The sequence below is a fragment of the Bosea sp. 124 genome, assembly GCF_003046175.1.
Classification (GTDB): Bacteria; Pseudomonadota; Alphaproteobacteria; order Rhizobiales; family Beijerinckiaceae; genus Allobosea.
Map to the genome: position 1 here is coordinate 277,074 of NZ_PZZM01000001.1, position 452,555 is coordinate 729,628.

A 452,555-nucleotide genomic window follows, 5' to 3' on the forward strand; every position below is an offset into this window, starting at 1 on the left:
CATCAACAAGCTTACGATGGTGGATCGGCTGGGCGAGACGCGAATCGGCTCGATCGAGCAGCTCGACGACGACATCGTCTTCAACGAGCCGGCCGACGAGGTGACCGTCGCGATGGTCGAGCAGCCCTCTCCGGCCTTCGCTTTCCAGCAGCGTCTTGCCGGCGCCGAACAGCCGGCGATGGCCGCTTCGCCGACATCCGGGTCCGAGGCCACCCTGCGCGAACTCGATGCGCTGCCGGCGGACCGGAAAATCGCTTATTTTGCCTGATCACTGGCGACGAAGCTCGTCATCTTGCCCGGGTTCAACAGGCCGCGCGGATCGACCTCGCGCTTGAAGCCGAGTTGGTCGGCATCCGCCCGCTTGTGCCGGCTGCCCTCCTCCAGCGAGACGACATGCGGGTTGGCGATGAAGACGCCCGACGCCTCATGCTGCGCGATGATCTCGTTGAGACGCTCCGGCGTCGAGTAACGCAGGATCGGCAGCGCGCTCGCCGTCACACGCCCGCCGAAGCGGATGAACTCGTGATGCGGCAGCAGCTCGTCGCCGAAGCTCGCGATCGTCTCGCGGGCGCTTTCGACGAGCCGGTCATGCGGAAACAGGCATTGCAGATAGGTGATCGAGCGATCGCTCTTCAGCCACTGCAGCGTGGTGTGGTTCCAGGTGTATTCGTAGAGCGGGACGGTCCCTGGCCCTTCTTCCGAGGGCGCCTCATAGGTGATCGTGCCGCGCTTTCCGGCGATCGCCTTGAACGGGCCGAGCGAGCCCTCGGCGATCATGCAGATCAGGATGCTCTTGCCCGGCGGGCAATGCTGCTTCAGGGCGCCGAAACAGGGCGTGATGGCGGACGAGATCGGCGTGACCAGCTTCTTGACGATGCCATCGGCAAGGGCGAGTTCATAGCCGGCCTGGAAGGCTTCCATGTAGTCGTCGAAGGCGACGATGACGTCGATCCAGGGCCAGGCCGGCGCCAGCGGCATCTCGAGCGCAGTGATGATCCCGGTCGTGCCATAGGCGCGGTTCACCTTCTGGGCGGCATCGTCGCGCAATTCGATGATCCGCGGCTCCTCCTCGACGGTGACGATGCGCGCCGCCAGAATGTTGCCGGGCTCGCGCAGCCCGCCATAGGTGACGGAGCCGACGCCGCCCGAACCGCCGGCGACGAAGCCGCCGACCGTCGCGCTGCGCTTGGTCGAGGGATGCATGCGCTGCTCGTATCCGGCCTCCCGCATCGCGATGTCGACATCGAGCATGCGCGAACCGGCGGCCGTGCGCACGATGCCGGGCTTCTGCCAGGCGATGCCGGTGAGCCCGGTAATGTCGAGCAGGACCCCGCCCTCGAGTGGCACGGCCTGGCCGTAATTGCCGGTACCGGCGGCCCGCACCGTCAGCGGGATACGCCGTCTGGCGCAGGCAGCCGCGATGCGGATGACCTCGGCCTCATCGCGGGGAGTGGCGATGATGTCGGCCGACTTGTCGGCGAGCTGCTTGTTGAGGATCGGCGAATACCAGAAGAAGTCGCGCGAACGCTTGCGCACGACCTGGGCCTCGTCGATCAGCGCAATGCCGTCGAGGTCCTGCTTCAGCGCGGCGATGTCGTAGCGCGAAGCCTGGGCGGGCTTCGGCTGGCGTCCGGGAACGGCGCTCATGGGAAATCCTCTTGTTCTCGATTTTGCCCGCTCGCGATGACGGCGGCGTGCCTCAGTTTTCCCGCTTCAGGGCGCTCTCATGCCAGTGCCGCAGCAGCATATGCGAGACCCAGCTCGTGGCGAGGAAGATCGCGATGCCCGACAGCGAGATCATCAGCAATGCGGCGAAGACGCGCGGAATCTTGAGCTGATAGCCCGCCTCCAGAATGCGGTAGGCCAGGCCCGAAGCGCTGCCGCCGGTCCCGGCGACAAATTCGGCCACCACTGCGCCGATCAAGGCAAGCCCGCCCGAAATCTTCAGCCCCGCCAGGAAATAGGGCAAGGCCGCCGGCAGCTTGAGATGGCGCATCGTCTGCCAGCGGCTCGCGCCATAGAGCTGGAACAGGTTGACCAGGTTGTGGTCGGCCGAGTTGAGGCCGAGGATGGTGTTGGACAGGATCGGGAAGAAAGCGACGATCCAGGCGCAGATCAGCAGCGACAGGTTGATGTCGCCGGCCCAGATGATGATCAGCGGCGCGATCGCAACGATCGGCGTCACCTGCAGGATCACCGCATAGGGCAAGAGCGACATCTCCAGCCATTTCGACTGGGTGAAGAGCACGGCGAGCGTGACGCCGACGATCACCGCCGCCGCCAGCGCCATGAAGGTGATGCGCAGCGTGATCCAGAGCGAGCCCGACAGTGTCCCCCAATCGGCAACGAGCGTCTCGCCGATCAGCAGCGGCCCCGGCAGGATATAGGGCGGGATTCCGTTCCAGCGGACGGCGAACTCCCACAGGGCCAGCGCCAGCACGCCGATCGCGAGCGGGGCCAGGATGCGCGGCCAGGCGCCGGCGGGCAGGCCGAGAACGCGAGGCTCGGTCGCGAAGACCGGCCGCGCCTCGGCGTCGGTGCCATCATGGGCCGGTGCGGGGGTCTCCAGCGAAGGCGCGCTCATGAGCCGATTGCCTCCTTGAGCTTGCCGGAGACGGCGCGGCAGAGATGGGCGTATTCCGAAGAGGTGCGGAACAGGTCGTCGCGCGGATAGGGCGCATCCACGTCGAGATCAGCCATGACGCGGCCGGGGCGCGCCGCCATCACCACGATGCGCTTCGAGAGATACACCGACTCGAAGACCGAATGGGTGACGAAGACCGCGGTGAACTTCTCCTTCCACCAGAGTTCGAGCAGGTCATCGTTGAGGCGGTGGCGGGTGATCTCGTCCAGCGCCGCAAAAGGCTCGTCCATCAGCAGGATCTTGGGGCGCAGCACCAGCCCGCGCGCGATCGAGACGCGCATCTTCATGCCGCCCGAGAGTTCGCGCGGATAGGATTTCTCGAAGCCGGCGAGGCCGACCAGGGCCAGCATCGCCGCCGCACGCTCGCGGGCCTCGTGCTTGCGGACGCCTTTCAGCGTCAGCGGCATCATCACGTTGGCGAGCGCGGTCGCCCAGGGCATCAGGGTCGGATCCTGGAAGACGAAGCCGAGGTCGCGCTGCGGCTCGCCCGAGGCGTCATGGCCGGTGGTGGGCCATTCGATCGTGCCGCTGGACGGCGCTCCCAGCCCCGCGATCATCCGCAGCAGCGTCGACTTTCCGCAGCCCGAGGGGCCGAGCAGGCTGACGAACTCGCCCGAGCCGAGATCGAGATTGACGTCGCGCACCGCGATCGTGCCGTTGGCGAACTGCTTGGAGACATGGCGCACACTGACGAGCGGTCTGCCGCCGCCGGTGTGCTCCGTCATGGTCGTGCTCAGAGAGGCCGTGTCCAAAGCCTGATGATCCGTTGTCTGCAATGATCAACCGTCATTCTCGGGCGCAGCGCAGCGCGAACCCGAGAATCTCCGGCAGGAGATGCTCGGGTCAAGCCCGAGCGTGACGTGTCACGCCTTGCCGACGCCCTTGTTGACGAAGTCCAGGCTGTAGGCCTTCTTCAGGTCGATCCCGGCCGGGAAGACGCCCGCCTCGGTCATCGTCTTGTAGAAGCTCAGCCACCGCGCATCTGTCATGGCGCCGATGCCGAGCGTCAGCGCGTCGCCCGAGAGAACGATGCCCTTCTCGTTCATCACCTTGACCGCGTAGTCGATCTTCTCCTGATCCATGTCGGGATTGTCCTTCAGGATCTGGGCATTCGCAGCAGCGACGGCAGGGCCGCCCTTCATGTATTCGGCCCAACCCTCCAGCGAGGCTGTGACGAAGCGTTGGACGAGGTCCTTCTTCTCGTCGGCCATCTTCTTCGAGATGTTGATCGTGGTGTTGTAATTCTCGAAGCCGGCATCGGCGATGAGATGGACCACCGGCGTGACGCCGCCCTGCTTCTGGATGGCGAAGGGCTCGGACGACAGAAAGCCCTGCTGCGAGATGGTCTTGTCGGCCAGAAACGGCGCCATATTGAACGTGTAGGGCCTGATCTGCTCGTCGGTGAAGCCGAATTTCGCCTTCAGGAACGGCCAGTAGCTGTTGCGCCCGGCGGCGCCCACCAGGATCGGCTTGCCCTTCAGGGCCGCGAGCGAGTCGTTACCGACGCCGGGATGGGAGATGATGACCTGCGGGTCTTTCTGGAAGATCGAGGCGATGCAGAGGAAGGGGATGTTCTCCTGCGCATAGCGGATCGCCTCGAAGGAGTTCGACATGATCATGTCGACGCGGCCGCCGAGCAGAAGCTGCGAGGGGTTCTGCTGCGGGCCGCCGGGACGGATCTCAGCATCGATGCCGTATTTCTTGTAGATGCCGTTGGCGGCGGCGAGATAAAAGCCGCCATGCTCGGCCTGGGCGCGCCAGTTGGTCTGATAGGAAACCTTGTCGAGGGTCTGGGCGCTGACAGGGGCGCCGGGGACGGCCACCAGCGCCGAGCCGCCGATCAGTCCAAGCGCGCCACGGCGCGTCAGGCGATACTTCATCGTCATGCTACAACCTCCCGAATGGCGGCACTGGTGGAGCTCCAAGTCAGCAACATATATGCCATGCGACGAACGCGGTCGTGAACCAAAACGCCCCGCAGATGCGCACAGAACGCGCATTTTGCCTTTCTTTTAGGCAAATAAATCATGAGAATCCTGATCTTTGGAGCGACCGGCATGGTTGGCCAAGGCGCATTGCGGGAATTCCTGCGTGATTCCGACGTCACGCAGGTCGTGACGCTGGGACGCAAAGCCACCGGGCAAAGCCATCCGAAGCTGCGCGAGATCGTGCGGGACGACCTGCTGCACCATGGCGATATCGAGCCCGAGCTCGGCGGCTTCGACGCCTGCCTGTTCTGCCTCGGCATCACCTCGGCCGGAATGAAGGAGGCCGACTACGCCCGCATCACCTACGACATCCCGCTTGCTGCCGCCCAGGCTCTGCTGCAGGCGAGCCCAAAGGCCGTCTTCATCCATGTCTCGGGGGCCGGCGCCGACAGCACGGAGACGGGCCGGGTGATGTGGGCGCGCATCAAGGGTCGGGCAGAGAACGCCCTGCTGCGCCTTCCTTTCCGTGCCGTCTACATTCTGCGCCCTGCGATTATCCAGCCGATGCACGGCATCCGGTCCAGGACGGCGCTCTACAACGTGCTCTATCGCGGCTTCGCCCCGTTCTGGCCGTTGCTGGAGCGATGGGTGCCGGATTACGTCACCTCGACGGAACGGATCGGGCGGGCCATGCTGGCACTGGTCCAGGACGGGGGCCCTTCGCGCATTCTCGAATGCGCCGAGATCAATCAAGTTGCGAACGGGGACAAGATCTGAGATGGGCGCGCGCTTCTGGGGCGATCTGAAGACCGCGGACTTCGCCGGCCTTTCAGCCGACAACACCATCGCGGTGCTACCGCTCGCCGCGATCGAGCAGCACGGCCCGCATCTGCCGGTTAGCGTCGACACCACGATCATGAACGCGATGCTCGCCGAGGCGATGCCGCTCGTTCCCGGCGATCTCGACGTGCTGGTCCTGCCGACGCAAGCGATCTGCAAATCGAACGAGCATCTTCACTCGCCGGGCACGCTGACGCTCTCCTGGGAAAGCGCGACGCAGGGCTGGATCGAGATCGGCGAAAGCGTCAAGCGCGCGGGCCTGCGCAAACTCGTGATCGTGACTTCGCATGGCGGCAATATCGACCCGATGAAGGTCGTCGCCCGCGAGTTGCGGGTACGCCACGGCATGCTGGCGGTGACAACGGCCTGGCGCGCCTTCGGCCTGCCTCCCGGGGTCTTCGCCGACCTCGACGCCAACCATGGAATCCATGCCGGCGACATCGAAACCTCGCTGATGCTGCATTTCCGGCCCGACCTCGTCGATATGAGCAAGGCCGGGCGCTTCGAGCCCCTCACGGTCGGGATGGCGGCGGAGGGCTATACGTGGCTGCGACCGACCGGGCTGCACGCGATGGCCTGGATGGCGCAGGACGTTCACGCCTCGGGCGCAGCGGGCGATGCCTCCCTCGCAACGGCGGAGAAAGGCAAGGCGACCGCTGCGCTACAGGCGAAGGGCTTCGTCGAACTGCTGGCGGATGTGGCGCGGTTCCCGCTGGAGCGGCTGCACAAGGCGGGCTGACCCCCCGCCTACTCCCCCGCCTTCATCTGCCGGGCGTAGATATCCTTGTACTGCTCGCGCAGCAGGTTCTTCTGGACCTTGCCCATGGTGTTGCGCGGCAGGTCCTGCACGACGAAGACCTGCTTCGGCTGCTTGAACTTGGCGAGGCGCTGTTCGAGCGCCGCGGCGATGGAGGCTGCGGTGATCGTCGCGCCGGGCTTCACCACCACGACGGCGGTGACACCCTCGCCGAAATCGGGATGCGGACAGCCGATGACGGCGCTTTCGATCACGCCTGGCATCTCGTCGATCTCGGTCTCGACCTCCTTGGGATAGACGTTGTAGCCGCCGGTGATGATCAGGTCCTTGCCGCGCCCGACGATGTGGACATAGCCGGCACCATCGATCTTGCCGAGGTCGCCGGTGATGAAGAAGCCGTCCGGCTTGAACTCGGCCGCCGTTTTCTCGGGGTTGCGCCAGTAGCCCTTGAAGACATTGGGTCCCTTGACCTCGATCATGCCGATCTCGTCGGGGCCCAGAAGCTTGCCCGTCTCGGGGTCCGCAACGCGTGCGGAGACGCCCGGCAGCGGGAAGCCGACCGTGCCCGCGACGCGCTCGCCGTCATAGGGGTTCGAGGTGTTCATGTTGGTCTCGGTCATGCCGTAGCGCTCGAGGATGGCGTGACCGGTGCGCTCGCGCCATTCGCGATGCGTCTCGGCCAGTAGCGGCGCCGAGCCGGAAACGAAGAGGCGCATATGCGCGGTCGCAGCCCGCGTCAGGCGTTCGTCCTGTAGCAGCCGGACATAAAAGGTCGGCACGCCCATCATGCAGGTCGCCTGGGGCAGGTCTCTGAACACCTGTTCGGGATCGAATTTCGGCAGCAGGATCATCGAGGCGCCGGAAAACAGCACGCAATTGGTCGCGACGAAGAGGCCGTGCGTATGGAAGATCGGCAGGGCGTGCAGGAGCACGTCGTCCTTGCCGAAGCGCCAGTAATCGACCAGCGCCAGCGCATTCGAGGCGAGGTTGTCGTGGGACAGCATCGCGCCCTTGGAGCGCCCGGTGGTGCCCGAGGTGTAGAGGATGGCGGCAAGATCGTCCGGCCCGCGCTCGATATCGGCGAAGGCGGCCGAGGCGGCCAGGGCCTTGTCGGAGAGCGTGCCGGCGGAGATGTCGGGCGAACGCCAGACGCCGAGCGTCTCCAGCTTCGCGCCCGCCTTGGCGGCATAGGGCTTCAGGGCATCGGCCTTGGCCGGGTCGCAGACGAAGACGGCCGGCTGCGCATCGCCCAGGAAATATTCGATCTCGGCCGGGGTGTAGGCGGTGTTCAGCGGCAGGAAGATCGCGCCGGCCCGCACCGCGCCGAGATAGAGCATCAGCGCCTCGATCGACTTCTCGACCTGGACGGCGACACGGTCGCCCGGCTTCACCCCCAACGCCACCAGCGCGTTAGCGTAACGGGCGGAAACGTCGACCATGTCGGCATAGGAATAGTGCCGGCCGTCATCGAGCAGCGCGAAGCGTGCACTGGGCGCCGGGATGCGCGCCCTGACGAGGTCGAACAGTTGGTTGCCCATGATTTCGGGTCCTTTCAGGCAGTTCCGTGAGGCGCGGTGTTGTCTTGAGGTTGGCGATCAGGCTGCGGCCGGCCGCAGCAGCTTGCGCACGCCCGAGGAGGCGACCACCGTATTGCGGGTGGCGAAGGCCTCGTGGTTGGTCTCGATGTCGTCGAGATCGTAACGGTAATTGACCATCACGCCGTGCGACTCGCGCAGGCCACGCGCCGACATGTTGCCGCCGACATTGATGCGCTCCAGCCGCGCGCCATTGCCGAGATGGAAGCGGGCAACCGGGTCGATGACGCGTCCGGAGGCGGTGCGGGCGCGCAGCAGATACTGCGCCGCCATCTGGCCGAGCAGCTTGTCGCGGCGAGCTTTGGCCGCATCGTCGAGCGAGATCGTCTCGACGGCGGGCCGCGCCAGCTCCGAACGTTCCTCGTTGGTGAGGGCGAACTCTCCCGGATCGGCGACGATGCCGTCGAGCCAGCGTGCGAAGCCCGGCACGGGCGAGAGGGTGACGAAGGTGTCGAGCCCCGGCAATTCGCGCTTCAGATCTTCTGCGACCTGCTTGATCAGGAAGTTGCCGAAGGAGATGCCGCGCAGCCCTTCCTGGCAGTTCGAGATCGAATAGAACACCGCGGTCGTCGCAGCGGGAGCCGACAGCACCTCGCGCTCGCCGCTCAGAACCTCGCCGATGCTGCGCGGAATCTCGCCGGTCAGCGCGACTTCGACGAAGATCAGCGGCTCGTCGACAAGCTGGGGATGAAAGAAGGCGAAGCAGCGGCGGTCGGCCGGTTCGAGCCTTCGGCGCAGATCGTCCCAGCCCTGAATCTCGTGGACCGCCTCGTAGCGGATGATCTTCTCCAGCACATTGGCCGGGCTACGCCAGTCGATGCGGCGCAGGACGAGGAAGCCGCGATTGAACCAGGAGCCGAAGAGATGGCGGAAGTCGGAATCGACGGCGAGCAGGTCGCGGTCGCTCTCCATCGCCTCGAACAACGCCTCGCGCATGCGGACCAGCACATGCGTCCCGTCCGGGGCGAGGTTGAGGCGGCGCAGCAGTTCCTGCCGGCGCGGTTCGGAGGCGAGATGCAGGGCGGAGATCGCAGCCGCACTCGGGTCCCTGCGATAGGCGTCGATCGCCTTGCCGAGCCTGTCATGGTCCGGCCCGAAGCGTTCCTGCAGCATGGCGAAGAAGGCCTGGCGGCCCGGCCGGTCGAGCCGCTCCCAGGCATCGAGCACACCCTGCGCCAGCGCCATGCCCGAGGCCTCTCCACGGCCGGAGAGCAGATCCTCGCAGAGGCGGTCGATCGGCCGGTTGCGCTGGCCCAGGAAGCGCTCGAAGCCGATCAGGGCCCGGCCGCGGTCGGCCACATTGGTCAACAGATCGCCGAGAAACGCCATGTCCATCCGGTCCTCCCAAAAGCATCGCGCGAAAAAGCGGAAGCCGTCTTTTCGCTGAAGCAATGCCTCCAAATCTCTAGAATCGGTCACGCCCTGGAAGCGATCACGGCTTCCGCATTTGGACGAGCCCGTCCGGATGCGGCGTGATCTCGTCCCGTATCATGCCCTGCGAGACATTCTACACAAGTCCGGCCTCGGTCGCACGACGTCTCAGCGCAGCAGCGTCCAGGCCTTCAGGAAGAAATCGGGCGCGCCGAAATTGCCCGATTTGAGAGCGATCACCATCTCCTGCCCATCCGCAACGCGCGTCCAGGGCACGCCGGGATCGATCTCGGGACCGATCTCGAGCATGCCGATCCCCAGCCCTTGCACGACCGCGCCCGAGGTCTCGCCGCCTGCAACGAGCAGTCGCGAGACACCGCCCTTCGCCAGCAGCGCTGCCGTTTCGGCAAAGGCGCGCTCGACCGTCTCACCCGCCGTCTCGCGGCCGAGCCTGGCCTGGATTGCGGCGACTTCCTTCGGGTCATCGCTGGAATAGAGCAGGAAGGGCTTGTCCGGGGATTGCGCCAGTGCCCAGGCCGCGAGCCCGCCGGCATCCTGCCCGCCGGAGACCAGTTCCATCGGGTCGACCTTGAGCGCCGGATAGCCGGCCTCGATCGCGGCCTTGATCTGTGCGCGCGTCGCCGTCGAGCAACTACCGGAGATGATACCGGCGCGTCCCGCCGGTGCCTTCAGGCTGGCGGCGATCTCGCGCTCGGGAAGAAGGCCCGCCTTGCGGAAATTCTGCGGCAGGCCCATCGCGATGCCCGAGCCGCCGGTCAGCAGCACATGGCTGGAGACGGCCTCACCCAGCACCATCAGATCGGCATTGGTCAGCGCATCGGTGACGACGTAGCGCACGCCCTCGCCGGTGAGTTTGGCAAAGCGCGCCTTGACCGCATCCGCGCCGGCCAGGACGGTGGCGTAATCGACGAGCCCGACCGCCGCCTTCGTCTGCGCGCCCATCAGCCGCATCAGGTTCGAATCCCGCATCGGCGTCAGCGGGTGGTCTTTCATCGAGCTCTCATGCAGCGGCACCGCGCCGACGAAGAGATAGCCTTGATAGATCGAGCGGCCATTGGCGGGAAAAGCCGGACAGACGATGGCGATGCCGGCGCCCAGCCGCTGCGCCAGCGCGTCCGCGACGGGCCCGATATTGCCCTCGGGCGTCGAATCGAAGGTCGAGCAGTATTTGAACAAGATCTGCTTCGCGCCGGCGGCCAGCAGCGCCTCGCAGGCGGCGAGCGAATCGGCCACGGCCTCGGCGACGGGATTGGTGCGCGATTTCAGCGCGACCACGACGGCATCGGCCTGCGGCAGTTCCTGCCCCTTCCCGGGCGCGCCGATGACCTGGACCGTGCGCATGCCGCTCCGGTTCAGCATCAACGCGACATCCGTCGCGCCCGTCATGTCGTCAGCGATCACACCCAGCAGCATCTGCGCCCTCCGATCCTGCGCCTCATGCGAGCGCTTGTGCCTGTCGTCTTGTAGTCGGCGAACGCCGTCAAGACGACAGGGGATGCGCGCATGCACGCCGCCAGAGCGGGACTTGCCGGCTGGCCATCAACTTGCATGCAGGCGCGCTGAATAAAAGCATGCAGGGACAAGCGGGCGCCGGCGCGATGGGCCATCGACGCCGCTTCGATTTTGCATCAGGCTAGTACCAACCGGGACGATCTTGCGCGATCATGACCGCAATCAGACAAGGGGACATTCGATGAAGCTGCTCACCGTCCTGGCCTCGGCCACCGTCCTGACACTGGCCGCGCTGCCCGCCCTCGCGCAGGCGCCCTCGACGCTGCGGATCGGCCTGCAGGAAGATCCCGACATGCTCGATCCGCACAAGGCCCGCACCTTCGTCGGCCGCATCGTCTTCAAGGGCCTCTGCGACAAGCTGCTCGACATCACGCCCGACCTGAAGCTTGTGCCGCGGCTGGCGACCGAATGGTCGTTTTCGCCTGATGGCCTGACGCTGACGATGAAGCTGCGCACCGACGCCAAGTTCCACGATGGCGACGCCTTCAACGCCGAGGCCGCCAAGGCCAATATCGAGCGCGCCCGCACCCTGCCCGACTCGCTACGCAAATCGGAGCTTGCCTCGGTCGACAGCGTCGAGACGCCCGACGCCTCGACGATCGTGCTGAAACTCAAGCGCCCCGATGCCACGCTGCTCGCGCAGCTCACCGACCGCGCCGGCATGATGCTGGCGCCCAAGAGCCTCGCAGGCGACGTCGCCGCCAAGCCGGTCTGTTCGGGCCCCTATAAATTCGTCGAGCGCGTGCAGAACGACCGCATCGTGCTGGAGCGCTTCAAGGAACACTGGGAAGCGGCAAACTATCATTTCGACCGCATTCTCTACCGCTCGATCCCCGACACCACCGTGCGGCTGGCCAACCTGCGCTCGGGCGAGCTCGACATGCTGGAGCGGCTGGCCCCGACCGATGTGAAGTCGGCGCAGGCCGACAAGGCCCTCAAGGTCGCGAGCATCGCCAATCTCGGCTACCAGGGCATCACCATCAACACCGCCAATGGCGATGCCGCCAAGCAGCCGATGGGCATGGACAAGCGCGTGCGCCAGGCGCTCTCGCTCTCGATCGACCGGAAGGTTCTGAGCCAGGTCGTGTTCGAGGGACTCTATGAGCCGATGATCCAGCCATTCAACCCCGGCAACCCTTATGTCAGCGCCGATTTCCCGGTGCCGGCGCGCGACGTCGCCAAGGCCAAGGCGCTGCTCAAGGAAGCCGGCCTCGCCAAGGTCTCGGTCGAGCTCTTCGTCACGAACAACCCGGTCGACGCCCAGCTGGGGCAGGTCATCCAGGCGATGGCGGCGGAGGCCGGCATCGATGTCCAGATCCGCTCGACCGAGTTCGCCAGCCAGTTGCGCGACCAGCAGCAGGGCAAGTTCCAGATGAGCCGCATCGGCTGGTCTGGCCGCATCGATCCGGACGGCAACCTGCACCAGTTCGTCACCTCGAAGGGCAACCAGAACGACGGCAAGTACTCGAACCCCGAGGTCGACAAGCTGCTCGACGAGGCCCGCACGGTCTATGACGTCGCCGAGCGCAAGAAGCGCTACGACGCCGCGCAGAAATTCCTCCAGGACGAGCTGCCGATCGTCTATCTCTACAACCAGACGGTGTTCTTCGCGCTGCGTTCCAACATCACCGGCTTCGTGATCAACCCGGACGGCATGATCCGTCTGTCCGGGCTGAAGCGGTCTTGAAGATTGGCGTGCCCATGCCGGCAAACGCGCTTCCCTTCCCCCTCGTGGGGAAGGGAGAGGGATGGGGGGCGACAGACCGGGTGAGCGCTGTTCGAGCCATGCCTATGGCATCGGCGACGCGACCCAACCTCGAAGTCGATCACCTCAGCTTTCAGCCCCCCACCCCTAGCCCCTCCCCACAAGGGGGAGGGGAACAGCGCGGCGCTTACGCATGCTCGCCCTGATCGGCCGCCGGGCCATCATTGCGCTGCCGACGCTGTTTCTGGTGTCGCTGTTCGTGTTCGCCCTGCAGCGCGCGCTGCCGGGCGATCCGTTCCTCGTCATCGCCGGCGAGGAGCGCGATCCCGAGGTGATCGCAAGGCTGCGCGAAATCTACCGGATGGACGACCCCGTGGTCGTCCAGTTCTTCGCCTGGCTCGGACAGATCGTGCAGGGCGATTTCGGACGCTCGCTGCGCACCGGCGAGCCTGTGCTCGGGCTGATCCTGCAAAAGCTGCCGGTGACGCTGCAGCTCGCCATCGCCTCGATCATCGTCGCCATCGGTATCGGCATCCCGGCCGGCATCCTCGCGGCCCGGCGCAAGGACACTGTCGTCGACTATTCCGCGAGCGCGCTGGCGCTGTCGGGGCTTTCGATCCCGAATTTCTGGCTCGGCATCATGCTGATCCTGGTCGTTTCGGTGGAACTGCGCTGGCTGCCGGCCTCCGGCTACGAGCCGTTCTTCAGCGATCCGAAGGGGGCTATCGAGCGGCTGATCATGCCGGCCTTCGTGCTGGGCAGCGGGCTCGCCGCATTCCTGATGCGCCACACCCGCTCGGCCATGCTGGAGGTGCTGCGCTCGGACTATGTCCGCACCGCACGCGCCAAGGGGCTCGACGAGGATGCCGTGGTGAACCGGCACGCGCTGCGCAACGCACTGGTGCCGATCATCACGCTGACGACGATCCTGTTCGGCGAATTGCTGGCGGGCGCCGTGCTGACCGAGCAGGTCTTCACGATTCCCGGCTTCGGCAAGCTGATCGTCGATGCGGTCTTCAACCGCGACTACGGCGTGGTGCAGGGCGTCGTGCTGTGCACCGCGATCGGTTTCATCCTGATGAACCTGCTGGCGGACGTGCTCTACATCCTGGTCAATCCGCGGCTGAGGACGCAGTAATGGCCGCGACCGGGACAGACGCCCTCGCCGGGCCGGCCGAGCCGGCCTTCCGCCCGCGCCCCGGCGTGCTGGTGCTGCTTTCCCGCAACCGCGCGGCACTGATCGGCGGCGCAATCGTGCTCACCTTCGTGCTGATGGCGGTGTTCGCGCCGCTGCTGCCGCTGGCGGACCCGTTGAAGTCGAACTTCCTCGCCATCCGCAAGCCACCCTCGGAGCTTTACTGGTTCGGCACGGACGAACTCGGGCGCGACCAGGTCTCGCGTTTGTTCTTCGGGGCGCAGGCCTCGCTGCTGGCAGGCATCATCTCCGTCCTGATCGCGCTCGCCATCGGCGTGCCCTTCGGACTGCTCGCCGGCTGGTATGGCGGCTGGACCGACATCGCGATCTCGCGCGTCACCGAGGCGATGCTGGCCTGCCCCTTCCTGATCCTCGCGATCGCCTTCGCGGCCGTGCTCGGCCCGTCGCTGACCAATGCGATGATCGCGATCGGGCTTTCGGCGGTGCCGATCTTCGTGCGCCTCGTGCGTGCGCAGGTCATGAGCGTCAAGGCCGAGGATTTCGTCGAGGGTGCGCGGGCCGTCGGCGCGCGCGACCTGCGCATCGTCGTCCGTCACATTCTGCCGAACATCCTTTCGCCGATCGTCGTGCAGTCGACCCTGTTCATGGCGCAGGCGATCATTCTGGAGGCGGCCCTGTCCTTCCTCGGACTCGGACAGCAGCCGCCATCGCCGTCCTGGGGCCAGATGCTGAACGTCGCCAAGAACTTCATGGACCAGGCGCCCTGGATGTCGGTCGCGCCCGGCATCTGCATCTTCCTCGCCGTCCTGGGCTTCAACCTGCTCGGCGACGGCCTGCGCGACGTCCTCGATCCAAAAGAAAACTGAGCCCAAGGACCATCCATGTTCACGACCCGCCCTGAAATCCTCGGCACCTTCGGTGTCTGCACCTCGACGCACTGGCTCGCCACGGCGACGGGCATGGCCATGCTGGAGAAGGGCGGCAATGCCTTCGACGCCTGCGCGGCCGCGGCCTTCGTGCTGCAGGTCGTCGAGCCTCATCTCGTCGGCCCCGGCGGCGAGATGCCGGCGGTGTTCTATTCAGCCGAAACGAAGAAGGTCGAGGTCATCTGCGGCCAGGGCTCGGCGCCGCAGGCCGCGACGATCGACGCGTTCAAGGCACTCGGGCTGGATCTCGTGCCCGGCTCCGGCCTGCTCGCGGCCGTCGTGCCCGGCGCCTTCGGCGGCTGGATGACGCTGCTGCGCGACCATGGCCGCCTGCCGCTGCGCGAGGTGCTCGAACCTGCGATCGGCTATTTCGAGAACGGACACCCGATGCTGCCGCGCGTCTCGGACACGATCGCCGGGTTGACCGACCTGTTCACCAAGGAATGGCCGACTTCGGGCGCGGTCTACCTGCCGGGCGGGCAGGTGCCGAAGGCGAAGGCGCTGTTCCGGAACCAGGCCGCAGCCGACACCTACAAGCGCATCCTCAGCGAGGCGGAGGCCGCTGGCGGCAGCCGCGAGACGCAGATCCAGGCCGCCTACGACGCCTGGTACAAGGGCTTCGTCGCCGAGGCGATCGATGCATTCTGCCGCACGACCGAGGCCATCGATTCCTCCGGCCGCCGCCACAAGGGCCTGCTCACGGCCGACGACATGGCCCGCTGGCAGCCGAGCTACGAGACGCCGGCAAGCGTGACCTATCATGGCTGGGAGGTCTTCAAGATCGGGCCCTGGGGCCAGGGGCCCGTCTTCCTGCAGACGCTGAAAATCCTCGAAGGTTTCGACATTGCGGCGATGGGCCCCGACAGCGCCGCCTTCGTGCATCATGTCGCGGAGGCGATGAAGCTCGCCTTCGCCGATCGCGAGGCCTATTACGGCGATCCGGATTTCGTGACGGTGCCGATGGAGACGCTGCTCTCCGAGGAGTATGCCCGCGAGCGCCGCAAGCTGATCGGCGATACCGCCTCGCAGGAATTGCGGCCAGGCGTGGTCCCCGGCTTCGAGGAGCAGGTCGCGCGCGCCATGGCCGGCGTGCGCTATGTCGGCCAGTCCGGCAAGGGCGATGCGACGGTCGGAGAGCCGACCACGGCTTCGATGGTCGCAGCCGGACGGCGCGGCGACACCGTGCATATCGACGTCATCGACAAATGGGGCAACATGATCGCCGCCACCCCGTCGGGCGGCTGGTTCCAGTCCTCGCCGGTGATCCCCGCCCTCGGCTTCCCGCTGAATGCCCGCGCACAGGCCTTCTTCCTGGAGGAGGGCCTACCCTCCTCGCTCGCGCCCCTGAAGCGCCCGCGCACGACGCTGACGCCGTCGCTCGCCTTCGAGAACGGCGAGCCGCGCCTCGTCTTCGGCACGCCGGGCGGCGACCAGCAGGAGCAGTGGCAGCTCGGGCTGTTCCTGCGCCGCGTCCATCACGGCCTCAACCTGCAGGAGGCGATCGACCTGCCGCTGTTCCACACCCAGCATTTCCCCTCGACCTTCTATCCGCGCGAGGCGAATCCGGGCCATCTCGCCGTGGAGGAGAGCATAGGGGATGCCGTTCTGGCCGATCTCGTCGCGCGCGGTCACAGGCTCGAACGCGCCCCGGCCTGGACCATCGGACGCCTGACAGCGGCCGAGACCGGCGCGGACGGCCTCTTGCGCGCGGCCGCGACGCCGCGTCTGATGCAGGCCTATGCCGCCGGCCGCTGAGGAATCGATCGCATGGAATCGCTTGCATGACCTGGTCCATCGTCGCCCGCGACGCCGCCACCGGCGCCTATGGCGTTGCCGTCTCGACCTGCGCCTTCGCCGTCGGCTCGCGCGTGCCCTATGGTGGCGGGCGCATCGGCGCGATCGCGACGCAGGCCTTCGTCAACCCGCTCTACGGCATCGACGGAATGCGGTTGCTCCAAGAGGGGCGCTCGGCCGTCGAGATCGTCGCGACGCTGATCGCGGCCGATGAGGGCCGTGCGCATCGCCAGCTTCATGTCATCGACCGCGAGGGCCGGATCGCCGCCCATACCGGCGCTTCCTGCATCGACTGGTGCGGGGCGCTGGACGGACCGCAGGTCTCCGTCGCCGGAAACATGCTCAGCGGCCCGGAGGTGATCGAGCAGACGCTGAAGGCCTATATCGCGGCCTCGGCGCTCGATTTCGACGAGCGGCTGCTGGTCGCGCTCGAAGCCGGCGAGAAAGCCGGGGGCGACAAGCGCGGCAAGCAATCCGCCGCGATCCGGATCTGGTCCGGCGAGCCGGTGCCGAGCTTCGACATCCGGGTCGACGACCATACCGACCCGCTGGCGGAACTGCGCCGGCTCTGGCGCGTCGCGCATCAGCGCTATGTGCCGTTCCAGCAGGCATCGCCCTCGCGGGGCCGGCCGGCCGGCGTGACCGACCGCGACGAACTGGACCGGCTCTGCACGGACTACGCAGCGGCCTGGAACGCACGCCATCCGGAGGTGTGACGCGCTGTTCCCGACGGCATCGTCGCGCTCGCCCGAAACGTTAAAGTCACAGCCGCCCGAGAACGCGGCGAGGCTCTGCAGGAGGAAGCGCCATGGCAGCCGACACAGACGCGCTGGAACGCCGGATCGCCTTGCTCGAAGCGCGGCTCGGAATGCTGACGGCACTGATCTCCGCCACTCCTTCCGGCGCGCTCGCCATCACGGCACCCGGCGGGATGAGCATCACCGCAGGCGGGGCCCTCGCCATCACCGCGGGCGGCAGTCTCAGCGTGACGGCCGGTAGCAACGTGGCCGTGACCGCCGGCAGCCGGGTCAGGCTGGCAGGCAGCCAGGAAATCGCGCTCGACAGCCGCCAGTGCCATCTCTCGGCGACGGTCGCTCTCAGTCTCTCCAGCGATCAGGCGGTCGCGATCGCATGCTCGAAGGAGCTGACGATCCAGGTCGGCAAGACTCTGTCGGTCGAGGCCGCCGATGCCGTGTCGGTGAAGAGCGGCGATGCCAACCTCGTCCTCAAGAAGGACGGCACCGTCACGCTGAAGGGGCGCGATGTCACGCTCGACGCCGCTGGACGGCTCACAGCGAAATCGAGCCGCGATCTCGTGCTCAAGGGTTCGAAGATCAGCCAGAACTGAGGTTCGCGCCCGCCCGTGTTCCCGCGGCGACACCATCGCCGCTATTTGATCGGCGTCAGCCTGGAGCCCATCCCCGGCACGGAAATCGGCCTCGCCTCATGGCGGGCTTCGCCGGCTCCCGGCGCCGGCTTCCGGACAAGGCGGATGGCGAGAAACACGCACAGACCGATCGACAGGACAGCGAAATAGATCGGCAAGCCCTGGGGGCCGATGATTTGCATGGCGGCGGAGCCTGCAAGCGGGCCGATCGTCGAGCCGACGCCCCACAGAAAGAGCAGCCCTGCCGACAGCCCGACCGGCTGCTCGTCCTTGAGCCGGACGAACGCATGGGTCACCGCGACAGTGTAGAGCGGAATGCTGCCAGCTCCGACGATCGCGAAGAGCGCGAGCAGCGACAGCAAATGCAACGATCCAAGGTAGAGGGTGATGCCGAGCGCGACGAGCGCAGCCACGACGGAGCCCGCAGCCGCCAGCATGATGATGCGGCTGTCGAGCCGGTCGGCCAGGAGGCCCGTCGGCCATTGCAGCAGCAGGGCTCCGATCTGGACGGAAGCCGTGAGCAGGATCGCCGCTCTTTGATCGAGCCCGATCAGGATGCCATAGGCCGGCGCGACATTGACCAACGGACCGCCCATCAGGCCGACATAGAGGCAGCCGATCACCGCTGCCGGGGCCTGTGTCCAAAGCAGTTTCAGCTTGAGCGAGACTGCCTCGGATGAGTCCGGCCCGCGCGCCCGGGTCAGGCAAACCGGGATCAGCGCCGTCGAGAACGCCATGGCCGCAAGCAGCAGCAGGCTTTCCATCTGGATCGCCGCATAGCCGACGGCGAGTTGGGAGCCGATCAGGGCCACGCGGTTCAAGATCTGATAGAGACCGAAAATCCGGCCGCGCTTGCTGGGATGGGCCTGCCCGCTGATCCAGCTTTCGATGCAGATGCCATGCCCCGCCGCAGCCAGGCCCATGACCACGCGGGGCACGACCCAAAACTCCGCCGGCAACAGCGCGATGGAGATCGTCGACATCGTCTGCAGGGCCGCAAAAACGGCAAATGCGCGGATGTGGCCGATGCGCCGGATCAGGGGCGGGAGCTTGAAACAGCCCCAGAGGAAGCCGACAGAATAGGCGGAGCCGACCACGCCGATCAGAAGCGGGCTCTGCTTGGCCAGCGCGAGGCTCAGAGGCACCAGCGTATTGAGAAGCGTGCCAGCGATCTGGAGTACCAGAGCGCCGGCGACGATGGCCCCCAATGCGGCGACGGAGCCACCCGGCTTGCCGGATGGTTCCGAGGCGATCGGTTCGCTTCTTTCGAAGTCCTGCTCGGAATCCACCGCCAACCCTTCGCATGCATCGGGCCGCCGGCGCGACTCCGATGCCGCAGGCTAGAGCATGCCGTTTCGCGACGGAACCACTCCGTTGCTCCGGGCAGGCTGGTAGCCTGCCCGGCTCTGACGCCGTGGCATCGCAGCGGTCAGACGAGCTTGCCGCGCGCCGCGACCGGCAGTTCACCGACCAGCTTGTCGCCGCGCACGGTCACCAGCCGGTCGACCATGTTGACGACAACGCAGACATGGTTTGGCACCACGCGCACGACCTCGCCGACCTTGGGCCGGCCATTGCTGGCCGAGAGATCGAGAAAGCCATGCTCCTCGGCGAATTTCGCGATCTTCGCCGCCGGATATTCGAGGATGTAGCCATGGCCGTCGAGACCGCCCGAATCGCTCGTCAGCGTCTTGGAGCCGGAATCGAGGATGCCGCGCTCGGGCCCTGCCCGGCTTACGACCGTGGCGTAGACGGTGAGCGCGCAGTCGTCGAGCGTCGCCACCCCGGCCGCGACCTGCATGCGGTCGTTGAAGATCGAGGTGCCGGCGCGGTGCTCGGTCGCGCCTTTCAGCTTGCCGATATTGGGGATGTTCGGCGAGCCGCCGGTCGAGACGATGCCGGCCTCCAGGCCGGCGTCGCGCAAGCCGGCATTGGCGGTGTCGAGGAAGGCCTGCGTGCGCTCCCAGCCGTCTTCCGGCGGATACATCAGGAAGCCCGCGAAACGCAGCCCCTTCGAGCCCGCGATCAGCTTCGCGAGCTCGACCGCCTCGCCCGGCGTCTCGACGCCGGCGCGCTGGCGGCCGGTGTCGCATTCGACCACGACCTCGAGATCGCGCCCGGCGATCTCGGCCGCCTGCGGCAGGCCGGCTATGGTGACGGGGTTGTCGGCAGCGACGATCATCCGGACCCGGCGCTGGAGATGGCCGAGCCGGCCGAGCTTCTGCTCGCCCAGGATGTTGTAGCTGATCAGGATATCGTCGATGCCGCCATCGGCCATCACCTCGGCTTCGCCGAGCTTCTGGCAAGTGATGCCGCGCGCGCCGGCCTCGATCTGGAGGCGGGCGAGCTCGGGCGACTTGTGCGTCTTGATATGCGGGCGGTTGGCGACGCCCTTGGCGTCGCAGACGGCCTGAAGCCGCGCGATATTGGCCTCGACCTTGTCGAGATCGATCACCACGGCCGGCGTGCCGTAGACGCGGGCGATCTCCGCCTTCAATGTTTCATGCTTCATGGCGTCCTGGGCGAGAGCGCTCACGGCAGCACCTTGATGATCGCTTCGATCTCGACCGGCATATTGCCCGGCAGCGAGCCCATGCCGACCGCCGAGCGGGCATGGCGGCCGTTCTCGCCGAGCACCGCGACGAGCAGGTCCGAGCAGCCATTGATGACCTTGGGCTGGTCGCCATATTCGGGCACGCCATTGACCATGCCGAGCAGCTTCAGCACCTCGACCTTGTCGAGCGAGCCGGCTGCCTCCTTCATCGCCGCCAGCAGGCCGAGCCCGGTGGTCCTGGCGAATTCGTAGCCCTGCTCGGTGGTGAACTCCTTGCCGATCTTGCCGGCCGGGATCGAGCCGTCGGGATTGCGCGGCCCCTGCCCCGAGAGGAAGACCAGATCGCCAGCCTTCTTGAAGCGGACATAGTTCGCCATCGGCGCCGCGACGGCGGGCAGGCTCAGTCCCAGATCCTTGAGTTTCTGTTCGGCGCTCATTGGCGGCTCCTCATCGTTTCTGTTTGGTGACGCCAGCGGCGTCGGGATCGAGCTCGCGCTCCATATAGCGTGCGGCATCGTCATAGCTCGCGAGCTTGACGGCAAGGCCGGGGTCATGCGCCACGCGAAAGCCCTGCCGCTGCCAGAAGCCGGGCGACTGCCCGACCGCGACCAGCGAGAGGCAAGGCAAGCCGGCTTCTTTCGCAACATCGGCCAGATGCGCGACGATCACCCCACCCGCTCCCGTCCCCCGCGCTGTCGGCAACAGCGCGAGATCGTGGATATAGAAGCTCGTCGGCTGCGCCGGGATGCTGCCGAGCAAGCTGTTCAGCGCCGGCGGCTCGCCGCGACGCCAGGGATGGCTCACGACATAGCCGCGCAGGGCATCCGGGGAGGCCAGAACATTGCAGCCCGCCGGAAACAGGCGCTGGCGCTCGGCAAAAACCGCCTCATCCTCGGGGTAGGCGGGATGCACCATGCCTGCAACGGAGAGAACGGCCGGCAGGTCGGCGGGTGTCATGGGGCGCCAAGCCGCTTGGTCATCGACGAACGTCATGCTCGGGCCTGTCCCGAGCATACCCTGCGAGAGATTCTCGGGTCTGCGCTCCGCTTAGCCCGACAACGACGCTGCACTTTCACCGTCGCCTTACGCGGCGACCTTCCTGAACTTGTTGGTGCGCTTGGGGTGCCACCAGGCGCCCTTCAGCACGACGCCCTCGGAGAAAATCTTCTTGTCGCCCGTCATGTGCTCGCCGGTGACGTCGGCATAGTCGAACTTGCCTTCCTTCACCGTCAGGATTGTCGCGTCGCCGAGCGATCCGACCCTGAGCGAGCCGTATTCCGGGCGCTTCAGCGCCATCGCCGCATTCACGGTCGAGGCGGCGATGACGTTGTTCAGGCTCATCCCCATCAGCAGGAACTTCGACATCGTCGTGACCTGATCATAGGCCGGGCCGTCGATGCAGAGCTTGTGCACGTCCGAGGAGATCACGTCGGGCTCGAAGCCGTTGGCGAGCATGGCGCGCGTCGTCTTGAACGAGAACGAACCCTTGCCGTGCCCGATGTCGAAGATCACGCCACGCTTGCGGGCCGCCTGCACTTCCGGCTTCACCGTGCCCTGCGCGGTGCAGGGTGCATTCGGGAAGGGGCGGAAGGCGTGGGTCAGCACGTCGCCGGGCCGCAGCATGTCAACCACCTCCTCATAGGATGGCGGCGGATGGTCGATATGGCACATCAGCGGCATGCCGACCTCGTTGGCGACCTGCAAAGCGATGTTCAGCGGCACGGTGCCGGAATTGCCCGAGGCGTGCAGGCCGACGCGAACCTTGATGCCGACGATGAGATCGCGGTTCTTGTCGGCGACCTCCACGGCGTCGATCGGATTCATCATGCGCAGATCGCCGCTCTCGCCGACCATGACGCGGTGGTCGAAGCCGTAGATGCCGGCATGCGAAACATGGAGATAGGCGAGGATGCGGGCCTGGCTCTTCTCGATGACGTGCTTGCGGAAGCCCGGCCAGTTGCCGGGGCCGGCCGAGCCGGTGTCGACAGAGGTGGTGACGCCGGACGCGCGGCAGAACTCGTCGGCATCGATGCCGAGCGAAGTGCCACCCCAATAGACATGGGTGTGCAGGTCGATCAGGCCGGGCGTGACGATATAGCCGGAAACGTCGCGGATTTCCTTGGCGCCCTTGAGGTCCTTGCCGAAGCCCGAGACCTTTCCATCGGTAAAGGCGACATCGAGGATGCCGTCATGCTTCTGCGAGGGGTCGATGACCCGGCCGCCCTTGAGGATGAGATCGTGAGTCATTGTGCTTCTTCCTTGGCAGCCAATCAGACGGGTGAGACGGCGCCCTTGCGCTCGACGATCAGGCCATAGGCCTGGGGTTCGCGATGCCTGGCGAAGTTGAAGGTCGAGGCCTTGTAGCTCTTGCCGAGGTCCATGTCGCAGCGGGCGACCACGAGTTCGTCACCCTCGGTCACGGCCTGTGCCACGACCTCGCCGGTCGGGGCGATGATGCAGGAGCCGCCGATCTGGTCGACGCCGGCCTCCGGCCCCGCCTTGGCGACGCCGACGACCCAGGTGGCGTTCTGGTAGGCGCCGGCCTGCATTACGAGCTGGTTGTGGAACTTGCCGAGCCGGTCATGGTCGGGGGCCGGCGGGTTGTGCTTGGGGGTGTTGTAGCCAAGCACGATCAGCTCGACATCCTGCAGCCCCATCGAACGGTAGCTCTCGGGCCAGCGCCGATCGTTGCAGATCATCATGCCGATATTGGCGTCCATCGTCCGCCAGACCGGCCAGCCGAGATTGCCGGTCTCGAAATAGCGCTTCTCGAGGTTCTGGAACGGCGCCTCGGGGCGATGCTCGGGATGCCCCGGCAGATGGATCTTGCGGTATTTCCCGACGATCGCGCCGGTCTTGTCGACCAGGATCGCGGTGTTGAAGCGGCGCTTGCGTCCGTCCTCGTTGGCCAGTTCGCAATAGCCGAGATGGAAACCGACGCCGAGGCGCTTCGCCTCCTCGAAGAGCGGCGCGGTCTCGTTGCCGGGCATCGCGCTCTCGAAATGGCTGTCGATCTCGTCCTCATCGTCGATCCACCAATGCGGGAAGAAGGCCGTCAGGGCAGCTTCGGGATAGACGATCAGGTCACAGCCATGGCTCTTGGCCTGGCGCATCAGCTCGATCATCCGGGCGACGGCAGAGGCCCTGCTCTCATCGCGCTGGATCGGGCCGAGCTGGGCTGCGGCGATGGTCAGGATACGCGTCATGACGCCAATGCTTTCCCTTGCTCCGTTGTGGAGGCCCGAATTTCGGAAGAAGATGACCCAACGGAAGCGAACGTTGCGCCGGGCCCGGCATCGTCGTAGCCTCCAAGCGCTGCTCGCCAACGCAGCTCCAAACCGCTGTCGGGCGCCCATGCGGCAGGGAGAAACGCGCCATGACCATGTTCAATGTCGTGCGGTTCCGCATCAAGCCGGGCCGCGACGAGGAGTTTCTGGCAGCTCACCGCGACGGTCTGGCGCGATGGCCCGGCCTCGTCAACGGACACATCATCAAGACTGGCGAGCGAGCCTATTGCCTGATCGGCGAATGGCCCGATGTGACGGCTCTGAAGGCGGCCCGCACCGAGATGATCGCGACGCTCAACAGCTTCCGCGACACACTTGAGGATCTCGGAGGAGAACTCGGCGTCACCGACGCGGTGTCCGGCGACAAGGTCGTCGATCTCACGGCCTAAGGTATCGGACCCGATACCGCATTCGGTCCGATGCCTTAGCTCTTTGTTCCTGCACCGGCGTTCTCCGAAAGCCGCATTCCAGTTTTCGGGCCAATGCCCTGGCAGTGCAGGGACCGGGGCACGGCCAGCGCGAGCCGGAGCTCGCCTGCAACGGCGCCGGAGTTGCCCGACGGGAGAAGCGTGCCGACGGCCCGACGCCGGCGGCTCTTTCAGGCGTCCTTCCCCGAGGCTCGAACGCAAATCTTCGCCATTGAGCGAGATCGCTTCGAACACGGAATCGGCCACATGGGCAAACGGCGGCATGGCTGCGGTCTCGTGCGCGTTTCTCGCCGGCTCAGAGGCTCATTGTCACAACGCCTTGGCGAGGCGCGGGTCGAGCGAGTCGCGCAGGCCGTCGCCGAGCAGGTTCACCGCGAGCACGGTGATCGAGAGGAAGATCGCCGGGAACAGGATGATGTGCGGCTTGACCTGCCAGAGCGCGCGTCCCTCGGCCATGATGTTGCCCCAGGAGGGCGTCGCCGGCGGAATGCCGGCGCCGATGAAGGAAAGGATCGCCTCGATGATCATGGCGCTGGCGCAGATATAGGTCGCCTGCACGCTCATCGGCGCGAAGGTGTTGGGCAGGATGTGGCGGAAGATGATGCGCGGCGTGCGGGCGCCGTTAGCGATCGCCGCCTCGACATAGGGCTGCTCGCGCAGCGACAGCACGACGCCGCGCACGAGGCGGGCGACACGCGGAATCTCCGCGACGGTGATGGCGATGATGACGTTCTGGATCGAGCCGCGCGTCAACGCCATCAGGGCGATGGCGAGCAGGATCGGCGGGATCGACATCATGCCGTCGATGATCCGCATGACGATGCCGTCGGCCCAGCGCACGAAGCCGGCGAAAAGCCCGATGGACAGGCCGATCACCGAGGAGAGCACGGCCACGCTGAAGCCGACGACCAGCGAGACCCGCGCGCCATAAATGACACGCGAATAGATATCGCGGCCGAGCATGTCCGTACCGAACCAGTAAAGCTCCGATGGAACGCGTGTGCGCCGCGAGGTCGCGATCGCCGTCGGATCGACCGTCCAGAGCAGCGGGGCGAAGATGCCGATCAACGCCATCAGCGCGAGCAGGGAGCCGCCGATCGCCACGGAGGGGTGACGGCGCAGATAGCGCCGGAAACGGAACCAGCGGCTCGGCAGCGGCGCGACGCCGGGCTCGGGCGATGCGGCCAGAGCGGACGGCGCCGGAAGGGAGCTTTGCATCGTCAATAGCGTATCCTCGGATCGACGATCGTGTAGGTCAGGTCGATGATCAGGTTCACCAGGACGTAGACGAGGCTGAACATCAGCACGACGCCCTGGATGACGGGATAGTCGCGCCGCAGGATGGCATCGACGGTGAGCCGGCCAAGACCGGGAATGGCGAAGACGCTTTCGGTGACGACGGCGCCGCCGATCAGGAGCGCGATGCCGATGCCGATGATCGTGACGATCGGCACGGCAGCGTTCTTGAGGGCGTGCAGGAAGAGCACCTCGCGCTGGCCGACGCCCTTGGCCTGAGCCGTGCGGACATAGTCCTGCTGCAGCACCTCGAGCATGGTGGCGCGGGTAATGCGCGCGATCAGCGCGATATAGACCAGTCCGAGCGTGATTGCCGGCAGGATCAAATTCTTGAACCAGGGCCAGAGCCCCTGTGACAACGGCGTGTAGCCCTGCACCGGAACCCAGTCGAGCTGCAGCGCAAAGACATAGGCCAGCAGGTAGCCGACGACGAAGACCGGCACCGAAAAGCCGAACACGGCGAAGGCCATGGCGCCGCGGTCGATCCAGGTCCCCGCCTTCCAGGCGGCGATAACGCCCATCGGCACGGCGACCGTCACCGCGAAGATCAGCGTCAGCACCATCAGGGAGAGGGTCGGCTCGATGCGCTGCGCGATGAGCTGCGTCACCGGCAGCGAGGTGAAGATCGAAGTGCCGAGGTCGCCTTGCAGCACGCGGAAGGCCCATTCGGCGAAGCGCACGAGATAGGGCCGGTCGAGACCCAGGCTGGCGCGGATCTTCTCGACATCCGCAGGCGAGGCCTGGTCGCCGGCGATCACCGCGGCCGGGTCGCCCGGCGCGATATAGAGCAGGGAGAAGACGAACAGTGCGACGAATGCCATCACGGGAATGGTCGTGATGATCCGTCTGACGATGAAGGCTAGCATTGCGGCTTTCCGGCCATGTGTCGCTCGATCCGATGTCTGGCTGCGATCCGGTGTCTGGCGGCGCCGCGACCGTCATCGGCCGCGGCGGCGAGGTTGATAGCCGGCATCGCGCGCCAGAGGCGCGCGGCCCGGACCGACCGAGAGGCGAGACAGCGCCTCTCGGAGTGTGACGTCCTTTAGGCCTTCGAGACGCCCCACAGGACCGGGAACGGCCCGCTGGTGACGCCGGAGATGTTCTTCCGCCACGCCTGGTAGCCCAGATAGAAGCCGGTCGGGCAGTAGACGACGTTTGCGACCGCCGCCGTATTGAGCCTGCCCATCACCGCCTTTTCCTCGGCGACATCCTTGGCGTTGAACCAGTTCGTCACCTCGGTCTCGACCGCCGGCACGTCCGGCCAGCCGAACCAGGCCTTTTCGCCATTGGCCCGCACCGCGGTGTAGGAGGCCGGGTTCACGCAGTCCGCGCCGGCATGCCAGGTGTGGAACATGTTCCAGCCGCCCTGGCCGGGCGGGGTCTTCTGGGCGCGGCGGGCGCCGGTCGTTCCCCAGTCGGTCGCGACGAAATCGACCTTCAGGCCGATGCTCTTCAGCAGTTCGGCGGTGACGTCGCCCATCGACTTGGTCGCGGCCATGTCCTGCGCCACGACGCAGACGACCGGCTCGTCCTTGTAGCCCGACTCGGCGAGCAGCTTCTTGGCGGCGGCCAGGTTCTTTGCCTTCATCATCTCGCCGCCTACTTCCGTGTAGAGCGGCGTGCCGGGCGTGAAGAACCCACCCATCTCCTTCCAGAGCTTGTCGTCGTCGCCGACGATCGAGCGCATATAGTCTTCCTGGTTCAGCGCCGTCATCACCGCCTGACGCACCTTCACGTTGTTGAAGGGCGGATGCAGGTGGTTCATGCGGAAGGCACCGATATTGCCCAGTGGATCGCCGATATCGACGCTGATGTTGGCGTTTTTCTTGAGGATCGGCACGAGGTCGGAGAGCGCGGTCTCCCACCAGTCGACCTCGCCGTTCTGAAGCGCGGCGGCGGCGGTCGCGGCATCGGGCATGATGACCCATTCGATCCGGTCGAACAGCATCTTCTTGCCGCCGGAGAGCCAGGAGGCAGGCTCATCGCGCGGAACGTAGTCGGCGAACTTCTCGAACACCGCCTTGGCGCCCGGAACCCACTCGTTGCGCACGAATTTCATCGGGCCGGAGCCGATATATTCGGTGATCTGCTGGAACGGATCGGTCTTGGCGATGCGCTCCGGCATGATGAAGGTGCAAGGCGAGTTGTTCTTGCCGAGCGCGAACAGCATCTTGGGGTAAGGCTGCTTCAGCGACCATTTGAAGGTCGTGTCATCGACAGCGACCAGTTCGTTCTCGATCGCCTTGATCATCAGGCCCATCGGATCGCGAGCCTGCCAGCGCTTCAGGCTCTGGACGACGTCCTTCGACGTGACCGGCGCGCCGTCATGGAACTTCAGGCCGGGACGCAGCTTGAAGGTCCAGGTCAGACCGTCGGCGGAGACCTCCTCGCTGCCGACCATCTGGCGCTTCGGCTCGAAGTTCGAGTCGATGCCGTAGAGCGTGTCCCAGACGAGCAGGGCGGCGTTGCGGACGACGTATTGCGTCCCCCAGATCGGGTCGAAATTGGCGAGGTTGGCCTGGGGCACGAAGCGCAGGGTCTTGGCGGATGCGCCCTGCGACAGGGCCGGCATCGACAGTCCACCGGCAGCGGCCAGCGCGCCGGTCCCCGCGGCGGTCTTCAGAAATGTTCTGCGGTCCATCGATCTCTCCCCTGAAACGGCAACCTCTATGCGGGCGACCCTGGCGCGAGTTTGGGCAGAAAAATTCTGCCGTGACAACTCGTCTGACGGCCGTCCGCAGGCGCCGACCCGCTTGCACGGTTCGTGCCAAACGGAACCGATCGCAGCTTTGCCGGCCGAACCCGCCGGAGGCCGCAGAATCGGAGGTAGAAAAAGAATCTTTTTCGTGCGGCAGCGGTACGTCGCGCGAAACTGCGGCGCCTGCCTCATTCGCAGGCGCCGCGCGAGCGACCCGGCCGTGACGACCTGCCGCATGGGGCCCGATTCCGGATCCGGCCGCTGCCGCAGGCCCTCGAGATTGCGCCGGCTTTGCCCGAAAGCCGCATCCCGCGTTTCCGGGGCGATGCTTCAGGCGACGCCGACCGGCACATCGATCCGCGCGAAGGGCCGGGCGGCCTCGAAGGCTGCGGCGGCGCGCAGGACGAGCGCATCGCGCCCAAAGGCACCGACCACCTGCAACCCCGCCGGCAGCCCAGCCCTGGTCAGCCCGCAGGGCAGCGAGATCGCTGGAGCCTGCGTGATGTTGAACGGATAGGTGAAGGGCGTCCAGCGCGTCCAGTCGTCACCATAGCGGCCATGAGCCGGCGTGTTGGCGCCGACCGCGAAGGCAGGCAGCGGCAGGGTGGGCGTCAGCAAGAGATCGAAACGTGCATGAAATTGCGCCATCTTGTGCGCAAGCGCATTGCGCTGGTTGAGCAACGCATCGACATAGGTCGCGCCGGTGACGCGCTCGCCCCGTTCGGCGACGGCGACCAGGCCCGGGTCCATCCGCGCCCGCTCGGCCGGGCCGGCCGTCCGCAAGGCAAGCGCCGCGCCCGCCGACCAGATCGTCATCAGCGTCTCGATCGGGTCGTCGAAGCCGGGATCGACCTCCTCGACGCTCGCTCCGAGATCGCGGAAGACCATCGCGGCGGCTTCCGTCAGCGCCGCGATCTCGGGATCGACCGGCACATTGCCGCCGAGCCGCGGCGACCAGGCGACGCGCAGCCCCTTCACGCCGCCCTTGAGCCCGTCGACATAGTCCGGCGGCCGGTCGATCATCGCGGTCATGTCGCGGTCGTCGGGCTGGCCGATCGCGTTCATGGCGAGCGCCGTATCGGCGACGGTGCGAGTCAGCGGCCCGAGATGAGCGAGGAAGCCCATGGTCGAGACCGGCCAGGCGGGGACGCGACCATAGGTTGGCTTGAGGCCGACGACGCCGGTGAAGGCGGCTGGAATGCGCACGGAACCGGCACCGTCGGTGCCGATATGGATGCAGCCGAGATTGAGCGCGGCGCAGGAGGCCGCGCCGGCCGAGGAGCCGCCGGGGCCGGTGGCGATGTCCCAGGGGTTGCGGGTGATGCCCGACAGAGGCGAATCGCCGACGCCCTTCCAGCCATATTCCGGCATGGTGGTCTTGCCGAGGAAGACCGTTCCCGCCTCGCGCAGCCGCGCCGTCGCCGGTGCGTCATGCGCGAAGGCAGCCTCGGCGGCCACGGCCGAGCCGCGCCGCATCGGCCAGCCGGCGATGCCGATATTGTCCTTGATGGTGACGGGCACACCGTCGAGCGGGCCGAGTGGCTCGCCCTTCAGCCAGCGCGCCTGCGAGGCCTCCGCCATGGCGAGGGTGACCGCCTCGTCGCGCATGACGAAGGCGTTGATCTGCGGCTCGAAGCGCTCGATCCGCTCGAGTGCGTCCTGCGCGACCTCGACCGGCGACAGCTTGCGGCTGGCGAAGAGCGGGCCGAGTTCCGCGGCCGAAAGCGATGCGATTGTCGTCATGGGCCTATCCTGTCTGCGTCGTTCGGAAACATCTCGCCGTCACTGCGCATTGGCAGCGCGCCATGCCGCGCTCAGCAGCACATTCGCGCCGGCGGCCATGTCCGCGTCGGTGCTCAATTCGGCCGGGTTGTGCGAGAGCCCGCCGATCGAGGGAATGAAGACCATCGCGGTGGGGCACAGCCGCGACATCATCTGGGCATCGTGGCCGGCACCGGAGATCATGCGGCGGATCGGCAGGCCGAGTTCGGCGGCGCTCTGCTCCACCCCGGCGATCAGTTCCTCCGCAAAGGGCGTCGCCGGGAAGCGGGCGAGGTCCCTGAAGGTGATCTCGATGCCCTCGCGGTCCGAGAGTTCGGCGCAGAAGGTCCGGATCGCGGCCTCCGTCGTCGCCAGCGGCGCATCGAGCGGATTGCGCAGGTCGAGCGTCATGACGACCGTCTCGGGAACGACGTTGACGTTGGCCGGCTGGACGCGGATGACGCCGCAATTGGCGAGTTGCCCCGGGATCGTTTTCGTCAGCTCGTTGGCGAAGATGTTGATCCGCGCCGCAGCGAGGCCCGGATCCTTGCGATAGATCATCGGCGTCGTGCCGGCATGGCTCGGCCGGCCCTTGAGCGTCAGCTCCAGCCAGCAGATGCCCTGGATGCCGGTGACGGCGCCGAGCCCGCCGCCCTCGCTCTCGAGCACCGGCCCCTGTTCGATATGCAGTTCGAGATAGGCATGGGCGGGCAGGAAGCCCGGCCGTTCGGGCCCCTCATAACCGATCCGCTTCAGCTCCGTGCCGAGCACCGCACCATCGGCATCCAGCTCGGCATGGGCGGCCGCGACGCTCATGCCGCCGGCCCAGACATAGGAGCCGAGCATGTCGGGATGGAAGCGCGCGCCCTCCTCGTTGGTGAAGGCGATGACCGCCATGTCCCGCTTCGGCGTCAGTCCGGCATCGCGCAGCGTCGCCAGCACCTCGACACCGGCGATCACGCCCAGCGCACCGTCGAAACGGCCACCGGTGCCGACGGTGTCGATATGGGAACCCATGACGACGGCGGGCCCCTCCTCCCTGCCCTTCAGGATGCCGACGATGTTGCCGATCGCGTCGACCTTCACATCGAGGCCGAGCGCCTTCATCTCGGCGACAAGCCAGTCGCGGCCCTGCCGGTCCTCATCGCTGAGCGCGAGACGGCGGCAGCCGCCTTCCGGCGTCGCACCGATGGTGGAGAGCGCCGCGAGCCGCGACACCAGCCGGGCGCCGTCGATCCTCAGATTGCTGCTCATCCGTCATCTCCATGGAGGCCGGCGCATCGGGGTCGAGCGCACAGGCAAGATGCAAGCCGCCATCGCGAGCGGGGCCTGTTTCTTAGTCGGGCCGACATGCCCCTGTCGATGGCCGGACTTGGCTGCGGCGGCAGGTCAGGACAAAAGCGCGCCGCAGGCCCGCTCCGGATGGCCCTCCCCGGACGGCTCCTCTGCGTGCTATGTTCGCAACCACGGAAATGCCCGGGGCGAGTGACGGGCGCGCATCTCTGGCTCGCATGTCTGGCTCGCACGGGTCGCCACCGGGGACGATCATGACGGACGAGGACATCGCGCTGGTCAGGGAGAGCTTTGCGCATCTCCATCGCCGCAAGAACGAGACCGCCGAGATCTTCTATGCGCGCCTGTTCAAGATCGCGCCGGAGGTGAGGCCGATGTTCAAAGGCGACAGCGCCGCCCAGCGCACCAAGCTCATGGAGACCCTGACCGTCGCCATCGCGACCCTGCGTGATCCGAAGGGGTTCGGGGCGCTGCTGGGCAAGCTCGGACGCAACCATCACGGCTATGGTGTGCAGGAGCGCCACTTCGACGATGTCGGGAAGGCACTGATCTGGACGCTGCGGACCTCGCTTGGACCCGCCTTCACACCCGAACTCGAACGCGCCTGGCTCTCGCTCTATGACGAGATGGCCAGCATCATGATCGCAGCAGGCCGCGCCGCCTGAGGCACGGCCTGCTGCGGCTTGGTCAGAACTCTTCCCATCCGGCGTCGCTGGCGCGGCTGTTGGCGACCTTGCGGGCCGGGGGGGTGGGCGCCGGCGCGGCGGACCTGACCCTGGCCGGCTGGGCCTTCGGCTGCACGAAGGCGGCCTCGGCGAGCTTGCGCAGGCGTTCCGGCTCGGAGGCGGCGGGGGCTGCTGCCGGTGGCGCCGGAGCCCGTGCCCGGGGCGCCTCCTCCGGCCCTGTCCTGAAGGCTGCGACGAGGTCGTTGAGCTGTCCGATGCGTCCCGAGAGCGAGCCGGCGGATGCGGCGCTCTGTTCGGCGAGGGCTGCGTTCTGCTGGGTCATCTCGTCGAGATGGGCGACGGCCTGGCTCATCTCGTCGATGCCGTTGGCCTGTTCGCCGGAGGCGGCCGAGATGTCGGCGATGGTGGCGGCGACCTTCTGCGAGTGGCTGAGGATCTGGCTGAGCTGGTCGCCGGCCTGGCGCACCAGCTTGACGCCCTCGCCGACCTCCATGTTGGACGACGAGATCAGGCCGGAGATGTCCTTGGCGGCGGCGCTGGAGCGCTGCGCCAGGGTGCGCACCTCCGAGGCGACGACGGCGAAGCCCTTGCCGGCATCGCCGGCCCGGGCTGCCTCGACGGCGGCGTTCAGCGCCAGCAGATTGGTCTGGAAGGCGATGTCGTCGATCACCCGGATGATGTCGGAGATCTTCTGCGAGGCGGTCTCGATGCGGGCCATGGCGTCGACCGCCTGGCCGGCGATGGCGCCACCCGACTGGGCCGCCTGCATCGCATCATTGGCGATCGCGGCGGCATCCCGCGAGGCCTGGGCCGAGGCCTTGACCGAGGCTGCGAGCTCCTCGGTGGTGGCGGCGGTCTCCTCCAGCGAGGAGGCCTGCTCCTCGGTGCGCTTCGACAGATCGTCGGCGCCCATGTTGATCTCGCGCGCCGCCAGCCCGACATCGGCCGAGGTCACCTGGATCGTGCGCACCGTCGAGGACAGGCGGTCCACCGTCTCGTTGATCGCGCCCTTGAGTTCGGCGAACTTGCCGCGATAGGCCGCATCGACCCGCACCGTCAGGTCGCCGCCCGCCACGGCCGACAGCGTCCGCGCGAACTCGCTCGTCGCCGAATCAACAACCGCGTTGATCTCGTTGATGCCGGCGACGAGCTTCTGCATCTGCTCGTCGGCCTGGTCGATCTGGAGCCTGGCCGAGAAGTCGCCGGCCGCAGCCGCTGCCACGACCTCGCCGACATCCGAGACCACAGCCTCCATCGACTGCGCCCGCGCCAGGCGCGCCGCCGCGGCAGTCCGCTCCTGCTCCTCAAGCGCGCGCACACGCTCGCCGTTCTCCTTGAACACGGTCAGCGCACCGGCCATCGCGCCGATCTCGTCTTGCCGCTCGCCATAGGGCACGGCGGCGGAGAGATCCCCGGCCGCCATCGCCTTCATGACCAGCGTCATCTGCCCGATCGGCCCGGTGACGCGCGAGCGCACCTGACTGTAGCCGACAGCCGTCAGGATGAGCGCGGCGACGAAGAGGATCGAATACTGAATCAGCGTCCACGAGGCGGCCCGTGCATCGGCCGAGGCGCGGTTGTTCAGCACGGTGATCGCGACGCTGGCGACATCGCCGACCGTGTCGAGCACCGGCACGACCTTCTCGCGCCACGCCTCCGTGCTCATGTCGACGGTCGAGCCCGTCGTCAATTTCTGGATCATGCCGTCCTTCATCTCGCGGAAGGGGCCGGTGAAATAGCTGCTGTTCGCCTTGCTGATCGCCGCCTTGATCTCCGGGGCTGCCTGCGGCGTGTCCGCAATCGCGCGCAGCGAATCCCAGGCGAAGGTGCTGCGCCCTTCGGCGAGAATGATGGCGCGGGTTTCGGTCGCGTCGAAGGGGCGCTTCTGGGCCAGGATCGCACTCATCATGGCGCCGCTCGTCCCGGTCACGGCCCGGACGGACCAGGCCAGCGAGCGGATGATGACGAATTCCGACAGTGGCGGGCTGGCCGCGCGGATCTCCGATTCGACCGCGGCCGAGGCCTTTTCGAGCGATTGCAGATAGGCCTCGCCGACGGCGAAGACCTTGGTCGACATATCCTTGGTGCGGCCGGCCGGCGCGAGCTTAGCCTCGGCGTCGACCTGTTCGCGCAGCTTGCGATAATCCCCATAGGCGCCGCGCAACGCACCGGCCGCGGTCTGGACGAAGGCCTGCGGCGCCTTGTCGATCTCGGGCTGCGCCTCCGCCATCGCCGCGTCGACTTCCTTGCGGCGCTCCATATAGGTCTTGATCGAGGCCTGATTGGATTCGGGCGGCTGGATCACGGCCGTCTGCAGCGACGCCCGCTCATAGCGCGCCGCCACCAGCGCATCGAACAAATCCCTGTTCAGACCGGCAAGACTGGCAGCCTTCCCGGCAGCGTCGTGCTGCCAATACGAGGTCCAGATCTGCTGGCCGCTGAGCGCGGCAACGGCAACCCCCATGAGGCCGATCAGGCCTGCGAGCATCGTCCTGATGGACATGGTGGAAAAGAGCTTCGTCACGTGCGCGCCTCGCTTCGGCAGATCTCCGAACTCACGTGGGTTCGGCAATATATCAACAATGCGCGCAAAGACTTGAGATTGTGTTTACTTTGACGGCCCCGATTGTACCCCGCCCGAACCGCGCGCCAGTAAGACCCCGACCGGCGCGTCACGACCGGATGCCGCATGCCCGCCGGCATCACCGTTGCCAATCGGTCACAGTCACCATCCGCCACATTCTCGCCACATCGCGTTCACCCCGCGGCCATCTCGTGCCCCTTGAACGGTCGTCATGCGTTCTCGTTGGAACGCCAAGCCATTTCGGCAGTTGATACCCCGTTTCCGCAAGATCGATTCAGCAGAGTCAAACTCCATGTCCGTCGCCACGCCCGCCGTTTCCCTGCTCGACCGCCCGCTGAAGCGCGTGGTGGCGCTGCTGATGCCGCTGCTTCTGGCGGCCTGCGTCGGCGCCCAGCCGCCACAACCCTTCGAGGTGGCGTATACGCCCGGCGCCCATGTCAGCGCCGAGTATCTGGCGATGTATGGCGAGCAGCCGAACGAGCAGTTCCCCCTGCCGGCGACCGATCTGAGCGAGGTCGACCCGCGCTTCCTCAGGCAGGAAGTCGCCTATCCGACGCGCGAGCAGCCCGGCACCATCGTCGTCGATACGGACAACCGCTATCTCTACCTGGTGCGCGAGAACGGCCGCGCGGTCCGCTACGGCATCGGCGTCGGCAAGCAGGGCATGTCCTGGCGCGGCCGCGCCACCGTCGCCCGCAAGGCCGCCTGGCCGCGCTGGACGCCGACGGCGGCCATGGTCGCCCGCGATCCCGAGAAGAACGGTCCCTGGGCCGGCGGCATGCAGGCCGGGCTCGACAATCCGCTCGGCGCCCGCGCGCTCTACCTCTACCAGGGCGACCGCGACACGCTCTACCGTATTCATGGCACGTCGGAGCCGTGGTCGATCGGCAAGTCCGTCTCCAGCGGCTGTATCCGGATGTTCAACCAAGACATCATCGACCTGCACAGCCGCGTCCCCACCGGCACCACGGTCGTGGTTCTGAACCGCCGGCAGTTGCTCACGCCGGAGCCCGGCGAGAGCTTCGACGAGTTCACCCCCGACGACAGCATCTGACACCACGCCAGAAGACGTCATGCGCCTGACAACCGCAGGCCCCACAACGCTGTGGTGTGGCGGGCTCGGTTGTTCAGGCGCGGCAATCTGGTGTAGTCGGTAGCGCCGGACGCACCCGCCCGTCCTTTGCCGCTGCCGCGCGTGGCGGGTTCGTGCCGGCGGGAAAGGCAAGTCCATGCGCGTGACGATGATCGGTTCAGGCTATGTCGGCCTGGTGTCGGGTGCCTGCTTCGCCGATTTCGGCCATGTCGTGACCTGCGTCGACACCGACGCGTCCAAGATCGATGCCCTGAATCGCGGCGAGATTCCGATCTTCGAGCCTGGCCTCGCCGATCTCGTCGCCAAGAACGTCCGCGAAGGTCGCCTGACCTTCACCACGGAGCTTGCCGGCCCGGTCCGCGGGGCCGATGCCGTCTTCATCGCGGTCGGGACACCGACGCGACGCGGCGACGGCCATGCAGACCTGTCCTATGTCTATCAGGCAGCGCGCGACGTCGTCGCCGAGATCGATGGCTTCACCGTCATCGTCACCAAATCGACCGTTCCGGTCGGCACCGGCGACGAGGTCGAGCGCATCATGCGCGAGACGCGGCCGGACGCGGATTTCGCCGTCGTTTCCAACCCGGAATTCCTGCGTGAAGGCGCCGCGATCAGCGATTTCAAGCGCCCCGACCGCATCGTCGTCGGGACGGATGACGAGCGCGCCCGTCGTGTCATGGAAGACCTTTACCGGCCGCTCTACCTGAACGCGGCGCCGCTGCTGTTCACGCAGCGACGGACCTCCGAGCTGATCAAATACGCAGCCAATGCCTTTCTCGCGATGAAGATCACCTTCATCAACGAGATGGCCGATCTTTGCGAGGCAGTCGGCGCCAATGTCCAGGAGGTGGCGCGCGGCATCGGCCTCGACAACCGCATCGGAGCCAAGTTCCTGCATGCGGGCCCCGGCTTCGGCGGCTCCTGCTTTCCCAAGGACACGCTGGCGCTGATGAAGACGGCGCAGGATCTCGCGAGCCCGCTGCGCATCGTCGAGACCGTCGTTGCGGTCAACGACCAGCGCAAGCGCGCCATGGCGCGCAAGGTGATCGCGGCCTGCGACGGCAGTGTGCGCGGCAAGCGCATCGCCGTGCTTGGCCTCGCCTTCAAGCCGAACACCGACGACATGCGCGAAGCGCCTTCGCTCGCGATCATCGCGGCGCTGCAGGATGGCGGCGCCGAGATCGTCGCCTATGATCCCGAGAGCATGGGGCCCGCCAAGGCCCTGCTCAGCGGCGTCAGCTTCGCGGCCGACCCCTATTCCTGCATCGAGGGCGCCGATGCGCTGGTGATCGTGACGGAATGGGACGCCTTCCGCGCGCTCGACCTCGACCGGGTCAAGACAAGCCTGCGCACACCCATCGTCGTCGACCTGCGCAACATCTACCGCTCGGACGACATGCGCCGGCGCGGCTTCAGCTACAGCAATGTCGGCAATGCCTGAGGCCGCGATCTGACGCTGCGTCAGAGGCACCCGCGGGCGCCTTGATACCGTCACATGCAGGCACCACCTCTTGAGCGGCGGCGCATCCGCGCCGCCCGACATGAGAGGAGATGACGATGACGCCGCAAGAACGCGACGTGATCGCCGGGATTTTCGACCGCCTGAAGCAGGCGGCCAACCAGCCCCGCGACCCCGAGGCTGAAAGCTACATCGCGGAGCGCCTGCGCGAGCAGCCCTACGCGCCCTATGCCATGGCGCAGGCTGTCTATGTCCAGGAGAACGCGCTGACCAACCTGCAGGCACAGGTCGAGGAGTTGCAGACGCAACTGCGCGAGCTGCAGAACCGGCCCGCCGAGGCGCCCGCCCAGGCCGGCGGCTTCCTCTCCGGGATCTTCGGCGGGGCACAGCCGGCAGCGAGGCCGCGCTCGGTGCCGTCCGTTCCGCCGCGCTCGCAGGACGCGCCCTCCCCGGCATGGTCCGGGCAGCAGCCCGGCGCGATGGCGGCGGCTCCGGCCGGACAGCCCGGCCCCGGCATGCAACCTGGCCCCGGCATGCAACCTGGCCCGTGGTCGAACGCAGCGGCGCAGCAGCAGGCTCCCGGGCGCGGCGGCTTCATGGCGACCGCGCTGACGACGGCTGCCGGCGTCGCGGGTGGCATGATGCTCGGCAGCGTGCTGAGCAATGCCTTCGGCGGCGGGGCGGCGAAGGCCGCCGAGGCCAAGCCGGCCGAGGCGGGCGCCAGCCATCAGGCGCAGGATGCCTCCGCGAGCCCGGGGACCTCTGCGAACACCGATCAGGCCAGCTACAACGACGGATCGTCCGACCCGGCCAATTATCAGCAGGCAGCCCATGAGGAGCCTGTCGATAACGGCTATGACGACGGCTCGAGCCTGTTCGACGGCGGGGACGAGGACTGGGCCTGAGGCGCACGCCCTTGCCACGACACCGGGCCAGAGCCGCCACAAGGACCCGACATCACGAGAAACCCGCCCGGTTCGCACCGGGCGGGTTTTTTCATGGGCGTCGCGCGGGAGCGCGTGATCAGATCACCAGCACCCTGGCGCCGACACGCACGCGCTCATAGAGGTCCGTGACGTCATCATTGGTCATGCGGATGCAGCCGGATGATACCGCCTGGCCGATGGTGTGCGGCTCGTTGGTGCCATGGATGCGGTAGAGCGAGGAGCCGAGATACATGGCGCGCGCGCCCATCGGGTTTTCCGGGCCGCCCGGCATGAAGCGCGGCAGGTCGGGCCGGCGCTTGAGCATTTCGGGCGGCGGCGTCCAGGTCGGCCATTCCGCCTTGCGGCTGACGCTCTTCATGCCGGCCCAGGAGAAGCCGGGACGGCCGACACCAATGCCATAGCGCAAGGCCCGGCCGCCGGGCTGGACGAGGAAGAGGAAGCGCTGGGGCGTGTCGATGATGATCGTGCCCGGCTTGTGCGGACCGTCATAGGCGACCTCCTGCTTGTGGAAGCGCGGATCGATGACGCGCTCGATCGGGCGCTCCATCTCGATCGGCTGGCCCAGCGCCGCGACGCGCCTGCCCGGAGTCCGCTGTCCCGCCGCCTGCTCGAAGGGATCCATCTCGTAGCCGGCCTGCGGCCTGACGCCTTGACCATAGGCGGAATAGCCGCCCGGCCGGTTGTAGACCGCCCCGCCCCGCCCCGGCGGCGTCGGATCGCGGCCAGTCATCAGCATCTCGATGAAGCCACCGCCGTAATTGCCCCGCCCCGCCGAGGCGGTCGTCATGGGGTCGACCTGCGCGGGACGGCCATAGGGCTGGGCCAGCGCCGAGCCGGGAACGGCAGCGGCTCCCGACAGGACAAGCAGCGGAACGAAGAGGACTGGACGCATGACGCAACTCTCTCGACATCGACTGCGAGAAGCCTTGCGGCGCGCTTTAAAAGGAATGGTGAATCGTTGACTCTTCCGGGCCGGAGACGCCGGTTACCGGGCCAATTCAACGAATTAACCTTAGTGGAGCGGAAAAGGACAAGGTGAAGGAAGCGTTGCGGCGGGCCCGCTCCTCAGCGGCGGCAGCGCACGAACACCATGGTTCCGTAACGGTTCGCGACGCTGGCATCGACCCAGCGCAGGACGAGCGTGTTTCCATCGAAGGAGAGGATCTCGCGATCCTTAGAGTCACCGCCCTCGCCCGCCGGGCCGACATGGCTTCTGCCGATCATAGCGGGTTTGACGACGTGTTCCGTGGTCTTCGTCGCATCCGGACTGTGCAGCATGACGCCGCCCGACGGGCCTCTGGCGATGATGTAGGGCGCGCCGCATCCCTGACCTGGGCGGCATCGGCCTCGCGGAAATAGGAGGCCAGCCCCCAACGACCGATGAGCTGGTCTGCGGTCTGAGCCGCCGCCGGCGCGACGCCGCCGCCAAGCGCCATCGCACAGGCCGCCATCACGATCCTCGACCTCATTCCGGTCATCGCCTGCCCCCTTGTCGCATGTGGCCCGGTGCCTCGTGGCATGGTCAGCGCTGCCGTCCGCGCCGCGCCACCCACCAGAGCTGCAGCAGGGTGCGCCAGCGCGCGACATCGCAGATCAGGATAACGGCACCATAGACCAGTCCCCCCAGCACGACCTGCAGGAGCAGTTCCGGCACCGCGGCAAAACGATCCCGCAGCGGCCAGATCGCGGCCGCCATGGCCGCCACGGCAAGCAGGATCGCGCCGCAGTCGCGTGGTGGCGGCAGCACCGGGAGCGTGCGCAGCGCGGCGACGGCGGTGATCGCCAGCACGGAGAGGAAGGCCGCCGACTGCGCCCCGGCATAGACGAGGGCGCCCGAAGCCGACAAGGCAGCCACGACCGCAATGTTCACGCCGAAGCCGATCAGCGCCGCGAGCGTCGCCACCAGCGTGCGCTTTTCGATCAGGAAGGCGGGATAGAGCCCGGCCTGAAAGATCGCGATCGCGACGAAACCCGGCAGGAGCGGCGCCATATAGGCCGAAAAGCGACCCTGGAAGCTCGGCGGCACCAGGATGCGGTCGAAGGCCGGCAGGACCAGCGCGAAGCCCACGGCCGCCGGCAGCGCCACCGCGAGGACGATGACGATGTTGGCCGCGATGCGCTTTTGCGCCGCGCGCCGTCCGCGCGTCTCGTCGAGGCGGATGACCTGCCGCAACAGCACGATTTCCAGCGTGGCGCCGAGCGTGCCGAACAGGCGCAGGCCCATGTCGGAGGCAAGCGAGAAATAGCCGGCCTCGGCAAAGCCGTGCGCACCCGCCACCAGCGAGCGGTTGAGCAGGGGAATAAGCGAGTAGATCGCGTTGCCGGCGACGAGCGGCAGCGCATATTTCGCGAAGGTCCAGGCAATATCCCGGCGGGCAGCCGAGACCGAGAGCGGCGCATCCGCCAGCGTGCGGCGCACCGAAACCAGCGCGACGGCGGCGCTGAGCAGCCCGCCCAGCAGCACCACGGTCGGATCTCGCGTCAGCCAGGCGCCACCGACCATCAAGATGAGCGCCAGCAGGTTCTTGACGATGACCAGCCGGGCATAGGCGGCATCGAGGAAGCGCGCCCGCGCGACCGCTCCGTGATAGTCGAAGAGACCGGCACCGATGCCCGCCAGCACGGAGGCTGCGAGCATCATCGCCGGCATGCGAAAATCGATGCCGGCGACGACTGCCGCCAGCAGCAAGGCGCAGAGCGTCATGCTGACGCCGGCGATCAGAAGATCCAGCGTCGCGCGAATCTCGGGCTGCGTCTCGCGCGTCGCCAGCGAGTAGAAGCGCACCGCCGACAGCCTGATCCAGTCGAGCAGCGCCGTGTTCACCAGGACGATGATCGCCGCGCCGATGGCATAGCGCCCGAACTCGGCCGGGCCGAGGAAGAATGCGATCAGCAGCCCGAGGACGAAGTTCAGCCCGGCATTGACGACGAAGGGCAGCAGGACCGTCATCTGGTTTCCGTCACCTCATCCGGGCCCTGTCGTTCAAATCCCGTCGCCCAAAAGCCAGTCACCCGACCCTGTCGCCGCGGACATGGCGCCGATGCAGCAGGCGGCTTGGCGACTCAGTGCGCGGAGTGTGAACCTGCTATTCCAATGGCCTAGACGGCCCTCCGGCGTTTTCCAAGGGGAAGCACCCGCTCCATGCCCGGCGATCCGCTGTTCTATCTCGTCGGCTGGGCGACGACGCTCGTCATCGCGATCGGCAAGAGCGCCTTCGGCGGCGGTCTCGCCATCCTCGGCATCCCGCTGCTGGCGATGGTCGTCTCGCCTCTGGACGCGGCGATCATGGTCGCGATGCTGGTCTCGCTGATGGATCTCCTGGCACTGCGCAGCTTTGGCCGCGAGACCTGGTCGACGCCGGACCTCGCCTGGCTGCTGCCCGGGCTCGCGGCCGGCATCGGCATCGGCTACGTCGTCTTCGTGCGCATCGACCCGCGCATCGTCACACTGGTCATCGGGCTGACGACGCTTGCCTTCACGCTGCAATGGTTCCTGAAGGGGCGGCTCGCGGCAGCAGGCGCGCGGCCGGTCTCGGGCCGACTCGCCTTGCTCGCCGGCACGGTCTCGGGCTTCACCACCTTCGTCGCCCATGCCGGCGGCCCGCCCGTCGCGATGTATCTGCTCTCTCGTGGGCTGCCGAAGAGCGTGCTGGTCGGAACGACAATCGCCCTGTTCACGCTCGGCAACTGGCTGAAGCTGCCGCCCTATTTCATGCTGGGGCTGAAACATCCTGACGCCCTGTGGGGCGCGCTCGCGCTGGCGCCCGCCGTGCCGCTCGGGATCTGGCTCGGCCATGTCGTGCATCGGCGGCTCGACCAGAAGAAGCTGTTCCTCTGCTGTTATGCCCTGCTGGCGGTCGCCGCGCTGAAGCTGACGGTCGATGCTGCACTTGCTCTGCTGCGCTGACGGCATGGGGGAGGATCGCGGCGCACCCCTATCGCGGTGCCGGGATTGGCCCTAATCGAGCGGCCATGACCAGCCTGCCGCCTCCGCTGCGCCTTGCCCGCGACGACGATTCCGAGCCGCTCGCGGCCCTGATCGCGGCGAGTTTCGCCGAGTATCCGAACTGTTTCTTCGAATGGTCGGAGTTCCCGGAGCTGCGGCGGCCGGCCAGCCATTTTGCCGCCAAGGGCGGACAGCTCTGGGTCGCGGAGGCGCCCGGCGGCGGCATCGCCGGCTCGCTGGGCGCCACGCCGATCCCGGAACAGAACGCGGTCGAGATCACCAAGGTCTATGCCGCGCCAGCCTTTCGGGGCTCGGGACTGGCGCAGGCGCTGTTTGCGAAGGCGCTTCATTTCGCCGAAGGCGGCGGCTTCGACGCCATGATGCTCTGGTCCGATTCCCGCTTCGCTCGCGGCCACCGCTTCTACGAGAAGCTCGGCTTCCGGCGCTGGCCGGGCGAGCGCTATCTCGCGGACACCTCCGCGACCTGGGAATATCATTTCCGCCTGAACCTGCCGCAGCAGGCATGACCGCCGGGCCGGCTCTTCGCGCCCTCACAGGCATCGCGCTCCTCACCGTCATGGATGCGGTGGTGAAGGCGCAGATGCAGACCCATCCGTTCGTCCTGACGCTGTTCATGCGCTTTGCCATGGGCGGGCTCTGCGCGCTCGCGGTGCTCGCCTTCGTGCGCCCGCCCGCACCGACGCGCGCGAGCCTGATCGGCAACGCCATCCGGGTTCCAGTGGTGGTGCTGACGGCCGGCAGCTTCTTCTATTCGCTGTCGGTGCTGCCGCTGGCGGAGGCGCTGACGCTCGCCTTCCTCGCGCCGGTCTTCGTCGCACTGCTCGGCGGTGTGCTGCTCAAGGAACGGATGGACAGCCGCATCCTGCAGGCGCTCGGCTTCGGCGTCGCGGGCATGCTGATGATGGTCTGGCCGCGGCTGCAGGGCCATGTCAGCGGCGCCAGCCTCGGCGTCGCAGCCGCCCTGTTCTCCGCCATCGCCTATGCCTTCAACCTGATCCTGCTGCGGCGGATCGCGATGAAGGAACATCCGGCGATCATCGTGGCCTTCCAGAATTGCGGGCCGGCGCTCTGTCTCGCCATCCCTGCCGCGCTGAGTTTCGTGCCGATGACGGCGCGCGACCTGCTGATTTATCTCGCGGCCGGTGCGCTCGGCGTCGCCGGCCATCTGACGCTGACCTCGGCCTTCGCCCGCGCCGAGGCGTCGCGACTTGCCCCGCTGGAATACACGGCGCTGATCTGGGCAAGCCTGCTCGGTTATTTCGTCTTCGGCGAGGTGCCGCTGATCACGACCTATGCCGGCGCCGTCTTGATCGTGGCGGGAGCGATCGCGATCAGCCGGCGATAGGCCGGCCGTAAATTCGCCGGTTTGGTCGGCCTCTTGCGTGGCCGGGCTGGTGTGCAGGAGGGGGCCGCCGATGAGACCGATCCTCGTTGCCGCGGCCCCGCTGTTCGCAGCCGGGCTCGCCGCCGCGCCCTGAACCATGCGGCCTCCCGCGCCCCTGCGGAAGAGACCGGCGACGCTTGCCGTCATTGTCTCGTTTGGACTGCATCTGGCGCTTCTGGGTGCCCTGGCCCTATTGCCAAGCATCGAGCGTTTGCAGCAGGAGCCCGACCAGGGCATCGAGGTCGAACTCGTCACGCCGGAGCAGATCGGGCTGCCAGCGCCAATGCCGACCGCGGAGCCCGCGCCTCCGGCAGCAGGCGAGGCTCCGCCCGCGGCCTCAGCCTCGGCGGCCCCTGCGCCGGCCAGCCCGCCTCCCGCTGCGCCACCCGCCGCGCCTCCTGCTGTGCCGGCCGCGCCGGTGCGCGTCAGGGCACGGCGGCTGCTCTCCGGTGAGGTTCTCTCGAACCCGCACAGCCGCGGAACGCGGGACGCCCTTGCGCGGATGGACGAGGCCGAGCGCATCGAGCAATTGTGCAACCTCGAAGCGATGGGCCAGATCCATGCCTGGAAGGCCGCGTTCGAACCGGACCGGGTCGTCGCCTATGCGATGGGGGGCACGAAGCTCCTGAAGACGACGATGCAGGCCGACGCCGCTGCGTTCCGCAGCAAGCGGCAATGGTATCGCCTGCAGTTCAGATGCGAACTCACGCCAGACCGCAAGGCGATCGGCGGCTTCGAGTTCATGGTCGGCGATCCGGTGCCGCGCGACCAGTGGCTCGCGCTCGATCTGCCGGAGGTCCACTGAGACATAAGCTGCTAGCGCCCGGCGCCTTGCCCCTTCGCCGGAAAGATCATGCAGGTCTCGGTGCCGTGCGCGAGCAGCTTGCCGCGCGCATCGACGAGGCGCCCCTCGGTGGTGGCGACCGTGCCGCCACGGTGGATCAGCTTGCCCTCGCAGCGCACCGTGCCGCTTTCGGGCATGACCGGCCGGACATAGTTCACCTTCATCTCCAGCGTGGTGTAGCCCTCGCCGGCTTTGAGCGTCGCATGGGTGGCGCAGGCCATGGCGGAATCGAGGATCGTCGCGGTCCAGCCGCCATGGATCGTCCCGAGCGGGTTGAAGAAGCGCGCCGACGGGCGGCCGACGAAGACCACCCTGCCCTCCTCGACCTCGACCAGGTCGAAATCCATCGCATCCGCGAAGGGCGGGCCCGGATGATGCCCCGCGATCATGCCGCGCAGGAAATCGAGGCCGCTGCCCGCCAGCAGGGTGTCCCGCGATACCACTCCGACCTCGCGTGCCATCGACCGCCCTCCACAGCGTGTAGATACACGTTATGGACAAGTCCGCCGTCCGGTCAAGCCGGTCTCAGGGCGCCCCGCGCGCGACGCGACGCAACGCCTTCAGCCTGTCGCGCATCTCGCTCCAGTTGTCCTTGCCGAGCCCACCTTCGATCCGCTCCTGCGCCTGCCGCCAATGCGGGATCGCGGCCTCGATCGCGGCCCGTCCCTTCGCGGTCACGGCATGAATCGAGGCGCGGCCCTTGCACTCGACCGGCTCGATCAGCCCGGCGGTCACGAGCAATTGCAGGTTGCGCGTCAGCGAGGTGCGTTCCAGCGCGAAGCGGTCGGCGAGTTCGGTCACCGACCGCCAGGCCCCGGTCGAGAGCGCCGAGAGCAGCACGAACTGCGTGATCTTGAGCCCGCTCGGGCGCATCGCCTCGTCATAGGCGCGCGTCACGGCGCGAGCGGTCATGCGCACATGCAGCGCCACGCAGGCGCGCGCGATGTCGTCCAGCGGCGGGGCGGGCCGGGACGCATCCTGCCGAGCGGGATCGGGCGCATCTGTCGTCATTCCGCCATGCTACCGTGTTCGAACGCCGATGCCAGCCGGCCCCGCCGCCGGCGGCGGATTCACCTTTCGTCGGGATCGTTTCTTGACTCGCGGCGGGCACGCGCCTATCTCCCCGCCATCGGTTGGCACTCACGGATCGAGACTGCTAACAGATGCCCATCGCGGGCAATCTGACGCCCGCATCGAATTTGTACCGAGAGGAAGACAGAACCATGAAGTTCCGTCCGCTGCATGACCGCGTCGTGGTCCGCCGCCTTGATGGCGAAGAGAAGACCAAGGGTGGCATCATCATCCCCGATACCGCCAAGGAAAAGCCCCAGGAGGGCGAGGTGGTGTCCGTCGGCCCCGGCGCCCGTGACGACGCCGGCAAGCTCGTCGCGCTGGACGTCAAGAAGGGCGATCGCGTCCTCTTCGGCAAGTGGTCCGGCACCGAGGTCAAGATCGACGGCCAGGATCTCCTGATCATGAAGGAATCCGACATCATGGGCGTCATCGGCTGAACGCCTGAGACCGCTCTTTCCGTCATTTCATAAGGAGTTGCTCTCATGGCAGCCAAAGACGTCAAGTTCTCCACCGATGCGCGCGACCGGATGCTGCGCGGCGTCGAAATCCTCGCCAACGCCGTCAAGGTCACGCTGGGTCCGAAGGGCCGCAACGTCGTGATCGACAAGTCGTTCGGCGCTCCGCGCATCACCAAGGACGGCGTCACCGTCGCCAAGGAGATCGAGCTCGCCGACAAGTTCGAGAACATGGGCGCCCAGATGGTGCGCGAAGTGGCCTCGAAGCAGAACGACCATGCCGGCGACGGCACCACGACCGCCACCGTTCTCGCCGCCGCCATCATGCGCGAAGGCCTGAAGTCGGTTGCGGCCGGCATGAACCCGATGGACCTGAAGCGCGGCATTGACCTCGCTGTCGAGGCCATCGTCGCCGACCTCAAGAAGAACTCCAAGAAGGTCACGACCAACGCGGAAGTCGCGCAGGTCGGCACCATCTCGGCGAACGGCGACGAGTCGGTCGGCAAGATGATCGCGACCGCCATGCAGAAGGTCGGCAACGAGGGTGTCATCACCGTCGAGGAAGCCAAGACCGCCGAGACCGAACTCGACGTCGTCGAGGGCATGCAGTTCGACCGCGGCTATCTCTCCCCCTACTTCATCACCAACTCCGAGAAGATGGTGGCGGAGCTCGAGGACCCCTATATCCTCATCTTCGAGAAGAAGCTGTCCTCGCTCCAGGCGATGCTGCCGATCCTCGAAGCCGTCGTGCAGACCGGCAAGCCGCTGCTCATCATCGCCGAGGACGTCGAAGGCGAGGCCCTGGCCACGCTCGTCGTCAACAAGCTCCGTGGCGGCCTGAAGGTCGCTGCCGTCAAGGCTCCGGGCTTCGGTGACCGCCGCAAGGCCATGCTCGAGGACATCTCGATCCTGACCGCCGGCCAGATGATCTCGGAAGACCTCGGCATCAAGCTCGAGACCGTGACGCTCGCCATGCTCGGACGCGCCAAGAAGGTGCGCATCGAGAAGGAGAACACCACGATCATCGACGGCGCCGGCAAGAAGAAGGACATCGAGGCCCGCGTCCAGCAGATCAAGGCGCAGATCGAAGAGACCTCTTCGGACTACGATCGTGAGAAGCTCCAGGAGCGTCTGGCCAAGCTCGCCGGCGGCGTCGCGGTCATCCGCGTCGGCGGCGCGACCGAGGTCGAGGTCAAGGAGAAGAAGGACCGCGTCGACGACGCCCTGAACGCGACCCGCGCGGCCGTGGAAGAAGGCGTTCTTCCGGGTGGTGGCGTGGCGCTCCTGCGCGCCCTGTCGACCGTCAAGTCGATCAAGACCGCCAATGACGACCAGAAGACCGGCGTCGAGATCGTCCGCAAGGCGATCATGGCTCCGGCCAGGCAGATCGTCGACAACGCTGGCGATGACGGCGCGGTCGTGGTCGGCAAGCTGCTCGAGTCCAAGGAATACGCCTTCGGCTACAATGCCCAGACCGGCGTGTACGGCGATCTGGTCAAGGCCGGCATCATCGACCCGACCAAGGTCGTGCGCACGGCGATCCAGGACGCGGCTTCGATCGCCGGCCTGCTCATCACCACCGAGGCGATGATTGCCGAGCTGCCGAAGAAGGATTCGCCGATGCCCCCGATGGGCGGCGGCGGCATGGGCGGCATGGACTTCTGAGGAAGTCCAGACGCCCGACGCGTCAAAATGCTGGAACCGGGCGGGCCCGGTTCCAGTGGCGGCATGGACTTCTGATCCAAGCCTCTCAGCACAGAACTGCGGAAGGCCCGGCGCAAGCCGGGCCTTTTTCATTTCCGCGTCGTCCCATGAACGCCGTCGAAGCCGGCCCCAAAAGCGGCTTTCCGCCCGATGACAATCTGCTCATCTTGACGCGACGCCATTGAACGGCCGCATCCGCTGCGACATGGTCGGCTTCGCGGTTCTTGCCGCGATTCAATCGTTGATCAGGAACTGCCGATGCGCCCGTTGAGTTTCGCCGTCGCCGCGCTCGCCCTTGTGGCGCTCATCGCTGGCCAGCAGAGCGGTGCGGCCGGTACGATCGGCATGGGCGTGGTCGGCATCCTGCTGGCGCTGGCGCTGTTCCGCTCGACCGAGATCGACTTCTTCCTGAAGATCTTCTCCGGCATCTTCGGCTCGGAATATGTCGTCTTCGGCGCCGGCGCGCTGCTGGCCCAGGGTGGCTACTGGCCGCAGGACTGGATGGCCGCGGCCCCGCCGACGAGCCTCGCCACCACCGTCGCGGTCTTCGGCATCCTGATCTACGCGATCTCGTTCATCCCGGTGGTGCAGCGCATCGCGCGGATTTCCTCGCCCTATTTCCTCTCCGGTGAGGCGACCGAAGCCAATCTCTGGTTCCTCGGCCGCTATCGCGTGAAGCTTGGCCATCTCGCGGTCGCGCTGATCGTCTTCCTCGTGGTGCTGAACCAGGCGCAGGTCGGCGTCTCGCTGCGGCTGAATTTCTTCTATCGCGACTTCTACAACGCCCTGCAGGAGAAGAACGCCGCGGCCTTCTGGGAGCAGCTGATCTGGGTGTTCTGCGTCTGGGCCGCGATCTCGGCGATCACCAACCTGATCGAGATCGTCGCCCAGTCGGTGTTGCTGATCCGCTGGCGCGAATGGATGGCCGACGAGTACAGCCGGCGCTGGCTGCAGAACGGCACGCATTACCGCATCTCGCTCGCCGGCACGGCCGACAACCCCGACCAGCGCATCTCGGAAGACACGCGCTCCTTCCTGAACCAGACCTATTCCTTCTCGCTGACCATGCTGACGCAGGTCTCGACGCTGGTCTCGTTCTCGATCATCCTCTGGAACATACCCGTAGCCATCACCGTGCCGGGAACGAACCTCGTCATTCCGGGCTTCATCTTCTGGGCGACGCTGATCTATGCGGCGGCGGCGACCTGGATCACCCACCTCATCGGCAAGCCGCTGATCGCGCTCGATTTCGAGCAGGAGCGGCGCGAAGCGAATTTCCGCTTCTCGCTGGCACGGCTGCGCGAATATTCCGAGCAGATCGCCCTGATGCATGGCGAGCCGGCCGAGCGCCAGCATCTGGCCCGCGGCTTCCACGCGATCGTCTCGAACTTCTACCAGCTGATGTGGCGCAAGCTGAAGCTGACCACCTTCACCCTGTCCTACAACCAGGCGAACGTGGTCATCCCCTTCGTGCTGCTGGCGCCCTACTATTTCGCCGGGGCGATCACCTTCGGCGTGCTGACACAGGTCTCATCGGCCTTCGGGCGGGTGGAGACGGCGATGTCCTTCTTCATCAACAGCTACCAGTCGATCGCCTCCTACCTCGCCTCGATCAACCGCCTCACCACCTTCGAGACGGCGATCGCCCAGGCACAGGCCGCCAATGTCGGCGACAAGGCGATCCATCGCGATCCGGCGCCCGACCGTGACGTCCATATCGGCGGCGCCACGCTGACCCTGCCGAATGGCGCACCGATCGTGCGGGTGGACGATCTCGATCTCGGCCAGGCACGGCGGACGCTGGTGGTCGGCCCGTCGGGCTCGGGCAAATCGACGCTGTTTCGCGCCATCGCCGGCATCTGGCCGTTCGGCGAGGGCAAGGTCGGCATTCCGGCCAATGCCGAGATCATGCTGCTGCCGCAGCGGCCCTATCTGCCGCAGGGCACGCTGCGGGCGGCGCTCGCCTATCCCTCGCAGGACGATGCCTATGGCGACGACGCGTTCCGGGACGCGATGGACAAGGTCAGGCTCTCGCATCTGAAGGACCGGCTCGACGAGGTCGATCTCTGGGGCCAGCGCCTGTCGGGCGGCGAGCAGCAGCGGCTGGCGGTGGCCCGCGCCCTGCTCGCGCGGCCCGACTGGTTGTTCCTGGACGAGGCGACCGCCTCGCTCGACGAGAAGCTGGAAGGCGAACTCTACGCCGCCATCGACAAGTCGCTGCCGGAGACGCGGGTCGTCTCGATCGGCCATCGCGGCACGCTGCGCGAGATGCATGATGTGGTGGTGACGATGGAGCCGAACGAGGACGGCACCTTCACCCCGCGCATGCCCGTGAAGGTTCCGGCGGAGGCTTGAGCGAGAGGAAGCAAGCTCGGGCCCGGAAACACGCCGTCATCCCGGACAGGCCGCGAAGCGGCGCAGCTCCGGGATCCATCATAAGGCTCCGGACCACTCCGATGGATCCCGGGTCAGGCCCGGGATGATGCTTGAGGATCGGTAGAACAGTCCTGCCTCGGTAGAGCAGTCCTGCTAAAGCGCCCGGTCGAAGCGCAGTTCGCCGGCGCCTCCCTTGAGCACAAGCTTGCCGTCGACGAGGTCCCAGTTGCGGGCGGCGCGCAGCGCCGTCAGGAAGCTGCGCTCGAAATCCGAGAGGCCCTTGTCGCAACTGCGCTTGGTCAGCGCGAGCGGGCCCACCGCGAAACCCTGCTGGCGCAGCGGGTAGGCGGAAGCCGAGAAGGTGTTACAGCCGCCGAAGCCGGTGCCGCGCAAATTGGCGTCGACCTGCAATGTGGCGCGCCGGTCGGCGATCGGCTTGCCGTTCATCGAGACCGCGCTCCAGGCGGCCCCGAGCGGGAAGTTCTTCTCCTGCTGCTGGGCTGGCGCCGCCTGCGGCGTGCCCAGGTCCTGGCGCGACGGCATCTGCTGGCGGCGCTGCGCGAGCGCATCTGTCGGCATCAGCAAGGGGGCGGCCATCACGGCAAGAGCGGCGGCGTAGCCAAGGCGTCGAATCATTGTCGTCTTACCCGGTCGTCTAACCTGAATTCACTGGCAGGACCCTAGCGCATCGGCCAGCCCCTGTGAAAGCGCGTAGCGACGTATCGCCCCGCGATCAACCGCGAAGCTGATCGGCCAGCGTTTTCACCCAGCGCTCACCGGATGACGACGCGCGATTTTTTTCGTCCGCGCATGCATCCGGAACACGATCGGATTCGTAAACAGCAAATGCGTCGGAAACGCGAGGTCCGGCATCACGAGGTCCAGAAGCCGGCCCCACCCCCCGGGGTCGTCTGCGACCGGCGAGGCCGCTTGCCCCCCAGCAGCGGCCTCGCTTGGCCGGCGCCGGAGTCGAGGCCCTGGAGACACGGGGCCCGGGAGACGGACCTGTCGTCAGATCCGGGCCTGGAGCCGTTCGATCAGCGGATTGGCCTTGCGGAAGACATAGGCCGGCGCGCTGACGGTGACGTCGTCCGCGCCCGCCCTCGCCAGATGCTCGACCAGCGCAAACACCGCCTTTTCGGGGCAGTGGATCGTCACGATCCCGCCCGTCATGCTCGCGCCAAAGGGCAGGCGTGCGCCGAAGAGGCCGGCGAGATCACCCAGCATGTCCGAGGTGGCATCGATCCTGGCCCTGATCTCACGGACCGAACGCGCCTCCTCCTCGGCCGCGATGCGCGACAGGATGGCGTTGGCCGCAGCCTTCGCCCGCTCGCCCCAGGGCGCACGGACGGAGGCGACGAGATTGGCTTCCGACGCCAGCATCACGCCGTCGTCGAGGATCTTGAGGGCATTTGCCGAGAGGGTGGCGCCCGTCGTCGTGATGTCGACGACGATTTCGGCCGTGCCGGCGGCCGGCGCGCCCTCGGTCGCGCCGAGGCTCTCGACGATGCGGTAATCGGCGAGGCCATGGCTGGCGAAGTAGCGGCGGGTCAGGTTGACGTATTTGGTGGCGACGCGGAGCTTGCGGCCCTGGCGGATGCGCATCGTCGAAGCGACATCGTCGAGATCGGCCATGGTCCGCACATCGATCCAGGCCTGCGGCACGGCGACGACGACATTGGCGTGGCCGAAGCCGAGCGGCGTCAGCATCTCGACGGCGGCGTCGGCATCGGCGACCTGCTCGCGGACCAGATCCTCGCCGGTGATGCCGAGATGGGCGGCACCCGAGGCGAGTTGCGCGACGATCTCGGAGGCAGAGAGGAAGGCGACCTCTGCACCCTCGACACCGGCGATGGTGCCGCGATAGTCGCGCTCACCGCGCGACTTGACGAATTTCAGGCCGGCGCGGCCGAAAAAGGCCGTGGCATTCTCCTGCAACCGGCCCTTGGAGGGCACAGCCAGGACGAGCGGGGCATCACCGGCGAGCGGGGCTTCCGTCATGCTGCGTCTCCCGCCAGGCGTTCGAGCCAGATCGAAGCGCCGACCGCCGGGATCGGCGCAGCGGCGCCGAGGCGGCCGAGGACCTGATCGTAGCGCCCGCCGCCGGCGACCGGCTTGCCGTCGCCGCGGGCCTCGTCGTGAAGCTCGAAGATGAAGCCGGTGTAGTAATCGAGATTGCGCGCGAAGGCCGCCTGGAAGGCGATTGCCGCGACATCCACGCCGCGCACAGCGAGGAAGCCAGTGCGCTCATCGAAGGCGTCGAGCTGTCGGCCGAGATCGAGCGAGGCCTGGTCGGCCAGCGCGCGCAGGGCGGCAGAGGCGGTGTCGGGATCGCCCCTGATCGCCAGAACCTGCGCCAGCAGCGCCTTCACATCGGCATTGACCGGGTTCTCGCGCTCGGCCGCCCGCGCCAGGAAGCGCTCGGCGATGTCGCCCGCGCTGCGGCCGCCCACCGTGGAAATGCCGGCGATGGACAGCACGTCCTCGACGAAGGCCTTGGCCGCCTTGGGATCCTGCCCCTCCAGCGCCTTGAGCAGGCCGGCATGTGCGGCATCGCCATCGGCCGCGGGCGGATCGAGCGCATCGACGGCCCGCGTGCCGCTGCCCTGCACGACGGCGCGCATCAGCCGGCGGCGCGCGCCGGCCGGGACCGAAAGCCCGTCGAGCAAGGCGCCGAGCAGCGCGACGTCGCCCATCAGGATTTTCGGGCTGGCGAGGCCGAGCGCAGCCGTCGCCTCGACCGTCAGCGCCATGATCTCGGCATCGGTCGCGGCAAAATCGTCACGGCCGAAGGATTCCAGCCCGGCCTGCGCGAATTCACCCGGCTCGCCGGCACGCATCCGGAAGACCGGACCGGCATAGGCATAGGCAGCCGGTTCGGTCAGGCCGGAGGCGATATGATCCAGCGCGACGGGGATGGTGTATTCCGGCCGCAGGCACCAGTCGCGGCCATCGGCGTCCTGCGTCATGAAGATGCGGCGGCGGATGTCCTCGCCAGAAAGATCGAGGAAGACATCGGCCGGTTGCAGGATCGCGGGCTCGGCGCGGGCATAGCCCTCGCGCGCGAACAGCGCGATCACGGTCTCGATGCTGGCGCGGATGGCGGGCACGGCGGGTCAATCCTGTTGCGGCGCTGTCCTAGCAGCGACGGCTGCAATTTTCGACTGATTTGAGGGAATTGGGTGAACGGGAATCACATACGTCATGCTCGGGCTTGACCCGAGCATCTCAGGACAACAGAGGCTCCCTCACCTCGGCTTGCCTGAGATCCTCGACCCTTTCGTTACGCTTCGACCGAAGATCACGTCGGGCAAATGTCCTCGAACAGATCGCGCCATTGAGGATTGGCTTTCTCGACCAACTCGATTTTCCATTCCCGATACCAACGCTTCAAACTCGTCTCGCGCTGAATGGCCAGATCAATGTGATCGAACAGCTCGAACCAGACGAGCTTTTCAAGGTTGTAGCGGGCCGTGAAGGAGCGGCTGGCGAGTTGCTTGTGCTCCGAGACGCGCCGAACGGGATCTGCCGTTACTCCGAGGTAAAGCGTGCCTCGCGGCTTGTTCGTCATGATGTAGACGTAGGATGGTTCGAGGTTCACGTCATTCTCGGGCGGAGCGCAGCGCGGGCCCCAAAATCTTCGGCAAGAGATGCTCGGGTCAAGCCCGAGCATGACGCCTTTCATCCGTGTCGCGCGAGCACCCGCTTCACGCCGTCGACCAGTTCCGCCAGCGGCACCGCGAACTGCGCCTCCGCCTGCTTGGCCTTGTGCTCGGCGGAATCCTTGACGTCGCGGCTGGCGGCGGCGAGTTCGGCCCCCAGGATGAGGTCCTTGATGATGACGGTTCCGGCCTCGCGCTCAGAAGAACCCTGAATGACGGCGCAGATCGCGCCGCGCCGGTCAGCGTACTTCATCTGGGCGTTGAAGCCGGACGATCCGAGATAGAGATCGGCACGGACCAGCGGCTTGCCGTTGCCATCGACGGCCTTGCGAAGCTGCGACACCATCGCCTGATAACCCGGCATGAACTCCGGCGACTTGTTGTCCATTGCGGTCACGACGACGAGCGGGAGTTCGCTCTTCGCGTCGACGAGCGGCGACTTGGCCGCCTTCAGCGCCGAATAGAGCCGCGAGACGCCGATCGAGAAGCCGGTCGCCGGCACGGGCTCGGGCCGGAAGCGGCCGACGAGCCCATCATAACGCCCGCCACCCGCGACCGAGCCGAAGCGCACGACCTGGCCATCGTCGTTCGTGACCGGGAAGGTCAGTTCGACCTCGTAGACCGGGCCGGTGTAGTATTCGAGGCCGCGCACGACGGAAGGATCGATGCGGATGCGATCGGGACCATAGCCCGCCGCGACGACCAAAGCATGAATTTGACCGAGATCGGCGAACCCCTCTCGCATTGACGCGTTCTGGTCAAAATTCTTGTTCCAGTCTTTGATTGTGTCGAATTCTGGCTCGCTGCCCGCAAAGTATCCTGTTTCATTCTGAACTACTGCCAGAACGTAGGTGCTTTGCTCATCGTTCAGCCCCGCGCCCTTCGTGAAATCCCCGCTCTCATCCTTGCGGCCCTCGCCGAGCAGCAGCCGCACGCCCTCCGGCCCGAACTTGTCGAGCTTGTCGATGGCGCGCAGCACCGTCAGCCGGCGGCCGGCATTCTCCTCGCCGCCGAGGCCAATCGCCTCCATCACGCCGTCGAGCACCTTGCGGTTGTTGACCTTGACGACATAGTCGCCGCGCTTGATGCCGAGCGCCTCCATCGTGTCGGCAGCAAGCATGCAGATCTCGGCATCGGCCGCGACAGAACCCGCCCCGACGATATCGGCATCGAACTGCATGAACTGGCGGAAGCGGCCGGGACCCGGCTTCTCGTTGCGGAAGACGTAGCCGGCACGATAGCTGCGATAGGGCTTCGGCAGGGCGTCGAAGTTCTCGGCGACATAGCGGGCGAGCGGCGCGGTCAGGTCGTAGCGCAGCGAGAGCCACTGCTCGTCATCGTCCTGGAAGGAAAAGACGCCCTCGTTCGGGCGGTCCTGATCGGGCAGGAACTTGCCGAGCGCGTCGGTGTATTCGACGAAGGGCGTCTCGACCGGATCGAAGCCGTAGCGCGAGAAGCTCTCGCGGATGACGGCGAGCATGCGCTCGGTGGCGGCGACATCGGCCGGGCCGCGATCGACAAAACCGCGCGGCTGGCGGGCCTTGAGCTTGCTGGGGGCGGACATGGGTGTTCGCTTCTCTGGTCATGCGGCACCACCAGCAGATGGTGCAAAGTGTTGCGCGAGGGGTTAGCCCGCTCGCGCGAACGGGGCAAGTGAGGCGAGCGCCATGCAGGGCAACCGCCCGAAAGTTCTGGAATGGCCGCTGGCGCACTCAAGCCCTCCCCCCCGCTTGCGATGGGGAGGGTTGGGTGGGGGGCAGCGCCGCTCGGCACGACGATAAGGATGTGGAGTTCCGGCTTTCCCGCCCCCATCCCCAACCCTTCCCCGCCGCAAGCGGGGGGAAGGGGATGGCGCATGCCTTGTCCCGCCAGCGCAGCCGGCGTTAGGCCCCGGCGCAAGCTTGCGTTAGCATGTCGGCATAAAAAGGCTGGAGGGCGCCATGGCAGGCCGGCTTCTGACCCTGTTGACCTGCCTGTTGGTGGGGCTGTTGCTCGCCGCCTGCGGGCAGAGCGAAGCCGACCAGCGCCAGGCCTTCATCGCCTTCCTGCAGACGGAAGTGCTGCCGAAGCCCGGCGCGCGCGTACCGCAGCCCAACGCCGAGAAGCTCACATCCTTCGGCGACTATGCCGGACACTACGCCGTGATCACGCGGTTCCACGAGCGCATGAACGCCTCCGTCGCCAATCCGATGCAGGATGCGATGAGCAAGGGCATGCCGCGCTCGATCGAGGAGGTGGCGACGCGCAAGGCCGACATCGCGGCGGTGCGCGCCGGCTTCGTCAAGATGCGCGACGCGCTGGATCGCTCGGTCGCGACCGCGGATGCCGAGCGCGACGCGCTCAAGCAGCCGGCCGATCTGGCGAGCGTCTATGCGGCGACCTACGACAAGCTGGTGGCACAGCCGGTCGCGACGTTCCGCGAGATCTTTCCGCCGACCGACGACGCCTTCGGGGCGGTGCTGGAGCTGGCCGAGCTGATCGACGCCAACCGCCCGGCGATCCGGTTCAACGGCGCGCAGATGGAGATCAACAACATCGCCCTGCGCACCAAAATGCAGACCGCGATGACGGCCATGACATCGAAGCAACGCGCGATGATCGAGGCCCAGCAGAAGCTGCGGCGGATGGTCTACGGGGGGTAGCGGGCGAGCCCCGAGTCGGAGAACGTCATTCTCGGGCGGAGCGCAGCGCAGACCCGGGAAGCTCGGGACAAGAACACGCGCGAGACTGCTTCGGCACGAGATGCTCGGGTCAAGCCCGAGCATGACGCCGTGCTACTCAGCCGCAACCAGCGTCGGCGCCTTGAGTGGCGCATCCGCAATACCCGCCTTCGCCAGCTTCTCCGGCAGCGGGCCGCCGGTCGCCCAGTCGAGCAGTTCGGCGGTGTGGACGACCGGAGTGGTCGCACCCTTGTCGGCGAAACCCTTGGCGATCTGCGTCATGCAGCCGATATTGCCGGTCGCGACCAGCACCGGCTTCGTCTTCTCGATATTGCCGACCTTGCGTTCGCGCAGGCGCCCGGCGATCTCGGGCTGGAGGATGTTGTAGACGCCGGCCGAGCCGCAGCAGATATGCCCCTCCGGCACCTCCTTGACGCGGAAGCCCGCAGCCGAGAGCAGGCGCTTGGGTCCGTCCTTGAGCTGCTGGCCGTGCTGCATCGAGCAGGCGGAATGATAGGCGATCGGCATCGCGACATCGCGGACGGGCGCGAGGTCGATCGTCTCGAGGAATTCGGTGACGTCCTTGGCCAGCCCCGAGACGCGCATCGCCTTCCCGGCATAGGCCGGCTCGTTGCGGAACATGAAGCCGTAATCCTTGATCGTCGTGCCGCAGCCGGATGCCGTGATCAGGATCGCGTCCAGCCCGTCGCCCTCGATCTCGGCCATCCAGGCGTCGATGTTGCGGCGGGCGAAGTCGAGCGCGTCATGCTCGCGGCCCATATGGTGGACGAGCGCGCCGCAGCAGCCCTCCCCCTTCGGCAGCACGACCTCGACGCCATGGCGCGTCAGCAGGCGGATGGTCGCCTCGTTGATCGCGGGGTCGAGCACCGGCTGGGCGCAGCCGGAGAGGATGGCGACGCGCCTGGCCAGCGGCGCGACCGTGGTGGGCGCGAAGCTCTGCGGCCCCTCCATCGCCGAGCGCGCCGGCAGCCGTGACGGCGCCAGCGCCAGCATCGCCTTCAGCCGGCCGCCGACGAGCGGCAGGGCGCCGAGCACAGGCCCGAGCGGCTTCGCCAGCATGGCACCCAGCATGGCGACGCGGAAGCGGCCGGGATAGGGCAGGATCGCCGACAGGATGCGCCGCAACGCCTTGTCGTGCCAGGAGCGCTCATAGGTTTCCTCGATATGGGCACGGGCATGGTCGACGAGGTGCATGTAGTGCACGCCGGAGGGGCAGGTCGTCATGCAGGAGAGGCAGGAGAGGCAGCGATCGACATGCTTCACCACCTCTTCCGTGGCCGGCTTGCCGTTCTCCAGCATGTCCTTGATCAGGTAGATGCGCCCGCGCGGGGAATCCAGTTCGTCGCCCAGCAGCAGATAGGTCGGGCAGGTCGCGGTGCAGAAGCCGCAATGCACGCAGGTGCGCAGGATCTTTTCCGAGGCGGGAAGCCTGGGATCGGAGGCGAGATGGGCAGGGGTGAAGTTGGTCTGCATGGTTTTGTCCGTTCGCCTGCCCCGTCATGCCCGGGCTTGACCCGAGAATCTGGTCCCGAGAGTTCCCCGGGTCTCCGCTTCGCTCCGCCCGAGAATGACGGTCGCGGTCAAATCCCCGCATACATCCGGCCGGGCTCGAAAATCCCCGCCGGATCGAAACTCTGCTTGATGCCGGCGGTGACCCGCATCAGCGGCTCCGCCAGCGGCTCGAAGACCGGCACGGCAGCGCGGATCGCGGCCGGTGCGCGCACCAGCGTCGCATGGCCGCCGAGCGGCTTCAGCGCGGCGCGGATCGCGCCGGCAGCCGCGTCATCGCCGGCCGGCACCGCGAGCCAGACCAGCCCGCCGCCCCAATCGTAGAACCAGCGCGCGCCCGGCAGGCGCGCCGCAATCGCCGCCGTCGCGCGGGGGCCATCGGTGGGCGCGACGGAGAGGCGCCAGACGGCTTCCTCCGTCCCGGCGAAGACGCGGGCGTCGCGGACATCGTGCCAGAGCTCGCCCGACGCCGCGCCCTCCAGCATCTCGGGCGTGCCGTGGAGGCGCAGGAGTTCGATCAGTTCGCGGCTGCGATAATCGATCGAGTCGGAGAAATTCTCCAAACGCAGCAGCGTTCGGGCCTGGTCGGCACCGATACCTTCCGGCAGATGCGCCGCGGCGAACGGCTCGAAGGGCGAGCCGAGCGCGGCCGAAAGCAGGCCGACCGCGGTCTCATCGGAGAGCCCGCGCCAGACCAGCGTGACGACCCGTTCCGGGGCCGGAAGCACGCGGAAAATCACCTCGGTCAGGAAGCCGAGCGTGCCATGGCTGCCGGCGACGAGCTTCACGAGGTCGAGCCCGGTGACGTTCTTCATCACCCGCCCGCCAGATTTGATCGCCTCGCCGCGTCCGTTCACCAGCCGGATGCCAATCAGCGAGTCGCGTGCCGCGCCGGCATTGATACGGCGGGGCCCGGAGATGTTGCCGGCGGCGACGGCGCCGATGGTCGGCTCGCCCTCCGTGCCGAGCAGAGCGCGATGGTCCATCGGCTCGAAGGGCAGCATCTGGCCGCGCTCTGCCAGCGTCGCCTGGACGAGCGCCAGCGGCGTGCCGGCGCGCGCGCCGATCACCATTTCGGCGGGCTCGTAGATCGTGATCCCGCTGAGGCCGGCGCTGGACAGCGTGCTCTGCGTCTGTGTCGTGCGGCCGAGGCCGGCGCGGGTGTTGCCGCCGGCAAGGGACAGCGGCGTGCCGCTGCCGATCACGGATTTGACGATGGCGCAGGCCTGCGCCTCGGTGGTGGGAATGTGGAGGGTCACGCCGCGACCCTGCCTTCGAGCGGAAACACCTTGGCGGGGTTCAGCAGCCAAGCCTGATCGAACACCGCCCGCACCCGCATCTGCTGCGCGAGGTCCTCGGGATTGAACTGGAAGGTCATCAGGTCGCGCTTCTCGATGCCGACGCCGTGTTCGCCGGTGAGGCAGCCGCCGACCTCGACGCAGAGCTTGAGGATGTCCATGCCGGCATCCTCCGCCTTCTGCGCCTCGACCGGATCGTTGCAGTTGTAGAGGATCAGCGGGTGGAGATTGCCGTCGCCGGCATGGAAGACGTTCGCCACGCGCAGGCCATAGCCCTTCACGATCTCGTCCATGCGCCGCAGCACATGCGGCAACTGCCCGGTCGGGATGGTGCCGTCCATGCAGATATAGTCGGCGATGCGCCCGGTCGCGCCGAAGGCCGATTTGCGGCCCTTCCAGATCGCGGCGGCCTCCATGGCGGATTTGCTCTCCTTCACCGTCTTGACACCGTGCTCGCGGGCGATCGCGACGATGCGGGCGAGCTGGGCGTCCATCTCGGCGTCGGAGCCTTCGACTTCGATGATCAGCAGCGCCTCGACATCCATCGGGTAACCGGCATGGGCGAAGGCTTCGCAGATCTCGATCGCCGGCTTGTCCATGAACTCCATCGCGACGGGAATGATGCCGGCGCCGATGATGGCCGCGACCGCCTCGCCCGCCTGCTCGCTGGTCGGGAAGCCGAACAGCACCGGGCGCGCGCCCTCGGCCGAGCGCAGGATGCGCACGGTCGCCTCCGTGACGATACCGAGCTGGCCTTCGGAACCGACGATCAGGCCGAGCAGGTCGAGCCCCGGCGCATCGAGATGCGCGCCACCGATTTCCACAACGCTCCCATCCAGCATGACCAGAGTGACGCCGAGCACGTTGTTGGTGGTGACGCCGTATTTCAGGCAATGCGCCCCGCCGGAGTTCATGCCGATATTGCCGCCGATCGAGCAGGCGAGCTGCGAGGAGGGATCGGGCGCGTAAAAGAAGCCTTCCGCCGAAACCTCGCCGGTGACCGCGAGGTTGGTGACGCCAGCCTGAACCTTCGCAACACGGTTGGCATAGTCGATCGCGAGGATGCGGTTCATCTTCGAGACGCCGATGACGACGGCGTCCTCCTGCGGTATCGCGCCGCCGGCGAGCGAGGTGCCGGCGCCGCGCGGCACGACCGGCACGCCCTGCTCGCCGCAGAATTTCAGCACCGCCGCGACCTCCTGCGTCGTGGAGGGCAGCACCACGGCCAGTGGCAAGCGGCGATAGGCCGTCAGCGCGTCGGTCTCGTAGGGCCGACGCTCGTCCTCGGCGGTAATCAGCGCGGCGGGCGCGACCAGTCGCGACAATCCTTCGATGATCTGTTCGCGACGGGCGAGGATGGTCGGGTCGGGAACGGGAAAGGCGATGGCGGACATGACGCGGATTCCTGAGCGGCGGCGCAGACCCTAGACCAAATCGAAACTGCTTGCAGCGCGACGAGCGTGCATGATTGTTTCCAATTGGGAAAAGATGACGAGAGGACGACCCTACTCATGGACCGTTTCGGGGATCTCGACGTCTTCGCCCATGTGGTGACGGCGCGGAGCATGTCGGCGGCAGGCCGGCAGCTCAACCTGTCGCCGGCGGTGATCTCGAAGCGCATCCGCCGGCTCGAGGAACGGCTGGGCGTGCGGCTGCTCCAGCGCACGACGCGGCAGCTCTCGCTGACCGAGGCCGGACAGGGATTCTACGAGCGCGTGGTGTCGATCCTGTCCTCGATCGAGGATGCCGAGGCCTGGGTCGCCAGCGGGGCCGGCCAGGCGCGCGGGACACTGCGGGTCTCGGCACCGACCTCCTTCGGGCGGCTGCACATCGCGCCGCATCTCAAGCCGTTCCTCGACGCGCACCCGCTGGTGACGGTCGAACTCGTCCTGACCGATGCCTTCATCGACATCGTCGGCGAAGGTTTCGACCTCGCGATCCGCATCGCCGACCTGCGCGATTCGAGCCTGGTCGCGAAGCGCCTCGCACCAAACCATCGTGTGCTCTGCGCGGCGCCGGACTATCTGGCCCGAGCAGGCGTGCCGAGCGGCATCGAGGCTCTCGCGGGGCATACGCTGATCGCCCACAATGCCGACCACTGGCGCCTCGACGGGCCGGACGGGCCGGTCACGGTGCGGGTCCACGGGCCGTTGCGGACGAATTCGAGCGAGGTCGTGCGCGAGGCGCTGCTGGCGGGGCTCGGCATCGCGTTGCGCTCGACCTGGGATGTCGGGCCGGAGCTGCAATCGGGCGCGCTGCAACGGGTGCTGCCGGACTATTCCGTCGGCAAGCGCGTCGCTATCCACGCGGTCTATCCGAGCCGCCGCCACATGGAGCAGAAGGTGCGCGCCTTCGTGGACTATCTCGGCGAGCTTTACGGGCAGACGCCCTATTGGGATGCTGGGCTCGCCCTGTAATATCTCCGCTCATGTTTCTATGGTGGATATCGACCTTTCATCCAGCGCCCATCCCCGGGGATCGTGCATGCCGCGCCGCCGTATCCTTCTTTCGTTTGCGCTGACCTTCGGCCTGTCGATGAGTACCCCCCTGTTCGGACAGGCCTCCGCCGAGCCGCGCTTCACGCTGGACGCCAGCGGTCGCAAGATCGTCGCCGTCACCAATCTCCCGACCGCATCGGGATGCCAGCCCGCCACCGGCACCGGGCGCATCGTCGAGCGTCAATTCGAGAAGGGCCAGTTGCGCGGCGTCATGTTCCGGGAGCCGCCCTATGACGACGCCTACATCAATCTCCCCGACGCCTACCAATTCAGGAACAAGGCGACCCATGCCCGCACCCGCGCCGTATTCGACGACCTCCTGCGGGAAGGAAACGAGGTCAGGCTGGGCATGGTCGCATGCGGCGCTGCGGGACGTGTCGTCAAGCTGACCTCGATCGCGCTCATCGCCCGTGCCTCCGCACCTGTCAGCCCCTCCGCCGCGAGCCCCTCCCCCGCCGCACCGCCAGCCGAGCCCATGCCGGCACCGGCAACCTCCGCGCCGCCTGCCTCCTCAACGCCTGCCACGAGCGCCGCTGCGGCAGCCGATGACGAAGCGTCCTGGGACGTCTCTACCTACCAGCGCAACCTCAAGCTCGGCATTGCCGACGGCAATCATTTCACGACACTGATGCTCGACTGCGTCCTCGGCTCGGGCCGGGTGAAGATGCTCGTCGATGACCCCAAGGGCCGCTATCGGCGCGGATCGACGCAACCTTTCCGGGTCTCGGCGGGGCAGGCCATCGCCCTGCTCAGCGGAACGGCGCTCTTCAGCGACATGAATTCCGAGATGCAGATCGAGGCGAATGTCAGCCTCTCCCAGCTTCGCGGCGTGCTATCGGAGATCGCCCGACAGCGGCAGTTCGTCATCACCACGCCGGGCGGCACACAACCTGTCGACGTCAAAGGTGCCGACAAGGCGATTCCGACCTTCCTCTCATCATGCGCAATAGCCGGCTGACCGCCGCGCTCCGCGCGAGATCAGCAATTCCAGGGAGCGCCCATGTTCGGCGTCATCGAAGGCACAGGCTCCACCGTCCTCGATCCGCGCTTCCATCGCGTGATCCCGGGCTCGGCGCGGGTCGAGCGCCTCTGGAGCGGGTCGCGCTGGGCCGAGGGGCCGGCCTGGTTCCGGGCGCATAACGCACTGGTCTGGTCCGACATCCCCAATGACCGGATGCTGCGCTACGATGCGCTGTCGGGTCAGACGAGCGTCTTCCGCCAGCCGGCGCGCAACAGCAACGGCAATACCGTCGACCCGCAGGGCCGGCTCGTCACCTGCGAGCATGGCGGGCGGCAGGTCACCCGCACCGAGCATGACGGCTCGATCACCGTGCTCGCCAGCCACTGGCAGGGCAAGCGGCTGAACTCGCCCAACGACCTCGTGGTGAAATCCGACGGCTCGATCTGGTTCACCGACCCCGACTACGGCATCCTCAGCGATTATGAGGGCAACAAGGCCGACAGCGAGATCGGCCATTGCAACGTCTATCGGATCGACGGGCAGACAGGCGCGCTCAGCATCGTCGCCGACGACTTCGTCAAGCCCAACGGCCTCGCCTTCTCGCCCGACGAGCGCATCCTCTACATCGCCGATACCGGCGCGAGCCATGCGCCCGTCGACGGCCCGCGCCATATTCGGGCCTGCGAGGTCACTGCAGACGGAAAGGGGCTCGCGGGCTCCCGCGTCTTCGCGACCTGCACGGCCGGACTGTTCGACGGTTTCCGCCTCGATATCGAAGGCCGGATCTGGACGAGTGCCGCCGACGGCGTGCACATCTACCACCCAGACGGCACGCTGATCGGCCAGATCGCGATCCCGGAGATCGTCGCCAATGTCTGCTGGGGTGGGCCAAGGCTCAACCGGCTGTTCATCTGCGGCACGAGTTCGCTCTATGCCGTGCTGACGAACACCAACGGAGCGACATGGCCGGCTGCTGCGCCGGCCCGATGACTTCGTCCGCGTGAGGCAGGGCGGTCGCGCGTTCACGTTCACGCGAGACCGCGCCTCCAGGCCAAGGTGGCATGGCGCTTGCTGAATTGCATGCACCTTGCCCCGTGGAGCTGCATGCATGTTCAAACGTCTGGCTATTTCAGCCGCACTCGCCTTTTCCCTCGCCACGGCGGCGCAGGCGGAATCGGTGGTGCGCTACGGCATCTCGCTGGCGGACATCCCGCTCACCTCCGGCCAGCCCGATCGCGGCGCCGGCGCCTACAAGTTTACCGGCTATACGCTCTACGACCCGCTCGTCGCCTGGGAGATGGATGTCGCCGAGCGGCCAGGCAAGCTCGTGCCGGGGCTCGCCACCTCATGGATGGTCGACCCCGCCGACCAGAAGAAGTGGCTGTTCACGCTGCGCGACGGCGTCAAATTCCATGACGGCTCGGCGCTCGACGCGGCAGCTGTGATCTGGAACCTCGACAAGGTGCTGGACGAGAAGGCGCCGCATTACGACCGGCGCCAGGCGGCGCAGGTCAAGCCGCGCCTGCCCTCGGTCGCGAGCTACCGCGTCGTCGATCCGAAGACCGTCGAGATCACCACCAAGGCGGTCGATTCCTTCTTCCCCTATCAGATGCTCTGGTTCCTGGTCTCCTCGCCGGCCCAGTACGAGAAGCTCGGCAAGGATTGGGACAAGTTCGCGTTGCAGCCCTCGGGCACTGGCCCGTTCAAGCTCGACAAGCTGGTGCCGCGCGAGCGCGCCGAACTCGTCAGGAATCCCGATTACTTCGACAAGAAGCGCCTCGCCAAGGTCGACCGGCTGATCCTGCTGCCGATGCCCGACGTGCTGGCGCGCACCAACGCGCTGATCACCGGCCAGGTCGACATGATCGAGACGCCGGCGCCCGACACCGTGCCGCAGCTCAAGTCGGCGAAGATGCGGATCGTCGAGAACGTCACGCCGCATGTCTGGAACTATCATCTCTCGGTCGCGCCGGGCTCACCCTGGACGGATGTGCGCCTGCGCAAGGCGCTCAACCTCGCCATCGACCGCGAGGGCATCGTCGCCCTGCTGAACGGGCTGGCCCGTCCAGCCATTGGCCAGGTTGATCCGACCAGCCCCTGGTTCGGCAAGCCGACCTTCCAGATCAAATACGATCCTGAAGCCGCGAAGAAGCTCCTGGCCGAGGCCGGCTATTCGAAGCAGAAGCCGCTCAAGACAACCTTCGTCATCGCGCAGGGCGGTTCGGGCCAGATGCAGTCGCTGCCGATGAACGAGTTCATCCAGCAGAACCTGAAGGATGTCGGCATCGAGATCGAATTCAAGGTCGTCGAGCTCGAGGTGCTCTACACGCGCTGGCGCAAGGGCGCGAAGGACGAGATGAACGCCGACGTCTCCTCGAACAACATCGCCTATGTCACCTCGGACCCGCTCTATGCGATCATCCGCTTCTTCCACTCCAACCAGGTCGCCCCCGTCGGCGTGAACTGGGGAACCTGGTCGAGCCCGGCGGTGGACGCCCTGCTGGATGAGGCGGCGAAGAGCTTCGACGTCGCCAAGCAGGACGAACTGCTCGCCAAGGCCCACAGCCTGATCGTCGACGACGCCGTGCTCGGCTGGGTCGTGCACGACACCAACCCGCATGCGCTCTCGCCGAAGGTGAAGCAGTTCGTGCTGGCCCAGCACTGGTTCCAGGACCTGACCACGATCGGCGTGGACTGATCCGCAATGGGCCGCCGGAGCCTCAGGGCTTCGGCGGCTCGGCCTTCAGGTGCACCACGATGAAGGGCATCGCCAATCCCAGCACCATGAAGCGCGCGAGATGATGGGCGCCGACATAGAGCGGGTCGAGCCCCATGGCGAAGGCGAGCATCGCCATCGCCTCGAGCCCTCCCGGCGCGAAGGCCGCCATCGCCGTCGCATAAGGCACGCCCGCGAGCCAGGCGGCCGGCCAGGCGAAGGCAAAGGCGACGACAACCGCGACGACGAAACTGCCGATGGCGAGCGGGAACAGGGCGGCGAGTTCATGCCGCTTCACCGTCGAAACGCGCCCCCCCATCACGGCTCCAAGCAGGATCAGCACGGCGATCTGGATCGAGCCGGGTAGCGTGCCCTGAATGAAGCCGCTGCCATGCAGGACGGCGCTGGCCATGGTCGAGCCGAGGATGATCGGCGCGGTGACGCGGAGGCGTTCGAACAGGAGGCCTGCGGCCAGACCGCAGGCGAGCAGCAACAGCAGGTCGCCCGCTCCGACGATCTGCGCCACAGCCGGCGTGCCGGTGGCGGCGTGGCCGGCGATCTGCATGATGCTCGGCAGGAACGCGACCAGTACGAGGATACGGAAGAGCTGGACGACAGCGATCTTGCCGATATCGGCGCCCTTGGCCTGCGCCACGGCGATGACGGCGGAGAGCGCGCCCGGCGCGGCGGCGAGCAGCGAGTCGATCCAGGACCAGCGCGCGACATAACGGAGATAGGCGCCGCTCGCGACCATGATGGCGGCGAGCGCCAGGATCAGCACCGCGAGCGAGCCCGGATAGCGTGCGGCGGCAGCCAGCGCCTCCGGCGTCGCAGCCGAGCCGATCAGCGCGCCGGAGACCAGCATCGCGGCATCGAACCAGGGCTTGCGCAGATCGGGCAAGGGCCTGAGCACGCCCACGATCGCCACCAGCAGCATCGACCCCGAGAGCCAGGCCGCAGGGACGCCAAACAGGGAGAGCGCGGCTCCGCCACAACCCGCCAGCGCGATGACGGCCGCCTCGCGCCCGAGGGTGATCGCTCGCGTCGAGTGGAATTGTGAGCGTGCCATGGCGTCCGCGCTGCGCGCCGCTGCATGCGTCGCCCCTCGCGCGTTCATGATCGGCTCGCGCCCGACGGTCAATTTCCGACGCTTCGCGACGGCGCAAGCCTGCCCTGCACACAGAGCAGGCGTCGCCTGCCGTCGGGGCGCGGCTCAGCCTGCTGCGAGGGCCTTCTGCAACCGCTTCACGACCTCGACCAGATCGGAGGATTTGCGCGCGAAGCAGAGGCGCAGGCCCGTCTCGCCGCCCGCCCCGAAGGCGGTGCCGGGCGCGAGGCCGACATTCGCCTTGTCGACGAGTTCGATGGCGAGGGCGCGGGAATCCTCGCGGCCATCGACCGAGAAGAACTGGTAGAACGCCCCGTCTGGCGGCGCCAGCGTCACGCGGTTCGTCGCCTTCAGCCCCTCGGCGATGATTTTGCGCCCCTCGGCCGCGCGGGCGATCTGCTCGGCGACGAAGGGCTCGCCCTCGTCGAGCGCGGCGATGGCGGCGCGCTGCACGAAGACCGGCGAGCCCGACGTCGAATACTGGATCAGGTTCTCGATGACCTGGCCGAAAGCGGCCGGCGCCTCGATCCAGCCGATGCGCCAGCCGGTCATCGCCCAGTTCTTCGAGAAGGTCTGGACGAAGAGGACGCGGTCGTTCTCGTCCATGACGTCGTGGAAGGAGGCGGCGCGGGCCGAGCCGTCATAGACGAAGCGGGCATAGATCTCGTCGGCGATGATCCAGAGGCCGTGCTTGCGCGCCAGCGCCAGGATCGCGGCGAGTTCATCCTTCGTCGCGGTCCAGCCGGTCGGATTGGCGGGGGAGTTGATCGCAATCGCGCGGGTCTTCGGCGTGATCGCGGCGGCGAGCCGGTCGAGATCGAGCGAAAAGCGGCCATGGACATAGTCCATCGGGACATCGACCGGGACCGCCCCGCCGATGCCGATCGCGGCGGCGACATTCGGCCAGGCCGGTGTCGGGATCACGACCTCGTCGCCTGGGCCGGTGATCATGCGCACGACGATCTGGACCGACTGCATGCCGGAGCCGGTGACGAAGAAGCGGTCCATCGCGAAGGGCTGGCCGTAGAGCGCGGTGTGATAGCGCGCCAGCGCCTCGCGCAGCTCGGGGATGCCGCGCTGCCAAGTGTAGAAGGTTTCGCCCGCAGCCAGGGATTTGTTGGCGGCGCGCGCGATGAAATCGGGCGTCGGGAGATCGCCCTCGCCGACCCAGAGCGGGATCAGGCCTTCCTTGAGCCGGCCGTGATTGACAACCTCGACGATGCCGCTTTCGGGCGCATTGCGGGCCTCGGGCCTCAGCTCGGCGATCAGGCTGGAGCCCGGAAGCGTGACGGTGGACATCGGTGGCGACCTCGTGACTGTGAGCCGCCACCTTTAGCCGATGGCGACGCGCCCAGGCATGAAATCGCGAGATCGGGTCGATCGGTCGCGGTGATGAATCAGTGCGACCGATCGACCCGGCGTCACACTGCCTTCTGCTTCAGCAGGTCGCGAATCTCGCCCAGCAGGACAACGTCCTCGGCCGGCGCGGCCGGAGCCGAAGCCTCGTCCTTCTTCTGCTTCTGCATCTGGTTGATCCCCTTGACGACGAGGAACAGCACGAAGGCGATGATCATGAAGTTGACGGCGATGGTGATGAAGTTGCCATAGGCCAGGACGGCGCCCTGCTTGCGGGCCTCAGCCAGGGTCGTCGCCGTTATGCCACTGTTGAGGCCGATGAAATGGTTCGAGAAGTCGACGCCGCCGAGCGCGCCGATGAACGGCATGATGATGTCGTTGACCAGCGAATCGACGATCCGGCCGAAGGCCGCGCCGATGATCACGCCGATGGCGAGATCGACGACATTGCCCTTCAGTGCGAATTTCTTGAATTCCTCAAGCATGCTTTAGCCCCTTCTCCAGTCTGGCGTCCTGAGCCGGGTATGGCCACGCCGCGTCGCAGACCGGAAGGCTAGAGACAAATGGCGGATGTGGAAACCAGTTCCCACCCGTCGGGATCGTCCTCTAATGTCCCGCCAGCGCAGCGCCCGACGATGGAGGCAGAATGATCCCCGCATGGTCCGTCGTCCTGGTGGCGCTGGCCTATCTGTGCGCGCTGTTTGCGATCGCCCACGCCGCCGACACCTCGGGCCGCCGGCTGATCAGCGGCCGGGCGCGGGCGACGATCTATGCGCTGGCACTGGGCGTCTACTGCACCTCCTGGACGTTCTACGGTTCGGTCGGCTTCGCCAGCCGGGCGGGGCTCGACTTCCTCGGCATCTATGTCGGCCCGATCCTCGTCATCGGCTTCGGCCACCGTTTCGTCGGCCGCATCGTCAGCATCGCGAAATCCCAGAACATCACCTCGATCGCCGATTTCGTCGGAGCCCGCTACGGCAAGAGCGAGCGCGTCGCGGCGCTGGTCTGCCTCGTCGCCGTGATCGGCGCCCTGCCCTACATCGCCCTGCAGCTCAAGGCGGTGGCGAGCTCGCTGTCCGTGCTGCTGACGGCGGCCGGGGGGCGTCCCGCGCCGCCCGACGTACCGGTCCTGACCGACCTCGCCTTTCTGGTCGCGCTGGTGCTGGCCGGCTTCGCCTGCGCCTTCGGCACGCGGCATATCGATGCCACCGAGCATCAGGACGGGCTCGTGCTGGCCATCGCGGTCGAGTCGCTGGTGAAGCTGGTGGCTTTCCTCGTGCTCGGCGTCTTCGTCGTCTACGGGCTCTATGACGGCGCGGGCGACCTGCTCGCCCAGGCGTCGAAGCTCCCCGACGGCATGGCGCCGATCTGGGAGCGCACCTCGAGCTGGCCGACCTTCCTGACGCTGACCCTGCTTTCCGCCTGCGCGGCGCTGCTGCTGGCGCGCCAGTTCCACATGACGATCGTCGAGAACCGCGATGCGCGCGACGTCCGCCGCGCGGCCTGGATGTTCCCGATCTACCTCGTCCTGATCAACCTGTTCGTGCTTCCGCTCGCCATGGCCGGCGAATTGATGATGCCGGGCTCAGGCGTCGACCGCGACATGACCGTGCTGCTGCTGCCGCTGCAACGCGACGCCGGGCTGCTCGCCCTGCTGGTCTTCGTCGGGGGCCTGTCGGCAGCGACCGCGATGGTGATCGTCGCCTCGGTCGCTCTGGCGATCATGATCTCCAACCATCTCGTCATGCCGGTCCTGCTGCGCGGACGGCGCGGACTGAGCGATCCCGCGGGCTCCAAGGCCCAACTGGAAGCCCAGGGAGCCGGCAATGGCACGATGGGCGGCGACCTCGGCTCGCAGGTGGTGATCATCCGGCGCGTCGCGATCCTGTGCGTGATCCTGCTCGGCTATGCCTATTACCGCGCGGCCGGCGAAGCGGCGCTGGTCTCGATCGGCCTGCTCTCCTTCGCCGCGACGGCGCAGATCGCGCCGGCCTTCTTCGGCGGGCTGGTCTGGCGCCGCGGCACGGCGCTGGGCGCGGCGGCCGGGCTGATCATCGGCATCGCGACCTGGGCCTATACGCTGCTGATGCCGAGCCTGGCGCATCCGGGCGGCTACTGGAGCGCGATCGTCGCGCTCGGCCCGCTCGGCAAGGCCGCGCTGCGGCCGGAGGCCCTGCTCGGGCTCGACCTGCCAGCCCTGCCCCATGGCGTGCTCTGGAGCCTCGGTCTCAACATCCTGGCCTATATCGGCTTCTCGCTGCTGCGCCCGGCCAATGCGATGGAGCGGCTCCAGGCCAACGCCTTCGTCGAATCGGACAGGGCGACGATGGCGCAGTCGTTCTCGCTCTGGCGCTCCAGCGTCACCGAATCCGAGCTGCAATCGACCATCGGCCGTTATCTCGGCCAGGAGCGGACCCAGCGCGCCTTCGAGGGATTCGCCAGCAGTCGTGGCGAGGAGCCCACCCCCGGCCGTGACGCCGACATCCATCTGCTGCGCTTCGGCGAGCATCTGCTCTCTTCGGCGATCGGCGCCGCCTCCTCGCGCCTCGTGCTGTCGCTGCTGCTACGGCGGCGCAACCTGACGACCGAGGCGGCCTTCAAGCTGCTCGACGACGCTTCGGCAGCGCTGCAATACAACCGCGACATCCTCCAGCACGGGCTCGACCACGCCGGCCAGGGCATCACCGTGCTCGACCGCGACCTCAGGCTGCTCGCCTGGAACCAGGCCTTCATCCAGCTCTACGACCTGCCGGGCTCGATGGTGCGCTTCGGCACCGGACTCGACGAGATCGTGCGCTACAACGCGGCGCGCGGCGCCTATGGCGACGGCCAGCAAGACGAGCTGATGGCCGCGCGGCTGCAGAGCTTCGTGCGAGACCGCGAGCCGGTCAGACTCAAACTCTATCCATCGAAAAAGGTCATCGAGATCCGCACCAACCCGCTGCCCGATGGCGGTTTCGTCACGACCTATACCGACATCACGGAGGCGGTGGAGGCGCAGGAGGAGCTGGAGCGCACCAATGAAAGCCTGGAGCGGCGCGTCGTCGAGCGCACCGAGGAAATCCTGCACGTCAATGCCGAGCTCCAGCGCGCCAAGGGCCAGGCCGAGGAGGCCAACGCCTCGAAGACGCGCTTCCTCGCCGCCGCCAGCCACGACATCCTGCAGCCTCTGAATGCGGCGCGGCTCTATGCGACCTCGCTGGTGGAACGGGACCGCGCGGCCGGCACCCCGGACCTGGCGGAGAACATCGACGCCTCGCTCGATGCAGTCGAGGAAATCCTGACCGCGCTGCTCGAGATTTCGCGCCTCGACGGCGGCGCGCTGAAGCCCGAAATCACCTCCTTCCGCCTGGACGAGCTGATGCGCCAGCTCCAGCGCGAATTCGAGCCGAGCGCCCAGGAGAAGGGTCTCAAGCTGGTCTTCATGCCGACGGGCCTGGCGCTGCGTTCGGACCGCAGGCTGCTGCGCCGGCTGCTGCAGAACCTCGTCTCGAATGCGATCAAATACACGCCGAGCGGCAAGGTGCTGATCGGCGCCCGTCGGCGCGGCGCGCAGATTTCGGTCGAGGTTCTCGATACCGGGCTCGGTATCCCGCAGGGCAAGCAGAAGACCGTGTTCCGCGAGTTCCAGCGGCTCGACCAGGGCGCCAGGGTGGCCCGCGGGCTGGGTCTCGGGCTTTCGATCGTCCAGCGCATCGCGCGCACCCTCGACCACAAGCTGACGCTCGACTCCGTGCCCGGCCGCGGCAGCCGCTTCGCCGTCCTGGTGCCGCGCGCCTCGCCCCTGCCCGAAATGAGCACGAGCGCCGCGCCGCGACAGATCCCGGCCGGGCAGCTCGCCGGGCTCAAGCTGCTCGTCATCGACAACGAGCCGGCGATCCTCGACGGGATGAAGCGGCTGCTCGAAGGCTGGGGCTGCAGCGTCACGACGGCGGCCGGGCTCGACGAGGCGCTGGTGCTGCTGAAGCGGCGCGAGCCCGATGTCGTGATCGCGGACTACCATCTCGACCATGGCAACGGCCTGACCGCGATCAGCACCGTGCGCGAGCGCTCGCGGTCGCCGATGCCGGCGATCCTGCTGACCGCCGACCGCACCCCGAATGTGCGCGAGGCCGCTGCGGCGCTCGACGTCCATCTGCTCAACAAGCCGCTGAAGCCCGGCGCGCTGCGGGCGCTGCTGGCGCAATGGCGGGCGACACGCGTGGCAGCAGAATGAATCCGGCTCGCGGAATCGGCAGCAGGCCGACATAATCGACGGCTACAGCATCGGCTTTTCCCGAAAGCCGCATTGCGCCTTTCGGGCCGACGCTCCAAGTCCGGCTTTCTGCGACGAGCCGCAACAGGACATTTCCCGATGCCGACCCTGCATGTCTCGTCCCTGTCGAAACTCCACGATACCGTGGCCGCGGTGAGCGCCAGCCATCTCGTGACGCTGATCAACGTCAACACCGTGGTCGAGCGGCCCGCCGGCATCAGCGAGAGCAATCATCTCTTCCTCGGCATGTCCGACATCAGTGCCCCGATGGAGGGTCATGTCGTCCCGGAGGAGGAGCATGTCGAACGTTTCCTCGCCTTCGTGCGCAGGTGGGACCGCTCTGCCCCACTCGTGATCCATTGCTGGGCAGGGATCAGCCGCTCGACGGCCGCCGCCTATATCGCCGCCTGTGCGCTGGCCCCTGCTCGGGAGGAGGACGAGATCGCGCGGGAGCTGCGCGGCGCCTCGCCCTCCGCGACGCCCAATGCCCGCCTTGTGGCGATCGCGGACGGGCTGCTGCGCCGCGACGGCCGCATGAGCACGGCCATCGAGCGGATCGGGCGCGGTGCAGACGCCTTCGAGGGCACGCCGTTCTCGCTGCGGCTCGGCTGAATCCGGAAGGCTTTTCGTCAGACAGCTTCGTGCGGGCTGCGACATCATTGCCACCGATATCGGCGCACTCTCCCAAAATCGATGCAGAAAATTGCTTGCGCTGCAGGGAATTTGCGACAATGCATCACGCGGGGGATACCGGAATCATGACCATCGAACTCGACTCACGCGACCGCGCCATCCTGCGCATCCTGCAGGCCGATGGACGCATCACGAACTCCGACCTGGCGGAGAAGGTGCATCTGTCGCCCTCGGCCTGCCTGCGCCGGGTGCGGCAGCTCGAGGAGAGCGGGCTGATCCGTGGCTACGCCATGATCCTCGACGACAAGATCGCGGGCTTTCCGGGCACCGCCTTCGTGTTCGTCACGCTCGACCAGCAGGGCCGTGCCTCGCTGGAAGGCTTCGAGCAGGCCGTGCTGAACCTGCCCGAGATCCTGGAGTGCCATCTGCTCGCCGGGGCGCATGACTATCTGATGCGCGTGATCTACCGCGACAGCGCCGATTTCGAGCGCATCCACACCGACATCATCACGCAGCTTCCGGGCGTCACCCGCGTGCAGTCGACGCTGACGCTGCGCAGCATCAAGAAAAGCTCGGCGCTGCCGGTCTGACGATCGTCAGGAGCGTGGGCGACGTCGGCGCGACGGGGTTGCAGGGGGCGCCGCTCCGGCGGATAAGCATCCCGCAAACGGGAATCATGCTGTGAGCGAAGCCACGACCAATGACGACGTCGCTGCCCTGCCCTTCGAGGCGGCGCTGAAGCAGCTCGAGGACATCGTCGCCCGGCTGGAGCGGGGCGACGTGCCGCTCGAGGAATCAATCGCGATCTACACCCGCGGCGAGACGCTGAAGGCGCGTTGCGACGCGCTGCTGAAGCAGGCGGAAGCGCGCATCGAGAAGATTACGCTCAGTGCCGACGGCAAGCCGACGGGAACCGCCCCACTCGACGTCGACAAGTAAGCGTCGACAAGTAAGACCTGTCGTCAGAGGCGCTCCGCGGTCCCCCCCGCCCATGGCACGAGGCGGCCGATCAGCCCCTCGACCAGTGCCGCGACATGGCGGACGCCGGCATCATTGGCCCGGCGCCTGTGCCAGGCGAGATGGAGCGGGAAGCCCTCGACCGGGATCGGCGGCGCCAGCGCGATCAGCTCTGCCCGCGCCGATTCGGGCAGGCAGCGGCTCGGCAGCAGCGCAATCAGGTCGGAGCCGACCAGCAGCGGCGGCACCATCATGAAGCTCGGCACGACGATGCCGAGCTGGCGGGCGCGCCCGATCCGCGCCAGCGCCTCGTCGAGCGCGCCCCTGGTCTCGCCACGGCCCGACACGAGCACATGCCGAAAGGCGAGCCAGGCATCGAGGTCGAAGCCGGCGCTGGCGGGATGGTTCTTGCGCATCGCAGCGAGATAGGTTTCGCGGAGAAGCTCCTTGCGCGTGAAATCGGCGTCCATAGCCGGGAAGACGGAGACAGCGAGGTCGATCGTGCTGCGCCCGAGCCCGTCGAGCGCCGCCGCGGCGCCATGCCAGGGCATGATCGCGAGCGTGATGCCGGGCGCCGAGCGTGCCAGCTCCGCCTGCAGCGCGGGCGCGATCACGACGGCCGGATGATCGGCCATGACGAGGCGGACGGTCTGGCGCAGCGTCGACAGTTCGGTCTCGCGCGGTTCGAGCAGAGCCGCCATGCCGGCGAGCACGTCCTTGACCGGCTGGGCCAGCGCCTGCGCCTTCGGTGTGAGGCCCATGCCGCCGGCACCGCGCTCCAGCAGCCGGTCCCCGAAAAGCTGGCGGCAGCGCTCCAGCGCGCTCGACGCCGCCGGCTGCGACAGGCCGAGGCGCTGCGCCGCGCGCGAGACATGGGCCTCGTCGAGCAGGGCGTCCAGCACCACCAGGAGGTTGAGATCGACGGCGCGCAAATTCATGAAACGGATAGTACGATATATCGATCATCCATTGGAATGATTTTATTGGAGCCGGCATCCTCCCATCACCGCAAAGGAGGTTGCCATGACGAAGACCCTGATCCTGCTGTTCCACCCCCATTTCGAGCGTTCGCGTGCCAACAAGGCGCTGTGCGAGGGCGCCAGGAACCTGCCCGAGACCGAGATCGTCGACATGCAGGCGCTTTATCCCGATGGTCAGATCGATGCCGACGCCGAGGTCGCGAGGCTGCTCGCGGCGGACTCCATCGTCCTGCAGTTTCCGGTGCAGTGGTATTCGACACCGCCGCTGCTCAAGGCCTGGCAAGACGTGGTCCTGACGCGGATGTTCTACATCGCTTATGAATCCGAGGGCGCGAAGCTCGCCGGCAAGCCTTTGCTCATCGCCGCGACCGCCGGCAATGTCCGACCCGCCTATGCGGCAGAAGGCATCAACCTGTTCCCGCTGCGCGACTTGCTGAAGCCGCTCCAGGCGACGGCCAACCGCTGCGCCCTGAACTGGCACGAGCCCTTCCTGATCTACAACGCCCACAAGGCCGATGACGAGGCGCTGCAGGCGGCAAGCGAGCACTTTGCCGTAAGACTGAGCCGCCTGGCGGCCCCGGCGCCGGCCACCGTCCTGGCCTGAGAGGGGCCGCCTGCAGCAAGGCCCTTGCCGCAGGCGCACGATCCCGGCAGGCTTCAGCCAGCAGAGGAGCCCCCGCCATGTCGCAACTGCCCGCCGAAGATCCCGTCCCGGGCGACGCCCGTTCCTGCGAGGCGATCGAACAGGTGATCGTGCCGCGCGCCCATGATCTCGGCGGCTTCTCCGTCCGGCGCGCCCTGCCCTCTATCGGGCGCAAGATGGTCGGCCCCTTCATCTTCTTCGACCAGATGGGGCCGGCCGAGTTCCATCTTGGCGAGGGCCTCGATGTCCGCCCTCACCCGCATATCGGGCTCTCGACCGTGACCTATCTGTTCGATGGCGAGATCATGCATCGCGATTCGCTCGGAACCGAGTTGGCAATCCGGCCGGGTGCGGTCAATCTGATGACGGCGGGACGCGGCATCGTCCATTCCGAGCGCACCGGGCTGGAGGAGCGCCAGAAACCGCCGAAGCTGTTCGGCATTCAGGCCTGGCTCGCCCTGCCGAAATCGCATGAGGAGACCGCGCCGCAATTCGTCCACCATGCCGCACCCGAACTGCCGAGGATCGTGGAAGGCGGGAAGCGCATCAGCCTGATCATGGGCTCGGCCTATGGCCAGACCTCGCCGGTCCAATTTCCGTGGGACGCGCTTTATGCCGAAGCCGTGCTCTCGCCTGGCGCGATCCTGCCGCTCGACCCCGATTACGACGAGCGCGCGATCTATATCGTCTCGGGCAGGATCGACATCGCGGGCGACGAGTTCGGCGCCGGCCAGTTGCTGATCTTCAAGCCGGGCGACCGCATCTCGATCCTCGGCATCGACCAGAGCCGGCTGATGATCGTCGGCGGCGAGCCAATGGACGGGCCGCGCCATATCTGGTGGAATTTCGTCTCCTCCTCGAAGGAACGCATCGACCAGGCCAAGGCGGAGTGGAAGGCCGGCCGCTTCGACACCGTGCCGGGCGACGACGCCGAGTTCATCCCGTTGCCCGAAGGCTGAGCACCCCCTCCGGCATCTCCCTCAGCCCCGGCATCTTCGACGCCAGGATCGCCAGCGTCGACAGGCCGAACAGCGCGACCGGCAGCCAGATCGCAGTGGCGAGCCCGAACCACTCGCCTACCAGACCGCCGGCGAGCGCGCCGATCGGGCGCATGCCGTACATCGCCGTGGTCAGCGTCGCGCTGACCCGGCCAAGCAGCGGCTGCGGCGTCACGGCCTGGCGCAGGCTGGTCTGGGTGATGAACCAGAGGATCGGGCCAAAGCCGAACAGGAAGAAGGTCAGCGCCAGCGCATGCCAGCCGAGCGCGACCGGCGCCAGCGCCAGCAGAGTGGCCCCGACGAGGGACGAGGCAGGCCCGAAGACCAGCAGCAGCCCCGTTGGCAGCCGAGCGATCAGCGTGGCCCCGCCAAGCGCGCCTGCGATCAGCCCCGCGCCATAGACCGAGGAGGCGAGCCCGATCGCCTCCGGCGCGAGCAGCAGGACGCGGGCGGCATAAGGCGCGGCCAACGCCGTGAAGGCGAAGAAGGCAAGGTTCCAGGCGATGGCGCAAAGCGCGATCGGCCTGAGATAGGGATGGCGGGCGACGAACAGTCCTCCCTCCGCGATGGCACGGTGCAGCGGCAGGCGCGGTTGCACTGCGGGCCGTTCTCCCGGAAGCCGCGTCGCCGCCGCCAGCACCAGCGCGCCGGCCAGGGCACAGACCAGCAGGCCGAACCAGCCTGATCCGCGCGCGACGGCCCAGCCTGCGATCAGCGGCGCGGCGAGACTGAAGCAGGCGCGGCCGAGTTCGAGCCGGCCGTTGGCGCGCGGCAGGGCCGCGACCGCGACCGCGCGCGGCATCAGCACGAAGATCGACAGTGCGATCACGACCGGCCCCATCGCCGCGACGAAGGCCGAGCCGGCGAGCATCCAGCCCGGCTCGCCCGTCGCCAGCAGACCCGCGCCCGCCAGCGCACCGACGACCATCAGAACGCCGCCGATGCGGATCAGGCCGCGCGGCGCGACCCGGTCGGCGAAGACACCGGCGGGAAGCGAAACCAGCAGCCAGGCGGCCGATTGCGCCGCGACCAACAGCCCGACGAGGCGCGGGCTCGCGCCGGCCTGCGTCGCGGCGAGCGTCATCGTGTCGAGCGCCAGCCTGTCGGCGAACTGGGCCATGATCCCGGCGAGCAGCAAGGCCGGCAGAAAGGGAGAAGCCATCATGCGGGTCCGTGAAAGGGCGTGTCCGGCGGGCTTCGCATCCCGCCGGCCGGGCTCCCACCCGAATCCTGCGCATCCGCTCCATCACCGACGCGTTTGCCAGCGTCCGCCGCAGGCTCTATTCCAAACCTTCCTTCAACAGCCAGTGCCGTTTCGTGCCACGCCCCCAGACGCCTCTCCTCGATACCATCCATGATCCTGCCGATCTGCGGCGGCTCGACGACGCGCGACTGCGCCAGGTCGCCGACGAATTGCGGCTCGAGACCATCGACGCGGTCTCGGTCACAGGCGGGCATCTCGGCGCAGGGCTCGGCGTCGTCGAGCTGACGGTCGCTTTGCACCATGTCTTCGAGACCCCGCGCGACCGGCTGATCTGGGACGTCGGCCACCAGGCCTATCCCCACAAAATCCTGACCGGGCGGCGCGAGCGCATCCGCACGCTGCGCCAGCCCGGCGGCCTCTCCGGCTTCACCCGCCGCACTGAGAGCGAATACGATCCGTTCGGTGCCGCGCATTCCTCGACCTCGATCTCGGCCGGGCTCGGCATGGCCGTCGCGCGCGACCTCTCCAGCGGCAGCAACAACGTCATCGCCGTGATCGGCGACGGGGCGATGTCGGCGGGCATGGCCTATGAGGCGATGAACAATGCGGGTGCGCTCGGCTCTCGCCTCGTCGTCATCCTCAACGACAACGACATGTCGATCGCGCCGCCGGTCGGTGCCATGTCGGCCTATCTGGCCAGGCTCGTCTCGGGGCGGACCTATCGCTCGATCCGCGAGATCGCCAAGCACATGGCCGAGCGGCTGCCGCGCTTCTTCCAGGACAAGGCCAAGCGGACGGAGGAGTTCGCGCGCGGCTTCTTCACCGGCGGCACGCTGTTCGAGGAACTCGGCTTCTACTATGTCGGCCCGATCGACGGTCACAATCTCGACCATCTGCTGCCGGTGCTGCGCAATGTCCGCGATTCCGGCACCGGCCCGGTTCTCGTCCATGTCGTGACGCAGAAGGGCAAGGGCTATGCCCCGGCCGAGGCCAGCGCCGACAAATATCACGGCGTCGTCCGCTTCGACCCCGTCACCGGGCAGCAGGCCAAGGCTCCGGCCAATGCGCCGAGCTATACGGCGGTCTTCGGGAACGCGCTGATCAAGGCGGCGCGCGAGGACGACAAGATCGTCGCCGTCACGGCCGCGATGCCGTCCGGCACCGGCATCGACGCCTTCGGCAAGGAGTTTCCGGGCCGCACCTTCGATGTCGGCATCGCCGAGCAGCATGCAGTGACCTTCGCCGCCGGCATGGCGACCGAGGGCTACAAGCCGTTCTGCGCGATCTACTCGACCTTCCTGCAGCGCGCCTACGACCAGGTCGTGCATGACGTCGCGATCCAGAAGCTGCCGGTGCGCTTCGCGCTCGACCGGGCCGGGCTGGTCGGCGCCGACGGGGCGACCCATGCGGGCGCCTTCGACATCGCCTATCTCGCCTGCCTGCCCGACATGGTGGTGATGGCGGCGGCCGACGAGGCCGAACTGACCCATATGGTCGCGACCGCGGCAGCGTTCAACGAGGGGCCTATCGCCTTCCGCTATCCGCGCGGCGAGGGCGTGGGGGTCGATATTCCCGATCTCGGCGTGCCGCTGGAGATCGGCCGCGGCCGCATCGTCCGCGAAGGCGCGCGCGTAGCGTTGCTCTCGCTCGGGACGCGGCTGGCGGAATGCCTGACGGCGGCCGAGCTGCTCGGCCAGCGCGGGCTGTCGACCACCGTCGCGGATGCGCGCTTCGCCAAGCCGCTCGACGAGGCGCTGATCCTGCGGCTGGCGCGCGAGCACGAGATCCTGGTCACGGTGGAGGAAGGCTCGGTCGGCGGCTTCGGCAGCCATGTGCTGCACCTGCTCGCCCGCAGCAGCCTGCTCGATGGCGGCCTGAAGGTGCGGACGCTGACGCTGCCGGACATTTTCCAGGACCACGACAAGCCCGAGGTGATGTATGCGCGGGCCGGGCTCGACGCGGCCGGCATCGTGCGCACGGTCGAGGGCGCGCTCGGGGTCCCAACCGCGATCAAGCGGGCCTGAGCCGGCCCGCCCGCCATGAAGAGCCGGGCCGACCAGTTGCTCGTCGAGCGGGGGCTGTGCGAGAGCCGCGCCCGCGCCCAGGCTGCGATCGCCGCCGGTCTCGTCACGGTCGATGGCCGCCCCGTCCGCAAGGCCTCGGAGATGCTGACGAAGACTGCCGTGCTGACGGCGCAGGCGCCGCATCCCTACGTTTCGCGCGGGGGTCTGAAGCTCGCGGAAGCGCTCGACGTCTTCGGCTTCGATCCCGCAGGCCGGACCTGCCTCGATGTCGGCGCCTCGACGGGCGGCTTCACCGACCTGCTGCTCAGGCGCGGCGCCCGCCAGGTGATCGCGGTGGATGTCGGGTGCGACCAGCTCCATGCCTCGCTGCGGCGCGATCCGCGCGTGCTCGGGCTCGAGGCGCAGGACATCCGGACGCTCGCGCCGGGAGAACTGCCGGAGCAGCCTTCGCTGGCGGCGATCGATGTCAGCTTCATCTCGCTGCGGCTGGTGCTGCCGGCGGTGGTCGCGCTGATGGCGCCGGCCGCGCAGATCGCAGCGCTGATCAAGCCCCAGTTCGAGGCGGGGCGCGCCGCGCTAAAAAAGGGCATCGTCCGCGACGAAGCGGTGCATGACAGCGTCTGCGCCGAGATCGCGGCGCTGATGGCGGGGCTCGGCTTCACCGTGGCGGGACCGGTCCCCTCCCCGATCGAGGGCGGCGACGGCAACCGCGAATTCCTGATCGGCGGGCAGCGCGGAGCAACGCTGTAAGCCATTCAGATCGCGGCGGTTTTTCGCAAAAACCGCATTCCGCTTTTTGGGTCGGCGTTTTACCGCGCGAGCAGCGCGTCGATCTCGGCCTGGAGGACGCGGCTCTCGACATTGCCGATCTCGACCGTGCCGTTGGCGTTGATGAACTGCGCCGCCCGGCTGATCTGCCGCCGCAAGGCGTCGCTGGCGACCTCGACGATGGTCGCGGGTTCAAGTCCGACGCGACGCTCCGCGAGAAGCGCCGTTGCCGTCTCGACGAGCCGGGACATTGCCCGGCACAAATCCTCGAATCCCGCCCGGCAGGCCGGGGCCAGCCGGTCATAGGCAGCAAGGGCCGAGGGCGTGCAGCGCAGGGGAGAGCCCTCGAAATGCTCGCGATAGGTGACGCTGCGCCAGGCTCTCAGGTCGTCGACGACGCCATCATCATCCGCAGCCAGCTCGATCAGCATCAAGGCTTCGCTGTAGCGGTTGAGGAAGTCGGTCGAGAGGCGCGGCACCTTGGACGTATCCGCCCTGGCGTCTCCCTCATCAACCAGCGCCTTGATCGCGGAGACAGTCATCATGAGCCCCAAACTGGCGCGACTATGCTTCGAAAAACCCAAATAAAGTGTTGATCCGAAAGGGACTCATCGCCACATCTGCGAGATCATGTGTGGTCGCTACGCCATTACCCTGCCGCCGGAAGCGATGCGGACGATGTTCGGTTATCGCGAGCAGCCGAATTTCCCGCCGCGCTACAACATCGCGCCGACCCAGCCGGTGCCGGTGGTGCGGCTGCATGAGGGCGTGCCGCAGTTCATGCTGATGCGGTGGGGCTTCATCCCCGGCTGGGTCAAGGACCTCCGTGATTTCCCGCTCGTCATCAATATCCGCGGCGAAAGCGCGGCGACGAAGCCCTCCTTCCGGGCTGCGCTCATCCGGCGCCGCTGCCTGATGCCCGCCGACGGGTTCTACGAGTGGCACCGTCTCGGCCAGGGCCGACAGGCCGAAAGCCGGGCCTATCTGTTCCGCCGGCCCGATCGCGGGCTCTTCGCCTTTGCCGCGCTGTGGGAGACCTGGCACTCGCAGGACGGTTCGGAGATCGACACGGTCGCGCTGGTCAATGGGCCAGCCAACGGCATGATGGCGGCGATCCACGACCGTTGCCCCGTTGTCGTCGAGCCCCGGGACTTCGGCGCCTGGCTCGATCCCGCAGCGGAAGCCCGCGACATCGCGGCCCTGCTGCGGCCACCGCCGGACGAAATGCTGGAGATAGTCAGGATCGGCAACGCGGTGAACAAGGTCGCCCATGACGGGCCGGAGGTGCAGGAGCCGTTCGATTCGTCGACGGCGCCCGCTGCGCCTGCTCCGGCCCGAGCACGGAAAACCGCCCGGGACAGCGGTCAGGGCGATCTGTTCTGAGGTGGCTCGGCGCGCGCTTCGAAAAGCGGGCGGGCAGCATCGAGAATCGCACGCGGCAGCGCAGCCAGCTCCTTCGATGCCAGCGTCAGATGTGTCAGGTGCCGTGCGACGAGTTGCCCGACCCCCTCCGCCTGGGCGCGGTCGCGCTCGCGCTTCAAGGGATCACGGCTCGGCTGACCCGAGAGCCAAAGCTTGTGAGCACAAAAGACACGAGGATCGACCGCCACGATTCGGAGCGGCACACCGCGCTCATCGATGGCAACGGCCTCAAAGGGTGGTGCGTTCTCCAGCCATTCGAGTCCCGCGATCGCAACCGCGGTCAAATCCTCCGCTACGCCGACCAGGCTGTCGCGCACCTGTTTCCAGGGCGGCGTCGCTGCCGGCATGATGAGATCGACGAGAAAGCCTTCGTTGTTGACGGCGCGAAACGTCTCCCGGCCTCGCTCGAAGGTGCCATCGATCCGCCGCAGAAGCCCCATCAGCCCCGCCTCGCCGAGATCGCGGCTGGCCACGAAACGCAATTCCCGCCGCGAGTCGAACAGTAGGTCGATGTCTTCCGTCGTGGTGATATCGGGATCGACGAAGACGCCGGACGCAGCCTCATAAGCATAGAGAGCATTGGTGCCGACGATCCGCAGCCCTTTGCCCAGGACACCGATGTCATCCAGCGCCCGGATGATGCGCGCGCTCGTCAGCGGCACTCGCCCCAAGCCGAGCGCGCGGTTGAGCGCCGCCTGCCGGTCCAGCATTGCCTGCGCTGTCTTCAGGCGCCGGCGCGCAGCCGAGCGAGCCGAATCGAAATCCAGCTTGATCCGCTCCGTCTCCGGCGAGCGGGCACCAAGCGATCGCTGGCTGCGCCGGCCGGTTCCCTCGGGATAGCTGCTGTGAAGCAGGTAGTCAGTCCCTTTGGTGGCAGACCAGACCATCGAACCACGATAGCCGCGAAGACGAAGCTTCGCCTCACGGAACGCTGCATAGCGCTGACGGGTATTGATCGTTTCCCGACGTTGGTCGTTGTCGAGCAAGCGCATCGCGAGTTCCAACAATCGGGGAGCGATTTCGTCCCAGTTGTTGGAACTCTAGCACATCTTCAGGTTCCAACAAATGCAGCCGTTTCCGGTCACAACTGTTGGAACTCACATCTGCAGGACGGCGCCGGGGTTCAGGATGCCCTGCGGGTCGAGGGTCGTCTTCAGCGACTTCATCAGGGCGAGCTCGACCGGGTCCTTGACGCCGGGCAAGAGGTCGCGCTTGAGCCGGCCGATGCCGTGCTCGGCCGAAATCGAGCCTTGCATCTCGCTGACGATGGCATGGACCGCCTCGTTCATCGCACTCCAGCCCCCGATGAAGGCGGCCTTGTCGCCGCCGACCGGCTGGCTGACGTTGAAGTGGATGTTGCCATCGCCCATGTGGCCGAAGGGCAGCGGCCGGCAGCCGGGCACCAGCGCCATGACGGCCTCCGACGCCCGGGCGATGAAGGCCGGCACGGCATGCAGCGGCACCGAGACGTCGTGCTTGATCGAACCGCCCTCATAGGTCTGCACCTCGGAGAGCATCTCGCGCAGCTTCCAGAAATCGGCACGCTGGGTCAGCGAGCCGGCGAGCGCCGCATCGGTCACGAGGCCCTGCTCCATCGCCTCGCCGAGGAAGGCCTCAACCGCCTCGTCGAGCCCGGTCGCGGACTGGGCAGAAACCTCCATCAGCACATACCAGGGCGACGGGCCGGACAGCGGGTCGCGCGCGCCCGAGGCATGCCGCAGGACGAAATCGAGCCCGAGGCGCGATATCAGCTCGAAGGTGGTGAGCGTGCCGCCGGCGCCGGCCTTGGCGGTGTTGAGCAGCGCCAGTGCCTCTTCCGGGCCAGGCACCGCGAGGAAGGCGGTGGCGCGGGCGGCCGGCTGCGGAAAGAGCTTCAGCACGGCGGCGGTGATGATGCCGAGCGTGCCTTCGGCGCCAATGAAGAGGTTCTTCAGGTCGTAGCCGGTGTTGTCCTTGCGAAGCTGGCGCAAGCCGTTCCAGATGCGCCCGTCGGCCAACACGACCTCGAGCCCCATGCAGAGTTCGCGGGCATTGCCATAAGCGAGGACGGCGGTGCCGCCGGCGTTGGTCGAGAGATTGCCGCCGATGGTGCAGGAGCCTTCGGAGGCCAGCGAGAGCGGAAACAGCCGCCCGGCTGCCTCGGCCGCGGCCTGCGCCTTCTGCAGCGTCAGCCCGGCCTCGACCGTCATCGTGTCGCTCTGCGCATCGATGGCGCGGACCTTGTCCATGCGCTGGAGCGAGAGGATGATCTCGCGCCCTTCCGCAATCGGGATCTGCCCGCCGACGAGGCCGGTATTGCCCCCTTGCGGCACCAGCTTCGTGCCGGTCCTGGCCGCGAGCTTGACCAGTTCGGCGACCTCCTGCGTCGAGCCCGGCCTGACGATCGCCTGCGCCTTGCCGCGGAACAGGTCCCGCCACTCCTTAAGGTAGGGCACCATCGCGTCGGCATCGGTGACGACGTTCTTCGCGCCGACGATTGCCGCCATGTCGTCCAGGATGGATGCGCTCAAGGATGCCTCCGGATCTTACTTCTTCTTCGCCCGGCGGAAGACACCGACGAGCTCGATATGAGCGGAATAGCGGAACTGGTCGACGGGCGTGACACCCTCCAGCGCATAACCGCCCGCGATCAAGATCGCGGCGTCGCGGGCAAAGCTGCCGACGTCGCAGGAGACATAGACGACCGTACCGGTCTTCGCGCTGGCCAGCCGCCTCGCCTGCGCCTCGGCACCGGCGCGCGGCGGATCGAGCACGACGGCGTCGAAAGCGTTCAGCTCATGCTCCAGCAGCGGCCGCCGGAACAGGTCGCGAATCTCGCTCGTGATCGGCTTCAGGCCTTGCGTGGCGCCGGCCGCGCGCGTCAGCGCCAGCACCGCGGCCTTGTCGCTCTCGACCGCATGGACCTGGGTGCGCTCGGCCAGCCGGAAGGCAAAGGGGCCGCAGCCGGCGAAGAGATCGGCGACACGCTTGGCCTTGGCCGGCAGGCCCGCCAGCACCAATGCGGCGATCGCCTCCTCGCCCGCGGTCGTCGCCTGCAGGAAGCCGCCGGGAGCGGGCGCGACCATCGCCTTGCCCATGCGCTGCTGCGGCGGACGGCGCTCGACGACGATCTCGCCATGCATGGAAAGACGCGCCAGATCGAGCCGCTCGGCCGCTTCGGTCAGGGAGAGCCTGAGCTTGTCGCCAGCCGGGCCATGGCCGCGGATGTCGATGTCGAGCCCGGCTTCGGACGCCGTGATCTGGATGTCGAGCGGCTTGTTCGAGCCGCCGAGCCGGTTGGCGACGAGTTGGGCCGCGTCCGGTGCGCGCGCAAGACCCGGCGCGAGAACCGGGCAAGCCGAAACGGCGATCAGGTCATGGCTGCGAGCGGCCATGAAGCCGACGAGCATGCCTAAGCCTTCCCGCCGGGCATGGAAGGTGACGCGGCGGCGCCCGGCACCATGGCCATCGACGATCTCGGCGACGGCTGCCTCGACGCCGGCACGCGACAGCGCCGTCTCGACCTGCCGGCGCTTCCATTCGCGGTAGAGGCCCGGCGCCATGTGCTGGGCAGCGCAGCCGCCGCAGCGGGTGAAGAGCGGGCAGATCGCCGCGATGCGCGAATCGGCCGTCGCGATGATCTCGACGAGTTGCGCGCGCTCGCCGTCGCGCACCGCCCGCACGGTCTCGCCCGGCAAGGCATAGGGCACGAAGACATCCCCGGCCGGCGTTTCCGCGATACCGTCGCCGCGTTGGCCCAACCGGACCACCGAAAGAATTTCATTCATGGCGAGCGTCATCGTGGTCGAATTGTCTCCCGTCGGGGTCTTCGCCAGCCGCATTCTTCCGACCTCGCGCCGGATGGCGACTTGCTGATGACCCGCTTTCGCGTTTCGCCTATCAGGTTGCAGGCAAACAGGGAAATCTCGGCATGACCACCCGCGACGGCGTCATCGAAGCCATCGGCAATACGCCGCTGATCAAATTGAAGCGCGCCTCGCAGGCGACCGGCTGCACCATCCTCGGCAAGGCCGAGTTCATGAACCCCGGCCAATCCGTCAAGGACCGCGCCGCGCTCGCGATCATCCGCGATGCGGAGCGGCGCGGCCAGCTTCGGCCGGGCGGCGTCATCGTCGAGGGCACGGCCGGTAATACCGGCATCGGCATCACGCTCGTCGGCAATGCGCTGGGCTACCGCTCGGTGATCGTGATCCCGGAGACGCAGAGCCAGGAAAAGAAGGACATGCTGCGGCTGGCCGGCGCGACGCTGGTCGAAGTCCCGGCCGTCGGCTACGTCAACCCGAACAATTATGTGAAGGTTTCAGGGCGCCTCGCCGAGGAACTGGCGAGGACCGAGCCGAACGGCGCGATCTGGGCCAACCAGTTCGACAACACCGCCAACCGGCAGGGCCATATCGAGACGACCGGCCCCGAGATCTGGGCGCAGACGGATGGCAAGGTCGACGGCTTCATCTGCGCGGTCGGCACCGGCGGGACGCTGGCTGGCACCGGCATCGCGCTGAAGCGCTTCAACCCCAAGATCACCATCGGCCTCGCCGACCCGATGGGGGCTGCGCTGCACTCGTTCTACACGACCGGCACCCTGAAAGCGGAGGGCTCCTCGATCACCGAGGGGATCGGCCAGGGCCGCATCACCGCCAATCTCGTCGATGCGCCGATCGACGTGTCCTTCCAGATCCCCGACGAGGAGGCGGTGCCGCTCGTCTTCGACCTGCTGGAGCATGAGGGGCTGTGCCTCGGCGGCTCGTCCGGCATCAATGTCGCGGGCGCGATCCGGCTGGCGAGGCAGATGGGCCCCGGCCACACCATTGTGACGATCCTCTGCGACTACGGCACGCGCTACCAGTCGAAGCTGTTCAACCCGGAGTTCCTGCGCTCGAAGGGCTTGCCCGTGCCAGGTTGGCTCGAGCGCGACGGCGCGGCGCTGAGAGAGACGGTGGCGCGGGTGATGGGCTGACGCCCATGCCGCTCGACCCCGCCTCGCCGCTGGCGCGTCTGCTCGATGCACCGATGCGACCGGGGCGCGTGGTCTGGATCGGCTTGCGCCCGGCGCGCCGGGAGCCGATGCAGTCGAAGGAGATGGCAACGCTCGATCCCGCCAAGGGGCTGATCGGCGACCATTACAGCAGCCGCACCGGCGGCGCCCGGCATGTCACCCTGATTCAGGCCGAGCATCTCGTCGCTATCGCCGCCCATCTCGGGCTCGAGACCGTCGCGCCCGGGCAGCTTCGCCGGAACATCGTCGTCTCGGGGCTCAATCTGCTGGCGCTCAAGGGGCGGTACCTCCACCTCGGCGACGCGCTGCTGGAGGTGACAGGAGAGTGCCATCCCTGCTCGCGGATGGAAGAAATCCTTGGCAGCGGCGGCTACAACGCCGTGCGCGGCCATGGCGGGATCACGGCGCGGGTGGTCGCGGGCGGGGTGGTGCGGATCGAGGACGAGGTGGCGCGGGCGGAGCGCGCGTGACGGGCTCGGGCGCGATCGTCCAAACGGATCGGGCGCGGAGGGCCAAAACACAGCCCTCCGCCAAGGCATTCTCGGTCAGTTGGGCGGGCTCCAGAAGCCGGCCTGGTAATCGCGATCCGAGACCTTGTCGGCGTCGTCCTGCTCGATCGTCTCGGGTTTTTCCGGGTGGTCGCACTCGTCATCGAGCACGCAATCCACGTCACGCCGTTCCAGCATCGTCGCTCCTTTCGCAGGTTGGGAGGGTTCGCGGTGGCCGGTCCCAGATAGGGCGGAATGCTGCAGCGCACAAGGCACGTCATCGTGACGGGTGCGGGAGCGAAGAGGTGCAAGCTGCTTTGGACGGGTGAAACGGGTGGACAATGGGTCGGCAGGGCAGCCGACCCCGTCAGCGCCTTGGGGCCTGCATCGTCGTCAACGCCTCGGCGAGACGCCTGACGCCTTCCGCCAGGCGCTCGGGCTCGTTGAGGGTGAAGTTGATCCGGATCGCGCGCCGGTTCAGGCCCGAGGCATCAAACACGCTCGAGGGCGTGACGCAGACGCCCGCCGCCATGGCATGGGGCAGCAGCAGGTCGGTGTTGAGCGCAGGATCGCGCCCCACAGCCCAGACAAACATGCCGCCGACCGGGACTTCCCAGTCGAGCCAATCGCCGAGATGCTCGCGCATCGCGGCACAGAGTGCGTCGCGGCGCCGGCGATAGAGATCGAGCACCTGCGGCTGGATTCGCTCGATCAGCCCCGCTTCCAGCGCAGCGAGCGCAATCCGCTGTGTCACGCCGCTGGTGCACATGTCGGAGCCCTGCTTCGCCATGGTCAGCGCCTCGATCATCTCGGGCGCGGCGATGACCCAGCCGATTCTGAGACCGGGCGCGATCTCCTTCGACAGCGTGCCCATATAGACGACCGGCCCTGCATAGGCCTCCCCTGGGCGAGCGCGGGCCGAAAGTTCGATCATCCGCGGCAGCCGCTCGCCGTCATAATGCAGCGTGCCGTAGGGATCGTCCTCGACCAGCCAGGTCCCAGTCGCATGGGCGGCATCGACCAGTGCCTGCCGGGTTTCGACGCCGACCATCTTTCCGGTCGGGTTCGAGAAGTTCGGCACCGTATAGGCGAATTGCGCCCCCTGGATTGCAGCAACCGCATCGAAGGCCGGATCGTCGATCACCAGATTCCTGAATGTCGGGGAGCGCGGGCGCCAGGCGTCGAGCGCACCGAGATAGGTCGGGAACTGGCCAGCGATCACCCCACCCTCGTCCAGCAGGAGCTTGCCGATCAGGTCGAGCCCCTGCATGCCGCCGGAGGTCACGAAGACATTGGCGCGCGTCAGCGCCAGGGCCGGCGAACTGAACCGCTTTGCGAGCGCGTCGCGAAGATCAGGCAGGCCTTCGATCGGCCCATAGCCCAGAACCTCGTGAGCATGCGTCTCGACCACCTCCCGCGCGATCGACGCGATCTCGGCGATCGGGAAGGTCTCCGGGGCCGGCAATCCCCCTGCCATGTTGATCAGCCCGGGAATGCGGCCGGCAGACAGGAAGGTGCGGGTGATGTCGTTCGTCGTGGCCAGCCATCTTGCAAATGGCGGGCGTTGCACCGTCGCGGCTGCTGTCATCTGGTTTGCTCCCGGCAGAACAGCACTGTATCACCGCCATCGATAGCGATTGCGTGCGAATTTCCGGGGAACAGGCCTATTGGAGAGCGATATGCGCCAGCGAAAAGCCAGTAGGCGACAAGACTCGCTACGCCAGCGCTTCGATGCGATCGACCGGCGCATCCTCATCCATTTGATCGATGACGGCCGGATGCCGAACCTGGACGTGGCCGAGAAGGTCGGGCTGTCGCCGACGCCGTGCAGCCGCCGCATCCGGCAGCTCGAGGAGGCCGGCGTCATCGAGGGCTATTCGGCCAGGATCAACCCGGCCGCGCTTGGCCTGAATCTCTGCGTGATGGTCTCGGTCAAGCTGGCCAGGCACGGCCCCGACGGCCATGAGCAGTTCCTGCAGGCGATCCGGGATCGGCCGGAAATCACCGAATGCCTGCTGGTGGCCGGTGCCAGCGACTATCTGCTGCGGGTCTGGGTCGAGGATATCGACGCGCTGCGGGAGTTCATCACCAACGCGCTCCAGGGCATTCCGGCCGTGGCCGAGACATCGACGATGCTCGTGCTCGACCAGACGTCCTATCCGCTCGCCGGCCTGCGCTGACATCGCTCGCGATCGGCCGAGCGCTCCACACGACGAGGCCCTACCCCGCCCGCAGCGGCCAGACGATCAGGATCATCGGCACTGCCACGGCCAGAACGATCAGGGACAAAGGCGCGCCCAACCGGGGGTAATCGCTGAATTTGTAGCCGCCCGGGCCCATCACCAGCGTGTTGCACTGGTGGCCGATCGGGGTAAGGAAGTCGCAAGCCGCGCCGATCGCCACCGCCATCAGGAAGGCGTCGGGATTGTAGCCGAGCTTGGCGGCGAAGCCCGCGCCGATCGGCGCCATCACCAGTACCGTCGCGGCGTTGTTGAGGAAGGGCGTCACCGCCATCGCCGCCGCGAGAATGAGCGCGACCGAAGCCCATCCCGGCAGGCCGGAGCCGACCTGCGCCAGCCAACCGGCAAAGACATCGGTCGCCCCCGTCGAGCGCAGCGTGTCGCTGACCGGGATCAGCGCCGCGAGCATCAGCAGGATCGGTGCGTCGATGCTGGAATAGGCTTCGCGCAGAGGCAGGCAGCGCAGCGCGATCAGCAGAACAGCCGCGGAAAAGAAGATCAGCGGCACGGGGGCGAGGCCCGCCGCCAGCGCGATGACGGCGGCGAGCACGATCGAGACCGTCATCACGGCCTTGCGCGTCGAGCCCAGCGACACGACGCGGTCGGCGAGCGGCAAAAGGCCGAGCTCCATCAGCTTCTCGGGCAAGAGCTTCTCGTCGCCCTGGATGACGACGATGTCGCCGGCGCGCAGGCGGATGTCGCGCAGGCGCTGCGAGAAGCGCTCACCGGCGCGGCTGATAGCGATCATGTTGACGCCGAAGCGGGCATGCAGGCCGATATCGCCGGCCGATTGCCCGATCAGCACGGAATCGGGGCCGATAATGGCCTCGCTGACCTGATCGGGGTCGAGCGCATCGCCTTTCTGCGTCGGCCTGTTCTTGCCGTCGAGATCGAGCCCGCCCTCGGCCACCACGCGTTCGAGGACGGCGGCGTCGCCACGCAGCAGCAGCGTGTCGCCGGCCTTCAGGCTGGCATCGGGCAGCGGCGCCTGGAAGCGGCGCTCGTCGCGCAGCATCGCCACGATCTGGAGATCGCCGCCGCCGAGCGCCTTGAGGTCGGCGACCTGCTTGCCGGCGAGGACGGATTTGTCGCCGATCCGCGCCTCCGTGACATAGTCCTTGATATCGATTGCCTGATCGAGCGAGACGGCGCCGCGCCGGTCCTTCGGCAGCAGACGATAGCCGACGGCGAGGAAGGCGCAGCCGGCGAGCGCGACGATGATGCCGACGGGCGTGAAGTCGAACATCGAGAAGGGCTCACCGCCAAGTTCCGCCCTGACGCGGGCGACAATGACGTTGGGCGAGGTGCCGACCAGCGTGACGATGCCGCCGAGCAGCGAGGCGAAGGCCATCGGCATCAGGAAAACGGAGGGCGAGCGTCCGCCCTTGCGGGCGAGCTGATAGGCGATCGGCAGCATCATCGCGAGCGCGCCGATGTTCTTGATGATGGCCGACATCACCGCGACGACGACGACCAGCAGCACGATTTGCGCCTGCGTCGAGGCGAGATTGGGCGCGAGCCGCGCCAGCAGCCGCTCGATCACCCGCGAGCGTGCCACCGCCGCGCTGAGCACGAGCGCGCTGCCGACGATGATGACGATGTCGTCGGAGAAGCCGGCAAAGGCCTCCTTCGCCGGCACGATGCCGACCGCGACGCCGGCGAGCAGCGCCAGCATCGCGACGATATCGTAGCGCAGGCGGCCCCAGAGAAAGGCCGCCATCATCACCACGACGAGCGAGACGGAGAGAAGCTGGGGGGTGGTCATCGACAGGCGCTCATCTCGTTCCCGCGTCGCGGGGTGCCGCGCCGATCTCGCATCAAAAGGTCAGAGCCATTTCTTCCAGCGGAAGAGCATGTAGGGCAGCACGGCGAACAGGATCATCAGCCCGATCGCCATGGGATACCCCCACTGCCACTCCAACTCCGGCATCGTCTTGAAGTTCATGCCGTAGATCGAGGCGATCAGGGTCGGCGGCATCAGCGCGACGGAGACGACCGAGAACAGCTTGATGATCTTGTTCTGCTCGATCGAGACGAGGCCCAGCGTCGCATCGAGCATGAACTGCAGCTTGTTCGACAGGAAGGTCGCATGCTCCTCGATCGCCTGCACGTCGCGGACCGCGGCGCGCCATTCGGCCGAGAAGCCGGTCTGCGCCTTCTTGGGGCGCGTGTAGTTGGCCGAGAGGAAAAGCAGCACGCGCTCGACCGAGACCATGCTTTCGCGGACATTCGAGATGATGTGCTCGTACTGGCCGATCTTCTGGATCACCGCCTGATAGGCGCTGCCCTGCTCGACATCCTGGCCGCGGCCGGCGAAAATGCGGCGCGAGGCGGCATCGACCTGGTCGCCGACGCCGCGCAGCACCTCGGCGGCGCGGTCGACAATGGCTTCAATCAGACCGTCCAGCACGGCTTCCGGCTGGGTGCCGCAGCCGCCGGGTTTGGTGGCGCGGTTGAGGAAGATGCTGAAGGCGCCGGGCTCGTCATAGCGCACCGTCACCAGCGCCTTCTCGGTCAGGATGAAGGTCACGTCCGCGAGCTTGGGCACGATGGTCTCGGACTGGCAGATGATGCGCGCGGTCATGTAATGCGCACCGTTCTCGGTATAGATGATCTCGGAAGGTTCGAGATCATGCATCTCCTCGCGCGTCGGGATCGAGATGCCGAGATGCTTCTCGACCCGCGCATCCTCCGCCGCCGTCGGATTCAGCAGATCGATCCAGATCGAATCCGGCGGAAAGGCCTCCTCGGCGGCGATCGCGCGATGCAGGAGCTTGTCGCGCGAGTTGGGGCAGATGCCGTGGATCAGAAGCATGGCGGGGCCTTCAACAGTCGTGGGCACGGTTCGACATGGCGGCAGGAACGCCGAACCCGCCGCCATGTCAAACTCATCCGATCAGCGTCAGGACGGGATGGTGAAGCGCTCGGGGCGGCTGCCGTCGCGGTCGGTGAAGCCGTAGGCGCGCGCGAGATCCGCGACCTGCAGCACCTGCCCGCCATGGCGGGCGACCTCGGTATCGGCCAGAAGCGCGGCGACCGCGCGACCGGCGTAGAGCGGCGTCTCGGTGGTTTCACCCGCCATGCCGGCATCGCGCACACGCTCCGTCAGGACGTGGCCCGGCGAGAGGCCGAGCGCGGTGACGCCGAACGGTTTCAGCTCGGCTGCCATCGCCAGCGTGAGCCGGTTCATCGCGGCCTTGGCAAGATCGTAGAAGACATCGCCGAGATAACCGCCTTCCGTGGCGAAGCTCACCGTGACGATCAGGCCCTTGCGCGCCTGCACCATCGCCGGCGCAACGGCCCGCGCGAGCAGGAGCTGGGCATAGACGCCGCTCTCGAAGCTCTCGCCCAGCCGCGCCACGGGCCTGCGCCAGAACGGCGCGCCGAAGGCCGAGCCATCGGGATAGCGCAGGCCGTCATAACCCTCATTGCCGCCCCAGACGGCGTCGACGACCCCGTCGAGCCGGCCGAAACGGCGTAGCGCCCATGACACCAGCGTATCGACCTCGCGCTCATTGGTGTGGTCGCAGCGATAGGGATGGCCCTTGCCGCCAGCCGCCTCGACCTCGCGGGCGGCGTCCTCGAAGGTCTCCTGGCGCTGGTCGGTGCGCGGGCCCGCCTCGCTGGAGCGGCCGGTGACGATGACGGTGGCGCCAGCCTCGCCCAGTGCCCGGGCGACACCGCGTCCGAGGCCGCGCGAGGCGCCCGCGACGAGACAGATGCGGCCTGAAAGCGGACGGTGCGGCTCGCTCACGCCGCGAAGACCGCGGCGGCATCCTCGACGGCCCCCGCGCCCTCGGTCACGGCCAGTTCGAGCGCCGGTGCCTCCGTGGCCAGAATCTCGGCGAAGAAGCGGGCGGTGGCGAGATCGCCGGATGCGTTGTCGTCCGCGCGCGTCGCCAGCGCCTTGCGGGCAAGGCTGGTGCCACCCTGTGCCAGGGCGAAGAGCTTGAGATAAGGCGTCGCACCGGCGAGCGCGTCGCCCTGCCGCTCGCCCATCGTCGCCAGCATCCATTGCGTCGCCCGCTCCAGCGCATCGACGGCGGCGCCAAGCCGGGCCGCGCTGTGGCCGAAGCCCGGTGTGTTGGCAGCCTCGACCTCACCGACGACGCCGCGCATTTCCGCGATCAGCGCAGCGACGGCCTGCCCGCCCGAGAGCGGCAGCTTGCGCAGCACGAGATCGATCGCCTGGATGCCGTTGGTGCCCTCGTAGATCGTCGCGATGCGGGCATCGCGCAGATGCTGGGACGCGCCGGTCTCCTCGATATAGCCCATGCCGCCATGGACCTGGACGCCCGTCGAGGCGACCTCGACGCCGATATCGGTGGCATAGGCCTTGGCGACGGGCGTCAGGATCGCGGTGCGCTCGCTCGCGGCCTTGCGCCTGGCCTCGTCGGGCTCGCGGCGGGAGCGGTCGAGCGCCTCCGCTACCTGATAGGCGATGGCGCGCGCGGCTTGCGTCTTGGCGCGCATCTCCATCAGCATGCGGCGGATGTCGGGGTGGACGATGATCGGGCTCATCGGCGCGCCCTTCGGCGCATCGAGCGCCACGCCCTGCCGGCGCTCCCTGGCGAAGCCGAGCGCCTGCTGATAGGCGCGCTCGGCAATCGCCACGCCCTGTAGCGCGACGTTGAGGCGGGCATTGTTCATCATCGTGAACATGCAGGCGAGGCCGCGATTCTCCTCGCCGATCAGCCAGCCGACGGCGCCGCCCTTGTCGCCGAAGGCCATGGAGCAGGTCGGCGAGGCGTGGATTCCCAGCTTGTGCTCGATGCCGGAGCAGCGCAGGTCATTGTGCTCGCCGAGCGAGCCATCGGCGTTGACGAGGTATTTCGGCACGAGGAAGAGCGAGATGCCGCGCGTGCCGGCGGGCGCATCGGGCAGGCGCGCCAGCACCAGATGCACGATGTTCCCGGTCATGTCGTGCTCGCCATAGGTGATGAAGATCTTCTGGCCGGTGATGCGGTAGGTGCCATCCGCGGTCCGCTCGGCCTTCGATCGCAGCGCGTTGAGATCGGAACCGGCCTGCGGCTCGGTCAGGTTCATCGTGCCCATCCACTCGCCCGAGACGAGCCTGGCGAGATAGGTCTCCTTGAGATGCTCCGAGCCATGGGCGTGCAGCGCCTCGATGGCGCCGACCGTCAGCAGCGGCCCGAGCGCAAAGGCGAAGGCGGCCGAGTTCCACATCTCGGTGCAGGCCGATTGCAGCAGGGCCGGCAGGCCCTGTCCGCCATGCTCCTCGGGCGCCGGCAGGGCGTTCCAGCCGGCTTGCGCCCAGGCGGTGTAGGCCTCCTTCCAGCCCGGCGGCGTCGTCACCGCGCCATCCTTCAGGGTCGAGCCATGCGTGTCGCCGATGCGGTTGAGCGGGGCCAGCACGTCGCCGGCAAACTTCGCCGCTTCATCGAGAACGGCCCGCGTCATGTCGCCATCGAGCTCAGGGGCAAGGCCGTCTGCGATCAGCCGGTCGAGACCCGCGACATGGCGCATCGTGGCGAGGATGTCCTCGACAGGGGCGCGATAGCTCATGGTCGTTTCTCCCTGGGTGCCGGCCGCGCCTGTCGTCGAGCCCGTCCGGCCTCGGCCATGCCGGTTCCGGTCAAGCCTGCTTTTGACGTTGCCGCGATGGTAGCGAGGAACTATCCCCGATGCCACGCGCAGGCGAGGACGACTTTGGTCAGGCGCTGGATATAGTTTAGTTGTAAACTGTTTTGGGTCAATCGGGCAGGCAGGCCCGGCAATGGGTGTTTCTTGAAGCAGGATCAGGCTTCCGGCCGCGTGACGGAACGGCTCGGGGCGGATGCACACGGCATCGCCCGCGCGGCCGAACTGCTGCGTCAGGGCAAGCTCGTCGCGCTGCCCACCGAGACGGTCTATGGCCTCGCCGCCGACGCGACCTCGGGCGCGGCCGTCGCCGGCATCTATGCCGCCAAGGAGCGGCCGAGCTTCAACCCGCTGATCGCGCATCTGCCCGACCTCGCGGCGGCCCGCCGGCAAGGGCTGTTCGACGCCAGTGCGCTGGCGCTGGCGAAGGCGTTCTGGCCGGGACCGCTGACGCTCGTCGTGCCGATCTCGCCGGGCTGCGAGGTCAGCGAGCTCGCGCGCGCCGGGCTGGCTTCGGTCGCGCTGCGCGTACCTTCGCACCCACTTGCCCATGCGATCCTGCAAGCGGCGGAACGGCCGATCGCCGCGCCCTCGGCCAACCGCTCCGGCCGCATCAGCGCCACCAGCGCCGCGCATGTGCTGGCCGATCTCGACGGCCGGATCGATGCCGTGATCGACGGCGGGCCGACCGAGGTCGGTGTGGAATCGACCATCGTCGCCTGCCTCGATGGCGCGCCCAGGCTGCTGCGGCCGGGCGGCGTGCCGCGCAGCGCGATCGAGGGCGTGATCGGGCGGCCGCTGGTGCTGGCGGGGGACGCCGGCATGGCGCCGATCTCGCCCGGGCTGCTCGCCTCGCACTACGCCCCCGCGGCGCGGGTGCGGCTCGACGCGGAGGTTCCCCGCCCCGGCGAAGCCTGGCTCGGCTTCGGGGCCGACCCCGACGGCGCCACGGCCGGCCGGCCTGCGCTCAATCTGAGCCCGTCAGGCGATCTCGGCGAGGCAGCGGCGAACCTCTTCGGCCATCTGCGAAGTCTCGATGCGCTCGGCCCGGTCACGATCGCCATCGCGCCCGTTCCGCAGCATGGGCTGGGCGAGGCGATCAACGACCGTCTCCGACGCGCCGCCGCGCCACGCTGACACGCGCCGAGGCGGTACTGCCGAGACAGTCTTGCCAGGACCGCCTTGCATTCCCGCAAGATTTCGGCTTGCCTGCCCGGACTCGAGGACACCGCCGCCGATGCATGCCAATCTCGCTTGGGACGATTTCCGGCTGGTCAAGGCGATTGCCGACCATAGCGGGCTGACAGGCGCGGCGGCTGCGCTCAGCGTGAACCACTCGACCGTGTTCCGCCGCCTCGGGCAGATCGAGGAGCATGTCGGGCTGCAGCTCTTCGAGCGCCGCAAGACCGGCTATGTCGCGACCGCCGCCGGCGTCGAGATGGCCGCGCTGGCCGGCCGTGTCGAGGAGGATGTCGCGGCCTTCAGCCGGCGCCTCGCCGGGCGCGACGTGGCGCCCTCCGGCGAGCTGCGCGTCACCACCACGGACACGCTCTATCTCAACCTGCTGCTGCCGATCTTCGCGGCTTTCCGAGCAGCTCATCCGGCGATCCGGCTCGACATCGTGATCGGCAACCAGCCGCTCAACCTGTCCAAGCGCGACGCGGACATCGCCATCCGTGCCAGCGATGCGCCGGGTGAGACGCTGGTCGGCCGCCGGCTCGCGACGCTGAACTGGGCGATCTATGGCCGCGCCGGAGATGGGCCTGCCCCGCCCGACGCGAACGGCCCGGCCAGCCTGTTCGCGCGCGACTGGGTCGCGCTCGGAGACCAGCTCGGCCATGTCAAGGCAGCGCGCTATGTCCGCGACAAGGTCGCGCCGGAGCGCATCGCCTTGAAGAGCTCGGCCGTGCTCGGCCTGGCCGAGGCGGTGGAACAGGGCCTCGGCATCGGCCCCCTGCCCTGTTTCATCGCCGATCAGCGGCCGGGGCTGGTTCGGCTGCTGCCGCCCGACCCGGATTTCTCCACCGGCCTGTGGATCCTGACCCATCCCGACATCCGCAACGCGCCGCGCGTGCGCGCCTTCATGGATTTTGTCGGCGGCGAACTGGCGAAGCGGCGCGGCCTGATCGAGGGGACGAACGAGTAGGCGGTAGAAGCTCGCTGATTTCGCACGGAAACAGGCCGACATCCCGGACAAGCCGCGAAGCTGCGCAGCTCCGGGATCCAGCACAAGGCTCCGGAGCGCTCCGATGGATCCCGAAGCAAGCCCGGGATGACGGAGCGTTTCCGAGAAATCGCCGCACGCTCTAGCCGATCTCCACCACGACCCGCCCGCGCACCTTGCCATCCAGAATCGCCCTGCCGGTCTCGATCACATCCGCGAGCGGAATCCGCGTGGTCATCAGGGCTAGGCTCTCCCGGTCGAGATCGCTCGCCAGCCGGGCCCAGGCTTCGAGGCGGCGAGGCTTCGGGCACATCACCGAATCGACGCCGAGCAGCGCCACGCCACGCAGGATGAAGGGCGCGACCGAGGCCGGCAGGTCCATGCCCTGCGCCAGGCCGCAGGCGGCGACGGCGCCGCCATATTTCGTCATCGACAGCAGGTTGGCCAGCGTATGCGAGCCGACCGCGTCGACGCCGGCGATCCAGCGCTCCTTGGCGAGAGGGCGGCCAGGTCCCGACAGCTCGTTGCGGTCGATGATCTCGGCAGCGCCGAGGCCCTTGAGATAGTCCGCCTCCTCCGGCCGGCCGGTCGAGGCGACGACATGCCAGCCGGCCTTCGCCAGCAGCGCGACCGCGACCGAGCCGACGCCGCCGGCAGCCCCGGTGACCACGACCGGGCCGTCGGCCGGCTTCAGCCCGTGTTTCTCCAGCGCCAGCACGCAGAGCATCGCGGTGTAGCCGGCGGTGCCGATCGCCATCGCCTCGTCCGGGTTCAGGCCAGCGGGCAGCGGCACCAGCCAGTCGCCCCGGACGCGGCTCTTCTGGGCATAGGCGCCGAGATGCGTCTCGCCCGTGCCCCAGCCATTGAGGACGACGAGATCGCCCGGCTTGAAATCAGGATGCTCCGAGGTCTCGACCCGGCCGGCGAAATCGACGCCCGGGATCATCGGCCAGCGCCGGATCACCGGGGCCCGGCCGGTCAAGGCGAGGCCGTCCTTATAGTTGACCGTCGAATGCGTGACGCGGACGGTGACGTCACCCTCCATCAGCTCGCTCTCGTCGAGCTCGGTGAAGGCGAGGTCGGGGCCGGTCTCGCCCTTGGTCGCGACCAGGGCCTTGAAGCTGGACATCGGCATCTCCTCTTCGCCATCCGTGCCGACAGGAGATACGCAGCTCCGACCGCGCGGCAAGCCCGCGCGGCGTCCGCCTTTCGTCAGCGGGATGTCAGGCCGGCTGCGGCGTCATGCGCTGGACCGGCTTCTCGACGATGGGCAGGTTGATCAGCGCCGAGGCGATGCCGAGCGCGACCGAGAGCCACCAGACGATGATGTAGGAGCCCGACGCCTCGTAGAGGATGCCGCCGAGCCAGACCCCCAGAAACCCGCCGACCTGATGCGAGAAGAAGGCGAAGCCATAGAGCATCGCCATGTATTTCGTGCCGAACATCAGCATGACCAGGGACGAGGTCGGCGGCACGGTCGAGAGCCAGAACAGGCCGATGACGATGCCGAAGCAGATCGACGTCGCCGGGCTCGCAGGCAGCAGGATGAAGGCGGCGATCGCGACCGAACGACCAAGATAGATCCAGGCGAGCAGATGGCGCTTGGGCATGCGCGTCGAGAGCCAGCCCGAGGAGAGCGAGCCGACCGCATTGGCGAGCCCGATGACCGCCAGCGTCCAGCCGCCGACCCAGGCCGGCAGGCCCATATCCTTGAGATAGGCCGGCATATGCACGGTGATGAAGGCGAGCTGGAAGCCGCAGGTGAAGAAGCCCAGCACCAGGAAGACGTAGCTCTTGTGCTTGAAGGCCTCGGCCAGCGCCTGCGGGATCGACTGGTTCGGCAGGTTCGCCGCCGAGGCCTGGGTGGCGCCGCCGAGCTTGCGCGTCGAGAGGAAGATCGAGATCGGCAGGATCGGCAGCAGGGTCAGCGCGAACATGATCAGCGCCTGGTTCCAGCCGATCTGCTCGATCAGGATGTTGCCGATCGGCGGATAGAGGAACTGGCCGAAGGAGCCGGCGGCCGTGCCCGCGCCGAAGGCCATCGGGCGCCAGGACTCGGGCAGCAGCTTGCCGAAGGCGGCGAGCACGAGGTTGAAGGAACAGGCAGAGAGGCCGAAGCCGATCAGCACGCCGGCACCGAGATGAAGCTGCAGCGGCGTGGTCGCATGGGCCATCACGACGAGGCCGATCGCATAGAGCAGCGCACCGGTGCAGAGCACCTTCACGGTGCCGAAGCGGTCTGCGATGGCGCCCGCGAAGGGCGCGCCGAGGCCCCAGAGCAGGTTCTGGATCGCCAGCGCCAGCCCGAAGGTGTCGCGCCCCCAGCCGAACTGCACGGTCATCGGGATCTGGAACAAGCCGGCGCTGGCGCGCGGGCCGAAGGTGATCAGCGCGATCAGGCAGCCGGCCGCGACGATGATTTCGGGCGCATAGCTTCGCCCCGGGGCGGCACGCGGCGTGACACTCATGGCGAATCTCCGGAAGCCTGCAGAGGGACGTGTGGCTGCACGTTACCGCCGATCACCGAGGTCCGACAACGCGAATTCGTGGCATGGCGCATCACGCGATTGCATGGAAGGCGCGCGACGGAACCGTTTCGGCCGCCGCGTTAACCGCCGCTCAACCCTACCGGGGTGATAACGGAACGACGCGAAAGCGCGCCGGTTGCGCGCCGTTCGCTCCCCTGTGTCCGAACCGGGTGTGTTGGTTTGAGTCATCTGCGTTTGCGCAAGCGTACGAGACGCATCGGGTCGGTCGGGCTGAAATGGGCCCTGGCGACGGTTGCGCCCTGGGCGCTCTCGGTGGGGCTGCTGGTGTCGTTCACCGCCTCGGCCGGCCAGAATTTCAGCCTCGACACCCTGCCATCGACGGCGCTGTTGCGCAGCGAACCCGGCCCCGCCTCCGATCTCGAGGAAGGGCCGTCGATGCTGATCGCGGCCAGCGCCTTCCGCCTGCCCGGTCTTTCGCTGTCCTCGGCGATCCGGCAGGCGCATCTCTCCTTCGACGATCCAGAGCGCCGCGTCGCGATCGATCCGCGCCAGCCGCGCGAGGAGATGAAGCGCACTGCCGGGGGCTTCCCCGAGGTCGACCGCAGCGCCAAGGGTGACCCACTCCCGAAGCTGCGGCCGAGCATCTCGGCCAAGGCCCCGCGCGAACTCGAACGCGTCGTCTTCGGCGACAACCAGCCCGGCCTGATCTCGGGCGGCTTCTCGCTGGAAGCGATGCGCGAGGCCGAGGGCATCATCGGGCCCCCGGTCGGCTTCGAGCCCCATGCCGACGACCAGGGCCTGACCGATCCCGCCCTCTCCGACGCCTCGCCCGATGCGCTGGCATCCGTCCATCGCTATGGCGCGGTGCCGCGCACGATCGACGGCGCGACGCCCGGCGTCGCTTCCGCAAATGCGCAGGCCTCGTCGACACCGGCGGTCTCCTACAGCGTGACGACGCTGGTGCCGGCTCTGGCACCGCCGGTGGTGCCGGAGCGGCCCGGCCTGATCGCGCGCGCGCCGTCCTCGCCGGAGCGCCGCACGGCCAAGGCCGACCCCGGCCCCCGCGAGATCTATACCGGGCTGATCGCCGCCAACGACATGGCGCGCCAGCAGCGCTGCCTGGCGGAAGCGGTCTATTTCGAGGCGCGCTCGGAATCCGACGAGGGCCGCGCCGCCGTGGCGCAGGTCGTGCTCAACCGGGTCAAGAGCGGGCTCTACCCCGACAGCGTCTGCGGCGTGGTCTACCAGAACAGCAACCGCTACCTCGCCTGCCAGTTCACCTTCACCTGCGAGGGCAAATCGCTGCGCATCACCGAGCCGGCGCCGTGGCGCGACGCGGTCCGCATCGCCCGCGAGGTTTATGACGGCACGACCTACATGCCCGAAGTCGGCGCCTCGACGCATTACCACGCGCAATATGTCCGGCCCTACTGGGCGAAGAAGCTCAAGAAGATGGACACGATCGGCCAGCACGTCTTCTACAAGCTGCGGCCGGGTCAGACTTGAAAGCTTCCGCAAAGTAAATGACGCTCGGACGCTCCTCGTCATCCCGGGCTTGACCCGGGATCCATCGAAAGGCTCCGGCGCTCCGCGATGGATTCCGGAGCGGCACCGCTGCGCGGCTTGTCCGGAATGACGGCCCGGTGCGATGGGAAAGCCCCCCAAAACCCCGCAAAATCCGCTCAAATGCGACCTGTCCGCTTCACGCAACGTCAAACTGCGTGAATCCACAGCCCGGCACCGGCTTGGTTAATTTTACCTTGTTTCGGCGTTTACCTTGCGTTCATCACTGTTTCCCGGCTTCCTCCGGCCAACGAGCGGCGCAAGACGTCGCACAGGGTTGCGGGACAGGTTGTCGGCATGACGCACAAGGTTCTCACCGTTTCGGCGTTCGCGGCCTCGGCTCTTTCGGCCGCGCTGCTGCTGGGTTCGACGGCCGCGCAGGCCGGGGGCTGCTTCGGCTCCTCCTGCCGTCCGGCGCCCTGCCAGGGCACGGCCTGCTACAACCTCGTCCAGACGCCGCCGGTCTACGACACGATCGCCGAGACGCAGCTCGTGCGCAGATCGCAGACCCGCCACCGCGTCGTCCCGGCACGCTACGACTACGTCACCGAGAAGGTGATGATCCAGCCGGCGCGCCAGATTCCGCATCATGTCGCGGCCCAGTATTCCTCGGTCTCCGAGAAGGTGGTGATCTCGCCCGGCGGCAAGCGCTGGGAGGTTTCCACCGACGTCCATGGCCGCACCACCGGCTGCTGGGTCTATGACGAGCCGCAATACGGCTTCCGCCAGCGCACCGTCGAGGTCACGCCGGCGACCGTGGAATATGAGACGATCCCCGCTGTCTACACGCAGCGGCAGCGCAGGGTGATGGTGCAGCCGACCCAGGTCGTGCACGAGATCATCCCTGCCACCTACGAAACCCGCCATCGCAAGGTGCTGGTGAGCCCCGGCTCGCAGCACTGGCAGAAGGCTGGCTACTGAGTTTTACATGCAGACCCTTTGACTACGGAAAAGACCACTCAAACCCCGGCTCACGCCGGGGTTTTTTTATGGGGTTTTCCGAGACGGCGCGGAGGAAAAGCGGCGGGGCTTGCGCAGCGAGCGGCAAGCGCCGCTATCCCAGCCCGCCCATCAGCAGCGCGAGCACGCCGACGCCGAGCAGGAAGGCGAGCATGCGCGCCGGCATGCCGATCAGGCTGCCGGGCGAACGGCCGAGCGCGAAGCCGGCGACGATTTCGGAGAGGCCCAGCCCCAGCAGAACGAGGATGAAGGGCGGAAAGGTCGCCGAGGGCGCGATCCAGCCTGCCTTGACGACGGCAGAGACGATCGCGCCGAGGCCGGCACCGAACGCGACGAAAACCAGTTCGGCGCGCGTGAACCGCATGCCGGGCTCAGCGCCGACGGAAGTTCTGGTTGCGCGGTGGGCCGCCCGGAGCGGGGCCGGCGGTCTTCTGGCGGAAATTGATGCGGCCGCGATCAAGATCGTAGGGCGACATCTCGACGACGACGCGGTCCCCGGCGATCGTGCGGATGCGGTTCTTCTTCATCTTGCCGGCCGCATAGGCCAGGATCACGTGCTCGTTGTCGAGCTTCACCCGGTAATTGCCGTCCGGCAGCACTTCGACCACCGTACCGTCGAATTCCAGCAGTTCTTCTTTAGCCATTCTGTCGTCCTTCGTGTGCCCGTTGGCGCTGGGAACGGGCCGATCCCGTGGATCGACCCTGCCCGCTATCAGCTTGCTCGCGCGTCAGTTCGCGCGCCGCCGGGCGCCGTTGGTGCGTGGTTGCTGTGTTCTTTGCTGCAAGAACGCGACGCCGCCAAGCCCTTCCTTGGCGGAACCACCGTCTTTTCGCTGGGCCGGAGCCTCGCTGCGCTGCGGCCTGTCGTTGCGCGACGCATCATTGCGCGAAGCCTCGGAACGCTGGCCACCGCCATGAGCCGGCTTGGCACCCTGCGGCCGGCCCTGGCGTTCGCCCTGGGGCCTGCCCTGGTCGCGACCGCCGCCGCCCTGCTGGCCGCGTCCGCCGCGGCCCTGGTTCTGCGGCGGCTTCTTCGGCGTGCGGCCGTCCCAATACGGCACCTCGCCCATGGGCGTGATGGCGATGCGGGTCAGCTTCTCGATCGAGGCGAGATCGCCGCGCTCTTCGGGCGTGCAGAAGGCGATCGCCATGCCAGACGCGCCGGCGCGCGCGGTGCGGCCGATGCGGTGGACATAGGTCTCGGGCACGTTGGGCAGGTCGAACTGGACGACATGGCTGATGCCGTCGACATCGATGCCGCGCGCCGCGATGTCGGTCGCGACGAGGATGCGCAGTTCGCCGTCACGGAAGGAACCGAGTGCCCGCTCGCGCTGGCCCTGGCTCTTGTTGCCATGGATCGCGGCCGACTTGATGCCGGAGATCTCGAGCTGGCGGACGACCTTGTCGGCGCCATGCTTGGTACGGGTGAAGACGATGGCGCGCTCCATTTCAGGAACGCTCAGGGTCTTCGCCAGCAACGCCGGCTTGTCGCCCGGATTGGTGAAGATGACGCGCTGGTCGATCTTCTCGGCCGTGGTCGCGACGGGCGCGACCGAAACCTCGACCGGGTCGCTCAGATAGGCGGAGGCGATCTCGCGGATCGGCTTCGGCATCGTCGCCGAGAACAGCAGCGTCTGTCGCTTCTTCGGGATCAGCGTGGCGATCCGGCGCAGCGCGTGGACGAAGCCGAGATCGAGCATCTGGTCGGCCTCGTCAAGGACGAGGTACTCGATCTCGCGCAGCGAGACGGCACGCTGGTCGACGAGATCGAGCAGGCGGCCGGGGGTGGCGACGAGGATGTCGACATGCTGGCCGAGCGCGCGGATCTGCTTGCCGACGGGCACGCCGCCGAAGACGACGGTCGACTTGATCGTGGTGAACTGGGCATAGGCGCGGATCGAGGTCTCGATCTGGGCCGCGAGTTCACGGGTCGGCGACAGGATCAGCGCGCGCACCGAACGCGTTTCCATGCGGCGCGGCTGGGTCAGCAGGCGGTGCACCAGCGGCAGCGCGAAGGCGGCGGTCTTGCCGGTGCCGGTCTGGGCGGCACCGAGAAGGTCGCGGCCCTGGAGAATCGGGGGGATCGCCTGTGCCTGGATCGGCGTGGGCGTCGTGTAACCTTCGGAGGCGAGCGCCTTGAGAAGCTGCTCGGCCAGGCCGAGGTCGGTGAATTGAGTCAAAACAGGACTTTCTGGACGCCGCGACGCAAGGGGCACATGTGGGTATCGGCTGTGCCGCCGGATTGCGCCCGGCCTTGAATATTGAATCTGTCCTGCCGGCGAACCGCTAAGCCACAGCGCCGGAAGGGGTCTTCGAGAGTGTCTATTCTGGAAAAGCCGGGCGGGCGCGAGACGCGCCTGCCCGGTCGATGATCGTCAGTCTCAGGCGACGGCGAGGTTGCCGGCCGAGGACTTGCCGGTCTTGCGATCGGCGATCAGCTCATAGGAAACGACCTGGCCTTCGACCAGTTCGCGCAGGCCGGCCCGCTCGACGGCGGAGATGTGGACGAAGATGTCCTGCCCGCCGTTCTCAGGGGTAATGAAGCCGTAGCCCTTGGTGGCGTTGAACCACTTGACGGTGCCCTTATCCATGGAAGGTAGTCCTTACGTTTCAGATCCGCGTATGTGGTGAAGACACGGCTCGACGCGCGGACGCCTGCCATGGCCTTGTAGTCGATGTGTGGTGGATCTGATTCGTGCCCGCCGACCGGGAGAACCCGCGCGGAGGATTGGCCAGAACCCGGCCGCATCTCGTCTTACATGGGTTGGGCTAGCACAAATTGCAATGCGGGTCCAGCGGCGGCGACGCCCGGCGTGCTGCAACGCGAAATTTACCGATCCGGTCAACGAACGCTTCACCGCGGCGAGCGAAACGCCGCCGCGACCTGCCGCGTCGCCAGCACAATGCCGCGCCGTAAGCGAGTTCTTGACACTGCCCGAGGCAGGCTGCCGGTCCGATATCGCCGAAGGAACCGACCGTGCCACCGACCGCGCCCTCGACCGCGCCCTGGCCATCCCGCTTTCGCGGCCCCTCGTCGCCGGCCGCACGACGCCCGCTGCGCACCTATCTGCTCGCCCTGATCCTGCTCGCGCTAGCGCCCTCCATCGGCGCGGCCGCCATCGCGGTCTGGCGCGCCGGCTCGGCCTTTCGCGAAACCTCGACCGCCCAGTTGCTGGACACCTCGCGGACGCTCGCGCGCGCGGTCGAAAGCGAGCTGGAGCATAACTCAGCCGTCCTCACCGCCCTGGCGAGCGCCCCGGCCCCCTGGAATGGCGGGGCGGACGAGCTGCAGGGCTGGCTCGATGGCATCAGCGCCAGGCTCGGCGGGCGGATCGTCGCCGGCAGCGCCTTCGGCGAGGCCGGCGCCGGGATCGACGGGCTGACTGGCGCCGGCGTTCCCCGCGACCTCGTGAAGCGCGCCGCCGCCGTCCCGGGGCGTACGGTCATCTCCGATCTGTTCACGACCGCGCCGGGCGCGGCTCCCGACGTCGCCATCGCGGTGGCGCCGGGGCGTGGCGACACGGCCGGACAGGTGCTGAGCCTGATCATCCCACCGGACCGGCTCGTGCGCTCCCTCCAGCAGCGGGATGCGACGCCGAGCGGAATCCTCGTCGCGGTCACCGACGGGACCGGGCGCATCGTGGCGCGCTCGCGCGATCCCGAGCGCTATATCGGCAGCACCGTGCCGGACTGGAACAACCTCAAGGCCGTCGGCGCGAGCCATGGCAGCTTCAGGGCGCTGACGACCCAAGGGGCGCCGGTGATCTTCGCCTTCCAGCAATTGCAGGGAACGCCGGGCTGGGTCGTCGTCGTCGGCGAGCCGCTGAAGACGTTCGATGCCCGCTGGCAGCAGCCTCTGGTCGGTCTCGCGATCGGCAGCGGCATCGCGATCCTGCTCGCGCTCATGGCCGTGACCTGGCTCGCGCGCCTGGTGCTTCGCCCCGTCCAGGCGCTGGCCGAGCATGCGAAGGTCGTCACCGCCGACGAGCATCTCGACGCGCCCATGACGGTCCCGCCCTCGCCGATCGCCGAATTCGAGGCGCTGCGTGCCAACATCGAAAGCGCGGAGAGTTCGCTGCGCCGGCGGGCCGAGGCCGAGCGACGCATCGCGGGCGCGCTGGCGGCGAGCGAACGCCGCTACCGTGCGCTGGCCGAGGTCGGGGCGCTCGTCTTCTGGCGACGCGACAGCGCCGGCGCCATCATCTCGGTGACCGGCTGGTCCGAGCTGACGGGCCAGCCCGAAGCGGCCGCGATCGGGACGGCATGGCTGGAGAGCATCCACCCGGCCGACCGGGCCGTCGCCGACGCCGTATGGGGAGAGGCCCGCGCCATGCGCGCGCCTCTCGACGTCGAATTCCGGATCGCGGCACCCGACGGGCAGTGGCGCTGGGTGCGCGAACGCGGTGTCGCGATCAAGCACGAGGATGGCAGCATCGACGAATGGGTCGGCGTGCTCGAGGACGTCGATGCGCGCCGGCAGGCCCAGGCGCGCATCGCTCACATGGCCCATCACGATGCCCTCACCGGCCTGGCGAACCGGCTGCTCTTCAAGGAACGGATCGAGGCGGCGGTCATGCGCGTCTCGCGCGGCCAGCCCGAAGCCGTGCTCTGCATCGATCTCGACCGTTTCAAGGAGGTCAACGACACGCTCGGCCATCCAGCCGGCGACGCCCTGCTCTGCGCCGTGACGGAGCGCATCGGCGCGCTGGTGCGGGAGGGCGACACCGTCGCCCGGCTCGGAGGAGACGAATTCGCGATCGCTCAGACAGGCGTGGCGCAGCCGGTCGGCGCGTCGGCGCTGGCGGCGCGGCTCGTCGAGCAGCTCAGCCAACCCTATGATCTGTTCGGCCATCAGGTCGTCATCGGTGCCAGCGTCGGCGTCGCGCTGATCAACCCCGGCGACGATCCCGACCGGGTGCTGAAGAACGCCGACATGGCTCTCTACCGCGCCAAGGAGGAAGGCCGCGGCCGATTCTGCTTCTTCGAGCCCGCGATGCATGCACGCATGCAGGAGCGGCGGCTGATGGAGGTAGCGCTGCGCCGCGCCACGGCCGAGCGTGAATTCGAGGTCTATTACCAGCCGCTGATGAAGGCGAGCACGCGCGAACTCGTCAGCTTCGAAGCACTGCTGCGCTGGAACCATCCCGAGCGCGGCCAGATCCAACCTGCGGACTTCATTCCGCTCGCCGAGGAGATCGGCCTGATCGTGCCGCTCGGCGAATGGGTCCTGATGCAGGCCTGCGCCGAGGCGGCGACATGGCCGGAGCATCTCGGCGTCTCGGTCAACATCTCGCCGGTGCAGCTCGGCCATCGCGGCCTGTCGGAGGCGATCGGGCGCGCCCTGCGCGAATCGGGGCTCGCACCGCAACGGCTTGAGCTGGAAATCACGGAGAACGCGCTGATCGAGGACATCGACGCCGCCATGTCGACCCTGCTCCGGCTGAAAGCCCTGGGCGTGAAGATCACCATGGACGATTTCGGCACCGGCTGCTCGTCGCTGGGCTATCTGCGCAGCTTGCCGTTCGACAAGATCAAGATCGACAGCTCCTTCGTCGCGAGCCTCGGCAACGAGCAGGAAAGCCGCGCGATCATCAAGGCCGTCACCGGCCTGTGCGGAAGCCTCGGCATCGTCACGACCGCCGAGGGCGTGGAAACCGAAGCGCAGCTCGATTTCCTGCGCTCCGAGCATTGCACGGAGGTGCAGGGCTTCCTGTTCAGCGAACCCCGCCCCGCCTCACAGCTCCCCGCGCTGCTGCTTTCGCTGGGCGCAGACAGCGCGCAGGCGGCGAGCCGCCTGCGCCTGGTCAGGCGTTAGCGCGGGCAGACCGCGCCGGTCTCGGCCCAGGCCCTGAAGAGCGCGCCGAACTGGTCCTGCGTGCCGGGCGCCGGCTGGCGGCCGGGCCCGGGGCGCCAGGCCCAGCCGACGAGCGTGTCCTCGGCGACATGCTTGATCAGCGCAGCCATATCGCGACTGCCATTGCGGTTGGGATCCTTCATCTGCTCGCAGATCTGGCCGAGCGTCCTGCCCTCCCAGGCCATCGAGGCCGGCGCCAGCGCCCAGTGACCGTCGCCCGGCACGCGCGCCGGATCGAAGTTCTCCTTGCCGTGGCAGGTCGAGCAGACCATCCCCGGCGCGCCGTGCCCGTCCTTGCCGCGCACGACGAGCGGCTGGTGCGGGCGCTGCGCATCGGTCTGGCGCGGCCGCTCGGTCGCGGGGTGGCAGTTCACGCAGCGCGGATGCTGCAGGACCTTGCCCATCTCGGTGAAGAGCGCCGCCGACCGCGCCTCGCGCTGGCCGATCGACTGGAAGCTCTCCGGAGGCTGCAATGTGCCGGCCGGCGGAGTGGCCGTCTGGGCGACGGTGAGAGCGGTACCGCCGAGGGCGAGCCCGAGCCCCGCGACGGCGGCGAGAAGCGTCTGGCGCAACATCACACCATCCCTCCGACCATCGGCAGTTGACGCGGGCGGCCCTGGCCGAGCCGCGCCAGCGCATTGGCGACAGCCGGCCCGATCGGCGGCACGCCGGGTTCGCCGACGCCGGTCGGCTTCTCGGTCGAGGCGATGATCCTGACCTCGACCTCCGGCATCTCGTGAATGCGCAGCGAGCGGTAGGTGTCGAAATTGGTCTGGACCGGCCTGCCCTTGTCGAGCGTGACCTCGCCATAGAGGGCGTGGCCCAGGCCGAAGCCGATGCCGCCTTCCATCTGCGCGCGGATGACGTCGGGGTTGACCGCGATGCCGCAATCGATCGCGCACCAGACCTTGTGGACCTTGGGCTCGCCGTCCTGCCCGACCGAGACCTCGGCGATCTGGGCGACGAAGGAGCCGAAGCTCTCCGCCACCGCGACGCCGCGCGCTCGGCCGTTGCCGGCGTCGGGGCCGGTCCATTTCGCCAGCTCGGCGACGGCCTTCAACACACCGGCCAGACGCGGCTCCTTGCCCATCATGGCAAGACGGCCGGCGACGGGGTCCTGCCCCGCGGCCTGCAGCAGCTCGTCGACGAAGCACTCGACCGCATAGGCGGTATGGGTGTGCCCGACCGAACGCCACCACAGCGTCGGCACGCCGACCTTGGCGGTGTGAACCTCGCAACGGAAATCCGAGACCTCGTAGGGCAGTTCGTTGGCGCCCTCGACCATGGTCGCATCGACGCCGTTCTTCACCGTCATCGCCTCGAAGGGCGTGCCAAGGAAGAAGGACTGGCCGACGATGCTGTTGGTCCACGCGGTGATCCTGCCGTCCTTCACCGCGCCGCGCATACGGTGGACGAAGAGCGGGCGATAATAGCCGCCGGTCAGATCATCCTCGCGGGTCCAGACCAGCTTGACCGGCCGGTTCGGGCCGATCGCCTTGGCGCACATGGCGAGCTCCGCCGCCAGATGCTGGCTGACCTGCGCGCGCCGGCCGAAGGAACCGCCCGCCAGCATGGTCTCGAGCTGGACCTTCTCCGGCGGCAGGCCGAGCACCGTCGCGATGGTCTGGTGCTCCGTCGTCTGGAACTGGCTGCCGAAGCGGGCGAGCGCGCCCTGCGCATTCCATTCGAGATAGCCGTCGAGCGGCTCCATCGGTGCATGAGCCAGATAGGGGAAGACGTATTCGGCCTCGATCACCCGCTCGGCCTTGGCGAGAACCGCCTCGGCATCGCCATGGCGACCGGCGACGGTGCCCGGCGTGCGGGCGAGTGCGCGATACTCGGCGACGAGTTCGGCGCTTCCACGCGTCTCGGCCTCGCTCTCGTCCCAGACGACCTTCAGCGCCTCGCGGCCCTTGATCGCCGGCCACATGCCCTGCGCATAGACGGCAACGCCCGAACCGATCTGCTTGACGTCGACGACGCCCTTGATCTTGAGCGCATCAGTCGCGTCGAAGCTCGCGACCTTGCCACCGAAGCGGGGCGGCCGGGCGACGACCACCGTCAGCATGCCGGGCGCACTGATGTCGATGGTGAACTGCGCCTTGCCACGGGCCTTGTCGGCGCTGTCGAGGCGCTTCACGGCACCTTCCTTGCCAATCAACCTGAACTGCGCCGGCTGCTTCAGCGGCGCATTGTCGGGCACCGAGAGCTTCGCGGCTGCCTCGGCGAATTCGCCGAAGCGGCCCTGCTTGCCCGTTGCGTGCTTCAGCACGCCGGCATCGATCGTGATCTCGCCAGCCGGCACTTTCCAGGCCTGCGCCGCGGCCTGCACCAGCATGGCGCGGGCGGTCGCTGCCGCCTTGCGGATCTGCTCGAAGGAATTGGCCATGGCGGTGGAGCCGCCCGTGCCCTGCACGCCGAAGGCGAGGTTGGCGTAGAGCTTGACGTCGGCGGGCGCATGCGCGGCGCGCATCTGGCCCCAATCGGCATCCATCTCCTCGGCGACGAGCGTCGCCAGGCCGGTGAACGGGCCCTGGCCGAACTCGATATGCTTGACCAGGACGGTCACGCTGTCGTCGGCCGCGACGCGGATGAAGGCGTTGGGCGCGAAGGCGGCTGCGCCGCCGGGGCGGAAGGCCTGGGCCGCGCCGGACTGGGCGCGAGCCGCTTTCGGAAGCTGCAGTGCGATGACGAGGCCGCCGGCGCCGGCCAGAAGCGAGCGGCGCGAAAGGGTGAGATCATGGACGGTCATGCTCAGCCCTCCAGCGTGCGGGCGGCGGCGTGGATCGCCGTGCGGATGCGGGCATAGGTGGCGCAGCGGCAGATGTTGCCGTTCATCGCGAGATCGATGTCGCGGTCGCTCGGCTTCGGGTTCTGCTTCAGCAGCGCGACCGCGCTCATCACCTGGCCGGACTGGCAGTAGCCGCATTGCGGCACGTCGATCTTGTCCCAGGCGGCCTGGACCGCCCTCGCCTCCTTGCCGTCCAGCGCCTCGATGGTGGTGACGGGCCCCTCGACCGCCGAGACCGGCGTGACACAGGAGCGCACCGGCTGGCCGTCGATCCAGACGGTGCAGGCGCCGCATTGCGCGACGCCGCAGCCGAATTTGGTGCCGGTCAGGCCGAGATTGTCACGGATGGCCCAGAGCAGGGGCGTGTCGGCGTCGACATCGACGCTCTGGGAGCGTCCATTGACGGTGAGTGTATGGGCCATGGCTGCCTCGCGGATTCAAAATGCCGTGTGAAGAAGCGGAACGTCGCCCTGCCGCGGGGGTTATCTGCGAACCCATTCCGGCATAGCGTCGACAGGCGATCGCGAACGCAACCGCCTGAATTAGATTTTCGCCTGAATTGGACTTTCTGGATCAATTCAGTCTAGTTGGTAGAGTCGCGCAAAGACTGGAATTCGTCAAGAGTGAGAATGAGCAGCTCACGAGAATGTTCCCCGGCAGCGCCGGACGAGGCCAGGACCCGGATCGAGCAGATCGCCGATGCGGCCTTGCGGCGTTTCGCGCGCTACGGTTTCAAGCGCAGCTCGATGGACGACATCGCCCGCGAGGCCAGCCTCGCCAAGGCGACGCTCTACCTGCATTTCAAGGGCAAGGACGACGTCTTCCGCGCGATGATCGAGCGCTTCGGCGCCCGGATCGCGACGCTGTCCGAAGCGGTGATGGCCCGGCCCCTGCCCTTTCCGGATAAACTCGAAGCGTTGATGCTGGCGCAGTTCGGCGCGAGCTATGCCGCCTTCGGCGATGGCGAGCACCTGGCCGAGCTCAAGGCGGTGATGGCGAGCATCGCGCTGCGCGAGATCCAGGCGTTCGAGGGCATCTTCACCGCCAATGCGACGATGCTCCTGACGGAGGCCGCGGCCAAGGGCGAGATTGCGCTCGGATCGCTCGCACCCGGGGCGATCGTCGAGACGCTGTCGCAGGCTGCGATCGGCGCCAAGATGGGCCAACCGCCCGCGCTGGAAACCTATGAGGCGAGGCTGCGCCAGATCGCGGCGCTCGCGGCGCAGGCGGTGGCGAAGCGGTGACGTTGCCCTAGCCCGCCGCGATGCTCGAACCTGCACCCGCGGCGCGCCGATCTCCGCCGACGCGCCGATGCATGGTGCCTTGGCCTCAGCCCTCCTTGGCCCGCACGGCCCCCAATGCCGCCTGCGCTGCCGCGAGCCTTGCGATCGGGACGCGGAAGGGCGAGCAGGAGACGTAGTCGAGCCCGACGCTCTCGCAGAAGCCGATCGAGGCCGGGTCGCCGCCATGCTCGCCGCAGATGCCGAGCTTGATGTCGGGGCGCGCCTTGCGACCGCGCTCGGCCGCGAGCTTCACCAGCTCGCCGACGCCCTCCTGGTCGATGGTGACGAAGGGATCGGCGGCGAGGATGCCCTTGGCGGTATAGGCGCCGAGGAAGGAGGCGGCATCGTCGCGCGAAATGCCCAGCGTGGTCTGGGTCAGGTCGTTGGTGCCGAAGGAGAAGAACTCGGCGCTCCTGGCGATCTCCTCGGCACGCAGCGCGGCGCGCGGCAGTTCGATCATGGTGCCGACCTGATAGGTCAGCGCGACCTTGCTCTCGGCCATGACCTCCTTGGCCATGGCGTCGATGCGCGCCTTGACCAGATCAAGCTCGGCCACGCCCATGACGAGCGGGACCATGACCTCCGGGATCACCGCCTTGCCGGTCTCCCTGGCGGCGATGACCGCCGCCTCGAAGATGGCGCGGGCCTGCATCTCGGCGATCTCGGGATAGGCGATGGCGAGGCGCACGCCGCGGAAGCCGAGCATCGGGTTGAACTCGTGCAGTTCGGCGGCGCGGTGCTTCAGCGCATCCGGCGTCACGCCGAGCGCGGTTGCGACGGCCGCGATCTCGGCCTCGCCATGCGGCAGGAACTCGTGCAGAGGCGGATCGAGCAGGCGGATGGTGACCGGCAAGCCCTGCATGATGGTGAAGAGCTGGACGAAATCCTGCCGCTGCATCGGCAGGAGCTTGGCGAGTGCGGCGCGCCTGCCCCGGTCGTCCCCGGCGAGGATCATCTCGCGCACCGACTGGATGCGCCCCTCCTCGAAGAACATGTGTTCGGTGCGGCAAAGCCCGATGCCCTCGGCGCCGAATTCGCGCGCGGTCCGGGCATCGTCCGGGGTCTCGGCATTGGCGCGGACCTTGAGGCGGCGGACCTTGTCGGCCCAGCCCATCAGCGTCGCGAACTCGCCGGAGAGTTCCGGCTTCTGCATCTTGACCTCACCGAGCAGCACCTGGCCGGTGCCGCCATCGACGGTGAGGAAATCGCCGGCCTTCAGCGTCGTCGCGCCGACCGTCAGCGTGCCCTTGGCGTAGTCGACACGGATCTGGCCCGCGCCCGAGACGCAGGGCTTGCCCATGCCGCGCGCCACCACCGCCGCATGCGAGGTCATGCCGCCGCGGGTGGTCAGGATGCCTTCCGCGGCGTGCATGCCGTGGATGTCCTCCGGCGAGGTCTCGACGCGCACCAGGATGACCTTGCGGCCGGCCTTCTTGGCGTTTTCGGCATCGTCGGAGTTGAAGACGATCTCGCCGGCGGCGGCGCCGGGCGAGGCCGGCAGGCCGGTGGTCAGGATACGCCGCTCGGCCTTGGGATCGATCATCGGATGCAGCAGCTGGTCGAGCGCGCCGGGCTCGACGCGCTGAACAGCCTCCTCCTGCGAGATCAGCCCTTCGGTCGCGAGTTCGACCGCGATGCGCAGCGCCGCCTTGGCGGTGCGCTTGCCGGACCTTGTCTGCAGCATCCAGAGCTTGCCCTCCTGGATGGTGAACTCCATGTCCTGCATGTCGCGGTAATGCTTCTCGAGGATGCCGTAGATGCGGCAGAGCTCGGCATAGGCCTCCGGCATCTCGCGTTCCATCGAGGGCTTGTCGGAGCCGGCTTCCTTGCGGGCGGTCTCGGTGATGTCCTGCGGGGTGCGGATGCCGGCGACGACGTCCTCGCCCTGGGCGTTGATCAGGAACTCGCCATAGAGCGCGTTCTCGCCGGTGGAGGGGTTGCGGGTGAAGGCGACGCCGGTCGCCGAGGTGTCGCCCATGTTGCCGAAGACCATCGACTGGACGTTGACCGCCGTGCCCCAGGCGGCCGGGATGCCGTTCAGCTCGCGATACTTGATCGCACGCGCATTCATCCAGGAGGAGAAGACGGCGCCGACCGCGCCCCAGAGCTGCGCTTCGGGGTCCTGCGGGAAGTCGCTGCCCAGCGCCTTGCGGACGATGGCCTTGTACTTGCCGACCAGCACCTTCCAGTCCTCGGCGCCGAGATCAGTGTCGAGATGGAAGCCCTTGCGCTCCTTGTAGTCCTCCAGCGCCTCCTCGAAATCGCCGTGGTCGACGTCGAGCACGACGTTGGAATACATCGTGATGAAGCGGCGATAGCTGTCCCAGGCGAAGCGGGCGTCGCCGGACGCCTGCGCCACGGCCTCGACGGTGATGTCGTTCAGGCCGAGATTGAGGACGGTGTCCATCATGCCGGGCATCGAGGCGCGGGCACCCGAGCGCACCGAAACCAGCAACGGATTGGCCGGATCACCGAAGGTCTTGCCGGTCAGGCGGCCCATCTCGGCAAGCGCCGCCCTGGCCTGGGCGTCGAGCTCCGGCGGGAACTGCTTGCCGTTGTCGTAATACCAGGTGCAGACCTCGGTGGTGATGGTGAAGCCGGGCGGCACGGGAAGTCCCAGATTGCTCATCTCGGCCAGGTTTGCGCCCTTGCCGCCGAGCAGGTTCTTCATCCCCGCCTCACCCTCGGCCTTGCCGTCACCGAAGGTGTAGACCCATTTCCCGCCAGCCATCATCCAGCCCCCTTCACGTCTTCCAAGCCGTGCGCAACAACGCAGCGGCCAGCGAATGGTTCGTGTGCGTCGCAACAGAGGCGACGCGGCGTGGTCATGCCGAAAAGCGCATGAACAATCAATGAGCGAGCAGGCTACAAGCCGATACAACCGGGGGGACGATGGCACGCGCCGCCGGTGAGCGGGATTAGGGTTTCGGCCGAGCGAGACAGCGAAAGACCTTTCGTGACGGCCTCGGTTCGCGGATAGCGATCTCAAACGGCCGCTTCGATCGGCTCCGACATCGTCACCCGGCTCCTGACGCTCGGGCGTTGCTGCATCGCTGCGTACCAGGTTCGTAGCGCCTCGCACTGCGCCGGGACCGGCAGCTCCACGAATCCGGCGAAGATCAGGCCGGCGATGACAGTGATGTCGGCCATCGAGAACACTTCACCCGCGACGAAGGGCTGCCGTTTCAGAATGCCATCGAAATAGTGCATGCCGCGCACGGCCTTGTCGCGCTGACGAAGGCCCCATTCGGCATTCTGGTAAAGCTCGACGTCAGGCCCAAGCCCGGGCGTGGCGTGATGGAAATAGACGCTGACGGGGTCGAGCAATTCCAGTTCGGCGCGCTTGTTCATCATGTGGATCACGCCCTTCTCCAGCGGGGTCTTGCCGGTGAGCAGGGGCGCGCCGTCCAGCGCGTCGAGATATTCGGTGATGGCCGTGCACTCGGCCATGAAGGTCCCGTCCTCGAGTTCGAGCACCGGCAAGGTGCCCGAGTAGTTCTTGGCGAGGAAGTCGGGCGTCTTGTGCTCGCCCTTGCGCAGATTGACCGACACGAAGCGGACACGCGATCGCAGGTTCTTCTCGGCCAGGGCGATGCGGACGCGCGCCGGATAAGGCCCGGTCGCCCAGTCGTAGATCGTCATCGCAGCCGGCTTGGCGATGGCCGTATCATTGGCGTCGGGATTCATTTTAAGTCCCTACCTGTCACTTGGTAGGGAAACCTAGGGCTCGTCATCTCCACGGTCAACGCCTATCTGTCACTTGGTAGGCAGTGATCGCGAGGCAGCGAGGTGAACTTGAATTCTCGGGAGAAGATCCTGGCGGCCGCCAAGCGCATCGCGCAGGCGCATGGCTATGGCGGGTTGAACTTTCGCGATGTCGCAGACGAGGTCGGCATCAAGGCCGCGAGCGTCTACCACCACTTCCCGAGCAAGGCCGATCTCGGTGCCGCGGTCGCGCGGCGATATTGGGAAGACACTGAGGCTTCGCTGGAGGCATTGCTGGCCGAATTCCCGGATCCCCTCCACAGCTTGCGGCACTATCCCGACACGTTTCGCCGGGCGCTGGCAAACGGCAACCGCATGTGCCTCGGCAGCTTCATGGCCGCCGAACATGACGACCTGCCGGACGCCGTGAAGCGGGAGGTCGAGACATTTTCCGACATCAACGTGGCCTGGCTGAGCCGCGTTCTGTCCACTGGCTCCGTGATCCCCCCTGAAGCGAGCGAAAAGCGGGCCCGCGCCATCTTCGCCGCCCTCGCGGGCGCCCAGCTCATGGCGAGAAGCCGCTCGGACATCGCGCTCTACGACGCATCGATCGAGAGCTATCGCGAGGCGGGCCTGCTGCCCGCCTAAAGTCCTTTGCCTTAGCGTTTCGCGATCTCATCGCGGCTTGATGCGCGCGATCACGGCGAATATGCTGCGGGCAGGCGAGACGAGACGCCTCCGGACCCGCGGAAAAGGTCTAACCTGCTCGGACAGCGATAAGCTGACGCGTCTGCCCCTGTGCAGCCGATTGCGGGTCTTCGGCCTCATGCACTGGAGGCGTCATGTCACAACTTCCCCCATCCCCCGATCTCGACCATCTGCGCAAGCAGGCCAAACGCCTGTTACGCGCCGCCCGCGCCGGCACAGGCGAGGCGCTCGAACGCTTCGCCACGACCCTGCCGGCAGCGCGAGACCTATCGCTCGACACCCTCGCGCAACGCCCGCTGCGATTGCACGACGCGCAATCGGTCGTCGCGCGGGAGCACGGCTTCCGCTCCTGGACCGAGCTCAAGCGCTATGTCGAATGGGCCCGCAGCGCCGCCACCGAGCGGCTGTCGCGCTGGCTGCGCTTCGTCTTCGAGGGCCAGGCGCGCGAGCGCGCGCTGGCTTTGCGCATGCTGGACGAGGAGCCCGCTCTGGTTTCCGGCGATCCCTGGCTCGGCTGCGTGGTCGGCGATGTCGCCCGCATCGAGCGCGCGCTCGCAGCCGATCCGGACTTCGCCAACCGGCCGGGCGGGCCTCTCGCCATGCCGCCGCTCGCCGCCGTCACCTTGTCCCGGCTGATCCGCGAGCCGGGCTTCGAGGACAAGCTGCTGGCGAGCGCGCGCCTGCTGATCGGCCATGGCGCGGATGTGAACGGCCGCTTCACCGATCCGCGCTTTCCGGGCGATCCGCTCTCCGTGCTCTATGGCGCGGCCGGGCGGACGCATCACGCCGGCATGACAGAGCTCCTGCTCGAAGCGGGAGCCGATCCGAACGACAATGAATCGCTCTATCATTCGGTCGAGAGCCAGGATTTGTCCTGCACCCGGCTGCTGCTCGCGGCCGGCGCACGCGTGGCCGGGACGAACGCCGTGGCGCGCTCGCTCGACTATGACCGGCCGGAAGCGCTGCAACTGCTGCTGGCGCGGCGCGAACAGCCCGTCGAGACGCATTGGCTGCATCACGCCATGCTGCGGGGACGCTCGCTCGCTCATGTTCGCGCGCTGGTCGAGGCCGGCGCGGATCTTTCGGCGCGCGACCGGGCCGGAGCCAGCGTCAACGCTTTCGCCCGTCGCTTCGGCCGCGAAGACGTGCTGGCGCTGCTGCGCGAGCGCGGCGTCGTCGACGATCCGACCCCCGAGGAGGATTTCGCTGCCGCCTGTGCGCGCGGCGACGAGACTGCGGCAAAGGCGATGTTGCGGGCCGCGCCGGACGTCCTATCGCGTCTGAGCGAGGCGCAGCTCAAGGCGATGCCGCAGCTTGCAGCGCTCGGCCGGCTGGACGCCGTCAGGACGATGCTGGCGCTTGGCTGGCCGCGCGAGGTCAAGACGGCCTGGCATGCCACGGCGCTCAACCTCGCAATCTTCCCCGGCGACGCGGCGATGACGCGGCTGCTGCTGGAACAGGGCGCGGATTGGCGCACGCAGCATGGTTATGGCGGCAACGCCCTGGGCACGCTGTCCTTCGCCTCGCAGGCCGACGGCATCGGAGAGCCGGCGCCGCGCGACTATCCCGGCTGCGCGGCGGCGCTCGTCGACCATGGCGTGCCGGCGGAAGCCTTCCGGAGCTATGGCTTTTCCGACGAGGTCAGCGATTGGCTCGAAGGGCGGCTCGCGGCCGAGCAGGAGGCAGCGGTGGGGTGAGAAGCTGGAAACGGGAGGGAGCGCGTCTCAGCGCGCCCTCGCCTTCTTCAGCGGGCTCTCGCCTTCTTGGGCCAGCGCAGCGGCCAGTTGACGATGCGGTCGGGCACGTCATCGTCGGGCACATCGTCCTCGCTGGCGAAGACGCGGCCGCGAACCGCGACCCCGGCCGCAACCACCGTCTCCGCATCGCCCGAGACCAGCGGATGCCACCAGGGCAGATCGCGACCCTCGGCGACCAGCCGATAGGCGCAGGTCGGCGGCAGCCATGGCAGGGTGCGGACGTCATGGGGCGTCAGCGTCACGCAGTCCGGCACCTTGATCGAGCGGTTGGGGTAGTCCTTGCAGCGGCAGGTCTGCGAATCGAACAGCCGGCAGCCGATATCTGTCGCGAGGATCGCGCCGGTGTCCTCGTCCTGCAGCTTGACGAGGCAGCAGCGACCGCAGCCGTCGCAGAGCGATTCCCATTGCTCGCGGCTCATCGCCTCGAGCGGGGTGCTGCGCCAGAATGGATCGTCGGGGTCTCGGTCGCCGGTCATGCCGCCTTATGCTCCGCCGTGTCGGCAGATGGAAGCGCGGGCATAAGCAGGGCATGGCCCGCATCCGCCCCTCGCGCTGTGGCGTAGCCATCTCGACCGTGCCGAAACGGAACAGCGCAGATGGCCCGGAATCTGCTGTCCACCGGAGATTCCGGTTCCGGCCTCTTACAGCCGGGCCCGGAGCGAATATGTATCTGCGACGCGGCCAGAACATGTTGCCAAGACGGCCGGGGCGCGGCAGGACAGTGTCGTCGCCCTTTTCGGCGATGGCTCTCATCGGAACCTCGGGACGGCGATGGAGTTCAGGAAAACAGGCTGGACGACCCGACTGAAGCGCTTCGCGCTGGCGGTCGATTCATGGGTCGATGCCGGGCTGTGGGGCGCGGCGCGGCGCGCCGGCGACACCTATGAACGCATCCGCAGCTTCGCCGACCGCCTGACCGTCACCGGAGGGCAAAGGCTGGCGGCCGAGTTCGCCAGCGAAGGGCTGAACATCGGCATCGCCGGTTCCCTCGTCATGTTGTCGCTCGCCATCCCGTCCTTCCGTGAGGGCCGCGAGGAGGCGCTCAAGAACCAGGTCTTCGCCGTGACCTTCCTCGATCGCTATGGCGCCGAACTCGGCCATCGCGGCGCGCGGCACGACGATTCGCTGAAGCTGGAGGAGATGCCCGACCATCTGCTCAAGGCGGTTCTGGCGACCGAAGACCGGCGCTTCTACGATCATTTCGGCATCGACATCTTCGGCACGCTGCGCGCCATCACCGTGAATGCGCGCGCCTCGGGCGTCGTCCAGGGCGGCTCGTCGCTGACGCAGCAGCTCGCCAAGAACCTGTTCCTGACCAATGAGCGCTCGCTCGACCGCAAGATCAAGGAAGCCTTCCTCGCGGTCTGGCTGGAGTACCGGCTGACCAAGAACGAGATCCTGAAGCTCTATCTCGACCGCGCCTATATGGGCGGCGGCACCTTCGGCGTCGCAGCGGCGGCGGATTACTATTTCGGCAAGTCGGTCAAGGATGTCAGCCTCGCCGAGGCGGCGATGCTCGCCGGCCTGTTCAAGGCGCCGACGAAATACGCCCCGCATGTCAACCTGCCGGCGGCGCGCGCCCGCGCCAACGACGTGCTGAATGCCATGGTCGATGCCGGCTTCATGACGGCAGGCCAGGTCGACAGCGCCAAGCGCAACCCGGCGACGCCGGTCGACCGGCGTCGCGATTCGAGCCCCGACTATTACCTCGACTGGGCGTTCGATCAGGTGAAGGCGCTGGCCGACGACGGCAAGCTCGGCCCCGACCGGGTGCTGACGGTGAAGACGCCGCATGATCCCGCGATCCAGGACCGCGCCGACGAGGCGATCGAATCGATCCTGCGCCAGCACGGGCCGGGCTACCGGGCGAAGCAGGCGGCGACCGTGGTGATGGACCCGGACGGGGCGGTGCGCGCCATCGTCGGCGGGCGCGACTATGGCGCGAGCCAGTTCAACCGCGCGACATCGAGCCTGCGTCAGCCGGGGTCCTCGTTCAAGCCCTTCGTCTATGCGACCGCCCTGCAGGCGGGGCTCTACAAGCCCAGCACGGTGGTCACCGACCGCCCGGTCTGCATCGGCAACTGGTGCCCCAACAATTACGGCCGTTCCTATGCCGGCTCGATGCCGCTGACGACGGCGCTGGCGAAGTCGATCAATACGATCCCGGTGCAGATGTCGATCGCGATCGGCCAGGCGACCGGCGAGAGCCATGTCGCGCGCGCGGCCCGCATCGGACGCATGAAGATCATCGAGACCAGCCGCGCCATGGGCCTCAACTCGCCGCTGACCGACACCGTCTCGTTGCCGATCGGTGCCGCCGAGGTGACGGTGATCGACATGGCGGCAGGCTACGCGGTCTTCGCCAATGGCGGGAAGCGGGCCAGGCCCTATGCCGCGATCGAGATCCACAATTCGCAAGGCGAGCCGATCTACCGGCACGACCGCGACGAGGCGTCTCCGGTCCAGGTGCTCAGCACCCAGGTCGCGCAGGACATGAACTTCATGCTCTCCAAGGTCCCGACCGAGGGAACCGGCCGCCGCGCCGCGCTGGAGGGCGTCGTCACGGCCGGCAAGACCGGCACGACCAACGGCTACAAGGATGCCTGGTTTGTCGGCTATTCCGGCAACCTCATCGGCGCGGTCTGGTTTGGTAACGACGATTCCTCCGAGACCGCCAACATGACCGGCGGCTCGCTGCCGGCCATGACCTGGAAGGAGATCATGCAGTTCGCCCATCAGGGGCTCGAACTGAAGCCGATCCCCGGCGTTGCGCCACCCGACCCGAAGGCCGCAACGGTCGCGAAGGCGCAGGCGCCCGCCGCCGCGATCACCGCGGCGTCCGGCCCCGGAGCAGGCCATATGCCGCGCCAGTCCTTCGAGGTGCTCTCGGCCGTCGGCGCGATGTTCAAGACGATCGAGCCGCCCCGTCCCGCCGGCCGGCCCCTCCAGGTCGGCATCCGCGAGGTCTCCGGAGGCAGCGAAACGCGGATTCGCTAGGGCCGGGTTCGGTCCGCCTGCACTGTGGACGTCGTCGACTGCGTCCCCCTCTGTTGACGCACCCGCTCCCGCTGGTTCAACTCCCGCCGCCGCCATCGGCGGGCCGCTTTCGGAAAACAGGGCATTGCGCGTCTTCCATCTCGCCTATCTGATCGCTCTCGGTGCCGGGCTGGGCCTGACCTCGGCGCATTTTGCCGTCGCGGGACGACCGCTGCCGGGGATGGTCGAGATCGGCGTCTGGAAAGCCTGGCCGCGCAGCGGCGGGCGCGACATCGATCCCTATATGCGGGCCTATCTCGCCCGGGGCGTGCATCTGCCGCTGGGCGCGGGCGAAGGGCTGGAGCTGATCGCCGAGCGGGACCAGCAGGGCTGGCCGCTCGACGGCCGCTGCCGCTATGCGCTGACGGGCGCGACGCCGACGACACGCGGCTGGACGCTCAGCGTCACCGATGCCGACGGGCGCGCCTTCCGCCTGCCGCTCGACCGCAGCGGCTTCACCGATGCCGAGGTCCTGCGCGACGAGACCGGCGCCCTGCGCATCGCCGCCGCCTCCTGGCCGCAGGCGGGCAACTGGCTGCCGCTGCCGACGAGCGGGCGCTTCCAGCTCCGCCTGCGGCTCTACGACACGCCGATCGCGACCCAGGCCGGGGAAACGCGGGCCGAGAGCCTGCCCCGCATCGAGCGGATCGATTGCCCATGAGCGCGGCCGGCCAGGAGATCGCGCCCGGCACCGTCGCCGCGCCGCGGCCCCTGCCCGCGGGGGCGCGCTTCGCCGCGGCCGTTCGCCGCCTGCTGCTGACGACCGTAGCGGGGTTCGTCCTCGCCGGCATCGTCCATATCGTCACCATCCTGCTGATCCCGGTTCTGTCGCGCAGCGACGCCAACAACGCCTATCGCGCGCTCGGGACCGGCGGCCGGGCCGAGTTGATCTCCGCCAACGACAGTCGCGGCCTGCCCCTGCCGCGCGAGGCCGACCTGGCCACGGTGACGGCGGTCTGCAGCTACGATCTGAGTGCCGGCCCGATGCGCGTCGTCGCCCGCGCCGGCACGCTGCCTCTTGGCCTGACGCTGCACCGGCGCGGCGGCGGCGTCATCTATGCGATCACCGACCGGGCCGCGATCCGTGGCGTGGTCGAGTTCGTGGTGATGACGGACGAGCAGCGCGACGAACGGATCGCGCGCGACGAGGATGGCGAGGCCGCGCGCGAATTGCGGATCGTCTCCGACACGGATCAGGGGCTGATCGTGGCGCGCGTGCTGGTGCGGCACCCCTCCGACCGTGCAGATGCCGAGGCGCTGGCGAGCGGCGTCGCCTGCGGCATGGCGGACTGAGATCAGCCCTTGTAGACGACCGGCGGCTTGGCGCCGTCACTGGCGGGCTCGCGGGCGCCGAAGACGCCGATGAGCGGCAGCTTGCAGAGCGGCCCGGCCTCCGCTTCCAGCGCCATGATGGCACGTTCGGCGCGGACCGCCTCGCGCGACGGCATCTCGACGACGAGGTTGGCGAGCGCGTAGCGATAGCTCTCGAGGCGGAAGCCGACGCGTTCGCAGACCCAGAGGATCAGGCCCTCGTTCTCGACGACGCGCGCGAAAGCCGGATCGATCTGCCCCGGCGCGACATGGGGCGAACTCTCGGCCGCGCGCATCCGCACCCTGTCGGCGGAGACCACCCGCATCGCATTGGCGCGGAACGGGCCGATCAGCAGCCGGTCGGCATTGGTATCCTCGGCCAGACGCGAATAGCGGGACACCTGCGACGCGTAGGAGCCGGAGGTCAGCGCCTTGAAATAATCCGAGACGAGGCTGGACTGGGCCTGCACCGGCAGAATTCGGGAATGGGCTAGGTCCGAGATGCGGCTCTGGAAAGTGCTGCGTTCATGCCCCGGCATGATGAAGCGCCAGGCGCGGTCCCGCAGTTGCTCCTCGTCATCGGTCATCCGGAAATACGAGGCCGCCTCGCCGCGCGCCGTGGCCGACCAGAACCCGGCCTGGGGCGCGACGACCTGGCTCCAGACGTCCGGTCGCGGGCGGCCGAGATCGCCGGGGCCGGCGCAGCCAGCCACAGAGAGCCCGAGCAGGATTGCGGCCAGCCGGCCGCTCCGCCTTGAGACGGCGCGCGGGTGATCGGCAGCCTCGGAGGTCACGCCGGCTGCCTGGCGCTGGTCGCCTTCTTCGTCCGCTTGGTGCCGCCGCTCACGGTCGGCGCGGCGGCCAGGACAGGCCGCCTTCGACGAACGGCCGGCTCGACGGGGGCGGGCTCGGCCTGCCGCTCGTAGCGGACGCCGGTGAAGAATAGAATCATCGCCTGCTCCTGCCGCGATGCGGAGGGTGTCGAGGCGGTTTGCGACCGGCGACGCGGCGCAAGAGGGATGACGACGGCCATGATGCGCCTCCGTGTCTTGGCGCCTTGCGTTTCGGTCGCGGGAGATCGCTCTCCGCTCCGCATCAGGCCCGGACATGGTTAACGCCCTCTTAAAGCCTCGGGGATTACTCTCGCCCGACGCCAAGAATCACAGCCGAGTGTCCCATGCCGTTGCGAATCTCCGCCGAACTCGCCCATCTCGCCCGCCTCGCGCGCGATGGCGGGCTCGACCTCAGCCAAGTCTCGCTGCGGGTGAAGGCAGACCTGCTGATGTCGACGCCGCAACCCGCGCAGGACGATCTCGCCGCCTTCGGCGAGATGGCGGCGGCGCTGGTTCCCGGCATCGACGAGGCCACCGCCGTCATCCTGGCCCGCAAGGTCGCCGGCTGGCGCCACGCCCCGGCTTCCGTCATCGCGGCATTGCGGGCCCGCGGCGGCGCCGTGCTCGCGGCCCTGCTGCGTCATGGCATGCCACTGGACCCGGTCGAAATGGAAGAGTTCGCCGGCCATGCCGACGCCGCTTTGGCCGGCGCGCTGCCGGAGCGGGCCGATCTCAGCGCCACCGCGACGCTCATCCTGGTCGAGCGGGCGGACCGGGAGATCGATTTCGCATTGATGGCCAACACGGCCATCACCCTGCCGCGCGCCGCGCTCGACCTGCTGCTGGCACGGGCGCGGGAGGATGCGGGCTATGCCCCGCCGCTGCTTGCCCGCCGCGACCTCTCCAGCGCGGAGATCGCGCCGCTTTTCCTGTTCGCAGGCGAGGAGCGGCGCCTCGCCATGCTCGATTCGCTGGCGGCGCTGGATTCGCTCGGCCCCGTCGAGCGGCGTGAACCGGTTTCCCGCGACGTGTTCGCCGGCTGGCTCGCCATGGCGGCGGACGATCACGACAGCGCTTTCGGCGCGCTCGCGAGCCATCTCGGCGGCGGGCCGGCCCTGACGCAGGCGATCGGGGCGGACCGCTCGCGCGACCTTGCGGCGCTCGCGCTGACGGCGGCCGGCGCCAGCGTCGAGGATGCGACGCGCTTCCTGATCCGGCTCGGCGACGAGGCGGCCCACTCGGTCGAGCGCATCTTTGCGGTGGTCGCGCTGATGCGTGCGGTACGACCTGCAGTGGCATTGCGGCTGGTCATGCAGGTCAGCGGCACGCCGATGCCGGCGCTCTCGCGCCGGGGCCAGCATCAACCTGCGATGGATCCGAGCGGCACCCCCGCGCGGATCGGCCCGGCCCGACCGGAGAGCGCGGTGCCGGCGAGCGACATCCTGCGCAAGCTTAGCACCAGGCGCGACCAGCGCTGAGCGCCGGTAGCTGCCGGAACCGCGCTACTCCGCGACGAGATCGAGCCTGGGGTCGCCCTGCCGGTTCTCGATCTCGACCAGCCAGAGATCGGAATCGAAGCGCAGCTCGCGCGCGACACGCTCCTCGACGCTGCCGGGGTCGCTGTCGAGAACGAGCTGGAAGCGGCGGATGCCGTCATCCTGCGCCATCGATTGCGGTGCTGGCCCATAGAGCGCCGCCGTACGGTCGAGCCGGTCGAGCTTGACGAAAATGGCGCCGGCCTCTGCCGCGCCGCGCCGTCTCAACACGGCGACGAGCCCGTCATGCCCCGCCTGGCGGAGATAAGCGGAGACCCAGAAATCGCTGGTGAGGCGCGCCATCGGCGCTGCTCCCTCGCTGCCTGTTCAATTACCCGGCCGGCGCAATGTCCGTGCTCAGTTCTCGGCGCTGCGGCGCGGCGTGGCGGACCTCGCCTGGGCGACGCCGCGAACCTCCGCCGGCGGCCGGATATCGGCGCCGTTGATCAGGTCGGCGATCGGATCGCGCGGGGCGGCGGCGCTGCGCGCGACCGGCGCCGGAGCGGGTGCGGCTGCCGTACGCGGAATGCTGGTCACGGCCGCCGGTGGCCGGACAACGGGGTCGCGTGCCTGCTGCGACAGGTCGTTCGGGCGCGACGGCGGCAGCGGGGCCGGCGTCGGGGTCATGGTCGCGGACGCGCTGGCGGCGGGCTGCTCGGCGCGCCGCTCGGCCTGTCGGGCAGGCGGTGTCTGCGACGGAGCGGACACCATCGGCGCCGGATGGCGCGCCTTCTGGAGGATCAGCGCATTGGCGAGGATCGCGGCCGACACGGCGGCGAAGACCAGCAGCACGAAGGCGCGGCCGGGCCGGCGCGCCGCCAGGCGCACAACCCGGCCGAACCAGGTCGTCTTGTGGCGCGGCTGCGAAGCCGGGCGCCGGAGCGGGGCGGAGAGCGAGGAGCCGGAATGGGCGCGGGCTGCGATCGTGGACATGCGGTTGGCTCGTGCTCAGGCGGTCAGACGAAAAGGCGCTTTGGTTTCGAGGCCGCGGCGCGGTGCGCGCGCGAAGGTGGCGATCCTGACCGGCTCGGACGCATCGGCGACGCCGCCGACGGGCAGCCGGACGGCGACGCGGGTCCCGACGCCCGGCGCGCTCTCGACGGAGAGGCGCCCGCCATGGAGGCCGACAAGCCCGCGCACGACGGACAGGCCGAGGCCGGTGCCCTCATAGGCGCGATCATAGGAGCCCTTGGCCTGGAAGAAGGGATCGCCCAGACGCGGCAGGTCGCTGGCGGAAATGCCGATGCCGGTGTCCGAGACCGAGAGGTCGATCATGTCGCCATCGCGCACGACGGCGAACATCACGCGCCCGCCGACGGGCGTGAACTTGATGGCGTTCGAAAGCAGGTTGATCATCACCTGCTTCAGCGCACGACGATCGCCCAGCACCGGCGGCAGATCCGGCCCGACGACGCGTTCGAGCGCGATCTCGCCGGCCTCGGCCCGCAGCGCCATCAGCGCACAGCAATCGCGGGTCATCTCGGCCAGATCGAGCGGCTCCTGCTCGATCGTCATGGTGCCGCTCTCGATCTTGGAGATGTCGAGCAGCGTGTTCACGACATCGAGCAGATGGTGGCCCGAGCTGTGGATGATCCGGGCATATTCCAGCCGCTTCTGCGCATCGAGCCAGCCCTGCTGCTCCTCGCCGCTGAGCATCTCCGAGAAGCCGATGATCGCGTTCAGCGGGGTGCGCAGCTCGTGGCTGACGGTCGCCAGGAAGCGGCCCTTGATGTCGCTCGCCTTCACCGCTTCGGCATGGCCGCGGGCGCGCTCCTCCTCCTGGGCGCGCCTTGCCGTGATGTCGCGCATCACGCAGACGACGGCTGCGCTGTCATTGGGGCCGGCGGTCTCGATCCGGTGCGCATGCATTTCGAGCCAGAGCGAAACCGGACGCTGCTGCTCCTGATCGCCATGCGGGACGAAGAGCGTGCGAAAGCAGGCAATGGCGGAGCCCGCGCCATGGGCCGCGTCGCTCAGCGCCTTGAGGAAGAGCGGACGGTCGGCGACATGCACGCGCTCGAACAGGCCGCGCCCGTGCAGTTCGCGCGGCTCGGCACCGGCCAGCGACCGGGCGGCATCATTGGCGAAGACAACGGCGCCGCCGGCATCGTGCCAGGTGACGAGATCGCCGACATGGTCGAGCAGGAGCTGGGCACGCTGGTCGGAGGCGCGATGCTCGCGCAGCTCCTCGCCACGGCGGCGCAGGAAGCCGATGGCAACGATCATCGCCTGCAGGATCGCGACCGTCACCAGGACCGGCATCATGCCGTCCGCCCAGCGCGCCTGCCCGGCGAAAAGGCCGAGATGGTCGAGCGCGACGACGCTGCCGAGTGTAAGCGCCGCGATCGCGCTGGCGCGCGACACATAAGGCCGCGAGCCGAAGAACATCGCCTCGGCGGGCACGGCGGCGAGCCAGAGCAGCAGGGGCGAGCCGGCGCCGCCGGTCATGCCGGAGAGCGCGCCGACGAAGAGGGCGAGCGCCGCCGCGGACATGCAATGCGCGATGTCGAGCCGGCCGGTCCTGGACAGCACCACGACGGCGAGCAGCGGCAGCGCCGCGGCCACGATCACCGCCGCCTCGAGGCCGCCGAGCGTGCCGCGCCAGGCGAGATAGGCCGGAGCCAGGCCGAGCGCAACCGCGCCGACCAGCAGGCGGGTCAGGATGAAGCGCTCATGGCGCATGCGCTCGAGCGAATTGGGCAGCACGGATGCGTGCACCATCGCCGCCACCTGTGTCCTGACCGCCTGCATCTTCATGGGCAACGCAACGCCTAACTGTGCGGACCGTTCGTCCGCTTGCCGGCAATCTCGCCCCGGGCGGTTTAAGCGGGGCTTAAGGCAGCCGCGGCCGGATCGCCGAAAAGCGTCGCTGTATCACGGCTTTCTCTATTAAGAACAACGACTTCCGCGGATCTCTCCGGGGGCGCCCGGCACGGCCGCGATGTTGGAAGCAGGGTGAACGGAAGCTGAAGATCGAGCGTCGTGTTTGACGATCCGGAATGACGTGATTTTTCCGCATCCCGGGCTAGGGTCGATGCGGGATGGGGCGCAGGCAGCGCCCGTCACGAAGCGGGGACCATGATGGCCTATATCCTGCGCAGCCTGGCGGTGATCGGCGTGATCGCGCTGAACTCGCCCGTCCAGAGCGAGAAACCGGATGATGGCGGCGCCGTCGCGCGCGTCCGCAGCGTTGCAAGGGCGGCGGCTCAGGTCGATCCGCAGAGCGCGATGTCCAGCGTCACGGCCGCACGCGAGACCGCGCAGATTCTCGCAGGTCTCGACCCCGAGACCCGCCAGCGCGTGATGGCCCTGGCGACCGCGGGGCTCGCGGGCCGGCACGACCCGCGCGAGCCCTCAGCCCCGGCCGCGACACGCTGAGGCGCCACGCCCCATGATCGCAGCCCGCGCTTGACGCGGCCGCCCGACGCGCCGAAGACGCTGGCCTCGAACATGGCAGGGCGGGAGCCGGCCTGCCACGCGGCGACCGGCAGCGGACAGGACATGAGCGCGAACCTCGACGAGATCATCGCCAATTTCGACCTGCTCGAGGAGTGGGACGACCGCTACCGCTATCTGATCGAGCTCGGCCGGGAGCTGGAGCCGCTGCCGGAGGCGGCGCATAACGACGCCAACAAGGTGCGCGGCTGCGCCAGCCAGGTCTGGCTCGACTCGCGTCGCGATGGCGGCCCCGGTCCGCAGACGCTGCTGCATTTCCGCGGCGATAGCGACGCCCATATCGTGCGCGGGCTGGTCGCGCTGGCGCTGGCGATCTATTCCGGGCGCAGCGCCTCGGAAATCCTGGAGACCGACGCCTTCGCGATCTACGAGAAGCTCGGTCTCGCCGCGCATCTGACGCCGCAGCGCTCCAACGGCGTGCGCTCGATGATCGAGCGCATCAAGTCCGACGCACGCACAGCCGCCGCCGGCTGATCGCGGGCCGCCTCATCCAGCCCGTTCCGGCATGAGGCTCGGGCGCGCGTTTTCGCCATGCCAGACGGAGTTCCGGCATTTCGCCGTCGCGGGCGGCGGCGCGATGCCGTAATGCGTCGCCAGCGCCTTGAGCGCGAGACGCAGCACGACCTTGGCCGAACGCGCCGGCCAGCCGCGCTCGCGCTCGACACGGTCGAGCCCTTTGAGGAAGCCGCAGACATCGATGGCGAGGCCCGACAGATCCGGCCCGAGCCGGTCGCAGGCCAGCCTGACGCGCTGACGGGCTGTAAGGGCGGCATCGGAGGCGCCGGCCGGATCGCGGCCACCGGCCCCGTGCGCGTCCGGCACGAGCGAGGCATCCCAGTTCATCGTCACGCGCGGCATCATCCGCGCAAGGGTGAGATCGGAGCGGAAGCGCTCCCCGGCCGCGAACTCCTCCGCCGAGATTTGCGGCCGGCCATCCCGACCCGGCCGGCGATGCAGCCAGAGCAGCGGGCTCTCGCGCTCGTCCAGCGTCACCGCCTGCATCCGGCCGTCGATCGGAACGACGCCCTCGGCCAGGCTCCGCTTCGGAGCTTTCGCGGCGCCGGTCGCGAGGAGGCGCCGCGAGCCGCCCTCGCCGCTCCATTTCGCCAGGCCGTCGCCAACCAGTGCGTCGGCCGCCTCGGATGGCGCATATCCGGCTCCGAGGCTGGTGCCATTGGTGCTCCGGTAGAGCGCGATCCGTCCGCAGCCCAAAGGCGAGCGGCAGCCGAAGGCACCGGGCTGCGCCAGATGCCGCAACAGGCGAGCGCGCAGATCAGGCCCGTCTTCTGCCACATCCTCTGCAACGCTCCCCGCCACGCCCCCTGCCCGGCTCACGACCGGGCCTCCGGCCGGGCGCCCGTGACAAGCGCGCCCGTCAAGGCGAGTAGCCCGGCCTCGAGTGCAGCCAGCGCGAATTCCCGTGCCGGATCGTCGCGGCGATCCTCGATCAGGGCGCAGGCATGGCGAACCGTGGTCCGGTCGCGGCCGAAGCAGATGCCGACGCGGGTGAAGCTCAGGCCGAAGGCGACATGGGCGAGATACATCGCGGTCTGTCGCGCCAGCGCGATCGGCCGCCGGCCCCGGCAGGGCGAACGCAGGCTCGCGGCTGGAACATGGGCAACGGCCGCCACGACGACTTCGGCGAGCCGCGCCAGCGCCGCCTGGTCGATGGGATCAACATCTGCAGGCTCAAGATTGTTCATGATATGTTCTCATTAATTCTCGCCGGACAGCGACGATGCCGGCTCGATCATGCATGAAAATATTCCTATGACAAGACACGGCGCGAACGCTGCCGGCTTATCCCCGCCAGGTCGCCGGGACGTTCCGCGTACAAAAAAGGCCGCCGGCAAGCCGGCGGCCTTTTTTATGATCCCTGAAGGTCCCGCCTCGGCGAAACCTCGGGCCGGTTTCAGCGGCGCTTGCGGCGCTGCTGGCCCAGGCCCATCTTCTTGGCGAGCTGCGAGCGCGCCTCGGCATAGTTCGGCGCGACCATCGGATAGTCCGGCGGCAGGCCCCACTTCTCGCGATACTGCTCGGGCGACATGTTGTACTGCGTGCGCAGATGGCGCTTGAGCGATTTGAACTTCTTGCCGTCTTCGAGACAGATGAGATAGTCGGCCGTGATCGACTTCTTCACCGGAATGGCAGGCTTCGGCGCCTCGGCCGGCACCACCGGAGCGGCACCGCTGATGACGCGGCTCAGCGCGGCGTGCACCTCACCGATCAGCGCCGGCAAGTCGGCGGACGGAACGGAATTGTTTGAAACATAGGCAGAGACAATATCCGCAGTCAGCTCGATAAAATCCGATCCGTCACTATCAGCCATGATGGCGCCACTCCCTGAGATGTCTTCTGCGAAAACTGCGACCGATCGCGCCATCATACATGCATGCCTTGCGCGATCCTGACCAAGAGCACCAAGCACTTTCGACTCAGACGCAACGCCAGCGGCCATTGCGGACCGTTTAGTCGATAGCCTACATCACTGCAAGTGATCATCTGCGTGCGAATACGAATATCCCAAGGGAATATTGCATTCACCGCCAGATGATCATGGTAACCGGAATTTGCGCGACAGGGCATCTGCCTGAGTGCGAGCGGTCTTGCCAGCCCGAGCCCTGCTCTCTACCTGTCTGAGCCAATGCATGGTGGAGAAGTCGTCGATGCGCTCTCATCCCGTTCCCGGCGCGGCGACGCCCCGTCGGCGCAAGACTGCTGTGCCGCGCGCCGAGATCCGCACCAAACGGACGGTCGTCCACGGCACCGAACTCAGCGACGATTATGACTGGCTGCGCGCCTCGAACTGGAAGGAGGTGCTGCGGGACCCCGCCGCACTGCCGGCCGACATCCGCGCCTATCTCGACGCCGAGAACGCCTATTGCAAGGCGCTGCTCGCTCCGACCCGGGCGCTGCAGCGCAGCCTCGTCAAGGAGATGCGCGGCCGGATCAAGGAAGACGATTCGAGCGTGCCACAACCGGACGGGCCGTTCCTCTACTATTCGCGCTACCGCAAGGGCGGGGAGCATCCGCTGATCTGCCGCAGGCCGAAAACCGGCGCGCCCGCCTCAAGCGAGAAGAACACCGGCAATAGCCGCGAGCAGATCATGCTCGACGCCGACGCGCTTTCGGACGGCAAGGATTTCTTCGATCTCGGCGACACCGCCCACAGCCCCGACCACCGCCTGCTCGGCTGGAGCGCCGACGAGGCCGGATCCGAACTCCACATGATCCGGGTCCGCGACATCGCCAGCGGCGAGGATCTGCCCGATGCGATCCCCGACACGACGGGCGATATCGTCTGGGCCGCCGACAGCCGCGCCTTCGCCTATGTCCGCCTCGACGCCGACCACCGCCCGTCCCGGGTCTTCCGGCATCGCCTCGGCCACGACCCGAGCCAGGACACGCTGCTGCATGACGAGTCCGATGCCGGCATGTTCGTCGATATCGACGAGACGCAGTCCGGGCGCTTCCTGCTGATCTCGATCAGCGACCACGAGACCTCCGAGATCCGTCTGGTCGATCTGTCCGAGCCCGAAGCGCGGCCCGTCACGGTCGCGCCACGGGCAGTCGGACGGCAATACGACGTCGAGCATCACGGCGACGATCTCCTGATCCTGACCAATGCCGACGGCGCCGAGGACTTCAAGATCGTCACGGTGCCGGCGGCCGATCCTTCGCCCGCCGGCTGGCGCGACCTGATCCCGCACAAGCCGGGCCGGCTGATCCTGAGCCATGTCTGCCTGAAGGGCCGACTGATCCGGCTGGAGCGGGAGGACGGCCTGCCGCGCATCGTCATCCGCGATCTCGCGACCGGCGCCGAGAGCAGCATCGCCTTCGACGAGGAGGCCTATGGGCTGGGCCTCGACGCCGGCTACGAGTTCGAGACCGACCGTTTGCGCTTCATCTATGCCTCGATGGCGCGCCCGGCCGAAACCTACGATTACGACATGGTGACGGGCGCGCGCGTGCTGCTGAAGCGGCAGGAGGTGCCCTCGGGCCATGACCCGGCGGCCTACCGGGTGCGGCGCATCTTCGCCACGGCGAAGGATGGCGAGCAGGTTCCGGTCTCGCTCCTGCACCGGGCCGATCTCGTCCTCGACGGCTCGGCGCCCTGCCTGCTTTATGGCTACGGCTCCTATGGCTCGGCGATGTCGGCCTCGTTCCGAATCCGGCCGCTGAGCCTGGTCGATCGCGGCTTCGTCTATGCCATCGCCCATGTCCGTGGCGGCACAGACAAAGGCCGGCGCTGGTATCTCGACGGCAAGCGCGAGAACAAGCGCAACACCTTCACGGACTTCATCGCCGCGGGCGAGGCGCTCGCCGATGCCGGCTTCACGGCGCGCGGGCGCATCGTCGCTGAAGGCGGCAGCGCCGGCGGCATGCTGATGGGCGCGGTCGCGAACATGGCGCCCGAGCTCTTTGCGGGCATCATCGCGGAGGTGCCCTTCGTCGACGTGCTGAACACCATCCTCGACGACACATTGCCGCTGACACCGCCGGAATGGCCCGAATGGGGCGACCCGATCCGCGACATCGCGGCCTTCGAGATGATCCGAAGCTATTCGCCCTATGACAACATCACGGCGCAGGCCTATCCGCCGATCCTGGCGATGGGCGGGCTGACCGATCCGCGCGTGACCTATTGGGAGCCCGCGAAATGGGTGGCGCGGCTGCGCGCGACGATGAGCGGCGGCGGGCCGATCATGCTGCACACCAATATGGAGGCCGGGCATGGCGGCTCGGCCGGGCGCTTCGACTCGCTGAAGGAAACGGCCCTGGCCTATGCCTTCGCGATCCAGGCCGTCGGCGAGGGCTGGCCGGAGGCCGGCTCCGACTGATCAGGAGCCGAGCCGGCTCTTTTCGCTGGCGAGATAGATCTTGAGCTCGTCCATCGACGCGAAGCTGTAATCGCCATCGGGCGTGCGTGCCTGGATCGAGCCGTCGGCATAGATGGTGAAATGCGCCTCGCCGACCTGATAGGCGCCGACGATGCCTTCGTCGGAGGCAGCCGGCGCCGCGGCCTCTGCTACCAGCTCGGCTTCCGGAGCCTCCGGCTGGGACACCGCGTCCTGCAGTGGCTCGGCCTCGGGAGAGAGCGGCGGCGCAGGCTCGAAGGCGGTCACCTCCGGAGCGGCCTGCGCGTCCGGCGTGTCTTCCCAGTTCCCCGTCGCGGGCGCGGGCTCGAACGCCTCGGCTTCGCGCGCGTGCGGCGGCCAATGCGGCGCTTCCGGTTCGGGCGTGTCCAGTCTCGGCCATGACGGCTCGGAGTTGGCCTGCGCTGGCGCAGCATCCGGCCGGCCGGCACCGTCCTCCTGCGGCTTCACCTCGGGCTCGGCGAACCAGGGGGCGTGGCGCCGCGATGGGGTGTTCATCCAGCTTCCGGCCGCGGCAAGATCGTCGGGGCGGCTGCCCGCACGCTCTCCAGCGGTCTCTCCCGCCGTCTCCTCGATCGGGGCGTCGGCGAAGGACGGCTCGATCCGGCCGTCGGGGCGTTCGGATTCGCGCCGCAGGCCGGCGAGGCTCTCACGCAGCAGGCCGAACTCGTCATTCTCGCGCAAGGGCGGCGTCAGCGCGGCGGTGAACGGGTCATCGATATCGGAGGGAACAGGAGCGGCAGCGAGGCCCTCATCGACCCCGGCAACGAGCTCCGACGGCGCGCGCTCGCCGGCAGCGCCCTCCGCTTCCGGGATGGCGGCCGGCTCGGCGTCGGGCAGTTCGGGCAGGAGCATCGGCAAGCCCGACTCGGGCGCGGCGGTTGCCGGCTCCGGCTCGCCCTGCGGATCGACCGGCCGGAACGGATCGAAAGCCGGGAGGATATCGGCGACGTCGCTGCCGCTCTCGGCCAGCCCCGACCCGTCGCCGGTTTCCGGCGCGGCCTGCCTGGCCAGATGGGCGCCGAAGAGATCGGGCTCGACCGCCGTATCGGCCGGTTCCCGCGGCTCCCCGAACGCCTGCGTCCCGACTAGCGCGGCGCCGGCGAGCGCCCCGACACCGGCGTCGGCCAAGCCGGGCTGCAGCGTCGCGGCCGGCGATCCGGGGCCGGATGACGTGCCGGGGATAGCGGCTTCGCGCTCGCTGCCCGGGCTCCCGGCCATCGATGCCAGCGACACCGCCATGGCGGTGCCGGACAGCGTCGTCTTCAGACGCCGCAGCTCGACCAAAACCCAGGCCAGCGCCAGCATCACGACGCCCGCCGCCGCCATCACGGTGCCGATGATCACCTGCGTGAAGCCGCGCTCGAGCACCATATAGGGCAGCCCGTCGACGATGGCCGCGCCGCCGCCGCAGAGGAAACCAAGGCCGAGCAAGACAAAGATGATGATCAAAGGAACGTCCTCGGCAGCATGTTCGAAAGCAATCATGGCAAATCGCCCGATGAGCCGACATCGGCCCCCTCTCGGGCTATCTTGTAACGTATTGAATAAGAGACAGTTTCAAATCGTGTTCCCGCATAGAGCGAGGAATCGGGCAATATTGCGGCGCCCCGCCGCAATGACATGGGGCCATCGGCAGGGCGGCGGTTGCCGGGGAGGCCCCGGAGGCTTAACTAACAAAGGGAATGGCGGGCACTCCCAGCGGGGACAACCCGACCCAGGCCGCCCGGCGGCAAGCCATTCTCAGTTCAAGCGATTTGACAGCCCAAGGAGAGGCCCCCATGTCCTTCACCCTTCCCGACCTGCCCTACGCCCATGATGCGCTGCAGCCCTTCATGTCGAAGGAAACGCTCGAGTATCATCACGACAAGCATCATCTCGCCTATGTCACCAACGGCAACAACGCGATCAAGGGCACGGAATTCGAGGGCAAGTCGCTCGAGGAGATCGTCAAGGCCTCGCACGGCAAGAACCCGGCCGTGTTCAACAATGCCGGCCAGCACTACAACCACCTGCATTTCTGGAAGTGGATGAAGCCCAACGGCGGCGGCAAGATCCCCGGCGCGCTGGAGAAGGCGATCGTCGAGTCCTTCGGCTCGGTCGAGAAGTTCAAGGACGATTTCGTCGCCGCCGGCATCGGCCAGTTCGGCTCGGGCTGGGCCTGGCTCGAGGTCAAGGGCGGCAAGCTCGCCGTCTCCAAGACCCCGAACGGCGAGAGCCCGCTCGTCAACGGCGCGAGCCCGATCCTCGGCTGTGACGTCTGGGAGCACTCCTACTACATCGACTACCGCAACCGCCGGCCGGACTACCTCAAGGCTTTCCTCGAGAGCATGGTGAACTGGGAATACGTCGCCGAGATGTATGACGCCGCCAAGGCCTGAGACTGACCGGTCGATCGAATGAGAACGGGGCCTTGCGGCCCCGTTTTTCGTTTTGCCAGTACCGACACGGTGAAGGCCTGCCTCGAAACTCGCTCCGGTGGGTCGGCTGGCGCAGCGATCGAGAAGCGGAGCGGAGCGGACTTCTGTCCGTGAGCACCGGAAGCGCAGATCGCTGCGCCAGACGGCCGCCGGAATAGAGTTTAGAGGCGGGCCTTCAGGCCGCGACGCTGTGCAGGAACTGGTCGACCGTCGCGCGCAGCCGCAGCGCCTGGGCGGCAACCTCGCCGGCCGCCCCGCGCACGTCCTCTGCCGAGCGCCCGGTCTCCTCGACGCTGTCGGCGAGCACGCTGAGATCGCTCGACACCGAGAGGGCCGAGGAACTCGCCATCGCGACGCCGCTGGCGATCTCGCCGGTGGCGATCGCCTGCTGCTCGATCGAGACCGCGACGGAATTGGCGAAGTTCTCGATCGCGCTCATGCGCTCGGCGATGTTCTGGATCGAGCCGACGACCTGGCCCGTCGCGCTCTGGATGGCGCCGACCTGCGTGACGATCCGGTCGGTCGCATCGGCGGTCTGCGAGGCCAGGCTCTTGACCTCGGAGGCGACGACGGCAAAGCCGCGCCCGGCCTCGCCGGCACGGGCCGCCTCGATCGTCGCATTGAGCGCGAGCAGGTTGGTCTGGGCGGCGATGTCGCGGATCAGGTTGACGACCTCGCCGATGGCGCGCGCCGTCTCGTCGAGCGCACGCACCGAACTCGCCGTGTCGCGCGAGATAGAGGCTGCCTCGACGATCTCGGTGCGGACGCGGCGGACCTGGAACTCGACCTCGCGGATGGCGGCGCCCATCTCCTCGGCGGCCTGGGCGGCGCTTTCGACATTGCCGGAGGCGCCATGGGCGTTCTGGGCGGCACGCGCCGCGCGGCCCGAGGATTCGGCAGCGACCCGGGCGAGCCCATCGGAGGCCTCGCTCATGCGGTCGGCATTGCTCTTGAAGGCCTCGAGCGCGACGCCGACCTCGCCGCGGAAGAGCGCGATGGCCTCGTCCACGCCTTGCTGGTGATGGCGGCGCTCGGCCTCGGTGACGTGCTGCTTCTCCTGCAGCGTCGCGCGCTCGGCCAGGCGCAGCTTGAGGATGCCGAGCGCATGGGCGATGGCGCCGATCTCGTCGCGGCGCGCCAGCGCGTCGATCGGCGTGTCGAGCTTGCCGTCCGAGATGCTGACGATGGCCTGCGTCATGCTCTTGAGCGGCCTCATCGTCCGCGACAGCGAGAACCAGAGCAGCGGCCCGAGGATCAGCAGGATCAGGATGCCGAAGCCGATGGTCGCGACCTGCTCGAAGCCGACGCGCGATAGCAGGCGGGACTTGTCGAAGCGCAGGGCGATATAGCCGATCTGCTTTTGATGGCCGCCGACGCGGACGACATGCAGCTTGGTCACGAAGGTGTCGTCCTCGATCTCGGTCGAGACCACATCCTTCAGAACGTCCCATGGTTCGCGGCCGAGCTGAGCCGTCACCGAGCGTGGCGTCAGCGCGAGCCTCGCCTCCTCGGTTCGCCCCGCGCTCGCCAGCACCGACAGATCGTCGGCGACGAAGCCGGCCTCGAAATCGGGATCGCGCCGGAGCGAGGCGAGAATGTAGCCGAGCGTGTTGGTGTCACGCGCAAGGATGAGCGAGGGCGAGGCGTTGACGACCATCAGCACCAGAGCCGTCATCTTCTGCTCGAGATCGTCGCGCGTCTTGGCGTCGTTGTAGCGCGCCGCCGCGATGACCACGACCATGATGGCGAGCGCGACGATGGCGACCGCCGCCGCGGCGATCTGGCTGCTGAGGGAACGGCCCGGCTTGCGTGCCGGGGCGAGCGCCTGCGCAGCGGTCTCTGCCTTGGCCGCTCGCTTGAACCAGGTCATTGCACTGAACATCCCGAAAACCGGCTCGAATCGGCGACCGCCGCCAGACACGCGCTTCGGCAGGGAACCTGTCACAGTTAGGTAAATAATCGATTGCGCGGGCCGCCTCTCAGCGGAGCTGAGAGAAGCGCATCATCGTCGCGCCTGACGGTGCGAAAGCCGCCAGTGCGGCGTGCTCGATCGGTCGCGTGGCGACGACGGGGTCGAGCCGGCCGAGTTCATCGTCGATGAAGCCGGGATGGCACATCACGAGATGGGCCGGCCCCGGCCGCAGCAGGAAACGTTGCAGATCGGCAGTGAAGTCGCGCGCCGGATCGAACGGCGCAACACCGGAGAAGCCGCGATTGACGGGAATGCCGCGCCGCAGCGCCGCCCGCCGAAAGCCGAGCGCCAGCGCGGCAATGGTCAGCGCCTTGCCGATCGCGATACCGCGAGCGCGAATCGCCGCGGCCGAATCGGCGGGGTCCCGCACATAGACGCTGCCGGCCGCATAGCGTTTCATCACCGCGTCCAGCACGCTGCGGCGCACGCCCGGCAGCACATGGACATGCTGGTGGCCGTCGATGAAGTCGGGCGGGCGGCCGAGCCGGTCCTCGAAGGCGTCGAGCTGGCGGGCGATCTCGTCGGCGATCTCGCGGCGCGCTGTCGGCGATGTCGCGCCCGCCCGGGCCAGATCGCGCAGCGCCGGAAATTCGCCGCCGGGCGCGAGCCGCGCCATCGCCCCCAGCGGGGCCGCGCAGGTCAGGTTGAGGTGCAGGCCGAGATCGGCCCTGTCGCCGAGCGCGCCGAAGGCCGGCGCGAAGCCCTGCCAATGCGGCCGGTTGGTCATGGCGCCGGCCGCCGAGAGCTTGCCGGCCTCCAGCAGCGCCAGGATCGAGCGGCTGACGCCGTCTGTGAGGGCGAAGTCGTCGGCACACAAAACAAATCCGCTCGCCATCAGCTCTGTTGTCCCGCGTTCAGCCGCCATGCGCTAAGAGCGCCGATCGGGCTTGTGAGCGTGCAAGCTTTACGGTTCTGTGCGGGCCGCGTCATCCAGAACGGCCCGGCCCCTGGGCCGGATGTCGCGCGGGACGCCGCCAAGAGGTCAATCAGGTGTCCGAGATATCGCCCCCATCCGCCTCGCCCGCGCCGCGGGCTCCCTCCAGCCGGCCCGAGCTCTCGATCGTCGTGCCCGTCCACAACGAGGCCGACAACCTGCCCGTTCTGGTCGAGCGCCTGAAGCAGGTTCTCGACGGCGCGGTCGCGTCCTGGGAGCTGGTCTGCGTCGATGACGGCAGCCGCGACGGCACGCTTGCCGTGCTGAAGCTGCTCAGCGCCCAGGACCGGCGGATCAGCGCCGTCTCGTTCAGCCGCAATTTCGGCAAGGAGATCGCCATCGCAGCCGGGCTCGACCATGCCTCGGGCGACGCGGTCGTGATCATGGACGCCGATCTGCAGCATCCGCCAAAAACGATCCTCGTCTTTTTGGAGAAGTGGCGCGAGGGCTTCCTCAACATCTACGGGCAACGCTCCGACCGCGACGGCGAGAGCCGGCTGAAGCGCAATTTCGCCAAGCTGTTCTACCGGCTCTTCGCCAGCTTCGGCGAAACCGAACTGCCGGAAGGCGCTGGCGATTTCCGCCTGCTCGACCGCAAGGTCGTCGATGCGCTGCGCGCCCTGCCGGAGCGCGCGCGATTCTCGAAGGGGCTTTATGCCTGGGTCGGCTTCCCCTCGACCGGCGTGACCTTCGACGTCGCCGAGCGCGAGCATGGCGTCTCGAAGTTCCGTTACCGCAAGCTGTTCAGCTTCGCCTTCGACGGGCTCTCCTCGTTCTCGACCGTGCCGCTCAAGATCGCGACCTGGGCGGGCGCCATGATCGCACTGATCTCGACCATAACGGCCCTCTATTTCATGATCCGGACGCTCGTCTTCGGCACCGACCTGCCCGGCTTCCCGTCTCTGATCGTCTCGATCATGTTCTTCTCCGGCATCCAGCTCGTCTCGCTGGGCATGATCGGCGAGTATGTCGGGCGCATCTTCGCCGAGGTGAAGCGCCGGCCGCTCTACCTGATCGGCGAGCGCGTCGGCTTCGATGCGCGCACGGTCGACCATCCAAGGGGCGACGCGCTGCCGCCGCTGATCCGGTAGACGGCGTCCGCCGCACTGGACCGACCTTCGCGGCGCGGCTATGCGGCTTCACAGGATGAGGGCTGCAGTTCCACGACAGCTCCGGGGCCGCGATGTTCAAGAAGATCCTCTCCGTCAGCGGCTTCACCCTTCTGTCGCGGCTTTCGGGCTTTGCGCGCGACATCGTCCTCGCGGCCGTGCTGGGTGCTGGCGCGATGATGGACGCATTTTCGGTCGCGTTGCGGCTGCCGAATCATTTCCGGGCGATCTTCGGCGAAGGCGCCGTGAACCAAGCCTATATCCCCGCCTATGCGCGCATCCGGCAGCAGGGCGGCGAGGCGGCGGCAGCGCTGTTCTCGAACCGTGTCTTCAGCCTGAACCTGATCGTGCAGCTCGTGCTGGTCGCGGTGGCGCTGCCGCTGATGCCCGAGGTCGTGCGGCTGCTCGCCCCGGGCTTCGCAAATGATCCGCAGCGCTTCGATCTCGCGGTGGCGCTGACGCGGATCACCTTTCCCTATCTGCTCTTCATCACGCTGGTGACGCTGCTCTCGGCCAATCTCAACGCGGTCGACCGCTATGCCGCAGCGGCGGCCGCGCCGATCCTGATGAATCTCTGCCTGATCGCGGCGCTCACCGTCGCCTTCCTGTTCCCGAACGCGGCCTATGCCGCAGCCTGGGGCATGGCGGCAGCCGGCGTGCTCGAATGGCTTTTGCTCGCCTTCGCGGCGCGGCAGGCTGGCGTCGCAACCGCCCTGACCCGGCCGCGGCTCGATGCCGATGTCAGGAGCTTCTTCAAGGCCTTCGGCCCGGCGGTGATCGGTTCGGCCGGCGTGCAGATCGCGCTCTTCGCCGACACGATCATCGCCTCGCTCTTGCCGGCGGGCGCCTATGCCGCGCTCTACTATGCCGAGCGGCTTTACCAGCTTCCCATCGGGGTGATCGCGATCGGCGTCGGCACCGTGCTGCTGCCGACGATGAGCCGCCTGCTCGCGGCCGGCGACACCTCAGCGTCGGACCGGGCGCAGAACCGGGCCGTGGCGCTGACGATCGTCGCCGCCGCGCCGTTCGCCGCCGCCTTCCTCGCGATCCCGGAGCTGATCGTCTCGGCGCTGTTCGAGCGCGGGCGCTTCGATGCGGCGGCGAGCCAGGCGGCCGGCGCCGTGCTTTTGGCCTATGCCGCCGGATTGCCGGCGATCGTGCTGATCCGGACGCAGCTCTCGACCTTCCAGGCCCGCGGCGACACGACGACACCGATGCTGGTCTCGCTTGCCGCCATCGGGGCGAATGTCGCGCTGAAGCTGCTGCTCTGGCGCGATTTCGGCGCCCCGGGCCTCGCCCTGGCGACGGCGGCGGGTGCCTGGATCAATGTCGGGACCTTGTTCGTGCTGGGCATACGGCGCGGCTGGGCGCGCCCGGACCCGCGTCTGGCGACTCTCGTGGCTGTGACGCTCTGCGGCGCGATCCTCGCCGGGCTCGCAGCACGCCTCGCTGCGCCGATCCTGCTGGCCGCGCTGGCGGACTTCCCCTACCAGCCGAGGCTCGTCGCGCTGGCGGTCGTCGGCGTCCTCGCGGCGAGCCTTTACAGCGTCGTGGTCGCAGGCGGGCTCAAGGCCTCTCGAACGCTCAGGCTGCTGCGCTGAGCACTCAGGCGAGGAAGCCCCTCGCCTTCTCGGCCAACAGCGTCGCGGCCTCGTCGACCATGCGCGTCACAATCTCGCCGGCCGGCGGGATATCGGCGACGAGCCCCGCCGCCTCGCCGAAGATCACGGCCGCCTTCTGCGCATCGCCGGCCGCGAAGGCGGCGCGATAGGCCGGCGCCTCCTGTTCGATTGCGGCCCTGAAGGCGTCGTCATGGCCGGTCCAGCGCGCGGTGAAGGCGTTGTCGGCGACGCGGATGTCGAAGGGCTTCGGCCAGTCGAGCCGGCGGGCGATGTCGGGCAGCGAGGTACGAACGGTCTTGTCGCCGGTGGCGGCCAGGGCCGCCGCATGGTGGCCGGGATGGACCAGTGCCTCGCGGCTCGCCCAGAAGCGGGTTCCCACGAGCACACCGTCGGCGCCCAGCATCAGCGATGCGGCGAGCCCGCGGCCATCGGCGATTCCGCCGGCCGCCAGCAGCAGCGTATCGGGGCTCTGGCGGGCGAGCAGGTCGGCGACCTCCGGCACGAAAGGCAGGGTCGCGCGGCGGTGGCCATGTCCGCCCGCCTCGCTGCCCTGGGCGACGATGATCGCCGCGCCGGCATCCAGCGCCTGCCGGACATGGTCGAGCGACTGGCACTGGCAGATCAGCGGCACTCCCGCCGCCGCAAGTTCCGTGGCGAAGGGCGCGGGGTCGCCGAAGGAGAGCATCAGAGCGGCCGGGCTGTGCGCCAGCGCGGCCGTCAGCAGGTGCGGCTGCTTCGCCAGCGACCAGATGATGAAGCCGCAACCGACGCGGGTGTTGCCGGCCTGGCCGAACTCGTTCTCGAGCCAGGCCGCGTCACCATAGCCGCCGCCGATCAGGCCGAGCCCGCCGGCCCGCGTCACCGCGGCGGCGAGCGCTCCCCCGGCCGCCAGCGCCATCGGCGCCGACAGGACCGGGTGCTCGATGCCGAGCTGCCGCGTCAACCTGGTGACGAGGCGCGCCATGGCCCTCAGACCTTCGCGCTGCTGGCGAAGTCCATGTAGAGCTCGCGCGCCTTGCGGTAGAACGGGCCCGGCTGGAGCTGGCGATCGTCGATGCGGCCGACAGGCACCACCTTCGAGTAATTGCCCGAGGAGAAGATCTCGTCGGCCTGCTCGAAATCACTGTAGCGCAGGCTGGTTTCCTCGACCGTGACGCCATCCTGCCGCAGCAGGCCGATGACGCGCTGGCGGGTGATGCCGTTCAGGAAGGTGCCATTGGGAACCGGCGTCTTCACCACGCCGTCCTTGGCGAGGAAGATGTTGGAGGTCGCGGTCTCCGCGACATTGCCGAGCATGTCGAGCACCAGCGCATTGTCGAAGCCGGCGGCCTTGGCGGCGCGGAGCGTGCGGGCGTTGTTCGGGTAAAGGCAGCCGGCCTTGGCGTCGGTCGGAGCGGTCTCGATCGTGGGGCGGCGGAAGGTGCCCTGCGTCACCGAAAGCCCGGCACCGGGAGCGCCCATCGGCGCCTCGAACAGACACAGGCAGAACCGCGTCGAATCCTCGTCGGGAATGATGGTCGAGACGCCGTCGGCCTCGGCCCAGTACATCGGCTTGATGTAGAGCGCGACATCGCCGCTGAACTTCTTGATGCCCTCCCGCGCCCTGGCGATGATCGCATCGGGTGTCTCGGTCGGCTTCAAGCCCAGCGCCTGGGCGGAGCGGTTGACGCGGGCGGCGTGCAGCGCGAGATCCGGCGCGACGCCGTCGAACCAGCGGGCGCCGTCGAAGACAGTCGAACCCTGCCAGGACGCATGGCTGCGCGGCCCCATGATCGGCGGGTTGCCCTCGTGCCACTCTCCCTCGAACCAGGTCCAAGTCTGCGAATACCAGGCCATTCCGTGCTCCCGAGCTATCGGTGTCTTGATGGGCGCCACCGTCTGCCGAGCATGGACCTGCGTCAACATGCAGGCCTGCACAACCCGATGACGGGATGTGATGGAAGCGATCGGAAGGCGTGATGGATCAGAAGCCGAGCGCGCGCAGGGCAGCGATCGCGCTCATGCCGACGACCAGCGCCAGAAGTTCGCTGCGGCGGAGCACCATGCTGCCGATCGCGGCCAGCAGGGCAATCGCGGCGGCAAGACCGAGCCGCTCGATCAGCGGCAGGACTGTCGCCGCGATGATCGAACCCGGCAGCGCCGCAAGCCCGCGCCGGACATGCGGCGTCAGCGGGATGAAGCCCATCAGCACCACGCCGGAGATGCGGCACAGATAGGTCGCCAGCGCCATGGCCAGGATGGCGAGGATCGCGCCCCAGGAACCGGGATCAGGCAGCGTCATCGCGAAACGCTCCCACGAGTGCGCCCGAGAGCGAGCCGACGATGATGAAGGCATAGCCGTCGACGAGCTTGGCCGTGACGAGGGCGACGAGGCCAGCGACGACCCAGGGCACCGCGGCCCGCTTCCCGCGCCAGAGCGGCACGATCATCGCTGCGAAGAAGATCGGCATCACGAGGTCGATGCCGTATTGGCGCGGATCGGAGACCAGCGTGCCCAGCAGATGGCCGACCGCCGTCGCGACGATCCAGACGAGCCAGAGCAGGAGACCCGCCCCGATCAGGACGCCGAGATCGCGACCTCCCTCGGACTGGTAGCGCGTGCCGATGAGCCAGTTCGCATCGGTGAAGAAGAACAGGTGCACGGCGTTGAGCGTCTTCGAATAGCGCGCGAACCAGGGCTGCAGCGAGGCGCCCTGCAGCACCATGCGGGCATTGACCGTCGCGGTGACCACGGCGAGGGCCACGATCGCGCCCCAGCTCCATTCCGGCCGCCACAGTTCCATCGCGACGAGCTGGGCGACGCCGGCATAGACCAGCACGCTCATCAGCACCGTTTCGAACAGGCTCAACCCCTTGGCCGCGGCGGCAGCCCCGAACGCCACGGCGAAGACCACGATGCCCGGGATCAGCACCGAGACCTTGCGCAGGCCCAGCAGCATGCCGGCCGTCGAGACCGGAGCCGCAGCATTTGCCATCGGAACGTTCCTCCCTGACGCCGCGTCTCCGGCGCCCGCTTTCAGCTTGCTCCTTCCAAGGACGTCGCCCGCCCGAGGTCAACAGCACGCCGCGAGCAGGTCGCATGAGCCTGACACAGGACGGACGGCGCGGCATGGCGGCCAGGGTTGCGGGCACGGGCGACTTGTCTAACCTGCCGGCATGATCTGGCTGGACTCCCCCGAGGTGACCGCCACGGCCCTGCCGGCGGCCTGGCTCATCGTCACAACCGCGCGGCCGGCCAATCTGGCGGAACGTTCGCTGCTTCGGCGCGAGACGGCGCGCCGCGTCATCGCCCGGCAACTCGGGCTGCCGGCGGACGAGGTCTGCATCGACCATGACGGCAAGGGGCGGCCCCTGCTGGCGCGGCCCGCAGGCCGTGGGCTGCATCTGTCGCTGGCGACACGCGCCGGCGTCGTCGCGGTGGCCCTGGCCCAACGCTTCGTCGGCATCGATATCGAACGGATCGATCCAGCCGCGACGCCGCCCTTTGCGGCACTCCATCCAGCGGAAGGCGCGATGCTGCGCGCCTTGCCGGAGGCGACGCGGCCACTGGCCTTCGCGCGGCTCTGGAGCGCCAAGGAAGCCTATGTGAAGGCGCTCGGCACCGGCTTCGTCCGCGCGCCGGAGAGCTTTTCGGTCACGCTGCTGGCACCGGACCGTTTCGAGATCGACGATCCCCTGCGGAGTTCCAGGACAGCAGGAACCGGCCGCGCCATCGAAAACGGCGGCCAGGGAATCCTGGCCGCCGCGATCGTGACGCTCGACTGAAGCCGAAGATCAGCCCGGCAGGTCGGCCGGCTTCTTCTTCAGGACATAGGCGACGGCGCAGACCAGTGCAGCGCCGATGATCGAGCTGACATAGTGCGGCATCGCGGCAAGGCCGATACCGATGGCGCTGACATCGGTCGGCACCGCCTTGACCCAGGTCGGCATATTGACCTCGAGCCAGCGCAGCACGGCGATGTCGCCCAGGATCATTTCCGCCGCGATCCAGCCCAGCAGGCCCGCGCCGAGCCAGATCAGGATCGGGAAGCGCGCGATGATCGAGGTCAGGAACTGCGCACCCATGATGATCAGCGGGATCGACAGCAGCAGGCCGAAGATGAAGAGCTCGGGATGTCCGCGCGAGGCAGCCGCGATCGCGATGACGTTGTCGAGGCTCATCACCGCATCGGCGATGGCGATGGTGCGCACCGCCTGCCAGAGCGAGGTGCCGCCGTCGATCTCGGCATGGCTCTCGTCCTCGCCCATGGCGAGCTTCACCGCGATCCAGAACAGCAGCACGCCGCCCACGACCTTCAGATAGGGCACCAGCAGCAGATAGCTCACCACCAGCGCGAAGATGATACGCAGGCCGATGGCGGCCGAGGCGCCGAGCCAGATGCCGATCTTGCGCTGCTTTTCGGGCAGTTGCCGGCAGGCGAGCGCGATCACCACCGCGTTGTCGCCCGACAGCAGCAGATCGATCCAGATGATCTGGAGCAGCGAGACCCAGAATTGGGAGGATGAGAAGTCCATAGGTCGGTCAGTCCCTTTGTCAGAGGGCCGGATCTGGCCGGCGGTTTTTCAGGAGGTAGCCGAGGCCGAGCACCAGAAGCGCGCCGATCAGGGCTGCCGGGTATTCGAAGCGGTGCAGGGTCTCGGCGCCGAAGCGGGTGATCAGCCAGGGATCGCTGTCGAACATTTCGCCGGCGACCCAGCCGAGCAGGGCCGCGCCGGCCCAGACCAGGATCGGGAAGCGGGTCAGGAGGCTCGTGATCAGCGAGGCGCCGAGCACGATCAGCGGGATCGAGATGACGAGGCCCGCGACCAGCAAGGGAATCGAGTCCTTGGCGACGGCGGCAATGGCCAGCACGTTGTCGAGGCTCATGACGATATCGGCGATGGCGACCGTCTGGACGGCTTTCCAGAGCTTGCTGCTGGCGGTGATCGAATCCTCGTCGCTCTCGCCATCCTCGACGATCAGCTTGACTGCGATCCAGACCAGCAGCAACGCGCCGACGATATGCAGGAACGGCATGTTGAGCAGCGAGGCGATCAGCACCGTGAAGACGACGCGCAGCACGACGGCGACACCGGCGCCGAGCGCGATGCCCTTGGTGCGCTGAGCAGGCGACAGCGCCCGGCAGGCGAGTGCGATGACGACCGCGTTGTCGCCCGACAGGACGATATTGAGCGCGATGATCTCGGCCAGCTTGCCCCAGAGGGCAGGATCGAAAAGCGACAACGACGACAGATCCATCAGGACAGGTTCCTCACCGGCTCACACAATCAAAGGTCACCGGAGGGGCCCACAGAGCCGCTCCGGTGGAAGAGGGACGATCGAATGCCTCAATCCGGCCGCCTTGTCACGGCGCGGCCGAGGCAAACGGCAGCCTGTCAGCCCAGTGCCTGCTCGACCGCCTTGCCGGCGGCTTCGGTCCCGAGCAAGCCGCCGAGATCGCGCGTGCGGGTGCGGGCATCGCCCAGCGCCCGCTCGATCGCGGCCTCGATGCCCTTGGCCGCTTCGGTCTCGCCGAGATGGTCGAGCATCATCGCCGCCGACCAGATCTGGCCGATCGGGTTGGCGATGCCCTGGCCGGCGATGTCCGGGGCCGAGCCATGGACGGGCTCGAACAGCGAGGGATAGTCGCCGGTCGGGTTGATGTTGCCCGACGGCGCGATGCCGATCGTCCCGGTGCAGGCAGGGCCCAGATCCGAGAGGATGTCGCCGAACAGGTTCGAGGCGACGACCACGTCGAAACGGTCGGGATTCAACACGAAATGCGCGGTCAGGATGTCGATATGGTACTGGTCGACGGCGACGTCGGGATAAGCCTTCGCCATCTCCTTCACACGCTCGTCCCAGTACGGCATCGTGATGGCGATGCCGTTCGACTTGGTGGCCGAGGTCAGCTTCCTGCGCGGGCGGCGCATGGCCAGCTCAAATGCGTATTTCAGCACGCGGTCGACGCCGACACGGCTCATCACCGTCTCCTGCATGACGATCTCGCGCTCGGTGCCGGCATACATCCGGCCGCCGACCGAAGAATACTCGCCCTCGGTGTTCTCGCGCACGACGAAGAAATCGATGTCGCCGGGCTTGCGGCCGACGAGCGGGCCCGGCACGCCGGGCATCAACCGGACCGGACGCAGATTGACGTACTGGTCGAACTCGCGCCGGAACAGCAGCAGCGAGCCCCAGAGCGAGATGTGGTCGGGCACCTGGGCCGGCATGCCGACGGCGCCGAAGAAGATCGCGTCATGGCCGCCGATCTGGTCCTTCCAGTCGTCGGGCAGCATCTTGCCATGCTTGGCGTAGTAGTCGCAGGAGGAGAAACCGAACTCGTCCAGGCGCAGCTCGAAGCCGTATTTCTTCGAAGCCGCCTCGAGAATGCGCAGGCCCTCCGGCATGACCTCCTTGCCGATGCCGTCTCCGGCAATGGCGGCGATGCGATAGACGCGGTTGGTCCGGCTCATGACTGGTCTCCGAAGAATGCGATGAATTCGGCTGCGACGAGATCGGGGATCTCCTCGGCCAGATAATGCCCGCCGGGCAGGCAGCGGCCTTGGACGTTCTCCGCGCGCCGGCGCCAGAGTTCCAGCGGGTCGAAGCATTTGCCGATGATGCCGTTCTCGCCCCAGAGCGCCAGAAGCGGCTGGGTCAGCTTTCGCTCGCCATCCTCGTCGTCATGGCGGATGTCGATGGTGGCGGCGGCGCGATAATCCTCGCAACTGCCATGGATCGCAGCCGGATCGGCAAAGCAGCGCAGGTATTCGGCCATGGCCTCAGGCGCGAAAGGCGCCAGGCCGGCGGCGCCGGAACCGCATTTCTTGCGCCAATAAGCCTCCGGATCAGCCCCGATCATCCGCTCCGGGAACGGGGCCGGCAGAATCAGGAAGAACCAGTGCCAATAGGCCCGGGCGAAGGCATCGGTGGTGCCGGCATACATCTCGCGCGTTGGCGCGATGTCGAGCGTGGCGAGCCGGGTGACGCGGTCGGCATGGTCGAGCGCGAGGCGATGGGCGACGCGGGCGCCGCGATCATGCGCCCCCACGGCGAAGCGCTCATGGCCGAGCGCGCTCATCACCTGCGCCATGTCGAGCGCCATGTCGCGCTTCGAATAGGGGAAATGCTCGGCATCGGTCGGCGGCTTGTCGCTGTCGCCATAGCCGCGCAGATCGGCGCAGACGAGCGTGAAACGGTCCTTCAGGCGCTCCCCGAGCTTGTGCCAGAGTACATGCGTCTGCGGATAGCCGTGCAGCAGCAGCAGCGGCGGCCCCTCCCCGCCCGTCCGCACACGGATGCGCGCGCCCGACGTCGCGACGTCGAGCAGGCGGAAGCCAGGGAAGAGGGCATCTGCGACGGGGAGTTCGGTGACGGACATCACGACCGGATCATGAGCGGGACGTCAGGGCGATAGCCTGAATCCCATCGGATTGCGCGCGTCGATTATTACACAATCCTGATCAATGGTGGGGAGCGGAACCACAGCGGCCCCTTCCTTCTCCCGGGCGGGAGAAGGTGGCGCGGAGCGCCGGATGAGGGAAGGACGCTGCTTCAGGAGGCGCCACGGGGCTGTTGCGGCGCCACTCGGCGAGGGCAGGCCCTCATCCCTGCCCTTCTCCCATCAGGGAGAAGGGTTCCCCGCGCGCTACCCCCGCAGGGCCGCCCCATAGCGCTTGGCCATCTCGGCGACGATCCTGGTGCCGACCGCCTCGATCTCGGCCTCCGTCAGGGTCTTCTCGACCGGCTGGAGCGTGACCGCGAGCGCGACCGACTTCTTGCCGGCCTCGACGCCCGCGCCTTCATAGAGGTCGAAGACCGAGACGTCCGAGATCAAGGCGCGGTCGGTGTTCTGGGCCGATTTGACCATCTCGCCGGCGGCCGTCGCCTTGTCGACGATGAAGGCGAAGTCGCGCGTCACCGGCTGGAAGCCAGACAGCGCCAGCTTCGGCTTGACCTTGGTCGGCTTGTATTTCGGCAGCGGCAGCGCATCGAGATGGATCTCGAAGGCGACGAGCGGGCCCTTGACGTCGAGCGCCTTGAGCACGCGGGGATGGACCTCGCCGAAGGCGCCGATGACGCCCTTGGGGCCGAAGCGCAGCGTCGCCGAGCGGCCGGGATGGGCCCAGTCCGGCCCGCCGGCCACGACCTGAAGTCCGCCGACGGGCACGCCGAGCCCGGCCAGCAGCGCCATCACATCCGCCTTGGCGTCGAAGGCATCGACGGCCTTGGCCGCACTGTCCCAGTGGCGGCCGGCGCCGTCGAGGCGGGCCGTTCCCCGGCGCAGGCCGGCAGCGGCGATGAGCTGGCCTTCCGGCTCGTCGCCCTGGAAGACCTGCCCGACCTCGAACAACGCGACATCGGCAAAGCTGCGATCGGCATTGGCCTGGGAGGAGCGGATCAGCCCGGGCAGCAGCGAGGGCCGCATATCCGACAGGTCGGCGGCAATCGGATTGGCCAGCGCGAGTTGGCGCGAGCCGCCGCCGAAGAGCTTCGCCGCCTCCTGCGAGATGAAGGACCAGGTCACGGCCTCAACCATGCCGCGGCTGGCGAGCAGGCGCTTGGAGGCGCGGGTGCGCTTCTGCAGCACGGTCAGGACCGGCTTGACCACCTCGCCCCTGATGCGCGGCAGCGGCGTCGAGACGACCCGGTCAAGCCCCGTGATGCGCAGGATCTCCTCTACGAGATCGGCCTTGCCGCCGACATCGGCGCGCCAGGACGGCGCCGCGACCTTGACGCGCTCGCCAGCGCCCGAGACGTGAAAGCCGAGCTGGGTCAGCGCCAGCTTCATCTCGACCTGCGGCAGATCGAGCCCGGTCAGGCGTTTGACCTCCGTCCAGGGGAAATCGATGGCGCTGGGGCTGTCGGGCAATTCGCCGGCAAAGACCATCTCGGAGGCCTCGCCGCCACAGAGTTCCAAGATCATCGTCGTCGCGAAATCGAGGCCCGGTCGGCAGAAATCGGGATCGACGCCACGCTCGAAGCGATAGCGCGCGTCCGAGGTGATGCCGAGCGCACGGCCGGAGCGGGCGATGTTGAGCGGGTCCCACAATGCGCTCTCGACCAGCACGTCGGTCGTGGTCTCGTCGCAGCCTGACGCCTCGCCGCCCATGATGCCGGCGAGCGATTCGACGCCGGCCTCGTCGGCGATCACGACCTGCTCGTCGGTCAGGGTGTAGGTCTTGCCGTCGAGCGCGAGGATCGTCTCGCCTTGCCGGGCGCGGCGGACGACGAGATCGCCCCTGACCTTGGCGGCATCGAAGACGTGCAGCGGCCGGTTGCGGTCGAGCGTCATGAAGTTGGTGATGTCGACCAGCGTGTTGATCGGCCTGAGGCCGACCGCGCGCAGCCGGGCCTGGAGCCAGTCCGGCGACGGACCGTTCCTGACGCCGCGCACCAGCCGCAGCGCGAAGGCCGGACACAGCGCCTTGTCTTCAGGCGCGAGATCGAGCTTCACATCGACCGGACAGGGGAAGCTGCCGCGAACCGGCTGGACGGACGGCGTCTTGAGCTTACCGAGGCCGACGGCGGCGAGGTCGCGCGCGATGCCTGCGACACCGAGCGCATCGGCGCGGTTCGGCGTCACCGCGATCTCGATCACCGGGTCTCCGAGGCCGGCATAGGCGGTGTAGGACTGGCCGACCGGAGCATCCGCCGGCAGATCGATGATGCCGTCATGATCCTCGGAGAGCTGCAGCTCGGCGGCCGAGCAGAGCATGCCGTTGGATTCGACGCCGCGGATGACGCCCTTGCCCAGCGTGATGTCCTTGCCGGGGATATAGGTGCCGGGCGGCGAGAAGACGCTCTTCATGCCGGTGCGGGCGTTGGGCGCGCCGCAGACGACCTGGACCGGCTCGCCCTGCCCCGTATCGACCATGCAGACCCGCAGCCGGTCGGCGTTGGGGTGCTGCTTCGCCTCGATGACATAGGCGATGGTGAAGGCGGACAGAGCCTTGGCCTTGTCCTCGACAACCTCGACCTCGAGCCCGACGCGGGTCAGTGCCTCGCTGACGGCGTCGACGGTATCGGTCGTGTCGAGATGATCCTTCAACCAGGACAGGGTGAACTTCATGATCGTCCGTCACTTCTCATAATTGGCGTGGGACATGGGGGCCGGGACAGCGTTGAGCTGATCCTCCCCATCCGTCCTGATCTTCATGGAATTGCCGCGCCAGCTCACATCGCCGGCGACGAAGGCATAGGCCCAGACCGCCGGAAAGGTCAGGTCGCGGACAAGCAGCGCCAGCGGCGTCCGCCAGGAGAGAAACCAGCCGACGGCTGCGCTCAACGCGATCTCGCCGGCATACCAGATGGCGAGCACGGCCAGCGGGCCGAGCCAGAATGGCAGGCCGAAGCCCGGCGCGGCAAACGCAGCCAGCCCCGCCGCCATCAAGGGACCCGAGACGATCTCCGGCAGGAAGAAGGGCAGAAAGGTCACGCGCCTCAGCCGCGCCCAGCGGAACTGCCGTTGCAGGACATCGCGCAGGCGGCGCGCGCCGAGCGGTTGCTCGAAAGGCCGGCCGACGAGATGGACATGCTTGCCGGCGCGGCGCACCAGCTTGGTCGCGGCCGCATCTTCGGCGATCTCGGCGCCGAGCGCGGCGATGCCGCCACGGGCATCGAGGAAGGGCTTGTTCCATAGCATCGACTTGCCCTGCGCGAAGCCGATGCCCAGCGCCTCGGCAGCATACTGCCAGCGGGCCTGGAACGGGTTGAGATAGGCGCATTCCACCTCGGCGCCGAAGCAGCCCGGACGCGAGCCCGCCGGCGTCGAGCAGACCAGGCCGGTATCGTCCCGCCAGGATGCCAGCATGCGCTGGACATAGTCCTTCGGCATCAGCACGTTGGAATCGGCGAGGATGACCCATTCCGTCGTCGCCGCTTCCCAGCCCTTGACGCAGTTGTTGAGCTTGGGATTGGCGCTGACCGCGACGTCGCCGGTGATCAGACGGACCCGCTCCGGGCCGAAGCGCCCGATCAATTCCTCGATCAGCGGCACGACCGGGTCGTCGGCGTCGGCGACGCAGAAGATCGTGACATAGTCCGGATAGTCGAGTGCGAGCCCCGAGAGCGCGGTCTCGCGGCTGAAGACCTCGATGCCGCGCAGCGGGCGCACGATCGTCACCGGCGGCAGCGCCGCGAGCAGGGCCGTGGGCCGGTCCTTGCGGCGCAGGCGCACGGCAGCAATCGCCTGACAGAGCAGATTCATCGCGACGAGCAGCGCCGCGAACAGCCCCGCCCATCCCGCCGGGGTCATCGTGCCAGCCCTCGCCGTGCGAGCCTCTGCCGTGAACATTCCGGCGGCAGCGCCTCGATCATGACGACAGGCCGCCTGTCAGGGTCGGCAGGTCGAGCGGGCGGAAGCCATAATGCGCCAGCCAGCGCACATCCGCCTCGAAGAAGGGGCGCAGGTCCGGCATGCCGTATTTCAGCATGGCGATCCGGTCGATGCCCATGCCCCAGGCGAAGCCCTGATAGACCTCGGGATCGAGCCCGCAATTCTTCAGCACATTCGGGTGGACCATGCCGCAGCCGAGGATTTCGAGCCAGTCCTCGCCCTCGCCGAAGCGGATCTCACCGCCCTTGCGCGAGCACTGGATGTCGACCTCGACCGAAGGTTCGGTGAAGGGGAAGAAGGAGGGGCGGAAGCGCATCTTGACCGTGTCGATCTCGAAGAACGCCTTGCAGAATTCCTCCAGGATCCATTTCAGGTGGCCCATATGGGCCTTCTTGTCGATCACCAGCCCTTCGACCTGATGGAACATCGGCGTGTGGGTCTGGTCGGAATCCATCCGGTAGGTCCGGCCCGGGCAGATGACGCGGATCGGCGGCTCCTGCGCGAGCATGGTGCGGACCTGAACCGGCGAGGTGTGGGTGCGCAGCAGCTTGCGCTCGCCATTGGCGTCCGGGTGGAAGAAGAAGGTGTCGTGCATCTCCCGGGCCGGGTGCCCGACGGGGAAGTTCAGCTTGGTGAAGTTAAGGTCGTCGGTTTCGACATCCGGGCCTTCCGCGATCGAGAAGCCCATATCGCCGAAGATCGCGGTGATCTCATCGATGACCTGGCTGATCGGGTGGATGCGACCGCGTGCCTCGGGCCCCTCGCGCACCGGCAGCGAGACGTCGATCGTCTCGGCGGCGAGCTTGGCCTCAAGCGCAGCTTCCCCCAGCGCTTCCTTGCGGGCGGACAGCGCGGTCTGGACGGTGTCGCGCAGGCCGTTGATCAGCGGGCCCTTCTCCTTGCGCTCGTCTTGCGTCATCGCGCCCAGCGTCTTGAGCAGGGCCGAGATCGAACCGGCCTTGCCCAGCGCCGCGATCCTGACCTGCTCCAGCGCGGCTTCGTCCTGCGCGCTTGCAATATCGGCAAGGAGGCTCGCGCCCAAGTGATCGATCTCGTTCATGCCTGCTCTGGTCCGTTTGCGAGGCATCTTCTAGGGTGTCGCCAGCGTCGATGCTAGAGGCAATCACGCCGGCAAAGCAGCGCCGCGCCCGCAAAAGCGGGGCCTTTGGCCATGAAGGGCGCAGTTGCATGACAACCATGTCGCAATGCCGCAAGCCGCATCGTCGGACGCCGCGATGGCTGCCCCCGCTGGCCGCCGCCCTGGTCGTGGCATGCGCGGCCGTGCCGACCCTGGCTCAGGACGGGCAGCGCGTGACCGTCACCGGCGAGATCAGCGATACCTGGTGCACGATCAGCGGGCTGATGTTCGCCAAGGGCACGGCGCATCACCAATGCGCGGTCTGGTGTGCGCTCGGCGGCATTCCCGTCAGCATCCGCGACGCGAAGGGGGACCTCTATCTGATCCTCAGGATCGGCGATGACGCCGACAGCGCCGCCAATCCTCGGATCGCCCGGATGGCGACCCATGAAGTCACCGTCGATGGCGAACTGCTCGAACGAGACGGGGTGAAATACCTGCTGGTCGACCGCATCGCCGACGACAAGGGCGTCATCACCATGACCCATGAGGAATACGGCATCCAGCCGTTCGGGAACTGAGCGATGGCCCGCGCGATCCGCCTTGCCGAACTCTGCGCCATCATCGCCCTCGGCGCGGTTTCACCGACGCTGGCCGCGGAGCCCTGGGGCATCCCGCATGAAAAGCCGCTGGTGCTGAAGGGCCGCGTCGTCGATGCGCTGTGCCACCTGACCGGCCGCTGCGTGCCCGATTGCGGCGCCGGCAAACGCCAACTCGGGCTGCTGACGGCGAATGGCACGTTTCGGCTGATCGCCAAGGGCAATGTCGACTTCGCCGCCGCGATCCCCGATCTGATCGGGTTCTGCGGCAAGCAGATCGAGGCGGACGGCCTCCTGATCGAGAACCCCGCCATCACCCTGTTCTTCGTCCAGGGCATCCGTGCCGACGGCGACACGACCGAATTCGTGCCGGCCGAGCGCTTCAGGACCGAATGGGAGGCCCGCAACGGCAAGGCCGAGGAATGGTGGCGGGCCGATCCGGACGCTCATCGCATCATTGCCGAGGACGGCCCGCTCGGCATCAAGGGCCTGCTGCCGAAGCCGAAGCCGTGACGCGCCGGGTTCCGGACGCCATCGCGCGTCGCGCCGTCGTGACGGGGCTGGCCGCCTTCACCTGCCGGCGGGCATGGGCGCAGGGCCAGAGCGGCCACAGCCACGGCGCCTCCGCGCAACCCGGTTCGGACCCTCTCGCCGAGCGCTTTGGCGGACCGTTTTCGCTGACCGACCATACCGGGAAGCGCGTCAGCGACGAGGCCTATCGCGGCCGCTTCATGCTGGTCTATTTCGGCTTCACGCGCTGCGCGGACACCTGCCCGATCGACCTCCCGACCATCGCCCAGGCGCTCGACGCGCTCGGCCCGCTGGCAGAGCGCGTCGCGCCGCTGTTCGTCACGGTCGACCCGGCCCATGACAGCGTGCCGGTGCTCGCAGCCTATGTCGCGGCCTTCCATCCGGCCCTGATCGGGCTGACCGGCAGCGAGGCGGAGATCGCAGCGGTGGCGAAGGCCTACAAGGTGCATCGCCGCAAGCTGACGCAGCCGCATCACGGCGCGGGCGAATACGCCGTCGACCATGGCTCGCTGACCTATCTGATGGATCGCGACGGACGCTTCCTGACCCTCCTGCCACACAGGACAGGGGCGGAGCGAATGGCGGCGGTGCTGCGCCGCTATCTGGCGTAGACTCTCTGCCACGCCCCAACCGGATAGCACCATGCCTGACAGCACTGCCCAGAAGAATTCGCCCTCCTATCGCCTCGCGGCGCTCGACCCCGATTTCATCCTCGGCGATTCGACGCGCGGCGCGCGTTTCATGCTCGAATACCAGAAGGCGGAGGATCATCTGCGGGCGCGCGGTATCCTCTCGACCATCGTCGTCTTCGGCTCGGCGCGGGTGCGCGAGGGCCAGCCCTGGTACGAGGCGGCGCGCGCCTTCGGGAGATTGGCCTCAGAGCGCGGCGGTGCCCTCGCCGCCGGCGATCTCGGCCGCGACCATGTCATCGCGACGGGTGGCGGGCCGGGCATCATGGAGGCGGCCAATCGCGGGGCGACAGAGGCAGGCGCGCTCTCGATCGGCTTCAACATCACCCTGCCGCATGAGCAGGAGCCCAACGCCTGGTCGACGCCGGACCTGACCTTCCGCTTCCATTATTTCGCGATGCGCAAGATGCATCTGGCGATGCGGGCTTCGGCGCTGGTGGTCTTTCCCGGCGGCTTCGGCACGCTCGACGAATTGTTCGAGATCATGACCCTGGTGCAGACCGGCAAGATGCGGCCCGTCCCGATCGTGCTCTACGACGGTGCCTACTGGAAGGCGCTGCTCAACCTGAAGACCATGACCGATGCCGGGATGATCCGAGCCGAGGATCTGTCTCTGTTCTGCTACGCGGATTCAGCCGAAGAGGCCTATGCCCGTATCGTCGAGGGCGCCGGCGACAGCTGGCGGCCGGCAACGGAAGACAGCGTCCAAACCTGAGAGAGCGGGTAACCCATCTCCCGTAAGGAGTAGGCTCCCCGCGCTGTCCGAGCCCAGTAGGCAACGAAAAAGGCCGGCATCGCTGCCGGCCTTTTTCATTTCGTCGCGACAAGCGCAGCTCAGGCAGCCTTGGCTTCCGTGCCGAGCGCAGCCTTGACCGACTCGACCACCGCCGCAAACGAGGCGGCATCGTCGATGGCCATGGCCGACAGGGTCTTGCGGTCGAGCTCGATGCCAGCCTTGTGCAGGCCGTTGATGAACATCGAATAGACAAGGCCGTGCTCGCGAACCGCAGCGTTCAGACGCTGGATCCAGAGCGCGCGGAACGAGCGCTTCTTGTTCTTGCGGTCGCGATAGGCGTACTGCATCGAGCGATCGACGGCCGCCTTGGCGGCGCGGATCGTATTCTTGCGGCGGCCATAGAAGCCCTTGGCGGCCTTGAGTGTCTTCTTGTGCTTGGCGTGGGACGTTACGCCCCGTTTCACGCGAGCCATGTCATGATCTCCGGAAGTTCAGGGGGCGTCAGCCGTTGGGGAGGAAATACTTCTTCACGTTGGCCGCATCGCCCTCGAACAGGGCGGTGGTGCCGCGGTGATTGCGGAGCTGCTTATTGGTCCGCTTGATCATCCCGTGACGCTTGCCGGCCTGGGCGTACATCACCTTGCCGGTTCCGGTGATCTTGAACCGCTTTTTGGCGGCCGATTTCGTCTTGATCTTGGGCATTTCAGCTCCTCATAGGTCGCGAGCGCGCAAACTGCGCCGCTTCATGTTTTGCTTGCTGGAAGCAAAGAACGACCGCCACGGCAGCCCTTATCAGCCGGGCGATCGAAGGCCGGGCGTATGACAGAAAAGCCGCGCGGTGGCAAGCGAAGCGATGACGAACGCCGCATTTGCCCTCTGCCCGCCGCTGGGCGAGCCGGGACATCTCTCGCGACGTCACCGTCCGGCGCGCGCTCGGGACGAGGGTCGAAGCGCTGCAGCTCCGCCTGGCGGCCCCCGCAGCGTCATCTCGCCATGTGCCGTTGCGTGGAACCGCTGTCTAGCGTCTGCCCGCCCGATTGACCGGGCCACCACGGTTCATCGGCGTCCCCGGGCGCACGCCCACGCCTGGCGCACCGACACCCGGCGTCGCGGCGGCACGTGCGACCGGCCGCGGCCGCAACACGACACCCGGCCTGACGATGCAACCCGCGGGATAGTTGACGTATTGGCAGTAAGCGACGGCACCGGCCTCGCCGGTGCCGGTGGCCATGAAGCCCGCCACAAGGACGGACAATGTGATCAGTAACGTCATTTTCAGCTCCCTCAGCAGTCTTCGGGCAGGAACGATGAACGGATCGAGACGGCCTATTTGAATCGCCCGATATTGACGAGTTGGACGCGACGGTTGGCGGCCGCGGCAGGGTGTGCGCGATCCTGGAGCTGCTCCTCGCCGAGCCCGACGGCCTGGAGTCTGTCAGGAGGGACCCTGAAGGTCGTGACCAGCGCATTGCGGATCGCGTCGGCCCGCTTCTGGCTGAGCGTCAGGTTGGACTTCCGGTCTCCGACCGCATCGGTGTGTCCGACGACGAGAAATTTATACTCGAGCAGAGACGGGTGATGCAGCGAGTCGGCCATGACGCCGACCGTTCGGAAGGAGGCCGGCAGGATTGCGGCCGAGTTCAATTTGAACTGAATTTCGACCGTGAACTGGGAGAGGTTGTCGAGTTCCTGCGACAGCGGCTCGCGCAACGAGGCATCCGGCCCGCGGTTGGCTGCGACACTGTCGGTGGCTTTGCGCCGCAAGGCCGCCACATCGATCGAAGGGGCATTGTCGAGCACCTGAAGTGTCTCGATCAACTTGCTGTCTGTGAGGCGCTCCTGGGCACCTGCACCCGAAACGACGGCGAATAGCGCGACTGCCAACATGCCGAGGCCTGGAACCGTTTTCATGTGCAATGCTCCCGCTCAGCGCCAGCCGGCGTTGGTGATGACCTGGTTGCAGGCTGAACTGGTGAAGCGCTCTGCTTTGATCAGGCACTGAAGACGATGGCCGTCATGCGCAACAATACCCTGGCACAGGCGGCGCGCATCCGGGTCGCAGACCTTCAAAGCCGCGCTCTGCGCCGCCGCCCGCTTATCGAGCAACGCCAAGGTCTCCGACATCGTCGATTTACATGTCGTAGATACTTTCGCCTGATTTTTGGCCAAGCAGCTCCTGACGCCATTGTTCGCAAGGGCAACATTCGAGCAGAATTTCGCGACATCGGAACCGCAGGCCCGTGCGATCTTGTCATATGCGTCAGCGTACCCAATCGTTTGGGCCGAAGCACCAGACGCGGCAAAGAACAGAAAAAATAGAGGGAGGATCACTCCGGATCTTAGAATTTTCATTCTCTTGAGTCCCATAGAATTCAAAATTTGGCTGCCACACTCAATCGCGCTGAACGCATATTTCTTTGATTGTCCGCCGCATCGATTCTCTATTGAAACATCGACACGCGATACCAGCTTGTCTCCGGCATCAGGCCATGATCGCTCGCGCCAAAGCGATCGCATTGCTGATCTTCTTCTCCGGAAATTTGAAAGGAAGCCCGCATCGTACGATGATTCCGGCGCGCGCCATGACATCTGGCCGCAACCGCTATGCTGACGGGGCCGGGATGCCTCAACTATTGTCCCTAAGGACAATAGGGTCTCTCACCCGTCGATCTCCGACGTCTCGACAGGAATGAAGCGCCCCTGCGCTGCTGGAACCGACACGTGGCGGTCGCGCCAGGCGCGACGATCGCGTTTTCGGCCGGTGCGACGGCGGCTTCGCTGGTTCGGCACCATGCCGGTGCGGACGATCGAAAGCTGTGGCGAGCGCCCGCTCCCCTGAAGCGGCGGGCGCAAACCCGCCCGGCCTACTCCGCCGCCTGGATCAGCGCCGCCGGCCCGCTTTCACCCTGGAGGCGGGCGCCGAGGCGGTCGACATCCAGCAGCATCAGCATGCCGGCCGGTTCGCCGCGGGCATCGCGCGTCGCGACCACGCCGAGCGCGGGCACGTCGGTCTTCGAGGTCAGATCGCGCAGCGGCTGCAGCTCGGAGGCCGCGATCTCGGGAATCAGGCCGAGCGCATCGACGATCAGGCCCAGCGTCCGGCCGTCTGCCCGCACGATCACGATCTGCTGCTCCTCCGAAGAGGCATCGGGGATGCCGAGCAGGCGGGCGAGCCGCAGAACCGGCACCGGCTGGCCCTGATGCAGCTTGTAGCCGGCCAGGAGGCCGTCGCCCGCCTTGCGTGCCGACGGCTTCAGGCCGACGAGATCGACCGCCTCGATCACGTCGCGCGCCTTCACCCCGAGCCAGTGCCGGCCGATATGGAAGGTCGCGACCTCGAAGGCCTCGACGCCGTCCGCCGGCTTCTGGGCCGCCAGTGCGCCTTTCCCGGCGCTGCCGGGGGCCGGCCGCGCCAGGGCGTCCGTCGCGACCTCGCCCAGCGGCACGGCGCAGATCGCCACGACATCGGCGCGGTGCCCGTCGCTGGTCTTGTATTCGCGATAACCCTTCGAGAGCGCGGCGCCGACGGCCATGTGCTTGCCTTCGAAGGCGCGGATGCAGGCGAGGTCGCCGTCGCGGTCGAGCACCACGGGATCGACCGGCAGCGGGCTCTCGGAACCGATCGGGAAGCGCGGATCGCTCGAGGCGACGACATTCCCGTCGCTGCCGACCAGCACGGCGAAGGCGCCAGGCAACGCTGCCCCGTCCTCGTCGGTCGGCAGGCAATCCGCCAGGATCGCGGAAAATTGCGGGGTCGAGTCGAAGACGATGGCGATGCCGCCGAGCGCCTTGCCGCCGGACGGCGCCTGGACCGCCGCCGTATAGATCAGCGTCGAAGCTTCGTCATAGAGCGGCGTCGGCTCGAAAGAGGAGACCGCGTAGTGCTGGCCCGAGCGGAGGGCGAGCGTGCGCGCGACCCATTCGGCATCGAGCGCCTGGCCGACGAGATGCGACTGGGAGGGCTGCGAGACGGCGACGACGATGCCCTGCGCATCGAACAGGATGAGGTTGCTGTAGACGGTGTAGAGCGCGTTGATCGTGGCGAGAATCTCGCCGCAGAGCCGGCGGCCCTCGGGCGAAGGCGCGGCCAGCACGCGGGCGAAGCTCGCATTCAGCGCCCACCAGCGGCAATCATTGGCGCGCTCGTAGAGATTGCGGTCCATCACGTCGATGGCGAAGGCGGCGCGCGAGCGGCACTTCTCCATGATCGCGGCGACGACTGTGCGGTGCAGGTCGCCGATCGAGGCGTCGCAGACGGCCTGCGTCTTGCGCCCGGCGCTGGAGATTTCCCAGAGCAGGATCTTGGAGAAGGCGGCGTTGGCGGCGGTCGAACCGGCCTGCCGGATCGAGCCATTCCAGACGGAGCGGTTGAGATCGGCCTGGATCATCGCCGCCTGGCGGGAGACGCCGCGCAGTTCGGCGGAGAACAGCCCGGCCTGGCTGGTCACGGCGGCGAGCAGGTCCTCGCCGATGCCTTTGCTGAGCTCGCCGTCGTCCTGATCGAAGGCCGCTTCCAACGGGATCAGGCCGAGCCCGATCCAGCCCGGACCCATATAGCCCTGGTAGCCCGCAGTGCGGCAGGCCATGGCAAGGTATTGCCGCCCGCCGAGCCTGACCACCGGATCGCGCCCCTGCAGCGCCGCCGGCGACAGCTTCAGCCCGGCCGGCAACTGGATCGCGCAGGAGCCGGCGATGACGTCTCCTTCGGGCGAGACGCAGCCCAGCACCGTCCAGTCACGCTCCGGCAGGAGCTTGCGGAAGATGCCGGCCATCTCGTCGGCCAGCCGGAAGACCAGCACGAGCACGCCGAGCGGGCGCTTCGCGGCATCCTCGACCCGCCAGGCATAGACCAGCGCCTGCTCGTCGGAGACGAAATCCATGACGCCGTAATGCTCGACATAGGCACCGCTCGAACTCAGCGCCTCGTCGATGATCGCGTGCCGCGCGGTCTGCGCCTCATGCGGCGCGAGCCTGGCGCGAATCGCACCCTCGCGATCGACCAGCACGATGTCGGAATAGACCGAGTATTTCGCGACATAGTCGCGGAATCGGGCCTCGATCGCGGCGCGCGCGTCGGGCGAGGATTGAGCCTCGAGCATCTCACGGATGTCGGTGTCGGCGGCGAGGAAGCCGATATCGGCTGTCCGCTCGAACAGGTTGCGGACCAGCACGTCGATCGCGTTCTGCGCCTTGATGCGCAGATCGGTCATGACCTTGTCGCGCGTCTCCTTGGCGAGGTGGCCGAGCAGGCTCGCGGTCAGCCCCTCGAAGGCCGAGCGCGTACCGGACATCTCGGTGGCGTTGCCCGAAAGCTGCCCGAGCAGGGTCAGCGTATCCCAGGATGCCTGCAGGCGATCGAACACCTGACGATAATCGTCGATCGCCCGCATGTGCCGGATCAGGCCGGCGAGCGCCGGATCAATCTCGATTCCCTGATGCAGAGTTGGCAAGTCCGGTACCCTCTCGTCAGGCCGCCCCTCACCGCCAGAGCCGCAAGGAGCAAGAAAATCCGGGCATGACGAAGCTGCCCCCCGCGCGGAATCAGACCACCAACCGGAGTGATTCGCACCGGGTCGGCACGTCCGAAATCGCATAAATTTGCAGCAAATGCAGCGTTCATCCGCAGCACTCAAGCCGGAACGGCGGAATTGCCCCATTCCCGACCCAATCAGGCGCGGAGCGAGCCCCTGCCACGCCTCCCGCCAGTCGGGCAGAAGCGCGCCGACGCCGCCGCACGCGAACAGTTCCGAATGTTTCATTTTACCGCACAAGATATATATGTTTCATGCGTGTCGAATATCCGCTAAGGCTTCGACATGGATCAGACGGATCTCGTCACCGCGCTGGAGGCGCAATTCGATCGGCTGCCGACGCAGTTGCGGGCGGTGGCGCGCTGGGTGCTCGACCACCCTGCCGACGTCGCCCTGCTGACGACCCGCGAGCAGGCCCGGCGCGCCGGCCTTGCCCCAGCGACCTTCACGCGGTTGGCGCAGCGGCTGGGGCTTTCGGGTTACGACGCGATGAGGGCGGCCTATGCGACCTCGCTGCGCCAGAGGCCCGACGGCTTCGCCAACCGCGCCACGGAATTGCTGGCGCGTCACGGCGACGAGGGCGACAGCGCCATCGCGCAGGATATGTTCGCGGCGCTGGCCGAGCATATCCGCGCCCTGCGTGAACCCGGCTGCGTGGCGGGGCTCGAACGCGCGGCTGCGCGGCTGGCGGAGGCGCGCAGCGTCTTCTGCTTCGGCCTGCGCTCGGCCTTTCCGGCCGCCTACATGCTCGACTACATCCGTGCGCTGATCGGCGCCGACTCAACGTTGGCCGACGGAGCCGGCGGGCGCGGCATCGACGCGCTTCGCAGGATCGGCCCGGGCGATGTGCTCTTCGTCGTCTCCGTCTCGCCCTATACCCGCCTCACCGTCCGGGCCGCCGCCCATGCCCGCGACCGGGGCGCGACCATCGTCGCGCTGACCGACAGCGCGCATTCGCCGCTCGCCGCCCTCGCCGACGAGCTCGTTCTGGTGCGCACCGAGACGCCCTCCTTCTTCCATACGATGACGCCGGCCTTCGCCGCGGTCGAATGCCTCGCGGCACTGATGACGGCGCGGCGCGGCCAGCCGGCGCTCGACGCCATCGCCGCATCCGAGGCTCAGCTCGACGCCTTCTCGACCTTCGAGAACCCACGCCGCACGAAACGGAGACCCGCATGAGCCATCTGCTTCACCGCAGCGTGAACGGCACCTACCCCGTCGCCGTCGGCGGCAAGGGTGTCACCCTGATCGATGCCGACGGCAGGAGCTATATCGACGCCAGCGGCGGGGCCGCCGTGTCCTGCCTCGGCCATGGCCATCCCGACATCATCGCGGCGATGCATGCCCAGATCGACAAGCTGGCCTATGCCCATACCAGCTTCTTCACCTCGGCCCCGGCCGAGGAACTGGCCGACCACCTCATCGCCCGGGCGCCGAAGGGGCTGAGCAACGTCTTCGTCTGCAGCAGCGGCTCGGAGGCGATCGAGGCCTGCCTGAAGCTGGCGCGACATTACTTCGTCGAGACGGGCCGGGCCCGCCGGACCAACTTCATCTCGCGCCGCCAGAGCTATCACGGCATCACGGTCGGGGCGCTCTCGGTCGGAGGGCGGATGAAAGACCGCGCGCCGTTCAAGGAGATGCTGCTCGACGGCCACCATATCGCGCCCTGCTACGGCTATCGCGGCCAGCACGCGGACGAGACGCCAGAAGCCTACGGGCTGCGCATGGCCGGCGAGCTGGAGGCCAAGATCCTCGAACTCGGGCCGGACACCGTGGCTGCCTTCGTCGCCGAGACGATCGTCGGCGCGACGCTGGGTGCCGTGCCGCCCGCGCCCGGCTATTTTCGGCGCATCCGCGAGATCTGCGACCGCCATGGCGTGCTGCTGATCCTCGACGAGGTGATGTGCGGCATGGGCCGGACCGGCAGCCTGCATGCGTGCGAGCAGGAAGGCATCGCGCCCGACCTGATGGCCATCGCCAAGGGGCTGGGTGCCGGCTATGCGCCGATCGGTGCCATGCTGGTCTCAGGCCGGATCGTCGAGGCGATACGGCAGGGCTCGGGCGCCTTTCCGCACAGCCAGACCTATAACGGCCACCCGCTGGCCTGCGCCACGGCGCTCGCCGTGCAAAAGGTGATCGAGCGCGACGATCTCCTCGCCAATGTGCGTCTACAGGGCGGCCATCTCGAACGCCGGCTGAAGGAGCGCTTCGGCAACCACCACCATGTCGGCGACGTGCGCGGGCGCGGCCATTTCTGGGGCATCGAACTTGTCGCCGACCGCGCCTCGAAGACGCCGTTCGACGCCAGCCTGAAGCTCAACGCCAGGGTCAAGCAGTCGGCGATGGCGCGCGGGCTGCTGGTCTATCCGATGGGCGGAACGGCAGACGGCGTCTCCGGCGACCATGTGCTGCTGGCACCCCCCTTCATCGCCGACGCTGCGGTGATGGACACGATCGTCGAACGGCTCGGAGAAGCCGTCGATGCCGCGATCGCGGATGCGCGCTAGCGCGCCGCGAAATCTCTCAAAATCAAAAACAGGGGACTATCCATGACATCGAAACATTGGCTGACCGGCGCGTTGAAACACGGGCTGGCCGGCGCCTGCCTGAGCCTCGCCGTGACGACGCTTGCCAGCGGCGCCCATGCGCAGACCAGCACGCTCGACCGCGTCAAGGCGCGCGGCGAGCTGATCTGCGGCAACCACATCGCCTTGCCGGGCTTCGGCCTGCAAGGCCCCGACGGCCGCTGGGACGGACTCGACATCGACATGTGCCGCGCCGTCGCGGCCGCGATCTTCAACGATCCCAACAAGATCAAGTTCGTGCCGACGACACCGCAGATGCGCTTCGTCGTGGTGCAGGCCGGCGAGGTCGACATGCTCGCCCGCAACGCCACCTACACGATGTCGCGCGACACCTCTCAGGGCATGTCCTGGCCGATCATCAATTACTTCGACGGCCAGGGCTTCATGGTGAAGAAGGCCCTCGGCGTCACCGAGGCGAAGGGGCTGAACGGCGCCTCGATCTGCGTGACGCAGGGCACCACGACCGAGCTCAACCTCGCCGACTTCTTTCGCTCCAACAACCTGAAATACGAGGTCATCGGCTTCTCCACCAATGAGGAGGGTGTCAAGGCGCTGGAGGCGGGCCGCTGCGACGCCTTCACCACCGACTCCTCGGGGCTCGCAGCCGAGCGGCTGAAATTCTCCAAGCCGGACGACTTCACCATCCTGCCGACCCTGATCTCGCGCGAGCCGCTGGGGCCGGCCGTCAAGCGTGGCGACGAGAGCTGGTTTGCACTGGTGAAATGGGCTCACTACGCCATGCTGAACGCCGAGGAGTTCGGCGTCACCAAGGCCAATGTCGACGAGATGCTGAAGTCGCCCAACCCCGAGGTGAAACGCCTGCTCGGCGTCGAGGGCAAGTTCGGCGAGGGGCTCGGCCTGACCAATGACTGGGCCTATCGCATCGTCAAGCATGTCGGGAATTACGGCGAGAGCTTCGAGCGCAATGTCGGCATGGGCTCGCGCCTGCAGCTCAAGCGCGGCCTGAACGACCTCGCCTCGAGGGGCGGGCTGCAATATCCGCATCCGATCAGGTGACGAACGCGCCCATGCAAGCGTCGCGCTCCGGCGCCGGCGTCTGCATGGGCTCGTCGTGATCGAGCACGGGCTGTGAGCGGTGGCTCAGACGCCCTCGATCCGCTTCAGCGCCGCGAAATGCATCTCCGACTGGTGCACCAGCACCTGGCGCCATTCGCGCGCGGTCGCCTCGATCTCCGGCGCCGGGATCAGCTTCAGCGGCTTCCCGGTCGACATGGCGAGCACCTGCTGCCGGCAGGCGCGCTCGAGGAAATAGAGATCGTCGAAGGCCACCGCGACGGAAGGCCCGCCGATGGTGACGCCGTGATGGGCGAGGAAGACGATGTCCGCACCGCCATCGGTCTTGCCCTTGCTCGCCGCGACGATGGCCTCGCCCTCGCTCTCGTCGAGCGCCAGACCGCCGAAATGGTCGACATAGAGGGTGCGGCCATGGAAGCGGCAGGCGGTCTGGTGCGCCATCTCCAGCCTGACGCCCTCGACCATGGTCAGCGCCGTGGCATAGGGCATGTGGACGTGCAGCACGGCGACGTGGCGCGGATTGGCCTTGTGGGCGGCGACATGGATGTTGCGGGCGGTGGCCTCGACCTCGCCCTCCCCTTCCAGAACCTGGCCGCGATCGTCGATCAGCAGCAGGTCGGACGGCTTCATCTCCGACCAGTGCACACCATAGGGGTTGATCAGGTAGCGCGGCTTGCCATCAGGGCCGTCCGGCAGCGCCACGGAGAAGTGGTTGCAGATGCCCTCGTTCAGCTCGAATTTCGCGGCGAGGCGGAGAGCGGCGGCGAGATCGCGGCGCTGGCTGGTGATGCTGGGCTGGGTCATGAAGAACGGCGCTCGCGGGTCGAGGGATGGAGCACAAAGCCAAGCATCGCTGCGGCGGACATGACAAGGCCCGGCGCTGGGGCCGGGCCTGATGCAAATCGCATGACGCGATCGGCGGATGCCTATTTCGGCGCCAGACTTATCTCGGCGCCAGAACCATGACCATCTGGCGGCCTTCGAGCTGCCAGTCGCTCTCGACCTTCGCCATCTCGGCCAGATCCGCCTTGACGCGCTCGAGCACCTTCACGCCGAGATCCTGGTGGGCCATCTCGCGGCCGCGGAAGCGCAGGGTCACCTTGACCTTGTCGCCCTCCTCGAAGAAGCCGAGCATGGCCTTCATCTTGACGTCGTAGTCATGCTTGTCGATGCCCGGACGCAGCTTGATCTCCTTGATCTCGATGGTGCGCTGCTTCTTGCGCGCCTCGGCGGCCTTCTTCTGCTCCAGGAAGCGGAAGCGTCCGTAGTCGAGAATCTTGCAGACCGGCGGCTCGGAATTGGGGGCGATCTCGACCAGATCGAGACCGGCATCCTCGGCAATCTTCAACGCCTCGAAGAACGACACCACGCCACGGTTGGCGCCGGTATCGTCAATGAGCTGGACGTCGCGGACGCCGCGGATGTCGCGGTTCGAGCGCGGACCGTCTTTGGTCGGGGTCGGGGCAGCACGGAAAGGACGACGAATGGCTGTATTCTCCTGTGACTGGCGCTTCTGGCGCCCGTGAGCAGACACATTGCACAAAGATGCGCGTTGTCAATGGACGAGGGCGAAACGATAGGTGGTTAGCGCCCGAGCAGCGCGCAATAGACGTCCAGCGTATCACTGACCATCGTCTCGAGCGAAAAATGGCACTCGACATGCCGGCGCGCGCGCAGGGCGAGATTGTCGCGTGCCGAGGGACGCAAGCTCAGCGCGCCTTCGAGCGCGGCGGCCAGCGCCGCGGCGTTGCCCGGCTCGACCCGCCAGCCGGTGCGTTCGGCGGGGCTGGTCTGCGGCGGCGCCAGCACGGTCTCGGGAACCGCGCCGAGATCCGAGACGACGACAGGGGTCCCCATCGCCTGCGCCTCGACCGCGACCCGCCCGAAGGCTTCCGGCTCCGTCGAGGGCACCGCGACGACCGAGGCTGCGAGCAGCGCGGCCGGCATGTCGGCGCAATGGCCGACCCGCTTGACGCGGCCTTCCAGCCCGGCCTTGGCGATGAGCTGGTCGAGTTCCCTGACATAGCCCTCGCGGCCCTGGGGATCGCCGGCGAGAATGAAGGCGGTGTCGGTGTCGCCGGCATCGCGCAGGATGCGGGCGGCCTCGATCAGGACGCGCTGGCCCTTCCAGTTGGTCAGGCGGCCCGGCAGCAGCACGATGCGCTGATGCGGCTCGATGCCCCAGGCCCGGCGCAGCGCCTGAATCCGTTCCGGCCCCACCGCCTGCGGCGCGAAGGTCGAGAAATCGGTACCCCGGTTGACCACGCGGATGCGATCGCGCGCGAAACCGTGCTTCGCCAGGATCAGTTCGGCGGTGTAGGCCGAATTGGCGATCACGACGTCACCGCGCGCCATCACCGAATTGTAGAGCGTCTTCACGGCCGAGCGGCTGGCATAGGAGCCGTGATAGGTGGTGACGAAGGGCAGCTTGAGCAGGCGGGCCGCCGCGAGGCCGACCCAGGCCGGGGCACGCGAGCGGGCATGGATCAGCTCGACGCCCTCGTGCCGGCAGAGCAGCACCAGCTTGCGCACATTCAGCGCCATGGCGAGCGGGTTCTTCGAGGCGGCCGGGAAAGGCAGCCAGACGCCGCCCTTGGCCTGGAGTTCGGCCACGAGCCTGCCGCCCTCGGTCGCGACCAGGGCACGGGCGCCGACATCGGTGAGGCCCTTGGCGATATCGACCGCCGTGCGCTCGGCGCCGCCCGCCTCAAGATCGGGAATGATCTGCAGGATCGTCCGCCCGACGAGCGGATGGGCCTCGGTCGACGGCAGCGAGAGATGCGCGCCTGGCTGAAAAGACATACTCACCGTTCTGGAACAACGCTTTCGGTTTACGCGAGGACGCCGCGTGGCCTTCAGTTGCGCGGGAATGGCTGCGCCGCTTTAAGGGTTGGGCGAGTATGCCCGCCCGCGGCCGAAACGGGCAGCCAATATTCGCCCCCCGACGCCGATTCGTCACAGGAGATTTGAGTTGGAGCGAGACGCCCCGCAATGGCTGGAGGTCGGCGATGGCGCGGAACGCCGCCGTCTCGCCGTCCTGACGCAGGATGGAACGGCTGCGCCGGTGGTCTGGCTCGGCGGCTTCCGCTCCGACATGCGCGCGACCAAAGCCGAAGCGCTGGCGCAGTGGGCCGCCGAGGCCAGGCGGGCTTTCATCCGCTTCGACTATGCCGGGCATGGCGAGAGCGCGGAACCCGGCGAGCACGGCCGGGATTTCGCGCGCTGGACCCTGTCGCACTGGCTAGACGACGCCCTGACCGTGATCGCCGCCCGCTGCCAGCAGCCGCCGATCCTGGTTGGCTCCTCGATGGGGGGCTGGATCGCCCTGCTGGCGGCGAGGCGCCTGCTCGGCACCGCGCTCGCCCCGGCCGGCCTGGTGCTGATCGCACCCGCCGTCGATTTCTCGGAAGAGCTGATGTGGGCGCAGATGCCCGAAGCCATTCGCCAGACGATCATGCGCGATGGCGTCTGGATGCGGCCGTCGGAATATTCGCCGGAGCCGACCCCGATCACGCGGGCGCTGATCGAGGACGGCCGCAGGCATCTGATGTTCGGCGGGGAGATCCGGACGGGCTGCCCCGTCCATATCCTGCAGGGCATGCAGGACCCCGACGTGCCCTGGCGGCATGCGCTCAGGCTGGTCGAGCATCTCAGCGGCGACCCGGTCGTGCTGACGCTGGTCAAGGACGGCGATCACCGCCTCTCGACGGCGCAGGACATCCTGCGCCTGCAGGCGGCGGTCGCGGGGCTCGCGACCGCGCCTTAATCGGCGTCAGTGGACGCTGACCATCCGCAGATCATGCTCCCAGGCGTTGGCGGTGGCCGCCTCGCGGGAATCCGTCACCAGGATCGGAGCGCCATCGGCCGAGAGCAGCGCGAAGAGCTGCAACCCGGACTGAATCTCCGGAGCCTGCGGGAAAATCCGCAGCAGCTCGTCGGAGGTCATCGGCTTGAGATAGGCGACCTGGCCCGTGCCCAGCGCCGCAAACTCGGCTTGGGTCAGGGGGTTCGTCTGGATCATCGTCCTGTCTTCGTTCATCGCGCCCTCCTTCAGAGCAGTGCGAGTGCGGTTATCAAGATACGACTGCAATTATGAACGGATGCAAAAACCGCGCTCGCATCCTTCCAGGCTCTCTAATCGCGGCTCATGATATCGATACGCCGGATGAGCCTCTCCGGTTCCGGCCGCACCAGATCGATCGCCAGCAGACCGTTCGACAGATCGGCCCCCAGCACCTGCATCCCTTCCGCGAGCAGGAAGCTGCGCTGGAACTGACGGGCGGCGATGCCGCGATGCAGGAACTGCCGGCTCTTGTCGTCGCTCTGGCGGCCACGAATGGTGAGCTGGTTCTCTTCGAGCGTGATCTCGAGCTGTTCGCGCGAGAAGCCTGCCACTGCGAGGGTGATCCGGAGCCGGTCCGGCTCGTCGTCCGAACGCGGCAGGCGCTCGATGTTGTAGGGCGGGTACCCCTCGCTGGCGCCTTTGGCGACCCGGTCCAGCGCTCGTTCAATATCATCGAAGCCGAGCAGAAACGGATGCGACAGACTTGGCGTACGCGTCATTCCCAGGACCTTGCCCTGCCTTGCCGGAGCCCCCGAAGAGCGCTCCCTATCGACCGAGGCCCGCCAGCGCAGCACCCCGCGGGCGAAAGGCGAAGCCCTTCCGCTTGATCCAGATATGGCGAAGGCCGGGAGCGGCTTCAAGGGCCGGACAGTCCGCCGCGCCGGCAAAGAGACGGCGGCATGACGGCATCTGCGGCTGGGGGACGGGTGGTACAGCCACCCCGGCTTGAACGGGGGACCTCTAGATCCACAATCTAGCGCTCTAACCAACTGAGCTATGGCTGCCCGCACCCGGCGCTTGGCGATCGGTCGCTTTCGCGTGATCGGCGGCGGCGCGGAACCTAGAACCGACGCCACGCGATTGCAACCGGGGAATTGCGGGTTTTGCCGGACAATTCGGCGCGGCCCGCGATCGCGTCCCTTCAAGTCCCCGCTTCAGTCCTTGCCCAGCGCCTTGCTGGCGATCCGCGCCAGCTCCTTGAGATGGTCGGCGTAGGATTCGTAGGAGCGGCGCACAGCCTTGGCCTGCAGCGCGACGGCATCGGCGGCGCTGTCGGTGCGCGCCAACGTCTCTGCATCGCCGAGGGTAGCCTTCAGCTCGGCGCAGGCATGGTCCAGCATCTTGGCCTGGAGGGCGCCGAAGGCTTTCGCCATCACCAGGGTCTGCGTCATCACGGTCGCCGAGGTGATCGCGGCGAATTCGGGCGGGCGCGGCAGCGGCGTCGTGATCAGCGAGGGCGCCGCCTTGGCCTGGACCGGCGCGGCCGCCTTGACGACGGCCTCGGCGACCTGAGCGACCGCCTTGACGGGGGCAACCACGGCCTTCGCAACGGCTTCGCTCGAAACCGGCGCGGCGACAGCCGCAAGCGCAGGCTTCACGGCAGCGGGCTTGGCCGTGGCAGCAAGTTTGGGCGCAGCAACAGGTTTGGGAGTGGCAACAGGCTTGGCGGCGGCGACTGGCTTGGCAGCCGGCGCAGGCTTCTCGATGCGGACCTTCGCCGAGGCAACCCGCGATTCGGCCTTCGGCTTGATCGATCGCGCCGCCTGCTTCGCAGCGGGTGGCTTGGCCGCAGGCTTCGGCTCGACTGGCTTGGCGGCCAGAGGCGCAGGCGGAACGGGGGTGGTCGCCGCGAGGGCGGCGGGCTTCGCCTCCGGCGCCTTGACGGCGAGCGGCTTGGCCTCAGGTGGCTTGGCTTCAAACGGCTTGGCCTCAGGCGGCTTGGGCGCCACGGCCGATGCAGCGGGGGGAACCACCGCAACGTGCGGCTTGACCTCAGCCGGCTTGACTTCTGGCGGTTTAACCGCAGTCGGCTTGGCTTCTGGCGGCTTGGGCGCCGGGGCCGGCGCAACCGCGGGTGTCGCCGCGACGGGCGGCTTCGGCAGCGGCGCGCTGACAGCCGGCTTGATCGGCTCGGCCGGCATGGCGCCGGAGAGCGCCTTGACCGGAGAAAGGCTGATCGGGGCCTTGGATTTGGTCCGGGTGGGAGCAGGCTTGACCATCGCGGTTCTCCTTCGGCGCTGCAGCGGTCGACCGAACGGGCTTGTCCGGTCTTCCGCTCGTCATGGGGCGCGCCGGCGCTGTCCGGATGATCAGATCGGCGCAATCACTTCGCACGGACCGCTCTCGCAGCGGCCCGTTCCGTCACTGTTGCTTCCGCCAGGATGAGCTGGCGGTGCGAGATCACTTCGGCTTGGCGGCCTTCGTCACCGTCTCGGCTGCCTTTGCCGCGACCTCCTGCGCCGCCGCGCCGATCTCCTTGAACTGCGTCTGGAGCGCGGCCATCTGCGCCTTCATGAACTCGGACTGGTGCGTCATCACCTCGGTCAGGTCCTTCGACTGCACCAGCTTCTGGGCAAGATCGAAAGCCGCCGCGACATTGGTCTCGGCGTAGGAGATCGCCTTGCGGGCGGCGTCCTGCGTGTTGAAGCGCGCGGTTTCGGCCGAGCCATGGGCCGTATCGACGGCCTTATGGGCCGCGCCGATGAAGCCGTCGAAGGCCTTGCGGGCCTGCTCGACGCTGCGCTCGGCGAATTCGCGCATTTCGGTGGGGACTTCGTAAGGGGTCTTGGCTGCCATCGGGTCATCCTCCTGTCTGGGCCAGCTATGCCGGCCATCCGCCTTGGGCGTCTCGCGGCCACGCATTGCCTGATTATTCGCGTCGCCTGATTATTGTGCAGTGCAATATCATTGTTGCGCTGCGATGACAATCATAGCTTGAACGGCGGCTCGCGTTAACGCTGTTTCGACGCAGGCGGGGACGGCCCGGAACGCTGCATGGCTTTGCAGGGATTTGGCCGCTATTAAGTGTTTGTTAGCCATATTGGCGCGGACCATGATGGCGCGAACCAACAGCGGGCAGGCATGAGCGAAGCCGGACAGGACTGGGCGCGATTGGGTGCGGCGGCAGCGCGGGATGCCAATCTCGCCGCCTTCGCGGCCGGCGGCGCGCTGCTGCTCTGGGACCATGGCGCCGAGCGGGCGGGTTTCGCCAATGCCGCCGGCCATGCCCTGCTCGGTGGCGACGCCGGAAGCGCCGCCCTTCCCGCCGCGACGCGCCAGCGTTTCGCGCTGCTCGCAGGCGGCCTCGCCTCCCGCGAAGGTGTGCGGCTGGAGCGGCTGCGGCTGACGTCCGGATTCGCAGCCACGCTCGTCACCTGCGGCTGCAAGCTGATCGCCAATGGCGATGGCGAATCCGTGCTTGCGATCGCCGTGCAGGCGGCCGAACTGCGGCGTCTCGGCGTCGTCGTTCCGCCGGCCGTGACCGAATCGATTCCCGCCAGCAGCGTTGCCGCGCCGGCGCCCGTGCCGGAGCCCCGCGATAGCGCCCCCGCTGCGCCCATCCGCGGCACGATCCGTTTCCTCTGGCAGAGCGACGCCGCCGGGCGGTTGACGAGCCTGTCGCCCAATATGGCCGATCTCGTCGGCCCGGAGGCGGCTGCCGCGCTCCCCGGTCGCCACTGGGCCGAATTGATCGGCTCTGCCGTGATTGACCGCAGCGGCGCATTGCTGGCGCGACTGGCGGGCGGTGCCACCTGGAGCGGTCACGAGGTCTTGTGGCGGACGGCGACGCCCGGCGAAGGCGCGCGTGTCGAACTGTCCGGCGTGCCGGTGCTCGACGCGGCGCGACAGGTCGCGGGTTTCCGCGGTTTCGGCCTGGTGCGTCCCGACGCTCGCGAGCCTTTCCCGCTGCCGACGGACGAGGCGATCGATACGACCGATGCCGCAGCCGGCGACGACGCGCACGCTTCCCGAGACGCCCCAGCTGCGAATCGGCCCGAGATCGGCAGCGATGCCGCCGACACGGCTGTCGAGCCCCTGCCCGAGGCGGCGATGGTCGAGGCCCTCGATGCCGCCGTCGTCGCGGCGGCGCAGGATGCAGCCTCGCCCCAGCCCCAGAACGAGCCGGCCGGGGCAGAGCCCGAGGACCAGCCCGCGGCCGAAGCGATCGCGCCGCCCGATGTCGATGCCGACGCCGTGGAACAGCCCGCCACGCCTGCAGCGATCGTCCCGGAGCCTGCCGCCTCCGCCGCCAACATCGTGCCGCTGCGCAACGGGCATCTCGCTTCGGTGCGGCCCGTGCTCGAACCCTCGAAGGCCAATCTGAGCAAGGCCGAGCGCAACGCCTTCCGCGAGATCGCCAAGGCGCTGGGCGCGCGGATCGCCGGCGACGACGAGGCCGTGACCCCACGGCTGCCGCCGGTGGCGCCGCTGCGGTTGAAGGACGGGGAGACCGGCCTCTCCGCCGAGGCACCGCAGCCCCGGACCGATGCCGAGGGTGCTGCCGGCGCCACGAGGCCGCGCCTGCCCAACTCCCATGCCGACGTGCTCGACAAGCTGCCGATCGCAGTGCTGGTCAACCGCGGCGACGAGGCGCTCTACGCCAACCGGACGCTGCTCGACCTTCTGGACTACGCCGATCTCGACGATCTGGCGGCCGGCGGCGGCGTCAGCCGCCTGATCAAGGAAGCGACCCGCACCGATGGCGGCAGCATGATCCTGATCGACCGGCTCGGCCATCTCATCAGCGTCGATGCAGTCCTCTCCAGCGTCGCCTGGCAGGGCGAGCCGGCCACGCTGATGGCCTTCCGCCACCCGGATGGCGGCGGCGAGGTCAAGATCCTGACGCCGGAGGAGGCCGAAGACGCCGAGCTCGCGGCCGAGTTCGAGGCCGAGGACCGCGAGAGCGCGGCGCGCGTCGAGGCGCTCAGGCTCGATGCCGGCGTCCGCGATGCGCGGATCAACGAACTCGTCGCCATGCTCGACACGGCGACGGACGGCGTCGTCACCGTCGATGACCGCGGCCGCATCCTCTCGCTCAACAAGACGGCCGAGGCGCTGTTCGGCTACGACCAGCGCGAGGTCACGGGCGAGCTGTTCACGCTGCTCTTCGCGGCCGAGAGCCATGCGCCGGCGCTGGACTATCTCGAAGGGCTCAAGGGCGGCGGCGTCGCCTCGGTGATGAACGATGGCCGCGAGGTCGTCGGCCGCGTCCGGCAAGGCGGCAAGATCCCGCTGTTCATGACCATGGGCCAGATCGCCGAGGGGGCGGAGCGCCGCTTCTGCGCCGTGCTGCGCGACATCACCGCCTGGAAGAAGACCGAGGGCGAGCTGGTCGAGGCGCGCAAGACAGCCGAGAAGGCGAGCGCGCAGAAATCCGACGTGCTCGCCAAGATCAGCCACGAGATCCGCACGCCGCTGAATGCGATCATCGGCTTTGCCGAGGTGATGGCGGAGGAGCGCTTCGGGCCGATCGCCAACGAGCGCTACAAGGAATACCTGCGCGACATCCACCAGTCGGGCGGCTACGTCATCAGCTTGGTCAACGACCTGCTCGACCTCGCCAAGATCGAGGCCGGCAAGCTCGATCTCGACTTCGTCAGCGTCAACCTGAACGAGATCGCGCTGTCGGCTGTCAGCCTGCTGCAGCCGGAGGCGCAGCGCGGCCGCGTCGTGCTGCGCTCGGGTCTCTCGCCGAAGCTGCCGCCGGTCGTGGCCGACGAGCGCTCGATCCGGCAGATCGTGATCAACCTGCTGTCGAACGCCGTGAAGTTCACCGATCCGGGCGGACAGGTCATCATCTCGACGGCGCTCGGCGACCAGGGCGAGGCGATCCTGCGGGTGCGCGATACCGGCATCGGCATGGACGACAGCGAGATCGCGCTGGCGCTCGAACCGTTCCGGCAGGTGCCGACGACGCGCCGTGCCGGCGGCACCGGGCTCGGCCTACCCCTGACCAAGGCGCTGGTCGAGGCGAACCGGGCCGCGATGTCGATCACCAGCGTCAAGAAGGAAGGCACGCTGGTGGAGATCACTTTCCCACCGCAGCGCGTTCTCGCAGGATAGATATTCTTTTCGGACTGATGCGCAACGACGGTCTCTCCTGTAACGACAGGACCCGTCGCCCCCTGTCCGCAAAGGCCGCCTTCCCATGACACTGACGATCTATGGCTGCTACCGCTCGCGCGCCTCGCGCAACATCTGGCTTGCCAACGAAATGGGGCTGGCCTTCACCCATGTGCCGGTGATCCAGGTCTACCGCCTGCCCGACCCCAACGCAGCCGGCGCACCGCTGCACACGCAGAGCCCCGACTTCCTCGCCGTCAATCCGAAGGGGCAGATCCCCGCGATCGACGACGGCGGCTTCAGGCTGCAGGAGTCGCTGGCGATCAACCTCTATCTCGCCCGCAAGCATGGCGGGCCGCTCGCCCCGAAGGACGCCCAGGAAGAGGGCCTGACGGTGATGTGGTCGCTCTGGGCCGCGACCGCTGTCGAGCCCCATGCGCTGAACATCCAGTATCACATGGCGGCCTACCCGCCGGAGAAGCGCAAGCCAGAGCTGGTCGAGGCGGCGCTGGCGGCCCTGCCCGGCCCCTTCGCGGTGCTCGACAAGGTGCTGGCCGAGGGCGGCGGCTTCGTCATGGGCGGCCGCTTCACCGTCGCCGACATCAACGTCGCCGAGATCATCCGCTACGCCAAGCCGGCGACGTCCCTGTTCGAGGCGGCGCCGCATGTCAAAGCCTGGCTCGATGCCTGCCATGCCCGCCCCGCCTTCAAGGCGATGTGGCAGGCACGGGACGCGGAGGCGGCCTGACCTCGATAAGGCAGCTCAGAACAGGCTTCTGAGCTGCCTGTCGGAGGTGCAGTCCACGCGCTCGCCGTTCTCGTCGAAGAGCAGGTCTTCCTTGACGAGTTCGGCAGCACGCCCGCCGACATAGGTGCCCGTTGCTGACATGCCGATCGCAATCGCGACGCCCACCCAGCCGAAGGGGGTTGCCAGCACCATCGTGGCCAAGCCAACGCCTACGACAGTGCCGATCGCGCCTCCGGCCGTCTCGCCTGCCCAATCCACGAGCACGCCGATACGCTCTTCGCGCGTCTCGGCCGCCTTATATTCAAGATAGGTCGTGCCGAGATCGACGACCTTGAGCACGACCCCGCCGTATTTCGCGACTTTGGTGATACGCTCGATCTTATCGACCTCTTTGAGGATCGACGCGGCGCGGTTGGTCGCGTGTGGCTTGATGCGAATGACTTCATTCAGCTTGCGGTCAGGATAAACCAATTTTCGTAGTACGCCCATTTCCTTGGTCGCGCTGGCCAGAGAAACACGCCGCCTGTAATCGTATTGTCCTTTCGTAATTTTTCCACCTTTCAACTGGGAATATTGCCTAGTAACATCAATAATTCTGGGACCCGCCTCCCGCATTCTTTTTTCGACAAGGTCGACGAACCCACTTGCTCCGGATGAAACGTAGTCAAACGCGTCTTCGGTATTGATCGTCTTCAGACATTGCTTGGTGGCGTCGTCCTTCCTCAGGATTCCCCGCGAGATCGTGGCCGCGTTCGCGACAATCGTGACCGGGCAGCTCCCGCTCGTGTTCATGCTCGGAAGCATGATCACCTGCCCCGGGCGGATCTTGTCGATGTCGGTCAGCCAAGGATTGTTGCCGCGAATGAGGCCGATGATCACTTCCCTGTCTTTGCGGAAGGACGCCGCGCCGTAGTGATTTCGGGCAATGCGATACAGCTGTTCGCCAGACGCGACTGTGTAGAACGAGACCGTCATTTCTCGGATTTATCCAGTCGAGTTGGAATATAATCGATGCGATGCCGCGAAAGCGCCTGTCAAGGTCAACGCGATTGATTGGAAGCATCCGAGACGCGTCGCCGCGCGACGGCGTGGAAATCGGGTGGCGCCGGTCTGCGACCCGGTCTAACAGCCGGCGAACGGTGGAGTCTCCGCCGTCATCGAATCTAGGTCTGTGCGATGGCCTCCATATCCTCCACCACCCCTGCGATGGGCCTTCGCGAGTGGCTTCTCCTGCTGCTGCTCTCGGTGCTCTGGGGCGGATCGTTCTTCTTCGGCAAGATCGCCGTCGGCGAATGGCCGCCGCTGATGGTGGTGCAGGCGCGCTGCGCGCTGGCGGCCGGGGCGCTCTATCTCGTGCTGCGCGCGCGGGGCCTCGACCTCGCCGTGGGCGGCGCGATGTGGCGCTCCTTCTTCGGCATGGGGCTGCTCAACAACCTGATCCCGTTCTGCCTGATCTTCTGGAGCCAGACGCAGCTGCCGAGCGGGCTCTCCGCCATCCTGAACGCGACCACGCCGGTCTTCGGCGTGGTCGTGGCGCATGTCTTCGGCCGCAACGAGCGGGCGACGCCTCTAAAGATAGGTGGCGTGCTCGCGGGCCTGTGCGGCGTCGCCATCCTGATGGGGCCGGACGCCGTGTCGGGCTTCGGCGACTCGCTGCTGGCGCAGCTCGCCGGCCTCGGCGCGGCGCTTTCCTATGGCTTCTCGGGCCTCTATGGCCGCCGCTTCCGGGAGCTGCCGCCGCTGGTCACGGCGACGGGGCAGCTCAGCGCCACCAGCCTCATGATGCTGCCGATCGTCCTCGCCTTCGCGCCGCCCTGGGCCTTGCCGGTGCCGAGCTGGCAGGCGGCGGGCGCGCTTGTCGGTCTCGCGCTCATCTCGACGGCGCTGGCCTATGTGATCTTCTTCGAGATCATGCGGCGCGCGGGTGCGACGAATGTGATGCTGGTGACCTTCCTGATTCCGGTCAGCGCCATCCTGCTCGGCGTCGGGCTTCTCGGCGAGAGCCTGCTGCCGCGCCATTTCGCCGGCATGGCTGCGATCTTCGCGGGGCTCGCCCTGATCGACGGGCGGCTGTTCCGGCGGAGGCAAGCGGCCAGCGCGACCTGACGGCCGCGATCCCCATCGATCGCGCCGAGGTTTGTTGCCAAAAAATTATGAATTGTTCTAGGGTCGCTTTCGCGGCCTGAGCCGCTATCGGCTTCACGGTGACGACTGGAAGATATCGAGCCAACGATACGCCAGAGGGGATCAGAGGAACACCATGGATGTTCGGCAACTGCGATGTTTCATCGCGGTGGCGGAGGAGCTTCATTTCGGCCGAGCGGCCGAGCGGCTCGGTCTCGCGCCTCCAGCCCTTTCCCGGCAGATCAGTACGCTCGAGGAAGAGCTCGGCTGCGTCCTGCTGACCCGCACCACCCGGCAGGTGGCGCTGACCCGTGCCGGCCTGATCATGCTCGAAGAAGCCAAGGGCATCCTCGCCCGGATGGAGCACGCCTCGCGGGCCGTGCGCGAGGCCTCGCTCGCGTCGGGCAAGGTGTTGAGGATCGGGGCGATCGATGCCGCCTCGTCGAGCTTCGTGCCCGAGGCTCTGGTCGCCTTCCGCGAGCGCTATCCCGGCGTCGAGATCAAATTCGTCGAGGCGATGACGGCCCCCCTCATCCAGATGCTGGAGGCCGGCAAGCTCGACCTCGCCTTGACCCGGCCGCCGCGCAAGCCGACCGACTGCGCGTTCGAGGTGCTGCGCGTCGAACGTCCGATCGTGGTGCTGAACGAGACGCATCCGCTGGCGGCGCACGAGCACCTGACGATGCAGGATCTCGTCGGCCAGCCCTTCGTCGTACCCTCCAAGCGGATCCGGCCCTTCGCCTATGATCTGGTGATGGCCTATTTCGAGAGCGTGGGCACCGTGCCCAATGTCAGCATCGAGGCGACGGAGAAGCCGGCGATGATGTCGGCCGTCGCGGCCGGGCTCGGCATGGCGCTGGCGCCGGACTGGGTCTCGCGGCTGAGCTTTCCGGGCGTGGCGATGCGGCGCCTGCGCGGCGCCCTGCTCGATCCGCCGCCGCCCGGCGCGCTCGTCGGCATCGCCTGGCGGCCGCAGCAGCGGCTCGGCCCCCGCGACGATTTCCTCGCGATCCTGCGCGAGAGCGTCACCCTGATCGACGAACGCCATGTCCTGCCATTCGCCATTCCCGCCACGAAGCTGAAACGTGCGGCCCGCCTCGTCGGGTCGTCAGTCGGAGGAGCCTGATGAGTTTGAACCAAATCGAAAGGGCACAGGGCATTCGCGTCCGGTCCACCCAGGATCTGGCGGCAGGGCTGTTCATGATCCTGCTCGCGGCGATCGCCATCATCATGTCCTGGGAGCTCCCCATGGGCACGCTGCGCCAGCTCGGGCCGGGCATGCTGCCGAAGTCCTTCGCGGTGATCTGCGCGGGCCTCGGCGCGCTGCTGGTGCTGTCGAGCCTGCGCTTCCATGGCGAGGCCTTGTCGGGCTGGTCCTGGCGCGGTGTCTTCTTCGTCCTGGGTGCGGCTTGCGTCTTCGCGCTGTGCATTCGCGGCTTCGACTTCGGACCGATCCATGTGCCGCAGCTCGGCCTGGCCGTGGCCGGCCCGCTGGTCATCCTGATCTCGGGTCTGGCGGCCGACGATTTCCGGCCCAAAGAACTGGTGATCTTCGCGGTGGCGATGAGCACGGCCTGCGCGCTGCTGTTCAAATACGCGCTGTCGCTGCCGATCCCGCTCGCACCCTGGCTGCTGGGAATCTGACGCCGTGGATATGTTCTCCAATCTCGCTCTCGGCTTTGGCGTCGCGCTGTCGCTCCAGAACCTCGCTTTGTGCTTCGCCGGCTGTCTCGTCGGCACGCTGATCGGCGTTCTGCCGGGCGTCGGCCCGATCGCCACCATCGCCATCCTGCTGCCGATCACCTTCGGGCTCGACCCGGTCGGCGCCCTGATCATGCTCGCCGGCATCTATTACGGCGCGCAATATGGCGGCTCGACCACCGCCATCCTGGTCAACATCCCCGGCGAAGCGACCTCGGTCGTGACGACGCTGGACGGCCACCAGATGGCCAAGCAGGGCCGCGCCGGCGTGGCGCTCGGCACCGCGGCGCTCGGCTCCTTCTTCGCCGGCTGCGTCGCCACCCTGTTCATCGCGGCGCTCGGCGCCCCGCTGACCAAGCTCGCCTTGCTGTTCGGCCCGGCCGAGTATTTCTCGCTGATGGTGATGGGCCTGTGCTTTGCCGTCGTGCTGGCGCGTGGCTCAATCCTCAAGGCCTTCTGCATGATCATGCTGGGCCTGCTGCTCTCCACCGTCGGCACCGACCTCGAGACCGGCCAGGAGCGCATGACGATGGGCTTCGCCCCGCTCGCCGACGGCATCGACTTCGCCGTGCTGGCAATGGGCGTGTTCGGCTTCGCCGAGGTGCTGCGCAACCTCGAGAACACCGAGACCCGGGATGTGGTGCGCGCCAAGATCGGCCGGCTCCTGCCGGACTGGAACGACATCAAGCAGTCAGCCGCGCCCGTACTGCGCGGCACCTTCATCGGCGGCATTCTCGGCATCCTGCCGGGCAATGGCGCGGTGCTGGGGCCGTTCGCGAGCTATACGCTGGAAAAAAAGATCGCCAAGGATCCGTCCCGCTTCGGCAAGGGCGCGATCGAGGGCGTGGCGGGGCCTGAATCGGCCAACAACGCCGGCGCCCAGACGGCCTTCATCCCGCTGCTGACGCTCGGCATCCCGCCCAACGCCGTGATGGCGCTGATGGTCGGCGCCATGACGATCCACGGCATCATCCCCGGCCCGCAGGTCATGACCAAGAACCCGGAGCTATTCTGGGGCATGATCGCCTCGATGTGGATCGGCAACCTGATGCTGCTGATCATCAACCTGCCGCTGGTCGGGGTCTGGGTGAAGCTGCTGCAGGTGCCCTATCGCCTGATGTTCCCGTCGATCCTGATCTTCTGCTGCATCGGCATCTACTCGGTGAACAACCAGCCGGTGGACGTCGCCTTCACCGCCATGTTCGGGCTGTTCGGCTACCTGCTGATCAAGCTCGGCTTCGAACCGGCTCCGATGCTGCTCGGCTTCGTGCTCGGCAAGCTGATGGAAGAGAAGCTCCGCCAGGCGCTGATCATCTCGCGCGGCTCGTTCATGACCTTCGTCGAGCGCCCGATCTCGGCCGGGCTCCTGGTCGTCGCCGTGGCCATTCTGGTCGTCGCCTTGCTGCCGTCGATCAACAAGAAGCGCGACGAGGTCTTCACCGAATGACGGGGTTGCCGTGCCAAAGGTGCGGCCCCACTTTGCCTCCCAACGATAAAGAGGAAGGATCCGCCATGAAGAAACTTGCACTCGGCCTCGCGGCCGCGGTGTCGCTGGCTTTCGCCGGAAGCGCGACCGCACAGACCTACCCGACGAAGCCCGTCACGATGATCGTTCCGTTCGCCGCCGGCGGACCGACCGACATCATCGCGCGCATCGTCGGCGACCACATGTCCAAGACGCTCGGCCAACAGGTCGTGATCGAAAACGTCGCCGGCGCCGGCGGCACCACCGGCATCACCCGGGCCCTGACGGCGGCGCCCGACGGCTACACCATCGCGATGGGCCATCTCGGCACCTTCTCGGCGGCGCCCGCCACCTATCCCAACCTGAAATACGATCCGCTGAACGGCATGCAGCCGATTGGCCTGGCCGGCGGAACGCCGATCCTGATCGTCGCCCGCAAGAATCTCGAGGCGGCCGATCTCAAGGCCTTCGTCGCGGCCGTGAAGGCCAATCCGGACAAGTTCAACGAGGCCCATGCCGGCCTCGGCTCGGTCTCCTGGACGACCTGCACACTCCTGAAGGGGCAGCTCGGCGTGCCGAAGCTCAACGCCGTCGCCTATCGCGGCACGGGCCCGGCGCTCAACGATCTCGTCTCCGGCCAGATCGATTTCATGTGCGACCAGATCGTCAGCGTCGCCGAGCAGGTGAAGGCCGGCACGATCAAGGCCTACGCCATCGCCTCGGCGCAGCGCTCGCCGGCCCTGCCGGACGTGCCTACGACGACCGAAGCCGGCCTTCCGGAATACCAGATCGAGGCCTGGAACGGCATCGCCGCGCCGAAGGGCACGCCGAAGGAGGTCGTCGACCGGCTGGTCGACGCGCTCAACAAGGCGCTCAACGACGAGACCACCAAGAAGCGCCTGCTCGAGCTGGGCACCGTGATTCCGACCGCCGCCGAGCGCCAGCCGGACGGCTTCGCGGCCCTGATCAAGCGGGATGCGGCCAAGCTGGACCCGGCCCTGAAGGCCGCTCCCAAGTAAGCCGGCAGCGCCAAGGACATCCTGACGGCGGGCCCTGGCCCGCCGTTTTTCGTTTCGGGCCATGCTTTGTCGGCACAGCCCGCTGACGCGGCAACATCTTGATATGTCAGCGCTTCGCGCTGCCGCCTGACGCCCGCTAACAAGTCGTGACCGATTTTTGCGGAACCGTCGCGGCCTATGGCTGTTGTCCCCCCGAACTTTCTCTCGGAAGGAGAACAACCATGATCAAGAAGCTTGCTCTTGTTGCCGCCATCGTCGCCATCCCGGCCACGGCCTTCGCCCAGGCCCAGGTCCAGACGCAGCCCTCGGGCGGCGCCACGGGCGGTGCCGTCAGCGGCGCGACCTCGGGTGCCATCGGCGGCGCGATCGTCGGTGGTCCCGTCGGCGCGGCTGTCGGCGGTGTCGGCGGCGCGGTCGTCGGCGCGATCATCGGCGACGCTGCCTCGCCGCGATTCCGCACCTATGTCGTCGAGCAGAGCGTGCCGTCCTACCGTTACGCTGATCCGGTCGCGGTCGGCACCGTGCTGCCCGAGCAGGGCGTGACCTATCGCGAGGTTCCCGCCGAATACGGCGCGCAGGGCTATCGCTATACGGTCGTCAACGATCGCCCGGTGCTGGTCGAGCCGCGCACCCGCCGCGTCGTCCAGATCATCGAGTGATCGACAGAATCGGCGTCCCCGAACGCAGATTCACGGCCCGCCCCGGAAACGGGGCGGGCTTTTTTCATGTTTGCGTTCGATTGAGGCTCCCCCCTTGCAGTTTTGCCGGAACCTCAGCGCCGCGGCCTGGTTGGTTTGACAACCCCACGCTTTCAGGGAGAGCAACCATGATGAAGACACTCGCCTTCGCCGCCGCGCTGACCGTGCTTCCCGCCACCGTTTTCGCGCAGGGCAGCGGCCCTGTCGTTCGTGATCCGACCGGCGGTTCGACGCGCGATCCGGCGCTCGGTGTGGTGGCCCCCGGGCCGGCGCTGACGCGTGACCCTGCCGGCGGCACGATGGTCGACGATACGCCGCGCTTCCGGACCTATGTGATCGAACAGGGCCTGCCGTCCTACACCTATGCCCGCCCTGTCGCAGTCGGCACGATGCTTCCGGATGAGGGCATCGTCTATCGCGAGGTGCCGCCCGAGTATAACGTGCCGGGCTATCGCTACACCGTCGTGAATGAGCGTGCTGTCGTGGTCGAACCGCGCACCCGCCGCATCGTGCAGATCATCAACTGATCCTGCATGATCCGCCGCAGGGCCGCGTCATCGAGACCTGGCCGTGCGGTCGGATCGAAGCCCGCTCCTGCAGGGGGCGGGCTTTTCCTTTGAAGGCATCTCCTTTGAAGACATCAGCCTTCGCCGAAAACCGCACAACACTGTTGCGCCGGCGGTCCGGCCTCAACGCGTGCCGAACATGCGGTCGCCGGCATCGCCCAGGCCCGGCACGATATAGCCGTGGTCGTTGAGCCTCTCGTCGATCGCCGCCGTCCAGATGCGGACATCGGGATGGGCGCCGCGAAGGCGCTGGATGCCTTCCGGCGCCGCCAGCAGGCAGACGAAGCGCAGATCCTTCGCGCCGCGCTCCTTCAGCCGGTCGATCGCGGCGACGGCGGAATTGGCGGTCGCCAGCATCGGGTCCATCACCACGATCATGCGATCGGCGACGTCGGAGGGCGCCTTGAAGTAGTACTCGACCGCCTGCAGCGTGTCGGGATCGCGATAGAGGCCGATATGGGCGACACGGGCCGCGGGCACGAGTTCGAGCATGCCGTCGAGGAAGCCGACGCCGGCGCGCAGGATCGGCGCGAACACCATCTTCTTGCCGGCGATGATCGGCTGCATCGACTTCGTCAGCGGCGTCTCGATCTCGACCAGCTCGATCGGCAGGTCGCGCGTCACCTCGTAGCAGAGCAGCATGCCGATCTCGTTGAGGAGCTGGCGGAAGCTCTTGGTCGAGCGGTCCTTCTCGCGCATCAGCGTGAGCTTGTGCTGGACCAGCGGGTGATCGACGACGGTGACCCCGTCCTGGCTCTTCGTCATCTCGTTTGTCTCTCCCGGGTCGAAGCTAGAATACCGTGCCGTCGCTGATGATGGTCAGGGGCGGGCCGCCTCCCTCGCGCTTCTCGGCCGCGATACGCCGGCCCGCCGCCCAGGTGCCGCCCTCCAGCACCTTGGCGAGCGGCAGGTCCTCGCGGCTGCGCCCGAGCCGCTGACGGATCAGGCTGCCGATCTCGTCGAGCAGCGCCACCGTCAACGCCCGCCATTCGACGACGAGCACCGAGCCGACCTCATGGGCGCCGGCGGCATCCGCCTCGTTCTTCAGGGCGATGACGCCCGTGTCGAGGAACAGCCCGCCATTGCGATACTCCGGCAGGCCCGTGAGTTCGTCGATGTCGATGACCGCGATGCCGGCCCATTGCAGCGGCTCGATCAGCGAATAGGTCAGCCATTGCGACAGCTTGTGGAAGGGCACGAGGCCGGCTGTGGTCGCACCCGGCGCGATCAGGGGGTGGCGCCAGGTGTCGCCGAGCGCGACGCCGGCCAGCGTCAGCCGCGACGGCCAGATGCCGCCGAAACAGACGAGAACCTCTCCGAGAAGATGGCTGGCACGCAGCGTCCCGGTCTCGGCGGCGGCGAAGAAGCGGTCGAACAGGTCGCCCGGCCGCGTCATGCCGTGACGTTCCAGCTCCTCGCCCAGCCGGTTGAGCAGGGCGGCGCGGCCGTCGACGGCCAGGAGCGGATTGGCCGGGCCGGCCTGGAAGCCTGCGGCCAGCGTCGCCGGATCGAGCCGCTTCAGCGCGGCGGTGTCGACCCGCAGCGGCTGCGCCGGGTCGCTGGAGAACAGCCCGGCGGCGAACATGTCGAGCGAGGCCAGCGCCAGCCCCTCGGAGCGGCCGACCTGCCGGCCGCTGACCGCGTCGCGATAGGACCAGTCCGGCCCGGCGCCGGCATCGAGCAGAACACTGACGATCGCGAGATCATAGGCGGCACGCCCGCGCTCTTCTGCGTCGCCGAAATGCGCGGCGAGGTCGAGCACGCTCCAGCGGTCGATGCCGGCGACGACGAAATGGCGCCAGCGCGCGTGGAAGGGAATGTCGAGCGTCGGATAGTTCGCCCGGATGGTCTGGAGCACGTAGTCGGCACAGGCCTCCAGCCGTTCGGGATGGACGGTGAAATGCAGCAGCCGGCCCACGAGGCCGAGCTCCAGCATCTCCTGCGCACGGGCGCGGACGGCGGCGGGCTTCAGAAGAAGGCGCAGAGCCTCCGGATCGCGCTCGGGCATCAGAGACCGCACCAGATATTCCCTTCCCGCCACTTGTGGTGGGAAAGGGTTAGGGATGGGGGGCCAGAAAGCCGGAGCTCCGTCCTGAAGCGGCTTGCCGAGCGGCACTGCCCCCCGCCCCAGCCCTCCCCACCGCAGGCGCGGGGAGGGAGAAGCGCGCGGCCAGTCGAAGCCTTGTTGACGCTGGAGAAAAGCATGAGGGCGCCGCTCAAAACTTGTCGAGGTCGCGGCCGACGGTCGCCTTCAGGGCATTGTCGCCCGGCGCGCCATCCGGCGAATAATAGCCCGCCGCCTTCTTGGCCTCGATCTCGACGGAGGCGTCGGGCGGGATCAACTCGGGCGGGATCGCGACACGCTCGCCGATCTCGATGCCGCTCTCGACCATGGCGTCATATTTCATGTTCGACATCGACATCAGCCGGTCGATCCGGGTGACGCCGAGCCAGTGCAGCACATCCGGCATCAGTTGCTGGAAGCGGGCGTCCTGCACGCCGGCGACGCATTCGGTGCGCTCGAAATAGGTCGCGGCACTGTCGCCGCCCTCCTGGCGCTTGCGGGCATTGTAGACGAGGAATTTCGTGACCTCACCCAGCGCCCGGCCCTCCTTGCGGTTATAGACGATCAGGCCGACGCCACCGCCCTGCGCCTCCTTAACCGCCTCCTCGATGCCGTGGACGAGATAGGGCCGGCAAGTGCAGATGTCGGAGCCGAAAACGTCCGAGCCGTTGCATTCGTCATGGACGCGGCAGGCGACGCGCTTCTTCGGATCGGTGATGGCCGAGACCTCGCCGACGACATAGGCCGTGATCGAGCCGATCGGCGGCAGGAAGACGTGCAGGTCCGGCCGCGTCACCAGTTCGGGGTACATGCCGCCGGTCTGCTCGAAGAGCGTGCGACGCAATTCGTTCTCGCTGGTGCCGAAGCGCTCGGCGATGCCGGGCAGGTGCCAGACCGGGTCGATCGCAATCTTGGTGACGCTGACATCGCCGGAGGCGTGCAGGATGTGGCCGTCGGCCGCGAGCCGGTGCGCCGCCATGGCGGCAAGGATCTCGGGCAGGTTGAGCCGCGCCCTGGTGATGGCGATGGTCGGGCGGATGTCGATGCCCTCGCCGATCCACTGGCCGAAATCCTGCGCGACGCGATGGCCGAACGGGTCCATCGAGACGATCTTGCCGGGCTGGAACCATTGCGGCTGCTCGGGGATGTCGACTGTCGGATGGGTGTTGTGCAGGTCCGGGCGCTGGGAGGGGTTCATGGCGCGGGCCGAAATCGCGAGCGCGCGATAGATCGAATAGGAACCACCATGGGCGCCGATGACGTTGCGGTCTGCCGGGGTGGTGGTCGAGGCGATGACCGGCCCGCGCTCGGCGATCGTCCCGGCGCCCCAGCGGATCGGGAAGCGCGTCGCGGCGCTGCCGGGCTCGGGATGCGAGGTCAGCCGGATATGGGTCGTGCGGTTCGGCGCGTTCATCGCGATGTCGCCCTGCAATAGGAAAGGGCCCCGCGACGCGAAACGTCCGGGGCCCTTGGACCTATCGAAGTGTGCATGAGCGCAAGCGCAGCGTCAATTGGGGGCGCTTCGGCGCCCCCCGTCGAACCTCAGAACACCGCGAGATAGCGCAGCAGCGAGATGATGCCGATGACGATGACGATGATCTGGACGACGTTCTTGATCTGCGCATCGAGCGGCAGCATGCGCACGAGATAAAGCACAAGGCCGATGACGAGAACGGTGATCAGCAGCGAAATGAGAATGCCCATTGAAATGAACCTTTGAAATCGGCCGTCAGCCGGCCCCCCGGAGCCGATGCCGCGACGCATTCGCAGCACCCCAATCCGCTGACAGAACGTCGCAGGGCGGGAATAGGTTCCGTTACGCGGCAAAAAGCGGCGCGCTGGAGGGGCGAAACGCGGGGAACCCCTCTCCTGTAAGGAGAGGGGCAGGGGTGAGGTGTCGGCCCCTGGACCGGTGAGGTGGTGAGCTTACAGCGAGGCAGCAGGCCAGTCGGGCCACTGCCAAAGTGTCAAACGGCCGACCCCTCACCCTGCCCTCTCCCTATGGGAGAGGGTTCCCCGCGCGCTTCCCCAGACGCGGGAATTACCCCGCGATCCGCCCGAAATCCGCGACCGCGCGGGTCGCCTCGCGGAGCTGGTTCAGCAGCTTGAGCCGGTTGGCGCGCAGGCCCGGATCAGGATCGTTGACCGTGACCTTGTCGAAGAAGGCATCGACCGCGGGCCGCAGCTCGGCCAGCGCCGACATCGCGCCCTCATAGTCCTCGGCGGCGACAGCGGCCTCGGCCTTCGGCGTCGCCTGCGCGAGCGCGACAGCCAGCGCCTTCTCCTCGATCAGACCGGCCTGCGCGATCAGTTGGAGATCGGCACTGCCTGCAAAGGCGCCCTCGCCGTCCTTCTTCTCCTCGGCCTTGAGGATGTTGGCGGCGCGCTTGTAGCCGGCAAGCAGGCTTTTGCCGTCTTCCGTTTCGAGGAAGCGACCGAGCGCGGCGACGCGGCGGGTAATCAGGAGGAGATCGTCGGAGCCCCTCGACGCGCCCTCTCCCCCCTCGTGGGGGAGAGTTGGAGTGGGGGGGAGCTCCGCTTGGCGAGCGTCGGACCCAGTCGCCCGCCCCCCATCCCTGCCCTTCCCCACGAGGGGGAAGGGTTCTGCCGTCGCGCCCGCCAGCACCGCATCGACCAGATCATGCCGCGCGCCCTGGTCGCGAAGCATGACTTTCAGACGGTCGTGAAAGAAGGAGAGGAGGTCGTTGGCGATTCCATCTGGGTCCCCATAGCTCGAAAAAGCTCTTGCGCTGCGGCTTTCGAGCGGATCAATGCGATCCTCAGTTCGGAGGGCGTCATACATGCCTTGAGCGTGGGAGAGCGCGCTTTTGGCAGACTCAGCGTCCCGGTTTCGCATCCCATCAGCAATAACGATCTGCTGAATAGCCAACGGCTCTAAAAGCGGCAGCCTCACCCCATTCTCAACCACCAACCGAATAGCCCCCAACGCCGCCCGCCTCAGCGCATAGGGGTCCTTGCTCCCGGTGGGCTTCTCGTCGATGGCCCAGAAGCCGACCAGCGTGTCGAGCTTGTCGGCGAGCGCGACCGCCACCGAAACTGGATCGGCCGGGACACGGTCGGAGGGGCCGAGCGGCTTGTAGTGTTCCTCGATGGCGGCGGCGACGCTGGCGTCTTCGCCCTGCAACTCCGCGTATTTCCGGCCCATCAGCCCCTGAAGCTCGGGGAATTCGCCGACCATTTCGGTCGGCAGGTCAGCCTTGGCGAGCTTGGCGGCGCGCCCGGCCAGATCCGGATCGGCGCCGACGATGGGGGCCAGTTCGCGCGCCAGCGCCGCGATGCGCTGGACACGCTCGCCCTGCGTGCCGAGCTTGGCATGGAAGATCACCCCGAGCTTGTCGAGCTTGGCCATGCGCTGGTCGAGCGCCTTCGACAGGTCGAGTCCGAGCTTTTCGGCGCTGTCCTTCAGCGTGTCGAGATCGGGCAGATTGCCCTTGTCGGTCGCGAAGAAATAGGCGGCATCCGAGAGGCGGGCGCGCACGACGCGGCCATTGCCGGCAGTGATCGCCGCGCCGCCATCGCTGGCGATCAGGTTCGAGACGAGGACGAATTTGTTGGCGAGCCCCGACCTGCCCTCTCCCCCCTCGTGGGGGAGAGTTGGAGAGGAGGGGCGTGCCGCCTGGTGAGCGTCGGACCCGGTCTCCCGCCCCCCATCCCTGCCCTTCCCCGCAAGGGGGAAGGGTTCCGCCGCGGCGCCCGGCGACTGCCGCAGCACGAAGCATTTCTGGTTCGCCCGGATGGTGGCGCGGATCGCCTCAGCCGGAATGTCGAGAAAGCGCTCCTCGAAGGAGCCCATCAGCACGACCGGCCATTCGACGACGCCTGCGACCTCCTCCAGCAGCCCCTCGTCCTCGACGAGATCGAGCCCCTGCGCGAAGGCCAGCGTCCTGGCATCGGCGAGGATGATCTCCTTGCGCCGGTCGGCATCGAGCACGACCTTCGCCTTCTCCAGCGAGGCGACGTAATCCTCGAAGCGCCGGACCGTGATGGGCTGAGGCGCATGGAAGCGGTGGCCATAGGTGACATTGCCGGAGACGATGCCGTCGACCTCGAAGGGCACGATCTCGGTGTCCTCGGTCTCGGCGCCGAAGGTGCACAGGATCGCATGCAGCGGGCGGACCCAGCGCAGGCTGGCACCCGCAGCCGAGGCCTTGCCCCAGCGCATCGATTTCGGCCAGGGGAAGGCACGGATCACGGCCGGGACGATCTCGGCGATGGCCGCGACCGTTTCCTGGCCGGGCTTCTCGATGATGGCGACGTACGAGTCGCCCTTCTTGGGATCGCTGACGATGGTCGCCTGGTCGAGCGAGGCCAAACCCGCCGCCTTGAGGAAGCCCTGCACCGCGGCCTCGGGCGCGCCGACGCGCGGGCCCTTGCGCTCCTCGCGGATGTCGCGGCCGCGCACGGGCAGGCCGGCGATATGCAGCGTGAGCCGGCGCGGCGTGGCGAAGGCTTTCGCGCCCTCATAGACCAGCCCGCGCTCGACCAGCGCATCGGTGACGAGCTTGCGCAGATCGTCGGCCGCCTTGCGCTGCATGCGGGCGGGGATCTCTTCGGAGAAGAGTTCGAGGAGAAGATCGGGCATCAGTTGGCTCCCCCGCCCGCCGTCTTCAGCCAGGCGGCGCCGCAGGCCTTGGCGAGTTCGCGGACGCGCAGGATGTAGCTCTGGCGCTCGGTGACCGAAATCACACCGCGCGCATCGAGCAGGTTGAACATGTGGCTGGCCTTGATGCACTGGTCATAGGCCGGCAGGGCCAGCGCGTGGCGGGCGTCATCGGCGCCCTCGCCGGCCGCCAGCAGCGCCTTGCACTCGGCCTCGGCATCCGAAAAGTGGCGGAACAGCATCTCGGTGTTGGCGTGCTCGAAATTGTGCCGCGAGAACTCCTGCTCGGCCTGCAGGAAGACGTCGCCATAGGAGATGCGGTCCTCGCCCTCGCCGCCGTTGAAGTTGAGGTCGTAGACGTTCTCGACGCCCTGGACATACATCGCCAGGCGCTCGAGGCCATAGGTCAGCTCGCCCGCCACCGGGGCGCATTCGACACCGGCGACCTGCTGGAAATAGGTGAACTGGCTGACCTCCATGCCATCGCACCAGCACTCCCAGCCCAGCCCCCAGGCGCCCAGCGTCGGGCTTTCCCAGTCGTCCTCGACGAAGCGGACATCGTGCAAGGCAAGGTCGACGCCGATGGCGCGCAGCGAGTCGAGATAGAGCTGCTGCAGATCCGGCGGCGACGGCTTCAGGATGACCTGGAACTGGTAATAGTGCTGCAGACGGTTGGGGTTCTCGCCATAGCGGCCGTCCTTGGGGCGGCGCGAGGGCTGGACATAGGCCGCCTTCCAGGGCTTCGGCCCGAGCGCGCGCAGCGTCGTCGCCGGGTGGAAGGTGCCGGCGCCGACCTCCATGTCATAGGGCTGGAGCACGACGCAGCCGCGCTCGGCCCAGAAGCGCTGCAGGGTCAGCAGAAGCCCCTGGAAGGAGCGGGTCGGGTCCATCGCGGGCGAGGCCGCGGCGGCGGAATGCGAGGCGAGGACGGACAAGATGTCGAAGCCTTCCAAATGACGGGAATGGCCGCGTGCTTAGGGTCTGGCGAGGGCTCTGGTCAAGCGCGGGCCCGAATCCGGGCCGGACAGGTTCTGTTCATCCTTGGGGCGATAACGTCCCACCAACCGCACGATCCGCGGCGTTCGGGGCGAGCGCTTGAGCCGGATCGGCGGTCTTTGAAGTCGAGTAGGAGACCACCATGCTGTCATCCCGCATCGCCGCCGCGACCTTCGGCGCGCTGGCCCTGGCCGCCTCGGCCTTCGCTGCCGCGCCCGCGACGGCCGCCCCCGTTTCGGCCGGCACATTCCAGACCGCACCCGCCGAGGGCGATCTCGTCCAGCAGGCACAGTATTACGGCCCGCGCCGCTATTATGGCCGGCCGCGCTATTACGGCCGCCCGGCCTATCGTCCGCGCTGCTTCGTCACCCAGCGCCGTGTCTGGACCGGCTATGGCTGGGTCGTCCGCCCGGTGCGTGTCTGCCGCTGAGGCCAGCCAGCGCACCAGGATGGAGCCGCCGAGATACGGCCGCAATGTGAAGACAGGCTGGACGGCGCGGCATCGTGCCGTTCAGCTCCGGAGGCCCCGGCCTCCACTCAGGACGGCGGTTGACCGCACAGCGGATGCTGGCGGCGCCCAATCGAGGAGGATCACAGCCATGTTCCGCAAGACGCTTCTCGCCATCGCGACCACGGCGACCCTGGGCGGTCTTTCGCTGGCCGCAGCACCGGCCAGCGCGGCGCCTGTCGCCGCCAGCCAGGCCTTTCAGGCCGAGACCGGCCTGCTGCAGCAGGCGCAGTACTATTATGGCCCGCCGCGCCGCTATTACGGGCCGCGGCGCTACTATGGCCCGCCGCGCTATTACGGCCCGCGCCGCTATTATGGGCCGCCGCGCTTCTACGGCCCGCCGCCGCCGGTGTTCGTGCCGCCGATCGTGCCGTTCTACGGGCCGCGCTACTATTACTGATCGCGCGGCGGCGATGGCGGCGCGGTCTCGACCGCCATCGAAAGCGCCGCCTGGCCGCGATGCAGCGCCTCGCTCTCCGGCGTAAAGCCGCCATCGGGATGGTTGAGAACGAAAGCCGGCAGCAGCGCTGCCGGCTTTCTGCTGTTCAGCACGGCGGTCACGATGATCCGGATCGCCGGACGGTCGGCCAGCGCATGGACCGGCCGGATGGCAACATCGCCGAAGCCGGTGGCGAGAGCGCCCAGCATCTCCGCCAGTGCCTCGGCGCGGTGGATCAGCACGATCCGGCCGCCCGGCCGCAGCAGCCGGCGCGCCGCCCTGAACCAGGGATCGAGCGTGCCCTCAGCGACATGGGCCGCGCGCCGGTTCGGCACGGGCGAGGCCTTCGTCTCGCGCGGCGGATAGAAAGGCGGGTTCATCGCGACGCAGGCGAAGCTCGCCGCCGGCAAGCCGAGCGCCGCCGCAGGGCCAGCAATGTCCCCCGTCACGACCGAGACACGCTCCGCCAGACGGTTGAGCGCGGCATTGCCCGCTGCCAGCGCCGCGAGTTCGGGATCGCGCTCCAGCAGCACGACGCGCAGATCCGGCCGGGTCAGCGCGCAGGCGAGCCCGATCGTCCCGACGCCGGCGCCGATATCGAGCAGCGGGCCCGTGCCAAGATCCGGTACCGCGGCGGCGAGCAGGATCGCGTCGCTGCCGGCACGGTGGCCGCGCCGCGGCTGCCGCAGGACGAGCCGGCCATCGAGCAGCCGGTCCTCGACGACCTCGCCGAGGCCTGAAGACGCCTCAGCCATCGCGCAGCTCGCCGCCGAAGCCGGCCTCGATCAGCAGGGCGCGGGCGCGCATGCGGTCGACCTCGCGCACGAGCAGGCGGCGCGGGAAGACACCGATCATGCCTTCGAGCGCGCTGATGTGCTGGTCGGCGATCAGGCAATCGAGATTCGCCGAGGCCAGCAACGCCTCGATGGCGCCGAGCAGGACGATGTCATTGGTGCGGACGAGTTCGTGCATCGCGCGATGGAGCCCGTCCGGGCGCCGGCGCGCAAGCCCCCCGTCGTCATCCTTCGATGGGGCTGCGGCGTCATTGCCGATTTGCGGGGGCTGGTCACGCATGCGACGGTTGTGGCAAGGCTTCACGGCGCCGCAAGCTGCGCAAGCCGCCGGAGTGGATGGATATGGGCGTCGTCGTCGCGTTCGAAGACAAGGAAGCCGGCCAAGGCGTCAGCACGGCCCGAATCGAGACGCTGGTCGATCTGGTGCGCGCCGACATGGAACGCGTCAACGCGATGATCCTGTCGCGCACCGGCTCCGATGTGACGATGATTCCCGAAGTCGCGAACCATCTGATCTCTTCGGGCGGCAAGCGGCTGCGGCCGATGCTGACGCTGGCGACGGCGGAACTCTGCGGCTATCGCGGCGAAGGCCATGTCAAGCTCGCGGCCTCGGTCGAGTTCATGCACACCGCGACGCTGCTGCATGACGATGTCGTCGACCAGAGCGACATGCGCCGGGGCAAGCTCGCGGCGCGGATGCTCTGGGGCAACGAGGCGAGCGTGCTGGTCGGCGATTTCCTGCTCGGCCAGGCCTTCAAGATGATGGTCGAGGTCGGCTCGCTGCGCGCGCTCGACATTCTCTCCACCGCGGCGGCCGTGATCGCCGAGGGCGAGGTGCTGCAGCTCTCCGTCGCCAAGAACACGCAGACGACCGAGGACGAGTATCTCGCCGTGATTCGCGGCAAGACGGCGGAGCTGTTCGCGGCCGCCTGCGAGGTCGGCCCGGTGATCGCCAACGGCTCCAAGGCCGATGCCGCCGCCTGCCGCAGCTACGGGCTCAATCTCGGCATCGCCTTCCAGCTCATCGACGATGCGCTGGACTATGGCGGCGTCGCGACCAAGCTCGGCAAGAACACCGGCGACGATTTCCGCGAGGGCAAGATCACCCTGCCGGTCGTGCTCTCCTTCCGGCGCGGCAGCGATACCGAGCGCGCCTTCTGGAAGCGCACCTTGCAGGATGGCGACATCGGCGACGGCGACATCGAGGAAGCGCAGGCGATCATGAAGCGCCACCGGGCGCTGGACGACACGATCGAGCGCGCCGAGCACTACGCCAAGATGGCCAAGGACGCGCTCGGCCTGTTCCCGGCCTCCGCGATGAAACAGGCGCTGAACGAGACGGTCGATTTCTGCGTCGCACGGGCGCATTGAGCGGGCGGCGGCTCGTGCCACGCTGGGGCGGCAGGCCTCGCGCCAGAAGCCCCGTCCGGCCTTAGGCCGCGGGGTTTTCGGTGGGCGATCCCACAGGGGATGCGCGGAGCCGGGCGACGCGGCTCTTGCCGCGTGCCGATGTCGAGGGTCGGTGTCGAAGTGTCGATGCGACGCCTGCTGGGCGCCGCCCGGCTCCGCGCGCGGGTGTCTTTGGCCCGGCGCCGCTCCCCATCCTCGCCTAGGGGATGGAGGACCCTCGCCGTCTCCACGAGATCCGGCCTGCGACAGCCGCCCCTCGCGAAACCCGCTCCTGCACCCGGCCGCACGACGCCTCGCGACAGCCCCCTTGGTCGGGCACAGCACGGAGAGAATAGGCATGGGGTGGACAGGCGGGGATCGGGCGGCGCGACTATCCCCGCAGGAATGACGCGGCAGCGTCGGGCAGGCCTCGCCATACCGCGCGGTCAGTGCCGGAGTCTTGGAGACAGGCCATGCCTGTCCCCAAGGACAATGGATTATGTCGGATGGCCGGCGCATTCATGTCCTGAGTCGCCGTATCGATCTTGAGACAGACATCGCTTCGAACGTGGTGCCTGGCATCGGGGCGACGCAGGGGATGATCGTCGCAACGACACAATGGAGGTCTTCGCCGATGAGGATCATCGCTCTCGCTGTCCTGGCCCTCATGGGCCTGGCCGGGTGCGTCACGCCCGAAGCAGGACCTCCATCGGGTGGCGGCCCTCGCTACATGCAGGAGGATAACTGGCGCCCGACGCGGCAGACCGACCTTTTCGGAAACGGCCTGCGGCCCTAGATCGATGCGCGTCCAATCGGAGGCGAGGTCTCGATCCACCGCTCCCTGTTCCAGCATCGGGGCTTGCCAGGCCATGCCCCCTCACCGCAGCAGTGTCGCCTTCACCCACCAGCCCGGCTGAAGACGCGCCAGCGCCCTGCCCGCTGCGGCGCTTGCCCGGCAATCGTCGAAGATCGCGAAGCAGGTGGCGCCCGAGCCCGACATGCGGGCGAGACGGCAGCCGGGGAGAGCACAAAGCGCCGCCAGCACCGTGCCGACAACCGGCGCGACCTCGCGGGCCGGGGCTTCGAGGTCGTTGCCGCTCTCGGCCAGCGCCGCAATCAGGCCAGCGGTGGTCTCGGACGGGGCCAAGGCCGGGGAGCCGGCTCCTGGGGCCGCCTGCCCTGCCTGCAAGCCGAGCGCCGTGAAGACGGCCGCCGTCTCCACCGGCACGCCCGGATTGACCAGCAGCGCGAAGAGCGGCGGCAGCGTCAGGGGCGGCCCGAGGCGTTCGCCGATGCCGGCCATGATGCGGGTACGCGAATCGAGGCAGACGGGGACGTCGGCACCGATTTGCGCCGCCGAGCGATAAAGGCGCGGATCGTCCGGGGGCAAGCCGTTCAACCGCGCCAGCAGGCGCAAGGCGGCGGCAGCATCCGCCGAGCCCCCGCCGATGCCCGACGCAACCGGCAGGCGCTTGATGAGATGGAAGCGGCCGGAACGAAGCCCCGCGACCTCGGCTGCGAGCGTGCGGGCCGCGCGCAGGATCAGGTTGGCGTCGTCGACCGGCAGGCCTGCGCCCTGCGGGCCGCCGATCGTCAGGGCGAGATCGGGGCCGGGCTGCAGCGAAAGCGCATCGCCGATGCCGGCGAAAGCGACGAGGCTTTCGAGCTCGTGATAGCCGTCGGTGCGGCGGCCGTGCACGCGCAGCGTCAGGTTGACCTTGGCGCGGGCGCGGGTCGTCAGCGGTGCGGACACGCCAGGACCGGCGGCAGCGTTCAGCCGCCGTCCTTCTTCGGCTCGGTCTCGTCCTTCGGCTCGACCGCATTGGCGGACGGACCGTCCTCCATCCCGCGCTCGATCTTGCGCTTGATCTTGACCAGGTCCTCGGGTTCGGGGCTGAGGTCGCGGGCATGGTTCCACTGGAAACCCGCCTCGAGCTTGCGGCCGGTCTTCCAGTAGACATCGCCGAGATGGTCGTTGATCACCGGGTCCGAGGGGCGCAATTCCATGGCGCGCTCGAGCTCGCGCGCTGCCTCGTCATAGCGGCCGAGACGGTAATAGGCCCAGCCGAGCGAATCGGTGATGTAGCCGTCGCGCGGGCGCAACTCGACGGCGCGACGCAGCATGTCGAGCGCCTCGTCGAGCTTGAGGTGCTGGTCGACCAGCGAATAGCCGAGATAGTTCAGCACCAGCGCGCGCTCGCGGCCGAGTGGCTGGGGCAGGAGTTCGAGCGCCTTGCGCAGATCGGCCTCGGCCTCGGGCCAGCGCTTGATGCGCTCGCGGGCGATGCCACGGAAATAGAACAGATCCCAGTTGGCGCGGCCGGGCGAGGCGATCTTGGCGATGGCCTTGTCGTAGGTGTCGGCGGCCTCCTGGAAGAGCTTGCGCGAACGGTAGATGTTTCCCAGCGCAGACAGCGCGTCGATATCGTCCGGCCGCTCGGCGATCAGCGCGTTGAGGTGCTTCACCGCCTCCTCGGACTTGCCGAGATTCTCCAGCGCGAGCCCGGCCTGGATCTCGGCATTGGGACGCAGCGGCGAGGTCGTCGGCATCTTCTCATAGACCGCGACGGCGTCCTCGGGCTGGCGCGCGCGCTCCAGGATGTCGCCCAGCGTCAGGATGGCGAGGTCGTGATTCGGGTCGAGATAGATGGCGAGCCGCAGATAGAGCAGCGCAGCCGCCTCATCGCCCTGGCGGTTGCCGGCGCTGGCAAGCCCGTAGAGCACTTCGGCCGCGCCCTGCTGGGCGTTGCCGACCTGCCGGGGCGGAGCCTCCTTCGCGGCAATCCTGGCCAGGCCGTCACGGACGATCGGGTGATTCGGCAGCAGGCGGTCGAATTCGCCATAGGTCGCGGCGGCGGCCTCGAAATCGCCATTGCGCGCCTGCATGCGGGCCCAGAGATCGACCAGGCGGAGCGTCGTCTTCTCCGAATCATAAGCGCTCTTCAGGCGCTTCTCGGCATCGGCCTTGCGGCCGGCGGCATCGAGAATCAGGCCCGCATGATAGTCGCGGAAGAGATTGTAGGAGGTCTCGCCCTTCAGCCGCTCGAGCGTCTCGATCGCGCGCGTCGACTGGCCGGAACCGAGATAGGACCAGGCCGAGAGCAGCGTCGCGGTGATGTCGGCGGCACGGCCGCGGCCGCCGCGCTGGAGATGGTTGCGGGCGGTCTGGTAGCTCTTCTGCTTCAGCGCCCGGATGCCGACGGCGAGCTGGGCCAGGCCGTTGCTCGGATCGCGCTGGATCAGCTTGTCAGCGGCGCGGAAGGCGTCCTGCATCGCACCATCGGCCAGGAAGGCGACGAAAGCGCGCTCCAGAAGGTCGTTGTTCTGCGGATCGCCCTTGATCGCCTCGCGCAGATAGACCGAGGCCGCGCCGAGGTCGCGGCCCGCCCCGGCCACGATCGCGGCGAGATAATTGCCCTCGAGGCTTTCGGCGGTTTCCGGCGGTTCGCTGCTGCGGGGAGTCGCGCCCTGCGCCGCCGCACCGACCGGCAAGGCCAGGAGCAACGCCAAGGCAGCCGCCGTGATGTGACCACGGCTTTTCATTCCAAATACCACGGCTGCCATTCTCCCTCGGTCCGCCCCTCACCAGCGCGGGGGACGTGGTCTTTGAGCGGGACCGTGACCGTTGCGCGTAGAGGTGCAAGATGGCGGTTTCCAGGCGGGCCGGCAAGCCATCCGCCGGCCGAATGGCGCTTTCGTAGCGCCGATGTCACAGTGCCGTGAAACCGCGCTGCGCCGCAACGTCGGCAAGCATTCGTTATCGATGCATCAGGGATTCGAGCGCTACTCTGCTTGCGTTGCGCCACCGTCACCACGATTCGAATAGGATTGTTCCAATGAAGAAGCTCGTTCTCAGCGTTGCCGCCGTCGCTCTGCTTGCCGGTTTCGCTGCCGGCTGCGCCCAGCCCGAGAAGCCGGCCCCGGCCGTGATCCGCAAGGGCTGATCAGGCCTCCCGGCCGATCCTTCCAGGCGACCAAGAAAAAGGGCGTGCCATCTGCGGCACGCCCTTTTTTCGTCGGCCTTGCGGCTCAGTCGCACGAATCGGCCGCGATGATCGGCCGCATCACATATTCCCATAGCCCGGCCCGCCGCCGCCCTCGGGCACCGTCCAGGTGATGTTCTGGGCCGGGTCCTTGATGTCGCAGGTCTTGCAGTGGACGCAGTTCTGCGCGTTGATCACGAAGCGCGGCTCGGTCTTCGCCTCGGCATCCGCGTAGACCACCTCATAGACGCCGGCCGGGCAGTAGAGCCGCGCCGGCTCGCCATAGAGCGGCAGGTTCTTGCCGATCGGGATCGACGGGTCGGTCAACTTCAGATGCGCCGGCTGGTCCTCCTCGTGATTGGTCGAGGAGAGGAAGACCGAGGACAGCTTGTCGAACGAGATCTTGCCGTCCGGCTTCGGATAGACGATCGGCTTGACCTCGCTGAGCGGCTTCAGCGTCGCATGATCCGGCTTGCCGTGCTTCAGCGTGCCGAAGGGCGACCAGCCGAAGAGCTGGTTCAGCCACATGTCGATGCCGCCGAGCCCGATGCCGAGCAGGGTGCCGTATTTCGACCAGAGCGGCTTGACGTTGCGCACCGGCTTGAGATCCGCGCCGATGGCGCTCTCGCGCCAGCTCGTCTCGATCTCGACGACCTCGTCATGCGAGCGCCCGCCGGCCAGCGCCGGAACCAGCTTCTCGGCCGCCATCATGCCGGAGAGGACGGCGTTGTGGCTGCCCTTGATGCGCGGCACGTTGACGAAGCCCGCCGCGCAGCCGATCAGTGCGCCGCCCGGGAAGGTCAGCTTCGGTACGGACTGCCAGCCACCCTCGGTGATGGCACGCGAGCCGTAGGAAAGCCGCTTGGCGCCCTCGAACAGGTCGCGGATCAGCGGATGCGTCTTGAAGCGCTGGAACTCGTCGAAGGGCGAGAGCGTCGGGTTGGTATAATTGAGATGGACGACGAAGCCGACCGTGACCAGGTTGTCGTCGAAATGGTAGAGGAAGGAGCCGCCGCCGGTGCCGTTGTCGAGCGGCCAACCGAAGGAGTGCTGCACGCGCCCCTTGTGGAACTTCTCCGGCTTGACCTGCCAGACCTCTTTCAGGCCGATGCCGTATTTCTGCGGCTCGCGGCCGGCGTCGAGGCCGAACTTGCGGATCGCGATCTTCGAGAGCGAGCCGCGCGCACCCTCGCCCAGCAGGGTGTAGCGGCCACGCAATTCCATGCCGCGGGTGAAGCGCTCCGAGACCGTGCCGTCCTTGGCGATGCCCATGTCGCCGGTGGCGATGCCAGCGACCGAGCCGTCCTCATTGTAGAGCAGTTCGGCGGCAGCGAAGCCCGGATAGATCTCGACGCCGAGCGCCTCCGCCCGGGCGGCGAGATACTTCGTCACCAGGCCGAGCGAGCCGACGAAATTGCCGTGATTGTTCATCAGCTTCGGCATGCCGAAATTCGGCAGGCGGATGCCGTTGGGCTCGGTCAGGAAGTAGAAGATGTCCTCGCTGACCTCGGTCGTCAGCGGGCAGGCCTCGTCTTCGCGCCAGCCCGGCAGCAGCGCATCGAGGCCGACGGGGTCGATCACAGCGCCCGACAGGATATGGGCGCCGACCTCGGCACCCTTCTCGACGACGACGACCGAGACGGCTTCGTCGAGCTGCTTCAGGCGGATCGCCGCCGACAGCCCGGCGGGGCCGGCACCGACGATGACGACGTCATAGTCCATGCTTTCGCGCGGTTCGGCCTGTGCCTGTTCGAGATCCATCCTGCCCTCCGAAGGCCCTCGCGCGGCCTCAAAGCCCAATTAGTTTATATATGAACCATCTTGCCGGCCCGTTCAAGGCGGGCGGGCGACAGTCTGGAACCCCTCTATCCAAGTGCGCGCTGGAATTTGCAACCGCATCGGCTCGCGAAGTCGCCGGCTCCCGTGTTAGACAAGCGGCGATGTCCCTGACCGCCGCGCCCGATCCCGCCGAGCTTGTCGCCTGGTATGCCGATATGGGCATCACCGAGGCGCTGGATGAGGCGCCGCACGACCAATTTTCCGAACCCTCGCATTTCGCGCAACCGCAGCCCGCGAGCGACGCGCCGCGCGCTCGCCCCACGCTGCCGCCGCGCGCCGGGCAGGCTCCTGTCGCGATCATGCGCCCGAATGCCGCGGCCGCAACCGCGCCCGACGACGCCACGCTCAGCGCCAGGGTGCTGGCGCAGGAGGCAACGACGCTCGAGGCTCTGAAGGAGGCGCTGGCAAAATTCGAGGGCTGCGCGCTGAAGGCGACTGCGAAGAACCTCGTCTTCGCCGACGGCAATCCGGCCGGGCGCGTGATGATCGTCGGCGAGGCGCCGGGCGCCGACGAGGACCGCATCGGCCTGCCCTTCGTCGGGCGCTCGGGGCAATTGCTCGACCGGATGCTGGCGGCGATCGGGCTCAGCCGCAAGGACGACGTCTACATCGCCAATCTGCTGCCGTGGCGGCCGCCGGGCAATCGCACGCCGACGCCGCAGGAAGTGGCGATCTGCCTGCCCTTCATCCAGCGCCAGATCCAGCTCGCCGACCCCGACATCCTGATCTGCATCGGCGGGCCTTCGGCGCAGGGGCTGCTCGGCCTCAGCGGCATCCTGGCCTCGCGCGGCAAATGGCTGGAATACGACACCGGCACGCGGCGCATCCGCGCCATGGCGACGCTGCATCCGGCCTATCTGCTGCGCCAGCCGCTGCAGAAGCGCCTTGCCTGGCGCGACATGCGGGCGCTGAAGGCGGCGCTCACTGCGGCGGGGGCCCCGGAACAGACCGCGGCACAGCGGGTTGAATGACGGCTTGAGTTCCGGCCCTCTCTCGCTGAGATTGCCGGCAGGCCTGGAGATTGCCGGCAGGCTTACGGGGACGACGCCATGCAGTGGGAAGATTATCGCCAGTCCGACAATCTCGAGGACCGGCGCGGTGGCGGCGGTGGCGGCGGCGGTGATTTCGCCGGCCTTCCCGGCGGTCGCGGGGGCCTCGGCATCGGCACCATGGTCGTGCTCGGCCTGGTCGGCTGGGCGCTCGGCATCGATCCGCGCCTGCTGATCGGCGGGGCGGAACTGATCGGCGGCATCGGCGGGCGGCAGGCGCCGACGCAGGAAACGCGGAAATCCTCCGGGCCGCCGCAGGACGAGATGGGCCGCTTCGTCTCGGCGGTGCTGGCGCAGAACGAGGATGTCTGGTCGAAGCTCCTTCCGCAGCAGGCCAACATGCGCTACGAGCCGCCGCGGCTCGTGCTGTTCTCGCGCTCCGACCGCTCGGCCTGCGGCACCGCGCAGTCTGCGATGGGGCCGTTCTACTGCCCGCCCGACAAGCGCGTCTATCTCGACCTTTCCTTCTTCCAGGAGATGCAGCGCAAGCTGGGTGGCGGCGGCGACTTCGCCTATGCCTATGTGATCGGCCATGAGGTCGGCCATCACATCCAGAACCTGATCGGCATCCTGCCCAAGGCGAACCAGCTCCGCGAGCGCTCCTCGGAGCGGGAGGCCAATGCGATCTCCGTGCGCATCGAACTGCAGGCCGACTGCTTCGCCGGCGTCTGGGCCCACAATATCCAGGCGATGGGGCGCATCGACCAGGGCGACATCGAGGAGGCGATGAAGACCGCCGCCGCGATCGGCGACGACATGCTGCAGAAGGCCTCGCGCGGACAGGTCGTGCCCGATTCCTTCACCCATGGCTCGTCGGCGCAGCGCCAGCGCTGGTTCAACACCGGGCTGAAAAGCGGCTCGATGCAGAGCTGCGATACGTTCAAGGCGCAGCAGTTGTAAGGGCTGACGGAAGGGCGATTTGGGTGGGAAGCGGAAACGCCTGCGCCCTCATCCAGGCGGAGGTCGCCTCGATCCGATCTGCCCGACGGCAAGGTCAGCCTCCCCCACAGGATCGTTGAACGTCCAGCGCGGGATCGTGCGCATGCGGTCGAGGCCCGCGAAGACGCCCGCAAAGCCACCGTCCGGAGAGACCTCGCGGAGCGCGGCATCGAACGCCTCGCCGAACCCCTTGAAGCCGTCGGCTTCGACCTCGCAGAGATGGATTTGATTCCAGTCGATATCCAGCGCGGGATCACGAAGGCCGAGGGGGTGGTCAAAGGGATTTCCGCTCGCAGCAAATGGGTTTGCGCCGGCTGCTGCCTGACCACGAGTTCGGCGATGGCGCTTTCAGGAATGATATCCTAAAAGTAGCTCAGCTCGAGATGGCTCCACACGGGCGCTTCCGAAGTGCCTTGAAAAACCGATCGGTGCCGATAGAGCGCCTGCCCGAGGCATGTCTCGCCGAATCTGGCCCGGTTGGCGGCGCCGCCCTTCAAGGCCGCTTCCGATCCGGGCCCCTGCACCTGCATGGTTCTGGCAAGCACGACGACGCGCTGGCCAGGCTCAATCCGGGTCAGATGCGGCTCGTCGAAGGGATGGGTGCTTTCGGTCATTTGATGCCCCTCCCGCAACTCACCCCGGCCGAGGTGACGAACAAAGCATCGCCCGACTCCGCGACATGACTCAAGTCAGGGCGGGCCGCCGACAGGCGTGCGGCGGCGGCGTGCTTTCTACGGAGGGGGGTGGCTCCGGCATCGCGAGACCGACCCGCCGCGCCCGCGGCTTCGCTCAGCCGCTGTAATCCGCGTCGCTGACAAGCTCCAGCCAGTCGACGGGCGAGCCGTTCAGCTTTTCCTGAAGCGCGATATGGCTCATGGCCGTGGTCGCGGTGGCGCCATGCCAGTGCTTTTCTCCGGGTGGGAACCAGACGACGTCGCCGGCGCGGACCTCCTCGACGGAGCCCCCCTCGCGCTGCACCCAGCCGCAGCCCGCCGTCACGATCAGGGTCTGGCCGAGCGGGTGGGTGTGCCAGGCGGTTCGCGCGCCGGGTTCGAAGGTGACCAGCGCGGTCGCGATGCGGGCCGGCTCGGGCGGGTTGAACAGCGGGTCGATGCGGACGGCGCCCGTGAAGTACTCTGCCGGTCCCTTGCCGGAAGGCTGCGAGCCGCTGCGCTTGATGTCCATGATCGTTCTCCCGTTCGCACCTATGTTGCACGGGCCGCCGAGGGATTGAAACGCGGCCGTGCCGACGAGGTCAGACAGCTTTGCGGTAAAGCCGCAGCGTTCACCCCCCGGCGCGCTCGCGCCTGACCGTGAGGCGGCGCGGCGCGGCGCCGAGGCGCCCGGCCAGGACATGGCCCTTGGGGACGACCAGGCCCGGACGCAGGCGGCGAGGGCCGAAGGAGATGGCGGCGCGCTCGCGCAGCGAGCCGGCAACGCCGCGCAGCGGGATCAGGGCCGGCGTGTCCGGAGCCATCATGAGATGGCGCTCGACCGCCTGGGCCCAATGGAGCTGCGGGACATCGCCGGATTCGAGCAGGAACAGCCAGTCGCCGCGGGCCTGTGCCGCACCGAGATGCCATCCCTCGGCCCCGCCGCAACGCAGATAACTCGCGCCCGTCGCATCGGCGAGGCGCTCGATATCGGCCCGCCCCACGGCATCGACCACCACGGCATGGCCGAGGAAGCCGTCGGCGACGGCCGGAATCAGGACGGAAAAGGTCGCGGCGAGCGCCTCAGCCGAACCATCGACGCGTATGACCGCAGTGAGCATACGCAATCCCTTATGGCGCAGCGCAGCATGTCGCAATCCTGTCACTTGCAATCCGTTCTCTTTATGTTCACATAAGACAGCAAAGAAATCGCCGATTCCCGGCGATTTTCCGGGATGGTTCAGCGCCATGCGCCAGAGCAGACCCTCATCGCGGACGATTCCGGCCCAGCCGCTGAAACGGCAGGACAGCGCGCCGATGTCGGTTTCGGTGCGTGTCGCGCCGCTCGATCCGCTGGCCCATGCCGGCCATCGCATCGACCCCGAGCGGCGGCGCGGGCGCGGCGCGACGATCAATCCGGGCGGGCGCTACGAGGCCGAGCAGCGCATCAGTGAGGATGACGGCTGGGGTTCGCTCGGCGAGCTGCCAGCCTTCAAGACCGAGGTCACGGTCGAGAAGCCGCGCACGATCATTACGAGAAACGACTCGCCCGATATCTCGTTCGACCGCTCGATCAATCCCTATCGCGGCTGCGAACATGGCTGCGTCTACTGCTTCGCGCGGCCGAGCCATGCCTATCTCGGGCTGTCGCCGGGGCTCGATTTCGAGAGCAAGCTGACGGCCAAGCCCGATGCAGCCCTGCTGCTGGAGAAGGAATTGGCGGCGGCCTCGTACCAGCCGCGCACGATCGCGATCGGCACCAACACCGACGCCTACCAGCCGATCGAGAAGAAGCTCAGGATCATGCGTTCGATCCTGGAGGTGCTGGAGCGCTTCAACCATCCCGTCGGCATCGTGACGAAGTCCGCGCTGGTCCAGCGCGACATCGACATTCTCAGCTCCATGGCGGCCAAGGGGCTGGCCAAGGTCGCGATCTCGGTGACGACGCTCGACCCCAAGGTCTCGCGCGGCATGGAGCCGCGCGCCGCTTCGCCTGCCAAGCGGCTGGAGACGATCAAGGCGTTGTCGGACGCCGGCATCCCGGTGACCGTGCTGGTCGCCCCGATCATCCCGGCGATCAACGAACACGAGATCGAGCGCATCCTCGATGCGGCGAAGGCGGCAGGCGCGCGCGAGGCCGGCTATGTGCTGCTGCGGCTGCCGCTGGAGGTGAAGGACCTCGTGCAGGACTGGCTGCTGACCCACCACCCGGACAAGCTGCGCCATGTCGTCTCGCTGATCCGCTCGACGCGTGGCGGCAAGGATTACGACGCCGCCTGGGGGCAGAGGCAGGTGGGCTCCGGCCCCTATGCCTGGATGATCGGCCGGCGCTTCGAGATGGCGGCGGAGCGGCTCGGCTTCAACGGCGCGCGACTGCGCCTGCGCAACGACCTGTTCCTGAAGCCGGAGAAGGAAAAGGCGCAGTTGAGCTTGTTTTGAGGATGCGAGCCGCGTCGTCCTGCTCGGGCTTGACCCGAGCATCTCCTGCAGGAGATTCCCGTGTCTCCGCTGCGCTGCGCCCGACCGTGACGATCAGCTCTGGTCTCGCAGAGGCCACTCCTTCATAAGCCCGCCATGGTCGCCCATTTCCAGCGTGAGACGCATGCCATCGCGAAGGGGCTCTGGCCGCTCGCCGGGGTCGACGAGGTCGGGCGCGGGCCGCTGGCCGGGCCGGTGGTGGCGGCTGCCGTGATCCTCGATCCGGCCGCGGTTCCCGCCGGGCTCGACGATTCGAAGAACCTCAGCGCGGCCAGGCGCGAGGAGCTCTTCGCCGTCATCGCCGAATCGGCGCTCGCCATCGGCATCGCCAGCGCGACCGCCCTCGAGATCGACGCCATCAACATCCGGCAGGCGACATTGCTGGCGATGCGCCGCGCCGTGGCGGCGCTGCCGCTGCAGCCGGCGGGCGTGCTGGTCGACGGCAACGATCCGCCGGTGCTGGCCTGCCCCTGCGAGGCGATCATCGGCGGCGATGCGCTGGTCGCCTCGATCGCGGCGGCCTCGATCGTTGCCAAGGTGACACGCGACGCGATGATGGCGCGGTTGTGCCAGCGTTATCCCGCCTATGGCTTCTCGGCCCATGCCGGCTATGGCACCGCAAGGCACCGCGCGGCGCTGCTGGCGCACGGCCCCTGCCCCGAGCATCGCTACTCGTTCGCGCCGGTGAAGGGCGTCTGGCGGCGCTGAGGGGTCGTCTCTGCAGGGCCACGATCTGAGCGGGAATGGCGCCGTCATCCTGGACAAGCGGCGAAGCCGCGCCGATCCGGGATCCATCGTAGAGCAAGACCGCCACAGGATTGGCCCTCCGATGGATCCTGGGCGACCTGCGGTCGCCCAGGATGACGATACCCAGGCCAGACCCCAGAGATGCTCGGGTCTTCGCCCGAGCATGACGCTGCGGGACCTCCCGCCATTAACCGGACATTAGGAATTCCCCATATCCGCCAAGGGGCTGGGCAAAAACTGCAGCCCCAAAACGAGACGCATTTTTTTCATCGCGGAAACCCGGCTTTTACCCTGTCCGAGCAATATCGCGACTGTTCAAGTTGCGTAACGGTCTTGGGGCGTCATGGGTATTTTGCGTACCGGGACCACCAGCGCCGCCGTCCGGATTCAAGTTCCGCGTACCGGACGGCCCGCGCTGCAGTCACCGATCAAGTCTGCCCGGATCAAGGCTGCCGGGCTTCCGCCCGAACTCCCGCTCGATCAGGTCATCGTCGGCGACTGCGTCGCTGCGATCGAGCGCCTGCCGGCGGCCAGCGTCGACCTCGTCTTCGCCGACCCTCCCTATAATCTCCAGCTCGGCGGCGATCTGCGCCGGCCCGACGACAGTCTCGTCGATGCCGTCGACGACGATTGGGACAAGTTCTCGTCCTTTTCCGAATACGACGCCTTCACCCGCGCCTGGCTGGCCGCCTGTCGCCGCGTGCTGAAGCCCGACGGCGCGCTCTGGGTCATCGGCAGCTATCACAACATCTTCCGCGTCGGCTCGATCCTGCAGGATCTCGGCTTCTGGATGCTGAACGACATCGTCTGGCGCAAGGCCAACCCGATGCCGAATTTCCGCGGCCGGCGCTTCACCAACGCGCATGAGACGCTGATCTGGGCAGCGCGCGGCGAAGCCTCGAAATACACCTTCCATTACGAGGCGCTGAAGGGCGGCAATGACGACCTGCAGATGCGCTCGGACTGGTACCTGCCGCTGTGCACCGGCGAGGAGCGCCTGAAGGACGGCGCGGGCACCAAGGTGCATCCGACGCAGAAGCCGGAAGCGCTTCTGGCGCGCGTCATGCTCTCGGCCAGCAATCCCGGCGACGTGATCCTCGACCCGTTCTTCGGCACCGGCACGACAGGCGCCGTCGCCAAGGCGCTCGGCCGCCGCTTCATCGGCATCGAGCGCGAGACAATCTATGCCGAGGCGGCCCGCAAGCGCATCGCCGGCATCGAACCCCTGCCGCCCGAGGCCTTCGCGACCGCGCCCTCCAAGCGCAGCGAGCCGCGCGTGCCGTTCCTGAGCCTGGTCGAGGCCGGTCTGGTCAAGGCCGGCGAGGCGGTCACTGACGAGAAGCGGCGCCACAAGGCGATCATCCGCGCCGATGGCACCTTGATGCTGGGACCGGCGGTCGGCTCGATCCACAAGGTCGGGGCGCTGGCGCAGGGCCTGCCGAGTTGCAATGGCTGGACCTTCTGGCATGTCGAGCGCCCGGCCGGCCTGATGCTGCTCGACAATCTGCGGGCTGAGATCAGGGCACAGATGGCCGCCTGAGGCCGTCTTCTCCTTCGTTTGCATGACGGGGCGCCTGCCGAGCTGACCTATCGTCCTCGCCATCGAGACCGGGTTCTTGCCGGACCTCGGCTCTTGCAGGGAGGCGGCGATGGCGGCGATCCTGAAACTCGGCTCGACGGGTCCGGAGGTCAAAACCCTCCAGGACGCCCTGAATGCCAAACAGAAGCCCAAGCCGCCGCTCGTGCCCGACGGCCGTTTCGGCAACCTGACACGCACGGCGGTGAAAGCCTTCCAGAAGGCGAACTGGCTGGTCGAGGATGGCGAGGCCGGGCCCGCGACGAAGGCCTGCCTCTACGACACGGAAGCCTTCGCGCCGATCCTGCACAAGGTGCCCTTCATCGCCCAGCCGACGAACACGACCTGCTGGGCGACATCGACCGCGATGATGAAGAAATCGACGGTGCCGATCATCGTCGCCAGGACGCCGCCGGACATGATCGCCTCCGATGGCGGGCTGCTGAACTCGTCGGAAAGCGACCAGGCGATCGTCACCGGCACACGCTACGGCAAGGTCCACGGCCTGCGCTGCAACGCGCCGCAGTCTTGGTCGGTCGAGACGCTGAAACAGGCGCTGACACGCGGCCCGCTGATGTTCGACATGCTCTGGAATGTCGGCGAATACACCGCCGGTCGCGGCAGCCCGGGCCATATGATCGTCGTGGTTGGCATGCGCGGCGACGGCGAGGCGGACGGGACCGGAACGACACTGCGCATCCACGACCCCTGGCCGCCCAACCGCGGCAAGATCTACTCCAAGGGCTATGCGAAATGGGCCGGCGAGCTGCCCACGATGACCTATCGCGTCTTCGAACTGCTATAGGCGCCGGCCAACTCCAGCACCTTCAGCATTACGCTCGAAAGGGGCTCAGTGCCAAGGCCGGCGGCCGGCGTGAAGCGCATGCCCGGCGGTGCCGCCATGCCGGCCGGGGCCCGCGCCGTGAAAACCGTCAGCTCCAGCGGAAAATGCGTGAAGACATGCCGCACCGGCGGGGCAAGCTCGCGCCAGCGGGTGACCACCGGCGCATCCTGCGCGGCGCCGTCCAGCTCGTAATCGGCGCGCCATTCGCTGGTCGGCACCTCGGCCATGCCGCCGAGCAGGCCTTTCGGCGGGCGGGTGCGCAACAGCAGCGCGCCGTCCTGCCTCGACAGGACGAAGGCCGCGCCATAGCGGGTTGCGCCTGCCTTCTTCGCCGCCTTGCGCGGAAAGCTCTCCTGCGTACCCTCGCTGCGGGCAACACATGGCTCGCGCCAGGGGCATAGCCCGCAGGCCGGATTGCGCGGCGTGCAGAGGGTGGCGCCCAGATCCATCAGGGCCTGGGCGAAATCGCCTGGACGGTCCGGCGGCATCATCTCCATCACGCGCTCGCGGACCAGCGGCCGGGCGCCGGGCAGCAGGTCCTCGATCGCGAAGAGCCGCGTCATAACGCGCTCGACATTGCCATCGACGGCTGCGGCCGGCCGATCGAAGGCAATCGCGGCAACGGCGCCGGCCGTATAGGCGCCGATGCCCGGCAGGGCGCGCAGGCCGTCTTCCGTGTCGGGAAAGCGGCCGCGATGGTCCGCCATCACCGCCATGGCGCAAGCGTGGAGATTGCGGGCGCGCGAGTAGTAGCCGAGCCCGGCCCAGGCCTGCATCACCTCCTCGGAGGGAGCGGCGGCAAGCGCGGCGACAGTCGGAAAGCGTGCCATGAAGCGCTCGTAATAGGGTCTGACCGCAGTAACCGTGGTCTGCTGCAGCATGATCTCGGAGGCCCAGACCCGGTACGGGTCGGCCCGCTCGCCCGGCAAAGCGCGCCAGGGCAGCGCGCGGCGATGGCGGTCGTACCAGGCGAGGAGATCGGCGGCGGCGGGCGAAGTCATGGCGCTGATGTAGCGTCTCCACGGGAGCGGGCAAGCCGGAGGGGCTTGGCCGGCAGGGAGGACGCAGTTCAGGCTCGTGCCGGGTCCGGCCAGGCCCGCATGGCGTGGCGCGCGGCGGCCTCGAGCTCGGCGCGGCTGGCGCCGTCGCGCGCCAGGATCGACATGCCATTCTGCACCGCCACGACAAGACGCGCGAGACCGGGGATATCGCTGTCGGCGGAGAGTTCGCCTTCCGCCACGCCAAGGCCGAGGCGCTCCTCGACCCGCGTCACGGCCAGGGCGCGGGCAGCCCGCACCCGCTCGCCCAGTTCGGCATGGCCCTCGCTGCCGACCGCCGAGAGCGTTACCATGCAGCCAAGCGGATCGTTTTGCCCGCAGGAGCTGGTCAGCGCCGCGGCGGAATCCATCAGCAGCGCCGCGACGGCCTCGCGTGCCGTCGAAGCAGCGCGGAAATTTCCCCAGACGCGCGCCTCATAGCGCTCGCCGTAATGACGCAGCGCCTCGGCATAGAGGCCCTCCTTGGAGCCGAAGGCCGCATAGAGGCTCGGCGAGCCCATGCCCATGGCCTCGGTGAGATCCGAGATAGAGGTCGCGCCATAGCCCTTGCGCCAGAACAGCCGGGTCGCCGTTTCGAGCGCGGCCTCGCGATCAAAGCCGCGCGGACGGCCGCGCGCACGCGCCGCCCCATCCCCCGCCGCGACATCCAGATTATGTCCACCCGATTTCTGCATCGGTCGTTATATAATGCCCTTGACGGCACGAGGCAACGCGCTTAGCTATTTTGTATCGATCAATACAGAAAGATTCGACCATGACTGAACTGACTGGCAAGCGCGCCCTCGTCACCGGCGCGTCGCGCGGCATCGGGGCGGCGATCGCCCTGGCGCTGGCGGAGAAGGGCGCGGATGTCGCCATCACCTATGAGCGCTCGGCAGAGCGCGCGGCGGAGGTGGTGCGCGCCATCGAAGCCAAGGGCCGGCGCGGTTTCGCGATCCAGGCCGACTGCGCCGATGCGGAGGCGGTCAAGCGCTCGGTCGATGAGGCGGCCAAGAGCCTCGGCGGCCTCGACATCCTCGTCAACAATGCCGGCATCGCCCGCGGCGGCCCCGTCGCCGAACAGAGCCTCGCCGATATCGACGCGCTGCTCGCCGTCAACATCCGCTCCGTCGTGCTCGCCTCGCAGGCGGCCATCGCGCATCTGCCCGAGGGCGGCCGCATCGTCTCGATCGGCTCGTGCCTTGCCGAGCGCGTGTCGTTCCCGGGCGTGACGGTCTATTCGATGACGAAATCGGCGCTGCTCGCCTTCACGCGCGGGCTCTCCCGCGAACTCGGGCCGCGCGGCATCACCGTCAATCTGGTGCATCCCGGCCCGACCGACACCGACATGAACCCGGCTGATGGCGAGCAGGCGGACGCCATGCGCGCCCTGACCTCGCTGGGCCATTACGGCAAGGCGGACGATGTCGCGGCTGCCGTCGCGTTCCTCGCGGGGCCAAGCGCGCGGCAGATCACGGGAACAGGCATCGTGGTCGATGGCGGGGTGAACGCCTGACGCACGACGACGATTCGGTCGCCGTCAAAATCCGATCCGGCCGCGAGCTTGCGGGCGGATCGGCGCGGCCCCACAATACCCGCATGGCCGTGAAACCCCTTGCCGACCTGATCGACGATCTGCTGGCGCCCGCCCTCGCGGCGCAGGGCTTTGCCGGCCGCGCCATCGTCTCGCTCTGGCCGGAGATCGTCGGCGAGCGGCTGGCCCTGCGTACGCGGCCGCTCAAGATCGACTGGCCGCGCCGCCGCCCGGCGCCCGGCGAGGCGTCCGAGCCCGCGACCATGGTGGTCAGGGTCGAAAGCGCGTTTGCGCTCGAAATGCAGCAGCTTGCGCCGATCGTGCTGGAGCGGGTCAACACGCATCTCGGCTGGCGGGCCGTCGGCAAGCTCGTGCTGAAGCAGGGGCCGGTAGAGGCAGCCGTACAGAGGCGCCCGCCCGCGCCGCTCGACCCGGCAATCGCCGCGCGCGTCAGCCAGCAGGTCGCGGGAATCGAGGACCCTGCCCTGCGCGCCTCGTTCGAAAGGCTCGGGCGCCATGTCGCGCAGAGCACGAAACACCGGGCTATCGACACGGCTTCGTGAGCGCGCGCCACAAGGCGTGGTGCCGATCTTGCCACAATCGTCGCGGCCTTTATGGTCCCGAAAATCGATTTGGGTTCCGGCACCCGATTTGCGATCTGCACCAATGCGATTTCCAAGGACACGTAAGATGACGAACAGGCGACAGCTTCTGACGGCGACAGTCGGTCTCGCGGCAGCCGCGATGCTGAGCTCGCCCGCCGCCCAGGCCCAGGCCGATCTCGCCACGCCCGGCCCGCTCGGCGATGTCTGGCTCGGCCCGGCCGATGCCAAGGTCACGATCATCGAATACGCCTCGCTGACCTGCGGCCATTGCGCAGCCTTCCACAAGGACACCTGGCCGGCACTGAAGGCGAAATACATCGACACCGGCAAGGTGCGCTTCACGCTGCGCGAATTCCCGCTCGATCCGCTGGCGACGGCGGGCTTCATGCTGGCGCGCTGCAACGGCAACGACAAATATGTCGCGATGACCGACCTGCTGTTCGACCAGCAGCGGGCCTGGGCCTTCACCGACAAGCCGGTCGATGCGCTCTCGGCCATGGTCAAGCAGGCCGGTTTCACACAGGAATCGTTCGAGGCCTGCTTGAAAAGGCAGGATATCTATGACGCCGTCACAGTCGTGAAGGATCGTGGGGCCAAGGCCGGCGTGGATTCGACGCCGACCTTCTTCATCAACGGGCAGAAGCGTTCAGGTGCGCTCTCGATCGCCGAATTCGACAAGATTCTGGAGCCGCTTCTGGCGGGCTGAGGGCGGCTGCCTTCCTCTCTCCAACCTCGCGCTCATCCCGGACAAGCGGCGCAGCCGCGCTGATCCGGGCTTCATGCCTGAACTGTTCCGGAATGGATCCCGGGTCGATCTTCGATCGCCCGGGATGACGGGCGCGCTTGTTGCAAGGATGCGTCCATGCATCTGACGCGCCTCAAGCTCACTGGCTTCAAGACCTTCGTCGAGCCGACGGAGTTCCTGATCGAGCCCGGGCTGACTGGCGTCGTCGGGCCCAATGGCTGCGGCAAGTCCAATCTCGTCGAAGCGCTGCGCTGGGTGATGGGCGAAAGCTCGTTCAAGAACATGCGCGGCTCGGGGATGGACGACGTCATCTTCGCGGGCTCGAACGAGCGCCCCGGCCGCAACATGGCCGAAGTCGCGCTGACGCTCGACAATGCCGACCGCAAGGCGCCGGCGGCCTTCAACGAGACCGATGTGCTCGAAGTCACGCGCCGGATCGAGCGCGAGGAAGGTTCGACCTACCGCGTCAACGGCAAGGAGGTGCGGGCGCGGGACGTGCAGCTCCTCTTCGCCGATGCCGCGACCGGCGCGCGCTCGCCCGCGCTGGTGAGGCAAGGCCAGATCGCCGAGCTCATCTCGGCCAAGCCGCAATCGCGCCGCCGCATCCTGGAAGACGCCGCCGGCATCGCCGGGCTGCACAGCCGCCGCCATGAGGCGGAACTGCGCCTCAAGGGCGCCGAGGAGAACCTGACCCGGCTGGAGGATGTGCTCGGCGAGATCGACGGGCAGATCGACGCGCTGCAGCGCCAGGCCCGGCAAGCCGGACGCTACCGCAGCCTCGCCGCCGATATCCGCCGGGCCGAGGCGACGCTGGCGCTGATCGCGCATCACGAGGCACGGACGCAGGAGGCGCAGGCCGAGCGCGCGCTGGAAGCGGCACTGCGCGGCGTCGCCGACCAGACCGGCATCCAGGCGGAAGCGGCCAAACGGCAGGCGATCGCCGCCCATGAACTGCCGGCCCTGCGCGAGGGCGAGGCCTCCGCCGCCGCCGCGCTGGTGCGGCTCAAGCGCGGGCTCGACGAACTCGAGGCCGAGAACCGGCGTGCCAAGCAGCGGGCCGAGGAACTCGGCCGTCGGCTGGCCGAATTGCAGGGTGATCTCGCCCGGCAGGACAGCGTCGCGCGCGATGCGAGCGAGAGCCTGGCGCGGCTATCGGAGGAGGATGCAGCGCTGGAGCGCGATGGCGCGGACGCGGCCGGAGGCGCCGAGGCGGCCGCCGCCGTGCTGGCGGAGGCCGAAGACGCGCTGGCCAGAGCGGAAGCCGACCACAGCGCCGCGCAAGCCGCCCTGTCCGACCTCGCGGCAAGGCGCGGTGCGCTGGAGCGGGCCTTGCGCGAGACGAAGGAACGCGAATCCCGCGCCTCCGCCGAACGCGAACGCCTGCTGCGCGATCAGGCGGCACTCGATGCCAGCAGCGCGGCCGTGCCGCTGCAGGCCCTGCGCGCTGCGGTTGCCGCCGCGGAGACCGCGATGCGCGACGGCGACGCCGCCGCGGCCGCCACCCGATCTGCCCTGGCCGTGGCGCGCGAGCGCGAGACGCATCTGCGCGCCCCGCTGGCGGAAGCCGACCGCACGGCGCAGCGGCTGGAGACCGAGATCCGGACATTGCAGAAACTGCTCGCCCCGGCGAGCGGCGGGCGCTGGCCGGCGATCCTCGATTCGATCACGGTCGCCAAGGGGTTCGAGGTGGCGCTGGGCGCCGCTCTGGGCGACGATCTCGATGCCGCGACCGATGCCGCCGCGCCGACGCATTGGCGCGACACCGGAGCGGGCGAGACCGATCCGGCCCTGCCCGATGGCAGCGAGGCGCTGGCTGCGCATGTGCGCGGGCCGGCGGCGCTGCGGCGGCGGCTGTCCCAGATCGGCGTGGTCGCGCGTGCGGACGGCCCGCACCTGCGCGAGGCCCTGAAGCCAGGGCAGCGGCTGGTCTCGCGCGAGGGCGACATCTGGCGCTGGGACGGGTTCACCGGCGCGGCCGAGGCTCCCTCCCCCGCGGCACGGCGGCTGGCCGAAAAGAACCGGCTCGGCGATCTCGAGCGCGAGGCGCAGGCTGCGCGCGAAGCCGCCGAGACGGCGCGCGAGGCGCTGGATGCGGCGACGCGAGACGCAAGGACCGCGACACAGGCCGAAGCCACGGCGCTGGAGGCCGCGCGGCTGGCGCGGCGGGCTCTCGATCAGGCGCGCGAACAGCTCGCCGCCGCCGAACGCAAGGCCGGCGAAGCCGCGGCGCGGCGCTCGGCCCTGACGGAAGCGATCGACCGGCTCGGCCAGACCATCGCGGAAGCCGCGGCACAGGCGGCAAGGCAGGAACAGTCGGTCGCCGCGCTGCCACCCTCGGCAGAGCTCGACAGCACGCTGCTGAAAGCGCGCGTCGCGCTCGGCGAACAGCGCATCGCGGCGTCGGACGCCCGCGCCCGGGTGCAGACCCTGTCGCGCGAGGCGGAGCTGCGGATGCGGCGGCGCGCCGCCATCGCAGCCGACGTCAAGGCCTGGCAGGAGCGCGCGGCCGCGAGCGGCCAGACGGCAGCCGAAACCCGGCGCCGGATCGAGACGGTCGCGGCCGAGCGGACCGCGCTTCTGGAGGCACCGGACACCTTCCTGACCGAGCGGCGCCGGCTGGTGGCCGAGATCGAGAGCGCGGAAACGGCACGGCGCGCGGCGGCAGACCGGCTCGCCGTCGGCGAGGCCGCACTCGCCGAGGCCGACTGGCAGGCGCGCAGCGCGCTCGAAGGGCTCGCCGGCGCCCGCGAGATCCGCGCCGCGGCGGAGGCCAGGCTGGAGGCAGCACGCCAGCGCGTCGCGGACGTCGCCCGGCAGATCGAGGATGGGCTGGAGACCGGGCTCGACGGGCTGCACGCCATGGCCGGGCTGAAGGCCGGTGAGACCGCGCCTGATCAGGAGAGCGTCGAACAGCGCCTGGGCGGGCTGAAGGCCGAGCGCGAAAGGCTGGGCGCGGTCAATCTGCGGGCCGAGGACGAGCTGACCGAGGTGAAGGGCAAGCGCGAGGGGCTGACCTCCGAGCGCGACGACCTCAGCGAGGCGATCCGGCGGCTGCGGCAGGCGATCGGCGCGCTCAACCGCGAGGGGCGCGAGCGCCTTCTCGCCGCCTTCGAGATCGTCAACGAGCAGTTCCAGCGCCTGTTCGGCGTGTTGTTTGGGGGTGGCACGGCCGAACTCAAGCTGGTCGATGCCGAGGACCCGCTCGATGCCGGGCTCGAGATCTACGCGCGTCCGCCCGGCAAGAAGCCGCAGGTGATGACGCTACTCTCGGGCGGCGAGCAGGCCCTGACCGCGACCGCGCTGATCTTCGCGGTGTTCCTGACGAATCCCTCGCCGATCTGCGTGCTGGACGAGGTCGACGCCCCGCTCGACGATGCGAATGTCGAGCGCTATTGCGACCTGCTCGACGAGATGGCCCGCACCACCCAGACGCGCTTCATCCTGATAACCCACAACCCGATCACCATGGCACGGATGGACCGGCTTTTCGGGGTCACCATGGCCGAGCGCGGCGTCAGCCAGATGGTCTCGGTCGACCTCGCGACAGCCGAGCGCATCCGCGAGGCGGGTTGAAAAAACGCCACAATCGCCTTCGCAATGCGGCAAGAATGTCGCACTTGGCCTGAATTTATAGATATTCCAATGCGTTAGGTCACATCTGCCTGCCTTGACAGCATCGGGAGCGGGCAATAAAGGAGGCCGTGCTGACGACGGCTCGATGCGCGGGCTCGAACAGGGATCGTGTGGTTTTTTGCATGATCGTGGCCATTTCACGATCAAGCAGGAGCTGCTGCCATGTCCGAACCCGACAAAAACGCTTCAGACTCGGAGTTGCGCGCAAGACTGGGTTCTTTGAAGACCGCCCTCGGGCAGGCTGAAAAGAACGAAAAGCCGGGCGCGAGCCAGGCTGGACCGGACGGGGCCCTCGCAGGCGCCATGTCTTCAGGCTTTCGCGCGGCGACCGATCTTGCAGGCGGCATCATCGCAGGCGCCCTGATCGGGGTCCTCGCAGACCGATGGCTTGGAACGTCTCCGTTCCTGCTGATCGCGTTCCTGGTGATCGGGTCCATCGCTGGGCTGCGGTCCGTCTATCGGCTCGGTTCGCGTCCGACCTCCGGGTCGAAGGACAGCGCACCGAAGGACTGACCGAGGCTGGCGGCCGGATGGCCGCACGACAAGGGGCTGGAGAGACATGGCGGCTGGCGGCGGAATCGATCCGATCCACCAATTCGAGATCAAGCCGATCGTCGGCTTGCGGCCGTTCGGCCTTGACCTGTCCTTCACCAATGCATCGCTGCTGATGGTCATCATCGTGGCGGTGATCTCGATCATCATGATCTATGGCTCGAGCCAGCGTTCGGTCGTTCCGGGCCGGCTGCAGTCGCTCGCCGAGATGATCTACGAATTCGTCGCCTCCACCGTCACCGGCGTGATGGGCAAGGAGGGCATGAAGTTCTTCCCGCTCGTCTTCTCGCTGTTCATGTTCGTGCTGGCGAGCAACATGCTCGGCATGGTGCCCGGTTCCTTCACGGTGACGAGCCACATCATCGTGACGGCGGCCTTCGCCTTCCTGGTGATCGGCACCGTGCTGGTCTACGGCATCGTCAAGCATGGCAGCCATTTCTTCGGCCTGTTCGTGCCGTCAGGCGTGCCCGGCTGGCTCCTGCCCTTCATGGTGGTGATCGAGGCCGTTTCCTTCGTCTCGCGGCCGATCTCGCTCTCGCTTCGCCTGTTCGGCAACATGCTGGCCGGCCATATCGCGCTCAAGGTGTTTGGCGGCTTCGTCGTCGCTCTCCTCGCCGGCGGCAGCCTGTTCGGCTATGCGATCGCACCGCTGCCGCTGCTGCTGGCGGTCGCGCTGACCGCGCTCGAATTCCTCGTCGCCTTCCTGCAGGCCTATGTCTTCGCGATCCTGACCTGCGTCTATCTCAACGACGCCCTGCACCCCGGCCACTGAGCCGGGCAGGGTTCGCGAGAGTTCCCCATCACCCGTTTCCAACCCCGCATCTCACCTTTTCACACTGGAGAAAGACCATGGATCCCGTTGCAGCCAAGTACATCGGCGCTGGCCTCGCCTCGCTCGGCATGGGCCTCGCCGCCATCGGCGTCGGCACCATCTTCGGCAACTTCCTCTCGGGCGCGCTGCGCAACCCCTCGGCGGCCGACGGCCAGTTCCCGCGCGCCTTCATCGGCGCGGCGCTCGCCGAAGGCCTGGGCATCTTCGCCTTCGTCGTGGCGCTCGTCCTGCTCTTCGTGGTCTGACGCGTCCGACCACCGGCTTCCCGTCGCGCCCGAATACCCCTTCGCGGGTTCGGGCGCGGCCTCCATTTCCTTCCGCTGAAAGGCAGCCCATGCCGGTTCGATCTTCACGGTTCGTCAGGCACGGATGGGCCGGCCTCGTCGCCTCGGTGCTGCCCGTCACGCTGCTGACGGGCGCGGCTGCAGCCGCCGCGCCGCATCTGAGCGGCGAGAAGGCCGCCTTCCCTCCCTTCGACGTCGCAACCTTCTCGGGCCAGATCTTCTGGCTCGCCATCACTTTCGGCGCGCTCTACTGGCTGATGTCCAGGATCGCCCTGCCGCGTGTCGGCGCGATCCTCGAAGAGCGGGCCGACACGATCTCGCGCGATCTCGACAATGCCGCCAAGATGCAGGCCAAGGCGGAAGAGACCGCCCAGGCCTATGAGGCGGCCCTGACCGAGGCCCGCAAGAACGCACAGGCCATCGCACAGGCCTCCCGCGATGCCGGCGCCAAGGCGTCGGACCAGCGCCGGCATGCCGTCGAGGCCGAGCTTTCGGCCAAGCTCGCCCAGGCGGAAGCCACGATCGCCACCACCAAGGCCAGCGCCATGACCAATGTCCGCGGTCTCGGCAGCGAGGTCGCGGTCGCGATCGTCGCGAAGCTGACCGGCCAGGCCCCGAGCGCCGCTGAAGCGTCCGAGGCGGTCGATCAGGTTCTGGCCCGCGGCTGAGGAGAAGACAGATGGATACTTTCTGGGTCGGCGTCGCCTTCTTCATCTTCATCGGCATCCTCGCCTATTTCGGCGTGCCGAAGGCCATCGTCGCCGCGCTCGATTCGCGCGGCGAGAAGGTCGCGCAGGAGCTCGCCGAGGCGCGCCGCCTGCGTGCCGAGGCCGAGAAGCTGCTGGCGGAGTTCGAGGCGAAGCGCAAGGCCGCCGAATCCGAGGCTGCCGGCATCGTCGCGGCTGCCAATGACGAGGCCAAGCGGCTCGCCGCCGAGGCGGAAGCCAAGCTGAACGATTTCGTCGCCCGCCGCACCAAATCGGCGGAAGACAAGATCGCGCTGGCCGAGAGCCAGGCAGAGGCCGAGGTTCGCGCCGCCGCCGCCGAGGCAGCGACCCGCGCCGCCGAGGTGATCATCCGCGCCCAGGTCGGCGGCAAGACCGGCGACGCGCTGTTCGCCGCCGGGCTGCAAGAGGTCAAGACCAAGCTGAACTGAGGCCTGCCGCATCGATATGCCTGACGACGCCGCGATCCCCCGGGATCGCGGCGTCGTCGTTTCCGGCACAGCCCAACCGAAACGGATGCTGTCATGCGGTTCCTTCGCGGATTCGTCGCCCTTGCGCTCATCCTCGGCATCGCGACACCGGCTCTGGCGCTCGAACAGATCGCCTTTGTCTCCCGCGACGGGACCATGCTCTCGGGCTGGCTCTCCAGGCCGGCGGGTCCGGGGCCCTTCCCTGCCGTCATCCTCCTGCATGGCTGCGCCGGCCTGTGGAACGGTTCCGGCAAGCTCGCCGCGCGCGAGACCGACTGGACCGCGCGGCTCGTCGACGCGGGATACGCCGTGTTGTTGCCCGACAGCTTTCGCCCTCGCGGTGTCTCAGCCCTCTGTAACGATCGACGTCGCAGCCTGACGCCCGCCGACCGGGCGCAGGACGCGTTCGGCGCCCGCGACTGGCTGGCGCGGCAGGCCTTCGTCGCATCCAGACGCATCGGTCTCATGGGCTGGTCCAACGGCGGATCGACGGCACTGGAGGTCGCGGGAGAGACGGCCGCGGCGGGCGCCGACGGGTTTCGCGCGCTGATCGCATTCTACCCGGGCTGCCGTGTCCTGCTGAAGCGCGGCTGGATTGCGCGGGCCCCGACGACGATCCTGCACGGATTGGCCGATGACTGGACCCCGGCTGCGCCTTGCCAGCAACTCGCCAGCAAGGGCGATGCAAAGTTTGTCGGCTACCCCGACGCCTATCACGACTTCGACCACCCCAGCCTGTCTCTGCGCGAGCGCAAGGCGGCCTATTCGGAACGTGCGGACGGGCTGGTGACGCTCGGCACGCAGGCCGAAGCTCGCGCGCAAGCGATCGCCGCGACAATGGCGATCCTGCAAGGGATGTGACAGGCCTCAGTTCGAGACGGTCAGCGTCTTGGCCGGAATGGCCTCCGTCCTGGCGGGCCGCACAGGCGGAGCAGCCATCGGCTTTGCCTCAAGTCCCGATTGCGCAGCCTTCGGCCTGGCCTTGCGCGCCACGATCGTCGAGGTGACGATGCCCTGCGGCGTGTCGAGACCGTAGATGTCCTCGCGGAAATGGATCAGGCCATCAGCCCCCTGCCAGCCGGTGAGATAGACCCAGGCGACCGGAACGGCCTTCTTCAGCGAGATGTTCTTGCGTTCGCCCTTGGCGATCTCGGCCTCGATCGCCGGCAGGGTCCACTCCGTCCCCTCCAACAGCCAGGCGCCGAGGTCGCGCACGCCCTCGATGCGGGCGCAACCGGAGGAGTTGAAGCGGACATCGTTGCGGAAGAGCGCCTTCTTCGGCGTGTCGTGCAGATAGACGGCTTCCGTGTTCGGCATGTCGATTTTCATCTGGCCGAGTGAATTGTCGGGGCCGGGATCCTGCCGCACGGTGAAATAGGGCGAGGTCAGGCCGGCCCAGTTGACCGTCGCCGGATCGATCTCGCGATTCTCCGCCCCGAGCAGGCGCATATGCGACTTCGTCAGGAAAGCCGGGTCCTTGCGCATATGCGGAATGATGTCTGCCTTGACGATCGAGGTCGGCACCGTCCAGGTCGGGTTGAGGTTGACCGAGGTGATGTTGGCCTGAAGCACCGGCGAGGGCCGGTCTGCCCGGCCGACGATGGCGAGATGGCGGCGCTGGACCTTGCCGTTCTCGACCGCCTCGACGCTGGCGCCAGGGATATTGACCACCACGTAGCGCTCGGCGAAGGAAAAGCCGTTGCCCTTCAGTCGCTCAAGCGTCGCGGTGAGCTGGTTCAGCCGCACCTCGACCGGCGTATTCATCGCCTTCAGCGTAAGGCGGCCCACCGTTCCGAGATCGGACAGGCCGTGGCGGATCTGGAAGCGCTTCACCGCCGCGACGACGGCGGCATCGTAGAGATCGCCTGGCAGCGCGTCCGGCGGCAAGTCGCCGCTGAGCATCAGGCGCTGCTTCAATGCCACGACATCGGGCCCCTGTGCGTCCGGCTTCAGCGCGGTGGCGCTCGCCGGCACCTTCGGCCAGCCGCCGCGACCGGCGATGTCCTCATGCGCGATCAGCGCCTCGAGCGTGCGGTCATAGGTGTTGGGGCCGTAGCTCGGCTCGTTGGCGCGCGCAGTCGCCGCCCCCAGCAACAAGGCGAGAGCAGCGACGGTAGCTTTGACGAAACGCACGGCCATGGACGTAAAATCCCACACTGCGTCAGTGACGCATGACGGAAGCATCCCTCGCACATGGTCAAGGAAGCCTTAAGGCAGCGCGGGGATTTCCGTATCGGAATGTTGCTGGCGGCCTGCGCCGCCAGCAAGATCGCAACTTACTCCGCGGCTTCCGCGACCGGCGCAGGCCTGACCCATTTCAGCACCGGCTGGCGGGCAGCGCGGGTCTCGTCGAGGCGGCGGATCGGAGCGTGATGCGGGGCGGCCGTGAAGCGCTCCTTGTCGTTGCCCTTCGCGGCCATGGCGAGATCACGCAAAGTCGCGATGAAGAGATCGAGCGAGGCCTTCGATTCCGACTCGGTCGGCTCGATCAGCATCGCGCCGTGGACGACAAGCGGGAAATACACCGTCATCGGATGGTAGCCCTCGTCGATCATCGCCTTGGCGAAATCGAGCGTCGAGACGCCCGTGCCCTTGAGCCATTCATCGTCGAACAGCGCCTCGTGCATCGAGGGGTGGTCCGGGAACGGCAGCGACATCAGATCCGACAGGCCGGCGCGGATGTAGTTGGCGTTGAGGACGGCGTCCTCGGAGGCCTGCTTCATGCCGTCGGCGCCGTGGCTCAGCATGTAGGTCAGAGCGCGGACATACATGCCCATCTGGCCGTGGAAGGCGGTCATGCGGCCGAAGGGAGCGTTGCCCTGCGGGGCGTCGGCCGCGTTCTCGACAAGGCGCGGCGTGCCGCCCTCGACATGGATGAACGGCACGGGCGCGAAAGGCGCGAGCCGCTCCGAGAGCACGACGGGACCGGCACCCGGGCCGCCGCCGCCATGGGGCGTCGAGAAGGTCTTGTGCAGGTTGATGTGCATGGCATCGACGCCGAGATCGCCCGGCCGCGCCTTGCCGACGATCGCGTTGAAGTTGGCGCCGTCGCAGTAGAAATAGGCGCCGGCCTCATGCATCGCGGCGGCGATCTCGACAATCTGCGGCTCGAAGATGCCGCAGGTGTTGGGGTTGGTCAGCATGATCGCAGCGATGTCGGGCCCGAGCAGGGCCTTCACATCCTCGACCGCGACGGTGCCGTCCGCACGGGCCGGCACGGAGCGCACCGAAAAGCCGATCAGGGCTGCGGTCGCCGGGTTGGTGCCATGGGCCGATTCGGGAACCAGCACGACGGTGCGGGTGGCGCCCTCGCCCTTGGCGGCGATGGCGGCCTTGATCGCCATCATGCCGCAGGCCTCGCCATGGGCGCCGGCCTTCGGCGACAGCGCCACCGCCGGCATGCCGGTCAGCGTCATCAGGTAATGCGAGAGTTCGAGCATGACCTCGAGCGCGCCCGGCACGGTCGAGACCGGCTGCAGCGGGTGCACGTCGGAGAAGCCCGGCAGGCGCGCCGTCTTCTCGTTGAGGCGAGCATTGTGCTTCATCGTGCAGGAGCCGAGCGGGAAGAGCCCGGTGTCGATGCCGTAGTTCTTCTGGCTCAGGCGGACGTAATGGCGCATCGCCTCGGGCTCGGAGAGGCCGGGCAGGCCGATCTCGCCCTGGCGGGCATGCTGGCCGAGACGCGCCTTGAACGGCGCCGGCTTGTCGATGTCGACGCCCGTGGTCTCGTGATGGCCGATCTCGAAGATCAGCGGCTCGATCTGCTGGAGCGCCTTGTTGCCGGTGAAGGTGGGGTGTTGCTCCTGGGCAGACGCGGTGCCCTGGGTGGGACGTCCCTGACGGTTCAGCATCACAGCACCTCCGCGAGCGCCGCCACGAAGGCCGCCCGATCTTCATCCGTGTTGATTTCGGTCGAGGCAACCAGCAGCAGGTCGTCGAGACCCGCGGTCGGCAGCAGGCGCGAGACCGGGACGCCGCCGAGGATGCCCCTGGCCGCGAGCGCCTCGACGACCTGCGCCGCCGGCTTGCCCAGCTTCACCGTGAACTCGTTGAAGAAGCTCTCGTTCAGCACCGAGACGCCCTTCACGCCCGCGAGCAGATCAGCGAGCTTGACCGCATTGGCGTGGTTGACCTCGGCGAGGCGGGTGAAGCCGGCCTGGCCGAGCAGCGTCATGTGAATGGTGAAGGCGAGCACGCAGAGGCCGGAATTGGTGCAGATGTTCGAGGTCGCCTTGTCGCGGCGGATATGCTGCTCGCGGGTCGAAAGCGTCAGCACGAAGCCGCGCTGCCCATCGGCGTCGACCGTCTCGCCGCAGAGCCGACCTGGCATCTGGCGGATGTATTTCGACTTGGCGGCAAAAAGCCCGACATAGGGGCCGCCAAAATTCAGCGCATTGCCAATCGACTGGCCCTCGCCGACGACGATGTCGGCATCCTGCGCGCCGGGCGGCACGACCGCGCCGAGCGAAACGATTTCGGTGAAGACCGCGATCAGCAGGGCGCCATGGGCATGCGCCTTGTCGGCGATCGGCTTCAGGTCGCGCAGATTGCCGAAGACATCGGGCGACTGCACGACGACGCAAGATGTCGTGTCGTCGATCTGCGAGAGGATGTCCTCATTGGCGGCGACATCGGGCTTGAGCGCGACGATATCGTCATTCGCCATCTCCGACAGCGTCCGGACGACCGCGGTGTAGTGCGGGTGCAGGCCGCCCGACAGCACCGCCTTGCGGCGCCTCGTGACGCGATGCGCCATCAGCACCGCCTCGCCGGTGCCGGTCGAGCCGTCATACATCGAGGCGTTGGCGACCTCCATGCCGGTCAGTGCCGCGACCTGGGTCTGGAACTCGAAGAGATATTGCAGAGTGCCCTGCGCAATCTCGGGCTGGTAGGGCGTATAGCTGGTCAGGAACTCCGAGCGCTGGATCAAGTGGTCCACCGTCGCCGGGACATGGTGCTTGTAGGCGCCCGCCCCGACGAAGAACGGCACCGAGGACGCCGCGACGTTGCGCGCCGACATCCGGGCCATGATGCGCTCGACCTCGAGCTCGCCCTTGGCGCGGGGCAAGTCCAGCGGCGCCTTCAGCAGCTTGCCGTCAGGCACATCGGAGAACAGCGCGTCGACATCGGGCACGCCGATGCGCGCGAGCATGTCCTCGCGGTCGGTGTCGGTCAGGGGGAGATAGCGCATGAGAGCTTTCCGGGACGATGTGAAGTGCTGGCGTCTTGTCGATCTGCAATGTCATCCCGGACGGAGCGAAGCGGGGAGCCGGGATCCATTCCTGAAGCGTTCTGGAATGGATCCCGGATCGGCGCAGCTTTGCCGCTTAGCCGGGGTGACCAAACTGCCGTCGATCAGAGCGTCTTGATGTAGTTCTGGTACTCGGCCTCGCTCATCAGGCCTTCGAGTTCGGCCATGTCCTTGAGCTTGAGCTTCAGGAACCAGCCCTTGCCGGCCGGGTCCTCGTTGACGGCGCCGGGCGCGGCCTCAAGCTCGCCATTGACCGCGACGACCTCGCCGGAGACCGGCGCATAGACCTCGGACGCCGCCTTGACGCTTTCGACCACGGCAGCCTCGCCGCCCTTGGCGACGGCCTTGCCGATCTCCGGGAGCTCTACGAAGACGACGTCGCCGAGCTGGCCCTGGGCGTAGTCGGTGATGCCGACCGTGCCGGTGTCACCCTCGATGCGGATGTATTCGTGGTCCTTGGTGTAGCGGGTCTCGGCCATGGGATCAGTCTCCGGAAAGGACAGCGGTTGTTTGGGGATCAGCGCTTGTAGCCGTTGGGCACGAAGGGCATCGCGGCGACGACGGCCGGCAGCGGCTTGCCGCGCACGATCAGATCGAGCCGGGTGCCGGGCGCGCTGTGGGCCTTGGTGACATAGCCCATGGCGCAGGGCGCGTTCAGCGTCGGGCCGAAGCCGCCGGAGGTGACCTTGCCGACGATCTCGCCCTCGGGCGTGGCGATCTCGGCGCCCTCGCGGGCCGGCGCCCGGCCTTCCGGCAGCAGGCCGATGCGGATGCGGGTGACGCCTTCCGCGAATTCGCGCTGGATGCGCGCAGCGCCCGGGAAGCCGCCTTCCTCGCGCCGGCGCTTCTGGATCGACCAGGTCAGCGCGGCCTCGACCGGAGAGGTCGTGGTGTCGATGTCGTGGCCGTAGAGGCAAAGCCCGGCCTCGAGCCGCAGCGAATCGCGCGCGCCCAGCCCGATCGGCTTGACAGTGGCGTCGAGCAGCAGCGTGTCCCAGATCTCGCCGATCTTCGCCGCCGCGGCGGAAATCTCGTAGCCGTCCTCGCCGGTGTAGCCGGACCGGCTGACATTGGCCTTGATGCCGGCGACCTTCATGCTGCGCGAGGTCATGAAGCCCATCCCGGCGGCTTCGGGCGCGATGGCCGCCAGAGCCGCTTCGGCAGCCGGACCCTGAAGCGCGATCAAGCCGCGGTGCTCGGCCTTGATCAGCTTCACATTGGTGGGCAGTCGCGCCTCGATATGGGCGTAGTCTTCGGTCTTGCAGGCTGCATTGACGACCAGATAGAGCGCGCCGTCCTCATCGGGATCGATCGACCGCGTCACCATCAGATCGTCGAGGATGCCGCCCTCCTCGTTCAGGAGCTGCGAGTAGCGCTGCTTGCCCGGTGCGAGATTGACGATGTCGGCGGGTATCAGGGCTTCGAGCGCACGCGCCGTGGTCTCGTGATCGGGCCCGACCAGAAAGCACTGCCCCATATGCGAGACGTCGAACAGGCCGGCCTTCTCGCGCGTCCAGTTGTGCTCGGTCAGGATGCCGGTCGGATACTGCACCGGCATGTCGTAGCCAGCGAAGGGCACCATGCGGGCGCCGAGCGCGACATGGCGCGAATGCAGCGGAGTCTTGAGAACGATGGCCTCAGGCGCAGCCGGGACGGCGGCAACATTAGCATCGGCAACATCGGCGTCGGTAGCCATGGACGGCCCCTTCCAGAGTCGAGCGCAAGCCCCGGACGGAACTGTCCGGAACGCGCCCCCTCTGTCTTGGAACCTGAGAGATTTCCCCGTGCCGGCATGGTGGCGCCGGACAGGTTACACCCGTCGGTGGGCGGAGTTTCCCCCGCCGCTTTCCAGAGTGCCAGTTCCCACGCGGTCCGTTTGCCTGAGCGTTTCCGGGGCGGTTGCGCCTTCGGCGCCGGGCTCGGACGACGTCCGGACCCGGTCTCTCCCGCGGGGATGTTGCGGCTATTGGCAGAGATACAAGACGCCGCGTCTTAGTCAATCGCGGCGCTGCCTCGTTTGGCGGCAATCAACGCCAGTCTTCGCGTTGCGGCCGTCTCGCGCCGCGCCTAACGGCGGCGCGAACGCGCCGGCGTGGCCGCGCCGGCGCCCAGCCCGACGATGATCTCGACGTCGCCGCGGCCGGCGGGAACCACGATGCCGTCCTCGACATGCGAGAAATCGACGCCGCCCTGGCCGGAGGCCACAGTGCCGCCGACGCGGGCGGAGCGGCGGGCGATCTGCGTCGTGCCGCGCGAGACCAATGTCGTCAGCGTCGCGCCATAGCTGCCGGCGCCGCCGGCGGGCCCGAGCAGGACGCGCCCCTCGACGCCGACCTTGAGGCGGAAGCCGCCATTGCCGGTGGGCGTGCATTCGCGCGCGACGTTGAGGATCGAGATCTGGTGGCGCAGGCTGCCGCTGTCGGGGCCGGACTGGGCGCGGACCGCGGCGCCGCCATCGGCGATGATGACCTCGGGGCAGATGAACTGCTCGTCCGGGTCGTCCTTCGGCAACTGGTCGGGCGGCGGCGGCGTCGTCGACTGGAACATCAGGACATTGCCCAGCGTCTGCATCGTGCTTGGCTGGCCGGAGGAGGAGCCGGAAGAACCGCAGCCGGCGAGGCCGAGGCAGAGAAAGGGCAGAGCCAGCAGGCTCGGCCGACGAAGCAGCGCATCACTCACGGCAGGGTCTCCACGCCGGGGCCAAAGCCGTTGAGGGAAACGGGCACGCCCACCCCCTCTTCCGGCGTCTGAAACACGATGAAGGTGGCGCTCTTGCCGCCCTTGAGCTGGCCGAGCAGGGCATCGTCCATCACCACCTCGGCAACGCAGCCCGTGGTCAGGCAGCGCACGAAGCCGGCGCGGCCGATGTCCTTGTCGTCGATCTTGAGGCCCAGCCCCGACGGCAGCAGCACGCCGAGCGGCGCGACCACGCGCAGGAGCCTGCTCTTCTGGTCGGCCGTCTTCAGCACGATGACGAGAAGCGTCAGATTCGGCCTGTCCTCGGCCGCGACGTTCTGAACGAGCGCGCATTGCTCCGTCTTGGCGCCGGGCGGCACCTCGCAGCGCATCTGCCAGTCGCCATGCGTCGACTTGACCGCGCCCTGGGCCAGCGCCGGGCCGGCGGCCAGAGCGGCGCCAGCCAGCGCGAGAGCCGCCGCGCAGACAGGTCCGATGATCCTACCCATCCTTGCGATTCCTCCAAACCGACGCCCTGCCGCCGGACATACAACCGAAGTTAAGAGCGGAATTCAGGCGGAAAGCCGGCTCCCCGCCGCGAAATCCCGCTTTGCCCCCGCAGTGGATTGCGTTGGGACCATGCAGGCCCGGTCCTGTCAAGGAGAGAGCGGCCATCACCGGGCCACCGCGGGCCGACCTCGCGCGATTATGCCGCACGGGATGCGCCGGCACCCCGCATTGCCCCACTGGCGCAAGCGTGATCTTTGATTTATCGCAATCCCGAAGAGCAAGGTGGCCTCGCGGTCGCACTCGCCACGCATGGAACAATTCCCGTCATCAGCGCCCCGGTGGACGCTTCGTGATGGGCGGCCCATGCAGGGCATGACAAGGAGCTATGTCGGATCGATGCGATTTCTGAGCAGGACCCTAGCCACCGTGGCCGCATCGGCCCTCGCCGCCGCCGCGGCGACGATGCTCCCCGACAGCGCCATGGCCGGAACCGGCATGCCGAGCCCCTGGCAGTTGAACCTGCAGGGCGCGGCGACCGAGGTCGCGCACTACATCCACTGGTTCCATGACTGGCTGAACGTGATCATCTTCGTGATCACGATCTTCGTGCTCGGCCTGCTGCTCTACGTGGCCTGGCGCTTCAACGAGAAGGCCAACCCGGTTCCTTCCAAGACCACGCACAACGCCCTGCTCGAGGTCGCCTGGACGGTGATCCCGGTGCTGATCCTCGTCGTGATCGCGATCCCCTCCTTCCGCCTGCTGAAGCTGCAGCTCGAGATTCCGCAGGCTGACATCACCATGAAGGTGACCGGAAAGCAGTGGTACTGGTCCTATGAATACGCCCAGGACGGCGGCGCCTTCGGCTTCGATTCGCTGATGCTCGACGAGAAGCAGCGCGCCGAGGCGATCGCAACCAAGAAGATCGCGGCCGAAGAGGCTCCGCGTCTGCTCGCCGTCGACAACGAGGCGGTGGTTCCGGTCGGCAAGGTCGTGCGCGTGCAGGTCACCGGCGCCGACGTGATCCACAAGTTCACCGTGCCGTCCTTCGGCATCAAGATCGACGCGATCCCGGGTCGCCTCAACGAGACCTGGTTCAAGGCCGATCGCGAGGGCATCTATTACGGCCAGTGCTCGTTCATCTGCGGACAGAACCACGCCTATATGCCGATCGCCTTCCGCGTCGTCAGCCCGGAGCGCTACGCCGCCTGGCTCGCCGAATCGAAGCAGAAATTCGCCAATGCCGGCGATGCCGCCGGCAAGGTCGCCGCCGCGACCAAGTGAAAGCCGTTAACGTGCTGCGGGCCGCAAGGCCTGCGGCGAACCTGATTTGACTGACTGTCGCGAAGCGATTTCGCACGAGGAGACCAAGGCGATGGCAACAGCGGCTCCGCACGCTCACGCCCACGGACATCACGACGAGGAACACGCCCATCCGACCGGATCGCGGCGCTGGCTGATGTCCACCAACCACAAGGACATCGGCACGCTCTACCTGATCTTCTCGATCATGGCGGGCCTGGTCGGTGGTTTCCTCTCGATCATGATGCGCATCGAACTGCAGCAGCCCGGCCTGCAGATCTTCGCCAACGGCCAGAGCTACAACGTTTTCGTCACCGGCCACGGCCTGATCATGATCTTCTTCATGGTCATGCCCGCCGTCATCGGCGGCTTCGGCAACTGGTTCGTGCCGCTGATGATCGGCGCGCCGGACATGGCGTTCCCGCGCATGAACAACATCTCGTTCTGGCTGACGGTCGCCGCCTTCGTGCTGCTGATCATGTCGATGTTCATGGAAGGCGCCCCGGGCGCGCATGGCGTCGGCACGGGCTGGACGATCTACCCGCCATTCTCCTCGGCCGGGCACCCCGGTCCTTCCGTCGATTTTGGCATCTTCGCGCTGCATCTCGCCGGCGCGGCCTCGATCCTAGGCGCGATCAACTTCATCACCACGATCCTGAACATGCGCGCGCCCGGCATGACGCTGCACAAGATGCCGCTGTTCGCCTGGGGCGTGCTGGTGACAGCCTTCCTGCTGCTGCTGGCGCTGCCGGTGCTGGCCGGCGCCATCACCATGCTGCTGACCGACCGCAATTTTGGCACGACCTTCTATGACCCGGCCGGCGGCGGCGACCCGATCCTGTACCAGCACCTGTTCTGGTTCTTCGGCCATCCCGAAGTCTACATCATGATCCTGCCGGCCTTCGGCATCGTCAGCCACATCATCTCGACCTTCTCGAAGAAGCCGATCTTCGGCTATCTCGGCATGGCCTACGCCATGGTCGCGATCGGCGTCGTCGGCTTCATCGTGTGGGCGCACCACATGTACACCGCCGGCCTGTCGCTCAACACGCAGCGCTATTTCGTGTTCGCGACGATGGTCATCGCGGTGCCGACCGGCATCAAGATCTTCTCCTGGATCGCGACGATGTGGGGCGGCTCGATCCGTTTCACCGCGCCGATGCTGTGGGCAGTGGGCTTCATCTTCCTGTTCACGGTCGGCGGCGTCACCGGCGTGGTGCTGGCCAATGCCGGCGTCGACCGCTCGCTGCATGCGACCTATTACGTGGTGGCGCATTTCCACTACGTCTTGTCGCTGGGCGCCGTGTTCGGCATCTTCGCCGGCTTCTACTACTGGTTCCCGAAGATGAGCGGCTACATGATCCCCGACTGGATCGGCAAGCTGCACTTCTGGATCGCCTTCATCGGCGCCAACCTGCTGTTCTTCCCGCAGCACTTCCTGGGCCTCGCCGGCATGCCGCGTCATTATGCGGACTATCCGGACGCGTTCGCGGGCTGGCATTTCTGGTCGTCGATCGGCTCCTACATCTTCGCGGCCGGCCTGCTGGTCTTCTTCTACGGCGTGTTCGTCGCCTTCTCGAAGAAGGAACTCGCCGGCGACAATCCGTGGGGCGAAGGCGCGACCACGCTGGAGTGGACCCTGTCCTCACCGCCGCCCTTCCACCAGTTCGAGACGCTGCCGCGCATCACCGGCTCGGACCACTGATACGAGGAGGCGGCGGGCCCCACCGGCCCGCCGCCACCCCTCTCCCGAGCGCCCTCCGCCAGGGCTTTCCGGAGACGGGCGGCCCAGCCGCACACAGCCGACGGCGCATGCGTGCGCTTTCAGGAATCGAGACGACGAAGTTCATGTCCGCTGCCTTCGACACCCGCACCGACGGCGTTGCCCTGACCTCCACCGGCGAGGCGCGCGATTTTTTCGCGCTGCTGAAACCGCGGGTGATGTCGCTCGTCGTGATCACGGCGCTCGCCGGCATGGCGACGGCGCCGGGCTCGGTGCATCCGGTGATCGCGCTCGCCTCGCTGCTCGCGATCGCGGTCGGCGCCGGAGCCTCCGGCTGCCTCAACATGTGGTACGACGCCGATATCGACGTGCTGATGAGCCGCACGGCCAAGCGCCCGATTCCGGCCGGCCGCGTGCTGCCCTCCGAGGCGCTGGCCTTCGGCCTGACGCTGTCGATCGGCGCTGTGCTGGTGCTCGGGCTCGTCGCCAATGTGCTGGCGGCCGGGATGCTGGCCTTCACGATCTTCTTCTATGCCGTCGTCTATTCGATGTGGCTGAAGCGCTGGACGCCGCAGAACATCGTCATCGGCGGCGCGGCCGGGGCGTTTCCGCCGATGATCGGCGAGGCCGTCGTCACCGGCGATCTCGGCTGGCACTCGGTCGTCCTGTTCGCAATCATCTTCCTGTGGACCCCTCCGCATTTCTGGGCGCTGGCGCTGGTCAAGTCGGCCGATTATGCGCGCGCCGGCATTCCGATGATGCCGAATGTCGCCGGCCCGGCCGCGACGCGCCGGCAGATCGTGGCGTATTCGCTGGTGATGGCGCCGGTCGCCGTGCTGCCGGCCCTGATGGGTTTCGGCGGGCTCGCCTATCTCGTCGTCTCGGTCACGACCGGGCTGGCGATGATCGCGCTTGCCATCCGCGTCTGGCGGACGACCGAGGGCGAGGCAGCGGTCAAGGCCTGCTATTCGCTGTTCGGCTTCTCGATCCTCTATCTCTTCGGGCTTTTCGCCGTGCTGCTGGTCGAGAACGGTCTCGGCCTGATGTGGGCTCTGCCAAAGGTGTTCGGATGAGCGAGCCGCGCAAACAGCCGGTCGCGCCCGCCGCCTTCTCGCCGGAGGATATGGCGCGCCGCAGACGCCGCTCGATCGCTCTGGCGCTCGTGCTCGGCGGGCTCGTGGTGTTCTTCTTCGTGGTGACGCTGGTGAAGACCGGCCCAGCCATCATGAACAGGCCGCTGTGATGAGCGCCGCCCGTCCCGCCCCGCAGACACCAAAAAATCTCGGCCGCACGGCGCTGATCTGCGCCGGCGTCGCCATGGGCATGACCGGGCTCTCCTTCGCGGCCGTGCCGCTCTATGACATGTTCTGCAAGGCGACGGGCTTCGGCGGCACGCCGATGACGGGAACGGCCGGCGCGGGCACGATCCTGGACCGGACGATGTCGGTGCGCTTCGATGCCAATGTCGCGCCGGGGCTGGGCTGGAAATTCGAACCCGAAAGCCCCGAGATCAGCTTACGCGTCGGCGAGACCAAGACGGTGTTCTACAAGATCACCAACCGCACCGACCGGGCCTCGACGGGGATCGCGAGCTACAATATCGCGCCCGAGAAAGGCGCGGCCTTCTTCGTGAAGATCCAGTGCTTCTGCTTCACCGAGCATACACTGCAACCGGGCGAGAGCCTGGAAGCGCCGGTCGTGTTCTATATCGACCCCGAGATCGCGGCGAATCGCGAGCTCGACGGGCTGAAGGCAATCACGCTGTCCTACACCTATTTCGCCTCCAAGGCGGGGCAGCCGCTCGCCCAGAGCGGGGGCAACCCCGGCAAGGGTGAGCCAGGCAAGGGTGACTCGGGCACGGGTGACTCGGGCAAATCGAACCTGTAAATATCGGCGCCGGAAACGAGCGCTGCAAAGTCGGACGCGGAGACTGATTACGATGGCCGGGGCCCATACCAAGAACCACGACTACCACCTCGTCGATCCGAGCCCCTGGCCGCTCGTCGGCTCGATCAGCGCGACGATCATGATGACCGGCGCGGTGATGTGGATGAAGGCGATGACGCTGGGCGGCATGAAGCTCGGCCCGCTCGTCTTCGGCATCGGCCTGCTCGGCGTGCTCTACACCTTCCTCGCCTGGTGGATGGACGTGGTGCGGGAGGCCGAGCACGAGGGCCACCATACCCGCGTCGTCCAGATGCATCACCGCTACGGCATGATGATGTTCATCGCCTCGGAGGTGATGTTCTTCGTCGCCTGGTTCTGGGCGTTCTTCGATGCGAGCCTGTTTTCGGGCGAGCACATCAACTATCTTCGCTACGATTTCACCGGCGGCGTCTGGCCCCCCAAGGGCATCCAGACCTTCGACCCCTGGCATCTGCCGCTGCTCAATACGCTGATCCTGTTGACATCGGGCACGACCGTCACCTGGGCGCATCACGCGCTGATCCATGGCGACCGCGCCGGGTTGAAGCAGGGCCTGTGGCTGACCGTGATCCTCGGCGTCCTGTTCACGATCTGTCAGGTCTACGAGTATTCGCACGCCTCCTTCGCCTTCAGCGGCCACATCTATGGCGCGACCTTCTTCATGGCGACGGGCTTCCATGGCGCGCATGTGGTGATCGGCACGATCTTCCTGGCGATCTGCCTGTACCGGGCCTATCTCGGCCACTTCAAGCCGGAGCAGCATCTCGGATTCGAGTTCGCCGCCTGGTACTGGCACTTCGTCGACGTGGTCTGGCTGTTCCTGTTCGCCGCGATCTATGTCTGGGCCGCGGGCGCCGGCGGCCCCGCCGCGCACTGAGCCGGCGAGACGCCTGACAGCTTTATGGAAAGGCGGCCTCGGCCGCCTTTCGCATTTCGGGAGGCCGCCATGGCCGACGACCAGCACAGCCTGCCCTCGCCCTATTCGACCGGCCTTTCCGGCCGCTGCCCGCGCTGCGGCGAAGGCAAGCTGTTCGACGGCTTTTTGAAGGTGCGCCCGCGCTGCTCCGCCTGCGGGCTGGATTTCAGCTTCGCCGATTCGGCTGACGGCCCGGCCGTGTTCATCATGCTGATCGCCGGGTTCACCGTGCTCGGGGCCGCGCTTTATGTCGAGATCGCCTATGAGCCGCCGATCTGGCTGCATCTGGTAATCTGGCTGCCGCTCGCCGTGATCGTCTGTCTCGCCCTGCTGCGCCCGATGAAGGGGCTCGCCGTCGCCTTGCAATATGCCCACAAGGCCGAGGAAGGCCGGCTCGACAAAGGCGGGCCCGACGCGTGAGCGACGTCGCCCCACGCGCCGGAGCCGGGCGGCGGCTGTTCTGGCCGGCTCTGCTCTCGCTCATCGGCGTCGCGATCCTGTGCACGCTGGGCGTCTGGCAGATCGCGCGCATGAGCGAGAAGCGCGTCTTCATCGACCGGCTCTCCGCGCAAGCCGCCGGCGCGCCTGCCGCAATGCCCGCCGCGTCCGGATGGGCAGCGCTCGACCCAGCCGCGCTCGACCTGACGCGGGTGACCGCTCAGGGCAGCTTCATCGACGGGCCCGTCGCCGGCGTGCGCACCACCATCGCCGCCGGCGGGCCGGGGACGCGCCAGCTTTCGGGCTTCGGACGCTGGATCTTCCAGGGTTTTCGACTGGCCGACGGCGGCGTCGTGCTGATCAATCGCGGCTTCGTTCCGGAGAGCCGGCTCGGCGAGATCAAGCCCGCCAGCGGCCCCGCGACCGTGACCGGCTTCCTGCGAACACCGGAAGGACGCGGCTCCTTCACGCCGTCCGACCTGCCGGCGCAGCGCGAATTCTACACGCGCGACCCGACCGCCATCGCCGCCTCACTGGGATTGGGACCAGCCGCGCCGTTCTATCTGGAAGCCGAGCGCCAGGGCGACGGGCTGACCCCGCCGGCCGGCGTCAATGCAAAGGAACTGATCGCCCGCATTCCCGATAATCACCTGTCCTATGCGCTGACCTGGTTCGGGCTGGCGGCGACGCTGATCGGGGTATTTGCGGCGTTTGCCTGGCAGGGCCGGGGTGCGAGCGATGGAAGCGGTTCCTAGCCTGCTCTTCCCGTCATGGCCGGCTTATTCCGATCATTCACGTCTTCGCCGGTCGGGGCCTGAGTTCAGGACGTGGATGCCCGCCACGAGGGCGCGCTCATGATGGTGCGCTGCACCAACGGCTTTCCGCGCTGTGCCTTTTGCCCAAACCGGCGGAGCGGCCTATAGCTTCTGGCACGATCACCGAAAGCCCAGACCACCGAGACCCGACGCCGTGCTGCATGTGTCCACCCGCGGAGAGGCTCCTGCCCTCTCCTTCTCCGACGCCCTGCTGGCCGGGCTCGCCCGTGATGGTGGGCTTTATGTCCCGAAGGCCTGGCCGACGCTGTCGCCCGACGAGATCGTGGGCTTCTCCGGCCAGAGCTATGCTGAAGTCGCAGAGCGGGTCATCGGCTCACTCGCCGATGGCGACATCGAGGACACGGCGCTGTCGGCGATGATCGCCGAGGCTTACGCCACCTTCCGGCATCCGGCCGTCTGCCCGCTCAACCAGATCGGCGACAACCTGTTCGTGCTGGAGCTGTTCCACGGCCCGACGCTCGCCTTCAAGGATGTGGCGATGCAGTTGCTTGGGCGGCTGATGGACCATGTGCTCGGCTTGCGCGGCGAGCGCGCGACCATCGTCGGCGCGACCTCGGGCGACACCGGCGGTGCCGCGATCGACGCCTTCAAGGGGCTGAGCTGCGTCGACGTCTTCATCCTCTATCCGCAGGGCCGCGTCTCCGACGTGCAACGCCGGCAGATGACGACGGTCGAGGCCGACAACGTTCATGCCATCGCCGTCGAAGGCACCTTCGACGACTGCCAGAACCTGGTGAAGGCGCTGTTCAACCACCACGCCTTCCGCGACGAGATCGGGCTGTCGGGCGTGAACTCGATCAACTGGGCCCGGATCGCGGCGCAGGTGGTCTATTACTTCACCTCGGCGGTCTCGCTCGGGGCGCCGGGCCGCAAGGTCTCCTTCGCCGTTCCCACCGGCAATTTCGGCGACGTGCTCGCCGGCTTCGTCGCCAAGCGGATGGGCTTGCCGATCGAGCGCCTGCTGATCGGCACCAACAGCAACGACATCCTGGCCCGGACGCTGGCCAGCGGCTCCTATGAGATGAAGGGCGTGCACGCCACGACCTCGCCCTCGATGGATATCCAGATCTCCTCGAATTTCGAGCGGCTGCTGTTCGAGGTGCATGGCCGCGACGGCGCCGCCGTCCGCCGGCTGATGCAGTCGCTGCAGCAATCCGGCCGTTTCGAGATCGCGCCCGGTCCGCTTGCCGCGATTCGAGCCGAGTTCGACGCGGTCGGCATCGACGAAGCCGCGACCACAGCTGAAATTGGCCGGACCTGGCGCGAGGCCGGCTATCTGCTCGATCCGCATACGGCTGTCGGTGTGGCTGCCGCGCGGGGAGGTCTCGCACGCGATCCGTCGACGCCGATGATCGTGCTGGGCACCGCCCATCCGGCCAAGTTCCCCGCGGCGGTGAAGGCCGCGAGCAGCGTGACACCCGCTTTGCCCGCCCATCTCGGCGATTTGATGGAGCGCCGGGAGCGCTTCACCCTGCTGCCGAACGACCAGAGCGCGATCGAGGCCTTCGTGCGGGCGAAAGCCCGCGCCGTCCGGGGAGTGGCGGCATGAGCGACGGCAAGAGCGAGGGCGAGGGCAAGAGCGCAGGAATGAGCGCGACGGGACCGGCCGAGATCGCCGAAGTCCCGGCCGCCGGCAGGCAGGGCGCGCATGACCCCGATGTCGGGCTGACGACGCTGCCCTCCGGCCTGCGCGTCGTCTCGCAGCGCATGGAGCATGCGGCGACGGTCTCGCTCGGGATCTGGATCGGCTCGGGCTCGCGCGACGAACTGCCCCATGAGCACGGCCTCGCCCATCTGCTCGAACACATGGCCTTCAAGGGCACGGCGCGGCGCAACGCGCTCCAGATCGCCGAGGAGATCGAGAGCGTCGGCGGCGATCTCAATGCCGCGACCAGCGTCGAATATACCTGCTACACCGCCCGCGTGCTCGGCTCGGACCTGCCGCTCGCCGTCGACATCCTCGCCGACATCCTGACCGCGTCATCCCTCACCGAGGAGGAGTTGAAGCGCGAGAAGGGCGTGATCCTGCAGGAAATCGGGGCCGTCCAGGATACGCCGGACGATCTCGTCTATGACCGCTTCCTGCAAGCGGCTTTCCCGGACCAGCCGCTCGGCCGCCCGATCCTCGGCACGGCGAAAACGGTCAAGGGCTTCACGCCCGACGCCATCCGCGCCTATCTCGCCCGCAACTACCACGCCGGCAACATGGTGCTCGCGGCGTCCGGCGCCGTCGACCATGACGAGCTCGTCAAGCTGGCCGAGACGCATCTCGCCGCATTGCCGAAAAGCCCGGCGACCCCGCCGGCGCGCGAGGATGGCCACTATCTCGGCGGCGAGGCCCGGATCGGCAGCGACGAGGAGCAGGTGCATCTCGTCCTCGGCTTCCCGGGACAGGCCTTCAAGGACGGCGCGCATTATCCGCTGCAGATCTTCTCCTCGGTGCTCGGCGGCGGGTTGTCGTCACGACTGTTCCAGGAGGTGCGCGAGCGGCGCGGGCTTGCCTATGCGATCGACGCCTTCCATTGGCCCTTCTCCGATTGCGGCGTGTTCGGCATCGGGGCCGGCACGGCGCCGGAGGATGTCGGGGAGCTGATCGAGGTCGCGCTTGGCTGCCTGCGGCAGGCGGCGGAGGACACGACCGAAGCCGAGGTCGCGCGGGCGCGGGCCCAGATGAAGGTCGGACTCCTGGCCTCTCTGGAAAGCCCCGGCGGCAAGCTCGAACAGATGGCGCGGCAGGTCCTGCTGTTCGGGCGCGCGATCCCCCGCGAGGAACTCGCCGCGCGGCTGGATGCGGTGACGCTCGCGGATGTGCGGGCGGCCGGGCGATCGCTGCTCGGCCACCAGCCCACGGTCGCAGCCGTCGGGCCGCTTCAGGGCTTGCCTCCGGCCAAACGGCTGCGGCACGCGGCCCGGGCAGCGGATTGAGGCCATGGCGCTCTTCCGCTTCTCGACAGAGCCGCCGACGCGCCCCCTGCTACGGACACAGAAGCTGATCCTGCGAGCGCCGCAGGCGAGCGATTACGCCGCCTGGGCCGTGCTGCGGATGGAGAGCCGCGAGTTCCTGACGCCTTGGGAGCCGACCTGGAACGAGGACGACCTCACGCGAACCTCGTTCCGCCTGAGGGTCAAGCGGGCCGCGCGCGAGATCGCTGCCGACGAGGCCTATTCGCTGTTCATCGTCGACGGGCGTTCCGAGGCGCTGCTTGGCGGGCTGACGCTCGGGCTCGTCCGGCGGGGCGTCGCGCAGGCCTGCACGCTGGGCTACTGGATGGGCCAGCGCCATTCCGGCAAGGGCTATATGACGGAGGCCGTGCGCGGCGCGCTGCGCTTCGCCTTCCAGGATCTGGCGCTGCACCGCGTCGAGGCCGCCTGCCTGCCCAACAACGAGCCCTCCCGCCGCCTGCTCGAACGCGTCGGCTTCCATAAGGAGGGCATGGCACGGGCCTATCTCAGGATCAACGGAAGCTGGGCCGACCACCTGCTCTACGGGGCGCTCGCGAGCGACAGGCTGCCGGGCGAGGCTCCGTGAGCGGAGACGGTGCATCGCGCCCCTGCGGGGCGCCGGGTGCCTTGCCCTCGCCACGAGCCGCCGATAGGACTGTCGCCCGATACCGCATGAACTTTTCCAGCCCCAGATTCGAGCGCCGCTTGACCCTCCCCGACCGACTTCTCCGGTTCGGCCTCGCCATTGCCGGGCTCGCGCTCTGGCTCGTGCTCGCAGCGGCCGAACCTGCCGCAGCGGTCGAGGCGGTGCGCGTGCCGGTGGATGCGACCGTGCTCGACCTCACCAACGTCGTCGAGCGCAACAGGTCCGACGGCGACGTCATCCAGATCTCGACCGCGCCGGGCCCCGACGGCATCGTGCGCCGCATCGCGGTGCGTGCGCGCGAATCCGGCGCGCGGCCGGACTGGATCGTGTTCGCGCTGACCAACGATTCCGATGAGCAGATCGACCGGCTGCTGGTCGCGCCCTTCCACCGGCTGATCGGCTCGGGCGTGATCTGGCCCGATCTCGGCGACAGCCGCATCGAGGCCGTGACCGCAAGCCAGGGCCTCTCCCCGGAGCGCGAGGCGAGCCCGGACGCCGACGTCTTCCTGATCACGCTCGACCCCGGCACCACGGTGACCTTCGTCGCCGAGCTGAAATCGCCCAATCTGCCGCAGCTCTATCTCTACGAGCAGGAGGCCTATCGCCAGAAGACCAACGGGCTGACGCTCTACAAAGGCATCATCATCGGCATCGCCGGGCTGCTCGCGCTGTTCCTGACGATCATCTTCGTGGTCAAGGGCGCGGTGATCTTTCCGGCCGCGGCAGCGCTCGCCTGGGCGGTGCTGGCCTATGCTGGTCTCGATTTCGGCTTCTTCCAGCGCATCTTCCCGCTGACGCCGGCGATCGAGCGAATATATCGAGCGGGCGCCGAGGTCGTGCTGGCGGCAACGCTGCTCGTTTTCCTGTTCGCCTATCTCAATCTGGCGCGCTGGCATGTGCGCTACAGCCACGTCACCATCGTCTGGATGCTCGGCCTGGCGGCGCTCGTCGGGCTTGCGGTATTCGACGCGCCGATGGCGTCCGGCATCGCGCGCATCTCGATCGCGGCCGTCGCGGCGGTCGGCTTCGTGCTGATCCTGCATCTGGCGACGCATGGCTACGAGCGCGCGGTGATGCTGATCCCGACCTGGTTCCTGCTGGCGGTCTGGGTGACAGCGGCGGGCTTCACCGTGACGGGGCAGTTCCAGCGCGATCTCGTGGCGCCGGCCCTGCTGGGCGGCCTCGTCCTGATCGTGCTGCTGATCGGCTTCACCGTGATCCAGCATGCCTTCGCCGGCAGCGGCCTGTCGCAGGGCCTGGTCTCCGACACGGAGCGACGGGCGCTGGCGCTGTCTGGATCGGGCGACCTCGTCTTCGACTGGGACGTCAGCGCCGACCGGATCTTCGTCTCGCCGCAGATCGAGACCCTGCTCGGCCTGTCGCGCGGCGCGCTCGAGGGCTCGGCCGCACGCTGGTTCGAGCACATGCATGTCGCCGACCGCGACCGCTACCGCGTCTCTCTCGATGCCGTGCTGGAGCAGCGCCGCGGCAAGCTCAACCTCGACCTGCGCCTGCGCGCGGCAGGGGGCAACTATCACTGGTTCAACCTCAAGGCGCGGCCGGTGATCGGCTCCGACGGCGAGGTCATCCGCGTCATCGGCACGCTCGCCGACGTCACCGAGCAGCGCACCGCGCAGGAGCGCATGCTGCACGATGCCGTCCACGACAACCTGACCGGGCTGCCAAACCGCAAGCTGTTCCAAGACAGACTTGCGGCCGTGTTCGGCTTCACCCGCGCCGACGAGACCATCCGTCCGACCGTGCTGGTGATCGACATCGACCGCTTCAAGCAGGTCAATGAATCGGTCGGCTTCTCGGCCGGCGATTCGATCCTGCTGACGCTGGCGCGCCGGCTCGGCCGGCTCTTGCGGGCGCAGGACACGCTGGCGCGCATCGGCGGCGACACCTTCGCGATGATCCTGGTCTCGGAGCGCGACCCCGAGCGCATCCTGGCGCTGGCCGAACTGGTGCGCCGCGCCGTCTCGACGCCGATCACCTTCGCCGAGCGCGAGATCCTGCTGACGCCCTCGGTCGGGCTCGCTCTGTTCGATCCGGCGCCCGCCGCGCGCAAGGACGACGCCCTCAAGAACGCCGAACTCGCCATGGCCCATGCCAAGCGCCAGGGCGGCAACAAGATCGAGGTCTTCGTGCCGGCGATGCGGACCGACCGCAACGACCGCCTCGCCCTGGAAAGCGACCTCCGGCGCGCCATCGAGCGCGGCGAAATCCAGGTGATGTACCAGCCGATCGTCCGGCTGGAGGACCGCACCATCGCCGGCTTCGAGGCGCTGGTGCGCTGGGACCATCCGCGCGAAGGCCGGCTGATGCCGCAGGATTTCCTCGCCATCGCCGAGGAAACCGGACTGATCGTCGATCTCGGCGTCTATGTGATGGACCGCACCGCGCGCGAGCTCGAAGCCTGGCAGGCCGCGCTGGATGTCGATCCGCCGATCTTCGCCAGCGTCAACGTCTCCAGCCGGCAGTTGCTACGCCACGACCTGCTGCATGACGTGAAGACCGTGCTGGCGCGCCGGCGCATCCTGCCCGGCACGCTGAAGCTCGAGATCACCGAGAGCCTGGTGATGGAGAACCCGGAATATGCCGCGCAGATGCTGTCGCGCATCCGCGATCTCGGTGCCGGCCTCTCGCTCGACGATTTCGGCACGGGCTATTCCTCGCTGTCCTATCTGCAGCGCTTCCCCTTCGACACGATCAAGGTCGACCAGAGCTTCGTGCGCCAGATGGGCAACGGCAAGCCGCCGGTGATCCTGCGCTCGATCGTCCAGCTCGCGGCCGATCTGCGCATGGACGTGGTCGCGGAAGGCGCAGAGAGCGAGTCCGATGCGATCGAACTCTACCAACTCGGCTGCCAGTACGCGCAGGGCTACATCTTTGGCCAGCCGATGAGCGCCGCCGAGGCGCGGAGGCTGATGGGCGCCGCGGCGGCGAGCTCCAGCGAAGCGGCATAAACCCTTCTCCCCTCGAGGAGAGGGCTAAGCGTGCCCGGCCTCGCTCGACAGGAATGCCGGATCGATGCCGATCTTGCCGAGCGCGCGGTTGTATTTCGTCTCGATGCCGTCGTCGAAGAGCAGCGCGGGGTCGGCGGCGCAATGCAGCCAGCCATTCGACTGGATCTCCGCTTCGAGCTGGCCCGCGCCCCAGCCGGCATAGCCCAGCGCCAGCACCGCGTTCTCCGGCCCGCTGCCGATGGCGATGGCGCGCAGGATGTCGAGCGTCGCTGTCAGGCAGATGCCGTCATCGATCGGCAGCGTCGCCGATTCGAGGAAGAAATCGGCCGAGTGCAGCACGAAGCCGCGCTTGGTCTCGACCGGACCGCCGCGCAGCACCTGCAGACGCTCGGCCTGGCTCGGCAGGCGGATCAGCTCCTCGGAGGGAATCACGTCGAGCTGGACCAGAAGATCGGGAAAGCGGGTGTCGGCCGCCGGCTTGTTAACGATGATGCCCATCGCCCCATCCTCGGAATGGGCGCAGACATAGACCACGCTGCGGCTGAAGCGCGTGTCGGCCATGCCGGGCATCGCGATCAGGCACTGCCCGTCGAGATAGCTGCGACCGCTGACACGCTGATTTGAGCCGATCTTCATTCGTGCATGCTAGATCACTTTTACCCGCGCTGGGAACCGGGTGCGACGTCGGAAAATCCGCGACCGCGATTGTGCCGCAATGCGGCGCCAACCTGACGACCGTCAGCCCCATCACGCGATTGTTCGGCGAGGCTCGATGGTTTTGGTCGCAATTTCCAACCGCAGCGCATAAATATCGAGCGTGAAACGCATTCTTTCCCTTCTGGCGTTCGTCGCCGCGGTGCTGACCGCCCCCGCGAGCGCGCAGGAGGCTGCGATGTCGCCCTGGGCGAAGACCGATCACGCGGCGCTGCGCCTGATCGCCGGCGCGACCGCCCCGTCCGGCAAGCAGCGCGTCGGTGTCGAGATCGTGATGGCACCGGGATACAAGACCTATTGGCGCAGCCCCGGCGATTTCGGCGTGCCGCCGATCTTCGACTGGAGCGGATCGACCAATATCGGCGGGCTCGACGTGCGCTGGCCGGCGCCCGAGCGCTTCAAGGACGGAAACGGTTACTCGATCGGCTATGTCGGCGAGGTCGTGATCCCTGTCTCGGTGCAGCCGGTGGATCCCAACAAGCCGGTGATGCTGGTCCTGAAGCTCGACTATGCGGTCTGCGAGAAGATCTGCATTCCGGTGAAGGGCGAGGCGCGGCTCTGGCTGGAGCCGGGCGTGACCGCGGTCACCTCGCCGCGGCTCGAGAGCTTCGAGGCGCGCGTGCCGGTTCCCGTGAAGCTCGGCCCGCACAAGGGGAAGCTCTCGGTTCTGGAGGCAAAGCTGGACGAGGGCGCGATCGATCCGGGCCTGCGTCTCGTGCTGCAGGCACCGCCGGACGGCACCGTCGAGGACGTCTTCATCGAGGGTGCCGGCATGTGGTCCTTCGGAAAGCCGACGCTGAGCCGGCAGGCAGACGGTACGACCGTCGCGCTGATGCGGATCATCGAGCAGCCCAAGGGCGCGGCCGGGCCAGTGCCCTTCATCATCACCGTGCGCGGCAAGCCATCGGCGATCGAGACGCGTCTCGAACTCGACATCCCCGCCGCCAAGCCCTAATTCGTGAGCCTCGCGGCAAGCTGCCGCAGGCTTCACGGAGTACAGGCGCAATGACCATCAAGGTGGGTGACAAGCTTCCGCAGGCGACGTTCCGCGTCATGACGGCCGACGGACCGGCCGCCAAGACCACCGACGACCTGTTCAAAGGCAAGAAGATCGTGCTCTTCGCCGTTCCCGGCGCCTTCACGCCGACCTGCCACAAGAACCATCTGCCGGGCTATCTCGGCAAGGCGGCCGAGATCAAGGCCAAGGGCGTCGACGCGATCATGGTGACGAGCACCAACGACGTCTTCGTCATGGACGCCTGGTCGAAGGCAACCGGCGGCGCCGGCGTGATCGAGTTCCTGTCGGACGGCAACGCCGATTTCGCCAAAGAGATCGGCCTCTCGCTCGACGGTTCGGGCTTCGGGCTGGGCACCCGCTCGCAGCGCTATTCGATGATCGTCGATGACGGCGTCGTAACCTCGCTCAATGTCGAGGAAGGCCCGGGCAAGGCGGAGATCTCCGGCGCCGAGGCGCTGCTCGCGCAGCTCTGAGCCCCCCATGCGCAAACCCTGCGTCGACCGACGAGGCCGGCGCAGGGTTCGAGGCCGTGCGATGCGCGCGGCTAGCTCGCTACCGGATCAAATACCCGGCGCGCCCGTCAGGTAGTTCCGCTGCAATTGCTGACTGCTTGACGGAGCGATGGCCTGGCACTCCGCCCAATAAGTCGATGTGGGATCCTGCGTAAGCGGATCGGCACAGAGCGTGGCTAGCTGCTCCTGCCGCGATTGGGAACTCTGGCAGGCTGACAGAAGCGTGGCCATTGCAATCGACAGCAAGATCGGCCCGACGTGTCGCATCATCGTGGTCCTTTGGCAGCGCTGCATCGGTTCGCCCGGCGTGCAGCGAATTTCTGGCATTTGGCGCTCAAGGCGACAAGTCACCGCGCCCGGGCACGGGTCGCGACGGCTGATCGATGCGATATCGCCTTGTCATGAGACAGCTGGCATCGTCGGCGTTAGGTTCGGTGCTTCCGCCGGAGCCTGCCATGACCGACATCACCATCCGCCCGCTCGCCACCTCGGACCGCTCCCAGTGGGAGCCGCTCTGGCAGGGCTATCTGACTTTCTACAAAGCCTCGCTCACGCCCGACATCAGCGATTCGACCTTCGCACGGCTGACCGGCGGAGCCGAGCCGATGGGCGGCTTTGTCGCCGAGCGCGACGGCAGGCTGCTCGGCATCGTGCACTGGGTGATCCACCGCTCGACCTGGAACATCCGCGACATCTGCTATCTGCAGGACCTGTTCACGACGCCGGACGCACGCGGCACCGGGGCGGGGCGCGCGCTGATCGAGGCGGTGAAGCAGATGGCGCAGACGAAGGGCTACTTTCGCGTCTACTGGCAGACGCATGAGAGCAACGTCCAGGCGCAGGTGCTTTATGACAAGGTCGCGGACAAGTCCGGCTTCATCGTCTATCGCCAGCCGCTCGGCTGAAACGCTACAGCTTGCATCGGCTTTTCCCGAAAACCGCGGCCCGCCTTTCGGGCCGATGCGCTACCACTGCGCCGGAGCGCTGCCGAGCGGACATGCCGGGAGGCCCCATTGCAGGGGCAGGCCAGCGATAGCGACCGGCGAGCGGAGGCGACGCAGGGGGCCCCAGACCGTCGTTTCCGGCATCGGAGCCTGATCCTCGGCCTGCGCCCCGGGTGAGGCGCCATGCAGGTCGCCCTCCCCGCGCGTGGTCGCCAGCAGGGCCGCGACCCGGGCGAGCGAGGTGCGGGCGCGCCAGCCATGTCCGGCCCGACGCTCGGCGAGGCCGCGCAGCACCGCGGCGGCCATGATGTAGCCGGCGGCGTGGTCGAGCGCCTGGACGGGCAACGGCTTCGGGCCCGGGGTGCCGAAGCGGCGCATGCCCTCCTCGGCGATGCCGCTGCTCATCTGCACCAGGCTGTCGAAGCCGCGCCGTCCCGCCCACGGCCCCGTCCAGCCATAGGCATCGAGCGAGACGTCGATCAGGCCCGGCCGGATGCGGGCGCGTTCGGCGGCGCCGAAGCCGATGCTGTCGAGGGCAGCGCGGCGATAGCCGTGAACGAGCACATCCGCCCGCGCGAGCAGGCCGGCCAGTTGCGCGCGGCCCTCGGCGCTGCGCGCGTCCAGACGGGCACAGCGTTTGCCGAGGGTCATCTCGGGCTCGTTGCCGGGCTCGTCCCATCCCGGCGGGTCGATGCGCAGGACATCGGCCCCAAGCCCCGCAAGGAAGCGCGTGCAGACGGGGCCGGCGAAGACGCGTGTCAGATCCAGCACGCGCAGGCCGGCGAGCGGACGCGTCGGATCGACCGGGCCCGGGCCGGGTTCCGCTGCGGTGCGCTCGAACCAGACCAGCGGCTCCGCAGCGACGGCCTGCCCCTGCGGATGGGCTGCCCAGGCTGCCATCGGGCGCATCGTCGCGGCGGCACCGCCCGCGGCGACGATCGCGGCCTCCAGATCGTCCGCAACCCAGCGGCGCACGGCGGTGGCCACGGAAGTGCGGTCGGGAGGCGCACCCAGCACCGTCAGGGCCGCCGCGAGATGATGCCGCGCATTGGTGTGCAGGCGGATCCAGCCATCGGCCGCCTCGTAATCACCCGTGACCGGATCCGACGAAGGCGGGGCCGTCCAGCCTTGCGGGCTGAACGACCAGCCGAACCAGAGCGAGACGAGCCGGCGATCGACCGTCACGGCGCGACCGGAAGAGCCGAGATAGTCGGCACCGGCCAGCGCGGCTGCAGCCACGCTCGCGGCCATGAGGTCGTCGACGCCGAAGGCGCAAGGGTAGCTGTGCGTGCCCGTGAAGGTCAGGCCGTCGAGCAGCGCGGCGTCGCCGTCCAGCGCGGCCCAGATGTCCTGCAGGAGGCGATGCGTCGTCGGGATGCCTGTCATGGCCTTTTGCTCGCTGTTCGAATTCGCCTGAAGGCTCGGCGCGGCTCAGCGCCCCGGCTTGAACGGTGCCATCCCCGCGCGCGCCAGCGCGTCGGCGCGCTCGTTCATCTCGTCGCCGGCATGGCCCTTGACCCATTTCCACTCGATCTTGTGCTTGCCGAGGGCTGCGTCGAGGCGCTTCCAGAGCTCCTCGTTCTTCACCGGTTTCCGGTCGGCGGTCTTCCAGCCGTTCTTCTTCCAGCCATGGATCCAGGCGGTGATGCCCTGACGCAGATACTGGCTGTCGGTGTGGAGCGCGACGGTGCAGGGGCGCGTCAGCGTCTCCAGCGCCGCGATCGCGCCCATCAACTCCATGCGGTTGTTGGTGGTCATCGCCTCGCCGCCGCAGAGCTCCTTCTGCTTGCCCTTGAAGGACAGGATCGCGGCCCAGCCACCGGGGCCGGGATTGCCCGAGCAGGCTCCGTCCGTCCAGACTTCGACGGTGTCGCTCATGGCTGGCCCCGGCGACAAAAAGATGTGCGAATGGGGCAAGCCCCAAGCGCGCCGGGGCCGGGATTGCCCGAGCAGGCCCCGTCCGTCCAGACTTCGACGGTGTCGCTCATGGCAGGCTCCTCCCCTCCCCCTCGTGGGGAGGGGCTGGGGGTGGGGGGCGGAAAGCCGAAACGCTATCGCAAAACGTTTCGCCTGCGGCGCCGTTGCCAGCGTGTCCAACTGCGCCAGCACGCATCCAGTCGCACGCCCCCCACCCCCAACCCCTCCCCACGAGGGGGAGGGGAGCCGGCCTGCCCGGATCGAAAGACGGGATCATCGCCTCAGCCCGTAATCGCGTGCGTCGGCGACGCGCTGGTGGAAGGCGAGCTTGCGGTCGTATTCGAGCGGGTCATGCGGTTTGACCAGAGCGCCCGGCGGCACATTCAGCCAGTCGACGAGCCGCGTCAGCAGGAAGCGCAGCGCCGAACCGCGGCAAAGCTGCGGCAGGGCCTCGACCTCCGGTGCCGTCAGCCGGCGCACGCTCTCATAGCCGGCGAGCATGGCCTGGCCCTTGGTCAGGTTGAAGGAGGCGTCCGCCTCGAAGCACCAGGAATTCAGGCAGATGGCGAGGTCGTAGGCGAAGGCATCGGTGCAGGCGAAATAGAAGTCGATCAGCCCCGACAGCCGGCTCTTGAGGAAGAAGACGTTGTTGGGAAAGAGATCGGCATGGATGACGCCGCGCGGCAGCCCGTCCGGCCAGCCAGCCTCATGCACGGCGATCTCGGCTGCGACCCGGCCCGCCAGCCCGGCCGAGACCGTATCGGCCGCAGCACCCGCCTGCTCCGCCAGCGGGCGCCAGCCCGGCACCGAGAGCGCATTGGCGCGCTCCATCCCGAAATCGGCGCCGGCCTGATGCAGCAAAGCGAGGCCGCGCCCGAGTTCCTGGCAATGAGTCGCGGTCGGGCGGCGCACCGACAGCCCGTCGAGGAAGGTGACGATCGCTGCCGGACGCCCGGCGAGCCGACCGAGCATCTCGCCGCGGCTGTCCCTGACCGGCTGGGGGCAGATCAGCCCGCGCGCCGCCAGATGTTGCATCAGCCCGAGGAAGAAGGGCAGATCGTCGGGATTCACCCGCTTCTCGTAGAGCGTCAGGATGAAGAAGCCCTGCGAGGTGTGCAGCAGGAAATTCGAGTTCTCGACGCCTTCGGCGATGCCCTTGGCGGACAGCAGATCGCCGATGCCATAGCGAGCGACGAATGCCGCCATCTCGTCATCGGGAACTTCGGTGTAGACGGCCAAGGATGTTCTCGCTCACTCGGCCGCTGCGGGCGCGTCGCGCAATTCGCGCGGCAGCGGGAAGAAGACATTCTCGTCGGCGGTCGAGACCGTCTCGACACGGACCTCATAGCGCTCGGCGAAGGCGTCGATGATCTCCTCGACCAGCACCTCGGGCGCGCTGGCGCCAGCGGTGATGCCGAGGCTGCGGATGGCGCCGAAGACCGACCAGTCGATCTCGTCGGTGCGCAGCACGAGCCGCGCCACCGGGCAGCCGGCGCGCTCGGCGACCTCGCGCAGGCGCTGCGAATTCGAGGAGTTCGGCGAGCCAACGACGATCAGCGCCTCGACCTGCGGCGCGACGCGCTTCACCGCTTCCTGGCGGTTCGTCGTGGCGTAGCAGATGTCCTCCTTGTGGGGGGCGATCAGCTCCGGGAAGCGCTGCTGCAAAGCCTCGACGATGCCGCGCGTATCGTCGACCGAGAGCGTCGTCTGCGTGACGAAAGCGAGCGGCACGCCCGCGGGCGGAGCGAGCACGGCGACATCGTCCAGCGTCTCGATCAGCGTGATCGCACCCGGCGGCAACTGCCCCATGGTGCCGATCACCTCCGGGTGGCCGGCATGGCCGACGAGGAGGATGTGACGGCCGCGCTTGTAATGCACCTCGGCCTCGCGATGGACCTTGGTCACCAGCGGGCAGGTCGCGTCGATGGCGAAGAGATGGCGCTGGTCCGCCTCGGCCGGAACGGATTTCGGCACGCCATGGGCGGAGAAGATCACCGGCCTGGTCGCATCGGGAACCTGCGACAACTCGGAAACGAAAACCGCGCCCTTTCGCTTGAGCGATTCGACGACGTATTTGTTGTGGACGATCTCATGGCGGACATAGACTGGCGCGCCATGCAGCGTGAGCGCCTTCTCGACCGCGTCGATGGCACGCACGACACCGGCGCAGAAGCCGCGCGGCGCACAAAGCAGAATGTCGAGCGGCGGCTTGGTCACGCGTCTCGCGGGGCTCCGATGGTCGAGCGCCTTCTTTCGGCGTGGCGCGGGCGATGTCAAGAAACGGCGGTGCCGACCTGCCATACCGGCATGGCGAGGCGCGGGGACGCCGGGCAGGGGACGCGCGGGTTGCCTCTCGCCTGATCGGCCGTGCCATCCTAGACAGGGCGCCGGTCGGCAGCGCGCCCTGCCACCCCTCGATCGATCCGGTGAACCGCCATGGCCCACGCCTTCCTCCTGCGCCTGCCGCTACAGTTGCCGATCTACGGCGGCGCCTCGACGAGCGACGGGAGCCCCGCTTGAGCATGGCAGCCGGATCGAAGTCCGCGATCTTCGTCAGCGGCTCGCTGATGCGCCATGTCGCGGTGATGACGGGAACGGGCGCGATCGGCCTGATGGCGATCTTCGTCGTCGATCTCCTGTCGCTGCTCTACGTGTCCTGGCTCGGCAGGCCGGAAGCCACGGCCGGTGTCGGCTTCGCGACCATCGTTCTCTACCTGATGATCTCGATCAATATCGGGCTGATGATCGCGGTGACGGCGCTGACCTCGCGCGCCCTGGGGGCCGGCGACCGCGCCGGTGCGAGGCGGCTCGCCGGATCGACCCTGACACTGATGGCACTCGCGGCGCTGGCTCTGACGGCGGTCGCCCTGCCCTGCCTGCCGGGACTGCTACGCCTGCTCGGCGCGCAGGGCGAAGCGCACCGGGTCGCGCTGTCCTTCCTCTGGATCGTCCTGCCGTCAAACGTCCTGATGGCGCTTGGAATGGGGCTTTCGGGCGTGCTGCGCGCTGTCGGCGATGCGCGCCGCGCCATGTTCGTGACGCTCGGCGGCGGGCTGGCGACGGCCGGCCTCGATCCGCTCTTCATCTTCTGGTTCGGCCTCGGACCGGACGGCGCCGCCTGGGCGATCGTCCTGTCGCGCGTCATCATCGTCGCGACCGGCGTCCATGGCGCGGTCCGCATCCACGACATCGTGGCGCGACCGAGCCCCGCCGGGCTGCGCGCAGACGGCGGACGGACCTTCGCCATCGCCGGCCCGGCGATCCTGACCAATCTCTCGAACCCAATCGCCAATGCCGTTTTCGCCAGTATCTTTGCGCGCTTCGGCGACGGGGCGGTCGCGGCGCTCGCGATCATGGACCGGCTGGTGCCGGTCGCCTTCGGCGTGCTGTTTGCGCTGACGGGCGCAGTCGGGCCTATCCTGGCGCAGAACTGGGGCGCCGGCCGGTTCGACCGGATGCGCGCCGGGCTGACGGCCTCGGCCGTGTTCGGGATCGGCTGCGTCGTGGTCTCCTGGCTCGTGCTGACGCTGCTGCGCGGGCATATCGCGGCCGCCTTCGGCGCGACGGGACTGACGGCGGAGCTGGTGATGTTCTTCTGCCTGATCGCTGGGCCGATGTGGCTCTTCGTCGGGCTGCTCTTCGTCGCCAATGCCGCCTTCAACAATCTCGGCATGCCGTTCCTGTCGACGATCTTCAGCTGGGGCCGGGCCACGCTGGGCACGATGCCGCTCGCCTGGCTCGGCGCGCACTATGCCGGACCGAAGGGGGCGCTGGTCGGCTCGTCGCTCGGCGCCGTCGCATTCGGCATCCTCGCGCTGGTCTTCGCCTATCGCGGCATCGCCCGGCTGGAGCGGGAGGCCCGGCCCGGCGCCTGACACCCTCCGGATACGCGGCTTGCCTCGCCCCCCGACGCTGCTATCGTCCGGGTTCAGGCGGCGGGAGACCGCGCAGCAGCCGGAGGCACGCCATGATGAACCTCTTCGAGATGATGCAGCAGGCCCAGAACGGCCAGGCGATGCAGAACCTCTCCCGGCAATATGGCCTCAGCCAGCAGCAGACGCAGGCCGCGATCGAGGCGCTGCTGCCCGCCTTCTCGATGGGCCTGCAGCGCCAGACGAACGACCCCTATGCCTTCGGTTCGCTCGCCCAGATGATGACGGCGCAGCCCTTCGGCCGGATCTTCGACGCCAATGGCGACGGCATCCCGGACAATGCCAGGGCCGCGGGCAATGACGTGCTCAGCCAACTCTTCGGCTCGAAGGAGGTCAGCAACGCGGTCGCCGCGCAGGCGGCGGCGACGAGCGGCGTGGGCCAGGCGGTGCTGAAGCAGATGCTGCCGGTGATCGCCTCGATGGTCATGGGCGGGCTGTTCAAATCGGCGAACAGCCAGGGCATGGGCGGCATCCTCGGCCAGTTCTCCGAGATGATGCGCGGCCAGATGCCGGGCATGCAGCCGGCCCCGCCGCCACAGCAGCAGGCGGCCCCAGCCAATCCGCTCGAGGCGATCCTCGGCGGCCTGTTCGGCAACGGCCAGGCGCCGACCGGCGGCCAGACACAGGGTGGCGGCCCCTTCGGCGGCGGCCAGATGCCGGGCGGGCAGATGGGCATGGACCAGATGGGCGGCATGCTCGGGCAGATCCTGACCGGGATGCTGGGCGGCGGGCAGCCGCCCCAGGCCGAGCCGCAACCGCGCGCGGCGCCCTCCCCGCGCCGTGCCCCGGAGCCCGAGCCGGAACCCGAGGAGGCACCGGCCTCGTCAGGGACGGGCCCGGGCTCGATCGGGCTCGATGCGCTGAACCAGATGTTCGAGCATGGCCGCAAGGTGCAAGACAGCCATCAGGACGCGCTGAAATCGATCTTCGACACGATGTTTGGCGGACAGAAGGGGCGCTGAGTCCGTTCGACAGGCATAAAAAAGGGCGGAAGCACGAAGCCTCCGCCCGCAGGAACGTGCAGCCCCAAGGGGTCAGGCGCTGCACGCAACCGAATTGGCAGCCTCAGGCCTGCAAGGCCAAAGGCTTGGTCGAGACCGGCCGGGCGGCGGCAGAGTTCTGCACCTTGGCGCCCGGCGCTGCCTTCACCGGCCGTTGAAGGCCGGCCTCGCGCCGCGTCGCCGCCACGCCCGACCGGGCGCTGGAACGCTCGGCCAGCACGACCGAAGGGTCGGACAGCCACGACACGGCGAGCGCACCGTCGAGATCGGAACGGACGAGGCCGATATCCTTCAGGCTGCGCTCGTCGAGCTCGCCGAGGCGCAGAACCTCTCGGCGGTGAATCAGCGCTTTCACGAGGGCCACGACCGGCGTGATCGTAAGGGCGGCAGCACGCGTTGCGCCGGCCGAAACGGACGAGAGCGACTTCGTTGCGAATGTCATGAGCAGCATGACGGCCTCCTGTGGATCAGAGCGACGGGCATCCCCCGAGCTTGCCTGGACGCGCCGCTGGCAAGAACCGGAAACTGACGTTTGGATAGCTTTGCTCTGGTCATAAGCCAAACGAATGCTTATGATGCTTCACAACACGGATATTGATGGACCGATTGCCGGGGGTTCCGATGGCTCATGTGCTCGACGCCGACCAGCTCAAGACCTTCGTGGCGATCGCCGACACAGGCTCCTTCACCCGCGCCGCCGAGATCGTCTTCAAGACGCAGTCGGCGGTTTCGATGCAGATGAAGCGGCTGGAGGAGCGCGTCGGCCGGCCGCTCTTCGGCCGCGACGGGCGCCATGCCAAGCTGACCGAGGATGGCGAGCGGCTGCTCGACTACGCCCGCCGCATCGTCAGGCTGAACCTCGAATGCGTCGCGAGCTTCACCGATGCCGATCTGAAGGGGCGCATCCGGCTCGGCGTGCCCGACGATTATGCCGACCGCTATCTGCCCGAGATCCTTGCCCGTTTCGCGCGCTCCAACCCGCGCGCCGAGGTCACCGTCGTCTGCGAGCCGACACCGATGCTGGCCGAGCGGATCGCCACCGGCGACATCGACCTCGCGATCATCACCCATGTCGAAAGCCGTGGCCAGGGCGAGATCATCCGCATCGAGCCGCTGCTCTGGGTGACCTCGGCGCGCCATGCCGTGCATGAGGAAGATCCGCTGCCGCTGGCACTCGGCCGGCCGACCTGCAACTGGCGGCAGGCGGCCGTCGATGCGCTGGAAACCAAGGGCCGGCGCTTCCGCGTGCTCTATGCGAGTTGGAATTCGACCGCCGTCGGCGCCGCCGTCGTCGCCGGGCTCGCAGTCTCGGTGCTGCCGGAAAGCGCGGTCAGGCCGGGAATGCGGATTCTCGGGCCCTCGGAGGGCTATGCGACGCTGCCATCCTGCAAGATCGGATTGCTGCGGACACGCTTCGATCCGTCGGTTTTGTCGAATGCGCTGGCCGAACACATCATCCAGAGCCTGGACAATCTGGCGAGCTTCAAGACCGCGGCGGAGTAGACCGGAGAGGCGCGTATCGGAGCCGCCGGATCAGCGGAGGCCTTCCATGACGCCCTCTGTCAGATCGCTGACCCTGACGCCGATCTGGGCCATGAACGTCATCGTCGCAATCGACATCAGCGCGGCGATGAAACCATACTCGATGGCTGTCGCGCCGCGCTCGTCGCGGACAAAACTCACAAAAAGGGCAGTCATCTGACGCATGGGCAGGACCATAGAGCGCAACTGCCGCCAAAACGTTAACGCGAAATCCGCAATCCTTCAAAAGCTGCGCATTTTTCGAGCGGGGCCGTCAGGCTCAGCAGCAGCGACCTTGTCCGGGCGCCACGCGCTGTTCTTGCCCTGAACCGAGCGCAGCGACGCTGAAGGCAGACAGCAATCTGCTTACAGGACCAACTCCGGGAACAGCGGGGCGATCTCGCCGCCCCAGGCGCCGCGATAGCGCTCTGCCAGGTTCTGGGAGACCGTGCGGTCGGCGGAGACGATCGCGTCGAGCGGATCGAGGAAGCCGGTTTCGTCCGCGCCCGCGCCGTTGCGACGGGCCCGGCGCACCAGGCCGGCACGCGACAGGGCCAGCACCTCGCGGGCGATCTCGCGCAGGCTGCGGCCGGCCACCATCGCGGACAGGCCTGCCTTCGGGACGGCATCGCGGAGCGCCTGGCGCTCCTCATCGCTCCAGCCCTTGACCAGATCCCAGGCGGCATCCAGCGCCGCCTGATCATAGAGCAGACCGACCCAGAAGGCCGGCAGCGCGTTCAGCATCTCGGGCGGGCCGGCATCGGCGCCGCGCATCTCGAGGAAACGCTTGAGCCGGACCTCGGGAAACAGCGTCGAGAGATGGTTGGCCCAGTCGGAGATCGTCGCCTTCTCACCCGGCAGTTGCGCCAGCTCTCCGGCGAGCAGGTCGCGGAAGGAGGCGCCGGCGACGTCGTGATAGGTGTCGCCGCGCTTGACGAAATACATCGGCACGTCGAGCGCCCAGTCGACATAGGCCTCGTAGGACATGCCCTCGTCGAAGGCGAAGGCGATCATGCCCGAGCGGGCCTTGTCGGTGTCGCGCCAGATCTCGGAGCGGGTCGACTGGAAGCCGTTGAGCCGGCCTTCCGTGAAGGGTGAGGTGGCGAAGAGCGCGGTGGCCAGCGGCTGCAGCGCGAGCGAGACCCGAAGCTTGCGGACCATGTCGGCCTCGGTCGCGAAATCGAGGTTCACCTGGACGGTGCAGGTGCGGAACATCATGTCGAGGCCGCGCGTGCCGACCTTCGGCATGTAGTTGGCCATGATCTTGTAGCGGCCCTTGGGCATCACCGGGGTCTGCGCCCGCGTCCAGAGCGGCGAATGGCCGAGCGAGACGAAGCCGATGCCGTGCGGCGCCGCAACCACCTTGACGTCGGCGAGATGCTCGGCGAGTTCGGCCGCCGTCTGGTGCAGCGTCTCGACGGGCGCACCCGAAAGTTCGAACTGGCCGCCGGGCTCGAGCGAGATCGCGCCGCCGCCCTCGGGGCCGGCGAGACCGATGATGTGACCGGCATCGACGATCGGCTCCCAGCCGAGCTTTGCCTGCATGCCCTCGAGAAGATGGCGGATGCCGCCGGCACCGGGGCGACCCTCGGCAGCTTGGCGCCCCTCATAGGGAACCGGCGAAAGATCGTCGCGATAGAACGGGAATTTCTCGTGCTCGGTGCCGATACGGAAAGCCGAGGACGGCTTCTCGCCAGCGGCGATCCAGGACATCAGTTCGTCCTTGGAACCGATCGGGGTCGAATCGGACACATCGCGAGCCATGGGCGCTCCGGCAGAACAACAAGGCGGCCAGGCTTCCGCCCGCGCGCTGCCGCGCAGGGGATCAGGCTCCAGGAGCGCCAGACATAGGCGAGCGGCGAACGCTCGACAACGACCTCCGCTGCGCGTTGGCGGACAATCGACGAACGGTCGACGCAGGGCGGGGCCGACCTGTCTCAGGCAGCGCCGCGCCGACGCGCCTCCTCCAGGTCCCAGCCGGGGCGGTCGAGCCTCGTCTCGGAGGCTATCCAGTCGACCACGGCGGAAAGACCCGCGGCCTGTCCGCCCTCGCGGGTGCGCGCCTCTTCATAGACCGCGAGCTGGACATCGGCACTGGTGCCTGCCCCGGCGATCTGGCGACAGGCGTCGAGTTCCGGCCGGCAGCCGAGCGCGGCTGCGTCCTCGGCGAGTTCTGCGACGAGATCGTCGAGCAGGCCGGGCACGCCGCGCATGCTGCGGCTCTCGGCATCGACCAGCCCGCCATGGATGCCGTAACGTTGGGCGCGCCAGAGATTTTCCGCCGCGATGGCGCGCGAGGCCGCCGTCAGATCCGCGTTCAGCGTCGGCCGGCGCAGCAGATGGCGGACAAGGCAGCGATAGAGGGCAGCGATCGCAAGCGTATCCTCCAGGCGGGTGCAACTGTCGGCTATGCGCAGTTCCAGCGTCGGGTGCTTGTCTGAAGGGCGGATCGCCCACCAGATGTAGCTGGCATCCCGGATGGCGCCGGCCGCGACCATGGTCTCGATATAGGCGCGGTAATCGTCCGGATCGGTGAAGAGCTCGGGCAGCCCGGTCCGTGGCAGTTCGCCATAGGCGGCGAGCCGATAGCCCATAAGCCCGGTGCGCCGGCCCTGCCAGAAGGGCGAGGAGGTCGAAAGCGCCAGCAACAGCGGCAGAAATGGCATGATCCGCGCCATCAGCCGAATGCGCTCGTCCTCGTCTTTCACCTCGACATGGACGTGCAGGCCGCAGAGCTGGTTGCGGCTGCCCAGCATCTGCAGGTCGCGCATCAGCGTGTCGTATCGGGAGGCGTCCGTCGCACGCTGGCGCGACCAGGCGGCACTGGGATGGGTGCCGCAGGCGAGCAGCAGCATGTCGTGTTCGAGGGCAAGACCGGCCAGCCCGGTCCGCAACGCCATGAGAGAACGGCGCGCCTGATCCATCGAGTCGCAGACCGGGGTCGCGACCTCGATCTGCGATTGCAGCATCTCGCGCTGGACCTCGTCGGGAAACTGCTTTTGCGCCACCTTGATGAAAGCCGGCGAGACCTTGCGGACGATGCCCCTGCTGCCGGCATCCGACAGAAAATACTCTTCCTCGATTCCGAAGCGGCAGGCTTCGTTCATGGCATCATCCTCATCCGGCAAGTCATTTGGGGCGGATCGCTTCAGACATGCGGGCAATGAATCGCCCGCGACCCGGCCGCGAGGCCGGTGCGCCAGACTGCCCCCGAATGAGTCGAGAATGCGGCCCCCGGCACGAGCGGGAAACGCCCGAGGCCGGGCGACGTTCCGTGCCTATCCTCCCGTGCCTATCCGCGCGGCCAGTCGCCGAGCACCGCCTGGACCAGCGCCAGCGCCGCGACCGCGGCGGTATCCGCCCGCAGGATGCGTGGACCGAGCGAGATCGCGAGCGTCGCGGGCCGGGCCAGGATGCGGCGGCGTTCGGCCTCGTCGAAGCCGCCCTCCGGGCCGATCAGCACCGCGAGCGGCCCGGGCTCGCGGCCGGAGAGCGCCGCGACCGGGCTTTCCTGCGCCATCGCCTCGTCGCAGAAGACCAGCAGCCGGCCGGGTTCGAGCGCATCTAGCGCCGCATCGAGCGCCTGCTCGGGGCGAATCTCGGGCAAGGTCAGAATCCCGCACTGCTCGGCCGCCTCGATCGCATTGGCACGCATCCGGTCGAGATTGAGCCGCGAGACCTGGGTGCGGCGCGTCAGCACGGGCTGGATGATTCCTGCCCCCATCTCGACCGCCTTCTGGGCGATATAGTCGAGGCGGGCATGCTTCAGCAGCGCGAAGAGATAATGCAGGTCGGGCGCCTGCGGCTGCGGACGCGTCTGGCTCAGCACGGTCAGGCTCGCCTGCTTGCGACCCTCGACCGTGATCGCGGCGAGCCATTCGCCGTCGCGCCCGTTGAAGACGAGGACCGTGTCGTCCTGCTTCAGGCGCAGCACGTTGAGCAGGTAGTTTGCCTGCTCGCGCTCCAGCGGCAGCCGGGTGCCCTCCGTAAGTCCAGGCTCCAGACACAGCCGGTAGCGGGCGAAATCGGGACTCGACATGGGCGGCAAGGCCTCCTGCGGGCGGCGGCGACTGGGCCGCGCGCCTGTTGACATCGCGACGGTGGCGGGCGCCCGGCGCGAAAACCGCCACAATCCCGGCCTATCGGCAAGCCCGGCCGGCAGGCAACGCATGGACTCGCAATGGTCCTTGGCGCTAACACGGCCTTGCTGGTAAGGAAATCGCGGAGGGGCGCAAGCGCCCGCGCAGGCAATTCGGAGCAGGACATAATGCGGCGAAGGATGGCTTCCGGAGTGATCGCGACGATGGGCCTCGCAGCGGCCGCGTTCCTCGACGCCGCTCCCGCCCAGGCGCAGGCCTCGGGCTGCGAGAAGATGCAGACGCTCCTGCAGGAGCGGCAGTCGCTCGTCGCCTCTCTGAACTCCGCGCAGAAATCCAAGCGCAAGCTGACCCCGCAGCAGGCCTGCAGCACGATGGGCCGGCTCGTCAGCAACGGCGCGACGACCGTGAAATTCGCCACCGACAATCAGGACTGGTGCCAGATTCCGCCGTCCTTCATCGAGGGCATGAAGGCGGACAACGAAAAGGCCGCCGGCATCCGCAACCAGGCCTGCAACGCGGTGAAGCAGCAGGCCGAGATGATGCGCAAGGCCCAGCAGCAGGCCCAGGGCGGCGGCAGCAGCAACCCGTTCAGCGGTGGCGATGCGATCACCGGCGGCGGCATGCGCGTTCCCCAGGGCGCGCTTTAAGCCCCTGTCGTGACAGCCACGCCCGCCCCTGTGCCTGCTTCACACGGACCGGGGCAGAATGCCCGCCTGCCCGACGCTCGCTTGCCCGACGCCCCCCAGCCTCACGCTCCCTTGCCCGACGCCCTGAACGACCATTGGGTCGACACGCGCGCGCCGCACCGGCTCCGGCCCTATCTCAAGCTCGCCCGGATCGAGCGGCCGATCGGGTGGCAGCTTCTGCTGCTGCCATGCTGGTGGTCGGCCGGGCTCGCGGCCATCTCGTCCGGACGCGCCTTTCCCGATCCGTGGCACTGCGTGCTGTTCCTGATCGGCGCGATCGTGATGCGCGGCGCCGGCTGCACCTTCAACGACATCATCGACCGCAAGCTCGATGCGCAGGTCGCGCGCACGCGCGGCCGGCCGCTGCCCTCCGGTCAGATCACGACGAAGGCCGCCGCCCTGTTCATGGTCGGGCTGTCATTCGTCGGCCTGCTGATTCTGCTGCAGTTCAACCGCTTCACGATCCTGGCCGGCATCGCCTCGCTCCTGATCGTTGCGGTCTATCCGTTCATGAAGCGGATCACCAACCTGCCGCAATTCGTGCTCGGCCTCGCCTTCTCATGGGGCGGGCTGCTCGGCTGGAGCGCGGTGTTCGGACGGCTCGATGCGCCGGCCTATCTGATCTATGCCGCCGCGGTGGTCTGGACGGTGGGCTACGACACGATCTATGCGATGCAGGACATCGAGGACGATGTCATCGCCGGCATCAAGTCGAGCGCGCGCTATTTCGGGGAGCATGGCCGCGAGGCGATCGCGCTGTGCTTTGCGCTCGCGGTGGCGCTGGCCGGGCTCGCGGCCTGGACGGCCGGCGCCGGGCCTGTTGCCTTCGCCGGTCTCGCTGCCTTTGCCGGGCATCTCGGCTGGCAGGTCTCGAGGCTCAAGGGCGCGACCTCGCCGGTCGCGCTCGCATTGTTCCGCTCGAACTGGCACGCCGGGCTTTTGCTGGCGGCCGGCTTCGCGCTCGACGCGCTCGGCCGGTACGCGCTTCAGACTTAGTCCGTCAGCCTCTCGCCGCCGACCACCACCGGGCGCTCGGCGAGCCGGCCTGTCTTGCGGCGCATCAGGAAGCGCGGGCGACGGCCGTTCAGGAAGCCGTGGCGGCGCCTGATCCGGATCGGGCCGAGCGCGAGCCGGCCGAATTGCGGGAAGGGCTCGGAAACCTCGCCATCGCTGGTCTCGAGCAGCAGCGGCAGGCCGCTGGCCCGGCCGCAATCGCGCCAGAGCGCCACTGCATCGTCCTGATCCACCGTCGCAACGGCAATCGAGCGGCCGTCGCCGGCCGTCAGCGCGAGCTGGAAGATCTGATCGTCGCCGGTCGCATTCGCCAGCCGCAAAGCGATACCACGCCAGCCGGCACCGCCGCGCAGGATGCGCACGGAGCCGATCCGCTCGATGCGGGGGGCATCCGGCTGCGCCGGCATCGGGTTTCGCGGAACGGTCGCGGGGTCGGTCGCGCCGCCGGGAGCGTTCGGCAAGAAACCGAACTCCCCGGCGGCCGGCGTGACTCTGGCCATCGGTTTAACGCCTCTCTCTAATCCCTGCCGCAACCGAGCCCTCTGTGAAGTCCGGGGCTCTCGTGCTTGCCGGCTGAGATTGCGTCGCAGGCCTCTCCGAGCACTTAAGCGGTTGGGTTAAAGGAGGGTGTTTTCGGTCTTCCAATGGCCCCAATGGCCTGTTTCATGCATGATGATTGACGGAATCTTTCGGTGCGCGGAGGCATTTTCGACTCCCGCGCTTGATATGGAACGAGCATGAGCATGCCCCCACTACCCATTGCCCCGGATCTGCTCAGAGCCGTGCGCGAAAGCTGCCTGGAGGCCGGCGAGATCGCGGTCGACCTGTTCCGGCCCGGCGCGAAGACCGCCGCCCGGACCTGGTCGAAGAGTGGCGGCTCTCCGGTCACCGAAGCCGATATCGGCGTCGACACCTTCCTGCGCATCCGCCTTTCGGCGCTGCTGCCGGAAGCGGCGTGGCTGTCGGAGGAAACCGTCGACGACGCGCTGCGGCTGTCGCGCCGCTTCGTCTGGGTCGTCGATCCGATCGACGGCACGCGTGCCTATATGAGCGGCTCTCCGGACTGGGCCGTGTGCGTCGCGCTGCTCGACGAGGGCGAGCCGATCCTCGGCGTGGTCCACGCTCCGGCTTGCGACGCGACCTACCAGACCCTGCGCGGCGGCGGTGCCCAGCGCAACGGCGCCGTCATCGCCGCCTCGCAGACCACGACCCTCGACGCCGCCCGCATCGCCGGCCCCAAGCCGATGCTCGATGCGCTGGCGCGGATCGAAACGTTCGAACCCGCCGACAAGATCCCCTCGCTCGCACTCAGGCTGGCGCGGATCGCCGACGGCACGATCGATGCCGGGCTGATCTCGGCGGATGCGCGCGACTGGGACCTCGCGGCGGCCGACCTGATCCTGCAGGAGGCGGGCGGGCGGCTCAGCGGCGGCAGCGGAGAGACGGTGGTCTACAACCGCGAGACGCCGGTCCACGGCATGCTGATCGCCAGTGGCGGCGGGCTGTCGGAGCCGCTGCTCGCGGCGATGCAACGCATGCGCGACGGACAGCCGCAGCGCATCTGACGGCTTTTTGCCCACATTGTCGGTAGGTTGCACGCGACTGCGCCGTTCGGCACTCGCACACGGCGCGCGGATGGCTTAACTGGTGCCGCGCGGTTCCCGAACCGGACCGCTCGTGCTGGAGGGATTCATGGCCGCGGAACCAGAACAGAAGCAGCTTCTCCACCTCGTCTTCGGCGGCGAGCTGAGTTCGCTCGAAGGCGTGACCTTCAAGGATCTCGCCAAGCTGGACGTGGTGGGCGTGTTCCCGAACTACGCGACCGCGCACACCGCCTGGAAGGCGAAGGCACAGGCGACCGTCGACCAGGCGCAGACACGCTATTTCATCGTGCATCTGCACCGCCTGCTCGATCCCGAGACAGTTTAGGCTCCGACGCAAACGTCATGGGCTTTTCGATCCTCAAGACGCGCGTGGCGCAGGAAGCGCTCGGCCGGCTGCTCGCCGGTTACTTGCGTCTCGTGCAGCGCACGAACCGTTTCGTGGTCGAACCGGCCGACATCTATGAGCGCGTCCGCCCCGAATTGCCGCTGATCATCGCGATGTGGCACGGCCAGCATATCATGATCCCGTTCTCGCGGCCGGACTGGATGCCGGCCTGCTCGCTGGTCTCGCGCCATGGCGATGGCGGCTTCAACGCGGTCGCCCTGCGCGAACTCGGCATCGGTGCGATCCGCGGCTCAGGCGCGCTCGGCAAGAAGATCCGCGAGAAGGGCGGCGCCAGCGCCTTCCTCGCCATGGTCAGGCGGCTCGCGGCGGGCGAGACCATGGTGCTGACCGCCGACATTCCCAAGCGCGCGCGCATCGCCGGGCCGGGCATCATCCAGCTCGCGCGGGCTTCGGGCCGGCCGGTGCATCCGATCGCGGTCGTGACCAGCCGGCGCATCGACTTCAAGAGCTGGGACCGGGCCTCGATCGGCCTGCCCTTCGGCCGCGGCGCGATCGTCGTCGGCGAGGCCATCCATGTCGCCCGCGAGGCGGACGAGGCGACCTGCGAGGCGGCGAGGCTCGCGCTCGAGGCCGGGCTCGACGCCGTCCATGCCCGCGCCTATGCGCTGGTCGGGGCGCAGGATCCCGGCGCCGGACTGCGGCAGGCGCACCTCGCCGCGACCGGCAGCGTGTCGTAATGGGCAAAGGCCCGATCCTGACCGGATACCGCGTGCTGACCGGCCTGCTCGAGCCCGTCGCGGCGGGGCTGCTGGTCTGGCGGCGGCGGCGCGGCAAGGAGGACCCGACCCGCCTCGCCGAGCGCCGCGGCTATCCCGGCGTCAGGCGGCCGAACCGCTCGCTGGTCTGGCTGCATGGCGCGAGTGTCGGCGAAACCGTGACGCTGCTGCCGCTGGTCGCGAGGCTGCAGAAGCGCGGCCTCACCGTGCTCGTCACCTCCGGCACCGTGACCTCGGCCAAACTGCTCGCGGCGCGGCTCCCCGCCGGCGTCATCCACCAGTATCTGCCGCTGGACGTGCCACGCTACATGCGGCGCTTCCTCGACTACTGGCGCCCCGATCTCGGACTGATCTGCGAATCCGAGATCTGGCCCAACCTGCTGATCGAAGCGCGCCGGCGCGACGTGCCGATGGTGCTGGTCAATGCCCGCATGTCGGAGCGCTCCTTCGCGCGCTGGTACAAGGCGCCGCGCACCTCGCGCTTCCTGTTGTCCTGCTTCGATTCCTGTCTCGCGCAGTCGCGCGGCGATGCGGAGCGGCTGGCACAGCTCGGTGCGCCGCGCGTCAGCGTCGCCGGCAATCTCAAATTCGACGTGCCGGCGCCGCCGGCCGATGCCGATACGCTGGCGATCCTCGACGGGCTCACCACCGGCCGGCCGGTCTGGATCGCCGCCAGCACGCATCCGGGCGAAGAAGAGCAGGTGATCGCCGCCCATCTCGGGATCAAGCCCTATTTGCCGAACCTGCTGACGATCATCGCCCCGCGCCATCCACAGCGCGGCGTCGAGATCGAGGCGCTGGCGCAGGCCAACGACATCGCCGTCGCGCGGCGGGCCGCCGGCGAGATGCCGGAACGCGATGTCGAACTCTACATCGCCGATACGGTCGGCGAACTCGGACTGCTCTACCGGCTCTCGCAGGTGGCCTATCTCGGCGGCTCGCTCGTACCGGCGATCGGCGGCCACAATCCGATCGAGCCCGCCAAGCTCGGCTGCGCGCTGCTGCACGGGCCCTTCGTGCACAACAACGCCGACATCTTCGCCGCCTTCGACCAGGACGGCGGCGCGCGCCAGGTCGCCGATGCGCAGGGGCTGGCGGGCGCCGTGCATCGCTGGCTGAGCGACCCGGCGAGCGCGCGGCAGGCCGCACGTGCGGCGGCGCAGACCAGCGCCCAGCTCGGCGGCGCCCTGGGCCGGACCATGCAGGCTCTGGAACCTCTCCTGATGCGCGTGGCGCTCGGCCAGCGCGACGCCGCATCCTGATGCGCGCGCCGGGCTTCTGGTGGCGGCCGCCCGGCGTGCTCGCCCGGCTCCTGTCCCCCCTCGGCCAGCTCTATGGCGCGATCACGCTGCGGCGGATGCGTCGCCACGGCGTCGATGTCGGCGTCCCGGTGATCTGCGTCGGCAATTTCGTCGCGGGCGGCGCCGGCAAGACGCCGACCGCGATCGCGCTGGCGGCACTGCTGACACGACGGGGCGAAACGCCCTTCGTACTGATGCGCGGCTATGGCGGGGCGCTGGCCGGCCCTGTCGAGGTCCACGCCTCGCATCACGCGGCGCGTGCCGTCGGCGACGAGCCGCTGCTGATGGCCCAGCACGCGCGCACCGTGGTGGCGCGCGACCGGGCGGCGGGCGCCTCCCTGGCACGGGCGCTCGGCGCAAGCGTGATCGTGATGGATGACGGATTGCAGAATCCGGCCCTTGCCAAGCGGCTGCGGCTCGCCGTCGTCGATGGCGCAACCGGGGTCGGGAACGGCCACTGCCTGCCGGCCGGACCGCTGCGAGCCCCGCTGGCCGGGCAATTGGGGGAGACCGACGCGGTGCTCGTCATCGGTGCGGGCGCGGCCGGAGCAGCCGTCGCGGCGGCAGCCGAGGCGCGCGGGATCGCGGTGATGCAGGCACGGCTGGAGCCCGCGCCCCAGGCCGTCGCGCGGCTTCGGGGACAGGCGGTCCTGGCGGTCTCGGGGATCGGCCGGCCGGCCAAGTTCGCCGCCACCTTGCGGGAAGCCGGGGCACGGATCATCGCGGAACGAGCCTTCGGCGACCACCATGCCTATTCGGCGGCGGAGGTTGCGGCGCTCGTCGCGGAGGCAAGCGCGCTGGATTGCCTGGTCGCCACGACGGAGAAGGACATGGTGAAGCTCGGGCCGCTCTGGCCCGATGCGGAGCGCGGCCGCCTGCTGCCCGTGCCGGTCACGCTCCTCTTCACGCAGCCGGAGCGGATCGCGGCAACGATCGCCGCCGCCCTGACGGCGCGTTCAGGCGCGGCTGGCCCGGCGCAGCCTTAGCTGCACGGCCTCGGGCGAGGCATAGGCCTCCTGCCAGTCGACCGACCAATAGCGCAGGTCCTCGATCCGGATCGGCGCCCCGGTCACGGCGCAGCGCACGAAGGCGCCGGGCCGCACGACGCGGAATTCGCCATGGCCATAATCGAGGGCGGCTTCGGGGCCGGGCATCGGGAGGCGTTCGCTGATGTTCATGACGATTTGTCTAAAATGTTGATCGAAGAGCGATTGTCGAGATAATCCAACTTCGTGATAGCGTTCCCGTCGATGATGTCCAGCCTCGTGCGCCTCGCCGCAGCCCTGATCGGGCTTGCGCTCGTGACGACCGCTGCCCTCGCAGGCGGCTACGAGCGCGTGCGCGTTCCCAGCTACGATACCGACCTCGATGCCGTTCTCTATCTGCCGCAGGGGCCGGGGCCGTTTCCCGCGGTCGTCGCACTGCATGGTTGCGGCGGCCTGTGGCGCGACAGCGGCAAGCTCTCGATGCGGCATTCGGACTGGGGCGAGCGCCTGGCGCAGGAGGGCTTCGCGGTGCTGATGCCCGACAGCTACGGCTCCCGCAAACTCGGCTCGCAATGCGGGGTCAAGGAACTGACCGTGCGCGCGAGCCGGGAACGTGTCGCCGATGCCGCCGCGGCGCGCTACTGGCTGCAGTCGCGCAGCGATATCCGGCCGGACAAGGTTGCCCTGCTCGGCTGGTCCGGCGGTGGCTCGACGGTTCTCGCCGCCATCCGCAAGGATCGCCGGCCCGCCGATGAAAGGCCCGATTTCGCCCGGGGCATCGCCTTCTATCCGGGATGCCGGTTGCAACTGGAGTCGAGCAGCTTCGCCGCGCGGCTGCCCCTCCTGATCCTGATGGGCGATGCCGACGACTGGACCCCAGCCGCACCCTGCGACTATCTCGCCAAGGCCGCGCAGGCGCGTGGCGAGACCGTCGATCTGGTCGTCTATCACGGCGCCCTGCACGATTTCGACCACCCGCGGCTCGAGGTGAAGGAGCGCAGCGACATCGCCTATTCCGCGACGGGCACCGGCAAGGCGACGGTCGGAACCAATCCCGCCGCGCGCGAAGACGCGATCAGGCGGGTGAAGGCATTTCTCAAGGGGCTTTGAGGTTTTTCAAGGTGCTTTGAGCCGGTCCGGTCTCAGAACAGATCGCCCTGCCTTGCCGTCGGGTTCTCCCGCCGCAACGGCCGCGCGGGGCGCGGTGGCGTCTCGCCGCCTCCCGCCACCAGAACGCCGAAGCGTCCGTCGCTGACCTGCACGCTCAGGGCCTGTCCCGGCCGCGCCTGCCCCGTACCACGCACCAGCGCGCCGGCCTCATCACGCACCAGCGCATAGCCGCGCGCCAGAACGGCGTCCGGACCGAGCGACGCCAGCAGCGATGACCGCGCGTCCAGCGATGCTCGCCCGCGCGCGACCTGCTGCGCGAAAGCACGCAGCGCCTTGGCGATCAACTGCTCCGGCTTGTCCGCCCGCGCCGACAGCGCGCTCGCGAACAGCCGCCTGCTGCGTTCACCCAATTCGTCGAGCCTGCGCCGCGCTTCGGCGATCCGCCTGCGCTCGGCCGCGAGGGCGGCCATGCGTGCCTGCGCCAGCACGCGCCCATAGCCAGCGATTTCCGCCTTGAGCCGCGCGAGTCGACTGCGCGGCGATTGATCGATGAGCCTGCGAGCAGCCACCCCCAATTGCTGCTCATGGGCACGGGCGTTGCGGGCCAGCGCCGGCGCCAGCCGCGTCGCGGCGAGATCGAGCCGCTGGCGCGGAGCGGAGAGCACCGCCTCGGGCCCCGGCAGGGCACGGGCGAGCGCGCGCAGATCGCTGCGGCGACGGTCGGACAGGCGGCGCATCGCGCCCGCCTGGCGGCGCGAGAGGTCGGCCAGCGTCGCCATCAGTTCGGCCCGCACGGGCACGACCTTCTCGGCTGCGCCGGTCGGCGTCGGCGCACGCAGATCGGCGGCGTGGTCGATCAGTGTCACGTCGGTTTCGTGGCCCACCGCCGAGACCAGCGGAATCAGCGAAGCCGCGGCGGCACGCACCACGACCTCCTCGTTGAAGCCCATCAGGTCTTCGAGCGAACCGCCACCGCGCGCCACGATGATGACGTCGGGGCGCGGGATGCGCCCGCCCTCGGGCAAGGCATTGAAACCGGCGATGGCGGCGGCGACCTCGGCCGCGCTGGTCTCGCCCTGCACCCTGACCGGCCAGACCAGGACATGACGAGGGAAACGATCCTCCAGCCGGTGCAGGATGTCGCGGATGACGGCGCCCGTCGGCGAGGTGACGACGCCGATCACCCGCGGCAGGTAGGGGATGAGCTGCTTGCGCTCGGGCGCGAAGAGGCCCTCGGCCCCGAGCCGCCTGCGACGCTCCTCAAGCAGCGCCATCAGCGCGCCGATGCCGGCGGGCTCGAGCGAATCGATGATGATCTGGTAGCTCGACTTGCCGGCGAAGGTGGTGATCTTGCCGGTGGCGATGACCTCCAGCCCTTCCTGGGGCCTAGTCTTCAGCCGTCCGAAGACGCCCTTCCAGATCACTGCGTCGATCTTGGCGTTGGCGTCCTTCAGCGAGAAATAGACATGGCCGGAACCGACCGGCCCGCGATAGCCCGAGATTTCGCCGCGCACGCGCACGAAGCCGAAGGCATCCTCCAGCGTGCGCTTGAGCGCGCCCGAGAGGTCGGAGACCGACCATTCCGGGGCATTGCCGACGGGCTTATCCGATTCGCTGTCCATGAAGGGACCATAGCGACGTGGCCGGACGAGCAGAAGCGTTGCTCCGCTCGCGCTCGACCGCTATTGCCGCCTTCTGATCCCAGTTCCGGAACCTGTGCGGGTCATCCCGGACGGAGCGAAGCGGAGATCCGGGATCCATGCCGGAACCGTTCCGGAATGGATCCCGGGTTTCCCTCCGGTCGCCCGGGATGACAAAGGTGGACGGATGTCCGCACGCAAGGAGACGACGATGAACATCCTTCTGATCGGCTCGGGCGGTCGCGAACATGCCCTCGCCTGGGCGATCTCCCGCTCGCCGCTCTGCAAGCGCCTCTATGTCGCGCCGGGCAATCCTGGAACCGCGCAGTGCGGCGAGAACGTCGTGCTCGACATCGCCGATCACGGCGCGGTCGCGTCCTTCTGCACGCTGCAGGGCATCAGCCTCGTCGTGGTCGGGCCGGAGGGTCCGCTCGTCGACGGCATTGTCGACGATCTCACGTCCGCCGGCATCAAGGTCTTCGGCCCGTCGAAGGCCGCCGCCCAGCTCGAAGGCTCCAAGGCCTTCACCAAGGAACTCTGCGCCGAATTCGGCATCCCGACCGCCGGCTTCGGCCGCTTCCGGGACGCCGCAGCCGCCAAGGCCTATGTCGCCAGCCAGGGTGCCCCGATCGTGATCAAGGCCGACGGGCTCGCCGCCGGTAAGGGCGTGGTCATGGCCGAGACCTTGGCCGAGGCGAACGAGGCCATCGACATGATGTTCGCGGGCGGGCTCGGCTCGGCCGGCGCCGAGGTCGTGATCGAGGAGTGGATGATCGGCGAGGAAGCGAGCTTCTTCGCGCTCTGCGACGGCGCGCATGCGCTGGCGCTCGCCTCGGCGCAGGACCACAAGCGCGTCGGCGACGGCGATACCGGCCCCAATACCGGCGGCATGGGCGCCTATTCGCCGGCCCCCGTGATGACGCCCGCGATGGAGGCGCGCGTCATGGACGAGATCGTGCGGCCGACGCTGGCCGGCATGGCCCAGCGCGGGACGCCGTTCACCGGCGTGCTCTTCGCCGGACTGATGATCACGGCGCAGGGGCCGAAGCTGATCGAGTACAATGTCCGCTTCGGCGATCCCGAATGCGAGGTGCTGATGCCGCGGTTGACGAGCGACATCGTGCCGGCGCTGCTCGCGGCCTGCGACGGCAGGCTCTGGTCCGCCGAGCTGCACTGGTCGGACGAGGCGGCGCTGACCGTGGTGCTGGCGGCACGCGGCTACCCGGCCAAGCCGGAAACCGGCAGCGTCATCCGCGGCATCGACAAGGCGGCGGCGCTCGACGGCGTGCTCGTCTTCCATGCCGGCACGAAGCAGAATGCGACCGGCATCGTCGCCAGCGGCGGGCGCGTGCTCAACATGGTCGGGCTCGGCAAGACGGTGGTGCAGGCGCAGGCGCGGGCCTATGCGGCGGTCGATGCGATCGACTGGCCGGAGGGCTTCTGCCGCCGCGACATCGGCTGGCAGGCAGTGAAGCGCGAGCGCGAAGGCTGACAAGCCGGCGCCTCGCGTATATATGGATGCGAGATCGATATATACGGGAGGCGTTCCATGGTGTTGATGATCAAGAACGCCCGCGCCGATCGTGCGGTGCGCGAGCTTGCCCGCCGTACGGGCGAGACGATCGCCGAGGCCGTCACGATTGCGGCCGAAGAGCGATTGGCAAAGCTACCGGCTGCCGAAGAGCGCCGCTCCGGTTCGGTCGACAGGGTCCGGCTTGAAGCGATCCTGGCCAAATTCCGCGCCAATCATGTCGACGACCCGCGAACTGACGACGAGATCATCGGCTACGATGAGAACGGCCTGCCTTCGTGACGCAAGGCCCCCTCGTCGTCGATAGCTCCGCCATCGTCGCGATCTTGACGGAGGAGGCCGAGGCCTCGGCCTTCTCCGACCTGCTCGATGCGAGGCCCGTCAGCTACTGCTCTGGCGTTACCTTCGTCGAGACTTTCATGGTCCTGACATCGCGCATCGCGAGTATTGGCGTCGCAGATCTGGCAGGAGCGCTGCAGACTCTGGCGATCGAACAACAACCGGTCGATCCAGAACAATCAGCCCTGGCTTCCGAAGCCTTCCTCCGCTTCGGCAAGGGCCGTCACCCGGCCAAGCTCAATCTGGGCGATTGCTTCTCCTACGCTCTTGCCAAATCCCTGAACGCACCCTTGCTCTACAAGGGCAGCGATTTCAGCCAGACCGACATCGTCTCCGCCTTCGCTATCGGAGTTCCGCGTCCATGAGCAATCTCGACAGCCTGTTCCCCGGCTTCAAGGCCCATTGGATCGACGGTCCCGTCGGCAAGATCTTCGCGCGGGTCGGCGGCGAGGGGCCGCCCGTCGTGATGATCCACGGCTTCCCGCAGACCCATGCCGAATGGCACAGGATCGCCGGTGAACTGGCGAAGACGCGTACCGTCGTCTGCCCGGATTTGCGCGGCTATGGCTGGTCGGCGGCACCGCATGGCGATGGCGGCACGCAGACCTACAGCAAGCGTGGCATGGGCGAGGACATCGTCGCAGTGATGCAGGCGCTCGGGCATCTGCGCTTTGCCGTGGTCGGGCATGATCGCGGCGCGCGCGTCGCCTATCGGCTGGCGCTCGACCACCCCGGCCGCGTCGAGCGGCTGGCGCTGCTCGACATCCTGCCGACCGTCTCGATGTGGGAAGGCATGAGCGCGGCGCGCGCCATGCAGGTCTATCACTGGACCTTCCTGGCCCAGCCCGAGCCCGTGCCGGAGAACCTGATCAAGGCCGATCCGCTGGGCTGGCTCGACCACACCATCGCGAGCTGGACGCGGGCGAAATCGCTCGACCTGTTCGAGCCGCTGGCACTGAAGGCCTACGGCGAATCCTTCAACGACCCGGCCCGCATCCACGCCGCCTGCGAGGATTATCGCGCGGGGGCGACCACCGATGCCGCGCATGACCAGGCCGATCTTGCGGCCGGAAAGCACATCCTCTGCCCGACCCTGATCCTCTGGGGCGTGGCCGGCATCCCGGCCAAGGGCGCGAGCCCGCTGCAGGTCTGGCGAGAGACCTTCGCGCCACAGGCCGAGGGCCGGGCGATCGACAGCGGCCATTTCCTGCCGGAGGAGAATCCGGCGGCGACGCTGGCGGCCCTGCTTCCGTTTTTGTCCAAGACGGTCGCCTGACCGGCTTGCGAACATCCCGGCGGTAGGCTTCGCGCCAGCCCTGACCGAAGCGACCCGGAGCATCCGATGAAGCTGACCGATTTCAACACCCTGACCTTCGACTGCTATGGCACGCTGATCGACTGGGAGAGCGGCATGGTCGCCGCGCTCGCGCCGCTCGTCGCGAAGGTCAGCAGGCCGCGGAGCCGCAATGCGGTGCTGGAGGCCCATGCCCGGCATGAATCGGGCCAGCAGCGCCATACGCCGACGAAGCGCTACAGCGAGCTGCTCGCGATCGTCTACAAGCGCCTGGCCGAGGAATGGGGCGTGCCGGCGGCCTGGGAGGAATGCCAGGCCTATGGCCGCTCGGTCGGCGACTGGCCGGCCTTTCCAGACACCGCCGCCGCGCTGCAGGTGCTGAAGCGGCACTACAAGCTCGTGATCCTGTCCAATGTCGACAACGAGTCGTTTTCGCTCAGCAACCGCCGTCTCGGCGTGACCTTCGACGCGATCTGCACCGCCGAGGACATCGGCAGCTACAAGCCGGCGGCGGCGAATTTCGACTACATGCTGGAGGCGCTCTCCGCGCAAGGCATCGGCAAGGGCGACATCCTCCACACCGCCGAGAGCATGTTCCACGACCACAAGCCCGCGAACGCGGCCGGGCTCGCCTCCTGCTGGATCTACCGGCGCCACGGCGACGAGGGCTTCGGCGCGACGATGAATCCGGGCGACATGCCGCATTACGATTTCCGCTTCGACAGCCTCGGCGAGATGGCGCAAGCCGTTATGAAGGAGCGCGGCGAATCCTGAATGCGGCGGGGCGGAACAGCACGATGGCGCAGGCGAGCAGAAACTCCGTCGTCCGCCCGGCTGCGATCGAGCCGGAGCTCGTCCTCGTTCTGGGCGCAGGCGGGGCGCGTGGCCTGAGCCATATCGCGGTGCTGGAGGCGCTCGACGAGCTCGGTGTCAGGCCAAGCGTGATCGCCGGCTGCTCGATGGGCGCGATCATCGGGGCGGCCTATGCGGCCGGTCTTTCGGGCCGCGACCTGCACGACCACGTCATCCGGAGCTTTCGCGACCGGGCGCGGGTGATCGCGCGGCTGCTCGACGCGCGCGTCGGCAAGTTCACCGACCTGATGCGCGGGCTCGGCAATCCGGTGCTGATCGACGGAGAGCGCCTGCTCGACCTGTTCTGGCCCGACGCGGTGCCGGATCGGTTCGACGGGTTGGGAATTCTGTTCATAGCGACGGCGACCGATTATCACCTCCATGCCGAGGTCTCGCTGAACCAGGGACCGCTGACGCCGGCGGTCGCCGCCTCGCTCGCGATTCCGGGGCTGGTCCGGCCGGTCGTGATCGAGGGTCGCGTGCTGATCGATGGCGGTGCGATCAATCCCCTGCCCTATGACCGGCTGATGGGCCCCGGCCGCATCGTCATGGCGGTCGATACCAGCGCGCCCGCGACGATCAGCGAAACGCGCGTGCCCGGGCCGCTCGAGGCGATGGTCGGGGTCAGCCAGATCCTGACCCGGACCATCGTCCAGCGCATGATCGAGCGGCAGCCGCCGGACATCCTGATCCGCGCCGGGATGGACGGCATCGGCGGGCTCGACTTCTTCAAGGCGAAGGCAATCCTCGACGCCGCGCAGCCCGTCAAGGACGAGGTCAAGCGAAAGCTGGCGCAGGCGCTCGACCGGCGGAACTGACGAGCTCCGGCTCGTCGCAGCGGAAGCCCGGCAGCGCATCGGCGAGAACGGCCTCGCCAACGTCCGTCAGCGTCACCGCGCGGCTGTCCTTGCGACGCAGGACCCAGCCCATGTCGAAGCAGCGGCAGGCCAGTGCGGCGGCGAGATGGCCCGCCAGATGCGGTCGGCGCTCGCTCCAGTCGAGGCAGGGTCGCAGGGCGGCGCGCCGGCCGCCCGGCCGCGACGAGACGATGCCGAGCGTCGCAAATACCGCTTCTCCCGAGCCCGTCAGTCCATAGCCGCCCTCGGCGACGCGGAGATGCCCACCCGCAACCATCGCATCATGGATGCCGATGCCGAGCCGGCCGGCGAAATGGTCGTAGCAGGTGCGCGCCCGGCTCAGCTCCGCACCGACGCGCGAGGGGAGGCGGCGGCGCGTGCCCTCCGTGCCGGCAAGCACCATCAACCCCTCCAGCGCCTGCGCGACCTCGGACCCGGCCAGCCGGTAATAGCGATGGCGCCCCTGCACCGCGACGGCCAGCAGGCCGCCATCCATCAGCTTGGCGAGATGTCCGCTCGCCGTCTGCGGCGCCACGCCGGCGAGCCAGGCCAGTTCCTTGGCCGTCAGGGCGCGGCCGTCCATCAGCGCATGCAGCATGTTGGCACGGGCCGGGTCTCCCATCAGATGGGCGATTTCGGCGAGATAGGGGCCGTTCGTGCTCATCGTCATCTGCTCCCAGCGTCATCTTGCGCGGCCGGCCGCCATGGGCAAGCACGAACACTACGGCGCGGACCGTAGCGTGGGTTGACGACAACGGCGCCCGGCGATGGCAGAAGCGAGGCATGGAAAACGCACAGCTCCTCCTCTTCATCGCCGCGACCTTCCTGCTGGCCGGCTTCGTCAAGGGCGTGATCGGGCTGGGCCTGCCGACCATCGCGGTCGGTATCCTCGGCGTGGTGATGGCCCCGGCACAGGCCGCCGCGCTGCTGGTCGTGCCCAACCTGATCACCAATGGCTGGCAGATCGCGACCGGCCCGGGCCTGAAGGCGATCCTGGCGCGGCTCTGGCCGATGCTGGCCGGGATCGGCGCCGGGACATGGGCGGGGGTGGGCCTGCTGGAGCAGCAGAAGGACGGATCGGCCACCCTCTGGCTCGGCATCGCGCTGGTGCTTTATGCGCTGGTCGGGCTGAAGGCCGCGAAGCTGCGCGTTCCGGCCGCAGCGGAGGGCTGGCTCGGGCCGCTGATCGGGATCGCGACCGGTATCGCGACCGCCGCGACCGGCGTCTTCGTGCTGCCGGCCGTGCCTTATCTCCAGGCGCTCGGGCTCGACAAGGACGAGCTGGTGCAGGCGCTGGGCGTCTCCTTCATCGTCTCGACGCTGGCGCTCTCGGTCGGGCTGCTCGGCACAGGCGCGCTCAACCCGAGCGTCGCCGGGCATTCGGCGCTGGCCCTACTGCCCGCCCTCGCCGGGATGGCGGCCGGGACGGTGATCCGCAACCGCATCTCGGCCGGGGCGTTCAAGCTCTGCTTCTTCGCAGGGCTGCTGGCGCTGGGCAGCTATCTCGTGCTGCGCGCGGCCGGCTAGCCTCAGCGGCGGGCGTTGTAGGCGTAGCGGCGGCTGGCGCGCTTGTGCCCGAACCAGGACAGCTCCCGGTCGCCGACATCGACATGCACGATGCCATTCGGGTAGGAGCCGACGCCGCCGGTTGCGTCGAGCGTCTTGGCCACGGCGACCGCCTTGCGGGCGGAGGTGGCGAGCGGCCGGAAGTCGATCGCCTTGCCGCGATAGTGCTGGGAGTGCCGGGCATGGCGTCCGCCGCAGGTCGAGGTGATCTGGATGGCACCGATCCTGTCGGTCAGTTCCTTGATCATGGCGACCGTGTCGGGCTTGAGACAGCCCAGCCCCCTGACCTGGGGCTGGAAGGACACCTGCTTGATCGCCGAGTCTGCATGGGCAAACACAGGCAGGGCGACCGTCAAGATCAACGCCACAACAATACTACGCATTACTTACCTAACGACATCATGTGAATGGAAGGCTACAGCCACCATCACATGGTCTGGCTGTGCGGTTCACGCGAGCCATTAGATTATCCAGAGGACCAAAACAAGGCACGCCGCAATCAAATGAGCTGCAACTATATCCACGCAGCTAGGCGTTCGAGATATCCATATTTGCAATTCGGCAAAACGGCGGGAAAATACGCCCTCTCTCGACCTTGTCTTAATTTTATGTCGCGAATTACTGTCCTATCGTCTCCATTTTCGGCATTTATCCGCCTCGATGACAAAACGACATTCGGCCTTTGCAGGCATCATCTTTTCCGCCCGCGATCGATTGCAGACAGGCAGACGACCCGGCGCCACGGCGGCGCCGGGCAGCGCTTCGATCAACCGGCCTTCTTCGTCACGATGGTCAATTCGCCCGCATCGTCGATCTGGGCGATCACCACGTCGCGAGATGAGAAGCCCTTGGCTTCGAGCGCGGATTTCGCGGCCGGCGCGCCTTCGATGGCCTTGCGAAGGCGCTCGAGCTGGTCTGCCGTGCGGGTCGCGAGAAGCTGATTGACCTGGATGCGGGTGTCCTCGGGAAGCTCGCCGAGTTCGACCACACTCACGGTCTTGATCGCAGGTGCTGGCGCGGGAGCCTGCGGGTTCGGCGCAGCGGGCGCCACCGCGGGAGGTTGGGCATTGGGAGCCTGGGCATTGGGAGCCTGGGCATTGGGAGCCTGGGCGCTAACGGGGCCGGCCAGAATGAAGGCGGTTCCTGCCGCCGCCAGCATGATCATGCGCATGACGTATCCTTCCATCGGTTGCGGATGAGCGCCGATCTAGCCGCGCGAATGGGCCCTGAAGCTGGACCGGATCGGGTCATTCCATGGCGATGTCGCGTTCGGAATGCGTTAGGCCGCATGAGACGGCACCGGCCGGCAACACAGCGCGATGCCGAAACCGCTATGATTTTTGCGACTGCATTGACGGCTGGCTAACCGATCAACGCGTCGACCCACGCAGCCCCGTCTACCCTATGGTAACGTCGCCTGGATACGTACGTTCCGTCATGGAGGCGTGGATGGCCGACGAGGTGCAGAACTATCTGACATCGGAGATCGAGACGCTGCGCAGCACCGTCTTGCGGGCTGGCGTGCTGAACGCCAAGGCGCTCGGCCCCAGCGCCGAGACGCATGTCGAAAACGTGCTGCGCTTCGTCGTGATCTCGCCTGAGCTGGAAGACGCCACCTATCTCGCCGTCATGCGCGTCGCTCTGTTTGCGCGCGCGCTCTACGCCCAGGCGCAGATCGCCGAGATCGAGCAGGCGCGGCGCGAGGCCCTCGCCGCGATCGACACTCTCGCCATCGTCGTGGACGGATCGGAGCGGATCGAGACGGGCGCGATGGCCAGACATCTCGATGCGGGCAGCATGCCCGAGCCGATGGCGCCGGTCGCCAACTGACGCCACCGCCGGATCGATGCTGAAGTTCCTTGTTCTTGCATCGGCTTTTCCCGAAAACCGAATTCCACTTTTCCGGCCGAGGCTCTAGCGCCGGCCCTGAAAGAAGCTGCGCAGCAGGTCCGCCGCCTCGCTCTCGCGCAGGCCGCCATAGACCTCCGGCGCATGGTGGCAGCTGGGGCTGGCGTAAAGCCTGACGCCGTTCTCGACCGCGCCGCCCTTGGGGTCGCCCGCGCCGAAATAGAGCCTGCGGATGCGGGCGAAGGAGATCGCGGCCGCGCACATCGGGCAGGGCTCGAGCGTGACGTGGAGATCGCAGCCGATCAGCCGCTCGGAACCGATCTCCTGGCAGGCCAGGCGCAGCGCCAGCATCTCGGCATGGGCGGTCGGGTCCTTCAGCTCCAGCGTGCGGTTGCCGGCACGGGCGAGCACGACGCCGTCCCGCGTCACGACGGCGCCGACCGGCACCTCGCCCCGCGCCGCCGCGGCCCGCGCCTCATCGAAGGCGAGCGCCATGGCGTCAGGCAGCTTGGCCCCAGACACCGGCATTGGGCGCGATTGCGGCATCGGACCTCCGTTTTGGCGCTCGCAGGCACGGGAGCGCTCTGCTACAAGCGCCGGCTATACCAAGAATTCGAGCCTGTCCCTTTCGCGAAAGTGCAAGTCACTTTCGGCGCGGCACGCTCAGGAGCGATCATGAGCGACGACAACAATCAGAAAAGCCGGGGCCCGCGCAAGGGCGGCGGAACCGGCGGCCGTGGTGGCGGATCGGGCGGCGGACGCGATGGCGGCGGCTTCGGCGGCAAAGGCTTCGGCGGCAAGGACCCGCGCTCCGGCGCGTCGGCAGGCGGCGAACGCAAGCCATTCCGGGGCCGCAGCGACAGTGCCGAGCGGCCGGCGCGCGCGGATGGCCCGGCGCGGCCGTTCCGGGCACGCCCCGAGGGCGAGCGCAGCTCCAGCAGGCCCCCGCGCGAGGGCGGCGAACGGCCGTTCCGGGCACGCCCCGACGGCGAACGCGGTTCGAGCCGGCCTCCGCGCGAGGGCTTCGCGCCGCGTGGCGAGCGTTCCGGCGGCGCGGGCGGCAAGCGTTTCGACCGTCCCCGCTCCGACAGGCCCGAGCGGCCACGTCGTTCGCGCGAGGAGGCGCCCGTTTCCGAAGCCAAGCTGCTGCCATCGCTGGTGCAGGAGCCCGAGCGCATCGCCAAGGTGATGGCGCGCGCCGGCGTCGCCTCGCGCCGCGACAGCGAGGCGATGATCGCCGAAGGCCGCGTCAGCGTGAACGGCAAGGTTCTGGAGAGCCCGGCGCTCGATGTCGGCCCCGACGATGTCGTGCTGATCGATGGCGAGCCCATGCCGGTGCGTGAGCGCACGCGGATGTGGCTCTACCACAAGCCTCGCGGCCTCGTGACGACCAACCACGATCCCGAAGGCCGGCCGACCGTGTTCGACGCGCTGCCGGAGGATCTGCCGCGCGTGCTGTCGATCGGACGGCTCGACATCAACACCGAAGGCCTCCTGCTCCTGACCAATGACGGCGGACTGGCCCGCATGCTGGAACTGCCCGAGACCGGCTGGCTGCGGCGCTACCGCGTGCGCGCCTTCGGCTCGGTGACGCAGGACAAGCTCGACACGCTCCGCGACGGCGTCACCATCGAGGGCATCTCCTACGGCCCGGTCGTGGCGCGCTTCGAGCGCCAGCAGGGCTCGAACACCTGGCTGACGGTCGACCTGCGCGAGGGCAAGAACCGTGAGGTCAAGACGGTGCTGGAGCATCTCGGCCTCGACGTGAACCGGCTGATCCGGGTCTCGTTCGGGCCATTCCAGCTCGGCGACCTGCCCGAGGGCGAGGCGGACGAGATTCGCTCGCGCGTGCTCAAGGACCAGCTCGGCGAGGAGCTGATGGCGAAGGCCGGCGTCGATTTCGAGGCGCCGCGCCGTGACGAACTCCCGGCCGCCCCGCCAAAACCTCGCCCAAGCCAGGCTGCGCCGAGCGGCGACGACCGGCCGCGCCGGCGCGAGTCGGGCGACCGCGACGGCAAGCCGGAGCGCGAGCGCTGGCAGAGCGACGCCGTCCGCACGCCCTCGCTCGACGACCGCAGCGACAAGCCGTGGAAGCGCACCGTCTGGCGCGATGCCGAGGCCGAGCCGCAGCGCGAGCGCAAGGCGCCGCCACGCCGCGGTGCCGATCCGAAGGCCGAGCGCCAGACACGCGAAGCCAGCGGCGAGGTCGTGCGCCGGCGCGGCAAGGCGATCGAGGACCCCAGCGGCCGCCGCGTGCTGGTCGAGCGCGTCAGCGCTTCTGCGCGCGAGGAAAGGGTTTCCCGCGAGGAGCGCCCTGCCCGTGAGGGCGTGAATCCCAAGCGCAGGCCCGACCGCCTGCCCCGCAGCGAGCGCGGCGCCGCACAGGCACGCCCGCCGCGCACGCAGGAACGCCCGGCGAGCCGCGAACGCCCGGTCCACCGCCCCCGCATCGAGGGTGGCGAGCGCGACCGGACGCAGGAGCGGCCCTGGCAGGACGCGGCACCACGCGCCGAGCGGCCGGAGCGCAGCCCCCGCGGCGACCGCCCCGAGCGCGCCCCGCGCGAGGGTGGCGAGCGCCCTCCCCGCCGCTTCAGCGAGCGGCCGGGCGAAGAACGCGGCGGCGACAGACGCCCGGCTGCGCGCGGTTTCGGCGACAAGCCCGGCGGTGCCGGAAAGAGCTATGCGGCGCGCTCCAGCGAACGACCGGCGGGACGAAGCGGCACGGGTGAACGCAGCGGCGGAAAATCCTTCGGAGGCAAATCCTTCGGCGGCAAGCCGTTCGGTGGCAAGCCCGGTGGCGGCGGTCGGCCGGGTGGCGGTCGTCCCTCCGGCGGCGGCAAGGGCCCGCGCTCCGGCGGCGGCCCTCGCTCCGGCGGCAAGCGCGACTGAGGGCTAGCCGATGCGGATCGTCGGCGGACGCTTGCGCGGGCGGGCTCTGGCCGGCCCGAAACCGGGGATCGGGAGCATCCGCCCGACCTCGGACCGGCTGCGCGAATCGCTCTTCAACGTGCTGGCCCATGCCTATGACGACCCGCTCGACGGGGCGCGCGTGCTCGACCTGTTCGCGGGCACTGGTGCGATGGCCTTTGAGGCGCTCTCGCGCGGCGCGGGCTTTGCGTTGCTGGTCGATGACGGGACGGAGGCGCGCGGGCTGATCCGCGAGAACCAGACGGCGCTTGGCCTCGCCGGCCACAGCCGCATCTTCCGGCGCGACGCGACCAAGCTCGGCGCGATCGGCCCGATGGCGCCCTTCGGCGTGGTCTTCTGCGACCCGCCCTATCGCAGGGGACTGGGTGAGACCGCGCTGCTCTCGGCCCGCGACGGCGGCTGGCTGGAGCCGGGCGCGCTGGTCGTGCTGGAGGAGGCCGGCGATGTCGAGATCGCGCTCCCCGCGGGCTTCCAGACGCTGGAACGCCGGACATATGGCGAGACGCAGGTGATCTTGCTGCGGGCGGCCGAGACCGCGAGGTCCTGAACAGGACCTCGCGGCGAAGCGGAAAAACAGGAACGCCGCCGAGAGGGCGGCATTCCCTGGTCATCCTCGCCCGACAGCGCAGAACAACGGCTTGTCGCGAAGGCGGCTCTCGCTAGGCCGCCTTTTTGCCTGCCTCGAACGGGATCTCGATGTCGACGGCCAGCGTCGAGACTTGGGCGCCGCGCTCCATCTTGACGCTGACCTTGTCACCGTCGATCTGTACGTGCTTTGCGATGGCGCGCAGGATTTCGTCCCGCAGCTTGACTAGGAGATCGGGTCCGCCCGCCGAAGCGCGCTCATGGGCGAGCAGCAGTTGCAGGCGATCCCGCGCGGCCGGGGCCGACTGGGAGCGGGTGAAGAAGCGACGGAGGTTCATGCCGCTTTCCTTCCGAACATCTTGCCGAAGAAGCCGCGCCTTTCGCCCGGAATGGTGATCGGCAGATCTTCGCCCTTGAGGCGGCGAGCCGCCTGGAAATAGGCAACGGCCGGCACGCTGCGCTCATCGGCAAGCGTCACGGGTGTGCCGAGATTGGAGGCCCGCAGAACCTCCATGCTTTCCGGGATGATACCGAGCAACGGGATCGACAGGATTTCGAGAACGTCGTCGACCTTCAGCATGTCGCCGCGCTCGGCCCGGGCCGGGTCGTAACGGGTGAGAAGCAGATGCTTCTCCATGCGCTCGCCGTTCTCGGCCTTGACCGTCTTGGAATCGAGCAGGCCGATGATGCGGTCGGAATCGCGCACGGAGGAGACCTCCGGATTGGTCACGACGATGGCCACGTCGGCATGGCGCATGGCCAGCGTCGCGCCGCGCTCGATGCCGGCCGGGCTGTCGCAGATCACCCAGTCGAAGACGCTCTTCAGGGCGGCGATGACCTTCTCGACGCCGTCCGCGGTGAGATTGTCCTTGTCGCGTGTCTGCGAGGCCGGCAGCAGATAGAGCGTCTCGAGCCGCTTGTCGCGGATCAGGGCCTGCGTCAGCTTGGCCTCGCCCTGGATCACGTTGACGAGGTCATAGACCACCCGCCGCTCGGCGCCCATGATCAGGTCGAGATTGCGCAGCCCGACGTCGAAATCCACCACCACGACCTTGTCGCCGGTCTGTGCAAGGGCCGCTCCGAGTGCGGCCGACGACGTCGTCTTGCCGACGCCGCCCTTGCCCGATGTGACCACGATGACCTTGCCCATAGACCTCTCCTGTTGATGTCGGATGCCGTCGGATCAGGCGAGTGATCCGGATTTGAAAGTGTCGCCTTCCAGCCAGAACTGGACGGCCTTGCCGCGCAGATCGGCCCCGAGGTCCTCGGCTGTCTTGTAGTAGCCGTCGATGGCGACCAATTCCGCTTCGAGCTTGCGGCAGAAGATCCGCGCTGAGGCGTTGCCCATCGTGCCGGCCATCGCGCGGCCTCTCAGCGTGCCGTAGACGTGGATCGATCCCCCGGCGATGACCTCGGCCCCGGATGCAACCGATCCGACGATGGTCACGTCGCCTTCGATGAAGATGAGCGATTGCCCCGAGCGCACGGGCTCGGTCACGACGATGGAGGGCGCGGCCTTCGCCGGCAGCAGAGCCGGAGCCGCGACGCTTTCGACGGTCGCAGATTGGGCCGCCGCTTCGGCGACGGGCGCCTCGATGTCGGAGGTCGGCCGACCATCGGCCATCGCCGGCGGCAGGCTCGAATCGAGCAGCGAGGGTCGCGCTCCTTCGATGCCCATGATTCGGACATGGCGTGTACCGAGCTTGTCGACGAGGTCGCGAAGCTGCGACCGATCGATCTCCAGCCCGCCGATATCGAGCACCACCGGCCGGCGCATGAAGAAGCCGGTGGACCGGGAGGCCAGATCGTCGAGGCGCGCCAGCCACTCCTCGAAGGGGAGTTCCGGGGTCAGCGCAAGCGCAAGGAAGCTTCGCCCCTTGAGGCGAATGGGCCGGGGTTGGGTTAACACGCTGGTCATCTTGGTAAATTTTCGGTTGATTCTGTGTAGGGCCGGATTGGTTAACAGAGGGTAAATCGCCCCGTCGTATCCCCGGGAGAGCACGCGCGGAAATTCTCCGCAGGAAAACAAAATACTCTTATCTTTCAATGTGATAATGATTTTCAAACGCGAATGCGATAACTCACGGCCTGTACCGCCGCCGACTTGCAACAGATGAACGCAGATCACGGCAGCTCCCGCTCACCGCCGCCCGAACAGCTTCTCGATATCGCTGAGCTTCAGTTCGACATAGGTCGGCCGGCCGTGGTTGCACTGGCCGGAATTCGGCGTGACCTCCATCTCGCGCAGCAGGGCGTCCATCTCCTCCGGGCGCAGGCGACGCCCGGCGCGGACGGAGTTGTGGCAGGCCATCGTCGCCAGCACATGATCGAGCCTGCGTTCGAGCGAGCCCGGTGTCGAACCCATCTGGCCATGCTCCGCCAAGGCGTCGGCGACGTCGCGGACGAGCTTCTGGAGATTGCCGCCGGCCAATTGCTGGGGCGCCTCCCGAACCAGCACGGCGCCCGGCCCGAAGGGCTCCAGCCGCAGGCCCAGCGTGTCCAGCTCTTCGCTCGCCGCATTCAGGCGATCGGCGTCGACGGGATCGAGTTCGACGACCTCCGGCAGCAGCAGCGGCTGACGGGCGATGCCGTTCTTCGCGCGTTCGGCCTTGAGCCGCTCATAGACCAGACGCTCATGGGCGGCGTGCTGGTCGACGATGACGACGCCCTCACGGGTCTGCGCGACGATATAGGTTTCGTGGAGCTGGGCCCGAGCGGCACCGAGCGGACGGTCGAGCGCATCCGGCGACGGCTCCGCGACATGGGCGCGGGCATCGGCCGAGGACACGTTGAAGCCGGCGAAGCCCGGCTGCGGGCGAGCCTCGAAGCCTGCCGCAGGCGTGGCCCAGGCCGGCGTGCCGGGCAGGTTCGGACGCATCGGGGCATTCGGGTTGCCGGTGCCCGCAAAGACGGCGCGGAAGGCCTCCAGGGTCCGGGCACCGCCGGTCGTCGTGGCACGGTGGCCGGCTTCGGCGAGCGCGCCCTTCAGGCCAGAGACGACGAGACCGCGCACCAGCGTCGGATCGCGGAAGCGGACCTCGCTCTTGGCCGGGTGAACGTTGACGTCGACGAGGCGCGGATCGCAGGCGACGTCGAGGAAGAGCACGGGATGCCGGTCGGAGGGCACGACATCGGCATAGGCGCCACGCACCGCCGAGAGCAGGAGCTTGTCGCGCACCGGGCGGCCGTTGACCGCGAGATGCACGCCGGCCGAGGTGCCGCGATGGAAGGTCGGCAGGCCGGCAAAGCCGGTGACGCGGAAGCCCTCGCGCGCCGCATCGAGCCTGAGCGCATTTTCCGGGAAATCGCGCCCGAGCGCCCGGCCGAGCCGGCGCAGCTGGCCGTCCTCGCCCAGGGCCTCGGCCGGCCAGTCGAACGGGGAGACATGCTCGCCCTCCAGCGAAAAGCGGATCGCCGGATGGGCGATGGCGAGACGGCGCAGCATCTCCGAGACGGCCTGCGCCTCGGCCCGGTCGCTCTTCAGGAATTTGAGGCGCGCCGGGGTGAAGGCGAAGAGATCGCTGACCTCGATGCGCGTGCCGGGTGCGGCGGCGACAGGACGCACGACGCCCTTCTCGCCGGCCTCGACGACGAGGCCTGCTCCTTGCGGCGCGTCATGGCGGCGGGTCGCAATCGAGAGCCGCGCGACGGAGCCGATCGAGGGCAGCGCCTCGCCACGAAAACCGAGCGTGTCGATCGCGAAGAGATCGCCATCCGGGAGCTTCGAGGTGGCATGGCGCTCGACGGCCAGCGCCAGATCCTCCGGCGTTATGCCGGCGCCGTCATCGACGACGCGGATCAGCTCGCGCCCGCCGGCCGCAATCGTGACCGAGATGGCACGCGCGCCGGCGTCGATCGCGTTCTCGACCAGCTCCTTCACGGCGGCAGCCGGCCGCTCGATCACCTCGCCGGCGGCGATGCGGTCGACCAGGACGGGATCGAGGCGGCGGACGGACATGAAGGTTCCGGGGCGGAGAGGTCAGCGGCGGCGAATCGTGCTGCTGCTGTCAGCGACAATAGCGGGTGGGAGCTTTTGTCGCTCGCCATCCGCGCCGTCATCCCGGACAAGCCGCGTCAGCGGCGCCGATCCGGGATCCATACCGGAGCATTTGCAGGTTAGGTTCCGGAATGGGTCCCGGGTCTCCCTGCGGTCGCCCGGGATGACTCGCGCTTTTCAAATCATGCCGCGCATGACCGTTCCGGCCAATTCAAACCAGATCGACCGGCCGCCCGACGGCCTGCACCAGCAGGCGCGGATCGCCGAAGAGGCGCCCCGCCACGCGCTTGACGTCGGACAGCGTCACGGCCGCGAAGAGTTCGTTGCGCTGCGCCAGGAAGTCCGGCTCGAAACCGTTGATCGCGAGGCCGAGCAGTTCGGAGGCGATCTTCGGCGAGGTGTCGAAGCGCAGCGGATAGGAGCCGATGATGTAGCGCTTGGCCTCGGCGACCTCGTCCTCGCTCGGCCCCTCGTTGGCGAGCTTGGCCATCTCCTCGCGGATCACGGTCATCGACTCGGCCGCACGGTCGTTGCGGGTCGCGGTGCCGCCGACCAGCATGGCGCTCTCGCGCAGCGGCATCAGGCTCGACGAGACGCCATAGGCGAGGCCGCGCTTCTCGCGGACTTCGAGGAACAGGCGCGAGGTGAAGGCGGAACCGCCGAGGATGTGATTCAGCACGCTGCCGGCGATGAAGTCCGGATCATGCCGCATCAGGCCGGGGCCGACGAAGCGCAGCACCGTCTGCGGCACGTCGAGATCGATGACATGGGTCTGGCCGAGGCCCTGGATCGGCAGGGGCTCGCCCGGCAGCGCGCGCGGCAGGCCCTCCGGCAGCGCGCCGAAAAGCTGGTCGAGGCGGCGCGACAGTTCGTCGGCCGTGATGTCACCGACGACGACGACCTTCAGCCCGGCGCGGGCAAGCAGGCCGCGCGAGAGCGCCTTCAGGCCGGCAGCTTCAAGCCGCGAGACGCTGTCGACATCGCCCTTCTCGGGACGGGCGTAGGGGTGGCCAGCAAAGGCCGCCGCATAGAGCGCGTTGCGGCAGAGCGTCTCGGGGTTCTGCGCCTGGCGCTGCAGGCCGGAAATGACCTGCCCCTTCACCCGCGCCACGGCATCGGCATCGAAGCGCGGCGCGTTGACGGCGAGCGCGAGCAGCTCGAAGGCCGTGTCTCGATGGCTCGACAGCGTCTGGATATGGCCATGGAAATCGTCGCGGCGCGCGTCGAAGCCGAGGCTGATCGCGTGGTCGGCGAGCTTGCCGTGAAAAGCTTCGGCGTCGAGATCGCCGGCGCCCTCGTCGAGCAGGCCGGAGACCAGATAGGCGCTGCCGGCGGCGTTGTCGGGATCGCGCGTGGCGCCGCCATCGAAGGCGAAGTCGACCGCGATCAGCGGCAGGCTGTGCTCCTCGACCAGCCAGGCCTCGATGCCCGCGGCGGAGCGGACCTTCTGGACGGCGACGGAGGGGCCGGCGAGGCTGGTGGCGGCAGCGGGGATGGGTGCGTTCATGTCATGTCATGTCCTGACGGCAGGCCGGCGAAGCGACCCTGTCCAGAAGGGAGCGGCTGATTCAGGCCGACGGCAGCAGCAGGCCGGTGACGCAGCGGTCCGGCCTCAGATAGCGGCGCACGGCCTCGATAACGGCCTCGCGCGGCACGGCCTCGATCCGGGCGGGCCAGGCCAGCACGTCCTCGACGCTTTCGCCGACGGCGAGCGAGGCGCCAAAGATGCGGGCGAGCGAGGACTGGCTGTCACGGGCGAAGATCGTCTCGGCGACAAGCCGCGTACGGGCGCGGGCGAGTTCGAGCTCGCTCGGCCCCTCGCTCAGGAAGGTGGCGAGCGCAGCGTCGAGGCCGGCCTCCAGAGTCGCCATCTCGACGCCGGGGCGCGGGCTCGCCGAGACCTGGAAGGCAGCGCGATCGACCATCGAACCCATGAAATAGGCGCTGGCGCCCGCGGCGAGTTCGTCCTCGACGCAGAGCTTGCGGTAAAGCCGCGAGGTGGTGCCGCCGCCCAAGATCTCGGCCGCGATCTCGAGCGCGAAGACCTCCGTCGAGTCACCGCTGAGATAGGTCGGAGTCAGCCAGCCGCGCCGCAGCGAAGGCTGGCGCACGCGCGGATCGGAGAGCGAGACGCGGCGCGCGGCACGCGGATCGGGCTCGGCCGGACGCTTGCGGACGGGTGTCTCGCCGCGCGCTGGAATGGCGCCATAGGTTTCCTCGGCGAGGCGGCGCACGGTCGTAGCATCGGTGTCGCCGGCGACGACCAGAATGGCGTTCTCTGGCGTGTAGAAGCGCTGGTAGTAGGCGAAGGCGTCGTCGCGGTTGAGTTCCTCGATCTCGTGCTCCCAGCCGATGATCGGCGTGCCGTAGGGGTGGTGCACGAAGAGCGCCGAGGAGAACTCCTCGCCGAGCTGGGCGGCCGGGTCGGAATCGACGCGCATCTTGCGCTCTTCCAGCACGACGTCGCGCTCGGGACCAACGACGCTCTCGTCGAAGGCGAGGCCGGTCATGCGGTCCGCCTCGTAATCCATCATCGCGCGCAGATGCTCCTTCGGCACGCGCTGGAAATAGGCGGTGTAGTCGAAGGAGGTGAAGGCGTTCTCCTGCCCGCCATAGCCCGCCACGATCCGGGAGAACTCGCCGGCCGGCCATTTGGCCGTGCCCTTGAACATCAGGTGCTCGAGAAAATGCGCGATGCCGGACTTGCCGGCCGGGTCATCGGCCGAGCCGTTGCGATACCAGACCATATGGGTGACGACCGGCGCGCGATGGTCCGTCACGACGACAACATCCATGCCATTGGCGAGCTGGAAGGACTCGACCGGCTGGGCGGCCTTGGGCTGCTGCGAATGCATGTTCACCTTGGGCCGTCTCCATGACTGGCGCGGATGCGGAGGGCTCGCGCGGAATCACCCGCACAGATGGACAAAAGGCGCGAGCAGCGAAGCCCGCGCCGGAATATCCGGTTCCCACGAGATAGGGAGGCGCGGCGTAGAACGCCAGAGCCAAGCCGTTCTGCCTAGCCGGGCGCCTTTCCCGACTCCGGCATCGCGGCCTCACTGCATCGGGATCTGGCCGGTCAGGAACTCACGCTGGCCGACGGCCTGCTTGTCCTCGACAGGGCCGCCCTGGCCGGGGCCGAGCGCAGCGGAACCGGCCGGGCGACGATAGCCCACCGGCGGCTCGGAAAGCAGGCGCCGCGGCGGCTCCTCGCCATAGGTGAGCTGATCGAGCGCCGCCTGGTTGTGGCGGGTCGCCAGCTCGCGACCGACGCGGATCGGGGCGATCTGGTTGTTGTAGTTGTTGTGATCCTCGGCAACGGCCGGGCGGCCGGCGTCGCGCGTGGTACGGCCGCGGCGCAGCTCCTCCTGGCTGAGCATCGGATTGTTGCGCCAGTTCGGATTGGAGCCAGCCGGCGCGCGGGCGCCCTGCGCCTCGGCGCGGCGGGCGGCGACGTCGGGATCGTTCGGCCAGGCGGCGTTGCGGGTGCTCGCCGGCTCCTGCGGGCGCGGCAGGACCGAGCTCGGGGGCACGACCAGCGGCGGGCGCTGCCGGTACTCGATATCGTCGCCCGGCCGGCCACCCATGACGCCCTCCATCAGGTTCTTGAAGAGCATGCCCTCCTGAGCCAGCGCGGGCTGGGCCGCGAGCAGAAGGCCGCCGGCCAGAAGCAGATGCGTCACGCGGATGCGGTGAGCCATGTCAATCCTCCCTCGGGGATATCTCTTCCCCGTCTCAAACCCCAGGCGAACGGCGAAACGATGGCGAAGACGCAACTATGCCGTCTTTTCCGCGCCCGGACGGAAGGACTCATATAGCAGACCTGCCACCCCGACAACGATTGCGGCGTCGGCGATGTTGAAGATGTACCAGCTGAAGCCGCCCCAATGCAGGTGCACGAAGTCGACAACGGCGCCATAGACGGCGCGGTCGAGCCCGTTGCCGAGCGCGCCGCCGATGACCAGCGCGAGGCTGACCACCGTCAGGGGGCGCTGCTCGCGCCACATCCAGCGCCAGAGCCAGATCGCCGCGACGAAGGAGACTACCACCAGCGCCCAGCGCCCGATATCGGTGCCCTGCTGGAACAGCCCGTAGGAGATGCCGCGGTTCCAGGCGAGCACGATGTTCATGAACGGCGTGACCGCGAAGGGCCCGGTCTCGGCGAGGCGCAGGCCGAAGAGCAGCCAGAGCTTCAGCGCCTGGTCGGCCAGGAAGACGACGAGAACGACGGCGACGCCGAGACGGCGGGCGGCGTTCACGGCGCACCCCGGCCCAGTTCGCGCAGCGCCTTCGCGTCACGCGGCGTCACCGCCGGATAGGCGGCATCCGCCGTCGCCGGGTCGAAATATTTCCAGGAGCGGGCGCATTTGATGCCGGCCGCGCGATGCGGCACCACCGCGACGCCCGGCACCTCGGCGAGGCGGAAGGCCTCGGCCGGCCCCTCCGTGCTCTCGATGCGGATGCCGGAGGTGATGCCGATCTCGGCGAGATCGACCCCCGACAGCGCGGCGCCGAGATCGGCATCCGTGACGAAGACCTGCGGAGCGGCCTCGAGCGAGGAGCCGAGCCGCTTGGCGGCGCGCTCCAGTTCGAGCGCCCCGGTGACGACGCGGCGGACCTTGCGGATCTTGCTCCAGCGCTCGGCGAGTTCCGGGTCGAGCCAGTCGGCCGGCGCCTTCGCGAAGAGTTCGAGATGCACGGAACCGTCGAGCGCCTTCTGTTCCGGATAGCGTTCGAGCCAGGCTTCCTCGGCCGTGAAAACCAGGATCGGAGCGAGCCAGGTCGTCAGGCAGCGGAAGAGATGGTCGACGACCGTCAGCGCGCTCTTGCGGACATGGCTGGAGAGCGGATCGCAATAGAGCGCGTCCTTGCGGACGTCGAAATAGAAGGCCGAGAGTTCGGTGTTCATGAACTGCGAGAGCAGGGTCACGACCTTCTTATAGTCATAGGTCCGATAGGCTTCCTCGACCTGCGGGCCGAGTTCGGCGAGCCGGTGCAGCATCAGCCGCTCCAGCTCCGGCATGGTCTGCGGGTCCGGGACGCGGATGTCCTCGCTGAAATGGGCGAGCGTGCCCAGCATCCAGCGCTGGGTGTTGCGCAGCTTGCGATAGGTCTCGACGAAGGTCTTGAGGATCTCCTTGCCGATGCGGAGATCGTCGGAATAGTCCGCAGCCGCGACCCAGAGGCGCAGGATGTCGGCGCCTGAGTCCTTGATGATGTCCTGCGGGGCGGTGACGTTGCCCTTCGACTTCGACATCTTCTCGCCCCTCTCGTCGAGGCAGAAGCCGTGCGTCAGCACGATGTCGTAAGGCGCGCGGCCGCGCGTGCCGCAGCTTTCGAGCAGCGAGGAATGGAACCAGCCGCGATGCTGGTCGGAACCCTCAAGATACATGACGCGGTCATTGCCGCCGTCGCCGCGCCGCCGCGCCCGCAGATCGGCGCGCTTCTCCAGCGTGAAGGCGTGGGTCGAGCCGGAATCGAACCAGACATCGAGCACGTCGGTGACGCGCTCATAGGCCGCCGGATCGTAGCCGAAGGGCTTCAGGAAGCGGGCGCCGTCAGTGTCGGTGAACCAGGCATCGGCGCCCTCAAGCTCGAAGGCTTCGGCGATGGCGGCGTTGACCTTCGCATCGACGAGGATGTCCTTGGTCTCCTTCTCGACGAAGACGGTGATCGGCACGCCCCAGGCGCGCTGGCGCGAGACCACCCAGTCGGGGCGGTTGGCGATCATGCCGTTGATGCGGTTCTCGCCGGCGGCGGGGACCCATTCGGTCTCCTTGATCGCGCCGAGCGCGACCTCGCGCAGGGTGCGATTGCCGAGCGTATCGACGCCCTTGTCCATCGCGATGAACCATTGCGGCGTGTTGCGGAAGATGACCGGCTTCTTCGAGCGCCAGCTATGCGGATACTGGTGCTTCAGGCGGCCGCGCGCGACGAGGTTGCCGCTGGCCGCCAGCGCCTTGATGACGACGTCGTTGGCGTCGCCCTTGCTCCCGGTCTCGGTGATGACCTGCGCGCCCTCGAAGCCCGGCGCCTCCTTCGTGAACCGGCCATCGGCATCGACGGTGTAGGGGATGCGGGTGTCGATGCCGCGCCGGGCGAGCATCTGGCCGTTCGCCATCCAGACGTCGAAGTCCTCGCGGCCATGGCTCGGCGCGGTGTGGACGAAGCCGGTGCCGGCCTCGTCGGTGACATGGTCGCCGTCGAGCAGGGGGACGTCGAAATCGTAGCCCTGGCCACGCAGGGGATGGGCGGCGGTGAGACCGGCGAGCTGATCGGCAGGCACGTCCATGACCAGCTCGAACGCATCGACCTTGGCTGACTTGAAGACGCCTTCCGCAAGGTTCTTGGCGAGGACATAGGTCGCGCCAACCTTGGCCCAGTTGTTCTCCGGTGCTGCGGTGACGCGATAAAGCCCATAGGCGACCTTGTTGTGAAACGAGATCGCGCGATTGCCCGGCATCGTCCAGGGCGTCGTCGTCCAGATGACGATGGCGGCTCCAGCCAGCGGCCCCGTGCCGGACACCGGAAACGCCACGAACACCGTGTCGCTGACGTGCTCCTCGTATTCGACCTCGGCCTCGGCGAGCGCGGTCTTCTCGACCACCGACCACATCACCGGCTTGGAGCCGCGATAGAGCTGGCCGCTCTCGGCGAATTTCATGATCTCGCGGGCGATCTGCGCCTCGGCCGGATAGGCCATGGTCAAATAGGGATCGTCCCAGTCGCCCTCGACGCCCAGGCGCTTGAACTCCTCGCGCTGGACCGAGACCCAGTGCTCGGCGAAGGCGCGGCATTCCTTGCGGAATTCGACGACCGGCACGTCGTCCTTGTTCAGCCCCTTGGCGCGGTACTGCTCCTCGATCTTCCACTCGATCGGCAGCCCGTGGCAGTCCCAGCCCGGCACGTAGTTGGAGTCGTGGCCGAGCATCTGCTGCGAGCGGGTGACGAGGTCCTTGAGGACCTTGTTCAGCGCATGGCCGATATGGATGTTGCCGTTGGCATAGGGGGGGCCGTCATGCAGGACGAAGCGGTCCCGCCCCTTCCCGGCCTCGCGCAGCTTGCGGTAGAGGTCCATCTTCGCCCAGCGGGCGAGCAGTTCGGGCTCGCGCTGCGGCAGGCCGGCCCGCATCGGGAACTCGGTCAGGGGCAGGAACAGCGTCTGGGAATAGTCGACGGTTTCCGCTTTTTCTGGGGTCTTGTCGGTCATCGTGCTCGGCTCGGGCAATGCGGAGGGGCGGGCCATGGTCGTGGCGCTGCGCCGGTCCATCGTGAGATGAAAGGATAAGCGGTGGTCATCCCGGCCTGCGCATGCTCCCACGCGTCAGCGCAGGGCGGCAGCCGGGCCCGTAATTCGCCGAAGCGGGATGGTCGACGTAGCACGAAATGCGAGCATGAGCGGCTTCTAGCAGGCGCGCGCTACGGAAGGAAGGGCGGCGTCCCGGCGAGGATGTCGCGCGCCCGCAGGCTGTCGGCGTCCATCTGCGCGACCAGTGCGTCGAGCGAGTCGAACTTCGCCTCGCCGCGCAGCCAGGAGACGAAGGCGACATCGACCTGCCTGCCGTAGAGATCGCCCGAAAAGTCGAAGACGAAGGTCTCCAGCCGCGGCGCGCCGTCATCGAAGGTCGGCCGGCTGCCGAAGCTGGCGACGCCGTCATGCCAGACGCCGTCGATCTTCATGCGCACCGCATAGATGCCGTGCTTCAGCCGGCAGTCGCGGGCAAGATGCATGTTGGCGGTGGGGTAGCCGAGATCGCGCCCGCGCTTGTCGCCATGGGCGACTACGCCACGCACGAACCAGGGCCGGCCGAGGAATTCTGCGGCGCGGGCGACATCGCCCTGTTCCAGCGCCGTGCGGATCAGCGTCGAGGAGACCGTCTCGCCGGCAAAGGCATAGGGCGGCACGACCACGACGGGGGCCGCATCGACCATCGCACGCGCCTCCAGCATCTCCGGCGAGCCACTGCGCCCCTGCCCGAAATGGAAATCGAAGCCGCAGACCAGCCCGGCCGCCCCGAGTTTGCCGAGCAGCAGATCGTCGACGAAGGCCTCGGCATGGATCGCAGCGATGTCGCGGCTGAAGGGCAGCACGAAGGTCAGTGGCAGCCCGAGCTGCGCCAGCAGCTCCGTCTTCACTGCCGGCGGCGTCAGCCGGAAGACCGGCTGCTCGGGGCGAAACACGCTGCGCGGATGCGGCTCGAAGGTCAGCACGGCCGGCATGCGCCCCAGTCGCTCCGCAAGTTCGACGGCCTCGCGGGCGAGTTCGGCATGGCCGCGATGGACGCCATCGAAATTGCCGAGCGCCATGACCCGGCCGCGCAATGCGGCCGGGATCGGCTTGTCGAGTTCGAGCACGAAGCTTGAAGGTGCGTCGGCAGGAGAGATCATCGGGCAGGACGGTCCGGACGCCCGGGCGAGCGCCGGGCAGGCCCCGTCATTGGCCAGACGCGGCGAGGCGTCAAGCCGGACGCGTTCAATGCCCGGTCTTCAGTTCCTCGGCCGGGGCGGCGGCAGGGCGACCCAGGCCTCGCCCTCCAGGACGGCCTTGCCGTCGACCAGACACTCGCAGAACAGCCGCGCGCGGCGGCGCTCGGCCACCAGCTCGATCACCTCGACACGGGCTGTGACGACGTCGCCGATCTTCACCGGCGCGAGGAAGGTCAGGGTCTGCGACAGATAGACCGCGCCGGGACCGGGCAGGCGCGTGCCGAGCAGTGCCGAGACGAGGCTCGCGGTCAGCATGCCATGAGCGATGCGCTGGCCGAACTTGGTCGAGGCGGCATAGCGGTCGCAGAGATGGATCGGATTGGCGTCGCCCGAGAGGTCGGCGAACAGCGAAACGTCGCGCTCCATCACCGTGCGCATCAGGCTTTCGCTCTGGCCGATAGCCAGATCCTCGAAGGCATGGACGGTGTAGAGCGCGCTGGTCATCGGTGTGGGTTGCCTTCGTCTCCGGCGCGGCGCGAGGCTCGGGGCCGGGATCGATCCGTCTTGAGGCGACCCTGTCACAGCCGGGACAGGCCGGCCATTGGACTTTGGTGGCCTCACGGAACGATCTATTCCCTTGCGTCACTCCGCCATTGAATTAACCGCTTTGAAACACCGGCGCGCTATCACTTCGACGATCAGCCGCTGCCCGCCAAGGGCGCGGCGCGGGCGCTGCGCCCCACGCCTTCACCAATTTGCTTGGAGCACCGTAATGGCTCTCGACCCGTCCATGCCGATCCTGGTGGTCGATGACTACCAGACGATGGTCCGGATCATCCGCAATCTCCTGAAGCAGCTCGGCTTCGAGAATGTCGACGACGCCTCGGACGGCCAGGCCGCGATCGCCAAGATGCGCGACAAGCAGTACGGGCTCGTGATCTCCGACTGGAACATGGAGCCGATGACCGGCTTCGAGCTGCTGCAACGCGTGCGCCAGGAGGATGCCCTGTCGAGCACGCCCTTCATCATGGTCACCGCGGAATCGAAGACCGAGAACGTCATCGCCGCCAAGAAGGCCGGCGTGAACAACTACATCGTGAAGCCGTTCAACGCCCAGACGCTGCGCTCCAAGATCGAAGCCGCCTGCCCCGTCTGAGACGGACGCCGCCTCTCACCAGACGAGATGCGGCAGCGCATAGACCGGGCGATGGCTCTGCCGGCGAAACCAGCCATGGCGCTGGTCCCATGAAGCCTCCATCAGATCCTGGGCATGGATGCCCGCCAGCACCATGATGCCGGTCGCGCCGAAGGCGTCGGCGCCGGCGATGTCGGTACGGATCGCATCGCCGATGGCGCAGATCCGGTCCCGCGCGATCGGGGCACCACGCTTCTCCTCGGCGATGGCGAGCGCCGCCTCGTAGATCGGCCGGTGCGGCTTGCCGGCATAGACCACCTTGCCGCCGCGTTCCTCATAGGCCAGCGCCACCGAGCCCGCGCAGGGCACGATGCGGCCGCCGCGCTCGACGACGAGGTCGGGATTGGCGCAGATCATCTCGAGGCCGCGGGCCGCAAAGCCGTCGAGAAGCCCGGCATAGGTCTCGGCCGTGTCGGTCTCGTCGTCGCGCAGCCCGGTGCAGAGCACGTACTCCGCCGCCTCCGGCGCGACTTCGGGCGCGTCGAGGCCTGCGACCAGCGGCAGGTCGCGCTCGGGCCCGAGCCTGAACATGGGCCGGCCGGCGCGCTCCCGGATCAGGGCGCGGCAGACATCCCCCGAGGTGACGATCTCATCCCAGGCCGAGGCCGGCACGTCGAAGCTCGCCAGTTGCTCTCCGATGACAGAGCAGGGGCGCGGCGCATTGGTCACCAGCACCACGGTGATGCCCCGCTCGCGCATCGCGACCAACGCCTCGACCGCGCCCTGGAAGGCGGCGACGCCGTTATGGACGACGCCCCAGACATCGCAGAGGCAGAGATCGAAACGATCCGCGATATCGGAAAAGCCCGGCAGGGGGCGGGTGGCGGCGATCTCGGATGGCGGCAAGGCGTCTCACTCCCTCTGGGAGGGTGCCCTCTGGATGGGCGCCCTCTGGCTGCATGCCCTTTGACTGGGAGCCCGTCGCTCTACAGCATCGGGCGCGATCCCGCACGCGCGGCGATGCGATGGCACCCTGCCCCGGCCGCAGGCGTTACCGGGTGGATGCGTCACCGGGCCGAAGCGGTCCAACCGATGCGTCAGGCGCTGGCCCGGCGCAGCACCGAGCGGAACGACTGCCGCTCCGGCGGCGCCTCCCGCATCGGCGCGGGCGGAGGCGCAGGATAGCCGACGACCTCGGCCGCCTGAGGCTGCGGCGCGGGTTGCGGAGGCGGCTCGGGCGCCGCAGCCACCGGGGCGGGTTCGGCGAAGACGTCCGGCTTGACCGGCCGCGGCGGCGAGAAGACCAGCCCTTGCCCCATCATGACGCCGAGATCGATCATGTCGGCGACCGTCGGATCATCTTCGACCTGCTCGGCGATCAGGACCACCGAGGCCCGCGCCAGCAAGGTCGAAAGATCGCCCGCGGCGATATCGGCGGCCTGCGCATCGGCATGCTCCAGCAGCAGCGCTGCCGGCGCCTTGACGAAGCGGATGCCGCGATCGAACAGCGAGACCGGATCGAGCCTGAGATCGACGAGTTGGTCGAGCGCGAAGCGCACGCCATTGGCCGACATCGCCCCGAGCAGGCCCAGACTCGTCGGATCGAGGCCGCGGAAGACGCTCTGCGGCATCTCGATGATGAGATGGCCGGTGTGGTCGCGATATTTGTCGAGGATGCGCGACAGGGTCGCCAGCGCCTTCGAGGAACTCCAGGTCGCCGTGCTGAAATTGCAGGAGACGAAGAGATCACCCTCCTTCGAGCCGAGATGGCGGGCGATGGCGAGCGCGCGCGTCAGCACGAGCGCATCGAGCGTCGGCCCGAAGCCGCGCTCCTCGATGACGGCGAGGAATTCGTGCGGCAGCAGCAGCGTGTTCTCGTCGAGCCGCAGGCGCACCAGCGCCTCGTAGCCCCGGGTGCGACGCTGCGGCAACTGCACGATCGGCTGCAGATGAACCTCGACCTTGCCGTCGGACAGCGCGGCGCTGATGACGGCGGCACGCTCCGCCGCCGTCTTCTCCTGCGCCTGCCGCGCCGCTTCGGCCCGCTCGGCCGCCAGTACACGCAGGCGCTCCTGCCGGGCCGCCTCCGGGTCGATCACCACGATGGGCGCTGCCGCAGGCACCGCCTCGGGCGCCGGGGCCGTCCGCGACTGCACCGCCGCCAGCGCGGCGTCGTGATCGGAGAGCGTCGTCGCGACCTGGTGGATCAGGTCGCCGAGCAGCCCGACCTCGGCGGTCAGTTCGTTGATGGCGGCGCGCGCCGGGGCGGCATCCGCCTCGCGCATCGGCATCTGCTCGACGCGTTGCGACAGGGCGTCGAGCCGGATCGCATTGGTCGCCAGCCTGACCTTGACCTCACCGACGGCGGCCAGCACCTGCTCGCGCTGGGCGAGGCCGCGCCGCTCGAACAGCCAAAAGGACCCGATCGAGCCCGCGCCGGCCAGAAGCAGCCCGAGCGCGGTTCCCAGCGGCGTCGGCAGCAGGATCATCAGGACCGCGCCCGCCGACAGCCCGGTGACGGCGCTGGCGAGAGGATGCAGGGCATTCGGTCGAACAGGGGCCAAGGCAGCGATCGCGCAAGGGGTTGATCGGGACAGGACGGCGAATCACACCACTTTGGCGAGAGTACCCTTACGCCGGCCCGCAAGCGAGGCTTTGCCCGTACTCCATGCCCGTCCGCGCCCCGGAAGCCGTGGATGAGGGCTGCCGGAGCGCGATCCGGCCGACTCAGGGCGTGGCGATGCCGAGATCGGCGAGGATGCGCTCGATCACCTCGATGCCGAAGCCCTTGCGCATCAGCCAGAGACGCGGGTCTGTCTCGAAGAGCGAGGAACTCTGGCGCAGGGCGGCAAGCGCTTCCGCCTTGTCGGTATCGCTGCCCTTCTGTGCAGCCTGGAGCGCCCGGCCGAGCAAGGCATAAGGGTTGGAATCGGCGCCCAGAAACTCGCCATGGCCACGCGAAAGCTGCCCGGCGCCCAGCAGGCGCCCCCCGAGCAGGGCGAAGAAATCATAGGCTGGCGGGCGGCCGGCACTGAGTTCGATCGCCCGCTCCACGAGGGGAAGTCCCTCGGCGGGGCGGTTCAACTGGATGTAGCGCGCGCCCACACCAGCCATGATGTCGGCATCATACGGGTTGCGGACCAGCGCCTCGCGCCCGGCCCTGATCGCTTCGTCGGTTGCGCCGCGCGCGAAGAGGGCGTCCATCATCGCCTGCTGGGCCCGGGCACTGGAGGGGGCCAGCCGGACCGCCATCAGCGCGGTCGCCAATGCCCGCTCGAGTGGCGAGCCCGCCTGCGGGTTCAGGCCGGTGGTGTATTCCGCCAGGGTGAGAAACGTCAGTTGCGTCCAGGCAGGGTGGAAGGCGGGATCGTGTGCGATCAGATCCTGGATGCATTTGCGCGCGGCGAGATGGTCCTCGGGCTTCATGGTGCGGCGGACATCGAGGGCCTGGTAGATGCAGCGCATCGGTCCGGACGCCACGTTCTGCCGGATATCGGCGTGGATGATACCGAAAGGCTCGGCCAGCCGGATCGCCAGACGGCGGGCGATATCGGGCAGATCGGCATCGTCGACGCTCATCGGCCGTGTCGACGAGGCCGACCAGACGATGCGGCCATCCGCGACCGAACGGAGGCGCCCGAAGCTTTCCAGCGTGCCGTCGACCATCTGGCCCGTCATCTCGAAGACATAGGCGGCATCGGCCGGGGCAGCGTCGCCCATCGGCGGCACCTTGACCGTGACGAGATCATCGAACCGCGCCAGGGCGTCGACCAGAAAGCGGGAGAAACGGCCCGCGAGAGCAGCGAGCTTCGGGTCACCGCTCAGGTCCGGAATCGTCACCGCCACGATCGTCGGCTGCGACGGCACGGCCGGTGACGCGGGCCGGGCAACGGTCACAGGCGCGCGGGACGGCGCGATGGCGGCGACGTCCGGCTCCGGCGCGGTGCCGGGCACGCCGAGATACCAGGCGCCCAGCGGCACCAGCGCGATGCCAAGCGCCGCGCCGGCAATAACCGGCCAGCGTTTCGACAGCCAGCGCTCCGGCGGCGATTCCGGCGGAGGCTCCGGCGCGACGGGCGGCTCGAACGCCGAACCGTCGATCGCCGCCGGCACCGTGACCTCCTCGCGATCCGGCATCGCGGCCGGCTGCTGCCCGGTCCTTTCGAAGACCGGGACATAGCCACCGACCGGCATCGCGATCCGTACCGGATCGTCGGCGCCTTCGCCGGCATAGTACTGGGCGAGCGTCCGGCGCAGGCGGCCGGCCTCGACGCGCACGATCGGGTCCGTCTGCGGATCGAAATCGGCGGGGCGGCCGAATGCCTCGACCGCGATCGTATAGCCCTTCAGCTCCGAACTGCGCCCTTCGATGGCGCGTTCGACGATGAAGCCGAGAAAAGCGGAAAGCTGCGGAGCAGCGCGAAACGCATCCGACGCCAGAGCGCGCGCGAGTCCAGCGCGGATCAACGCCTGGAACGCGTCGTCCGCCGGCTCCAAAGCTGCGCCGCTTTCGTCCATGGGGGTCCGGTTCAGTTTGCGCCCCTTTGTCAAACTACGCCAAAAGCGACGCTACGTCACCTTTCCCGAGAAGCGCCCCCGCCCTTCTCGTTGCGCGCATGGATGCCGCGTCGCCGCGACGATTTACAGTCCGCATCGCGATGTTAGGTTGAGGGAAGATTAATCACAGGATCGTCCGATGACCTCAGCACCGTCCCCGATCGCGACCCCCAACGACCTTGAGGCCTTCTGGATGCCGTTCACGGCGAACCGGGCCTTCAAGAAAAACCCGCGGATGATCGCGCGGGCGGACGGCATGTATTACTACACCCCCGAGGGCAAGCCGATCATGGACGGCACCGCCGGGCTGTGGTGCTGCAATGCGGGACACAAGCGGCGCCCGATCATCGAGGCGATCCAGGCCCAGGCCGAGGAACTCGACTTCGCGCCGAATTTCCAGTTCGGCCACCCCAAGGTCTTCGCCGCCGCGGCCCGCGTCGCGGCGCTGGCGCCTGGCGATCTCGACCATGTCTTCTTCGCCGGCTCGGGCTCGGAAGCCGCCGACACGGCGCTGAAGATCGCGATCGCCTACTGGAACGTGCTCGGCAAGGGCTCGAAGACGCGGCTGATCGGGCGCGAGCGCGGCTATCACGGCGTCGGCTTCGGCGGCATCTCGGTCGGCGGCATCGTCTCGAACCGGAAGTTCTTCGGCTCGCTGCTGGCGGGCTCCGACCACATGCCCGCGACCTATGACCGCGAGAAGCAGCGCTTCACCAAGGGCGAGCCGGACTATGGCGCGCATTTCGCCGACGAGCTCGAGCGTATCGTCACGCTGCACGACGCCTCGACCATCGCCGCCGTGATGATCGAGCCGATGTCGGGCTCGACCGGCGTGCTGCCGCCGCCCAAGGGCTATCTCAAGCGGCTGCGCGAGATCTGCACCAAGCACGGCATCCTGCTGATCTTCGACGAGGTCATCACCGGCTTCGGCCGTCTCGGCCACGCCTTCGCGGCCGAACGCTACGACGTCGTCCCCGACATGATCACCTTCGCCAAGGGCGTGACCTCGGGCGCCGTGCCGATGGGCGGCGTGATCGTGCGCAAGCCGATCTTCGACGCCTTCATGAACGGGCCCGACAACGCCATCGAGCTGTTCCACGGCTACACTTATTCAGGCCATCCGCTGGCGGCGGCGGCCTCGCTGGCGACGCTCGACATCTACCGGGACGAAGGCCTGTTCGAGCGGGCCAAGACGCTGGAGCCGATCTGGGCCGACGCGGTCATGGACCTCAAGGAAGAGCCCAACGTGCTCGACATCCGCACGCTCGGCCTCGTCGCCGGCATCGACCTCGCCTCGCGGCCCGACGGCGTCGGCAAGCGCGGTTACGAGGCGATGGAGCACGCCTTCCACAATGAGGGGCTGATGGTGCGCCTGACCGGCGACACGCTGGCCCTGACGCCACCGCTGATCGTCACCGAAGAACAGATCGGCGAGATCGTCGAGAAGACGCGTAGGGTGATCCGGGCTGTGGCGAACTGAACCAGAAAGCCTCGCCTTCTCTCGGAGGCGAGGCTTTCGCGATCAATAATGATACCGGCACTGCGCGATTTCGAGCCGATCCTCGATGACGCGATAAACCAGACGGTGTTCGTCGGTGATGCGGCGAGACCACCAGCCGGCCTTGTCGTGCCGCAATGGCTCGGGCTTGCCACGGCCGGTGAATGGCGTGCGAATGCATTCGTCGATAAGTTGAAGAGCCTTCAGCGCCGATTTGAGCTCATGAGCGGCCAGAGCGACCAACTCGTTCATCGCTCGACGCGATATGACGACATTCATTCGGCAGCGTCTTGGCGCTCAGACACCGCTTTCTCGACAAAGGCCTCAAGCTCTTCGAGCGAACCGAAGCTGATACCTTCCCCCCGATCGAGTTCGGCAATCGACTCTTCGAGCGCCTTCGCGTTGGCAGGGCTGGCATTCAGATAGCGCGTCTCCTCATAGGAGCCGAAATCTTCCAGCGAGAGCAAAACCGCCGCCTTGCCGTTGGCGCGGGTCACGATGACCGGGTCATGATCGTCCGCCGCCTGATCCATGATCTTGGCGAGGTTGGCGCGCAAATGGGAATAGGTCACGACTTTCATAAGCGGCATTGTACCAGATGTTGGACAAGCATGCTATGAGAGTCGCTAGCTCCGCTGCAGCTTGCCGTAGCGCGAGATCACCCTCTCGCGTTTCAGGCGCGAGAGGCGTTGCAGCCAGAAGATGCCGTCGAGCTGGTCGATCTCGTGCTGGTGGCAGACCGCGAGGAAGCCGTCGGCCTCCTCGGCATGCTCGGCACCGTCGAGATCCCGATAGCTCAGGCGCACCCTGGCCGCGCGCTCGACCTCCTCGGTGACACCTGGCATCGAGACGCTGCCTTCGGTGGCGCGGCTCGTTTCCGGCGACAACCAGAGGAGCGTCGGATTGACGTAGCTCCGGACCTCGCCCGGTGACAATTCGAGGACGACGAGGCGCAGCATCACGCCGACATGCGGCGCGGTGATGCCGACGCCGGGCGCCGCCCGCATCGTCTCCAGCAGATTGTTGGCGAGACGGCGCAAATCGGCGTCGAAATGCTCGACCGGCTCCGCGACCGCGCGCAGGCGCGGATCGGGGAACCGGACGATCGGCAGGACCGTCATACCGACCTCAGGCCGCGGCCTTCGCGGCCGCTGCGCCGTAATAGCTCTCGCCGGTCTTGGCCATGCGCTTGAGCTGGCGGTTGGGCTTGAAGCGTTCGCCATGCTTCTTCGCCAGCGCCTCGCAGAGCTTCACGAAGGCAGCGGCACCCATATTGTCGATGAAGGAGAGCGTGCCGCCGCTATAGGGGGCGAAGCCGAAGCCGATGATCGAGCCGACGTCCGCCTCGCGCGGATCGGTGACGACGCCTTCCTCATAGGTGCGCGCGGCCTCCAAGGCCTGCGTCACCAGCAGCCGATGCTGAAGCTCCTGCATGTCGACCGTCTCGGGATCGAGTCGCTTGCCGACCAGATCCGCCAGGCCGGGCCAGAGCCGCTTGGGGCCGGCTTCCGGATAGTCGTAGAAGCCCTTGCGGTTCTTGCGACCGAGGCGGCCATGCTTCTCGACCATGTCGGAGAGCAGCTTCTCCTGCGCCGGATCGACCGCGCCCTCCCCGAGCTGCGCCTTGGTCGCCTTGAGAACCTTGAAGGCGAGATCGACCGCGACCTCGTCATTGAGGGAAAGCGGGCCGACCGGCATGCCGGCCTGCTTGCCGGCCTGCTCGATCATCGCCGGCGGCACGCCCTCCATCAGCATGAGGTGACCCTCGCGGATGTAGTTGCCGACGCAGCGATTGGCGTAGAAGCCGCGCGTGTCGTTGACGACGATCGGCGTCTTCCTGATCGCGCGGACGAAATCGAGCGCCATGGCGAGCGCCTTCTTGCCCGTCTTCTTCGCCATGATGACCTCGACCAGCAGCATCTTCTCGACCGGCGAGAAGAAATGGATGCCGATGAAGTTCTGCGGCCGCTGGCTCGTGGTAGCGAGGCCGGTTATCGGCAGCGTCGAGGTGTTGGAGCCGAAGATGGTCTTCGGCCCGACAACGGCCTCGACCTTGGCGATGACCTCGGCCTTGACCTTGGGATCCTCGAAGACGGCCTCGACGACGAGATCGCAGCCCTTGAGCGCCGCATAGTCGGCGGTGGCGGTGATGCGGGAAAGCAGCGCATCACGATCGGCGGTCTTGGCGCGGCCCTTCATGATCTGGTCGGAAACCAGCTTGTGCGAATAGGCCTTGCCCTTGTCGGCAGCCTCCTGGTCGCGGTCGACGAGCACGACATCGAGCCCGGCCAGCGCCGAGACATAGGCGATGCCGGCGCCCATGAAGCCGGCGCCGACGACGCCGACCTTCTTCAGCTTCGAGGGCGGGATATCGGCCGGGCGGCGGGCGCCCTTGTTCAGCTCCTGCATCGAGACGAAGAGCGAGCGGATCATCGACGCCGCCTCCTTCGTCCGCAGGATCTTGGCGAAGTAGCGGCTCTCGACGCGCAGGCCGAGATCGATCGGCAGCTGCAGCCCCTCATAGACGGCCGACAGGATGGCGCGCGCGGCCGGGTAGTTGTCGTTGGTCTCACGGCGATAGATTGCATTGGCGGGCGGCCAGATCTGCATGCCGGCCGGCGAATAGACCTTGTTGGAGGGTAGCTTGAAGCCCTTCTGGTCCCAGGGCGCGGTTGCGGCCGGGTTGGCCTTGAGCCACTCCTTCGCATTGGCGACGAGCTCTCCGCGCGGCACGACGGCATGGACGAGGCCGGTGTTGCGCGCCGGGAGCGCCTTCACCTGCTCGCCCTTGAACATCATCTGGAGCGCGTCGCCGGTCTGCATCAGGCGTGCGACGCGCTGGGTGCCGCCGGCGCCGGGAAACAATCCGACCTTGATCTCGGGCAGGCCGACGCGGGTCGATGCATCGTAGGAGACGACGCGATACTGGCAGGCGAGAGCCAGCTCGAAGGCGCCGCCGAGGCAGACGCCATGGATCGCGGCGGCGAACGGCTTCCCGCAGGTTTCGAGCTTGCGGTAGAGCAGCGACAGCTTGCGGCTCTCGTCGAAGAAGCTCTGCATCGCGACCTGCTCGCCCTTCTCCGCGGCCAGGCGGATGTAGAGATCGCGCAGGCCTTGCAGCATGGTCAGGTCGGCGCCGCCGGAAAACGCCTCCTTGCCGGAGGTGATGACGCAGCCCTTGATGGCCTCATCCGAGGCGACCTTGTCGATGATCTGGTCGAGCTCGCCCATCAGCTCGGGCGTGATGACGTTCATCGAGCGGCCGGGCATGTCCCAGGTCGCGGTGGCGATGCCGTCAGCGTCGATGTCGAAGCGGAAATTGACGAGGTTCATGGCCGTTCTCCTCAAACCCGTTCGATGATCGTTGCGACGCCCATGCCGGCAGCGACGCAGAGCGTCACCAGCGCGGTGGTCTTGTTCGTGCGCTCCAGCTCGTCGAGCACCGTGCCGAGGATCATCGCGCCGGTGGCGCCAAGCGGATGGCCCATCGCGATGGCGCCGCCATTCACGTTCAGCACGGCGTCGTCGATGTCGAAGGCCTGCTGATAGCGCAGCACCACCGAGGAAAAGGCCTCGTTCAGCTCGAACAGGTCGATGTCCTTCGTGGTCATGCCGGCCTTCCTCAGCACGAGTTCGGTGACGTCGACCGGGCCGGTCAGCATCAGCGCGAGGTCCGAGCCGATGGTGGCGAAGGCGCGGATGCGGGCGCGGGGTTTCAGGCCGGCCGCCTTGCCACCCTTCTTAGAGCCGACGAGCACAGCGGCGGCTCCGTCGACGATGCCCGAGGAATTGCCGGCATGGTGGACGTGGTTGACGTATTCGACATCGGGATGGGCCGCGGTCGCGACCGCGTCAAAACCACCCATCTCGCCCATCTGGACGAAGGAGGCCTTCAGGCTGGCCAGCGTCTGCATGTCGGTGGCGGGGCGGATCGTCTCGTCACGGTCGAGGATGATCAGGCCGTTGACGTCGGTGACCGGGATCACCGAATTCCTGAAGCGGCCCGCCTCCCAGGCGGCGGCGGCACGCTTGTGCGAGCGCACGGCATAGGCGTCGACGTCGTCGCGGGAGAAGCCGTATTTGGTCGCGATCAGATCGGCCGAAATGCCCTGCGGCATGAACCAGGTGTCGATGGCGACGGAGGGGTCGACCGCGATGCCGAAGCCCGAGGCGCCCATGCCGACGCGCGACATGCTCTCGACGCCGCCGCCGATCGCCATATCCTTCTGGCCCGACATGACCTGGGCCGCAGCGAGGTTCACCGCATCGAGCCCGGAGGCGCAGAAGCGATTGATCTGGATGCCCGGCACCTCCTTGCCATAGCCGGCCTTGAGCGCGACGGTGCGCGCAATATCGCCGCCCGCTTCGCCGACCGGATCGACGCAGCCGAAGACGACATCCTCGACCAGCCTGGTGTCGAGCCTGTTGCGATCCTTGATCGCGCGCAGGGCCTGCGTGCCGAGCTCGATCGCCGTGACCTCGTGCAGGGAGCCGTCGGCCTTGCCCTTGCCGCGCGGCGTGCGGACATGGTCGTAGATGAATGCGTCTGCCATGAGTGAGCCTCCCGGGCCGGCCGCTGCGTGGCGGCTTATTCTGGTGCCGGACGTCATGGTCGGGCTTGACCCGACCATCTCGTCATCCAGCGGGTTCTGCAAGAGATGCTGGGTCTGCAAGAGATGGTCGGGTCAAGCCCGACCATGACGCGCCGCCTGCGCGTCAGAACTGTTCGGCGCTCAGCGCCATCGTCGAATCCGCGCCGCTGGTGATCCGCGCCAGATGCGCGCCCGTTTCCGGCAGCGAGCGCTCCATGAAAAACCGTGCCGTGACCAGCTTGGCGTTCATGCGCTCGGCCGCGCCATCGGCGCCGGCCGCGAGCTTGTCCTGCGCGACCCGAGCAATCTTCGCCCACATATAGCCGAGCGAAACGAGGCCGAGCAGGTGCATATAGTCGGTCGCGCCGGCGCCGGCATTGTCGGGCTTGGCCAGCGCGTTGTTCATGAACCACATCGTCGCATGCTGGAGATGGCCGAGCGAGGCCATCAGCGGGGCCAGCAAGGGCTTCATCGCCTCGTCCTCGGCATTCTCCTTGAGGAAGCCACCAACCTCGTTGAAGAAAGCCATGATGGCGCGGCCGCCGTCGCGGCCGAGCTTGCGGCCGACGAGGTCCATCGCTTGAACGCCGTTGGCGCCCTCATAGATCATGGCGATGCGGGCATCGCGAACGAACTGCTCGACGCCGGTTTCGGCGATGTAGCCGTGGCCGCCGAACATCTGCTGGGCCTTGACCGCATTGTCGAAGCCGACATCGGTCAGCATGCCCTTGAGCACCGGCGTCATCAGGCCGAGCTGATCGTCGGCGGCCTGACGCTCGGCGGCATCGTCCGAGCGGTGGGCGATATCGGACTTCAGCGCGTTCCAGAGCACGAAGGCGCGCGCCGCCTCGTTGAAGGCCTTGATCGACATCAGCGTGCGGCGGACATCGGGATGGACGATGATCGGGTCGGCCGGCTTGGCCGGGTCCTTCGCGCCCGTCAGCGCGCGGCCCTGGAGGCGGTCCTTCGCATAGACGACGGCGTTCTGGTAAGCGACCTCGGACTGGGCCAGGCCCTGGATCGCGACGCCGAGCCTGGCCTCGTTCATCATCACGAACATGGCGTTGAGGCCCTTGTTCTCGGCGCCGATGAGCCAGCCTTTCGCGCCATCATAGTTCATGACGCAGGTGGCGTTGCCGTGGATGCCCATCTTGTGCTCGATCGAGCCGCAGGTCACGCCGTTGCGCGCACCGACCGAACCGTCCGCGGCGACCTCATGGCGCGGCACAACGAAGAGCGAGATGCCCTTGACGCCGGCCGGGGCTCCCTCGATGCGGGCGAGCACGAGATGGATGATGTTCTCGGTGATGTCCTGCTCGCCCGCCGAGATGAAGATCTTGGTGCCGGTGATGGCGTAGGAGCCGTCGCCCTGCGGCAGGGCTTTCGTTTTGATCAGGCCGAGATCGGTGCCGCAATGCGGCTCGGTCAGGTTCATCGTGCCCGACCAGGTGCCCTCGATCATCTTCGGCAGGTAGGTGCGCTTCTGCTCGTCCGAACCATGGACGTTCAGCGCCGCGATCGCGCCCATGGTCAGGCCCGGATACATCGCGAACGCCATATTCGCCGAGGAGGCGAACTCGTTCATCACCGCGCCCAGCGTATAGGGCAGGCCCTGCCCGCCATATTCGGGGTCCATCGCCAGGCCGATCCAGCCGCCCTCGGCATAGGCCTTGTGCGCGGCCTTGAAGCCCTTTGGCGTGGTGACGCTGCCATCGGCGTTGCGGGTGCACCCCTCCTGGTCGCCGGACTGGTTGAGCGGCTGAAGCACCCCCTCGCAGAGCTTCGCACCTTCGCCCAGCACGGCCTCGACCACATCGGGCGTCGCCTCAGTGAAGCCCGGCAGGTTGTTGTAGCGCTCGATACCGAAGACGTCGTTCAGCAGGAACAGCGTGTCCTCGACGGGTGCCTTGTAGACCGGCATGGCGTTCCTCCCTCTCGTCGCAAAACCATTTCCGCAATCCCGAGCGGCGCTTGATGGTTCATATATAAACTATCTTTCTGGGTTTGGCAAAGGAGGATCGGGCGTTTCGCGCGGCGGCCCTCAGAGAGCGCGCACGCCCGAAGCAGACCGCACGAAAAACGCCCCGGCCGGGAGGCCGAGGCGTCAAGACGAATGCGGGTGCGCGACCGTGGCCGGACGCACCGGCCTATCGGGCCGGCGGCGCGTCAGGCCTTGGCGAAGCGCGCCGAGGAAGCTTCGAGCTCGGCGATGGCTTCGTCGATCTCGGCACGCTGGGCGCGCAGCAGTTCGAGCTGCTCGAGAACCTGCTCATGGCTGAGCTGGAGGCCGCCGACAGAGGCCGAGCCGGACTCGCCGCTCTTCTTCTCCTCATTGGCGAGCATGGCGCGAATCTCGACCAGCGTGAAGCCGAGCTGCTTGCCCTTGAGAATCAGAGCCAGGCGAGCCCGGTCGCGACCCGAATAGATCCGCGTCATACCGGAGCGGGCCGGTGCGATCAGACCGCGCGATTCGTAGAAGCGCAGGGTGCGCAACGTCACGCCGAAATCGCGGGCGAGATCACTGATGGTGAAGCGGCCGGTCATGTCCGATTCGGCGGGCGTGGATTTGGTCTCGGCGGGCTCCGACCTCGAAGAACGATCTTCATGATTCGAAGCGGCCGCCATAGCGAGGCTTTGGCGCGGCATTGGGGTTCATTCCTTGAAAACAGATATCAGCACGCCTGTCGGCGACGAGGCGGCGATCGATGGCTGGCAAATAGCCCAGCGCATCACCTAACGTCAGGTAATGTGCCGCTTCCGTCAGGTAAGTTACGGTTACGCGTGTCTCCGGCTCGATTCGCCGGGCGGCGCGTTCGCAGAAAATTAACGGATGGCCGCCGAATTTTAACCGGCTGTTTACCACGCCAGCCAAAAAGTCGGGCTTGCGGATCGGCATCGTCGTGACGGCAACGTTATCTTCAGGCGTCGCCAAGCCCGCAAGGAAGGCCGCGGCGTTCAGGGGCCTGCGCCTTCCGATCAAGGACAAGCCCCGTAGGCGAGCGTCATCATGGCCACTAGCTTGCCCTGGAGCGTGAAGGGCGTCGATCCCCGCACCCGCGACGCCGCGAAAGCCGCGGCCCGCCGCGCCGGGATGACGCTCGGCGAATGGCTCGACCACAAGCTGAACGACGAGGCCCCGGCCCCATCGACGCCGCCCGAGCAGCTCGACATCGCGGCTCTGTCCGAACGCCTCGCCCGTCTCTCTCAGGGCCAGATGGACACCGCGCCGCAGCAGGCCGTCAGCGCGCCCCGGAACGCGCCCCTGCCCTCGCGCGGCGAGATCGACGCCGTTCTGGCGCAGGCCGCCAGCATCGAGAAGCTCACCCGCGAATCCAGCGCCAAGACGGTCGGCGCACTCGATTCGATCGCGCGCTGGATCGAGAAGGCCGAGAACCGGATGAGCACCGGCGAACGCGCCGCCGCAGAACGCCAGGAGCGCGCAACCAACGTCATCGCCGAGGCGATCAAGACGATGGGCGAACGCCTGACCGACATCGAGCGCAAGTCGAGCGAGGCGCCGCGTGCGTCGTCGCGACCGGAGCAGGCGCCGCGTCTCGCCTTCAGCCGCGACGGTCTCGCAGCCGCCGTGACGGATATCCGCAGCCGCCAGCGCATGCTCGACGACGACGAGGCGCCAGCCGCCACGCACCGGCCGGCCATGGCCGAGAGCCGCATCTCGGCGCTGCGCGACGATCTGCGCGAACTCTCCGCCCGCATCGCGCCTGCCGCTCCCCGCAGCGAGCGCCCGGCGGCGCCGGCGCGGTCCATGCCGGTCGAGCGCGAGCCCCAACCTAGCCAGATCGAGGCGATGCTCGCCGATCTCGCCTCCCGCCTCGACCGTCTCGACACGCGCGACCGGCTGGAGCCGGTCCTGAAGCCGCTGGCGCGGATCGAATCGGAGGTATCGCGCCTGTCGCAGGACCGCTCCGGCGAAAGCTACCAGCGCTTCGAACTGGAGATCGCGCATCTGGCGGCCAAGGTCGATGCGCTGGCGGCGCGTGGCGGCGACCATACGATGCTCGCGCCGGTGCTGCGCGAGATCGCGGATATGCGCGACATGCTCGCCTCGAGCAGCGGTGAGGCGCGGCTCGGAGAGCTTTCGCAGCAGATTTCGGGGCTTTCCTTCGAGATCGACGGGCTGCGCGGCAACCGGCCCGACAGCCACGAACTGCACACTCTGACGCTGGCGATCGACGAGATTCGCAACGCCATCCTCACCGATCGCGGCTCGGCGCGGCTTCAGGATCTCGAACCCCTGGCCTCGCTGTCGCTCCAGATCGAAAGCCTGGCGAGCAAGATCGAGCTGCGGCCAGGCCGCGCGATCGAGGACCGGATCGACGCGCTGCAGGAGCGCATCGAGGCGCTGGCCGAAAAGGGGCCGGCCGCCGTGACGCGGCAGATCGAGGCGCTGGCCGGGCGCATCGAGAACCTCGCGGCCTCCAGCAACCTCGCCCAGCTGGTCAATGAAAGCCCGGCCGTGCAGGTCGCGCATGTAGACCTCGGGCCGGTCGAAGAGATGCTGCGCAACCTCGCCGAGAAGATCGACGAGGCCGGCCGGCCGGGCGCGGAAACGAGCGCCTTCGATGCGCTCGAACAGCAGATTTCCGGCCTCGCCCAGCGGCTCGACTCCGCAGCCGCGACCCGCTCTGCCGAGACCGGCATGGAGCGGACGCTGCAGGACCTCGTCGTCCACCTGCGCTCGCTGCGCGAGGAGACGACCGAGGCTGCCGAACGCGCCGCCCGCGCCGCCATGTCAGACCATCTCGACCAGGCGGCACAGCCCGCGAGCGGCATCGCCGAACTCAGCACGCTGGTTTCGGGCCTGCACCAGAGCCATGTCTCGAGCGGACGCGAGACGCAGGACGCCATCGGCGCCGTGCACCAGACGCTCGAGACCATCATCTCGCGGCTCTCCAGCCTCGAGGCCGAACTCGTCGCCGACCGGCAGGCCGCGGCGCCCCCCGCTCCCGCCCGCACGCCGATGCCGCCGCGGGTGGCCGCGGCCGAGCGCATGGCGGCCAGGCCGCCCGTCATGCCCGCCGCCATGGGCCTGGCGATGGAGGACCGGATCGGAGCCCCCGAGGTCACGGCCCCGGCCCGGACCGAGGCGCCCGCCACTCCGGCAGCCGTGACCGCCACTGCCGGAAGCGCGCCGCTGACGGCCGCGCTGGACCTGCCGCTGGAGCCCGGCTCCGGCCGGCCGCGCGCCGATGCCGTTCTTGCTGGCGGACATGACACGCAATCGATCCGGCAGAACCTGATCGCGGCTGCCAGGCGCTCCGCCAAGGCCGCGACGGAGGCCGCCTCCGCGCCCGCGGCCGGCGCCCCGGAGCCCGCAAAGAGCGGCGGCCGGCTCAAGGAGATCATGGAGAAGCGCAAGCGTCCTCTCCTGCTCGGCCTGGCCGCCCTCGTGCTCGCTCTGGGAACGGCGCATCTCGTCACCAACGCGCTGAAGGGCCCCCGCACGGCAGCCGTCGGCGAGGCCGTGCAGAGCCCGATCGTCCCGAAAGAAGAAGCTCCGGTTGAAACGCCGGCCAAGGCACCGGCCAAAGACCAGAGCTCGGCGCTTCAGCCCGCACCGGCCAGCCCGGCGCAGCCGATGCTGGCCGCTGCGCCTCCGCTGGCTGCGGAAATCACCGGCTCGACCACACAGCCTTCGGCCTCTCCGGCCCCGGCCGCTGCGCCGTCCCTCGGCGAGCCCGTCGAGGCCGTGACTGGCATCGGCGAGCTTCCCGCCGGGCTCGGCAGCCCCGGCCTGCGCAAGGCGGCGCTCGATGGCAATGCACGGGCGGTCTACGAACTGGCGAGCCGCGCCGCCGACGGCCCGGCCGCCTCGCGCGACCCCAAGCTGGCGCTGCGCCTGTTCGAACGCGCCGCGGTCGCCGGGCTCGCCCCGGCGCAGTTCCGCCTCGGCAACATGTTCGAAAAGGGCCTCGGCACCGCCCGCGACCTTTCGCTGGCGCGGGTCTGGTACATGCGCGCCGCCGAGCGCGGCAACGCCAAGGCGATGCACAACCTCGCGGTGCTGCATGCGGAGGGCGTCTCCGGCAAGCCGGACTATGCCACCGCGACCGACTGGTTCCGCCGCGCCGCCGAGTTCGGCGTGCGCGACAGCCAGTACAACCTCGCGGTCCTGCTCGGGCGCGGGCTCGGCGCGCCTGCCGATCTGGCGCAGTCCTATCTGTGGTTCTCGGTGGCCGCGAGCCAGGGCGACGACGACGCCGGCAAGAAGCGCGACGAGGTCGCCCAGCGGCTCGGCGCCACCGATCTCGCCGCCGCCAAGGCTGAAGCCGCCGGCTGGAAGCCGAAGTCCCTCGATGCCGCCGCCAACGAGGTCACGCCCCCCGCCAAGGGCTGGGACGAGACGCCGACCGCCGCCGCAACGAAGAAGCCGGTCAAGCCGGCGCGGAGCTGACTCGCCACCAGCCTCGCGACAGGCCGGATCGTCATGGTTTCGACGCGTTGGCAGGCCATCAGGACGAATGGCCTGCCGCTCGTCGGCGGGGTCGCCATGGCATCTCCGCCAGCATCTTGCCTTAACCGGATCGGTGCATAGTCGGACGAGCCGGCGCCAGCCCGTCGTTCGGCCCCGCCGCGCATGAGGAGCAGAGGTGCAGATCTACCTACCGATCGCTGAACTGCCGATCAGCATCCTCACGGTGCTGGGCCTCAGCGGCGCGGTCGGTTTCATCTCGGGCCTGTTCGGCGTCGGCGGCGGCTTCCTGCTGACGCCGCTCCTGATCTTCCTCGACATTCCCCCGGCTGTGGCCGTCGCCACCGTCGCTGCGCAGGTCGCAGGCTCCTCGACCACCGGCGTTCTGACCTATTGGCGACGGCGGGCGCTCGACTTCAAGCTCGGCGGCATCCTCGTCGCGGGCGGCATTCTCGGCACGGTGCTCGGCGTGCTGTTCTTCAACTCGATGCGCCGCCTCGGCCAGCTCGAGCTCGTCATCACCCTGTCCTACGTGACGCTGTTCACCATCATCGGCGGGCTGATGCTCTATGATGCCGTGCGGGCGCTGATGCGCGTCAGGGCCGGCAAGCCGGCGCGGCTGAGGCGCCGGGCCGGCACGCATCCCTGGTGGATGGGCCTGCCCTGGCGGATGCGCTTCCCGCACTCGCAGCTCTATTGCAGCATCATTCCGATTGCCTCGCTCGCCGTCGTGATCGGCTTCATCGGGGCGGTGCTCGGCGTCGGCGGCGGCTTCATCCTGGTGCCCGCGCTGATCTATTTCTTCCGGATCCCGACCGCCGTCGTCGTCGGCACGTCGCTGTTCCAGATTCTGATGACGATGACGGGCGCCACCATCCTGCACGCCCTGACCAACCAGTCGGTCGATCTCGTGCTGGCGGTGCTGCTGCTGCTCGGCGGCGTGATCGGCGCGCAGTTCGGCGGACGCGCGGCGCGCAATCTCAATGTCGAATCCTTCCGGCTGCTGCTGGCCCTGCTGATCCTCTCCGTCGGCCTGCGCTTCGCGATCGAGCTGTTCATTCCGCCCGGCGAACCCTTCTCGGTCGTGCTGACGGAGGGCACGCGATGAGCCGGCTCGCACGGATCGCCGCGACGCTGGCGCTCCTCGCCTGCGCGGCCCTTCCCGCGCGAGCCGAGTCGCTGATCGCTGCGATGTCGAGCCACCAGATCCAGATCACCTCGAACTACACCGGCAGCCAGCTCACCGTGTTCGGCGTGGTCGAGCGCGACGGGCGCACCGTCGCCCGAGGCGACCCCTACGACATCGTCGTCACCGTCCGCGGGCCCCGCCGCATGCTGCTGGTGCGCGAGAAGGAAAGGCTGGGCCCGATCTGGATCAACCGCACGCAGCGGCGTTTCCCCGACAGCTCGATCTTCATGACGGTGGCAAGCAACCGGCCGCTGAACGAGATCATGAGCGCGGAAACGGCGCGACGCGAACGCATCGGGCTCGAAAACGCGAAGCAGTTGAAGGATGCCGGGCTCGATCTCGACGTGACGACGGCACGGTTCCAGGAGGGGTTGATCCGCATCCTGTCCGACAAGGGGCTCTACTCGACCGAGGAGCGCGGCGTCACCTTTCTCTCGAACACCCTGTTCAGCGCGCCGATCGACGTGCCCGCGACGGCGCCCACCGGCTCCTACGAGATCGACATCGTGCTCTATGCCGGCGGCGTGCCTCTGGCCCGCCAGACCACGAATTTCGAGGTGGTGAAGAGCGGCATGGAGCAGCGCCTTGCCTCGGGGGCTCACGAGATGCCCCTGCTCTACGGGCTCGTCACGGTGATCATGGCGCTGCTGCTGGGCTGGCTCGCCAGCGTGGTGTTCCGGCGCGACTGAGCGAGACGCTGCCGTCTCAGCCGACCAGAAGCCCATAGGCCAGGAAGGGCACGACCGTGCCCTCCGCGATCGCCGTCATGTCTTCGGCCAGTTCGACGAGGCCGTCGGTGCGGGTCAGCGAGGTCAGGACCCCGGCGCCGTCCTGCGGATGCTTGCGGGCGACCATGACACCGTCGGCTGCGGATTCCAGAGAGACGCGGACATATTCGCGCCGCCCCTCCTTCTTGCGATAGGCAAAACCGAGCCGCACCGGCAGGGCGACGGGCGGGGCCTGCTGCGTGCCCGCCAGCCGCGCGATCATCGCCCGCGCCACGAAAGCGAAGGTCACGAAGACCGCGACCGGATTGCCCGGCAGGCCGATGAAGGGCGTCGAACCGACGCGGCCCAGCGCCACGGGCCGGCCGGGCTTGATGCCGATGCGCCAGAAGGCCAGTTCGCCGACCTGCTCGACCGCCGCCTTGACGTGGTCCTCCTCGCCGGTCGAGACGCCTCCCGAGGTCAGGACGAGATCGCAGGCGTTCGCCGCCTCGGCGAGACGCCGCGCCAGGCTGTCGCGCTCGTCGCGCAGGATGCCGAGGTCGATCACCTCAGCCCCCGCCCGAGCAACCATGGCGCGCAGCAAGGCGCGGTTGGCGTCGTAGATCGCGGCGGGCGCCAGCGGCTGGCCCGGCTCCGTCAGCTCGTCGCCCGTCGAAAACACCGCGACCCGTGGCCGGCGCCGCACCGCGACCCCGGTCAGGCCGAGAGCCGAGAGCAAGGCGAGATCCTGCGGACGCAGGCGCTGGCCGGCCGCCGCCGCGACCGCGCCGCGCGCGATGTCCTCCCCGGCCGGGCGGGCATTCGCGCCCTGCACGAGGCCGGGCGGCAGGATCGCGACGCCCGCCTCCAGCGCGACATCCTCCTGCATGAAGACGGTGTCGGCGCCGGGCGGCATCGGCGCCCCGGTGAAGACGCGCACCGCGACGCCTAGCGTCGTCACGCCGACGGCATCGGCACCGGCCGCGACGCGGCCTGCAACCGGCAGCCGTGTCGAGCCTGCGGTGGCGAGGTCGGCGAAGCGCACGGCATAGCCATCGACCGCGGAATTGGCGAAGGGCGGCAGGTCGAGCGGAGCCGCGATGTCATCCGCCAGGACGCGGCCATCGGCCTGCGCCAGCGCGACGACCTCCGTGCCGGCGACCGGGCCGACCAGCGCCAAGACGCGCTCCCCCGCCTGTTCCAGCGTCATCAACGCGCCACCGAAGGCTTCGACATCCCGGCTCAGTTGCGCCATCGCCCGATCACTCCCGCTGGCCGGCACGCGCCAGCATCGGCGCGAGCGGCTGCGCCCGCACCAGCATGATATCGGCAATGGCCGCGATATCGTTGATATCGATCACCGGGCGCCCCGCATCGGGAAAGGCGGTGTCGCTCGCAACGGCGACGATCGTCGGGTCACCTGGATGCAGCGGCGGCTTGCCGTTGCCTGAGCGATGGATCTCGATCTTGACGTGCGGCTGGCGCTTGAAACCCTCGACGATGACGAGATCCACCGGCGACAGGCGGGCGAGCAGGTCCGGCAGCGTGGCCTCGGGCTCGCCGCGCAATTCGCGCATCAGCGCCCAGCGGCGTTCAGACGAGATCAGCACCTCGCGCGCGCCGGCCTCGCGATGGGCGTAGGAATCCTTGCCCGGCGTGTCGAGATCGAAGGCGTGATGGGCATGCTTCAGCGTCGAGACCGAGACGCCGCGCGCCGACAGTTCGGGAATGAGGCGGGTCAACACGGTGGTCTTGCCCGCGCCGCTCCACCCCGCCAGACCGATCACGCGCATCGAAAACCTTCGTCCAGAAACAAGACCGGCCACGAAAACAAAACCGGGCGCCTGAGCGCCCGGATGTCTTCGGTCAGGTTGCCCCGCCGGGTCAAGCTGGCTTCATTCGGCCGGCTGAAGTCTCGGCCCGTCGCCGACATGCCCCTTGCGAAGCTCCTCCTCGACCCAGAGCGAGTGATGCGCCCTGGCCCAGTTGAGGTCGACCTCGCCGGAGCCCATCGCGTCGAAGGCGCCTTCCATGCCGATCGTGCCGATATAGATGTGGCCGAGCATCAGGGCGACCATGAGCACCGAGACAATGCCGTGCACGACGTTCCAGAACTGCAGGTTCAGGACGCCGCCGGCCCATTGCGGGAAGATCAGGTAGAAGCCGGAGACCGACAGCGCCGCGCCGCCCAGGACGACGCCCCAGAACACGATCTTCTGGCCGCCGTTGAAGCGCCGCGCCGGCGGATGCCCGCTGCCGACGATGCCGCCACCAGCCGCGAACCAGCGCAGATCGATCATGGTCGGGATGTTGTCCTTGATCCAGACCAGGAACATCAGCACGACGCCGAGCATGAAAGGCCAGGCCAGGAAATTATGAGCCCACTTCGCCACCACCGAGATGTTGGTGAAGGCCTGCGGGCCGATCAGCGGCAGGAGCAGGAGCTTGCCGAAGGTGACGTTCAGCCCCGACAGCGCCAGCACGATGAAGCAGGCCGCCGTCAGCCAGTGCATGAAGCGCTCGAAGGCGTTGAAACGGGTGATGGTGCGTCCGGCAGGGCCGCTGGCCGTGCGGATGCGACCGCGAATCAGATAGAACGCCACCAGCGCGACCAGCGTGCCGAGAACCGCGATGGCGGCGATGCGCAGCATCGTGCCCTGATGGAAGGCGCGCCAGTCGCGGCCGGCGGGCCGCTCCAGCGTCGCGGCCCTCTGGTCGGGAATCGTGATGCGGCCCTGCAACTCGGCCGAGGGATTGCCCTTCAACGCCTCGAGGAACTGCTGCTCCCGGACGGAATCGGCGGTCGGATTGATCTGCTGGGCCAGGACCGGGCCGACAGTGACAGCAGCGAAGGTCAGCAGCAGAACCGCGACCAAGGCAAGGAGTTGAGCGCCGCGACGCATTTCGATGATCCTTCTTCTCAGCCCTCATCCTGAGGAGCCATCTTGTCTCAAAATGGCGTCTCGAAGGATGATCCAGCGATCTCTGGAGCATCCTTCGAGACGCCGCTGCGCGGCTCCTCAGGATGAGGACTGAGCTTCCAAACGGCTTCCTAGATCGCGATGGTTTCCTTGTAGGCGGTCTGCCAGCCCCAGGCGCCCGAGCCGTAGCCGCGCTTCACCACCCGCTCCTTGTAGATCTGGGCGATGATCTCGCCGTCGCCGGCGAGCAGGGACTTGGTCGAGCACATCTCGGCGCAGAGCGGCAGCTTGCCCTCGGCCAGACGGTTCGAGCCGTATTTCTGGAACTCGGCCGGCGAGAGGTCGACCTCCGGGCCGCCCGAGCAATAGGTGCACTTGTCCATCTTGCCGCGGGTCCCGAAGTTGCCGATCTTCGGGTATTGCGGCGCGCCGAACGGGCAAGCGTAGAAGCAGTAGCCGCAGCCGATGCAGAGATCCTTGTTGTGCAGGACCACGCCGTCGGCGGTGTTGTAGAAGCAGTCCACCGGGCAGACGGCCATGCAGGGCGCGTCCGTGCAGTGCATGCAGGCCATCGAGATCGAGCGCTCGCCGGGCTTGCCGTCATTGATCGTGACGACGCGCCGCCGGTTGATGCCCCAGGGCACCTCGTTCTCGTTCTTGCAGGCGGTGACGCAGGCGTTGCACTCGATGCAGCGGTCGGCGTCGCAGAGGAATTTCATCCGGGCCATGATTCAGTTCCTCCTCACGCCGCCGCGATCTGACAGAGCGTGACCTTGCCTTCGTGCATCGCCGTCACGGGGTCGTAGCCATAGGTGGTGACGATGTTGACCGACTCGCCGAGCACGATCGGGTCCGTCCCCTTCGGGTAGTTCCCGCGCTGGTCCGTGCCCTGGTAGAAGCCGCCGAAGTGGAAGGGCATGAAGGCCACCCCCTTGCCGACGCGTTCGGTCACCAGCGCCTTGACCCGCGCCTTGGAGTTGTTCTCGGGGCCGGAGACCCAGACGAAGGCACCGTCCTTGATACCGCGCGCCGTCGCGTCGGCCGGGTTGATCTCGACGAACATGTCCTGCTGCAATTCGGCCAGCCAGCGGTTGGAGCGGGTCTCCTCGCCGCCGCCTTCGTATTCGACGAGGCGTCCCGAGGTGAGGACGATCGGGAAGGACTTGGCGATGCCCTTCTCGACCGCGGCCTTCTGGACCGAGGTGTGCAGGTTGGGGATGCGCAGGGTGCGCTCGTCCGGGCGAGCCGGCCATTTGGCGACGAGATCGACGCGCGGCGAATAGATCGGCTCGCGATGGGTCGGGACCGGATCGGGCAGGTTCCAGGCGTTGGCGCGGGCCTTGCCGTTGCCATAGGGCACGCAGCCATGGGCAAGCGCGACGCGCTGGATGCCGCCGGAGAGGTCGTTGGCCCAGTTCACCGCATCGATCGCATTGCCGCCGATCCAGGTGATGGTCTCGAGTTCCTTGGGCGTCAGGTCGGCATCCCAGCCGAGTTTCTTCAGCACGCCCATGGTGAATTCGGGATAGCCGTCCCGGATTTCCGAATTGAGCGAGTAGGAACCGTTCTCGGCCAGCAGCGTATCGTTGACCTTGCTGCCATCCGGCAAGGTGCGCTCGCGGGTCAGGCCAAAGCGCGGCCGGAAGGTGCCGCCGCCGTTATTGGCCGCCAGCGAGGTGTTGTAGAGGATGTGCGTGCCGGGATGCTTCAGCTCCGGCGTGCCCCAGCACGGCCAGGGCAGGCCATAGAAGTCGTTCTCGACCGGCGAACCGACAGCGCCGCGCAAGGATACCAGGTCGAACTTGTCCTGGTGCTCCATGTGGAGCTTGAGGCGCTCCGGCGACTGGCCGGTATAGCCGGTCGACCAGCCACCCCGGTTGATCTCCTTGAGGATCGACTCGGCCGACGGCTCGGCGCCGTACTTGCCCTGGATCATCTCGAAGTTCTTGTGCATCGGCTCGGCGAAACCGAGCTTCTGCGCCAGCTTGTAGATGACGAAATAGTCGCTCGCGGCCTCGAAGATCGGTTCGACGATCTTCTCGCCCCATTGCACCGAGCGGTTGGAGCAGGTGCGCGAGCCCGAGCATTCGAACTGCGTGCCGATCGGCAGCAGATAGGTGCCATTCTTGCGCCCGCCGAGCGAGACGAAGTTGGTCGGGTGCGGATCGGCGACGACGAGAAGCTCGAGCTTCTCCAGCCCCTTCACCGCATCGGGCATGCGCGGGATGGTGTTGCCGCCATGGCCCATGACGAACATGGCCTTGAGGTTGTCCATCTGGTCGACCTGCTCGGCCGGCAGATTGGCGGCGTCGAACCAGCGGGTCGAGGTGTGGCCCGAGGTCTCCATATTGGCCTTGCGGGTGCGGGCCGGGCGACCGCCCTTGGCCGGAACCTCGTCGAAACGCGTGACGAAATCGTCGTACGGCACGTCCCAGACACGGGCCCAGTGGCGCCAGGCGCCTTCGACCAGGCCGTAATAGCAAGGCAGATTCGAAATATCGAGGCCGAAATCGGTGGCGCCCTGGACGTTGCAGTGGCCGCGGAAGATGTTGGCGCCGTTGCCCATGCCGCCGACATTGCCCGTGGCGAGCAAGAGGTTGCAGATGGCGCGGACATTGGCCGTGCCGACCGAATGCTGCGTCACGCCCATGCACCAGATGAAGGTCGCGGGCTTGACCTTGGCGAAGGTCTCGGCGGCGCGCTTCATCTGCGCTTCCGGCACGCCGGTGATGTCCTCGACAGTCTTGGGGTCGTATTTCTCGACCTCCTTGCGGACGTCGTCCATGCCGTAGACGCGGGCAGCGAGGAAGTCCTTGTCCTCCCAGCCGTTCTTGAAAATGTGCCACATCATGCCCCAGATCACCGCGATGTCGGTGCCGGAGCGGATGCGGATATAGTCGGTCGCATGCGCGGCCGTGCGGGTCAGGCGCGGATCGAAGACGATGACGTTGGCGCGGTTGAGCTCCTTGCCGGACAGGATGTGCTGCATCGAGACCGGGTGGGCCTCGGCCGCATTCGAGCCCATGAACAGGATCGTCTTGGAGTTCCGGATGTCGTTGTAGGAGTTCGTCATCGCGCCGTAGCCCCAGGTGTTGGCAACACCCGCGACCGTGGTGGAGTGACAGATGCGCGCCTGGTGATCGACGTTGTTGGTGCCCCAGAAGGCCGCGAACTTGCGGAACAGATAAGCGCCCTCGTTGGAGAACTTGGCCGAGCCGAGCAGGTAGACCGAATCCGCGCCGGACTTGGCCCGGATCTGCATCATCTTGTCGCCGATCTCATTGATCGCGACGTCCCAGGAGATGCGCTGCCACTGGCCCTCGACCAGCTTCATCGGATATTTGATGCGGCGGTCGCCATGGACCAGCTCGCGCACCGAGGCGCCCTTGGCGCAATGCGAGCCACGGTTGATCGGGCTCTCCCAGGCCGGTTCCTGGCCGACCCAGACGCCGTTGTTGACCTCGGCCTTGACCGTGCAGCCAACCGAGCAATGGGTGCAGATGTTCTTGATGATCTTGGTGCCCGTCGAAGGGCCAATGCCGGCAGCCTCCGCCTTGCGGACCGAGCCGATCTGGAGCGCGCCAGCGGCCACGACGCCGCCCGCCACGAGGCCGGAGCGGCGCAGGAAGGCACGGCGGTCCATGACGCCGGAAGACAGGCCGGCGATCGCCGACTGGAGGCGGCCGCGCTGGACATCGGCCGTTTTGCGCTTGATCAGCATGGTTCTCGGCCTCTCAGTAACGGTTGACCCGGTAGAAATCCTTGACGTGCTCCGACTCGCGGTAGCGCGCCTTGGTCTCGTCCTTGCCGGGGTCGACGGCGGCGGCGGGCGTCACCATGGCCGGCGTCGCGGCCAGCGTGGCACCGGCGCCGAGCGCCTTGAAGAAGCTGCGCCGGTCGACCGCGGGCTTTGCGGGCTCTTTGGTCTTCGACATCGTCGTCTCCCACGCATGGTGCTTCGCGATCTTCGTCGTCATGCCGGCAGCCTCGCCGCCTGCGTCTCGATCGACAGGAACAAGCTGCCGAGACGGCCGACAGCCTTGTAGAATCTCGCAGCCTTCGCGACCTCCAGATCGGCGAAGAAGCGCTCGCCCCAGGCCTCGATATGCCGGGCGAAGAAGCGCTCGGCATCGACGCCCTCGGCCGCAACCTCGCCGCGGATCAGCTTCGCGACGATGTCGAGCAGGACGGCGATATGGTCCTCGGGCTCGCCGGCGCGCTCGGCCCGCGCCAGGCCAAGCTTGCCCATGTCCTCGCGCACGAGAGCGAGCGGCCGCTCATGCAGGAAGCCGGTGAGGTAATAGGACGCATAGGGCAGAAGCTCGCCGCGGCCGACGCCGATGAAAAGCTCGAAGAACTCGTCGCGCAGGCTCGCGGGGGTCGCCTCCTCGGCGGCCTCGGCCAGGGCGAGATGCGCCATGCCCAGCGGCGAGGCGTCGCCCTGAAGGCCGCGCAGCGCCGCCATAGTCTCGGCGGTCGGCGCGCGCCAGAGCAGAGCGCCGATCAGTTCGCATTCACGGGCGCGCGCCTCGTCGATCTCGTCGAGCGCTTCCGGCCTTGCGATCTGGGACCGGCCTGCAGGCGGATAGATGTCGGGACGCAGGTCGCTGCGGGAGATGCCGGTGGTCGCCTCGACGGAGAGGACGCGATCGGCCGGGACACGCTTCCAGCTCGAGATCGCGGGCTGCGAAATGCCGAGGCTGCGCGCCAGAGCCCTGACGCCACCAACGCTACCGATCGCTTTTTCCAGTGCCGGGTCGCGCATCAGGCTAGGCCATCGTCCTCTTCGCGATCGTCGGCGAAAGCAGCCGCCCGATCCTTGAGCAGTGATAATGCCTGCTTATCACTCATAAATACAATCATTCCAATCTCGATTCAGATTGGAATTGCCCCACCTCCACGCTTGCGAATCCGCACGGAAACGTCCTTCGGCTCGGGCGAATTTTGCACCGCAGCATAGACCGGCGGCGCTATTTCCGGTGCAGCAGAGCCGGTATCGCCAGCGCTTGCAGCGTCGCCGCTCAATCGGACGGCCGCCAACTCTGCGTGCGAAGACCCGTCTTCTTGCGCTGCAGCATCCAACTTCACACCTTCGTCATTAGACGAAAGTTGATGCGGCATCACGCCGCCTGTCGCTTCGTCAGCGGCGATGACGGGTGCTTCCGGCTCGGGAGCCTCGCCGAAGATGCCGCGCACCATCGCGGCGACATCGTCCGATTCCGTCAGGGGGCCGTAGCCGGGCGCTCCGCCCGGCGTGTTCCAGTCGAGCGCGTAGTCACGGGCCGGATTTTCGAAGCCGGCGATCGCGGGATCGCTCTCCCAGGCCCGCCGCAGCGCCGCCAGCTTCCAGGTCTCCGGCACGTTCTGCTTGAGCCACGGCGCGAGGTCGAAATCCTTGTCGATGAGGTCGAGCGACGGCGGCTCGGCGACGTCGGCCGTGGCGGCCGGCATCGTTGCGTCCTCGGGCAGCCCGGCCGCGCATGGTTCCGGCAGAGCCTCAGGCTCGGCCACCGCGCGCTTGCGGCGCGACCAGCGGCTCAGGAAGCCTTCATCCTCGGGCGCATCGGCGCTCATGCTTCGTCCTCGCGCCGGCGCGTTCCCGGGTCGGGGCGCGGCGCGGCGCCCTTGCGCGGATCGTGCTCGGTGCGCTTGCGCTTGATGAATTCGCGCTCGACATGATGCGCCTCGAAGAAGGCCAGCACCTGCTCGGCGATGGCCTGCGGCATCGGCAGCGCCTCGACGACGTCGCCGACATTCTCGGCATAGACCTCGCCCTCGAACGGGTCCGCCGTGACGCCGACGAACTCGATCTCCGGCTCGATGCCGGTCGGCCGGATCGCGACCCAGAGCCTGGCGCGACCGGCCTGGAAATTCTCGCGAAAATGGGCGGTGTCGACCGAATGCAGCGTCAGGGTGGCGGGGCCGAGATAAATGCTGCGCCGGTCGGGCGTACCGGGCAGCTCGGTCCAGGGCGCGAGCGCCGGCGGCTCGGGCAGGATGGCGAGCGGCGTCCAGGCGTGATCGATCCAGGGCGAAACGACCGTGCGACGCTCGACGACGATGCCGACCTCGATGTGCTGCTGGGTCATGCTTCCGTCCTCAGTTGGCCATCTCGCGGATCGCGAGCGGCAGGCCGGTGACGAGGTTCTGCGGCTTCAGCCGCATGATCCTGTCCGGCGACATCGCCATGACCAGATAGATCGGCTTGCCTTTGGCCGCCGGCAAGACCGGGACGTCGTCAGGCAGGGTCATCCTGTAGAGGGCGAGCACGCGCGACAGCGCCTCCTCGCTCACCGTCTCGCCCTGCCACAGCGCGTTGCCGATGCCCGTCGCCTGTGCGTCGAGCCCGACGAACCAGCGCCAGTCCGCGTCCTTGACCTTTTCCAGCGGCGTGATCGCGACATCGAAGCCATGGATCTGGCGGACCCAGTGGCGCAGCGCCTGGCCGAGCGCCGCACGCCCCGACGGCGCCCCGCCGAGATCGAGCACCATGTCGAAGCCGTCCGAGCGCTGCCAGTACTGGTCGGCATTGGCGGCTTTCAGAATGTCGAGCGAGGTCGCGGCCGGACCTCCCAGCATCGCGAGCAAAGGCGAGGCGTGGCGATCGGCCTCGTGGCCCTCGATGATGTCGGCATCGGCGAGCAGGATCGTGTTCTCGTGATGGGTGACACGCTGCGGCCGGAACAGGCATTCGGCGGCGCGCGCGACATAGGGGTCGTCGACCTCGTCGAGCGCCGCGCGCAGGATGACGTGGACGAGCTGGTCGAGGAACAGCGGCGGAATGCTGACAGCGCCTTCGCGGATGATGCCGGCATAGGCGGCCTCCAGCGTCGGCGCGGCCAGGAGCCGGTCGCGCCAGCCCAGCATGAAGCGCCAGTTCTCGCGGGCATCCTCGTCGAGGATGCCCGCGACATCGGCGGGCGCGATCTCGGCCTGCGGCTCCTGCATCAGCTTCGCATGCAAGGCGCGCTCGGCGTCGCAGGCTTCGTCCGGCGGCAGCAATTCGGGCCGCGCCAGATAAGCCTTGAGGAAATCATCGGTGACCCGCAGGCCGCCGCCAGGCTCGCGGTCCAGCAGCAGATGGCCCGATGTGGCCCAGAAATGCGTCATGCCAGCCCGGTCTCTTCGCGGTTCATCGAGGCTTTCCAAGGCTCAGGAGATCGACCTGCTCGGCGGGCCCGTCATCTTCGCCCGCCACCTCCAGGAACTCGAAGGCGCGGAAGCCCTCGCTCTGGCCCGCGTCGCGCGGCGTCAGGGTGCGGAAGCGCTCGCGGATCTCGCCATCCTCCTGCGTCCGGTGCAGCGCGAGCAGTGTCTGGGCCGGATGATCGCAGAGCGAGGCGGCAAAGGCGATCTCCTCGGCCGCCGCCGCGCGCGCCGTGGCGAGATCAGGCGCGCCGAGCTTGTCGATGAGATGCCCGGCGAGCTGGGCGATGGCGGCCTCGCGCTCGGCTTCGGTCGCATCCGTCACCACCGCCAGCGTGCTCCAGCCGAAACTCGCGACGCCGAGGAAGCCGGAGCGGAAGGCCGCCCGCGCCTTCGGATCGAGCCCGGTCGGGTCGGCCTGACCGAACAGAAAGGAGCCGGTCACCAGCCATTCGCCTGGCTCGGCCGCGCGGCGAAACACGAAGGTGTCGGACGGGTCGAGCCGGATGGCGCGGGGCAGCTTGACGGCGCTCACAGCTTCGGCCCGCCGCTCTCGCGATCGAGCCAGTCAACCCGCGCCAGCGCCTCGACGAGGCTGCGGCGCCCGGTGCCGGCCTGCGTCGTCACGACGAGGTCGCCATTGGGGTCGATGCCGTGGCGGGTGCCGGGAACCTTGTCGAGCCGGTCGAGCCAACGCAGGGCCGTCGCCTTCGCGCCGTCGCTCTGCCAGCGCGTCACGCTGAGCATCAGATGGCGGGCGAAGGCCTCGATCAGATCGACCGCATCGACCTCCTCGAATCCTTCCTCGGCCATGCCGACGCCGACATGCCCTGCCGCGAAGGGCGTCATCGTCGTGGCGCGCAACATCGCCCCGAAGACCAGCCAGTCCGGCACAGTGTCCTCGCCGCAGCCCTCCGGCCAGGCCAGCCTGCCGCCGCCGATCAGGCCTAGATCGTAGATCAGCGCGTCCGGCCAACGGAACAAGATCGGCCGCTCGGGAGGGCTGTGGACGGCCAGCGCGTCGGCCAGTGCATTCATCGCGAGGTATTGGGCGAGCCGCGCCTCTCCGAGCGGGCTCTCCGGCTCCAGCACGACCGCGAACTCGACGATGTCGAAGCGCCGCGTCCAGACCAGCGTCGCAGCGCCAGCTTCCGACGCGATGGCGCAGGCATGGGCGAAGGCATCGCCCGATTCGCGCAGAGCCACGAGCGAGAAGCCCGGCGGCAGAACCGGCTCGCGGCGCAGATCGTCCGGGCGCTGGGCGCTCACCGCCATGATCGCAATATCCTCCGAGGGCGCGACGAATTACTCATCGTTCGTTTCTTTTGAACCACTCCAATTCCATATAAGCATGGATTATCGCAAGAGAGGCGACACAACGCCGCCACCCGAGGATGCGCCGACGATGCAAGACGCCACCCGCACGCTGATGGTGTGCTCGTGCGAGGATACGATGCCACTCGATGGCGCGGCGCTGGCGCGCGGCTGCAAGGGTAGCGACATCCGCACCGCCAGGCATCTCTGCCGGACGCAGACGGAGCTGTTCACGCGGGCGCTGGCCGAGAGCGCCAACATCACCGTCGGCTGCACGCAGGAGGCGCCGCTCTTCGAGGAGATCGCGGCCGATCTCGATTATGCGGGCGAACTCGTCTTCGCCAATATCCGCGAGAGCGCCGGCTGGGCGCGCGAGGCGAAGGCCACCGGGCCGAAGATGGCGGCGCTGCTCGCCGCCGCCGCCGAGCCGATGCCTCCGGTCTCCTTCACCACCCTGACCAGCAAGGGTGTCGCCCTGGTCTATGGCCGCGACGAGGTCGCGCTGTCGGTGGGCCAGCGGCTAGCCGAGCATCTCGACGTCACGATCCTGCTCAGCCGCCCGGGCGAGATCACGCCGCCGCGCGTGATCGAGACGCCAGTGCTGAAGGGCACGATCGCGGCCGCCAGCGGCTGGCTCGGCGCCTTCGAATTGCGGATCGACGACTATGCGGCGCCTGCGCCGTCATCGCGGGCAAGGCTGGTCTTCGGCGAGCCGCGCCAGGGCGCAACCTCGCATTGCGACATCGTCATCGACGTCTCGGGCGGGACGCCGCTGTTTCCGGCCGGCGAATTGCGCGCCGGTTATCTGCGCGCCGACCCCGGCAGCCCGGCCGCGATCGAGAAACTGGTCGCGGAGGCCGGCCATCTCGTCGGCGAGTTCGACAAGCCCGCCTATGTCCGGCTGAACGACGATCTCTGCGCGCATTCCCGCTCGCAGAAGACCGGCTGCACGCGCTGCCTCGAACTCTGCCCGACCGGCGCGATCACGCCCAATGGCGACCATGTCGCGATCTCGGCCGAAATCTGCGCCGGCTGCGGCGCCTGCGCCGCTGTCTGCCCGACCGGCGCCGTGACCTATGCCCTGCCCCCGACCGACGCGCTGCTGCGCCGGCTGCGCACGCTGCTTGCGACCTATGCCGAGGCCGGCGGGCGCGAGCCGGTCGTGCTGCTGCATGACGGCGAGCATGGCGAGGCGCTGATCGACGCGCTCGCCCGCTTCGGCGACGGCCTGCCGGCCCGCGTGCTGCCGCTGCGGGTCAACGAGATCACGCAGATCGGGCTCGAGACCTTCGCGGCGGCGCTGTCCTTCGGGGCCAGCGCGGTGCGCGTTCTCGGCCGCGCCCGGCCGAAGCACGATCTCTCCGGCCTGCAGCGCAATCTTTCCTATGCCAATACGCTCGCCTCGGCGCTCGGCTTCGGCTCCGGCGGCGCGGGACTGATCGAGACCGATGATCCCGACCAGTTGGCTGCGGCGCTGGCCCGCCTCGCGCCTGGCATCGTCTCGCCCGCGCCCGCGCGTTTCCGGCCGATGGGCGAAGGCCGGCCGCTGCTGCGCCAGACCATCGCTGAGCTGTATGCTGCGGCGCCCACGCCCGTGGCCTCGGTCGCGCTGCCGGAACGGGCGCCTTTCGGGACGATTCATGTCGAGACAGAGGGCTGCACGCTCTGCCTCGCATGCGTTTCCGCTTGTCCGGTGCAGGCGCTCTCCGACAATCCCGACCGGCCGACGCTCGCCTTCCAGGAGGACCTTTGCGTGCAGTGCGGGCTCTGCGCCGCAACCTGCCCCGAAAAGGTGATCACGCTGGAGCCGCGCATCGACTTCGAGGCCTGGCGCGGCGGCAAGCGCGTGCTCAAGGAGGAAGAGCCGTTCCACTGCATCAACTGCGCAAAGCCCTTCGGCGTGCGCAGCACCATCGAAAAGATCGCGGCGAAGCTGGAGAACAAGCACTGGATGTTCTCGGGCGACGCGGCCAAGCGCATCGCGGTGATCCGGATGTGCGAAGATTGCCGCGTCGAGGTGGTGGTCAACGAGAGCTTCGACCCGCATCTCTCGCCGCAGCGGCCGAATGTGCGCACGACCGACGACTATCTGCGCGAGCGGGCCGAGCGCGGCGACGACCCGTTGCAGTAGAGGGCGTTTCGTTCGTCAAACCCGCGCCGTCATCCCGGATGCAGCGAAGTGGAACTCCGGGATCCATCGTAGAGTTCCGGAGGCCTTCGATGGATCCCGGAGCGGCGCCGCTTCGCGGCTTGTCCGGGATGACGTCGAGGTTTTTGATCGAGCCTCGCCTACTTTGCCGCCGTCACCTTCTCCAGCCAGTCGACCAGCGCCTGCCGGTCCTCGGCCGAGCCGATGGTCTGCTCGGGCATCTTGGTGCCGGGCGTGTAAGCGCCGGGACCGATCTCGAACAGTTTCGACACCGTCTCCTTGGTCCAGACGATGTCCATCGCCTTGAAAGCGTCGGAATAGGCATAGGCAGGGGCGCTCGCGATGCGGCGGCCGAAGAGGCCGTGCAGGGTCGGTCCGGCGCGGTTGCCGTCCGAGGGCGTCAGCGTGTGGCAGGCGGCGCAGGCCCGGAAGACCTGCGCGCCGCGCTCGCCCTGGAAGGCTGCGAGCACGTCTGGCCCTGCACGCGGCACGACCGGGCCGACATGCTCTCCGGTGACGGCATTCCAGCGCCGGACCAGCCGGTCGGTGCCACCGGACAGAAGCTGCCGGCCATCGGGCAGGAAGGCGAGCGACCAGACCGGCAGGCCCGGCCCGACCAGCGTCGCGCGGATGGTGCGGGCCTTGCGGTCGACCAGCGCGACCTGGCCGCGCAGGCCGCCGGCGGCGATGGTGGCGCCGTCGGCGGAGATCGCGAGCGCGATCAGCGGCGTCTCGCCGATCGCGATCTCGCCGCGCGCCTCGCCCTCGGGGCCGAACAGGCGCAAGCGGCCATCGGCGGCCGCGACCGCGATCTCGCCATCGGGCGCGACGACGACGCCATTGAGCGGGGCCGGCAGGGTGACGACCCGCTCGGTGCCGGCATCGGCCGGCCAGATCCGCAGCGTCGCGTCGTAGCCAGCGCTGACGAGGCCACCGCCCGGCAGGAACGCCACGCCGTTGACCGGTCCTTTATGACCTTCCAGCACGCGCGCCGTGCCGTCGCCGAGCGAGGTCACGCGCAGGGTCTCGTCCCAGGAGGCGGAGGCGAGGTGGCCGCCATCGGCCGAGACCGTCAGCGCCGCCACCGGCCCCTTGTGACCCTCGATGACCCGCGCCGGCTCGGCCGCGGCACCGCGCCAGAGTGCGATGCGGCCATCCTCGGCGCCGGTCGCGAACTCGGCGCCGGTCGCGAAGCTTGGGCCGGCAGAGGCTTGGTCGGCGGGAGCTTGGCCGGGGATGGCCACGACGGCATTCACCGCGCCCTGATGGAAGCGCAGCACCGCTTCGGCGGTGCCGTCGGCAAGGCCCCAGAAGATCGCCGACTGGTCGAAGGAGCCGGTCATGGCGAACCGGCCATCGGGCGAGACCGCAACGGCGCGCACCGGCCCGCCATGGCCGCGGAGCTCCTGCGCCGAGGCCGGGATGACCAGCGCCAGAGCCAGCAGCGACAGCAGGGCGAAAGGCGCGATCCGCCTTCTCCCCCGGGGGGAGAAGGCGGCAGCGCGAAACGCTGATGGATGTGGGAAAGAAATGCGCCCCGCTGCCATACATCCCTCATCCATATGCCACGCAGACACATTCTCCCCCGGGGAGAGAAGGATCAAGCGCGGTTGCCTCGATGCAAGAAGCCATCATATGAAGCGCTCCGATCCGCACACGGTTCCCTCGATGACCACGACCCCCCTCAATCTTCGTGGCCTGAAATGCCCCCTGCCCGCGCTGCGGGTCCGCAAGGCGCTGAAGGGCGCCTTGCCGGGGACGCTCTTCGTGGTCGAATGCACCGATCCAATGGCGGCCATCGACATTCCCAACCTGATGCGCGAGACCGGCGACGCAATCGAGCACAGCGCCACGCAGGGCGAGATTCTCGTATTCCACATCCGCAAGGGTTAACTGAGCCTGAGGCCGACCGCGCCAGCGGCCCGCCTGCCGACAGGAGTTTCCGACAGTGTCCGTCACCCAAGCCGACATCCTGCGCGCGCTCGAACTGGTCAAGCTGCCGGCGAGCGGGCAATCGCTCTCCGCCTCGGGCCGTATCGCGGACATCCTGATCGACGCCGGCAAGGTGATCTTCGCGATCGGCATCGACGCGACCGAGGCCGGCGCGATGGAGCCGGTGCGCAAGGCGGCCGAGAGCGCCGTCTCAGGGTTGCCCGGCGTGACGCAGGTGCTCGTCGGGCTGACCGCCGACAAGGCTCCGGCCTCCGCCGCCGCGCAGGCGCGCCAGCAGGCGCATCGTCCCGCGCCCGGCGGACCGACGCCGAAGGCTGCCGGCGTGCCGGGCGTGAAGCAGATCATCGCGGTGGCGTCCGGCAAGGGCGGCGTCGGCAAGTCGACCACGACGGCCAATCTCGCGGTCGCGCTGGCTGCGCTCGGCCTCAAGGTCGGCGTGCTCGACGCCGACATCTACGGCCCCTCGGTGCCGAAGATCTTCGGCATCACCGGCAAGCCGCGCCTGGTCTCGGGCCGGACGCTGGCGCCGATGGAGGCCTATGGGCTGAAGATCATGTCGATCGGCTTCCTGATCGACGAGGAGACGCCGATGATCTGGCGCGGGCCGATGGTGATCTCGGCCATCACCCAGATGCTGCGCGAGGTCGCATGGGGCGAGCTCGACGTGCTGGTCGTCGACATGCCGCCCGGCACCGGCGACGCGCAGCTCACCATGGCGCAGCAGACGCCGCTGGCGGGCGCCGTCATCGTCTCGACACCGCAGGACCTGGCGCTGCTCGATGCACGACGCGGCGTCGCCATGTTCAAGAAGGTCGAGGTGCCGATTCTCGGCATCGTCGAGAACATGAGCTATTTCATCTGCCCGGAATGCGGCCACCGCTCGGACATCTTCGCCCATGGCGGAGCGCGACACGAGGCGGAGCGCCTCGGCGTGCCCTTCCTCGGCGAGATTCCGCTCGCCATGCCGATCCGCGAGACCTCGGATTCCGGCCGCCCGATCGTGGCGAGCGATCCGGACTCCGCCCATGCCAAGGCCTATCTTTCGATCGCACGGCAGGTGATGGCGTCGCTCGCGGGCGGGCCCGTCCGGTCCGCTCCACGCATCGTCATCGAGTAAAGACCTCAGTTCGCCGCCGGCACGCCGAGCACGTCGATCCAGCGGGCGACGTCGGATGCGATGCGCCGACGCATCGGCTCGGCGCCGCGATCGGAGGGGGCGGGCGCGGTTGCCGCGAGAATGGCGAAGCGCTTCAGGACCTCGGGATCCTCGAGCGCCCGCGCCAGCGCGGCGCCAAGCTTGTCGAGCACCGGCTTCGGCGTGCCGGTCGGCACGACGAAGCCCTGCCAGACCACCATGTCGAAAGCGGGCAACCCGGCCTCGGCGAAGGTCGGCACGTCCGGGAGCTGGACGATGCGGCTCTGGCTGGAGATCGCCACGGCATAGGCCGATTTCGCCTCGTGCAGCGGGATCATCGTCACCGTTTGGTCGAAGACGGAGTCGATCGTGCCCGACATCAGATCCGTGATGGCGGGGGCCGCGCCCCGGTAGGTGACGAGCGTCGCCTTGGCATCGGCCAGCTTCATCAGCAGGGTCGGCGCGAGATGGCCGGTCGAACCCGGCCCCGAGGTGCCGATGTTGAGGGCCCCTGGCTTGGCGCGCATATAGGCCAGATAATCCGCGAGCGTGCGAATGCCGCTCTTGTTGCTGACAGCCAGCACCATCGGCACGTCGGCGACGACGCCGAGCGGTTCGAAATCCTTGCGCGGATCGAAACCCAGCTTCGGATAGAGCGCCACATTGGCGGCGAGATGCCCCATATTGCCGAAGCCGAGTGTGTAGCCGTCCGGCGCCGCCTTCGCAGCGCGGGCCATGCCGGTCGTCCCGCCGGCGCCGGCGATGTTCTCGATAATCAGGTTCTGGCCGAGGGTCACCGACATCGATTGCGCCACAAGGCGCGCGAGCACGTCGGTCGCTCCGCCCGGCGCGGCCGGGACGATGACCGCGATCGGCTTCGTCGGATAATCCTCCGCCCGCAGTTGCGGCGCGGCGACGAGGGCAAGGCAAAGCAGCAGGCTGCGGAACATCGTGATCCTCCCAGGGCGCGGCCGTGAGGATCAGGATGCGGACGAGGACGCTGCAGCCGGGCATCGACCCGGCGCGCCTGCCCACGCCGGCCCCCAGCGCATTCTTGCTATGGGTGGAGCCTGACGAAGGCTGCGACGATCGTCGATGCCCTGGAGCGGACTACCAGTTATGCTGGCGCGAGATAGCCCGGCTCAGAGCCTGACGCCGCTGTTGGCGAAGGCGACCTCGACCGGCTTCTGGAAGAAGTCGTTGAGCACCACATTGGCCCCGAAGGCCAGGATGGCGGCGACGGCGACGGCGACGACGAATGATTTCATGATCTTCCCCCGGATGAGCACGGCAGCGATAAGCCGCTCTTATCAGAAGAGATAGCGAGCCACCGAGATGGGTTCAAGCCGGCGGCAAGGCGGCGAAAAGCCGCTCGGCCTCCGCCAGATCGTCGGGCCTGTTGGCGTTGAAGAACGGATCGACCGGCGCAACCGGCCATTCGGCACTGGCGCAGCCATGGCGCGCGGTCCAGCGGTCGATCTTGCGCTCGTCTTCGATCGTCAGGGCGTGGCGCAGATCTTCGCGCAACGAGACGGGCCAGAGCCCGATGACGGGGTGCGTCCAACCGCCCGATGCGGCGCAGGCGAGCGGCTGGCCATGCGCCTCGCGCGCCGCATGCAGGCGGGCGACGAGGTCATGTGGGATGAAGGGCGTGTCGGCGGCGACGCTGACGAGCCATTCCAGTTCGGGCCGGCGCGCCGCCATCCAGTCGAGCCCGGCGAGGATGCCGGCCAGCGGTCCGGCGAAGTCCGGCACGTCATCGGCGACGACCGGCAGGCCGTAATCGGCGAAGCGCCCGGGGTCGCCATTGGCGTTGACCAGCAGCCCGTCCGATTGCGGGCCGAGACGCTCGATCACATGGGCGAGGATGCTGCGGCCCGCGATCAGGCGCAGGGGCTTGTCGCCGCCGCCCATGCGGCGGGCGAGACCGCCGGCGAGGAGAAGGCCGAGGGTTCGAACATCAGTCGTCACGCTCGCTCCCCTTCCGGCGGTTCCGGCCGCCCTCCTCCTCGACGCTGTCGGGATCCTGGTCGAAGACGATGTTCTCCTCGCCCGCCAACGCGACGAAACGCTTGCCGCGCGCCCGGCCGATCAGGGTGAGACCAGCCTTGCGCGCGAGTTCGACACCCCATTCGGTGAAGCCCGAGCGCGAGACCAGCACGGGGATGCCCATGCGAACTGTCTTGATGACCATTTCCGAGGTCAGGCGGCCAGTGGTGTAGAAGATCATCTTCGCCGGATCGACATCGTGCCGGAACATCCAGCCGGCGACCTTGTCGACGGCGTTGTGGCGGCCGACATCCTCCATATAGACCAAGGGCTTGTCGGCCTCGCAGAGCACGCAGCCATGGATCGCGCCGGCCTCGAGATAGAGCGAGGGCGTGGTGTTGATCTTCTTCGTCAGGGCGTAGAGCCAGCTCGTGCGCAGTTCGGCCCTGGGCAGCTCGATCTCGTCGATCGCCTCCATCAGGTCCCCAAAAGCCGTGCCCTGCGCGCAACCGGAGGTCAGCGTCTTCTTCTTGAGCTTCTCCTCGAAATTGGTGCGACCCGGCGTGCGCACCACGACGACCTCGAGCTCCTCGTCGTAATCCACGGCATCGACGACATCGCCGCGTTTCAGCATGTTCTGGTTCAGAAGATAGCCGAGCGCGAGAGAGTCGGGATGGTCGCCGATCGTCATCATCGTGACGATCTCCTGCGCATTGAGATAAAGCGTCAGCGCACGTTCGGTGACGACGCGGGTCTCGACCGTGGCACCCGTCTGGTCGATGCCGGAGACGGTCGCGCCGAGGCGCGGCGCCTGCGGATCGGGCCGAACCAGGTAGTCGTCGAGAAAGCTCATGTCCTGCGCCATCGAAGCTGCTCCGCGGCGGCGATCAGGCGGCGAGGCGGGCCAGGGAAAGCGCCCAGGCCTCGACCGGCCCGGCCTCGGCCGGAAGCTCGGTCCAGTCCTCGCCGGCGAATTCGCGCCAGGCCGGCAGCAGATCCTGCCGCACGGCGATCAGCAGTGGCACATCCGCCATCAGGGCGGCGGCGATTTCCTGGCGCAGGCCCTGGCCGAGCATCTCCTGACGGCCGAACTTGTTGACGATGACGAGATCGGTCTCGCCAGCCAGCGCGGCGGTGAGCGCTCCGCCGGCGGCGGCGAGCCCGGTCGCGTCGAGCCGGCATCCGGCAGAGGCGGCGCCGCGATTCTCGCTGATCGGAAAGCGAACGCCGCTGGAGAGGTCTTCCAGCGCCATCGACAGGCAGCCCTGCTCGCAGGCCCCGTCATTGTGCTGCACGACACCGCCGAGGCGCAGGCCGCGCTCCTTCAGGCGGAGCGCGAGACCAGCCATGAACCCGTCGATCTGGAAACCGGAGGAATAAGGGATAGCGGCCAGCAGCGTCATGACGACGTCATCCCATGAAAGCGCGTTTCGCGAAAGCACCTTGGCGGCGGGGGTGCTTTCGCCGCAGGCCCGATCCGGCTGCGCGCAAGATGCCAACGAAGTGTTGCGCCGCACCTACAGTCGCGCCCGCACGGGCCGGTTACGGTAAAACAGGTCCATCTCCGGCGCTTTTTCCGGCGGGAGACCGTCGTCCGGTTCGCAATTCATGTCGCATCGCCACCTTCAGACCCCGCTCGACCCCGCTACCGACGCGGCACGGCTGTTGCGCCGCATCGGCTTCGGTACGCTGGCGCTCGTCTTGCCGATCGCATCGCTGGTCTCGCGCCGCGCTGCCGTCGTGCTCGCGCCGATCGGGGTCGTCCTGCTGATCATCGCAGCGCTGATCGAGGAGCCCGCCACCTTCGTCTCGACGTTGAAGCGCGCCCTGCTGAGCCGGCCGGGCATGATCCTGGTCGGTCTCGTCGGCTGGGCGGTGCTCTCGCTGGTCTGGAGCCCCTACACCGCCTCGGCAACGGAAAAGGCAGGCAATCTCGTGCTTGCAGTCGTGCTCGGCATCTGCGGCATGGCGGCGCTGCCGGAGCGGATGCGGGCGTCGAACCTCAACCTCGCCGCGCTGGGCACCGGCATCGCCGGTGCCTTCGCGCTGGCGCTGGTCGTGATCGCGGCGCTGCGCCACGCGGACACGGATGCTGGCGTCGAGCGCGGCATCAGCGTCATCCTGATCATGGCCTGGCCGGCGCTCGCCTGGCTGCTCTCGCGCGAGCGGGGGCTGAGCGCGGTCGGGCTGGCACTCGTGGTCGGCCTGCTCGCGCTGACGCGGTTCGAGGATGGCGAGGCCGTCGCCATGATCTGCGGTGCCGTCGCTTTCGGCGCCGTAAGCGCGAATCGCGAGGCGGCGTCGACCATCATCGCCGCGATCATCGCGGTGCTGATTCTGATCGCGCCACTGCTGCCCTTCCTGCTGATGCCGATCGTCTCGACCTTTCCGCAGGGTGCCGGCGAATTCACGCAGACGCTGGCGGTCTGGGCCGATGTCGTCAGCCGCGAGCCGTTCAAGCTCATCACCGGGCACGGTCTCGACACCGTGCTGCGCGGCCGGATGATCGGCGCCCTGCCGCAGCCGGCGCCGACGACGCTGCTCTTCGAGGTCTGGTACGAACTCGGCATCGTCGGTGCGACGGCGGCCTCAGCCTGCCTCTATTTCGCGATCCGCGCCGCAGGCCGCATGCCGAGCGCGCTCGCCGCCGGCGGCGTCGCGGCCTTCAGCACGGCTTTCGCGCTGAGCGCGCTCGGCTTCGCGACCCTGCAGCCCTGGTGGCTGATGACGCTGGCGGCCGTCGTGCTGATGTTCGGCGCCATCGCGCGCGGGCAGTACCGCACCGACCGGCCGGTCGCGCCGCTTTCGCTCAAGCCGGCCGGGACCAGCCGTCCCAAGGCCGGCGGCACGGCCGGATAGCTCAGGCCGCGGCCTCGCGCCCTGCATTGACGGCGTGGCAGGCGACGCCGTCGATCACCGATGGATTCTCGACCCGGCAGCGGTCGAAGACCAGCGGGCAGCGCGGGTGGAAGGTGCAGCCCGAGGGCGGGCTGATCGGGTTCGGGATCTCGCCCTTCACGGCCTCGCGCGACTTTCCGACCATGGCGAGGTCGGGCACCGCATCGAGCAGCATCCGCGTATAGGGATGGCGCGGGTTCGCGAAGAGCTGCCGCCCCTCCGAAACCTCGACGAGGCGGCCGAGATACATCACCCCGATGCGCGTCGCCATGTGCCGGACGACGGCGAGATTATGCGAGATGAAGAGATAGGTCAGCCCGAGCCGCTCCTGCAGATCGCGCATCAGGTTGAGGATCTGGGCCTGGACCGAGACGTCGAGCGCCGAGGTCGGCTCGTCGCAGACGATGAATTCGGCATCGGAGGCGAGCGCGCGGGCGATCGCGATGCGCTGGCGCTGGCCGCCGGAGAATTCGTGCGGGAATTTCGAGCGATCGTCGGGATGCAGTCCAACCAGCGTCAGGAGTTCGCCGACGCGGTGGGCGATCTCGGCCTCCCCCTGGATCAGGTCGAAGGCGCGGATCGGCTCGGCGATGATGCGCCCGACGCGCCAGCGCGGATTGAGCGAGGCGTAAGGGTCCTGGAAGATCATCTGGATGCGCCGGCGCAGGCGCTGGCGCTCCTTTGCGGCGGCGGCCTCGTGCATCGAGACGCCGGCAATCGCGACCGTGCCCTCGGATGGCGGCAGCAGACCGACGACCATGCGCGCCACCGTCGACTTGCCGGAGCCGGATTCACCGACGAGCGCGAAGGTCTCGCCCTTGCGGATGTCGAAGGAAACGCCGTCGACCGCCTTGAGATACTGCCTCGGCGCATTCTCCAGAACTCGGTTGAGCCAGGGCTTCGAAACATCGAAGACGCGCCTGAGATGGCGGACCTCGACGAAGGCAGGCTCGGTGCCGGAGCGGTGGCTCATCTCCCGATCTCCGCCCTCACGCCGCCGAATGACGGTTCGTCGTAGAGATGACATGCGACCTTGCGATCGCCGACCACGACCAATTCCGGCTGCTCGACATGACAGCGGGCGAAGGCCTGTGCGCAACGCGGGTTGAAGGCGCAGCCCGGTGGAATCGCCGAGAGGCGCGGCATCGAGCCCGGGATCTGCACCAGCCGCTGCGCCTCGCCCTCGAGCGAGGGGATCGCGCCCATCAACCCCTTCGCATAGGGGTGGAGCGGCTGCTTCACCACTTCGCGCACCGGGCCGATCTCGGCGACGCGGCCGGCATACATCACCGCGACCCGGTCGGCCGTCTCGGCGATGACGCCCATGTCGTGGGTCACGAGCATCACCGAGGTGCCGCGCTCCCGGCAGAGCTTCTTGATCAGCGCGATGATCTGGGCCTGGACCGAGACATCGAGCGCCGTCGTCGGCTCGTCGGCGATGATGAATTCCGGCTCGGCGCAGAGCGCGAGCGCGATCACCACGCGCTGGCGCATGCCGCCGGAGAATTCGTGCGGATAGCCGTCGATGCGCCGTTCCGGCGCCGGGATGCCGACCTCGTCCAGCAGCGCGATGGCCCGGGCGCGGGCCTGCGCGGCGCTGAGATCGCTATGGACGTGGATCGTCTCGATCAACTGCTCACCGACGCGGTAGAGCGGGTTCAGGCTGGTCAACGGGTCCTGGAAGATCATGCCGATGCGCTTGCCGCGCAGCTTGCGCATCGCCTCGGGCGGCAGGTTGTCGACCCTCGCACCCGACAGCAGCACCTCGCCGCCGGCGATCCGGCCCGGCGGGTCGATCAGGCCGATGATGGCCGCGCCGGTGACCGATTTCCCGGCGCCCGATTCGCCGACGACACCGAGCACCTCGCCGCGCCCGACCTCGAAGGAAACGCGGTCGAGCGCGCGCAGCGTGCCGCGCCGCGTGACGAACTCGACGGTGAGATCGCGCACGGAGAGCACCGGTCCGGCTTCCTCGGCAGACATCGCACTCATCTCAGCTTCGGGTTGAGCGCATCGCGCAGCCAGTCGCCGAACAGGTTGATCGACAAGGCGAGCAGCACCAGCACGAGCGAGGGAAAGAGCAGGATCCACCATTCGCCCGAGAAGAGATATTGCTGGCCGAAGCGGATCAGCGTGCCAAGCGAGGGCTGGGTCGGCGGCATACCGACACCGAGAAAGGACAGCGTCGCCTCCTCGATCACGGCCAGCGCCAGATTGATCGTGGCGATGACCAGCACCGGCCCGGCGACATTGGGCAGGACGTGCTTGAGCATCACCGGCCAGGCCTTGAGCCCGATCAGGCGGGCTGCATCGACATAGACCTTGTTCTTCTCGACCAGGGTCGAGCCGCGCACGGTGCGGGCATATTGGGCCCAGTTCGACAGGCCGATGGCGATGACGAGCACCAGCAGCGTCATGCGCTCCTGCAGGGCCGGCGGGATCAGCCCGCGTGCCACGCCGAAGACCAGAAGCGCCACGAGAATGGCCGGAAAGGACAGCTGCACGTCGGCGATGCGCATGATCAGGGCCTCGGTGCGGCCGCCGACATAGCCGGCGACCAGCCCCAGTCCCACGCCGATCACCAGCGAGAACAGGACCGAGGCTGCGCCGACCAGAAGCGAGACGCGCGAGCCGTAGAGAATGGCCGAGAAAATGTCGCGCCCTTGCGAATCCGAGCCCAGCCAGAAGACCTTGCCGGTGATCTCATTGGGCTCCATCGGTCGCGAGAAGCCGTCGGAGAGATCGAGCGAGGCGGGATCGAAGGGGTCGTAGGGCGCGATCAGCGGAGCCGCGACCGCCGCCATGACCAACAGCAGCGCCAGCACGGTCGCGATCACGGTGACCGGCGACGAGCGGAAGGAGAAAGCGAGATCGGAATCCCAGAGTCGCGCAAAGCGGCCGGGCGGCTTTGCCGGAGTCGGAGCGTGAAGCGTCGTCACTACGCGCCCCCCGTCATTCCGGGGCTTCGCGAAGCGAAGAACCCGGAGCCCATGGCTGGGTGAACCGCTTCGCCATGGGCCATCATCAAGCACGGTTGATCGGACATTCGTCGCCCGGTCGTGCGTTCCGGGTTCGACCCTGCGGGTCGCACCGGAATGACAGCATGGTCGATCCCGCTCATGACTCCCTCACTTCGCCATGGCCGGATTGCCGGCCCGCAGCCGTGGATCGAGCGCGACATAGACAAGATCGACGACGAGCGAGGTGAGGACGAAGACGAAGGCGACGAAGAGCAGATAGGCCGACATCACCGGCACATCGACGAACTGCACCGCGTTGACGAAGAGCGCCCCCAGCCCCGGCCACTGGAACACCGTCTCGGTGACGATGGCGAAGGCGATGACGCCGCCCAGTTGCAGGCCGGCGATGGTGATGACCGGGATCATGGTGTTGCGCAGGGCATGGCGGAACTCGATCCGGTGCTCGGGGATGCCGCGCGCGCGGGCGAAGCGGATGAAATCGGCCCGCATCACCTCCAGCATCTCGGAGCGGACGAGGCGCATGATCAAGGTGAGCTGGAGGAAGCCGAGCGTCAGCACCGGCATGACCAGCGATTTCAGGCCGCTCGTCGTAAGCAGGCCCGTCGTCCACCAGCCGAGCGCGACCGTGTCGCCGCGCCCGAAGGAGGGCAGCCAGCGCAGTTCGACTGCGAAGATGTAGATCAGCCCGATGCCGATCAGGAAGGTCGGCAGGCTGACGCCGATCAGCGAGAGCGACATCACCAGATTGGCGATCCAGCCGTCGCGCCGGATCGCGGCATAGACGCCGAGCGCGATGCCGGTGACGAAGGCGAAGAGCGCGGAGAGCACGGCAAGCTCGACCGTCGCCGGGAGCCGCTCGAGGATCAGCGAGGAGACCTTGCGGCCCTGGCGGTAGGAAATGCCGAAATCGCCCTGCGCCGCGTCGATGACGAAGCGGGCGAATTGCAGCGGCACCGGGTCGTTGAGGCCGAGGCGCTCGGTCAGCTCGGCGCGGTCCTGCAGCGTCGCCTCCTGGCCGAGCATGTTGACGACCGGATCGCCGACGAAGCGAAACATCGAGAAGGCGATGAAGGCGACGGCCAGCATGACCACCAGCCCCTGCATCAGAGAGCGCAGGATATAGGCAAGCATCGCGGGTTACCTTGTCATCCTGCCACGCATACACAGGCCCTCCGTCATGGTCGGGCTTGCCCCGACCATCCACGCCTTCGGTCATCGAGCTCTACGACCCAGACGTGGATGCTCGCCAGAAGGGCGAGCACGACGGTTGAGGTTCACGCGGAGACTTCGCGTGAACTACGACCCCTTGAAGCTCACCATCTTCAGCTTCGGGTTGTTGCCGACATCGACCGGGATATCGAGCGTGGTGTTCATCGCGTAGCTCAGCGACTGATGGTGGATCGGCAGGTAGATCGTCTCGTCCTTCAGCCGGGCCCAGAGCTTGGCGATGGTCGCGTCGCGCTTGGGGATGTCGACCTCCTTCGAGAGCGACTCGATCATCGTATCGACCTCGGCGTCCTTGTAGCCGGTGGCGTTCCAGGAGCCCTGCGAGCCGGTGCGCGAGTGATACATGTAGGAGAAGATGTAGTCGGAATCGTAGGTCGGGACGCCCCAGCCGACGAGATAGAACTCGGTCTCGGCCGGGTTCTTCTGGATCAGGTTGAAGTGGATCGACTTCGACTGCGAGACCAGGTTCACCTTGATGCCGATCTGGCCGAACATGCCGACGGCCGCCTGGCAGATGCCCTCGTCATTGACGTAGCGGTCGTTCGGGCAATGCAGCGTCGTCGAGAAGCCGGCGGGATAGCCGGCCTCCGCCAGCAGCGCCTTGGCCTTGGCGACGTCGGTCGGCGGAGCCGCGTCCAGCTCCTTCGTCCAACCGTTCACGAAGGGCGGCATGATGATGCCGGTCGGCACCGACTCGCCGCGCATGACGACGCGCTGGATCGCCGCACGGTTGATCGCCATGTTGAGCGCCTGGCGCACTTTCTTGTCGGCGAAGGGGTTCTTGCCCTGGACGTCGTCGCCCTTCAGGTCGGCGGAGGCGACATCCATACCGAAGAAGATGGTGCGGTTCTCGGCGCCCGAATTGACCCTGAGCTTGGGCTGGCTCTTGAGCCGCGCGATGTCCTGCACCGGCACGTCCTGGACGAAATCGACCTCGCCGGAGAGCAGCGCCGCGACGCGGGTGGCATCCTGCTTGATCGGCACGAAGGTCAGCTCGGTCACCTCCAGCGGCACCTTGGCCTTGTTCCAGTAGGCGTCGTTGCGCTTCATCACCGTCTTCACGTCGGCCTCTCGCGATACCAGCGTGAAGGGGCCGGTGCCGTTGGCGTTGCGGACTGCGAAGTTCTCTTCCTTGTTCTTGAAATCCTGCGCCTTGGTGGCGCCGTTCTTCTCGGCCCAGGCCTTGCTCATGATCCGGATCGAGGAGGTGTTGTTGACCAGCAGCGGGTTCGGCCCCTTGGTCTTGATCCGCACCGTCAGGTCGTCGACCTTGCTGACCTTCTCGACCGAGGTCAGATAGCCCTTGAAGTCCGAGGTCGGCTGCATGGCGCGCTCATAGGAGAACACCACGTCGTCGGCGGTCAGCGCGCTGCCGTCATGGAATTTGACGCCCGCTTCGAGCTTGAATTCCCAGGTCGTCGCATCGTCGGGCAGCACGCGCCAGGACGAGGCGAGCAGCGGCAGGAGCCTGCCGGCGTGGTCGCGCTCGGTCAGGCTTTCATAAAGGTGCTGGTTGAGCGAGGTGGTCGGACCCTCGTTCTGGCCGTGCGGGTCGATCGTGAGGGCGTCGCCGGCAGCGGCCCATTTCAGCGGCCTGGCCTCGGCCGCGCCCAGCGCCAGCACCGAAACCCCGATCAACGCGGCAGCAAAGCCGAAAACACGCGATTTCATCGGATGATACCTCCCTTGCAGGCAGCCTGCGGCGCCTGAAAGGAGAGGATGTTAGGGGCAGGCCGCGCACGAGTCACGGGTCTAATGCGCGCGGGGTGCATGGGTGGAAGCAGTGTCTGCCCGATCTTGCGGCAGCCAGCAGGCTTGTCGGCAAGGTGCCCGTCAGCGCGCCAGATCCGCAATCAGCTTGCGGATGAAAGCCGCGCCGGCGTCGAGCTGCGCCACCGTGATGAACTCGTCGGGCTGGTGCGCCTGGGCGATGTCGCCGGGACCGCAGACCACGGTCGACCAGCCGGCGCGCTGGAACAGGCCGCCCTCGGTGCCATAGGCGACGACATGGCGGCCATTGTCGCCGCTCAGGCGGCGGCAGAGTTCCTCGGACGCGCCGTTCTGCTCGGGCCCCATCGCCGGGGTGTCGGAGGTGATGACGAAGTCGATGCCGGTCTCGGGCGCGATCGCCTGCATCTGCGCCTCCAGCTCGGCGACCTCGGCGCGATAGCGCTCGGCGTAAGCCTCGAAGGTCTCGCCGGGAATGCAGCGGACCTCATGGGTGAAGCTGCAATGCTCGGCCGTGATGTTGACCGCGGTTCCGCCCTGGACGACTCCGACATGGAGCGTGGTGTAGGGCGGCTCGAAACCGTTGCCGGCATCGGTGCGGGCCTTGTTTTCGGCCATCACCTTGTTGTGCCAGTCGATCAGCCGGCCAGCGATCATCACGGCCGGCACGCCGACATCGACGCGGCTCGAATGCACCGCATGTCCACGAACCGTGGTGCGCATCCGCAGGCCGCCCTTGTGGCCGGTGACCACCTGCATCATCGAGGGTTCGCCGACGATCACGGCGGCGGGCTTCAGGCCGTCCTCGACCATCGCCTTGATCAGCACGCGCGCGCCCTGGCAGCCGACCTCCTCGTCATAGGACAAGGCAATGTGGATCGGCCGCTTCAGCGGCGCGGCCAGCATCTCCGGCACGAGGGCCAGCGCAATGGCGTCGAAGCCCTTCATGTCGCAGGAGCCGCGCCCGTAGAGCTTGCCGTCCCGCTCCGTCAGCGTCCAGGGATCGGAGGTCCAGTCCTGGCCGGCGACCGGCACGACATCGGTGTGGCCGGAGAGGACGACGCCGCCGTCCACCCTGGGGCCGATCGTGGCGTAGAGATTGGCCTTGTCGCCATCGGCATTGTGCGCGAGCGTGCTCTCGACGCCCAAGCCCGCGAGATAGTCGCGGCAGAAATGGATCAGGTCGAGATTGCTGCGCTGCGATTCCGTGTTGAACGAAACCAGCCTGGCCAGCATCTGCTTGGGCGTCATCGTCACGAGGTGGTTCTCCAAAAAGCGACGCAAGGCAGGTTTCATGCCGGCAGCTTCAAGCCGACACCTCTGATATATGTAGTAGGCTCCCGCAACGCCGCTGCCAACGATCCGTTTCCGTGCGCGCCGACGCGCCCCTATAAGAGAGCGATGAAGCAAGAGGCGCAGGCATGAATTTCGACGTCACTCTGGGCGACATCCAGGCCGCCGCGGCGCGCATCGCCGGCAAGATCCGACGCACGCCGACCTTTTACAGCGCCGGGCTTTCGGCCCGGCTCGGCGTCGAGACGGTGGTCAAGGTCGAGAGCCTGCAGCTCGGCGGCTCGTTCAAGGTGCGCGGCTGCTTCAACAAGCTGATGGGCCTGAGCGAGGCGGAGCTGGCACGCGGCGTCGTCACGGTCTCCGGCGGCAACCATGCCATCGCCGTGGCGCTGGTGGCGAAGACGATGGGCTGCCGGGCGCTCGTGCTGATGCCGAAGACGGTTGCGGCTTTCAACATCGAGCTGACCCGCTCGCTCGGAGCCGAGGTCGAGCTCTGCGAGGATTCGATCGCAGCCTTTGCCAAGGCCGACGACTACGCCGCGCGGGGCATGATCCATGTCCATTCCTATGACGATCCGGCGATCATCGCCGGGCATGGCTCGCTCGGACTGGAAATGAACAACGACGCGGGCGGCCGGCTCGACCATGTCTTCATCTCGATCGGCGGCGGCGGCTTCGCGGCCGGCGTCGGCGCGGCGATGAAGGGGCTCGACCCGGCGCTCCGCATCCATGGTGTCGAGACCGAAGGCGCGACGGCGATGACGCAGGCGCTGGAGGCTGGCAAGCCGGTCGCGATCCGGCCGACCTCGATCGCGCGCACGCTGGGCGCCCCTTTCGCGACGGAACGGACGATGGCGGCCGCCCGCCAGTTCCTGGAGGACATCGTGATCGTGCCAGATGCCGAGGCGGTGCGCGAGATCACCTGGGTGCTGCAGAACGGGCGGGTGCTGCTGGAGCCGGCGGCGTCCTGCGTCGTCGCCGCGGCGCTCGCATGCAAGGAGATGTTCCAGCCGGGCGAGCGCATCGGGCTCGTGCTCTGCGGCTCGAATGTCGCGCTCGACGACATCGCGGCCTGGCGGACGCAGTTCGGGGTCTGAGGAACGGCGTGGCGGCAGTGGCGCGCTGCGCCGACGGCGCGCAACGGGGTCGCGGTTGGGAGCCTTGACGCTGCGCCGCGTTCGGGGTTCTGGAGATATATTGCCGCGCCGCCCAGATCCGGCGGGGGGCCGTCGAGGCGAGGCGCGGACGAACGATGAGGGATGCAAGATGAAGATCCTCGACCACAAGACGCAGCCGCAGGACAAATGGCGCGACGGCGTGATGACCGAGATGCGGGTTTCGGCCCTCGTGCAGAGCCGGCAGCTCTGCATCTTCGAGCAGTTCTGCGAGCCCGGCCTCGGCGCGCCGATGCACCTGCATGCGGTCGAGGAGGTCCTCGAAGTCATGGCCGGCACCGCCGAGATCTATCTGCGCGACCAGAAGATGGTCGTCACCGCCAACCAGTCGGTGCTGGTCCCGGCGGGCGCACGCCACGGCTTCAAGAACATCGGCACCGAGACACTGCATGTCCGCGCGACACTGGCGGCCGCGATCTTCGAGGCGTCCTATGACGACCGCAACGAATTGTCCCGGCGCTACGTTCCCGCCGACGCCTGAACGGCGCCGCTCCAGCCCGCCGATCCGATCCGTCGCCGACGGATCGCCTTCGCCTTCATCGAGGTCACGATGCCCAAAGCCGAACTGATTGCCGCGCTCGCTCCCGAGATCACCGCGATCCGCCGCGATCTCCACCGCCATCCCGAGTTGATGTACGACGTGCACCGCACCGCCGGCATCGTCGCCGAGAAGCTCAAGGCCTGGGGCGTGGACGAGGTCGTGGCCGGCATCGGCCAGACCGGCGTCGTCGGCGTCATCAAGGGCCGGAACCAGGGCTCCGGCAAGGTCGTCGCCATGCGCGCCGACATGGACGCGCTGCCGATCCATGAGGAGACCAATCTCGAGCACCGCTCGACCGTGCCCGGCAAGATGCACGCCTGCGGCCATGACGGCCACACCGCCATGCTGCTCGGCGCCGCCAAATACCTCGCCGAGACGCGGGACTTCGACGGCACCGCTGTCGTGATCTTCCAGCCGGCGGAGGAAGGCGGCGCCGGCGCCAAGGCGATGATCGACGACGGGCTGATGACCCGCTTCGGCGTGCAGGAGGTCTACGGCATGCACAACAAGCCGGGGCTTCCGATCGGCCAGTTCGACGTGCGCAAGGGCCCGACCATGGCCGCTGCCGACCGCATCCACATCAAGATCGAGGGCAAGGGCGGGCATGCCGCAGCCCCGCATCGCGTCAACGACCCGATCGTCGCCGCCTGCCAGCTCGTCACCGCGCTGCAGACGGTGTCTTCGCGCAATGCCGACCCGCTCGACTCCATCGTCGTCTCGGTCACGGCGCTGCTCGCCGGCGAGGCCTTCAACGTCATTCCCCAGACCGTCGAGATCAAGGGCTCGGTCCGGACGCTGACGCCGCAGATGCGCGAACTCGCGCAGAAGCGCATCACCGAGATCACCGATGGCATCATGAAGGCCTTCGGCATGAATTTCACGCTCGACTACCATCTCGGCTATCCGGTCACCTTCAACCACGCTGCACAGGCCGACTTCGTCGTCGGGACGATCGAGGCCGCCTTCGGCGCTGGCAAGGTCGACACCACCGTGCCTCCGACGATGGGTTCGGAGGATTTCTCCTACATGCTGGAAGAGCGCCCGGGCGCCTTCATCAATATCGGCAACGGCGAGTCGGCCGGGCTCCACCACCCGGCCTACGAGTTCAACGACGCGGTGATCCCGGTCGGCGTGACCTACTGGGCGAACCTGATCGAAACCGCGATGCCTGCGTCAGGTCCGGGCAAAGCCTGAAAGGCGCCTGCGCATGCATGACATCGATTGCCTAGTGATCGGGGCCGGCGTCGTGGGCCTCGCTGCGGCGCGGGCGCTGGCGCTCGCCGGCCGCGAGGTCGTGATCGCGGAAGCCGCGGAGGGCATCGGCACGCAGACCTCGGCGCGCAACAGCGAGGTCATCCATGCCGGCATCTACTATCCGCCCGGCTCGCTCAAGGCCCGCGTCTGCGTCGAGGGGCGCAAGCGGCTCTATGCCTATCTCCGCGAGCGCGGCTTGCCGCACAAGGCTTGCGGCAAGCTGATCGTCGCCACCTCCGCCGCGCAGAAGCCGGCGCTGGAGACGATCATGGCCCGGGCGAACGCATCCGGCGTGGATTCGCTGCGCTGGCTCGATGCCGGCGAGGCCAAGGCGATGGAGCCGGAGGTGCGCTGCGAGATCGCGCTGCTCTCGCCCGATACCGGCGTCGTCGACAGCCATGCCTTCATGCTGTCGCTGCTCGGCGAATGCGAAGCGGCCGGCGGCTCGCTAGCCCTCAATACGCCGATCGCAGGCTGGCGCTGCGAGGCGGATGGCTTCAGCGTCGATTTCGGTGGCGACGAGCCCGCGACCTATTCGGTGAAGACAATCGTCAACTCGGCAGGCCATGGTGCGCCCCGGTTGCTTACGACGCTCGACGGCTTTCCCGCCGAGCACATCCCGAAGCAGTCCTTCGCCAAGGGCAACTATTTCGCTTTGCTGGGCAAGCAGCCCTTCTCACATCTGGTCTACCCAGTTCCGGAAGCCGCCGGGCTCGGCATCCATGCGACGATCGACATGGGGGGGCGGGTCAAGTTCGGGCCGGATGTCGAATGGGTCGAGCATGATCAGGACCTCATCGTAGATCCGGCGCGGGCTGAAAAATTCTACGCCGCGATCCGGACCTACTGGCCGGCGCTGACCGACGGCGCGCTGGTGGCCGACTATGCCGGCATCCGGCCGAAGCTGCATGGGCCGACCGAGCCGATGCCGGATTTCCGCATCGACGGGCCGCAGATCCATGGCGTCGCCAACCTCGTCAACCTGCTCGGCATCGAGAGCCCGGGGCTGACCAGTTCGCTGGCGATCGCCGAGATGGTGGTGGAGAAGCTGCCCGCCGCCTGATCTCAGATCGCCGTGGCGCCAAGTTCGACGGCCCAATGCGCAAGCCGCCCTTTGAGGATGCGGTCGCGCAGGTAAGGATCGGTCTCCTCATCGAGCTGTTCGACCGGCTCCAGCACGAAATGCTCAGCACCGTGCAGCAGCCACGCCGCCTGCAAAGCGCGATGACGATGGCTGCCGTGGCGTAGCGTGAACCAGATCCGGTTCTCGATCTTGTCGAGATTGGCCGCCTGCCCCACCCACGTCTGACCGCTGGCAAGGCAACGCACCCGGTAGATGCCGGTCGCGATCTTGCGCTCCTTGTAGGCGGCAATGGCCGCTTTCCTGTCCAAATCCGTCATGGCTTTCGCTCGTGTTGTTTTTTCACTGGACAGGCAAATATCACCCGGGTATTAATCTGGCAAGTTTTTTACCCGGATCAAATTGCGCATGACTGACAACCACTCACTGGAAACGCCGTTCCGCTCTTGCACCGCGTTTCAGGACGACCGCCTGCTCTCCTCGGGCTCGCCCCGCGATGTCGCCGTCGCGGTGCAGACGGCGACGCTCGCCCATCCGGCCGCGTCGATCCTGACTTTCGACGACCGATCCGGAGCCGTGATCGACTTCGATCTGCGCGGTTCGGCGGCCGAAGTGCAGGCGCGACTGGCAGGGCTGCCGGAGGGCACTTCCGCTGTCGATGCGGCTTCGTCCGAAACGGCATCGCGCGGCCGCGGTCGCCCCAGGCTCGGCGTGGTCTCGCGCGAGGTCACGCTGCTTCCGCGTCATTGGGACTGGCTGGCGGCGCAATCGGGCGGCGCCTCGCATGCCCTACGACGTCTCGTCGAGGAGGCGCGGCTGCGCGATGGCGGACAAAGCCGCCAGCGCCTCGCACGCGAGGCGGCCTACTGCTTCATGTCGGCGATGGCGGGAAACCGGCCCGGTTTCGAGGAGGCGTCACGCGCGCTTTTCGCAGGCGATGAAGCGCGGTTCCTGACGGAAGTCGCCAGCTGGCCCGAGGATATCCGAAAGCACATCCATCGGCTCGGCTGGGGCGCGGCGCAGGCAGGCCCGAGCGGATGAATTACCCGCGTAGCGCCTTGAAGGCGTCGTGCGCTTCCCTGGCCAGTTGCGTCACCCGCTTCCAGTCACCGGAAGCGATGGCATCGGCCGGGACGAGCCAGGAACCGCCGACGCAGATGACCTGCGGCAAGGCGAGGTAGGACGACAGGTTGGCGAGGCCGACGCCGCCGGTCGGGCAGAAACTCATCTGCGGGAAGGGGCCCGACAGCGCCTTCAGCGCCGGCGGCCCCCCGGCCGTCTCGGCCGGGAAGAACTTGGCGACGGTGCGGCCGGCCGCGACGGCGCGCATGCAGTCCGAAGCGGTGGCGACGCCCGGCAGCCAGGGCAGACCGGCCTCCTTCAGCGCGGCATCAACGCTTTCGCTGAAGCCGGGGCTGACAACGGCCTTCGCGCCGGCATCCCTGACCTGCGCGACCTGAGCCGGGGTCACGACCGTGCCGGCCACGGGCAGCGCGGCCGGCACCGACTTCGCGATGGCCTCGAGCGCCGCAAGCCCGGCCGGGCGCCGCAGCGTGACCTCGACCACGTCGATCCCGCCGGCGACGAGAGCATGGGCCAAATCGATGGCGCGCGAGGCGTCCTCGATCACCACGACCGGAATCACGCCACAGGCCTTGAGCCGGGCAATCGCGGCAGTCTCGTCCATATTCTCGTCTTTCAATCGATTTGAACGGCGATCCATTTGACCGAAGCCTGGCGGGTCTACTCTTTCGCCCAGTAGACGTCGAGCCCCCGTTCCCGGCCCAGCAGGAGATCGACCGGAAGCGGAGCGGTGCGTCCGGGCGCGGTCTTCAGGACGGCCTCCTTGACCGCGCCGGAGACCAGCAGGCTCGCCCAGCCGGCACCGGCGAGACGCGCCGGCGACAGGGACAGGCGCGGCGGCAGGCCGGGCGGGCGGGCGACGACGATGCCGCTGTCGGGCGCGGCCAGGAACGCCGCCTCGCCACCGGGAAAGAGCGAGGCGACATGGCCGTCCGTGCCCATGCCGCTGACGAGCAGGTCGAGCGGCGGCGCCTCCGCAAGCTCGGCGCAGAGCACGGCGGCGGCGGCCTCGATGTCGCTGCCATGGTCGTGGAAAGAGAGGAACGCGACCCTGCCCTCGTGCAGCGGTGCGAACTGCTCGCGGATCATGCGCTCGTTCGAGGCGGCGTCGTCGGCCGCGACGAAACGCTCGTCGGTCGGCATCAGCGTGACCTTGTCCCAGGGCAGATCATGCCGGCCCAGGGCAGCGAGGAAGCGGGCGGGCGTCGTGCCGCCGGGAACGGCGAGCGAGGCCCTGCCCTGCGCCGCAAGCAAGCTGCGCAAGCGGATGGCGACGGCCTCCGCCAGGGCCTCCGAGGCCTCGGCGAGGGTGGCGAAGCGATGCCAGGCGAGCGAGCCGCCGGCGCTGGAAGCCGGGGGCATCAGGCGAAATCCGGATCGGCCCAGGAGCGGCCTTCGCGCTCGATCAGGCCGATCGCCTGCGAAGGGCCCCAGGAACCGGCCGCGTAGCGATGCGGATGCGGCGCATAATCCTGCCAGCCGGCGATGATCGGATCGACCCAGCGCCAGGCCTGCTCGACCTCGTCGCGATGCATGAACAGCGTCTGGTCGCCGCGGATGACATCGGTCAGGAGCCGCTCATAGGCATCGGGCGTGCGTTCGTCGAAAGCGGTCGAATAACGCAGGTCGAGTTGGCGCGGCACGATCTTGAGGCGGCCAGAGCCCGGCACCTTCATCATGAGCTGGAGCTGGACGCCGTCATTCGGCTGGAGGCGGATCAGCAGGCGGTTGGCGTAGAGCCTGTCGCAGGAGCCACCGCCGAAGATGGAGTGCGGCACCGGCTTGAAGGTCACCGCGATCTCGGAATAGCGCTGCGCCATGCGCTTGCCGGTGCGCAGATAGATCGGCACGCCCGCCCAGCGCCAGTTGTCGAGTTCGCAGCGGATCGAGACGAAGGTCTCGGTGTTGCTGAGACGGCCGAGCTCGTCGGCATAGCCCGGCACACGCTGGCCGTCGATCTGGCCTGTTCCGTACTGGCCGCGCACCGTGTAGCGCTCGACATCAGGCCCGACGATGGGGCGCAGCGCCTTCAGGACCTTGATCTTCTCGTCACGGACGGCGCCGGCCTCGAGCATATTGGGCGGCTCGATGGCGAAGAGCGTAAGGAGCTGCATGAGATGGTTCTGGACCATGTCGCGCATCTGCCCGGCCTTGTCGTAATAGCCGGCGCGGCTCTCCAGCCCAACGGTTTCCGCCACCGTGATCTGGACATGGTCGATGTCGCGGCCAGTCCAGGAGCGCTCGAAGAGCGTGTTGGCGAAGCGCAGCACGAGCAGGTTCTGCACCGTCTCCTTGCCGAGATAATGGTCGATCCGGTAGGTCCGGTCCTCGGGCAGGATGCGCCCCACCGCATCGTTGATCTCGCGGGCGGAGGCGAGATCGCGCCCGAGCGGCTTTTCCAGGATAACGCGGGAGGTCGGGGTCAGGATGCCGGCCGCCGCGAGGTTCTCGCAGATCGGAATGAAGAGGTCCGGCGGCGTCGAGAGATAGAAGGAGCGCACACGGTCGTTGTCGCCCAGCTCCTTTTTCAGCGGCTTGTAGGTCTCGGGCTTGAGCGCATCGAGCAACACCACGGTAAGGCGTTGCAGGAAGGCGTGGACATCGTCCTTCGAAAGGCCTTCCTCGGCGAGCCGCTTGGCGATCTGCTTCGGCAGCCCCTCGACATCCTCGGCCTTGCGGACGATGCCGAGGATGCGGCTTTCGCCGGGCAGCACGCCTTCGCGGCTGCGCTGGGCCAGAGCCGGAAAGAGCTTTCGCATGGCGAGATCCCCGCCCGCGCCGAAGATCACCAGATCGAAGGGCGGAACCGGGGTTCGCTCGGGGATCGTTTCCGGCTGGAGGAAGCGTTCGGCGATGGCGTCCATAGGTCTCAATCTCCGTGCCCGGTCCCGCTTCCGCAGCGATGTCCATCTGGACTCCGGGCTTGCGACGAGAATGAGACCAAGGCGCCGGATTGCCAAACGCTTTGCGTGCAGAGCGCCGTGATCAAGCGCGCCTGAAACCCTCGCTCGCGGTCAGCAATTGCTGCGCATAGGCGGTCTGTGGGCTTCGCGCCGCCAGGGTCTGCGCCGTCATCTCCTCGACACCGCGGCCGAACTGCATCACCAGCAGGCGCTCGCACATATGGGCGACGACCGCGAGATCGTGACTGACGAGGATATAGGTCAGCTTTCGTTCCCTGCGCAGGGCCTGCAGCAGGTTCAGCACCTCGGCCTGGATCGAGACGTCGAGCGCCGAAGTCGGTTCGTCGAGCAGCAGGATCGAGGGCTCGAGCACGAGCGCGCGCGCGATCGCGACGCGCTGGCGCTGGCCGCCGGAGAGCTGGTGCGGGTAGCGAAAGCGGAAGGAGGCCGGCAGCCCGACCTCCGACATCGCCCGGCCGATGCGCTTCTCGGCATCGCCGATGCGGTGGATGGCCAGCGGCTCGGCCAGCGTGTCGTCGACCGTCTTCTTCGGATGCAGCGAACCGTAGGGGTCCTGAAAGACCATCTGCACGCGGGCATGGAAGGCCTTGCCGCGGATCTTCGGCTGGTCCTGTCCCTCGATCCCGATCGTGCCGCTCCAGTCGCGGTTGAGGCCGGCCAGCACGCGCAGCACGGTCGACTTGCCCGAACCGGATTCGCCGACGATGCCGTAGCTCTCCCCGGGTGCGACCGTGAAGGAGAGATCCTTCACGACATGGGAATCGCCGAAGGAGACGTTGAGATTTTCGAGGGTGATCGCGGGTTGAGGATTCATGCCAGCCATCACACCAACCATGCCGGGTCTCGGTTCAGGGTCGCGAGTTCCGCCTTGGGATGGTCGAGGTCCGGCAGGCAGCCGAGCAGGCCGAGCGTGTAGGGATGGCGCCGGGCGCGGGCGGATTCATCGGCGAGTTCGGCGGCTGGCAGCGTCTCCATCGCCTTGCCGCCATACATCACGATGACGCGGTCGCAGAAGGACTGCACCAGATGCAGGTCATGGCTGATGAAGATCAGCCCCATGCCGCGCTGGGTGACGAGATCGTCGAGGATCTTGAGGATCTGGAGTTGCACGGTGACGTCGAGCGCCGAGGTCGGCTCGTCGGCGATCAGGATGTCGGGCTCGGCGATCAGCATCATCGCGATCATGACGCGCTGGCCCATGCCGCCCGAGACCTCGTGCGGGTAGAGGTCGTAGACGCGCGCCGGCTCGCGGATCTGCACGGATTCGAGCATGGCCAGCGAGCGCTGCTTTGCTTCTCGGGCGCTGGCCTTGTGGTGGACGCGGTAGGCCTCGGCGATCTGGTCGCCGACCGTCCGAACCGGGTTCAGCGAGAATTTCGGGTCCTGCATCACCATCGAGATGTGGCGGCCGCGCAGCTTGCGCCGGGCGCTCTTGTCCATGGTGAGCATGTCCTGGCCGCGAAAGCTCAGACGATCGGCCCGGACTTCGCCCGGATGAGGGATCAGGTCGAGAATGGCGCGGCCGGTCATCGACTTGCCGGATCCGGATTCGCCGACGATGCCGAGCCGTTCGCGGCCGAGCGTGAAGGACAGGCCCCGCACGGCATGGACGATGCCGGTGGGGGTGTGAAAATCGACGCGCAGATTGTCGAGTTCGAGAAGCGGCTGTTCCATCGCCCTATCTCGCATCCATGACGTCGCGCAGGCCGTCGCCGAGCAGGTTGAAGCCGAGCGCGACGACGCAGATCGCGAGGCCGGGGAAGGTCGCGACCCACCATTGGTCGAAGATCTGCTCGCGGCCGGCCGAGATCATCGCGCCCCATTCGGGAATCGGCGGCTGGGCGCCGAGGCCAAGGAAGCCGAGGCCCGCCGCGATCAGGATGACGCCGGCCATGTCGAGCGTGGTGCGGACGATCAGCGAGGGCAGGCACATCGGCACGACATGCTTCCAGACGATGCGCCATTGCGAGGCGCCCTGCAGGCGCACGGCGGCGATGTAGTCCTGCTGGCGGATGATCAGCGTCTCGGCGCGGGCGACGCGGGCATAGGGAGGCCAGGCGGTGATGGCGATGGCGATGACCGCGTTCTCAAGGCCGGGGCCGAGTGCCGCCACGAAGGCGAGCGCCAGCACGAGCCGCGGGAAGGCGAGAAAGACGTCGGTCATGCGCATCAGGGCGCGGTCGACCCAGCCGCCAAGATAGCCCGAGGCCGCGCCGATCAGGAGACCGATCGGGCCGACCGAGACGACGACGAGCAGCACGATCACCAGCGTGACGCGGGTGCCGTAGACGATGCGGCTGAAGATGTCGCGGCCAAGCGAGTCGGTGCCGAAGAAATTGGTTCCCGATGGCGGCAGCAGGCGCAAATCGAGGTTCTGCGCCAGCGGGTTGGCGGTGGCGATCAGAGGCGCGAAGGCTGCGACCAGCAACAGCGCGACGATGATGGCGAGGCCGACCATCGCCAGCGGATTGCGACGAAAGGCGAGCCATTTCCGATACATCTGGCCGAGGCGGGCCTGGCGGCGCGAGGCAGGGGAATCGGTGAGGAGATAGTCGGTCCAGGTGGTCATGCCGGCCTCATCGAGTCCGCGGATCGACGAGCCGGCCGAGGATGTCGGACAGCAGGTTGACGCCGATGAAGACCGCCCCGATCACCAGCGTGCCGCCCAGCACCGCGTTCATGTCGGCATTCAGCAGCGAATTGGTGAGGTAGCGTCCGAGTCCGGGCCAGGCGAAGATCGTCTCGGTCAGCACCGAGCCCTCGAGCAGGTGCATGTAGGAGACGGCGATCACCGTCACCAGCGGCACGAAGGCGTTGTGCATGGCGTGGCGCCAGACGACACGGAACTCCGACAGGCCCTTCACGCGGGCGGCGATGACGTATTGCTGCTGCAGCTCGGTGATCATGAAGCTGCGCGTCATCCGGCTGATATAGGCGACGCTGAGGATGCCGAGCACGGCCGAAGGCAGGATGAGATGGGACCAGGCGTCCCGGAACGCCTCCCAATCCCCCTCGATCGCGGTGTCGATCACCAGCACGCCGGTGATCGGCGTGACGAGATCCTGAAAGGCGACGCCGGCGCGTCCCGGCCCGCCGACCCAGCCGAGCTTGGCGTAGAACAGCAGGAGGCCCATCAGGCCGAGCCAGAAGACCGGGATCGAATAGCCGAAAAGGCCGATGACGCGGGCGACCTGGTCCGGCCAGCGGCCCTGATAGACCGCAGCCAGAACACCGAGCGGAATGCCGAGCAGACAGCCGATCAAGGTGCCGAGCGTGGCGAGTTCAAGCGTCGCCGGAAAAACGCGCTTGATGTCGTCGACGACCGTATTGGAGGTCAAAACCGAGCGACCGAGATCGCCGGTGAAGACCTTGCCGACATAGATGCCGAATTGCTGCCAGAGCGGCTTGTCGAGGCCCAGTTCGGCACGGGCGGCATCATAGACTTCCGGGCGGGCATTGTCGCCGACCACGGCGAGAACCGGATCGATCGGCACGACGCGGGCGATCAGGAAGGTGATCAGCAGCAGGCCGAAGATGGTGATCGCGACGGTGCTGAGCTCGCGCGAGGCGATCTTCGCCCAGCGCCGCGCCGTCTCGTTCCATGAACGCCTGCGAACCGGGCTCTGGGCCACGCTCGTCATCACAGTTTTCCGCTTCCGGGATTGCGAGGGCCTACCCGGCGACCGGCCGGAAGCAAAAGCCCCGCCGCGGCCGTGGCTGGCCGTGGCGGGGCTTTCGACCCGTCGCCTCAGTTCTTCGTGATCGGCGCGTAGAAATTGGTGTCCGAGCTCGGCCCGATGGCCCAGCCCTTGACGCCCTTGCGATCGGCCGAGACCTCGACCTGCTGGAACATGATGACGAAGGGCGAAACCTTCTGATGCTCGCGCTGCAGCGCGCCATAGACGGCGGCGCGCTTGGCGGCGTCGGTTTCCAGCACGTTGGCCTGCGTGACCTTGGTCATGTCCGGGATGTCCCAGGCATTGCGCCAGGCCAGCGTCTTCGACTTGGCGTCCTCGCCATTGTTCTCGTTGATGGCGAAGGTTTCGGCATTGGTGTGCGGATCGAGATAATCCGGGCCCCACTGGCCGATATAGATGTCGTGGGTGCGGGCGCGGTACTTGGTCAGGGTCTGCTTGCCGTCGCCGGGGATCAGCTCGAGCTTGATGCCGGCCTGGGCCCAGTTCGACTGGATCGCCTGCGCGATGTCGGTGATCGGGTTCACAGAGCGAACGTCCATGGTGACGGTGAAGCCGTTCGGCAGGCCGGCCTTGGCGAGCAGTTCCTTCGCCTTGGCCGGATCGAACTTGTAGGGCTTGTCGTCGATCGCGCCGAGGAAACCCTTGGGCAGGAAGGATTCATGGGCCTTATAGGTGCCCTCGACGATGTTGCGCTCGATCGAGGCGTAATCGACGAGGTATTTCAGGGCCTCGCGAACCTCGGGCTTGGCGAAATTCGGGTTCTTCTGGTTCAGGCCGAGATAGAGGATGTAACCCTTGTCGCCCTGGACGATCTCGACGTCCTTGTTGGTCTTGACCGCCGCGAGCTGGTCCTTGGAGAGGTTGCGGGCGATGTCGATGTCGCCCTTCTCGAGCAGGAGGCGCTGCGAGGCCGGCTCGGCGACGTGGCGTACGACGATGCGCTTGTTCTTCGGCGCGCCCTTGTACCAGCTCTCATTGGCGTCGAGCGCATATTGCTCGTTGGGTCGGTAGGCCCGGACCTTGTAGGCGCCGGAGCCGGCCGAGTTCAGCTTGAGCCAGCCATTGCCGAAATCGCCGTCCTTCTCATTGGCCTTGACCAGCTTGGTGTCGACGATCGAGGCGACGCCCGAGGTCAGGCAGTTCAGGAAGAATGTCGGCGCGAAGGGCTTCGAGACGGTGATGACGACCGTGTTGTCGTCGGCGGCCTTTACCTTCTCCAGAACGTTGTCCTTGGTGAAGCCGAACTGGGCCAGGATGAAGCCCGGCGACTTGTTCAGCGTCACCGCGCGCTGGAAGGAATAGACCACGTCGGCGGCGGTCAGCGCGTTGCCGGAGTGGAATTTCACGCCGGGGCGCAGCTTGAAGGTATAGGTCAGGTTGTCGGGGGTGACGCTCCAGCTCTGGGCGAGCTCGGGAACGAGTTCGTTGTTCTTGGCGAGGTCGACGCCCATCAGCTTGTCATAGAGATTGGTCACGACCTCGACGCCGGAAAACTCGAAGGCCTCGGCCGGGTCAAGCGAGATGATGTCGTCGATCTGCTTGGCCATGACCACCGTATCCTTCGGGGTCTGGGCAAAGGACACGGTGGTCTGGGCAGTCGTCGTCAGCAACGCGGTGAAGGCCGACGCCACCATCAATTTCGCAACGTGACGCATCGAAATCCCCATCAGTTCAGGTTTGCGGCCGTGGTTCCGGCCGTTCTGCGCAATGTGGAACCAGTTGGCGGCCTCTGTCCAGCAGAGCGCCGCCGGAGTCCAGAGCGCCGTGCACAGTTCTTGTGCAAGGGCGTGTTTCCGCGGCGCATGCTTGGGCGAGATGCTGCTTTGCGAGCCTCCCGCAGGCCGCTAACGTGAGGCGGCCTGGCGTTCCGCCTCGTCACGACAAGCAGGTGCTCAGCCCTTGGCCATCATCGCCGCGCTCCACCACGTCACCCATTACACTTACGACCGGCCGGTCACGCTCGGGCCGCAGATCATCCGGCTCCGGCCGGCGCCGCATTGCCGCGCCGCGATCAACAGCTATTCGCTGAAGGTGAGCCCGCCCGAGCATTTCGTGAACTGGCAGCAGGATCCCAGCGGCAACTGGCTGGCGCGCTATGTCTTTCCCGAGCCGGTCCGCGAATTCCGCATCGAGGTCGATCTCGTCACCGAGCTGTCGATCATCAATCCGTTCGACTTCTTCGTCGAGACCGACGCGGAGATATTCCCCCTCTCCTATCCGGAGGAATTGCGGGCAGAGCTTGCGCCCTATCTCGTCACCGAGCCGGCGGGGCCGCTGCTTCAGGCCTTCCTCGCCACAGTCCCGCGCGAGCCGACCAACACCGTCAACTTCATCGTCGACCTCAATGCGCGGCTCGCTTCGGGCATCGCCTATGGCATCCGCATGGAACCCGGCGTCCAGGAGCCGGAGCACACACTGTCCATCAAGTCGGGCTCCTGCCGCGATTCGAGCTGGCTGCTCGTCCAGATCCTGCGCCATCTCGGCCTCGCGGCGCGTTTCGTTTCCGGCTACCTGATCCAGATGAAGGCGGACATCGATCCGCTGGAGGGGCCGCGCGGCACCGACAAGGACTTCACCGACCTGCACGCCTGGGCCGAGGTCTATATTCCGGGTGCCGGCTGGATCGGCCTCGACCCGACCTCTGGCCTGCTCACCGGCGAGGGCCACCTGCCGCTGGCGGCGACGCCGCATTACCGCTCGGCCGCGCCGGTCTCCGGCGTTGCCAGCTATGCCGAGACGACCTTCGATTTCGAGATGAGCGTGGCACGGGTGCATGAGGTGCCGCGCATCACCCTGCCCTTCTCGGACGAGTCCTGGCAGAAACTCGATGCGCTCGGCGAGCAGGTCGAGGCCGACCTTCAGGCGCAGGATGTCCGCCTGACCATGGGCGGCGAGCCGACATTCGTCTCGATCGACGACCAGACCGGCGAGGAATGGAACACCGCCGCCGTCGGCCCGACCAAGCGCCAGCGCGCCGATGTGATGATCCGCAAGCTGCGCGAGCGCTTCGCGCCCGGCGGCATGCTGCATTACGGCCAGGGCAAATGGTATCCGGGCGAGAGCCTGCCGCGCTGGGCCTTCGCGCTCTACTGGCGGGCCGATGGCGAGCCGATCTGGCGGGATGCGGCGCTGATCGCGCGCGAGCCCGGCACCGCGACCGGCGGCGACCGCGAGCTGGAAGGCGGCGCGACCATCGCCGAAGCCGAGGCGCTGGCGGCGGGCCTGTCCGACAAGCTGGGCTTGGGCGCCGATTACGTCCTGCCCGCCTATGAGGACACCGGGTACTGGCTGCTCAAGGAGGCGCAACTCCCCGACAATGTCGACCCGCTCGACCCGCGCCTCGCGGACCCCGAAGAGCGGGCCCGCATGCAGCAGGTCTTCCAGCTCGGCCTGGGGAAGCCGCGCGGCTATGTCATCCCGGTGCAGCGCTGGCAGAGCCAGGCCGGCGACAAGCGCTGGCGCTCGGAGAAATGGAAGCTGAGGCGGGGCAAGCTCTTCCTCATGCCGGGCGACTCGCCGGTCGGTTACCGCCTGCCGCTCGGCTCATTGCCGGTCGTGCCCAAGGCGGAGTACCCGCATATCCACCCGCAGGACCCGATGGAGGGCCGCCCGCCGCTGCCACGTGCCGCCGGCGGTTTCGGGCCGGCAGCCGATCCGCCGCCACAGGCTGCGCCGATGCGCTCGGAAGCGCCTTCGCCCCAGCAGATGTCGCGCACCGTCGAGGCCGGCGGCGCCGGCGCGCAGGACCGCACCGAACAGGAGATCGGCGGCGAACATGTCCGCACCGCGATCAGCCTCGAAATCCGGGACAATGTGCTGTGCGTGTTCCTGCCGCCGGTCGAGCGGCTGGAGGACTATCTCGACCTGATCGCCAGCGTCGAGCAGGTGGCACGCGAGCGCAACCAGCCCGTCCATATCGAGGGCTATGCCCCGCCGCATGACCCACGGCTCAACGTCGTCAAGGTGACGCCGGACCCCGGCGTGATCGAGGTCAACATCCACCCCGCCCGCAACTGGCGCGAGGCGGTCGAGATCACGCGCGGCGTCTATGAGGAGGCGCGGCAGTCGCGGCTCTGCGCCGAGAAGTTCATGGTCGACGGGCGCCATACCGGCACCGGCGGCGGCAACCATGTCGTACTCGGCGGCGTTACGCCGCCCGACTCGCCGTTCCTGCGCCGGCCGGACCTGCTGAAAAGCATCGTGCTCTACTGGAACCGGCATCCCTGCCTGTCCTATCTGTTCTCGGGACTGTTCATCGGCCCGACCAGCCAGGCGCCGCGCATCGACGAGGGCCGGCACGATGCGCTCTACGAACTTGAGATCGCGCTGGCGAAAATCCCGCAGCCGGGCGCGCCGACGATCCCGCTCTGGCTGGTCGACCGGCTGCTGCGCAACCTCCTGGTCGACGTCTCCGGCAACACCCACCGCACCGAGATCTGCATCGACAAGCTCTATTCGCCGGATGGGCCGACGGGCCGGCTCGGGCTGATCGAGTTCCGCGGCTTCGAGATGCCGCCGGATTCGCGCATGAGCCTGGCGCAGCAGCTTCTGGTCAGGGCGCTGGTCGCCTGGTTCTGGCGCGAACCGCAGACGGGCGGCCTCGTACGCTGGGGCACCACGCTGCATGACCGCTTCATGCTGCCCGAGATGGTCTGGCAGGACTTCAAGGACGTGCTCGCCGATCTCGGCAGCGCCGGCTATGCCTTCGATCCGGTCTGGTTCGAGGCGCAGGCCGAATTCCGCTTCCCGTTTTTCGGCAAGGTCGAGCATGGTGGCGTCGAGATCGAGATCCGGCAGGCGCTCGAACCCTGGCACGTCATGGGCGAGGAGGGCGCGATCGGCGGCACGGTGCGCTATGTCGATTCCTCGGTCGAGCGGCTGCAGGTCAAGGCGAAGGGACTGGTGCCGGGCCGGCATGTCATCACCTGCAATGGCCGGCGCCTGCCGCTGACGCCGGCCGGAACCTCGGGCGAAAGCATCGCCGCCGTGCGCTTCAAGGCCTGGCAGCCGGCGTCCGGCCTGCATCCGACGATTCCGGTGCATGCGCCGCTGACCTTCGACATCGTCGACACCTGGGTCGGGCGCTCGCTCGGCGGCTGCGTCTACCATGTCGCCCATCCCGGCGGGCGCAGCTATGAAACTCCTCCCGTGAATTCTTACGAAGCGGAGGCGCGCCGGCTCGCACGTTTCGAGGCGATCGGTCATACTCCCGGCGCGCTGGCGATTCCGCCCGAAGAGCGCAGCGCCGAATTCCCGTTCACCCTGGATCTGCGGCGTCCCGTTGGAGTCTAGACGCAAGCGATGGCATTGCAGGGGCGATCACCGTCAGCGCGCACCAGGACGGAGCGACGCAACGCTCTGCTGGCCGGATACCGGCCGCTGCCGGGCGCGCATGACGAACTCCTCGGCGCCGACGGCAAGGTGCGGCCGCATTGGGAGCCCTTCCTCTCGGAATGGTGCGCATTTTCTCCCGACGAGCTGAACCAGCGCTTCGGCCTGGCCGACCGCCATGTCCACGACACGGGCGTCTCCTATCGCGTCCATGGCGATCTCGACGAGGGCGATCCGGCTGCGGGCGAACGGCCCTGGCCGCTCTCCCATGTGCCGCTCGTCATCACCGGCGCCGAATGGCAGACCATCGCCGCGGGGGTCGCGCAGCGGGCAAAGCTGCTCGGCACGCTGCTGGATGACATCTACGGCCCGGGCGAGATGATCGCCAACGGGCTTCTCCCCGCATCCGTGGTCACGGGGAGCAGCGATTATCTGCGCCCGCTGCAGGGTGCGCCGGGTGGCGGCGCGCTGCAGCTCTACGCTGCGGATCTCGGCCGTGGTCCGGACGGGCGCTGGTGGGTGCTGCAGGACCGCACGCAGGCGCCCTCCGGCACCGGCTACGCGCTGGAAAACCGGCTCGCCCTGTCGCGCGCCTTCCCCGACATGTTCAGGACGATGAACATCGAGCGGCTGGCGGCCTTCTTCCAGGGCTTCCGCGCCGGGCTCGTGGCGAGTTCGAAGCGCGTCGAGCCGCGCATCTGCCTGCTGACGCCCGGGCCGCTCAACGAAAGCTATTTCGAACAGACCTATCTCGCGCGCTATCTCGGCTTCCTGCTGGTCGAGGGCGGCGACCTGGTGATGCGCGAGGGCCGCGTGCATGTGCGCACCATCGCCGGGCTGAAGCGGGCCGACGTGATCTGGCGGCGCATCGACGGTGATTTCTCCGATCCGCTGGAGCTGAATTCCGCCTCGGCGCTCGGCGTCGCAGGGCTCGTCCAGGCCGTGCGCCGAGGCAATGTCCACATCGCCAACGGGCTCGGCTCGGGCGTGGTCGAGGCGCGGGCGCTGATGGGTTTCCTGCCGGCGCTGGGCCAGCGGATCCTCGGCGAGGAGATGATCCTCCCCCATGTCGCGACCTGGTGGTGCGGCCAGGCGCGCGAGCGCGCCGCCGTGCTCGACAGGCTCGACGAGATGAGCATCGCGCCGGCCTTCCGCAGCGCGGGCGGCGGGCTCGACACCGGCCCCGTGGTCGCCGCCGACCTGTCGGCGAAGGAGCGCGATGCCCTGCGCGCCCGGATCGAGGCGCGCGGCATGGATTATGTCGGGCAGGAAGTGGTGCGGCTCTCGACCACGCCGGTCTTCCAGAATGGCCGCCTGCAACCGCGCCCGATGACGCTGCGGGTCTTCGCCGCCGCCACGCCGGACGGCTGGAAGGTGATGCCCGGCGGCTTCTGCCGCATCTCCGACGAGCCCGATGCGCGCGCCGTCAGCATGCAGAGCGGCGTGCGTTCGAGCGATGTCTGGGTGACCTCCGACGCGCCGGTGGAGCAGGTGACGCTGCTGCCGACGCCCGACCGCATCACCATCCGCCGCGTCACCGGCACTTTGCCGAGCCGGGCCGCCGACAATCTGTTCTGGCTCGGGCGCTATCTCGAACGCACGGAAGCGACGCTCAGGCTGGTGCGCGCGCTGCTCGGCCGGCTGATCGACACCGACCCGACGCAGGGCCGCAACGAGACTCTGCGCCGCCTCGCCAATCTGCTGGTCGCCTGGGGCGCCTCGCCCGGCGGACGCGGCCAGACGCCGGCCGGCCAGGCGTCCGCGGCGCTGCACGCGATCGACCAGTATGGCTCGGCCCTCGCCACGACGCGTGAGGCGAGGCGGACGGCATCCGTCATCCGCGAGCGCCTCTCGATCGACGCCTGGCGGCTGTTCGGCGACATGCAGCAGCAGCTCACCCTCGAGGAAGGGCGCGAGCCGAGCGAGGGCGAGGCCTACGAGATCGCCGACCGGGCGCTGAAATCGCTCGCCGCCTTCTCGGGGCTCAGCCAGGAGAACATGGTGCGCGGCCCGGGCTGGCGCTTCCTCGACATCGGCCGGCGGCTGGAGCGAGGGATTGCGACCTGCCGCTTCGCCCGCCATTTCGCCGAGACGACCGCACCCACCGACGGCCTCGACGCGCTCCTCGACCTGACGGATTCGCAGATCACCTACCGCTCGCGCTACCTGCTCGGCGCCAGCCTGCAGCCGGTGCTCGATCTCGTGATGCTCGACCCGTATAATCCGCGCTCGGTCGCCTTCCAGATCGACCGGCTCGACACCGAGATTCGCGACCTGCCGTCGCTGACCGAGGACGGCATGCTGGAGGCGCCGCGCCGGCTGATCCTGAAGCTCGCCGCCGAATGCCGCACGGCGGAGGCCTCGCGGCTCGACCGGACCAGCATCCTGCTGTTCGAGCAGCTGCTGATGGGCGTCTCCAGCGCCATCGCCGATCGCTACTTCCTCCAGAACAGCGGCCCGGAAGGCTCGCGGCTGACAGGCATCGCGTGATCTACGACCTCCGGCACATCACGACCTACGGCTATAGCCGCCCGGTCCCGTTCGCGCGCTGCATCCTGCGGCTGCAGCCGCGCAACGATGGCGGCCAGAGCGTCCGCAGCAGCGAGCTCAGCGTGACGCCGCGTCCAGCCGAGCGCGTCGACGGGACCTGCTTCTTCGGCAACCGGATGACGACGATCACGATCTCGAAGCCCCATCGCGAGCTCAAGGTCGAGATGCGCGCGCGCGTCGAGGTTCAGCGGACGCCCGCGCCCTTCCCCGGCCTGACGCGGCATTGGGAAGAGGTCTCCGCGCTGGCTCTGGCCTCCGGCAGCCTGGCGCCGGATTCGCCGGCGCATCATCTCTATCCGAGCCGGCTGGTGCCGCCGGTCGCCGCCGTCACGGATTATGCCCGCGCGAGCTTTGCGCCGCTGCGGCCCGTGCTCGAAGCCGCAAGCGAGCTGATGGCGCGCATCCGCAGCGACTTCACCTACGATCCGGAGGCGACAGAGGTCTCGACGCCGCTGGAGGAAGCCTTCCGCGAGCGCCATGGCGTCTGCCAGGATTTCGCGCATGTGATGATCGCGGGGCTGCGCGGGCTCGGGCTCCCGGCGGCTTATGTCAGCGGCTATATCCGCACGATCCCGCCGCCCGGCGAAAAGCGGCTCGAAGGCGCCGATGCGAGCCATGCCTGGGTGATGCTCTGGTGCGGACCGGAGACAGGCTGGATCGGGCTGGACCCGACCAACGACCTGATCGTCGCCGACGACCACATCGTCACAGCCTTTGGCCGGGATTATGCCGATGTCTCGCCTCTGGACGGCGTGATCGTCGGGCCCGGCTCGCAGAAGATCGGCATCGCGGTCGACGTCATCCCCGTCATCTGACCGCTGGAGGGCGCTTCCGAGCGCCCGGCTTAGGGAGAGCTTTCCTTTGATTGGTTGCCATGGCAACTTCCTCCTCGAGGCGCCAAGCCGGCGAACCGGCTGGACAAGGCGCAAGCGGAGAGGAAACCTTGCGGACGCAGGTCGCCATCATCGGAGCCGGGCCATCCGGGCTGCTGCTCGGGCAATTGCTGCACCAGGCCGGCATCGACACCGTGATCCTCGAACGGAAGAGTCGCGACTATGTGCTGGCGCGGATCAGGGCCGGCGTCCTCGAACAGGGCACCGTCGCGCTGCTCGACAAGGCCGGGGCGAGCGCGAGACTGCATGCCGAGGGCCTTCCGCATAGCGGCTTCGATCTGCTCTTCGGCGAGCAGCGCCATCGTGTCGCGCTCGACCGCCTGGCCGGCGGCAAGCATGTCACCGTCTACGGACAGACCGAGGTGACGCGCGACCTGATGGACCAGCGCGCCGCCCAGAGTGGCCGGACCGTCTTCGAGGCCGACGACGTGACGCTGCACGGCTTCGACGGCACCAGCCCCTATGTCACCTATCTTGAAAACGGCGTCCCGCGACGGCTGGATTGCGACGTCATCGCCGGCTGCGACGGCTATCACGGGGTCTCGCGCGCCAGCATCCCGACGAGTGCGCTGCGGATCTTCGAGCGCGTCTATCCGTTCGGCTGGCTCGGTATCCTGGCCGACGTGCCGCCGGTTTCCGACGAGCTGATCTATGCCCGCAGTGCGCGCGGCTTCGCGCTCTGCTCGATGCGCTCGGCGACGCGCAGCCGCTATTACGTCCAGTGCAGCGAGGGCGAGCGCGTCGACGACTGGTCGGATGCGCGCTTCTGGGACGAGTTGCGCCGGCGGCTCGACCCGGCGACGGCGGCCGCGCTGACGACCGGCCCCTCGATCGAGAAATCGTTCGCGCCGCTGCGCTCCTTCGTGGCGGAGCCGCTGCGCTTCGGGCGGCTGTTCCTGGCTGGAGACGCCGCTCATATCGTGCCGCCGACCGGCGCGAAGGGGCTCAATCTCGCGGCGAGCGACGTACATTACCTGTTCGAGGCGCTGAGCGAGCTTTTCCTCGACCGATCCGAGGCCGGCATCGACGCCTATTCGCAGAAGGCGCTGGCACGGGTCTGGAAGGCCGAGCGGTTTTCGTGGTGGCTGACCTCGCTAATGCACCAGTTCCCGGACCAGCGCCCGTTCGAGCAGCGCATGCAGCAGGCCGAACTCGACTATCTCGTCTCCTCCGAGCACGCCATGGCGGCGCTGGCGGAGAACTATGTCGGACTGCCTTATTGAGGCGGCAAGGCGGCGAGAGGCAATAACGTCCGGTCAGGTCCCGGCCCGGGCGCCGGGGGGCCGACCACAGACCCGGAGCATTCCGCCCGCTCTCGGCCATGGAATGCCGCCGGATTCATCGAAGCGCGCCGATGCTGCGATCTGCAGGTTTTGGTCGAAACCAGCGCACGTGGGACGGCGAGACCGCGTCGATGTTGCCGACTTTCGTGCACGGCAAGCCCCGCGCAGCGAGAACCCGCCCCGCGCGGCGAAAGCCCGAACTCGCCAGTCGGGCCATGTGCCGGCAATCTCCACTCAGCAAGACGCTTGGCGGGTGGCTGTCAAAGTATTATTCAGTCGGGCAGCGCGACATGGGAAGGCCCAGGATCATGATCATGGACGACAGGACTGCCGATGCCGGCAAGATGGACGCAATCGCTCTCCCCGGGCGTCGGTCCGAGCTTCTCAACCGCCGGTCGTTTCTGGTCGGCTCGACTGTGAGCCTCGGCGCTTTGGGGCTGGGCGGATGCGTGACACCCGACGGCATGAGCCTCGCGGAGGCGGAGAAGGTCTACGGGCCGGTGCCAGAAGAGAAGTTCCCGATCCCGGCGGTCGATGTCAGCAAGGTCGATCCGAAATATTTCCGCCGGACCGTTCGCTACGACACCAAGGAAGCGCCCGGCACGATCATCGTCGATCCCAGCAATTACTACGTTTATCGCGTCGAGGGCGACGGATCCGCCACCCGCTATGGTGCCAATGTCGGTCGCGACGGGTTCCTGTGGAGCGGTGACGCCTATGTCGGGCGCAAGGCCGAATGGGCGACCTGGACACCGCCCAAGGAGATGATCAAGCGCCAGCCCGAGGCGGCCAAATACGCCGGCGGCATGCCGGGCGGCCTCGAAAACCCGCTCGGCGCCCGCACGCTCTATATGTATCAGAACGGCGCTTACACGCTCTACACGATCTATGCGTCGAGCGACCCCGAGTCGATCGGGAGCGGCGTCACCAGCGGCTGCGTCGGTCTCCTCAGCCAGGACATGATGCACCTGTACTCGCAGACGCCCGTCAAGACGAAGGTGGTCGTGCTGCCGGCATAGCGACGGCGTCGATACCCGGTCCAAGCGCTGCCCGTGCGGGCAGGGCAAGATCGTGCGCGTTCCCGGAGTCATCGCGCTTGTGGGGCCGCCGGTCCCTCGAGGATCGACTGCGCGACCTTTGTCGTCACGCAAGATTCCCGGGCCCGAAGGTCATGGCCGCTTTCCAGCCATCCAGGACATCGCGGCTTTGGCGCGTTGACTGCTACGCTCCATGAAAAAAGGGCCGCGCCTTGGTGGCGCGGCCCCTCGAATGCGGCTTCAAGCGTTTCGGCTCAGGCCAGCGTGTAAGCCGTCTTGACCGTGGTGTAGAACTCCTTGGCGTAGGCGCCCTGCTCGCGCGGGCCATAGCTCGAGCCCTTCCGGCCGCCGAAGGGCACATGGTAGTCGACGCCCGCGGTGGCGAGGTTGACCATCACCATGCCTGCCTCGGCATTGCGCTTGAAATGCGTCGCATGCTTCAGCGAGGTCGTGCAGATGCCGGACGACAGGCCGAATTCGGTGTCGTTGGCCACCGCGAGCGCCTCCTCGTAATCCTTCACCCGGATGATGTTGGCGACCGGGCCGAAGACCTCCTCGCGCGAAATGCGCATGGCGTTTGTGGTCTCGGTGAACAGCGCCGGCTGGAGATAGAAGCCGGGGGTCTCGCGCTTCAGCAGCTCGCCGCCGAAGGCAAGCTTGCCGCCTTCGTCCTTGGCGATCTGGATGTATTTCAGGTCCTGGTCGAGCTGGCTCTGATCGACCACCGGGCCGATATGGGTGCCCTGCTTGAGCGCGTCATCGACGACGACGCCCTTCAGACGCTCGATGCAGGCCTCGACGAAGCGGTCATGGATGCCGGCCTGGACGATCAGGCGCGAGGACGCCGTGCAGCGCTGCCCGGTGGAGAAGAAGGCGCCCTGGACGGCGGCCTCGACCGCGACCTTCAGATCGGCGTCGTCGAGCACGACGAGCGGGTTCTTGCCGCCCATCTCGAGCTGGACCTTCTTCATCGGCGAGGAAGCGATGCAGGCCTCCGCGACCTTGCGGCCGGTCGAGACCGAGCCGGTGAAGGAGATGGCGTGCACGTCCTTGTGCTGCAGCAGCGCCTGGCCGACGACAGAGCCGCGCCCCATGACAAGGTTGAGCACGCCCTTGGGCAGGCCGGCACGCTGGAGAATGTCGACCAGCGCCCAGGCCGAGCCCGGCACCAGATCGGCCGGCTTGATGACGACGCAGTTGCCATGGGCGAGAGCCGGCGCGATCTTCCAGGCGGGGATCGCGATCGGGAAGTTCCAGGGCGTGATCATGCCGACGATGCCGACCGGCTCGCGCGTGATCTCGACGCCGACACCCGGCCGCACCGAGGGAAGCGCCTCGCCGCCGAGGCGCAGGCATTCGCCGGCGAAGAAGGCGAAGACCTGGCCGGCACGGCCGGCCTCGCCGATGCCCTCGGCCAGGGTCTTGCCCTCCTCGCGCGAAAGCAGCTTGCCGAGCTCTTCCCTGCGCGCGAGAATCTCGTCCGAGGCCTTCTTCAGGATCTCGTAGCGCTCCTGCGGGCCCGAGCGGCTCCAGGCCGGAAAGGCGGCCTTCGCCGCGGCCACCGCATCATTGAGCTGGTCGACGGAACCCTGTGAATATTCACCGACGACATCGTTGGTGTTCGACGGGTTGATGTTGCGCGAGGCATTACCCGAGCTGGCCCACTCGCCGGCGATCAGGTTCTTGAAGATTTCCGTCATTGGCGGCCTCCCACGGCGTTTTGGATTTCGTGGGCCGTGTTAGCGCCTTTGGCCCCGGAAGGCCAATGCAGCAGCCGCCATCGGTTCAGTCCTCATGCGCATTGTGAGTCGGAGTTCAGAACTCCGCGTCGAGCTCTTCCAACTCTTCGGGCTCGGTCTTCGCCGCCTCGATCCAGCGCTGAAGCGCGGGCCATTGCGAGATCGCCCTGCAATAGGCCTGGCTCGTCGCGTCGAGCGGGACGTCATAGGTCAGGAAGCGCAGGCAGACGGGTGCGTACATCGCGTCGGCCATGGTCAGGGTCTTGCCGAAGAGATAGGGCCCGCCATAGGCGTCGAGGCATTCGCGCCAGATTTCGGTGACGCGGTCGATATCGGCCTGGGCCCCGGCCCAGACCTTGAAGCCCGGATAATGCGCCTTGAGGTTCATCGGCAGGGCCGAGCGGAGATTGGCGAAACCGGAATGCATCTCGCCGCAAATCGCCCGACAATGGGCGCGTGCGACGGCGTCCTTCGGCAGGAGCCCGGCCTGCGGCCTGATCTCGTCGAGATAGGCGGCGATGGCGAGCGTATCCCAGACCTTGATGCCGTCATGCGTCAGGCAGGGCACGAGGAAGGACGGCGAGAGCAGCAGCAGCTCGGCGCGCGCCGAGGGATCGTCGACCGAGAGCATGTGCTCCTCGATCTCCAGCCCGGCCATGATGCAGAGCAGCCAGCCGCGCAGCGACCAAGAGGAGTAATTCCTGCTGCTGATGGTGAGCGTCGCGGCGGTCATGGGCGTCGTCCTCGGCGAAGAAGGCCCCAGCATAGCAAGAGATGTTCCAAGGAGCGCACATCGTAGAAAGATTCTTGCGAAAAACTCATTTTGCGGTGCAACATGAAAAATGCAGGACGCAGCCTGACGGCATTGTCGCCGACAGGTGGCCACGCTTTGTCCGCCCGAGGTCGCATACGGATGCTCTATCTCGCCTACCAGGCCCAATCCGACTTCATGAATCCGGCCAAGATGCTGGCGCGAGGGGCGCTCGCGACCCTTGGCGCCAGAGCCATGGCGGGCCACCCCGTCGATATGCGCGCAGCCTCCGCCGCCTATGAGATGGTGACGCGCGCGGGCTTGAGCCATGAGCGGCCATCCTATGGCATCGACAGCGTGCGCGACGGCAATCGCGACGTGCCCGTGACCGAGGAGGTCGTACTTAATCTGCCTTTCGGCAGCCTGCTGCGCTTCCGCAAGGACAGCGAAACGCCCCAGGCCAAGGTGCTGGTGGTGGCGCCGATGTCGGGGCATTTCGCCACGCTGCTGCGCAACACGGTGGCGACAATGCTGCGCGACCACGACGTCTACATCACCGACTGGCACAATGCCCGCGATGTCAGCCTCGAGGCCGGGCCGTTCGGCTATGACGACTATGTCGACACGCTGATCCGCTTCATCGAGACACTGGGGGACCGGACGCATGTCGTCTCGGTGTGCCAGCCCTGCGTGCAGGTGCTCACGGCGGCGGCGGTGATGGCGCAGGCGGGCAGCGCCTTCCAGCCGCGCAGCATGACGCTGATGGCGGGGCCGGTCGATACCCGCGTCAACCCGACGGCGGTCAACAAGCTCGCCATGGGCAAGCCGATCGAGTGGTTCCGCAAGAACCTGATCGCCACCGTGCCGTCGCGCTATCCGGGCGGAGGCCGCCAGGTCTATCCGGGCTTCGTCCAGCTCGGCGCCTTCCTGGCGATGAACATGCAACGGCACATCAACGCCCATATCGATCTGTTCACCCATATGGCGACGGGCGAGGTCGAGGAAGCGCAGAAGATAAAGTCGTTCTACGACGAGTACTTCGCCGTGCTCGACCTGCCGGCCGAGTTCTATCTGGAGACCGTGCAGTGGATCTTCCAGGAGGCAAGGCTCGCGGCACGCACCCTGACCTATCGCGGCGAGACGGTCGATTGCCGGGCGATCCGCAAAACCGCGCTGCTGACAGTCGAGGGCGAGCGCGACGACATCTGCGCGCTCGGGCAGACATCGGCGGCGCATGATCTCTGCTCGGGGCTGAAGCCGTTCCGCAAGCGCCATCACATGCAGGCCGGCGTCGGGCATTACGGCGTGTTCTCGGGCCGCAAATGGGACGGGCAGATCTATCCGATCGTCCGCAACATGATCGTCGCCAACAGCTAGAGCATCGCCTCGAAAAGTGCGGCGCGATTCTTGGGAAAAGCCGCGGCAAGATCGGTGAACCACGGCATCGAACCGAACACGATTTACGGTTCGATGACGCAAGCGAGCCGCGTCGCCTACCAGTCGGGCTTGCCCTCCTCGCCAGGGGCGGCAAAGACCCGGTGTGCAGCGTGGAAACCGAGGGCGCGGTAGCATTCGAACTGCTCTTCGGAGAACATCTGGTCGCCGGTGGTCTGATGGGGAAAATCGGGATAGCGGGCCTTGTAGTCGAGGACGTAGTCGTTCTCGTCGCCGGTCAGCGACGATTTGATATAGATGATCTCCCCCTCCTCGCCCGGCCCGTATTCAATCCTGCCTCTGGCGACATGGGTTCGTTGGGCACATTGCCCGGGTTCTGAGCGGCGCCCCGCGGCGCAGTCGGCGTTCAAGGCCAGGGCGCTCGCCTGGATCTTGTCCCATGGCAGGTAGATGCGGATACCGAGATCGATGCGCGCATAGCGCTGCGCCTCGACCAGCGAGCGGAAGGAGAATTGCGGATCGGCTTCCGCGTCCAGGACGATGATCCGTGCGCAACGCCGGCGGAGCAGTTCGTAAAGGCCGAGATTCTCGATATGGCCGCCATCGGTCAGGTAGATTTGCGGGCTCTCCTCGGAGAGCCAGCCCAGCATCTCCTGCATGAGATAGGGCTTCAGCCAGTCGCGCATCGCAACGTTCGTGCTCGGCTGCAGGATCTGCTTCGGATTGCGCAACCAGTATCCCAGCCGGATGTTCAGCAAGGCCAGTGTCGGGGAGAAGCTTCGCTGCGTATTGGCGCCCATGTTCGAGGACGCCGCCGCGCCGGACACCGCCATCGCGGTCGCCAGATCGACGCCCGGGCAGTGATCCTCGAATTTATCGGTGCGGATGTAGCCCGTGCTGGCGCTGCCACAATAGACCGGCGAGAACTGAAAGAAGTCGGCATTCCGGCCGCGCTGGTTGACATATTCCGAGCCCTGGATGTTCAGCGCGGCGTTGACGAGATGCAGCGGTCCGTTGGCCGGGTGCAAGGCGGTGAAGCAGACGGTATCGAGCGGGGCAGGATCGCGCGAGCCAGGCTCCCCCGAACCGTCGCCGGGAGCTTTTTTGCGAGGATCGAACAGGAAGGCCTTGCTGAGGCGATCCCTGTACAGCCGGTGCAGGGAATTGCCATTCGGGGTCAGGAAGAGCCAGGTGCCGATCGTCAAGGCGAGGCCAGTCGAGATGTAGAGCCGGGCGAAGAGGTAAGGATCGGTGCAGGCGCCGCGCGTGTCCCCGCCGAGCAGCCCGCTGACATCCGGCTGTCCGCAGTACTGCTGGACGATCCACTGCATCCAGCCGGGGCGGAAGGAGAAGCCGATATCGCCGGCGACGGTGATGTAGAGATAAGCCACCCACAGCGTCATCGGCAGGGCCAGCGCCACCAGCAGCAGTATGAGCTTCGAGATCAAACGGCTGAGCCGGGGCTTCAGGCCGCTCTCGCCCTCCTTGGTCTTGAGGATATCGCCGAAGATGTCGCTCGCGAACGCCGCGACCGCGGCGACGGGCGCCAGATAGGGCGTGACCACCGCCACGATCTGCGAGATCCAGCCGAGCCAGTTGTCCGAGCCCTCCTGCACATAGAGCAGGAACAGACCGCGCAGGGCAAAGGGCTGCAGTTCCAGCGCCGCGGCTGCGACGACCACCCACATCAGCCCCTTCGAGAACTGGGCGGCCGGCCCGACGAACTCCGGCGCAGCCTCGGCATGGGCACTGCGCCAGAGCGCCCAGCCGGCATGAAAGGCCAGCACAGCCAGCAGCAGCCAGCGCGTGAAGAAGAAATCGGCCGGCTCGGCCTTGGCGCGCAGGCTGGCGAATTCCCTGATTTTCGTCTGAAGCTGCGCCCGAAGCGCGGCCTTGCGCTCCAGTTCAGCCAGCGTGGCCTGCGCGGCGTTCAGTTCGATCAGGGGAGCCAATTGGGATCTCAGGCCCGCGATTTCGGCATCGGCACTGGCGAGCCTCGCCTTCTCCGCCGCCGTCAGCGCGGCCGGGTGCCCGGGGAAATTCTGCCAGCCCAGGATATCGGGCCGGCTGAGAGCCTCCTGGTTGGGATTGAAGGCCAAAGTGATGCCCGCGGCCACCAGAAGGATGCCGGCGACGATGATGAAATTGGCGGCCAGGCCGCGCAGGATCACCGAGAACGAGGCGAGCACATCGTTCAAGCCCTTGGGGATGAGATAGTTCGAGTAGTTTCGCAGATGCGCGACGGCGAGATTGTCGCTCTTGTCGCCATCGTCCGTGGTGAAGGGAAACTCGCCGCCGCCGACATCCAGGCCAGAGGTCAGCGAGGTGCCGATATAGCCGCCGCCCGAAACGGTCGACAGATAATCGATCTCGGCGAGGACGCCGTCCTGATGCAAGGCCTGCAGGGCGCCCAGGGAAAACGCGGCGCTCCTGATCCCGCCGCCGGAAATCGCGAGGCCGGTGCAGTCACGCTTGCGCCTCGCCCCGCCCGGCGGTTTCAGTTTCGGGCGCTTCTGCCGCGTGCGCCTGACATTGATGCACTTCGTTTCGAGCGCGATGAGTTCGGCAGGGCATTCGACATCGCTGCCCCTGACGAACGCGCCGTCCGCGATGGCAGCAAGGATGTCGCGATAGGATTTGCTCATCTCTGGCGTTTCCCGAACAGCGGGGCCAGGGCCCCGATGCCGGGTGACGCTACGATAATTCAGGCAATGGCTGCAAGATCGCGACCATGCAATCCTAGGATGTCCTCAGCCCGGCCTATTTCTCCTTGATCGACAGCCCGTTCTTGCCAACGGAAATCTCGACCCCCTCGGGCTGCTTCTTTTCCTGATAGAGGGCATAGCCCGTGGCCGCGAGGCCGGCGACGAGGACGACCACGAGAGCGACAAGCAGTTGACGGGACACGGGCATGAGACCTTCCGGATGAGACCGCAGGCAAGCGGCGCGTTTCGAACCCGCGACGCGCGGCAATGTTCCCGCAATGCAGCATCGCCTGGAAAGCCGTCGCGCATGCCTGTGCGGCGACCGGCACGATTGACAGCCGGCCGAGGCGGCACCTTGATGCGGAACGCCATGCGCGAACCGGCGTTTTCTTCAGCAAGCCATCCGCGACATTGCCCAGGAGCGCGCGCCATGCCGGAAACCGAACTCCAGCAGTCGATCTGGTCCGCCCTCGACCGCCATCCCGTCTGCATGGTGACGACCGCCGCTGACGGCGTGATCAGGACGCGGCCGATGTCAGGGCATATCGACCGCGAGAACCACCGCATCCTGTTCGTCACCCATCGCCATACCGGGGCGCTGGGAGAGGCGCTGCGCTCGCCCAGCGTTTCGATCGCGATCAGCGAGGAAGACCGCAACTTCTATGCAGCGATCACCTGCGCCGCGGCCGAAATCGACGACCGCACCCTCATCGAGGAGATCTGGACGCCAATGACAGGCGCCTGGTTTCCCGAGGGTCCGGACGATCCCGATGCGATGCTGCTGTCGCTGATGCCGGTCTCGGCCGAGATCTGGAACGGCCCGTCAAGCGGCGTGCTCGTCGCCTTCAAGCTGGCGACCGCGAAAATCCTGGGCCGGCAGCCCGATCTCGGCGTGAACGCCACGATCGACATGCGGTAGCGGGCGCGGACGCGCCGGTCAGGCCGGAGGATCGGCCTCGGCCATCCTGCGGCCCAGCACGGCGACGGCGAGACTAGACCAGGCGATGCCCAGGCACCAGCCGCCGATCACGTCGGTCGGCCAATGCACGCCGAGATAGATACGGCTGACGCCGATCAGAACGATCATCACCCAGGCCAGCCAGATACAGAGCCGGGCAATGTCGTCGCGATGCGAGGCCAGGCCGATGAAGCCCGCGATACTGAGCATCGTGACCGCCGACAGGAAGGCGTGACCGCTCGGGAAACTCGCCGTGAAGGTCAGGGCCGCGTGCTCCACGATGTCGGGCCGCGCCCGGCCGATCAGGATTTTCAGCCCGGTGCTGACGACCGTGGCCGAGATCACCGTGATCGCCAGACCGACGGCGAGATGCCGGTAGCGGCAGACCCACAGCGTCAGGCTGGCCGTGATCGTCATCATGCCAAGCCCGACGAAGCTGCCGAGCGCGGTGACGTCCCGCATCGCCTCGCGCAGCCAGGCTGGTCCGAGCGGCGTCGACGGGTCGCCCGCCTCCCGAAACAGCAGCACGAGGCTGCGATCGAAGGCGAAGCTGCGGCCGGAGACGATGAAGAGAGCCAGCCCGAGAAAGGCGAATGCGGCGGCGACAGGGACGAGAACACGCGGCTGAAGCAAGGAGACAGCGACTCCGGGGCGAAGGACCGAGCCCGACATAGATACTGTGCCGCCGCTTTCAAAGGGACGGTTCAAAGAGAGCGTTCGCGCGCCGCGATCAGCCGGACCGCCCCCGGAAGCAGCTTGTAGACGAGCGGGCCGGCCTTGCGTTCGACCTCGCCATCGAAGGTGATGTGGCCGCGGCGCTTGTCCCGGCGTGTCAGCGTCACCTCCGAGGCGGTGAAGGAGGTCAGGTTGCCCGAGCTGCGCCACCTGCCCGACACCACTGAGAGCGCCGCCTTGCAGCGGGAATAGAGACCACCGGCATTGAGGATATGGACCTCGAAAACCCCGCCATCCAGCCGGTTTCGGCGCCAGTCGACGCCCTCGAAGCTGTTGACCGTGACCAGCACCGCATCGGCCTGAACCAGGCGGCGCTCGGCGCCGACGCCGATATCGACGGTGATCGCCCGGGTGAAGAGGATCGAGCGAGTCGCGGCGACGACGAAGGCCACCGCCCGGCTGAACGGAAAGCGGCGGCGCGCATATTCGCGCTGCCGCGCCATCAGGCTGAAAAACCCCATGCCGGACAGCGAATGGAACAAGCGGTCGTTGACGCTGCCAATGTCCAATACGACGGGCTCGCCCCCGCAGAGGGCGGAAATCTGGTGTTCAAGCGTGCCGGCGAGGCCGAGATCGCGCCCCAGCACATTGACCGTGCCAAGCGGGAGGATGCCGATGGGCCTGTCGGCCTGGAGCAGGACCGGCAAGACGCCGTTGATCGTGCCATCGCCACCGGCGATCACCGGCACGCAATCCTCGTGCTCGATCGCCAGCGACAGAGCGCCGTCCAGATCCCGCGGATGCACCAGCCTGACCTCGGCGGTGCAGCCGCTCGCCTCGAACGCCGCGACGATGCGCGCGGCGAAGGCCTCGGGACCGGCCTCGAGCACGGTTCCCGCCCGGGCATTGACGACGACGATGTGATGCATGGTGCGCTGCAGGATAGGCCGCTCGGCCGGGACGGAGCAAGACGCGCCGCGAGGGGGCAGCGCGCGGCGATCTCTGGGCGGCGATCCCAGGTCCAGCGATCTCGGGATCAGGGTGTCGCCGAGGACATCATCCGGCGCTCGGCCCCGCTCAGCCGCATCGCCATCTCGGGGTGGGCCTCCTCGACCTCCTCGGTCGTCACCTCGAAGCGCTGCAGCATGTGCGGCCCGAAGGAACTGACCATCGCCACATCGGTGGCATCACGCCCCCGCGCGATCACCACACGGCCGATGCGGCGCATGTTGTGACGGGCATCGAAGGTGTACCAGCGCCCGCCGAGGAAAACCTCGAACCAGGCATTGAAATCCATGGGTGCGGGATCCCGCGGCACGCCGATGTCACCGAGATAGCCGTTGCAGTAGCGCGCCGGAATATTGACGCAGCGGCACAGCGCCACCGCCAGATGCGCGAAGTCGCGGCAGACGCCGACGCGCTCCTCGAAGGCCTCCGCCGCCGTGCGCGTGCTGCGGGCGAAATGGTAGCCGAAGGTGAGATGGTTATGGACGAAGTCGACGATCGCCTGAACCCTCGGCCAGCCGGCCGGAATGTGCCCGAACAGGCTCCAGGCCTGTGCCGCCAATTTGTCGGTCTCGCAATACCGGCTGCCGAGCAGGTAGACCAAGGCCTCGTCCGGCAGGCGTGAGGGCGGCACCTCGCCCGCCGCTGGATGGACAGGATCGAGCTCGCCTGAATCGTGGACGACGCCCTCCGCCCGCAGAGCGATGCCGCCGGGCGGGGCGGTAAGGCGGCGGCAGATGTTACCGAAGGGGTCGACGAACTGCGTCGTCGCGATCTCCCGCGAGGGATCGAGCAGCGACGTCACCCTCAGCTCGTCCGGGGCGACGAGATCGTGCCGGCGCGAGGGGTGCACGTCGAGCAGCGTGATGAGGGGCAGATCCTGCTGGCAGACGATCTCGATGTTGTAGCCGTAGCGGATGCGCATGATGCTCTCACGGGTTCGCAACGAACGGGCTCAAGCCGTCGATGCCGGACATCACGGTCCGGAGCCTGCGGGTGTTCGACTCTGCAAGGGAGAGCCTCCCAGACGCGCCATGGCGTATCCGGCGAGCTGGGGCTCTCATAAAACGGAAGATGCGGGCCTTTCGGCCCGCATCCCGCCGCCACGACGGTTCGGCTGGGGGGATAGCAACCGCCGCGACCTGCGTCTGGGCGGTGCCTACATCATCCAGTAGGGCATCGTGCCGTAATAGTCGTGGACGCGCTTGCCATAGGCCTTGTCGTCCCAGTCGGGCTCGCCCTCGCTGTCGTACATGGGCGCGGCCTCGAGCTTTTCCTTGGTCAGCGGGACCACGTAGCCGCCGCGTTCTGTGTCGAAATCCAGCACGCTCCAAGGGATCGGATGGTATTTCTCGCCGAGCCCGAGGAAGCCGCCGAAGGACATGATCGCGTAGGCAACCTTGCCGGTCTGCTTGTCCAGCATCACGTCGTAAATCTCGCCGAGATGATCGCCCGCCGTGTTGTAGACGTCGGTGCCGGCGACGCGAGCACCCGCAATCAGCGGGTTGGACGACGGTTTGGCATCGGACGCCGGAAACGTGTCGTGCAGGGTCATGTTCGGTTCCTCCGACAGGAGCAGCCCAATCAAGCTGCGGATTGCCGGAACAACGTGGCGAACCCGGGAAAGGTTCCGCGGAAAACAGCGATCGGGCGCCCCACCCCGCCGCTCTGGCAAGAGCATCGCTAGGAGCCTCGCGCAGCCTCGTCGCGCGCGAGACCATCCTGCCAAAGGAACCTTTTGGGACGGGCGGACGTTGGGCTGGGACGGTCGGTCATGGTCGTGCCTAAATAAATGCCCTAGTTTGGCGACCGCGCGGCTCTCGCTACGAATCTTGAAGCGCCAAGGAAAAATCCAATGAAAAAGATCCTGATCATCGCTGCCATCGCAGCATCGCTCGGCGCCTGCACCCAGCAGGAAGAGCGCATCGGTGGTGGAGCCCTGATTGGCGCCGGAACGGGCGCTGTCATCGGCGGCCTCGCCACCGGCCGCGCAGGCGGCGCCTTGGCAGGTGCCGCGATCGGCGGCGTCGCCGGTGGTGCCATCGGTGGCGCGACCTCACCGACCCGCACCTGTGTGGGTCGCGACGAATGGGGCCGCCGCGTGCGCTTCGACTGCTGATCGACGCAGTCTCCGACGGCCGTTCCAGGACGGCGCAATGAAGCCCGAGCAGCGTGCAAGCGCCTTGCTCGGGCTTTGGCTTGAGGTCAGACTTTGCCATACGGTCCGAAGCGGCCGACGAAGCGATGGCGGGTACCGGGATAGAGCAAGCGCACCGCCGTGACGGGCGCCCCCTGATTCCAGGTCCGCCGCTCGATCAGGAGGCAGGCTTCGCCCGCTTCGATGCCGAGAAGTCGGGCGTCGTCCGGTTCGGCCGGGACCGCGCTGATCGCGTGCTCGGCCTGCGACCACAGGCTGTTGCGGAGCAGCCAGTCTCCCGGCGGGGTCGTGCCGAAATCCTCATCCGCAGCGGCTGGAACGGTCGCGAGATGAATCACACGCTCTTCCAGCACATGGGGCTTGTCGTCGGCACGGTGCAGCGTGACCAGATGGCAGATCTTCTCGCTGCGCTTCAGGCCGAAGCGCAGGGCGAGTTCGGCCGAGACCCGCCCATCCTCGCGCATCAGCACCTCATGACCATAGCGTTGGCCGAGCCGCTCCACCTCTTCCGGAATCGAGAGGATGTCGAGCATGGCATGGCTCGCCGGCGGGTTCGCGACGACGGTCCCGGAGCGGCGGCGGCGCGTGATCAGCCCCTCGCGGGCGAGCTGCACGAGCGCGCGATGCACGGTCATGCGCGAGGCGCCAAGCTGCTCCATCAGCGCATGTTCGGGCGGCACCGGGGTTCCCGGCGGCCAGGTTCCGTTCAGCACGAGATCGCGGATCGAACGCCGGATCTGGTCGTAGATCGGGCCGGCGCCGTCCAGCCTCACCGCATCGAGCCTTGTCTGAACCATGAACGCTAGAGTGCCGCCAGCAGCTTGCGCATGACGCCGGCGAAGCGCGCCTTCACGGCCTCGCGGGCCGGATGGCGCCCGTCGACGACAACGGGCCTGCCGCCGACGAAGACATCCCGCACGGGCAGTGCATTTGCCGCGAAGAGCGCGCTGTCGAGCACCGCTTCCCCGGTTTTGCCGATGAGGGCCGGATGGCTTGCGTCGAGCGTCACCAGATCCGCCCGCAGGCCCGGCGCGAGCGCCCCGAGCGCGCGACCGCAGGCCTGGGCGCCGCCAGCCGCCGCCGCCCGCCAGAGCGCGACGCCGGTCGAGGCGTCGGCTTCGGCCATGAGCGCGCGGCGACGGTCGCGGAAGCGCTGCGAATACTCGAGCAAGCGCAGTTCGGCGCCTGCGTCGATCTGGATGTTGGAGTCGCTGCCGACGCCGAAGACCCCGCCCGAAGCCCTGTAGCGCACGCCGTCGAAGATACCATCGCCGAGGCTGGCTTCGGTGATCGGGCAGAGCCCTGCGACCGCACCGCTCGCCGCAATCGCATCGCGCTCGGAATCGTCGAGATGGGTGGCGTGGATCAGGCACCAGCGCCGGTCGAGTTCGACCGTATCGGCCAGCAGCGCGACAGGGCGGCGCCCCATGATCGCGACGCTGTCCTCGACCTCGCGCATCTGCTCGGCGACATGGATGTGCAGCGGTCCTTCCGGCCGCAGGGCCGCAAGCCAACCGAGATCGTCGAGGGCAACCGCCCGCAGCGAATGCGGGGCGAGGCCGAGCCTGGCGTCGGGCAGCGGGCGGATGGCGGCCTCGCTCGCCTCGATCAGCTTCAGATAGGAATCGCGGTCGTTGACGAAGCGCCTCTGCCCGTGGACCGACGGCGCCTGACCGAAATTTCCGAAACGGTAGAGCACCGGCAGAAGGGTCAGGCCGAGCCCGGTCTCGCCGGCAGCGGCGGCGATGGCGCCGCCCATCGCGGCGATGTCGGCATAGGGTCGGCCGTCCTTGTCGTGATGCAGGTAGTGGAACTCGGCCAGAGCCGTGAAGCCGCCCTCCAGCATCTCGACGAAGGCCTGCGCCGCGAGCGCCTGGACATCGTCCGGATCGAGCCGGTCGAGGAAGCGGTACATCACGTCGCGCCAGGTCCAGAACGAGTCCTCGGCCGCCCCGCGACGCTCGGACAAGCCCGCCATGCCGCGCTGGAAGGCATGGCTGTGGAGGTTCGGCATGCCGGGCAACGCAAGCCCCGTCAGCCGCGTGTCTCCGGCGCCGGCCGGCACGCCGGCCTCGACCGCGGTGATCGCCCCCTCCGAGACGGTGAGCCGGACATCATCGGCGAAACCGCCCGGCAGCAGGGCCTGCTCCAGATGCAGGGTCAGGGTCACAGCATCGCTCCATCGGTCAATTGCATATGCAATTCATCGCTTGCCATTTGCATATGCAATTGGATAGCATATTCGAAATCGAAGGATAGTCGAGAGGACGTGACGTGGCGACGATGCCCAGCGAGCCCCCGATCTGCGACAGGCTCTGGACGCAGGCGCGACTGGCGACGATGTCGCCTGCGATCCCCGCCCCCTATGGCGCCATCGAGGACGGTGTCGTGGCAGCGAAGGACGGGCGGATCCTTTATACCGGTCCGCGCAGCGAGGCACCGGCCTTTCGCGCCACCGAAACGATCGATTGCGGCGGGCGCTGGATCACGCCCGGCCTGATCGACTGCCACACCCATCTCGTTTATGGCGGCGACCGCGCCCATGAATTCGAGCTCCGCCTCCAGGGCGCGAGCTATGAGGAGATCGCGCGGGCCGGCGGCGGCATCCTCTCCACCGTCAAGGCGACGCGGGCGGCGAGTGAGGCCGAACTCTTCGCCAGCGCCGAGCGGCGCCTTGCAGCGCTGATGGCGGAGGGCGTCACCACCGTCGAGATCAAGTCCGGCTACGGGCTGGAACAGGACGCCGAGATCAAGCAGCTTTCGGTCGCACGCCGTATCGGGCGGGAGCGACCTGTCAGGGTCCGGACGACCTTCCTCGGGGCGCATGCGGTGCCGCCCGAGTTCAAGGGCCGCTCAGGTGCCTATGCCGATCTCGTCGCCGGGCCGATGCTCGACGCCATCACCGCGCACGGCCTGGCGGATGCTGTCGACGTGTTCTGCGAGGGCATCGCCTTTTCGCCGGAGGAAACCCGGCAGGTCTTCGCAGCCGCCAAGGCGAAGGGGCTGGCGATCAAGATTCACGCCGAGCAGCTTTCCAATCTCGGCGGCGCGGCGCTGGCGGCGGAAATGGGCGCCCTGTCCGCCGACCATCTCGAATATCTCGACGAGGCCGGCGTGATCGCCATGGCCGAGGCCGGTACGGTCGCGGTCGTCCTGCCCGGCGCCTTCTATTTCCTGCGCGAGACGCAGATGCCGCCGATCGAAGCGATGCGCCGGCATGGCGTGGCGATCGCGCTCGCGACCGATGCCAATCCGGGCTCCTCGCCGCTGACCTCGCCGCTTCTGGTGATGAACATGGCCTGCACACTCTTCCGGCTGACGCCGGAGGAGGCGCTGACCGGGTTGACCCGGCATGCGGCGCGGGCGCTGGGGCTCCAGGATCAGATCGGTACGCTCGAACCCGGCAAGGCCTGCGACCTCGCGATCTGGGACATCGAACGCCCTGCCGAACTTGCCTACCGCATCGGCTTCAACCCGCTTCACGCCCGCATCTGGAACGGACAATGAGCATGTCTCTCCCCCTCGCCCCCGGCCAGGCGGCCCTGACGCAATGGCGTGACGTGCTCGACGGCGCGTCGGTCTCGCTTTCCGCCTCGAGCGCCGCCGCCATTGCGGCCGCGCAAGCCATCGTCGACGACATCGTCGCGGCCGGAACCGTGACCTATGGCGTCAACACCGGCTTCGGCAAGCTCGCCAGCGTGCGCATCGCCGATGCCGATCTCGCCACGCTCCAGCGCAACCTGATCCTATCCCATGCGGTCGGCACCGGCCCTGCTTTGCCCGACGGCGTGGTCCGGCTGATCCTCGCGATGAAGGCGGCGAGCCTGGCGCGCGGGGCATCTGGCGTGCGGCCCGTCGTGGTCGAGGCGCTGCTCGGCGCGCTCAGGGCCGATGCCCTGCCGGTCGTGCCGGCCAAGGGCTCGGTCGGCGCGTCGGGCGATCTCGCGCCGCTCGCCCATCTCACCGCCGCGCTGATGGGCGTCGGCGAGATCAGGCTGAAGGGCGAGGTCATGCCGGCGGCCGATGCGCTGTCCCGGATCGGCCAGGCACCGCTCGCGCTCGGCCCCAAGGAAGGGCTCGCCCTGATCAACGGGACGCAGGTCTCGACGGCGCTCGCGCTCGCCGGGCTCAGCGCGATGGCCCGCGTCTTCGACGCCGCGCTCGTGGCGGGCGCGCTTTCGGTCGATGCGCTGAAAGGCTCCGATACGCCGTTCGATCCGCGCATCCAGAACCTGCGTGGGCAGCCCGGCCAGATCCGCGTCGCCGCCATCCTGCTCGAACTGATCGCCGGCAGCGAAATCCGCGACAGCCACCGTTTCGGCGACAGCAAGGTGCAGGACCCCTATTCGCTGCGCTGCCAGCCGCAGGTGATGGGCGCGATCCGCGACCTGCTCGGCAATGCCGCTGCGACGCTCGGAATCGAAGCCAATGCCGTCACCGACAACCCGCTGGTGCTGGGGCCGGGCGAGATCGTCTCAGGCGGGAATTTCCACGCCGAGCCGGTCGCTTTCGCCGCCGACATGCTGGCGATGGGGCTGTGCGAGATCGGCAATCTCTCGGAGCGCCGGATCGCGCTGCTGGTCGACCCCGTGATGAGCGGTCTGCCGCCCTTCCTGGCGCGCGATGCCGGACTGAATTCCGGTTTCATGATCGCGCAGGTGACGGCCGCCGCGCTCGCATCGGAGAACAAGCAGAAGGCCTATCCTGCTTCGGTGGACACCATCCCCACTTCAGCCAATCAGGAAGATCATGTCTCGATGGCGACGCATGGCGCCTTCCGCCTGCTCGACATGGCGGCGAATGCCGCCAGCATCGTCGGCGTGGAGCTGATGGCGGCGGCCGAGGCGATCGAGCATCATCGCCCGATGAAGACGAGCCCGAGACTGGAGCCGGCGCTGGCGCTGCTGCGCAGCCAGATCGCGCCGCTGACGGAGGACCGGTATCTCGCGCCTGACCTCGCGGCGGCGACGGCGTTCGTGCTGTCGGGCGCTGTCGGGAAGGCGGCGGGGCTGGACGCGTTTGCGGAGATCTCGGCGTGATGGCGCCCGTTCCGTCATGGTCGGGCTTGTCCCGACCATCCACGTCTTCGCCGATCGAGCACTATGACGAAGACGTGGATGCTCGCCACGAGGGCGAGCATGACGCTGTGGTTCGTGAGGTTTTCCGATGACTACCGACATCGTCACCGTCACCCGGGGCCCCTCCCCGCTCATCCTGTCGATGCCGCATCCCGGCACCGGGCTGCCGCCGGAGGTGCACGCCGCGTTGAACGAGACCGGCCGGGCCGTGCCTGATACCGACTGGCATATGTGCGAGCTCTACGCCTTCGCGGAACGCTTCCAGCCGACGATCGTCGAGGCCGGGCTGTCGCGCTATGTCATCGACCTGAACCGCGACCCGTCGGGCGCCTCGCTCTATCCTGGCCAGGCGACGACCGAGCTGGTCCCGACTACGACCTTCGACGGCGAGCCGATCTGGACGACGCCTCCTGACGAGGCTGAGATCGCGCGGCGGCGCGAGGCCTATTTTCAGCCCTATCACGACGCGCTCGCGACCGAGATCGCACGGGCCAGGGCCGCCCATGGCTGGTGCCTGCTCTGGGACTGCCATTCGATCAAATCGGAGATACCGCGCCTGTTCCCAGGAACGCTGCCGACGCTCAATCTCGGCACCAACTCCGGCCGGAGTTGCGCGCCCGCCGTTGAGACCGCTGCCATCGCCGCGATGGCCGACCATGATCTCACGCAGATCGCCAATGGCCGCTTCAAGGGCGGCTGGATCACGCGGCATTATGGCCGCCCGCATGAGAACGTCCACGCGATCCAGATGGAAATCGCGCTGTCGGCCTATCTTTCCGAGGAGGCGCCACCCTGGCGTTTCGACGCGACCCGCGCCCGCCCGCTGCAAGGCGCACTGGAGAGCGTCATCGCTGCGGCGCTCGCCGCAGCGATGGTCCAGACGGTCGGTCTCGGCTGATAGCTTGCCACTGCCTCTTCGATCAGACCGCCCCTTGCCCGGAACGGAGCCCGACATGACCCGCATCGACAACAGCCGCGTCATCCGCAGCCCGCGAGGGACCGAGATCAGTGCCAAGAGCTGGCTCACCGAAGCGCCGCTGCGCATGCTGATGAACAATCTCGATCCCGACGTCGCCGAGAAGCCCGGCGAACTCGTGGTCTATGGCGGTATCGGCCGGGCCGCCCGGACCTGGGAGGATTTCGATCGCATCTGCGCCTCGTTGCGTTCGCTCGAAGCCGACGAGACGCTGCTGGTGCAGTCGGGCAAGCCGGTCGGCATCTTCCGCACCCATGCGGATGCGCCGCGCGTGCTGATCGCGAATTCGAACCTCGTGCCGGCCTATGCGAACTGGGAGCATTTCCACGAGCTCGATAAGCTCGGGCTGATGATGTACGGCCAGATGACGGCCGGCTCCTGGATCTATATCGGCACGCAGGGCATCGTTCAGGGCACCTATGAGACCTTCGTGGAGGTCGGCCGGCAGCATTATGGCGGTTCGCTCAAGGGCAAGTGGATCCTGACCGGGGGCTTGGGCGGCATGGGCGGCGCGCAGCCGCTGGCGGCGACCATGGCCGGTGCCTCGATGATCGCAGTCGAGTGCAAGCCGTCGAGCATCGATTTCCGGTTGCGCACCGGCTATCTCGACGAGAAGGCCGACAGCGTCGACGACGCGCTGAAGATCGTCGAAGCCGCCCATGCCAAGGGCAAGGCCGTCTCCGTCGGCGTGCTCGGCAATGCCGCCGAGGTGTTTCCCGACATGGTCCGCCGGGGCATCCGCCCCGACGTCGTCACCGACCAGACCTCGGCGCATGATCCGCTCAACGGCTACCTTCCCGCCGGCTGGACCCTGGCCGAATGGGAAGAGCGCAAGGAGCGCGACCCGGCCGGCACGATCGAAGCCGCGAAGACCTCGATGGCCACCCATGTGCGGGCCATGCTGGACTTCCAGACGATGGGCGTGCCGACGCTCGATTACGGCAACAACATCCGCCAGATGGCGAAAGACATGGGCGTTCACAACGCCTTCGATTTTCCGGGCTTCGTGCCGGCCTATATCCGGCCGCTGTTCTGCCGGGGTGTCGGGCCGTTCCGCTGGGCGGCGCTCTCGGGAGACCCGGAGGACATCTACAAAACCGACCAGCGCGTGAAGGAGTTGATGCCGGACGACACGCATCTGCACAACTGGCTCGACATGGCCCGCGAGCGGATCCAGTTCCAGGGCCTCCCCGCCCGCATCTGCTGGGTCGGCCTCGGCGACCGGCACCGGCTCGGCCTCGCCTTCAACGAGATGGTGGCGAAAGGCGAGCTGAAGGCGCCCGTCGTGATCGGCCGCGACCATCTCGATTCCGGTTCCGTCGCTTCACCCAATCGCGAGACGGAAGCGATGAAGGACGGCTCCGACGCGGTTTCCGACTGGCCGCTGCTGAATGCGCTACTCAACACGGCCGGCGGCGCGACCTGGGTCTCGCTGCATCATGGCGGCGGCGTTGGCATGGGCTATTCGCAGCATTCGGGCGTGGTCATCGTCGCCGACGGGACGCCGGAAGCCGCCAAGCGGCTGGAGCGCGTGCTCTGGAACGACCCGGCGACCGGCGTGATGCGTCATGCCGATGCCGGCTACGAGATCGCGCAGGACTGTGCCCGTGAGAAGGGACTGAAGCTGCCGGGTATTCTTGGCTGACGATGCACGTGATCCGCGCCATCGATTGCCGCGTCATGCCGTGGAAGAACGGCGGTGGCGTGACGACCGAGATCGCAATCAGTCCGCCGGACGCCTCGCTCGACGATTTCGGCTGGCGCATCAGCATGGCACAGGTCGCCAGCGACGGAGCGTTCTCGCGCTTCCCCGGAATTGACCGGACATTGGCCGTGCTGGCCGGCCCGGGGATCACGCTGGCCTTCGCCGATGGGAAGAGCGTCGTGCTTACATCGGACGGCCCGCCCTACGCATTCGACGGCGCGTGCTCTGTCGAGGGTCGGCTTCTCGCCGGGCCGATCACCGACCTCAACGTCATGACGCGAGGCAATCACTGGCAGCAGCATGTCAGGCGCCTTGCCGGACCCGGCCGGCTCGCGCTTGCCGCCTCCGGCGACCGGCTGATTTTCGCCGTGTCCGCAGGCCACTGGACGATCGGGGAGGCGCAAATCGGCATCGGCGACAGCGTCGTGCTGGAGCATGGCGAGCAAGGCCTGCTCACGGGCGATGAGGCGGCGGTCGGCTTCGCGATCGACCTCCATGCCAAAACACCGGCTTGACGCGGCAACGCTATTTCAGCCTGGCCAGAAAGCCCTCGACCGCTTGCCAGTTCTCGGCGGCGCCGGCCGGATTGCGGTCAAGACGCAACGTGGATGAACCGTGGGTGCCCACCTTCGGGCGGAATTGCGTTTTCACGGCGGCTGGAGACGCATCGATGATCGCCTTTGCCGCGGCGATCTCGCCTGGATCACTTGCAGACGACACGAAAATCGGCACGGCGACCTTTGCCGCTGCGGCCCGCACCGTGCCCCCACCACCGAGGTATTCACCCGGCGAGAAGGCGAGGATGCCGGCGACTCGTCCCGGATGCTTTGCCGCCAGCAGGAAGACCAGCGAGGCCGAATAACTTGAACCCCAGAGCACGACCTTGCCGGTCCGGCCGGACGCCCTGGCCCAATCCAGTGCGGCTTCGAGATCGGGCAAAACCTGTTCGAAACCGGCGCCGGCGCGAACGCCCTTGGCGGTCTGGTTCTCGCGGCCCCAGCCGCTGCCGCCCGAACGCTGGTCGAGCGCGAGCGCATTGAAGCCAAGCGCGTTCAACCTCGGCGCGATCGTCGCATACTCACCCGCATTCGACGAAGCCTGATGGAAGAGCAATACGACCGGCCTGGCCTTGTCGGCATCACCGGAATACTCCGCGAAAACCTTGACCTTGTCCGCGGCCACGAGCGTGACCGGCTCGGCCATCGCCGACCCTGCGACAAAGGCGGCAAGCACAAGGCCGGCGGCGAATGCGAGGGCTGACGTCATGCAGCGAACTCCGGCTTTGGCTGGTCAACAGCCTTAGCCCGCGTTCACGCGCGGTGGCGTCACGTCTGCTTCACGTTTCCGCGCCGACGAAGTGATCGGCACGGACAACGAGCCCGTCGCACTCTACCGGATCATCCCCATCGTACGCGGCAGCCAGAGCGTCAGCTCGGGGATGAAGGTGATCGCAAACAGCGCCGCGAAGAGCGGGATCAGCCAGGGCAGGATCGCCATGGTCGTCCGCTCCACGGAGAGCTTGGCGACGCGCGAGAGCACGAAGAGCACCATGCCGAGCGGCGGATGGAGCAGGCCGATCATCAGGTTCAGCGTCATGATCAGGCCGAAATGGATCGGGTCGACGCCGAGCTTGAGCGCGATCGGCAGCAGGATCGGCACCACGATGGTGATCGCGGCGATGGTGTCGAGGAAGCAGCCGATGAACAGCAGCAGCAGGTTCACCAGGATCAGGAAGACCCATTTGTTCTGGGTCAGGCTCAGGATCGCGTCGGACATGATCTGCGCGGTGTTCGAGACCGTCAGCAACCAGGCGAAGATCGAGGCCGCCGTGACGATAAAGAGCACGGAGGCCGTGGTCTCGATCGTGTCGAAAGTCGCCTTGGTCAGCGTCCGCAGCGTCATCGAGCGATAACGCACGAGGCCGAGGAAGAGCGACCAGATCACCGCCGCAGCCGCTGCCTCGGTCGGCGTGAACCAGCCCATCGTCATGCCGCCGATCAGGATGACCGGAGTCATCAGCGCCATCACAGCCGAGAAGTCGAAATAATAGTCGACGGCCAGCAAGCCGGCGAGAGCGAGCCCGATCGCGAGATTATCCGACAATCCGGCCCATTTCAGGAGATAGGCGACCAGCGGGAACGCGAGCACGACCACCACCTCGATGCCGGCGGTGCCGATCTCCTTGAGCGAGAATTTGGAGTCCGCGCCCCAGTTGTAGATGCGCGCGAAGATCGCGACGGTGGCCATCATGAACAGCGTCATGACCACGCCCGGGATGACGCCACCGAGGAAGAGCGCGCCGATCGAGGTGTTCGACATCATGCCGTAGATGACGAAGGGCAGAGAAGGCGGGATGATCGGCCCCAGCGTGGCCGAGGCCGCCGTGACGCCGACCGCGACCTCGGCCGAATAGCCGTGATCCTTCATCGCCTTGATCTCGATCGTACCGATGCCGGCGGCATCGGCGATGGCGGTGCCGGACATGCCGGAGAAGATCACCGAGCCGATGATGTTGACCTGGGCCAGGCCGCCGCGCATCCAGCCGACCAGCGCGACCGCAAAGGCGTAGATGCGGCCAGTGACGCCGGCGATGTTCATCAGGTTGCCGGCGAGGATGAAGAAGGGCACGGCGAGCAGCGGGAAGCTCTCGACGCCGGCGATCATGCGCTGCGCCAGGATGACGTCGGGCACCGAGCCGGAAACGAGGATGAAGGCGAGCGAGGCGACCGCCATGGCAATCGCCACCGGCACGCCGAGGATCATCAGGCCAAGAAAGGAACCGAGCAGGATTAGCATGTTGGTCTCAGGCCTCCGAGCCGTCGAAAGCTTCCGGCTTCTCCAGCACGGAATAGCCGCGCTGCCAGTTCTGCCAGGCGACGTGCAGGGCGCGGAGCGTCATCAGCGCGAAGGCGAGAACGACCGCGTTGAAGACGAAGGATTTCGGGAAATCGACCGTCGTCATCATCTCGTCGGGGATGAGCGACGCGTATTTGTACATCAGCCAGGTGCCGTAGGCGAAGAAGCCGATGCGAACGACATCGACGAAGGTCGCCATGATGCGGCCGAGCCCCGGCGACATGTAGCGATAGAGGAAATCGACCTGGATGTGGCGCGAGGCACGCACGCAGAGCGACGCGCCAAGGAAGACCACGATGACCAGCGCATAGATCGCAATCTCCTCCGTCCAGGCGAAGGAATTGTTCAAAACGTAGCGGGTGAAGAACTGCAGGATAACGCAGCCGACCATGACCCAGAAGGCCGTCAGCGTGATCCAGTCCTCGACGCCGTAGACGCCGAGATCGGCCGGCGGTGGCGCTTCGTCGAAGACATGGGCGAGTTCTTCGCTCGTCACCTTCGTATGGATTTCCGGCGTCGTGTCAGTGGCCACGGCAGACCTCGCTGATATCGGCCGCAGCAGGGCCGTGGGCTCGGGAGACCCGGCGGCGAGACGCCGCCGGGCTGTTCGATAGGGCTTACTTGATCGCCTGGATGCGATCCCAATCGGCCTTGCGATAGCCGAATTGCTCGAAGGTGACGTTCTTCTGGACGTTGGCGAGGAAGTCCGCCTTGTCGACCTCGGTCACGGTCAAGCCCTTGTCCTTGAAGAACTGGACCAGCTTGACCTCGTCGGCCTGGATCTTCTTGGTGGCGCGGGCGGAAGCCTCCTGCGCGACCTCGGTGAAGATCTTGCGGTCCTCGGGCGAGAGCTTGTCCCAGAGCTGCTTGGCGACGACCGTGTTGAGATGGTCGACGATGTGGCCGGTCAGAACGATGTGCTTCTGGACCTCGTAGAACTTCTTGGCCTCGATCGTGGTCAGCGGGTTCTCCTGCGCCTCGACGGTGCCGTTCTGGAGCGCGAGATAAACCTCGGCGAAGGCGATCGGGGCGGTGTTGGCGCCGCAGGCGCGCGGCATGGCGAGATAGGCCGGCACGTCGGGCACGCGGATCTTGAGGCCCTTCATGTCGGCGCAGCTCTTGATCGGCTTGTTCGAAGTGGTGTGGCGGGTGCCGTAATAGGTCACCGAGACGATCTGGTGGCCGCTCTTCTCCTGGTAGCCCTTGGCCATGTCGGTGAAGACGTCGCTCTTGGTGTAGGCGAGCAGATGGTCGGGTCCGCGGAAGGTGAAGGGGTAATAGGTCACCCCGATCGGCGGGAAGGCGCGCGCAGCGAAGCTCGACCCCGAGATGATGATGTCGACGGTGCCGAGCGTCAGGCCCTGGTTGATGTCGGTTTCCTTGCCGAGCTGCGAGGCCGGATAGACCGTGATCTCGTACTTGCCATTGGTGCGCTTCTTGAACTCGTCGGCCGCCCAGACCGATTCCGTGTGGAACGGCTCGGAGGTCTCGTAGACATGCGCCCATTTCAGCTTGGTCTGTGCCTGCGCCGGCGCGCCGGCGACGATCAGGCTCGCGGCGACCGCCGCCATCGTCAGATAGGTCTTCATCGCTCTCGTCCCTCCCATGGGATTGGTCTTGTTGCTGTATTTTCCGCCAGTTTTCAGGTCAGTCTTCTTCTTGCGTCAGTTCTTTCGGGCAAGGCGGGTCACGACGCTCTCCCGCCCGCCTCCGCGCCGGCCGGGCCTCGCATGGAGAGGCCCTTCGCCGAAGCTCTGTGAAAAGCGCTCCTGCGAGCGCTGCAGGTGACGGCGCATGGCCGCCTGCGCGCCATCGCTCTGTCCCGCCGCAATCGCGTCGCGAATCTCGTGGTGCTCGGCCACCGCCTCGCGCCAGGATTCGGCGTTCTCGAAATAGCTCGCGAGCTGGCGAAAATACGGGTTGATGCGCTGGTCGAACAGCATGCCGACGAAGCGCGCCAGCACCGCATTGCCGAGGGTCGAGGCGATGGCGACATGAAACGAACGGTCGAGCGCGACCAGTTCGTCGCTGGACAGACCGGGCAGCTCCATCCGGGCGAGGATGTCGTCGAGCGTCGCCACGTCATCCGGGCGTGCCGAGCTGCCGGCCTCGGCGCAGACCGCGCTCTCGACCAGTTCGCGCGCCTTCAGCACCTCGAAGGGCCCTTCCGGGGCCTCGTCGGCAACGGGAAGCAGGGTCGGCTGACCGGCGGGCCGGTCGACAACATAGACGCCGGAGCCCATGCGGATGCGCACGCGGCCCTCGACCTCGAGCGCGATCAGGGCTTCGCGGACGGAGGGGCGCGACACGCCGAGCTTTTCTGCCAGCTCGCGCTCGGGCGGCAGTCGGCCGCCGACCGGATACTCGCGCCGATCGATAAGATGGCGGAGCTGGTCGGCGATCTGGCGATACAGACGTGGCGACTCGACAGCCTCGAGCGGCACAGCTTGCTCCCGGTTTCCATCCCCCGGCTCCCGTGACCGGAAGCTCGCTTTGGCCATGTGGTCAGGCCAATTGAGGCAGAAACAAGCATCATCCCGGCAGGCTGTCAATCGGCCCGCAGGTTCGGCGCTCCGATGCGTCGTTCAGTGAGGGCTCGCCATCACCTCGGCGCGGATTTCCTCGACGAGGCGCTCCTTGAGCGCGACGAATTCCGGGGTCGTCTTGATGGTGTAAGGCCGCGGATGGGGCAGATCGACGGCGATGTCGGCCTTGATCCGGCCAGGCCGCGCGCTCATCACCACGACGCGCGAGCCGACGAAGATCGCCTCCTCGATATCGTGGGTGACGAAGAGCACGGTCTTCTGCTCGCGCTCCCAGATGCCGAGCAGCATCTCCTGCATCAGCGCGCGGGTCTGGTTGTCGAGGGCGCCGAAGGGCTCGTCGAGCAGCAGGATCTTGGGATCGTTGGCGAGCGCGCGGGCGATCGCGGTGCGCTGCTGCATGCCCCCCGAAAGCTGCTTGGGAAAATGGTCGACGAAGCTCGATAGTCCGACCCTGTCTGCCCATTTGCGGGCGATATCGAGCCGTTCGCGCTCGGGCACGCCCTTCTCGCGCAAGCCAAAGGCGATGTTCTGCGCCACTGTCAGCCAGGGGAACAACGTGTAGCTCTGGAAGACAAAGCCGCGATCGGCGCCCGGGCCGGAAACGGGCACGCCGTCCAGCACGATCCTGCCCTCGCTCGCCGTCTCCAGCCCGCCGATGATCCGCAGCAGGGTGGACTTGCCGCAGCCGGAGGGGCCGAGGATGGCGATGAAGTCGTTGTCGCCGACCTTGAGCGAGGTCGGCATCAGGGCGCGGGTCGGCTGGCCGTTCGCTTGAGCCGGGAAGACCTTCCCGACATTCTCGACAAGAAGCTTGCTCATCTTTGCGCCCAGGGGAAGAGGCGCTGATTGACCGCCTTGAACAGGAAATCCGAGACCAGCCCGATCAGGCCGATGACGATGATGCCGAAGATGATCTGCCCGGTGTTCAACAGGGCCTGGCTGTCGGTGATCATGTGGCCGATGCCGGAGGACGAGCCGATCAGCTCGGCGACGATGACATAGGTCCAGGCCCAGCCGAGGACGAGGCGGAAGATTTCGGCGATCTCGGGCGCCGCGTTGGGCAGCAGCACGCGGCGCACAACCGAGGTGTCGGTCGCGCCCAGCGTGTAGGCGGCATCAACCAGATCACGCCGGATCGAGCCGACCGCGACCGCGATCATCAAGATGAGCTGGAAGACCGAGCCGATGAAGATGACGAGCAGCTTCTGCGCCTCGCCGATGCCGGCCCACAGGATCAGCAGCGGGATGAAGGCCGAGGCCGGCAAATAGCGCGCGAAGGAGACGAAGGGCTCGAGGAAGGCCTCGATCGGCTTGTAGGCGCCCATCATGATGCCGAGCGGCAGCGCGACCAGCACCGCCAGCACGAAGCCGCCGACGACACGCCAGATCGTCATGCCGATGTCGAAGGCGAAGCCATACTGGACCAGCAGGTTGTAACCTTCCCGCACCATGGTGATGGGGTCGGCCAGGAACAGCCGCTGGACATAGCCGCCGAAGGTCGCGACCGACCAGAGCGCGACGAACAACGCGAAGAAGGCGATGCCGTACCCCACGCGAGCGGGGGCAGAAACCGGCTGGAGGGGTCTCATGAGCGCGGTGCCTCGCGGTTCAGGACGGCGGCCAGATTCCGCCACGGCGCGAGCGACCAGAAGCCGGAGGCGGCGCCGGATGTCGAGGGCAGGACGAACACGGATGCGCCCTCCATCCGCGCCTGCCACAAGCCGTAAGGCAGGGTGCTATCTCGCAAGCCGAGCACGGCCTGTGCCGCGCGCTTGCCGTTGAAAGCGATCACGGCCGGAGCAAAGGATCTCATCTTCTCTTTGAAACCTTCGATGTCGAAATGCGCCGGCAGCAGATCCGAATCCGGTCCCGATGACGCCTTCGCCACATCGGTCAGGCCCATGCCGAGCCGCAGCAGTTCCGGAAATTCCTCCGGAGCGAGCTGGCGCGGCGTCAGGCCGACGGCATGGAGCGCCTTCCAGAACCTGTTGCCGGGTCCGGCATAATAGGCTCCCCGCCTCGCCGATACGGCCCCTGCCTGCGTGCCGCAGAAGACAACGCGCAGGCCGGGAGCCAGGATGTCGGGGAGGACTGGCTGCTCCAGCGTCATGGTCGGGCTTGTCCCGACCATCCGCGCCTTCCTGCGTCGAGGACGGAGTTCAAGGCGTGGATGCTCGCCACGCGGGCGAGCATGACGGTTGTGTGCGCCTGCCGCCGTTCACTTGCCGGCGACGTATTTCGTCTCGACCAGATCCTTCAGATCGGGCTTGGCCTTGATCAGGCCGATCTCGAGCAGCAGGTCGGCAGCCTTGGCCGAGAAGGCCTGCCACTCGCCCGAGAAGAAGGCCTTGTTGCCCGCCGCATCCGACCAGCGCAGGAAGCCGGCCGACTTGCCGAACTGCTCGCCGGTCTGCTTCACATCGGCGCCCATGATGCCGAAGGCCTTGTCCTTGTCAGCCTTGATCAGGTCGAGCGCCTCGAAATAGCTCTTGGTCAGCGCGGCGGCGGCCGTGTCGTTGGCGGCGAGGAAGGCCGGCGTGCAACCGAAAGTGTCCATCACCATCGGATAGTCGAGCGTCGTGGCGATGATCTTGCCGGCGTCGGGCTTCTCGCGCACGGCGGAGAGATAGGGCTCATAGGTCAGGGCCGCGTCGTTCTGGCCGGCGATGAAGGCCTGTGCCGCAGGGCCGGGCTCCATGTTCACGACCGTCACGTCCTTCACGGACATGCCGTTCTCCTTGAGGAACCAGGCGAGCGCGAAATAGGGCGAGGTGCCCGGCGCCGAGGCCGCGACGGTCTTGCCCTTGAGGTCCTTGATCGAGCCGATCGCACTGCGCGTCACCATGCCGTCGGCGCCGTAGCTCTTGTCGAGCTGGAAGATCTGCTTGGTCTTCACGCCCGCAGCGTCCCAGACGATCCAGGTCTCGACGGTCGTCGCGGCGCACTGGATGTCGCCGGACGCGATCGCGAGGTGACGGTCCTTCTGCGGGATCTTCTTGATCGTGACGTCGAGACCGTTCTTGGCGAAGATGCCGGCCTCCTTGGCGAGGACGAGCGGTGCGAAGCCGGTCCAGCCGGAAATGCCGATATTCACCTTGGTCTGCGCCTGCGCACCGCCCGCGGCGAGAGCCGCCGCAAGGCCGAGGCCCACCACCGTTCCGAAACGCTTCCAGGCTGTCATGACGGGACCCTTCCCCTGTGTTGTGATGTCCGGCTTCGTGCGAGGACCAAAGCCCATCGCACCGCATGGCGCGGCCAGATGCAACCTTCGTTCCAGACGAGGTTAAATGCATATGCAAATCCGTCAAGCGGCCGATCACCATCGCTGGGGACAGCAATGACATTCTCTTGTTTGACAGAGACGGGAACATCCCTTCCCCTGAGCACCCCTCGAACGACTTGCTCCTTCTTCGCCCAGGAACGATCAGAATGAACGGTGCCGACCGCCTCTGCGACACGCTGCTCGTCAACGGCGTGGATGTCTGCTTTGCCAATCCCGGCACGTCCGAGATGCATTTCGTCGCGGCGCTCGACCGCAAGCCGCAGATGCGCTGCGTGCTCGGGCTGTTCGAGGGTGTGGTGACGGGCGCGGCTGATGGCTATGCCCGCATGGCGGACAAGCCGGCGGCGACGCTGCTGCATTGCGGACCCGGCATGGCGAATGCGCTTGCCAACATGCACAATGCCAGGCGCGCCTGGACGCCGATGCTGAACGTCGTCGGCGACCACGCGACCTACCACCTGCAGCATGACGCGCCGCTGACCAGCGACATCGAGAGCCTGGCGAAGCCGATGTCGCATTACGTCCGGCGCATCGCCAGCCCCGAGGATGTCGGGCCGGCGATCGGCGAATCCTATGCCGCCGCAATGTCGCTGCCCGGCGTCGCCACCGCGATCCTGCCTGCCGACTGCGCCTGGGGCAGCGTGGAGCCGGCCGAGGTCAAAGCCACCCCTGTGCCCGCCTTCAGGACCGTCGCGGCGGAGACGGTGCGCGAGGTCGCCGCCGCCTTGCGCAAGCATGGCGCCCGCGCCGCGCTGATGATGACCGGCTCATCACTGCGCGAGGGGCCGCTCGAGACCGCGGCCCGTATCTGCGCGGCGACGGGCTGCAAGATGTACGGCCAGATGTCGAACGGCCGCATCGAGCGCGGTGCCGGGCGCGTCGCGCTTCCCAAGGTGTTCTACCCCGTCGACATGGCGCTGGAGCAGTTGAAGGATATCGACCTGCTGGTGCTGGTCGGCGCGCAGATTCCGGTCGGCTTCTTCGCCTATCCGGGCAAGCCCGGCCGGCTGATCCATGACGGCTGCGTCGTGACCAAACTCGCCACCATGGGCGACGATCTCGTCGGCGCGCTCGCGGCGCTGGCCGAGGAGACCGGCGCGACGAAGGCGGAACCTGCCTTCATCGCCAAGGCCCAGACCGAGACGGCTCTGCCGACCGGCGATCTCGACGCCGACAAGGTCTGCACCATCGTCGCGCGGCTCTTGCCCGAACAAGCGATCATCTGCGACGAGTCGGTCTCGTCGGGCCGCGTCTTCTACCAGCAATGCCACAGCGCACCGCAGCACGATTATCTGCAGCTCACCGGCGGGGCGATCGGCGAAGGCATTCCGATGTGCGTCGGCGCCGCCGTCGCCTGCCCAGACCGCAAGGTCATCGGCATGCAGGCCGACGGCTCGGGCATGTACACGGTCCAGGGCCTGTGGACTCAGGCACGCGAGAACCTCGACATTGTCACGGTGATCTTCGCGAACCGGACCTATGCGATCCTGCATGGCGAGATGCGCGCCGTCGGCGTCAATGATTTCGGCCGCAACGCCACGCTGATGCTCAATCTCGACGAGCCGGCGCTGGACTGGGTCGCGATGGCGCGCGGCATGGGTGTGGAAGCAGCGCGAGCGACCACGGCCGAGGAGTTCACCAGGCTGTTCAAGGGCGCGCTCGGACGGAAGGGGCCGTTCCTGATCGAGGCGGTAATTTAAGGCGGCAACAGTGTCATTCTCGGGCGCCCGCAGGGCGACCCGAGAATCTCCTGCCGGATGAACCGCCCCGGGGATAACCGGTGCCCCGATTGCGATGAGATGGTCGGGTCAAGCCCGACCATGACTCGCGTTGAGGCTATCCCTTGAACCCGCCAATAAACGCATCCAGGCAATCCCCGATCGCCTCGATCGCATAGCCGCCCTCCTGCACCACCAGCGTCGGCAGGCCGAAGGCCTTCACCTTGGTGGCGATGGTGCCGAAATCGGCGGCGTCCAGTTTGAGCACACCGATCGGGTCGTCCTTGTGGGCGTCGTAGCCGAGCGCGACGATGACGACATCTGCTCCGAAGTCGCGGATCGCCTCGCCCGCCCGGTCGACAGCCGCCGCCATCGCAGCGCCGCCAGAGCCGTGGGCCAAAGGCAGATTGAGGTTGAAACCTTCGCCCGGGCCGTTGCCGCGCTCGTCCTCATAGCCGGTGTAGAACGGGTAGTAGTTCGAGGGATCGGCATGGACCGAGATCGTCAGCACATCGTTGCGGCGATAGAAGATCTGCTGCGTGCCGTCGCCGTGATGGGCATCGACGTCGAGGATCGCGACCTTCCTGAAGCTCGAACGCAGGCGCTGGGCCGCGATCGCGGTATTGTTGAGATAGCAGAAGCCGGTGGCGCGGTCGGCCCGGGCATGATGGCCGGAGGGGCGGCAGAGCGAATAGACCGCCTTTTCGCCAGCCAGGATCGCATCGGCCGCCGTTACAGCTGTTTCGGCCGAGAGCAGCGTCGAATGCCAGCAATGCTCGCCGATCGGAACCGACATGTCGCCAAGATACCAGCCGAGCTGGCCGATGTAGCCGGTCGGCCGGCAGGGTGGGCGGACGTCCTCGTCGGGGCGGCCGCTCCAATAGGGGAAGGTGCTCGGCCAGACCTCGGGGCCGCGCTCGGCCGGGAGTTCCTGCCAGCGCGCCCAGGCGGTTTCGAGAAACTTGACGAAGCCGGCATCGTGGATCGCCAGGATCGGCGCCGTGCCATGCGAGGCCGGCCGCTCGGGCGCGATGCCATGTTTCGCCAGCGCTCCGAGCAGGCGCGCCGTGCGCTCCGGCAGATCCTTCGGCGCGACGACGCGACCAAAGCGCATATACTGCCGGGGATCGTGCAGCGACTGGTCGGGATGATAGAAGGCACGCATGGCTCGAAGGCTCTCCTGCAACGGGCAAATCTGCCGCCCGAAGACGGGCGGGCCATCAAGCTAGCAAAGCCCGGGCCGGCGCGTCAGACCGCGACGACGCCGCCCTGCCCTGCATCAGCGACGGGCAGCAGGCCGCCACGACCGAGCAGCGCCGGAACCTGATCGGCCGGCACCGGGCGGGAATAGAGATAGCCCTGGGCGAAGCCACATCCCAGCGCACGCAGGAACATCCGCTGATCTTGCGTCTCGACGCCTTCCGCGATCACGTCCAGGCCGAGTTCGGCCGTGAGCGCGACGACGGCGCGCACGATCGCGGCATCCTCGCCACCTTCCCCGACCCGCATGACGAAGCCGCGGTCGATCTTGACGACATCGACCGGGAAACGGCGCAGATGCGTCAGCGAGGCATAGCCGGTGCCGAAATCATCGAGCGCCACGCGGATGCCGGCTGCGCGCAGGCGCTGCAATGCGGGGCCCGCCTGCTCGCCCTGACGCGTCAGCAGCACGTTCTCGGTGACCTCGACACCGAACTGCTCCGGCGACAGACCGGCCGTCGCCAGCTTGCCGAGGAGGGTTTCCGGGAAGGCCGGATCGCGGAATACGCCGGGAGCCAGGTTGAGCCACAGGCGCGGGACCGCGACGCCGGCATCGCGCCATCCGCTGAGATCCGCCATGGCGTGACAGAGCACCGCCTCGCCGATCTGTCGCGCCGTTTCGGCATCCTCGAGCGCGAGAAGGAAGGCGGCGGCCGGAACGATGCCGCGCTCGGGATGGTTCCAGCGCGCGAGCACCTCAAAGCCCTCGATCGCGCCGCTGCGCAGGTCGATCTGGGGCTGGTAGAACGGCACGATGCGTCCCTGGGCCACGGCCTCGACGATCGCGCTGCAGATCTCGACGCGGGCGTTCATCGCCTCGCGCATGGCGGGGTCGTAGATCAGGGCCATGTTCCGGCCGAGCGCCTTGGCCCGATAGAGCGCGAGATCGGCATCCTTCAGCAGTTCGCCGGCATCGTCATGATGATGGGGGGCCAGCGCAAAGCCGATGCTGGCACGCATCGGCCCCGCCACCTGAGCTCCGGGAAAAGGCTCGCGCAAGGCGCTCAGCAGCAGCTCGGCCTTCGCCGCCGCCTCGTCGACGCCGCCCGGTAGCCGGACGATCACCACGAACTCGTCGCCGCCGAGTCGGGCGACGAATTCGCCGGGCTGAAGCCCGCGCGCCAACCGCTCCCCCACCGCGACGAGCAGTTCGTCGCCGACGGCATGGCCAAGCGTGTCGTTGATCGATTTGAAATCGTCGAGATCGACGAGGAACAGGGCGACGATACCCTCGGCGCGACTGCGCAGGGCCTCTATCAGCCTCTCCTGGAAGAGCAGCCGGTTCGGCAGCCCGGTCAGTGCGTCATGCGTCGCCTGCCATCGCGTATGCGCCTCGGCTGCCTTGCGCTCGGTGATGTCCACGATCCCCGCGACGACCGCCCGCATCGAGCCGATCGGCAAGGAGGCCGCGGTGATGACGGCGTCGCGTCGCCGGCTATTGCCATCGCGCAGCGAGACTTCGAGCGCATCGATCCGGCCCCGCTGATCGAGATCGGCCATCACGTCGCGCCGGTCCTCGATCCCGATGCAGTCGACCATGGTGCGGCCGTTCAGGTCGGTCGCTCCCGGTTCGCCCAGATAGCGGACCGCCGCGTCGTTGACGCGCAGAAAACTGCCATCGGCGACGGCGGAGACGACAAGCGGGATCGGCACGGCCATGAAGATGCGCTCGATCAGGGCCTGGCTGTCCTGAAGAGCCTGCCGCGCCGAGCGCTCGGCCTGGGTCGCGAGCCATTCGAGGCGACGCAGGCGGTTGGCGTGGATCACCACCAGGCTGAGCGCGACATTCAGCATGGCGAGGACGAGCACGAGGCCGAGCAATGTCGGCGGATACGGGCCGCGACCGAGATAGCCGATCAGCATCAGCACGCTGGCACCGCCGCCCATCAGCAGCGTGAACCGGAACGAAGTCGGCGCGACGAGATAGAAGATCGATGGTAACAGCAACACGACGAAGAGCGCGAGATCGCTGCGCGAACTGACGAGAAAAGCGACAGCAACCGCAGTCGTGGCCTCCCAGAGCAGCGTCACGGCCTGCGCCTGCCCGAAACGGGCCGCCCGCCGGACGAGTGCGAAACACAGCAGCGAGAACAACACCACCGCCAGCCGGGCAGGCACCGCAACGAAGAAATGCGGCGTGCCGGCGAAGCGCCAGTCGCTCAGCAGGAAGAGCGCGTTAAGCACCGCAGAGAGCAGGAAAAGCAGCCGGCATTGTCGCAACGTCTCGTCCAGACGCGCGATCCTGAAAGCGTTTTCGCTCGCGGAGTTGCGAAATTCTCCGCCAAATTTCAGTTGCTCGCCGGCCATGGCGCGGTTGTGTACGAGGACTTCTCAAAGCAGAGTTAAGTCACCTCTCGGGCCCACGGCGGGCGGCGCCTCAACCGGCGGCGATCAGCGCGACGAACTCCCGCGCAAGGCTCTTCGTATCGAAGCGCTCGGGCCGAAACCAGTCGATGGAGCCGTTCATGGCTCCCAGAAGCAGGTAACGCAGCACGTCCGGCGCCCGCTCGCGCGACAGTGCGCCGCAGGCCTGCAACTCGGCGATGAGCCCGCGCCAAACATCCTCATAGGCCCGCCGGACGCGACGCACGCTTTCCGGCGTCGGGGTCTCGCCGAAGGTGAAGACCTTGATGCTGGCGCTGGTGTAGTCACTATTGCCATGAAGCGCGGTGAGATGGGCGCGGATCGCGGCCTCCAGCCGATCGCGCGGGACAGCGCCTTCCGTGGCGGACAGCGCGGCGACGACCGCCTCGTGGACGAAGCGCACGCCGTCATTGACCACCGCCTCGACGATCTCCTCCTTCGAGGCGAAATGATAGTAGAGGCTCGCCTTGCGGATGCCGACGGCTTCCGCGATCTCGCGCAGAGTGGTCTGATGATAGCCGCCGGAGCGCAGCAGCCGCGCAGCCGTGTCGAGGATGAGCCGGCGCGAGCGGTTTTCTGCGGGTTCGCGTTGCGTCAGCGCGCTCATGCGTCAACCTCCGCCGTCATTTTCGGGCGAAGCGAAGCGTAGACCCGAGAATCTCGTGACGAGATAGCTGGTTTCCGAGATGGTCGGGTCAAGCCCGACCATAACGCGGGAGGCGTTTTTCTGCCCCCTCACAGCCGCTTCGCCACCTCTTCCAGCATCACCTCGGTTGCGCCGCCGCCGATGGACTGGACGCGGGCATCGCGCGTCATGCGCTCGATCGTGCTCTCGCGCATGTAGCCCATGCCGCCATGGAACTGCAGGCAGGCATACATCACCTCGTTGACCAGTTCGCCGCAATAGGCCTTGACCATAGAGACCTCGCGGGTGGCGTCGAAGCCCTGGGTATCGAGCCAGGCGGCGTGATAGACGAGCTGGCGCCCGGCCTCGACCTTGCTCGCCATCATGGCGAGCTTCTGGCGGATCGCCTGCTTCTCCCAGAGCGGCGCGCCGAAGGCCTTTCGCGTCTTGACGTAATCCAGCGTCAGATCGATCGCAGCCTGCGCCTCGCCGATCGCCATGGCGCCGATCACGGTGCGCTCGTTCTGGAAGTTGCTCATGATCGCGTAGAAGCCGCGGCCCTCCTGCCCGAGCAGGTTTTCGGCCGGGATGCGGCAATCCTCGAAGACGAGCTCGGCCGTGTCGGACGAGCGCCAGCCATGCTTGTCGAGCGCCCGCGAGACCGAAAAGCCGGGCGTGCCTTTCTCGACCAGAAAGATCGAGACCGATTGCGAGGGCCTTGCCTGCGGGTCGGTCTTGGCGGCGACACAGTAGAGATCGGCATGGACGCCGTTGGTGATGAACATCTTGGCGCCATTGAGGACATAGTGGTCGCCCTCGCGCCGCGCCGTGGTGCGGATGCCCTTCACATCCGAGCCGGCATCGGGCTCGGTGACGGCAACCGCGACGATCTTCTCGCCGGCAATGATATCCGACAGGTGCTTGTCCTTCTGCACCTGGCTGCCGGCATTGGCGATATGGACCGAGGCCATATCGGTGTGGACGAGCGCGGTGATCGCGACGCCGGAGAAGGTCGAGCGTCCGAGTTCCTCGGCCAGCACGACGGTCGCGAGCGTGTCCATCTCGGAGCCGCCGTATTCCGCCGGATAACGGATGCCGAAGAAGCCGAGCGCGCCCATCTTGCGCAGCACCTCGCGCGGGACGAAGCCGTCCTCTTCCCATTGCAGCGCATGGGGCTTGATCTCGGCCTCGACGAAGCGGCGGACCTGGTCGCGCAGTGCCTCGTGCTCCTCGGTGAAATAGGGCGAGCGGCGCTGGCCTTCGCCCGAGCCCGGTTTCTCGACTGCCGACATGATGCTCTCCCGCGCTTGACCGGCGCCATTCATTCTGCCTACCTAACGGACGGTAGGTGAATGAGACGGCGAGATCAAGTCTCGGCCCCCCAACAGCCCTCATCCTGAGGAGCCGCGGAACGTGGCGTCTCGAAGGATGCTCCAGAGCGCACTTGAGCATCCTTCGAGACGCAGCCTGCGGCTGCTCCTGAGGATGAGGGCTGAGAAGAAAACATTCGTGACAGGGGGAAGCATGTCCGAGACTGATAAGGCCGTTTCTGCCCCCCCTCCCCCGCTCTCGGCCATGCTCGCCACATTGCGCGAGCGCCACGCGCTGGTCGCGGCCGGCGGCGGCGCCAGGATGCGCGAGCGCCATGAGGCGCGCGGCAAGATCATGGTGCGCGAGCGGATCGACCTGCTGCTCGATCCGCAGACGCCCTTCCTCGAATTGTCGCCGCTGGCCGCCTGGGGGCTCTACGGCAACGAGGTGCCGGGCGCCGGCATCGTGACCGGGATCGGCATCGTGCAGGGCCGCGCCTGCATGCTGATCGCCAACGATGCCACCGTGAAGGGCGGCTCCTTCTTCGCGGAAACAGTGAGGAAGCATCTGCGCGCGCAGGAGATCGCCGAGGAACACCGGCTGCCCTGCCTCTACCTCGTCGATTGCGGCGGCGCCTTCCTGCCCGAGCAGGATCGGGTCTTCCCCGACCGCGACCATTTCGGCGGCTCCTTCTACAACCAGTGCCAAATGTCGGCAGCCGGCATTCCACAGCTTTCGATCGTGTTCGGCGGCGCGACGGCAGGCGGGGCCTATATCCCGGCGCTGTCGGACGAGGTCATCATGGTCAAGGGCACCGGCAGGATCCATCTCGGCGGGCCGCCGATCGTGAAGGCGGCGATCCACGAGATCGTCGATGGCGAGACGCTCGGCGGCGCCGAAATGCATACCCAGGTCTCCGGCGTCTCTGACCATATGGTGCTGACGGAGATGGAGGGCTTGGCGAAGCTGCGCGAGATCGTCGGCTCGCTCGGCGAGACCGGCGTTCTGAAGGACCCGCCGCAACCGCCCGCACCGCCGAAGCTCGATCCGGCCGATCTCGTCGATCTGGTGCCGACCGATCTGCGCCGGCCCTATGACGTGCGCGAGGTCATTGCCCGGATCGTCGACGACAGTGCCTTCAACGCCTTCAAGCCTGACTATGGCGCGACGCTGGTGACGGGATTCGCCCATATCCACGGCCACCCTGTCGGGATCATCGCCAATAACGGCGTGCTGTTCTCGGAAAGTGCCGTGAAGGGCGCGCATTTCATCGAGCTCTGCGACCAGCGCCAGATCCCGCTGCTGTTCCTGCAGAACATCACCGGCTTCATGGTCGGCACCGAGGCCGAGCGCGGCGGCATCGCCAAGCATTCGGCCAAGCTGGTCTATGCCGTCTCGAATGCGCGCGTGCCGAAATACACCGTGCTGATCGGCGGCTCGTATGGCGCCGGCAATTACGGGATGTGCGGACGCGGTTTCCGGCCGCGTTTCCTGTTCTCCTGGCCCAATGCCCGCATCGCGACGATGAGCCCCGAGGTCGCGGCCAATGTCGTGACCGAGTTGCGGCGGCAGTCGCTCAAGGGAGCGGCCGACGAGGCGGCCATCGCCGAACTCGACGCGAAGACGCGCGCGCAGTTCGAGGAGCAGAGCGACCCCTATTACGCCACCGCCCGGCTCTGGGACGACGGCATCATCGAGCCCGCTCAGACGCGCGACGTTCTGGGCCTGTGCCTCGCGCTGGCGGCGGGCGAGCCGCGCGATACCTCGCCGCGCCCTGTGTACAGGATGTGACCGGAGCCATGTTCGACACCATCCTGATCGCCAATCGCGGCGAGATCGCCTGCCGCATCATCAAGACCTGCCGCGCGATGGGCATCCGCACCGTCGCGGTGCATTCCGAAGCCGACCGGGACGCGCTGCATGTGCGCCTCGCTGATACGGCCGTCGCCATCGGCCCGGCGCCGGCGCGCGAGAGCTATCTGCGGGCGGACCGGATCATCGAGGCCGCGCTCAGGACCGGCGCGCAGGCGATCCATCCGGGCTACGGCTTCCTGTCCGAGCGGCTCGACCTGATCGCCGCCTGCGAGGCGAACGGCATCGTTTTCATTGGGCCGTCGGCCTCGGCGATCGACGCGATGGGCGACAAGATCCGTTCCAAGCAGATCGCGCGTGAGGCGAACGTCCCCGGCGTGCCGGGCTATGACGGCGCCGATCAGTCTCCGGCGGTGCTGCGGGCGGAGGGCCTGCGCATCGGATTGCCGGTGATGGTCAAGGCTTCGGCCGGCGGCGGCGGCAAGGGTATTCGCAAGGTCGAGAGCGAAGCGGAACTCGACGGAGCGATCCTGGCCGCGGCGCGCGAGGCTGAAGCCGCCTTTGGCGACGGCCGATTGCTGATCGAAAAATTCGTGACGCGGCCGCGCCATGTCGAGGTGCAGGTGGCCGGCGACCGCCATGGCAACATCGTGCATCTGTTCGAGCGCGACTGCTCGGTGCAGCGCGCCAACCAGAAACTGATCGAGGAAGCGCCGGCGCCCAATCTCCGTCCCGAAACCCGCGCGGCCCTGCACGAGCATGCGCTGCGGCTGGCGCGGGCGATCGGATACGACAATCTCGGCACGGTCGAGTTCCTGGTCGATGCGGCGAGCGAGGACGTTTTCTTCCTCGAGATGAACACGAGGCTCCAGGTCGAGCATCCCGTGACCGAAGCGATCACCGGGCTTGACCTCGTCGAATGGCAAATCCGCATCGCGGCCGGCGAGGCACTGCCGCTGGCTCAAGGCCAGATCGCCTGCTCAGGGCACGCCATCGAGGCGCGGCTGACCGCCGAGCGGGCCGATGAGGGCTTCCGGCCCGATACCGGGCGGATCGCGCTCTGGTGCGAGCCCGAGGGCTTGCGGGTCGACAGTGGCGTCGCCACCGGCAGCGTCGTCGGCACGCATTACGACTCGCTCCTCGCCAAGGTGATCGCCCATGCGCCGGACCGCGCCGGGGCCGTGCGCAAGCTCGCGGAAGGGCTCGACCGGATGGTCGTGCTGGGGCCGGGCACGATCAGGCCGCTCCTCATCGACGTGCTGCGGGCTCCGGTCTTTGCAGCAGGCCGGGCGACGACGCTGTTCCTGAAGGAGACCTGGCCGGAGGGCTGGCAGCCGGCGCGTACGGCCGATGACGAATTGCGGGCTGTCGCTGCGGCACTCTGGCTGGCGACAGCGAATGCCGTCGTCGCAGGCGCGGGGCCGTGGCAGTCGCTAGCGGGATTCCGGCTGCTGGCGCCCGCCGGCCGCCCGGCCACGACCCATCTCGCGGTCACGACCGGAGACGACAAGACGCGCCTGCAGGCCGAGGCGCATGACGGCTTCCTGCGCGTGCTCGGCCCGGGAGGAGCCTTCGACATCGCCTTGTCGCAGACGGCGGGTGGCACGGGCTGGGCCGTGCAATGCGACGGTCTCGGCTCGCCGGCCCATGCGGTTCACGACGGCGACGGGCTGTTCCTACGCTATCGCGGCTTCGAGGGCCGGATCGGCGTGGCGCTCGCTGTCGATGCGGCGGCAGCGGCGCGCGGAGCAGGCCATGACGGCGGCGATACACTGCGGGCGGCGATGCCCGGCACCGTCGCGGCGATCCATGTCGTGGAGGGCGATGATGTCGTCGCCGGCCAGGTCGTCGCCGTGCTGGAGTCGATGAAGCTGTTCATGGAGCTGAAGAGCCCGGCCAGCGGCCGGGTCGCGCGGGTCTCGGTCAAGGCCGGCGCCACGGTCGCCGCCGGCGAGGTTCTGATCGCCATCGAATGCGGCGATGTCACGGTTTCCTGAGCCCGGCCCTACGCCGCATTCCACTGTGCCCAGAGCGGAAGGAAGCGATTGACGACCGGAACCAGCCTGGCCGGGAAGTCGGCCCGGTGGCGCAGGGGAATAATGTCGGTGCCATCGAGGTAAAGGTAGCGGACGTGGCTGTTCAGCTCGAAGATCGTATACAGACACGACGACTTGCCCGGCACCACCATATCGGCGCGTGCCTTGTCGACGCAGCCGTCGCAGACCAGAAACAGACCGATGCTCGTCATGAATTCCTGGAATTTCTTGATGCGAGCATTGGTCTTGGGCCCGATGATGCCGTCGACCTTGAGGGGCGCATAGCCGCCACCTGCAAAGCGCCGGGCCGACGCGTTCTCGGGATGCTCGAAGTAGAGATTCAGCAGGTACTGAACCACCGTCACATCGTCGCGATTGTTGGCACGCTTAGGACCGACACCCAATTCGACCACGAACATGGTGCCAAATTCGTCCTCGATCACCTTGGCCATCACTGCCTCCCCTGTCCCACTTGCGGCCGGACCAGTCCGCCGCTGTGATCAGGGATAGGCGTGAGGTGCCCGGCGCGCTGTTCCGCGCGGAACAGGCGCATCGGAGGCGACCCATCGCCTCCGATGGCTGCAGGCTCAGCCCTTGGTCGGGAAGGTCAGCGGCGAAATCTCGAGATGGTCGCGCTTGGCCCAGTCGAGCCCCTGGACCTTCGGCTCGGCGCGGCGCTGGGCCTCCTCCAGTTCGGCGGCAGCCGCAGCGTAGTCCATGGTCAGGACCTTGCCGTTATCGACGACCGTGACGCCGTCGACGATGACCGTCGTCACGGCACGCTCGCCGGCGGCATAGATCAGGCTGCGGACGGGATCGCGCAGGGGGCGCATCATCGGATGCGTCACGTCGACGATGACGATGTCGGCCTTGGCACCCTTGGCGAGGCGGCCGATATCGTCGCGGCCGAGGGCCTTCGCGCTGCCGAGCGTCGCGGCGTTGAACGCGTCCGAGGTGCGCAGGTCGTAGACATCCTCCGCCATCATGCGCGAACCGATGCAGACGGCGCGCAATTCCTCCAGCATGTGATGCGGGTAGGTGTCCGTGCCGATGCCGACATTGATGCCGGCGGCGACATATTGCCCGAAGCTCTGCATCGCGATGCCGCGGCGCTGGAACACGATCGGGCAGTGGGCGACATGGGTGCCGGTCTCGACGAGCGCGCCCATGTCGTCCGTCTGCGGCCATTTCACCGAGGAGTGATGGTCGAGGAAGATGCCGTGGCCGATGATCGAGAACGGCCCGAGCACATCGAGCGATTCCAGCCATTCGACCGGCGTCATGCCGTGACGGCGCGTGATCTCGTGGAACTCGACGATGCTCTGGGCAGCGTGGATCTGGAAGGGCAGCTTGCGCGCCTCCGCCTCGGCATAGCTCGCCTGGATCAGTTCGGCCGAGCAGGTGTCGATCTGCGAAGGCGAGACCATGCCCGAGAGCCGGCCGGAATCGTCGGCGGCGACCTGATCGAGCAGCTTCATGGCAGCCGCCATCGCGGCCTCGCCGGCTTTCTCGTCCCATTCGTATTTCGCGAGATGGCCGTTATCGGTGTACCAGCGCGCCGAGCGGTACATCGGCGAGAACACGGCCCGCAGGCCCGAAGCCTTGAAGGTCTCGAGCCAGCCATCCCAGGCGACGGACATATCGACCAGCGTGGTGACACCCGACATCAGCAGCTCGGAATAGGTCACCTGCGCGCAGGATTTCACGCCCTGCGCATCGCAGCGGAACAGCGGCATGAACTCGTAGAGCGCCGTGCCGTACATCTTGGTGCTGCCGAGTTCGTCGTTCCAGCCCTTGCACATCGCCTCGGATGACGGGTGCGAGTGGATGTTGACGAGGCCGGGCATGACCATCCTGCCGCGCCCGTCGATGGTGGAGTCGGCCTTGCCCTTGTAGGTGCCGCCGACATGAACGACCCGGTCGCCGTCATAGGCGACGTCGCCATCGCGCAGATAGACATGGCCCTTGGACTTGGCGTCGTAGGCGACGATCCAGCTTGCATTGCGAATGAGGGTGATCGGCATGGCGGGCTCCGGCTAGGCGAAAGGGCGTCATGGTCGGCCTTGAGCCGACCATCTCCGGCAAGAGATTCTCGGGTCTGCGCTTCGCTTCGCCCGAGAATGACGAGGTTCAGCGCACGAACTTCAGGTCCAGGCCCTTGTACAGCCCGCAGCCATAGATGTTGTGGGCCTTGAAGGGGGCCAGGCGGGCCGAGGCCGCGATCTTCATCGGCTCGTGATAGAGCGGCAGCCAGACCGCCGCCTCATGCACCTTCTTCAGCACCTCGCCATAGGCGGCAGCGCGGTCGGCGTCGTTCAGTGCGGTGATGCCCTTGTTCAGAAGCTCGTCGGTCTGCGGGTCCTTCCAGTTCATCCGGTTCGGCGTCGGGGCGTTGGCAGAGGGGAAGTAGAGGTTCAGCGCGTCACCGGCCGAGATGTAGGGGAAGCTCATCCCGAACATGTCGAACTCCTGCGTCGCCATCTTGCCCCAGGCGATGGTGGCATCGAAGAGCTGCACCCGAAGATCGACGCCGATCTTGCGCAGATCGCCCTGGATCGCCTCCATCAGCTTCTGCCAGGTCGAGCCGGTGAAGCCATAGACGATGGGCGAAAGCTTCTTGCCGTCCTTGGCGCGGAAGCCGTCGGCCCCCTTCACCCAGCCGGCCGCGTCGAGGATCCTGTTCGCCTCGGCGACATTGGTCTTGATCGGGGTGACCGCCTTGTTCCAGTCCAGCGCCTCGCTCGAGATATAGCTGTAAGCCGGCTCGACCTCGCCGAAATAGAGGTTCTCGGCGATCGCCTTCTGGTCGACCGCCATGACCATGGCGCGTCGGACGGCCGGGTCGTTGACGCCCTCCTTGTCGATCTTGAAGCCGACGAAATAGGTCCAGAAAGCCTCCTTCGAATCGACCAGCTTGAGGTTCCGGTTGGCGCGGATCTGCGACAGGCCGGAATAGGGAACATATTGCGTGACCTGGCTCTGGCCGGTCATCACGGCGGCAAGGCGGGTGTTCTCCTCCGGCACGATCTTCCAGACGATCTCCTCGATCTGGGCCGCACCCTTGTTCTCGTAGATCGGCGGGCCCCATTTGTAGGCAGCGTGCTTTTTCAGGCGGAATTCGTTGCGCGGCTTCCACTCACCCCAACAATAGGGTCCGGTGCCATTGAAACCCTTGACGCCGAAATCGGCGCCCAGCGCCTCGACATTGGCCTTGTCGATAATGACGGCGAAGCTCTGGGTCAGCTGGTAGAGCAGCTCCGAGAACGGCGCCGTCAGCTTGTATTCGACGGTGAAGTCGTCGGTCGCGACGATGTCGTCGACCTTGCCGGCGCGCCAGCGCACGGGCGAGCGCGTGGCCGGATCGATCCAGCGCTTCATCGAGTAAACCACGTCCTGCGCGGTCATCTTCTTGCCGTCGCAGAAGGAGACGTCGTTGCGCAGCTTGAAGGTGTAGGTCTTGCCGTCCGGCGACACGGTCCAGCTCGACGCGATGCCGGGCTTGATCGTCGACATGTCGTGGTCGAGCGAGACCAGCGTGTCGGCCATCATGAAGATGACCTCGGAGGCGCCCCGCGCCGTCGAGCGCTGCGGGTCGTAGCGGTCGCTGTCGACCTCGCGGACGATGGTCAGGATGTTGTTGGAGCCCTGTGCCGCGGCCGGCCCGGCAAAAGCGGTAAGGCCCAACAGGGCGCCAGTGGCGATGGATGTCAGATGCTTCACGATCGTTCTCCCCTTTTGTCTTGAAACGGTCGGTCGGGCTTTTGCCTCACTGGTTCCTCATGCGCGGATCGAGCAGATCGCGCAGGGCATCGCCCAGCAGATTGACGCAAAGCACGATGGCGATGATCACGAGGCTCGGCAGCAGCGAGATATGCGGCGCGAAGAACAGCGCATCGCGGCCGAGCGAGGCCATCATCCCGAGTTCGGCCTCGGGCGGGCGCACGCCGAGGCCGAGGAAGGACAAGGCGGCACCGATCAGGATGATCTGGCCGAAGCGCAGCGTCATGAAGACGAAGACCGGCGACAGGCAGTTCAGCGCGAGATAGCGCCAGATCAGCGTGCGGTCGGGCAGGCCCATGGCGCGGCCGGCCTCCATGTAATCCTGCCCCATGATGACGATGGCGGCGCTGCGCGTGATGCGTGCCACATCCGGCACGGTGGCAATGGACAGTGCGATCACGATCGCGGTCAGGCCAGGGCCGACGACGGCGGCGAGCGCAAGGCCGAGCAGGATTGCCGGGAAGGAGAGCAGGATGTCGGCGCCACGCATGATGTAGGGGTCGAGCCGGCGGTAATAGACGCCGAGCAGGGCGAGGAGCGCCCCGATGCCGCCACCGATGACGATCGAGGCGAGCCCCATCACCAGCGTCAGCCGCGTGCCGTAGAGCAGGCGCGAGAGCATGTCGCGGCCCTGTCCGTCCGTGCCCAGCCAGTATTGCGGCAGCGAGCCCTCGCTCCAGCGCGGCGGGATGAAGGGCCTGCGCGTCGTCTCGTAAGGATCGAAGGGCGCGAGCCAGGGCGCAAACAGCGCAGCCCCCACGATGAGCAGCAGGATGAGCGCCGCCAGCAAGGCGAGCTTGTCCCTGAGAATGCGCCGCCCGAAGGCGGCGAGCGGCCTGCTCGCGGCGGGCGCGGGTGCGGCGATGTCAGCCATGTTTCTCGACCCGCGGATCGAGCACCGCATACAGCATGTCGACGATCAGATTGATTACCAGGAAGGCCAGCGCCAGCACCAGAATCGCGCCCTGTGCCAGCGGAAAATCGCTCGCCAGGATGGCCCCGACGGCGAGCCGGCCGACGCCCGGCCAGGAGTAGATCGTCTCGGTCACGACCGCGCCGCCGAGCAGATAGCCGGCCTGCAGGCCGATCAGCGTCACGACCGGGATCAGTGCGTTGCGCAGCACATGGCGCATCACCACGGCGCGCTCCGACAGGCCCTTGGCCCGGGCGGTGCGGACATGATCGGCGCTCAGCACTTCGAGCGCGGCGGTTCGCGTCATCCGCGCGATCGGGCCGATGAAGACCAGGCCCAGCGTCAGGGCGGGCAGCGCAATCGCAGCGAGCCCGTCCAGGCTCCAGAGCGGGCCGCCGCGCCCGATGAAGGGCAGCAGCCCCCAATGATAGCCGATATACTGCATCAGGATGAGGCCGATGAAGAACACCGGGGTCGAGACCCCGGCGACCGAGATCGCGATCACGACCCGATCGAGCAGGCGGCCGCGATAGACGGCGGCGATGGTGCCGAGCGCGATGCCGAGCGGCACGGCCCAGACCAGGCAGGCAAACATCAGCTCGGCCGTCGGGCCGATGGCCTCGCCCAGTTCGGCGATGACGCTGGTGTTGGAAATCAGCGAGACGCCGAGATCGCCCTGCAGCACGCGGGCGAGATAGATGCCGAACTGCACGAAGACCGGCCGGTCGAGCCCGAGATCCTGGCGAATCTGCGCGACGAGTTCCGGCGTGGCCGTCGGGCCGGCGACGATCGCGGCGGGATCGGCCGGAACCAGTTGCAGCAGCAGGAATCCAAAGAGCAGCACGCCAAGCAGCACCGGCACCGACATCGCGACGCGCTGGGCGATGTGGTTCAGCATCGGGAGCAGCCGCTCACGGCCCTGGCCTGGACGCGCACCCTCACACCTCCGCCTCGAACACGATCTTCCCCGCGATGATCGTCATGTCGCAGCGGGTCTCGTGCAAGAGCTGTTCCGGCGTCGCCGTCGAGAGGTCGCGCGAGAAGATCGCGATATCGGCGGTCATGCCGGGCAGGAGCCGGCCGCGGGTGTCCTCGCAGCGATTCACATAGGCGCCGAAATCGGTGTAGGCGGCGATGACCTCGTCGATCGTCATGGTCTGGCCGGGCGAGATCACCGTCCCGCGCGAGGTCTTGCGGGTCAGCATGGTGTAAATGTTGGGCCAAATATTCGCGTCGCAGACCGGCGCATCGGAGGAGGCCGCGGGCTTGAGCCCGGCTTCGATCCAGTCGCGCATCGGATAGCAGGCGTCGACGCGCTCCGGTTCCAGCACCGCGAGATAAAGATCGCCGAAATCATAGATGAAGACCGGCTGCGGCACCGGCTCGATGCCAAGCCGGACCATGCGCGCGATCTGCTCTTTCGAATTGAAGCCGCAATGCTCGATGCGGTGGCGACGATCCGGATCGGGATGGTCGTTCAGCCCGTTCTCCATCGCGTTCAGGGTCTGCTCGATCGCGGCATCGCCGATGGCATGGACGGCGAGCTGATAGCCCTTGGCATGGTAGTCGCGCGTCAGCGCGTCCATCGCGGCATCGCTCAGGCAGAAGATGCCCTTCGTCTCGGGCTCGCCCAGATAGGGCAGGCTCATCGCCGCGGTGCGGCCGCCGGCCGAGCCGTCGGTGAAGATCTTGACCGGGCCGACGCTGAGCCAGTCGTCGCCAGCACCCGTCACCAGCCCATCGGCGAAACACTGCTCGACGATGCCGTTGTGCCCGCCAAGCAGGCACATATTGGTGCGCACCGGCAGGCGGCCGGTGCGCTGGGCCGTGCGGTAGGCAGCTACCTCGCGGTATTGCGAGCGCATGCCGACAGCCGCATCCATCACGCTGGTGATGCCGAAGGAGTTGCAATAGCGCCCTGCCCGCTCGATCGCGGCGACGAGTTCCTCGTCAGTCGGATCGGGGATGACCTTCTTGATGGCATCGCGGCCGTTCTCGGCCATCAGTCCGGTCAGCGAGCCGTTGATCTGCTCGATCGCGCCACCGGCCGGCACGGGCGTCTTCTCGTCGACGCCGGCGAGCTTCAGCGCCAGCGAATTGGCGACCGAGAGATGGCCGCAGGCGCGCACGATATAGACGGGGTTGTCCGGCGCCGCGTGATCGAGTTCGGTGCGGTGCGGATGGCGCTTCACGTCGAGTTCGAAATGATCGTAGCCGCGCGCCAGGATCCATTCGCCGGGCTTCGCTTTCGCGGCGGCTTTCGCGATCATGCCGAGCAGACCGTCCAGCGTCCGCACGAAGCGCGGCCGGATGTCGAGCTCCTTCATGGTCAGGCCGAGCGGCAGCAGGTGCAGATGCGCCTCGTAGAGGCCCGGCGTCGCCATGCGGCCGGCGAGATCGATGACTGTCGTCCCCGGGCCGATCAGCGGTTCCATGTCGGTGGCTGAGCCGGTCGCCAGAACCTTGCCTGCCCAGAGCGCGACCGCGGTCGCGTAGCCCTCCTTCAGCCCCAGATAGACTGGACCGTTCTGGAGAACGATATCCGCTTCAGGCAGGCTCGGCATAGAATTAGTTCCCCCAAGAACCAATTCATCGCACCAATAAATTCTCCGGGCAATGCGCCGCAGCGCAGCAATCCCCGTCCGGCTCACCGCGCCGCGCCGCAGTCCGGTCATGAGGACACAGCCCGACAGGCAAAGCCGGAACGCCCCTTTCCGCAGATTGCTTGTTTTGGCCGACCGACCGTGATTAGATCGATCCAATCGACTATTTTCGGCCCAAAACAGGCTGATTCATGTTGCAACGCACAGCAAGCGACACGATTTCCGGTGAAGCCGCCCGGCCGGGCGCAAAGGTCACCCTCACGGAAATCGCTGCGCATGCCGATGTGTCGCGAGCGACCGTCTCGCTCGTCCTGCGCGAAAGCCCGCTGGTGCGCGACGAAACGCGCCAGCGCGTGCTGGGCGCGATCAAGGCGCTGAACTACGTCTATGACCGCAGTGCGGCGCGCATGCGCGGGCGGCATTCGCAGACCGTCGGGGTCATCATCGTCGACCTGACATCATCCTTCTATGCCGAGCTGACGGCGGGCATCGACGCCGCGCTCGACCGTGCGGGACGCATCGCTTTCCTGGCCAATACGGGCGAGGATCTCGACCGTCAGGCGCGCGTGCTGGCGCGGTTCCGCGAGCAGGCCGTCGATGGCGTGATCCTGTGCCCCGCCGAGGGTGCGACCGTCGAGACCCTGCACCAGTTGACCAGTGCGAACATGCCCTGCGTCCAGGTGCTGCGACATGTCCCGGGCGCCCAGACCGACTATGTCGGAACCGACAACCGGCTTGGAACCAGGCTCGCCACCGAGCATCTGATCGAGCGCGGCCATGAGCGCATCGCCTTCGTTGGCGGCGATGCCGACACCTCCGTCGCGCATGACCGCAAGGCGGGCTATCTCGACGCGATCAAGCAAGCGGGGCTGCCCCCCCGCCTGCTGCTCTGCCCCAACACCAAGGTCGCGAGCGCGGGAATCGTCCAGGCGGCACTGCTCGCGGACGCCCCGCCGACCGGCTTCGTCTGCTTCAACGACCCGACCGCGATGGGCGCGATGTCGGGAGCGTCCAGAGCCGGACAGCGACCCGGACACGAGGTGGCGATCGTCGGCTTCGACGATATCGGCGATGCGGCGATGACCTTCCCTTCACTGAGCAGCGTCGCCGTCCAGCCGCAGGCTCTCGGCGAGGCGGCGGCGGATCTGCTGCTGAAGCGCATCGCCAGTCCGGGCGGCCCGCCCTGCCGGATCATCACGCCGCCCCGCCTCGTGATCCGCGGCTCCAGCGAGAACGCCGTCGGCCCCGGCCGGCGCGGCCCGGCCCTGCAGGCGGCAGGCGAATGAGCCGCGCCGTCCGGAGCTATCTGCTCGGGACATTGCTGCCCTTCTGGGCGGAATGCGCCTGGGACGGGATCGATGGCGGCTATATCAGCGAGTTGAGGCTGACCGGCGCGGCCGTGCCGGAGGCGATGCGCAGCACGCTCGTGCAAAGCCGTTGCCTCTACAGCTTCAGCCATGCGGCCGTGCTCGGCGGCGACGACTGGGCGTTCACGGCGGCGCGACGCGCCTTCGACTTCCTCTGCCGGCGGCTGCGGCACGAGAGCGGCCTGTGGGTCACGGCCGCAGCACCGCGGCCGGGCGGCCCGCGCGACGAGCGGCTCGACTTCTACGATCAGGCCTTCGTTCTGTTCGGGCTCGCCTGGTGGCACCGGGCCAGCGGCGATGCGAGCGCGATCAGCCTCGCCGACGAGACCTGGGACGCGCTGGAAGCCTGCCTCGCCGATTCGCAAGCCGGGGGCTGGCGCGAGGATTCGCAAGGGAGGCTGCCGCGTCGCCAGAACCCGCACATGCATCTGCTGGAAGCGGCGCATGCCCTGCTGGAGGCCACGGGAGAGACGACCTGGCTGACGCGTGCCGACCGGATCGTACGGCTGTTCCTCGAGCGCTTCTATGACGCCGGCAGCGGCACGGTGCGCGAGTTCCTCACAGCCGACCTGCACCCCGACCCGGGCGCTGCCGGACGGCTGCGCGAGCCCGGCCACAGCATGGAGTGGGTCTGGCTGTTGCTGCATCATCATCGGCTGGGCGGCGCCGGAGCGGTGCTCGCCCCCGCCGCGACACTCTACACGACCGCATGCCGGCTCGGCGTCGATGCCAGCGGCCATGTGATCGAGACGATGATGGCGGACGGGGAGATACGCGATCGTTCGCACCTGCTCTGGCCGCAGATGGAGGCCGTCAAGGCCGCGCTGGCGCGGCAGGAGATGCTGGGTTCGGCGCCTGGCGACGCGGAGCGGTTCCTGGCCGTGATCTGGCGCGACCACCTGTCGGAAATGACGCCGCTCTGGATCAACCGTCTGACCGCCGAGGGATCGCCCCTGACCGACCGTGTGCCGACACGGCTTCTGTATCATATCGTCCTGTGCCTGGCCGAGCATCTGCGCCTGACGCCCGCGCACCAGCCATCGGCACGGGTCGCGGCGGAGGCACCAAGGCCATGACCCGCTCGACGTTCGCCCCGCGAAACCTCCGGCCGGCGACCGGCAACCTCAACGACAAAAACGTCAGGACGACGCAGCCATGAGATGACCTGCAAACGCACATCTTCCCGGGCACAATAGAACCCCGGGCAAGATTCAAACTGAAATGCCGAAATTTGCGCACTCGATGGAAATCGGGAAGATGTATTTTTGACTATATTTGATATCCAACAATAGATTTCCGGCTGCTGAAAAGCTATATTGATTAGATCGATCTAAATCGTCATACTATTGGAGCGAGCCCCGCAAGAGGGCCCCAATGGGAGGAACAGATGTCAAGGAGACTGATCACCTGCGTGATCGGTGCGGCGCTCGCTTTCGTGGCCGCACCGTCGAACGCTCAACAGACCATCGAACTGCACGGCGCCTCGCAGTTCAACGACGACCACGCCTTCACCAAAGCGCTCGCCAAATTCGGCGAGGTGGTCAAGGCCTGCTACGGCAAGCCGATCAATTTCGTGCTGCACAAGAACAGCGAGCTCGGCCTCGAAAAGCAGTATTTCGAGTACATGGCCTCGGGCAAGGCCGTGGACTATGCCATCGTCTCGCCGGCGCATATGTCGACCTTCTCGAAGGCCGCGCCATTCATCGACGCGCCGTTCCTGTTCCGCGACCTCGCGCACTGGAACAAGGTACTCGACCAGGACCTGCTGAAGCCGATCGCCGACGAGATCGCCAAGCGCTCCGACGTCATGCTGGTCGGCTATGCCGGCGGCGGTACGCGCAACATCTTCGTCAACAAGCCGGTCAGCAACATGGCCGAGATCAAGGGCCTCAAGGTCCGCGTCCAGGGCGCGCCGATCTGGAGCAAGACCTTCCAGGCGGCGGGCATGGCGCCGACCGTGATCGCCTATAACGAGGTCTATAACGGCATCCAGAACGGCGTCATCTCGGCCGGCGAGAACGAGGCGGCCGGCGTCGAGGCGATGCGCTTCTACGAGGTCGCGCCGCAACTCGCCATGACCGAGCACGCGATCACGATCCGCCCGCTGGCCTTCTCCGGCAAGACCTTCCGCAAGCTGCCGAAGGATCTGCAGGACTGCGTCATGAAGGGCGGCAAGGAAGGCGGGGCGCATGGCCGGCAGGTCGAAGCGAGCGAGGACACCGCCAAGCTCGAAGCGCTCGAAAAGGCCGGCAAGCTGAAGCGCATTCCCTTCGCCGACCGCGCCGCGATGAAGAAGGCGGTCGATCCCGTCATGATCGAATACGCCAAGGAGATCGACGCCCTGTCGATCCTGGAGAAGATCAACGCCGTCCAGTGACGCGCGGATCGTCGTCCAAGCCGCCGGGCCTCGCCCGGCGGCGCCCTCTTCAGCCCGACATGTCCGACTTTCCGGAGCGCGCCTGCCCATGAGCGTGAACAGCATCGATTCGCCCGGCCTCCTGCGCCGGTTCTCCGCAGGCTATCACCGCGTCTTGTGCATGTTGCTGGCGGTCATGCTGGCGGTCCTGGTCGTTCCCGTGACGGTTCAGATCTTCTCGCGCTTCACCAGCCTGATCCCGCACTACATCTGGACCGAGGAGATGGCGCGCTTCCTGTTCGTCTGGACGATCATGATCGGCTCGATCGTCGGCGTCCGCGAAAGTGCACATTTCGACGTCGACCTCTGGCCGCGCCTGTCTCCTCGCGGCAACGCCGCATTGCGGCTGTTCGCGCGGCTTTGCATCCTGCTGCTGGCCTTCGTCTTCCTCTGGATGGGCATCGAGTTCACCGAACAGGCGATCTACCGCATCTCTGAACTGGCCGAGATGCCGCTCTGGATCATCCATCTCGCCTGGCCGATCGCGGGCGCGAGCTGGATCCTGTTCGTCGGCGAGCTGATCTATGACGATCTGCGTATCCTGGCGGGGCCGCGCTCATGACCGGCTCGGTGCTCTCATCCGGCCAGGCCGCGCTGATCCTGTTCGGCCTGTTCTTCTTCCTGCTGGCGATGCGCGTGCCCGTCGCCTTCGCGCTCGCGCTCGCCTGCCTGCCGATCCTGCTGATCGAACCCCGCCTCTCCTCCAGCATGCTGCTGCAGGAGACCTTCAACGCCTATAACTCCTTCATCCTGCTGGCGGTGCCGTTCTTCCTGCTGACGGCCAACCTGATGAACACGGGCGGCATCACCGACCGGCTGATGCGGCTGTCGCGCAGCATGGTCGGGCATTTCCCCGGCTCGCTGGCGCAGATCAACGTCGTGCTGTCGTTCTTCTTCGCCGGGATCTCCGGCTCGTCCACGGCCGATGCCGCCAGCCAGTCGAAGCTCTTCATCGATGCCCAGCGCAAGGAGGGCTATGACGACAGCTTCACGGTGGCCATCACCGCCGTTTCCTCGGTGCTGGCCGTCATCATCCCGCCCTCCATCCTGATGGTGATCTGGGGCGGCACGCTGACGACATCGATCGGCGCGCTGTTCCTGGCCGGCATCATCCCGGGAGCACTGATCGCCGGTGCGCAGATGGCCACGGTGCATGTCTATGCGAAGGTCCGGGGCTACCCGACCTATCCGCGCGCGAGCTGGGGCGAACTCGGAAAGGGCGTCTGGGTCTCGATTCCCGCGCTGCTGACGCCGCTGATCATCATCGGCGGCAAGATTTTCGGCTGGTTCACGGCGACTGAATCCGCCTGCATCGCGGTGCTATACGCCGTCTTCCTGTCGATCTTGATCTATCGCGAGATGGATATGAAGGGGCTCTACGATGCGCTGCTCGACAGCGGACGGTTCTCCTCCGTGGCGCTGTTCTGCGTCGGTACCGCGACCGGCTTCGGCTGGCTGATGGCGTATTACAAGATGCCGGAGGCGATCCTGTCAGGCGTCTCGACCTGGGGGCTCGGCGTCACCGGCATGGGCTTTCTGGTCGCGGGCGTCTTCCTCGTCGTCGGCTGCTTCCTCGACGCCATTCCGGCCATCATCATCGTCGGCAGCATCCTGCAGCCGCTGACGCTGGCGGCCGGCATGGACCCGGTGCATTTCGCGATGATCGGCATCGTCTCGCTGGCCTTCGGGCTGGTGACACCGCCCTACGGCCTGTGCCTGCTGATCGCCTGCGCGATGGCGGAGATGCGCCTGATCGACGTGCTCGGGGATGTCATGATCATGCTGATGCCGATGTGCATCGTGCTGGTGATGATCATCATCTGGCCGCAGATCGTGCTGATCCTGCCGAGTCTGATCTCACCGGATTTCCTCAAGTGAGGCTCTTTTCCGAGTCGACGGGGCAAGATTCGACGATGACGCCGCCGCCGGCAGGCCTGACCGCGATGCCGGCTCTGTCGGTTGTCGTGAATCCGCGGGCGGCGGCGAGACGACCCGCCAGCGCATGGCAACCGATATGGCCGGCGGCTCCATCAACGATTTGAGAAAGTCTCGGACGACGGCGCATGCCGCAGAACACCGAAGTGGTGCCGCTTGAGGGATTCGAACCCCCGACCCCCTCATTACGAATGAGGTGCTCTACCAGCTGAGCTAAAGCGGCGACGCGGCAGCCTCTACCAGCCCGGCCGATTCTTGGCAAGATGAAGCTTCCCGGCAAGGCAAAGACAGGGGCCATGCTGGCAGCCTGCCGCACCGGGACGTCGGTCCCCGGGAAATCAGTCCTTGCGCAGCTTTTCCGTCTCGGGCTTCTCCTGGCCGAGCGCGACGATGCCGCGGCGGATGGCGCGGGTCCTGGTGAAGTGCTTGTGCAGGGTCTCGCCGTCGCCGAAGCGGATCGCCCGCGTCAGCACCGCCAGATCCTCGCTGAAGCGGCCGAGCATCTCCAGCACCGCGTCCTTGTTGTGCAGGAAGACGTCGCGCCACATCGTCGGGTCGGAGGCCGCGATGCGGGTGAAATCGCGGAAGCCGCCGGCCGAGAACTTGATCACCTCCGACTGCGTTACCGCCGCCAGATCCTCCGCCGTGCCGACGATGTTGTAGGCGATCAGATGCGGCAGATGGCTAGTGACGGCGAGCACAAGGTCATGATGCGTCGCGGTCATCACCTCGACGATCGCGCCCATGCCCTCCCAGAACTGGCGGGTGCGGGTGATCGCCGCCTCGTCGGTTCCGTCCGGTGGCGTCAGGATGCACCAGCGGTTGAGGAAGAGGCTCGGAAAGCCGGCATCGGGGCCGGAATTCTCGGTGCCCGCCACGGGATGGGCCGGAACGAAATGCACGCCCGCCGGCAGATACGGCATCACCGCCTCGACGACGGCATTCTTCACCGAACCGACATCCGAGAGGATCGCGCCCGGCTTCAGCGCTGGGGCGATCTCGGCCGCGACCGCGCCACAGGCGCCGACGGGCACGCAGAGCACGATGTGGTCCGCCTGCGCGACGGCCTCGGCCGCCGTCTCCGCGACCTCATGGCCGAGGCCGAGTTCGCGGGCGCGCTGGCGCACGGCCTCGTCGCGGTCATAGAGCACGACGCGACCGGCGAGGTTGAGGTCCTTCGCAGCATGGGCTATCGACGACCCGATCAGCCCGACGCCGATGATCGCGAGGCGCGCGAAGAGCGGCTCCTCGCGGCGCGGCGCAAAGCTCTGCTGAGCGGGCGCCATCATGCCGCCAGGAATTCGGCCAGCGCGGTCACGACGAGCCGGTTCGCCTCCTCGGTGCCAATGGTCATGCGCAGCGCACCGGGCAGGCCATAGGCCCCGACGCCGCGCAGGATCAGCCCGCGCTGCGTCAGAAAGGCATCGGCTTCCTTGGCGGTCTTCCCGGGCGTCGCCGGGAAATGGATCAGGACGAAATTGCCGACGGACGGCGTGACGGTGAGGCCAAGCTTCTGAAGCTCGGCTGTGGTCCAGGCCAGCCACTTGTCGTTGTGCTCGATGGCCGAGGCGACATGGGCCTCGTCGGCGATGGCGGCTGCGCCAGCCTCGATCGCCGCGCCATTGACATTGAACGGGCCGCGGATGCGCTCGAGCGCATCGATGATGTGCGCCGGGCCATACATCCAGCCGATGCGCAGATTGGCGAGGCCGTAGATCTTCGAGAAGGTGCGCGTCATCACGACGTTCTCGCTTTCCGCGACCAGCTCGAGCCCGGAGGCGTAGTCGTTGCGGCGGACATATTCGGCATAGGCCGCATCGAGCACGAGCAGGACATGCGACGGCAGGCCGGCATGCAGGCGCTTGACCTCGTCGAAGGGCAGATAGGTGCCGGTCGGGTTGTTAGGATTGGCGAGGAAGACGATCTTCGTGCGCGGCGTCACCGCCGCAAGGATGGCATCGACATCGGCGGTGAAGTCCTTCTCGTCGACCACGACCGGCTTGCCACCGGCCGCCAGGATCGCGATGCGGTAGACGAGGAAGCCGTGCGCGGTGAAGACACCCTCGTCGCCATCGCCGAGATAGGCCTTGGTGATGAGCTGGAGCAGCTCGTCCGAGCCCGTGCCGCAGAGGATGCGGCCGGCGTCGAGCCCGTAACGCCCGGCGATGGCCTCGCGCAGCTTGGTCGAAGAACCGTCCGGATAAAGCTCGAGCTTGCCGGCGATCTTGCCATAGGCTTCGACCGCCTTCGGGCTCGGCCCCAGCGGGGTCTCGTTCGAGGAGAGCTTGTGCAGCTTCACGCCGGCGGGAGCAGCCGATTTGCCGGGAACATAGGCCTCGATATCGAGGACGCCGGGGCGGGGAACGGGACGGGAGGCGGTCATGACGGTCACACTTTCGGTTCTAGCACCCACACCGTCATCCTGGGCGACCGAAGGTCGGCCCGGGATCCATCGGAGGGCTTCGCACTCTACGATGGATCCCGGATCGCCGCTGCGCGACGTCCAGGGTGACGATGGCGGTTCAGGAGGACATGGCGGAAAGGTTCACGAACGGACGGATTTGAAGGCGAAGCGGGCGGCGTGGCTGCCGATCTCGGCGAAGTCGCTCAGACCCGCAGGCTCCAGCGACTGGCGGATCACCGCCTGATCGACCTCCCCCGACGCCGCAACGAGCAGAGAGAGATGCGAGCCGTCGGCGGCCGAGGCCGAGACCTCAGCGAGGTGCTGGGCGAGGCCATGTCGCAGGCTTTCGGACCAGCGCTCGACGCGGGCGGCATAGAGCACGATCTCGCGCATGGCAGCATCCGCCAGAGGCTTGGCGATGCAGTAGACCGGCGTGCCCGCCGGATGGTCCGGTCGCTCGATGAAGGGCAGTCGCGCGATGATCTTCGGGCTGTCCGGCCCGATCAGATCGCGCCACCAGATGCCGGCGCTGGCGCCCTGGTCCATGCGGAAGATGCCGAGATCGCCGGCCGATTCCGCCACCGCCGCGATGACGGCGCGGGCATCCTCATGCGTGACGAAGGGCACGGTGAAGCCGAAATGGAAGCGAGCGGAATCGCGCATCGCCGCATCGCCGCCGGAGACGTCGGCATGCACGGCATAGTTCGCCTGCACATAGGTGAAGGTTGCGATGATGATGCGCCAGATGCCCTCGATGGTGTCGAGCGGGAGCAGGCCTTTATGGCGCAAGGCTAGGCGCTTCATCATGTCGGCCTCGCGACCGGGCCGGAAGGCCGAGCCGGAGGCCTGGGTCTTCTTCACCGAGATCAGCGTCTCGATGATCGAGGAGCGCTCCATCAGCAGCGCATGCATCTCGGTATCGATGCGATCGATCTCGGCGCGCAGATCGGCAAGGGTCGTCGGAGCGGCTTCGGTCATGATGGCAGCGCGATCGGAGGAACACCCTCATCCTTCGAGACGCCGTTTCGCGGCTCCTCAGGATGAGGGCTGAGGGTCCGTTAGGCTCTTAGCGCTGCGGCGCCGCCTTGGCAAAGCCGCCGCATGCATCGCCGCGTTGACAGAACGCGCACATCGCGGCATCGCTAGAGTTCGATCTTTCGAACAAGCTGACCGGCAAGACAAACTCTCCCGTCAAAGCGGACAAGAATGAGCGATTTCTCCTCGAGCCTGGCCGATCCGCTGAAGGAGGCGAACGAGCCCACGAGCCCGGTGGCGCGCTTCGGCCCGGAGACGCCGCTGCTGATGGATTGCGGCGTCGCGCTCGACCATTGGCAGATCGCCTACCAGACCTACGGCAGCTTGAATGAATCGCGCTCGAACGCGATCCTGGTCTGCCATGCCCTGACCGGCGACCAGCATGTCGCGAGCCGCAACCCGGTGACAGGCAAGGGCGGCTGGTGGACGGCGATGATCGGGCCGGGCAAGCCGATCGACACCGACCGCTTCTTCGTGATCTGCGCCAATGTCGTCGGCGGCTGCACCGGCACGACCGGACCGGCCTCGACCAATCCCGAGACGGGCAAGCCCTGGGGGCTGTCGTTCCCGATGGTGACGATCCGCGACATGGTGCGGGCACAGCGGCATCTCGTCGACTCGCTCGGCATCGAGACGCTGTTTTGCGTCGCCGGCGGCTCGATGGGCGGGATGCAAGTGCTGCAATGGGCAGCGAGCTATCCGGACCGGGTGTTCTCGGCGCTGCCGCTGGCGACAGCCGCCAAGCACTCGGCGCAGAACATCGCCTTCCACGAGGTTGGCCGGCAGGCGGTGATGGCCGATCCGGAATGGCGCGGCGGGCGCTATCTCGAAGAGGGCACGCGGCCCTCCAAGGGGCTCTCGGTGGCGCGGATGGGCGCCCATATCACCTATCTCTCCGAGCCTGCCCTGCACCGCAAATTCGGCCGCAAGCTGCAGGACCGCGAGGCACCGACATTCTCCTTCGATGCGGATTTCCAGGTCGAGAGCTACCTGCGCTATCAGGGCCTGTCCTTCGTCGAGCGCTTCGACGCCAATTCCTATCTCTATGTGACGCGGGCGATGGATTATTTCGATCTGGCCGCGGACCATGACGGCGTGCTGGCCAAGGCCTTCGCCGGCACGAAGACGCGGTTCTGCGTCGCCTCCTTCACCTCCGACTGGCTGTTTCCGACGTCGGATTCCCGCGCGATCGTGCATGCGCTGAACGCGGCCGGCGCTTCGGTCTCCTTTGTCGAGCTGGAGAGCGACAAGGGCCACGACGCCTTCCTGCTGGAGGAGCCGAACCTGTTCGCCACGACGCGCGGCTTCATCGGCGCGGCCGCACGGGCACGGGGGATCTGAGATGAGGGCCTTCCATTATCATTCCGGGACTTCGCGCAGCGAAGAACCCGGAACCCACGACGAGGCGGGGCGGGAGAGGACGCTCGTTCGATCGGCTTCACCCGGTCGTGGGTTCCGGGTTCGGCCCTTTGGGCCGCCCCGGAATGACAGGTGGAGCGCACCATGACCCTGCCCGAACCCCAGACCAATCGCATCGACCTCAAGCTCGTCGCCGAGATGGTGACGCCGGGCTCGCGCGTGCTCGATGTCGGCTGCGGCGACGGGCAGTTGCTCTCGCTCCTGGCCGAGACACGCGGTGTCGATGCACGCGGGATCGAATTGTCGCGCGAAGGCGTGGCCGGCTGCGTCGCGCGTGGGCTGTCCGTCATCCAGGGCGACGCCGACACCGACCTCACCGAATATCCGGATGATGCCTTCGACTATGTGATCCTGTCGCAAACCATCCAGGCGACGCGCAATCCGCGTTTCGTGCTCGAGCAGATGCTGCGGATCGGCCGGCGCGCCATCATTTCCTTCCCGAATTTCGGACATTGGCGGATGCGCGGCCAGGTCTTCTTCCTCGGCCGCATGCCGGTGACGGATTCGCTGCCCTATGCCTGGTGGGACACGCCCAACATCCATTTCTGCACGATCCGCGATTTCGTGACGCTCTGCGACACGATCGGCGCGGTGAAAGAGCGCGCCGTCGCGCTCGACGCGGCGGGCGGCCGTGTCGGTGTCAGCGCGCCCTGGTGGTTCTGGAACCTGTTCGGCGCGCAGGCAGTGTTCCTGCTCAAGCGCGGGCCCGATGCGGGCGCCGATCAGGCGGATGGCCGCCGGAACGCCACATCGTAGAGAGCCGCCGTCTGGTAGCAAAAGAAGGCCATCGGCCAGCGCTGCGTGCGCGCGAACTCGACCGCTGCCCGCTGAACGCCGTAGCGCCCCAGCCAGGGATCGATATGGGCGAAGTCGTTGAAGGCGAGGTAGCCGCCGGGCTTGACCTTCGGCGCCGCAGCCAGCGCATCCCTCAGGCAGCCGGCATAGGAATGGTCGGCGTCGATATAGATCCAGTCGAAATGCCCGTCCGGAAACGCCGCGATCGTCTCATGGGTGTAGCCGACATGGCGCGTGACGGCCGGGCTGTCGAGCCCGGTCTCGTTGAACTGCGAATAATCGATATCGATCAGGTGCAAGGCACCGGGACGGTTCATGCTGATGATGTCGCGGGCGAAATCGCCCCGGTAGGTGCCGAGCTCGGCAACGACACCACCCTGCGGCAGGAGCGGCAGCATCGCCTCGCGCGAACTGCAGAACCGGCAATCCTCCAGCAGCTCGGAGGGGATGGGCTGAATGGTTTGCACCGGCCCAAGGGAGCGCGCGAGCCTGTAGGTCCGCCGCAGCACATCCGGCAGGCGGCTGCGGATCTGCATCTCCGTCCGCTTCGCAAACTCACGCAGCAATTGTGTCTCCACCGCCGTCGACGATCATTTTCCGCATCCGGACGCTTCCGTCCGCAGGGAATCCGATCTCGGGATTAGCGCATCGCTGCCGGAAACGCGATCCACCCCAGGCGAGGGCCCGAGGCGCCCGCCGGCGCGGCCTGTGACAGCCGCGTCGCCGGGCGCCGGTCTCAGTTGAGCGGCACGCCCGCCGGGCGCTTTTCCTTCACCGCCGCGATGTCGCCGAGCATCAGGCTCGCCGGGCCGACCGTGACCGGCACGGTCTCGCCATCATGAATCCGGCCAGCGAGCAGCAGCTCGGCCAAGGGGTCCTGCACCGATTTCTGGATGGCGCGCTTGAGCGGGCGCGCGCCATAGGCGGGATCGTAACCCTTGTCGGCCAGCCACTGCCGGGCCTCGCCCGACAGTTCCAGCGTGATCTTGCGGTCCACCAGCAGCTTGGCGAGACGGGCCATCTGGATGTCGACGATCGCGCCCATATCCTCCCGGCGCAGCCGGTGGAACAGGATGATGTCGTCGATGCGGTTCAGGAACTCCGGCCGGAAGGCCTGCCTGACCACACCCATCACCTCGTCGCGAACCTCCTCGCTGTCATGCCCCTCCGGCTGGTTGACCAGATACTCCGAACCGAGATTCGAGGTCATGATGATCAGCACGTTGCGGAAATCGACCGTGCGGCCCTGACCATCGGTCAGGCGGCCATCGTCGAGAACCTGCAGCAGGACGTTGAAGACGTCGGGATGGGCCTTCTCGACCTCGTCGAACAGCACGACCTGATAGGGCCGGCGGCGCACGGCCTCCGTCAGCGCCCCGCCCTCCTCATAGCCGACATAGCCGGGAGGCGCGCCGATCAGCCGGGCGACCGAGTGCTTCTCCATGTATTCCGACATGTCGAGGCGCACCATCGCGGTGTCGTCGTCGAAGAGGAACGAAGCCAGTGCCTTGGTCAGCTCGGTCTTGCCGACGCCGGTCGGGCCAAGAAACATGAAGGAGCCGATCGGCCGGTTGGGGTCCTGCAACCCGGCGCGAGCCCGGCGGACCGCCGTCGAGACGGCTTCCACGGCCTCGTGCTGCCCGACCACGCGGGAAGCCAGAACCTGCTCCATGCGCAGCAGCTTGTCCTTCTCGCCCTCCAGCATCCGGTCGACCGGCACGCCGGTCCAGCGGCTGACGACCTGTGCGACATGGTCCGGCGTCACAGCCTCCTCGACCATGCCGCTATCGTCGCCCTTCGCCTCGATCTCGGCCAGGGTCTTCTCAAGCTGCGGGATCTCGCCATAGGCGAGTTCGCCGGCGCGCTGGTATTCGCCCTTGCGCTGGGCCTGGGCCAGTTCGTTGCGGGCATTGTCGAGCCTGGTCTTCAGCTCGGCGGCGGCGCCGAGCTTGTCCTTCTCGGCCTTCCATTTCGCCGTGATCGTGGCAGAGCGCGATTCCAGATCGGCGAGTTCCGATTCGAGCCGCTTCAGCCGCTCCTTGGAGCCCGTATCGCTCTCCTTCTTCAGCGCCTCCTGCTCGATCTTGAGACGCACGATCTCGCGGTCGATCGAGTCGAGCTCCTCGGGCTTGGAATCGACCTGCATGCGCAGCCGCGCCGAGGCCTCGTCCATCAGGTCGATGGCCTTGTCGGGCAGGAAGCGGTCGGTGATGTAGCGGTTAGAGAGCGTCGCAGCCGAAACCAGCGCCGAATCCGTGATGCGGACGCGATGATGCTGCTCGTACTTCTCCTTGAGGCCGCGCAGGATCGAGACCGTGTCCTCGACGCTGGGCTCGTCGACGAAGACCGGCTGGAAGCGCCGGGCGAGGGCTGCGTCCTTCTCGACATATTTGCGGTACTCGTCGAGCGTGGTCGCGCCGACGCAATGCAGGTCGCCGCGCGCCAGAGCGGGCTTGAGCAGGTTGGACGCATCCATCGCGCCATCGCTCTTGCCGGCGCCGACCAGCGTGTGCATCTCGTCGATGAACAGGATGACGCCGCCCTCGGCCGCCGAGACCTCGTTCAGCACGGCCTTGAGACGCTCCTCGAACTCGCCGCGATACTTCGCACCCGCGATCAGCGAGCCCATGTCGAGCGAGAGCAGCTCCTTGTCCTTGAGACCTTCGGGCACGTCGCCATTGACGATGCGCAGGGCGAGGCCTTCGGCAATCGCCGTCTTGCCGACGCCGGGCTCGCCGATCAGGACGGGATTGTTCTTGGTCCGGCGCGAGAGAACCTGAATGGTGCGGCGGATTTCCTCGTCGCGGCCGATCACGGGGTCGAGCTTGCCGTCCCGCGCCGCAGCCGTGAGGTCACGGGCGTATTTCTTGAGCGCGTCATAGCTCTGCTCGGCGCTGGCGGAATCGGCGGTTCGACCCTTGCGGATCGCCTCGACCGCGGCATTCAGCGCCTGCGGCGTGACGCCGGCCTTGGAGAGCGCCTTGCCGGCCTCCGTCTCCTTCTCGATCGCCAGAGCCAGCAGGAGGCGCTCGACCGTGACGAAGGAATCGCCGGCCTTGTCGGCCGCCTTCTCGGCGGTGTCGAAGACGCGGGCGAGGCCCGGCGTCAGGTTCAGACCGCCGGAGCCGCCGCTGACCTTGGGCAGCTTGCCGAGCGCGGTGTCGGTGAGCTGCAAGGCGAGCTTCGCATTGCCGCCCGCCCGGTCGATGAGGCCGGCCGCCATGCCCTCATTGTCGTCGAGCAGCGCCTTGAGCAGATGCTCCGGCGTGAACTGCTGATGGCCGTCGCGCAAGGCGATCGTCTGCGCCGCCTGGAGGAAACCCTTGGCCCTGTCGGTGTATTTCTCGATGTTCATCTTGTCACTCCGCCCCCCGGAACGCCCCGTAGCGACGTCATCCGGTTGCTTTTCGTCAGGATGGAGCGCCCATACGGGCCGCCCCTCGCCAACAGAGATAGGTGTGGCATCCGCGCAACGGAAGAGGGCGACAGCGCAATTGACCTGCGTCAAATCCCGGGCGCACGATAGGTCATGGCAGGGACGCAGCGACAGCAGTCGATCCGCAAGGCGCTCCGGGCGCTGGCGCCGGGGATTCCGCTGGCCGACGCCCAGGCCGTGATCGCCCTGGCGGAGCGGCGCCATATGAAGGATCTGCCGCCAGCGATCGCGCTCTGGCTCGCACTCGGCAGCCATGTCCGCCACGTCCATACCGATTACGAGCACCTGCTCGCCGATGGCTATGACCGCGAGGCGGCGCGCTTCTTCGTATCCGACGATACCGACGCCGTGCTCGCGGGCTGGGGCTGCCAGCGCTCGGTATCCGATCTCCCGGAGGCGGAAGAGGAAGCGGTCCGGACCCGGATTTCCCGCAGCTGATCGGAGCCATGCCAGGATTTCATCGATCCTGGCTGATCCTCCCGCTATCCTGACGCATCCCTCGCATCGCGGATCTCATCCATGCGCATCGCCTCGCTCTATCGCTACCCCGTCAAGGGCCTCTCGCCCGAGCGCCTGGATTCGGCCCAGCTCGACACGGGGGCCTATTTTCCGGGCGACCGGCTCTTCGCGGTCGAGAACGGGCCGTCCGGCTTCGACCCCGCGGAACCAGTCCATCAGCCCAAGATCAAATACCTGATGCTGATGCGCAACGAGGAGCTGGCGACGTTGCGGACGCGCTATGACGATGCCAGCGGCGAACTCGTCATCGCCCGGGACGGCGTCGAGCGGCTGCGCGCCAGCACCTCCACCCCTGAGGGGCGAGAGGGCATCACGGCCTTCTTCGAGGCCTTCATGCCGGATGCCCTGCGAGGCAAGCCACGGCTGCTGCAGGCACCGGACGGTTACCGCTTCACCGATTCGCGCTCCGGCTTCGTCTCGATCATCAATCTGGCAAGCGTCGCCGATCTGGCTGCGCGCATCGGCCGGCCGATCGATCCGCTGCGCTTCCGCGGCAACATCATGGTCGAGGGACTGGAGCCCTGGGCCGAGCTGGACCTCGCGGAGCGCGAACTGACGACGGCCTCGGGCGCGAGGCTCGAGGTCATCAAGCGGATCGAGCGCTGCGCAGCGACCAATGTCGACCCGCAGACCGGCGCTCGCGACATGGAACTGCCCAAGGCCCTGATGACCGCCTTCGGCCATGTCGATTGCGGCATCTACTGCAGGGTCGTCGGCGGCGGCCGTCTGGCCGAGGGCGAACGGCTGGAGCTGGTCGCGGCGCCGGCCGCGCTCGGGATCGCCTGATCCATGAAAAAGGGGCCCTTGCGGGCCCCTTCGTCATCCTGCCGGCAGCGTGGACGCTGCTCGCGCTGGCATTTGTTCACTCGGGCGTGCCGTCCGTCTCGGAACCGAGGGCATCCATGACCTCGCGCGGCGAGCGGCGACGGCGCGGACGCTTGACAGCGCCATCGGCCGGAACGACCTCGGGAGCCTCCTGCGGCGCCGCCTCGGCAACGACGGGCGCCGGCTCGGCCACCGCGACCGGAACGCGCACCGGCGTCGTCAGGAAGGACGGTAGCGCAGCGGCGACATCGCCGGGCTGGTCGGCGTCGAAATCGGACTCGCGATCACGGCGCGGGCGGCGCTCAGGGCGTGGTCCGCGGTCCGGACGATCGAAGCGACGCTCGCCCTGGACAGGCTGCGGCGCGGTTTCGGGCTGCTCGCCGGGAACCGGGATGTCCGAACGCGGCGCATCGGGGCGCGGCGTGTATCCGCCGGGCGCATTCTGCCCGCCCTCGGGACGATCGAAGCGGCGCTCGCCACGATCCTGCCGCTCGGGACGATCTTGCCGCTCGGGGCGATCGAAGCGGCGATTCCCGCGATCGGCGTTGTTCCGGTCGTTGTTCGGGCGATCATTGGCGCGCGGCTGACGGTCGAAGCGCTGGCCCTCGCCGGCCTCACCCTCGGGGCGCTGCCCGGCATTGGGGTTGTAGCCGTTGCCGTTCATGCTGCCGGCAGGAGCGTTGCGGATATCGGGCTGCTGGCCGCCGGGCTGGAAACCCTGGCCCTCGTCGCCCTCCTCCTCCTCGCCATCGTCGGCATCCTCGTTGAAGGCGCGATTCGGCGGGAAGCTGTGGCCGAACTGCTGGGCCATCTGCTCCTGCGCTGCGAGCAAAATCCGATAATAATGCTCAGCATGCTGGAAGTAATTCTCGGCAGCAACGGGGTCACCCGAGGACTGAGCATCACGGGCCAACTGCAGATATTTCTCTGCAACATGCTGAGCGGTACCGCGGACTTTTACATCCGGCCCGTTGGACTCATAGCTTCGCTGCAGCGGATTAGGCGCTTTGCGGTTGCCGCTGTTGTTATTGTTATTACTATTGTTGTTGTTACGGCCGCGCATGCGCCGGTTCTGACCTGGTCTCATTCGCGTGTATCTCGCGCTCTGTGCTCAAGGCAACCGTGGGGTCATCATGCGCGTTCCGGTGCACAGCGGGTTGCGGCGCTGTGCCGGGTAAAGAGTGACCTGAAGTGGCGTTACGCCGTTCCTGGTCTTCACGCGCTCTTTCCAAAAAGGGACCTTCCGTCCCATGAGCCGATGGGCGCCTCGACGCCTTCGGTATCCAATCTGGCTTGTCAGTCCCGTCGATCCCCGGACATGTCCGGAGGCTACGACTGGCCACCAAAGGGGATTACCCAAGGCTCGGCGCTGACGACACCAGCTTCGGCTAGAAAAGTGCATAGCGGTTTTCGTACGGCTCTCCAAGCAAAATCGCACGAACAGCCGCGCTATTTCAACGCAGAGTAAAGATCAGTGCGCGCGGATGCCCGCCGAGATCGCGCTGCGAATCCCGCCAGGCGAAGCCGCCCCCGCGCATGAGCGAGATCACATCGGCCTCCTGGCCGGCGCCGATCTCCAGCACGACCAGCCCACCGGGCGCCAACACCTGCGCCAAGGCGCCGGCGAAGACGCGATAGGGCTGGAGCCCGTCATCTCCACCGTCGAGCGCGAGCCGCGGATCATGCTCGCGGACGGAGACGTCGAGCGTCGCAATCTCGTCGCTGCGGATATAAGGAGGGTTCGACAGGATGAGGTCGAAGCGCCGGTTCAGCCCCTCGGTCCAGGAGCCCTGCTGGAACAAGGCGCGATCCGAGACGCCGTTCAAGACGGCATTCGACCGGGCTGTCTCGCAGGCCTCGGGCGAGAGATCGATGCCCAGCCCGGTCGCCGCAGGACATTCGCTCAGGACCGCGATCAGCAGGCACCCCGTCCCGGTTCCCAGGTCGAGAACGGATAGCGGCTCCTGCCTGCGCCCGGCCAGACAGGCCAATGCCGCCTCGACCAGCGTTTCGCTGTCGGGGCGCGGCTCCAATGTCGCTGCCGAGAGCCGGAAGGGCAGACCCCAGAATTCCCGTTCGCCCAGGATACGCCAGACCGGTTCGTCGGCGAGACGGCGTGCCGCGAAAGCGTCGAGCCGGGCTTCCGTCTCGGTATCGAGCCTCGCGAACGGGTCGGGATCGCGCTCGCCGAGGGCGCCTTCCAGCATGATTCGCGCGTCGAGGGCGGCGCTTTCGCTGCCACCCTCCAGCAAACGCGCCGCAAGCGCGCGGCGTGCATCGGCAACAGTCGGAGCGGCCGAGGCCGCGCCGACCGGCCTGATCAACGACCCTGCATCTGCTCGTTGATGCAGAATTTCATCTTGGTGCGGAGCGCCGATTTGCTCTCGCGCGAACCGGCCATCTGCTGCTGGCAGACCCGACGCGCCTGCGCCTGCGTCATCGCGCCCTGCAACTTCGCCGGCTCGCCCGAGGTGACGCGGCGCATCGTCCGCTCCTGGGCCTGCGAGGTGCCGCTGAGCGCCACCGTCATCAGTCCGGCCATGGCGATGCTTGAGAACAGCTTGATCATCGGAGGGTCCCCCCTGTTGCGGTATCGATGCAGGATCAACGCGGGAGGGTCGAAGAGGTTTCATCGGCTCTTTCCGCGTGCGTCAGCCGGCACTCTGGTCAGCGAGCAGCCTGGCCTGGTGCTCCGCGGTCAGGGCGTCGATGATATCGTCCAGCACCAGCCCCTGCATCATCTCGTCCAGCTTGTAGAGCGTCAGGTTGATGCGGTGGTCGGTCACGCGGCCTTGCGGAAAATTATAGGTGCGGATGCGCTCGGAGCGGTCGCCGGAGCCGACCTGCGAACGCCTGTCGGCCGAGCGCTCGGCATCGATCCGGCCGCGCTCGATGTCATAGAGCTTGGCGCGCAGCAGATCATATGCGCGGGCCTTGTTCTTGTGCTGCGAGCGCTCGTCCTGCACCACGACGGCGATCCCCGTCGGCAGATGGGTCAGCCGCACAGCCGATTCGGTCTTGTTGACGTGCTGTCCACCGGCACCGCCGGCCCGCATGGTGTCGATCCGGATCTCGCTGTCGTTGAGGACGATGTCGACATCTCCGGCGAGCGGCAACATGGCAACCGTCGCCGCCGAGGTGTGGATGCGTCCGCTCGTCTCGGTGTCGGGCACGCGCTGGACGCGATGCACGCCGGATTCGTATTTCAGCTTCGCATAGACGCCCTTGCCCGAGATCTCGGCGATGACCTCCTTGAAGCCGCCGACCGTGCCCTCGCTCTCGGAGAGCATCTCGACGCTCCAGCCCTTCTGGGCGGCATAGCGCTGGTACATCCGCAGCAGGTCGCCGGCGAAGAGCGAGGCCTCGTCGCCGCCGGTGCCGGCCCTGATCTCGAGGATGACGCCGCGCTCGTCGGCGGCATCCTTCGGCAGGAGCGCGATCAGAATCTCGCGGGCCCTGGCATCGATCTCGGCGCGGGCCGCGTCGCGTTCCTCATAGGCCAGTTCGCGGAACTCGGCATCGGTGGCGGGATCCTCGATCAGCGCCTCGGCCTCGGCGAGGCTCGTCTGCGCCTGCCGCCAGGTCGCGATCGCGGCGACGACCGGATCGAGCTCGGAGAGCTCCTTGGCGAGTTCGACCGTGCGCGTCGCCTCGGTCGCGGTGTTGATCTCGGCCATCGCCGCGGCGTGGCGAGCGACGATGGCGTCGAGACGATCCTGCGGAAGCTGAAGGGACATCGGGGAAAACTCGAAAACAGAAAAAAGGGGCGGTTCGGGCGACGGCGCGAGCTTCGCTAGACCGGAACCTTGAATTCGGCGGCAAAGGCCGCAAGCTGCGGGCGCAGGCTGGTCGCGCCCTCTCCGGCCGCCAGCATCCAGTCGAGCCGCTCGGCGAGCTTGCCGGCATCGAGCGCGCGCAGCATCGCCTTCACCGGGCCGATCGAGGCCGCCGACATCGAGAAAGCGCGGTAGCCGAGGCCGATCAGCGCCATCGTCTCGAGCGGCTTGCCGCCCATCTCGCCGCAGACCGTGACAGGGCAGTTCGCCTCCGCCGCCGCCTCGACGATGCTGCGCAGTGCCCGTAGCGCGCCGACGCCGAGGGGGTCGAAACGCTCGGCGACGCGCTTGTTCTCGCGATCGGCCGCAAACAGGAACTGCATCAGGTCATTGGTGCCGATCGAGAGGAAGTCCGCCTCGCGCACGATCTCCGGCAATTCGAAGAGCAGCGAGGGCACCTCGACCATCACGCCGAGCTGGAGGCTGAGCGGCGGCACCTGACCCTGCTTTTCGAGCATCGCCCGTTCCCGGCGGACGATGGTGCGGGCGCGCTGGAACTCGTCCACCGTCGCGATCATCGGCAGCATGATCTTCAGGTCGCGGCCGGAGCCCGCGCGCAGCAGCGCCCGGACCTGCGCGCGCAGCAACCGCGGCTTGTCCAGCCCGATGCGGATGGCGCGCCAGCCCAGCGCCGGATTCTCCTCCTCGATGCGCTCCATATAGGGCAGCACCTTGTCACCGCCGATATCGAGCGTCCGGAAGGTCACGGGCCGGCCCTGCGCCTCGTCGAGCACCGCGGCATAAAGCGCCTGCTGCTCGCTGGTGGTCGGCATGTGCTCGGCCACCATGAATTGCAGCTCGGTCCGGAACAGGCCGATGCCGGCGGCCGCCGTGGCCTCCAGATTCGGCATGTCGACGAGGAGGCCGGCATTGATCTGGAGCACGATCGGGACGCGGTCCTTCGTGACAGAGGGCTGGCTCTTGAGCTTGCGGTACTGCTCCTGCTTGCGGGCCCGCAGCCGCGCCTTGTCCTTGTAGGCGTTCTCGACATCGGGCTGCGGGCGGATCTGCACCGCACCGGCCTGGCCATCGACGATGACGGCATCGCCCGACTGGATCAGCGCCGTCGCGTTGACGATCTCGCCGACGGCCGGAATGCCGAGCGCGCGCGCGACGATGGCGATGTGGCTGGTCGGCCCGCCCTCCTCCAGCACCAGACCGCGCAGATGGGCGCGATCATAGTCCAGCAGCGCGGCGGGACCCATCGAGCGGGCGATCAGGATGGCGTTCTCGGGCAGCTCCTCGCGGGCGACGCCGTTGGCCTTGCCGACCAATGTACGCAGCAGCCGGTTCGCGAGATCATCGAGATCGTGCAGGCGCTCGCGCAGATAAGGGTCGGTCTGGCGCAGCATCTTGGCGCGCGTATCGGACTGGACGCGCTCGACTGCCGCCTCAGCGGTCAGGCCGGTCAGCACGACCTCGCGCATGCGGCGCAGCCAGCCCTGATCATGGGCGAACATGCGGAAGGTTTCGAGCACGTCGCGATGCTCGCCGGTATGGGCGACGTCGCCGCGCTCGATCAGTTCGTCGATCGAGGTCCGCATCTCGGCGATGGCGGCTTCGAGGCGATTGACCTCGCCCGCCGGATTCTCGGCGATGAGATTGGTGATGGCGACGCGCGGTTCGTGCAGGACAGCGTGGCCGAGGCCGACGCCATCGGCCAGCGCCACGCCGATGCCGTGGATCGGCCGATCGAGCCCGATCGCAGCGCCCGGCGCGGCGAGCGATTTCAGGCCGCCGGCCGCGATCATCTCCGCCATGATCATGGCGGTGGTCTGGAGGCTCTCGACCTCCTCTTCCGTATAGTGGCGGGTCGCCCGGTTCTGGATGACGAGGACGCCCATCACCGCACCGCCGCGCAGGATCGGCACGCCAAGCCAGGAACGATAGATCTCCTCGCCCGTCTCCGGACGATAGGAGAAGGCCGGGTGGTTTTGCGCGTCGGACAGCACGACCGGCTCGGCCTCGCGCGCGATCAGGCCGACGAGGCCCTCGCCGGCGCGCATGGTGGTGAGATGCACGGCCTCGCGGTTGAGGCCTTCGGTCGCGTAGAGTTCGAGAGAGCCGTCCTCGCGCAGGACGTAGACCGAGCAGACCTCGGCGACGAGATTGCCCGCGATCAGGACGACAAGCCGATCCAGCCGCTCCTGCGGGCTGATCGACGCCGCCATGACCTCACGGAGGCGGCGCAGCAGAACGCCCGATCCTCCGTGAGCGCCTCGCATCGATCAAAATTCCTCCGCCTGCCGTTTCAACCCTCGCGGCCGATGTCCATCGCAGACCAGACACTTGTCACGGCCGAGTCGCAAGCGCTCTCGGCATTCCCGGCCTTCTAGCGAGCGAATGCCATCCTCGGCAAGGCCCACAACCACAAAGGGAAAGGAAAGCGCCCGGTTGTCGGGACTTCGGAGAATAGTCTTCCGGAGACGGGGGCTGCGTCAGGACTGCGCCGGCGTGGCGGCCGACGGAGCGGCACGCGTCCCAGGCGCCCGGGTGGCGGAAGCCGAGGCTGCGGCGCCCTTGGCAGCCGGCGCCTTCGAAGGCCGGGGTTTGGGCGCCGCCGTCCTCGCAGTCTTGTCCTTGCGGGCGGGTGCGGCCGGCTTCGGCTTTGCCGCGATTGGCGGCATGATGTCGGGCTGCGCGATGTCGGTTCCCGACAGCGCGGCGAGATAGCGCCGTGTCCACCAGCCGATATCGGTCGCGTCGATCGTCGCATAGAGGCGCTCGAAGCGGCGGATGCGCTCGGATTTCGGCATCGCCAGGGCCGTGCGGATCGCTTCCGCGACCTCATGGGTGTCGAAGGGATTGACGATCAACGCCTCGCCCATCTGCTGTGCCGCGCCGGCGAAGCGCGATAGCACGAGCACGCCGGGGTCGGCCGGATCCTGGGCAGCGACATATTCCTTCGCAACGAGGTTCATGCCGTCGCGCATCGGTGTGACCAGCCCGACCTGGGCCCGGCGATAGAAGCCGGCCAGGGCGTTGCGGGAATAGGCCTTCTTGACCACGCGGATCGGCGTCCAGTCGAATTCCCCGAGCGCGGCATTGAGGCGCCCTGCGACCTCGTCCGATTGCCGGTCGAGTTCGGCGTATTCGGGCACGTCCGAGCGCGAGGGCGGCGCGATCTGGAGCATGCCGACGCGGCCGCGCTGGTCGGGGTGACTGCGCAGGAACTGGCCGAAAGCCTCGAGACGCTGGACGATGCCCTTGGAATAGTCGAGCCGGTCGACGCCGATGACGAGCTTGCGCTCGCCGAGCGACTGGCGCGTCGTCTTGAGCGGGGTCGTGGCCGAGCGCACGGACGCCGCCGCAAGCTTGCGGAAGGCATCGACATCAATGCCGATCGGGAAGGCCTGCACGACGGTCTCGCGGCGCCCGACCCGGACCCGCCGCCCGTCGCTCCTGGCCCCACACATGGAAACGAGGCCGCCGATCAGGTTGTTGACGTCGATCGAGGTCTGCATGCCGACGAGATCATATGCGGCAATCGTGCTGGCCAGCGTCGCGGCGAAGGGCAAGGCGCCGAAGACCTCGGCCGGCGGCCAGGGAATATGATGGAAATAGCCGATGCGGTTGGTGACGCCGCGGCGGCGTAATTCGGCGGCCAGCGGGATCAGATGGTAGTCGTGGATCCAGATGACGTCGTCGGGCTGCAGCATCGCCATCAGCGCCTTGGCGAAGCGCCGGTTGACCGCGAGATAGCCGGCATAGTCGGCCCGCGAGAATTCGGTCAACCCAAGCCGATAATGCATCAGCGGCCAGAGTGCGCGGTTCGAGAAGCCCAGATAATAGGATTGGCGCTCCGCTTCCGTCAGGTCGGTGACCGCGTAGGAGACCCGGCCGCGCTGGACGACCGACGGCGGCGCCGACGCCTCGCTGACGCCGCCGCTCCAGCCGAACCAGAGCCCGCCATGCTGTTCGAGTGCCTCGCGCAACGCCACCGCCAGTCCGCCGGCCGCTGCCTTCTCGTGGCGTTCGGGGATCGTGACTCGGTTGGAGACGATGACAAGACGCATGGCGGGACGGTTCTCCTGATGAAGTCGATATGCAGTCGATGCCAAATCGGGCAGGTGTCCAAAATTCGACGCCGGGACAGGAACAGAACGGCGCTGGGAGCGTAATGTTTCCATGGACGCGCGCCGATCTTCGGCGACGCGATGTCGGCCTTGCGTTAAAAACGAGGCGCTGGCGGCAAGCTGAAGGCAGAATGTGGCGAGTTCGAGAACAGACCTCGCAGTGCCGGCCGGCGGCGGCGCCGAAGAAGAGGATTGGCATGACCCCGGCGCCGCGTTTCCGCCGGCTTTGTTGGCCAGACAGGCTCAGATGATGACGTTGATCGACCCCGCCACCGCAAGCGATATCCGTGACCTGGCTGGAGGCGCGGTGCCTGCGCCAGAGCACGACATCGCCCTGTTCCTCGACTTCGACGGGACGCTGGTGGAGATCGCCCCGTCCCCAGACGAGGTCAGGCTCGACAGGCGGGTTCCGATGGCCCTCGATGCCCTGCGGCAGACGCTCGGCGGCGCGCTCGCCCTGGTCTCGGGCCGGCCGGTTTCCTTCCTCGACGCGGCGCTCGAGCCCTACCGCTTCGACGCGGCCGCCCTGCATGGCGCCCAGATCCGGCTCGATGGCGAAATCCGCGCACAGGCCGAGGTGCCCGATACGATGCGCAGCGCCTTGCGCGATCTCGTGCGGTTCGCCAACAGCCATGTCGGGATCATCGTCGAGGACAAGCGCATCTCGGTCGCGCTGCACTGGCGGCTCGCGCCGCAATTGCAGGACGAGGCGCTCGCGCTGATGCGCGCTGTCGCCGCCCGGATGGGACCGGCGATCCGGTTGCAGGAGGGCAAGTCCGTCGCGGAACTCGTCCCCGCCCATGCCAGCAAGGGCTCGGCCATCACCCAGTTGATGCAGTTGGCGCCCTATGCCGGGCGCCTGCCGGTGTTCATCGGCGACGACATCACCGACGAGCACGGCTTCGAAGCCGTGAACACGCTCGGCGGGCTCTCGATCCGGATCGGCGATGGCGAGACCCTGGCGAAACTGCGCATCGATTCGCCGACGGCGCTGCGCCGTATTCTGCTCGATGCCGCCGAGCGCGGCAGCCTGACCACCTCCAGTTTCTCACAAGGATAACGATGACAGTTTCGACGACGACGGCCGCGGGGCTGCATTCCGCCTCGCTCGACCTCGGCGTGATCGGCAACTGCTCGATTGCGGCGCTCATCGACCGGCGCGCGCGCATCGTCTGGGGCTGCTTCCCGCGCTTCGACCGCGATCCCGTCTTCTGCGCGCTGATCGACAATCAGGCCGAGGATGGCGATGCCATGCCCCGCAAGGGCGTGTTCGCGATCGAACTCGTCGGCATGACGCTGTGCGAGCAGAGCTATCTCGACAACACCGCTATCCTGTCCTCGGTGCTCTCCGACGACCAGGGCAACGCCATCGAGATCCTCGACTTCGCGCCGCGCTTCGTGCGCTATGAGCGCTTCTTCCGCCCGCCCCAGCTCGTGCGTCGCGTCCGCAGAATCTCGGGCCGGCCGCGCATCCGCGTCGTCGTCAAGCCCTGCCTCGGGCTCGGCGAGGAGCCCGACGAGATCACGCGCGGGTCGAACCATGTCCGCTTCGTCGGCGCCGACCAGACCATCCGGCTGACGACCGATGCGCCGATCTCCTATGTGGTCGATAGCGTGCCCTTCGCGGTCGACCGTCCGTTCTCCTTCTTCATCGGCTCCGACGAGGCGTTGCGCGCCGAGATCGAGGAAACCTCGCGCGAGTTCCTCGACAAGACCACGGATTACTGGCGCGACTGGGTGCGCTCACTGTCGCTTCCCTTCGAGTACCAGCGCGAGGTCATCCGCGCCGCGATCACGCTGAAGCTGTGCGCCTTCGAGGAGACCGGCGCGATCGTCGCCGCGCTCACAACCTCGATTCCGGAGGCGCCGGGCACGCAGCGCAACTGGGACTACCGCTTCTGCTGGCTGCGCGACGCCTATTTTGTCGTCCACGCCCTCAACCGGCTCGGCACGACGCGGACGATGGAGGATTACCTCGGCTTCATCACCAACATCGTCGACACCTTTTCCGAAAGCGGTGCGGAGCATCTGCCGCCGCTCTACCCGATCACGCGGGGCGGTGCGCTCGACGAATTCGAATCGGCCAATCTGTCGGGCTATCGCGGCCATCAGCCCGTTCGCTTCGGAAACGGGGCCGCGACGCAGATCCAGAACGACGGCTATGGCGCGGTCGTGCTGGCGGCGACGCATTCCTTCTTCGACCAGCGGCTGATCCAGCCTGGCAAGGAGGCGCTATTCGGACAGCTCGAACGCATGGGCGAGCTCGCCATCGCCTATTTCGACAAGCCCGATGCCGGCCCCTGGGAGCTCCGTGAAAAGGAGGCGGTCCATTCCTTTTCCAGCGTGATGTGCTGGGCGGCCTGCGACCGGCTCGCGCGCATCGCCGGAACGCTCGGGCGCGGCGAGCGCAAGGACTATTGGAAAAGCGAGTCCAAGCGGCTCAAGGCCGTCATCCTCGAACGCATCTGGAACGAGGAGAAGGGTCATCTGGTCTCGACCTTCGGCGGCACCGAGCTCGACGCGACGCTGCTGCTGGTCGCGGAACTCGGCTTCCTGAAGGCGGACGATCCGCGCTTCATCGCCACCGTCGAGGCGATCGGCCGCGACCTGACCCGCGGCGACCTGCTGCTGCGCTATGCGACGCAGGACGATTTCGGCTTCATGCACACCGGCTTCCTGATCTGCGCGTTCTGGTATGTCGATGCGCTGCATGCGATCGGCCGGCGCGACGAGGCCAAGGCGCTGTTCGGGCGCATCCTGCAGCGGCGCAACAGCTTCGGCCTGCTCTCCGAGGATGCCGATCTGCATACCGGCGAGCTCTGGGGCAATTTCCCGCAGACCTATTCCCATGTCGGAATGATCAATTCGGCGATGCGCATCAGCCGGAACTGGGAAGAGGCGTTCTGACGCCTTTCTTCTGACCGGCGCTCCGGCCCGTCATGCTCGGGCTTGTCCCGAGCACCCACGTCTTGAACACAACGCTCGATCAGCGAAGACATGGATGGTCGCCACAAGGACGACCATGACGTGCAGGGCTTGCCCGAACGCCGTCACTCCATCAGCTTCGCCGCGCGCATCACGGACAGCGCCAGCGTCTGTGAGGCAGGCACGATACTCTCGACCTCCAGGAACTCGTCGGGCGTATGAGCCATGCCGCCGATCGGGCCGACGCTGCAGAGCGTCGGAGTGCCCTGCGCGGCGGTGAAGCCCGAATCGGCGCAACCGCCGGTGAACTCCGCGATGGTCGCGATGCCGAAGCCGGCCGCCGCCTCGCGATAGGTCTCGAACAGCTTCTGCGATTCGGCCGTGCCCTCCAGCGGCAGGAACTCGCCCTTGATCGACAGCTTCGCGCTGGTGTCGGCCACGACCGGAGTCTCGACGATGGCGCGGATCGCGGCGACGAGTTCGCTGCGCTGCGCAGCGGTGACATAGCGCAGGTCGATCTCGCACCAGGCGCTGGGCGCGACGGTGTTGACGGTCTGGCCGCCGCCGATCAGCCCGACATTGACGGTGACACCCTTCGCCAGATCGGTGAGGCCCTGGAGCTTCGGGATCTTGTGCCCGAGATCGACGATGGCGGAGGCGCCCTTCTCGTAATTCGCACCCGAATGGGCCGGCTTGCCAGTGAATTCGGCACGCATGAAGACGCCGCCCTTGCGGCCGCTGGTCACCGACTGGCGCTGGTCACGGGCGAATTCGGTGCCGGCCGGCAGGCGGCTGGGCTCGGCGTTGAAGACACAGCGCGCTTCCCGCGCGGCGGCCTCGATGACCGGGCGCGAGGATGGCGAGCCGATCTCCTCGTCGCTGGTCGTCAGCATCGTCAGCGGCGACGACAGCCCGCCGCATTCGGCGAAGGCAGCGGCGACGAAGGCCTCGATGACGAGGCCGGCCTTCATGTCGGCGACGCCCGGCCCGTAGGCGCGGCCGGCCTTGACCGTGAAGGGACGGCGCGTCGGCTCGCCCTGGGGGAACACCGTGTCGCGATGGCCGAGCAGCAGGACCGGGCGCTGGTCGTTGGCAGTCGGGTTCGGCAGCCGTGCCTTGACCGCATCGCCATAGCGGGTGTCGGGGATGATCTCGACCTCGAGCCCGTTCGCCTGATGGAAGCGGGCGATGACCTGCCCGGCCCGGTCGACGCCGGCCTTGTCGTAGGATCCTGAATCGGTGTCCACCATCTCGCGCAGCAGCGCGACCATCGCCTCCTTGCGACCGGCGAGCCAGGCGGTGACCTTGGCTTCCTCAGGCGTCAAATCGCTCATCGCTCGTTCTCATGGTTCCGGACGGGACTGGTGCGAGCTTAGACAAGGACGCGCGCCCCCGGTAGCGCAGCGGCGCGCGCGGACCTGCGCAAAAAGTGCGGAGCACGCCATCCCGGCGCCGCCATCCTGTTTCGGCGCGGCCATCCTATTTCGGCGCGGCCATCTTGCGGATCAGGGCGTCGCGGGCCGTGCGGGCAGCCGCACGGAGCGCCTCGTCGTCCGGCCGGCGGGCCGGCTGCTCGATCGCCTTGGCATAGTAACCCAGCGCCAGTTGGTCGGAGGCAATGCCGGCATAGAGGTCGCCCAGGCGCTTGTTCGCCTGCAAGGCCGCATCCGGTTTGGTCGCGGCTTCCTCGAAAGTGCCGATCGCGCCCGGCGCATCGCCGGCGCGCGCCTTCAGCTCGGCCAAAGCGAGCAGGATGCGGGCATCGCCGCCGCGCACGACGCGCGCCGCCTCGGCATCTGCGAGTGCCGCCTTGAGATCTCCCTGCCCCATCCGCGCCTCGACACGGACCAGCAGCGCGTCGGTGTCGGCGGGAACCGCGGCCAGCCGCGCGGTCGCGTCCTGCACCGCCTCGCCGAACTTGCCGAGGCCGAGCCTCGCTTTGGCGCGCAGCAGCAGCAGATCCGGCTCGGGCGTTGGAGCGCCGAGCGCCGCGCCGGCGAAGCGCTCGGCAGCGGCGTTGTCACCCGTCGCCAGATTGATGCGCGCGGCCAGGGCCTGCCAACGCGGCTCGTTGGGCTCGATGCGGAGCGCCATGGCGATATCGGTCAGCGCGGCTGGATTGTCGGCTCTCAGCCCGAGACGGGCCCGCTCGGCATAGGGCCTGGCGAGATCGGGCGCGCGCCGGATCGTCTCGCCGAAATCGGCCCGGGCCGCGTTCGTCTGGTTTAGTTGCAGGCGCGCGAGCCCGCGATGCAGGAAGAGTTCCGCCATATGTCCCGGCGTCATGCCGCTCGTGGCCGCCCTGACCGGGCTTGCCCCCGCCGCATCGATCACGGCGCTGATGTCGGACACCGCATCGAGCGCGCTGCCAAGCCGGGCGGAGGCGATGCCCCGGACGGCAAGGGCCCCGAGGTTCAACCGATTCCCGGCGACCGCAGCCGCGGCGACCTCGCGCGCTTCAGCGATATCGCCGCGTGCGAGCAAGGCGCGCGCGTGCAGCGCCTCGCGCGCAAACGACCCACCGGGATCATCCCGCTTCCAGGCCTCGATCTCGGCCAGCGCCTCGTCGATCGTGCCGCTCTCGATGAGGGCCAGCACGAAATCGTCTCTCTGCAAGAAAACACGCCGCTTATCGGTGATGATGCGGCGCATTTCCCTCAGATCGGCCAACGCATCGGCAGGTCTGCCCGCCATCAACAGGGCCGAGCCCCGCATTTCGAGGGCATAGGGCTCGGAAGCGTTGATCGCGACGAGCTCCGTCAGGTCAACGATCGCCGCCTCGTAGTCGGCTTTCCCGTGCGAGGCGATCGCACGCACCATCAGCGCATCGCTTCGCTCGTCCGACCCGGAGGCCGCGCGACGCACCGCACTGTCGGCATCGGCCCAGGCCCGGTCATAGGGCTTCAGATCGTCGTCATATCGGTATGACGCCAGGTGGTCGCGCGCCCGGGCAATCGTCGCGACCAGATAATCTGGCGCAGCCGCCACGGCGAGATCGAGATCGCCGAGACGCTCGCCATAGGGCCGCGCCTGCGAACGCAGGATCAGCATGTCCGCTTTGGCCTGTGGCGTGGTCGCGAGTGCGACCAGCCTGTCGCAGCTCTGCATCCGGAGCGGATCGTCGGGCTTGCCGCAGCGCGTCTTCAGCTCGGCTTCGTCGAGGTCGGTGACGAGGATCGGCTTGGGCTTGTCGAGCTCCGCGACCCTCGCCGCATGGCGAGCGCGCGAGGCCTCGTCATACGCCATCTTCGCATCGGTGCGGGCCGCCGATTTCGCGAGCACCGAGCGGGCGGCGGCCTCGTTGCCCGAGGCGAGCAGGATGTCGGCCATGACCTCATGGGCATCGAACAGGGCCGGATCGAGCCCGATCGCCGTATCGACATCCGCCGTCGCACCGGCGATATCCTTCATCGCGAACCTGACGGCGGCGCGCGTCGCATAGGCACGGCCATATTTCGGCGCCGCCTGCACGACGGCGTCCGCATCGGCGAGCGCTTCAGCAAACGCGCGGCGCGCGCGCCTCGCCCGGGCGCGAATCTCGGTCAGATCATACTGCGCCGGGAAGGTCTTCAGGCCCTCGGTCGCCTCCGTTTCCGCCGACGCGAAGGTGCCGAGATAATAGAGGCTGCGGGCCCTGGTGATGAAGGCCTCGCTGCCGCGAAAGCCCACGGCGCGGGCCTTGTCGATCTGCGTGACGGCCTCGCTGTAACGCCCGGTGGAGTAGTGCAGCAGCCCCAGCATGTATTCGCTGCGCGGGTGGCCCTTTTGCCAGAAAAGCCCCTTGCGCAAGTCCTCGCCCGCGCCGGCAAAGTCATACTGCATCAGCTTGAGATAGCCGCGATTGGCGTGGTTGTCGGCGTCGAAGGGGTCTTTTTCGAGGGCGATCGTGAAGTCCGCCATCGCGCCCTGCCGGTTGCCGAGGCCGAAGCGGATTTGAGCCCGGTCGCGGTAGAGCGCGCCGAAATTCGGCACCAGCCGGATCGCCTCGCTATAGTCCTTCTCGGCTTCGGGCAGGCGCTCGAGAGCCCAGTAGGCCTGGGCGCGGCTCAGCAGCGCTGAAGCCTTCAGCTTCTGGTCGCCCCGCCCTTTCAGGACGGTCGTGCAGGCCGCAATGGCCCTTTCGGTCTTCTCGGCCTTGCAGAGCGCGACCGTCTCCGCCTTCTGGGCCAGGGAGGGGGCCGGGCCCCAGGCTGTGGCGAGCGACAGGCTCAGCCCGGCCAGCCATCCGATCCGCGAGAACGAGCAGGCCATCTGCCATCTCCCTCATGCCCGGCTTGCGCCAGCTTACGCCCGGACAACCTAACATGAGCCGCAGGAAGGCGTCATGCCGGGCCGCTCACCCTGCATTTCCGTGTCGCGGCCCGGCCTCGTCCGGTTCACGAAAAAAGGCCCGCCTGCGACAGCGGGCGGGCCTCTTGCAGCATCGCGTGCAGTATCCTGCGCGCTGTGGCGCCGGCTTATTCGGCCGCCTGCTGCGGCGTGTTGGGGGTCACCGAGATGGCCGGGCGCTCGGTCCCGTCGGCCTCGGCGAGCGCGCGCCGCACGCCGTTGCCATAGTCCGGATGGACCTTGTCGAAATGGGCGAGCTGGCGATCCTCGATGTCGCGCGGGATGCCGCCCATCGCCGCGGCGATGTTCGAGAACAGGCGCTCCTTCTGGCCGGCGTCGAACAGGTTGAAGAGTGCGCGGGGCTGCGAATAGTCGTCATTGCCGATGCGGTGGTTGTAGCGATCCGCATCGCCCGAGATCTTCAGCGGCGGCTCCTTGGCGGCAGGCGCCTCGACCGGACCGCCGAAGGAGTTCGGCTCGTAATAGGCGTTCGGGTTGCCGGTGCGGATGCCGCCATACGTGTTCATCTGACCGTCGCGATGGTAGTGATGAACCGGGTTCTTCGGCTGGTTGACCGGAATGTTCTCGTAATGCGTGCCGAGCCGGTGGCGATGGGCGTCGGCATAGGAGAAGACGCGGGCCTGCAGCATCTTGTCGGGCGAGAAGCCGATGCCGGGCACGATGTTCGACGGCGAGAAGGCGGCGTTCTCGATCTCGGCGAAATAGTTCTCCGGATTGCGGTTCAGCTCCATCACGCCGATGTCGATCGGCGGATAGTCGGCATGCGGCCAGACCTTGGTCAGGTCGAAGGGGTTGTAGGACGTCTTGTCAGCGTCCAGCTCCGGCATGATCTGGACCTGCACCTTCCATTTCGGGAATTCGCCGCGCTCCAGCGCGTTGAACAGGTCCTCCTGGGTGGATTCACGGGTCTTGCCGACGACCTTCTCGGCCTCCTCGTTGGTCCAGTGCTTGTGGCCCTGCAGGCTCTTGAAGTGGAATTTCACCCAGTAGCGCTCGCCATTGTCGTTCCAGAACGAATAGGTGTGCGAACCGTAGCCGTTGATGTGGCGCACATCGGTCGGCAGGCCGCGATCCGACATCAGGATGGTGACCTGGTGCAGGCTCTCAGGGCTCAGCGACCAGAAGTCCCACATCGCGGTGGGGGAGCGCATGTTGGTCTTGGGGTGGCGCTTCTGGGTATGGATGAAATCCGGAAACTTCACCGGGTCGCGCACGAAGAAGACCGGCGTGTTGTTGCCGACGAGGTCCCAGTTGCCTTCGGGCGTATAGAACTTGATCGCGAAGCCGCGCACGTCGCGCTCGGCGTCGGCCGCGCCCATTTCGCCCGCGACGGTCGAGAAGCGCAGGATCAGCGGGGTCTCGGTGCCCGGCTGCAGCGCCTTGGCCTTGGTGTATTTCGAGATGTCGCCGGTGATCTTCAGCGTGCCATGCGCGCCCCAGCCCTTGGCGTGGACGGCGCGCTCCGGGATGCGCTCGCGGTTCTGGTGGGCCAGCTTCTCGATGAGCTGGTAATCCTGCATCAGGACGGGCCCGCGCTCGCCGGCGGTGATCGAATTCTGGTTGTCGGGAATCGGCGCGCCGGCCGTCGTGGTCATCGTCTTCGACATGTTGTCCTCCACCATTCGCCGGGCGGCATCCGCCCTGCCCAATTTCGAATTGGTCGAACTAACAGCGCTTTGCGACGATGATGTCCAATACTGTTTACGGGCATCGACGATAAGTTTATCAAATCGATATGATCACCTTGAAACAGCTCCGCTATTTCGCCGCCGTCGCGCGGCACCGGCATTTCGGGCGGGCAGCGCAGGAGTGCCATGTCAGCCAGCCGGCACTGTCACTGCAGATCCAGGAGCTGGAAGCGCAACTCGACTGCCAGCTCGTCGAACGCCAGCGCGGCGCGATCGCACTGACCGAAACCGGCCGCGAGATCGCGGAGCGGGCGCGGCGCATCCTGCTGGAGGCCAGCGACCTCGTCGACCATGCGCGCCATCGGCCGAACCTGCTCAGCGGCGATCTCGACCTCGGCGTGATTCCCTCGATCGCGCCCTATCTGCTGCCGGCGGCATTGCCGATGCTGCAGCGGCGCCATCCCGCGCTCGGCCTTCGCCTGCGCGAATCGCAGACCAACACCTTGCTCGACGAGCTCGCGGACGGACGGCTGGACGTCGCGCTGATGTCGCTGCCGGTCGATCGCGCCGGGCTGGAGACGCTGCCGCTGTTCGACGATCCGTTCCTGCTCGTGATGCCCTCCGAGGCCGGTGCGAACGTCGCCGGCTTCACCCCCCAGGAGGCGCTCTCGGGCGACAACCTGCTGCTTCTCGAGGAAGGGCACTGCCTGCGCGACCAGGCGCTGAGCTTCTGCGGCCCGGCCCGCAGCGGCTCGCGGCGGCAATACGGCGCCTCCAGCCTGGCGACGATCATGCAGATGGTCGCCAACGGCTTCGGCACGACGCTGATGCCGGCGATGGCGCTGGCCATCGAGCTCCGGCCCGACATGCCGGTGAAGCTGTTTCGTTTCGCAGCCCCCGGCCCGAGCCGGGCGATCGGGCTGGTCTGGAGGCGCAGCTCGCCCCGGCGGCAGGATTTCGAGGCACTCGGCGCGGTGCTGACCGAGGTCGGGCGCGACGCCGGCGCGCCGTTCATCGCGTCCATTCGCACCGACATCATCGCCTTGCCGCCGGCCCGCTAGCTGTCTCAGACGAGGCCGAGAAGCCAGGCCGTGACGTAGACGAGTGTTCCCGCCAGCATGGAAACCAGCGGATTGAGGCTGGTGCGCAGCGTCAGGAGCATGGTCGTGGCGGTTATGACGAAGCCGAGCACGCCCGCGCCGGCGGCGAGCGTGGCGACCATGCCGCTCGCCAGCATCAGCCCGAGCGCGATCGGCACGAGGGCGATGGTCATGATCTTGACCGCCGAACGATCGGAGAAGCGCGCCAGCCCGCGACTGCAGACGAAGGCGATCAGCGAGGATGGAAGCAGGATGGCGATGGTCGCCGCGACCAGCCCGGCCAATCCGGCGACATGCCAGCCGATGATGCTGGCGAGCATGACGTTCGGACCCGGCGCTGTCTGGACGATCGCCAGCAGCCGCGCGAAGGTCGCGTCGTTCATCCAGCCCATGATGCCGACGGCCTGGCGATGGATTTCCGGCACCAGGACATTCGCGCCGCCGACAGCGATCAGCGAGAGCGTGCCGAACAGCAGGACGATCTGCCCGAGAATGCTGCGTTCCATCAGCGCCGCCTCGCAGCCAGCGTCGCCGCCACGATGGAGACCGGGATCAGGACGAGGAGCGTCGCCAGCAGCGGCAGCCTCAGAACCCCGACCGAGAGGAAGGCGGCGGCGGCCAGTGCCCAGCCCCAGAGCGCGAGTTCGGCACGCGTGAGCAGCCGCGCGGCGGTTCCGGTGATCAAGCCGGCGGCGCTCGCGGCCGCGCCGGTCAGGGCGACCTGCGCCCAGGGCTTGTCGGCAACCGCATCGTAGAGCGTGGCGAGGCCGACGAGGCAGAACAGTGGCACCGCCATCAGCGCGACGACGCAGGTCAGTGCCCCCAGGGCGCCCCGGTAGCGGTCGCCGATCATGACGGCGGCATTGACGGTGTTGGCGCCGGGCAGCGCCTGGCAAACGCCGAGCAGTTGCGCATAGGCGCGATCATCGAGCCAGCCGCGTTCGGTCACGATGACATGCCGGGCGATGGGCCCGACGCCGCCAAAGCCCATCAAGCCGATTTTCAGGAAGCCCGTGAAGAGTCCGGCCAATCCCGGGACCGGCGTGGCCCCTTCAGGCGCTTGCGGCTGTGCCATCGTGCTTGCCGCCTTAGCGCTGCGCCGCGGTCGCCATCTTGATCGCGAAGCCGCCGAGCATCGTGCCCATCAGCCAGCGCTGGGCCAGGGACCAGGCAGGCCTCTCGCGCAGGAACACCGCGATCGCGCCAGCCGCGCAGGCGATCATCGCGTTCACGGTGACGCTGATCGCGATCTGGACCGAGCCGAGCGCCAGCGACTGGCCGAGCACGCCGCCTGCCGCCGGGTCGATGAACTGCGGCAACAGCGCCAGATAGAGCATGGCGATCTTGGGGTTGAGCATGCTGGTCAGGAAGCCCATGGCAAACAGCTTGCGCGGGCGATCGAAGGGCAGGTTGCGAACCTGGAAGGGCGAGCTGCCGCCCGGCCGCACCGCCTGCCAGGCGAGCCAGAAGAGATAGAGCGCGCCGCCGATGCGCAGTGCGTCATAGGCATAAGGCACCGCGAAGAGCAGCGCCGTGATGCCGAAGGCGGCGCTCAGCATGTAGACGACGAAGCCGAGCGCAACGCCGCCGAGGGAGATCAGCCCGGCCACGCGCCCCTGCGCGATCGAGCGCGAGATCAGATAGAGCATGTTGGGACCGGGCGTGATCACCATGCCGAGGCAGATCAGTGCGAAAGCGGCAAGCTGGGTGATGTCGGGCATGGCGCGGCTCCTGAACGTTCCCCGCTTCGCAGATGGCGCGGCAAGGCACAATCGCCGCGCAGGCATAGCGGGTCTCCGCGCCGCGCCTGCGCCGCCTCCCGCAAGGGAACCGTGCGCTGTCAGGGCGGTTGTCTGTCCTGAGCCGGGGTCCGGGGTCGGGGGGATTTTCGATGACGCTGTTCAGCCGCATTCTCTACACGGTGATCGCCTTCACGCTGCTCGCCGCAGCGATCCTGCTGATCGGCGTCGCCGTCTGGCGCACCGCGACAGGCTACTGGACCGGCGACAACGCGCTGGAGACGATGCTGGACGGCATCGGCCTGATCATCATCGCGGTCGCCGTCGCCGATGTCGGCAAGTTCCTGTTCGAGGAGGAGGTCGTCGCCGATCGCGAGTTGCGGCGCCCGGCCGAGGCGCGCGGCTCGCTGACCAAGTTCATGACGATCATGATCGTCGCGCTGAGCCTGGAATCGCTCGTGCTGATCGCCAAGACCTCGCGCGAGACGATGGGGAACATCATCTATCCCGGCTTGCTGATGTTCCTCGCGGTGACGGCGATGGTCGGGCTCGGGCTGTTCCAGAAACTCAGCCAGAATGCGACTGCCGCCGTACCGCCCGACCATGCCGACGGCAAGGACGGCCGGACGACGGCAGGGAGCCGGAGCCGCTCGCGGACGGTCGGGAACGAAGAGGCCGTGTCAGTCTGATCGCGGTCGTCTCAACGCACCACGTCGATCAGCATCAGGTCGGTATCCTCCGGCTTCGCGCCCGCCGCCGTCAGCATCGCATGGATTTGGCCGCGATGATGCGTCTGGTGGTTGAACATGTGGGTCACGAGGAGCCCGACCGGCTTGCGCATCTCGCGCTGTGTCGCGCCGGAAAACCAGGTCAGGTCGCCCGCCAGCCAGTCCTGGGAGAGGCCGGCCGCCCAGTCCGTGATCGTCCGGTCGAAGGCCTTCCGTTCGACGACGAGGTCGTCCCAGCTCGTGACCAGTCCGGCCGAGTCGTGGATACCGACACCAGGCTTCGGTGTGCCGGCAAACCGCGAGAGCCACATCTGGTCGGCCCAGAGCAGATGACAGAGGGTGCCATGGATCGACTTGAAGAACGCGCCGCAATCCCGCCGCCGCGCGGCGTCGTCGCGTGTTGCCGCGGCTGCGTAGAGGCTGTCGTTCTGCCAGGCGTTGTAATGCGCCATGGTGCGGACATAGGCCGTGTCGATCATGCCTGCTGCTCCTGGACAATCCGCAAGTTCGCTTGAAAACCCGCACGTGCGGGCCCCTCCCATCGCGCAAGGCGGACATGTGCGCCTCAAATGATGTTCGCTTCCAGCAGCGGCCGGCCTTCGACGATGCGCTCATGGCCGAGATCGGCAAGATCGAGCGTGCGATAGGCGCCATGCAGGATGTGCTCGGCGAGCCCGCGCCCGACCGCCGGCGCCTGCTGCAGGCCATGGCCGGAGAAGCCGTTGGCGAGATAGAGCCCCCCGAGCCCGACGGCCGGGCCGATGATGGCGTTATGGTCGAGCTCGTTCATGTCATAGGGGCCGGCCCAGGCGCGGCCCGGCCTGATCTGCTCGAAGGCCGGAATGCGATGGGCAAGCGCCGGCCAGACCGCCTCCTCGAAGAAGGCCCAGTTGACATCCTCGACCGAAGGTTCGGTCTCGATCCATTCCTGGTCCTGCTCCGGGCTGAGCGGGGAGCAACTGCCGATGAAGAGCTGACCGTCGCTGCCGCGCTTGCCCTCGGGCCGGCACCAGGCGCCGGTCCGGTCGATCAGCAGCGGGCAATTGTCGACCTCGCCCTTGCAGAGAAAGGAGAAGACATAACGCTTCATCGACCGCACCGGGATCGCGATGCCGGCCGTCGCCGCGAGCTTTGCACCATGCGTGCCCGAGGCGTTGACTGCCGCGCCGCAGGCGATGCGGCTGCCATCGGTCAGTTCGACGGCCACGACACGGCCGGCCTCGGCCACATAGCGGGCGATCTCGCCCTGGCGGTATTCGACGCCCAGCGAGCGGGCCTTTTTGCGAAACGCTTGCAACACGGCCCAACCGTCGAACCAGCCTTCGCCGCTGACGCCATAGGTGCCGCAGGCGATGTCCTCCGTGTTCAGCCAGGAGAATTTGCTGCGCAGCATGGGTGCAGCATAAAGCGCGATATCGGCGCCCTCGGCAGCCTGCAGCGCCTGGCTGGCGGCCAGAACCGGCGCGCCCTCCTCGCCAGCTAGATAAAGATATCCGCCCTCGTGCAGGTCGATCGTCGGGACATCGCCATCGACGGCGAGATGGCTGCCGATGTTGCGCATGAAATCGATGCCGTGCAGCGAGATGCGGATGTTCACGGCGCTCGAATATTGCTGGCGGATCGAGGCCGCCGACAGCGCCGATGCGGCCAGCCGGTAGGTCGGATCCTTCTCGACCACGACGACCTTGCCGGTGAAGCCGGGGTCGGCTGCGAGATGGTAGGCGACGGAGGAGCCGATGGCGCCGCCCCCGCAGATGACGACGTCGGCGCTTTCGGGTGAAGACGACATGGCGGGTCCGATGGCGTGAGCCGGGCGCAGACCGCACGGCGGTTAGTGAACTCCGCGCATGAATGGCGCGCCTGAGGGCGCTTGTCGAGTCAGCTTGCCGCGGCGCACTCGCCCAGCAGCCAGTCACGAAAGGCGATCACAGCGGGAAGCTCGGCGCGCGTCTCCGGATAGACCAGATAATAGCCTTCCGAGCCGGTCAGCGGCCGGTCGAACGGGATCACCAGCGAACCGGAGCGCAACTCCTCCTCGATCAGGAAGCGCGGCACGATGGCGAGGCCAAGGCCTGCGACAGCCGCTTGCGAGACCATGGCGAACTGCTCGAAGCGCGGCCCCATCAAGGCGCGCTGCGGCGGCAGGCCCTGCTGTTCCAGCCAGTCGGCCCAGGCGCGTGGGCGTGTCGACTGCTGCAAGAGCGGCGCACGCAGCATGTCGGCGGGGTCGCTCATGCCGAGGCGGGCGACGAGCGAGGGGGCGGCCACAGGCACGATCTCCTCGCCCATCAGCCGGTGCAGCCGCGACCCGGCCCAGACCGGATCACCAAAATGGATCGCGGCGTCGAGTTGCTCGCGGCCGAAGTCGAAGGGCACGAGTTTGGTGGTGAAATTGATGGTGATGCCGGGATGAGCCTCGGTGAAACGCGGCAGACGCGGGATCAGCCAGCGTGTTCCGAAGGTGGGCAGGATGGCCAGATTGAGCACGCCCGCGGCGCCCCGGAAAGCCATGGTCGAGACCGTCGCCGCCGCCAGCCGCGAGAGCCCGTCGCGGATGTCGGCCGCATAGGCGGCGCCAGCCGGTGTCAGGCTGACGCGCTGCCTGACGCGCTGGAACAGGCCGACGCCCAGCACCTTCTCGAGATGCGCCACCTGCCGGCTGACCGCGCCTTGAGTCAGGTTGAGTTCCTCGGCCGCACGCGTGAAACTGCCATGGCGCGCCGCCGCCTCGAAGGCTGCCAGCGCCGACAGGGACGGAACCGAAAGACGGCCGGGAACGATCTCGAAATCCATGATTTATTCTCATCAAGTCGTGAGAACATATCGGTTGCCGGGACAGGGCGGAAGGGGGCATTGTCCGGGCTCGATCTGGATGGCTCAAATCCATCCGAGCCCTCATCCTGCAACGCGGACTTGAGTCGGCGCTTCAGGATGAGGGCTTTTGTCTCATCGAAGAAACGTCAGGTTCCGTCATGATCTCTCCCCTGCCCAAGGATGCGCTCGCGCTGCTCAAGCGCCTCGGCGTCAGCGACGCCGTCTTCGCCGCGAAGGGCCTGACCGCCCATTCGCCGATCACGGCTGAGATCGTCGCGACCCTGAAGGAGACCAGCCCGGCCGAGGCAGAGGCCGCGATCGGCCGCGCACAGGCTGCCTTCCTCGCCTGGCGCAAGGTGCCGGCCCCGCGCCGTGGCGAGTTCGTGCGCCTGCTTGGCGAGGAGCTGCGCGCCGCCAAGACCGATCTCGGCCTGCTGGTGACGCTCGAAGCCGGCAAGGTCGTTTCCGAGGGCCTCGGTGAGGTCCAGGAGATGATCGACATCTGCGACTTCGCGGTCGGCCTGTCGCGCCAGCTCTATGGCCTGACCATCGCGACCGAACGCCCCAACCACCGCATGATGGAAACCTGGCATCCGCTTGGCGTCTGCGGCGTCATCTCGGCCTTCAACTTCCCCGTCGCGGTCTGGTGCTGGAATGCGGCACTCGCCTTCGTCTGCGGCGACGCCGTGGTCTGGAAGCCGTCCGAGAAGACCCCGCTGACCGGCATCGCCGTGCAGGCCATCGTCGAGAAGGCGATGAAGCGCTTCGGCCCCGAGGCGCCGGCCGGCCTCTCGGAGATCCTGATCGGCGGCCGCGAGATCGGCGACATCCTCGTTTCGGACCATCGCGTCCCGGTCGTCTCGGCGACGGGCTCGACCCGGATGGGCAAGGAGGTCGGCCAGAAGCTCGCTTCCCGATTCGCCCGCGCCATCCTCGAACTCGGCGGCAACAACGCTGCGATCGTCGCGCCCTCAGCAGATCTCGACCTCGCGCTGCGCGGCATCGCCTTTGCGGCGATGGGCACCGCCGGCCAGCGCTGCACGACGCTGCGCCGCCTGATCGTGCACGAGAGCGTCTATGACGCGCTCGTGCCGAAGCTGATCAAGGTCTACGGCTCGGTGAAGATCGGCGATCCGCGCGAGGCCGGTGTGCTGGTCGGCCCGCTGGTCGACGAGGCCGCTTTCAAGGGCATGCAGGCCGCGCTCGCCGAAGCGAAAGCAGCCGGCGGCACCGTGCATGGCGGAGAGCAAGTGAAGGTCGGCGCGGGCGGCTTCTATGTCCGGCCGGCCATCGTCGAGATGCCGTCGCAGACCGGCCCGGTCGAGCGCGAGACCTTCGCGCCGATCCTCTATGTGATGAAGTACAAGACCCTGGCCGAGGCGATCGCGATCCAGAACGCCGTCGGCGCCGGGCTGTCCTCCTCGATCTTCACGCTCGACATGCGCGAGGCCGAGATCTTCGTCTCGGGCGAGGGTTCGGATTGCGGCATCGCCAACGTCAATATCGGCCCGTCGGGCGCCGAGATCGGCGGCGCGTTCGGCGGCGAGAAGGAAACCGGCGGCGGCCGCGAGGCCGGCTCGGATGCGTGGAAAGCCTATATGCGCCGCGCTACGAATACGCTCAACTACGGCACGACATTGCCGCTGGCGCAGGGCGTCAGCTTCGATGTGGATGCGTGATACAGGCCGTTATGGTCGGGCCTGCCCCGGCCATCTCGTGACCAGCTAGCTGGCCGCGAGATTCTCGGGACAAGCCCGGGAATGACGCCTTACGATCGCGCGATGCGCGGTTGAACGAGACGAGGGAAGGATCAGAGCCATGGCAGAAGCCGCCCGCAGCCACAGCGCCAGCCACAAGCTGACTGAGTTCACCTGGGACGACGCCTTCCTGCTCGACGAGCAGCTCAGCGAGGATGAGCGGCTGATCCGCGACACGGCCCGCGCCTATGCGCAGGAAAAGCTGCAGCCGCGCGTTTCGGAAGCCTATCTCGATGAGAAGACCGACCGCTCGATCTTCAACGAGATGGGCGAGCTCGGGCTGCTAGGCGTCACCGTCCCCGAGGATTATGGCTGCGCCGGCGCCAACTACGTCTCCTATGGGCTGGTCGCCCGCGAGGTCGAGCGGGTGGATTCCGGCTATCGCTCGATGATGTCCGTGCAGTCCTCGCTGGTGATGTATCCGATCTACGCCTATGGCGACGAGAGCCAGCGCAAGAAGTATCTGCCGAAGCTTGGCTCGGGCGAATGGGTCGGTTGCTTCGGCCTGACCGAGCCCGATGCCGGCTCCGATCCCGCCGGCATGAAGACCCGCGCCGAGAAGGTCGCTGACGGGTACCGCCTGACCGGCTCGAAGATGTGGATCTCGAACTCGCCGATCGCCGACGTCTTCGTCGTCTGGGCGAAGTCGGCCGCGCATGACAACCAGATTCGCGGCTTCATCCTCGAAAAGGGCATGAAGGGCCTCTCCGCGCCGAAGATCGGGGGCAAGCTCTCGTTGCGCGCCTCGATCACCGGCGAGGTCGTCATGGACGGCGTCATCGTTCCCGAGGAGAACCTGCTGCCGAACGTCTCGGGGCTGAAGGGGCCGTTCGGCTGCCTCAACCGCGCCCGCTACGGCATCTCCTGGGGTGTGATGGGCGCCGCCGAGGACTGCTTCCACCGGGCGCGCCAATATGGGCTCGACCGCAAGCAGTTCAACAAGCCCCTCGCCCAGACGCAGCTCTACCAGAAGAAGCTGGCGGACATGCTGACCGAGATCACGCTCGGCCTGCAGGGCTCGCTTCGCGTCGGGCGCCTGCTCGACGATGGCAAGATGGCGCCGGAGATGATCTCGCTCGTCAAGCGCAACAATTGCGGCAAGGCGCTCGACATCGCCCGCCAGGCCCGCGACATGCACGGCGGCAACGGCATCTCGATCGAGTATCATGTGATGCGCCATGCCGCGAACCTCGAGACGGTGAACACCTATGAGGGCACGCATGACGTCCATGCTCTGATCCTCGGCCGGGCCGTCACCGGGCTGCAGGCGTTCTTCTGAGCCTCAGCCTCTCCGTCATGCCCGGGCTCGACCCGGGCATCTCGTCCCGAGCGAATTTCCCCTGAGATGGTCGGGTCAAGCCCGACCATGACGGCGGTGTCCAAGCCGGAATGACCGCATGATCACCCCTCCCCTTGCCGGCCTGCGCGTCCTCGAACTCGCGCGCATCCTCGCCGGTCCCTGGATCGGGCAGTTGCTGGCCGATCTCGGCGCCGATGTCGTCAAGGTCGAGGCGCCGGAAGGCGACGACACGCGCAAATGGGGGCCGCCCTTCGTCGAAGGTATCGACGGCGAAAACCTGTCGGCCGCCTATTTTCACTCCGCCAATCGGGGAAAGCGCTCGATCACGGCCGATTTTCGCACGCCCGAAGGCCAGGCGCTGGTGCGCCGTCTCGCTGCCCATGCCGATGTCGTGGTCGAGAATTTCAAGGTCGGGGGCTTGCAGAAATACGGGCTCGACGCCGCCTCGCTGCGCGCCGAATTCCCACGGCTGATCTATTGCTCGGTCACTGGCTTCGGCCAGACCGGCCCCTACGCGCCGCGCGCCGGTTACGACTTCCTCGTCCAGGGGATGGGCGGGCCGATGTCGGTCACCGGCGAACCGACCGGCGCACCGATGAAGGCGGGCTATGCCGTCGCCGACATCTATACCGGCCTTTACGCCTCGGTCGGCATCCTCTCGGCTCTGCGCCGACGCGATGCCACCGGCGAGGGCGCGAGCCTCGACATGGCGCTTCTCGATGCGCAGGTCGCCGTGCTCGGCAATCAGGCGATGAACTATCTCGTTTCGGGCAATCCGCCACCGCGGCTGGGCAACGCCCATCCCAATATCGTGCCCTACGACGTCTTCCCGGTCGCGGACGGGCACATCATCATCGCGACCGGCAACGACGGGCAGTGGCGCAAGCTCTGCGAGGTGCTGGGCGAGACCACGCTGGCGGACGACCCGGACTATCTCGACAACCGCTCGCGGGTGAAGAACCGCGTCGCGCTGACCGAGCGCCTGCACCTGCTCTGCCAGCGCTACCTCAAGGCCGATCTGCTGGCCGCGCTCGAAAAGGTCGGCGTGCCGGCCGGGCCGATCAACGGCGTCGACGATGTCTTTGCCGATCCGCAGGTGCTGGCGCGCGGCATCCGGGTCGATCTGGCAAGCGATGCCGCCAAGGCCGGCGCCATACCGACCGTTGCCTCGCCGATCGTGATGGACGGGGTCCGGCAGGTCTCGCCGCGTCCAAGCCCGCGCCTCGGCGAGCATGAGAACGAGATCCTGAACGATCCGGCCTGGGGAGGCGGCTGAATGGCCCACTCACCAGAGACGACGGGCGCCGAGCGCGTCGAAAGCGACGTCGGAAGAGACGAGTGTCAAATCCTCGATAATCGCTTGAGCAGCGAGCATCCGGTCGATGGGGTCGCGCGGCTCGGCGTTGATCGAACCTGCGAAGAGCCCGTGCTTATGCGACAGCGGGAGCAGGGCAAAACCTTCGTCCGCGCATCGGCTATCGAACTCCTCGACCAGCAATCGTGCTTCATCGAGCTTTCCGATCCGGAGCTTTGTCGACAACTCCATGGCCGTGATCGCGCTGACAAAGACCGTCTCGGCATCGCGAATGCCTTCTCGAGCAATCCGGCTCAACCGAACGCTGTCATTCACCCACCAGATCAGCACCGACGTATCGAGCAAAAGTCTCAATCGTCGCGACCTTCACAAAGCCGCAGCTCCTCCTCCGGGAGCGGCTCGAAGAACTCAGGCCCGATATCGATCAGCCCCTTCATGCGCCCCGGCTTGCGCTCCGGCTGTTTCTGCTCGATCGGCACGAGCCGTGCGATCGGCTTGTCGCGCCGCGAAATCACGACCTCACCGCCCTTCTCGACCTCTTCGAGCAGGCGTGACAGATGGGTCTTGGCCTCATGGATGGTGACGCGCGTCATGGCGGCCTCCGGCTCATCATTCGACATGACCAACTTAGCTAAGTTTCACGGACAGGGTCAATGACGGCATCAATGCGCACCGGCGGACAAATCCTCGTCGACCAACTCATCCTGCATGGCGCGACCGACGCCTTCTGCGTGCCGGGCGAGAGCTATCTCGCCGTGCTCGACGCACTGCACGACGCCAGCATGAAGGTGACCATCTGCCGGGCCGAGGGCGGCGCCTGCATGATGGCCGAGGCTG

General features: G+C 67.6%; 416 protein-coding genes, 2 tRNA genes, 2 pseudogenes and 2 riboswitches (2 of these 422 cut by a window edge). Of the genes and pseudogenes, 176 read left to right on the plus strand and 244 right to left on the minus strand.

Translation table 11 applies throughout. The annotated features are described in order from the left end of the window. Positions 1-268, plus strand: partial view of a hypothetical protein gene (locus C8D03_RS01360; protein ID WP_146170032.1) — the 3' portion only. Its footprint begins 674 nt before the window's first position; 268 of the gene's 942 nt are visible here — the last part of the coding sequence; the start codon falls outside the window, past its left edge; it ends in the stop codon at positions 266-268. Here the strand turns inward: C8D03_RS01360 and C8D03_RS01365 are convergent. The 4 genes from C8D03_RS01365 to C8D03_RS01380 form a co-directional block, all read right to left on the minus strand. After that, positions 256-1,647 carry an FAD-binding oxidoreductase gene (locus C8D03_RS01365; RefSeq protein ID WP_108044660.1) on the minus strand — a complete coding sequence of 464 codons (1,392 nt, stop codon included), beginning with the start codon at positions 1,645-1,647 and terminating at the stop codon, positions 256-258. The genes C8D03_RS01360 and C8D03_RS01365 overlap by 13 nt on opposite strands. Positions 1,648-1,699: 52 nt before the next feature. Then, positions 1,700-2,584, minus strand: coding sequence for an ABC transporter permease (locus C8D03_RS01370; RefSeq protein ID WP_108044661.1), 885 nt, complete (start codon positions 2,582-2,584; stop codon positions 1,700-1,702). Then, on the minus strand, positions 2,581-3,369 hold the full coding sequence (locus C8D03_RS01375) for an ABC transporter ATP-binding protein (protein ID WP_108051051.1): 789 nt from the start codon (positions 3,367-3,369) through the stop codon (positions 2,581-2,583). Before C8D03_RS01375 ends, C8D03_RS01370 begins: the two co-directional genes overlap by 4 nt. A gap of 138 nt (positions 3,370-3,507) precedes the next feature. Then, complete coding sequence (locus C8D03_RS01380; RefSeq protein WP_108044662.1) at positions 3,508-4,530, minus strand: ABC transporter substrate-binding protein; 1,023 nt, start codon at positions 4,528-4,530, stop codon at positions 3,508-3,510. A gap of 141 nt (positions 4,531-4,671) precedes the next feature. Between C8D03_RS01380 and C8D03_RS01385 the strand changes: the two genes are divergently transcribed. Further along, complete coding sequence (locus C8D03_RS01385; protein WP_108044663.1) at positions 4,672-5,349, plus strand: NAD(P)H-binding protein; 678 nt, start codon at positions 4,672-4,674, stop codon at positions 5,347-5,349. A 1-nt stretch (position 5,350) separates the two neighbouring features. Next, entirely contained in the window at positions 5,351-6,151 is an 801-nt protein-coding gene (locus C8D03_RS01390; RefSeq protein WP_108044664.1) for a creatininase family protein, read from the plus strand. A gap of 8 nt (positions 6,152-6,159) precedes the next feature. On the opposite strand, the gene C8D03_RS01395 is transcribed toward C8D03_RS01390, so the two are convergent. The 3 genes from C8D03_RS01395 to otnK all read right to left on the minus strand — a co-directional run bounded on the left by C8D03_RS01395 (position 6,160) and on the right by otnK (position 10,569). Next, complete coding sequence (locus C8D03_RS01395) at positions 6,160-7,707, minus strand: malonate--CoA ligase (RefSeq protein ID WP_108044665.1); 1,548 nt, start codon at positions 7,705-7,707, stop codon at positions 6,160-6,162. Positions 7,708-7,764: 57 nt separating this feature from the next. Further along, on the minus strand, positions 7,765-9,093 hold the full coding sequence (locus tag C8D03_RS01400) for a malonyl-CoA decarboxylase (RefSeq protein WP_465246422.1): 1,329 nt from the start codon (positions 9,091-9,093) through the stop codon (positions 7,765-7,767). A gap of 210 nt (positions 9,094-9,303) precedes the next feature. Beyond that, the gene (gene otnK / locus C8D03_RS01405) at positions 9,304-10,569 is read right to left on the minus strand and encodes a 3-oxo-tetronate kinase (RefSeq protein ID WP_108044667.1); all 1,266 of its coding nucleotides are present in this window, start codon (positions 10,567-10,569) and stop codon (positions 9,304-9,306) included. Between the two features lie 280 nt (positions 10,570-10,849). On the opposite strand from otnK, the gene C8D03_RS01410 reads away from it, so the two are divergent. The 6 genes from C8D03_RS01410 to C8D03_RS01435 all read left to right on the plus strand — a co-directional run bounded on the left by C8D03_RS01410 (position 10,850) and on the right by C8D03_RS01435 (position 17,597). Next, the gene (locus tag C8D03_RS01410; RefSeq protein ID WP_108044668.1) at positions 10,850-12,355 is read left to right on the plus strand and encodes an ABC transporter substrate-binding protein; all 1,506 of its coding nucleotides are present in this window, start codon (positions 10,850-10,852) and stop codon (positions 12,353-12,355) included. A 211-nt stretch (positions 12,356-12,566) separates the two neighbouring features. Continuing rightward, positions 12,567-13,511: an ABC transporter permease gene (locus C8D03_RS01415; protein WP_108044669.1), complete on the plus strand. Its 945-nt coding sequence runs from the start codon at positions 12,567-12,569 to the stop codon at positions 13,509-13,511. Then, the gene (locus C8D03_RS01420) at positions 13,511-14,395 is read left to right on the plus strand and encodes an ABC transporter permease (RefSeq protein ID WP_108044670.1); all 885 of its coding nucleotides are present in this window, start codon (positions 13,511-13,513) and stop codon (positions 14,393-14,395) included. The genes C8D03_RS01415 and C8D03_RS01420 overlap by 1 nt, the downstream gene beginning before the upstream one ends. Before the next feature lie 15 nt (positions 14,396-14,410). Beyond that, on the plus strand, positions 14,411-16,210 hold the full coding sequence (locus C8D03_RS01425; RefSeq protein WP_108044671.1) for a gamma-glutamyltransferase family protein: 1,800 nt from the start codon (positions 14,411-14,413) through the stop codon (positions 16,208-16,210). Between the two features lie 26 nt (positions 16,211-16,236). After that, positions 16,237-16,965: a DUF1028 domain-containing protein gene (locus tag C8D03_RS01430; protein WP_108044672.1), complete on the plus strand. Its 729-nt coding sequence runs from the start codon at positions 16,237-16,239 to the stop codon at positions 16,963-16,965. A 92-nt stretch (positions 16,966-17,057) separates the two neighbouring features. Then, positions 17,058-17,597, plus strand: a complete 540-nt coding sequence (locus C8D03_RS01435; RefSeq protein ID WP_108044673.1) for a DUF2345 domain-containing protein — start codon at positions 17,058-17,060, stop codon at positions 17,595-17,597. Between the two features lie 41 nt (positions 17,598-17,638). Here the strand turns inward: C8D03_RS01435 and C8D03_RS01440 are convergent, their stop codons facing one another. The 6 genes from C8D03_RS01440 to C8D03_RS01465 all read right to left on the minus strand — a co-directional run bounded on the left by C8D03_RS01440 (position 17,639) and on the right by C8D03_RS01465 (position 23,396). Beyond that, positions 17,639-18,925, minus strand: a complete 1,287-nt coding sequence (locus C8D03_RS01440) for an MFS transporter (RefSeq protein WP_181300580.1) — start codon at positions 18,923-18,925, stop codon at positions 17,639-17,641. A 140-nt stretch (positions 18,926-19,065) separates the two neighbouring features. Further along, positions 19,066-20,148, minus strand: coding sequence for a D-TA family PLP-dependent enzyme (locus C8D03_RS01445; RefSeq protein ID WP_108051053.1), 1,083 nt, complete (start codon positions 20,146-20,148; stop codon positions 19,066-19,068). Between the two features lie 20 nt (positions 20,149-20,168). After that, on the minus strand, positions 20,169-20,627 hold the full coding sequence (locus C8D03_RS01450; protein ID WP_108044675.1) for a RidA family protein: 459 nt from the start codon (positions 20,625-20,627) through the stop codon (positions 20,169-20,171). Positions 20,628-20,637: 10 nt separating this feature from the next. After that, the gene (locus tag C8D03_RS01455) at positions 20,638-21,147 is read right to left on the minus strand and encodes a GNAT family N-acetyltransferase (protein ID WP_108051056.1); all 510 of its coding nucleotides are present in this window, start codon (positions 21,145-21,147) and stop codon (positions 20,638-20,640) included. Positions 21,148-21,273: 126 nt separating this feature from the next. Then, on the minus strand, positions 21,274-22,437 hold the full coding sequence (locus C8D03_RS01460) for an amidohydrolase/deacetylase family metallohydrolase (RefSeq protein ID WP_108044676.1): 1,164 nt from the start codon (positions 22,435-22,437) through the stop codon (positions 21,274-21,276). Between the two features lie 23 nt (positions 22,438-22,460). Then, on the minus strand, positions 22,461-23,396 hold the full coding sequence (locus C8D03_RS01465; RefSeq protein ID WP_108044677.1) for an N-carbamoyl-D-amino-acid hydrolase: 936 nt from the start codon (positions 23,394-23,396) through the stop codon (positions 22,461-22,463). A gap of 170 nt (positions 23,397-23,566) precedes the next feature. Here C8D03_RS01465 and C8D03_RS01470 point away from each other — a divergent pair, with 170 nt between their 5' ends. Next, positions 23,567-23,866, plus strand: coding sequence for a DUF718 domain-containing protein (locus C8D03_RS01470; protein ID WP_108044678.1), 300 nt, complete (start codon positions 23,567-23,569; stop codon positions 23,864-23,866). A 348-nt stretch (positions 23,867-24,214) separates the two neighbouring features. Here C8D03_RS01470 and C8D03_RS01475 read toward each other — a convergent pair whose 3' ends face one another. From C8D03_RS01475 to C8D03_RS01495, 5 genes are all read right to left on the minus strand, one after another. Then, positions 24,215-25,123 (minus strand): ABC transporter permease, encoded by a 909-nt coding sequence (locus tag C8D03_RS01475; protein WP_108044679.1) that lies wholly within the window; start codon positions 25,121-25,123, stop codon positions 24,215-24,217. 2 nt (positions 25,124-25,125) lie between these two features. Further along, on the minus strand, positions 25,126-26,067 hold the full coding sequence (locus tag C8D03_RS01480; protein ID WP_108044680.1) for an ABC transporter permease: 942 nt from the start codon (positions 26,065-26,067) through the stop codon (positions 25,126-25,128). Between the two features lie 176 nt (positions 26,068-26,243). Continuing rightward, entirely contained in the window at positions 26,244-27,842 is a 1,599-nt protein-coding gene (locus tag C8D03_RS01485) for an ABC transporter substrate-binding protein (RefSeq protein WP_108044681.1), read from the minus strand. Positions 27,843-28,229: 387 nt separating this feature from the next. After that, positions 28,230-29,642, minus strand: coding sequence for an amidase (locus C8D03_RS01490; RefSeq protein ID WP_108044682.1), 1,413 nt, complete (start codon positions 29,640-29,642; stop codon positions 28,230-28,232). A 39-nt stretch (positions 29,643-29,681) separates the two neighbouring features. Continuing rightward, positions 29,682-30,914 (minus strand): M20 family metallo-hydrolase, encoded by a 1,233-nt coding sequence (locus C8D03_RS01495; RefSeq protein WP_108044683.1) that lies wholly within the window; start codon positions 30,912-30,914, stop codon positions 29,682-29,684. 293 nt (positions 30,915-31,207) lie between these two features. Between C8D03_RS01495 and C8D03_RS01500 the strand changes: the two genes are divergently transcribed. Continuing rightward, positions 31,208-31,618, plus strand: coding sequence for a globin domain-containing protein (locus C8D03_RS01500; RefSeq protein ID WP_181300581.1), 411 nt, complete (start codon positions 31,208-31,210; stop codon positions 31,616-31,618). A gap of 22 nt (positions 31,619-31,640) precedes the next feature. On the opposite strand, the gene C8D03_RS01505 is transcribed toward C8D03_RS01500, so the two are convergent. Then, the gene (locus C8D03_RS01505; protein WP_108044685.1) at positions 31,641-34,163 is read right to left on the minus strand and encodes a methyl-accepting chemotaxis protein; all 2,523 of its coding nucleotides are present in this window, start codon (positions 34,161-34,163) and stop codon (positions 31,641-31,643) included. 352 nt (positions 34,164-34,515) lie between these two features. Here C8D03_RS01505 and C8D03_RS01510 point away from each other — a divergent pair, with 352 nt between their 5' ends. The 3 genes from C8D03_RS01510 (at position 34,516) to C8D03_RS01520 (ending at position 37,680) form a co-directional block, all read left to right on the plus strand. Next, entirely contained in the window at positions 34,516-35,277 is a 762-nt protein-coding gene (locus C8D03_RS01510; RefSeq protein ID WP_248308310.1) for a L,D-transpeptidase, read from the plus strand. Between the two features lie 175 nt (positions 35,278-35,452). Beyond that, complete coding sequence (locus C8D03_RS01515; protein WP_108044686.1) at positions 35,453-36,757, plus strand: UDP-glucose dehydrogenase family protein; 1,305 nt, start codon at positions 35,453-35,455, stop codon at positions 36,755-36,757. Between the two features lie 116 nt (positions 36,758-36,873). Continuing rightward, positions 36,874-37,680 (plus strand): DUF2076 domain-containing protein, encoded by an 807-nt coding sequence (locus tag C8D03_RS01520; protein WP_108051060.1) that lies wholly within the window; start codon positions 36,874-36,876, stop codon positions 37,678-37,680. A gap of 118 nt (positions 37,681-37,798) precedes the next feature. Here the strand turns inward: C8D03_RS01520 and C8D03_RS01525 are convergent, their stop codons facing one another. The 3 genes from C8D03_RS01525 to C8D03_RS01535 form a co-directional block, all read right to left on the minus strand. Then, on the minus strand, positions 37,799-38,509 hold the full coding sequence (locus C8D03_RS01525) for a L,D-transpeptidase (RefSeq protein WP_108051062.1): 711 nt from the start codon (positions 38,507-38,509) through the stop codon (positions 37,799-37,801). Positions 38,510-38,787: 278 nt separating this feature from the next. Continuing rightward, complete coding sequence (locus C8D03_RS01530; protein WP_108044687.1) at positions 38,788-39,000, minus strand: hypothetical protein; 213 nt, start codon at positions 38,998-39,000, stop codon at positions 38,788-38,790. A gap of 244 nt (positions 39,001-39,244) precedes the next feature. Further along, positions 39,245-40,672, minus strand: coding sequence for a lipopolysaccharide biosynthesis protein (locus C8D03_RS01535; protein WP_108044688.1), 1,428 nt, complete (start codon positions 40,670-40,672; stop codon positions 39,245-39,247). Positions 40,673-40,864: 192 nt separating this feature from the next. Between C8D03_RS01535 and C8D03_RS01540 the strand changes: the two genes are divergently transcribed. The 4 genes from C8D03_RS01540 to C8D03_RS26325 all read left to right on the plus strand — a co-directional run bounded on the left by C8D03_RS01540 (position 40,865) and on the right by C8D03_RS26325 (position 43,878). Beyond that, positions 40,865-41,629 (plus strand): sulfite exporter TauE/SafE family protein, encoded by a 765-nt coding sequence (locus C8D03_RS01540; RefSeq protein ID WP_108044689.1) that lies wholly within the window; start codon positions 40,865-40,867, stop codon positions 41,627-41,629. Positions 41,630-41,694: 65 nt separating this feature from the next. Further along, complete coding sequence (locus tag C8D03_RS01545; RefSeq protein ID WP_108044690.1) at positions 41,695-42,195, plus strand: GNAT family N-acetyltransferase; 501 nt, start codon at positions 41,695-41,697, stop codon at positions 42,193-42,195. Then, positions 42,192-43,034, plus strand: a complete 843-nt coding sequence (locus tag C8D03_RS01550; protein WP_108044691.1) for a DMT family transporter — start codon at positions 42,192-42,194, stop codon at positions 43,032-43,034. The genes C8D03_RS01545 and C8D03_RS01550 overlap by 4 nt, the downstream gene beginning before the upstream one ends. A gap of 250 nt (positions 43,035-43,284) precedes the next feature. Beyond that, positions 43,285-43,878 carry a DUF930 domain-containing protein gene (locus C8D03_RS26325; RefSeq protein WP_248308311.1) on the plus strand — a complete coding sequence of 198 codons (594 nt, stop codon included), beginning with the start codon at positions 43,285-43,287 and terminating at the stop codon, positions 43,876-43,878. An 11-nt stretch (positions 43,879-43,889) separates the two neighbouring features. Here the strand turns inward: C8D03_RS26325 and C8D03_RS01560 are convergent, their stop codons facing one another. Together C8D03_RS01560 and C8D03_RS01565 are read right to left on the minus strand one after the other, a co-directional pair. After that, positions 43,890-44,378 carry a PaaI family thioesterase gene (locus C8D03_RS01560; RefSeq protein ID WP_108044692.1) on the minus strand — a complete coding sequence of 163 codons (489 nt, stop codon included), beginning with the start codon at positions 44,376-44,378 and terminating at the stop codon, positions 43,890-43,892. A 64-nt stretch (positions 44,379-44,442) separates the two neighbouring features. Beyond that, a complete protein-coding gene (locus C8D03_RS01565; protein ID WP_108044693.1) occupies positions 44,443-44,928 on the minus strand; it encodes a MarR family winged helix-turn-helix transcriptional regulator in 486 nt (161 codons plus the stop codon). Between the two features lie 212 nt (positions 44,929-45,140). On the opposite strand from C8D03_RS01565, the gene groES reads away from it, so the two are divergent. From groES to C8D03_RS01580, 3 genes are all read left to right on the plus strand, one after another. Continuing rightward, a complete protein-coding gene (gene groES, locus C8D03_RS01570; RefSeq protein WP_054143942.1) occupies positions 45,141-45,428 on the plus strand; it encodes a co-chaperone GroES in 288 nt (95 codons plus the stop codon). A gap of 45 nt (positions 45,429-45,473) precedes the next feature. Continuing rightward, positions 45,474-47,111 (plus strand): chaperonin GroEL, encoded by a 1,638-nt coding sequence (groL, locus tag C8D03_RS01575; RefSeq protein WP_108044694.1) that lies wholly within the window; start codon positions 45,474-45,476, stop codon positions 47,109-47,111. Positions 47,112-47,408: 297 nt separating this feature from the next. Next, entirely contained in the window at positions 47,409-49,505 is a 2,097-nt protein-coding gene (locus tag C8D03_RS01580; RefSeq protein ID WP_108044695.1) for an ABC transporter ATP-binding protein/permease, read from the plus strand. A gap of 174 nt (positions 49,506-49,679) precedes the next feature. Here the strand turns inward: C8D03_RS01580 and C8D03_RS01585 are convergent, their stop codons facing one another. The 5 genes from C8D03_RS01585 to hisS all read right to left on the minus strand — a co-directional run bounded on the left by C8D03_RS01585 (position 49,680) and on the right by hisS (position 54,752). Beyond that, entirely contained in the window at positions 49,680-50,162 is a 483-nt protein-coding gene (locus C8D03_RS01585) for an META domain-containing protein (RefSeq protein WP_108044696.1), read from the minus strand. Between the two features lie 375 nt (positions 50,163-50,537). Then, positions 50,538-51,527, minus strand: a complete 990-nt coding sequence (gene hisG / locus C8D03_RS01590) for an ATP phosphoribosyltransferase (RefSeq protein ID WP_108044697.1) — start codon at positions 51,525-51,527, stop codon at positions 50,538-50,540. Next, the gene (locus tag C8D03_RS01595) at positions 51,524-52,636 is read right to left on the minus strand and encodes an ATP phosphoribosyltransferase regulatory subunit (RefSeq protein WP_108044698.1); all 1,113 of its coding nucleotides are present in this window, start codon (positions 52,634-52,636) and stop codon (positions 51,524-51,526) included. Before C8D03_RS01595 ends, hisG begins: the two co-directional genes overlap by 4 nt. Before the next feature lie 191 nt (positions 52,637-52,827). Further along, a complete protein-coding gene (locus C8D03_RS01600) occupies positions 52,828-53,127 on the minus strand; it encodes a GIY-YIG nuclease family protein (RefSeq protein WP_282568537.1) in 300 nt (99 codons plus the stop codon). Positions 53,128-53,207: 80 nt separating this feature from the next. After that, positions 53,208-54,752, minus strand: coding sequence for a histidine--tRNA ligase (hisS, locus tag C8D03_RS01605; protein WP_108044700.1), 1,545 nt, complete (start codon positions 54,750-54,752; stop codon positions 53,208-53,210). A 376-nt stretch (positions 54,753-55,128) separates the two neighbouring features. On the opposite strand from hisS, the gene C8D03_RS01610 reads away from it, so the two are divergent. Then, positions 55,129-55,830 carry a DUF3053 family protein gene (locus C8D03_RS01610; RefSeq protein WP_108044701.1) on the plus strand — a complete coding sequence of 234 codons (702 nt, stop codon included), beginning with the start codon at positions 55,129-55,131 and terminating at the stop codon, positions 55,828-55,830. Positions 55,831-55,962: 132 nt separating this feature from the next. Here the strand turns inward: C8D03_RS01610 and glcF are convergent, their stop codons facing one another. From glcF to C8D03_RS01625, 3 genes are all read right to left on the minus strand, one after another. Continuing rightward, positions 55,963-57,342 carry a glycolate oxidase subunit GlcF gene (glcF, locus tag C8D03_RS01615; protein ID WP_108044702.1) on the minus strand — a complete coding sequence of 460 codons (1,380 nt, stop codon included), beginning with the start codon at positions 57,340-57,342 and terminating at the stop codon, positions 55,963-55,965. A gap of 107 nt (positions 57,343-57,449) precedes the next feature. Then, on the minus strand, positions 57,450-58,637 hold the full coding sequence (locus C8D03_RS01620) for an FAD-binding protein (protein WP_108044703.1): 1,188 nt from the start codon (positions 58,635-58,637) through the stop codon (positions 57,450-57,452). Then, positions 58,634-60,070, minus strand: coding sequence for an FAD-linked oxidase C-terminal domain-containing protein (locus C8D03_RS01625; RefSeq protein ID WP_108044704.1), 1,437 nt, complete (start codon positions 60,068-60,070; stop codon positions 58,634-58,636). Before C8D03_RS01625 ends, C8D03_RS01620 begins: the two co-directional genes overlap by 4 nt. 117 nt (positions 60,071-60,187) lie before the next feature. Here C8D03_RS01625 and C8D03_RS01630 point away from each other — a divergent pair, with 117 nt between their 5' ends. The 4 genes from C8D03_RS01630 (at position 60,188) to C8D03_RS01645 (ending at position 64,833) form a co-directional block, all read left to right on the plus strand. After that, positions 60,188-61,093 (plus strand): LysR family transcriptional regulator, encoded by a 906-nt coding sequence (locus C8D03_RS01630; RefSeq protein WP_108044705.1) that lies wholly within the window; start codon positions 60,188-60,190, stop codon positions 61,091-61,093. A gap of 67 nt (positions 61,094-61,160) precedes the next feature. After that, on the plus strand, positions 61,161-62,132 hold the full coding sequence (locus C8D03_RS01635; protein WP_108044706.1) for a hypothetical protein: 972 nt from the start codon (positions 61,161-61,163) through the stop codon (positions 62,130-62,132). A 42-nt stretch (positions 62,133-62,174) separates the two neighbouring features. After that, positions 62,175-63,125 (plus strand): SMP-30/gluconolactonase/LRE family protein, encoded by a 951-nt coding sequence (locus C8D03_RS01640; RefSeq protein ID WP_108044707.1) that lies wholly within the window; start codon positions 62,175-62,177, stop codon positions 63,123-63,125. Between the two features lie 118 nt (positions 63,126-63,243). Then, the gene (locus tag C8D03_RS01645; RefSeq protein WP_108044708.1) at positions 63,244-64,833 is read left to right on the plus strand and encodes an ABC transporter substrate-binding protein; all 1,590 of its coding nucleotides are present in this window, start codon (positions 63,244-63,246) and stop codon (positions 64,831-64,833) included. A gap of 22 nt (positions 64,834-64,855) precedes the next feature. Here C8D03_RS01645 and C8D03_RS01650 read toward each other — a convergent pair whose 3' ends face one another. The 3 genes from C8D03_RS01650 to mscL all read right to left on the minus strand — a co-directional run bounded on the left by C8D03_RS01650 (position 64,856) and on the right by mscL (position 67,800). Beyond that, a complete protein-coding gene (locus tag C8D03_RS01650) occupies positions 64,856-65,968 on the minus strand; it encodes an AbrB family transcriptional regulator (protein ID WP_146170034.1) in 1,113 nt (370 codons plus the stop codon). Between the two features lie 96 nt (positions 65,969-66,064). Then, positions 66,065-67,258, minus strand: coding sequence for a pyridoxal phosphate-dependent aminotransferase (locus C8D03_RS01655; protein WP_108044710.1), 1,194 nt, complete (start codon positions 67,256-67,258; stop codon positions 66,065-66,067). Positions 67,259-67,380: 122 nt separating this feature from the next. Further along, positions 67,381-67,800, minus strand: a complete 420-nt coding sequence (mscL, locus tag C8D03_RS01660; RefSeq protein ID WP_108044711.1) for a large conductance mechanosensitive channel protein MscL — start codon at positions 67,798-67,800, stop codon at positions 67,381-67,383. A 161-nt stretch (positions 67,801-67,961) separates the two neighbouring features. Here mscL and C8D03_RS01665 point away from each other — a divergent pair, with 161 nt between their 5' ends. The 4 genes from C8D03_RS01665 to C8D03_RS01680 all read left to right on the plus strand — a co-directional run bounded on the left by C8D03_RS01665 (position 67,962) and on the right by C8D03_RS01680 (position 73,142). Then, positions 67,962-71,531 (plus strand): hybrid sensor histidine kinase/response regulator, encoded by a 3,570-nt coding sequence (locus C8D03_RS01665; protein ID WP_108044712.1) that lies wholly within the window; start codon positions 67,962-67,964, stop codon positions 71,529-71,531. 138 nt (positions 71,532-71,669) lie between these two features. Continuing rightward, positions 71,670-72,182, plus strand: a complete 513-nt coding sequence (locus C8D03_RS01670; protein WP_108044713.1) for a tyrosine phosphatase family protein — start codon at positions 71,670-71,672, stop codon at positions 72,180-72,182. A gap of 146 nt (positions 72,183-72,328) precedes the next feature. Beyond that, on the plus strand, positions 72,329-72,793 hold the full coding sequence (locus tag C8D03_RS01675) for an Lrp/AsnC family transcriptional regulator (protein ID WP_108044714.1): 465 nt from the start codon (positions 72,329-72,331) through the stop codon (positions 72,791-72,793). A 91-nt stretch (positions 72,794-72,884) separates the two neighbouring features. Continuing rightward, positions 72,885-73,142 (plus strand): exodeoxyribonuclease VII small subunit, encoded by a 258-nt coding sequence (locus C8D03_RS01680; protein WP_108044715.1) that lies wholly within the window; start codon positions 72,885-72,887, stop codon positions 73,140-73,142. 23 nt (positions 73,143-73,165) lie between these two features. Here the strand turns inward: C8D03_RS01680 and C8D03_RS01685 are convergent, their stop codons facing one another. Further along, the gene (locus C8D03_RS01685; protein ID WP_108044716.1) at positions 73,166-74,098 is read right to left on the minus strand and encodes a LysR family transcriptional regulator; all 933 of its coding nucleotides are present in this window, start codon (positions 74,096-74,098) and stop codon (positions 73,166-73,168) included. A gap of 85 nt (positions 74,099-74,183) precedes the next feature. Here C8D03_RS01685 and C8D03_RS01690 point away from each other — a divergent pair, with 85 nt between their 5' ends. Both C8D03_RS01690 and C8D03_RS01695 read left to right on the plus strand, forming a co-directional pair. Next, the gene (locus C8D03_RS01690) at positions 74,184-74,744 is read left to right on the plus strand and encodes an NAD(P)H-dependent oxidoreductase (protein WP_108044717.1); all 561 of its coding nucleotides are present in this window, start codon (positions 74,184-74,186) and stop codon (positions 74,742-74,744) included. 77 nt (positions 74,745-74,821) lie between these two features. Continuing rightward, positions 74,822-75,742, plus strand: coding sequence for a pirin family protein (locus C8D03_RS01695; protein WP_108044718.1), 921 nt, complete (start codon positions 74,822-74,824; stop codon positions 75,740-75,742). Here C8D03_RS01695 and C8D03_RS01700 read toward each other — a convergent pair. Then, positions 75,720-76,943: an MFS transporter gene (locus tag C8D03_RS01700; protein ID WP_181300585.1), complete on the minus strand. Its 1,224-nt coding sequence runs from the start codon at positions 76,941-76,943 to the stop codon at positions 75,720-75,722. The two genes, C8D03_RS01695 and C8D03_RS01700, sit on opposite strands and share 23 nt — an antisense overlap. 155 nt (positions 76,944-77,098) lie before the next feature. Here C8D03_RS01700 and dxs point away from each other — a divergent pair, with 155 nt between their 5' ends. After that, positions 77,099-79,009 (plus strand): 1-deoxy-D-xylulose-5-phosphate synthase, encoded by a 1,911-nt coding sequence (gene dxs, locus C8D03_RS01705; RefSeq protein WP_108051066.1) that lies wholly within the window; start codon positions 77,099-77,101, stop codon positions 79,007-79,009. 15 nt (positions 79,010-79,024) lie between these two features. After that, positions 79,025-79,759, plus strand: a complete 735-nt coding sequence (locus C8D03_RS01710) for a TlyA family RNA methyltransferase (RefSeq protein ID WP_108044720.1) — start codon at positions 79,025-79,027, stop codon at positions 79,757-79,759. Between the two features lie 59 nt (positions 79,760-79,818). Here C8D03_RS01710 and C8D03_RS01715 read toward each other — a convergent pair whose 3' ends face one another. Then, on the minus strand, positions 79,819-80,322 hold the full coding sequence (locus tag C8D03_RS01715) for a hypothetical protein (protein WP_108044721.1): 504 nt from the start codon (positions 80,320-80,322) through the stop codon (positions 79,819-79,821). 85 nt (positions 80,323-80,407) lie between these two features. Between C8D03_RS01715 and C8D03_RS01720 the strand changes: the two genes are divergently transcribed. After that, positions 80,408-81,160 carry an SOS response-associated peptidase gene (locus C8D03_RS01720; protein ID WP_108044722.1) on the plus strand — a complete coding sequence of 251 codons (753 nt, stop codon included), beginning with the start codon at positions 80,408-80,410 and terminating at the stop codon, positions 81,158-81,160. On the opposite strand, the gene C8D03_RS01725 is transcribed toward C8D03_RS01720, so the two are convergent. The 3 genes from C8D03_RS01725 to C8D03_RS01735 form a co-directional block, all read right to left on the minus strand. Continuing rightward, a complete protein-coding gene (locus tag C8D03_RS01725; protein ID WP_108051068.1) occupies positions 81,142-82,191 on the minus strand; it encodes a GSU2403 family nucleotidyltransferase fold protein in 1,050 nt (349 codons plus the stop codon). The genes C8D03_RS01720 and C8D03_RS01725 overlap by 19 nt on opposite strands. Positions 82,192-82,296: 105 nt before the next feature. Further along, positions 82,297-83,685 (minus strand): FAD-binding oxidoreductase, encoded by a 1,389-nt coding sequence (locus C8D03_RS01730; protein WP_108044723.1) that lies wholly within the window; start codon positions 83,683-83,685, stop codon positions 82,297-82,299. Positions 83,686-83,724: 39 nt separating this feature from the next. Beyond that, positions 83,725-84,966: a class I SAM-dependent RNA methyltransferase gene (locus C8D03_RS01735; RefSeq protein WP_108051071.1), complete on the minus strand. Its 1,242-nt coding sequence runs from the start codon at positions 84,964-84,966 to the stop codon at positions 83,725-83,727. 143 nt (positions 84,967-85,109) lie between these two features. Between C8D03_RS01735 and C8D03_RS01740 the strand changes: the two genes are divergently transcribed. Further along, positions 85,110-86,156: a cysteine synthase A gene (locus C8D03_RS01740; RefSeq protein WP_108044724.1), complete on the plus strand. Its 1,047-nt coding sequence runs from the start codon at positions 85,110-85,112 to the stop codon at positions 86,154-86,156. A gap of 5 nt (positions 86,157-86,161) precedes the next feature. Further along, positions 86,162-86,665, plus strand: coding sequence for an MOSC domain-containing protein (locus tag C8D03_RS01745; protein WP_108044725.1), 504 nt, complete (start codon positions 86,162-86,164; stop codon positions 86,663-86,665). Positions 86,666-86,740: 75 nt separating this feature from the next. Here C8D03_RS01745 and C8D03_RS26330 read toward each other — a convergent pair whose 3' ends face one another. Then, positions 86,741-86,881 (minus strand): hypothetical protein, encoded by a 141-nt coding sequence (locus C8D03_RS26330; RefSeq protein WP_181300589.1) that lies wholly within the window; start codon positions 86,879-86,881, stop codon positions 86,741-86,743. A 169-nt stretch (positions 86,882-87,050) separates the two neighbouring features. Further along, complete coding sequence (locus C8D03_RS01750) at positions 87,051-88,271, minus strand: aminotransferase-like domain-containing protein (protein ID WP_108044726.1); 1,221 nt, start codon at positions 88,269-88,271, stop codon at positions 87,051-87,053. Between the two features lie 91 nt (positions 88,272-88,362). Here C8D03_RS01750 and C8D03_RS01755 point away from each other — a divergent pair, with 91 nt between their 5' ends. Then, on the plus strand, positions 88,363-88,863 hold the full coding sequence (locus C8D03_RS01755) for an Lrp/AsnC family transcriptional regulator (RefSeq protein ID WP_108051073.1): 501 nt from the start codon (positions 88,363-88,365) through the stop codon (positions 88,861-88,863). Positions 88,864-88,903: 40 nt separating this feature from the next. Here the strand turns inward: C8D03_RS01755 and C8D03_RS01760 are convergent, their stop codons facing one another. From C8D03_RS01760 to C8D03_RS01775, 4 genes are all read right to left on the minus strand, one after another. Continuing rightward, complete coding sequence (locus C8D03_RS01760; RefSeq protein ID WP_108044727.1) at positions 88,904-90,688, minus strand: SLC13 family permease; 1,785 nt, start codon at positions 90,686-90,688, stop codon at positions 88,904-88,906. 60 nt (positions 90,689-90,748) lie between these two features. Next, positions 90,749-91,738: a magnesium transporter CorA family protein gene (locus tag C8D03_RS01765; protein ID WP_108044728.1), complete on the minus strand. Its 990-nt coding sequence runs from the start codon at positions 91,736-91,738 to the stop codon at positions 90,749-90,751. 87 nt (positions 91,739-91,825) lie between these two features. Next, complete coding sequence (locus tag C8D03_RS01770) at positions 91,826-92,677, minus strand: SDR family NAD(P)-dependent oxidoreductase (protein ID WP_108044729.1); 852 nt, start codon at positions 92,675-92,677, stop codon at positions 91,826-91,828. Beyond that, complete coding sequence (locus tag C8D03_RS01775; protein ID WP_108044730.1) at positions 92,674-94,449, minus strand: acyl-CoA dehydrogenase; 1,776 nt, start codon at positions 94,447-94,449, stop codon at positions 92,674-92,676. Before C8D03_RS01775 ends, C8D03_RS01770 begins: the two co-directional genes overlap by 4 nt. Before the next feature lie 222 nt (positions 94,450-94,671). On the opposite strand from C8D03_RS01775, the gene C8D03_RS01780 reads away from it, so the two are divergent. Together C8D03_RS01780 and C8D03_RS01785 are read left to right on the plus strand one after the other, a co-directional pair. Beyond that, entirely contained in the window at positions 94,672-95,661 is a 990-nt protein-coding gene (locus C8D03_RS01780; protein ID WP_108044731.1) for an L-threonylcarbamoyladenylate synthase, read from the plus strand. A 100-nt stretch (positions 95,662-95,761) separates the two neighbouring features. Beyond that, positions 95,762-96,670: a LysR family transcriptional regulator gene (locus tag C8D03_RS01785; RefSeq protein ID WP_108044732.1), complete on the plus strand. Its 909-nt coding sequence runs from the start codon at positions 95,762-95,764 to the stop codon at positions 96,668-96,670. Between the two features lie 160 nt (positions 96,671-96,830). Here C8D03_RS01785 and acuI read toward each other — a convergent pair whose 3' ends face one another. After that, a complete protein-coding gene (gene acuI / locus C8D03_RS01790) occupies positions 96,831-97,817 on the minus strand; it encodes an acrylyl-CoA reductase (NADPH) (protein WP_108051075.1) in 987 nt (328 codons plus the stop codon). Between the two features lie 94 nt (positions 97,818-97,911). Further along, positions 97,912-99,156: an MFS transporter gene (locus C8D03_RS01795; protein ID WP_108044733.1), complete on the minus strand. Its 1,245-nt coding sequence runs from the start codon at positions 99,154-99,156 to the stop codon at positions 97,912-97,914. 240 nt (positions 99,157-99,396) lie between these two features. Here C8D03_RS01795 and C8D03_RS01800 point away from each other — a divergent pair, with 240 nt between their 5' ends. After that, positions 99,397-100,683 (plus strand): cell wall hydrolase, encoded by a 1,287-nt coding sequence (locus C8D03_RS01800; RefSeq protein ID WP_248308314.1) that lies wholly within the window; start codon positions 99,397-99,399, stop codon positions 100,681-100,683. Between the two features lie 354 nt (positions 100,684-101,037). Next, positions 101,038-101,661 (plus strand): hypothetical protein, encoded by a 624-nt coding sequence (locus C8D03_RS01805; RefSeq protein ID WP_108044734.1) that lies wholly within the window; start codon positions 101,038-101,040, stop codon positions 101,659-101,661. A gap of 133 nt (positions 101,662-101,794) precedes the next feature. Here the strand turns inward: C8D03_RS01805 and C8D03_RS01810 are convergent, their stop codons facing one another. From C8D03_RS01810 to C8D03_RS01825, 4 genes are all read right to left on the minus strand, one after another. Continuing rightward, complete coding sequence (locus C8D03_RS01810; RefSeq protein WP_108044735.1) at positions 101,795-102,064, minus strand: hypothetical protein; 270 nt, start codon at positions 102,062-102,064, stop codon at positions 101,795-101,797. A gap of 7 nt (positions 102,065-102,071) precedes the next feature. Next, positions 102,072-102,344 (minus strand): translation initiation factor IF-1, encoded by a 273-nt coding sequence (infA, locus tag C8D03_RS01815; protein ID WP_056795444.1) that lies wholly within the window; start codon positions 102,342-102,344, stop codon positions 102,072-102,074. Between the two features lie 84 nt (positions 102,345-102,428). Next, a complete protein-coding gene (locus tag C8D03_RS01820; protein WP_108044736.1) occupies positions 102,429-103,880 on the minus strand; it encodes a DEAD/DEAH box helicase in 1,452 nt (483 codons plus the stop codon). A 201-nt stretch (positions 103,881-104,081) separates the two neighbouring features. After that, positions 104,082-104,291 carry a cold-shock protein gene (locus C8D03_RS01825; protein ID WP_108044737.1) on the minus strand — a complete coding sequence of 70 codons (210 nt, stop codon included), beginning with the start codon at positions 104,289-104,291 and terminating at the stop codon, positions 104,082-104,084. 386 nt (positions 104,292-104,677) lie between these two features. Here C8D03_RS01825 and C8D03_RS01830 point away from each other — a divergent pair, with 386 nt between their 5' ends. Further along, on the plus strand, positions 104,678-107,515 hold the full coding sequence (locus tag C8D03_RS01830; RefSeq protein ID WP_108044738.1) for a bifunctional diguanylate cyclase/phosphodiesterase: 2,838 nt from the start codon (positions 104,678-104,680) through the stop codon (positions 107,513-107,515). Here C8D03_RS01830 and C8D03_RS01835 read toward each other — a convergent pair. The 3 genes from C8D03_RS01835 to C8D03_RS01845 are packed head-to-tail and all read right to left on the minus strand — an operon-like array spanning position 107,512 to position 110,767. After that, entirely contained in the window at positions 107,512-108,129 is a 618-nt protein-coding gene (locus C8D03_RS01835; protein WP_108044739.1) for an Isoquinoline 1-oxidoreductase subunit, read from the minus strand. The two genes, C8D03_RS01830 and C8D03_RS01835, sit on opposite strands and share 4 nt — an antisense overlap. After that, positions 108,129-110,306 carry a xanthine dehydrogenase family protein molybdopterin-binding subunit gene (locus C8D03_RS01840; RefSeq protein WP_108044740.1) on the minus strand — a complete coding sequence of 726 codons (2,178 nt, stop codon included), beginning with the start codon at positions 110,304-110,306 and terminating at the stop codon, positions 108,129-108,131. Before C8D03_RS01840 ends, C8D03_RS01835 begins: the two co-directional genes overlap by 1 nt. A gap of 2 nt (positions 110,307-110,308) precedes the next feature. Beyond that, positions 110,309-110,767 carry a (2Fe-2S)-binding protein gene (locus C8D03_RS01845; RefSeq protein WP_108044741.1) on the minus strand — a complete coding sequence of 153 codons (459 nt, stop codon included), beginning with the start codon at positions 110,765-110,767 and terminating at the stop codon, positions 110,309-110,311. Positions 110,768-110,974: 207 nt separating this feature from the next. On the opposite strand from C8D03_RS01845, the gene C8D03_RS01850 reads away from it, so the two are divergent. Further along, positions 110,975-111,589 (plus strand): TetR/AcrR family transcriptional regulator, encoded by a 615-nt coding sequence (locus C8D03_RS01850; RefSeq protein WP_108044742.1) that lies wholly within the window; start codon positions 110,975-110,977, stop codon positions 111,587-111,589. Between the two features lie 85 nt (positions 111,590-111,674). Here the strand turns inward: C8D03_RS01850 and ppdK are convergent, their stop codons facing one another. Continuing rightward, entirely contained in the window at positions 111,675-114,362 is a 2,688-nt protein-coding gene (gene ppdK / locus C8D03_RS01855; RefSeq protein WP_465246423.1) for a pyruvate, phosphate dikinase, read from the minus strand. Between the two features lie 251 nt (positions 114,363-114,613). Beyond that, positions 114,614-115,270, minus strand: a complete 657-nt coding sequence (locus tag C8D03_RS01860) for a glutathione S-transferase (protein WP_108051081.1) — start codon at positions 115,268-115,270, stop codon at positions 114,614-114,616. Positions 115,271-115,417: 147 nt separating this feature from the next. On the opposite strand from C8D03_RS01860, the gene C8D03_RS01865 reads away from it, so the two are divergent. Together C8D03_RS01865 and C8D03_RS01870 are read left to right on the plus strand one after the other, a co-directional pair. Beyond that, positions 115,418-115,981 (plus strand): TetR/AcrR family transcriptional regulator, encoded by a 564-nt coding sequence (locus C8D03_RS01865; RefSeq protein ID WP_108044743.1) that lies wholly within the window; start codon positions 115,418-115,420, stop codon positions 115,979-115,981. A gap of 194 nt (positions 115,982-116,175) precedes the next feature. After that, complete coding sequence (locus C8D03_RS01870; protein WP_108044744.1) at positions 116,176-117,738, plus strand: ankyrin repeat domain-containing protein; 1,563 nt, start codon at positions 116,176-116,178, stop codon at positions 117,736-117,738. A gap of 47 nt (positions 117,739-117,785) precedes the next feature. On the opposite strand, the gene C8D03_RS01875 is transcribed toward C8D03_RS01870, so the two are convergent. Beyond that, complete coding sequence (locus tag C8D03_RS01875) at positions 117,786-118,274, minus strand: YcgN family cysteine cluster protein (protein WP_108044745.1); 489 nt, start codon at positions 118,272-118,274, stop codon at positions 117,786-117,788. Between the two features lie 295 nt (positions 118,275-118,569). Here C8D03_RS01875 and C8D03_RS01880 point away from each other — a divergent pair, with 295 nt between their 5' ends. The 3 genes from C8D03_RS01880 to C8D03_RS01890 all read left to right on the plus strand — a co-directional run bounded on the left by C8D03_RS01880 (position 118,570) and on the right by C8D03_RS01890 (position 122,127). Then, positions 118,570-120,795, plus strand: a complete 2,226-nt coding sequence (locus tag C8D03_RS01880; protein WP_108044746.1) for a transglycosylase domain-containing protein — start codon at positions 118,570-118,572, stop codon at positions 120,793-120,795. Between the two features lie 124 nt (positions 120,796-120,919). Beyond that, the gene (locus tag C8D03_RS01885) at positions 120,920-121,495 is read left to right on the plus strand and encodes a DUF1214 domain-containing protein (RefSeq protein ID WP_108044747.1); all 576 of its coding nucleotides are present in this window, start codon (positions 120,920-120,922) and stop codon (positions 121,493-121,495) included. Beyond that, positions 121,492-122,127, plus strand: a complete 636-nt coding sequence (locus C8D03_RS01890) for a DUF1254 domain-containing protein (protein WP_108044748.1) — start codon at positions 121,492-121,494, stop codon at positions 122,125-122,127. Before C8D03_RS01885 ends, C8D03_RS01890 begins: the two co-directional genes overlap by 4 nt. A 2-nt stretch (positions 122,128-122,129) precedes the next feature. Here the strand turns inward: C8D03_RS01890 and C8D03_RS01895 are convergent, their stop codons facing one another. Continuing rightward, positions 122,130-122,939, minus strand: coding sequence for a hypothetical protein (locus C8D03_RS01895; RefSeq protein WP_108044749.1), 810 nt, complete (start codon positions 122,937-122,939; stop codon positions 122,130-122,132). Continuing rightward, the gene (locus tag C8D03_RS01900) at positions 122,936-123,178 is read right to left on the minus strand and encodes a hypothetical protein (RefSeq protein ID WP_108044750.1); all 243 of its coding nucleotides are present in this window, start codon (positions 123,176-123,178) and stop codon (positions 122,936-122,938) included. The genes C8D03_RS01895 and C8D03_RS01900 overlap by 4 nt, the downstream gene beginning before the upstream one ends. 144 nt (positions 123,179-123,322) lie before the next feature. On the opposite strand from C8D03_RS01900, the gene C8D03_RS01905 reads away from it, so the two are divergent. Next, the gene (locus C8D03_RS01905) at positions 123,323-124,456 is read left to right on the plus strand and encodes a DUF2336 domain-containing protein (RefSeq protein WP_108044751.1); all 1,134 of its coding nucleotides are present in this window, start codon (positions 123,323-123,325) and stop codon (positions 124,454-124,456) included. A gap of 24 nt (positions 124,457-124,480) precedes the next feature. Here the strand turns inward: C8D03_RS01905 and C8D03_RS01910 are convergent, their stop codons facing one another. From C8D03_RS01910 to C8D03_RS01920, 3 genes are read right to left on the minus strand one after another with little or no spacing between them, the layout of a single operon-like run. Continuing rightward, entirely contained in the window at positions 124,481-124,816 is a 336-nt protein-coding gene (locus C8D03_RS01910; protein ID WP_108044752.1) for a DUF1491 family protein, read from the minus strand. 54 nt (positions 124,817-124,870) lie between these two features. After that, positions 124,871-125,446 carry a hypothetical protein gene (locus tag C8D03_RS01915; protein WP_108044753.1) on the minus strand — a complete coding sequence of 192 codons (576 nt, stop codon included), beginning with the start codon at positions 125,444-125,446 and terminating at the stop codon, positions 124,871-124,873. A gap of 15 nt (positions 125,447-125,461) precedes the next feature. After that, positions 125,462-127,270: a sensor histidine kinase gene (locus tag C8D03_RS01920; RefSeq protein WP_108044754.1), complete on the minus strand. Its 1,809-nt coding sequence runs from the start codon at positions 127,268-127,270 to the stop codon at positions 125,462-125,464. Positions 127,271-127,591: 321 nt separating this feature from the next. On the opposite strand from C8D03_RS01920, the gene C8D03_RS01925 reads away from it, so the two are divergent. Next, positions 127,592-127,891, plus strand: coding sequence for a hypothetical protein (locus C8D03_RS01925; protein ID WP_108044755.1), 300 nt, complete (start codon positions 127,592-127,594; stop codon positions 127,889-127,891). A 123-nt stretch (positions 127,892-128,014) separates the two neighbouring features. Continuing rightward, positions 128,015-128,443 carry a SufE family protein gene (locus tag C8D03_RS01930; RefSeq protein ID WP_108051083.1) on the plus strand — a complete coding sequence of 143 codons (429 nt, stop codon included), beginning with the start codon at positions 128,015-128,017 and terminating at the stop codon, positions 128,441-128,443. Positions 128,444-128,455: 12 nt separating this feature from the next. Here C8D03_RS01930 and C8D03_RS01935 read toward each other — a convergent pair whose 3' ends face one another. The 3 genes from C8D03_RS01935 to C8D03_RS01945 all read right to left on the minus strand — a co-directional run bounded on the left by C8D03_RS01935 (position 128,456) and on the right by C8D03_RS01945 (position 130,298). Further along, the gene (locus C8D03_RS01935) at positions 128,456-129,304 is read right to left on the minus strand and encodes a DUF6456 domain-containing protein (RefSeq protein WP_146170036.1); all 849 of its coding nucleotides are present in this window, start codon (positions 129,302-129,304) and stop codon (positions 128,456-128,458) included. Continuing rightward, positions 129,301-129,672, minus strand: a complete 372-nt coding sequence (locus C8D03_RS01940; protein WP_108044757.1) for a helix-turn-helix domain-containing protein — start codon at positions 129,670-129,672, stop codon at positions 129,301-129,303. Before C8D03_RS01940 ends, C8D03_RS01935 begins: the two co-directional genes overlap by 4 nt. 209 nt (positions 129,673-129,881) lie before the next feature. Then, complete coding sequence (locus tag C8D03_RS01945) at positions 129,882-130,298, minus strand: Ros/MucR family transcriptional regulator (protein WP_108044758.1); 417 nt, start codon at positions 130,296-130,298, stop codon at positions 129,882-129,884. Between the two features lie 337 nt (positions 130,299-130,635). On the opposite strand from C8D03_RS01945, the gene C8D03_RS01950 reads away from it, so the two are divergent. Continuing rightward, positions 130,636-132,810: a S9 family peptidase gene (locus tag C8D03_RS01950; protein WP_108051086.1), complete on the plus strand. Its 2,175-nt coding sequence runs from the start codon at positions 130,636-130,638 to the stop codon at positions 132,808-132,810. Here C8D03_RS01950 and C8D03_RS01955 read toward each other — a convergent pair whose 3' ends face one another. Beyond that, on the minus strand, positions 132,811-134,298 hold the full coding sequence (locus C8D03_RS01955) for a hypothetical protein (RefSeq protein ID WP_146170038.1): 1,488 nt from the start codon (positions 134,296-134,298) through the stop codon (positions 132,811-132,813). It abuts the gene before it with no gap. A 329-nt stretch (positions 134,299-134,627) separates the two neighbouring features. Here C8D03_RS01955 and C8D03_RS01960 point away from each other — a divergent pair, with 329 nt between their 5' ends. Beyond that, positions 134,628-135,227: a superoxide dismutase gene (locus C8D03_RS01960; RefSeq protein WP_108044760.1), complete on the plus strand. Its 600-nt coding sequence runs from the start codon at positions 134,628-134,630 to the stop codon at positions 135,225-135,227. Positions 135,228-135,441: 214 nt separating this feature from the next. Here C8D03_RS01960 and C8D03_RS01965 read toward each other — a convergent pair whose 3' ends face one another. After that, on the minus strand, positions 135,442-137,136 hold the full coding sequence (locus tag C8D03_RS01965; RefSeq protein ID WP_181300591.1) for a methyl-accepting chemotaxis protein: 1,695 nt from the start codon (positions 137,134-137,136) through the stop codon (positions 135,442-135,444). Positions 137,137-137,245: 109 nt separating this feature from the next. Next, positions 137,246-138,073 (minus strand): ChbG/HpnK family deacetylase, encoded by an 828-nt coding sequence (locus C8D03_RS01970; RefSeq protein ID WP_181300593.1) that lies wholly within the window; start codon positions 138,071-138,073, stop codon positions 137,246-137,248. A 155-nt stretch (positions 138,074-138,228) separates the two neighbouring features. Here C8D03_RS01970 and C8D03_RS01975 point away from each other — a divergent pair, with 155 nt between their 5' ends. Beyond that, a complete protein-coding gene (locus C8D03_RS01975; RefSeq protein ID WP_248308315.1) occupies positions 138,229-139,263 on the plus strand; it encodes a glycosyltransferase family 2 protein in 1,035 nt (344 codons plus the stop codon). Between the two features lie 92 nt (positions 139,264-139,355). Further along, on the plus strand, positions 139,356-140,882 hold the full coding sequence (gene murJ, locus C8D03_RS01980) for a murein biosynthesis integral membrane protein MurJ (protein ID WP_108044763.1): 1,527 nt from the start codon (positions 139,356-139,358) through the stop codon (positions 140,880-140,882). Between the two features lie 4 nt (positions 140,883-140,886). Here murJ and C8D03_RS01985 read toward each other — a convergent pair whose 3' ends face one another. The 4 genes from C8D03_RS01985 to C8D03_RS02000 all read right to left on the minus strand — a co-directional run bounded on the left by C8D03_RS01985 (position 140,887) and on the right by C8D03_RS02000 (position 143,878). Beyond that, the gene (locus tag C8D03_RS01985) at positions 140,887-141,867 is read right to left on the minus strand and encodes an NAD(P)H-dependent flavin oxidoreductase (protein ID WP_108044764.1); all 981 of its coding nucleotides are present in this window, start codon (positions 141,865-141,867) and stop codon (positions 140,887-140,889) included. A gap of 5 nt (positions 141,868-141,872) precedes the next feature. Beyond that, positions 141,873-142,739, minus strand: coding sequence for a branched-chain amino acid aminotransferase (locus C8D03_RS01990; protein WP_108044765.1), 867 nt, complete (start codon positions 142,737-142,739; stop codon positions 141,873-141,875). Between the two features lie 127 nt (positions 142,740-142,866). Next, entirely contained in the window at positions 142,867-143,184 is a 318-nt protein-coding gene (locus tag C8D03_RS01995; RefSeq protein ID WP_108044766.1) for an AzlD family protein, read from the minus strand. Next, complete coding sequence (locus tag C8D03_RS02000) at positions 143,171-143,878, minus strand: AzlC family ABC transporter permease (RefSeq protein WP_108044767.1); 708 nt, start codon at positions 143,876-143,878, stop codon at positions 143,171-143,173. The genes C8D03_RS01995 and C8D03_RS02000 overlap by 14 nt, the downstream gene beginning before the upstream one ends. A 205-nt stretch (positions 143,879-144,083) precedes the next feature. Here C8D03_RS02000 and C8D03_RS02005 point away from each other — a divergent pair, with 205 nt between their 5' ends. Further along, positions 144,084-144,668 carry a 4'-phosphopantetheinyl transferase family protein gene (locus tag C8D03_RS02005; protein WP_181300595.1) on the plus strand — a complete coding sequence of 195 codons (585 nt, stop codon included), beginning with the start codon at positions 144,084-144,086 and terminating at the stop codon, positions 144,666-144,668. 9 nt (positions 144,669-144,677) lie between these two features. Here the strand turns inward: C8D03_RS02005 and C8D03_RS02010 are convergent, their stop codons facing one another. The 7 genes from C8D03_RS02010 to pheS all read right to left on the minus strand — a co-directional run bounded on the left by C8D03_RS02010 (position 144,678) and on the right by pheS (position 153,284). After that, a complete protein-coding gene (locus tag C8D03_RS02010) occupies positions 144,678-145,418 on the minus strand; it encodes a TerC family protein (RefSeq protein WP_108044769.1) in 741 nt (246 codons plus the stop codon). A gap of 19 nt (positions 145,419-145,437) precedes the next feature. After that, on the minus strand, positions 145,438-146,142 hold the full coding sequence (locus tag C8D03_RS02015) for a TerC family protein (RefSeq protein ID WP_108044770.1): 705 nt from the start codon (positions 146,140-146,142) through the stop codon (positions 145,438-145,440). 137 nt (positions 146,143-146,279) lie between these two features. After that, complete coding sequence (locus C8D03_RS02020) at positions 146,280-147,359, minus strand: tartrate dehydrogenase (protein WP_108044771.1); 1,080 nt, start codon at positions 147,357-147,359, stop codon at positions 146,280-146,282. Continuing rightward, positions 147,356-148,267, minus strand: coding sequence for an alpha/beta fold hydrolase (locus C8D03_RS02025; protein WP_108044772.1), 912 nt, complete (start codon positions 148,265-148,267; stop codon positions 147,356-147,358). Before C8D03_RS02025 ends, C8D03_RS02020 begins: the two co-directional genes overlap by 4 nt. Before the next feature lie 267 nt (positions 148,268-148,534). Next, positions 148,535-150,958 (minus strand): phenylalanine--tRNA ligase subunit beta, encoded by a 2,424-nt coding sequence (gene pheT, locus C8D03_RS02030; protein ID WP_108044773.1) that lies wholly within the window; start codon positions 150,956-150,958, stop codon positions 148,535-148,537. Positions 150,959-150,967: 9 nt separating this feature from the next. Continuing rightward, complete coding sequence (locus C8D03_RS02035; protein ID WP_108051090.1) at positions 150,968-152,143, minus strand: ceramide glucosyltransferase; 1,176 nt, start codon at positions 152,141-152,143, stop codon at positions 150,968-150,970. Between the two features lie 58 nt (positions 152,144-152,201). Next, on the minus strand, positions 152,202-153,284 hold the full coding sequence (gene pheS / locus C8D03_RS02040; RefSeq protein ID WP_108044774.1) for a phenylalanine--tRNA ligase subunit alpha: 1,083 nt from the start codon (positions 153,282-153,284) through the stop codon (positions 152,202-152,204). A gap of 128 nt (positions 153,285-153,412) precedes the next feature. On the opposite strand from pheS, the gene C8D03_RS02045 reads away from it, so the two are divergent. From C8D03_RS02045 to C8D03_RS02055, 4 genes are read left to right on the plus strand one after another with little or no spacing between them, the layout of a single operon-like run. After that, a complete protein-coding gene (locus C8D03_RS02045) occupies positions 153,413-153,883 on the plus strand; it encodes a hypothetical protein (protein ID WP_146170040.1) in 471 nt (156 codons plus the stop codon). A 3-nt stretch (positions 153,884-153,886) separates the two neighbouring features. Then, a complete protein-coding gene (locus C8D03_RS26335) occupies positions 153,887-154,414 on the plus strand; it encodes a hypothetical protein (RefSeq protein ID WP_181300598.1) in 528 nt (175 codons plus the stop codon). Further along, the gene (locus C8D03_RS02050; protein ID WP_181300600.1) at positions 154,411-155,043 is read left to right on the plus strand and encodes an SCO family protein; all 633 of its coding nucleotides are present in this window, start codon (positions 154,411-154,413) and stop codon (positions 155,041-155,043) included. The genes C8D03_RS26335 and C8D03_RS02050 overlap by 4 nt, the downstream gene beginning before the upstream one ends. A gap of 31 nt (positions 155,044-155,074) precedes the next feature. After that, entirely contained in the window at positions 155,075-155,836 is a 762-nt protein-coding gene (locus tag C8D03_RS02055; RefSeq protein ID WP_108044777.1) for an LOG family protein, read from the plus strand. A gap of 119 nt (positions 155,837-155,955) precedes the next feature. Here the strand turns inward: C8D03_RS02055 and rplT are convergent, their stop codons facing one another. The 6 genes from rplT to C8D03_RS02085 all read right to left on the minus strand — a co-directional run bounded on the left by rplT (position 155,956) and on the right by C8D03_RS02085 (position 161,307). Beyond that, on the minus strand, positions 155,956-156,330 hold the full coding sequence (rplT, locus tag C8D03_RS02060; RefSeq protein WP_108044778.1) for a 50S ribosomal protein L20: 375 nt from the start codon (positions 156,328-156,330) through the stop codon (positions 155,956-155,958). 28 nt (positions 156,331-156,358) lie between these two features. Then, positions 156,359-156,559, minus strand: a complete 201-nt coding sequence (gene rpmI / locus C8D03_RS02065; RefSeq protein ID WP_108044779.1) for a 50S ribosomal protein L35 — start codon at positions 156,557-156,559, stop codon at positions 156,359-156,361. A gap of 316 nt (positions 156,560-156,875) precedes the next feature. Further along, entirely contained in the window at positions 156,876-157,130 is a 255-nt protein-coding gene (locus tag C8D03_RS02070; RefSeq protein WP_108044780.1) for a hypothetical protein, read from the minus strand. 53 nt (positions 157,131-157,183) lie between these two features. Further along, positions 157,184-157,768 (minus strand): OmpA family protein, encoded by a 585-nt coding sequence (locus C8D03_RS02075; protein WP_108044781.1) that lies wholly within the window; start codon positions 157,766-157,768, stop codon positions 157,184-157,186. 15 nt (positions 157,769-157,783) lie between these two features. Beyond that, positions 157,784-158,374 carry a hypothetical protein gene (locus C8D03_RS25970; protein WP_146170042.1) on the minus strand — a complete coding sequence of 197 codons (591 nt, stop codon included), beginning with the start codon at positions 158,372-158,374 and terminating at the stop codon, positions 157,784-157,786. Between the two features lie 347 nt (positions 158,375-158,721). Then, complete coding sequence (locus C8D03_RS02085; protein ID WP_181300602.1) at positions 158,722-161,307, minus strand: chemotaxis protein CheW; 2,586 nt, start codon at positions 161,305-161,307, stop codon at positions 158,722-158,724. A gap of 366 nt (positions 161,308-161,673) precedes the next feature. On the opposite strand from C8D03_RS02085, the gene C8D03_RS02090 reads away from it, so the two are divergent. From C8D03_RS02090 to C8D03_RS02100, 3 genes are all read left to right on the plus strand, one after another. Beyond that, entirely contained in the window at positions 161,674-162,567 is an 894-nt protein-coding gene (locus C8D03_RS02090; RefSeq protein ID WP_108044784.1) for a MurR/RpiR family transcriptional regulator, read from the plus strand. Continuing rightward, entirely contained in the window at positions 162,564-163,895 is a 1,332-nt protein-coding gene (locus tag C8D03_RS02095) for an aspartate aminotransferase family protein (protein ID WP_108044785.1), read from the plus strand. Before C8D03_RS02090 ends, C8D03_RS02095 begins: the two co-directional genes overlap by 4 nt. A 72-nt stretch (positions 163,896-163,967) precedes the next feature. Beyond that, a complete protein-coding gene (locus tag C8D03_RS02100; RefSeq protein ID WP_465246461.1) occupies positions 163,968-164,990 on the plus strand; it encodes an amino acid ABC transporter substrate-binding protein in 1,023 nt (340 codons plus the stop codon). Between the two features lie 84 nt (positions 164,991-165,074). Here the strand turns inward: C8D03_RS02100 and C8D03_RS02105 are convergent, their stop codons facing one another. The 3 genes from C8D03_RS02105 to C8D03_RS02115 form a co-directional block, all read right to left on the minus strand. Continuing rightward, positions 165,075-165,812 (minus strand): aldolase, encoded by a 738-nt coding sequence (locus C8D03_RS02105; protein ID WP_108044787.1) that lies wholly within the window; start codon positions 165,810-165,812, stop codon positions 165,075-165,077. A gap of 139 nt (positions 165,813-165,951) precedes the next feature. Beyond that, entirely contained in the window at positions 165,952-166,494 is a 543-nt protein-coding gene (gene infC / locus C8D03_RS02110; RefSeq protein WP_108051092.1) for a translation initiation factor IF-3, read from the minus strand. A 98-nt stretch (positions 166,495-166,592) separates the two neighbouring features. Beyond that, complete coding sequence (locus C8D03_RS02115; protein WP_108044788.1) at positions 166,593-167,810, minus strand: glycosyltransferase family 4 protein; 1,218 nt, start codon at positions 167,808-167,810, stop codon at positions 166,593-166,595. A gap of 169 nt (positions 167,811-167,979) precedes the next feature. Between C8D03_RS02115 and C8D03_RS02120 the strand changes: the two genes are divergently transcribed. Continuing rightward, positions 167,980-168,774: an alpha/beta hydrolase gene (locus C8D03_RS02120; RefSeq protein WP_108044789.1), complete on the plus strand. Its 795-nt coding sequence runs from the start codon at positions 167,980-167,982 to the stop codon at positions 168,772-168,774. Positions 168,775-168,780: 6 nt separating this feature from the next. Here C8D03_RS02120 and C8D03_RS02125 read toward each other — a convergent pair whose 3' ends face one another. From C8D03_RS02125 to C8D03_RS02145, 5 genes are all read right to left on the minus strand, one after another. Beyond that, positions 168,781-169,047 carry a BQ00720 family protein gene (locus C8D03_RS02125; RefSeq protein WP_181300604.1) on the minus strand — a complete coding sequence of 89 codons (267 nt, stop codon included), beginning with the start codon at positions 169,045-169,047 and terminating at the stop codon, positions 168,781-168,783. 95 nt (positions 169,048-169,142) lie between these two features. Then, on the minus strand, positions 169,143-169,571 hold the full coding sequence (locus tag C8D03_RS02130; protein WP_108044791.1) for an Hsp20 family protein: 429 nt from the start codon (positions 169,569-169,571) through the stop codon (positions 169,143-169,145). Between the two features lie 208 nt (positions 169,572-169,779). Beyond that, positions 169,780-169,856: transfer RNA gene (locus C8D03_RS02135), tRNA-His, on the minus strand. A 150-nt stretch (positions 169,857-170,006) separates the two neighbouring features. Further along, on the minus strand, positions 170,007-171,071 hold the full coding sequence (locus C8D03_RS26930; protein ID WP_108044792.1) for a phasin family protein: 1,065 nt from the start codon (positions 171,069-171,071) through the stop codon (positions 170,007-170,009). A 181-nt stretch (positions 171,072-171,252) separates the two neighbouring features. Further along, complete coding sequence (locus tag C8D03_RS02145) at positions 171,253-171,648, minus strand: phasin (protein WP_108044793.1); 396 nt, start codon at positions 171,646-171,648, stop codon at positions 171,253-171,255. A gap of 285 nt (positions 171,649-171,933) precedes the next feature. Here C8D03_RS02145 and C8D03_RS02150 point away from each other — a divergent pair, with 285 nt between their 5' ends. Next, a complete protein-coding gene (locus C8D03_RS02150) occupies positions 171,934-174,915 on the plus strand; it encodes an ATP-binding protein (RefSeq protein WP_146170044.1) in 2,982 nt (993 codons plus the stop codon). A gap of 85 nt (positions 174,916-175,000) precedes the next feature. Continuing rightward, positions 175,001-175,663, plus strand: coding sequence for a glutathione S-transferase family protein (locus C8D03_RS02155; protein ID WP_108044795.1), 663 nt, complete (start codon positions 175,001-175,003; stop codon positions 175,661-175,663). Positions 175,664-175,678: 15 nt separating this feature from the next. Here C8D03_RS02155 and C8D03_RS25975 read toward each other — a convergent pair whose 3' ends face one another. Next, positions 175,679-176,638, minus strand: coding sequence for a colicin-like pore-forming protein (locus C8D03_RS25975; protein WP_146170046.1), 960 nt, complete (start codon positions 176,636-176,638; stop codon positions 175,679-175,681). A gap of 201 nt (positions 176,639-176,839) precedes the next feature. Between C8D03_RS25975 and C8D03_RS02170 the strand changes: the two genes are divergently transcribed. The 7 genes from C8D03_RS02170 (at position 176,840) to C8D03_RS02200 (ending at position 183,197) form a co-directional block, all read left to right on the plus strand. After that, entirely contained in the window at positions 176,840-177,769 is a 930-nt protein-coding gene (locus C8D03_RS02170) for a DMT family transporter (RefSeq protein ID WP_248308316.1), read from the plus strand. 154 nt (positions 177,770-177,923) lie between these two features. Beyond that, complete coding sequence (locus C8D03_RS02175; RefSeq protein WP_108044799.1) at positions 177,924-178,913, plus strand: LysR family transcriptional regulator; 990 nt, start codon at positions 177,924-177,926, stop codon at positions 178,911-178,913. Next, entirely contained in the window at positions 178,913-179,431 is a 519-nt protein-coding gene (locus C8D03_RS02180) for a tripartite tricarboxylate transporter TctB family protein (RefSeq protein ID WP_108044800.1), read from the plus strand. Before C8D03_RS02175 ends, C8D03_RS02180 begins: the two co-directional genes overlap by 1 nt. Positions 179,432-179,441: 10 nt before the next feature. Further along, positions 179,442-180,935: a tripartite tricarboxylate transporter permease gene (locus C8D03_RS02185; protein WP_108044801.1), complete on the plus strand. Its 1,494-nt coding sequence runs from the start codon at positions 179,442-179,444 to the stop codon at positions 180,933-180,935. 65 nt (positions 180,936-181,000) lie between these two features. Further along, a complete protein-coding gene (locus C8D03_RS02190) occupies positions 181,001-181,972 on the plus strand; it encodes a tripartite tricarboxylate transporter substrate-binding protein (RefSeq protein ID WP_108044802.1) in 972 nt (323 codons plus the stop codon). A gap of 221 nt (positions 181,973-182,193) precedes the next feature. Further along, on the plus strand, positions 182,194-182,631 hold the full coding sequence (locus C8D03_RS02195) for a DUF1236 domain-containing protein (RefSeq protein ID WP_108044803.1): 438 nt from the start codon (positions 182,194-182,196) through the stop codon (positions 182,629-182,631). A gap of 167 nt (positions 182,632-182,798) precedes the next feature. After that, positions 182,799-183,197 (plus strand): DUF1236 domain-containing protein, encoded by a 399-nt coding sequence (locus C8D03_RS02200; RefSeq protein ID WP_108044804.1) that lies wholly within the window; start codon positions 182,799-182,801, stop codon positions 183,195-183,197. Positions 183,198-183,359: 162 nt separating this feature from the next. On the opposite strand, the gene upp is transcribed toward C8D03_RS02200, so the two are convergent. The 7 genes and pseudogenes from upp to C8D03_RS02225 all read right to left on the minus strand — a co-directional run bounded on the left by upp (position 183,360) and on the right by C8D03_RS02225 (position 190,812). Next, positions 183,360-184,001 (minus strand): uracil phosphoribosyltransferase, encoded by a 642-nt coding sequence (upp, locus tag C8D03_RS02205; protein WP_108044805.1) that lies wholly within the window; start codon positions 183,999-184,001, stop codon positions 183,360-183,362. A gap of 25 nt (positions 184,002-184,026) precedes the next feature. Then, positions 184,027-185,244 (minus strand): URC4/urg3 family protein, encoded by a 1,218-nt coding sequence (locus C8D03_RS02210; RefSeq protein ID WP_108044806.1) that lies wholly within the window; start codon positions 185,242-185,244, stop codon positions 184,027-184,029. 208 nt (positions 185,245-185,452) lie between these two features. After that, entirely contained in the window at positions 185,453-186,715 is a 1,263-nt protein-coding gene (locus C8D03_RS02215; RefSeq protein ID WP_108051094.1) for a GTP cyclohydrolase II, read from the minus strand. Positions 186,716-186,843: 128 nt separating this feature from the next. Continuing rightward, positions 186,844-187,005 carry a Thivi_2564 family membrane protein gene (locus C8D03_RS26340; RefSeq protein ID WP_181300606.1) on the minus strand — a complete coding sequence of 54 codons (162 nt, stop codon included), beginning with the start codon at positions 187,003-187,005 and terminating at the stop codon, positions 186,844-186,846. A 337-nt stretch (positions 187,006-187,342) separates the two neighbouring features. Next, positions 187,343-187,783 (minus strand): annotated as a pseudogene (locus tag C8D03_RS27030) (DALR anticodon-binding domain-containing protein); the annotation flags it as partial. A gap of 135 nt (positions 187,784-187,918) precedes the next feature. Further along, positions 187,919-189,904 (minus strand): annotated as a pseudogene (locus C8D03_RS02220) (glycine--tRNA ligase subunit beta); the annotation flags it as partial. After that, complete coding sequence (locus tag C8D03_RS02225; RefSeq protein ID WP_108051096.1) at positions 189,904-190,812, minus strand: glycine--tRNA ligase subunit alpha; 909 nt, start codon at positions 190,810-190,812, stop codon at positions 189,904-189,906. The pseudogene C8D03_RS02220 and the gene C8D03_RS02225, both read right to left, overlap by 1 nt. A gap of 248 nt (positions 190,813-191,060) precedes the next feature. On the opposite strand from C8D03_RS02225, the gene C8D03_RS26345 reads away from it, so the two are divergent. Then, positions 191,061-191,348 (plus strand): hypothetical protein, encoded by a 288-nt coding sequence (locus C8D03_RS26345; RefSeq protein WP_181300608.1) that lies wholly within the window; start codon positions 191,061-191,063, stop codon positions 191,346-191,348. A 169-nt stretch (positions 191,349-191,517) separates the two neighbouring features. Further along, a complete protein-coding gene (locus C8D03_RS02235) occupies positions 191,518-191,826 on the plus strand; it encodes a hypothetical protein (RefSeq protein ID WP_108044809.1) in 309 nt (102 codons plus the stop codon). Here C8D03_RS02235 and C8D03_RS02240 read toward each other — a convergent pair. Together C8D03_RS02240 and C8D03_RS02245 are read right to left on the minus strand one after the other, a co-directional pair. Then, positions 191,820-192,620, minus strand: coding sequence for a tRNA1(Val) (adenine(37)-N6)-methyltransferase (locus tag C8D03_RS02240; protein WP_108044810.1), 801 nt, complete (start codon positions 192,618-192,620; stop codon positions 191,820-191,822). The two genes, C8D03_RS02235 and C8D03_RS02240, sit on opposite strands and share 7 nt — an antisense overlap. Continuing rightward, positions 192,613-192,939 carry a putative signal transducing protein gene (locus C8D03_RS02245; RefSeq protein ID WP_465246424.1) on the minus strand — a complete coding sequence of 109 codons (327 nt, stop codon included), beginning with the start codon at positions 192,937-192,939 and terminating at the stop codon, positions 192,613-192,615. The genes C8D03_RS02240 and C8D03_RS02245 overlap by 8 nt, the downstream gene beginning before the upstream one ends. Before the next feature lie 62 nt (positions 192,940-193,001). Between C8D03_RS02245 and C8D03_RS02250 the strand changes: the two genes are divergently transcribed. Then, complete coding sequence (locus tag C8D03_RS02250; RefSeq protein WP_108051100.1) at positions 193,002-194,030, plus strand: polyprenyl synthetase family protein; 1,029 nt, start codon at positions 193,002-193,004, stop codon at positions 194,028-194,030. An 895-nt stretch (positions 194,031-194,925) separates the two neighbouring features. Here C8D03_RS02250 and C8D03_RS02260 read toward each other — a convergent pair. From C8D03_RS02260 to C8D03_RS02270, 3 genes are all read right to left on the minus strand, one after another. Then, positions 194,926-195,801: a 4-(cytidine 5'-diphospho)-2-C-methyl-D-erythritol kinase gene (locus tag C8D03_RS02260; protein WP_108044812.1), complete on the minus strand. Its 876-nt coding sequence runs from the start codon at positions 195,799-195,801 to the stop codon at positions 194,926-194,928. A gap of 20 nt (positions 195,802-195,821) precedes the next feature. Further along, entirely contained in the window at positions 195,822-197,558 is a 1,737-nt protein-coding gene (locus tag C8D03_RS02265) for a tetratricopeptide repeat protein (RefSeq protein ID WP_248308317.1), read from the minus strand. A gap of 554 nt (positions 197,559-198,112) precedes the next feature. Continuing rightward, positions 198,113-199,792, minus strand: coding sequence for an electron transfer flavoprotein-ubiquinone oxidoreductase (locus C8D03_RS02270; protein ID WP_248308318.1), 1,680 nt, complete (start codon positions 199,790-199,792; stop codon positions 198,113-198,115). Between the two features lie 179 nt (positions 199,793-199,971). Between C8D03_RS02270 and C8D03_RS02275 the strand changes: the two genes are divergently transcribed. Then, positions 199,972-200,841, plus strand: a complete 870-nt coding sequence (locus C8D03_RS02275; protein ID WP_108044814.1) for a uracil-DNA glycosylase — start codon at positions 199,972-199,974, stop codon at positions 200,839-200,841. Positions 200,842-200,919: 78 nt separating this feature from the next. Next, positions 200,920-201,819 (plus strand): KPN_02809 family neutral zinc metallopeptidase, encoded by a 900-nt coding sequence (gene ypfJ / locus C8D03_RS02280; protein WP_108044815.1) that lies wholly within the window; start codon positions 200,920-200,922, stop codon positions 201,817-201,819. A gap of 401 nt (positions 201,820-202,220) precedes the next feature. Here the strand turns inward: ypfJ and C8D03_RS02285 are convergent, their stop codons facing one another. The 3 genes from C8D03_RS02285 to C8D03_RS02295 form a co-directional block, all read right to left on the minus strand. Continuing rightward, positions 202,221-202,472: a hypothetical protein gene (locus C8D03_RS02285; RefSeq protein ID WP_108044816.1), complete on the minus strand. Its 252-nt coding sequence runs from the start codon at positions 202,470-202,472 to the stop codon at positions 202,221-202,223. Between the two features lie 175 nt (positions 202,473-202,647). Further along, complete coding sequence (locus tag C8D03_RS02290; RefSeq protein WP_108044817.1) at positions 202,648-203,043, minus strand: (R)-mandelonitrile lyase; 396 nt, start codon at positions 203,041-203,043, stop codon at positions 202,648-202,650. Between the two features lie 100 nt (positions 203,044-203,143). Beyond that, positions 203,144-203,632 carry a hypothetical protein gene (locus tag C8D03_RS02295; RefSeq protein WP_108044818.1) on the minus strand — a complete coding sequence of 163 codons (489 nt, stop codon included), beginning with the start codon at positions 203,630-203,632 and terminating at the stop codon, positions 203,144-203,146. 196 nt (positions 203,633-203,828) lie between these two features. Here C8D03_RS02295 and C8D03_RS02300 point away from each other — a divergent pair, with 196 nt between their 5' ends. The 4 genes from C8D03_RS02300 to C8D03_RS02315 all read left to right on the plus strand — a co-directional run bounded on the left by C8D03_RS02300 (position 203,829) and on the right by C8D03_RS02315 (position 208,117). Next, entirely contained in the window at positions 203,829-204,950 is a 1,122-nt protein-coding gene (locus C8D03_RS02300) for a PA0069 family radical SAM protein (RefSeq protein ID WP_108051104.1), read from the plus strand. A 135-nt stretch (positions 204,951-205,085) separates the two neighbouring features. Beyond that, positions 205,086-205,697 carry a ribonuclease HII gene (locus tag C8D03_RS02305; RefSeq protein ID WP_108044819.1) on the plus strand — a complete coding sequence of 204 codons (612 nt, stop codon included), beginning with the start codon at positions 205,086-205,088 and terminating at the stop codon, positions 205,695-205,697. A gap of 382 nt (positions 205,698-206,079) precedes the next feature. Beyond that, the gene (locus tag C8D03_RS02310) at positions 206,080-207,276 is read left to right on the plus strand and encodes a site-specific DNA-methyltransferase (protein ID WP_108044820.1); all 1,197 of its coding nucleotides are present in this window, start codon (positions 206,080-206,082) and stop codon (positions 207,274-207,276) included. A 109-nt stretch (positions 207,277-207,385) separates the two neighbouring features. Continuing rightward, positions 207,386-208,117, plus strand: coding sequence for a peptidoglycan-binding protein (locus tag C8D03_RS02315; RefSeq protein ID WP_108044821.1), 732 nt, complete (start codon positions 207,386-207,388; stop codon positions 208,115-208,117). On the opposite strand, the gene mutY is transcribed toward C8D03_RS02315, so the two are convergent. Together mutY and C8D03_RS02325 are read right to left on the minus strand one after the other, a co-directional pair. Then, positions 208,093-209,157 carry an A/G-specific adenine glycosylase gene (gene mutY, locus C8D03_RS02320; protein WP_108044822.1) on the minus strand — a complete coding sequence of 355 codons (1,065 nt, stop codon included), beginning with the start codon at positions 209,155-209,157 and terminating at the stop codon, positions 208,093-208,095. The genes C8D03_RS02315 and mutY overlap by 25 nt on opposite strands. Positions 209,158-209,225: 68 nt before the next feature. Continuing rightward, positions 209,226-209,888, minus strand: a complete 663-nt coding sequence (locus tag C8D03_RS02325; protein WP_108044823.1) for a TetR/AcrR family transcriptional regulator — start codon at positions 209,886-209,888, stop codon at positions 209,226-209,228. Positions 209,889-209,968: 80 nt separating this feature from the next. Between C8D03_RS02325 and C8D03_RS02330 the strand changes: the two genes are divergently transcribed. The 10 genes from C8D03_RS02330 (at position 209,969) to C8D03_RS02375 (ending at position 219,434) form a co-directional block, all read left to right on the plus strand. Then, positions 209,969-210,709 (plus strand): SDR family oxidoreductase, encoded by a 741-nt coding sequence (locus C8D03_RS02330; protein ID WP_108044824.1) that lies wholly within the window; start codon positions 209,969-209,971, stop codon positions 210,707-210,709. Positions 210,710-210,792: 83 nt separating this feature from the next. Further along, positions 210,793-211,290, plus strand: coding sequence for a DUF721 domain-containing protein (locus C8D03_RS02335; RefSeq protein WP_108044825.1), 498 nt, complete (start codon positions 210,793-210,795; stop codon positions 211,288-211,290). A 127-nt stretch (positions 211,291-211,417) separates the two neighbouring features. Continuing rightward, positions 211,418-212,038: a DsbA family protein gene (locus C8D03_RS02340; RefSeq protein ID WP_108044826.1), complete on the plus strand. Its 621-nt coding sequence runs from the start codon at positions 211,418-211,420 to the stop codon at positions 212,036-212,038. Between the two features lie 156 nt (positions 212,039-212,194). Further along, positions 212,195-215,650: a chromosome segregation protein SMC gene (gene smc, locus C8D03_RS02345; protein WP_108044827.1), complete on the plus strand. Its 3,456-nt coding sequence runs from the start codon at positions 212,195-212,197 to the stop codon at positions 215,648-215,650. Positions 215,651-215,872: 222 nt separating this feature from the next. After that, positions 215,873-216,223 carry an AtpZ/AtpI family protein gene (locus C8D03_RS02350; protein WP_108044828.1) on the plus strand — a complete coding sequence of 117 codons (351 nt, stop codon included), beginning with the start codon at positions 215,873-215,875 and terminating at the stop codon, positions 216,221-216,223. A gap of 46 nt (positions 216,224-216,269) precedes the next feature. After that, a complete protein-coding gene (locus C8D03_RS02355) occupies positions 216,270-217,034 on the plus strand; it encodes a F0F1 ATP synthase subunit A (protein WP_108044829.1) in 765 nt (254 codons plus the stop codon). A 77-nt stretch (positions 217,035-217,111) separates the two neighbouring features. After that, on the plus strand, positions 217,112-217,339 hold the full coding sequence (locus C8D03_RS02360; protein WP_043231023.1) for a F0F1 ATP synthase subunit C: 228 nt from the start codon (positions 217,112-217,114) through the stop codon (positions 217,337-217,339). A gap of 89 nt (positions 217,340-217,428) precedes the next feature. Then, the gene (locus C8D03_RS02365; protein ID WP_108044830.1) at positions 217,429-218,046 is read left to right on the plus strand and encodes a F0F1 ATP synthase subunit B family protein; all 618 of its coding nucleotides are present in this window, start codon (positions 217,429-217,431) and stop codon (positions 218,044-218,046) included. An 11-nt stretch (positions 218,047-218,057) separates the two neighbouring features. Beyond that, positions 218,058-218,534 (plus strand): F0F1 ATP synthase subunit B family protein, encoded by a 477-nt coding sequence (locus C8D03_RS02370; RefSeq protein WP_108044831.1) that lies wholly within the window; start codon positions 218,058-218,060, stop codon positions 218,532-218,534. A 93-nt stretch (positions 218,535-218,627) separates the two neighbouring features. Further along, entirely contained in the window at positions 218,628-219,434 is an 807-nt protein-coding gene (locus tag C8D03_RS02375; RefSeq protein WP_108044832.1) for a dienelactone hydrolase family protein, read from the plus strand. A gap of 6 nt (positions 219,435-219,440) precedes the next feature. Here the strand turns inward: C8D03_RS02375 and C8D03_RS02380 are convergent, their stop codons facing one another. The 7 genes from C8D03_RS02380 to C8D03_RS02410 all read right to left on the minus strand — a co-directional run bounded on the left by C8D03_RS02380 (position 219,441) and on the right by C8D03_RS02410 (position 227,009). Continuing rightward, positions 219,441-220,712, minus strand: a complete 1,272-nt coding sequence (locus C8D03_RS02380; RefSeq protein ID WP_181300610.1) for a L,D-transpeptidase family protein — start codon at positions 220,710-220,712, stop codon at positions 219,441-219,443. Between the two features lie 137 nt (positions 220,713-220,849). Beyond that, complete coding sequence (gene gcvPB, locus C8D03_RS02385) at positions 220,850-222,424, minus strand: aminomethyl-transferring glycine dehydrogenase subunit GcvPB (protein WP_108044834.1); 1,575 nt, start codon at positions 222,422-222,424, stop codon at positions 220,850-220,852. Next, positions 222,424-223,764 (minus strand): aminomethyl-transferring glycine dehydrogenase subunit GcvPA, encoded by a 1,341-nt coding sequence (gene gcvPA, locus C8D03_RS02390; protein WP_108044835.1) that lies wholly within the window; start codon positions 223,762-223,764, stop codon positions 222,424-222,426. Before gcvPA ends, gcvPB begins: the two co-directional genes overlap by 1 nt. A 164-nt stretch (positions 223,765-223,928) precedes the next feature. After that, complete coding sequence (gene gcvH, locus C8D03_RS02395) at positions 223,929-224,303, minus strand: glycine cleavage system protein GcvH (RefSeq protein ID WP_108044836.1); 375 nt, start codon at positions 224,301-224,303, stop codon at positions 223,929-223,931. Between the two features lie 38 nt (positions 224,304-224,341). Then, a complete protein-coding gene (gene gcvT, locus C8D03_RS02400) occupies positions 224,342-225,520 on the minus strand; it encodes a glycine cleavage system aminomethyltransferase GcvT (protein WP_108044837.1) in 1,179 nt (392 codons plus the stop codon). Between the two features lie 51 nt (positions 225,521-225,571). After that, a riboswitch (glycine riboswitch) is annotated at positions 225,572-225,682 on the minus strand. Then, a riboswitch (glycine riboswitch) is annotated at positions 225,683-225,783 on the minus strand. It abuts the riboswitch before it with no gap. A gap of 108 nt (positions 225,784-225,891) precedes the next feature. Further along, entirely contained in the window at positions 225,892-226,503 is a 612-nt protein-coding gene (locus C8D03_RS02405; protein WP_108044838.1) for a hypothetical protein, read from the minus strand. Further along, positions 226,500-227,009 (minus strand): invasion associated locus B family protein, encoded by a 510-nt coding sequence (locus tag C8D03_RS02410; protein ID WP_108044839.1) that lies wholly within the window; start codon positions 227,007-227,009, stop codon positions 226,500-226,502. The genes C8D03_RS02405 and C8D03_RS02410 overlap by 4 nt, the downstream gene beginning before the upstream one ends. A gap of 397 nt (positions 227,010-227,406) precedes the next feature. Here C8D03_RS02410 and coxB point away from each other — a divergent pair, with 397 nt between their 5' ends. The 12 genes from coxB to C8D03_RS02465 all read left to right on the plus strand — a co-directional run bounded on the left by coxB (position 227,407) and on the right by C8D03_RS02465 (position 240,706). Next, positions 227,407-228,291 (plus strand): cytochrome c oxidase subunit II, encoded by an 885-nt coding sequence (gene coxB / locus C8D03_RS02415; protein WP_108051106.1) that lies wholly within the window; start codon positions 227,407-227,409, stop codon positions 228,289-228,291. Positions 228,292-228,382: 91 nt separating this feature from the next. Further along, on the plus strand, positions 228,383-230,014 hold the full coding sequence (gene ctaD / locus C8D03_RS02420) for a cytochrome c oxidase subunit I (RefSeq protein ID WP_108044840.1): 1,632 nt from the start codon (positions 228,383-228,385) through the stop codon (positions 230,012-230,014). A 143-nt stretch (positions 230,015-230,157) separates the two neighbouring features. After that, on the plus strand, positions 230,158-231,105 hold the full coding sequence (locus C8D03_RS02425) for a heme o synthase (protein WP_108044841.1): 948 nt from the start codon (positions 230,158-230,160) through the stop codon (positions 231,103-231,105). Next, positions 231,102-231,275: a hypothetical protein gene (locus tag C8D03_RS26350; protein WP_181300613.1), complete on the plus strand. Its 174-nt coding sequence runs from the start codon at positions 231,102-231,104 to the stop codon at positions 231,273-231,275. Before C8D03_RS02425 ends, C8D03_RS26350 begins: the two co-directional genes overlap by 4 nt. Then, complete coding sequence (locus C8D03_RS02430) at positions 231,275-231,919, plus strand: cytochrome c oxidase assembly protein (RefSeq protein ID WP_108044842.1); 645 nt, start codon at positions 231,275-231,277, stop codon at positions 231,917-231,919. The genes C8D03_RS26350 and C8D03_RS02430 overlap by 1 nt, the downstream gene beginning before the upstream one ends. A gap of 52 nt (positions 231,920-231,971) precedes the next feature. Continuing rightward, a complete protein-coding gene (locus tag C8D03_RS02435) occupies positions 231,972-232,835 on the plus strand; it encodes a cytochrome c oxidase subunit 3 (RefSeq protein WP_108044843.1) in 864 nt (287 codons plus the stop codon). Between the two features lie 69 nt (positions 232,836-232,904). Beyond that, positions 232,905-233,294 carry a DUF983 domain-containing protein gene (locus tag C8D03_RS02440; protein WP_108044844.1) on the plus strand — a complete coding sequence of 130 codons (390 nt, stop codon included), beginning with the start codon at positions 232,905-232,907 and terminating at the stop codon, positions 233,292-233,294. Further along, positions 233,291-234,067, plus strand: coding sequence for an SURF1 family protein (locus C8D03_RS02445; protein WP_181300615.1), 777 nt, complete (start codon positions 233,291-233,293; stop codon positions 234,065-234,067). Before C8D03_RS02440 ends, C8D03_RS02445 begins: the two co-directional genes overlap by 4 nt. Positions 234,068-234,281: 214 nt before the next feature. Continuing rightward, complete coding sequence (gene thrC / locus C8D03_RS02450) at positions 234,282-235,697, plus strand: threonine synthase (RefSeq protein WP_108044846.1); 1,416 nt, start codon at positions 234,282-234,284, stop codon at positions 235,695-235,697. Next, positions 235,694-237,073 (plus strand): M16 family metallopeptidase, encoded by a 1,380-nt coding sequence (locus C8D03_RS02455; protein WP_248308319.1) that lies wholly within the window; start codon positions 235,694-235,696, stop codon positions 237,071-237,073. Before thrC ends, C8D03_RS02455 begins: the two co-directional genes overlap by 4 nt. A 4-nt stretch (positions 237,074-237,077) precedes the next feature. Further along, positions 237,078-237,677 (plus strand): GNAT family N-acetyltransferase, encoded by a 600-nt coding sequence (locus C8D03_RS02460; RefSeq protein ID WP_108044847.1) that lies wholly within the window; start codon positions 237,078-237,080, stop codon positions 237,675-237,677. An 86-nt stretch (positions 237,678-237,763) separates the two neighbouring features. Then, the gene (locus C8D03_RS02465) at positions 237,764-240,706 is read left to right on the plus strand and encodes an EAL domain-containing protein (protein ID WP_108044848.1); all 2,943 of its coding nucleotides are present in this window, start codon (positions 237,764-237,766) and stop codon (positions 240,704-240,706) included. A gap of 24 nt (positions 240,707-240,730) precedes the next feature. On the opposite strand, the gene C8D03_RS02470 is transcribed toward C8D03_RS02465, so the two are convergent. After that, positions 240,731-241,342 (minus strand): YqgE/AlgH family protein, encoded by a 612-nt coding sequence (locus C8D03_RS02470; protein ID WP_108044849.1) that lies wholly within the window; start codon positions 241,340-241,342, stop codon positions 240,731-240,733. A gap of 181 nt (positions 241,343-241,523) precedes the next feature. Here C8D03_RS02470 and C8D03_RS02475 point away from each other — a divergent pair, with 181 nt between their 5' ends. The 3 genes from C8D03_RS02475 to C8D03_RS02490 all read left to right on the plus strand — a co-directional run bounded on the left by C8D03_RS02475 (position 241,524) and on the right by C8D03_RS02490 (position 243,855). Continuing rightward, on the plus strand, positions 241,524-242,375 hold the full coding sequence (locus C8D03_RS02475; protein ID WP_108044850.1) for a protein-disulfide reductase DsbD domain-containing protein: 852 nt from the start codon (positions 241,524-241,526) through the stop codon (positions 242,373-242,375). A gap of 50 nt (positions 242,376-242,425) precedes the next feature. Continuing rightward, positions 242,426-242,911, plus strand: a complete 486-nt coding sequence (locus C8D03_RS02480; protein ID WP_108044851.1) for a peroxiredoxin — start codon at positions 242,426-242,428, stop codon at positions 242,909-242,911. 494 nt (positions 242,912-243,405) lie between these two features. Further along, positions 243,406-243,855, plus strand: a complete 450-nt coding sequence (locus tag C8D03_RS02490) for a GNAT family N-acetyltransferase (protein ID WP_108044853.1) — start codon at positions 243,406-243,408, stop codon at positions 243,853-243,855. Positions 243,856-243,915: 60 nt separating this feature from the next. Here the strand turns inward: C8D03_RS02490 and C8D03_RS02495 are convergent, their stop codons facing one another. The 4 genes from C8D03_RS02495 to ispH form a co-directional block, all read right to left on the minus strand. Beyond that, positions 243,916-245,280, minus strand: coding sequence for a CoA transferase (locus C8D03_RS02495; RefSeq protein WP_108044854.1), 1,365 nt, complete (start codon positions 245,278-245,280; stop codon positions 243,916-243,918). A gap of 45 nt (positions 245,281-245,325) precedes the next feature. Further along, entirely contained in the window at positions 245,326-245,772 is a 447-nt protein-coding gene (gene rnhA, locus C8D03_RS02500; RefSeq protein WP_108044855.1) for a ribonuclease HI, read from the minus strand. Positions 245,773-246,084: 312 nt separating this feature from the next. After that, on the minus strand, positions 246,085-247,050 hold the full coding sequence (locus tag C8D03_RS02505) for a homoserine kinase (protein WP_108044856.1): 966 nt from the start codon (positions 247,048-247,050) through the stop codon (positions 246,085-246,087). Positions 247,051-247,062: 12 nt separating this feature from the next. Further along, complete coding sequence (ispH, locus tag C8D03_RS02510) at positions 247,063-248,028, minus strand: 4-hydroxy-3-methylbut-2-enyl diphosphate reductase (protein WP_248308321.1); 966 nt, start codon at positions 248,026-248,028, stop codon at positions 247,063-247,065. A gap of 305 nt (positions 248,029-248,333) precedes the next feature. Between ispH and C8D03_RS02515 the strand changes: the two genes are divergently transcribed. Both C8D03_RS02515 and C8D03_RS02520 read left to right on the plus strand, forming a co-directional pair. Next, entirely contained in the window at positions 248,334-249,686 is a 1,353-nt protein-coding gene (locus C8D03_RS02515) for an MATE family efflux transporter (RefSeq protein ID WP_248308322.1), read from the plus strand. 92 nt (positions 249,687-249,778) lie between these two features. Next, positions 249,779-250,705: a DUF937 domain-containing protein gene (locus tag C8D03_RS02520; RefSeq protein ID WP_108044859.1), complete on the plus strand. Its 927-nt coding sequence runs from the start codon at positions 249,779-249,781 to the stop codon at positions 250,703-250,705. A 103-nt stretch (positions 250,706-250,808) separates the two neighbouring features. On the opposite strand, the gene C8D03_RS02525 is transcribed toward C8D03_RS02520, so the two are convergent. Beyond that, entirely contained in the window at positions 250,809-251,195 is a 387-nt protein-coding gene (locus C8D03_RS02525; RefSeq protein ID WP_108044860.1) for a YjiS-like domain-containing protein, read from the minus strand. Positions 251,196-251,365: 170 nt separating this feature from the next. Here C8D03_RS02525 and C8D03_RS02530 point away from each other — a divergent pair, with 170 nt between their 5' ends. Further along, on the plus strand, positions 251,366-252,247 hold the full coding sequence (locus C8D03_RS02530) for a LysR substrate-binding domain-containing protein (RefSeq protein WP_108044861.1): 882 nt from the start codon (positions 251,366-251,368) through the stop codon (positions 252,245-252,247). A gap of 30 nt (positions 252,248-252,277) precedes the next feature. Here C8D03_RS02530 and C8D03_RS02535 read toward each other — a convergent pair whose 3' ends face one another. From C8D03_RS02535 to C8D03_RS02550, 4 genes are all read right to left on the minus strand, one after another. Further along, entirely contained in the window at positions 252,278-252,442 is a 165-nt protein-coding gene (locus C8D03_RS02535) for a Flp family type IVb pilin (RefSeq protein ID WP_108051110.1), read from the minus strand. Positions 252,443-252,631: 189 nt separating this feature from the next. Beyond that, the gene (locus C8D03_RS02540; RefSeq protein WP_108044862.1) at positions 252,632-254,029 is read right to left on the minus strand and encodes a glutamate--cysteine ligase; all 1,398 of its coding nucleotides are present in this window, start codon (positions 254,027-254,029) and stop codon (positions 252,632-252,634) included. A 173-nt stretch (positions 254,030-254,202) separates the two neighbouring features. After that, positions 254,203-255,372, minus strand: coding sequence for a carboxylate-amine ligase (locus tag C8D03_RS02545; protein ID WP_108051112.1), 1,170 nt, complete (start codon positions 255,370-255,372; stop codon positions 254,203-254,205). A 185-nt stretch (positions 255,373-255,557) separates the two neighbouring features. Further along, on the minus strand, positions 255,558-256,304 hold the full coding sequence (locus tag C8D03_RS02550) for a 16S rRNA (uracil(1498)-N(3))-methyltransferase (RefSeq protein ID WP_108044863.1): 747 nt from the start codon (positions 256,302-256,304) through the stop codon (positions 255,558-255,560). Between the two features lie 252 nt (positions 256,305-256,556). Here C8D03_RS02550 and C8D03_RS02555 point away from each other — a divergent pair, with 252 nt between their 5' ends. Further along, positions 256,557-257,012, plus strand: coding sequence for a hypothetical protein (locus C8D03_RS02555; RefSeq protein WP_108044864.1), 456 nt, complete (start codon positions 256,557-256,559; stop codon positions 257,010-257,012). Positions 257,013-257,093: 81 nt separating this feature from the next. Further along, positions 257,094-258,047 (plus strand): 4-hydroxybenzoate octaprenyltransferase, encoded by a 954-nt coding sequence (ubiA, locus tag C8D03_RS02560; protein WP_108044865.1) that lies wholly within the window; start codon positions 257,094-257,096, stop codon positions 258,045-258,047. On the opposite strand, the gene C8D03_RS02565 is transcribed toward ubiA, so the two are convergent. Beyond that, positions 258,044-258,565, minus strand: coding sequence for a DUF6101 family protein (locus C8D03_RS02565; RefSeq protein ID WP_108044866.1), 522 nt, complete (start codon positions 258,563-258,565; stop codon positions 258,044-258,046). The genes ubiA and C8D03_RS02565 overlap by 4 nt on opposite strands. 243 nt (positions 258,566-258,808) lie before the next feature. Between C8D03_RS02565 and C8D03_RS02570 the strand changes: the two genes are divergently transcribed. From C8D03_RS02570 to lpxK, 5 genes are all read left to right on the plus strand, one after another. Further along, complete coding sequence (locus C8D03_RS02570; RefSeq protein WP_248308323.1) at positions 258,809-259,630, plus strand: 3'(2'),5'-bisphosphate nucleotidase CysQ; 822 nt, start codon at positions 258,809-258,811, stop codon at positions 259,628-259,630. A 127-nt stretch (positions 259,631-259,757) separates the two neighbouring features. Next, positions 259,758-259,994 (plus strand): DUF4170 domain-containing protein, encoded by a 237-nt coding sequence (locus tag C8D03_RS02575; protein ID WP_108044868.1) that lies wholly within the window; start codon positions 259,758-259,760, stop codon positions 259,992-259,994. Between the two features lie 17 nt (positions 259,995-260,011). Then, the gene (locus C8D03_RS02580; RefSeq protein WP_108044869.1) at positions 260,012-260,752 is read left to right on the plus strand and encodes a lysophospholipid acyltransferase family protein; all 741 of its coding nucleotides are present in this window, start codon (positions 260,012-260,014) and stop codon (positions 260,750-260,752) included. Further along, positions 260,752-262,053 carry a 3-deoxy-D-manno-octulosonic acid transferase gene (locus tag C8D03_RS02585; RefSeq protein ID WP_108044870.1) on the plus strand — a complete coding sequence of 434 codons (1,302 nt, stop codon included), beginning with the start codon at positions 260,752-260,754 and terminating at the stop codon, positions 262,051-262,053. The genes C8D03_RS02580 and C8D03_RS02585 overlap by 1 nt, the downstream gene beginning before the upstream one ends. Further along, on the plus strand, positions 262,053-263,078 hold the full coding sequence (gene lpxK, locus C8D03_RS02590) for a tetraacyldisaccharide 4'-kinase (RefSeq protein WP_108044871.1): 1,026 nt from the start codon (positions 262,053-262,055) through the stop codon (positions 263,076-263,078). The genes C8D03_RS02585 and lpxK overlap by 1 nt, the downstream gene beginning before the upstream one ends. Here lpxK and C8D03_RS02595 read toward each other — a convergent pair. Next, positions 263,049-263,270 carry a DUF2093 domain-containing protein gene (locus tag C8D03_RS02595; RefSeq protein WP_108044872.1) on the minus strand — a complete coding sequence of 74 codons (222 nt, stop codon included), beginning with the start codon at positions 263,268-263,270 and terminating at the stop codon, positions 263,049-263,051. The genes lpxK and C8D03_RS02595 overlap by 30 nt on opposite strands. A 72-nt stretch (positions 263,271-263,342) precedes the next feature. On the opposite strand from C8D03_RS02595, the gene C8D03_RS02600 reads away from it, so the two are divergent. Next, positions 263,343-264,188 carry a dienelactone hydrolase family protein gene (locus tag C8D03_RS02600; protein ID WP_248308324.1) on the plus strand — a complete coding sequence of 282 codons (846 nt, stop codon included), beginning with the start codon at positions 263,343-263,345 and terminating at the stop codon, positions 264,186-264,188. Positions 264,189-264,220: 32 nt separating this feature from the next. Here C8D03_RS02600 and xseA read toward each other — a convergent pair whose 3' ends face one another. Continuing rightward, positions 264,221-265,810, minus strand: a complete 1,590-nt coding sequence (gene xseA / locus C8D03_RS02605; protein WP_108044873.1) for an exodeoxyribonuclease VII large subunit — start codon at positions 265,808-265,810, stop codon at positions 264,221-264,223. A gap of 229 nt (positions 265,811-266,039) precedes the next feature. Here xseA and purD point away from each other — a divergent pair, with 229 nt between their 5' ends. From purD to C8D03_RS02635, 6 genes are all read left to right on the plus strand, one after another. Beyond that, a complete protein-coding gene (gene purD / locus C8D03_RS02610) occupies positions 266,040-267,320 on the plus strand; it encodes a phosphoribosylamine--glycine ligase (RefSeq protein ID WP_108051116.1) in 1,281 nt (426 codons plus the stop codon). Positions 267,321-267,377: 57 nt separating this feature from the next. After that, complete coding sequence (locus C8D03_RS02615; protein WP_108044874.1) at positions 267,378-267,641, plus strand: type II toxin-antitoxin system VapB family antitoxin; 264 nt, start codon at positions 267,378-267,380, stop codon at positions 267,639-267,641. Further along, positions 267,638-268,063, plus strand: coding sequence for a type II toxin-antitoxin system VapC family toxin (locus tag C8D03_RS02620; protein ID WP_108044875.1), 426 nt, complete (start codon positions 267,638-267,640; stop codon positions 268,061-268,063). The genes C8D03_RS02615 and C8D03_RS02620 overlap by 4 nt, the downstream gene beginning before the upstream one ends. Further along, positions 268,060-268,974 carry an alpha/beta fold hydrolase gene (locus C8D03_RS02625; protein WP_108044876.1) on the plus strand — a complete coding sequence of 305 codons (915 nt, stop codon included), beginning with the start codon at positions 268,060-268,062 and terminating at the stop codon, positions 268,972-268,974. Before C8D03_RS02620 ends, C8D03_RS02625 begins: the two co-directional genes overlap by 4 nt. Before the next feature lie 66 nt (positions 268,975-269,040). Then, complete coding sequence (locus C8D03_RS02630) at positions 269,041-269,766, plus strand: haloacid dehalogenase type II (protein ID WP_108044877.1); 726 nt, start codon at positions 269,041-269,043, stop codon at positions 269,764-269,766. 23 nt (positions 269,767-269,789) lie between these two features. Next, positions 269,790-270,662: a patatin-like phospholipase family protein gene (locus C8D03_RS02635; RefSeq protein ID WP_108044878.1), complete on the plus strand. Its 873-nt coding sequence runs from the start codon at positions 269,790-269,792 to the stop codon at positions 270,660-270,662. On the opposite strand, the gene C8D03_RS02640 is transcribed toward C8D03_RS02635, so the two are convergent. Next, on the minus strand, positions 270,622-271,365 hold the full coding sequence (locus C8D03_RS02640) for an ArsR/SmtB family transcription factor (protein ID WP_108051118.1): 744 nt from the start codon (positions 271,363-271,365) through the stop codon (positions 270,622-270,624). The genes C8D03_RS02635 and C8D03_RS02640 overlap by 41 nt on opposite strands. Positions 271,366-271,484: 119 nt before the next feature. Between C8D03_RS02640 and C8D03_RS02645 the strand changes: the two genes are divergently transcribed. Further along, positions 271,485-272,228, plus strand: coding sequence for a sulfite exporter TauE/SafE family protein (locus C8D03_RS02645; RefSeq protein ID WP_108044879.1), 744 nt, complete (start codon positions 271,485-271,487; stop codon positions 272,226-272,228). 2 nt (positions 272,229-272,230) lie between these two features. Here C8D03_RS02645 and C8D03_RS02650 read toward each other — a convergent pair whose 3' ends face one another. Beyond that, entirely contained in the window at positions 272,231-272,623 is a 393-nt protein-coding gene (locus tag C8D03_RS02650) for a peptidoglycan L,D-endopeptidase MepK (RefSeq protein ID WP_210203878.1), read from the minus strand. A 410-nt stretch (positions 272,624-273,033) separates the two neighbouring features. Further along, the gene (locus tag C8D03_RS02655; RefSeq protein WP_146170050.1) at positions 273,034-273,438 is read right to left on the minus strand and encodes a hypothetical protein; all 405 of its coding nucleotides are present in this window, start codon (positions 273,436-273,438) and stop codon (positions 273,034-273,036) included. Positions 273,439-273,716: 278 nt separating this feature from the next. On the opposite strand from C8D03_RS02655, the gene C8D03_RS02660 reads away from it, so the two are divergent. Then, complete coding sequence (locus tag C8D03_RS02660; protein ID WP_146170052.1) at positions 273,717-274,097, plus strand: hypothetical protein; 381 nt, start codon at positions 273,717-273,719, stop codon at positions 274,095-274,097. A gap of 84 nt (positions 274,098-274,181) precedes the next feature. On the opposite strand, the gene C8D03_RS02665 is transcribed toward C8D03_RS02660, so the two are convergent. Further along, positions 274,182-274,610: a nucleoside deaminase gene (locus tag C8D03_RS02665; RefSeq protein WP_181301281.1), complete on the minus strand. Its 429-nt coding sequence runs from the start codon at positions 274,608-274,610 to the stop codon at positions 274,182-274,184. Between the two features lie 180 nt (positions 274,611-274,790). Between C8D03_RS02665 and C8D03_RS02670 the strand changes: the two genes are divergently transcribed. Together C8D03_RS02670 and rsmD are read left to right on the plus strand one after the other, a co-directional pair. Next, positions 274,791-277,004 (plus strand): pseudouridine synthase, encoded by a 2,214-nt coding sequence (locus tag C8D03_RS02670; protein ID WP_181300619.1) that lies wholly within the window; start codon positions 274,791-274,793, stop codon positions 277,002-277,004. A gap of 10 nt (positions 277,005-277,014) precedes the next feature. After that, a complete protein-coding gene (gene rsmD, locus C8D03_RS02675) occupies positions 277,015-277,590 on the plus strand; it encodes a 16S rRNA (guanine(966)-N(2))-methyltransferase RsmD (RefSeq protein ID WP_108044884.1) in 576 nt (191 codons plus the stop codon). A 112-nt stretch (positions 277,591-277,702) separates the two neighbouring features. Here rsmD and minE read toward each other — a convergent pair whose 3' ends face one another. From minE to C8D03_RS02730, 11 genes are all read right to left on the minus strand, one after another. Further along, entirely contained in the window at positions 277,703-277,966 is a 264-nt protein-coding gene (gene minE, locus C8D03_RS02680) for a cell division topological specificity factor MinE (RefSeq protein ID WP_108044885.1), read from the minus strand. After that, a complete protein-coding gene (minD, locus tag C8D03_RS02685) occupies positions 277,963-278,778 on the minus strand; it encodes a septum site-determining protein MinD (protein ID WP_108044886.1) in 816 nt (271 codons plus the stop codon). The genes minE and minD overlap by 4 nt, the downstream gene beginning before the upstream one ends. A gap of 33 nt (positions 278,779-278,811) precedes the next feature. After that, positions 278,812-279,546, minus strand: a complete 735-nt coding sequence (minC, locus tag C8D03_RS02690) for a septum site-determining protein MinC (protein ID WP_108044887.1) — start codon at positions 279,544-279,546, stop codon at positions 278,812-278,814. A gap of 222 nt (positions 279,547-279,768) precedes the next feature. Continuing rightward, complete coding sequence (gene mutL / locus C8D03_RS02695) at positions 279,769-281,586, minus strand: DNA mismatch repair endonuclease MutL (protein ID WP_108044888.1); 1,818 nt, start codon at positions 281,584-281,586, stop codon at positions 279,769-279,771. Between the two features lie 250 nt (positions 281,587-281,836). After that, positions 281,837-283,132, minus strand: coding sequence for a M16 family metallopeptidase (locus C8D03_RS02700; RefSeq protein WP_108044889.1), 1,296 nt, complete (start codon positions 283,130-283,132; stop codon positions 281,837-281,839). Between the two features lie 61 nt (positions 283,133-283,193). After that, on the minus strand, positions 283,194-284,480 hold the full coding sequence (locus C8D03_RS02705; RefSeq protein WP_108044890.1) for a M16 family metallopeptidase: 1,287 nt from the start codon (positions 284,478-284,480) through the stop codon (positions 283,194-283,196). A 201-nt stretch (positions 284,481-284,681) separates the two neighbouring features. Beyond that, positions 284,682-285,326, minus strand: coding sequence for a hypothetical protein (locus C8D03_RS02710; protein WP_108044891.1), 645 nt, complete (start codon positions 285,324-285,326; stop codon positions 284,682-284,684). 75 nt (positions 285,327-285,401) lie between these two features. After that, entirely contained in the window at positions 285,402-285,884 is a 483-nt protein-coding gene (lspA, locus tag C8D03_RS02715; protein ID WP_108044892.1) for a signal peptidase II, read from the minus strand. Then, positions 285,881-288,835, minus strand: coding sequence for an isoleucine--tRNA ligase (gene ileS, locus C8D03_RS02720; protein WP_108051122.1), 2,955 nt, complete (start codon positions 288,833-288,835; stop codon positions 285,881-285,883). Before ileS ends, lspA begins: the two co-directional genes overlap by 4 nt. A 209-nt stretch (positions 288,836-289,044) precedes the next feature. Continuing rightward, a complete protein-coding gene (locus C8D03_RS02725) occupies positions 289,045-290,013 on the minus strand; it encodes a bifunctional riboflavin kinase/FAD synthetase (RefSeq protein WP_108044893.1) in 969 nt (322 codons plus the stop codon). Between the two features lie 99 nt (positions 290,014-290,112). Continuing rightward, positions 290,113-290,556: a MaoC family dehydratase gene (locus C8D03_RS02730; RefSeq protein ID WP_108044894.1), complete on the minus strand. Its 444-nt coding sequence runs from the start codon at positions 290,554-290,556 to the stop codon at positions 290,113-290,115. 268 nt (positions 290,557-290,824) lie between these two features. Here C8D03_RS02730 and C8D03_RS02735 point away from each other — a divergent pair, with 268 nt between their 5' ends. Continuing rightward, on the plus strand, positions 290,825-291,208 hold the full coding sequence (locus C8D03_RS02735) for a response regulator (RefSeq protein WP_108044895.1): 384 nt from the start codon (positions 290,825-290,827) through the stop codon (positions 291,206-291,208). A 15-nt stretch (positions 291,209-291,223) separates the two neighbouring features. Here the strand turns inward: C8D03_RS02735 and C8D03_RS02740 are convergent, their stop codons facing one another. The 3 genes from C8D03_RS02740 to C8D03_RS02750 all read right to left on the minus strand — a co-directional run bounded on the left by C8D03_RS02740 (position 291,224) and on the right by C8D03_RS02750 (position 295,705). After that, positions 291,224-292,093 (minus strand): TIGR01459 family HAD-type hydrolase, encoded by an 870-nt coding sequence (locus tag C8D03_RS02740; protein WP_108044896.1) that lies wholly within the window; start codon positions 292,091-292,093, stop codon positions 291,224-291,226. Between the two features lie 191 nt (positions 292,094-292,284). Continuing rightward, complete coding sequence (locus tag C8D03_RS02745) at positions 292,285-293,751, minus strand: EAL domain-containing protein (RefSeq protein ID WP_108044897.1); 1,467 nt, start codon at positions 293,749-293,751, stop codon at positions 292,285-292,287. Between the two features lie 163 nt (positions 293,752-293,914). Continuing rightward, positions 293,915-295,705, minus strand: a complete 1,791-nt coding sequence (locus C8D03_RS02750; protein WP_108044898.1) for a tetratricopeptide repeat protein — start codon at positions 295,703-295,705, stop codon at positions 293,915-293,917. Between the two features lie 178 nt (positions 295,706-295,883). Between C8D03_RS02750 and aptA the strand changes: the two genes are divergently transcribed. After that, positions 295,884-297,224, plus strand: coding sequence for an omega-aminotransferase AptA (aptA, locus tag C8D03_RS02755; protein ID WP_108044899.1), 1,341 nt, complete (start codon positions 295,884-295,886; stop codon positions 297,222-297,224). Positions 297,225-297,266: 42 nt separating this feature from the next. On the opposite strand, the gene C8D03_RS02760 is transcribed toward aptA, so the two are convergent. From C8D03_RS02760 to C8D03_RS25980, 8 genes are all read right to left on the minus strand, one after another. After that, complete coding sequence (locus C8D03_RS02760) at positions 297,267-297,494, minus strand: Txe/YoeB family addiction module toxin (RefSeq protein ID WP_282568547.1); 228 nt, start codon at positions 297,492-297,494, stop codon at positions 297,267-297,269. 23 nt (positions 297,495-297,517) lie between these two features. After that, positions 297,518-297,823: a type II toxin-antitoxin system Phd/YefM family antitoxin gene (locus C8D03_RS02765; RefSeq protein ID WP_108044901.1), complete on the minus strand. Its 306-nt coding sequence runs from the start codon at positions 297,821-297,823 to the stop codon at positions 297,518-297,520. Between the two features lie 45 nt (positions 297,824-297,868). After that, positions 297,869-298,363, minus strand: a complete 495-nt coding sequence (locus tag C8D03_RS02770; RefSeq protein WP_108044902.1) for a peptide deformylase — start codon at positions 298,361-298,363, stop codon at positions 297,869-297,871. A 7-nt stretch (positions 298,364-298,370) separates the two neighbouring features. After that, positions 298,371-300,575, minus strand: a complete 2,205-nt coding sequence (locus tag C8D03_RS02775; RefSeq protein WP_108044903.1) for a 3-hydroxyacyl-CoA dehydrogenase NAD-binding domain-containing protein — start codon at positions 300,573-300,575, stop codon at positions 298,371-298,373. 11 nt (positions 300,576-300,586) lie between these two features. Further along, positions 300,587-301,795: an acetyl-CoA C-acetyltransferase gene (locus tag C8D03_RS02780; RefSeq protein ID WP_108044904.1), complete on the minus strand. Its 1,209-nt coding sequence runs from the start codon at positions 301,793-301,795 to the stop codon at positions 300,587-300,589. A 163-nt stretch (positions 301,796-301,958) separates the two neighbouring features. Further along, positions 301,959-303,755, minus strand: coding sequence for an acyl-CoA dehydrogenase C-terminal domain-containing protein (locus tag C8D03_RS02785; protein ID WP_108044905.1), 1,797 nt, complete (start codon positions 303,753-303,755; stop codon positions 301,959-301,961). A 245-nt stretch (positions 303,756-304,000) separates the two neighbouring features. Next, the gene (locus tag C8D03_RS02790; protein ID WP_108051124.1) at positions 304,001-304,378 is read right to left on the minus strand and encodes a MerR family transcriptional regulator; all 378 of its coding nucleotides are present in this window, start codon (positions 304,376-304,378) and stop codon (positions 304,001-304,003) included. A 58-nt stretch (positions 304,379-304,436) separates the two neighbouring features. Further along, on the minus strand, positions 304,437-304,814 hold the full coding sequence (locus C8D03_RS25980) for a hypothetical protein (RefSeq protein WP_146170053.1): 378 nt from the start codon (positions 304,812-304,814) through the stop codon (positions 304,437-304,439). A gap of 27 nt (positions 304,815-304,841) precedes the next feature. Here C8D03_RS25980 and C8D03_RS02795 point away from each other — a divergent pair, with 27 nt between their 5' ends. The 3 genes from C8D03_RS02795 (at position 304,842) to C8D03_RS02805 (ending at position 310,145) form a co-directional block, all read left to right on the plus strand. After that, complete coding sequence (locus C8D03_RS02795; RefSeq protein WP_146170055.1) at positions 304,842-308,249, plus strand: tetratricopeptide repeat protein; 3,408 nt, start codon at positions 304,842-304,844, stop codon at positions 308,247-308,249. A 196-nt stretch (positions 308,250-308,445) separates the two neighbouring features. After that, a complete protein-coding gene (locus C8D03_RS02800; RefSeq protein ID WP_108044907.1) occupies positions 308,446-309,375 on the plus strand; it encodes a sulfite exporter TauE/SafE family protein in 930 nt (309 codons plus the stop codon). After that, positions 309,372-310,145 carry a TIGR02186 family protein gene (locus tag C8D03_RS02805; RefSeq protein WP_108044908.1) on the plus strand — a complete coding sequence of 258 codons (774 nt, stop codon included), beginning with the start codon at positions 309,372-309,374 and terminating at the stop codon, positions 310,143-310,145. Before C8D03_RS02800 ends, C8D03_RS02805 begins: the two co-directional genes overlap by 4 nt. Positions 310,146-310,161: 16 nt before the next feature. On the opposite strand, the gene C8D03_RS02810 is transcribed toward C8D03_RS02805, so the two are convergent. The 12 genes from C8D03_RS02810 to C8D03_RS02865 form a co-directional block, all read right to left on the minus strand. Continuing rightward, positions 310,162-311,418 carry a molybdopterin molybdotransferase MoeA gene (locus C8D03_RS02810; RefSeq protein WP_108044909.1) on the minus strand — a complete coding sequence of 419 codons (1,257 nt, stop codon included), beginning with the start codon at positions 311,416-311,418 and terminating at the stop codon, positions 310,162-310,164. Positions 311,419-311,425: 7 nt separating this feature from the next. Next, positions 311,426-311,956: a molybdopterin-guanine dinucleotide biosynthesis protein B gene (mobB, locus tag C8D03_RS02815; RefSeq protein ID WP_108044910.1), complete on the minus strand. Its 531-nt coding sequence runs from the start codon at positions 311,954-311,956 to the stop codon at positions 311,426-311,428. A 102-nt stretch (positions 311,957-312,058) separates the two neighbouring features. Further along, a complete protein-coding gene (locus C8D03_RS02820) occupies positions 312,059-313,066 on the minus strand; it encodes a formate dehydrogenase subunit gamma (RefSeq protein WP_108044911.1) in 1,008 nt (335 codons plus the stop codon). A 149-nt stretch (positions 313,067-313,215) separates the two neighbouring features. Continuing rightward, a complete protein-coding gene (gene fdh3B, locus C8D03_RS02825) occupies positions 313,216-313,812 on the minus strand; it encodes a formate dehydrogenase FDH3 subunit beta (RefSeq protein WP_108044912.1) in 597 nt (198 codons plus the stop codon). A gap of 14 nt (positions 313,813-313,826) precedes the next feature. Further along, complete coding sequence (locus tag C8D03_RS02830; protein ID WP_108044913.1) at positions 313,827-316,805, minus strand: formate dehydrogenase subunit alpha; 2,979 nt, start codon at positions 316,803-316,805, stop codon at positions 313,827-313,829. Between the two features lie 13 nt (positions 316,806-316,818). Continuing rightward, positions 316,819-317,061 carry a formate dehydrogenase gene (locus C8D03_RS02835; RefSeq protein ID WP_465246425.1) on the minus strand — a complete coding sequence of 81 codons (243 nt, stop codon included), beginning with the start codon at positions 317,059-317,061 and terminating at the stop codon, positions 316,819-316,821. Next, entirely contained in the window at positions 317,058-317,849 is a 792-nt protein-coding gene (locus C8D03_RS02840; protein ID WP_108044914.1) for a Cro/CI family transcriptional regulator, read from the minus strand. Before C8D03_RS02840 ends, C8D03_RS02835 begins: the two co-directional genes overlap by 4 nt. Before the next feature lie 110 nt (positions 317,850-317,959). Further along, entirely contained in the window at positions 317,960-318,658 is a 699-nt protein-coding gene (locus C8D03_RS02845; RefSeq protein ID WP_108044915.1) for a DUF3306 domain-containing protein, read from the minus strand. Continuing rightward, positions 318,655-319,173 carry a DUF3305 domain-containing protein gene (locus tag C8D03_RS02850; RefSeq protein WP_108044916.1) on the minus strand — a complete coding sequence of 173 codons (519 nt, stop codon included), beginning with the start codon at positions 319,171-319,173 and terminating at the stop codon, positions 318,655-318,657. Before C8D03_RS02850 ends, C8D03_RS02845 begins: the two co-directional genes overlap by 4 nt. Before the next feature lie 10 nt (positions 319,174-319,183). Continuing rightward, positions 319,184-320,194 carry a DUF6352 family protein gene (locus C8D03_RS02855; protein WP_108044917.1) on the minus strand — a complete coding sequence of 337 codons (1,011 nt, stop codon included), beginning with the start codon at positions 320,192-320,194 and terminating at the stop codon, positions 319,184-319,186. A gap of 22 nt (positions 320,195-320,216) precedes the next feature. Beyond that, a complete protein-coding gene (locus C8D03_RS02860; RefSeq protein WP_108044918.1) occupies positions 320,217-320,765 on the minus strand; it encodes a DUF6505 family protein in 549 nt (182 codons plus the stop codon). Next, a complete protein-coding gene (locus tag C8D03_RS02865) occupies positions 320,762-321,505 on the minus strand; it encodes a biotin/lipoate--protein ligase family protein (protein WP_108044919.1) in 744 nt (247 codons plus the stop codon). Before C8D03_RS02865 ends, C8D03_RS02860 begins: the two co-directional genes overlap by 4 nt. 130 nt (positions 321,506-321,635) lie before the next feature. Here C8D03_RS02865 and C8D03_RS02870 point away from each other — a divergent pair, with 130 nt between their 5' ends. Continuing rightward, entirely contained in the window at positions 321,636-323,675 is a 2,040-nt protein-coding gene (locus C8D03_RS02870; RefSeq protein ID WP_248308325.1) for a 4Fe-4S binding protein, read from the plus strand. Positions 323,676-323,833: 158 nt separating this feature from the next. On the opposite strand, the gene C8D03_RS02875 is transcribed toward C8D03_RS02870, so the two are convergent. Beyond that, positions 323,834-325,240 carry a c-type cytochrome gene (locus tag C8D03_RS02875; protein ID WP_108044920.1) on the minus strand — a complete coding sequence of 469 codons (1,407 nt, stop codon included), beginning with the start codon at positions 325,238-325,240 and terminating at the stop codon, positions 323,834-323,836. A 121-nt stretch (positions 325,241-325,361) separates the two neighbouring features. On the opposite strand from C8D03_RS02875, the gene C8D03_RS02880 reads away from it, so the two are divergent. Continuing rightward, positions 325,362-325,586 (plus strand): sulfurtransferase TusA family protein, encoded by a 225-nt coding sequence (locus tag C8D03_RS02880; protein WP_248308326.1) that lies wholly within the window; start codon positions 325,362-325,364, stop codon positions 325,584-325,586. Between the two features lie 55 nt (positions 325,587-325,641). Further along, entirely contained in the window at positions 325,642-326,763 is a 1,122-nt protein-coding gene (locus C8D03_RS02885; RefSeq protein WP_108044922.1) for an Mrp/NBP35 family ATP-binding protein, read from the plus strand. A gap of 5 nt (positions 326,764-326,768) precedes the next feature. On the opposite strand, the gene C8D03_RS02890 is transcribed toward C8D03_RS02885, so the two are convergent. From C8D03_RS02890 to C8D03_RS02905, 5 genes are all read right to left on the minus strand, one after another. Beyond that, entirely contained in the window at positions 326,769-327,731 is a 963-nt protein-coding gene (locus C8D03_RS02890) for a Bug family tripartite tricarboxylate transporter substrate binding protein (RefSeq protein WP_108044923.1), read from the minus strand. Between the two features lie 192 nt (positions 327,732-327,923). Continuing rightward, positions 327,924-328,049, minus strand: a complete 126-nt coding sequence (locus C8D03_RS26935; protein ID WP_282568549.1) for a hypothetical protein — start codon at positions 328,047-328,049, stop codon at positions 327,924-327,926. A gap of 73 nt (positions 328,050-328,122) precedes the next feature. Further along, positions 328,123-328,752 carry a molybdenum cofactor guanylyltransferase MobA gene (mobA, locus tag C8D03_RS02895; RefSeq protein WP_108044924.1) on the minus strand — a complete coding sequence of 210 codons (630 nt, stop codon included), beginning with the start codon at positions 328,750-328,752 and terminating at the stop codon, positions 328,123-328,125. Further along, on the minus strand, positions 328,742-329,635 hold the full coding sequence (locus C8D03_RS02900; RefSeq protein ID WP_248308327.1) for a formate dehydrogenase accessory sulfurtransferase FdhD: 894 nt from the start codon (positions 329,633-329,635) through the stop codon (positions 328,742-328,744). The genes mobA and C8D03_RS02900 overlap by 11 nt, the downstream gene beginning before the upstream one ends. Before the next feature lie 22 nt (positions 329,636-329,657). Next, positions 329,658-330,173 carry a DUF2478 domain-containing protein gene (locus tag C8D03_RS02905; RefSeq protein WP_108044925.1) on the minus strand — a complete coding sequence of 172 codons (516 nt, stop codon included), beginning with the start codon at positions 330,171-330,173 and terminating at the stop codon, positions 329,658-329,660. A gap of 205 nt (positions 330,174-330,378) precedes the next feature. On the opposite strand from C8D03_RS02905, the gene C8D03_RS02910 reads away from it, so the two are divergent. Continuing rightward, positions 330,379-331,629, plus strand: a complete 1,251-nt coding sequence (locus C8D03_RS02910; RefSeq protein ID WP_108044926.1) for a peptide ABC transporter permease — start codon at positions 330,379-330,381, stop codon at positions 331,627-331,629. Between the two features lies 1 nt (position 331,630). Here C8D03_RS02910 and C8D03_RS02915 read toward each other — a convergent pair whose 3' ends face one another. From C8D03_RS02915 to argE, 6 genes are all read right to left on the minus strand, one after another. Next, positions 331,631-332,641, minus strand: a complete 1,011-nt coding sequence (locus C8D03_RS02915) for an ABC transporter ATP-binding protein (protein WP_108044927.1) — start codon at positions 332,639-332,641, stop codon at positions 331,631-331,633. Then, entirely contained in the window at positions 332,638-333,651 is a 1,014-nt protein-coding gene (locus tag C8D03_RS02920) for an ABC transporter ATP-binding protein (protein ID WP_108044928.1), read from the minus strand. The genes C8D03_RS02915 and C8D03_RS02920 overlap by 4 nt, the downstream gene beginning before the upstream one ends. 5 nt (positions 333,652-333,656) lie before the next feature. Beyond that, complete coding sequence (locus tag C8D03_RS02925; RefSeq protein WP_108044929.1) at positions 333,657-334,607, minus strand: ABC transporter permease; 951 nt, start codon at positions 334,605-334,607, stop codon at positions 333,657-333,659. A gap of 189 nt (positions 334,608-334,796) precedes the next feature. After that, complete coding sequence (locus C8D03_RS02930; protein ID WP_108044930.1) at positions 334,797-335,780, minus strand: ABC transporter permease; 984 nt, start codon at positions 335,778-335,780, stop codon at positions 334,797-334,799. 165 nt (positions 335,781-335,945) lie between these two features. Further along, positions 335,946-337,547: an ABC transporter substrate-binding protein gene (locus C8D03_RS02935; protein WP_108044931.1), complete on the minus strand. Its 1,602-nt coding sequence runs from the start codon at positions 337,545-337,547 to the stop codon at positions 335,946-335,948. Between the two features lie 162 nt (positions 337,548-337,709). Further along, entirely contained in the window at positions 337,710-338,855 is a 1,146-nt protein-coding gene (gene argE / locus C8D03_RS02940; RefSeq protein ID WP_108051132.1) for an acetylornithine deacetylase, read from the minus strand. A 170-nt stretch (positions 338,856-339,025) separates the two neighbouring features. Here argE and C8D03_RS02945 point away from each other — a divergent pair, with 170 nt between their 5' ends. The 4 genes from C8D03_RS02945 (at position 339,026) to C8D03_RS02960 (ending at position 342,930) form a co-directional block, all read left to right on the plus strand. Further along, positions 339,026-339,994: a threonine ammonia-lyase gene (locus C8D03_RS02945; protein WP_108044932.1), complete on the plus strand. Its 969-nt coding sequence runs from the start codon at positions 339,026-339,028 to the stop codon at positions 339,992-339,994. Positions 339,995-340,163: 169 nt separating this feature from the next. Further along, positions 340,164-340,553 (plus strand): cupin domain-containing protein, encoded by a 390-nt coding sequence (locus C8D03_RS02950; protein WP_108044933.1) that lies wholly within the window; start codon positions 340,164-340,166, stop codon positions 340,551-340,553. A gap of 69 nt (positions 340,554-340,622) precedes the next feature. Further along, positions 340,623-341,807 (plus strand): M20 aminoacylase family protein, encoded by a 1,185-nt coding sequence (locus C8D03_RS02955; RefSeq protein ID WP_108044934.1) that lies wholly within the window; start codon positions 340,623-340,625, stop codon positions 341,805-341,807. A 13-nt stretch (positions 341,808-341,820) separates the two neighbouring features. Then, a complete protein-coding gene (locus C8D03_RS02960) occupies positions 341,821-342,930 on the plus strand; it encodes an NAD(P)/FAD-dependent oxidoreductase (RefSeq protein ID WP_108044935.1) in 1,110 nt (369 codons plus the stop codon). Positions 342,931-342,932: 2 nt separating this feature from the next. Here C8D03_RS02960 and C8D03_RS02965 read toward each other — a convergent pair whose 3' ends face one another. After that, positions 342,933-343,268 carry a GIY-YIG nuclease family protein gene (locus C8D03_RS02965; RefSeq protein WP_108044936.1) on the minus strand — a complete coding sequence of 112 codons (336 nt, stop codon included), beginning with the start codon at positions 343,266-343,268 and terminating at the stop codon, positions 342,933-342,935. Between the two features lie 88 nt (positions 343,269-343,356). On the opposite strand from C8D03_RS02965, the gene C8D03_RS02970 reads away from it, so the two are divergent. Continuing rightward, positions 343,357-343,989, plus strand: a complete 633-nt coding sequence (locus C8D03_RS02970) for a DUF2239 family protein (RefSeq protein WP_108044937.1) — start codon at positions 343,357-343,359, stop codon at positions 343,987-343,989. 1 nt (position 343,990) lies between these two features. On the opposite strand, the gene eda is transcribed toward C8D03_RS02970, so the two are convergent. The 8 genes from eda to C8D03_RS03010 all read right to left on the minus strand — a co-directional run bounded on the left by eda (position 343,991) and on the right by C8D03_RS03010 (position 352,320). Beyond that, positions 343,991-344,635: a bifunctional 4-hydroxy-2-oxoglutarate aldolase/2-dehydro-3-deoxy-phosphogluconate aldolase gene (gene eda, locus C8D03_RS02975; RefSeq protein ID WP_108044938.1), complete on the minus strand. Its 645-nt coding sequence runs from the start codon at positions 344,633-344,635 to the stop codon at positions 343,991-343,993. A 56-nt stretch (positions 344,636-344,691) separates the two neighbouring features. Then, positions 344,692-345,393, minus strand: a complete 702-nt coding sequence (gene pgl, locus C8D03_RS02980; protein ID WP_108044939.1) for a 6-phosphogluconolactonase — start codon at positions 345,391-345,393, stop codon at positions 344,692-344,694. Further along, positions 345,393-346,895, minus strand: coding sequence for a glucose-6-phosphate dehydrogenase (gene zwf / locus C8D03_RS02985; RefSeq protein WP_108044940.1), 1,503 nt, complete (start codon positions 346,893-346,895; stop codon positions 345,393-345,395). Before zwf ends, pgl begins: the two co-directional genes overlap by 1 nt. Before the next feature lie 121 nt (positions 346,896-347,016). Next, positions 347,017-347,769, minus strand: a complete 753-nt coding sequence (locus tag C8D03_RS02990; RefSeq protein ID WP_108051134.1) for an ABC transporter ATP-binding protein — start codon at positions 347,767-347,769, stop codon at positions 347,017-347,019. 8 nt (positions 347,770-347,777) lie between these two features. Beyond that, positions 347,778-348,629: an ABC transporter ATP-binding protein gene (locus C8D03_RS02995; protein ID WP_108044941.1), complete on the minus strand. Its 852-nt coding sequence runs from the start codon at positions 348,627-348,629 to the stop codon at positions 347,778-347,780. Positions 348,630-348,633: 4 nt separating this feature from the next. Further along, on the minus strand, positions 348,634-349,524 hold the full coding sequence (locus tag C8D03_RS03000; protein ID WP_108044942.1) for an ABC transporter permease: 891 nt from the start codon (positions 349,522-349,524) through the stop codon (positions 348,634-348,636). 7 nt (positions 349,525-349,531) lie between these two features. Continuing rightward, on the minus strand, positions 349,532-350,596 hold the full coding sequence (locus C8D03_RS03005) for an ABC transporter permease (RefSeq protein WP_108044943.1): 1,065 nt from the start codon (positions 350,594-350,596) through the stop codon (positions 349,532-349,534). A gap of 107 nt (positions 350,597-350,703) precedes the next feature. Next, complete coding sequence (locus C8D03_RS03010; protein WP_210203879.1) at positions 350,704-352,320, minus strand: ABC transporter substrate-binding protein; 1,617 nt, start codon at positions 352,318-352,320, stop codon at positions 350,704-350,706. Between the two features lie 232 nt (positions 352,321-352,552). Here C8D03_RS03010 and C8D03_RS03015 point away from each other — a divergent pair, with 232 nt between their 5' ends. The 5 genes from C8D03_RS03015 (at position 352,553) to C8D03_RS03035 (ending at position 361,729) form a co-directional block, all read left to right on the plus strand. Continuing rightward, complete coding sequence (locus C8D03_RS03015) at positions 352,553-355,945, plus strand: transglutaminase family protein (protein ID WP_108044945.1); 3,393 nt, start codon at positions 352,553-352,555, stop codon at positions 355,943-355,945. A 9-nt stretch (positions 355,946-355,954) separates the two neighbouring features. Next, complete coding sequence (locus C8D03_RS03020) at positions 355,955-358,474, plus strand: circularly permuted type 2 ATP-grasp protein (protein WP_108044946.1); 2,520 nt, start codon at positions 355,955-355,957, stop codon at positions 358,472-358,474. After that, entirely contained in the window at positions 358,471-359,349 is an 879-nt protein-coding gene (locus tag C8D03_RS03025; protein ID WP_108044947.1) for a transglutaminase family protein, read from the plus strand. The genes C8D03_RS03020 and C8D03_RS03025 overlap by 4 nt, the downstream gene beginning before the upstream one ends. Before the next feature lie 128 nt (positions 359,350-359,477). Further along, complete coding sequence (gene pobA, locus C8D03_RS03030; RefSeq protein ID WP_108044948.1) at positions 359,478-360,650, plus strand: 4-hydroxybenzoate 3-monooxygenase; 1,173 nt, start codon at positions 359,478-359,480, stop codon at positions 360,648-360,650. 368 nt (positions 360,651-361,018) lie between these two features. Then, positions 361,019-361,729 (plus strand): L,D-transpeptidase, encoded by a 711-nt coding sequence (locus C8D03_RS03035; protein WP_108044949.1) that lies wholly within the window; start codon positions 361,019-361,021, stop codon positions 361,727-361,729. Positions 361,730-362,001: 272 nt separating this feature from the next. Here the strand turns inward: C8D03_RS03035 and C8D03_RS03040 are convergent, their stop codons facing one another. Further along, positions 362,002-363,447, minus strand: a complete 1,446-nt coding sequence (locus tag C8D03_RS03040; RefSeq protein WP_108044950.1) for an aldehyde dehydrogenase family protein — start codon at positions 363,445-363,447, stop codon at positions 362,002-362,004. Positions 363,448-363,562: 115 nt separating this feature from the next. Next, positions 363,563-364,219: a glutathione S-transferase family protein gene (locus tag C8D03_RS03045; RefSeq protein WP_108044951.1), complete on the minus strand. Its 657-nt coding sequence runs from the start codon at positions 364,217-364,219 to the stop codon at positions 363,563-363,565. A gap of 180 nt (positions 364,220-364,399) precedes the next feature. On the opposite strand from C8D03_RS03045, the gene C8D03_RS03050 reads away from it, so the two are divergent. Then, positions 364,400-365,614 (plus strand): polyhydroxyalkanoate depolymerase, encoded by a 1,215-nt coding sequence (locus C8D03_RS03050; RefSeq protein WP_108044952.1) that lies wholly within the window; start codon positions 364,400-364,402, stop codon positions 365,612-365,614. A 116-nt stretch (positions 365,615-365,730) separates the two neighbouring features. Here the strand turns inward: C8D03_RS03050 and C8D03_RS26710 are convergent, their stop codons facing one another. Together C8D03_RS26710 and C8D03_RS26360 are read right to left on the minus strand one after the other, a co-directional pair. Beyond that, entirely contained in the window at positions 365,731-368,277 is a 2,547-nt protein-coding gene (locus C8D03_RS26710) for a patatin-like phospholipase family protein (protein WP_108044953.1), read from the minus strand. Positions 368,278-368,392: 115 nt separating this feature from the next. After that, positions 368,393-368,545, minus strand: coding sequence for a hypothetical protein (locus C8D03_RS26360; protein ID WP_181300621.1), 153 nt, complete (start codon positions 368,543-368,545; stop codon positions 368,393-368,395). Positions 368,546-368,767: 222 nt separating this feature from the next. Between C8D03_RS26360 and C8D03_RS03060 the strand changes: the two genes are divergently transcribed. After that, positions 368,768-369,256: a pyridoxamine 5'-phosphate oxidase family protein gene (locus C8D03_RS03060; RefSeq protein ID WP_181300623.1), complete on the plus strand. Its 489-nt coding sequence runs from the start codon at positions 368,768-368,770 to the stop codon at positions 369,254-369,256. An 18-nt stretch (positions 369,257-369,274) separates the two neighbouring features. Here C8D03_RS03060 and C8D03_RS03065 read toward each other — a convergent pair whose 3' ends face one another. The 4 genes from C8D03_RS03065 to C8D03_RS03080 form a co-directional block, all read right to left on the minus strand. After that, positions 369,275-369,928, minus strand: a complete 654-nt coding sequence (locus tag C8D03_RS03065) for a phosphatase PAP2 family protein (RefSeq protein WP_181300626.1) — start codon at positions 369,926-369,928, stop codon at positions 369,275-369,277. A 71-nt stretch (positions 369,929-369,999) separates the two neighbouring features. After that, a complete protein-coding gene (locus C8D03_RS03070) occupies positions 370,000-370,899 on the minus strand; it encodes a diacylglycerol/lipid kinase family protein (protein ID WP_108044956.1) in 900 nt (299 codons plus the stop codon). A 107-nt stretch (positions 370,900-371,006) separates the two neighbouring features. After that, the gene (locus C8D03_RS03075) at positions 371,007-371,900 is read right to left on the minus strand and encodes a transglutaminase-like domain-containing protein (RefSeq protein WP_108044957.1); all 894 of its coding nucleotides are present in this window, start codon (positions 371,898-371,900) and stop codon (positions 371,007-371,009) included. A 234-nt stretch (positions 371,901-372,134) separates the two neighbouring features. After that, entirely contained in the window at positions 372,135-372,530 is a 396-nt protein-coding gene (locus tag C8D03_RS03080) for a PRC-barrel domain-containing protein (RefSeq protein ID WP_108051136.1), read from the minus strand. Between the two features lie 300 nt (positions 372,531-372,830). On the opposite strand from C8D03_RS03080, the gene C8D03_RS03085 reads away from it, so the two are divergent. Then, positions 372,831-373,094 (plus strand): glycine zipper domain-containing protein, encoded by a 264-nt coding sequence (locus C8D03_RS03085; RefSeq protein ID WP_108044958.1) that lies wholly within the window; start codon positions 372,831-372,833, stop codon positions 373,092-373,094. 86 nt (positions 373,095-373,180) lie between these two features. Here C8D03_RS03085 and hutC read toward each other — a convergent pair whose 3' ends face one another. Next, complete coding sequence (gene hutC / locus C8D03_RS03090; protein ID WP_108044959.1) at positions 373,181-373,930, minus strand: histidine utilization repressor; 750 nt, start codon at positions 373,928-373,930, stop codon at positions 373,181-373,183. A gap of 5 nt (positions 373,931-373,935) precedes the next feature. After that, on the minus strand, positions 373,936-375,303 hold the full coding sequence (locus C8D03_RS03095; RefSeq protein ID WP_108044960.1) for a formimidoylglutamate deiminase: 1,368 nt from the start codon (positions 375,301-375,303) through the stop codon (positions 373,936-373,938). Positions 375,304-375,416: 113 nt separating this feature from the next. Between C8D03_RS03095 and hutI the strand changes: the two genes are divergently transcribed. From hutI to C8D03_RS03120, 5 genes are all read left to right on the plus strand, one after another. Next, positions 375,417-376,640, plus strand: a complete 1,224-nt coding sequence (hutI, locus tag C8D03_RS03100; protein ID WP_108051138.1) for an imidazolonepropionase — start codon at positions 375,417-375,419, stop codon at positions 376,638-376,640. 2 nt (positions 376,641-376,642) lie between these two features. Beyond that, positions 376,643-378,172 carry a histidine ammonia-lyase gene (gene hutH / locus C8D03_RS03105; RefSeq protein WP_248308328.1) on the plus strand — a complete coding sequence of 510 codons (1,530 nt, stop codon included), beginning with the start codon at positions 376,643-376,645 and terminating at the stop codon, positions 378,170-378,172. Positions 378,173-378,299: 127 nt separating this feature from the next. Next, complete coding sequence (hutG, locus tag C8D03_RS03110) at positions 378,300-379,109, plus strand: N-formylglutamate deformylase (RefSeq protein ID WP_181300628.1); 810 nt, start codon at positions 378,300-378,302, stop codon at positions 379,107-379,109. A gap of 55 nt (positions 379,110-379,164) precedes the next feature. Next, positions 379,165-380,832, plus strand: a complete 1,668-nt coding sequence (gene hutU / locus C8D03_RS03115; RefSeq protein ID WP_108044962.1) for a urocanate hydratase — start codon at positions 379,165-379,167, stop codon at positions 380,830-380,832. A 2-nt stretch (positions 380,833-380,834) separates the two neighbouring features. Further along, positions 380,835-381,407: a HutD/Ves family protein gene (locus C8D03_RS03120; protein WP_108044963.1), complete on the plus strand. Its 573-nt coding sequence runs from the start codon at positions 380,835-380,837 to the stop codon at positions 381,405-381,407. 10 nt (positions 381,408-381,417) lie between these two features. Here C8D03_RS03120 and C8D03_RS03125 read toward each other — a convergent pair whose 3' ends face one another. From C8D03_RS03125 to C8D03_RS03165, 9 genes are all read right to left on the minus strand, one after another. Continuing rightward, positions 381,418-382,158 carry an alpha/beta hydrolase gene (locus C8D03_RS03125; RefSeq protein ID WP_210203880.1) on the minus strand — a complete coding sequence of 247 codons (741 nt, stop codon included), beginning with the start codon at positions 382,156-382,158 and terminating at the stop codon, positions 381,418-381,420. A 123-nt stretch (positions 382,159-382,281) separates the two neighbouring features. Next, entirely contained in the window at positions 382,282-383,688 is a 1,407-nt protein-coding gene (locus C8D03_RS03130) for a TRAP transporter large permease (RefSeq protein WP_108044964.1), read from the minus strand. Positions 383,689-383,695: 7 nt separating this feature from the next. After that, positions 383,696-384,280: a TRAP transporter small permease gene (locus C8D03_RS03135; protein ID WP_108044965.1), complete on the minus strand. Its 585-nt coding sequence runs from the start codon at positions 384,278-384,280 to the stop codon at positions 383,696-383,698. A gap of 85 nt (positions 384,281-384,365) precedes the next feature. Beyond that, positions 384,366-385,337, minus strand: a complete 972-nt coding sequence (locus C8D03_RS03140; protein ID WP_108044966.1) for a sialic acid TRAP transporter substrate-binding protein SiaP — start codon at positions 385,335-385,337, stop codon at positions 384,366-384,368. Between the two features lie 75 nt (positions 385,338-385,412). After that, on the minus strand, positions 385,413-386,192 hold the full coding sequence (locus C8D03_RS03145; protein WP_108044967.1) for a FadR/GntR family transcriptional regulator: 780 nt from the start codon (positions 386,190-386,192) through the stop codon (positions 385,413-385,415). 141 nt (positions 386,193-386,333) lie between these two features. Continuing rightward, entirely contained in the window at positions 386,334-387,113 is a 780-nt protein-coding gene (locus C8D03_RS03150) for an ABC transporter ATP-binding protein (protein WP_181300630.1), read from the minus strand. Continuing rightward, positions 387,110-387,883 (minus strand): ABC transporter permease, encoded by a 774-nt coding sequence (locus tag C8D03_RS03155; protein ID WP_108044969.1) that lies wholly within the window; start codon positions 387,881-387,883, stop codon positions 387,110-387,112. Before C8D03_RS03155 ends, C8D03_RS03150 begins: the two co-directional genes overlap by 4 nt. Further along, positions 387,880-388,425, minus strand: a complete 546-nt coding sequence (locus C8D03_RS03160; protein WP_248308329.1) for a mismatch-specific DNA-glycosylase — start codon at positions 388,423-388,425, stop codon at positions 387,880-387,882. Before C8D03_RS03160 ends, C8D03_RS03155 begins: the two co-directional genes overlap by 4 nt. Before the next feature lie 87 nt (positions 388,426-388,512). Continuing rightward, the gene (locus tag C8D03_RS03165; protein WP_108044971.1) at positions 388,513-389,475 is read right to left on the minus strand and encodes an ABC transporter substrate-binding protein; all 963 of its coding nucleotides are present in this window, start codon (positions 389,473-389,475) and stop codon (positions 388,513-388,515) included. A gap of 248 nt (positions 389,476-389,723) precedes the next feature. Here C8D03_RS03165 and C8D03_RS03170 point away from each other — a divergent pair, with 248 nt between their 5' ends. Next, positions 389,724-391,277 (plus strand): acetolactate synthase large subunit, encoded by a 1,554-nt coding sequence (locus C8D03_RS03170; protein ID WP_108044972.1) that lies wholly within the window; start codon positions 389,724-389,726, stop codon positions 391,275-391,277. A gap of 136 nt (positions 391,278-391,413) precedes the next feature. Here the strand turns inward: C8D03_RS03170 and C8D03_RS03175 are convergent, their stop codons facing one another. The 4 genes from C8D03_RS03175 to C8D03_RS03190 all read right to left on the minus strand — a co-directional run bounded on the left by C8D03_RS03175 (position 391,414) and on the right by C8D03_RS03190 (position 396,836). Beyond that, a complete protein-coding gene (locus C8D03_RS03175; RefSeq protein WP_108044973.1) occupies positions 391,414-392,460 on the minus strand; it encodes a histone deacetylase family protein in 1,047 nt (348 codons plus the stop codon). An 83-nt stretch (positions 392,461-392,543) separates the two neighbouring features. Then, complete coding sequence (locus C8D03_RS03180; protein ID WP_181300632.1) at positions 392,544-394,775, minus strand: putative bifunctional diguanylate cyclase/phosphodiesterase; 2,232 nt, start codon at positions 394,773-394,775, stop codon at positions 392,544-392,546. A gap of 157 nt (positions 394,776-394,932) precedes the next feature. Continuing rightward, entirely contained in the window at positions 394,933-395,526 is a 594-nt protein-coding gene (locus C8D03_RS03185) for a TetR/AcrR family transcriptional regulator (protein WP_108044975.1), read from the minus strand. Between the two features lie 128 nt (positions 395,527-395,654). Then, positions 395,655-396,836 carry an acyl-CoA dehydrogenase family protein gene (locus C8D03_RS03190; RefSeq protein ID WP_108051143.1) on the minus strand — a complete coding sequence of 394 codons (1,182 nt, stop codon included), beginning with the start codon at positions 396,834-396,836 and terminating at the stop codon, positions 395,655-395,657. A 232-nt stretch (positions 396,837-397,068) separates the two neighbouring features. Here C8D03_RS03190 and C8D03_RS03195 point away from each other — a divergent pair, with 232 nt between their 5' ends. Together C8D03_RS03195 and C8D03_RS03200 are read left to right on the plus strand one after the other, a co-directional pair. Continuing rightward, the gene (locus C8D03_RS03195; RefSeq protein WP_108044976.1) at positions 397,069-398,646 is read left to right on the plus strand and encodes an acyl-CoA carboxylase subunit beta; all 1,578 of its coding nucleotides are present in this window, start codon (positions 397,069-397,071) and stop codon (positions 398,644-398,646) included. An 8-nt stretch (positions 398,647-398,654) separates the two neighbouring features. Next, positions 398,655-400,664: an acetyl/propionyl/methylcrotonyl-CoA carboxylase subunit alpha gene (locus C8D03_RS03200; protein ID WP_108044977.1), complete on the plus strand. Its 2,010-nt coding sequence runs from the start codon at positions 398,655-398,657 to the stop codon at positions 400,662-400,664. A gap of 8 nt (positions 400,665-400,672) precedes the next feature. Here C8D03_RS03200 and C8D03_RS03205 read toward each other — a convergent pair whose 3' ends face one another. From C8D03_RS03205 to C8D03_RS03230, 6 genes are all read right to left on the minus strand, one after another. After that, positions 400,673-401,155, minus strand: a complete 483-nt coding sequence (locus C8D03_RS03205) for a peptidoglycan-binding domain-containing protein (protein ID WP_108044978.1) — start codon at positions 401,153-401,155, stop codon at positions 400,673-400,675. 135 nt (positions 401,156-401,290) lie between these two features. Beyond that, positions 401,291-402,727, minus strand: coding sequence for an amidohydrolase family protein (locus C8D03_RS03210; protein WP_108044979.1), 1,437 nt, complete (start codon positions 402,725-402,727; stop codon positions 401,291-401,293). 106 nt (positions 402,728-402,833) lie between these two features. After that, positions 402,834-404,423: an ABC transporter substrate-binding protein gene (locus C8D03_RS03215; protein ID WP_210203881.1), complete on the minus strand. Its 1,590-nt coding sequence runs from the start codon at positions 404,421-404,423 to the stop codon at positions 402,834-402,836. Positions 404,424-404,469: 46 nt separating this feature from the next. Further along, positions 404,470-405,357 (minus strand): ABC transporter permease, encoded by an 888-nt coding sequence (locus tag C8D03_RS03220; protein WP_108044980.1) that lies wholly within the window; start codon positions 405,355-405,357, stop codon positions 404,470-404,472. Continuing rightward, positions 405,350-406,294 (minus strand): ABC transporter permease, encoded by a 945-nt coding sequence (locus C8D03_RS03225; protein ID WP_108044981.1) that lies wholly within the window; start codon positions 406,292-406,294, stop codon positions 405,350-405,352. The genes C8D03_RS03220 and C8D03_RS03225 overlap by 8 nt, the downstream gene beginning before the upstream one ends. A 40-nt stretch (positions 406,295-406,334) precedes the next feature. Next, a complete protein-coding gene (locus tag C8D03_RS03230) occupies positions 406,335-407,960 on the minus strand; it encodes an amidohydrolase (protein WP_108044982.1) in 1,626 nt (541 codons plus the stop codon). 230 nt (positions 407,961-408,190) lie between these two features. Here C8D03_RS03230 and C8D03_RS03235 point away from each other — a divergent pair, with 230 nt between their 5' ends. From C8D03_RS03235 to C8D03_RS03255, 5 genes are all read left to right on the plus strand, one after another. Further along, complete coding sequence (locus C8D03_RS03235; protein WP_108044983.1) at positions 408,191-409,285, plus strand: LacI family DNA-binding transcriptional regulator; 1,095 nt, start codon at positions 408,191-408,193, stop codon at positions 409,283-409,285. Next, a complete protein-coding gene (locus C8D03_RS03240) occupies positions 409,282-410,442 on the plus strand; it encodes an AGE family epimerase/isomerase (RefSeq protein WP_108044984.1) in 1,161 nt (386 codons plus the stop codon). The genes C8D03_RS03235 and C8D03_RS03240 overlap by 4 nt, the downstream gene beginning before the upstream one ends. A 311-nt stretch (positions 410,443-410,753) precedes the next feature. Beyond that, positions 410,754-411,743 carry a TRAP transporter substrate-binding protein gene (locus tag C8D03_RS03245; RefSeq protein ID WP_108044985.1) on the plus strand — a complete coding sequence of 330 codons (990 nt, stop codon included), beginning with the start codon at positions 410,754-410,756 and terminating at the stop codon, positions 411,741-411,743. An 88-nt stretch (positions 411,744-411,831) separates the two neighbouring features. Continuing rightward, positions 411,832-412,344 (plus strand): TRAP transporter small permease, encoded by a 513-nt coding sequence (locus C8D03_RS03250; protein WP_108044986.1) that lies wholly within the window; start codon positions 411,832-411,834, stop codon positions 412,342-412,344. Continuing rightward, entirely contained in the window at positions 412,341-413,660 is a 1,320-nt protein-coding gene (locus tag C8D03_RS03255; RefSeq protein ID WP_108044987.1) for a TRAP transporter large permease, read from the plus strand. Before C8D03_RS03250 ends, C8D03_RS03255 begins: the two co-directional genes overlap by 4 nt. Positions 413,661-413,864: 204 nt before the next feature. On the opposite strand, the gene C8D03_RS03260 is transcribed toward C8D03_RS03255, so the two are convergent. From C8D03_RS03260 to C8D03_RS03275, 4 genes are all read right to left on the minus strand, one after another. After that, positions 413,865-413,940, minus strand: a tRNA-Thr gene (locus C8D03_RS03260). Between the two features lie 115 nt (positions 413,941-414,055). Then, entirely contained in the window at positions 414,056-415,006 is a 951-nt protein-coding gene (locus C8D03_RS03265; protein WP_248308330.1) for a prephenate/arogenate dehydrogenase family protein, read from the minus strand. Continuing rightward, complete coding sequence (gene hisC / locus C8D03_RS03270) at positions 415,003-416,100, minus strand: histidinol-phosphate transaminase (protein WP_108051147.1); 1,098 nt, start codon at positions 416,098-416,100, stop codon at positions 415,003-415,005. Before hisC ends, C8D03_RS03265 begins: the two co-directional genes overlap by 4 nt. Before the next feature lie 162 nt (positions 416,101-416,262). Further along, on the minus strand, positions 416,263-417,099 hold the full coding sequence (locus C8D03_RS03275; RefSeq protein WP_108044989.1) for a chorismate mutase: 837 nt from the start codon (positions 417,097-417,099) through the stop codon (positions 416,263-416,265). A 228-nt stretch (positions 417,100-417,327) separates the two neighbouring features. On the opposite strand from C8D03_RS03275, the gene metX reads away from it, so the two are divergent. Beyond that, positions 417,328-418,497, plus strand: coding sequence for a homoserine O-acetyltransferase MetX (gene metX / locus C8D03_RS03280; protein WP_108044990.1), 1,170 nt, complete (start codon positions 417,328-417,330; stop codon positions 418,495-418,497). A 162-nt stretch (positions 418,498-418,659) separates the two neighbouring features. Continuing rightward, positions 418,660-419,331: a methionine biosynthesis protein MetW gene (gene metW / locus C8D03_RS03285; protein WP_108051149.1), complete on the plus strand. Its 672-nt coding sequence runs from the start codon at positions 418,660-418,662 to the stop codon at positions 419,329-419,331. Here the strand turns inward: metW and C8D03_RS03290 are convergent. Together C8D03_RS03290 and clpB are read right to left on the minus strand one after the other, a co-directional pair. Continuing rightward, a complete protein-coding gene (locus tag C8D03_RS03290) occupies positions 419,298-419,936 on the minus strand; it encodes a class I SAM-dependent methyltransferase (protein WP_108044991.1) in 639 nt (212 codons plus the stop codon). The genes metW and C8D03_RS03290 overlap by 34 nt on opposite strands. Positions 419,937-420,106: 170 nt before the next feature. Next, the gene (clpB, locus tag C8D03_RS03295; protein WP_108044992.1) at positions 420,107-422,725 is read right to left on the minus strand and encodes an ATP-dependent chaperone ClpB; all 2,619 of its coding nucleotides are present in this window, start codon (positions 422,723-422,725) and stop codon (positions 420,107-420,109) included. A 174-nt stretch (positions 422,726-422,899) separates the two neighbouring features. On the opposite strand from clpB, the gene C8D03_RS03300 reads away from it, so the two are divergent. Next, positions 422,900-423,244 (plus strand): DUF2293 domain-containing protein, encoded by a 345-nt coding sequence (locus C8D03_RS03300; RefSeq protein ID WP_108044993.1) that lies wholly within the window; start codon positions 422,900-422,902, stop codon positions 423,242-423,244. A gap of 81 nt (positions 423,245-423,325) precedes the next feature. Then, positions 423,326-424,111: an MOSC domain-containing protein gene (locus tag C8D03_RS03305; RefSeq protein ID WP_108044994.1), complete on the plus strand. Its 786-nt coding sequence runs from the start codon at positions 423,326-423,328 to the stop codon at positions 424,109-424,111. Between the two features lie 76 nt (positions 424,112-424,187). On the opposite strand, the gene C8D03_RS03310 is transcribed toward C8D03_RS03305, so the two are convergent. From C8D03_RS03310 to C8D03_RS03330, 6 genes are all read right to left on the minus strand, one after another. Beyond that, positions 424,188-425,237: a DUF4167 domain-containing protein gene (locus C8D03_RS03310; RefSeq protein ID WP_108044995.1), complete on the minus strand. Its 1,050-nt coding sequence runs from the start codon at positions 425,235-425,237 to the stop codon at positions 424,188-424,190. A 367-nt stretch (positions 425,238-425,604) separates the two neighbouring features. Next, a complete protein-coding gene (gene prmC, locus C8D03_RS03315; protein ID WP_248308331.1) occupies positions 425,605-426,474 on the minus strand; it encodes a peptide chain release factor N(5)-glutamine methyltransferase in 870 nt (289 codons plus the stop codon). Beyond that, entirely contained in the window at positions 426,471-426,719 is a 249-nt protein-coding gene (locus C8D03_RS26720; protein WP_248308332.1) for a hypothetical protein, read from the minus strand. Before C8D03_RS26720 ends, prmC begins: the two co-directional genes overlap by 4 nt. Positions 426,720-426,801: 82 nt before the next feature. Then, the gene (gene prfA / locus C8D03_RS03320; protein WP_108044997.1) at positions 426,802-427,887 is read right to left on the minus strand and encodes a peptide chain release factor 1; all 1,086 of its coding nucleotides are present in this window, start codon (positions 427,885-427,887) and stop codon (positions 426,802-426,804) included. 56 nt (positions 427,888-427,943) lie between these two features. After that, complete coding sequence (gene ptsP / locus C8D03_RS03325; protein ID WP_108044998.1) at positions 427,944-430,211, minus strand: phosphoenolpyruvate--protein phosphotransferase; 2,268 nt, start codon at positions 430,209-430,211, stop codon at positions 427,944-427,946. Between the two features lie 213 nt (positions 430,212-430,424). Next, a complete protein-coding gene (locus C8D03_RS03330) occupies positions 430,425-432,002 on the minus strand; it encodes an alpha,alpha-trehalose-phosphate synthase (UDP-forming) (RefSeq protein WP_108044999.1) in 1,578 nt (525 codons plus the stop codon). 310 nt (positions 432,003-432,312) lie between these two features. Here C8D03_RS03330 and otsB point away from each other — a divergent pair, with 310 nt between their 5' ends. Together otsB and C8D03_RS03340 are read left to right on the plus strand one after the other, a co-directional pair. Further along, complete coding sequence (gene otsB, locus C8D03_RS03335) at positions 432,313-433,122, plus strand: trehalose-phosphatase (RefSeq protein ID WP_108051151.1); 810 nt, start codon at positions 432,313-432,315, stop codon at positions 433,120-433,122. A 2-nt stretch (positions 433,123-433,124) separates the two neighbouring features. Continuing rightward, entirely contained in the window at positions 433,125-434,969 is a 1,845-nt protein-coding gene (locus C8D03_RS03340; protein WP_108045000.1) for a glycoside hydrolase family 15 protein, read from the plus strand. A 143-nt stretch (positions 434,970-435,112) separates the two neighbouring features. Here C8D03_RS03340 and C8D03_RS03345 read toward each other — a convergent pair whose 3' ends face one another. The 3 genes from C8D03_RS03345 to katA all read right to left on the minus strand — a co-directional run bounded on the left by C8D03_RS03345 (position 435,113) and on the right by katA (position 440,944). Beyond that, the gene (locus tag C8D03_RS03345) at positions 435,113-436,321 is read right to left on the minus strand and encodes a M20 family metallopeptidase (RefSeq protein WP_108045001.1); all 1,209 of its coding nucleotides are present in this window, start codon (positions 436,319-436,321) and stop codon (positions 435,113-435,115) included. 145 nt (positions 436,322-436,466) lie between these two features. Further along, on the minus strand, positions 436,467-439,238 hold the full coding sequence (locus tag C8D03_RS03350; RefSeq protein WP_108045002.1) for a tetratricopeptide repeat protein: 2,772 nt from the start codon (positions 439,236-439,238) through the stop codon (positions 436,467-436,469). A 206-nt stretch (positions 439,239-439,444) separates the two neighbouring features. Next, on the minus strand, positions 439,445-440,944 hold the full coding sequence (katA, locus tag C8D03_RS03355; RefSeq protein WP_108051153.1) for a catalase KatA: 1,500 nt from the start codon (positions 440,942-440,944) through the stop codon (positions 439,445-439,447). A 128-nt stretch (positions 440,945-441,072) separates the two neighbouring features. On the opposite strand from katA, the gene C8D03_RS03360 reads away from it, so the two are divergent. After that, complete coding sequence (locus C8D03_RS03360; protein ID WP_108045003.1) at positions 441,073-442,026, plus strand: hydrogen peroxide-inducible genes activator; 954 nt, start codon at positions 441,073-441,075, stop codon at positions 442,024-442,026. Between the two features lie 5 nt (positions 442,027-442,031). Here C8D03_RS03360 and C8D03_RS03365 read toward each other — a convergent pair whose 3' ends face one another. The 3 genes from C8D03_RS03365 to C8D03_RS03375 are packed head-to-tail and all read right to left on the minus strand — an operon-like array spanning position 442,032 to position 443,786. Beyond that, positions 442,032-442,571: a chromate transporter gene (locus C8D03_RS03365; protein WP_108045004.1), complete on the minus strand. Its 540-nt coding sequence runs from the start codon at positions 442,569-442,571 to the stop codon at positions 442,032-442,034. After that, on the minus strand, positions 442,571-443,140 hold the full coding sequence (locus C8D03_RS03370) for a chromate transporter (RefSeq protein ID WP_108045005.1): 570 nt from the start codon (positions 443,138-443,140) through the stop codon (positions 442,571-442,573). The genes C8D03_RS03365 and C8D03_RS03370 overlap by 1 nt, the downstream gene beginning before the upstream one ends. A 13-nt stretch (positions 443,141-443,153) precedes the next feature. Beyond that, on the minus strand, positions 443,154-443,786 hold the full coding sequence (locus C8D03_RS03375; RefSeq protein ID WP_108045006.1) for a LysE family translocator: 633 nt from the start codon (positions 443,784-443,786) through the stop codon (positions 443,154-443,156). 170 nt (positions 443,787-443,956) lie between these two features. On the opposite strand from C8D03_RS03375, the gene C8D03_RS03380 reads away from it, so the two are divergent. Further along, the gene (locus C8D03_RS03380; protein ID WP_108045007.1) at positions 443,957-444,493 is read left to right on the plus strand and encodes a GNAT family acetyltransferase; all 537 of its coding nucleotides are present in this window, start codon (positions 443,957-443,959) and stop codon (positions 444,491-444,493) included. 11 nt (positions 444,494-444,504) lie between these two features. Here the strand turns inward: C8D03_RS03380 and C8D03_RS03385 are convergent, their stop codons facing one another. The 3 genes from C8D03_RS03385 to C8D03_RS03395 form a co-directional block, all read right to left on the minus strand. Beyond that, on the minus strand, positions 444,505-445,011 hold the full coding sequence (locus C8D03_RS03385) for a DinB family protein (RefSeq protein ID WP_108045008.1): 507 nt from the start codon (positions 445,009-445,011) through the stop codon (positions 444,505-444,507). Positions 445,012-445,097: 86 nt separating this feature from the next. Beyond that, positions 445,098-446,321, minus strand: a complete 1,224-nt coding sequence (locus tag C8D03_RS03390) for an NAD(P)/FAD-dependent oxidoreductase (RefSeq protein ID WP_108045009.1) — start codon at positions 446,319-446,321, stop codon at positions 445,098-445,100. An 89-nt stretch (positions 446,322-446,410) separates the two neighbouring features. Further along, positions 446,411-447,325: a LysR family transcriptional regulator gene (locus C8D03_RS03395; RefSeq protein WP_108045010.1), complete on the minus strand. Its 915-nt coding sequence runs from the start codon at positions 447,323-447,325 to the stop codon at positions 446,411-446,413. 179 nt (positions 447,326-447,504) lie between these two features. On the opposite strand from C8D03_RS03395, the gene amaB reads away from it, so the two are divergent. From amaB to C8D03_RS03410, 3 genes are all read left to right on the plus strand, one after another. Beyond that, a complete protein-coding gene (gene amaB, locus C8D03_RS03400) occupies positions 447,505-449,025 on the plus strand; it encodes an L-piperidine-6-carboxylate dehydrogenase (protein WP_108045011.1) in 1,521 nt (506 codons plus the stop codon). 139 nt (positions 449,026-449,164) lie between these two features. Continuing rightward, positions 449,165-450,382 (plus strand): acyl-CoA dehydrogenase, encoded by a 1,218-nt coding sequence (locus C8D03_RS03405; protein ID WP_108045012.1) that lies wholly within the window; start codon positions 449,165-449,167, stop codon positions 450,380-450,382. A 118-nt stretch (positions 450,383-450,500) separates the two neighbouring features. Further along, on the plus strand, positions 450,501-451,679 hold the full coding sequence (locus tag C8D03_RS03410) for a CaiB/BaiF CoA transferase family protein (RefSeq protein ID WP_181300637.1): 1,179 nt from the start codon (positions 450,501-450,503) through the stop codon (positions 451,677-451,679). A gap of 9 nt (positions 451,680-451,688) precedes the next feature. Here the strand turns inward: C8D03_RS03410 and C8D03_RS03415 are convergent, their stop codons facing one another. Continuing rightward, positions 451,689-452,063 carry a type II toxin-antitoxin system VapC family toxin gene (locus C8D03_RS03415; protein WP_210203882.1) on the minus strand — a complete coding sequence of 125 codons (375 nt, stop codon included), beginning with the start codon at positions 452,061-452,063 and terminating at the stop codon, positions 451,689-451,691. Positions 452,064-452,068: 5 nt separating this feature from the next. Further along, complete coding sequence (locus tag C8D03_RS03420; RefSeq protein ID WP_108051157.1) at positions 452,069-452,311, minus strand: type II toxin-antitoxin system Phd/YefM family antitoxin; 243 nt, start codon at positions 452,309-452,311, stop codon at positions 452,069-452,071. Positions 452,312-452,371: 60 nt separating this feature from the next. Here C8D03_RS03420 and C8D03_RS03425 point away from each other — a divergent pair, with 60 nt between their 5' ends. After that, on the plus strand, positions 452,372-452,555 hold the beginning of the coding sequence (locus tag C8D03_RS03425; RefSeq protein ID WP_108045014.1) for a thiamine pyrophosphate-binding protein. Its footprint extends 1,493 nt past the window's final position; the window shows 184 of its 1,677 coding nt (coding positions 1-184); it begins with the start codon at positions 452,372-452,374; the stop codon falls past the right edge of the window.

Bases quoted from the DNA above. Each gene is read 5' to 3' on its own strand.
- C8D03_RS01365 (WP_108044660.1), bottom strand. From the start codon at position 1,647: ATGAGCGCCGTTCCCGGACGCCAGCCGAAGCCCGCCCAGGCTTCGCGC.
- C8D03_RS01370 (WP_108044661.1), bottom strand. From the start codon at position 2,584: ATGAGCGCGCCTTCGCTGGAGACCCCCGCACCGGCCCATGATGGCACC.
- C8D03_RS01375 (WP_108051051.1), bottom strand. From the start codon at position 3,369: ATGACGGAGCACACCGGCGGCGGCAGACCGCTCGTCAGTGTGCGCCAT.
- C8D03_RS01380 (WP_108044662.1), bottom strand. From the start codon at position 4,530: ATGACGATGAAGTATCGCCTGACGCGCCGTGGCGCGCTTGGACTGATC.
- C8D03_RS01385 (WP_108044663.1), top strand. From the start codon at position 4,672: ATGAGAATCCTGATCTTTGGAGCGACCGGCATGGTTGGCCAAGGCGCA.
- C8D03_RS01390 (WP_108044664.1), top strand. From the start codon at position 5,351: ATGGGCGCGCGCTTCTGGGGCGATCTGAAGACCGCGGACTTCGCCGGC.
- C8D03_RS01395 (WP_108044665.1), bottom strand. From the start codon at position 7,707: ATGGGCAACCAACTGTTCGACCTCGTCAGGGCGCGCATCCCGGCGCCC.
- C8D03_RS01400 (WP_465246422.1), bottom strand. From the start codon at position 9,093: ATGGCGTTTCTCGGCGATCTGTTGACCAATGTGGCCGACCGCGGCCGG.
- otnK (WP_108044667.1), bottom strand. From the start codon at position 10,569: ATGCTGCTGGGTGTGATCGCTGACGACATGACGGGCGCGACGGATGTC.
- C8D03_RS01410 (WP_108044668.1), top strand. From the start codon at position 10,850: ATGAAGCTGCTCACCGTCCTGGCCTCGGCCACCGTCCTGACACTGGCC.
- C8D03_RS01415 (WP_108044669.1), top strand. From the start codon at position 12,567: ATGCTCGCCCTGATCGGCCGCCGGGCCATCATTGCGCTGCCGACGCTG.
- C8D03_RS01420 (WP_108044670.1), top strand. From the start codon at position 13,511: ATGGCCGCGACCGGGACAGACGCCCTCGCCGGGCCGGCCGAGCCGGCC.
- C8D03_RS01425 (WP_108044671.1), top strand. From the start codon at position 14,411: ATGTTCACGACCCGCCCTGAAATCCTCGGCACCTTCGGTGTCTGCACC.
- C8D03_RS01430 (WP_108044672.1), top strand. From the start codon at position 16,237: ATGACCTGGTCCATCGTCGCCCGCGACGCCGCCACCGGCGCCTATGGC.
- C8D03_RS01435 (WP_108044673.1), top strand. From the start codon at position 17,058: ATGGCAGCCGACACAGACGCGCTGGAACGCCGGATCGCCTTGCTCGAA.
- C8D03_RS01445 (WP_108051053.1), bottom strand. From the start codon at position 20,148: ATGAAGCATGAAACATTGAAGGCGGAGATCGCCCGCGTCTACGGCACG.
- C8D03_RS01450 (WP_108044675.1), bottom strand. From the start codon at position 20,627: ATGAGCGCCGAACAGAAACTCAAGGATCTGGGACTGAGCCTGCCCGCC.
- C8D03_RS01455 (WP_108051056.1), bottom strand. From the start codon at position 21,147: ATGACACCCGCCGACCTGCCGGCCGTTCTCTCCGTTGCAGGCATGGTG.
- C8D03_RS01460 (WP_108044676.1), bottom strand. From the start codon at position 22,437: ATGACTCACGATCTCATCCTCAAGGGCGGCCGGGTCATCGACCCCTCG.
- C8D03_RS01465 (WP_108044677.1), bottom strand. From the start codon at position 23,396: ATGACGCGTATCCTGACCATCGCCGCAGCCCAGCTCGGCCCGATCCAG.
- C8D03_RS01470 (WP_108044678.1), top strand. From the start codon at position 23,567: ATGACCATGTTCAATGTCGTGCGGTTCCGCATCAAGCCGGGCCGCGAC.
- C8D03_RS01475 (WP_108044679.1), bottom strand. From the start codon at position 25,123: ATGCAAAGCTCCCTTCCGGCGCCGTCCGCTCTGGCCGCATCGCCCGAG.
- C8D03_RS01480 (WP_108044680.1), bottom strand. From the start codon at position 26,067: ATGCTAGCCTTCATCGTCAGACGGATCATCACGACCATTCCCGTGATG.
- C8D03_RS01485 (WP_108044681.1), bottom strand. From the start codon at position 27,842: ATGGACCGCAGAACATTTCTGAAGACCGCCGCGGGGACCGGCGCGCTG.
- C8D03_RS01490 (WP_108044682.1), bottom strand. From the start codon at position 29,642: ATGACGACAATCGCATCGCTTTCGGCCGCGGAACTCGGCCCGCTCTTC.
- C8D03_RS01495 (WP_108044683.1), bottom strand. From the start codon at position 30,914: ATGAGCAGCAATCTGAGGATCGACGGCGCCCGGCTGGTGTCGCGGCTC.
- C8D03_RS01500 (WP_181300581.1), top strand. From the start codon at position 31,208: ATGACGGACGAGGACATCGCGCTGGTCAGGGAGAGCTTTGCGCATCTC.
- C8D03_RS01510 (WP_248308310.1), top strand. From the start codon at position 34,516: ATGTCCGTCGCCACGCCCGCCGTTTCCCTGCTCGACCGCCCGCTGAAG.
- C8D03_RS01515 (WP_108044686.1), top strand. From the start codon at position 35,453: ATGCGCGTGACGATGATCGGTTCAGGCTATGTCGGCCTGGTGTCGGGT.
- C8D03_RS01520 (WP_108051060.1), top strand. From the start codon at position 36,874: ATGACGCCGCAAGAACGCGACGTGATCGCCGGGATTTTCGACCGCCTG.
- C8D03_RS01525 (WP_108051062.1), bottom strand. From the start codon at position 38,509: ATGACGACCGCCTCGGCGGGGCGGGGCAATTACGGCGGTGGCTTCATC.
- C8D03_RS01530 (WP_108044687.1), bottom strand. From the start codon at position 39,000: ATGCTGCACAGTCCGGATGCGACGAAGACCACGGAACACGTCGTCAAA.
- C8D03_RS01535 (WP_108044688.1), bottom strand. From the start codon at position 40,672: ATGACGGTCCTGCTGCCCTTCGTCGTCAATGCCGGGCTGAACTTCGTC.
- C8D03_RS01540 (WP_108044689.1), top strand. From the start codon at position 40,865: ATGCCCGGCGATCCGCTGTTCTATCTCGTCGGCTGGGCGACGACGCTC.
- C8D03_RS01545 (WP_108044690.1), top strand. From the start codon at position 41,695: ATGACCAGCCTGCCGCCTCCGCTGCGCCTTGCCCGCGACGACGATTCC.
- C8D03_RS01550 (WP_108044691.1), top strand. From the start codon at position 42,192: ATGACCGCCGGGCCGGCTCTTCGCGCCCTCACAGGCATCGCGCTCCTC.
- C8D03_RS01560 (WP_108044692.1), bottom strand. From the start codon at position 44,378: ATGGCACGCGAGGTCGGAGTGGTATCGCGGGACACCCTGCTGGCGGGC.
- C8D03_RS01565 (WP_108044693.1), bottom strand. From the start codon at position 44,928: ATGACGACAGATGCGCCCGATCCCGCTCGGCAGGATGCGTCCCGGCCC.
- groES (WP_054143942.1), top strand. From the start codon at position 45,141: ATGAAGTTCCGTCCGCTGCATGACCGCGTCGTGGTCCGCCGCCTTGAT.
- groL (WP_108044694.1), top strand. From the start codon at position 45,474: ATGGCAGCCAAAGACGTCAAGTTCTCCACCGATGCGCGCGACCGGATG.
- C8D03_RS01580 (WP_108044695.1), top strand. From the start codon at position 47,409: ATGCGCCCGTTGAGTTTCGCCGTCGCCGCGCTCGCCCTTGTGGCGCTC.
- C8D03_RS01585 (WP_108044696.1), bottom strand. From the start codon at position 50,162: ATGATTCGACGCCTTGGCTACGCCGCCGCTCTTGCCGTGATGGCCGCC.
- hisG (WP_108044697.1), bottom strand. From the start codon at position 51,527: ATGACGGAAGCCCCGCTCGCCGGTGATGCCCCGCTCGTCCTGGCTGTG.
- hisS (WP_108044700.1), bottom strand. From the start codon at position 54,752: ATGTCCGCCCCCAGCAAGCTCAAGGCCCGCCAGCCGCGCGGTTTTGTC.
- C8D03_RS01610 (WP_108044701.1), top strand. From the start codon at position 55,129: ATGGCAGGCCGGCTTCTGACCCTGTTGACCTGCCTGTTGGTGGGGCTG.
- glcF (WP_108044702.1), bottom strand. From the start codon at position 57,342: ATGCAGACCAACTTCACCCCTGCCCATCTCGCCTCCGATCCCAGGCTT.
- C8D03_RS01625 (WP_108044704.1), bottom strand. From the start codon at position 60,070: ATGTCCGCCATCGCCTTTCCCGTTCCCGACCCGACCATCCTCGCCCGT.
- C8D03_RS01630 (WP_108044705.1), top strand. From the start codon at position 60,188: ATGGACCGTTTCGGGGATCTCGACGTCTTCGCCCATGTGGTGACGGCG.
- C8D03_RS01635 (WP_108044706.1), top strand. From the start codon at position 61,161: ATGCCGCGCCGCCGTATCCTTCTTTCGTTTGCGCTGACCTTCGGCCTG.
- C8D03_RS01640 (WP_108044707.1), top strand. From the start codon at position 62,175: ATGTTCGGCGTCATCGAAGGCACAGGCTCCACCGTCCTCGATCCGCGC.
- C8D03_RS01645 (WP_108044708.1), top strand. From the start codon at position 63,244: ATGTTCAAACGTCTGGCTATTTCAGCCGCACTCGCCTTTTCCCTCGCC.
- C8D03_RS01650 (WP_146170034.1), bottom strand. From the start codon at position 65,968: ATGAACGCGCGAGGGGCGACGCATGCAGCGGCGCGCAGCGCGGACGCC.
- C8D03_RS01655 (WP_108044710.1), bottom strand. From the start codon at position 67,258: ATGTCCACCGTCACGCTTCCGGGCTCCAGCCTGATCGCCGAGCTGAGG.
- mscL (WP_108044711.1), bottom strand. From the start codon at position 67,800: ATGCTTGAGGAATTCAAGAAATTCGCACTGAAGGGCAATGTCGTCGAT.
- C8D03_RS01665 (WP_108044712.1), top strand. From the start codon at position 67,962: ATGATCCCCGCATGGTCCGTCGTCCTGGTGGCGCTGGCCTATCTGTGC.
- C8D03_RS01670 (WP_108044713.1), top strand. From the start codon at position 71,670: ATGCCGACCCTGCATGTCTCGTCCCTGTCGAAACTCCACGATACCGTG.
- C8D03_RS01675 (WP_108044714.1), top strand. From the start codon at position 72,329: ATGACCATCGAACTCGACTCACGCGACCGCGCCATCCTGCGCATCCTG.
- C8D03_RS01685 (WP_108044716.1), bottom strand. From the start codon at position 74,098: ATGAATTTGCGCGCCGTCGATCTCAACCTCCTGGTGGTGCTGGACGCC.
- C8D03_RS01690 (WP_108044717.1), top strand. From the start codon at position 74,184: ATGACGAAGACCCTGATCCTGCTGTTCCACCCCCATTTCGAGCGTTCG.
- C8D03_RS01695 (WP_108044718.1), top strand. From the start codon at position 74,822: ATGTCGCAACTGCCCGCCGAAGATCCCGTCCCGGGCGACGCCCGTTCC.
- C8D03_RS01700 (WP_181300585.1), bottom strand. From the start codon at position 76,943: ATGGCTTCTCCCTTTCTGCCGGCCTTGCTGCTCGCCGGGATCATGGCC.
- C8D03_RS01710 (WP_108044720.1), top strand. From the start codon at position 79,025: ATGAAGAGCCGGGCCGACCAGTTGCTCGTCGAGCGGGGGCTGTGCGAG.
- C8D03_RS01715 (WP_108044721.1), bottom strand. From the start codon at position 80,322: ATGATGACTGTCTCCGCGATCAAGGCGCTGGTTGATGAGGGAGACGCC.
- C8D03_RS01720 (WP_108044722.1), top strand. From the start codon at position 80,408: ATGTGTGGTCGCTACGCCATTACCCTGCCGCCGGAAGCGATGCGGACG.
- C8D03_RS01725 (WP_108051068.1), bottom strand. From the start codon at position 82,191: ATGCGCTTGCTCGACAACGACCAACGTCGGGAAACGATCAATACCCGT.
- C8D03_RS01730 (WP_108044723.1), bottom strand. From the start codon at position 83,685: ATGGCGGCAATCGTCGGCGCGAAGAACGTCGTCACCGATGCCGACGCG.
- C8D03_RS01735 (WP_108051071.1), bottom strand. From the start codon at position 84,966: ATGAATGAAATTCTTTCGGTGGTCCGGTTGGGCCAACGCGGCGACGGT.
- C8D03_RS01740 (WP_108044724.1), top strand. From the start codon at position 85,110: ATGACCACCCGCGACGGCGTCATCGAAGCCATCGGCAATACGCCGCTG.
- C8D03_RS01745 (WP_108044725.1), top strand. From the start codon at position 86,162: ATGCCGCTCGACCCCGCCTCGCCGCTGGCGCGTCTGCTCGATGCACCG.
- C8D03_RS26330 (WP_181300589.1), bottom strand. From the start codon at position 86,881: ATGCTGGAACGGCGTGACGTGGATTGCGTGCTCGATGACGAGTGCGAC.
- C8D03_RS01750 (WP_108044726.1), bottom strand. From the start codon at position 88,271: ATGACAGCAGCCGCGACGGTGCAACGCCCGCCATTTGCAAGATGGCTG.
- C8D03_RS01755 (WP_108051073.1), top strand. From the start codon at position 88,363: ATGCGCCAGCGAAAAGCCAGTAGGCGACAAGACTCGCTACGCCAGCGC.
- C8D03_RS01760 (WP_108044727.1), bottom strand. From the start codon at position 90,688: ATGACCACCCCCCAGCTTCTCTCCGTCTCGCTCGTCGTGGTGATGATG.
- C8D03_RS01765 (WP_108044728.1), bottom strand. From the start codon at position 91,738: ATGCTTCTGATCCACGGCATCTGCCCCAACTCGCGCGACAAGCTCCTG.
- C8D03_RS01775 (WP_108044730.1), bottom strand. From the start codon at position 94,449: ATGAGCTATCGCGCCCCTGTCGAGGACATCCTCGCCACGATGCGCCAT.
- C8D03_RS01785 (WP_108044732.1), top strand. From the start codon at position 95,762: ATGCATGCCAATCTCGCTTGGGACGATTTCCGGCTGGTCAAGGCGATT.
- acuI (WP_108051075.1), bottom strand. From the start codon at position 97,817: ATGTCCAGCTTCAAGGCCCTGGTCGCGACCAAGGGCGAGACCGGCCCC.
- C8D03_RS01795 (WP_108044733.1), bottom strand. From the start codon at position 99,156: ATGAGTGTCACGCCGCGTGCCGCCCCGGGGCGAAGCTATGCGCCCGAA.
- C8D03_RS01805 (WP_108044734.1), top strand. From the start codon at position 101,038: ATGACGCACAAGGTTCTCACCGTTTCGGCGTTCGCGGCCTCGGCTCTT.
- C8D03_RS01810 (WP_108044735.1), bottom strand. From the start codon at position 102,064: ATGCGGTTCACGCGCGCCGAACTGGTTTTCGTCGCGTTCGGTGCCGGC.
- infA (WP_056795444.1), bottom strand. From the start codon at position 102,344: ATGGCTAAAGAAGAACTGCTGGAATTCGACGGTACGGTGGTCGAAGTG.
- C8D03_RS01825 (WP_108044737.1), bottom strand. From the start codon at position 104,291: ATGGATAAGGGCACCGTCAAGTGGTTCAACGCCACCAAGGGCTACGGC.
- C8D03_RS01835 (WP_108044739.1), bottom strand. From the start codon at position 108,129: ATGTTGCGCCAGACGCTTCTCGCCGCCGTCGCGGGGCTCGGGCTCGCC.
- C8D03_RS01840 (WP_108044740.1), bottom strand. From the start codon at position 110,306: ATGACCGTCCATGATCTCACCCTTTCGCGCCGCTCGCTTCTGGCCGGC.
- C8D03_RS01845 (WP_108044741.1), bottom strand. From the start codon at position 110,767: ATGGCCCATACACTCACCGTCAATGGACGCTCCCAGAGCGTCGATGTC.
- C8D03_RS01850 (WP_108044742.1), top strand. From the start codon at position 110,975: ATGAGCAGCTCACGAGAATGTTCCCCGGCAGCGCCGGACGAGGCCAGG.
- ppdK (WP_465246423.1), bottom strand. From the start codon at position 114,362: ATGATGGCTGGCGGGAAATGGGTCTACACCTTCGGTGACGGCAAGGCC.
- C8D03_RS01860 (WP_108051081.1), bottom strand. From the start codon at position 115,270: ATGACGATCTACGACTGGGCGACCGGGCCTTATCCGGCGCGCGTCCGC.
- C8D03_RS01870 (WP_108044744.1), top strand. From the start codon at position 116,176: ATGTCACAACTTCCCCCATCCCCCGATCTCGACCATCTGCGCAAGCAG.
- C8D03_RS01875 (WP_108044745.1), bottom strand. From the start codon at position 118,274: ATGACCGGCGACCGAGACCCCGACGATCCATTCTGGCGCAGCACCCCG.
- C8D03_RS01880 (WP_108044746.1), top strand. From the start codon at position 118,570: ATGGAGTTCAGGAAAACAGGCTGGACGACCCGACTGAAGCGCTTCGCG.
- C8D03_RS01890 (WP_108044748.1), top strand. From the start codon at position 121,492: ATGAGCGCGGCCGGCCAGGAGATCGCGCCCGGCACCGTCGCCGCGCCG.
- C8D03_RS01900 (WP_108044750.1), bottom strand. From the start codon at position 123,178: ATGGCCGTCGTCATCCCTCTTGCGCCGCGTCGCCGGTCGCAAACCGCC.
- C8D03_RS01905 (WP_108044751.1), top strand. From the start codon at position 123,323: ATGCCGTTGCGAATCTCCGCCGAACTCGCCCATCTCGCCCGCCTCGCG.
- C8D03_RS01910 (WP_108044752.1), bottom strand. From the start codon at position 124,816: ATGGCGCGCCTCACCAGCGATTTCTGGGTCTCCGCTTATCTCCGCCAG.
- C8D03_RS01915 (WP_108044753.1), bottom strand. From the start codon at position 125,446: ATGTCCACGATCGCAGCCCGCGCCCATTCCGGCTCCTCGCTCTCCGCC.
- C8D03_RS01920 (WP_108044754.1), bottom strand. From the start codon at position 127,270: ATGAAGATGCAGGCGGTCAGGACACAGGTGGCGGCGATGGTGCACGCA.
- C8D03_RS01925 (WP_108044755.1), top strand. From the start codon at position 127,592: ATGATGGCCTATATCCTGCGCAGCCTGGCGGTGATCGGCGTGATCGCG.
- C8D03_RS01930 (WP_108051083.1), top strand. From the start codon at position 128,015: ATGAGCGCGAACCTCGACGAGATCATCGCCAATTTCGACCTGCTCGAG.
- C8D03_RS01940 (WP_108044757.1), bottom strand. From the start codon at position 129,672: ATGAACAATCTTGAGCCTGCAGATGTTGATCCCATCGACCAGGCGGCG.
- C8D03_RS01945 (WP_108044758.1), bottom strand. From the start codon at position 130,298: ATGGCTGATAGTGACGGATCGGATTTTATCGAGCTGACTGCGGATATT.
- C8D03_RS01950 (WP_108051086.1), top strand. From the start codon at position 130,636: ATGCGCTCTCATCCCGTTCCCGGCGCGGCGACGCCCCGTCGGCGCAAG.
- C8D03_RS01960 (WP_108044760.1), top strand. From the start codon at position 134,628: ATGTCCTTCACCCTTCCCGACCTGCCCTACGCCCATGATGCGCTGCAG.
- C8D03_RS01965 (WP_181300591.1), bottom strand. From the start codon at position 137,136: ATGACCTGGTTCAAGCGAGCGGCCAAGGCAGAGACCGCTGCGCAGGCG.
- C8D03_RS01970 (WP_181300593.1), bottom strand. From the start codon at position 138,073: ATGGCGAGCGGATTTGTTTTGTGTGCCGACGACTTCGCCCTCACAGAC.
- murJ (WP_108044763.1), top strand. From the start codon at position 139,356: ATGTTCAAGAAGATCCTCTCCGTCAGCGGCTTCACCCTTCTGTCGCGG.
- C8D03_RS01985 (WP_108044764.1), bottom strand. From the start codon at position 141,867: ATGGCGCGCCTCGTCACCAGGTTGACGCGGCAGCTCGGCATCGAGCAC.
- C8D03_RS01990 (WP_108044765.1), bottom strand. From the start codon at position 142,739: ATGGCCTGGTATTCGCAGACTTGGACCTGGTTCGAGGGAGAGTGGCAC.
- C8D03_RS01995 (WP_108044766.1), bottom strand. From the start codon at position 143,184: ATGACGCTGCCTGATCCCGGTTCCTGGGGCGCGATCCTCGCCATCCTG.
- C8D03_RS02000 (WP_108044767.1), bottom strand. From the start codon at position 143,878: ATGGCAAATGCTGCGGCTCCGGTCTCGACGGCCGGCATGCTGCTGGGC.
- C8D03_RS02010 (WP_108044769.1), bottom strand. From the start codon at position 145,418: ATGGACTTCTCATCCTCCCAATTCTGGGTCTCGCTGCTCCAGATCATC.
- C8D03_RS02015 (WP_108044770.1), bottom strand. From the start codon at position 146,142: ATGGATCTGTCGTCGTTGTCGCTTTTCGATCCTGCCCTCTGGGGCAAG.
- C8D03_RS02020 (WP_108044771.1), bottom strand. From the start codon at position 147,359: ATGAGCCGGACCAACCGCGTCTATCGCATCGCCGCCATTGCCGGAGAC.
- C8D03_RS02025 (WP_108044772.1), bottom strand. From the start codon at position 148,267: ATGTCCGTCACCGAACTCCCCGTCGCAGATGCCCTCTTCCCTGGCTTC.
- pheT (WP_108044773.1), bottom strand. From the start codon at position 150,958: ATGAAGTTCACCCTGTCCTGGTTGAAGGATCATCTCGACACGACCGAT.
- C8D03_RS02035 (WP_108051090.1), bottom strand. From the start codon at position 152,143: ATGACCCCGGCGGGATGGGCGGGGCTGTTCGCGGCGCTGCTCGTCGCG.
- pheS (WP_108044774.1), bottom strand. From the start codon at position 153,284: ATGAACGAGATCGATCACTTGGGCGCGAGCCTCCTTGCCGATATTGCA.
- C8D03_RS02045 (WP_146170040.1), top strand. From the start codon at position 153,413: ATGACAACCATGTCGCAATGCCGCAAGCCGCATCGTCGGACGCCGCGA.
- C8D03_RS26335 (WP_181300598.1), top strand. From the start codon at position 153,887: ATGGCCCGCGCGATCCGCCTTGCCGAACTCTGCGCCATCATCGCCCTC.
- C8D03_RS02055 (WP_108044777.1), top strand. From the start codon at position 155,075: ATGCCTGACAGCACTGCCCAGAAGAATTCGCCCTCCTATCGCCTCGCG.
- rplT (WP_108044778.1), bottom strand. From the start codon at position 156,330: ATGGCTCGCGTGAAACGGGGCGTAACGTCCCACGCCAAGCACAAGAAG.
- rpmI (WP_108044779.1), bottom strand. From the start codon at position 156,559: ATGCCCAAGATCAAGACGAAATCGGCCGCCAAAAAGCGGTTCAAGATC.
- C8D03_RS02070 (WP_108044780.1), bottom strand. From the start codon at position 157,130: ATGACGTTACTGATCACATTGTCCGTCCTTGTGGCGGGCTTCATGGCC.
- C8D03_RS02075 (WP_108044781.1), bottom strand. From the start codon at position 157,768: ATGAAAACGGTTCCAGGCCTCGGCATGTTGGCAGTCGCGCTATTCGCC.
- C8D03_RS25970 (WP_146170042.1), bottom strand. From the start codon at position 158,374: ATGCGATCGCTTTGGCGCGAGCGATCATGGCCTGATGCCGGAGACAAG.
- C8D03_RS02090 (WP_108044784.1), top strand. From the start codon at position 161,674: ATGGATCAGACGGATCTCGTCACCGCGCTGGAGGCGCAATTCGATCGG.
- C8D03_RS02095 (WP_108044785.1), top strand. From the start codon at position 162,564: ATGAGCCATCTGCTTCACCGCAGCGTGAACGGCACCTACCCCGTCGCC.
- C8D03_RS02105 (WP_108044787.1), bottom strand. From the start codon at position 165,812: ATGACCCAGCCCAGCATCACCAGCCAGCGCCGCGATCTCGCCGCCGCT.
- C8D03_RS02115 (WP_108044788.1), bottom strand. From the start codon at position 167,810: ATGTCTTTTCAGCCAGGCGCGCATCTCTCGCTGCCGTCGACCGAGGCC.
- C8D03_RS02125 (WP_181300604.1), bottom strand. From the start codon at position 169,047: ATGAACGAAGACAGGACGATGATCCAGACGAACCCCCTGACCCAAGCC.
- C8D03_RS02130 (WP_108044791.1), bottom strand. From the start codon at position 169,571: ATGACGCGTACGCCAAGTCTGTCGCATCCGTTTCTGCTCGGCTTCGAT.
- C8D03_RS26930 (WP_108044792.1), bottom strand. From the start codon at position 171,071: ATGGTCAAGCCTGCTCCCACCCGGACCAAATCCAAGGCCCCGATCAGC.
- C8D03_RS02145 (WP_108044793.1), bottom strand. From the start codon at position 171,648: ATGGCAGCCAAGACCCCTTACGAAGTCCCCACCGAAATGCGCGAATTC.
- C8D03_RS02150 (WP_146170044.1), top strand. From the start codon at position 171,934: ATGAGCGAAGCCGGACAGGACTGGGCGCGATTGGGTGCGGCGGCAGCG.
- C8D03_RS02155 (WP_108044795.1), top strand. From the start codon at position 175,001: ATGACACTGACGATCTATGGCTGCTACCGCTCGCGCGCCTCGCGCAAC.
- C8D03_RS25975 (WP_146170046.1), bottom strand. From the start codon at position 176,638: ATGACGGTCTCGTTCTACACAGTCGCGTCTGGCGAACAGCTGTATCGC.
- C8D03_RS02170 (WP_248308316.1), top strand. From the start codon at position 176,840: ATGGCCTCCATATCCTCCACCACCCCTGCGATGGGCCTTCGCGAGTGG.
- C8D03_RS02175 (WP_108044799.1), top strand. From the start codon at position 177,924: ATGGATGTTCGGCAACTGCGATGTTTCATCGCGGTGGCGGAGGAGCTT.
- C8D03_RS02180 (WP_108044800.1), top strand. From the start codon at position 178,913: ATGAGTTTGAACCAAATCGAAAGGGCACAGGGCATTCGCGTCCGGTCC.
- C8D03_RS02185 (WP_108044801.1), top strand. From the start codon at position 179,442: ATGTTCTCCAATCTCGCTCTCGGCTTTGGCGTCGCGCTGTCGCTCCAG.
- C8D03_RS02190 (WP_108044802.1), top strand. From the start codon at position 181,001: ATGAAGAAACTTGCACTCGGCCTCGCGGCCGCGGTGTCGCTGGCTTTC.
- C8D03_RS02195 (WP_108044803.1), top strand. From the start codon at position 182,194: ATGATCAAGAAGCTTGCTCTTGTTGCCGCCATCGTCGCCATCCCGGCC.
- C8D03_RS02200 (WP_108044804.1), top strand. From the start codon at position 182,799: ATGATGAAGACACTCGCCTTCGCCGCCGCGCTGACCGTGCTTCCCGCC.
- upp (WP_108044805.1), bottom strand. From the start codon at position 184,001: ATGACGAAGAGCCAGGACGGGGTCACCGTCGTCGATCACCCGCTGGTC.
- C8D03_RS02210 (WP_108044806.1), bottom strand. From the start codon at position 185,244: ATGCCCGAGCGCGATCCGGAGGCTCTGCGCCTTCTTCTGAAGCCCGCC.
- C8D03_RS02215 (WP_108051094.1), bottom strand. From the start codon at position 186,715: ATGAACGCGCCGAACCGCACGACCCATATCCGGCTGACCTCGCATCCC.
- C8D03_RS26340 (WP_181300606.1), bottom strand. From the start codon at position 187,005: ATGGGCATTCTCATTTCGCTGCTGATCACCGTTCTCGTCATCGGCCTT.
- C8D03_RS02225 (WP_108051096.1), bottom strand. From the start codon at position 190,812: ATGGACCCGACCCGCTCCTTCCAGGGGCTTCTGCTGACCCTGCAGCGC.
- C8D03_RS26345 (WP_181300608.1), top strand. From the start codon at position 191,061: ATGCTGTCATCCCGCATCGCCGCCGCGACCTTCGGCGCGCTGGCCCTG.
- C8D03_RS02235 (WP_108044809.1), top strand. From the start codon at position 191,518: ATGTTCCGCAAGACGCTTCTCGCCATCGCGACCACGGCGACCCTGGGC.
- C8D03_RS02240 (WP_108044810.1), bottom strand. From the start codon at position 192,620: ATGGCTGAGGCGTCTTCAGGCCTCGGCGAGGTCGTCGAGGACCGGCTG.
- C8D03_RS02245 (WP_465246424.1), bottom strand. From the start codon at position 192,939: ATGCGTGACCAGCCCCCGCAAATCGGCAATGACGCCGCAGCCCCATCG.
- C8D03_RS02250 (WP_108051100.1), top strand. From the start codon at position 193,002: ATGGGCGTCGTCGTCGCGTTCGAAGACAAGGAAGCCGGCCAAGGCGTC.
- C8D03_RS02270 (WP_248308318.1), bottom strand. From the start codon at position 199,792: ATGGATCTCGAACAGGCACAGGCCGAACCGCGCGAAAGCATGGACTAT.
- C8D03_RS02275 (WP_108044814.1), top strand. From the start codon at position 199,972: ATGTCCCTGACCGCCGCGCCCGATCCCGCCGAGCTTGTCGCCTGGTAT.
- ypfJ (WP_108044815.1), top strand. From the start codon at position 200,920: ATGCAGTGGGAAGATTATCGCCAGTCCGACAATCTCGAGGACCGGCGC.
- C8D03_RS02285 (WP_108044816.1), bottom strand. From the start codon at position 202,472: ATGACCGAAAGCACCCATCCCTTCGACGAGCCGCATCTGACCCGGATT.
- C8D03_RS02290 (WP_108044817.1), bottom strand. From the start codon at position 203,043: ATGGACATCAAGCGCAGCGGCTCGCAGCCTTCCGGCAAGGGACCGGCA.
- C8D03_RS02295 (WP_108044818.1), bottom strand. From the start codon at position 203,632: ATGCTCACTGCGGTCATACGCGTCGATGGTTCGGCTGAGGCGCTCGCC.
- C8D03_RS02300 (WP_108051104.1), top strand. From the start codon at position 203,829: ATGTCGGTTTCGGTGCGTGTCGCGCCGCTCGATCCGCTGGCCCATGCC.
- C8D03_RS02305 (WP_108044819.1), top strand. From the start codon at position 205,086: ATGGTCGCCCATTTCCAGCGTGAGACGCATGCCATCGCGAAGGGGCTC.
- C8D03_RS02310 (WP_108044820.1), top strand. From the start codon at position 206,080: ATGGGTATTTTGCGTACCGGGACCACCAGCGCCGCCGTCCGGATTCAA.
- C8D03_RS02315 (WP_108044821.1), top strand. From the start codon at position 207,386: ATGGCGGCGATCCTGAAACTCGGCTCGACGGGTCCGGAGGTCAAAACC.
- mutY (WP_108044822.1), bottom strand. From the start codon at position 209,157: ATGACTTCGCCCGCCGCCGCCGATCTCCTCGCCTGGTACGACCGCCAT.
- C8D03_RS02325 (WP_108044823.1), bottom strand. From the start codon at position 209,888: ATGCAGAAATCGGGTGGACATAATCTGGATGTCGCGGCGGGGGATGGG.
- C8D03_RS02330 (WP_108044824.1), top strand. From the start codon at position 209,969: ATGACTGAACTGACTGGCAAGCGCGCCCTCGTCACCGGCGCGTCGCGC.
- C8D03_RS02335 (WP_108044825.1), top strand. From the start codon at position 210,793: ATGGCCGTGAAACCCCTTGCCGACCTGATCGACGATCTGCTGGCGCCC.
- C8D03_RS02340 (WP_108044826.1), top strand. From the start codon at position 211,418: ATGACGAACAGGCGACAGCTTCTGACGGCGACAGTCGGTCTCGCGGCA.
- smc (WP_108044827.1), top strand. From the start codon at position 212,195: ATGCATCTGACGCGCCTCAAGCTCACTGGCTTCAAGACCTTCGTCGAG.
- C8D03_RS02350 (WP_108044828.1), top strand. From the start codon at position 215,873: ATGTCCGAACCCGACAAAAACGCTTCAGACTCGGAGTTGCGCGCAAGA.
- C8D03_RS02355 (WP_108044829.1), top strand. From the start codon at position 216,270: ATGGCGGCTGGCGGCGGAATCGATCCGATCCACCAATTCGAGATCAAG.
- C8D03_RS02360 (WP_043231023.1), top strand. From the start codon at position 217,112: ATGGATCCCGTTGCAGCCAAGTACATCGGCGCTGGCCTCGCCTCGCTC.
- C8D03_RS02365 (WP_108044830.1), top strand. From the start codon at position 217,429: ATGCCGGTTCGATCTTCACGGTTCGTCAGGCACGGATGGGCCGGCCTC.
- C8D03_RS02370 (WP_108044831.1), top strand. From the start codon at position 218,058: ATGGATACTTTCTGGGTCGGCGTCGCCTTCTTCATCTTCATCGGCATC.
- C8D03_RS02375 (WP_108044832.1), top strand. From the start codon at position 218,628: ATGCGGTTCCTTCGCGGATTCGTCGCCCTTGCGCTCATCCTCGGCATC.
- C8D03_RS02380 (WP_181300610.1), bottom strand. From the start codon at position 220,712: ATGGCCGTGCGTTTCGTCAAAGCTACCGTCGCTGCTCTCGCCTTGTTG.
- gcvPB (WP_108044834.1), bottom strand. From the start codon at position 222,424: ATGCTGAACCGTCAGGGACGTCCCACCCAGGGCACCGCGTCTGCCCAG.
- gcvPA (WP_108044835.1), bottom strand. From the start codon at position 223,764: ATGCGCTATCTCCCCCTGACCGACACCGACCGCGAGGACATGCTCGCG.
- gcvH (WP_108044836.1), bottom strand. From the start codon at position 224,303: ATGGCCGAGACCCGCTACACCAAGGACCACGAATACATCCGCATCGAG.
- gcvT (WP_108044837.1), bottom strand. From the start codon at position 225,520: ATGGCTACCGACGCCGATGTTGCCGATGCTAATGTTGCCGCCGTCCCG.
- C8D03_RS02410 (WP_108044839.1), bottom strand. From the start codon at position 227,009: ATGGGTAGGATCATCGGACCTGTCTGCGCGGCGGCTCTCGCGCTGGCT.
- coxB (WP_108051106.1), top strand. From the start codon at position 227,407: ATGCGATTTCTGAGCAGGACCCTAGCCACCGTGGCCGCATCGGCCCTC.
- ctaD (WP_108044840.1), top strand. From the start codon at position 228,383: ATGGCAACAGCGGCTCCGCACGCTCACGCCCACGGACATCACGACGAG.
- C8D03_RS02425 (WP_108044841.1), top strand. From the start codon at position 230,158: ATGTCCGCTGCCTTCGACACCCGCACCGACGGCGTTGCCCTGACCTCC.
- C8D03_RS26350 (WP_181300613.1), top strand. From the start codon at position 231,102: ATGAGCGAGCCGCGCAAACAGCCGGTCGCGCCCGCCGCCTTCTCGCCG.
- C8D03_RS02430 (WP_108044842.1), top strand. From the start codon at position 231,275: ATGAGCGCCGCCCGTCCCGCCCCGCAGACACCAAAAAATCTCGGCCGC.
- C8D03_RS02435 (WP_108044843.1), top strand. From the start codon at position 231,972: ATGGCCGGGGCCCATACCAAGAACCACGACTACCACCTCGTCGATCCG.
- C8D03_RS02440 (WP_108044844.1), top strand. From the start codon at position 232,905: ATGGCCGACGACCAGCACAGCCTGCCCTCGCCCTATTCGACCGGCCTT.
- C8D03_RS02455 (WP_248308319.1), top strand. From the start codon at position 235,694: ATGAGCGACGGCAAGAGCGAGGGCGAGGGCAAGAGCGCAGGAATGAGC.
- C8D03_RS02460 (WP_108044847.1), top strand. From the start codon at position 237,078: ATGGCGCTCTTCCGCTTCTCGACAGAGCCGCCGACGCGCCCCCTGCTA.
- C8D03_RS02465 (WP_108044848.1), top strand. From the start codon at position 237,764: ATGAACTTTTCCAGCCCCAGATTCGAGCGCCGCTTGACCCTCCCCGAC.
- C8D03_RS02470 (WP_108044849.1), bottom strand. From the start codon at position 241,342: ATGAAGATCGGCTCAAATCAGCGTGTCAGCGGTCGCAGCTATCTCGAC.
- C8D03_RS02480 (WP_108044851.1), top strand. From the start codon at position 242,426: ATGACCATCAAGGTGGGTGACAAGCTTCCGCAGGCGACGTTCCGCGTC.
- C8D03_RS02490 (WP_108044853.1), top strand. From the start codon at position 243,406: ATGACCGACATCACCATCCGCCCGCTCGCCACCTCGGACCGCTCCCAG.
- C8D03_RS02495 (WP_108044854.1), bottom strand. From the start codon at position 245,280: ATGACAGGCATCCCGACGACGCATCGCCTCCTGCAGGACATCTGGGCC.
- rnhA (WP_108044855.1), bottom strand. From the start codon at position 245,772: ATGAGCGACACCGTCGAAGTCTGGACGGACGGAGCCTGCTCGGGCAAT.
- C8D03_RS02515 (WP_248308322.1), top strand. From the start codon at position 248,334: ATGGCAGCCGGATCGAAGTCCGCGATCTTCGTCAGCGGCTCGCTGATG.
- C8D03_RS02520 (WP_108044859.1), top strand. From the start codon at position 249,779: ATGATGAACCTCTTCGAGATGATGCAGCAGGCCCAGAACGGCCAGGCG.
- C8D03_RS02525 (WP_108044860.1), bottom strand. From the start codon at position 251,195: ATGCTGCTCATGACATTCGCAACGAAGTCGCTCTCGTCCGTTTCGGCC.
- C8D03_RS02530 (WP_108044861.1), top strand. From the start codon at position 251,366: ATGGCTCATGTGCTCGACGCCGACCAGCTCAAGACCTTCGTGGCGATC.
- C8D03_RS02535 (WP_108051110.1), bottom strand. From the start codon at position 252,442: ATGACTGCCCTTTTTGTGAGTTTTGTCCGCGACGAGCGCGGCGCGACA.
- C8D03_RS02540 (WP_108044862.1), bottom strand. From the start codon at position 254,029: ATGGCTCGCGATGTGTCCGATTCGACCCCGATCGGTTCCAAGGACGAA.
- C8D03_RS02545 (WP_108051112.1), bottom strand. From the start codon at position 255,372: ATGAACGAAGCCTGCCGCTTCGGAATCGAGGAAGAGTATTTTCTGTCG.
- C8D03_RS02550 (WP_108044863.1), bottom strand. From the start codon at position 256,304: ATGTCGAGTCCCGATTTCGCCCGCTACCGGCTGTGTCTGGAGCCTGGA.
- C8D03_RS02565 (WP_108044866.1), bottom strand. From the start codon at position 258,565: ATGGCCAGAGTCACGCCGGCCGCCGGGGAGTTCGGTTTCTTGCCGAAC.
- C8D03_RS02570 (WP_248308323.1), top strand. From the start codon at position 258,809: ATGCCCCCACTACCCATTGCCCCGGATCTGCTCAGAGCCGTGCGCGAA.
- C8D03_RS02575 (WP_108044868.1), top strand. From the start codon at position 259,758: ATGGCCGCGGAACCAGAACAGAAGCAGCTTCTCCACCTCGTCTTCGGC.
- C8D03_RS02580 (WP_108044869.1), top strand. From the start codon at position 260,012: ATGGGCTTTTCGATCCTCAAGACGCGCGTGGCGCAGGAAGCGCTCGGC.
- C8D03_RS02585 (WP_108044870.1), top strand. From the start codon at position 260,752: ATGGGCAAAGGCCCGATCCTGACCGGATACCGCGTGCTGACCGGCCTG.
- lpxK (WP_108044871.1), top strand. From the start codon at position 262,053: ATGCGCGCGCCGGGCTTCTGGTGGCGGCCGCCCGGCGTGCTCGCCCGG.
- C8D03_RS02595 (WP_108044872.1), bottom strand. From the start codon at position 263,270: ATGAACATCAGCGAACGCCTCCCGATGCCCGGCCCCGAAGCCGCCCTC.
- C8D03_RS02600 (WP_248308324.1), top strand. From the start codon at position 263,343: ATGATGTCCAGCCTCGTGCGCCTCGCCGCAGCCCTGATCGGGCTTGCG.
- xseA (WP_108044873.1), bottom strand. From the start codon at position 265,810: ATGGACAGCGAATCGGATAAGCCCGTCGGCAATGCCCCGGAATGGTCG.
- purD (WP_108051116.1), top strand. From the start codon at position 266,040: ATGAACATCCTTCTGATCGGCTCGGGCGGTCGCGAACATGCCCTCGCC.
- C8D03_RS02615 (WP_108044874.1), top strand. From the start codon at position 267,378: ATGGTGTTGATGATCAAGAACGCCCGCGCCGATCGTGCGGTGCGCGAG.
- C8D03_RS02625 (WP_108044876.1), top strand. From the start codon at position 268,060: ATGAGCAATCTCGACAGCCTGTTCCCCGGCTTCAAGGCCCATTGGATC.
- C8D03_RS02630 (WP_108044877.1), top strand. From the start codon at position 269,041: ATGAAGCTGACCGATTTCAACACCCTGACCTTCGACTGCTATGGCACG.
- C8D03_RS02635 (WP_108044878.1), top strand. From the start codon at position 269,790: ATGGCGCAGGCGAGCAGAAACTCCGTCGTCCGCCCGGCTGCGATCGAG.
- C8D03_RS02640 (WP_108051118.1), bottom strand. From the start codon at position 271,365: ATGAGCACGAACGGCCCCTATCTCGCCGAAATCGCCCATCTGATGGGA.
- C8D03_RS02645 (WP_108044879.1), top strand. From the start codon at position 271,485: ATGGAAAACGCACAGCTCCTCCTCTTCATCGCCGCGACCTTCCTGCTG.
- C8D03_RS02655 (WP_146170050.1), bottom strand. From the start codon at position 273,438: ATGCGCATGATCATGCTGGCGGCGGCAGGAACCGCCTTCATTCTGGCC.
- C8D03_RS02660 (WP_146170052.1), top strand. From the start codon at position 273,717: ATGGCCGACGAGGTGCAGAACTATCTGACATCGGAGATCGAGACGCTG.
- C8D03_RS02665 (WP_181301281.1), bottom strand. From the start codon at position 274,610: ATGGCGCTCGCCTTCGATGAGGCGCGGGCCGCGGCGGCGCGGGGCGAG.
- C8D03_RS02670 (WP_181300619.1), top strand. From the start codon at position 274,791: ATGAGCGACGACAACAATCAGAAAAGCCGGGGCCCGCGCAAGGGCGGC.
- rsmD (WP_108044884.1), top strand. From the start codon at position 277,015: ATGCGGATCGTCGGCGGACGCTTGCGCGGGCGGGCTCTGGCCGGCCCG.
- minE (WP_108044885.1), bottom strand. From the start codon at position 277,966: ATGAACCTCCGTCGCTTCTTCACCCGCTCCCAGTCGGCCCCGGCCGCG.
- minD (WP_108044886.1), bottom strand. From the start codon at position 278,778: ATGGGCAAGGTCATCGTGGTCACATCGGGCAAGGGCGGCGTCGGCAAG.
- minC (WP_108044887.1), bottom strand. From the start codon at position 279,546: ATGACCAGCGTGTTAACCCAACCCCGGCCCATTCGCCTCAAGGGGCGA.
- mutL (WP_108044888.1), bottom strand. From the start codon at position 281,586: ATGTCCGTCCGCCGCCTCGATCCCGTCCTGGTCGACCGCATCGCCGCC.
- C8D03_RS02700 (WP_108044889.1), bottom strand. From the start codon at position 283,132: ATGAACGCACCCATCCCCGCTGCCGCCACCAGCCTCGCCGGCCCCTCC.
- C8D03_RS02705 (WP_108044890.1), bottom strand. From the start codon at position 284,480: ATGCATTCGCAGCAGCCCAAGGCCGCCCAGCCGGTCGAGTCCTTCCAG.
- C8D03_RS02710 (WP_108044891.1), bottom strand. From the start codon at position 285,326: ATGGCTCACCGCATCCGCGTGACGCATCTGCTTCTGGCCGGCGGCCTT.
- ileS (WP_108051122.1), bottom strand. From the start codon at position 288,835: ATGACCGACAAGACCCCAGAAAAAGCGGAAACCGTCGACTATTCCCAG.
- C8D03_RS02725 (WP_108044893.1), bottom strand. From the start codon at position 290,013: ATGATCTCTCCTGCCGACGCACCTTCAAGCTTCGTGCTCGAACTCGAC.
- C8D03_RS02730 (WP_108044894.1), bottom strand. From the start codon at position 290,556: ATGACCAGCGCGCTCTACACCGTCCATGCCTTCGAGGATCTGGCTATC.
- C8D03_RS02735 (WP_108044895.1), top strand. From the start codon at position 290,825: ATGGCTCTCGACCCGTCCATGCCGATCCTGGTGGTCGATGACTACCAG.
- C8D03_RS02750 (WP_108044898.1), bottom strand. From the start codon at position 295,705: ATGGACGAAAGCGGCGCAGCTTTGGAGCCGGCGGACGACGCGTTCCAG.
- aptA (WP_108044899.1), top strand. From the start codon at position 295,884: ATGACCTCAGCACCGTCCCCGATCGCGACCCCCAACGACCTTGAGGCC.
- C8D03_RS02760 (WP_282568547.1), bottom strand. From the start codon at position 297,494: ATGAACGAGTTGGTCGCTCTGGCCGCTCATGAGCTCAAATCGGCGCTG.
- C8D03_RS02765 (WP_108044901.1), bottom strand. From the start codon at position 297,823: ATGAAAGTCGTGACCTATTCCCATTTGCGCGCCAACCTCGCCAAGATC.
- C8D03_RS02770 (WP_108044902.1), bottom strand. From the start codon at position 298,363: ATGACGGTCCTGCCGATCGTCCGGTTCCCCGATCCGCGCCTGCGCGCG.
- C8D03_RS02775 (WP_108044903.1), bottom strand. From the start codon at position 300,575: ATGAACCTCGTCAATTTCCGCTTCGACATCGACGCTGACGGCATCGCC.
- C8D03_RS02780 (WP_108044904.1), bottom strand. From the start codon at position 301,795: ATGGCAGACGCATTCATCTACGACCATGTCCGCACGCCGCGCGGCAAG.
- C8D03_RS02785 (WP_108044905.1), bottom strand. From the start codon at position 303,755: ATGCCGGTCTACAAGGCACCCGTCGAGGACACGCTGTTCCTGCTGAAC.
- C8D03_RS02790 (WP_108051124.1), bottom strand. From the start codon at position 304,378: ATGACCGGCCGCTTCACCATCAGTGATCTCGCCCGCGATTTCGGCGTG.
- C8D03_RS02795 (WP_146170055.1), top strand. From the start codon at position 304,842: ATGGCCACTAGCTTGCCCTGGAGCGTGAAGGGCGTCGATCCCCGCACC.
- C8D03_RS02805 (WP_108044908.1), top strand. From the start codon at position 309,372: ATGAGCCGGCTCGCACGGATCGCCGCGACGCTGGCGCTCCTCGCCTGC.
- C8D03_RS02810 (WP_108044909.1), bottom strand. From the start codon at position 311,418: ATGGCGCAACTGAGCCGGGATGTCGAAGCCTTCGGTGGCGCGTTGATG.
- mobB (WP_108044910.1), bottom strand. From the start codon at position 311,956: ATGCGCGTGATCGGTCTGGCGGGGTGGAGCGGCGCGGGCAAGACCACC.
- C8D03_RS02820 (WP_108044911.1), bottom strand. From the start codon at position 313,066: ATGCGTCGCGGCGCTCAACTCCTTGCCTTGGTCGCGGTTCTGCTGCTG.
- fdh3B (WP_108044912.1), bottom strand. From the start codon at position 313,812: ATGGCCCGGATGAAATTCCTCTGCGACGCCGACCGCTGCATCGAGTGC.
- C8D03_RS02830 (WP_108044913.1), bottom strand. From the start codon at position 316,805: ATGCTGATCAAGCGCAAAACGGCCGATGTCCAGCGCGGCCGCCTCCAG.
- C8D03_RS02835 (WP_465246425.1), bottom strand. From the start codon at position 317,061: ATGACGACGAAGATCGCGAAGCACCATGCGTGGGAGACGACGATGTCG.
- C8D03_RS02840 (WP_108044914.1), bottom strand. From the start codon at position 317,849: ATGCGCGACCCGGCACTGGAAAAAGCGATCGGTAGCGTTGGTGGCGTC.
- C8D03_RS02845 (WP_108044915.1), bottom strand. From the start codon at position 318,658: ATGAGCGCCGATGCGCCCGAGGATGAAGGCTTCCTGAGCCGCTGGTCG.
- C8D03_RS02850 (WP_108044916.1), bottom strand. From the start codon at position 319,173: ATGACCCAGCAGCACATCGAGGTCGGCATCGTCGTCGAGCGTCGCACG.
- C8D03_RS02855 (WP_108044917.1), bottom strand. From the start codon at position 320,194: ATGACGCATTTCTGGGCCACATCGGGCCATCTGCTGCTGGACCGCGAG.
- C8D03_RS02865 (WP_108044919.1), bottom strand. From the start codon at position 321,505: ATGGCGGTGAGCGCCCAGCGCCCGGACGATCTGCGCCGCGAGCCGGTT.
- C8D03_RS02870 (WP_248308325.1), top strand. From the start codon at position 321,636: ATGCAAGACGCCACCCGCACGCTGATGGTGTGCTCGTGCGAGGATACG.
- C8D03_RS02875 (WP_108044920.1), bottom strand. From the start codon at position 325,240: ATGGCAGCGGGGCGCATTTCTTTCCCACATCCATCAGCGTTTCGCGCT.
- C8D03_RS02880 (WP_248308326.1), top strand. From the start codon at position 325,362: ATGACCACGACCCCCCTCAATCTTCGTGGCCTGAAATGCCCCCTGCCC.
- C8D03_RS02890 (WP_108044923.1), bottom strand. From the start codon at position 327,731: ATGTTCCGCAGCCTGCTGCTTTGCCTTGCCCTCGTCGCCGCGCCGCAA.
- C8D03_RS26935 (WP_282568549.1), bottom strand. From the start codon at position 328,049: ATGAAATCATTCGTCGTCGCCGTCGCCGTCGCCGCCATCCTGGCCTTC.
- C8D03_RS02900 (WP_248308327.1), bottom strand. From the start codon at position 329,635: ATGGCGCAGGACATGAGCTTTCTCGACGACTACCTGGTTCGGCCCGAT.
- C8D03_RS02905 (WP_108044925.1), bottom strand. From the start codon at position 330,173: ATGACGCTGCTGGCCGCTATCCCTTATTCCTCCGGTTTCCAGATCGAC.
- C8D03_RS02910 (WP_108044926.1), top strand. From the start codon at position 330,379: ATGTCGCATCGCCACCTTCAGACCCCGCTCGACCCCGCTACCGACGCG.
- C8D03_RS02915 (WP_108044927.1), bottom strand. From the start codon at position 332,641: ATGAGCCACCGCTCCGGCACCGAGCCTGCCTTCGTCGAGGTCCGCCAT.
- C8D03_RS02920 (WP_108044928.1), bottom strand. From the start codon at position 333,651: ATGTCTGCCGAGGAAGCCGGACCGGTGCTCTCCGTGCGCGATCTCACC.
- C8D03_RS02930 (WP_108044930.1), bottom strand. From the start codon at position 335,780: ATGCTTGCCTATATCCTGCGCTCTCTGATGCAGGGGCTGGTGGTCATG.
- C8D03_RS02935 (WP_108044931.1), bottom strand. From the start codon at position 337,547: ATGAAATCGCGTGTTTTCGGCTTTGCTGCCGCGTTGATCGGGGTTTCG.
- argE (WP_108051132.1), bottom strand. From the start codon at position 338,855: ATGACGCCCAAGCAGATGCTGGCCAGGCTGGTTTCGTTCAACACGGAA.
- C8D03_RS02945 (WP_108044932.1), top strand. From the start codon at position 339,026: ATGAATTTCGACGTCACTCTGGGCGACATCCAGGCCGCCGCGGCGCGC.
- C8D03_RS02950 (WP_108044933.1), top strand. From the start codon at position 340,164: ATGAAGATCCTCGACCACAAGACGCAGCCGCAGGACAAATGGCGCGAC.
- C8D03_RS02955 (WP_108044934.1), top strand. From the start codon at position 340,623: ATGCCCAAAGCCGAACTGATTGCCGCGCTCGCTCCCGAGATCACCGCG.
- C8D03_RS02960 (WP_108044935.1), top strand. From the start codon at position 341,821: ATGCATGACATCGATTGCCTAGTGATCGGGGCCGGCGTCGTGGGCCTC.
- C8D03_RS02965 (WP_108044936.1), bottom strand. From the start codon at position 343,268: ATGACGGATTTGGACAGGAAAGCGGCCATTGCCGCCTACAAGGAGCGC.
- C8D03_RS02970 (WP_108044937.1), top strand. From the start codon at position 343,357: ATGACTGACAACCACTCACTGGAAACGCCGTTCCGCTCTTGCACCGCG.
- eda (WP_108044938.1), bottom strand. From the start codon at position 344,635: ATGGACGAGACTGCCGCGATTGCCCGGCTCAAGGCCTGTGGCGTGATT.
- pgl (WP_108044939.1), bottom strand. From the start codon at position 345,393: ATGCCCCCGGCTTCCAGCGCCGGCGGCTCGCTCGCCTGGCATCGCTTC.
- zwf (WP_108044940.1), bottom strand. From the start codon at position 346,895: ATGGACGCCATCGCCGAACGCTTCCTCCAGCCGGAAACGATCCCCGAG.
- C8D03_RS02990 (WP_108051134.1), bottom strand. From the start codon at position 347,769: ATGAATCCTCAACCCGCGATCACCCTCGAAAATCTCAACGTCTCCTTC.
- C8D03_RS02995 (WP_108044941.1), bottom strand. From the start codon at position 348,629: ATGGAACAGCCGCTTCTCGAACTCGACAATCTGCGCGTCGATTTTCAC.
- C8D03_RS03000 (WP_108044942.1), bottom strand. From the start codon at position 349,524: ATGACCACCTGGACCGACTATCTCCTCACCGATTCCCCTGCCTCGCGC.
- C8D03_RS03005 (WP_108044943.1), bottom strand. From the start codon at position 350,596: ATGACGAGCGTGGCCCAGAGCCCGGTTCGCAGGCGTTCATGGAACGAG.
- C8D03_RS03010 (WP_210203879.1), bottom strand. From the start codon at position 352,320: ATGGGGATTTCGATGCGTCACGTTGCGAAATTGATGGTGGCGTCGGCC.
- C8D03_RS03020 (WP_108044946.1), top strand. From the start codon at position 355,955: ATGGCATTGCAGGGGCGATCACCGTCAGCGCGCACCAGGACGGAGCGA.
- C8D03_RS03035 (WP_108044949.1), top strand. From the start codon at position 361,019: ATGATCATGGACGACAGGACTGCCGATGCCGGCAAGATGGACGCAATC.
- C8D03_RS03040 (WP_108044950.1), bottom strand. From the start codon at position 363,447: ATGACGGAAATCTTCAAGAACCTGATCGCCGGCGAGTGGGCCAGCTCG.
- C8D03_RS03045 (WP_108044951.1), bottom strand. From the start codon at position 364,219: ATGACCGCCGCGACGCTCACCATCAGCAGCAGGAATTACTCCTCTTGG.
- C8D03_RS03050 (WP_108044952.1), top strand. From the start codon at position 364,400: ATGCTCTATCTCGCCTACCAGGCCCAATCCGACTTCATGAATCCGGCC.
- C8D03_RS26710 (WP_108044953.1), bottom strand. From the start codon at position 368,277: ATGAGCAAATCCTATCGCGACATCCTTGCTGCCATCGCGGACGGCGCG.
- C8D03_RS26360 (WP_181300621.1), bottom strand. From the start codon at position 368,545: ATGCCCGTGTCCCGTCAACTGCTTGTCGCTCTCGTGGTCGTCCTCGTC.
- C8D03_RS03060 (WP_181300623.1), top strand. From the start codon at position 368,768: ATGCCGGAAACCGAACTCCAGCAGTCGATCTGGTCCGCCCTCGACCGC.
- C8D03_RS03070 (WP_108044956.1), bottom strand. From the start codon at position 370,899: ATGCATCACATCGTCGTCGTCAATGCCCGGGCGGGAACCGTGCTCGAG.
- C8D03_RS03075 (WP_108044957.1), bottom strand. From the start codon at position 371,900: ATGCGCATCCGCTACGGCTACAACATCGAGATCGTCTGCCAGCAGGAT.
- C8D03_RS03080 (WP_108051136.1), bottom strand. From the start codon at position 372,530: ATGACCCTGCACGACACGTTTCCGGCGTCCGATGCCAAACCGTCGTCC.
- C8D03_RS03085 (WP_108044958.1), top strand. From the start codon at position 372,831: ATGAAAAAGATCCTGATCATCGCTGCCATCGCAGCATCGCTCGGCGCC.
- hutC (WP_108044959.1), bottom strand. From the start codon at position 373,930: ATGGTTCAGACAAGGCTCGATGCGGTGAGGCTGGACGGCGCCGGCCCG.
- hutI (WP_108051138.1), top strand. From the start codon at position 375,417: ATGCCCAGCGAGCCCCCGATCTGCGACAGGCTCTGGACGCAGGCGCGA.
- hutH (WP_248308328.1), top strand. From the start codon at position 376,643: ATGTCTCTCCCCCTCGCCCCCGGCCAGGCGGCCCTGACGCAATGGCGT.
- hutG (WP_181300628.1), top strand. From the start codon at position 378,300: ATGACTACCGACATCGTCACCGTCACCCGGGGCCCCTCCCCGCTCATC.
- hutU (WP_108044962.1), top strand. From the start codon at position 379,165: ATGACCCGCATCGACAACAGCCGCGTCATCCGCAGCCCGCGAGGGACC.
- C8D03_RS03120 (WP_108044963.1), top strand. From the start codon at position 380,835: ATGCACGTGATCCGCGCCATCGATTGCCGCGTCATGCCGTGGAAGAAC.
- C8D03_RS03125 (WP_210203880.1), bottom strand. From the start codon at position 382,158: ATGACGTCAGCCCTCGCATTCGCCGCCGGCCTTGTGCTTGCCGCCTTT.
- C8D03_RS03130 (WP_108044964.1), bottom strand. From the start codon at position 383,688: ATGCTAATCCTGCTCGGTTCCTTTCTTGGCCTGATGATCCTCGGCGTG.
- C8D03_RS03140 (WP_108044966.1), bottom strand. From the start codon at position 385,337: ATGAAGACCTATCTGACGATGGCGGCGGTCGCCGCGAGCCTGATCGTC.
- C8D03_RS03150 (WP_181300630.1), bottom strand. From the start codon at position 387,113: ATGAGCAAGCTTCTTGTCGAGAATGTCGGGAAGGTCTTCCCGGCTCAA.
- C8D03_RS03155 (WP_108044969.1), bottom strand. From the start codon at position 387,883: ATGAGACCCCTCCAGCCGGTTTCTGCCCCCGCTCGCGTGGGGTACGGC.
- C8D03_RS03160 (WP_248308329.1), bottom strand. From the start codon at position 388,425: ATGGTCGGGACAAGCCCGACCATGACGCTGGAGCAGCCAGTCCTCCCC.
- C8D03_RS03165 (WP_108044971.1), bottom strand. From the start codon at position 389,475: ATGACAGCCTGGAAGCGTTTCGGAACGGTGGTGGGCCTCGGCCTTGCG.
- C8D03_RS03170 (WP_108044972.1), top strand. From the start codon at position 389,724: ATGAACGGTGCCGACCGCCTCTGCGACACGCTGCTCGTCAACGGCGTG.
- C8D03_RS03175 (WP_108044973.1), bottom strand. From the start codon at position 392,460: ATGCGTGCCTTCTATCATCCCGACCAGTCGCTGCACGATCCCCGGCAG.
- C8D03_RS03185 (WP_108044975.1), bottom strand. From the start codon at position 395,526: ATGAGCGCGCTGACGCAACGCGAACCCGCAGAAAACCGCTCGCGCCGG.
- C8D03_RS03190 (WP_108051143.1), bottom strand. From the start codon at position 396,836: ATGTCGGCAGTCGAGAAACCGGGCTCGGGCGAAGGCCAGCGCCGCTCG.
- C8D03_RS03195 (WP_108044976.1), top strand. From the start codon at position 397,069: ATGTCCGAGACTGATAAGGCCGTTTCTGCCCCCCCTCCCCCGCTCTCG.
- C8D03_RS03200 (WP_108044977.1), top strand. From the start codon at position 398,655: ATGTTCGACACCATCCTGATCGCCAATCGCGGCGAGATCGCCTGCCGC.
- C8D03_RS03205 (WP_108044978.1), bottom strand. From the start codon at position 401,155: ATGGCCAAGGTGATCGAGGACGAATTTGGCACCATGTTCGTGGTCGAA.
- C8D03_RS03210 (WP_108044979.1), bottom strand. From the start codon at position 402,727: ATGCCGATCACCCTCATTCGCAATGCAAGCTGGATCGTCGCCTACGAC.
- C8D03_RS03220 (WP_108044980.1), bottom strand. From the start codon at position 405,357: ATGGCTGACATCGCCGCACCCGCGCCCGCCGCGAGCAGGCCGCTCGCC.
- C8D03_RS03225 (WP_108044981.1), bottom strand. From the start codon at position 406,294: ATGCTGAACCACATCGCCCAGCGCGTCGCGATGTCGGTGCCGGTGCTG.
- C8D03_RS03230 (WP_108044982.1), bottom strand. From the start codon at position 407,960: ATGCCGAGCCTGCCTGAAGCGGATATCGTTCTCCAGAACGGTCCAGTC.
- C8D03_RS03235 (WP_108044983.1), top strand. From the start codon at position 408,191: ATGTTGCAACGCACAGCAAGCGACACGATTTCCGGTGAAGCCGCCCGG.
- C8D03_RS03240 (WP_108044984.1), top strand. From the start codon at position 409,282: ATGAGCCGCGCCGTCCGGAGCTATCTGCTCGGGACATTGCTGCCCTTC.
- C8D03_RS03245 (WP_108044985.1), top strand. From the start codon at position 410,754: ATGTCAAGGAGACTGATCACCTGCGTGATCGGTGCGGCGCTCGCTTTC.
- C8D03_RS03250 (WP_108044986.1), top strand. From the start codon at position 411,832: ATGAGCGTGAACAGCATCGATTCGCCCGGCCTCCTGCGCCGGTTCTCC.
- C8D03_RS03255 (WP_108044987.1), top strand. From the start codon at position 412,341: ATGACCGGCTCGGTGCTCTCATCCGGCCAGGCCGCGCTGATCCTGTTC.
- C8D03_RS03265 (WP_248308330.1), bottom strand. From the start codon at position 415,006: ATGATGGCGCCCGCTCAGCAGAGCTTTGCGCCGCGCCGCGAGGAGCCG.
- hisC (WP_108051147.1), bottom strand. From the start codon at position 416,100: ATGACCGCCTCCCGTCCCGTTCCCCGCCCCGGCGTCCTCGATATCGAG.
- C8D03_RS03275 (WP_108044989.1), bottom strand. From the start codon at position 417,099: ATGACCGAAGCCGCTCCGACGACCCTTGCCGATCTGCGCGCCGAGATC.
- metX (WP_108044990.1), top strand. From the start codon at position 417,328: ATGAGCGATTTCTCCTCGAGCCTGGCCGATCCGCTGAAGGAGGCGAAC.
- metW (WP_108051149.1), top strand. From the start codon at position 418,660: ATGACCCTGCCCGAACCCCAGACCAATCGCATCGACCTCAAGCTCGTC.
- clpB (WP_108044992.1), bottom strand. From the start codon at position 422,725: ATGAACATCGAGAAATACACCGACAGGGCCAAGGGTTTCCTCCAGGCG.
- C8D03_RS03300 (WP_108044993.1), top strand. From the start codon at position 422,900: ATGGCAGGGACGCAGCGACAGCAGTCGATCCGCAAGGCGCTCCGGGCG.
- C8D03_RS03305 (WP_108044994.1), top strand. From the start codon at position 423,326: ATGCGCATCGCCTCGCTCTATCGCTACCCCGTCAAGGGCCTCTCGCCC.
- C8D03_RS03310 (WP_108044995.1), bottom strand. From the start codon at position 425,237: ATGAGACCAGGTCAGAACCGGCGCATGCGCGGCCGTAACAACAACAAT.
- C8D03_RS26720 (WP_248308332.1), bottom strand. From the start codon at position 426,719: ATGATCAAGCTGTTCTCAAGCATCGCCATGGCCGGACTGATGACGGTG.
- prfA (WP_108044997.1), bottom strand. From the start codon at position 427,887: ATGTCCCTTCAGCTTCCGCAGGATCGTCTCGACGCCATCGTCGCTCGC.
- ptsP (WP_108044998.1), bottom strand. From the start codon at position 430,211: ATGCGAGGCGCTCACGGAGGATCGGGCGTTCTGCTGCGCCGCCTCCGT.
- C8D03_RS03330 (WP_108044999.1), bottom strand. From the start codon at position 432,002: ATGCGTCTTGTCATCGTCTCCAACCGAGTCACGATCCCCGAACGCCAC.
- otsB (WP_108051151.1), top strand. From the start codon at position 432,313: ATGACGTTGATCGACCCCGCCACCGCAAGCGATATCCGTGACCTGGCT.
- C8D03_RS03340 (WP_108045000.1), top strand. From the start codon at position 433,125: ATGACAGTTTCGACGACGACGGCCGCGGGGCTGCATTCCGCCTCGCTC.
- C8D03_RS03345 (WP_108045001.1), bottom strand. From the start codon at position 436,321: ATGAGCGATTTGACGCCTGAGGAAGCCAAGGTCACCGCCTGGCTCGCC.
- C8D03_RS03350 (WP_108045002.1), bottom strand. From the start codon at position 439,238: ATGGCCTGCTCGTTCTCGCGGATCGGATGGCTGGCCGGGCTGAGCCTG.
- katA (WP_108051153.1), bottom strand. From the start codon at position 440,944: ATGTCGAAGACGATGACCACGACGGCCGGCGCGCCGATTCCCGACAAC.
- C8D03_RS03360 (WP_108045003.1), top strand. From the start codon at position 441,073: ATGATCACCTTGAAACAGCTCCGCTATTTCGCCGCCGTCGCGCGGCAC.
- C8D03_RS03365 (WP_108045004.1), bottom strand. From the start codon at position 442,571: ATGGAACGCAGCATTCTCGGGCAGATCGTCCTGCTGTTCGGCACGCTC.
- C8D03_RS03370 (WP_108045005.1), bottom strand. From the start codon at position 443,140: ATGGCACAGCCGCAAGCGCCTGAAGGGGCCACGCCGGTCCCGGGATTG.
- C8D03_RS03375 (WP_108045006.1), bottom strand. From the start codon at position 443,786: ATGCCCGACATCACCCAGCTTGCCGCTTTCGCACTGATCTGCCTCGGC.
- C8D03_RS03380 (WP_108045007.1), top strand. From the start codon at position 443,957: ATGACGCTGTTCAGCCGCATTCTCTACACGGTGATCGCCTTCACGCTG.
- C8D03_RS03385 (WP_108045008.1), bottom strand. From the start codon at position 445,011: ATGATCGACACGGCCTATGTCCGCACCATGGCGCATTACAACGCCTGG.
- C8D03_RS03390 (WP_108045009.1), bottom strand. From the start codon at position 446,321: ATGTCGTCTTCACCCGAAAGCGCCGACGTCGTCATCTGCGGGGGCGGC.
- C8D03_RS03395 (WP_108045010.1), bottom strand. From the start codon at position 447,325: ATGGATTTCGAGATCGTTCCCGGCCGTCTTTCGGTTCCGTCCCTGTCG.
- amaB (WP_108045011.1), top strand. From the start codon at position 447,505: ATGATCTCTCCCCTGCCCAAGGATGCGCTCGCGCTGCTCAAGCGCCTC.
- C8D03_RS03405 (WP_108045012.1), top strand. From the start codon at position 449,165: ATGGCAGAAGCCGCCCGCAGCCACAGCGCCAGCCACAAGCTGACTGAG.
- C8D03_RS03410 (WP_181300637.1), top strand. From the start codon at position 450,501: ATGATCACCCCTCCCCTTGCCGGCCTGCGCGTCCTCGAACTCGCGCGC.
- C8D03_RS03420 (WP_108051157.1), bottom strand. From the start codon at position 452,311: ATGACGCGCGTCACCATCCATGAGGCCAAGACCCATCTGTCACGCCTG.